This window comes from Pseudomonas sp. Irchel 3F6, assembly GCF_900187595.1.
GTDB classification, from domain to species: domain Bacteria; phylum Pseudomonadota; class Gammaproteobacteria; order Pseudomonadales; family Pseudomonadaceae; genus Aquipseudomonas; species Aquipseudomonas siliginis.
In genome coordinates, this window is record NZ_FYDP01000008.1 from 1 (window position 1) to 350,016 (window position 350,016).

The window sequence follows — 350,016 nt, forward strand, 5'->3', positions numbered from 1 at the left end:
CATACGTTGCGACCCAAATGTGAAAGCGTTTTACGAAGCCTTGGTGGCTCGAGGAAAGAGGAAGATGCAGGCTATTGTCGCAGTCATGCGCAAATACCTGACCGGACTATGGGCCTGCATGCGGGCAGGCGAAGACTTCAGTACAGCCAAGCTTTTTAGCGATAAACACACCCAAAAAGCTTGACCGTGAACAGAGTATCTACAGGTCCGGCGTATAAAAAAACCCACTGACCGTCGCCGGTTCAGTGGGTTTTGTGTGTCAGGGTTCTGCTTACAGAGCCATGTCACGTGCAGCGTTTTCCTTCGGCGCTACGGCTTTGTCAGCCGCAGGTGCCGCCGGAGCAGCTACCTGACCGATCGCTGGAGGCGTCGGCAGTTCGAGGATTTTCGCGGTGTAAGCCCACTCTGCAGCCACTTTGGCCGGATCGCTGTTCAGCTGGGTGCCGTAGCTCGGCACGATCTGGTGCAGCTTGGTCTGCCACTCAGGGGTTGCGACTTTGTCTTTGAAGACTTTCTGCAGCACGCTCAGCATGATCGGTGCAGCAGTCGACGCGCCTGGCGATGCGCCCAGCAGGCCGGCGATCGAGCCGTCTTGCGAAGCAACGATCTCGGTGCCCAGTTTCAGCACGCCGCCAGCGGCTTCATCACGCTTGATGATTTGTACGCGCTGGCCGGCTTGCCACAGACGCCAGTCTTCGGCCTTGGCGTTCGGGAAGTATTCCTTCAGCGCGTTCAGACGGTCTTCATCCGACAGCATCAACTGACCGGCAAGGTACTCGACCAGCGGGTATTCCTTGATGCCGACCCTGGTCATTGGCCAGATGTTGTGGGTGGTGGTACTGGTCAGCAGGTCGAAGTACGAACCTTCCTTGAGGAACTTGGTGCTGAAGGTCGCGAACGGGCCAAACAGAATGACGCGCTTGCCGTCCAGGACACGGGTGTCCAGGTGCGGAACCGACATCGGTGGCGCGCCAACCGAAGCCTTGCCGTAGGCCTTGGCCAGGTGCTGCTCGGCAATCGTCGGGTTCTCGGTTACCAGGAACGAACCGCCAACCGGGAAGCCTGCGTATTCCTTGGCTTCAGGAATGCCCGACTTCTGCAGCAGGTGCAGAGCACCGCCGCCAGCGCCGATGAACACGAACTTGGCGTCGGTTTCGGTCTTGGTACCGTCCTTGAGGTTTTTGTAGCTCACACGCCAGGTGCCATCGGCGTTCTTGGTGATGTCTTCGACTTCGCTCGACAGTTTCAGATCGAAGTTGGGTTTGGTTTGCAGGTGAGCGGCGAACTGGCGGGTGATTTCGCCGAAGTTCATGTCCGTACCCAGCGGGCTCCAGGTGGCCGCGATTTTCTGGTTCGGGTCACGCCCTTCCATCATCAGCGGTACCCACTTCCTGATCACAGCCGGATCTTCGGAATACTGCATGCCAGCGAACAGCGGGCTCGCCTGCAGGGCTTCGTAGCGCTTTTTCAGGAACTTGATGTTGTCATCGCCCCACACGAAGCTCATGTGCGGAGTGGTGTTGATGAACGAACGAGGGTTCTTCAGCACGCCCTGCTGAACCTGCCACGCCCAGAACTGACGGGAAACCTGAAACGCTTCGTTGATCTCGACAGCTTTCGGGATCGTCACGTTGCCCTTGTCGTCTTCAGGGGTGTAGTTCAGCTCGGCGAGGGCGGAGTGACCGGTACCGGCGTTGTTCCAGCCGTTGGAGCTTTCCAGGGCGACGCCATCGAGGCGCTCGACCATTTCCATCGACCAGGTCGGTTCCAGCTCATTGATCCACACACCCAGGGTGGTGCTCATGATGCCGCCGCCGATCAGCAGGACATCAACTTTCTTGGCTTCGGCAGCATTGGCAGACGACATCCCCATCGCCAAAGCCAGACCGAGCAAGGCTGTGTTCACTTTCTTAAACATCTGTTGCACCTATGATAAAACGCCTTCCGCCCGTCGTTGTTATCAGTCTGCGTTGCGCTTTGTTGACGCTCAGGCTGGCGTCGCGCAATCCGGCACACTTCAATATTGACGGGTGGGCACACAAGGCCGACATGTGGCATCGACCTCAGTTAATGTCCCTTCTGAACTGACTTCTTATCGTTATTGGCTTCAGCTGCTTGAGCGACAGGGATCCCGTCGGCCCGCCTGAAAGGCCAGCCAACCGAATTAAGTCAAAGCAAATTTGGCGCGGAGAATATCACGTCAGGGCGAACCCGCGCGTCTGTTCCCGACTTGAAAGTCTTTTTCCGCTCTGGGGCTTATCGGCCATGGGCCACCAAACATGACCGTGATCAGGCATTGGCCTGCAAAGTTTTTTGCGCGATACACATCGCAACTTGATAAATCATTGCGAACGGCTCGTTGTTCAAGCAGAAAATAACCTGCTACGTTGTACGATGACTGACAAACTAAGCCAGTCATTCCGACCCAATAACAACAAGGAAACAACATGACCAAATCCCGCCTCCTCATCGGTTTGTTCTGCGCCTTCAGCGCCTGCGCCATGGCCGCCCCTGCCCCGGCGGAAAAGGAAGTGGCCCAAGCGGTGGATCACCTGACCCAGGCGATGCTGCACAAAGACATCGCCGAACTGAACGCTCTGACCGCGCCGAACCTGACCTACGGCCACTCCAGCGGCAAGATTCAGGACAAGCAGGAATTCATCGCCGACATCGAGACCGGCCGCAGCGCATTCAAGACCCTGGAGATGCAGAAGCAGACCATTACTCTGTCCGGCGATACCGCATTGGTGCGCCACCACTTCTCCGCGCAGGCGTTGAAAGGGACTGAGGTGATTCCGACCGAGATCGAGAATTTCCAGATCTGGCAGAAACAGGGTGGGAAATGGTTGTTGGTTGGGCGGCAGGCGTTCAGATTTTGATTAAGGGACCATTGGCCTGATTCAATCCTGTCAGAGCTGGCCTATTCGCGAGCAGGCTCGCTCCCACAAAGGACTCGACACTGGCGAACCTTGTGGGAGCGAGCCCGCTCGCGAAAGCGCTGGCTCAGGCAATGGAAAACCCGCGGGTCTACCCCAACATCACAACCGAAACCGATCCACCGACTGCGCCAACTGTCCCGCCAGATTCGCTAATTCATCCGTAGTCGTCGCCGTCTGCCCGATCACCCGACTGTTGCCTTCGCTCATCCCGGCAATCATCTCCACCTGATGGGCGATCTCGTTACTGGCTTGGCTCTGTTCGCCAATCGTGCGGGTGATGTCGTTGACCAGTTGCGTGGTGTTCAGCGTGGCGTCGAGGATTTCCCGAATCGCCCGCTCGACTTCCGCCGTCACCGCCATGCCCTTGTCGACCTGCGCCACGCCGGCCTCCATGCTGGTGACCGCCTCGCGCGTGCTGCTCTGGATGCGCGCGACCATTGCGGCAATTTCCTGGGTCGAGGCGCTGGTGCGTGCGGCCAGACTGCGCACTTCATCCGCGACCACGGCAAAGCCACGGCCCTGCTCTCCTGCCCGCGCCGCCTCGATCGCGGCGTTGAGGGCCAGCAGGTTGGTCTGGTCGGCGATGCTCTTGATCACCTGAATGATGTTGAAGATCGCCTCGGATTCCTGATCCAGCGTGCGAATCACCTGCGCCGACTGCTGTGCCGAGCGGGCGATGTCGTCCATGTCGCTGACCACTTGATGAATCACCCCGCCGCCCTCCTTCGCTAGAGTTTCCGCCTGATTGGCCATGCTCAGGGCACGTTCGGCGTGGCGGGTGATTTCCTCGATGCTGGCGGTCATCTGACTGGCGGCGGCCGCCATGGTCCCGGCGGCAACGCTTTGCTGCTGGCTGCTGTCGGCGACCTGATGGCAGCCCTGACTGAGCTGCTCGCTCATGCCGCTGACACCGTGGGCGTTGCGCCGGACCACGTCGATCATGTTGCGCAAGTCACGTTGCATGGTCGCCAATGTGCGGATCAGCACACTGGCTTCGTCCTTGCCGGCGGGTTCAACAATCGGTTCGCTGAGATTGCCATGGGCAATGCTTTCAGCGATGCGGCTGGCGGATTTGAGCGGCCCCATGATACTCAGGATCACCCAGCGCCCCTGAATCAGCAGCAGCAACAGACTGGCGATCAGCACCACTCCCAGCGCGACATTGGCGTGGCGGATGGCCGCTTCAGTGCCTTCGCTGGTGTGCAGGGTGTTATTTTCGATCAGTTCGCTGAGCGCGCCCATCTGCTCTTCGAGCTGAGTAAAGGCGCTATTGAACGTACCAAGCTGCTGTTGGGCGGCATCTGGCTTATCCAGCGCCACGCCGACGATCTGCTCGGCGGATTTGATGTAGGTGTCGAGGCTCGGCTTGATCTGCTCCAGCGCCGTGCGCAGCTGCGGGTTGATCGGCAGTTTCAGGTTGTCATCCAGCATTTCACGAAAATGCCCTGCGTGCTCGGCCAGCGAATCGCGCACTTCTGTGGCGGTGGCGGTGCTCTTGCCCAGGCCGACCAGCATCGCCGAATAGACATCGGCGCGCAGGGCGTCGTGCATCATGTCCGCTTCCATATGATTGCGCAGCGCGCTCATGCTTACCGTGTTATCGCCGACCGCCGTGGCCATCCGCAGGTTGCCGACGTAACTGACCAGGCTCACGATCAGCGCCGTCAGCAGGCTGGTCGCAATCAGCAACACCAAACGCAGTTTGATCGACACCGTGGAATCTCCCGTGGGCACGCTGGATTGCGCTTGTCGGATTTCAGTTAAGCCTATGTGCAGGGAACTGCCGACACAGAGCGTATCGGCTGATGTCAGGGGCGACTTGAATCCGGCAAAACTTTTCAAGCGTGAACCCGGTCACACCTTGCAGCGCCGATGGATAACGCCTTCATCGCTGGTTAACCCCGGCAGGCTATCAATCCATGGCTACGAACATTCATGCAGCTGAAGGAAACGCTTATGAAACGCGCACTGTGGTTTGGTCTGCTCGGCACGTTGGCAATCGGCACCGCACAGGCAGCAACGGAGAAAGTCGCAATCAATCTGGTCAGCGCCGACGGTGCGCCGCAGGCGATCGGCTCTGTCACTGTCAGCGAGACGCCGTACGGCCTGCTGTTCACACCCCAGCTGAAATCATTGCCGGCCGGCATCCACGGTTTTCATGTCCATGAAAACGGCAGCTGCGAAGCGGGCACGAAGGATGGCGTGAAAGGCGCGGCACTGGCCGCTGGCGGACACTTCGATCCGGCCAAAACCGGCAAGCATCTCGGCCCTTACGCCGATGGGCATCTGGGTGATCTGCCAGCGGTGTATGTGACGGCTGACGGGGTCGCCAACTATCCGGTGCTGGCACCGCGCCTGAAGAAGATTTCCGAGATCAAGGGCCACGCCCTGATGATTCACGCCGGCGGCGATAACCATTCCGACATGCCCAAGCCACTGGGCGGTGGCGGTGATCGCATGGCCTGTGGGGTGATCTGAACCGACTGAGCGGTGAAAACGCTGACTCACGGCTTTTCACCGCTCACGGAACTCCCGCGCGCCGTTCACCTCTGACGTTATGTAGTCCCTTCCCTTTTTGCTTAGCGCTTGTGGAGGAACACGTCATGCGCAAGTTAGTCCTGATTTCTTCTTTAATGCTTTGCCTGCCGGTCGGTTCGGCGCTGGCCCGCGTTGACGCGGGTGACGTCGCCACCTCGGCAGGTGTCTCCGCGTCGCTGTACTCGACCTTCAAGGACGACAAAATGGTCATTCCGGCCCGTGACGACGTGTCTGCGTTCGTTGCCAGCGGCGGGGCCATTCGTGGGGTTTATCTTGAGTCGGTACTGCAACAGGTGCGCCAGGCCAACCCTGGCTTGAACGCCAGTGATGAAGACCTGGCCAACGCCATTCTGGTGCAATACGAAGGCGTGCAGCAGTAGTCACGAGGGAAGCAGCGGCCGATGGACGGCCGCTGAGTGCACATAGGCAAACATGTCCGACGGCCTCTATGATGGAGGCCATGACGACGACCGTGCCCTTGCGCTCACCCTGCCCTCCCGGCGCCTGCATCTGCGGGCGCGATCCGTTGCTGGAAACGCCCGGCGCCGACCTGCGCATCCTGCGCTTGACTCGCGCTGAAGAAAAAATTCTTCTGGCGCGCCTGGAACAACTCAAAGACCTCGACGACCTCAAACGCCTGCAACAGCGCATGTACGAGCAACTCGGCATCCGTGTCGACGTCGCCCCCGGCTTCAATGAAGTGCGCACCATGCGCGGCATCGCCATTCAGATCGACGAGCTGCCAGGCCTGTGTCGCAAGACTCGCGCGGCGATCCCGGCAGCGATTCGCAAGGGCCTGGAAAACCACCCGCAAATCGCCTTCGAACTGCTCAACGCCCACGACTTGCTGCGCGACACCTGATCACTTTTTCATGCCGACGCGCTTGCGCATCTCGGCGGTGATGGTCTGACGGGTTTTCTTCATTTCCGCCCAAGGCTCATCGCCGACTTCGGTCAGACGCTCGTGAACGTTGTAGATGTTCCAGTGATTACCGCCCTTGATTTCAGCGACTTCCTCTCGGTACAGCGGCACCGACACCGGCATGCCTTCCCGCGCACGTGCGGCGTAGGCGCAAATGGTGGTGGCACCGAGGCCGTTGCGCAGGTAATCGATGAAGATCCGCCCGACGCGGTTTTTCGGCCCGGACACCGCTGAAATCCGGTCCGGTAGCAACTTGGCCATGTGGCTGACGATGGCGTGGCTGAAGTCCTTCACTTCGTCCCAGCCATGCTTGCGCGTCAACGGCACCACCAGGTGAATGCCTTTGCCGCCGCTGGTTTTCAGGAAGGCTTTGAGGCCCAGCTCATCGAGCACAGTGAGGGTCAGCGCGGTGGCTTCAACCATGCTTTTCCATGGCAACGCAGGATCCGGGTCGAGGTCGAGGACGAAGCGATCGGGCTTGTCCAGATCCACGGTTGTGGCGTTCCAGGTGTGCAGCTCCACCGTGCTCATCTGCACCGCACCGACCAGCGCTTCGGGATTGTTGATCATCATCACTGGCTGGCCGGTGACGTCCTTGTCCAGGGCGGTGATGCCGGGAATGGCCAGGCGATCGGCGTTCTTCTGGAAGAACAGTTCGCCGGCGATGCCGTCCGGTGCACGCACTAAGGCCACGGGACGATCCTTGAGTTGCGGCAGGATGTGTTCGGCAACGCTGGCGTAATACTGCGCCAGTTGCATCTTGGTTGTGCCGCTGACCGCATCGATCACTCGATTGGGGTGAGTGATGCGTACCTTGCCGCCGGCCAGACCTGCTTGCGAAGGCGCGGTTTCGGCTTTTTTGCTGGCGGCGGTTTTCTTTGCCGGCTGCTTTTCGGCGGTTTTGGTCTTTTCGGTCTTTTCGGTTTTTTCGGGCTTGGCAGCTTTCACAGGCTTCGCTCGCTCTTCGGTAATGTCCTTGGCCGGTTTGTCATCGCGCAAACCATGGAACACGGCGTGGCGCACCGAGCCGTCCTTGGTCATCTCGGCGAATGCCACTTCGGCCAGCAGTTTGGGTTTGAGCCAGTGCACGCCTTTGGCCTCGAAACCGCTGGGCGGATTGACCACTGCGGAGGTTTTGGTCTGCAACGGCTTGAGTTGGGCGAGGATGCTTTTCAATGTGGTTTCGTTGAACCCGGTGCCGACCTTGCCGGCGTAGCGCAACTCGCCACTGTCAGCGTCGTGCAGGCCGAGCAGCAAGGCACCGAAGGCACTGCGCGCGCCTTTCGGATCGGTGTAGCCGACGATGACGAATTCCTGGCGATGTTTGCACTTGAGCTTGATCCAGTCGCCGCTGCGCCGCGATACATAAGGCGAGCCGAGCCGCTTGCCGATCAGGCCTTCCATCTGCATCTGGCAGGCGCTGTTGAGCAGCGCGTCCGGGGTTTCTTCGAAGGCTTCGGAGAAGCGCAGCGTTGAGGATTCTTTCTGCGCACCGAGAATGGTGCTCAACGCGGCGCGGCGTTCTTCCACCGGCACGTCGCGCAGGTCGACGCCATTCAGATACGGCACGTCGAACAGGTAATAAACAATATTGCCGCTGCGCCCGGCATCGAAGGCATTCTGCAGCGCCTGAAAATCCGGCACGCCTTGCTCGTTGGCCACGACCATTTCGCCATCGAGCCAGGCCGATTCCAGACCCAGCGCCGCCAGCGCTTTGGCCTGCTGCGGCAGTTTGTGCGTCCAGTCATGGCCGTTGCGGGTGAACAGCTGCACCTCATCGTGATCGATCCGCGCCATGATCCGGTAGCCGTCAAACTTGATCTCGTAGCTCCACTGCCCTTCGGGCGCGCTGTCGACCAGCGTCGCCAGTTCCGGCTTGATCAGCGCTGGGAGCTTGCCCTTGCGCGCGCCGGTAAGCTGCCCGGACGCCTGCTTGCGCGGCTTGGCCGGGGCCTTTTTCACCGGTTTGGCTTTATCGGCAGCAGCCGCCGATTTGCCGACAATCGTGCGCTCGCTGAGCACGCTGTCGGGCTCGGCGACCAGGACGTCGAAATCATCCTGCGGTCGCGCGGCGTTGTCCTGATGCTTGATCAGAAACCATTGTTCCTTCTTGCCCGGCATGTGCGTGCGCACCAGATTCCACACGCCGCCGAGCTTCTCGCCTTGCAGCTCGAACTTGAGCCGGCCCTTGGCATAGGCCTTGTGCGGATCCTCCAGCGGAATCCACACGCCGCGATCCCAGACGATCACATCACCGGCGCCGTAATGCCCCTCGGGAATGCTGCCTTCGAACGTCGCGTAATCGAGCGGATGATCCTCGACATGAATCGCCAGACGCTTGACCGACGGGTCCAGCGACGGCCCCTTCGGCACCGCCCAGCTTTTCAGCGCGCCATCGAGTTCCAGGCGAAAGTCGTAATGCAGGTGCGAAGCATCGTGCTTCTGGATGCAGAACTGCAAAGCATGATCCTTGGCCGACTTACGACCCGAGCGCTTGACTGCGGCCGGTTCCGACGTCGCGGAAAAATCACGCATGCGGTTGTAATCGTCGAGGTTCCTGTTCATGAGCACACCGATGGCAGACGGGTTCTGTTATGCAGAAGAGCGACACGGCGGCGGAAAAATTCAATCGAGGTAAAAAAGCCCCAGACGGATGGAACGGCCGGGGCTGGCAGTGTCAGGGATTTTTACAGCGGGTCAGGCTTGCCCTTTCGCCTGCTGTTCCAGATGCACCTGCAAGTCGGGATCGATGTTCAAGGCGGCGGCCAGCTCATCGAGATAGCTGCGTTCGGCGTGCTGTTGATCGTCTACCAGCATGACGCTGGCCAGGTACATTTCGGCGGCTACGGCCGGATCGCCGTTAGCGGATTGCGCCACTTCGCGGGCATCCAGCGGCTTGGCGACTTCGGCGTCGAGCCATTGCTGCAACTGCGGGTCGGCGGTGTGTTTGCCGATCTCGCTGCTGATAAGGTGCTTTTCTGCGTCGTCGATGCGGCCGTCAGCCTTGGCGGCGGCGATAAGGGCGCGCAGCACCGCGTGGCCGTGGGTTTCGATTTGCGGGCCGGCGAGCAGGTCGGCGGTTTGTGGCAGCTCCTGCGGCGCGGTGCTGGCCTGGCTGCGTTGCCAGGCTTGATACGCTTGGTAAGCCATCATGCCCAGCGATGCGAGCGCCGCGTAACTGGTCCCGCCGGTACGGCTTCTGCTACCGCCACCGAGGGCGCTTCCCAAGCCACCGCCGCCGAGCAAGCCACCGAGCAAACCACCCAGGCCGCCGAGGCCACCCGAAGCAGCCGCGCCACCCGCTCCGGACTGACTGCCGCCGCCCAACAGTCCACCAAGTAAACCGCCCAGGCCGTCACCGGCCGAAGCTCCGCGTTGTTGTCCCGCCGAGGCCTGGCCTCGCAGCAGTTGTTCAAGCAAATCGCTGGTGTTCATGACGTTATCCTCCGAGGCCACGGCCCGATCGCGTCAGGCAACGATAGACCGACGCAGCCATAGCGCCAGCACCGTTGGGCTGACGCCCGATCACCGTTGAATCGCCACGCGAGAAAATTTTCGCCAGCCAGCTAAGATTCAGGGGTGGTGAACCTTATCCCGGCTAAACCGGTCGATAGCTGCAACCCGACCCGGTTTGCCGACGCCCTTTCTGATGATGGGCGATAACCGGCTTGCTTCACTTTCTGGAGAACGCCCCCGTGATATCAACCGTACACATCGCCAGGCTGAAAGCATGGGGCGCCCATGGTTTTACCGCGACCGGCGTGGTGACCGCCTTCCTTGCCACCCTCGCGCTGCTGGAAAACCAGCCGATTCATTGCCTGATGTGGCTGGGCGTGGCGCTGATCGTCGACGGCCTCGATGGCGCACTGGCGCGCAAGGTCAATGTGCAATCGGTGCTGCCGAGTTTCGACGGTTCGATCCTCGATCTGGTGATCGATTACCTGACTTATGTATTCATCCCGGCACTGTTTATCTACCGCTACATTCCCCTGCCCGATTACACCCTGTTGCTGACGGTGTCGGTGATTCTGGTGTCGTCGCTGTTCTGCTTCTGCAACGTCAACATGAAGAGCAAGGACAACTATTTTGTCGGCTTCCCGGCGGCCTGGAACGTGGTAGCGCTGTGCCTGTACATCATTGGCCCGGGCCCGTGGATTACCTTTCTCACCGTGATCGGGCTGGCGCTGCTGACGGTGACGCGGATGAAGTTCCTGCACCCGTTTCGCGTGCGGCGTTTCATGCCGATCAATATTGCGGTGACGGCGATCTGGCTGTTGTGCAGTCTGTCGCTGGTGCTCAATCACCCGGTGATCAACCCGCTGGTGATGGGCTTGTGGTTGCTGATGTCGGCTTATTTCCTGGGGATCTGCATCTGGCGCACGGCGCTGGAGTGGTTTGATCGCGGCCATTTGAAATAAGCACATTCCCTGTGGGAGCGAGCCTGCTCGCGAATGCGGTCGTTCCATCAACATCAAGGTTGGCTGGCACACCGCTTTCGCGAGCAGGCTCGCTCCCACAGAGATCTTCATCGATCAGGAGATCCGATGGGGACTAGCGCTTGGTAATCACCACCTCCAGATATTCGCTCGGCACCACCAGCGATGCCTCCCCGGCGCGATTCGCTCGATTGAGCAACTCGGTCAGATCATCCTCCAACGCCTGTCCGGCCTCCGCCGGCAACACCGCAAAAGCCTTGTGCACCGGCCCATACCAGTGCCGAAAGATATCAATGAAATGCGCCGCCGAGCGGTAGCGGAAGTTGAAGTGGCTGCGGGTCACGCGCACGACAAAATCGCGGTCATCGAAATGCTTGTGCAGCCACGCATCCGAGCCCCAGTTCGATGGAGGCTGTGCAACCGCTGGCGGTGGCAGATGCTGGCCGAGAGTCTTGAACATCTGGCCGACGAAGCCCTCCGGCGTCCAGTTCGCCATACCGATCCGTCCGCCGCGACGACAGACCCGCCCCAGTTCAGCAGCGGCGGTGACCTGGTCAGGCGCGAACATCACGCCGAACGTCGACAACACGGCGTCGTAGCTTTCATCGGGAAAAGGCAAAGCCTCGGCATCGGCCACCTGAAAAATCACCTCCAGATGCTCGGCCCGGGCGCGATCCTGACCACGCTCCAGCAATGCCGCCACATAATCGGTCGAAGTCACTACACACCCGCGCCGCGCCGCTGCCAGGGTTGCATTGCCGTTGCCGGCAGCGACATCCAACACCTGTTCATCACAACGCAGATCGCAAGCCTCGGCGAGGTTTTCCCCAACAATTTGCAAGGTGGTGCCGATCACGGCGTAGTCGCCACTGGCCCAAGCGACTTTCTGACGTTCCTTCAGGGCAGTGAGATCAAGCGGGGTACTCATGACAGCGAGCTCCGTGGCAGAGAGAATGCACAGTCGGCGGCGCAGACTGTGCTTGGTCACTATCGCGCCGAGGCTGCACGGCGTCCCTGTCAATCGTCCGCCAGCCCCATAAACCCGGCACTTTGCCGATGAGCGGCGCGAATCTGTCAAGCACCTGATACACCTTGCGCATTGTCAGCCTCGCGGGATTGGTTTCTGATGCGGGCTCGCCCACGCAAAGGACTCGACCGATGTCACTGCACCTCGACTGGCTCGCCGCGCACATGCAACACAGCGATCGCTACGCGGCGTGGATTCACCAACAATTCCACTACGAATACGCCGACCAGCCCCTGGCTCAATGGCAGCTCGAATTTGCCGAGGGCCAAAGCAATGGCGAATGGTCGTGCCTGATTGCCATGGACGGTGAACGCCTGCTCGGTGGTGCCGCACTGGCCCGCAACGACTTGGCTGATCGCGCCGATCTCGGCCCATGGCTCGCCTGCGTATTCGTTGACCCCGAGGCGCGCGGGCGAGGCTTGGCGGAGCAGCTGATTGAAGGGATTTGCGAGGCAGCAAAGCAGCGTGGGGTGTCGCGGTTGTACTTGCACACGCAAGACAAACACGACTACTACGGTAAACGCGGCTGGCAGCTATTGGAGGGTTTTCAGGCGTGGGAAAAACAACAATGGCTCATGGTCCGCGACCTGTGAGCCATTGGTTTTTTTGATCAGGCTGCCGGAGCTTTCGCCTCTTCCAGCAACTGCTTGATCATCTGCTCCTGCTCCGCATAGCGACCTTCACCAAAGTGGCTGTAACGCATCTGGCCCTTGGCGTCGATCAGGTAATGCGCCGGCCAGTACTGATTGTCGAAGTTGCGCCAGATTGCGTAGTCGTTGTCGATCGCCACCGGGTAGGTGATACCGAGTTTTTTCACCTGATCCTTGACGCTGTTGATGATGCGCTCGTAGCCATACTCGGGTGTGTGCACGCCGATCACCACCAGGCCGTCCTTCTCGTATTTCTTCGCCCAGTCTTTGACGTACGGCAGGGTGTGCTGGCAGTTGATGCAGTCGTAGGTCCAGAAGTCCACCAGCACCACTTTGCCGCGCAGGGATTCGGCGCTGAGCTCTGGTGAATTGAGCCACTGCACAGCGCCCGACAGCGACGGCATCGCGCCCCGCGCCTCGTCCATCATCGAATCCGCGCGGACCTTGCTGACAAAGTAGTCGACCACTTTCGGCACGTTTTCCAGGACGTTTTTCTCGACGCTGGCCACGCCTTCGGAAGAGGTGTTGGCGAGCAGAGCCTTGTCGGCGCCCGTGGAAATCACCGCAACTGTAGCAAGCACCGCAACCCCGGCACCACGGCGCAACCAGCCGCTGAACGGGATCGACGGTTTCAGCCGATTGACCAGACCGCGCCCGGCGAAGATCAACGTGCCCAGCGACAAGGCACTGCCGACGCCGTAAGCCAGCAGCAACAGGCTGGTCTGGGCATTGGCGCCTTGCAACATTGCGCCGGTCAGAATCACCCCAAGGATCGGCCCGGCACAGGGCGCCCACAACAGGCCGGTGGCGACGCCGAGCATGATCGAGCCCATCGGTCCGGCTCGTTTACGGGTGTCCTGATCGAGACGATTACCCAGGGCGACGAAAGGCCTGGTCAGCCAGTCACCGACGCGGGCCGAGATCAGCGACAGGGCGAACAGCGCCATGACCAACAAGGCAACGTGGCGGCCGGTGTTGCTGGCCTGAATCACCCACTCGCTGCTGACCACCGCGAGGCTTGAGATCAGCGCAAAGGTCAGCGCCATGCCGGCGAGGGTCAGCAAGATCGAGGAACGGGTACGGTTGGCGCCAGCGAACAGAAACGGCACCACCGGCAGGATGCACGGACTGAGGACGGTCAGCAGACCGCCGAGAAATGCGATGAGGTACATAACGGGGTCACCTTGAATGTGGGGGCTGGGCACGCAACCGGGCAGCGAGGGAAACGTCCCCTCGCTAGCCTGCTTTATTTACGCCGTGGCTCATGCGGTCTGGCCGTCCAGCAGCTGCCCTTGAGGCGTGCGACTGGCACCGTTTTCTGCGACCAGTTGGCCTTGCGGTGTACGGCTGGAACCATCAGCGGCGACCATCTGGCCCTGCGGCGTGCGGCTCGATCCGTCAGCGGCAACCATCTGGCCCTGCGGCGTGCGGCTCGACCCGTCAGCGGCGACCATCTGCCCCTGCGGCGTGCGGCTGGAACCATCAGCGGCGATCAGTGCATCGCTGCCCTCCTTCGCGACCGGGGTCAGCTGGAAGCAGGTGCTGCTGGCGCAGCTGCTCTGCTCCAAGGCACTGTTGGCGTGGGCGGCGGCACCGGTGAAGGCGAAGGCTGCTGCGGTCAAAAAGCGCGAGACGTTGTTCATGGCAAAACTCCTTGCAGAAAAAGTAGGGATGACTCAGTTCTGGTTGTTGCAGCCGTCAGCGAATTTGCTGTAATCCAGCTCGCGGGTTTTGCCGGCGGAATCGAGGTAGGTCATGCGCGCCTCGGTGATGCCGCAGGTCACGGAAGTGTCTTCAGTCATCGACAGCACTTTCTGGATATCCAGATGGGTGCCGTAGGTGTAGGTTTGCCGGCTGACGTCAGCTTCGGCGTGGGCCGACAGGGTGCAGATGTTCAGAGCGGCGAACAGGCAGGCGGCGAATACGGATTTATTGTTCATGGTGTAGTCCTCAAGGCTTCAGTGGGTTTGAGCCGAGGCGGTCTGTGTGTGTGCCTCGATGGAGCCTATTTGAGGCCTTCGAGGTATCGCGTCTGTGTCAGGAAAGGACGAGAATCACTCGTTGTGTATCCATGCAGTGTGTAGATACAGAGCGATACAAAACCCCGAAAAAATCGTGATTTTGCGTCGGTGTGTATCCGCCGTCGCGACAGATACACTGCAATACAAAGGCAGGCAGGCGTGCGGTCAGCGGCGCTATAGACTGCACGGCATTCCCCCTTTGACAGAGGCTTGAACCGATGGAACATGTCGATCACATTCTCATCGTCGACGACGACCGCGAGATCCGTGAACTGGTAGGCAACTACCTGAAGAAGAACGGCCTGCGCACGACAGTGGTCGCCGATGGCCGACAGATGCGCAGCTTCCTTGATGCCAACACCGTCGACCTGATCGTGCTCGACATCATGATGCCCGGCGACGATGGCCTGCAGTTGTGCCGTGAATTGCGCGTGGGCAAACACAAGGCCACGCCGGTGCTGATGCTCACCGCGCGCAACGATGAGACCGACCGCATCATCGGTCTGGAAATGGGCGCCGACGATTACCTGACCAAACCTTTCGCCGCCCGCGAGCTGCTGGCGCGGATCAACGCCGTGTTGCGCCGCACGCGCATGTTGCCGCCGAACCTGGTGGTCACCGAAGCCGGTCGCCTGCTGGCGTTTGGTCGTTGGCAGCTGGACACCTCGGCCCGGCACCTGCTCGACAGCGACGGCACCATGGTTGCCCTCAGCGGCGCCGAATACCGCCTGCTGCGGGTGTTCCTCGACCATCCGCAACGGGTGCTCAGCCGTGATCAACTGCTCAATCTGACCCAGGGACGCGAGGCCGACCTGTTCGACCGTTCCATTGATCTGCTGGTCAGTCGCCTGCGTCAACGCCTGCTGGACGATGCCCGCGAGCCGGCCTATATCAAGACCGTGCGCAGTGAAGGTTATGTATTTTCGCTGCCGGTCGAGCTGCTTGGAGCTTCAGCATGAAACTCAAGCTGCAATGGCCGCGCACCCTCGCCTCGCGCCTGTCGCTGATCTTCCTGATCGGGCTGATTCTGGCGCAGGGCCTGTCGTTCGGCGCGCAGTATTACGAGCGTTACCAGAGCGCGAAAAGCACCATGCTCGGCAACCTCGAAACCGACGTCTCGACTTCGATGGCGATCCTCGATCGCCTGCCCGCCGCCGAGCGCGAGGCCTGGCTGCCGCGACTGGCCCGGCGCAATTACGGCTACCTGCTCAACGAGGGCGAACCGGGCATGCCGGTGACCTCAGCTGAAAAGTCCGTCGCGATCGCCTCGATTACGGCGGCCATCGGCGACACTTATCCAATCGTGTTTACCGAAGTTCCCGGCGGTCCGAGACAACACTTCCAGGGCCACCTGCGCCTGAGCGACGGCAGCCCGGTGACCATCGATATCCGTCCGGCGATGGTGCCGTTGTCGCCGTGGTTGCCGGTGGTGCTGCTCGGCCAACTGGCGTTACTGATCCTCTGCACATGGCTCGCCGTGCGCATCGCCATCCGCCCCCTCACTCGCCTCGCCAACGCCGTGGAAACCCTCGATCCCAACGCGCACCCGATCAAACTCGACGAGCAAGGGCCGACCGAAGTGGTCCACGCCGCGCGGGCGTTTAACGCCATGCAGACGCGCATTGCCGCCTACCTGAAAGAACGCATGCAACTGCTCGCGGCGATTTCCCACGACCTGCAAACGCCGATCACCCGGATGAAACTGCGCGCAGAGTTCATGGACGACTCGGTCGAGAAAGACAAACTGAGCAGCGACCTGGGCGAGATCGAGCATCTGGTGCGCGAAGGCGTGGCCTACGCCCGCAGCGTTCACGGCGCCACCGAAGAAAGCCGGCGTACCGATCTCGACTCGTTCCTCGACAGCCTGGTCTTCGACTATCAGGACATGGGCAAGGACGTGCAGCTCGGCGGCAAGAGCAAAGCGGTAATCGAAACCCGCCCGCAGGCCCTGCGCCGGGTCCTGGTGAACCTGACCGACAACGCCCTGAAATTCGCCGGCGCCGCGCAATTGCAGGTCGAAGCGCAGGGCAACAGCCTGTCGGTGAAAGTCCTCGATCGCGGCCCGGGCATCGCCGAGGCCGAACTGGCGCAAGTAATGGAACCGTTCTATCGCGTGGAAAATTCGCGCAATCGCGATACCGGCGGCACCGGGCTCGGGCTGGCGATCGCCCAGCAATTGGCAATGGCGCTGGGTGGCTCGCTGCTGTTGAGCAATCGTGAAGGTGGCGGGTTGTGCGCTGAACTGAAGTTGCCGCTGCCACGCTGAGAAAAACACCGGCTAGACTCATTCATTACCCAGTCGAGGGGGCCGCAGGACGTCTGCTGTGCCCTGCCCCAATCCGTGACCACCGCCCGGTGGCGCCTGCCTCGACATTCAACGCCGCCGGACGGTGATCCTGTTTCAGGAGCACACGTGATGAATGAGGCGAAGCTCAACGAATTCATGGGCAAACTGGTCAACGACATGGGCGGCGCGGCGATGCTGGCCAATGTCATCGTCGGCGAAGAACTCGGCCTGTACCGGGCAATGGCCGACAGCCAACCGATCAGCCCCGAAGCCCTCGCAGCAAAAACCACCTGCAATCCCCGGCTGGTGCGTGAATGGCTCAGCGCCCATGCCGCGTCCGGCTACATGGAACACTCTGACGGTCAGTTTCGTTTGCCCGAAGAGCAGGCCTTGGCGCTGGCCGTGGAGGAATCCCCCGTGTACGTCGCCGGCGGTCTCGGCGTGGTGGCGTCGTTTTTCCATGACAAGGACAAACTGGTCAAGGCCATGCGCGGCAATGGCGCCTTGTCTTGGGGCGATCACCATCCGTGCATGTTCAGCGGCACTGAACGCTTCTTCCGCCCCGGGTACAAAGGTCACCTGATTGCCGAATGGCTTCCGGCCCTGGACGGTGTGGTGGCCAAACTCGAACGCGGCGCCAAGGTTGCCGACATCGGCTGCGGTCACGGCGCCTCGACGGTGATCATGGCCCAGGCGTTTCCCAAATCGCAGTTTGTCGGCTTCGACTTCCATGCGCCGTCAGTCACCGTCGCGACGCAACGGGCCGAAGAAGGCGGTGTGGGCAATCGCGCCAGATTCTTCGAGGGGACGGCGAAAAACTATCCCGGCGGCGACTACGACCTGATCTGCTTTTTCGACTGCCTGCACGACATGGGCGACCCGGTCGGCGCCGCTCGCCACGCTTATGAGTCGCTGAAAGACGACGGCACGGTGTTGCTGGTCGAACCGTTCGCCAACGACAAACTGGACGACAATCTCAACGCGGTCGGGCGCCTGTTCTACGCCGCCTCGACGTTTATCTGCACGCCCAATTCGCTGTCCCAGGAAGTCGGCCTCGGGCTCGGTGCGCAGGCCGGGGAAATGCGCCTGCGCAAAGTCTTTGTCGAGGCCGGGTTCAAGCAGTTCCGTCGCGCCACGCAGACACCGTTCAACCTGATACTGGAGGCGCGCAAGTAACCCGAGCGGATCGCATGCTAACCTGCGGGCACTGCCCATTCTGGAGTGCTGAGCATGCTCGATAGCCCGATCCGCGAACATCTCGATACGCTGTTGCAGGCCATGGCCGACGATAAATTCCTGATATTGACCGGCGCCGGCATCAGCACGCCGTCGGGCATTCCGGACTATCGCGACAGTGACGGCGTGCGTCGTGGGCGGCAGCCGATGATGTATCAGGAATTTCTCGCCGCCCCGGAATCACGCCGGCGTTATTGGGCCCGAGCCATGCTCGGCTGGCCGCGCGTGCGAAAGGCCCGACCGAATGCGGCGCATGAGGCGCTGGCGACGTTGCAGCAGCGCGGCCGGATCAGCGCTTTGATCACGCAGAATGTCGATACCTTGCACGATCAGGCCGGCAGCCAGGATGTGATCGAGCTGCATGGCAGTCTGCATCGAGTGCTGTGCCTGGATTGCGGGCAACGCAGCGAGCGCGATGCGATCCAGCAGCAGATGGAGGCACAGAATCCCTACCTGAGTGGTGTTGATGCGGTGCAGGCGCCGGATGGCGATACCTTGCTCGACCCGGCATTTGAAGCGCTCTTTCAGGTACCGCAGTGCCCGCATTGCGCGGGTGAGCGGATGAAACCGGATGTGGTGTTTTTCGGCGAGAACGTGGCGCAACCGACGGCCGCGCGGGCCTTGGCCGCTGCCGAGAATGCGGCGGGGTTGCTGGTGGTGGGATCGTCGTTGATGGCGTATTCGGCGTTTCGCTTGTGTCGGGTGATTGCCGAGCGTGGCAAGCCGTTGATGGCGATCAATCTGGGCAAGACTCGGGCGGATGATTTGCTCGATTTGAAGATTGAAGGGTCGTGTGAGGAGCTTTTGCCGTGGTTGGTGGAGGAGCTGGGGCGGTGAGATTTTGAGTAATGGGTTCGGCTTGAAATCGGCCCCTCACCCTAGCCCTCTCCCGAGGGAGAGGGGACTGACCGAGGTGTCTGTACGGGATTCGTCGACCTGAAATCACTCATCGAACTCAGATCTTTGACTGCCGTGCTGGTGCCGGACTCAATGCGCCCGATCCAGCCCCGCCAGCAATGCGCTGTCGTGGCTGTAGATGTCCGGCGCATAACGCACATGGCCGCTGCTGTCGACTTGCGCCGTCCAGTAGGTCATCAGGATCGGCACCGGCGCCGACAGGCGAAATTCATGGGTGGTGCCGGTCGCCAGCAAAGTATCGGTGCGGGCTTTTTCTGCCGGGGACAGCAGCAGATCGCGCAGTTGCAGCGGGTGCTCGACGCGCACGCAACCGGAGCTGAACGCCCGTGGGCCTTTGTCGAACAGCGCCTTGCTCGGCGTGTCGTGCAGGTACACCGAGAACGGGTTGGGGAAACGGATGACCATTTGCCCCAGCGGATTGCGCGGGCCGGCGTCCTGGCGCAGGAGGATGTTGCCGGGGTTGTCCCAGTCGATATCCGCCGCCGCCAGAGGCTGGCCGTTGGCGTCGAGCACTTGCAGATTCTGGCGGCTGAGGAAGGTCTGGTCCTTGCGGATTTCCGGCAGCTTGTCTTCCTTCCAGATAGTCGGCGGTACGGTCCAGGTCGGATTCAGCGTCAGGCGGGTGACGCGGGATTTGAGCAGCGGTGTCTGGCGTTCGGCGCGGCCGACCTGGGTGCGGGTCTGCCACACCGGTTGACCGCCCTGATACAGCGTCAGCTCAGCGGCGGCGACATTGACCACCAGACCACTGGGCTCCATGTCCTGGGCCATCCAGCGGAAACGTTCGAGATTGACGCGCAGCTGATCGCGGCGGGTCAGCGGGCTGATGTTCAGCTCGGCAATGGTGCCCGGCCCGACCACGCCGTCAGCTTGCAACGAATGGCTGGCCTGAAAGTGCTTCACTGCCTCCACCAGCACGTCATCGTAGGCGTTGTCCGGCGGCACCAGTGCGTGTGGCAGATAGCCTTCGCTGTACAGACGATGGGCCAGTTCCGGCACGCGCGGGTCTTCCATCGCCGGACGCAGCAACGGGCCGTTGCCCACCGGCTGCCATTGCGGCAAGGCTTGCAAGCGTTGCGCGGCATACAGCTGACGCAGGCTCTGATATTGCGGCAGATACGGACGCGCCAGGTTGAACGCCGCAGCGATATCGTTCATGCCCGGCACGGCAATGCTGAGCAATTGCGCCTGACGATCGGTCGGCGAGCCGTCGACACGCCACAGCGGTTCGAAATGCGACTGCAACAGACGGCCGTAATGCAGATCCTGCAAGGCCTGCAAGTAGTTGCGGCTGATGTCGATGTCGGCGCACAACTCGCCGTCCTGCGGCGGCGTAGTGGCCACGGCGTAGCGATTCGGATTCAACCCATCATCGGCCAACAGCTGCAATTGCGCGCGCAATGCCGGCAAGCGTGCCGACTCACTCGCCCACACCGGCATCCAGTCCTGCTGTTCATAAAACGCCTGCAATTGGCTCAACGCCGGGCCATTGAGGCGCGGAGCGATCGCCGGGCACGACTGCGCCAGGCTGATCAAAACTGCCTGCAACGGGCTGCGCGGCTCGACCGGCAATTGCGTTTCAGGCGTCGGCAGGGTTTCGAGCGGGGGCAGCGGCTCATCGGCGCAAGCGACAAACGGCGCAGCGAGCAAACAAATGCTCAAGTAGCATGCGTACTTTTTGAACAACTGCTTTACTCCAATCCATGGCCGTCCAGATGACGGTCAACCTTACATCAGGTGCGCTGAACAGTCAGGCTCGAACCGCGAGCCTGCGGGTATTGACTGGGAGTCAGGAGCCAAAGTGCCGTTTATGTAGCAAGTTGAGGACACTTTATAAAATGTTGACGTTTTTGCGCCGACTTCTGTTGAGCACCGCGACCCTTGTCGCTGTGACCAGCCCAGTATTTGCCGCCGGCAAGCCATCGCCGGTTCTCTACAACAGCCTCGCCCACGCCGCGCCGGAACTCAATCCCCAAGCGCTCAAAGGTGCATTGAACGCCATGCAATGCGCGGTCAACAACGGCGCGAAACCCTCGCGACATCTGGCGATCATCGATTATTCGCAACCGTCCACCGAACGCCGCCTGTGGATCTTCGACCTGAGCAAAAAGAAGCTGGTGCTGCGTGATCTGGTTGCCCACGGTTCCAACTCCGGGGAGAACTTCGCCACGCAGTTTTCCAATCGCGAAGGCAGTTATCAGTCCAGCCTCGGCCTGTTCCGCACGCAGGAAAGCTACGAAGGTACTCACGGCTACTCGCTGCGCATGGACGGTCTGGAGCCCGGTTTCAATGACCTGGCCCGCGATCGCGCGATCGTGATTCATGCCGCCAGTTACGTGAACCCGCTGTGGAGCAAGCGTCAGGGGCGTATCGGCCGCAGTCAGGGTTGCCCCGCCGTGCGGCCGCAGATTGCCAAACAGGTGATCGATCGCCTGAAGAACGGCCAGTTCATGTTTTCCTGGTATCCGGATCAACGCTGGCTGCAGAAGTCACCGTACCTGAACTGCCAGCCGCAGCAGGTGGCGAGCATTCTCAACACCCACGCCAGTTAACGCGCGTCGCCTCCGGCGGGTTTGTAGAACAGGAACCTGCCGGTCTGCGCCGTGTTGCGATAGGCCTTGGCCCAACTCGGGTGCACGCCGCGATCGTGAAAATACAGGGCACCGCGCGTGCGGTCCTTGAGCTGACGGTTCAACGCCTTGCCGGCGATTTCCTTGGCCAGCGCGTATTCGGCGTCTTCCTTGACCTGATCGGGCCTGCCGTCGCACCACCACGAAAACTGGCAGTTGCCGCTTTCCGATCCTTGCTTGACCACCGCGCACACCGTGTCGGGGAAGCCGTCATGGCCGAGGCGATTCATCACCACACTGGCGACGGCTTCCATTTCCGGGGTGTCCTTGCCCTTGGCTTCCCAGTAAATACTGCGCGCCAGACAGGTCAGCGGATCGTCCAGCGGCGCGGCACCGGCCGGGTCTACCGCCTGCGCTTCGGTGGGGGTGATGGCCTCGGATTTCGGCGCCGGAGCAGCGCTGACTTTATCCGCCGCTTTCTCTTCAAGCATCTCGGCTTTCTGTTCGGCCTTGGCCTCGATCGGCGCCTGCGCCCCGGCCCATGCCGCGCCGGTCAAAAAGATCCACAACAAACCGCCCGCCAAGCCTTTCGATCCCATGTCGATTCTTCCGTCAGCGCCCGCCCGGGGCAAGATGTTACGTCGGTGAGACGCCCGGTTTGCGGGGTCTTCGCAGAGTGTAGCGAGCAAATGAGCGGCCACACCAGCGCAGAAAAAATCCGCCGCAAAGAAAAACACATTCACTCACCGGGGGCCTTTCGCGCATCATGGGCGCATTCAGCTCAAGGGAGATTTCCATGCGCTTCATGCCGTCCGTTTTGCGTTATGCCGCATTGTCGCTGGGCGTGGTGTTCGCCACCTCGGCGCTGGCCGCCGATGAACTGCAATTGATCGAGTCGATCAACAGCTATCGCAGCCAGCCCCAGCGTTGCGGCACGCAGGCGTCAAACGAGTTGCCACCGCTGTCGGCCGATCCACGGCTGCGCCTGCCGGCCAGCGGCGCGGTTGATCTGCAGCAGGCCATGACCAGCGCCCACTACCCGATGGTCAACGTGCAGGCGATCACCCTCAACGGCCCGCGCGATGCGGCGTCAGCAATGAAGGCGATTCAGGAAAGCTTCTGTCAGGTGGTGCTCGATCCGCAGTTCGTCGATATCGGTGTCAACCGCGTTGACCGCGATTGGCGCATCGTCCTCGCGCGGCCGTTGCTGACGGCGAAACTCGGCGATGCACAAAGCGAAGGGCAAAAGCTGCTGGCGCAACTCAATACCGCGCGCAGCCAGGCGCGCCAGTGCGGCGGCCAGTCCTTCGCGGCGGCAGCACCGCTGGCGTGGAATGCCACGCTGGGCACTGTCGCTCAGGATCACAGCCGCGACATGGCCAACAACAATTACCTCGACCACAAGGACCGCGACGGCCGCACGCCGGGCGACCGCGCCGAACTGTCCGGTTACAGCGGACAACTGGTCGGTGAAAACATCGCCGCCGGGCAAGACACCGTCGGCAAGGTCGTTGACGGCTGGCTCGCCAGCCCAGGCCATTGCGCCAATCTGATGAATCCGCAATATCAGGAACTGGGCGCCGCTTACGCGACCGATCCGAAAAGCAACGCCGGCATTTACTGGACGGCAATGTTTGGCGCACCGTAAGGCATCATCGACGCCGTCAATCACTCGGTCAGCCAGAGTGATTGGACGGCGTGGCGAGCGCAGCCTACCCTGCGCGATCTGCGCCCGCTGACGGCGCTCCACATCCACGAGGCGAGCCCATGACACAGCGTGAATTGATCGATGGTCACAACCGCCGCGTGGATTATCTGCGTCTGTCGGTGACCGACCGCTGCGATTTTCGCTGCGTCTATTGCATGGCCGAGGACATGCAGTTCCTGCCGCGCCAGCAGATCCTCACCCTCGAAGAGCTGTTCCAGGTGGCGCAAAGCTTCGTCGCCCTCGGCACGCGCAAGATCCGCCTCACGGGTGGCGAGCCGCTGATCCGCCCCGGCGTTGTGCAACTCTGCGAACAGATCGCCGCCCTGCCCGGCCTGCGCGAGCTGTGCCTGACCACCAACGGCTCGCAATTGGGCCGACTGGCCAGGCCGCTGTTCGACGCCGGGGTCAAGCGCCTCAACATCAGCCTCGACAGCCTCGATCCGCAGCGCTTCAAAGAGCTGACCCGTACCGGCGATCTGGCGCAGGTCATCGACGGCATCGATGCCGCCCGTGCCGCCGGTTTCACCCGTACCAAGCTCAATTGCGTGGTGATGCAGGGCCGCAACGATCACGAGATCAACGATCTGGTCAGTTTCGCCATCGAGCGTGATCTGGATATTTCCTTCATCGAAGAGATGCCGCTGGGCGCGATCGCCGAACACAGCCGCGCCGAATCCTTCTACTCCAGCGCGCAAGTGCGCGAACGCATCGCCGAACGCTTCACCCTGATCGACTCGACCGAATCGACGCAAGGGCCGTCGCGCTACTGGCGCGTGGCCGAGGCGCCGAACATTCGTCTGGGCTTCATTTCGCCGCACAGCCACAACTTCTGCGGTACCTGCAACCGCGTGCGCCTGACCGTCGAAGGTCGCTTGCTGCTGTGTCTGGGCAACGAGCATTCGATGGACCTCAAAGCGGTGTTGCGCGCCCATCCCGGCCACCCGGAACGCCTGGAAAACGCGATCATCGAGGCGATGAAACTCAAGCCGTATCGACACAATTTCGAAGTCAACGACGACGTGCAAGTGGTGCGTTTCATGAACATGACCGGCGGCTGATTCGCCGCGCAACCGGGACCGCGAGATGATCGTCAGACCGAGACCCAATCAGTTCGCCGTGCTGTTCACCCTCAGAGGCTCGATCGCCAAACGCATCGCCGTGCGCACCTTGATGCTGACACTGCTGGCGGCGGCGATTGTGCTGATCGAACTTCTGGTGCCGAGCTACTTCGCCCAGATCAATTCGACGCCGTTCACCCTGCTCGGCCTGTCGCTGTCGATTTTCCTGAGCTTTCGCAACAACGCTTGTTACGACCGTTGGTACGAGGGGCGCAAGGCCTGGGGCGAGGTGCTGTTGCGGGTGCGCGCGGTGATGCGCGAAACCCAAGGCCTCGATGACACCCGCCTGCGTGGACAACTGTTGCGCAACCTGTGCGGTTTCGCCCACGCGTTGAATGCACGGCTGCGTGGAGACAGCGAGGAGCAGGCCAGCACCGACTGGGTCAGCCCACCGATCGATGGGGCTGCGCCGGATCACTGCGGACAGATCCTTCATCAGCTCGGGCGCCAGTGCTCAGCGCTGGAAACGGCCGGTGTGCTGTCGCCATGGCGTTATCAGTTGCTGGCCAATCACCTGACCTGCCTGAGCCAGGCCCAGGCGGTGTGCGACCGGATCAAGAACACGCCACTGCCCTTCCCTTACACCCTGCTGCTGCACCGCACCATCTACCTGTTCTGCCTGCTTCTGCCGTTCGCCATGGCGCAATCGCTGGGTTGGTTGACGCCGCTGTTCACGGCAATTGTCAGCTACACCTTTTTCGGCTTTGACGCGATTGCCGATGAACTCGAAGATCCGTTCGGGCGCGATGAAAACGATCTGCCGACCGATGCACTGGTGCGCACCCTGGAGCGCGATGTGCTGTACGAACTGGGCGTCTCGCCATTGCCCCCCGCGCCGGAGCCGGAGGACTACGTGCTGCGCTGAATGGCTCACCGGCAAACAACGAGATGGCCCGGCGCGTCCGCTCGGGACCGAGATGCGGCCATTCGCGAGCAGGCTCGCTCCCACAGTTGAAATGCATTCTCCTGTGGGAGCGAGCCTGCTCGCGAAAAAGGCAACTCGGTCAATCAGCCCAAACGCCGGAAAGCGCCACCGACGAATCTTCCGTTTACACGCGCGCGAATTCCCCCTTACTATCCGGGCACACCGGTCGCCGGGCCTGCCCTGCCGCCGACGCTTTCCGCCAACGGAAACACGCGTTATGAGTACGTCACCACAACAACCCCAAAGGTTGCACGTCTCTGCTGTACGCGCCCACTGCAACAGGGGCCGCGTATGAACCGCATCGTCAATCTGCCCATGGCCCTGCGCCGCTCCAAGCTGCGTCACTCCGCACGCCCGCCGGATATCGCCGTTCCCGTCTGATCGCGTGAGCTGAAACCGCGACAGTCAATTTCCCGATTTTCCTGATATCCCTGCCGGGACACTTGCGCCTTTTTGTCGCGTCGTGTCCGGCCGAATCTGCGCGCCTGTGCGGCGCCATCGTGAGTGATTTGCCATGAAATTCGCAGCCATCGAAGACGCACGCCTGTTCCTCGAACAGAACCCCGATATCGACATGATCGAATTGTTCATCCTCGACGCCAACGGCGTGCCGCGGGGCAAGCTGTTGCACCGCGAAGAACTGCTCGCCGTATACGAAAGCGGTCGACCGCTGCCGAGCACCATCCTTGGCCTGACCGTACAAGGCGAGGACGTCGAGAACTCCGGACTGGTCTGGGATGTGGGCGACATCGACTGCCGCGCCTATCCGCTGCAAGGCAGTCTGGTGCGCCTGCCGTGGCGACAGATTCCGACCGCCGCCGTGCAGGTCAGCATGCACCCGAGCGAGGGCCTGCCGGCGAGCATCGCTGACCCTCGGCACCTGCTGATCAAGGTGATCGACGGACTCAAGGCCGAGGGTTTCCACCCGATAATGGCCTGCGAGCTGGAGTTCTATCTGCTCGATGCCAAACGCGATCACAACGGCCGCCCGCAACCGGCGCTGGACGCCGACGGCGGACGACCGCGACACACGCAAGTCTACGGTTTACGCGAGCTGGAACAGATCGAGCCGTTCCTCGCCGACCTCTACAGCGCGTGCAAACTGCACGGCATTCCGGCGCGCACGGCGATCTCCGAATACGCGCCGGGTCAGGTCGAAATCACCCTCGAACATGGCGACGCACTGGAGGCGATGGATCAGGCGGTACGCTACAAACGTCTGGTCAAAGGCGTGGCGCACAAGCACGGCATGCAGGCGACGTTCATGGCCAAGCCGTTCGATGATCTGGCCGGCACCGGCATGCACATGCACGTCAGCCTCGCCGATGCCGAGGGGCGTAATCTGTTCGCGTCTGAAGACCCGGCCGGCACGCCGCTGTTGCGCACGGCGATCGGCGGCATGCTCGCCTCGCTGCTTGATTCGCTGCTGCTGTTCTGCCCCAACGCCAACTCTTACCGGCGTTTCCAGGCCAACAGCTACGCGCCACTGGCGCCGACCTGGGGCGTCGACAACCGCACGGTCAGCCTGCGCGTACCCGGCGGCCCGGCCCCTACGCGACACATCGAACACCGCATCTGCGGCGCCGACGCCAACCCGTATCTGGCAGCGGCAGCGATCCTCGCCGGCATTCATCGCGGCATTCGTGAAGAGCTGGATCCGGGGGCACCGGTCGAGGGCAATGGTTATGCCCAAGCGAAAGAACTACTGCCGACCGATTGGCTGACGTCGTTGCAGGCGCTGGAAAATTCCGCGTGGGCACGGGAGGCATTGGGTCAGGAATTAATTGGGGTGTATCTGGCGGTAAAGCGTGCCGAGTATCGGCAGTTCATGGCTGAAGTGGGTGAGCAGGATTGGCGGTGGTACCTGACCGAGGCTTAACGATCCGACACCGAACCTGTGGGAGCGAGCCTGCTCGCGAAGGCGTCATCACATTCAACATTTTGGGTGACTGACACACCGCTTTCGCGAGCAGGCTCGCTCCCACAGGGAATGCACTTCGAACCTGAATTTTTTGTGGACCCCGACATGACCATTCGCTGCAATTCCTACTACACCGCCACCCTCAACCACGACACCGATTACCCCACCCTGCAAGGTCGGCACAAGGTCGATGTGGTGATCATCGGCGGCGGTTTCACTGGCGTCGCCACTGCCGTTGAACTGGCGGAAAAAGGCCTGAAAGTCGCCATCGTCGAAAGCCACAAGATCGGCTGGGGCGCCACCGGGCGCAATGGCGGGCAAGTCACCGGCAGCCTTTCAGGCGACGGTGCGATGCGCAAACAGATGCGCGCGAAACTTGGCGATGACGTGGACGATTTCATCTGGCATCTGCGCTGGCGCGGGCATGAAATCATCCGCCAGCGCGTCGACAAATACGCGATCCAGTGCGACCTCAAACACGGCCATTTGCACGCGGCGTACAAGCCGAGCCACATGACCGATCTGCGCAAGGACTACGACGAAGCCGTGCGCCGAGGTCTGGGCGATGAAGTGAGCCTGCTCGACCGCAGCCAGGTTCGCGACCTGCTGCAAAGCGAGCTCTACCACGGAGCGATCAAAAACACCCGCAACATGCACCTGCACCCACTCAACCTGTGCATTGGCGAAGCACGCGCAGCCGAAAGCCTGGGCGCGCTGATCTTCGAAAACAGTGAAGTGCTGGAGATCATCCACGGCGACACACCTGGCGTGCGCACCGCTCACGGCCAGATCGACGCCAGTCAGGTGATGCTCGCCGGTGACGTCTATCACAAGCTCGAACCGGGCCAGCTCAAGGGCAAGATTTTCCCGGCCATGGGCGGTATCGTTACCACCGCGCCGCTCGGTGATCTGGCGCAACAGATCAACCCCGAAGACCTCGCCGTGTACGACTGCCGCTTCGTCCTCGATTACTACCGGCTCACCGCCGACGGCCGTTTGCTGTTCGGCGGCGGCGCCAACTACAGCGGCAAGGATTCGCGCGACATTGCTGCGGAACTGCGCCCGTGCATCGAGCGCACATTCCCGGCGCTCAAAGGTGTCCCGATCGATTACCAGTGGAGCTGCGCGATGGGCATCGTCATCAATCGCATCCCGCAACTGGGCAAGCTTTCGGACAACGTCTGGTATTGCCAGGGCTATTCGGGACACGGTATCGCCACCACGCACATCATGGGCGAGATCATGAGCCGGGCGATCACCGGGCAGATGGAACAGTTCGACACCTTCGCCGCGTGCCAGCACATCCGCGTGCCAATGGGCGACCTGCTAGGCAATCCGTTGCTGGCGGCGGGGATGTGGTATTACCAGATGCTCGAGCGGTTGCGCTGAATTTACTGGCCCTATCGCGAGCAGGCTCGCTCCCACATTGGATTTGTGCACGACACAACACCCTGTGGGAGCGAGCCTGCTCGCGAAGAGGCCCTCAAACCCCACACAAAATTCAATCCGGCAACTGCTCCACCACAATCCCCAACCGCCGATAATCCTCGACATTCCCCGACCCGGGATGCCGCTCGGTAATCAACCTATGCAGGCGCGTGCACGGCGCGACCACAAACGGCTCCACCGCGCCCAATTTGTCCGCCGTGGTCACCGCAATCACCCGCGTTGCACTGTCGAGCATCGCCTGTTTGATCGGCACTTCATCGAAATGCAGCGAGGTGATCCCGACCTCGGGATGAATTGCACACACACCGGTAATCGCCAGATCCGCCTTGATTCCCGCCAGCAGTCGCAGCGCTTCCTGACCACTGGCCGACATCGAATGCGGATTCAATTCACCGCCCGCCAGAATCACTTTCACGCCCTTGTATTCGGACAATGCAATCGCCGTCAGCGGTGACGCGGTCACCGCGGTGATGCGGATGTCGGCAGGTAACGCGCGCGCCACCTGCAAGGTGGTCGAGCCGGAATCGAACAGCACAATCTGCCCATCCTCGATGTGCTGCGCCGCCAATTGCGCCAGGCGCACCTTGACCTCGTCGGTCTCATCCAGACGGGTGAAGTAATCCTTGCCCGAGTCCTTCGGTCGCGGCAACGCCCCGCCATGCACGCGCTGCACCAGCCCGGCGCTGTCCAGTTCGGCAAGGTCGCGGCGGATGGTGTCTTCGGAGACTGCGAAATGCTGGCTCAGTTCGGAGGCCATGACCTTGCCGTCACGTTCGAGAAGCAAAAGGATTTTCTGCCGGCGCAGGGACGGCAATTCGGCGATGGAGTGGTCGTGCATGGTTATGCCTGTTTGTGCTTGTAGTTGCAGGTTTCAGCGACACTAGCGAAAGTCTCAGGCAAATACAAACGCAACGGCTATCAATGCTTTCGATCATTGGAATCAACACGGCGAATTTTTTCTTTGCGCTGCGCCTGTTCACAATGGCCCCACTCTCAAAAGCTCAGGATGAACAGCCCATGAATCTCAACTTCGCCTTCGCCTGCATGATCGTCGTGTCGTTCGCGATTGCCTTGGGCCACGCCTGACAGCGCGGCAAACCGAGGTCAGCAACTGCTCACGAAGCCGTTTATGCGCAGCAGCCGCCCTGGGGGAAAGGGCTGGGCTGAGAGGGATGGATCTGAATGACACGCCGCATCGCCAGGCAGCACTGGCTTGCTTCAAGTTTCCTGGCGCACCCGCCTGACCTGCACCAACAACGCCGGGGCAAAATGCAGCAGCACCATCCGGCTCAGATGATGCGTCAGGATAAACACCACATTCAGCCCGCCGCCAAACGCGACAATCGCAATCGTCTCGATCGCGCCCGGCATGTACGCCAGCCAAAGGGACAGCGGATCACCGCCCAGCCAGCGCGCAGCCACCTCGGCAAACACCGCTGCAACGACGATCATCAAACCCACCGAGACCAACGCCGTGCGCCCATGCCGCGCCAGCTCTGCGATGCCGAGTCCCTGAAAACGTGAGCCGATGCGCACGCCGAGAATCAGTGCGGCCAGGTTCAGGCTCCACTCCGGCATGTGAAAACCGTGCAGCCATCCCGACTTCACAAATACAGCGGTTATGAGAATCGCGGTAAGCATGAATGGTGCCGGGACGCCGACCAGCAACAACAGGCGGCCGAGCAATACGCTCAAAGCGATGACTGAGCATGCGGTCAGCGCCATGCCTGTGGTCAACGGATCGCTGGCGACTTCAGCCACCGCTGCTTGCCCGGGAATGAGCAAACTCACCAGTACGGTGATCAACAGCAGCCGCATCAGATGCACGATGATGACTTTGCTCGAAGCCTTTTCCGACTCGAGCAAATCGAACACTGCGGCCAATGCGCCGGGATACACCGCCAGCAGTGCATTGGTGCGATTCCATCCGGCACCGCGTGTCAGCCACCATCCGGCGAGTGCAATTTGTACGGTCAGGCAGATCAGCAACACGCCAAGGCTGGGCAGCATCGTCGTCGCCGTTTCGCTGTCCCATGCTTCGAACATCAGCCCGGTGGCGATGCCCAGCGTGACCTGGATGTAGCCCAAGCCATAAGGAGTTGCCGGGGCGATGCCGGTTTTACTGGCGAACAACGCAGTAACGACAATCGAGCCCAGCAGCAAGCCGTGGGGTACGCCTTCAAACTGCAATAACGCGCCGAAACCGGCCGCAATCAACAAGCACACAATGGATTTCATAGTTCGCCTTCCTGGCTATTTATCTGACACACCACCATTCCACTTGTGGGAGCGAGCCTGCTCGCGAAAGCGTCCTGCCAGTCACAGATAAATAACTGATCTATCGCCTTCGCGAGCAGGCTCGCTCCCACAAGAATCCAATACGTCTTACATACGCAAGCGTGCAATCGCCCGCCGATATTTCTCGATCCGCTCCAGATCCTCCCAACTCGGCGAGGCAATCCGCGAGATATCGCTGTTCTCTTCCAGATCCGCCAGCTTCACCACCCGGCCGATCGGGTTTTGCGCGGCGCGGTCGACAAAATCCTCGTAGGACTCGCCGGGCACTTTGGTCACCGCCGCAATCGCCGCCAGCACCTCTTCGCTGAATCCTTCCCCGCGCAAATCATCCAGACTCACCCCGCAATCCTCGACCACATCGTGCAGCACAGCGACGATGCGTTCTTCCAGCGTGTGCATGCGCAACATGACTTTCAGCGGATGCAGAATGTACGGCGCCCCGCCCTTGTCCACCTGCCCGGTGTGGGCCGTGGCGGCAATGGCGATAGCGCGTTCGAGGGTTTGGGCCATGGGAATCGAATCCTGCGCTTTATGTTTCTGATTGTTGCGCAGTGTACGCGAAGATGGCGCAGCGCAAAGCGATTGAACCTTGCCCGCCCTCGCCGCCTCGAAACCAGACAAGCGCCAAATCACCGATCAGACGCGGCGCCATTGGAGAGGAATTGCCGATGAAAACCAGACTGCTGCTCCTGATCGCCACGTTCGCCATCATCCCCACCTGCGTCATGGCCGAAGGCTGCGACGTGCAGACCCGCTCCTCCAGCGCCGCAGTGCCCGCCGTGGAAACCCATAGCTGTTACGAATACGAAGGCATGCCGGTGGACTCCATCAACTGGTCATGCAGCAACGAAACCAAGGACACCCTCAACGCCACCAAGAAGAAAGTCCAACGCTGCGACGACCACTACCAAGCCACCTGCACCGCTCGCCTCACCCAGGAATCCCTCGCCAACCCGCACTCGACCAGCAAAGACAAAAGCGCCAAACCGCTGAACATGCCCGACAACGCCAAAGTCACCACGTATTACTACAACGGTGAGCACTTGGCGCAGGCGAAGATTGATTGCGAAAACAGTGGCGGGAACTGGAAGGCTAAATAATCTCGGTTATCGAGGATTGCCTGACAGAGAGCCCGGCTTGATGCCGGGCTTGCTGCATCTGCAAACAGCTTCAACCTTCACCTGCACCGCTGCTCGTGCCGCTGTCGTTCGATTGCTTCGAACCACTGGGCTTGGAACCTGAAGGTGTAGAGCCGTCATTGTTGGTGGTGTTGCCCTGCGTGCCTTTGGGCACGGTGGCGCCATTGGAATGAATGTCTTCCGGCGCACTCGGGTTGGTCTGGCTATTGCCGTCGTTGGCCGTGGGTGCCGGGGTGTCGCTGGCGGCTGTTGCGTAGAGCGAGGTGGCGGATAACAGCGTGGCCAGGGTCAGTGCTGCGAGGTTGGATTTGCGCATGTGGGCGGTTCCTTTGCGGGGGTGAGTTATGCATTGGAAGCGCGTGCGCGGGGAAAATGCGGGAGGGCTGACGAATGGCAGGAACAAACAACCCGACACCTCGTAAAAGATACCGGGTCAACAGAAAATAATGCGCTATCCGATCAGAAGTTCGCCGGCGTATTCGCACTGATAATCTCCGCCTCATCCGCGCCAATATTCCGAAACTTATGCGGCAACGTCGTCGGAAAGTAATACCCGTCCCCCGCACTCAGCACACTCACCTGCCCGTCCACGGTCAGTTCCACCGTGCCGCGCGTGACCAGTCCGCACTCTTCGCCTTCGGCATGCACGATCGGCTCTTCGCCGGAGCTGGCGCCGGGGGCGTATTGTTCGCGGAGCAGGCGCATCTGCCGGCTGGGCACCGAGGCGCCGATGAGCAGCAGGCGCAGGCCGTGGCGGCCGAGGTCGGGTTGTTCGTTGGCGCGGAACACGTATTGGTGTTCGCGCGGGGGCTGGTCGAAGGTGAAGAAGTCGGCCAGGGACATCGGTATGCCTTCGAGCAGCTTTTTCAGCGAGCTGACGGAGGGGCTGACGCGGTTCTGTTCGATCAGCGAGATGGTCGCGTTGGTCACGCCGCTACGCCGGGCGAGCTCGCGCTGGGAGAGTTTGTAGCTTTCGCGTACTAGTTTGAGTCGAGAACCCGTATCCATGACTGCCTTATGTAAAAGGGGCGATGGGGGTGGGTGGCGGGTGACGCGCAGGTCGCGCGGATCACGTTGCTCCCGTGTCCCGGAACCGTGAAAGGCGGCTATTAAATCACGTTTGCCGGTGTTGCTCAGCAGGTTCGATGGATGGTGCGGCAAAAGTCCTGTTGGCCTTGGCAATACAGCCACTGTGGGAGCGAGCCTGCTCGCGAAAGCGTAGTGTCTGGCGAATCGATGTCGCCTGATATGGCCTCTTCGCGAGCAGGCTCGCTCCCACAGTGGACATCAGTGGTTTTGCATAAGTGAAAAACCGGCGAGGTCTTTCGGACCGCCGCCGGGAGGTAAGTCAGACGCCGAAGCGGTCGCGCAGGGAGTAGTAGACCGCGCCCAGAGCGGTAAGCGGTGCGGAGAAGGTGCGGCCGCCGAGCATCGGCATGTGCGGCAGCGAGGCGAAGGCGTTGAAGCGTTCGGCGTCGCCGCGGATCATTTCCGAGATCAGTTTGCCGGCCAGGTGCGAGCAGGTGACGCCGTGGCCGCTGTAGCCCTGCATGTAGTAGGCATTCTTTTCGATGCGGCCGAATTGCGGCATGCGCGACATGGTCAGCAGGAAATTGCCGGTCCAGCGGTAGTCGATCTTCACGTCCTTGAGCTGCGGAAAGGTCTTGAGGATCTTCGGCCGGATCAGTTGCTCGATATCGTCCGGCTCCCGCGCGCCGTAGACCACACCACCACCGTAAAGCAGGCGGTTGTCAGCGGTCAGGCGGTAGTAATCCAGCAGGTAGTTGCAGTCCTCGACGCAGTAATTATTGGTGATCAGACTGCGTGCCTGCTGCTCGGTCAGCGGTTCGGTGACGACGATCTGCGAGCCGCACGGCATGCTTTTCGCGGTGACGCGGTTGTCGAGGCCTTGCGGCAGATAAGCGTTGCCGGCGATCAACAGGTATTTGGCACGGACCAGACCTTTGGCAGTGCGCACGGTGATCGGCTCGCCGTAGGTGATCTCCACCGCCGCCGATTGCTCGTAGATCTTGCCGCCCAAACGCACGATGGCGGCGGCTTCGCCGAGGGCCAAGTTCAATGGATGAACGTGGCCGCCCTGCATGTCCAGCAAGCCGCCAACGTAGGCGTCGGAGCCGACTTCGCGACGAATATCCGCTGCATCGAGCATCTTCAGATTGCGGTTGCCGTAGCGTTCCCAGTTGCGCTTCTGCTCGGCCAGGCCGTTGAGCTGTTTCTTGTTCATCGCCGCGAAAATACCGCCCGAACGGTAGTCGCACTTGATGTCGTAATTCTTGATGCGCGAACGAATGATATCGGCGCCTTCGAAGATCATGCTGCCGAGGATTTCTGCAGTCTTGTCGCCGTAGCGCTCTTCGATGACATCGACGTCGCGGCTGTAGGAGTTGACCAGTTGGCCGCCATTGCGACCGCTGGCGCCGTAGCCGACTTTCGCCGCTTCCAGCACCGTGACTTTGTAGCCGGCTTCGCTGAGGAACAGCGCGGAGGACAGGCCGGTATAACCGGCGCCGATGATGCAGACGTCGCAGTCCAGCGCTTCTTCGAGAATCGGGAAGTCGATGACTTCGTTGCGGGTGGCGGCGTAGTAGCTGTTTACGTGTTGCTGTTTCATAGGTTTCTCCGAGGGCCGCCAACCAGGGGCGGCCGCCGCTGTAAAAGAGTCAGAGCTTGATCCAGGTCGCTTTCAGTTCGGTGTACTTGTCGAACGCATGCAGCGATTTGTCGCGACCGTTGCCCGATTGCTTGAAGCCACCGAATGGCGCGGTCATGTCGCCGCCGTCGTACTGGTTGACCCAGACGCTGCCGGCGCGCAGGCCGCGGGCGAAGGTGTGCGCCTTGCTCAGGTTGCTGGTCCACACCCCGGCGGCGAGGCCGAAGATGCTGTCGTTGGCGATCTGCAGGGCTTCTTCGGCAGTGTCGAAGGTGATCAGCGACAGCACCGGGCCGAAGATTTCTTCTTGGGCGATAGTCATCGCATTGGTCACGCCGTCGAAAATCGCTGGCTGCACGTAGAGGCCGCCGGTTTCTTCGAGGGTGCGTTGGCCGCCGGCAATCAACTCGGCGCCCTGCTCGCGGCCGATGCTGATGTAGCGCAGCACGTTGTCCAGTTGACGCTGGTCGACCACGGCGCCGACGGTGGTCGCCGGATCCAGTGCATGCCCCGGTTTCCAGGCTTGCAGCGCCTCGACCAGCAACGGAATGAATTGCTCGCGAATCGAGCGCTCGACCAGCAGACGCGAGCCGGCAGTGCAGACTTCGCCCTGGTTGAAGGCGATGGCACTGGCCGCCGCTTGAGCAGCTGCGCGCAGATCCGGTGCGTCGGCGAACACCACGTTCGGGCTTTTGCCGCCGGCCTCAAGCCAGACGCGTTTCATGTTGCTTTGGCCCGCGTAGATCATCAGTTGCTTGGCGATCGCCGTGGAGCCGGTGAAGGCCAGCACGTCGACGTCCATGTGCAACGCCAGTGCCTTGCCGACGGTGTGGCCGTAGCCCGGCAGCACGTTGAACACGCCCTTTGGAATGCCCGCCTCCAGCGCCAGTTGCGCAATGCGGATGGCGGTCAGCGGTGATTTTTCCGAAGGCTTGAGGATGAACGAGTTACCCGCCGCCAGCGCCGGGGCGAACTTCCAGCTGGCCATGATCAGCGGGAAATTCCACGGCACGATCGCCGCGACCACACCCGAGGGCTCACGGGTGACGAGGCCAAGTTGGTCGTGCGGGGTGGCGGCGACTTCGTCGTAAATCTTGTCGATGGCCTCGGCGCTCCAGCGGATCGCGTTGGCGGTCGCCGGGATGTCGATGCTCATCGAATCGCTGATCGGCTTGCCCATGTCGAGGGTTTCCAGCAGCGCCAGTTCTTCTTGGTGCTGCAGGATCAGATCGGCGAAGCGGATCAGCACGCGCTTGCGCTCGGCCGGGGCTTGTTTCGCCCAGATGCCGGAGTTGAAGGACTGGCGCGCGGCTTCGACGGCCAGGTTGGCGTCGGCTTCATCGGTGCTGGCGACGGCAGCAAGAAAGCGGCCGTCGACCGGGCTCAGACATTCGAAAGTGTCGCCGCTGATCGCCGGGCGGTATTCGCCGTTGATGAAGGCGCGGGATTCGATGGACAGAGACTGGAAGCGTTGTTCCCAGTCGTTGCGGGTTGTGGTCATTGTTTTGAGCTCGACAAGGGCGGATTGGGCGACGGCGGGTGATCACCCACTCATCCAAATTGATAACCCGATCCCCTGTGGGAGCGAGCCTGCTCGCGAAAGCGTCGTGTCAGGCAACAATATTCTGGCTGACATACCGCATTCGCGAGCAGGCTCGCTCCCACATTGGATCGGTGGTGTCTGTGATCACACCGTATGCAGATACCAGTTGTACTCAAGGTCAGAAATCGAGTTCTCGAACTCGGCCAGCTCGCTTTCCTTGCACGCAACGAACACGTCGATGTACATCGGGTCGATGTAGCGCGCCATGACTTCGCTGTCGTCGAGCTCGCGCAAGGCGTCGCGCAGGTTGTTCGGCAGGCTCTGCTCGTTCTGCTCGTAGCTGTTGCCTTCGACCGGCGCGCCGGGCTCGATCTGGTTGGTCAGGCCGTGGTGAATACCGGCCAGCACCGACGCCATCAGCAGGTACGGGTTGGCATCGGCACCGGCGACGCGGTGTTCGATGCGCACGGCATCCGCTGAACCGGTCGGCACGCGCACGGCCACGGTGCGGTTGTCGATGCCCCAGCTCGGCGAGTTCGGCACATAGAATTGCGCGCCGAAGCGGCGGTACGAGTTGACGTTCGGGCAGAGGAACGCCATTTGCGCCGGCAGGGTCTCGAGCACACCGCCGATCGCGTGACGCAGTGCGGCGTTCTGCTCGGGATCCTCGCTGGCGAAGATGTTGTTGCCTTCTTTGTCCAGAATCGAAATGTGCACGTGCAAACCATTGCCGGCCTGGCCCGGATAAGGCTTGGCCATGAAGGTCGTGTCCATCTCGTGGTCGTAGGCGATGTTCTTCACCAGACGCTTGAGCAGGACCGCGTAATCGCACGCCTTGATCGGGTCGGAGACGTGATGCAGGTTGACTTCGAACTGCGCCGGGGCGCTTTCCTTGACGATGGCATCCGCCGGGATGCCCTGCTCTTTCGCGCCTTCGAGGATGTCTTGCAGGCAATCGACGTATTCGTCGAGATCGTCGATCAGGTAGACCTGAGTCGACACCGGACGCTTGCCGGATACCGGTGAACGTGGCGATTGCGGACGGCCATTCACGTTGTCCTGGTCGATCAGGTAGAACTCGAGTTCGAACGCCGCGCAAATAGTCAGGCCGAGATCATCGAATTTGCGCACGACGTTGGCCAGCACTTCACGCGGGTCGGCGAAGAACGGCTGACCTTCGATCTCGTGCATGGTCATCAGCAGTTGAGCGGTCGGGCGTTTTTGCCACGGCTCGATGCTCAGGGTGCCGGGGATCGGGTAACAGATGCGATCGGCATCGCCGATATCCAGGCCCAGGCCGGTGCTTTCCACCGTCGAGCCGTTGATGTCCAGCGCAAAGAGCGACGCCGGCAGGTTGATGCCTTTTTCGTACACCTTATGAAGACTGGTGCGTTCGATGCGCTTGCCGCGCACCACACCGTTCATATCCGCAATCAGAAGGTCGACGTACAAAACCTCAGGATATTTCTTAAGGAATGCGTTGGCTTCGTTGAGTTGAACGGTACGCAGAGGGACCGACATGATGCACCTATTTAGCTGTTAATTATTATGTTCACCACCGTATTGCGCAGCCAGTCAATCCGAAAGGCAAAGTGAAGTCAATAGCGAACACTCTGCCCTGAAGCCTTTATTTTTCGGGCTTTTCTTAACACTCTCGTGCCATATTCGTCGCTAAACCCCGGTAAACCTGAGCGATTTGACGACCGGCGTTTAGAATTTTTTACATGGCAGTTGTTAATTAAAATCAACGAGGCTAAGCTCCGGAAAAGCTCGTTCAAGTGACAGACTTCGAGGTGAATAAAAATGGCATTCAAGCCATTGATCGGCGTTACTGCGTGCGTCAAACAGATTGGCCTGCACCCCTATCACATCAGCGGCGACAAGTACGTACGTGCTGTCAGCGTTGGCGCTCAAGGGTTGCCAGTTGTCATTCCTTCCCTCGGCAACCTGACTGAAATCGATGACCTGCTCGGTCAGCTCGACGGTCTGTTGCTTACCGGCTCACCCTCGAACGTGGAGCCCTTCCACTATCAAGGCGCGGCCAGTGCGCCCGGCACGGATCACGATCCGGCCCGTGACGCCACTACCCTTCCTTTATTGCGTGCAGCCATCGCGGCGGGCGTTCCGGTGCTCGGCATCTGCCGTGGTTTCCAGGAAATGAATGTGGCGTTCGGCGGCAGCCTGCATCAGAAGGTGCATGAGCTGCCCGGCATGCTTGATCACCGCGAAGCCGACAGCCCGGATGTGGCCGTGCAATATGCACCGGCCCATGCGGTCAGCGTGATCGCTGGCGGCGTGTTCGAAGCGTTGGGGCTGCCCGACAAATTTCAGGTCAATTCGATTCACAGCCAAGGCATCGACCGCCTCGCTCCCGGCCTGCGTGCTGAAGCCGTGGCGCCGGACGGTTTGATCGAGGCGATCTCGGTCGAGCACAGCCCGACCTTCGCCCTCGGCGTGCAATGGCACCCGGAATGGCAAGTGCTGGACAACCCGAACTACCTGAAGATTTTCCAGGCGTTCGGCGCAGCGTGCCGGCAACGGGCGGCGAAGCGCAGTCAGCGCTGACGCAATCCCAGACTCGATAACAATTTACTGCCCCCACGGCTGACGGATGTGCATCTGCACATCCGTCAGCCGTGAACCGCAACACCCGTGATAACAACAAGTACGACCCAGGCAGCCAGGACGGCGGCGCCGAACAAGCCGGATCGGTAAGTGCAATACGTGTCAGAACAATGCAAAACCCTGTGGGAGCTGGCTTGCCAGCGATGAGGCCGTCACCTTCAACCTTAAAGGTGACTGACCCACCGCCATCGCTGGCAATCCAGCTCCCACAGGGTATTGCGGCGATTCGACCGGGGCAGCGCTTACAGGCTTGCAATCCACTTAAGCCCGGCCACATTGGCCAGGCACACGACACCTGTTGGGAGTTTCACATGGCAAACGCCTCCAGCACTTACCGCAAGGCACTCGAAGGTCATCAGCAACCGAAAAAGGTGTTGGTGAAAGTCGATCGTGTCACCAAGAAGTTCGACGAAACCGTGGCCGTGGACGATGTGTCCCTGGAGATCCATCAGGGCGAAATCTTCGCGCTGCTGGGCGGTTCCGGTTCGGGCAAATCGACGCTGCTGCGCATGCTCGCCGGTTTCGAGCGGCCGACCGAGGGGCGGATTCTGCTCGATGGCGTGGACATCACCGACATGCCGCCGTACGAGCGGCCGATCAACATGATGTTCCAGTCCTACGCGCTGTTCCCGCACATGACCGTGGCGCAGAACATTGCCTTCGGCCTCAAGCAGGATCGTTTGCCGGCCAGCGAAATCGATGCCCGCGTCGAAGAAATGCTGCGTCTGGTGCACATGACCCAATACGCCAAACGCCGCCCGCACCAGTTGTCTGGCGGCCAGCGGCAGCGCGTGGCCCTCGCCCGCTCGTTGGCCAAACGGCCAAAACTGTTGCTGCTCGACGAGCCGATGGGCGCGCTGGATAAAAAGCTGCGTTCGCAGATGCAGCTTGAGCTGGTGGAAATCATCGAGCGCGTTGGTGTGACCTGCGTGATGGTGACCCACGACCAGGAAGAAGCCATGACCATGGCCCAGCGCATTGCGATCATGCACTTGGGCTGGATCGCGCAGATCGGCAGCCCGGTGGACATTTATGAAGCGCCGGTCAGCCGCATGGTCTGCGAATTCATCGGCAACGTGAACGCCTTCGACGGCACCGTGGTGGAAGATCTGGAAGGCCACGCGATCATTCACAGCCCCGACTTGCAGCAGAAGATCTATGTCGGTCACGGCGTCAGCACGTCGGTGCAGGACAAGTCGATCACTTACGCCATTCGCCCGGAAAAAATGCTCGTCAGCACCACCCAACCGGAGTTCCGCTACAACTGGTCCGAAGGCAAGGTCCACGACATCGCCTACCTCGGCGGCCATTCGGTGTTCTACGTCGAGCTGCCCGGCGGCAAGATCGTCCAGTCGTTCATGGCCAATGCCGAGCGGCGTGGCGCGCGGCCGACCTGGGACGACAAAGTCTACGTCTGGTGGGAAGACGACAGCGGCGTGGTGCTGCGCTCATGAGAACTTTCAATCAGCAATTCTTGCGCCTGGTGCCCAGCGGACGAAAACTGGTGATCGGCATTCCGTTCATCTGGCTGTTCCTGTTCTTCATGCTGCCGTTCTTTCTGGTGATGAAGATCAGCTTCTCGGAAGCCGCGCTGTCGATCCCGCCGTACTCGGAGATCTACACCTTCGCCGAACAGAAATTCCAGCTGCTGCTGAACATCGGCAACTACACCCTGCTCGGCGAAGACGAGCTGTACCTGTCGGCGTACCTCGGCTCGCTGAAGGTCGCGGCATTGAGCACGCTGATGTGCCTGGTGATCGGTTTCCCGATGGCGTACGCGATCACCAAGACCGGCAAGGAAACGCAAAATGTCCTGCTGCTGTTGATCATGATGCCGACCTGGACGGCGATCCTGATCCGCGTGTATGCGTGGATGGGCATCCTCAGCAACAACGGGTTGCTCAACGGATTTCTGATGTGGACCGGACTCACTGACCACCCGATCGAGATCCTCAACACCAACACTGCCGTCTATATCGGTGTGGTTTACGCCTATCTGCCGTTCATGGTTCTGCCGCTCTACGCCAACCTCGTCAAGCACGACAACAGCCTGCTGGAAGCCGCGCAGGATCTGGGCTCGAGTAACTTCAACAACTTCTGGAAGATCACCGTGCCGCTGGCCAAGAACGGCATCATCGCGGGCTGCATGTTGGTGTTCATTCCAGTGGTCGGCGAGTTCGTGATTCCGGAACTGCTGGGTGGCCCGGAGACGCTGATGATCGGTCGCGTGCTGTGGCAGGAGTTCTTCAATAACCGCGACTGGCCGGTGGCTTCCGCGCTGGCGGTGGTGATGCTGTTGATCCTGATTGTGCCGATTCTGCTGTTCAACCGCAGCCAGGCCAAAGAGATGGAGGCACGGGGATGAAACGCTTCAACTTTTCCAAATTCATGCTGATCTTCGGCTTGATGTTCATTTATCTGCCGATGCTGATTCTGGTGATCTACTCGTTCAACGCCTCGAAACTGGTGACGGTGTGGGGCGGCTGGTCGATCAAGTGGTATGTCGGCCTGCTCGACAACACGCAACTGATGGGCTCGGTGGTGCGCTCGCTGGAAATCGCCTGCTACACCGCGATTGCCGCTGTGGCACTGGGGACGCTGGCGGCGTTCGTCCTGACGCGGGTGACGCGCTTCAAGGGTCGCACGCTGTTTGGTGGCCTGGTGACCGCGCCGTTGGTGATGCCGGAAGTGATCACCGGTCTGTCGCTGTTGCTGCTGTTCGTGGCGATGGCGCAGCTGATCGGCTGGCCGCAGGAGCGCGGCATCGTCACCATCTGGATCGCCCACACCACCTTTTGTGCAGCCTATGTCGCGGTGGTAGTCTCCGCGCGCCTTCGCGAGCTGGATCTGTCGATCGAAGAAGCGGCGATGGACCTCGGCGCCAAACCATTCAAAGTGTTTTTCCTCATCACCATTCCAATGATCGCGCCGTCGCTGGCCGCCGGCGGGATGATGTCGTTTGCCTTGTCGCTGGACGATCTGGTGCTGGCGAGTTTTGTCTCCGGGCCGGGCTCGACGACGCTGCCGATGGAGGTGTTCTCGGCGGTGCGTCTGGGTGTGAAGCCTGAGATCAACGCCGTGGCCAGCCTGATTCTGCTGGCAGTGTCGCTGGTGACTTTCCTGGTCTGGTACTTCGGCCGCAAGGCCGAAGCCAACCGCAAACGGGCGATTCAGGAAGCGATGGAGCAGACGGCGAGCGAGTCGTGGCAACAGCCGGCAACGGCGACTGCCTGAGCAACACCGATGAACAACTGTGGCGAGGGGATTTATCCCCGTTGGGCTGCGAAGCGGCCCCTGCAGTTCTACCTGAAGACTCCGTATTCAGGTTTTGCGACTGCTACGCAGCCGAGCGGGGATAAATCCCCTCGCCACAAGGTTCAAGTGCACCGAGCTTTTGTGTTTTTGAATAAGAAGAAGGGAGTTGTACCGATGAAAATGTTTGGCAGGACTCTGCTGACACTGTCCTTAATGGGCGCAATGGTCATGGGCGCCCAGGCCAACGACAAGGTGCTGCGTGTTTACAACTGGTCCGATTACATCGCGCCGGACACCGTGAAGAAATTCGAAGACGAGACCGGCATTCGCGTGACCTACGACGTCTTCGACAGCAACGAAACTCTGGAAGCGCGCCTGCTCGCGGGCAAATCCGGCTATGACATCGTCGTGCCGTCGAACAGTTTTCTGGCCAAGCAGATCAAAGCCGGCGTCTACCAGCCGCTGGACAAGTCGAAGCTGCCGAACTGGAAGAATCTTAACCCGGTGCTGCTGAAAAACGCCGCCGCCAGTGATCCGGACAATGCCCATGCCTTTCCGTACATGTGGGGCTCGATCGGCATCGGTTTCAACCCGGCGAAGGTCAAGGAAGTGCTCGGCGCCAACGCCCCGACCAACTCCTGGGACTTGCTGTTCAAACCGGAGAACGCGGAAAAACTCAAAGCCTGTGGCATCAGTTTCCTCGATTCGCCAACCGAAATGCTCCCGGCCGCCCTGCACTACCTGGGCTATCCGGTGAACGACAAGGACAAGGCGCACATCGCCGAAGCCGAAGCGCTGTTCATGAAAATCCGCCCGTACGTAGCGTATTTCCATTCCTCGAAGTACATCTCCGATCTGGCCAACGGCAACATCTGCGTGGCGGTCGGTTACTCCGGCGATGTCCTGCAGGCCAAGGCCCGCGCGGTGGAATCGGGCAACAACGTGGTGATCGACTACAGCATTCCCAAGGAAGGCGCCGGCAGTTTCTACGACATGGTCGCCATCCCCCGTGATGCGGCGAACGTCGACAACGCCTACCTGTTCATGGATTTCCTGATGCGCCCGGACATCATCGCCGAAGTCACCAACAGCATCGGCTACAGCAACGCCAACGCAGCCGCCACGCCACTGGTGGACGAAGCGATCCGCAACGAACCGGGCTCGTATCCGTCGCAAGCGGTGATGGCGACTTTGTATGCAGTGCCGGATCAGCCGATTGCCACACAGCGGATCATGACGCGCGGCTGGACGCGGGTGAAGCTCGGTAAATAAGCCCACCAGTCAACACTGATAAACCCTGTGGGAGCTGGCTTGCCAGCGATGGCGGTGGGTCAGACAACGATGACGCTAGATGCGCTGGCCCCATCGCTGGCAAGCCAGCTCCCACAGGTTTTCGATCGAATTCGGACATTGCCAGATTTCCGTTCACGCAGCGCCTTACCACCGCTGCATCCTGCTCTGAACGGCCTCACCCGGCTCCCTCGGCTCGGGTGAATTTGCAGGCGCCTTCGGGCGCCTTTTTTTGTCCGTTCAGATCAGCGACCAGTCCTGCACAACTCGATAGCGGCCCTTGTGCGATTCGAATAAGCCGAAGCGTTCAGGGCGCAGGAAAAACTCCGGCGGCGTGCGCGCTTCCGGCTCCGGCGCGCGGTACTCGCGGGCCAGCGTCAAGTGCGGACGGAACTCGTGGGTGGGTTGTTCAAAACCGAACGGCAGCATCGCCTGCTCCAGCGCGTAGACCAGGCGCAACAGCGCCGGCGGTGCCTGCTCGGGCGCCAGCGACAGCACACCGGCGCGATGCCAGACCTGCAAGCGATCCAGCTCAATACGCAACGTTTCGCCCGGAATACGCACACTGCCCGCTGCTTCGCAGACGCCGTGAATCTGCGCCAACGGCACCGCACCCAGGAACAGCAGAGTCAGATGAAAGTTATCCGCCGGCACCGGTTTGCCGCTGCGCAGGCCCAGTTCTGCGCGCCACTGGGCGATTGCCTTGCGCTGCGCCGGCGGGCAATCCAGGGCAAAGAACAGCCGCTTTGCAGGTTCATCCTTGCGCACCCCATCAATCATTGCCCTGCCCCCTTGTTCGTCATGATCGCGCCGATTCTACACAGCCTGTTCTGACGACTCGCGACAGGAAGCTATAGTTCAGGGATTGCCATCAACCGGAGGCTGCCATGCGCGAGATCCTCAGCAAAGAACCCTGGTGGGCCCGGCCACCACATCCCGGACAGGACGAAAGCGAACTGGAATGGGGCTGGCTGGTGCATTACAGCGAAGGCGAACCGCGTTTCGAATTCGTTCGCGAGAGGCCCAGCGACGAGCAGATTCGCAACCGCAAAAGTTGCCGGGTCACCCCCTCGCCCGAATGAATAGAGCCCGTGAGCACTAATCCTGTGGGAGCGAGCCTGCTCGCGAAAGCGGTGTGTCAGATAAAGAAATGTTACTGATACGACGCTTTCGCGAGCAGGCTCGCTCCCACAGGGTTATGCATTGATCAGTGGGGTTGGGTGTCGCCGGCGGCGGTGTCGATGCTGACAACAACTGACATCCCCGGCCGCAAGCGTTCTGCTTCCTGCTGATCGGGATCGATGGTGATGCGCACCGGCACCCGTTGGGCGATCTTGACGAAGTTGCCGGTGGCGTTGTCGGCCTGGAGCAAGGCAAATTCCGAGCCGGTGCCCGGCGAAATATGCTGCACATGGCCGGTGAATCTGCGGTGGTTCAAGGCGTCGACGGTGAAGCGCACCGGTTGCCCGACACGTACGTTGGCCATCTGGGTTTCCTTCATGTTGGCGATCACCCATTTCTGGTCCGGGACCAACGCCATCAACTGCGCGCCGGAGTTGACGTAGGCGCCGAGGCGCACGCCGATCTGCCCGAGCTGGCCGTCGCGCGGGGCGACAATCCGCGTGTTCGACAGATCGATGCGCGCCAGTTGCACCGCCGCTTCGGCACTGGCCACGGAGGCCTCCAGCGAGCCGCGATTGACGATCACCGTTTGCAGATCCTGCCGGGCGATTTCCAGATTGGCCTTGGCCTGCGCCACAGAAGCCGTGCTCTGCGCGTTGGCAGCAAGGGTCACGTCGAACTCGCGTTTGGACACCGAGCCGTCGCGCACCAGTTCCTGATTACGCCGCAGATCGGCCTCGCTCTTGCGCAACTGCGCCTGGCTGTCGGCCAACACTGCCTGGCGCAATTTGATCGTCGCTTCAGCGCTGTTGCGTTGCTGCACGACGTTGGCCAGCCCGGCCTTCTGCACTGCCAGTTGTGCCAGGGACTGGTCGAGGCGTTGCTGATAAATGCGGTCGTCCAGACGCACCAGCAGATCCCCGGCCTTGACGTACTGGAAGTCCTGCACCGGCACCTCGAACACATAGCCGCTGAGCTGCGGGCCGATGATCGTCACCTGCCCGCGCACCAAGGCGTTTTCGGTGGTTTCGACCGCACTGCTGAACGGCGGCAGTTGCCACGCATACAGCACGATCAGGACACCGACGATGGCGATTGCGGCAAAGCCCAGCGAAGAAATGATCCGCACCCGCAGCGAACGCGGCGCGGTATTGGGTGACGATGGCGGCGCCTCACCTTCAGGCGTGGCGGCAATGGCATTGGTGGTTGTGGTGGTCGGTTCGGTCATGAAGAAGTGGCACCGCTGGGTGGTACGGAAGGTGTCGGTTCAATGGCTTTGGTGGTGCTCATCAGCCACAACGCGCGAATCGAAAGCCAGATCATGGTCAGGACGGCAATGACCGCGATCAGCATGAAGACATCGTTATAGGCCAGCACGTTCGCTTCGCGTGTCGCCGCATTGGCGAGGCTGCGAATGCCGGCCAGATTGCGCAGGCTCGGGTCGGCGAGCAAACCGCCGAACGCCGAGCCGCCGCTCTGCACTCGCGCAGCCACCAACGGATCGGACATCACCAGATGATCGACGATGTGGCTGGAATGGTACTTCTCCCGCACGATCTGAAAAGTGCCGAGCAACGCCGCGCCGAGCAGTCCGCCGAGGTTATTGCAGATCCCGAACAGCACGGAAAAGCTCACCAGGTTGCGCGGATTGGTCAGCACGTTACGCGTGCCGAAGACCATGGTCGGGCCGAGAAAAAACGTGCTGCCGAACGCCAGCAGGAACTGACTGAAATACATGTTTTCGGGGCGGGTCAGGTTGTTCGAGAAGCTGTCCATCACCGAACCGGTGGCCATCAGCGCCAAGGAAATGATCAACGGCATCAGCAAATGTTTGGGGTCGATGGTCAAAGCGCTGGTGGCAAGCCCAGCGATACTGCCGATCAGCATCACCACATACAGACTGTGCAACTGCTCATAGCCCATGTTCAGGTTCTGCATGAACCCCACGGCGCCGGTGGATTGCTCCGAGGTGACCATGCGGATCAGGGTCACCGCCAGCGCCAGGCGAATCATCGTTCCGCTGCCCAGCCAACGTGTCATCAACATCGGGTTGCTGCGATTGTGCTCAATAGCCAGGCCCATAATGATCAGCGCGATCGAACAGGCCAGCGCCACGCCGATCCAGTCCGCCTCCAGCCACCAGTCGATGCGCCCGAGCGACAGCACCGCGCACAACAACGCCACACCCGTGGCGAGGATGGCGAAGGTGAGGAAATCGAGTTTTTCGAAGGTCTTGAAGCGGTCACCGGGCGGCAGCTTCAGCAGCAACACACAGCCGAGTGACAGCAGGGCCATGCCCAATTCGAACAGGTACAGACCGCGCCATTCGGCGATCTGCAACAGGTCTTCGGAAAACAGCCGCGCCAGCGGTAACGCCAGTTGCGACGTGCCGAGGCCGAGTACCAACGCTTTGAGCCGCCACTTCGCCGGGAACGCCTGCACCATGTAATACAGACCCAGCGAGCTCAGCGCCGCACCGACCATGCCGTGGGCAGCCCGCACCGCCACTGCCGAGTTGAGATCGTTGACGAACAAATGGCCGAAGGTCACCAGCGCATACAGCACCAGAAACACTTCGGTGAACGCGCGCAAGCCGAACTGCTGGCGAAACTTCACCAGCAGCAGGTTCATCGACACGTTGGTCATCACATACGCCGCGGGCAGCCAGGCCATCTCCGCCGTGGTCGCGCCGAGCGAGCCTTGCAGGTAAGGCAGGTTGGCAACCACCAGCGAGTTTCCCAGCCCACCGGTCACCGCCACCAGCACGCCAACCGCCGCGTACGCCAGGCGCTTGGGCGTGGAATGCAACGGGGTCGACGGAGAACCGGGCAGGCTGGGCTTTTCGTGGGGTTGCCAGTTGCGCGGGGCGTATTTATCCATGAATCGGCCTGGTGCTGGGGGTGGAGGAAGTTTGCCGCAATTTGACGGGCAATACACGACTCGACAGACACCAAGGAACCCTGTGGGAGCGAGCCTGCTCGCGAAAGCGCTGTGTCAGTCGACAACTTCATTGATTGAAAGTCCGCATTCGCGGGCAGGCTCACTCCCACATGGGTTCGGGGTCGCATGGGAAGTCATCGCATAACTTCCAGTTGACAATCCCCGTAAATCTGGGAAATATCCGCATCGATGTTGTACGACGACGTATGACAAATAATAAAAACAACAAACGATCCAGGGAGCGTCACAGTGAGCCCACTCGCCCGCAATTCCGTCCGCCCTTCACGTTTTGCCCATTTCAAGCCACGTTCGACCCTGAGCCTGATCGGTTGCAGCAGCCTCGCTCTGGCCCTGCCGATGAGCGCCGATGCCGAAGGCTTTCTCGACGACAGCAAAGCCACGCTGAACCTGCGCAACGCCTACTTCAACCGCAACTTCGTCAACCCGGCCTATCCGCAGGGCAAGGCTGAAGAGTGGACGCAGAGCTTCATTCTCGATGCCAAATCCGGCTTCACCCAAGGCACGGTGGGCTTCGGCCTCGATGTGCTCGGGCTGTATTCGCAGAAGCTTGATGGCGGCAAAGGCACTGGCGGCACGCAACTGTTGCCGATCCATGATGACGGGCGCCCGGCTGACAATTTCGGCCGCCTCGGCGTGGCGCTGAAAGCCAAAGTCTCGAAAACCGAATTGAAGGTCGGTGAATGGATGCCTGTATTGCCGATCCTGCGCTCCGACGACGGCCGCTCCCTGCCGCAGACCTTTCGCGGCGGCCAGATCACGTCCACTGAAATCAACGGCCTGACCGTGTACGGCGGCCAGTTCCGTGGCAACAGCCCGCGCAACGACGCGAGCATGGAAGACATGTCGATGAACGGCCGCGGTGCGTTCACCTCCGATCGCTTCAACTTCGGCGGCGGCGAATACAGCTTCAACGAAAAACGCACGATGGTCGGCGTGTGGTACGCCGAGCTCACCGACATCTATCAGCAGCAGTATTTCAACCTCAGCCACAGCCAGCCAATGGGCGACTGGACGCTGGGCGCTAACCTCGGTTTCTTCACCGGCAAGGAAGACGGCAGCGCTCAGGCCGGCGACCTCGACAACAAGACCGCGTTCGCCCTGCTCTCGGCGAAATATGGTGGCAACACCTTCTACGTCGGCCTGCAGAAACTCACCGGCGACGATGCCTGGATGCGCGTCAACGGCACCAGCGGCGGCACCCTGGCCAACGACAGTTACAACGCCAGTTATGACAACGCCAAAGAGCGCTCCTGGCAGGTGCGTCACGACTACAACTTCGTTGCGCTGGGCGTGCCTGGCCTGACCCTGATGAACCGCTATATCAGCGGCGATAACGTACACACCGCCACCACCAACGACGGCAAGGAATGGGGCCGCGAATCGGAACTGGCCTACACCGTGCAGAGCGGCCCGCTGAAGAACCTCAACGTGAAATGGCGCAACGCGACCATTCGCCGGGACTTCAGCACCAACGAATTTGACGAGAACCGGATCTTTATCAGCTATCCGATTTCGTTGTTGTAACGGTTGGCGGTTTGCCCTGTGGGAGCGAGCCTGCTCGCGAAAGCGCCGGACCAGTCGACTTGTTCTGACTGGCACAACGCCTTCGCGAGCAGGCTCGCTCCCACAAGGGGATTGCATTGCAAGGCAGGTATCGGGTGTTGAAAAAATGAATCGCCCCTTCCGTCATCTACACCAAAAGTCGCGTTGACAAGATCCGGAAACCCTACCGATACTTCAGCGCAGTCATACGACAACCTACAACAAACCTAATAACAATGTGTTCAGGGATTGCCATGACGTCTATTTCTACCCCCCGCGCTCCTTTCAACCGCCTGCTGCTGACCGGTGCCGCCGGAGGCCTGGGCAAAGTCCTGCGCGAACGCCTGCGCCCTTACGCCAATGTGCTGCGCCTGTCCGACATCGCCGCCCTCGCCCCGGCCGTCGATGACCACGAAGAAGTCGTGCTCTGCGACCTCGCCGACAAGCAAGCCGTGCATCAACTGGTCGAAGGAGTCGATGCGATCCTGCATTTCGGCGGCGTTTCGGTCGAGCGGCCGTTCGAAGAAATCCTCGGCGCCAATATCAGCGGCGTGTTCCACATTTACGAAGCGGCACGCAAGCACGGTGTGAAACGGGTGATCTTCGCCAGTTCCAACCACGTCATCGGTTTCTACAAACAGGACCAACAGCTCGACGCCACTTCGGCGCGTCGTCCCGATGGTTACTACGGCTTGTCCAAGTCCTACGGCGAAGACATGGCCAGTTTCTACTTCGATCGCTACGGCATCGAAACCGTCAGCATCCGCATCGGCTCCTCGTTCCCCGAACCGCAGAACCGCCGGATGATGCACACCTGGCTGAGCTTCGACGATCTCACGCAACTGCTCGAACGCTCGCTGTACACACCAAACGTCGGCCACACCGTGGTCTACGGCATGTCCGCCAACAAAGACGTCTGGTGGGACAACCGCTACGCCAGCCACCTCGGTTTCGAAGCCAAGGACACCTCGGAAGTGTTCCGCGACAAGGTCGAAGCGCAGCCGATGCCAGCCGACGATGATCCGGCGCGGATCTATCAGGGCGGCGCCTTCGTCGCAGCAGGCCCGTTTGGCGATTGATCGCTCGACTTGATCCCCCTCCAATAAAAACCAAGGGAATGAGTATGCAAGCCGAATTGATCGTCGACGCCCGCAACGCGGTCGGTGAAAGCCCGGTCTGGGTGCCGCAGGAAAACGCTCTGTACTGGGTCGACATCCCCAACGGCGGGCTGCAACGCTGGAGCGCTGACACCGGGCACGTCGCCTCGTGGAAAGCCCCGCAAATGCTCGCCTGCATCACCCGCCACCGCAGTGGCGGCTGGGTCGCCGGCATGGAAAGCGGTTTCTATCGCCTGCACCCGCACAGCGACGGCAGCCTCGACAGCGAATTGCTCGCCACCGTCGGGCACAGCCGCGCGGACATGCGCCTCAACGACGGTCGCTGCGATCGCCAAGGGCGTTTCTGGGCCGGCAGCATGGTGCTGAATATGGGCCTGAACGCGCCTGAAGGCCGGCTCTATCGCTACGGCGCCGGGCAGACTGGCGTGATCGAAGCGCAGCTGGATGGCTTCATCGTGCCCAACGGCCTCGCCTTCAGCCACGACGGCAAAACCATGTACCTGTCGGACTCGCACCCCAACGTGCAACTGATCTGGGCCTTCGATTACGACACCGAGACCGGCACGCCATCGAATCGCCGAATCTTCGTCGACATGAATCACTTCCCCGGCCGCCCCGATGGCGCTGCCGTGGATGCCGAAGGCTGTTACTGGATCTGCGCCAACGACGCCGGCCTGATCCACCGCTTCGCCCCGGATGGCCGACTGGATTTCTCGCTGGAAGTACCGGTGAAGAAACCGACCATGTGCGCTTTCGGCGGCAGCAACCTGGACACCTTGTTTGTCGCCTCGATTCGTCCCGGCGATGACCACGACCCGCAATCCCTGGCCGGCGGCGTGTTCGCCCTGAAGCCAGGCGTCAAGGGTTTCGCCGAACCGCAATTCAACGATTTGCTTTAGACCCTCTGCTGCACCGCTGCGCCTTGAACACAAAAATAACAAGACTGGAGACTCACCCCTCATGAACTTCAAACGCACCTTGCTCGCCGCTGCACTTCCGCTAATTTTCACCTTCGCTGGTTCCGCTCAGGCAGAAATAAAACTCAAATTCGCTGACATCCACCCCGCCGGTTATCCAACCGTGGTGGCCGAAGAAAACATGGGCAAGACCCTGACCAAGGAAACCAACGGCGAACTGACCTTCCAGTACTTCCCGGGCGGAGTGCTCGGTTCCGAGAAGGAAGTCATCGAGCAGATGCAAGTCGGCGCGATACAGATGTCCCGGGTCAGCCTGGGTATCGTCGGCCCCGTGGTGCCGGATGTGAACGTGTTCAACATGCCGTTCATTTTCCGCGACCAGCAACACATGCGTAACGTCATCGATGGCCCGGTGGGCGATGAGATTCTCGACAAGATCACCAACTCCGAATTCAAATTGGTGGCCCTGGCGTGGATGGACGGCGGGACGCGCAACATCTACACCAAGAAACCGGTGCGCAAGCTCGAAGACCTCAAGGGCATGAAAATCCGCGTACAAGGCAACCCGATGTTCATCGACATGATGAACGCCATGGGCGGTAACGGCATCGCCATGGACACCGGCGAAATCTTCAGCGCCCTGCAAACCGGCGTGATCGACGGCGCGGAAAACAACCCGCCGACCCTGCTCGAACACAACCACTTCCAGAACGCCAAGTTCTACAGCCTGACCGGTCACCTGATCCTGCCAGAGCCGATCGTGATGTCGAAAATCACCTGGGAAAGACTCACTCCGGATCAACAGAAGATGGTGAAAACGGCGGCCAAGGCTGCCCAGGCTGAAGAACGCGTGTTGTGGGACAAGAAGTCCGCCGCCAGTGAAGAAAAACTCAAGGCCGCCGGCGTCGAGTTCATCACCGTCGACAAGAAACCCTTCTACGACGCCACCGCTCCGGTACGTGAAAAGTACGGTGCGAAGTACGCAGATCTGATCAAAAAGATCGAAGCCGTTCAGTAACACCTCCCGCTCCGTACTCATGAAAAAGGCCCGGCGCGCCAGCGGTTCAGGCGCGCCCGGTTACGGTGGAACCCGATGAAGAATCTGCTGCTGCGTATCAACGACAAGATCTACATGACGTGCATCTGGATCGCCGGCCTTTCCGTCCTGGCGATTTCCCTGATGATTCCCTGGGGCGTCTTCGCCCGCTATGTGCTCGGCACCGGTTCGAGCTGGCCTGAGCCGACGGCGATCCTGCTGATGATGGTGTTCACCTTCATCGGTGCCGCCGCCAGCTACCGCGCCGGCGCACACATGGCCGTGGCCATGCTTACCGATCGCATGCCGCCGCAGCTGAAATCCGCAGCAGCGATTTTTTCGCAACTGCTGATGGCGGCCATCTGCATCTTCATGACCATCTGGGGCGCCAAGCTGTGCATGTCCACCTGGAACCAGTTCATGGCGGCCCTACCCGATCTGCGCGTTGGCGTAACGTATTTGCCGATCCCCGTGGGCGGCTTGCTGACGCTGATTTTTGTTCTGGAAAAACTCTTGCTCGGTGACCAGAGCAAACGGCGGGTCGTGCAGTTCGACCTGGTTGAAGAAAGTGAAGGTGCCGCTTAATGGACGCTCTGATTCTGCTGGGCAGTTTTATCGTATTGATCCTGATCGGCATGCCGGTCGCCTACGCGTTGGGCGCCGCGGCGCTGATCGGCGCTTGGTGGATCGACATCCCGTTCCAGGCGGTGATGATCCAGGTCGCCTCGGGGGTGAACAAATTCTCGCTGCTGGCCATTCCGTTCTTCGTCCTCGCCGGTGCGATCATGGCCGAGGGCGGCATGTCCCGGCGGTTGGTGGCGTGTGCCGGCGTGCTGGTAGGTTTCGTCCGCGGTGGCCTGTCACTGGTCAACATCGTTGCCTCGACGTTCTTCGGCGCGATCTCCGGTTCTTCGGTGGCCGACACCGCGTCGGTAGGCTCGGTGCTGATCCCGGAAATGGAACGCAAGGGCTATCCACGGGACTTCTCCACCGCCGTGACCGTCAGCGGTTCTGTGCAAGCCCTGCTGACCCCGCCAAGCCATAACTCGGTGCTCTACTCCCTGGCTGCAGGCGGTACGGTGTCGATCGCTTCGCTGTTCATGGCCGGCATCGTCCCGGGCCTGCTGATGAGCGCCTGCCTGATGGTGCTGTGCCTGATCTTCGCGAAAAAGCGCAACTACCCCAAGGGCGAAGTGATTCCGATGCGCCAGGCGCTGAAGATCGTCGGCGAAGCCCTGTGGGGCATGATGGCGATGGTGATCATCCTCGGCGGCATTCTCTCGGGTATTTTCACCGCCACTGAATCGGCGGCCATCGCGGTGCTGTGGTCATTCTTCGTGACCATGTTCATCTACCGCGACTACAAATGGAGCGAGCTGCCCAAGCTGATGCACCGCACGGTGCGCACCATCTCCATCGTGATGATCCTGATCGGTTTCGCCGCCAGCTTCGGCTACATCATGACCCTGATGCAGATCCCGGCGAAGATCACCACGCTGTTCCTGACCCTGTCGGACAACCGCTACGTGATCCTGATGTGCATCAACGTGATGTTGCTGCTGTTGGGCACAGTGATGGACATGGCGCCGCTGATCCTGATCCTCACGCCGATCCTGATGCCCGTGATCATGGGCATCGGTGTCGATCCGGTGCAGTTCGGCATGATCATGCTGGTGAACCTGGGGATCGGATTGATAACACCGCCGGTGGGCGCCGTGCTCTTCGTCGGCTCGGCGGTGGGCAAGGTCAGTATCGAAAGCACCGTAAAAGCGCTGCTGCCGTTCTATGGCGTGCTGTTCCTGGTGCTGCTGCTGGTGACCTACGTTCCAGCGATTTCGCTGTGGCTGCCGCACCTGGTGTTGTAACCCGCTGAAAAGATCGCAGCTCCTGCAGGAATCGCATTCCCCTGTAGGAGCTGTCGAGTGCAACGAGGCTGCGATCTGTTGATCTTCACGCCCGCACCAGCATGTACCCCGCCACCACCAGACAGACACTGGCAAACCCCACCTGCAACGCCCGCGCCGGCACCTGCGCGCACAGCCTGCGACCGATGAGCATGCCAACGATGCTGGCGACAATGAACGCCGCACCCTGGCTGTCAATGCGCACACCCGCATGAAACGCGCCGATCACCCCGATCGCGGAAATCAGACTGATCACCATCAACGACGTCGCAACGATGCCGCGCATCTGCACATCGGTCAGTTGCTTGAACGCCGGCACGATCAGAAAGCCGCCGCCGACGCCGAGTAAACCCGAAACCACGCCGGTAATCGCGCCCAGTGCAGCCAGAGTGGCGGTGCATTTGGCGGTCCAGTCGAAGCGCCCGGTCTGCTCGTTGAGCATGCAGTTTTTCTGGCCCCAACTGGCGTGGCCGTGATCGCTCGGCCCCGCTTGCTGACGGTCCTTTCTGAACATTCGCCAGGCGACCAGGACCATCAGTAGGCTGAACAGAATCATCAGAATCTTTTCCGGCAACTGATGCGCGAAGTAGATCCCCAGCGGCGAAAACACTGCGCCCAACGCGGCGATCAACAGCGCCGCGCGGTAACGCACCAGGCCATGGCGCAAACCATCGATCGCCCCGACCGCTGCCGCGCTGCCGACCGCAAACAAGGCCACCGGCGCCGCTTGCGTCATCGTCCAGCCGAGCCCGAGCACCAGCGCCGGCACCGCGAGAATCCCGCCGCCCGCGCCGGTCAGGCCGAGGACCAAACCCATCACCACGCCAAACAGACTTGCCAGCAACATAGGAGTTTTCTCAGTCGACCCTGGACAGACGCGTCAGCCACTCGCGGCCCTTGAGCATGCCGTGCCAGTAGAACCACGGCAGCAGCGTCGCTTTCAGCCACCATGCCGAACGGCGGGCCACGGTCGGGTTCAGCGGGAAAGTCGGCAGCAGTTTGCCGCCATAGCCGAACTCGGCGAGGATCACCTTGCCCTTCTCCACCGTCAGCGGGCAGGAACCGTAGCCGTCGTACCTGAGCGGCAGCGGCTGTTGTTTGCGCGCGGCCAGCAGGTTCTGCGCAACGACGACAACCTGCTTGCGCACCGCTGCGGCAGTTTTCGCATTGCTGGTGCCGCAGATATCGCCCAGTGCGAACACCTCGGGATAGCGCGGATGCTGCAAGCTGTGTGGATCGACTTCGCACCAACCGCCGGCATCGGCCAGCGCACTCTGTGCGATGAAATCCGGCGCGACTTGTGGCGGCACGACGTGGAGCAGATCAAAGGTTATCGCGACCCGGCTGATGTTGCCATCGGCGCCCTTGACTTCAAACCACGCGGTTTTTGCCGGGCCGTCGACCTTGACCAGATTCGAGTTGAACGCCAGTTGCGCGTCGTACTGTTCGATGTACTTCATCAACGGCGGCACGAAGGTCGGCACGCCAAACAGCGCAGCGCCAGCGAGATTGAATTCAACCTTGATGTCTTTCAGCACGGCGGATTTGCGCCAGTGATCGCAAGACAGGTACAGGGCTTTTTGCGGCGCGCCGGCGCATTTGATCGGCATCGCCGGCTGGGTGAACAGCGCCCGGCCATCGCGCAGTTTCTGCACTTGATCCCAGGTGTACTGGGCGTGTTGATAGCTGTAGTTGGAGGTGACGCCGTGCTGGCCGAGGCTTTCCTGCAAGCCTTCGATTTTCTCCCAGGCCAGGCGCAGGCCGGGGCAGACGATCAGGTTCTGATAGCTGACGGTGCGCTGGTCGTCGAGGGTGAGTTGACGGCTTTGCGGGTCGATGGCGCTGACACTGGCCTGAATCCACGTCGCCTGACGCGGCATGACTTTGCTCATCGGCCTGACCGTGTGCTTCACGTCAAACGCGCCACCGCCGACCAGCGTCCACGCCGGTTGATAGTAGTGCTGTGAACTCGGTTCGATCACGGTGACTTTAAGCTGCGGGTCACGCTTGAGCAGGCTGGCGACAAAACCGATGCCGGCCGTGCCACCGCCGATGACCACGATGTCCGCACTGATGGATAGGCCCCAGTGTTGATCGTTCATTGCTTGTTCCTTTTGCTGCACGCAAGGATTTTTTGGCTCACCACAACAACCAATGTGGGAGCGAGCCTGCTCGCGAAAGCGGTGGCTCAGTCAACTATTCGTCGGCTGACACGCCGCCTTCGCGAGCAGGCTCGCTCCCACAGGAGATGTTTGTGAGGGCTGGCATTTATGGCTGTTCCCAGCTCTTGAGTACCGCTCCGCAATAGAGCCCCGAAAGGGTTTTCATCACCTGGATCACTTCGTGACTGGCCAGGCCATAGAAAATGTATTTGCCTTCGCGGCGGGTCGCGACCAGGCCTTCATCGCGCAAGATGCCCAGTTGCTGGGACAGCGTCGGCTGGCGTACGCCGGTCATTTTTTCCAGTTCGCCGACGTTGCGTTCGCCCTGGGTCAGTTGACAGAGAATCAACAGACGATCCTCATTGGCCAGGGCTTTGAGCAAGGCGCAGGCTTTGGACGCCGAGGCGCGCAGTTGGGCGACTTCACATTCGGTCAGACTGGATTGCATTTGCACGAGGCCTTGAAGGTCACTTAAGCTGCGAACATTATGTTTTTACATAAAGTGTTGCAACCCGAAATTACCCAGCACAGGTTTTCGCCATGCCCGCTCTGATTAAAGCGTTCCTCGACCCCGCCTCCTCGACCTACAGCTACGTGGTCTACGAAGCCGACGGCGGCCAGTGCGCGATCGTCGACCCGGTGCTTGACTACGATGGCGCTGCCGGGCGCACCGGCACGGCGCAGGCGGACAAGATCATCGCTTTCGTGCGTGCGCACCGGCTGCAAGTGCAATGGCTGCTGGAAACCCACGCCCACGCCGATCACCTGTCTGCCGCGCCGTACCTGCGTCGGGAACTGGGCGGCAAGATCGCCATCGGTGAATCGATCAGCAAAGTGCAGAGTGTGTTCAAGGCGCTGTTCAATCTGGAGCCGGAATTTTGCGTCGATGGCTCGCAGTTCGATCACCTGTTCGCGCCGAACGAGTCATTCATGATCGGCAACCTCAAGGCCACCGCCCTGCACGTCCCCGGCCATACGCCGGCGGACATGGCCTACCTTATCGACGGCGAACAGATCCTCGTCGGCGACACACTGTTCATGCCCGATGTCGGCACCGCGCGCTGTGATTTCCCCGGTGGCAATGCGCAGCACTTGTTCAAGTCGATCCAGAAGCTGTTGGCTTTTCCGGCGAGCGTGAAGCTTTACGTTTGCCACGATTACCCACCCGAGGGCCGCGCCTCGCAGTGCCAGACCACTGTCGGCGAACAGCGCAGAAGCAATATTCATGTGCATGACGGGATCGATGAAGCGGCGTTCGTGGAGATGCGCACGACACGTGACGCTGGGTTAGGCATGCCGACGTTGCTACTGCCGGCGATTCAGGTGAACGTGCGGGCGGGGAATATGCCGGCGCCTGAGGACAACGGCGTGGTTTACCTGAAGATCCCGCTGAACAAACTCTGACCGCGCTGATTCAGGCGCGGAGCCAACTGATCGTTCCCACGCGCAGCAAAGAAATGCCGCCAGGGACGCTCCGCGTTCCGCCTCAAGAAGTGACGCAGAGCGTCACGGGATGCATTCCCACGCGGAGCGTGGGAACGATCGGCGAATGGAGCTGCCGTGGCTGCGATGTTTTGATCTTCAGGTTCCCAACGTCAATCCATTAGCCGGCAACGGCAACGCGGTCTTATAACGCACCTGCTTCAGCGCAAAGCTCGATCGTATGTTCGCCACCCCCGGAACCTTGGTCAGAAAATCCATCATGAAGCGTTCCAGCGACTGAATGCTCGGCACCAGCACACGGATCAGATAATCCGGATCGCCGGCCATCAGATAGCACTCCATCACCTCCGGCCGATCAGAAATCGCCTCCTCGAAGTGCTGCAGCGCTTCCTCCACCTGCTTTTCCAGGCTGACGTGAATGAACACATTCACATGCAGCCCCAGCAGATCGGCATCCAGCAGCGTGACCTGCTCGCGAATCAAGCCCAATTCTTCCATGGCCTTGACCCGGTTGAAGCATGGCGTGGGTGACAGGTTCACCGAGCGGGCGAGGTCGGCATTGGTGATCCGCGCGTTCTCCTGAAGGCTGTTGAGAATGCCGATGTCGGTACGGTCCAGTTTGCGCATGAGACAAAACCACCTGTTTTTTATGTTTATGCAGAATTTCTATCTGCAAATGGTCGCCAGCGCAACGAAACACAGAGAAATATTCTTCTTGGCCACGCCTATGATTGTTGTAGGACAAGATTTCCCCTACCCGGGAATGACTGCCAGCTCACTACAAGAAATTCACAAGATCGAGCGTAGAAGCCATGACCCAAGCGTATGAACCGCTGCGCCTGCACGTCCCTGAACCCTCGGGCCGTCCCGGCTGCAAAACCGATTTTTCCTACCTGCATCTGACCGATGCCGGTACGGTGCGCAAACCTCCTGTTGATGTAGAACCTGCCGATACCGCCGACCTCGCCCGTGGCCTGATTCGCGTGCTTGACGATCAGGGCAACGCCCTTGGCCCGTGGGCCGAAAACGTGCCGGTCGAGATCCTGCGCAAAGGCATGCGCGCGATGCTCAAGACGCGCATCTACGACAACCGCATGGTCGTCGCCCAGCGGCAGAAAAAGATGTCGTTCTACATGCAGAGCCTTGGCGAAGAAGCCATCGGCAGCGCCCAGGCATTGGCGCTGAACATCGATGACATGTGCTTCCCAACCTATCGCCAGCAAAGCATCCTGATGGCCCGCGATGTGCCGCTGGTAGACCTGATCTGCCAGTTGCTGTCCAACGAGCGCGATCCGCTCAAGGGCCGCCAGTTGCCGATCATGTACTCGGTCAAGGACGCTGGCTTCTTCACCATTTCCGGCAACCTCGCCACCCAATTCATTCAGGGCGTCGGTTGGGGCATGGCCTCGGCGATCAAGGGCGATACGAAAATCGCCTCGGCGTGGATCGGTGACGGCGCCACCGCCGAATCGGACTTCCACACCGCCCTCACCTTCGCCCACGTTTATCGCGCGCCGGTGATCCTCAATGTCGTGAATAACCAGTGGGCGATTTCCACCTTCCAGGCCATCGCCGGCGGTGAAGCCACGACTTTCGCCGGACGCGGCGTCGGTTGCGGCATCGCCTCGCTGCGTGTCGACGGCAACGATTTCTATGCGGTCTACGCCGCTTCCGCCTGGGCTGCCGAACGCGCCCGGCGTAACCTCGGCCCGACCATGATCGAATGGGTCACCTACCGCGCCGGCCCGCACTCGACCTCCGACGACCCATCGAAATACCGCCCTGCCGATGACTGGAGCCACTTCCCGCTCGGCGATCCGATCGCGCGTCTGAAACAGCACCTGATCAAGGTCGGTCACTGGTCGGAGGAAGAGCACACCGCCGTCAGCGCCGAACTCGAAGCCGAAGTGATTGCCGCGCAGAAACAGGCCGAACAGTACGGCACCCTCGCCGGCGGTCAGATTCCGAGCGCCGCGACCATGTTCGAAGACGTCTACAAAGAGATGCCGGAGCACTTGAAGCGCCAGCGTCAGCAGTTGGGGATCTGACATGAACGATCACAACAACAATATTCAGTTGGAAACCGCCATGACCACGACCACCATGACCATGATCCAGGCCCTGCGCTCGGCCATGGATGTGATGCTTGAGCGCGATGACAACGTCGTCGTCTTCGGCCAGGACGTCGGTTACTTCGGCGGTGTGTTCCGCTGCACCGAAGGCCTGCAGACCAAGTACGGCACCTCGCGGGTGTTCGACGCACCGATCTCGGAAAGCGGCATTGTCGGCGTCGCCGTCGGCATGGGCGCCTACGGTTTGCGTCCGGTCGCCGAAATCCAGTTCGCCGACTACGTCTACCCCGCCTCCGACCAGATCATTTCCGAAGCGGCGCGTCTGCGTTATCGCTCGGCTGGCGAATTCACCGCACCGATGACCCTGCGCATGCCTTGCGGCGGCGGCATCTACGGCGGCCAGACCCACAGCCAGAGCATCGAGGCGATGTTCACTCAGGTCTGCGGTCTGCGCACGGTCATGCCGTCCAACCCGTACGACGCCAAAGGCCTGCTGATCGCCTCCATCGAAAACGATGACCCGGTGATCTTCCTTGAGCCGAAACGCCTGTACAACGGCCCGTTCGATGGCCATCACGACCGCCCGGTAACCCCGTGGTCGAAACATCCGCAAGCCCAGGTGCCGGACGGTTACTACACCGTGCCGCTGGACGTTGCCGCGATCACTCGCCCGGGCAAGGACGTGACCGTGCTGACCTACGGCACCACCGTCTACGTCTCGCAGGTCGCTGCCGAAGAATCCGGCGTCGATGCCGAAGTCATCGACCTGCGCAGCCTGTGGCCGCTGGACCTGGAAACCATCGTCAAGTCGGTGAAGAAAACCGGCCGCTGCGTGGTGGTACACGAAGCCACCCGCACCTGCGGTTTCGGCGCCGAATTGGTGTCGCTGGTGCAAGAGCATTGCTTCCATCACCTGGAAGCGCCGATCGAACGCGTCACCGGTTGGGACACTCCCTACCCGCACGCGCAGGAGTGGGCGTATTTCCCAGGGCCGTCCCGCGTGGGCGCGGCGTTGAAACGGGTCATGGAGGTCTGAATGGGCACGCACGTTATCAAGATGCCGGACATCGGCGAAGGCATCGCAGAAGTAGAACTGTCGCAGTGGCACGTCAAGGTTGGCGATCTGGTGGTTGAAGACCAGGTGCTGGCGGATGTCATGACCGACAAGGCGATGGTCGATATTCCGTCGCCGGTACACGGGAAAGTGATTGCGCTCGGTGGTCAGCCGGGTGAAGTCATGGCGGTCGGCAGTGTGCTGATCAGCATCGAGGTTGAAGGTGCCGGCAACCTTAAAGAGTCCGCCGCACCCGCGCCTGTCACACAAGCACCGGCTGCGCCGAAAGTTGAGACCGCTGTCGAAAGCAAACCCGCCGCAGCCGCCGCACCACGTCCGGCTGCCGTTTGCCAGGGCCCGATGGTCGCTCGCGAAGCGGATGAACGCCCGCTAGCCTCGCCAGCCGTGCGCAAACATGCGCTGGATCTGGGCATTCAATTGCGCTTGGTGCGCGGTTCCGGCCCGGCCGGTCGCGTGTTGCACGAAGACCTTGAAGCCTATCTGGCGCAAGGTCAGTCGAACGCTTCGGCGCCGGCCGCTGCCGCTTATGCCCAGCGCCACGACGAAGAACAGATTCAAGTGATCGGCATGCGCCGCAAGATCGCTCAGCGCATGCAGGATGCTACTCAGCGTGCCGCGCACTTCAGTTATGTCGAGGAAATCGACGTCACCGCAATCGAAGAACTGCGCGCGCATCTGAATGAAAAACATGGCGCCAGCCGTGGCAAGTTGACCTTGTTGCCGTTCCTCGTTCGCGCGCTGGTCGTCGCCCTGCGCGACTTCCCGCAGATGAACGCCCGTTACGATGACGAAGCGCAAGTCATCACCCGCCTCGGTGCGGTGCATGTCGGCGTCGCCACGCAAAGCGATGTAGGCCTGATGGTGCCCGTGGTGCGTCACGCCGAAGCGCGCAGCCTGTGGGACAGCGCCGCGGAAATTTCGCGTTTGGCCAACGCCGCGCGCAATGGCAAGGCCAGCCGTGATGAGCTGTCCGGCTCGACCATCACCCTGACCAGCCTCGGCGCATTGGGCGGCATTGTCAGCACGCCGGTGCTGAACCTGCCGGAAGTGGCCATTGTCGGCGTGAACAAAATCGTCGAACGGCCAATGGTGGTCAAAGGCCAAGTGGTGATCCGCAAGATGATGAACCTCTCCAGCTCCTTCGATCACCGCGTGGTCGACGGCATGGACGCGGCGCTCTTCATTCAGGCCATTCGTGGCTTGCTCGAACAACCCGCTACCTTGTTTGTGGAGTAAGCCCGAATGCAATCTCTGAACACCACGCTGCTGATCATCGGCGGCGGCCCCGGCGGTTACGTCACGGCGATCCGCGCCGGGCAATTGGGTATTCCGACCATTCTGGTCGAAGGCCAGTCGTTGGGCGGCACCTGCTTGAATATCGGCTGCATTCCGTCGAAAGCGCTGATTCATGTGGCTGAGCAGTTTCATCAGACGCAGCATCACAGCCAGCATTCGGCGCTCGGCATCAGCGTTGCCGCGCCGACCCTGGATATCAGCAAAAGCGTCGAGTGGAAGGACGGCATCGTTGATCGCCTGACCACTGGCGTCGCCGCGCTGCTGAAGAAAAACAAGGTCCAGGTCATCAATGGCTGGGCGAAAATCATCGACGGCAAAACCGTGGAAGTCGCCGATACGCGCATCCAGTGCGAACATCTGGTGCTGGCCACCGGTTCGACCAGCGTCAACCTGCCGATCCTGCCGATTGGCGGGCCGATCATTTCCTCCACCGAAGCGCTGGCACCGACGTCTGTGCCGAAACGTCTGGTGGTGGTCGGCGGTGGTTACATCGGCCTGGAGCTGGGCATCGCTTATCGCAAGCTCGGCGCCGAGGTCAGCGTGGTCGAGGCGCAGGACCGGATTCTGCCGGCCTATGACGCAGAACTGACGCAACCGGTGCATGAGGCGCTCAAGCAACTGGGTGTGAAGCTGTACCTCAAGCACAGCGTGCTGGGTTTCGACGGCACGTTGCAGGTGCGCGATCCTGAAGGCGAAACCCTCAATCTGGAAACCGACCAGGTACTGGTTGCCGTCGGCCGCAAACCCAATACGCAGGGATTTAATCTCGAAGCGCTGAATCTGGACATGAACGGTTCGGCGATCAGGATCGACAGCCGTTGCCAGACCAGCATGCGCAACGTCTACGCCATTGGCGATGTGAGCGGCGAACCGATGCTGGCCCACCGCGCCATGGCTCAGGGCGAAATGGTTGCCGAGTTGATCAGTGGCAAGAGCCGTGAGTTCAACCCGACCGCCATCGCCGCCGTGTGCTTTACCGACCCGGAACTGGTGGTGGTCGGCACAACCCCGGACGAGGCCAAGGCTGCGGGGCTGGACTGCATCGTTTCCAGCTTCCCGTTCGCCGCCAACGGCCGGGCGATGACCCTGGAATCGAAAAGCGGCTTCGTCCGCGTGGTCGCACGTCGCGACAATCATGTGATTGTCGGCTGGCAAGCGGTGGGCGTTGGGGTTTCCGAACTGTCGACGGCGTTTGCGCAAAGCCTGGAAATGGGCGCGCGACTGGAAGACATCGGCGGCACCATCCATGCCCACCCGACCTTGGGTGAGGCGGTGCAGGAAGCGGCGTTGCGGGCGCTGGGGCATGCGCTGCATCTGTGACAGTTGCAGCTGAATGCCGCTGTGGCGAGGGGATTTATCCCCGCTGGGTTGCGCAGCAACCGCAAAATCTGCCACCGCCGGGCGTCAGATATTTGAGCCAAAGGGGCCGCTTCGCAGCCCAGCGGGGATAAATCCCCTCGCCACAAGCTGCGAAACCGCTCAAGAATGAAGTATTGTTGTGCCCATCCAAAAAAACGTCAGAAGCCTTGAACCGTTTCGGCGGTTGTTCAGTGATAGAGGGTGTCATGGGTAACGAAAGCATCAATTGGGACAAGCTGGGTTTTGACTACATCAAGACCGACAAGCGCTATCTGTCGTACTTTCGCGATGGCGAGTGGGACAAAGGCACCCTGACCGAAGATAACGTCCTGCACATCAGCGAAGGCTCCACCGCCCTTCACTATGGTCAGCAGTGCTTCGAAGGCATGAAGGCCTATCGTTGCAAGGACGGCTCGATCAATCTGTTCCGCCCGGACCAGAACGCCCTGCGCATGCAACGCAGCTGCGCGCGTCTGCTGATGCCGACGGTCGACACCGAGCAGTTCATCGAAGCCTGCAAAGCCGTGGTTCGCGCCAACGAGCGTTTCATCCCGCCGTACGGCACTGGCGGCGCGCTGTACCTGCGCCCGTTCGTGATCGGTGTCGGTGACAACATCGGCGTACGCACCGCGCCCGAATTCATTTTCTCGATCTTCTGCATCCCGGTCGGCGCCTACTTCAAGGGTGGCCTGACCCCGCACAACTTCCAGATCTCCAGCTACGACCGCGCGGCCCCGCAAGGCACCGGTGCGGCCAAGGTCGGTGGCAACTACGCCGCCAGCCTGATGCCGGGCTCGAAAGCCAAGAAGGCCAACTTCGCCGACGCGATCTACCTCGATCCGATGACCCACACCAAGATCGAGGAAGTCGGTTCGGCCAACTTCTTCGGGATCACCCACGACAACAAGTTCGTCACCCCGAACTCGCCATCGGTCCTGCCAGGCATCACCCGCCTGTCGCTGATCGAACTGGCCAAATCGCGTCTGGGCCTGGAAGTGGTTGAAGGCGACGTGCTGATCGACAAGCTGTCGGACTTCAAGGAAGCCGGTGCCTGCGGTACCGCTGCGGTGATCACGCCGATTGGCGGCATCAGCTACAACGACCACCTGCATGTGTTCCACAGCGAAACCGAGGTAGGCCCGGTAACCCAGCAGCTCTACAAAGAGCTGACTGGCGTGCAGACCGGCGACATCGAAGCGCCAGCGGGCTGGATCGTCAAGGTTTGATCTGACGACTGCTGATGCTCAAAGCCCTCCACCGAGTGATTGGTGGGGGGCTTTTTTGTAGGGCTGGGCTCTGGTGTCGTATTGAAAAACGTCACCCCCTCACCCCAGCCCTCTCCCCCAAGGGGGCGAGGGGGAAAGGGCTGGGGTGAGGATTTGCTTTTGATTTTTGGAGGCAATGCGCTTGCCCGTCCGATCCGAAATCCCGCTCGCCTGCCCATTCTGCTGCTTGCCCATCCGCGCCTGGGTGATCAATCCCGGTATCAACTCCCCCTCCGGCAGATTCTTCCAGAACCGCACCGGCAGATGCCCTTGCATGACCTTCGGGTTCAACCGCGCCGGGTTGAAGATGTGGCTGTAGTAGGTCAACCACAAATCGCCGTGGGGATCGTCGACGTTCTGCGCCAGTTGCTGCCACTCAATCGGGCACTGCCGCTCGTGAATCAATTGCTCACCGTCGTAATAAACGCCGTCACGCGGTGTGGCGATCAACCAGCGATGCTGGCCCATGCGCCCGATAAAGTGCTCGCTGGCGCTGTGCAGGATGTCATGGGCCGGCTCGTGCCACGCCACGTATTGTGGACCGGGCAGATCCTTCGACCGCTCGATGAAACGCACGAATGCATGCAGATGATGGGCCTCGCGGCTGACCTGCTTGATGCGCCGCTGCAATTCGCTGCCGAGCTTGTCGCCCGCCATCATCGCCGTGCGGTCGCCGTGACTGACGCGCCAGAGCACTTCATACAACAGGCTCCAGCGTTGCTCGCCGCGATAGCGCGCCGCTTGTTCGAGGGTGTCGAGCAGCGCTCGGGGAATACGCGCCTGAAACGGCCCCTGCCCCTCGGGCACGTGCTCATCACTGGCAAACAGATCGCCCACCCCTTCCGCCGCCCAGCTCACCAGACTCGGATCGATTTCATGGCTGAGCAACCAGCGCGCCTGCTGACGCCATGTGTCGAACAGGTCATCGCAATCAAGACTGATCATCCCCACAACCCCATCTGCTGCGGCATCGGTCGGTCGCGCAATTGCTGATAGAGCATGTGGCTGGTGACTTCCGCCTGTTGCGGGTGGTAATCGCTGGTGATGATGAAAGGCTTCGCCTTGGCCAGCACGCAGCGCATCCGCGCCACGTCTTCGTAACGGATGCGGCGCTGACGACGCAACTCGACCAGGCGCTCGGTGGTGCGCAAGCCAATGCCCGGGATGCGCGCGATCAACGTCGCGTCGGCACGGTTCAGATCCAGCGGAAACACTTCGCGATTTTCCAGCGCCCAGGCCAGCTTCGGGTCGATATCAAGCGCCAGATTGCCCGGGCCTTTAAGCAATTCGTCAGCGCTGTAGCCGTAGCTGCGCAGGAGGAAATCAGCCTGATACAAACGGTGCTCGCGCATCAGCGGCGGCGCGGCGAGCGGTACGCTTTTCGGGCTGTCGGGGATCGGGCTGAACGCCGAGTAATAGACCCGGCGCAAACGGAAGTTGCCGTACAAGGATTGGGCGCTGTGGAGGATGGTGCTGTCGTCGGTGTCATCGGCACCGACGATCAATTGCGTGCTCTGCCCGGCCGGGGCGAATTTCGCCGAGCGCGGCTCGTTCAATACCGTCTGCACGCCGGTGTAGATGGTGTTCATCGCTTGCTTGATCGAGGTGATGTCCTTCTCCGGCGCCAGCGTCTGCAGGCTGGCGTCGGTGGGCAATTCAATGTTGACGCTGAGACGGTCGGCATAACGCCCGGCTTCTTCGATCAAAGCAGGATCGGCTTCGGGAATGGTCTTCAAATGGATGTAGCCGCGAAACTCATGCTCTTCACGGAGCAACTTCGCCACCCGCACCAGTTGTTCCATGGTGTAGTCCGCCGAGCGAATGATCCCGGAGCTGAGAAACAGGCCGCTGACGCAGTTGCGCCGGTAGAAATCCATGGTCAGCGTCACGACTTCTTCCGGGGTGAAGCGCGCACGCGGCACATCGCTGGAACGGCGGTTGACGCAGTACTGGCAATCGTAAAGACAGAAGTTGGTCAGCAGGATTTTCAGCAACGACACACAGCGCCCGTCCGGCGTGTAGCTGTGGCAAATGCCCATGCCATCCGTCGAACCGAGCCCGCTCTTGCCCTCGGAGCTGCGCTTGGGCGCACCACTGCTGGCGCAGGAGGCGTCGTACTTGGCGGCGTCGGCGAGGATGCTGAGCTTGTCGATGATTTGCATGGCACGGACTCTTTACTGTGTGCATATACAGTATAGGCTCGCCCGCCGCGAAACAAGTTGATGGATGACCCCTCGTCGGCTGGCCAGCTGAATTGTGGCGGCCCGCGAAAACCTGTGGGAGCGAGCCTGCTCGCGAAGAGGCCCTGCCAGTCACCGCAACTCAGTGATCAAACCGCCCACTGCAATATCAACCAGCTGTTCGCCCCGCTGATCAACACAAACAGCCCCCAAGCCAGCACCCGCGTGGGCCAGCGGTTGACGAACGGCCCCATCAACTGCCGGTCGTTGGTCATGCGAATCAGCGGGTACAAGGCAAACGGCAGTTGCAGGCTGAGCACGACCTGGCTCAACACCAGCAACTTGCCGATCGCGTTATCGCCCATGAGCCAGACGCCGATGAACGCCGGAATCAGCGCCAGCCCGCGAGTGATCAAACGCCGCTGCCAGCACGGGATGCGCAGGTTCAGATAGCCCTCCATGATGACCTGCCCGGCGATGGTCCCGGTGAAGGTCGAACTTTGCCCCGACGCGAGCAGCGCCACGCCGAACAGCACACTCGCCAGCGCACCGCCAACCAGCGGGTCGAGCAGGTGATACGCGTCCTGAATGTCGACCACATCGGTGTGTCCGGACTGGTGAAACGCCGCCGCCGCGAGAATCAGGATCGCAGCGTTGACCAGCAGCGCCAGGGCCAGCGAACCAATGGTGTCGATACGCGCCAGTTTCACCGCGTCCTGCTTGCTCGCCAGGTCCTTGCCGATCATCCGCGTCTGCACGATCGAGGTGTGCAGGTAAAGGTTATGCGGCATTACTGTGGCGCCGAGGATGCCAATGGCCAGATACAGCGGCGCGGCATCGCCGATGGCCGCCAGCGAAGGTTTGAAGCCCAGTGCGACGTCTGGCCAGTACGGTTTGATCAACAACAACTCGACGAAGAAACACACACCGATGGTCGCGACCAGCACCAGCATGATCGCTTCGAGACGGCGGAAGCCCCGGTTTTGCAGGGCCAGCACCAGCAACGTGTCGAACGCCGTCAGGGCGATGCCGAAGGTCAGCGAGCAACCGAGCAGCAAGTGAAACGCGAGAGCGCAGCCAAGCACTTCGGCGAGGTCGGTGGCGATGATCGAGATCTCCGCCAGTATCCATTGCACGCGCGCGGTCGGCGTGCTGTAGCGCTCGCGGGACAGCTGCGCCAGATCGCGCCCGGTGGCGATGCCCAACCGCGAGCACAGACATTGCACGACCATGCCGGCCAGACTCGCCAGCAACACGACGAATAAGAGACTGTAGCCAAAACGCGAACCGGCCTCGATCGCGGTCGCCCAGTTGCCCGGGTCCATGTAGCCGATCGACACCAGCAAACCGGGACCGGCGAAACGCAGCACACGTTTGAAGAACGAGGCAGTCGGATCAACCGCGACACTGCCGGCCACTTCCGGCGGGCAAAACGGCGCGGTGGCGATTTTGGGCAGACTGAATTTCACGCACACATCCAGAAACAAAAACGGGAGCCCGGCAGCTTAGTCGTTTCGCCTGATGCCTTGAAGCGCAAAGATCACTGAACCTATGGGTTCACCCCCAACAACTGCTCGCGCAACTCGGGACTGCGTGTTCGCGGATCCAGCCAGATATCGAAAAACGCCTTGGCAAACTGTGGATCCTCAATCTCATGCTGGAGCTTCTGGCCGACAAAAAACCGCGCGCCCTGCCCCGGCAGATACACGCCGGTAATCCGCGTGCCGGCCTGAACGTCGACAAACGATTGCTGCATCTGCGTCTGCCAGCCGGCCAATTGCGCTGAAGTGACCCGGGGACCGGCAAGGCGTTTGATCTCATCGACGCTGGTGCTGACCAGATCGTCGCGCGAGATGTTGCGCCGGTAGATCAGCTCCAGAGCAAACGGCTGGCCATCCGCCAGAGGCCGCGCGGCACTCCACAAGCGCGCGCTGTAAACGTCGAAGCCGAACACGCTGAAATCGCCGCTGCCGATAATTTGCGCGCCCGGGACTGCGTCCTGCCAATTGGCCCATGTCGGTGTGAGCAACAGCGCCCATAAACCGATGCCACAACAGCCACGAACGAGCTTGGGTGTTCTGTTCATCGCCGTATCGTCTCCGCTGCATTCTGATGATCAAAGCATAGCCGGATTTGCGCCTGAATTTTTGTATACAAAAATTGCGAACATAGGCAGCAATCTTTAATCGGCAGTGCTAACGTCGCTCATCCTGACCCGACGGAGACACCCGCGTGCTGATCCTGAAATTGCTGCTGATTCCCGGTTTTCTCCTGCTGATTTCCCTGGCGGGCAAGCGCTGGGGGCCGAGCGTGGCCGGGTGGCTGTCAGGATTGCCGGTCGTGGTCGGGCCGATTCTGTTCTTTCTGGCGATCGAACAAGGGCCGCAGTTTGCCGCGCAATCAGCGGTCGCGGCGCTGTCGGCAATGTTCGCGATGATCGCTTTCTGCATCACCTATGCGCAGGTGGCGCAGCGGGCGAACTGGCCGTGGGCGTTGACCATTTCACTGGCGGTTTGGGCCGCGCTGGCGGCGGTGTTGTCGGTGATCCCGGCGTCCTTGCCGTTCTCGGTGATTGCGGCAGCGGTGGCACTGCTCGCTTCGCCTTATCTGTTCCCCGAGGTGCAGCCGGTGTTGAACGGGCCAGCACCGAAGTCGGACAAACTGATCTGGCGGATGATCGCCGGTGCGGCGCTGACGCTGGTGGTGACGATGCTCGCCAGCACCGTCGGCGAACGCTGGAGCGGCCTTCTCGCGGTGTTCCCGGTGCTCGGCAGCGTCATGGCGGTGTTCTCGCAACAAACCCGCGGCCCGGCGTTTACCGCTGCGTTATTACGCGCAACGGCGACCGGCATGTATTCGTTCTCGGCGTTCTGCCTGGTGTCGGCCTTGACGCTGCCGACCATGGGCCTCAGCGGCTTCGCAGTGGGAGTGGCAGTGTCGGTGGCGATGCTCGGGGTGACCCGGCGTCTGCTGGCGCGGCCAGTGGCCAAGGCGCAAGCACAATAACCGCCTGGACGAATCGCGCTGGAACGCCCGGCACGCTCCGTGGGATGATCGCCCGCCTCGCGCGACCATTCACCGGAGATTCACATGTCATTGTTGAGCAAAAAAGCCGTTGTTCTGATGCTGGCGGCCGTCGCTGGTTTCGCCGCGATCAACGCGCACGCCGCCAAGGAAAAAGTCAAAACCGAGAAGGTCTCGCTGCTCGACGGTAAGTTTGCCTTTGTCCTGCCCAAAGGCTTTGTCGCCGACCCGCTGCCCGCCAGCCCGAGCGGGGCCAAGGGCACGATGTACACCAACCAGACCACCAAGACCGTGGTCATCGCCGCCGAAAACCAGATCCCGGCTGGGCAGAACGTCAAGGACAACGACGGTGAGTTTCTCGACGGCAGCGTGTCGAGTTTCATCGACGATCAGCGCAAGGCCCTGCCGGACTTCAACAAGCTCAGCGAAAAAAGCCTGACCCAGAAAGGCACCGGCCTGGGGCTGCGTCAGGTTGACAGCACCGCCACTCAGGGCGGTGGCCAAACCCTGAACACCACGCTGCTGGCCGGCTCGGGGACGAAGATGGCGCTGGTGCAGGTGATTTCCCGCGCCAGCGACAAGAAAGCTCACGATGCCTTGATCAAAGCCATCGTCAAGGATTGAGCCGCTGCAACCAGCCATTCAGATCGCGCAATTCGGCCGCACTGATGCTGTGGCCGACGCCCGGATAAGCGTGAAACTCGGGCTTGTAATCGAGTTTTTGCAATAGCGCGTTGGCCTCGGTGCCGTGACGGTAAGGCACCGGATCATCAGCGGTGCCGTGGCCGATAAAAATGCTCAGCGGCAGTGGCGCTTGCCCAGGCTTGAGTTCGGCTTTGAGCACCGGCAACAAGCGCCCGCTCAACGCGGCAAATCCGCCGACGGCCACCGGCGCGCGCAGGCCCACTTCGTAGCTCATCATCGCGCCTTGGCTGAAGCCGATCAGGTACACCTTGTCCGGCGCGGCGCGATATTTCTTCGCCGCCTGGGCGATAAAGTCGCGCAGCTTCTGGCCGCTGACCTTCAGATCATCGCTCTCGCCGTTGTAGGCGCCTTCGCCCTTTTTGCGAAACCACTGGAAACGTCCTTCACCCAATGTCATCGGCGCGCGCACGGAAAGGTAGTTGTACTGCGCCGGCAGCTGAAATTTCATGCCGATCAGATCGGCCTCGTTACTGCCGTAACCGTGCAGGAAAATCACCAGCGGACGTGGTTCAGCGTCGGCGTGGACCTGTTCGAGGTATTTGAGCGGCAAGTCGGATTGCAGGGTGGTTTGCGCGTGGACGGCGGTGGATGCGAGCAGGGTCAGCAGGGCGAACAATTTCAGCATTGCAGCGTTCCTTCACAGAGTGTCGGGTTCGCGGGGGAGCCTAACATTCTCGGCTGAGGATCCAAATTTTGTGGCGTGGCTGATGGCCCTTTCGCGAGCAGGCTCGCTCCCACCGTTGAAATGCGTTCCCCCTGTGGGAGCGAGCCTGCTCGCGAAGAGGCCCGCACGTTCACCGCAACCTGTCAGTCGTTGGTCAGCTTGCCCGTACGAAACGGCACCCGCCCCGCCACTTTCGCCTGCCAGATCCCCGGCTCGGTATAACGCCCGCGATCAATCGCGAACAGCACCCCGCTGGTGCCGGCGCGCACGGTGGTCACGCGATCCTGCAACGGGTCAACAACCTCGAACAGCGCATCGCCCTGCTCTACCCACTCGCCGGCATTGCGCAAGAAACTGACCACGCCATGGTGCGGGGCGAACAGGTATTCGGTGCCTTCAAACGGCAGACCTTCACAACATTCGCTCGGCGCCGCCGGCCATTCGCCGCTGATGAAACCCTGCTCGGCGAGAAAGCCCAGAATCGCTTCGCTATTGGCCTGAGCCTGATCGACGCGGGTGTCGCCCATGCTGCCCAGCTCCAGCGTGGTCGCCAGATTCGCCGCCGGAATCGCCGCGTTCGGGAATGCTTTGGCCAGACGCAACCATGGCGTCGAGCAGGACTCATCGAACGAGCTGCCACCGGAGTCCTCGCAGAGCAATGCCACGCCCGCCTTCAGCCGCGCCGCCAGCGATTGCCACTGCGGCCAGTGTTGCGGCAGCGCATAGAGGTGAATCGCAGCGTCGAAGTCGCAATGCAGATCGAGGGTGATGTCGGCGTCGCACGCGTGGCGCAGCAACAAGCGGTGCAAGGCCTCCAGTTGCGAGGCCGGCGCCGGCAATTCTTCGAAGACTTGAGCCATGGCCTGGCGAATCAGCGCGACGTTGGCCTCGGCATCCGCGCCCAGACGCTCGCCAACCAGCGCCGCCACCGGGGCGCTGAGCTCGACGAACGCGCGGTTGAAGTTCTTGCCGCTGCCCAATTCGAAGCGGCCCATGTGATTGCCTTGCAGATGCTGATCCAGGCCGATCGGATTGGCCACCGGCACCAGTTCGATAACGCCCTGCAAACTGCCCTGCCGTTCCAGTTCGTTCAGGCGCAGCTTGAGTTCCCACGCGGTACGCATGCCCGGCAGTTCATCAGCGTGCAGGCTGGCCTGGATATACACCTTGCGGCTGCCGGCGCCGTAGCGGAACACGCTGAGGGAGCGCTCGCTGCCCAAGTGGCTCCAGGGCAGAACGTGGTCGATGCGTTGCATGAAAAACTCCTGAATAGCTGGGTTACGTAAAACCCTGTGGGAGCGAGCCTGCTCGCGAATGCGTCAGGTCAGACGATGACGATATCGAATGTCAGACCGCATTCGCGAGCAGGCTCGCTCCCACAGAGAATTTCCATAAATAAAAAAGCATAAAAAAAGTGGCCACCGCGCAAACGGGGCCACTTTTTTTCACGGCGTATTAATGGCCGTACACGTCAAAGTCGAAGTACTTGTCCTGGACTTTCTTGTACTCGCCATTGGCGCGGATTTCGGTGATGGCTTTGTTGAATTGCTCAGCCAGTGCGGTATCGCCCTTGCGCACGGCAATGCCAGCGCCGCCGCCGAAGTATTTGGCGTCTTCGTAGGTCGGGCCGACGAATTCGAAGCCTTTGCCGGCGTCGGTTTTCAGGAAACCATCGCTGAGGTTGACCGAGTCAGCGAGCATCGCGTCGATACGCCCGGAAACCATGTCGAGGTTGGCTTCCTGCTGCGAGCCGTAGCGCACCAGTTCGATCCCGGCCGGAACCAGCACTTCGGTCGCGTAGCGGTCATGGGTACTGGCACGCAGCACGCCGACTTTCTTGCCCTTGAGTTCGGTCAGCGGGTCTTTCACGCCCGAGCCTTCCTTCATCACGAAGCGCGCCGGGGTGTGGTAGTACTTGATGGTGAAATCGACGTTTTTCTTGCGATCGTCAGTGATGGTCATCGACGACAGGATCGCGTCGATCTTCTTCACTTTCAGCGCCGGGATCAGGCCATCGAACTCTTGCTCGACCCACGTGCATTTAACTTTCATCTGCGTGCACAGTGCGTCACCGATGTCCACGTCAAAACCAGTGAGTTTGCCGTCAGCGGTTTTCATCGAGAATGGCGGGTACCCGGCTTCGATACCGATGCGGATCGGCTTGGCGTCTTCGGCCACAGCGGTCAGGGACAACATCGACAGTGCCAGGGCACCGAACATCACTAGCTTTTTCATTTATTACTCCCGTGCGGAGGCTTTTATTGGCAGCTTTCGAGTCAGCGTTCGGTCATGGCGTTCTAACGGCAAAAACCGAAGTGGCCGGCAGTCTATGGCGGCGCGCACGGAGGCAATTGTTTTTAAGCGACAAATACTTACAGAACATCGGCGATCACTTTGACGAGAGTAAACGCGTGCGCCGTGTTGGTGCGAAGGATGTAGAACAAGACTGTTTTCAGAGCAAGAAACGCCGATCCCCCGTAGAGCTGCTGGAGGCTGCGATCTTTTGATCTTGTTTTTTTGAGATCAAGATCAGAGGATCGCAGCCTTCGGCAGCTCCTACAGAAACGTCAGCATTCGCAGGCGACAGGTGTATTGGCCACTGACGCCGCGCTCAGTTCGAAACCTTCATCGAGCCATCCGGTGACGCCGCCGATCATCTCTTTCACCGGATAACCCAACGCCGCCAGCTTCACCGCAGCCTTGTTCGCCCCATTGCAATGCGGCCCGGCGCAATAGACTACGAACAAAGTGTGTTTCGGGTAATCGGCCAAGCGCTCCGCCGTGAGCAAGCGTGTCGGGATATTGATCGCGCCGGGTACATGGCCGCGCTCGAACGCCAATGGGCCGCGCACATCCACCAGAACGAAGTCGACCTCCCCGGCCTCTTGGCTACTGAACACGTCGGAACAATCGGTTTCGAAGGTCAGACGATTGCTGAAATGCATCAGGGCAATCGCCGAAGGTGCGGCGGGGATTTCGCGAACCAGGCTGATCATGTTGTGTTGCTCCTTTGTCTGTGGGGGATGAACAGACTTTATCGAGACGGCGCTTGCCGCTACAGTGGCGCGCAAGACACCGACCGGGAGTTTTCCGCCAAATGCTCACTCAGCCCAATCTGGTTGCCATTCTGGCCTACGATGGCCTCTGCACGTTCGAGTTCGGCATTGCCGTGGAGATCTTCGGCCTGGCCCGACCAGAGTTCGATTTCCCTTGGTACGAGCATGCGATTGCTGCAGTCGATCCAGGCCCGATGCGCGCCATGGGTGGCATTCAGGTACTGGCCGATGGTGGCCTGGAATTACTCGCCGAAGCGCGCACCATCGTCATTCCGGGCTGGCGCGACCGCAACGCCCCGGTACCGCCTGCGCTGATCGACGCGTTGCGTCAGGCCCATGACCGAGGCGCGCGTTTGCTGTCGATCTGCTCGGGCGTGTTCGTCCTCGCCGCGAGCGGCCTGCTCGACGGCCACCGCGCCACCACGCACTGGCGCTACACCGGTGAACTGGCGCAACGCTTCCCGGCGATCGAGGTCGATCCGGACGTGCTCTACGTCGACGCCGGTCAACTGATCACCTCCGCCGGCAGCGCCGCCGGCATCGACGCCTGCCTGCATCTGGTGACACGTGACTTCGGCACGCAGGTCGCCAACGCCGTCGCGCGGCGACTGGTCATGTCGCCACAACGCACCGGCGGCCAGGCCCAATTCATCCCCACCCCGGTCAGCCCGACACCCCGCAGCGACCTGTCGCGCGTCATGCAATGGGCCCGCGAACGCCTGCACGAACCACTGGAAGTGCGCGACCTGGCCAGTGAAGCGGCAATGAGCGAGCGCACGTTTCTGCGGCGCTTCACCGAAGCCAGCGGGCAAACGCCCAAGGCGTGGCTGCAACATGAACGCTTGGCGCGAGCGCGGGAGCTGCTCGAGAGCACCCATCAACACACCGAGCAGATCGCCCAGCGCTGCGGCTATCGCTCGGTGGAAAGTTTTCGTGTGGCGTTCCGCAGCGTGGTGGGCGTACCGCCGTCGGTTTATCGGGAGCGGTTTGGGCGAAGCAACAAGCTTTCGTTCCATCCCGCAGCGTTTTAAGCGCTGACGTTGACGGCGAGGCCGGCAGAAACGCTCGCGGTGAAAATTGTGAAACGGAAAATGCGGCTTGCTTTATATTGATTCTGATATAACCTGAAAATCAAACGGCACTGGCATTTCTTGCAATAAAACTCACCGTCGCCGCTTACGTTCAGCTATTACGCTTTTCCTTTTGACACAGGACAAGCCGATGCCGAAACACAAGGATGTGGTGTTCGTGGGAAGCGCGTTGAAAGATCTCAAAGCGTTCCCGGTTGATGCCCGAAGAGCGGCGGGGTTTCAGCTGGACCTGTTGCAACAGGGTGATGCCCCACTCGATTGGCGCCCTGTGAAAACCGTAGGACGCGGTGTTAATGAAATCAGGATCACCGAGGACTCAGGGGCGTTTCGCGTGTTTTATGTAGTCAATCGACCTGAAGCAATCTATGTGCTTCACGCCATGCACAAAACCACACGTAAAACGGAAATTAGAGACATCGAACTGGCCCGGGCCAGATATCAGGAAATAGGTTAAGCCATGAAGGAACATCAAGACTCATCCCAACGATTTTCCAGTGTATGGGATGCATTGGAGGACACGCCTCAGGAAGCTGCCAACATGCGTCTGCGAGCCAAGCTCATGCGTTCGCTTTGCGAGACCATTCGAGCGTGGGAGCTCCCTCAAAAGGACGCGGCACAGAGATTGGGAATCTCGCAGCCACGCCTCAATGATGTACTCAACGGGAAAATCGACAAATTCTCGCTGGATGCGTTGGTCAACCTGTCAGCTGCTGCAAGGCTGGAGGTGGACATTTGCTTTGCGTCAGGCCCGTTGCAATGGGCCTGACACTGGCTTTGCGTGGCAATGTCCACCCTGTATTCCGAGTTTTGAAATCGAGGGAGTTGAATAGCATGCAACTTCGCAGTTAACCATCGACATCATCCAGCTGCACAGGAGTTCCGCTGGATGATTCCTCCCCTTCAATCCTCCCGCGTCAAAACCTCCAGCAACTCAATTTCAAACACCAGATTCGAATTCGGCGGGATCTTGCCCATGCTCCGCTCGCCGTAGCCCAGATGCGCCGGTACCAGCAATTTGCGTTTGCCGCCGACCTGCATGCCCATCAGCCCCTGATCCCAGCCTTTGATCACCCGGCCAGTGCCGATCACGCACTGAAACGGTTTGCCTCGGCTCCAGGACGAGTCGAATTCAGTGCCGTCTTCCAGCCAGCCGGTGTATTGGGTGGTGATCAGCGCGCCTTTCACCGCGGCTTTGCCGTCGCCCGGTTGCAGGTCGATGATTTGCAGTTCGTCTGTCATGTCGTTGGCTCTTGAGATGTTCGCAGGCGGCGTTTTTCGCAGAATCCGGCGGCGATGGCAATCCATGGAACCGAAAACACGCCTTGCCGCTCACATGTGTATCGACATCGTATGACGACAAGGATGCTTAGATGACCGACTCTCGATTGCTGCGCAGTTTCATCCCGCCCTACATCCTCAACCGCATCATCGCCCACGGTTCCGAGCCGCAGCGCAACGCCGCGATGCAGACGCTCAACCATGTACGCAGTCTGCTGCCCAACCCCGGACGCCCTTCGCAGCCGCCCGCGCGGGCGATTCTGCCGGAAGCGAGTAAGCCTGGCCTGGCGCGGCGCAGTGTGCATGATGCGCAGAACAAAATGCTCTTGCCGGGCATGCCGGTGCGCCTCGAGGGCCAGCCGGCATCGGGAGATCCGGCGGTCGACGAGGCTTACGATGCGCTGGGCGCCAGCTATGATTTCTTCTGGAAAGTGCTCGGTCGCGACTCGATCGACAATCAGGGATTCGCGCTGATCGGCAGCGTGCATTACGGGCAAGCCTACGAAAACGCGTTCTGGAATGGCGCGCAGATGGTTTTCGGTGACGGCGATGGCGAAATCTTCCAGCGCTTCACCCGCTCGCTCGACGTCATCGGCCATGAACTGGCCCACGGCGTCACCGAAAGCGAAGCCGGGCTGATTTATGCCAACCAGTCCGGCGCGCTGAACGAGTCGCTCTCGGATGTATTCGGCGTGTTGATCAAGCAATACATCCTCGGCCAAACCTCCGAGCAGGCAGACTGGCTGATCGGCGCCGACCTGCTGATGCCACAGATCCAAGGCAAGGGCCTGCGCTCGATGTCGCACCCCGGCACGGCATACGACGACCCGATGCTGGGCAAGGATCCGCAACCGGATCACATGCGCAAGTTCGTCATCACCAGCGAAGACAATGGCGGCGTGCACATCAACTCCGGCATTCCCAACCGCGCGTTTTACCTGGCAGCGCGAGCGTTTGGCGGCTTCGCTTGGGAAAAGGCCGGACACATCTGGTACGACACGCTGTGTGATGACCGTTTGAAACAGGACGCAACGTTCGACGCGTTCGCGAAACTGACGATCGACCATGCTGGCCAGCGCTTCGGCGCCGAAGCAGCCGACACGGTGCAGCAAGCCTGGGCACAGGTCGGTATCGAATAATCCGAGGAGACCGTATGAAAACGCTACCCGAGCTGGATAAAGATTCCGTTTTGCGCGTATCTCGCCAGGGTGGCGTTGCAGCGATTCACAGCCTGAGCCGCCCACGGGAAATCGAATTCGCGCAATGCGACATCAGTCAGCGTTCGAGAATATGCTCGGTGCTCGAAGGTTGCCTGCCACTGGACAGCAGCGAATCCGGCCGTGGGGATCAGCGCTTCTACCAGATTGAGGTGCGCTACCCGTCAGGGGAAATGGTGTTGAAGGTGCCAGAGGATCGGGCGCCTGGGGAGCTGGTGCAGCTTTGGGACAAGGGGGAGCTTCTGTAAACGCTCCCCCCGATGTTCAGGCTATTTCTCGACGGGATGCATCTCGACAATCGTGCCGTTGGTGATCATCACCATCACGTACTTGTCATTGATCTGCACCCACTGCGCCTGCTCGATCGGCGCTTTCAGACCTTTGGCTTTCCAGTTTTTCAGCGCCTTGTCTTCGCGCTGGTACATTTCTGGAGCGCGGTCGTTGACCTTCAGTTGGCGATCGCTGGTCGGCGATTGCACGGCGGGTTCGCTGGAGGTTTGCGCCGCTTGAACAACGGGCGTGATCCCGGCAATACCGGCAACAAGGGCCAGGCTGGCGATTAGGGTTTTGCTGTTCATCGGTGAACCTCTTTCAGATGGGTAGTACCTGAACTCCGACTGCGTGGCGCGGGAAACATTCCTTGTTTTTTGCCGGATGCGGCCGTTAGAAGGCTTTGTCCATCAGACCGCCATCGCTGGCAAGCCAGCTCCCACAGGGATTGGTATTACAGCGCAATTATTGTCCAGAGCTCCGGTCCTCTCCTACAAAACCAAGCAAAGCAAGATCAAAAGATCGCAGCCTTCGGCAGCTCCTACAGTTGGATCGCGTGAATTCGATGGAAACGGGTTCACCTGCAGGCCGTCGTCGCGATCAGGCTCGCCCCCACCAGAAAAGCAAAGCAGCGCAGCTGCCCGCGGCGAAGCCGCCCCACTCAACGACGAGCGTTAGCTCGAGTACCGCTCTTGATCTTGATCCACCGGCGACGTCGGAAGGCTGAGTGGAGGGATTGATCCGGGGGTGGGAGCGCAGCGACCGTTCGACGAAGTCGAACACAGCGGAAGGAGGTGCAGCGAAGCAAACCGTAGCCGCTGCGCCCGGATCGATCCCGCAGCGAAGGAACCCGAGCCTGCGAGGGCCGAACGCAGGAGCAAGCGTTTTTTTGCTTACTTTTTTTAGGCGTTTGTAAAAAAAGTGAGTCGCCGTAAGGGCGAAACCCTAAGCGGCCATGACCGCAGCAACGGATATGTACCCGGTCAGCCAGAACAAATCATCGCCCGACGCGACGCAGGCTTGCTCCCACAAATGCGCCAGGCACTGAAGCCATTGATCCGCCCCACGCATCAATCCATGCCAACAATGCAATTAACAGATTGTTACATCTGCGCCACCATCCACCTCAATAAAAACCGTGCGCCGCCTCTCCGTAGCGCACGTCATAAAAGCGGTGGAGTACTTTTCAATGACAGCCTCAATCCCAACCAACGGCTCGCGGGCCGGTGCCATCTTCCGGGTGACCTCGGGCAACTTCCTCGAACAGTTCGACTTCTTTCTGTTCGGCTTCTACGCCACGCAGATCGCGGCGGTGTTCTTCCCGGCGAGCAGCGAGTTCGCCTCGCTGATGATGACGTTCGCGGTGTTCGGCGCAGGCTTCCTGATGCGTCCGCTCGGCGCCATTGTGCTCGGCGCCTACATCGATGACGTCGGCCGGCGCAAAGGTCTGATCGTCACCCTGTCGATCATGGCCAGCGGCACGATATTGATCGTGCTGGTGCCCGGCTACGAAACCATTGGCCTGTTCGCCCCGGCGCTGGTGTTGATCGGGCGACTGCTGCAAGGCTTCTCCGCCGGCGCGGAACTCGGTGGTGTCTCGGTGTATCTGTCCGAAATCGCTACGCCGGGCCGCAAAGGCTTTTTCACCGCTTGGCAGTCGGCCAGCCAGCAAGTGGCGATCATCGTCGCGGCAGCGCTGGGCTACGGTCTGAACCAGTGGATGGAGCCGCAAGCCGTGGCCGCCTGGGGCTGGCGCATTCCGTTTTTCGTCGGCTGCATGATCGTCCCGTTCATCTTCTTCCTGCGCCGCAACCTGGCGGAAACCGAAGAGTTCGCCGCACGCAAACACCGTCCAAGCATGCGCGAAGTGTTCCGCACCCTCGGCCAGAACTGGGGCGTGGTACTCGGCGGAATGTTGATGGTCGCGCTGACCACCACCGCGTTCTACCTGATCACCGTGTACGCACCGACCTTCGGTAAGACCGTGCTGCACCTGAGCACATCCGACGCGTTGCTGGTAACGCTGCTGGTGGGCGTGTCGAACTTCTTCTGGCTGCCGATTGGTGGTGCGTTGTCCGACCGTATCGGCCGTCGCCCAGTGCTGATCGGCATGGCCTTGCTTGCACTGGCCACGACTTATCCGGCGCTGTCGTTCCTGGTGCAGGCGCCGAGCTTCACCAACATGCTGCTGTCGCTGCTGTGGTTGTCCTTCATTTACGGCTTGTACAACGGCGCGATGATTCCGGCGCTGACCGAAATCATGCCGGTGGAAGTGCGCGTCGCCGGTTTCTCCCTGGCTTACAGCCTGGCCACGGCGATCTTCGGCGGTTTCACCCCGGCGATGTCGACCTTCCTGATCCAGTACACCGGCGACAAAGCCGCGCCAGGCTACTGGATGAGCATCGGTGCCCTGTGCGCTCTGTGCGCCACTCTTTACTTGTACCGCCGTGCCGGTGGTCGTCTGCAACCTGTCGCGGCCTGAGGAAAACTCGCCATGAAAAAACTTTCTACTGTCACCGCCCTGCTCGCCGGTCTCGCATTCAACTTCGCGGCCCAGGCCGAAGAACTCAGCGTGATGACCTCCGGTGGTTTCACTGCCGCCTACAAGATCCTCGGGCCGAAATTTGCCGCCGCCACCGGTAACACGCTGACCACCAGCCTCGGCCCGTCGATGGGCAAGGCGCCGGAAGCGATTCCCAACCGTCTGGCACGCGGCGAGCACGCCGACGTGGTGATCATGGTCGGTTACGCTCTTGATGAGCTGATCAAACAAGGCAAGGTCGACCCGGCCTCCCGCGTTGAACTGGCGGATTCGCGGATCGGCATGGTGGTTCGCGAAGGCGCGGCGAAACCGGACATCAGCAGCGTCGACGGCCTGAAGAAAACCCTGCTTGATGCGCAGTCGGTGGCCTACTCCGACAGCGCCAGCGGCGTGTATATCGAGCAGCAGCTGTTCAAGAAACTCGGCATCGAAGATCAGTTGAAACCGAAAGCCAAGATGATCGCCAGGATCCCGGTCGGCTCGGTGGTCGCCACTGGCGACTATCAGTTGGGCTTCCAGCAGGTCAGCGAATTGCTGCCGGTGCCGGGCGTGAGCTTCGTCGCGAAAATTCCGGAATCGGTACAGTCGGTGACACGTTTTGCCGCTGGCATTCCGGTCAAGGCCGAGCATCCGCAAGAAGCCAAGGCCCTGCTCGCCTACCTCGCGGCACCGGCCGCTCAGGCTGACGTGCAGGCCACCGGGCTGGATTCGGTCAAGCGTTGATCGTTGGCGGCTGGACGCGCATTTCCACGACCAGCCGCTCCAGTTCCAGTGCCGCCGGGGTCAACGTGCGATCCCGGCGCTTGATGATGCCGACACTGCGCATCACCTGCGGCTCAATCAGTGGCACCCGCGTCAGGATCGGATGATCCGGCCCGGGCATCGCCATCAACGGCACCGCCGCCACGCCTAGCCCCGCCTCCACCAAGCCGATCATCGTCGTCACATGCCGCGTCTCGCAGATACTCTGACGCTGCGGCACCACCCCGCCCAAGGCCTGATCGAGCAGAAAGCGATTGCCCGAAGTCTTGTCCAGCGCGATGTAATCCTGCTGATAGAACTCGTCCCAACTGACGCTGCTGCGCCCGGCCAGCGGATGATCGCGACGACAGGCGACAACGTAGCACTCCTGCACAAGCGGTTCGAACTCGACTTTGGCATCCTGCGTGCCGAGAAAACTCAAACCGAAATCCGCCTCGCCATTGACCACCGCACTCAACACATCGTGGGCGCTGGAATCGAGGACTTTGACCTTGATCCGTGGAAACTGCTGGTGATAGCGCGCGACCACGCGGGGCATGAAGTAGTACGCCGCCGACGGCACGCAGGCGACGGTGACATGGCCCAGTCGGGTCGAGGCGACTTCGCTGATGCCGAGCAAGGCAATGTCGAGATCATCCAGCAAGCGCTCGACGCTGGGCATGAAGCCGCGCCCGGCCTGGGTCAGGCTGACCTTGCGGGTGGTGCGCTCGAACAGTTTCACGCCAAGGGCGTCTTCGAGCTTTTCGATGCGCCGGCTCAGCGCCGGTTGCGACAGGCGCACGGTGTCGGCAGCCTTGCGAAAACTGCCCTGCTCGACCACCGCGCGAAAGGCTTGCAGGTCGTTGAGGTCGAAGTTGATGGCCATGGCGTTTCCGGAAATTGATGCGCAGGGGTTATAAATGTAACCAGTTGATGCAAATTATTACAGGCCTGATGAAAGCTGCCCTTGTGGGAGCGAGCCTGCTCGCGAATGCGGAGCATCAGTCTATGGATAGGTGACTGACCCAGCGCATTCGCGAGCAGGCTCGCTCCCACATTGGATCTCGAATGGTCTGGAGACCGCGTAACCCTTATCCTTGTCACCCCCGCCGTACCCGTAGTCAGGAGTCGTTCCAATGCCCCATGAAGGCAATCTGTTGCAAGCCGCTGTCGTGTTTCTGTTCGCGGCCGTGCTCACCGTGCCTTTGGCCAAACGTCTGCAACTGGGCGCGGTGCTCGGTTATCTGTTTGCCGGGGTGATCATCGGCCCGTCGGTGCTCGGCCTGATCGGCAACCCGCAAAGCGTTGCGCATATCTCCGAGCTGGGCGTGGTGTTGCTGCTGTTCATCATCGGCCTCGAATTGTCGCCGCGGCGCTTGTGGGTGATGCGCAAATCGGTGTTCGGCGTCGGTCTGGCGCAGGTGCTGCTGACCGCGTCGGTGATCGGCGTGCTGGCACTGGCGGTGTTCGGCCAGCCGCTGAACAGCGCGATTGTGCTGGGCCTCGGTCTGGCGCTGTCCTCCACTGCCTTTGGCTTGCAAAGCCTTGCCGAACGCAAGGAACTGACCAGCCCCCACGGGCGTCTCGCGTTTGCGATTCTGCTGTTCCAGGACATCGCCGCGATTCCGCTGATTGCCTTGGTGCCGATGCTCGCCGGCGTCGATCATCACACCAGCACCGCCGACGATATTCGTCACAGCTTGCAGGTGCTCGGCGGCATTGCCGTGGTGGTGATCGGCGGGCGATATCTGCTGCGTCCGGTGTTCCGCGTGGTGGCGAAAACCGGGCTACCGGAAGTGTCCACCGCCACCGCGTTGCTGGTGGTGATCGGCACGGCGTGGCTGATGGATCTGGTCGGCGTGTCGATGGCGTTGGGCGCGTTTCTCGCCGGTCTGCTGCTGGCGGATTCGGAATACCGGCATGAGCTGGAAGCGCAGATCGAACCGTTCAAGGGCCTGCTGCTCGGGCTGTTTTTCATCAGCGTCGGCATGGGCGCCAATCTCAGCCTGTTGTTGAGCGCGCCGATCACCGTGCTGGGCCTGACTCTGCTGCTGATCGGTCTGAAATTGCCGCTGCTGTTCGTCGTCGGACGTCTGGCAGGAGGATTGAACAAAATCAGCGCAATTCGCCTCGGCATCGTCCTCGCTGCCGGCGGTGAGTTTGCCTTCGTGGTGTTCAAGATCGGTCGCGATCAGGGCCTGTTCGAGCCACGGCTGTACGACTTGCTGGTGCTGACCATCACCCTGTCGATGGCGCTGACGCCGTTGCTGCTGTTGATCTGCGCACGGCTGGTCAGCCCGAAAGTGCAGCCGGTGGAAGTGCCGGAGAAATTCCGCGAAATCGACACCGAAGCGCCCCGCGTAGTGATTGCCGGCATGGGCCGGATGGGCCAGATCGTGGCGCGGATTCTGCGCGCGCAGAACATCAAGTTCGTTGCGCTGGACACCTCGGTGGAAACCATCGAACTGTCACGCAGCTTCGGCGGTGTGCCAGTGTTCTACGGCGACCCGATGCGCCCGGAAATCCTTCACGCGGCGAAGGTTGGCGAAGCGGAGTATTTCGTCATTGCCACGGACGATCCGGAGACCAACATCAAGACTGCCGAAGTGGTGCACAAGCTCTATCCGCACATGAAAATCATCGCCCGCGCGCGTAACCGTCAGCACGTGCATCGCCTGGTGGATGTCGGCGCGGAAGCGATTCGTGAGACCTATTATTCGAGCCTGGAAATGAGCCGGCGCACGCTGGTCGGCCTCGGTCTGACCCAAGCCCAGGCCGATGCGCGGATCAAGCGTTTCAAGCATCACGACGAACAGGTGCTGGAGGCGCAACACGCCGTCTACGACGACGCCGCCAAAGTCCTGCAGACCGCCCAGGAAGCCCGGGCGGAACTGGCCAAATTGTTTGAATCGGATCAGCTCGAAGAAGAAGCGCGCAAGTCCTGATCGTGCCTTGCGCAGATCCAACTGTGGGAGCGAGCCTGCTCGCGAAAGCGTCGTGTCAGTCACCCAATACTTCACTGACAGATTGCATCCGCGAGCAGGCTCGCTCCCACAGGGGATTGGGTCAGGCCCGTTCCAGCGCGGGGGCGGGCTCGACCGGCGCGACTGCAAACCGATCCGCCAGAAACGGCGTGATATCCAGCGGCAGCGGTTCGTCATTCACCAGTTTATCCAGCAGCACACCGGTAATCGCCGACGTCAGAATGCCGGTGCGGAAGTGCCCGCAAGCATTCAGATAACCCTCGACCCCACGCATCGGCCCGAGGATCGGCAACTCATCCGGCGAGCCCGGGCGCAGCCCCGCCCATGTGCGCTTGAGGTTGACGTCCGCCAGCTCCGGCAGACAGCGCACCGCGCCCTGCACCAGCCCGGCGATTTCCGGGTAGGTGGTGGTGACGTCGAAGCCTTTGTCTTCGGTGGTGCTGCCGATAAGGATTTCGCCGTTGTCCTTTTGCGCCACGTAGCAATCGCTGGTGGTCAGGCAGCCGTTGAGGATTTTCGGCATGCGTTCGGTCAGCAGAATCTGCCCTTTCACCGGTTTCACCGGAATGCGAATCCCCGTGGCCCACTCACTCAGATCCGCCGCCCAGGCACCGGCGGCGTTGATCAGCGTCTTGCAGTGGAACACCCCCGCCTCCGCCGTCTGCACGCCGGTCACGCGAGTGCCGTGATGCAGCACGCCGGTGACGTTGGTATTGACGAAGAGGTCGACGCCGTTCTGCCGCGCGCCTTCCATGTAGGCATCGGCGAGGCGGAACGGACTGACCTGATGATCGCAGAGAAACTCCAGCGCCCCGCGCGCCTCATGGCTGACACTCGGTTCGGCCGCGCGCAACGCCGCTTGATCGAGCCAGCGCACCTGATCGGCCAGATGCGGAATGCAGCCGACGATGTGCTCGGCGTAGAGCCGATCTTCGTCGTCATAGATCACGAATTTCAATCCGGTCTTTTCGAACTTGCAATCCATGCCGTGGTTGTCTTTCAGCTCGCGATGCAGCGCCGGGTACAGCGCATTGGATTGCAAGGCAAAATCGAAAAACGACTGCGGCAGAATATGCGGCGTACTGGCGTCCACCGCTACCGCAGCGCCCTGGGTTTCGCGCTTGCGGTTGGCCGACATCATGCGAAAGAAAATCACCCCGCAACCGAGGCCGACCGACTCGCCGATCGCCCATAACCCCCCCGCCGAAGCACGGGTCGCATTGCCGGGGCGCTTGGCGTCGATCAGTGCCACCTTGAGATCTTTGCGTTTGGACAATTGGTAGGCGCAGGAGGCGCCGATCACGCCGCCACCGGCAATGACCACGTCGTAGAACTTACTCATGGCAAGCGCCCTCCGTGCCGAGGGACTGGAACGCGGAAAACGGTACCGGATCGATTGGAAAGCGTGGGCGCAGCCAACCGACATCCTGACGTCCGGTGGCCTGGCGCAGGCGATCGCTGCAATAGCCGACGCACATCCGCCCCTGACAATCGCCCATGCTCACGCGGGTGCGCATTTTCAGGCTGGCGATGTCTTGCACACCCTGCTCCAGCGCCAGATCGATGTCGGCGCGGGTCGCATGTTCGCAGCGGCAGATCACCGTGTCGGCTGCGGGCAAAGCGATCTGACCAACGCCGCGCTCGGTGTAGCGATCCACCGCCGCACGAAAGCGCACGATCGCTCTGAGCTTGCTCGCGTAACGATCGCGGCGCACCCGGGCCAGCTCGGCGTCGAGCACACCGCGTTGCAGGAGGATCGAAGTGGCGGCGATCTTGCCGGCGAGCATCGCCGCTTCGCCGCCGCGGATCCCGCCCATGTCGCCGGCCAGATGCACATGCGCCACGCTGCTTTGCTGCCAGACATTGGCGTTGGCACGCAGATAGCCATCGGCGCTGAAGCCGTGATCAAGGCCCATCTGCTGGCTCAATTGCGTGCGCGGAATAAAACCGTAACCGACCGCCAGCGTCTGCGCTTCGAAACGCTCGACCCGCGACAGATCCGCCTCCCACGTCGACGAATACGGCGCGACGCTGACGCTTTTCAACTCGCCGTCGCCGTGGGCTTCGACCACCCCCCAACCGTAGTTCATCGGGATGCCGTGCAACTTGAGGTAAGCGAGCATGCTCAAGCCGTCGAGGAACAGCTGCGGTTTGTTCAACAGCGCCAGACTCTCGCGGGCGATCTTGCCGAACGCACACGCCTCGTAGACGCCGGCGACGCGCACGCCAGAGGCATGCAACTGGGTCGCAACCAGCGGCAGCAACGGCCCGGTGCCGGCGATGATCACCGGCCCTTGCGGCTTGACCACGCCACTCTTGATCTGCAATTGAAGACCACCAAGCAGGATCACTCCCGGCAATGTCCAGCCGGGAAACGGTGCGCTGCGTTCATGGCAACCGGCGGCCAGCAGCAGTTGCGAATAAGCGATCTCGTGCAGCTGTTCATCGCCATCGAGCACCACCAGAGTGCGAGTGCCTTCAGCGCCGACCACGCGATGGTTGAGGCGCACGTCGATCAGCCCTGACTGCTGCTGAAATTCACCGTGCAGTTTGTCCAGTGCTTCGGAATAACGCGGGCCGAGATAATCCAGCTGCACGCCATCGCGCAACGGCCCGCGATAGACCACACCGCCGAGGCGCGAAGCCTCTTCGAGCAAGGTGCAGCGCACGCCGTGGCGCGCCAGTTCGATGGCCGCCGCCATCCCCGCCGGCCCGCCGCCAACGATCAACGGTTGCAGGCTCATACGACCTCCTGCGCGACGACGCGGTTGATCTGGGTTTCAATCAGCATGCCGTCGCGCACTACGGTCTGGCAGGCGCGGCGTTTGTGGCGACCGTTGATTTTCACCAGGCAGCACTGGCACACGCCCATGCCGCAATAGGCGCCGCTGATCTGATCGTGGTCGTTGCGTGCGATCTGGCGCACGCCGAGGGACTGGATGACGCTGAGGACGGTTTCGCCGATGGCGGCGCTGACCGCTTGGCCATTGATGTGCACGGTCATGTCCGCCTGCACCAAGGGCTGGATATCGAAGGTTCTTTCTAGGCAGTTCATTTACGGTGTTCGTCCGTGAAGATTCAGTTGAGGTTGTGACAGCTCCTTGCTGCACTACGCCTCGTCGACGCTTTTCTTGCTGTGTTTTCAACGTCGACGCGGATACTTCGCCAGCGCAACAAGGTGCGCGAGAAGCACTGTAGCTCATACCTCAGCAAAGGCCTGGGTCATTTACGGTAGGCGACATCGCCACGCGAAATATTGATCCAGGCCAGTGAAAATGGCGGGATGGTAACGATTAGTTGGAGAAGACGAACTGGCCTTTGATTTTCTTTGCGCCGAAGAAACCGAGGTCGGGGAACAGCAGGTTCTTCAACCACGCGACGTAGAAAATCATCGCCAGCGTGATTGCCACGCCGATCACCGTACCGATCGGGTCATCCGCATATTCCTTGAACATGCGCGGCATCTGGCTGATCGAGAGCATCACGTACACCGTATAGGCATGGGCCGCGTTGCGATAGAAACCCCAGGCAAAAAGCAAAGGCACGCCACCGGCGAACAAACCAAGTCCGATGGCGAAACCGGTGCTGATGGTCAGCCCGAGGAGATAGCCGCCCACCAGACCGATCAGCGCCTGAACGTAAGTCAGTCCGAGAAGGATCTTGATCTTGCCGGCGTGTCGTTCAATCAGATTCGGATCGGGGCGTGAGCCGATCAGGTACGCCAGCGCCTTGTCTTTCAGCGCACCACCGGAGAATGCCTTGAAAGTCTCGGTTTTCGAGCGCCCCCCATCGAGCATTTCGCTGACCTGGCGTTTGGTTTCCTTCTTGTCCAACGTGTTCTTCCTTAATTGAAAAATCGGGGGAGTGAAGCTAGGGCACTTCGGGAACCGATTGTCGCTTTGTTGAGTTGCCGAAAGCAAAAGGCTCAGGCATGCCGGCCCTTGCGCAGTGGATAAACGCAATTTTTTCGATCATGTTTAAATCACACGCGCTGTTACGGCATCGGACCTACAACGCCTTGCGTCGCTGCCTACGGGTGCATCAGAATCCGCCGGCTTACACGGCTATCGGTAGGGCTATATCGTTTCCCTGTCACTGCAAAACAGTGATCGGGTTTGGTAGCCCGTTTCTTGATAGTTGTATCGCGTCCCTTTAAGCGGCCCCTCCTTTGAGGGTCAGCTCTTCATGGTGACCATGCGTGGGGCTCATTCGTGAGCGCCGGGGTTAACTATCTTGACCGGTCTACCAACCTGCGCGTGGCCGCCACCCTTCGTTTGGTAGCGATAGTGACGGCTCTTCATTCCTTCAAGATAGAGAGTCATCCATGTTCAAAGTAACGCCAAACCCGCCAGAAGCCGATTCGATCCCGTACGACCCCGCTCTGGAGCCTCAGCGCATAAAAGACGCCGCCACTCGCGCCATCAACTTTTATCTCGATCCGCAAACCCTGAAGACTACGATTCCCAATCGTCAACCGGGCCGGATCTTTCTCGTCGACCCAACGGTGGACGAGGAAACCTTGCTCCTCGAAGCCTGTGAATCGCTGGCTGCGGCGAACGACATGGCCCGCGAAATAAGCAACGTCATCGAGCCTGCAAAGCGCCGTTCGCTGCTGATGTTGCAGCAGGTGATCATGCTGAGTGAGCTGGTCGTCAATCGCGTGCTCGACAGCCGACGCGTGTCGAACTAGCCGCAACCGAGGTATGAGGGGGCGTGCTCCCTCACTGCCAGCGTGCACGTCACCCCGTGGCGTTCTCTCTCACACCAAGCGGCTCTCATCGGAGTTTCAGCTGATGTCACACATACCTTCCAATCCGCCGGCCAGGATCAACGCCACGCCGTACAGCCCCAATACTCTGTTCATGGTCAACCCGCAATCCGACACCGAATCCTTGCTGGTCAACGCGTGCGAATCCCTGGCGTCCGCCACGGTGATGCTCGGTGACTTTGCCGGGATGCTCGAAGGCTCACGGCGCAATACCCTGTTGGGCATTGCGCAAGTGGTGATGTTGGGAGAATTGGCCGTGAACAAAGCGCTGGATAATGTCGTGCCGACCGGGTAATTCACCAAGCTTGCGTTTGCAGTTCCCAAACGCAAAAAAGCCGCTTTCACCCGAAGATGAAAGCGGCAGAGGCATCCTGCCTCAGAGGGATCAGTGTACGAACAGGGCGATCAGGATGATGATCGGGATCGGTACGCCGAGGAAAAACAGCAGTAATGAGCGCATGGTGACTCTCCTTTTTAACGGACCGGAGTGGTAGTGGTGTAGGTGTCGACTTCAACGTACTCGACCGCATCGCGACGACGACCGCCGAAGGTGGCTGCGAGGCTGGCAAAGAACGCACCGGCCAGCAGCGCGACGAACATCCACAGCGAGGTGTAGGCAGCGACTTTCGCGGCGGTATCGGCCGCTTGCTGAGCTTTCAGTTTGGCGTCAGCGATGGCTTTCTGGGTGTTGGCGTAAATTTCGTCGACACGACGTTCAGCATCCGCTTGGCTCAGGTTGGTACGTTGCGATACCAGTTGTGCGAGGTAGGTGCGGTCTTCGGCGCTGAGCTGACCGTTGGCCAGGCTCTGGGCGAAGATGCGGGTCACGGTGCCGCGTGCGGCGTCATCGCTGACGGCAGCCGGACGGTCGTCACGGAACAGACTGTCAACGAAGTAGCCGTACTGATCGCTGTCAGTATTGGCTGCGGCAGAACCGGCGGCCTGGCTCATGGCACCGGCAGCACCGCCGACGACGTTAGCCCCAGCCTGCACACCGCCGCTGACGACGCTGCTGACCGAACCGACCACCAGCACAGCGGTGACCAACGTGGCGACGCACCAGGCGAGGAAGCCGTGGGCGGTGTCGCGGAAGTAGACTTCGTCACCGTGCATGTTCGCCCATTTCACCCGCAGACGACCGGCAATGTAGCCGCCCATGCCGGAAGCAATGATCTGCGTGACAGCCAGCCAGACAATCGTCGAAATGCCCAGCCCCTTGGCGCTGACGCCCTCTCCGGCCCACGGTGAAACCGCCGAAAAGCCCAGACCGAAACCGAGCAGCACGAGAATCATCGACAGCGCAGCGGCCGCCGCAGCACCGGCGAAGATCGCGCCCCAGGACACGCCTGAGACGCTGCTCGACTCTTCCACGGCAGGATAATAGCCATCAGGGGATCTATTCATTGTTGTACTGCTCCAGGCATGAAAAATGGTGTTACAACTCGTCAGGTGAGGAATTGCAGTGACCGTGCCAGTTACAGAAACTAAATAAACTCTTTATTTTCAACAGGTTATAAAGTTTGAACTTCGCTGATCCGTGCAATTTGCAATAAATGGTCAGCGCCGGCGGGTTTTCTGCATTGATGGCTGACTGGCAAATCCGATCAATTCCGATTCACCGTCGCGACGAAGATGAAAGTTAATTTAAAGCGTCACGGTAAATTCTTGGCAAAATGCTGCCATTCCGTTTGAACCGATCAGCAGGCCTGCCTATGACTCGTATCTTGACCATCGAAGACGACGCCGTGACCGCGCGGGAAATCGTTGCCGAACTGAGCAGCCACGGGCTGGATGTCGACTGGGTCGACAATGGCCGCGAGGGCCTCGACCGTGCCGTCAGCGGCAACTACGACCTGATCACCCTCGACCGCATGTTGCCCGAGCTGGATGGTCTGGCCATCGTCACCACCCTGCGCACCATGGGCGTGGCGACGCCGATTCTGATGATCAGCGCCCTCTCCGATGTCGATGAGCGCGTGCGCGGTTTGCGCGCCGGTGGCGATGACTACCTGACCAAACCGTTCGCCACCGATGAAATGGCCGCGCGGGTGGAAGTATTGCTGCGCCGACAGAACAGCGTCGCCACCCAGGCCACGACATTGAACGTCGCTGACCTCGAACTCGACCTGATCAGCCATGAAGCCCGCCGCGCCGGACAGGTGCTGACGCTGTTGCCCACCGAATACAAACTGCTCGAGTTTCTGATGCGCAACAGCGGCCAGATTCTCTCGCGGATGATGATTTTCGAAGAGGTCTGGGGTTATCACTTCGACCCGGGCACCAACCTGATCGACGTGCACATCGGCCGTCTGCGCAAGAAGATCGACGCAGCCGGCAACGTTCCGCTGATCCGCACGGTACGGGGCTCCGGCTATGTCATTGCCGAACCCGTCTGACGGCTGGCGCTCGTCCAGCAGCCGCTTGCTGGCGCTGTACAGCTCGCTGTTCGTGGCGTGGAGCGCGATCCTCATGGGGGTCATGTACTACGAGGTATCCGGCTACCTCGACAAACTGGCCAAACATTCGTTGATGCAACGCCAGCATCTGTTCTCGCATTTTCGCGGCGAGCAACTCGAAGACGCGCTCGCGGCCAGCATGACCTTCGATATCCGTGGTATTGACGCCTATGGTCTGTTCAGCGCGGACGGCGTTTACCTGGGCGGCGCACTTCAGCAAATTCCCGAAGGACTGCCACTCGACGGCAAGATCCACATGCTCGCCGAGTGCGCCGATTCCGACGATCCGACCCTGCCGAACGACAGCTGCGATGCCGTTGCCACGCAAACCCGCGACGGGCGCTGGCTGGTGCTGCTGCGTGACAACGGTTCGCTGTTCGCGGTGACGCGGATCATTTTGCACGCGTTGTTCTGGGGCGTGTCGCTGACGATTATTCCCGGGGTCGCCGGTTGGCATCTGCTGCGGCGTCGGCCGTTGCAGCGCATCCGCGCGATTCAGAACAGTGCCCAGGCCATCGTCGCCGGTGACCTGACGCACCGCTTGCCGCTGTCCAATCGCCGCGATGAACTGGACATGCTCGCCGCCATCGTCAACGCCATGCTCGAGCGCATCGAGCGCTTGATGAACGAGGTCAAGGGCGTCTGCGACAACATCGCCCACGACTTGCGCACGCCGCTGACCCGTTTGCGCGCGCAGTTGTATCGGATGCAGCAACAGGCGGGTGAAGGTTCGCAAGAGGCGGCGCAACTGGATCTGGTACTGGCTGAGGCGGACACGCTGATGGCGCGGTTTCGCGGATTGCTGCGGATTTCCGAACTGGAAGATCGCCAGCGCCGTTCAGGTTTCGTCGAACTTGATCCGGTGCGTTTGCTGGAGGAGTTGCACGAGTTCTATCTGCCGCTGGCCGAGGAAGGCGATCTGCGCTTTCAACTGAACATGCCGGAGACGCTGCCGCCGCTCAATGGCGACCGCGCGTTGCTGTTCGAAGCGTTGGCGAACCTGCTGAGCAACTCGATCAAATTCACCCCGCCCGGCGGCACGGTGATGTTGCGTGGGGTCAATGCAGGTGGCCAGACACGGATCGAGGTTCACGATTCAGGCCCGGGGATTCCCGAGGCAGAACGTGAAGCGGTGTTCCAGCGGTTTTACCGCACCGAGGGTGGCCAGCCGCAGAGTGGTTTTGGTCTGGGGTTGTCGATCGTTGCGGCGATAGTCAGCTTGCACGGCTTCAGTCTTGAAGTCGGCAGCAGTGATCTGGGTGGGGCGAAACTGGTGCTGGATTGTCGGCAGAGTTTGATCAGTCAGGCCTGACGTCTCGCGCCGATCGTTCCCACGCTCCGCGTGGGAATGCCTCAAGGGACGCTCCGCGTTCCGGCTTTCGAAATGGGACGCAGAGCGTCCCGGGCTGCATTCCCACGCAAAGCGTGGGAACGATCTGCGTCTCAGGTTGGGTAATTGGCCCGCAAGGCTTCGAGACCGCCCTGGTAGATGCCGTTGAACAGCGCCACCACTTCTTCATCGCTCACGCCGACCGCATTGAAGCGCCCCGACCACGTCACCCGCGCGCCCTGCCCTTGGGCTTCAACCTTGATCGTCGCCAGGTAATCGCTGGCCGGAAACGGTGCCTGTTCAATCGAATAGCTGTAGGTTTTTGCGGCGTTATCGAATGTCTGCAGACGTTCGACCACTACACCCCCGTCAGCAGTTTTCAGCGTGCGCACTCGCCCGCCTTCGCTCAGTTCACTGTTGGTGATCAACGGCAGCCAGTCCGGCAGCGTGTTGAAGCCGCCGATCAATTGCCAGACCTGATCGGCCGAGGCCGGGATGTCGATGGTTGCGGATGCAGTTGGCATAAAACCTCTCTTTTGGAAAATTCAGATAGTCAGGCTGTCGACCACGCCGCCATCAACGCGCAAGGCTGCGCCCGTGGTAGCCGAGGACAGCGGTGAAGCAATGTACGTGACCAGATGCGCCACTTCCGAAACATCCGCCACGCGCTGGATGATCGAGGTCGGACGGGCCTTGCGCACAAAGGCGTCGGCTTCGTCGCGCAGCTCCCGCCCGGACTCGGCGGCCGCGTCTCTGAGCATGTCCTGCAGACCATCGGTGAAAGTCGGCCCCGGCAGGATCGCATTGACCGTAACACCGGTACCAGCCAGACGTTTGGCCAGGCCGTGGGACACCGCCAGGTTGGCGCTTTTGGTCACGCCGTAATTGAGCATGTCAGCCGGCGTCGCCACGCCGGATTCCGATGACAGAAAGATCACCCGGCCCCAGCCCTGCTCAACCATCGCCGGCACATAATGCCGCGCCAGGCGCACGCCGGAAATCACGTTGACCTCGTAGAAGCGCGTCCACTCGCTGTCGGGAGTCTCGAAGAAATCGACGTCGTTGAAGATGCCGAGGTTGTTCACCAGAATGTCCGCGCGCGGTTCGGCGGCGAACAGCTTTTCCGCGCCCTCGGCCGTGCCCAGATCAGCGGTCAGACCGCGCAACTGCGCGCTGGGCACCGCTTGGCGTATGCTCGCCAGCGCCTGCTCGACCTTAGCCGTGTCACGACCGATCACCACCACCGTCGCCCCGGCTTCGGCCAGCGACTGGCTGATGCCCAGACCGATGCCGCCGGTACTGCCGCTGACGATGGCCAGTTTTCCACTCAGATCGATCTTCATGCGTTTACCTCATTAGCAAGGAGTTCCACCGCGCTCGACTTTAGCGACGATTTCAGAAGCATGGATCAGCGTAGTTGCGATATTGCCGGCATGGTTGAGCTGCCGACCGGTGACGGGGATGTTGTTTGATCGACGATCCCCTGTGTCTGGCAGACCGTAGCCCCTCACCCTAGCCCTCTCCCGGGGGAGAGGGAACCGATCGAGTTGTGCTGAGTTTGCCCTCGACCTGAAAGACCATAGCGATTATGGATTCAGAGAAGACCTTTCACGTCGGCGTATTACCTGAATATCCCCCGGTCAGTCCCCTCTCCTTCCGGGAGAGGGCTAGGGTGAGGGGCATTTCGGAACAGATCAGATTTCCGTCAGACGAAGCAAACCATCGGCGCCGACGCTGACGCCGATCGCATCGTAACTGGCCAACGTCGCATGCGCCGTTTCGATCGGGTGCTGGTGCGTGGTAATGATGATCATCAGTGCAGCGCCCGCCGCTTCCGCAGCCTGAATGCCAACCGTGGCGTCTTCAAAAATGAGGCAATCCGCTGGCTCGACACCGAGCTTTTTTGCCGCCAGCAGATAACCCGCAGGATCAGGCTTGCCAGCCTTTACATCTTCCGCCGTGATCATGACCGCCGGCTCGGGGATACCCGCCGCCGCCATCCGCCGCAACGCCAGATCGCGAGGCGCCGACGTCACCATTGCCCAGCGATCTTTCGGCAGACCGTTGAGAAATGCCGCCGCCGCAGGAATCTCGACAATGCCTTCAACGTCATTGATTTCCGCTGCGGTGATGAACGCCGCTTGTTCCTCAGCATCCAGCCCCGGCAGATTCAGCCGGGTGATGGTGTCGATCGCCCGTGCGCCATGGATGGTCGGCAAAAACGTCTCGACCTCCACGCCATGGCGCACCGCCCACGCTGACCAGATGCGCTCGGCGGCGGCGATGGAATTGAGGACGGTGCCGTCCATGTCGAACAGAAACGCGCCGAATGCGCGATCAAAAACCGATGCTTGTGCAGACAAAAGAACAAATCCTCTGACAGTTGGCCGGGCAGCCTGGCCCGGCAATGTAGCACTAGTCAGTGCAGCTGCGGGGCCTTGGATTTGAACGCACTTTCCACACAGTCGAGCAATTGACCGATCGCCCACGGCTTCTTGATGAACGCCACCGAATGCTTGACCCCGGAGGTCTCGGGCGTCTCGTAGCCGGACATGACCATCACCGGTTTTTCCGGCCAGCGATCGCCGACCAGATTCGCCAGGTCGGCGCCGTTAAGCGTGCCGGGCATGGTGATGTCGGTCAGCAATAGCGCGACGTTCGCCGCGTGTTCTTCCAGATACAGTGAGGCGGCGTCGGCGCTGGTTTGCGGTTCGACCTTGAACCCTTCCTCCTGAAGAATTTCGCAAAGAAACTCCAGAATCAACGGATCGTCCTCGACAACCAGAATCAACCCGCCAGGAAGGTGCGCGCTCGACGTAGGTGTAGGGCACATGAACAGCACTCCCCCGAATTACATTTTTGATAAGCGGTTTTGAATCCGCTGCTTATCTGGTATGAGCAGCGCGCCCTGTAGAAATTCATTTTTGATACAGAGGATTTCGCCAAGGTGTTGTTTTTCGAAGCGCAGCGCCCATCGAATCCCCTCATTTGTGGTTAAAATGCCGGCCCTTTGCCTGGCCGATCCTGATCCATGAACCCTGAAGCCCTCGCTACCCTCCACGCTCATTTGCTGCCCGCACTGGCGGCGGCGCCCAGCGAAACCCGTCGTTTTTTTCACGGGCGCGGGCGCTGCTGGCCGGGGTTGGAGCAGTTGACCGTGGACTGGTTGCAGGGCGTGGTGCTGGTGTCGCTGTTCAAAGAACCGGCGCCTGAGCAACTGCAGGATCTGCGGGATTCGCTGCTGCAACTCGCCGCCTCGCCCCAATGGCAGCAATCCGGCGCGCACACTTTGCTGATCCAGCATCGTTATCTGCCGCAGAGCACGGCCGAATGGCTTATCGGCGAGGAAATCGAAGAAATGACCATTGTCGAGGGCGGCTTGCAGTACCGCGTCGACCTGGGACGCAAGCAGAACACCGGACTGTTTCTCGATATGCGTTACGGACGCAACTGGGTGCGCGAACAGGCAGCGGGCAAGCGGGTGTTGAACCTGTTCGCCTACACCTGCGGCTTTTCCGTGGCGGCAATCGAGGGCGGCGCCAGCCATGTGGTCAACCTCGACATGTCCCGCGCCGCGCTGAGCCGAGGTCGCGACAATCACCGTTTGAACGGCCACGACCTGAGCAAGGTCAGCTTTCTCGGCCACGACCTGTTCAAATCCTGGGGCAAAGTGATCAACAGCGGCCCGTACGATCTGGTGATCATCGACCCGCCGTCGTTTCAGAAAGGCAGCTTTTTGCTGACCAAGGACTATCAACGCGTATTGCGCCGCTTGCCGGAACTGTTGACTGCGCAAGGCACTGTGCTGGCGTGCATGAACGATCCGTCGTTCGGTTCCGACTTTCTGATTGATGGCGTGACCCAGGAAGCGCCGACCCTGCGCTTCGATCATCGGCTGGACAATCCGCCGGAGTTTCCCGATATCGATTCAGAGAGCGGCCTGAAAGCCCTGGTCTTCCAGCGCAGCCACTAACACAGCGTAAGTTCACCTGTGGGAGCGAGCCTGCTCGCGAAAGCGCAGTGTCAGATAACAATTTTGTTGACTGATACACCGCTTTCGCGAGCAGGCTCGCTCCCACACAAATTCTGCGTTGGTCACAAAGCCGTCGGCCGCAGCACCAGTGCAAACAACTCACCATGCCCGGTGACGTTGAGCTTGTGATAGAGATTGCGTCGATGCACTTTCACGGTCTCCGGCGAAATCCCCATCTGCTGGGCCATCGCCTTGCTGGAAAAGCCCTGCAGGATCAGACGCGCCGTGTCGATCTCGCGCGCGGTCAGCCGGGCATCGAAACGGTCCAGCAGCGTCGCCAGATCACCTACCACCGCGTCAGCCACCGGCCCTTGCGGCGGCAGCAACTGCATGTGGCGATGCATCGCCGCCAATACCCAATCACGAATGCACAACAGTCGGCCCTGCTCGGCCATGCCAAACGCGGTCGAGCGGCCCAGGGACAAGCCGAGTACCGCGCCTTCGACGTTGATCAGAAACTGCAATTCATCCTCGCCCACCACGGCACGAAAATAGCTCTGGTAATACTCGCTGTGCAGAAACTGATCCGGCGCAACAGAGGCCAGGCTGTGCAGGCCGTCGCTGATCCCGCTGACAGCGGCTTGATAGAACGGATCGAGCAGGTACATGCCGGCGGTATAACCGGCCAGCTCCTGCTGGTCGTCCACGCCCCCCTTGCTGTCGAAGTCGATCAGCAAACGCGGCGGCTGGCCGGGCTGCATCAGGGCGACGAGGGCATTGTCCAGCGGCACCAGCAGGCGCAGGGTGTCGACCAGCGCGCGCCAGAAACCGTCCTGCCCGAGGTGGGAAAATACCCGCGCCAGACTCTGATGCACCGGCAATTCCTGCAACAACGCGTCCACGCACTACCCCTTTCGAGTAACCCATGATGGGAATGGGGCTGGTGTGACCGGCCCGTTAGCCTGACCACTCCAGTTCATCACCGGCCTGCGACAGGCCAGGAGTGCCGCATCATGCGTCGTCACCGTGGATCTATCAACCCGGGCCTGCTGGCCTGTTTTTGTCTCTCCTCGGTCGCCATGGCGGCAGACATACCGAGCGTGCATGTCTACAACTGGTACGACTACATCGGGCCGAACACGCTGCACGATTTCCAGCGCGACAGCGGCATCCGGCCGGTGTACGACACCTTCGACAGCGCCGAAGTGCTCGAAGGCAAACTGATGACCAGCCGCAGCGGCTACGACGTTGTCGTGGCGAGCAACTTCAGCCTGCCGACCCTGATCAAGGCCGGCGCCCTCGCCCCCTTGCCTCGCGATCAACTGCCAGGCTGGCAGAATCTCGACCCCGAGCTGTTGAAAAAACTCGCGGTCAACGATCCGGGTAATCAGTACGCCGTGCCTTACCTGTGGGGTACCAACGGCATCGGCTACAACGTCGAAAAAGTCCGCGCCGCGTTGGGTGACAAAGCGCCGGTGGATTCCTGGGAGTTGCTGTTCGACGAAGCCAATCTGGCCAAACTGAGCGAGTGCGGCGTGGCGATGCTCGATTCGCCGTCGGAGATGCTCCCGGTCGCCCTGCATTACCTGGGTTTGCCGCCCAATAGCACCGATCCCGAGGACTACAAAAAAGCCGAAGCACTGCTGCTCAGGCTGCGCCCGCACATCGCCTACTTCAACTCTTCGAAGTTCATCAGCGATCTGTCCAACGGCAATATCTGCGTGGCGGTTGGCTGGTCCGGGGCGATGCTCGAAGCCAAGACCAACGCCTAGCAGGCCAATAACGGCGTAAAGATCGCCTACAGCCTGCCAAAGGAAGGCGCGCCGGTGTGGTTCGACACTCTGGTACTGCTCAAGGACGCGCCCAATCGCGCCCAAGGCCTGGCGTTTATCGATTACCTGCTGCGGCCGGAGGTGATCGCGCCGGTCAGTGATCACCTGTCGTACCCGAATGGCAATCGCGCCGCGACAACGCTGGTGGCAGCAGCAACTCGCGACAACCCGGCGGTCTACCCGTCCCCTGCCGCCATGGCCACTCTCTACACCCTCGAACCCTTGCCCAAAGCCGCCGAACGTGTGCGTACGCGGGTGTGGAGCAAGGTCAAGAACGGCCAGTAACCCGCGCAAGAAATCTGCCTGCCTCATCCGAGCGGTAAGCCGCCCGACCTTTTGAATCAAGAGACTGAATCTATGAATCCGCGTGCCCGTGATCTCGACATCCTCATTGGCCAGATGCAACCCGGCCCGCTCAATGCCATCACCGATGTGCCGGGCGTGCGCGTCGGTCACAGCAATGTACGCGGTCGCAGCAGCAGCGGCCGTGACATCTGCACCGGCGTCACGCTGATCGAGCCGCGCCTCGGCTCGACCAGCCAGCAACCGTGCTTTGCCGGCGTGCATGTACTCAATGGCAACGGTGATGCGACCGGCCTGGAATGGATTCGCGAGGCCGGCCTGCTGACCAGTCCGATTGCCTTTACCAACACCCACAGCCTGGGTGTGGTGCGGGATGCGCTGATTGTGCTGGACCGTGAGCAACAGCCGGATGACGGGCGGCTTTACTGGAATATGCCGGTGGTGCTGGAGACCTTCGATGGGCTGCTCAATGACATCAACGGCTTTCACGTTAAGCCCGAGCATGTCGCCGAGGCACTGAACGGCGCCGTGGATGGGCCGGTAGTCGAAGGTGCGGTGGGTGGTGGCAGCGGCATGATCTGCCATGAATTCAAGGGTGGCATCGGCACCGCATCGCGCCGTTTGAGTGCTGCCCAGGGTGGCTGGACCGTTGGCGCGATCGTGCAGGCCAACCACGGCATTCGCAGTGAACTACGCGTCGATGGTTACCCGGTCGGACGCTATATGGAACAGAAGGATTCACCGTTCCTGCGGGCAGCGCTGCCGCACCCGGGCATGGGCTCGATCGTCGTTTGCCTGGCGACTGATGCGCCGCTGCTGCCCCATCAATGCACGCGCCTGGCACAGCGTGCCAGCCTGGGCCTGGCGCGTACCGGCGGCGGTAACGAAGACCACAGCGGCGACATCTTCATTGCCTTCGCCACCGGCAATGATCACGTCCCGCCCGCCGCTTACGAGGCTAAACGCGCAGCCACCTGCGACGGCTTGCGCATGGTCAACAACGACCACATCAGCGAGCTGTTTCTGGCCGCGACCGAAGCCGTTGAAGAAGCGATCATCAATGCCCTGCTCGCCAGCGACAGCAGCGAGGGCAACGGTCATTCGGTGCCGGGCCTGGATGCGCAGACGCTTCTGGCAGCGCTGAAAAAATCCGGTTGGCCGGGGTCGCGCCCGGCATAAACCGGCATTGTGCAAGGACGACTGGCGGTACTTGAGTCGTCCATTGCACGCTCCCAGGATGAAGCTACGCGGTGCCTGGATTGATCCGGCGCTGCGTAGGCGTGGGTGTGCTGACTCCCAATCAAGCCCAAGTTCTGCTTCACACGCCTCTTGAGCCTCACGGGCTCTACTTCCTCCCCATCAAAGAGCTTGGAGGCTCTTTTTTTGTCTGCGTATTTCAGTTCTCGGCGAGACCTTCGGCGCGAATCGACCGCCATGCCGCCTGCGCAAGCACTTCGCGATAAGCCATCGGACTGCCCTTAACTCGCCCTGCCAGCCAGGCCCGGCAGTAACTGTCCGCCTGGCCGATGATCAGCGATGGCAGCAACTCCGCAGGCAAATCCTTAAGCTCAGCGGCGCGACCCGATTCGGCCAACCACTGGCCCAAGCGCAGGTTGCGCGTCTTGTTGCGCTCGGCCAGCTCTTCCTTGAACGGGCCTTTGGTCACTGCGAATCGTGCGTGGTACTGAAAACGCGCCCACTGCGGCTGCTGCTCGACCCAGTCGACATAGCTGAAGACCAGCGCCTGCACTCCTTCCTCCGTGGTAATGGCCGCGTCCAGATACGCATCACGCAGACGCGCCTGATCCTCCAGCGCGGTGAAAAACAGCGCCGCGACCAGCCCTTCCTTGTTGCCGAAATGGTGGTAGATCGCGCCAACGCTGGTGTCGCACTCGGCACGGATCATTTCGATGGTGGTGGCTTCGATCCCCTGTTCATTGAACAGGCTCAGGGCCTTGCGAAAGATATCGCGTTTGAGTTCGGCGCGGCGGCCGGGGTAGCTGCGTTCCAGTAGATCGGCGGTGTCCATGCTGCTCGGGTCCAAAAACGGAGGTTGATAAAGGCGTCACGTGCCCGTGAACAAATCGCGCCTAGGTTGACAGATTTGCCGCGAACAGAATACCGTTCCGTTACAGAACATTATTCTGTAACGGAACATAATTCTGCAAACCACCCAGTGAGGCTTCCATGAGTCAATCTCTCAGCATGTTCAACAGCGTCGGCGCGGATGCATTCAGCAAAATGGCCTGTCAGTTCGCCCCGTACTTCAGCACCATCAATCCGCTGATCAGCGAATTGCGCCCGAACGCCGCCACCGTACAAGTGCCGTTTCGCAAGGAAATTACCAATCACCTTGGCACGGTGCATGCGATCGCCCTGTGCAACGCGGCGGAACTGGCCGGCGGAATGATGACCGACGTCTCGATCCCGCCCGGCGCGCGCTGGATTCCAAAGGGCATGACCGTGGAATACCTGGCCAAGGCGAAAACCGACGTCACCGCCGTGGCCAGCGCCGAAGGTGTGGATTGGCAAAGCGATGGCGACAAGGTGGTCAACGTCGACATTCACGATACCGAGGGCAAAAAAGTCTTCACCGCGCGCATCACCATGAACGTCAAGATCGGTTGAGATTGCAGGCACAAAAAAGCCCTCGTTGCGCAATGCGCAGCAAGGGCTTTTTACTGGCCGGGTCAGTGCAGAGTCAGGCGCTGACGGACAAACTCTTCTACGTGGCGGCTGGTCTGGTCCAGATGGCGGTCGCGTTGTTTTTCCGCATCGAGCATCGCGCGCTTGCCGTTTTTCTGCAGCAAGTAAGTATGAATCTGCTGCACTTCCAGCGAGCGGTAGATCGGCGTGGTGTCGATGAACCCGCGCAAGCCGTTGCTGCGGTAATGCCGCGTGCTCATCAGCACCTGAGTCTCGCGCTGGCCGATCACTTCAAAACCCAGCGCCTCTAAATACGGCACCTTGCCAATGCTGCAGGCCAGTTCCGCATGCGGATAGCGCCCGACCATGTCCGCGAGCATCGCCCGCGCCACACCTTGGCGCCGATGGCCTTCACGCACCGCCATGTACGCGACGCTGCACGCCTCCCAATCGCCCTGCACCGGCAGACAGATGAGAAATCCGATGACTTGCTCTGGATCCTCATCGTCAGTGGCCACCAGCAATTCCACCTCGGTGCCCTTCTGGCCGTTCAACGCCTCGAGGTACAGATGCACCTCGAAACCCACCGCGTACTGATAAACGTTGTACAGCAGATTGCTCGGGCCGAGGCCGACAGCACTGATGTCGGTCAGGTAATCGACGACCATTTGCAGGATCTGGCTGTTGACGCTTTCCGGGCATGGGGAGGTGTAGTGGGTGATGCGTGGCATGGGCAAACTCCGGCGATAAAAAACGTTGCCGATGATCAGAGCCGTCGACGAACCGCGACATCATACCGCGCCGAATCTATCGAACCGTCACTGTTGTGGCGCCACCACCCTGAATTTGATGTAGATGTCCTTCGACACCACGCTGTCCGCCCACTCCCCTGCGCCGAGGCCGAACTCCTCACGGTTGAGCACCAGCTCGCCGTCGAAAATGCCAATGGCGTTGTCCGGTTTCAGCTCCACCGGCACCTCGACATCGCGAGTGATGCCCTTGAGCGTGAGCTGACCGGCGACCTGGTAACGATGCTCGGCCACCTGGGTGAAGCGGCGGGACTCGAATACCGCGAGCGGGAATTTTTCAGTATCGAACCAGGCGGGTTTCACCAGCTCGGTATTGGCGTCTTCGCTGCCGGCGTCAATGCTGCTCAGGTCGATATGCAAGGTGGTGCGGGCGTTGGCAAGGTTTTCGGTATCTAAATCCAGAGCCGCCTCGAACTTGCCGAAGGTGCCGTACATTCGCGAGCCCATCTGGTTGTAGGTGAAACTGATCTGGCTGGCGCTGGTGTTGACCCGGTTATATTCAGCGGCCTGCGCACCGGCCATGACAAAGGATGTAAACGCGGCAACCAGCAGCAATCGCGACGTCATGAAATTCTCCGGGCGGCGTGTGTCGTCGGGGCCTTGGTTGACTTAAGCAAACAGCCGAGCGTTATGCCAGTTCACGCTCACTCACAGGGAATACAATTTTCTCGGCGCTCCCCGGTTGAACCGGCCTTTCCTTCGCCCTGCCGCGCAGGTGGTGACGCAACTTCAGCGCCGGTCGCTCGACGCAGTAATACGTCAGGCCACTGCAGAAAAATGACAACGCCAGCACCGCTCCGACAACGTAGGCGTCATACGCGACGGGCCAAAAACCCCGCAGTAGATACATCACCACAAAGTGGTTAAGAAACACGCCATAACTGATATTGCCCAGGAACTCGTCCATCCGGTGGAACTTGAGTTTGGTCAACAGGTAGACCAAGGGAATGCCCACCGCGATACCCAGAGTGACTTCGGCATTGAACGGACGACGCTCAATCCATCCGACCATGATCGCTACAAACAGCAGTCCCGCCGCAACGGCTGTGCCGGTGACAACGACCATTGCTCTGATATTGCGTTGGTATAGATAACAGCCGCACAGGAAGATGAACAACACACCCGGCAACAGACGATATCCATAGACATCGGTATTGATGAAGCCCAGGCAGGCCAGCAGAAAAACCCCGACCGAGACAGCAAAGGCGACACCCTGCGCCTTGCAAATCAGCAGAAATGGAATCAGCAGGTAGAAACTCATTTCCAGCCCCAGCGACCAGCCCGGTGGTAGGATCTCGGTCCCGCCGACGCCGAACATGTAATAGCCAAGCGGTAGCATGAGCAAACTGGTGGACAGGGTCTTCCATGTCAGCTCAGCCGCTTGGGGCGTACCGGGCAACAGAAAATGAATAACCAGACACGAGGCGACGAAGTAGACCAGAAATTGCGGATACAACCTCAGAGCCCTGTCGATATAGAACAGACCGATCTTCCTCGGCTCACGGTAGTTTCGCTCGATGAGCGAAGCCATGACGAATCCACTGATGATCAGGAACGAGATGACGGCGATCACACCAGGATTCAGTCCGGCGAACTTTTTGCCCATATGAGATACAGCGACCAACACCGCCAACAGCAGTCGAAAAGCTCCCACTTGAACCCTCGTCATTCCCTTATCGTTGTGGGCGCATACGCTACGATGCTTTCGTCTCGGGGGACAGACAAATGTTTGTCCGCCGTGCCTAAATCAACCGCTCGATCTTCTGGTGTTTCCAGACCAGTTTGTAATAGAGCGTCTGCAGTATCAGCATCCCCAGATAGGCAACCGGAAAAGCCATCCACACACCCTGCAAACCGAACTGCCCATCGAGCCAGTACGCCGCCGGCAACTGCACGCCGACCACGCAGACAATCGAAATGACCACCGGCACCAGGACGGTGCCGCTGGCGCGCATGATCCCGCCGATGATGGCCTGGAAGCCGAACACCAACAGGCTCCAGAGCATGATGTGCAGCAGATGCTCGGCCATCGCCCGGGTCGAGTCCTCGGTCAGGAACAGGCCCAGCAACCAGTGCGATAGCAGATAACCCAGCACAATCAGGCCACCGGTCAGGCACACATTGATCAACAGCCCGGTGCGCAGGATCGGCCCCATGCGTTGCAGATGCCCGGCGCCGATTGCCTGGGCACCGAGAATCGATGCGGTGATCGCAATCGACAGCGCCGGAAACTGCACATAGTTGACGATCTGCGTTACTGCGCCATACGCCGCCGTCGCTTGCGAGCCGTGCTGGTTGACCAGTGCCAGGATCACCAGCTCCGATAACGACAGCACGATCATCTGTACGCCGGTGGGCAGGCCGATGCGCAGGACCTTGCCGAGAATGACCCGATCCAGTCGCAATGCGGCAAAGAACTCTCGATCCGGCGCCAGCGGATGGCCCTTGCGGATCAGCCGCCAGGCCAGCCACGCCATTGCTGAGAGATTCCCCGCCAGCCCGGCATACGCCGCGCTCTGAATGCCCAACGGTGGCAAGCCCAGCCAGCCGCGAATCAATGCCGGCGTCAGCGCCAGCCCCACGGTGGTGGAGACGATCAGCGCGAGTAATGGCGACAGCGTATCGCTGACACCACGCAGCAATTGGGTGAACAGCACGAATACCAGTAGCGATGGCAGAATCCACAACATGACGTGGGCATAGTCCACCGCGTCGTCGAGCACATCCGCCGGCGTGCCCAACCCCGTCAGTGCCTGTCGCGCAAACACCGTGCCCAGCACCGCCGCGACCAAACCGATCAACACACCCAGTAGCAACGTCGCTCCGGCAATCGCCTTGACCATGTGCGTTTCGCGCGCGCCCCACGCCTGACCGATCAACACGCCCGCGCCAGCTCCAAGGCCGATGACCAGGGCGATGAAAAAGAACACGACGGGAAACATGCCGGATACCGCCGCCAGCGCCTGGGTGCCGAGCATCTGGCCGATGTAGATGCTGTTGACCGTCCCGGACATCGATTGCAGGAAGTTCGACAGCACCATCGGCGCGAGAAACAGCAGATAGGTTTGCCAGAGCGGCTTGGCGAAGGTGGCGCTTTGCATTGAATGGAGGTCCATCTCGACGGCGGCAGGCCTGATTGACGATAGCTTCGGTGAGTTGCGTGCAGCGTGCAATCAACATTTCCCATCGGCGTTGATTGCCTGTTTTGCATTTGTGTAAATGCCAGGCATCGCTTTGTGTCAGTGTGCGGCTGTGGTAAATCAGCGATTCTGTCGACACGTACTATTGAGGCTCGGTTCATGCGTAACGTTGCAAATTTTCTGCTTGGCTCCCTCCTCGCTCTGTCGGCCGCCTACGCTCAAGCGGCCGCACCCGCAGCGGCGCCTGCTTCATTGAAACCGCTACTGGCCACTTTGAATGAACGCCTGAGCATCGGCGATCTGGTTGCGTTGACCAAGTGGGACAGCGGCAAGCCGATCCAGGACAGCCCGAGAGAGGCGCAGGTCATCGCCAATGCCCGAACTCTGGCCGCCGAACATCAACTCGACGCAGACGATGTCGCGCAACTGATCGCCGCACAGATGGAAGCGAACAAACTGGTGCAATACGGTCTGCTCGCGCAATGGCAAGCGGCAGGTGCTGCACCGGACACACCGCGTCCGGATCTGGGCAAACAAATCCGCCCGCGCCTGGATGAACTGCAAAAGCGCTTGTTGCAGCAGTACGCCGCCTTCGCGCCCTATCGCCAGGATCCGAATTGCCCGGCATGGCTGGCCAATGTCCGCAACGGTCTGGCCGCCGATGCGCTGCATGACATGGCGCTGATTCGTGCCAGCGGCGAGTTGTGCATTCGGGCAAAAGCCCTCTGAATCGCCGCTTATGGCAAACATCATCGGCGTCGATGTTCACCATCACGTCAATGAAGTTCTCATAAAAACTGCGCGGCGTAACATCGGCTCCAGACAAACAAACAACTTTCTGGAGCACACGATCATGAAACGCCAAACCCTTCTCGGCATCGCTTTCTCGGTTTTCGCAGTTAACGCTTTTGCAGTAACGCCTGCTCACACCCTGGTCGCTGAAGGCGGCTCGGACAAGTTGATCGAAAGCCGCGTCGCTGAGGGTGGCTCTGATCGTCTGATCGAACGCCGCGTCGCTGAGGGTGGTTCGGATCGTCTGATCGAACGCCGTGTTGCCGAGGGTGGCTCCGATCGCTTGATCGATCGCCGCGTTGCTGAAGGTGGCTCTGATCGTCTGCTCGAACGCCGTGTTGCCGAAGGTGGTTCTGATCGTCTGCTCGAACGCCGTGTTGCTGAAGGCGGTTCGGATCGTCTGCTCGAACGCCGCGTTGCTGAAGGTGGCTCTGATCGTCTGATCGAGCGCCGCGTTGCTGAAGGTGGTTCGGATCGTCTGCTCGAACGCCGTGTTGCCGAAGGTGGTTCTGATCGTCTGATCGAACGCCGTGTCGCCTGAATCATCTGCATGACCGCAACACCCATGAAAAAGCCCGGCCTGATCAGCCGGGCTTTTTTGCATTCAGCCGTCGCTTATTGCGCGGTTTTCAGCTTGACCACATCACCGGAGATGGTGGTGGTGTAACCGGTCAGGACCCAGGCCCAGAACCAGTTTTCCTGAACCTGTGTGTTGATCATTGCATCGCCGCCCTTGGCTTGGATGGCCGCGTTTTGCGCGCGCACAAATCGGCTGTTCTGGCGGATCGGGATGATGCCAAACAGCAGCAGGCCGGTGGCCGATGCTTCGCTGTGGCCAACCACGGTGTATTGGTTGCTGTCGTAATGGGCGGTTTTCATCGGGGCGCCGGTGCAACCTGCCAGAACCACACCGAACAGTGTGGCGGCGACTACTTTGCTGAGGTATTTCACGGTAAAACTCCATGGGAAAACGCCCGGGATCCGTCTCTCGGGCGGCGCGCATTCTAACCAAAATGATGGCTCATTGGCATCAATCTTCTTTGTATTTACATGAACCCGTTCGCTGGCCGCCCATCGGCGATGTCGCATACCATGGCGCCACTTCAATAAAGACAGACACCCGCCTCCATGTTCAAAGCCAGTCTGCGTAGCCATCTCACCCTGTGGTTCGGCGGTTTGTCCCTGCTGACGTTATTGAGCGTCGGCTTTTATGTCGGTCATATCGCCACCGAACAAATGAAGCAGGCCAGCGGCAACGCCTTGCTGAACACCGCGCGTGCAGCGGCGACGCTGTTGGGCGAACAACTGCGCGAACGGCAACTGGAGGTCTACCTGCTCAGTCGCGCACCGCATCTGGAGCGCGGAGATCTGGACAACCCAGCCATCCTCAAGTCGATGCAGTTGCGCACCCAGGCGCGCGCCGAATATGCGTGGATGGGCGTCACCGACGCCGAGGGCAACGTTCGCCAAGCGGTCAATGATCTGCTGGTCGGTCAATCGGTGCAGAAACGCCCGTGGTTCCAGATCGGCTTGCGCCGGCAATACACCGGCGATCCCCACGAAGCGGTGTTGCTGGCGAAGTTGTTGCCGGGCCTGGCCAATGGCGAGCCGTTGCGCTTCATCGATTTTGCCGCGCCAATCCACAATGCCGAAGGACAGGTGATTGGCGTGCTGGGCGCACATGCACACTGGAGTTGGGTAACGCGCATCGTCGAATCGGCGGCGTTTTCCCACAAAAACTCGGCGCCGGATGTCCAGGCGCTGATCGTCGACCACGACGGCAAGGTGCTCTACCCCGAAGCCCTGATGGGCCAACAGCTGGCGACCAACGATCCGGTATTGTCGGGCTGGACGGCGGCCAACGGTTACCTGACCAGCATGGTCACTGTGCCGACGCCATCGGGCACGGCGCTGTCGTGGTCGATCGCCATTCGCCAGCCACTGGAGACTGCGCTGCAACCGGCGCGGACGCTGCAATACGAATTGCTGATACTCGGCGTTTTCGCCGCCATCGTTTTCGGTCTGGTGGCTTATTACCTGGCGCTGTACCTGAGCCGCCCGATCGAACAACTCGCGCACTCGGCCAAACAGGTGCAGAACAACCAGTCCGGCGCGCAGTACCAGCTGCAGCATCCGGTACTGGAAATCGCCCAGCTCGGCCAGTCCATCGACGCGATGACGCAATCACTGCTCGGCAAGGAGCGCGAACTGCAAGAAGCCAACGCGTCGCTGGAAGCCACCGTGGCCCAACGCACCGCCGCACTCACCGAGGCCAACGCCGAGCTGCTGAGCCTGGCCACACACGACGGCTTGACCGGCGTTTACAACCGTCGCCGCTTTGACGAAAAAATCACTGAATACTCGCTGCTGTCCCGACGCACCGGGCGCCCTTTTGCCCTGCTGCTGATCGATGCCGACCACTTCAAACGCATCAATGACAGCCACGGCCACGCGGTCGGTGACGAGGTCCTGCAACAACTGGCGACCTTGATCCAGAACAGCGTACGCAGCACCGATTTCGTCGCCCGCTACGGCGGCGAAGAGTTCGCCGTACTGCTGCCGGAAGTCGCGCAACCCGACACCCCGGAAGTCGTTGCCGAAAAGATTCGCTCAGCGGTCGCCGAAGCGCAGTTTCCCGGCGTCGACAACGTCACCGTGAGTATTGGCCTTGGCCTGGCAGATCCGGCAGACAACAACCACACGGCCCTGATCAAACGCGCCGATCAGCAGCTGTACCAGGCCAAGGCTGCGGGGCGCAATCAGGTGGCGTTCCATGCTCACTGACACCGGCGTATATCAACCAGAGACAGGCTGCCATCGCTGGCAAGCCAGCTCCCACAGGGATGAGGTAAAGCCGGAGATATTGGTCGTTTGGAGAACCGCCTTCGCGAGCAGGCTCGCTCCCACAGAAAAGCAAAGCAGCGCAGCTGCCCGCGGCGAAGCCGCCCCACTCAACAATGAGCGTTAGCTCGAGTGCTTTTGATCTTGATCTACCGGCGACGTCGGAAGGCTGAGCGGAGGGATTGATCCGGGCGTGGGAGCGCAGCGACCGTCTGGCGCAGCCAGACACAGCGGAAGGAGGTGCAGCGAAGCAAACCGGAGCCGCTGCGCCCGGATCGATCCCGCAGCGAAGGGACCCGAGCCTGCGAGGGCCGAACGCAGGAGCAAGCCTTTTGGGTTACCTTTTTGGCGTTTGAAAAAGGTGACCCGCCGTAAGGGCGGAACCCTAAGCAGCCGTTACCGCAGCAATGGATATGTACTCAATCAGCCAGGAAACCATCGCCCGACTAGGGCTTAGCACTGAACCTCTGCAGATAAGCCAACAAATTATTCAACTTCTCCTCATCACTCAGCCCCCAGAAAATCATCCGCGTCCCCGGCACCACCCCTTTCGGATCCTTCAGATAAGCCTTCAACGTCGCCCGATCCCAAGTAATCCCCGAGTTCTTCATCGCAGCGGAATAAACATAATTGGCCGAAGTCCCCGCAGCCCGGCCAACGATGCCGTTCAACTGCGGACCAAACCCCGAACGAGCCGACTCGCCAACCTGATGGCAACCGCCGCACAGACGCGGAAAGATTTTCGCCCCGGCTTCAGGATCGCCCTCAGCCTGAGCGCTGGTGCTGAAGATCAAGGCGAGAAGCAGTGCTGTGGTGAATTTCATTAAACAGTCCAAACCTGGCTTTGCATGGCGTGAACGCAGTTTACAGATAAGCGCCGATAATCGTTCTGACAGTGATCAACGCCTGACGCAACACGTGCATGTCCACCGACCCGAGAGCCAGACGAATCGCATGGGGCGTATGGCCCGACAGCGAAAACGGCTCTGCACTGGTGACCGAAATCTGCTGCTGCATCAACTCGACCACGATCTGATCGGCACGCACATCTTCGGGCAACGGCAACCACAGAAAATACGAGGCCGGATGAGCAATGTAGCGCAGCCCCTTCAGCACCTCGGCGGCCAAGGCCTGTCGCGCCATCGCATCACGACGTTTCTGCTCCTCAAGCACGGTGACGGTGCCGTCGTCGAGCCACCCGCACGCAATGGCGGTCATCACCCCGGGCGTGTTCCACGTTGTCGCGCGAATGATTCGCTCCAGTGCGGGCACTTGAGGCAGCGGCGCCGCGATGAAGCCGACCCGCAATCCGGTGGCGATATTTTTCGACAGGCCCGATACGTAAAACGTCCGTTCCGGTGCCAGATCGATCAAGGTTCGCGGCGGACTTTCCACCAGAAACGCGTAGGCCGCATCTTCGATAAGTGTCAGATCATAGCGCCGGGCAATCGCCACCAATTGCTCGCGCTGTTCCAGTGGCATGACCCAGCCCAGCGGATTGTGCAGCGTCGGCATGCTGTACACGGCGCGCACCGCACGCTCGCGGCAGAGTCTGTCCAGTGCCGGCAAATCCGGGCCGTGCTCCGTCATCGGGATCGCCAGCACTTCCAGATGCAACGCGTCGGCCAGCACCTTGAACCCGGAATACGTCAGCGCATCGGCGGCGATCACATCACCGGGTTTGAGCAGGGCCATCAGCGTCACCGCCAAACCTTGCTGAGCGCCATTGACGATCAGCACTTGGTCGGCTCCAACGGTCACGCCGCGTGTCGACAAATGTCGCGCCACCGAGGCGCGTTCGTGGGCACGTCCGGCGTGGGGTTGATAACGCAGCAACGCTTCGAGATCGCCGGACAACGCCAGTTGTCGCAACGCCGTGCGCAACAACTCAGCCTGACCGGGCAACGACGGATAGTTGAAATTCAGGTCGATCATGCCGACCGCTACGTCTTTCTGATCGATGCCCTGCCCCGGCGCCAGCGACGTTTCCCGCACAAAAGTGCCGCGCCCGGCTTCGCCACTGACCAGGCCCATCGCCTCAAGCTCGGCATAAACCCGTGAAGCGGTAACCAGCGCCAGTCCTTCCTGCGCCGCCAGTTGCCGATGCGTAGGCAATCGCGTGCCCGGCGGCAGTCGTCCGCCACGAATATCCGCCGCGTAACGGTCAACCAAGGTCTTGTAACGGGATCGGGGCATGCCGGCTGTATCCATGACAATTTTTTGATTGTGCTGATTCTCAGCCCTAGGATCTCCGCAATACAACCCACTATTTGAGCGCGACCGACATGCACACAACATCGACTGCGGCCAACCCGGCGCTGGAAAAGACCAGTGGCTGGATCAACGGTTTTATCGGTGTGCTGATTTTCAGCGGTTCACTTCCGGCGACACGGCTGGCGGTGCTGGAATTCGATCCGGTGTTTCTGACCGTGGTGCGAGCAGCGATTGCCGGCGCACTGGCGGTCGGACTTCTGCTGTTGTTCAAGCAACCGCGACCGTCGCGCCATCAGTGGCTGTCGCTGGTGATTGTGGCGCTGGGCGTGGTGTTGGGTTTTCCGCTGCTGACCGCGTTGGCATTGCAGCACGTAACGTCAGCGCACTCGATCGTGTTTGTAGGATTACTGCCGCTGGCCACGGCAATGTTTGGTGTCTTGCGTGGCGGTGAGCGGCCACGGCCGGTGTTCTGGATCTTTTCGGTGCTGGGCAGCGCATTGGTGGTGGGCTTCGCCCTGTCCCAGGGACTGAACGCCTCGCCGACTGGGGATCTACTGATGCTCGCGGCGATTCTCGCCTGCGGCCTCGGTTACGCCGAAGGCGCGAAACTGTCACGCAGCCTCGGCGGCTGGCAGGTGATCTGCTGGGCGCTGGTAATGTCGTTACCGCTGATGGCAGTGCTGAGCCTGTGGCTGGCGCCCGCCTCGTTCGGCAACATCAGCTTGCCTGCGTGGATGTGCCTGGGCTACGTGTCGCTGTTCAGCATGCTGATCGGCTTTGTGTTCTGGTATCGCGGCCTCGCCCAGGGCGGGATTGCGGCGGTCGGGCAGTTGCAGTTGCTGCAGCCGTTTTTTGGTCTGGCACTGGCGGCGACGTTGCTGCACGAGCAGGTCAGCGTCGGCATGCTCGGCGTAACGCTTGGGGTGATTCTCTGCGTGGCCGGGGCGAAGAAATTTGCCAAGTAATGTTCAGTGTTCGGCTTTCCATCGCCGAGGACTCAGCCCGGTCTTGCGCCGAAACGCCCGGGCCAGCGCCGACGGACTTTCGTAACCGACCTCTTCGGCAATCAACGCAATCGGCCGGCCTTCGCGCAGGCGTTTCTGCGCAAGACTGACGCGCCAGCTCAGCAGATAATCGGCCGGCGTCTGCCCGACCACGCGGCGAAACTGCTCGGCGAAACCGGCGCGGGACTGGTTCGCCGCCGCCGCGAGATCGGCCACACTCCAAGGCTTGTGCGGCTGCTCATGGATCAGGTTCAAAGCGCGAGACAAGCGCGGGTCAGCCAGCCCGGCCATCATGCCCGGTTGCTGATCTCGACTGCCGATGAGATGGCGCAGCAACAGAATCACCAGCAATTCGAACAGGCGATCCATCACCGCCACGCGCCCGCAATGCCCTTCAAAGGCTTCATTGAACAGCCAGTCAAGGGTGCTGCGCAGTTCCGGGATGTCGGTGAGTTTCAATACCAGATAGTCGGGTAGCGCGGCGGCCAGGGCATTGCCCGAGCCGCCGTCGAAGGTCAGCGATGCACAGACAATCTGACTGGCCATGGCTTCGTCGGCAAACATTCGATGGGTAAACGGCCGGGGAAAGAAAATCAGTGACGGTTCGTCCAGACGGATCTCCCGCTCGTTGCCCGGTTTGAGCAGCAACGCCCCGGCTTGCAGAACATGCACGTGCCCGACCGGCTCGCCTTCGTGAACGCTCACGCCGCAAAACGCGCCGCTATGAAAGGTGCCGGCGTTCACGCCGAAATGACTGAGTAATGTGGAAAGGCGATCCATGGCTGACTCCCGAAGGCATATCTGGACAATCTGCCGCATATCCTCGACGATTTGCCGCCAAAGCGCCATTGGCAGCCCCTAAGATCTCTCCATCGCCGCTGCACTTCGCTGCGGAATTTCGGAGAATCACCATGAGCCGCATCCCCGCTATCAGCCTCGACACCGCCACCGATGCCACCCGTCCTGCACTGGAAGGCGTGAAGAAAAAAATCGGCTTCCTGCCCAACGTCTTCACTACCCTCGCCCAAGCGCCAGTTGCATTCGACACTTACCTGCAAGCTTCGGCGATCCTCGGCAAGACCTCGCTCAGCGCCCAGGAAAAAGAAGCCGTCTACCTCGCCACTTCGCAAGTAAACGGCTGCGACTACTGCCTGTCCGCACACACAATGTTCGCCGGCAAGGCCGGGCTCTCGCCACAGGACATCGTCGCGGCCCGTCACGGCGAACTGAATGCCTACGCCGCCCTCGCCCGCCAACTGACCGAAACCCGTGGCCACTTGAGCGATGAACAATTGGCCGCTGCCCGCGCTGCCGGTATCGATGACCGCAAGATCATCGAAGTGATTGCCCTAGTGGCCGTGCAGACATTGACCAACTACCTGAACAACACGGCGTTGACCGACATTGATTTCCCGACCGTCGAGGCCTGAGCAGTCGCTCACGAACTGAAGAAAAATCCGCTGGCGAAAAGATGCTCTTTTCGCCAGCGCTGTTTTTTGCTGCCATGATGTAGGTCAGAATAATTCGCAGCGCAAACAGTGTCTGGTGCGCTGAAACCAAACACCCTGCGCGCAGGTCTTTGTTCTCAGACAAATGCCCGGAAAGATACGAACCCCATGACAGACTGGTTGCAAGACAACGGCGAGATGGCCGGGCAGATCCGCCGTCACGACTGGGCGAATTCGCCCCTCGGCCCGTTGGAAAACTGGCCCGATGTACTCAAGACCACTGTCTCGCTCAGTCTCGCCTCGCATTTCCCTCAGGCGATCGTCTGGGGCCCGCAATTGATCACTCTCTATAACGACGCCTTCGTGCCGATTCTCGGCGACAAGCCGCATGCGCTGGGACGTCCTTTCAGCGACATCTGGAAAGAAGCCTGGCATGAGATCAGCCCGATAGCCGAGGCGGCCTATGCCGGCCAAGCCACCTACATCGAAAACTTTGCCCTGAAGATCGAACGCGGCAACGGTCCGGAGCAGGCGTTCTTCACTTTCTGTTACAGCCCGATTCGTGACTCCCACGGCAATGTCGTCGGCATGCTCGACACGGTCACCGAGACCACCCAGACCGTTTATCTCAACCAACGCCTGGCCGTCCTCGATGCCATCGGCGAAGCGGTGACCAATGCCACCGATGCGCAAGCAATCCTGGCGGCGAGCACCCGGCTGATGGTCGAGCAGTTGCAATTGTCCAACTGCGCGTACGCCGACATGGATGCCGACGAGGACGGCTTCACCATTCGCGGCGACTATGCGGCACCGGGTTCGCCAAGCATCGTCGGCCACTACCGCCTGCGCGATTTCGGTGAGAAGGCAGTGCGTCTGCTGCGCGCCGGGGAACCGCTGGTCATCCATGACAACCGCAGCGAGCTACCACCGGAAGAGTCGGCGACCTTTCAGGCCATCGGTATTACCGCGACCATTTGTGTACCACTGATCAAGCAGGGCCGTCTGACCGCATTGATGGCCGTCCACGACAAAGTGCCGCGGGTCTGGTCGCAATTTGAGCAGGCATTGATGAGCGAAGTGACCGAACGGTGCTGGGCGCACATCGAGCGGGTGCGCGCCGATGCCAATGTGCGTGAAGGCCTGCTGGCTCTGGCTGAGCTCAACGCCACGCTGGAGCAACGGGTCGAAGAGCGCAGCTTGCGCCTGGCCCAGGCCGAGTCGGCGTTGCGCCAGTCGCAGAAGCTCGAAGCCATCGGCCAATTGACCGGCGGCGTCGCCCACGACTTCAACAATCTGCTGACGATCATTCGTTCGTCGGTGGATTTTCTGCGCCAGCCCAACCTGCCGGAAGAACGCCGTCAGCGCTACATGCGCGCGGTGTCCGACACCGTCGAGCGCGCCTCCAAGCTGACCAGCCAGTTGCTCGCCTTCGCCCGCCGCCAGCCGCTCAATCCGCAGGTAGTCGACGCCGGCGAACGTTTGGCAAACATCGGCGAGATGCTCGAATCGGTCACCGGCGCGCAGATTCACGTGTGCGTCGAACGCCCGGATCACCCCTGCTACATCCGTGTCGACCTCAGTCAGTTCGAAACCGCGTTGATCAACATTGCGCTTAACGCCCGCGACGCCATGAACGGTCAGGGTGAGCTGAAATTGCGCCTGGAATGCCACAAAGCGCTACCGCCGATTCGCGGTCACGCCGGGTCCAGCAGCCATTTCGTGTCGATAGCCTTGGCCGATACCGGTGCCGGCATCGACGCACACACCCTCGAACACATCTTCGAACCGTTCTTTACCACCAAGGCTGTCGGCAAAGGCACGGGGCTGGGGCTGTCGCAGGTGTTCGGCTTCGCCAAGCAATCGGGCGGCAACGTCGACGTCTCCAGCGTCCTTGGCCAAGGCACCGAGTTCACCTTGTATTTGCCGCAAGTGCCGGCGGACGAGACTGAACAGGACAACACCGAGGACGATGGCGAGGTGCAGCCGGCCTGCGAAAAACGCCGGGTACTGGTGGTCGAGGACAATCTCGATGTCGGTCGTTTTGCCAATCAGATCCTCCAGGATCTGGGCTATGAAACCGCATGGGCAACCAACGCTGAAGAAGCCCTGCAGTTGGCGGGCGGCGATGCCAGCGCGTTCGATGCGGTGTTTTCCGACGTGGTCATGCCGGGCATCACCGGCGTCGCGTTGGCCAGGGAGCTGCGCCAGCGCCGCCCCGATCTACCGGTGATTCTGACCTCCGGCTACAGCGAAGAACTGGCCCGCAGCGGTTACGAAGGTTTCGAGTTTCTCGCCAAGCCCTACTCCGCCGAACAGGTCTCACGGATTCTCGGCAAGACCTGGCTCAAGGACGCAAAACCAGCGGCGTCAGTCGTGATCGACGCCGGCGCGCTTGAGTAATTTCTTGCAGCGTTCCGACAGGTGAAACACCTGTAAATGCTTGCCAGCCTTGGCGTAGCGTTCACGCAGGGTTTTCAACGCGGCAATCGCCGAGTAATCGACAAAGCTCAGGTGCCGGCAGTCGAGAGTGACTTTCGCCGGATCGTTGGCCGGATCGAACTGAGTGAGAAACGGCGTGGTCGAGGCAAAGAACAGCGTCCCGTGCAGGCGATAGAGCTTGCTGCCGTCGGCCTCCAGGTGTTCATCGGCGTACAGTTCGCGCGCCTGCTGCCAGGCGAAGTTGAGCGCGGCGATGATGATCCCGCACAGCACGGCCGTGGCCAGATCGGTGAACACGGTGATGGTGGTCACGGCGATGATCACCAGCACATCGTGCAGCGGCACCTTGTTGATCACCCGCAACGACGCCCAGGCGAACGTCTGCTGCGATACCACAAACATCACCCCCACCAGTGCGGCCAGCGGAATACGCTCGATCAGCGGTGACAGAAACAGAATGAACAACAGAATCAGCACACCGGCAACCACGCCGGACAAGCGCCCGCGCCCGCCGGAGCTGAGGTTGATCACGGTCTGGCCGATCATCGCGCAACCGCCCATGCCGCCGAACGCACCGGACACCATGTTGGCCGCGCCGAGCGCTACGCACTCACGATCCGGATAGCCACGGGTCTCGGTGATTTCGTCGGTCAGGTTCAGTGTCAGCAAGGTTTCCAGCAGGCCGACCATCGCCATCAGGACCGCGTACGGAGCGATGATGCGCAGCGTTTCCAGGCTCCATGGAATGTCTGGCATGGCGAAAGTCGGCAGACCGCCGGCAATGTGCGCCATGTCGCCGAGGGTGCGGGTCGGCAGGCCGAACAGGTAAACCAGCAGGCCGACGCCAAGGATCGCCACCAGGGCCGGCGGCACTGCTTTGGTCAGGCGCGGCAGGATGTAAACGATGGCCATGGTCAATAGCACCAGCCCGGTCATCAGATACAGCGGCGTACCGCTGAGCCAGTGCTCGCCGCTTTTGAAGTGCTCCAGTTGCGCCAGGGCAATGATGATCGCCAGGCCGTTGACGAAACCGAGCATCACCGGATGCGGCACCATGCGCACCAGTTTGCCCAAGCGCAACAGCCCGAACGCCATCATGATCAGACCGCCGAGCAGCACCGTTGCCAGCAGATATTGCACGCCGTGTTGCACCACCAGCGCGACGATCACCACCGCCATCGAGCCCGCCGCGCCGGAAACCATGCCCGGCCGGCCGCCAAACAACGCTGTCAGCGTGCAAATGATGAAAGCGCCATACAGGCCCATCAGCGGATTGAGATGCGCGACCAGGGCGAAAGCAATGCATTCGGGCAACAGGGCGAACGAGGTGGTGAGTCCGGCGAGGACATCGGCGCGCAGACGAATCGGTTTCATGGCTTACCTGACTGAGCGGCCGCTGGGCACGGCTGCTGTTTTCGCGAAAAAAGAGGGAGGCGAATGTTACGGAATTGTTCGGCCTCGGGCCAGTGAAACGCTGACATGGAGTGGCGCGGGCCTTATCCTTGCAGGCTTGTCCATCGAATCGAGTCGCAGCATGTCAGCGTTTTTGTCCGCCCGGGATGTGTGTCAGCGTCTGCGCGAAGCTGCGCTGGGCGTGCTTGCGTTCGAAGTCTGCGAGGTAATGTCCCAGTCCGGGCTGATTGCCGTTTACATCGAGGGCTGGCATCTGCTGTTGGACTTCGCCGACGGACATTTGCATCACTGTGAATACGCGCGCAACTGCGCCGGGGATGAAGCGACGCTGGACACTTGGCAGCGTTATGGCACGGACCCGGTGAGTCTGCTCAGCACATGGGAACTGGCGCAGATCGAGCGGTTGCTGCGTGATGCGAATCGCGTCCAAACCTAGTGCATCGTTTCCGACTGCGGTGCTCTCTGATGTTGAGACCGACCAAATGCCTGTGGGAGCGAGCCTGCTCGCGAAGGCGGTATATCAGTCGGTTTGATGTTGGCTGTCATAGCGCTTTCGCGAGCAGGCTCGCTCCCACAGGGGGTTTGTGTGAGTTCAGAAGGTGATTTGGGCTGCCGGTTTGACGTCGATCCGTGCCACGGAACTGGTCAGGGCGGCGAAGTCCTTGTTGTGTTGGGCAATGATGTCTTCGGCGCTCATGTTGCCGTTATCGACCGTCGAATGTGCATCTTGCGCGACTACGACGTCGTAGCCCAGCTTATGCGCGCTGCGCACCGTGGCGTTGACGCAGTAATCGGTTTGCAGGCCGCAGATGATCAGGCGTTCGAAGTCCTCGCTGGGCAGCAGCTTGCCGAGATCGGTCTGGTAGAAAGAATCCCCGGTAGTCTTGCCTACACGCAGGTCTTTCGTCGAAGTCAGCAAACCTTCGGCCAGTTGCCAACCGTCCGCGCCATGCACGAACGGACCGTCCTTTTCTTCGTGCTGAATCAACACCACCGGAACGCCAGCCGTGCGGGCGCGTTGGCTGAGATCATTGATCGTGGCGATCACGCGGTCGATTTCAAAACACTGATATTCACCAGCACACAGCGCCTGCTGGACGTCGATGATCAGTAATGCGGTGGTCATGTCGAGCCTTCCTTGATCAGTCCTTGAGATGGGGCGGACCTGAGCCCGCCCCTTTTTACTCCGCTCAGTAACCCAGTGACAAGCCGGTATTACGCCGTGGATCATTGGCGCCGTAGAAGCGATTCTTGCCAACCGGTTTGCCGTCCAGTGACGGCGCGCCGACCAGAATCGCGGCGATGTGGTTGGGATCCTGCGGGCCGGCAAACTTGTGGCCCCAGCTCTCGAGGAGCTTTTTCGTATCCGGGCTGGCGGCGAAGTCTTCGAGGTTGGTTTCCTCCGGCATCCACTGCTGATGGAAGCGCGGCGCGTCGACCGCTTCCTGCAGCCCCATGCCGTAATCGATCACATTGAGCATGGTCAGCAAGGTCGCGGTGATGATCCGGCTACCGCCCGGCGTGCCGACCACCATCACCACTTTGCCATCCTTGGTGACGATGGTCGGACTCATTGACGACAGCGGCGCCTTGCCCGGCGCGATGGCATTGGCTTCCCCCTGAACCAGACCGTACATGTTCGGCACGCCGACCTTGGAGGTGAAGTCGTCCATTTCGTCGTTGAGGATCACCCCGGTCTTGCTCGCCATCACGCCAGCGCCGAACCAGTCATTAAGGGTGTAGGTGACCGAAACGGCATTGCCCCACTTGTCGACGATCGAATAGTGCGTGGTGTTGCTGCCTTCATGCGGCGCTACACCGGGTTTGAGCTCAGCCGACACGCCGGCCTTTTGCGGCTGGATGGCGTTGCGCAGTTTGGTCGCATAGTTCTTGTCCAGCAGGTGCTCGATCGGATTCTTCACGAAATCCGGATCGCCGAGGTAGCTGTTGCGATCAACGTACGCGTGGCGCATCGCTTCGATCTGGTAGTGCATGCCCTGAGCGGAATGGAAGCCCAGGTCCTTCATCGGATAGCCTTCGAGGATATTCATGATCTGGCAGATCACCACCCCGCCGGAGCTGGGCGGTGGCGCCGAGACCACGTGATAGCCGCGATAATCGCATTCCACCGGAGCCAGTTCGCGAGTCTTGTATTTGTCCAGGTCGGCCTGGCTGATGATGCCTTTGTTGGCCTGGCTGGACGTGACAATGGCATCGGCGACCCAACCTTTGTAGAAGCCGTCGGCGCCCTTCTCGGAAATCGTCCGCAGGGTTTTCGCCAGATCCTTCTGCACCAGTTTCTGCCCGACCTGCATCGGCTCGCCGTTGCTGAGGAAGATCGAGCCGGAATCGCGCATGTCCTTCTTGAACACATCCGTCGCGTATTCGAGCAGCTCGACATCGCCCTGCTGCAGCTCGAAACCGTCTTCGGCCAGTTTGATCGCCGGGGCAATCATGTCCTTGCGCTGTTTGGTGCCATATTTGCTCAGCGCCAGCTCCATGCCGGACACAGTGCCCGGCACCCCGACGGCCAGATGGCCGCGCGTGCTCAGTTCCGGAATGACGTTACCGTCCTTGTCCAGATACATGTTGGCGGTCGCTGCCAGCGGGGCTTTCTCGCGGAAGTCGAGAAAGGTCTTGCGCCCGTCCGCCAGTTGAATGGTCATGAACCCGCCACCGCCAAGATTGCCCGCAGCCGGATAGACCACCGCCAGCGCATAGCCCACGGCCACTGCCGCATCCACGGCATTGCCGCCGTTTTTCAACACATCGACGCCGACATGGGTCGCCAGATGTTGCGCGGTGACCACCATGCCGTTTTCCGCCGCCACCGGCGCCACTGATGCCGCGTGAGCCATGAGACAGCTGAGCGCCAGGGAGGTCGCAATGAGCGATCTGGCCAAAGGTTCGTACTTCATGAGTCGATCTCTTTTTGTTTTTGGGGACTGCGCAAAACGCAGGGCAGCGCTTCAGGAGCAACAAGCAGTATGGCCGGCTTTGCGTATTGCGCCTCCCCGTTCAGCCAGTATGCTGAGCCATCGCAGCATTTGGCAGCTCCTGAAAAATGCGTCGAAGGCTGCGATCTTTCATCAAGCGAAGAGGTTGTTCATCGCTGCGTATTGCAACAGCATGATGGTCTTGGCGTCACAGATCTCGCCGCGTTGAAATGCTGCCAGTGCCTCATCGAAGCCCCACTCGAGCACTTCCAGTTCTTCGGTTTCCTCTTCCAGCCCACCACCGTCGCTTACTTTGGACGCGGCGTCGTATTCGGCGATAAAAAAGTGCAGCTTCTCCGTCACCGAGCCGGGGCTCATATACGCCTCGAATACTTTCTTCACGTCATGCACGCGATAACCGGTTTCCTCCTCGGCTTCGTCACGAATGCGTTGCTCCGGCGCGGCACCTTCCAGCAATCCCGCCGCCACCTCGATCAACAATCCATCGTGGCCGTTGACGAACACCGGCAAACGAAACTGGCGGGTCAGCACCACCGTGCGCTTTTCGCGGTTGAACAGCAGAATCGCCGCGCCGTTGCCCCGGTCGTAGACCTCGCGGGTCTGGCGCTGCCATTCACCGTTGTTGCGGTGGTAGTCGAAAGTGATTTTCTTCAACAGATACCAGTCGTGGGACAACACCTGTGTGTCGACGATGTTGACCCGTTCGGCTGTGTTGGACATCGCGTCTGATCCTGTCTTCATGGGGGACTGCCATGGTCGGACAATTGCGCCGACAAAAAAAGCCCGGCAGCGCTACCGGGCTCGTTCAGCCTGGGTTGTTACTGGAAGTCGACGTCGAAGGCCTGGTAGAAGGCGTTGCCGGTGTTGGCGACGATCCACATCAGCACAATGACGTGATGACCCTTCTTGTTCGTCGGCAGTTGCACTTGGTGATCAACCTTGGCCTTCAATTCGCCGGCATGGCTGTAATACGGCACTTGCGGGTAGAAGTCTTCGAAGAACGGCTGGGTTTCGAGCTGCGCACGGCTGATGCGTTGCTGTGGATCCCAGCCGTCTTTGGTGATCAGCCAGCGATAACCACGGGTGGTGTGCGGCGCGGTGTACGCCCAGCTGACCTCGAGAATCTGCCCCGGATCGACATTAAGCAGCGGCCAGTTGAATGAACGGCCGAGCTTCTTGCTCATCTCGTCGTCGGTGTAATTGACGCAATCGCGGGCATCGGTCTTGCCGCCGCTGAGAATGTAGCCATCGGCCGGCGGCGCGACGCTGTCCGAGTCGGTCTCGAAGGGTTGCGGGAACGGCCCGGCATTCACGGCCGGAAAGTTTTTGCCGCCCTCCATTTCATTGACTTGCCAAGCGCCGAGCAAGCCGAGGTCAATGGCCACTGCGCCGCGACTTGCTGGCGAGATGACACGACCGTGTTTGAGTTGGGTTTGTGGGATTGCCTGATTCATCGTCTTCACTCCGTTGATTTGAGAACTCTCCTTCCCGAGGAGAGGCCTTCAAGCTAACGGAGGTGAATTTTTTGTCCATTGGCGCTTTTGTCGCAATGCGATTTTGCAGGACGTAAAAAACCCTAAAACACTGGATGGATAACCAGTTCAAGTCGACACGTCGCACTCAACGTGTAGCTGAACACCTACACGCCGAGTCGCCTTTGGTCATTCAGACAGTTGCGCCTGATACTCCTTTTCGTACTGCCCGGCGAGTTGCGTTTTCTGTTTATCGTCGAGCAGTTTGCCGGCCATTTGGAAGAACTTGTGCTCTTCTTCCTCAAGGTGGTGATGAACCTTGTCGGAAAGCTTCTTGGCCGTGGCCAGCCACGCCGGACTGGACATTTCGGTCTCGTCGAGTTCTTCCATCATTTCGTCCATTTCGTGGTGCTCGGCGATGGCGTGGCGGCTCAGGTCAACGCCTTCGTCGATTTCCATCAACGGGATGTAGAAGTGCCGCTCTTCAGCGGTTTCATGCGCTTGCAGTTCTGCTTTGAGCTGCTTGTAGGCCTCGACCCGCTCAGGGCTGTCGCCGCTGGTCGCGATCAGAGCCTTGGCGTAAGTGCGCTGGCGCTCGTGGCTTTCGCGCAGGGCTTCAAAAATATTCACGGGATTTCCTCATCAATCGCGCTCAGGGAAAGACGCGATAAAAGCCTAGACCGCAACGCTGGTTTGACGGTTCCGCTTGTTCGATCGAAGGGCTTGGAGGCGTTTGCCCGGACGGGTTAGGCTGGGCGTTCAATCACACAAGGAAGTCATGCATGAATTTGCGTATCGAGTTGACGGACAATCCTACCGAGGAACAGCGTCAGGCCATTCTCCAACCGTTAATTGAATACAACGATGCGAAGACCGGCATATCGAAAACCGAGCCGTTCGCCTTGATGGTAAAAGATGAGTATGGCGCGATACTGGGCGGGTTGTACGGGCGAGTGACTTTGCGCTGGATGTTCATCGATTTGCTGTCAGTACCGGAACAAAGTCGCGGAGAGGGGATTGGTTCCCGGTTAATGGCACAGGCAGAAGCATTGGCCGAAGACAGGAACTGCTACGGAATCTGGCTCGACACCTTCGATTTTCAGGCGCCGGAGTTCTACAAGAAGCTGGGCTTCAGCCAGTTCGGTGAGATCGTAGACTATCCACCAGGGCACAAGCGGCATTTTTTCCAGAAGCGGCTGATCAACTGACTGTGTCGCTCTTTGCGCAAGCAGGCTCGCTCCCACACTGGAAAGCATTCAATCGGTGGGAGCGAGCCTGCTCGCGAAAGCGCCAGCCGCCTCGACACACAATCAGAGGCAGGTCGCCATCGCCGCCATGCGCCGCATCGCGACAAAATCACTCTGCTGTGCGTAGTAATTCAAAGTCGTACCCGAGGCTTCGGTAATCACATCGACAAACGACTCCGCTGAACGCGTGTAGACCGTCGTGCCGCCAGACTCGCGCGGCTCCAGATAGGCCGCCGCGTCGACGCCGAAAACCGCTTCATCCTGCCAGGCGAATTGCACGCACCGGGCGACGTCTTTCTCCGGCTTGTCCGAGGTCAGGACCTTGTCCGGGCTCTTGCTGCGAGCATCGTTCATCACCGAACCGGCGCACCCGGCCAACAGGGCCGCCGCCAGCACTACCATCAGCATTCGCATTGCATTTGCTCATCGAGAAAAAAGCGGACTGTAGCACTGCGACGCGGCAAATCGTTCTGCTTTACTGTTTTTATGCGCGACACGCGTGAGCAGCTGCGGCACTCTGAGATCTTCAGCCACACAAGGACATTACATGGCGCCTAGCGACCAACGACATGAACACGCCCTGAAACTGTTTCTCGATGCGCGACCCGAACTGCGTGAGACTCTCGACCACCTCAATCCGCTGTTGGCTCAGGCCAAGGGTGAAACCCAGGCGCAGTACCGCGAAGAACGCTTGCATGAAGCATTCGAGGCTGAGGCAGAAAGCCAGGGGTTGTTTGCCTGGGAGCTGACGTTGCAGCTGACCGCTGATTCACCGGAGGACTATCAGGCGCAACGCCTGGAAGTGCATCGGGAAGTGGCGGAAATGGCGGGGATGGACTGGATCGAGTATTGCGATCTTTACGGCATCACCCCGTAATCGATGTAGGAGCTGCCGAAGGCTGCGATCTTTTGATTTTGCTCTTCAAGATCAAAAGATCGCAGCCTTCGGCAGCTCCTACAAAGGTACCTGCGTAAAACTCGGGTTTCGCGGCACGAGCGATAAAGCTTTATCATGGCCGCAGTTTCGCTGATCGAGTCCATCATGAAGTTCGCCATCGCGCTGTTTTCCGCCGCCCATGCGCCCTCCTCGCGCCGTGCCCTGCTGTTTGCCCAGGCTGCGCTGGCCGGCGGCCATGAGATTGTCCGGCTGTTCTTCTATCAGGACGGCGTGTTCAACGCCTCCGATGCAGTGGTGACGCCGCAGGATGAACAGGATTTGCCCAAGCAATGGCGCGCCTTCATCAACGAAAAGCAACTGGATGGGGTGGTCTGCATCGCCGCCGCTCTGCGCCGTGGTGTGTTGAACGAAGAAGAAGCCAAGCGTTACCAGCGTGAAGCGATTTCGCTCAGCGCGCCGTGGGAATTGTCCGGTCTGGGTCAATTGCACGATGCCGTGCAGGACGCTGACCGTCTCATCTGTTTCGGAGGCGCTTGAACATGGCCAAATCGCTGTTGATCATCAGCCGCCAATCGCCATGGTCCGGCCCCGGTGCGCGGGAAGCGCTGGATATCGTGCTCGCCGGTGGCGCCTTTGATCTGCCGATCGGTTTGCTGTTTCTCGATGACGGCGTGCTGCAACTGGCCGCCGGGCAGAACGCCAAGGCCTTGCAGCAGAAAGACCTCAGCGCCAATCTGCAGGCGCTGCCGATGTTTGGTGTCGAAGAGCTGTTCTATTGCGCCGAAAGCGCCAATGCTCGCGGTCTTGGCAACCTGTCGCTGGACGAGGCGCAGCCGCTTGCTGCTGACCACATCACCGCCCTTATTGACCGTTACGATCAGGTGATCACCCTCTGATGTCGACTTTGCATGTGTTGTCTCATTCCCCGTTCGGGGACGATCGTCTGAGCAGTTGCCTGCGCCTGCTCGGCAGCGCCGATGCGGTATTGTTGTCCGGCGATGCGGTGTATGCGCTGCAACCGGACACTGTGCCGTTCTCAACCCTTCAAGAGCGAGCAATCAGAGTGTTTGTATTGATTGAGGACGCACAGGCGCGTGCGATCGAGATTCCAGACTGGGCCGAGGCCATCGATTACCCGGCGTTCGTCGAACTGTCGATCCATCACACCAAGGTCAACAGCTGGCTATGAATTCAATGACCGTCGGCGCCCGCGCCATCGAACTGGACAAGGACGGCTTTCTCGTTGACCTCAGCGACTGGTCGGCTGAAGTCGCCAGCGCCCTCGCCGCCGCCGAAGACATCGAGTTGACGCCTGAACACTGGGAAGTCCTCGAGCTGCTGCGCAGCTTTTACGCCGAATTCCAGCTATCGCCGGCCACGCGGCCGCTGATCAAGTACACCGCGTTGAAACTCGGCGCCGACAAAGGCAACAGCCTGCACCTGAACCGACTGTTCAAAGGCACCCCTGCCAAACTCGCCGCGAAACTGGCGGGCCTGCCCAAACCGACGAATTGCCTATGAACGACTTTCCAGCATTGACCCTCGAAACGCCTGCCGAGCATCCGTTCGCGCAATTCGTGCGCATTCTCGGCAAGGGCAAGCGCGGCGCCCGCGACCTGACGCGCGAAGAAGCCCGCGAGGCCATGGGCATGGTGCTCGATGACAAGGTCGAAGATACGCAGCTGGGTGCCTTCCTGATGTTGCTGCGGCACAAGGAAGAAAGTGCCGAGGAAATGGCCGGTTTCACCGAAGCCCTGCGCGCACGCTTACACGCGCCCGCATTGAATGTCGACTTGGACTGGCCGACCTACGCCGGCAAAAAACGCCACCTGCCGTGGTATCTGCTGGCGGCCAAGTGCCTGGCGCAAAACGGCGTGCGGATCTTCATGCACGGCGGCGGCGCGCACACGGCCGGGCGTCTATACAGCGAAAAACTGCTGGGCGAACTGAACATTCCCCTGTGCCGCAATTGGCAGCAGGTCGGCGCGGCACTGGACAACGGCGGCCTGGCGTTTATGCCGCTCATGGACTGGGCGCCGCAGTTGCAAAAGATGATCGACCTGCGCAATACCTTGGGCCTACGGTCGCCGATCCACTCGCTGGCGCGGATTCTCAATCCGCTTGGCGCACGTTGTGGCCTGCAGAGCATTTTCCATCCGGGCTATCAGGCGGTACATCGCGATGCCAGCGGCTTGCTCGGCGACACGGCAATTGTGGTCAAGGGCGATGGCGGTGAAATCGAGATCAACCCCGACGCCACCAGCCACCTTTATGGCACCAGCGGCGGTCAAAGCTGGGACGAAGAATGGCCGCAGCTGTCAGCGCAGCGCCACGTCAAACCCGCTTCGCTGGACATCGAGCACTTGAAAGCCGTGTGGCGTGGCGATGTGGTCGACAGTTACCCGCAAATGGCCTTGATTGCGACCATGGCCCTCGCCCTGCGCGGTCTCGGTCAGAATCGCGAACAGGCCTTTGCGACCGCAGAGCAATATTGGGCGGCGCGCAACACATCGATCTAATCGATCATCAGCGCCCGATCTTTGCGCTTTTTGTTCGAACTCATCGGAATAGACTCGACTCCAACGAACATTGGTTTTGGGAGTCTTGATCATGGGTTTACTCGTCGACGGCCACTGGCAGGACAAGTGGTACGAAAGCAGCAAGGACGGCGCGTTCCAGCGCGAACAAGCGCAACGCCGCAACTGGGTGACCGCCGATGGTCAGCCAGGCCCCAGCGGTGAAGGCGGTTTCACTGCCGAAGCCGGACGCTATCACCTGTACGTTTCCCTCGCCTGCCCTTGGGCGCATCGCACGCTGATTCTGCGCAAACTCAAAGGGCTGGAAGGTCTGATCGACGTGTCGGTGGTCAGCTGGCTCATGCTGGAGAACGGCTGGACCTTCGACAAATCGCTCGGTTCGACAGGCGACAAACTCGATGGCTTCGATTTCATGCATCAGCGATACACCGCCGACACGCCTGATTACACCGGGCGCGTGACGGTGCCAGTGCTGTGGGACAAGAAACTCAAGCGCATCGTCAGCAATGAATCGGCGGAAATCATCCGCATGTTCAACAGCGCCTTCGACGGGATCACTGGTAACGATCTGGACTTTTATCCGGCGCCGCTACGCAACGAGATCGATGCGCTGAACGAGCGGATCTACCCGGCGGTGAACAACGGTGTCTATCGTGCCGGGTTCGCCACCTCGCAACAGGCATACGAACAGGCGTTCGATGAAGTATTCGCCGAACTGGATCATCTGGAGCAACTGCTGGGTGCCAATCGCTACCTGAGCGGGGAATACCTGACCGAGGCCGACGTGCGCCTGTTTACCACGATGATTCGCTTTGACGCGGTGTATCACGGGCATTTCAAGTGCAACCTGCGGCGGATTGCCGATTACCCGAATCTGTCGAACTGGCTGCGCGAGATGTATCAATGGCCGGGTATTGCCGAGACGGTGGATTTCCAGCACATCAAGCATCACTACTATGGCAGCCACAAGACCATCAACCCGACCGGCGTGGTGCCGAAGGGGCCGCAGCAGGATTTCAGCGTAGCGCATGACCGGTCGCGGTTGATCGGGAAAGGGGTTTGGTTAAAGGGCTAACAGCAGAAGCAAAAGATCGCAGCCTTCGGCAACTCCTACATGAGAATGCGTTCCTCTGTAGGAGCTGCCGAAGGCTGCGATCTTTTGATCTGACTCAGACCTGCGCTTGAGCCCCTTCAAACCACGCCAGCTTCTCGCGCAGTTGCACCACTTCGCCGACGATCACCAGAGTCGGCGCATGCACTTCATGCTCCGCCACCATTCGCGGCAGATCCGCCAGCGTGCCGGTGAAAACCCGCTGATTGACTGTAGTGCCCTGCTGAATCAACGCCGCCGGGGTATCCGCCGCGCGACCATGCTTGATCAACTGCTCGCAGATGATCGGCAGGCCCACCAGGCCCATGTAGAACACCAGCGTCTGCGCCGGGGCGACAAGATCGGCCCATGGCAGATCGGTGGAACCATCCTTCAAGTGGCCAGTGACAAACCGCACGGACTGCGCATGGTCACGGTGGGTCAGCGGGATCCCCGCATAAGCGGCGCAACCGCTGGCCGCCGTGATGCCTGGCACCACCTGGAATGGAATACCGTGGGCCGCCAGTTCTTCGATCTCTTCGCCACCGCGGCCGAAGATAAACGGATCGCCGCCCTTCAACCGCACCACACGCTTGCCAGCCTTGGCCAGATCGACCAGTTGCTGGTTGATCTGATCCTGCGGCACGGCGTGTTCGGAGCGACGCTTGCCGACATACACCCGCTCGGCATCGCGACGGCACAACTCGAGAATCGCCGGCGCCACCAGGCGGTCATAGAGCACCACATCGGCTTGCTGCATCAGACGCAGTGCGCGGAAGGTCAACAGATCCGGATCACCCGGACCGGCACCGACCAGATAAACCTCGCCAGTGGTGACCATTGGCTCGCCATCGACCTTGGCCTGCAACAGGCGCTCGGCTTCAGCGCCCTGCCCGGCCAGTTGACGATCGGCGATCGGGCCCTGGAAAACGTCTTCCCAGAAGCCGCGACGCTGCTGAACATCCGGAAACAGGTTTTTCACCTGATTGCGAAAACGCGCAGCCAGCCCTGCCAATTGACCGTAGGTCGAAGGAATCCAGGTTTCGATTTTCGCGCGGATCAGACGCGCCAGTACCGGCGCATCGCCGCCGCTGGACACGGCGATGATCAACGGCGAGCGATCGACGATCGCCGGGAAGATCACGCTGCACAAGGCCGGCGCATCGACCACGTTGACCGGCACGCAACGGCGGTGGGCGTCGGTGGAGACTTGCGCGTTGAGCGTTTCGTCGTCGGTAGCGGCAATGATCAGCCCGCAACCGTCCAGATCCGTTTCGGCGTAACCGCGCAACAGGCATTCACCGCCGCTGGCAGCGACCAGTTCGGCCAGTTGCGTTTCGATTTCAGGTGCGACCACCCGCAGCAGCGCACCGGCATCGGCCAGCAGGCGGGATTTGCGCAAGGCAATTTCCCCCCCACCGACAACCAACACACGACTGCCGCGCAGGTTGTGAAACAGCGGCAGATATTTCATTTAGCCGATGACCTCAAGGCCACCCATGTACGGCTTCAGCACGTCCGGCACGCGGATCGAACCGTCGGCCTGCTGGTAGTTTTCCAGTACCGCAACCAGAGTACGACCGACCGCCAGACCAGAGCCGTTCAAGGTGTGCACCAGCTCAGGCTTGCCGGTTTCCGGGTTACGGAAACGCGCCTGCATGCGCCGCGCCTGGAAGTCGCCGCAGTTGGAGCACGAGGAGATTTCGCGGTATTTGTCCTGGCTCGGAATCCACACTTCCAGGTCATAGGTCTTGACGGCGCTGAAGCCCATGTCGCCGGTGCACAGCGCCAGGGTGCGGTAAGGCAGGCCGAGCAGTTGCAGAACCTTTTCGGCGTTGGCAGTCAGGCTTTCCAGCGCTTCCATCGATTGCGACGGCTCGACGACCTGGACCATTTCGACTTTGTCGAACTGGTGCTGGCGGATCATGCCACGCGTGTCGCGACCCGACGCGCCGGCTTCGCTGCGGAAGCATGGGGTGTGGGCGACAAACTTGATCGGCAACAACTTCGAATCGACGATTTCGCCGGCAACGATGTTGGTCAGCGATACTTCGGCGGTTGGAATCAGGTACAGATCGGCTTCGCCTTCGCGGGCAATCTTGAACAGATCTTCTTCGAACTTCGGCAGCTGGCCGGTACCTTGCAGCGCCGGAGCCTGAACCAGATAAGGCGTGTAAGCCTCTTCGTAGCCATGTTCGGTGACATGCAGGTTGATCATGAACTGCGCCAGCGCACGATGCAGACGCGCGATCGGGCCACGCAACAAGGCGAAACGAGCACCGGACAGCTTGGCGGCGGTTTCAAAATCCAGCCAGCCAAACTTCTCGCCGAGGGCGACGTGGTCTTTCACTTCGAAATCGAACTGGGTCGGGGTGCCCCAGCGGCGCACTTCGACGTTGTCGTCTTCGTCCTTGCCGACCGGAACCGATTCGTGCGGCAGGTTGGGGATACCGAGCAGGATCGAATCGAGTTCGGTCTGGATCGCGTCCAGCTCGACCTTGCCAGCGCTCAGCTCGCCTGCCATGCGCTCGACGTCCGCCATCAGCGGCGCGATGTCTTCGCCGCGCTGCTTGGCCTGCCCGATGGATTTGGAACGCGCGTTACGCTCAGCCTGCAGTGCTTCGGTGCGGGTCTGGACGGTCTTGCGCTGTTCTTCCAGCGCTTCGATGCGCGCGGTGTCCAGGGCAAAGCCACGGGAAGCCAGGCGGTCCGCTACGTCCTGAAGGTTGCTACGTAACAGTTTGGAATCGAGCATGTCGGTTTCTCGTTATCAAAGTTTGGTCAGGGACAGGCCGGCCCACGTTGCGAGCAGCCCGCCGAATACGCTGAGTGCCGCGTAGCCCAGGGCCAGCAACACTTGCCCGCTTTCCAGCAGGCGCACCGTATCCAGTGAAAAGGATGAAAAAGTCGTCAGCCCCCCGAGGAAGCCGACCATCAACCCGGCGCGCACCTCGATCGGCACCTCCGGGCGTATCAGAAACAGGCCGTACAACACGCCAATCAGCAGGCAGCCCACGATATTAACGGCCAGCGTCGCGGTATAGAAGTGCCGCGGCCAATTGGCGCTGACCCAATTACCGGTGGCGAAGCGCAACAAGGTGCCGGCAACACCGCCGACCGACACTGCGAGTATCAATGGAACCACTATTTTCTCCGCTGCCGAGGGCTCAGACGATCGAGTTGAGCGAGGTGATTGAGTTTTTCGCCGATCTTCAACTCCAGGCCGCGGGGCACGGGCTGATAGAACGGAATCGGCTCGAGTTCTTCCGGAAAATAGTCTTCACCGGCAGCATAAGCATCCGGTTCATCATGGGCATAGCGGTATTCGTCGCCGTAACCCAATTGCTTCATCAGCTTGGTCGGTGCGTTGCGCAGATGCAGCGGCACTTCCAGCGAGCCGTTCTCAGCCGCCGCGCGCAGCGCGGTTTTGAAGCCCATGTACACCGCATTGCTTTTCGGTGCACAGGCCAGATAAGTAATGGCTTGGGCGACTGCCAATTCGCCCTCGGGGCTGCCGAGACGCTCCTGCACTTCCCACGCCGCCAGGCACAGGCTCAGCGCACGCGGGTCGGCGTTGCCGATGTCTTCGCTGGCCATGCGCACCACGCGCCGGGCCAGATACAGCGGATCGCAACCGCCGTCGATCATCCGCGCAAACCAGTACAGCGCGCCGTCGGGATTGGAGCCGCGCACGGATTTGTGCAGGGCCGAGATCTGGTCGTAGAACGCTTCACCGCCCTTGTCGAAACGCCGACGCGTATCGCCGAGCAGGCTTTGCAGCAGCTCGATGCCGATTTCGCTGTTGTCTTCGGCCAGATCGGAGGCGTTTTCCAGCAGATTGAGCAGGCGCCGGCCATCGCCATCAGCGGCGGACAGCAACATCTGGAAGCCTTCATCGCTCAGGGTCAGGTTGCGCTTGCCCAGGCCGCGCTCTTCGGTGAGTGCGCGGTGGACCAGTTTGCGCAAGGCCGCTTCGTCGAGGCTTTTCAGCACGTAGACGCGGGCCCGAGACAATAAGGCGTTGTTCAGTTCGAACGAAGGGTTTTCGGTGGTGGCGCCGATGAAGATCAGCGTGCCGTCTTCAACGTAAGGCAGAAACGCGTCCTGCTGCGACTTGTTGAAACGGTGTACTTCGTCGACAAACAGGATCGTGCGCTTGCCGTACTGGCCGGCCTGCTGCTTGGCAATTTCAACGGCCTGGCGGATTTCCTTGACCCCGGCGAGCACCGCCGAGACCGTTTCGAAGTGCGCATCCGAGACTTCTGCGAGCAAGCGCGCCAGGGTGGTCTTGCCCACGCCCGGCGGCCCCCAGAAGATCATCGAATGCAGCGCGCCCTGCTCCAGCGCCTCACGCAGAGGCTTGCCGCGAGCGAGTACGTGTTCCTGACCGACGTACTCATCCAGATTGGCCGCACGCAGACGGGCGGCCAAGGGCTGGGCAATCGGTGCACTGCGAAACAGATCCATCACGTAGCGTTGAAACCTCTGATTTTCTGAAATCTGCTGAAGTACCTGTGGTGAGGGGATTTATCCCCGTTGGGCTGCGAAGCGGCCCCAAAAGCGACGACTGCTGCGCAGCCGGACGGGGATAAATCCCCTCGCCACAATAGCCCCTCAATAGCAGGCCCTCACCACAAAGGCCCTGACACAAAGTGCCGGTGTTTATTCCTGGATAACGTCGGCACCTTTGGGAATGTCGAATTTGAACTTGGACGCAGGCACCGCTTCGTTGGCCTTGACCCCGGTAAACAGGATATTGGTGCGCTGGCCGACGCTGTCAATCAGTTGCATGTCATTGAGCAGGCCGTTGCGGAACGACAGGCGCAGATTGTCGAACAGGGTGTCCTTGGTTTTCGGCTTCAGGGTGAAGTCGATCACGCCGCCCGCCTCTTTCGCGCTGATATCGAAGCTCTGGCTGATCTTCGAGACATCGCCGGACAACAGCAAGGCCGGCGTCTGGGTCAGACGCTCATCGAGCTTCTTGATGGTTGCCTGCTCCAGATCCGGGTCCCACAGGGTGACTTTCTTGCCATCGGAGACCATGGTCTGCTCGGCCGGCGCATTGGTGTGCCAGTAGAACAGGCCCGGACGCTGCAGGGTCATGTTGCCGGTGGTTTCCTGCAACTGGGTGCCGGTGCCATCGAGGGTCAACTGCGAAAAGTTCGCCGACAGGGTTTTCGATGTTTCGAGCAATTGGGTCAGACGCGCCACGTCCTTTTCATCGGCGTGGGCCGTGAGTGTGGTCAGCGCCAGTACTGGCAACAGCATGCGGATAAGGCGCATGAGAGTCCTCTTGAATACTCGTGGGAGAGCGAGTGGCGCGTCATTGCGCCACTCGAGTCGTTGCGTTTCAGTCGCGTACCGGGCCTGGGGCCAGGACTTCACGCGAACCGTTGGTGTTCATTGAGGTAACGACGCCAGCCATTTCCATCGCCTCGATCATCCGCGCGGCACGGTTGTAGCCGATCTTCAGCTTGCGCTGCACAGCGGAAATCGACGCACGACGACTTTCGAGGACGAACTGCACCGCTTCGTCATACAGCGCGTCGGCTTCCGGATCATCACCGTCGCCACCACCGCTGCTGCCTTCAAAGCCGCTGCCCGCCTCTTCGACACCGTTGAGAATGTCGTCGTTGTACTCAGGCGCACCGCGCAATTTCCAGGCCTCGACCACGCGGTGAACCTCATCGTCGGAGACGAACGCGCCGTGAACCCGGATCGGCAAACTGGTGCCCGGCGGCATGTAGAGCATGTCACCGTGCCCGAGCAGTTGCTCGGCGCCACCCTGGTCGATGATGGTTCGCGAATCGATCTTGCTCGATACCTGAAACGCCATACGTGTCGGGATGTTGGCTTTGATCAGACCAGTGATCACGTCCACCGACGGGCGCTGGGTGGCAAGAATCAAGTGAATCCCCGCCGCACGCGCCTTTTGCGCAATACGCGCGATCAGTTCTTCAACCTTCTTGCCGACGATCATCATCATGTCGGCAAATTCGTCCACAACTACGACGATGGTCGGCAGTTTCTGCAGCAGCGGCGCTTCGTCGTGAATGCTTTCGCGCTTGTACAGCGGATCGCTCAACGGCTCGCCGGCATCCTGGGCTTCCTTGACCTTGGCGTTGAAGCCGGACAGGTTACGCACGCCCATTTTCGCCATCAGCTTGTAGCGACGCTCCATCTCGGCAACGCTCCAGCGCAAGGCGTTGGCGGCGTCCTTCATGTCGGTCACTACCGGGCAAAGCAGGTGCGGAATGCCTTCGTAGATCGACAGCTCAAGCATCTTCGGGTCGATCATGATCAGCTTGGCATCGTCCGGGCCGGACTTGAACAGGATCGACAGGATCATCGCGTTCACGCCCACGGACTTACCGGAACCGGTGGTACCGGCCACCAGCAAGTGCGGCATCTTCGCCAGGTCGGTGATGACCGGCTTGCCGCCGATATCGTGACCGAGCGCCAGGGTGACCGGGGATTTGAAGTTGTCGTACTCGGGGGTCGACAGCACCTCGGAGAAACGTACGATCTGGCGGTCTTCGTTGGGAATCTCGATACCCACAGTGGTCTTGCCCGGAATCACCTCGACCACCCGCACACTGGTCACCGCCAGCGAACGCGCCAGGTCTTTGGCCAGGTTGGCGATGCGGCTGACTTTTACCCCGGCGGCAGGCTGGATTTCGTATCGGGTAATCACTGGACCCGGATGGATCGAATCAACGGTGACTTCGACGCCGAATTCCTTGAGCTTGATTTCCAGCAAGTGGCCGACTGCTGCCAAGGACTCAGGCGAATAGTTGAGCTGTTTCTTTTCCGCAGGATCAAGAATCGAGATCGGCGGCAAGGTGCCTTCGACCGCGCTGTCGACGAACAACGGCGCCTGCTTCTCTTTCTGCACGCGCTTGCTCGGCTCCGGCGCCTTGGCTGGTGCCGGCGCGATCACCGGTGGCACCTGCTTCTCGCGGTCGGACATGTGCTTGCTCAACGCTTGCTCACGCTCGATCAGGCGTTCCTTGACCTTGGCCTGTTCGCGTTTGTCGGTGACAGTCGGTGCGACCACATCGTGGACGCGGTCATCAACCTCACGCAGTTGCGCAACCAGTTGCTTGCGTTCAGTGCGCGCCGACCACCAGCGGTTGAGCGCGCCCTGGAACAGCTCGAACAGATCGAGGGTGATCTTGCCGGTGACGTCCATCACCTTGAACCACGACAGGTCGGTGAATACGGTCAGGCCGAACAGGAACAGAGCGATGAACAACAGCGTGCTGCCCTGGATGTTCAGCGCATTCTTCGCCAGATCGCCAAGGCTTTCGCCCAGGGCACCGCCAGCACCGGCCGGCAGACCGGTCGCGGCATGGAAATGAATGTGCGCCAGCGCAGCACCGGAGAGCACGAGGAATACCAGGCCGATCAGACGCCAGGAAAACAGCCAGCCGCTCCACTGCCATGGTTCGTGGCGTTGACGGAAGATCTGGTACGCCTTGACCGCCAGCAGCAACGGAAAGATATAGGCGAAGTAACCGAGCACCATGAACAGGATATCGGCGCTGTACGAGCCGGCCGGGCCGCCGAAGTTCTGCACATCGTCGATCTTGCTGTTATGGCTCCACCCCGGATCGTCCTTGCCGTAGGTCAGCAAAGCCATCATCAGGAACAGGCACAAAGCGCCAATGGCGATCAATGCACCTTCCTTGAGCCGGTAGTGCAGTTGCTGGCGCCAGAGCGGAACGACTGTTTTGGGTGCTTCGGTGGTCTTCTTCAAAACGCTTCTTTTCCTGCGCCCGAGGCGCGTCCATCTATTGAATGACGATAAAAAACTGCCCAATCCAGGCAGGTAAAAAAGGTGAAAAGCTCAACTGGGACTACTTTTAACACTGTGCCACTGGTTTTATAAACACAGCCATAAACACTGTGCGCAGCGTATAGCCTGTCACAACCCGGCATTGTACGGGTTTGTGCGTCCGATGCCATGTTTGAGACCCCAGCCTTGAGCATAGCCAAACGTACATGCACTGCGTTGCAATTGGAGCATGCATTGTCTTTTGTGACAAAGGCTTATGAGCTGTATTTGATGAACGTAGCGAACCTGGCCGGATCAGGCTCACAGGAATGCTCGACAGCATCGGTACGGTGACGCTTACGACCACGGGCGACACATCAAGTTGCAGCTCAATGCTCACTGCAGCAGACATCTGTGCAGGACAGCGGCGCCGTTTCGCGGCAAACTCTTTCGCGGGGCCTGCACGCCCCTGACTGCCCTCCCCTTCTGCAAGCCTGGATGCCATGCTGACTTGGTTACAACGTAACTCCCTGACCTTTCCGCCACTGGAAAAAGCCATGCGCGAGCCGAACGGATTGCTCGCCGCCGGCGGCGATCTTTCCGCCGATCGACTGATCCAGGCCTATCGCCATGGCTGCTTCCCCTGGTTTTCCGAGGGCCAGCCGATTCTCTGGTGGTCGCCAGACCCTCGCACCGTGCTGTTTCCCGACGAACTGCACGTCTCGCGCAGTCTCGGCAAGCTGCTGCGCAAGCAACGCTATCAAGTGACCTTCGATCAGGATTTCGACGCCGTCATCCGCGCCTGCGCTGCACCGCGTGATTACGCCGACGGCACCTGGATCACCGAGGCCATGCAGGATGCTTACGTAGAATTGCATCGGCGCGGTTTCGCGCATTCGGTTGAGGTCTGGGACGAGGGACAGCTGGTCGGCGGCCTGTACGGCCTGGCGATGGGCCAACTGTTTTTTGGCGAGTCGATGTTCAGCCGCGCTGACAACGCGTCCAAATATGGCTTTGCCACGCTGGTCCAGCATTTGAAAGCCGCCGGATTTGTGCTGATCGACTGCCAGATGCCGACCGATCACCTGCACAGCCTCGGTGCGCGGTCGATTCCGCGCGGCGAATTCGCCGACTATCTGCGGCGCCATCTAGATCAACCGAATTCAGCGACCTGGGTTTGCTGAGCGACTTTTGCGCAGGTGGCTTACACTTAATCCACCAGCTTATCCCGAGGGTTGATTCATGACCGAGTTGGCGCGTTTGAAGTTTTATGCCACTCAGCCCCACTCTTGCAGTTATCTGCCCGAGGAGCAGGCCACGACGCTGTTTCTCGACCCGAGTCAGCCCATGGATGTGCATGTCTACGCAGACCTGTCGGAAATGGGCTTTCGTCGCAGCGGCGATCATTTGTACCGGCCGCATTGCCAGAATTGCAATGCGTGCGTGCCTGCGCGCATTCCCTCCGCACAATTCATCACTAATCGCCAGCAAAAGCGCATCTACAAACGCAACGCGGATTTGCAGGTGCAGCCGGTCAAACCGCACTTCAGCGAAGAATATTTCGACCTGTACCAGCGCTACATAGAACAGCGCCATGCCGACGGCGACATGTACCCGCCAAGCCGCGATCAGTTCTCGACGTTCCTGGTGCGTGACCTGCCCTTCTCGCGCTTCTACGAGTTTCGACTCGACGGACGGTTGCTCGCGGTGGCGGTGACCGATCTGCTGCCCAACGGTTTGTCAGCGGTGTACACCTTCTACGAACCGAACGAAGAACGCCGCAGCCTCGGCCGTTACGCAATCCTCTGGCAAATCGCCGAGAGCCAGCGTCTGGGCCTTGAGGCCGTGTACTTGGGTTACTGGATCAAGAACTGCAAAAAGATGAACTACAAGACGCAATATCGGCCCATCGAATTGCTGATCAATCAGCGCTGGGTCATCCTGAACTGAAGCTGCGGCCTAAACCCCTTGGCGTAAACACCATTTTTCGGGCACAATGCACGCCGCTTTTGCCTGGCGCAGTTGCACCGGGCCATTCATTGGATACCGAGGGCTTTACTGCATGTCGAAAGAAGACAGCTTCGAAATGGAAGGCACTGTCGTCGACACCCTGCCCAACACCATGTTTCGTGTGGAGTTGGAAAATGGGCACGTCGTAACCGCGCATATTTCCGGCAAGATGCGCAAGAACTACATTCGTATTCTTACCGGTGACAAAGTGCGCGTCGAGCTGACGCCCTATGACTTGAGCAAAGGGCGGATCACTTACCGCGCTCGTTAATCAAGTCAATACAGAACGCCCGGGTTATGCCGGGCGTTTTTGTGTCTGCGTTTTGAGGTTTGGAGGCTGGGGACTTAATCGTTGCTGCGGGTGTTGCCGCTGGCGGTTTCGCTCTACAGCAAGCAGATCAAAAGATCGCAGCCTTCGGCAGCTCCGGTTGGATCGCGTGAATTCGATAGAAACGGGTTGACCTGCAGGCCGCCTTCGCGAGCAGGCTCGCTCCCACAGAAAAGCAAAGGCAAAGGCAAAGGCAAAGGCAAAGGCAAAGGCAAAGGCAAAAGATCGCAGCCTCCGGCAGCTCCTACACAATGAGCTTTAGCTCGAGTACCGCTTTTGATCTTGATTCACCGGCGACGTCGGAAGGCTGAGTGGAGGGATTGATCCGGGGGTGGGAGCGCAGCGACCGTCTGGCGCAGCCAGACACAGCGGAAGGAGGTACAGCGAAGCAAACCGGAGCCGCTGCGCCCGGATCGATCCCGGAGCGAAGGAACCCGAGCCTGCGAGGGCCGAACGCAGGAGCAAGCGTTTTTTTGCTTACTTTTTTTAGGCGTTTGTAAAAAAAGTGAGTCGCCGTAAGGGCGAAACCCTAAGCAGCCGTAACCGCAGCAACGGATATACACCCAAAACTATCAAACAACGAGCAACAAAAAGGCGCCCGAAGGCGCCCTCTTGATATACGACCGTCAGGCCATCTCAGCCGTGGTTTCGAAGTCGAACGTCAACTCCCCATCCTTGATGTCGATGTGCACCACACCGCCATGCTCGGCCAGCTCGCCAAACAGAATCTCCTCCGCCAGCGGACGCTTGATCTTGTCCTGGATCAGACGCGCCATCGGACGTGCGCCCATCGCCGAGTCATAACCACCCGCCGCCAGCCAGCTGCGTGCCGCATCAGTAACCTCAAGCAACACACGCTTGTCCTCCAGCTGCGCCTGAAGCTCGGTGAGGAACTTGTCCACCACACTTTTGATGACCTCATGACTGAGGCGACCAAACTGGATAATGGTGTCCAGACGGTTACGGAATTCCGGCGTGAAGCTCTTCTTGATCACTTCCATCGCATCGGACGAGTGGTCCTGATGGGTGAAACCGATCGAAGCCCGCGCGGCCGTCTCGGCACCGGCGTTGGTGGTCATGATCACGATCACATTGCGGAAGTCCGCCTTGCGCCCGTTGTTGTCGGTCAGCGTGCCGTGGTCCATGACCTGCAACAACAGGTTGAAGACTTCCGGATGCGCCTTCTCGATTTCATCGAGCAGCAATACGCAATGTGGCTGCTTGGTGATCGCTTCGGTCAGCAGACCGCCCTGATCGAAACCGACATAGCCTGGAGGCGCACCGATCAGACGCGATACGGTGTGACGCTCCATGTACTCGGACATGTCGAAGCGCACCAGCTCGATGCCCAGCGCCTTGGCCAGTTGTCGCGCGGCCTCGGTTTTACCGACACCGGTAGGCCCGGCAAACAGGAACGAACCGACCGGCTTGTCCGGCGATTTGAGCCCGGCACGGGACAATTTGATCGCAGTGGACAGCGAATCGATCGCCGCGTCCTGACCAAACACCGTCAGCTTCAGGTCACGCTCCAGGTTACGCAGCAGCTCTTTGTCGGAACTGGTGACATGCTTCGGCGGAATCCGCGCGATTTTCGCGACGATGTCCTCGACCTGCGGCACTTCGATACGCTTGACGCGCATCTCCACCGGTTGCAGACGCTGGTAGGCGCCCGCCTCATCGATCACGTCGATGGCCTTGTCTGGCATGTGCCGGTCATTGATGTAGCGCGACGCCAGTTCGGCAGCGGCACGCAACGACTCATCGCTGTATTCGATATTGTGATGCTGCTCGAAACGCCCTTTCAGGCCACGCAGGATACCGATGGTGTCTTCCACCGACGGCTCGACGACATCGACCTTCTGGAATCGACGTGCCAAGGCACGGTCCTTCTCGAAGATGCCGCGAAATTCCTGGAATGTGGTCGAACCGATGCAACGAATGTCGCCAGACGACAGCAGCGGCTTGAGCAGATTGGACGCATCCATCACGCCACCGGACGCAGCACCCGCACCGATGATGGTGTGGATCTCGTCGATGAACAGGATCGCCTGCGGACGTTTCTTCAGTTCATTGAGCAGCGCCTTGAAGCGCTTCTCGAAATCACCGCGATACTTGGTACCCGCAAGCAGAGCGCCGAGGTCGAGCGAATAAACAACCGCATTGGCCAGCAGATCCGGCACCTGATTGTCGACGATGCGCTTGGCCAGGCCTTCGGCAATCGCGGTTTTACCCACGCCTGCCTCACCCACCAGCAGCGGATTGTTCTTGCGCCGGCGCGCAAGAATCTGCGCGACACGCTCGACTTCCGACTCACGACCAACCAACGGATCAATGCGACCCTGGCGCGCGAGTTCGTTGAGGTTGCTGGCATAAGCATCCAGAGGATTGCCTGAAGAAGAAGACTCACCGCCCTCGTCGTCCTGCATATCTTGTTCACCTTCAGAGTGATCGCCGTGCCCCGGTACTTTCGAAATGCCGTGGGCGATGTAGTTGACGACATCGATGCGCGCCACGCTCTGCTGTTTCAGCAGGAACACGGCCTGACTCTCTTGCTCACTGAAGATGGCGACCAGCACGTTGGCGCCGGTCACTTCGCGTTTGCCCGAGCTCTGTACGTGAAAAACAGCACGCTGCAGGACACGCTGGAAGCCCAGGGTTGGCTGGGTTTCGCGATCCTCGTCATGGACGGGGATCAATGGCGTGGTGGAGTCGATGAACTCCTGCAGATCATGCTTGAGTTTGTCGAGGTTTGCGCCGCAGGCACGCAAAACGGTGGCGGCAGCCTCATTATCCAATAGGGCCAGCAGGAGATGTTCGACGGTCATGAACTCATGACGCTTCGAACGAGCCTCCTTGAAGGCAAGATTGAGGGTGACTTCGAGCTCGCGGTTTAACATAGCTTCACCTCATACCCAAGTGGTCGGCGATTAACCGTCCTTCTCGATTTCACAGAGTAGCGGATGCTGGCTTTCCCTGGCGTACTGGTTGACCTGCATGGCCTTTGTCTCGGCGATGTCGCGGGTAAACACTCCACATACTGCCCGTCCTTCTGTATGGACGGCCAGCATGACCTTGGTCGCCAGCTCGCGATTCAGGTTAAAAAACACCTCGAGCACTTCGACGACGAAATCCATCGGTGTGTAGTCATCGTTGAACAAAACCACCTTGTACATCGGCGGCGCCTGTAACGCGGGCTTTGCTTCCTGAACAGCAACGCCTGCCGAATCGTCGTCGTGCTCCTGTGGAAGATCCTTTTGGAGAAGCGGGCGATCCTGATTGAATGTTAGTCGAATCTGGCTGATTGCATGCATGGAAAAAAAGGTTCGTCAGTTGTGCGAATACAGTGGTGGGGGCGGTTGCACACGTTTTCAACTACGACTGCCCGGTCACCTTGACTATCGGGAAAACGGTGTTACAACCAATAGAGCCCACAGTGGGTAAAAAAGATCCGCGGAGTCAATTCTTTTATCGAATTCGATTGCGGATGTCGTGGATGATACTCCAGCGATGGAGTCTGTTGCAGAGGGATTTGAGCATGGCTGTCGGCAAGGTGAAATGGTTCAACAATGCCAAGGGATTCGGCTTTATCAATACCGATGCCCGGGAAGGTCGCGATGAGGATGGCAAGGACATTGACTTCTTTGCCCACTACTCGGCCATTGAAATGGATGGGTACAAGACCCTGAAAGCGGGTCAGGCGGTGAACTTCGAGATCGTTCAAGGCCCTAAAGGCTTGCATGCCGTGAAGATAACTTCGGTCGAAGTCGCTTCGGCGCCAAGCTCGATTGCCACGGAAAAACAAACGGCAACCAGTTGAAGCCTCAAAACATTCGGTCATAAAAAACCGCCTGACTCAACCCATCGAGCCAGGCGGTTTTTGCGTGCCTGCAACTTTTACATATGCGAAATCAGCGCATCTCCGAACCCGGAGGAAGAAACCAGCTTCGCGCCATCCATCAAACGCTCGAAATCATAAGTAACAGTCTTCGCGCCGATCGCACCGTTGGTGCCTTTGATGATCAGGTCCGCCGCTTCAGTCCACCCCATATGACGCAACATCATCTCGGCCGAGAGAATCAGCGAGCCCGGGTTGACCTGGTCCTTGCCGGCATATTTCGGTGCGGTACCGTGGGTCGCCTCGAACATCGCTACGGTGTCGGACAGGTTGGCACCCGGCGCGATGCCGATACCGCCCACTTCCGCCGCCAGGGCGTCAGACAGGTAGTCACCGTTGAGGTTAAGCGTTGCGATGACATCGTATTCGGCCGGGCGCAGCAGGATCTGCTGGAGCATGGCATCGGCGATGGCGTCCTTGACCACAACGTTCTTGCCGGTTTTCGGGTTCTTGAACTGCATCCACGGACCGCCGTCCAGCAGCGTCGCGCCGAATTCTTCGGCCGCCACTTCGTAGGCCCATTCCTTGAAGGCACCTTCGGTGAACTTCATGATGTTGCCTTTGTGCACGATGGTCAGCGAGTCGCGGTCATTATCGACCACATATTGCAGGGCCTTGCGCGCCAGACGCTTGGTGCCTTCGCGGGAGACCGGCTTGACGCCGATGCCGCAGTTTTCGTCGAAACGGATCTTGGTGACGCCCATTTCTTCTTTAAGGAATTTGATGACCTTGGTGGCTTCCGGCGAACCGGCCTTCCATTCGATACCGGCGTAAATGTCTTCGGAGTTCTCGCGGAAGATGGTCATGTCGACATCGCCGGGCTTTTTCACCGGGCTTGGCACGCCTTCGAACCAGCGCACCGGGCGCAGGCAGACGTACAGGTCGAGCTGCTGACGCAGGGCCACGTTCAGCGAGCGGATACCGCCACCGACCGGAGTGGTCAGCGGGCCTTTGATCGAAACCACGTAATCCTTGACCGCGTCGAGGGTTTCCTGCGGCAGCCAGGTGTCCTGGTCATAAACCTGAGTGGCCTTTTCGCCGGCGTAGACTTCCATCCAGGAAATCTTGCGCTTGCCGCCGTAGGCCTTTTCAACAGCAGCATCGACAACCTTGATCATCACCGGACTGATGTCGACACCAATACCGTCACCTTCGATGAAGGGGATGATCGGGTTATCAGGAACATTGAGAGAATGGTCTGCATTGACGGTGATTTTGTCGCCGACGGCTGGAACCTGAATCTTCTTGTAACCCATGCTGAACTCCATTGTTTGGATTGAACACCTGGCTTGCTTCGAGCGTAACCCAGTTGAATCAACACGCAAACCCTATGTTCCTGCGCCGCGCACATCTCGTTTCCTACAAGCCTGAAAGCAAAGGGAAAAGCGCCAAACTCCAGCATTCGTAACGAGTCTTTGCCCGGTCGCGCCCTGCGACCTTTAGACCAATGGACGAGAATCGTTGCATATGAACCATCGGCAGATTGCCAGCTACCTATGTATAATGCCGCCCGCTGACCACAGGGTCACGACGGTTGGCCTCTCTAGCACGAGACTTTCCGCCTGATTGGTCGGGTTGTTACCGCAGCCTGACTGCTTGACGCTCTACTGATGCACCCAACATCACCGCGAAGAATCTCGACATTCGGTTCATGGATGACTTTGAACGAACGCGCTTACCCGGCGCCCCTCGAGTTTCTGCGCACGCTTTAGCAAAGAAGAGAGAGTTAATCCGAATATGCCCACCCGCTCGAAGATCATCTATACCTTCACCGACGAAGCTCCTGCCCTCGCCACCTATTCCCTGCTGCCGATCATCGAGGCTTACACCGCCTCGGCCGATATCGCCGTGGAAACCCGCGATATCTCTCTTGCAGCGCGCATCCTGGCAAGCTTCCCCGAGCAACTGGGCGACAAAGCCGTAGCCGACCACCTCGCCGAACTGGGCGACCTGGCCGTTACGCCTGAAGCCAACATCATCAAGCTGCCGAACATCAGTGCTTCGGTGCCACAGCTGCAAGCCGCGATCAAAGAGCTGCAGGCGCAGGGCTACAACCTGCCGGGCTACCCGGAAACCGTGACCAGCGACGCCGACAAAGACGCCAAGGCGCGTTACGACAAGGTCAAGGGCAGCGCCGTGAACCCGGTTCTGCGTGAAGGCAACTCCGACCGCCGCGCTCCGCTGTCGGTGAAGAACTATGCGCGCAAGCACCCGCACAAGATGGGCGCCTGGGCCAAGGACTCCAAGTCCCACGTCGCTCACATGAGCACCGGCGATTTCTACGACAGCGAAAAAGCTGTCCTGATCGACGCCGCTGACGCTGTGAAGATCGAACTGATCGCCAAGGACGGTGCTGCCACCGTTCTGAAAGAAAAAACCACCGTTCAGGCTGGCGAGATACTCGACTGCGCCGTGATGAGCAAAAACGCCCTGCGTGCGTTCATCGCTGCCGAGATCGAAAGCGCCAAGGCCCAGGGCGTACTGCTCTCGGTGCACCTGAAAGCGACCATGATGAAGGTCTCGGACCCGATCATGTTCGGCCAGATCGTTGCCGAGTTCTATAAAGACGCACTGACCAAGCACGCTGACGTGCTGAACCAGATCGGCTTCAATCTGAACAACGGCATCGGCGATCTGTACGCGCGCATCAAGGCCCTGCCGGCCGAGCAGCAAGCGCAGATCGAAGCCGATATCGCAGCGGTCTACGCCGTTCGTCCGTCGCTGGCGATGGTCAACTCCGACAAAGGCATCACCAACCTGCACGTGCCTAGCGACGTCATCGTCGACGCCTCGATGCCAGCGATGATCCGTGACTCCGGCAAGATGTGGGGCACCGACGGTCAGCTGCACGACACCAAGGCTGTGATCCCGGATCGTTGCTACGCGACCATCTACCAGGCTGTGATCGAAGACTGCAAAGCCAACGGCGCTTTCGACCCGACCACCATGGGCAGCGTGCCGAACGTCGGTCTGATGGCGAAGAAAGCCGAAGAGTACGGCTCCCACGACAAGACCTTCCAGATCAAGGCTGACGGCGTTGTTCGCGTCACCGACAGCAAGGGCAAGCTGCTGATGGAACAGGCTGTCGAAGCCGGCGACATCTTCCGCATGTGCCAGACCAAAGACGCGCCGATCCAGGACTGGGTCAAACTGGCCGTCAACCGTGCTCGCGCGAGCAGCACGCCGGCGATCTTCTGGCTCGACCCGATGCGCGCTCACGATGGCGTGGTGATCGAGAAGGTTCAGGCGTACCTGAAGGATCACGACACCAGCGGTCTGGACATCCAGATCATGGCGCCGGTCGACGCGATGAAGTACACCCTGCAGCGCACCCGCGAAGGCAAGGACACCATTTCGGTGACCGGCAACGTACTGCGCGACTACCTGACCGACCTGTTCCCGATCATGGAACTGGGCACCAGCGCCAAGATGCTGTCGATCGTGCCGCTGATGAACGGCGGTGGTCTGTTCGAAACCGGCGCCGGCGGTTCGGCGCCGAAGCACGTGCAGCAACTGGTTGAAGAAAACTTCCTGCGCTGGGATTCGCTGGGTGAGTTCCTTGCCCTCGCCGCTTCCCTTGAGCACCTGGGCGTGAACTACAACAACCCGAAAGCACTGGTGCTGTCGAAAACCCTGGACCAGGCCACTGGCCAGTTCCTCGACAACAACAAGTCGCCATCGCGCAAGGTCGGCAACATCGACAACCGCGGCAGCCACTTCTACCTGGCGATGTACTGGGCTCAGGCCCTGGCCACCCAGACTGAAGACGCTGCACTGCAAGCGCAGTTCGCGACTCTGGCCAAAACCCTGACCGAGAACGAGGCAACCATCGTTGCCGAGCTCAACGCCGTTCAGGGCAAGCCAGTCGACATCGGCGGTTACTACCACGCCGACGCCGAGCTGATCAGCAAGGCCATGCGTCCAAGCGCAACCTTCAACGCGGCGATTGCTGCGCTGGTCTAAGGTTGTAATGCGGTGAACAGACCCCGGCCTTGTGCCGGGGTTTGTGTTTCCGGATTTTGTGATCATCACAAAACTTTGTGGGAGCTGGCTTGCCAGCGATGGCGGTTTATCATCCAGCATGGATGGTGACTGAACCACCGCTATCGCTGGCAAGCCAGCTCCCACAGGGATTGGGGTTTAACCAATAGATTGAGGAAGGTTTTATGGAATGGCTCCCCCACATCACCGTCGCCACCATCGTCGAGGACAACGGTCGCTTCCTGATGGTCGAAGAGCACAAAGGTGGGCGCAATGTGCTCAACCAGCCCGCCGGCCATCTCGATCCGGATGAAACCCTGATCGATGCGGCGATTCGCGAAACCCTCGAAGAAACCGGCTGGGACGTCGAACCGACAGGCGTGATCGGCATTTATCTGTACACCGCACCGAGCAACGGCGTGACTTACCAGCGCATATGCTTCAGCGCCAAAGCCGTGCAGCATCACCCGGATTACCAACTCGACGACGGCATCGTCGGCGCCAAGTGGCTGACCCGCGACGAATTAATCGCCCAGCGCGATAACTGGCGCAGTGAACTGATCATCCGTTGCATCGACGATTATCTGGCCGGTCATCACTTCAGCCTCGAACTGATCCGCCCTTCTCTTTAGCCTTGCGGCCGCGAGCCTGATAGAATCGCGCCCTTTTCCAAGACACTCATTGAATCCCTATGCGTGATCCAGCCCCTTCTGACACATCCAAGAAGCGCGTCATTGTCGGCATGTCCGGCGGCGTGGACTCTTCCGTTTCTGCCCTTCTGCTGATCGAGCAGGGTTACGAAGTGGAAGGCCTGTTCATGAAGAACTGGGAAGAAGACGACGGAACGGAATACTGCACCGCCATGGACGACCTGGCGGATGCTCAGGCTGTCTGCGACAAGATCGGCATCAAGCTGCACACCGCCAACTTCGCCGCCGAGTACTGGGACAACGTGTTCGAGCACTTCCTCGCCGAATACAAGGCCGGGCGCACGCCGAACCCGGACATTCTGTGCAACCGCGAGATCAAGTTCAAAGCGTTCCTCGACTACGCGATGATGCTCGGCGCCGACCTGATCGCCACCGGCCACTACGTGCGCCGCCGTGATATCGATGATCGCACCGAACTGCTCAAGGGCCTCGATCCGAACAAGGATCAGAGCTATTTCCTGCACGCCGTCGGCGGCGAACAAATCGCCAAGACCCTGTTCCCGGTCGGCGAACTGGAAAAGCCTGAAGTCCGCGCGATTGCCGAGAAGTACGAACTGGCCACCGCCAAGAAGAAGGATTCCACCGGAATCTGCTTCATCGGCGAGCGCCGTTTCAGCGATTTCCTCAAGCAATACCTGCCGGCACAACCGGGCGAGATCAAGACCACCGAAGGCGAAGTCATCGGCCGTCACCACGGCTTGATGTACCACACGATCGGCCAGCGTCAGGGCCTCGGCATCGGCGGCTTGAAGGATGCCGGTGACGAGCCGTGGTACGTGCTGCGCAAGGATCTGCAGAGCAACGAGCTGATCGTCGGCCAGGGCAACAACCATCCGTGGCTGTTCTCCAGCGCCCTGCTCGCTTCGGAAATTTACTGGGTCAACCCGATCGACCTGAGCCAGCCGCTGCGCCTGACGGCGAAAGTGCGCTATCGCCAGAGCGATCAGGCCTGCACCCTGGAAAAAACCGCCAGCGGTTATCGCGCCGTGTTCGACGAACCGCAACGCGCGGTGACGCCGGGCCAATCGGTGGTGTTCTATGACGGTGAAATCTGCTTGGGTGGCGGCGTGATCGAAGTGGCCGAGCCGTGGAGCGGCCAGGCATGAGCCCGACTCAGGAGCAACTGACAGCGCTGGGCGGTGTGTTTCTCGCCGCCGTGCTGGTCGATCGCATCGCCAAGACCGGCCAGACCAACGAGGCCGGCCTGAGTTGCATGCTCGGCAGCCTGCTGGTCCGCGACCCGAAAGATACGCTGGACGTGTACGGCGGCGACGACATCAATCTGCGCGAGGGTTATCGCGCGCTGATTGGCGCCCTTGAGCGCGATCCGAGCACCTTGCAGCGCGAGCCGTTGCGCTACGCGCTGTCGATGCTCGGTCTGGAGCGGCAACTGGCCAAGCGTGACGACATGCTTGAGACGATTGCCAAACGCCTGCCGCAGATCCAGTCGCAGGTGGAGCATTTTGGCCCGGCCCACGAAAACGTCGTGGCCGCTTGCGGTGCGTTGTACCAGGACACTTTGAGCACTCTGCGCCAGCGCATTCAGGTGCACGGCGACATGCGCAACCTGCAACAGCCGAGCAATGCCTCGAAGATCCGCGCCCTGCTCCTCGCCGGTATCCGCTCGGCGCGCCTGTGGCGTCAGCTCGGTGGTCATCGCTGGCAGTTGGTGATCAGCCGCCGCAAGTTGCTTAAAGAGCTTTATCCGTTGATGCGCAGCGAGTAAACGCCGCGTCACGAAGGCTTTGTAGTCTGTAACGCGTAATACGCCGGTCAGTTGGCGACGGACCGGCGGATTTTTTCATGTATGATACGCGCCCCATTTCGTTGCCCGACTGTCCGAGAACACCCCATGCAGCTCTCTTCGCTCACTGCGGTTTCCCCTGTTGACGGCCGCTACGCCGGCAAAACCCAGGCCCTGCGCCCGATTTTCAGCGAGTACGGCCTGATCCGTGCCCGCGTTCTGGTTGAAGTGCGCTGGCTCCAGCGCCTGGCCGCCCACGCTGGCATCCCTGAAGTGCCAGCCTTCTCCGCCGAGGCCAACGCCGTTCTCAACGAACTGGCTGACAACTTCTCGCTGGAGCACGCCGAGCGCGTCAAAGAGATCGAGCGCACCACCAACCACGACGTCAAAGCGATCGAATACCTGCTCAAAGAGCAGGCGGCCAAGCTGCCGGAGCTGGCCAAGGTCAGCGAATTCATCCACTTTGCCTGCACCAGCGAAGACATCAACAACCTGTCCCACGCCCTGATGCTACGCGAAGGCCGTGACGACGTGATGCTGCCGCTGATGCGCCAGACCGCCAACGCCATCCGCGAACTGGCCATCCGTTTCGCCGACGTGCCGATGCTGTCGCGCACCCACGGCCAGCCGGCTTCGCCGACTACTCTGGGTAAAGAACTGGCCAACGTGGTTTACCGTCTCGAGCGTCAGATCGCTCAAGTCGCTGCCGTGCCGCTGCTGGGCAAGATCAACGGCGCTGTCGGCAACTACAACGCACACCTCTCGGCCTACCCGCAGATCGACTGGGAAGCCAACGCCCGCGCCTTCATCGAAGACGAGCTGGGTCTGGGCTTCAACCCGTACACTACGCAGATCGAACCGCACGACTACATCGCCGAGCTGTTCGACGCGATCGCACGCTTCAACACCATCCTGATCGACTTCGACCGCGACATCTGGGGCTACATTTCCCTGGGTTATTTCAAGCAGCGCACCATCGCTGGTGAAATCGGTTCGTCGACCATGCCGCACAAGGTCAACCCGATCGACTTCGAAAACTCCGAAGGCAACCTGGGTATCGCCAACGCATTGTTCCAGCACCTGGCGAGCAAGCTGCCGATCTCCCGCTGGCAGCGCGACCTGACCGACTCCACCGTCCTGCGCAACCTCGGTGTCGGCTTCGCCCACAGCGTGATCGCTTACGAAGCCAGCCTCAAAGGCATCAGCAAACTCGAGCTCAACGAGCAGAAGATTGCCGCTGACCTCGATGCTTGCTGGGAAGTATTGGCTGAGCCGATCCAGACCGTGATGCGTCGCTACAACATCGAAAACCCGTACGAAAAGCTGAAAGAACTGACCCGCGGCAAGGGCATCAGCCCTGAAGCGTTGCAGACTTTCATCGATGGTCTGGACATGCCAGCCGAAGCCAAAGCCGAGCTCAAGCAACTGACCCCGGCCAACTACATCGGCAACGCAGTGGCACAAGCCAAACGCATCTGATCGACCGTTTGCCCCGTTTGAGACGCCCGGCCGCGCCGGGCGTTTTTATTCCCGTCTGAAAAGTGCTTTTTTTCAATAGGTTACATATGAATTCCGATATTCCTCTTCAACTTCTGGGCGGCCTCACAGCACGCGAATTCCTGCGTGACTACTGGCAGAAAAAACCGCTGCTGATTCGTCAGGCGATTCCTGACTTCGAAAGCCCGATCGACGCCGACGAACTGGCCGGCCTGGCCCTGGAAGAAGAAGTCGAATCGCGCCTGGTGATCGAACATGGCGAGCGTCCATGGGAACTGCGTCGCGGCCCGTTCGCCGAAGACGAGTTCAGCAAATTGCCAGAAAAAGAGTGGACACTGCTGGTGCAAGCGGTTGACCAGTTCGTGCCGGAAGTCAGCGAACTGCTGGAAAACTTCCGCTTCCTGCCGAGCTGGCGCGTCGATGACGTAATGATCAGCTTTGCCGCACCGGGTGGCAGCGTCGGCCCGCATTTCGACAACTACGATGTGTTCCTGCTGCAGGGCCATGGCAAGCGCAACTGGAAAATCGGCCAGATGTGCGATTCCGAGAGCCCGCTCCTGCAGCACGCTGACCTGCGCATCCTCGCTGAATTCCACGAGACCGAAGAATGGGTGCTGGAGCCAGGCGACATGCTCTACCTGCCGCCGCGTCTGGCCCATTGCGGCGTCGCAGTCGACAACTGCATGACCTACTCGGTCGGCTTCCGTGCGCCGAGCGCTGCTGAAGTGCTGACCCACTTCACCGACTTCCTCAGCCAGTTCCTGACCGACGAAGAGCGCTACACCGATGCCGACGCCAAGCCGGCAGTCGATCCGCACCAGATTCAACACGATGCACTGGATCGTCTGAAAAGCCTGCTCGCCGAACACATGAGCGACGAGCGTCTGCTGCTGACCTGGTTCGGCCAGTACATGACCGAGCCGCGCTACCCCGAATTGGTGGTCGGCCCGGAAGACGTCGAAGAAGAAGACTTCCTCGCCGCCCTGCAGGACGGCGCCGTGCTGATCCGCAACCCGAGCGCGCGCCTGGCCTGGTCGGAAGTCGATGACGATCTGCTGCTGTTCGCCAGCGGACAGAGCCGTTACCTGCCGGGCAAGCTGCGCGAACTGTTGAAGCTGATCTGCGCCGCTGACGCGCTGCACGCCGACAACCTCGGCGAATGGCTGAGCGATGAAGACGGCCGCAGCCTGCTCTGCGAACTGGTCAAGCAAGGAAGCCTGGGGTTCGCCGATGAATAAAATTCGCGTTCGTGTCGCAGACTGGCAGAAGGATATCGCCGAGATCCGGCGCATTCGTGAAACGGTGTTCATCGCCGAACAATCGGTGCCACCCGAGCTTGAGTGGGACGCCGATGACGCGACCGCCGTGCATTTTCTGGCGTTCGAAGGCGACTTCCCGATCGGTACGGCGCGGCTGTTGCCCGACGGCCACATCGGCCGGGTTTCGGTACTCAAAGACTGGCGCGGAATGAAGGTCGGTGACGCGCTGATGCAAGCGGTCATCGCCGAAGCCGAAGCGCGCGGCTTGACGCAACAAAAGCTCAGCGCTCAGGTGCAAGCCACGGCGTTCTATGAGCGCCTGGGCTTCAGCCTGGTCAGCGAGGAGTTTCTCGAGGCCGGCATTCCGCATGTCGACATGGTTCGGCATTCGGCCTGATTCCGAGACCTCTAGATCCCTGTGGCGAGGGGATTTATCCCCGCTGGGCTGCGAAGCAGCCCCAAATCCAGAAAACTCGGTGAGTCAGTTAAATCGAGCGCGCTGGGTCGGCGACTGCTGTGCAGCCGAGCGGGGATAAATCCCCTCGCCACAATGGCCGCAAGCACACCACAAAACGCCCCGCCATTTTCGGATGCCGGGGCGTTTTGCTGTCTACGATTCAACTTGCCCCACCCCGGGCCGACAAACTGGCAATATCAAGCCTTTCGAACGCGGAGATAACGGACATGTCCCTACGCACCCTGCTCACCACCCTGCTGCTCGGCTGCAGTTTTTCGGTGCTGGCAGCCACAGAAATCGTCCCCCTCAAATACCACACCAGCGCTGATATGTTGCCAGTGGCGCAGGATTTCATCGGCCAGGACGGTCAGGTCAGCGCTTACGGCAATCAGCTGATCGTCAAAGCCGAGCCGGGCAAGATACAGGAACTGAAAGATCTGCTGGCGCAACTCGATACCGCACCGAAGCGCTTGCTGATCACCGTCGACACCAACGAAAACAATGGCCGCGGCGACGAAGGTTATTCGGTCAACGGCGCCCAGCCGAACCAGACCCGGATCATCAGCCGCAGCACCACCAGCCGCAACGGCGGCGTTCAGCAAGTGCAGACCAGTGAAGGCACTCCGGCGCTGATTCAGGTTGGCCAAAGCGTGCCGATCACCAACACCCAGAGCGACTCCTACGGCGGTTACAGCAGCGAGACCCAATACCGCAACGTCACCCAGGGTTTCTACGTCACCGCCAGCGTCACCGGCGAGACCGTTCATCTGGCGATCAGTACCAACCGTGACCGCATGAGCCAGGAACGTCCCGATGTAGTGAACGTGCAAAGCACCGACACAACCGTCACCGGACGCCTCGGCGAATGGATCACTCTGGCGGGCGTCAACAGCCAGACTCAGGCCGACAAACAGGGGCTGACCCGCAGCTACTCGACTCAAGGCCGGGATGACATGACCTTGCGGGTGAAAGTCGACACACTGGACTAAAGCACCGAAAACTGACTGATTAGTCGTATTAGACGAAAGATGTAGTGCCTTAAAAAAAGCACTACAAAACGTTTGACGAGGCCAAAAAGCGAAGGCATGATGGCCTCGCTCCCGCTAATCAGAGGCCCTGGCAAGGGCCTTCGAAGCGCCGTTCGCACCTATCCCGCGAACCGTTTCGTGTCTGTACCGCCCACAAGGTGTGTTTGACGAGGTTGCCGACTGGAACGAAGTTGTCCCGAGGGACGGAAGCGTATTTAGGTAACCCGGCTTCACGCTGCAGACCGTATAAAGGCCCACGACGCCGGAATGCGCCCGCACCGCGCCACTACCTGCTCACTTCCCCTCGAGCCCATCGTTCATCCCGTCGCCTACCCCGCCGAATCCGACTTGACCACCTAAGCTTCTGGTCAGCGAGCGCAGGAATTTTCCACCGCAGAACAACTTTTCATAAAAGACGCGACGAGGTTTATCTCCATGGCACTGACACGCGAACAGCAAATTGCAGCCCTCGAAAAAGACTGGGCCGAGAACCCGCGCTGGAAAGGCGTGACTCGCACTTACTCCGCTGCCGACGTGGTCCGCCTGCGTGGCTCGGTTCAGCCTGAGCACACCTTCGCGAAGATGGGCGCCGAGAAGCTGTGGAACCTGGTTACCCAGGGTGCCAAGCCGTCCTTCCGTCCAGAGAAAGATTTCGTCAACTGCATGGGCGCCCTGACCGGCGGCCAGGCTGTTCAGCAGGTCAAGGCCGGTATCCAGGCGATCTACCTGTCCGGCTGGCAGGTGGCTGCGGACAACAACTCCGCCGAATCGATGTACCCGGATCAGTCGCTGTACCCGGTTGACTCGGTACCGACCGTGGTCAAGCGCATCAACAACTCGTTCCGTCGTGCTGACCAGATCCAGTGGAAAGCCGGCAAGAACCCGGGCGATGACGGCTACATCGACTACTTCGCGCCAATCGTGGCCGACGCTGAAGCAGGCTTCGGCGGCGTACTCAACGCCTACGAGCTGATGAAAAGCATGATCGAAGCAGGCGCCGCCGGCGTTCACTTCGAAGACCAACTGGCTTCGGTGAAGAAGTGCGGCCACATGGGCGGCAAGGTTCTGGTGCCAACCCAGGAAGCCGTGCAGAAGCTGACCGCTGCCCGTTTGGCCGCTGACGTCGCTGGCACGCCGACCATCATTCTGGCCCGCACCGACGCCAACGCGGCTGACCTGCTGACTTCCGACTGCGACCCGTACGATCAGCCATTCGTGACCGGCGAGCGTACTCAGGAAGGTTTCTACAAGGTGCGTGCCGGTCTGGATCAAGCGATCGCCCGTGGCCTGGCTTACGCACCGTACGCCGACCTGATCTGGTGCGAAACCGCCAAGCCGGATCTGGAAGAAGCCCGTCGCTTCGCTGAAGCGATCAAAAAGGAATACCCGGACCAGCTGCTGTCGTACAACTGCTCGCCTTCCTTCAACTGGAAGAAGAACCTGGACGACGCGACCATCGCCAAGTTCCAGCGCGAATTGTCCGCCATGGGCTACAAGCACCAGTTCATCACCCTGGCCGGCATTCACAACATGTGGCACAGCATGTTCAACCTGGCGCACGACTACGCCCGCAACGACATGACCGCCTACGTGAAGCTGCAAGAGCAGGAATTCGCTGACGCCGCCAAGGGCTACACCTTCGTTGCGCACCAGCAGGAAGTGGGCACTGGCTACTTCGACGACATGACCACCGTGATCCAGGGCGGCTCGTCCTCGGTGACCGCGCTGACCGGTTCGACCGAAGAAGAACAGTTCCACTGATTCGGCTTCACCTGAGCAAACGGCCTTTGCGGATCGAATAAAAAGCTAACCGCAGAGCCGCAAGACTGACGCCCCGACTGGATCGGGGCGTTTTTTTGCCTGTTGGAATCTCAAAGCCCCCATAAATTTCCTGTGGGAGCGAGCCTGCTCGCGAAGGCGATAAGTCAGCTTGCACATCTGGAGGCTGATCCACCGCTTTCGCGAGCAGGCTCGCTCCCACAGGGCTACCGTCAGCCGAGAGATGGAACATTGATCTGAAGCGCTACAAGCGTCAGAAATTTCCGCTAAAACGGTAGGCTTCGCTACTTGCAGTAATGCGCAAGTAAGACAACTTCCCAGCCACTCACTCGTTAAACAGTTACAAAACCACTCCAAACGATATCAATTATCATTTAGCAGCAACTATGTTCGTTACAAAGCCTACAAAACATAATTGACGGAAACCCGGCTAATGCCCGCAACGCATGGGCCGCAGCGCCTTCAGGAGGCGCTATGTCCTTAATCCGGTAAATAATTTCGCCTTTGGAATTTTACTTGCCGGGTGTTTAGCCATAAAATCAGCCCGATTGATTGCTGCGACATATCGTCACTGCCTTATTTCTTTATCAAGCTCAGAGACCTTTGCTCTCTGTTAAGGATTACCAGCATGCCCGAAGCGACAGGACTCATGGCCCACAACTGGGGCTTTGCCATTTTCCTTCTGGGTGTCGTCGGCCTGTGTGCCTTCATGCTTGGCGTCTCCAGCCTCCTCGGGTCAAAAGCCTGGGGTCGCAGCAAAAACGAACCGTTCGAGTCGGGCATGCTACCTACCGGTGGCGCCCGCTTGCGGCTCTCAGCCAAATTCTATCTGGTCGCGATGCTCTTCGTGATCTTCGATATCGAAGCCCTCTTTCTCTTTGCATGGTCTGTGTCCGTCCGCGAAAGCGGCTGGACCGGATTCGTCGAAGCTCTCGTTTTCATAGCAATTCTGTTGGCAGGTCTTGTCTACCTGTTCCGAGTGGGCGCCCTTGACTGGGCTCCGGAAGCTCGTCGCAAGCGGCAGGCGAAGCTGAAACAATGAGGCTTTGGCAATGCAATACAATCTCACCAGGATCGACCCCGATGCTCCTAACGAGCAGTATCCGATTGGCCAGCGGGAAACCGTTGCCGATCCGTTAGAAGATCAAGTCCACAAAAACATTTTCATGGGCAAGCTGGAAGACGTGCTGAGCGGCGCGGTCAACTGGGGACGTAAGAACTCCCTGTGGCCGTACAACTTCGGCCTGTCGTGCTGCTACGTGGAAATGACCACCGCCTTCACGGCGCCCCACGACATCGCGCGCTTTGGCGCCGAAGTCATCCGGGCCTCGCCGCGTCAGGCCGACTTCATGGTTATCGCCGGTACCTGCTTCATCAAGATGGCGCCGATCATTCAGCGTCTCTACGAGCAAATGCTCGAACCGAAATGGGTTATCTCCATGGGTTCGTGCGCCAACTCCGGCGGCATGTACGACATCTACTCCGTGGTTCAAGGGGTGGACAAGTTCTTGCCCGTGGACGTCTACGTACCTGGCTGCCCGCCCCGTCCGGAAGCATTTCTGCAAGGCTTGATGCTGTTGCAGGAATCGATTGGACAGGAGCGTCGTCCGCTTTCCTGGGTCGTTGGTGATCAAGGCGTGTATCGCGCCGACATGCCATCGCAGAAGGAACAGCGCCGCGAACAGCGAATCGCAGTCACCAATCTGCGCAGCCCTGACGAAGTCTGATCCAGTTCTGTTCCAAGTAACGAGAAGCTGGCTTCATTCTTTACGTTGACCGAAAGCGAAAAAATAACCATGACTACAGGCAGTGCTCTGTACATCCCGCCTTACAAGGCAGACGACCAGGATGTGGTCGTCGAACTGAACAACCGTTTTGGCGCCGAAGCGTTCACCGCGCAGGCAACCCGCACCGGCATGCCGGTGCTGTGGGTGGCCCGTGCCAGACTGGTTGAAGTCCTGACTTTCCTGCGCAACCTGCCCAAGCCGTACGTCATGCTCTATGACCTGCACGGCGTGGACGAGCGTCTGCGCACCAAGCGTCAAGGGCTGCCAACCGGCGCCGATTTCACCGTGTTCTATCACCTCATGTCGCTGGAGCGTAATAGTGACGTGATGATCAAGGTGGCCTTGTCCGAAGGCGACCTCAGCATGCCTTCCGTCACCAGCATCTGGCCCAACGCCAACTGGTACGAGCGCGAAGTCTGGGACATGTTCGGCATCGACTTCAAAGGCCACCCGCACCTGTCGCGCATCATGATGCCGCCGACCTGGGAAGGTCACCCGCTGCGCAAGGACTTCCCGGCGCGCGCCACCGAATTCGATCCGTTCAGCCTCAACCTCGCCAAGCAGCAGCTTGAGGAAGAAGCCGCGCGTTTCCGTCCGGAAGACTGGGGCATGAAGCGTTCCGGTGCCAACGAGGACTACATGTTCCTCAACCTCGGCCCGAACCACCCTTCGGCGCACGGTGCGTTCCGCATCATCCTGCAGCTGGACGGTGAAGAGATCGTCGACTGCGTCCCGGACATCGGATACCACCACCGTGGCGCCGAGAAGATGGGCGAGCGTCAGTCCTGGCACAGCTACATTCCGTACACCGACCGTATCGACTACCTCGGCGGTGTGATGAACAACCTGCCGTACGTGCTTTCGGTCGAGAAGCTCGCCGGTATCAAAGTGCCGCAGAAGGTCGATGTCATCCGCATCATGATGGCCGAGTTCTTCCGGATCACCAGCCACCTGCTGTTCCTCGGTACCTACATCCAGGACGTCGGCGCCATGACCCCGGTGTTCTTCACTTTCACCGACCGCCAGAAGGCGTACACGGTGATCGAGGCGATCACCGGTTTCCGTCTGCACCCGGCCTGGTACCGCATCGGTGGCGTCGCCCACGACCTGCCGCGCGGCTGGGAAAAACTGGTCAAGGATTTCGTCGAGTGGATGCCCAAGCGTCTGGACGAATACACCAAGGCCGCCCTGCAGAACAGCATCCTCAAGGGTCGTACCGTCGGCGTCGCTGCCTACAACACCAAAGAGGCCCTGGAATGGGGCGTCACCGGTGCCGGCCTGCGGTCGACCGGTTGCGATTTCGACCTGCGCAAAGCGCGTCCGTACTCGGGCTACGAGAACTTCGAATTCGAAGTGCCGCTGGCCGTCAATGGCGATGCCTACGACCGCTGCATGGTCCGCGTCGAAGAGATGCGCCAGAGCATCAAGATCATCGATCAATGCATGCGCAACATGCCGGAAGGCCCGTACAAGGCGGATCACCCGCTGACCACGCCGCCGCCGAAAGAACGCACGCTGCAGCACATCGAAACCCTGATCACGCACTTCCTGCAGGTTTCGTGGGGCCCGGTCATGCCGGCCAACGAATCCTTCCAGATGATCGAAGCGACCAAGGGCATCAACAGTTATTACCTGACGAGCGACGGCGGCACCATGAGCTACCGTACCCGGATCCGTACTCCGAGCTTCCCGCACCTGCAGCAGATCCCTTCGGTGATCAAAGGCAGCATGGTCGCGGACTTGATTGCGTACCTGGGTAGTATCGACTTCGTTATGGCCGACGTGGACCGCTAAGCATGAACAGCACGCTTATCCAGACAGACCGTTTCACCTTGAGTGAAACCGAGCGCTCGGCCATCGAGCACGAGCTGCATCACTACGAAGACCCGCGCGCGGCGTCGATCGAAGCCCTGAAGATCGTCCAGAAAGAACGCGGCTGGGTGCCGGATGGCGCCCTCTACGCGATCGGCGAGATCCTCGGCATCCCGGCCAGCGACGTTGAAGGCGTGGCGACGTTCTACAGCCAGATCTTCCGTCAGCCGGTCGGCCGCCACATCATTCGCGTCTGCGACAGCATGGTCTGCTACATCGGCGGCCACGAGTCGGTGGTCAGCGAAATCCAGACCAATCTGGGCATCGGCCTGGGTCAGACCACCGCCGACGGTCGTTTCACCCTGCTGCCTGTCTGCTGCCTCGGCAACTGCGACAAGGCACCGGCGCTGATGATCGACGACGACACCTTTGGCGACGTGCAGCCTGCTGGCGTGGCCAAACTGCTCGAGGGCTACGTATGACCCTGACATCTTTTGGTCCAGCCAACCGCATCCAGCGCTCGGCCGAGACGCACCCGCTGACCTGGCGTCTGCGCGATGACGGCGAAGCCGTGTGGCTCGACGAGTACCAGGCCAAGAACGGTTACGCCGCTGCGCGCAAAGCCTTCGCCGAGATGGATCAGGACGCCATCGTCCAGACCGTCAAAGACGCTGGCCTCAAAGGCCGCGGCGGTGCCGGCTTCCCCACTGGTGTGAAGTGGGGCCTGATGCCCAAGGACGAATCCATCAACATCCGCTACCTGCTGTGCAACGCGGATGAAATGGAGCCGAACACCTGGAAAGACCGCATGCTGATGGAGCAACTGCCCCATCTGCTGATCGAAGGCATGCTGATCAGTGCCCGTGCGCTGAAAACCTACCGTGGCTACATCTTCCTGCGCGGCGAATACACCACCGCCGCCAAGCACCTCAACCGCGCCGTGGAAGAAGCCAAGGCGGCCGGCCTGCTGGGCAAGAACATTCTCGGTTCGGGTTTCGATTTCGAGCTGTTCGTCCACACCGGCGCCGGGCGTTACATCTGCGGTGAAGAAACCGCACTGATCAACTCCCTCGAAGGCCGCCGCGCCAACCCGCGCTCCAAGCCGCCCTTCCCTGCCGCCGTCGGCGTGTGGGGCAAGCCGACCTGCGTGAACAACGTCGAAACCCTGTGCAACGTGCCGGCGATCATTGCCGACGGCGTTGACTGGTACAAATCGTTGGCCCGCGAAGGCTCCGAAGACATGGGCACCAAGCTCATGGGCTTCTCCGGCAAGGTCAAGAACCCGGGCCTGTGGGAACTGCCATTCGGCGTCACCGGTCGTGAACTGTTCGAAGATTACGCCGGCGGCATGCGCGACGGCTTCAAGCTCAAGGCCTGGCAACCAGGGGGTGCCGGTACCGGTTTCCTCCTGCCGGAGCACCTCGACGCACAAATGTATGCCGGCGGTATCGCCAAGGTCGGCACCCGGATGGGTACCGGTCTGGCGATGGCGGTGGATGACAGCGTCAACATGGTCTCGCTGCTGCGCAACATGGAGCAGTTCTTCGCTCGCGAATCCTGCGGTTTCTGCACCCCGTGCCGCGATGGTCTGCCATGGAGCGTCAAGCTCCTGATGGCCATCGAACAGGGCAAGGGCCAGCCGGGCGACATCGAGACCCTGCTGGGTCTGGTCGGTTTCCTCGGCCCGGGCAAGACCTTCTGTGCTCACGCACCGGGTGCCGTGGAGCCGCTGGGCAGCGCGATCAAATACTTCCGTCCAGAGTTCGAAGCCGGTATCGCGCCTGTCAGCGCCGCCGTCCCGCCTCTGGCAAGGCCGATCGTAGTCGGCGCGTAAACGCTTAAAAAGGCGAAGGGTCCGCGCCCTTCGCCTTTCGTCCGATGACGCCCTCCGGGGCTGTTTGGATTCGGACGCATAACAAGATTCCATTAGCCACGCCCGCTGACACCGGGCCAACGAAGACCTTTGAACCATGGCCACTATCCACGTAGACGGCAAAGCGCTCGAAGTCGACGGGGCAGACAACCTGTTACAGGCATGTCTGTCGCTGGGCCTCGACATTCCATATTTCTGCTGGCACCCCGCGCTTGGTAGCGTCGGGGCCTGCCGCCAGTGCGCGGTCAAGCAGTACACCGACGAGAACGACACCCGTGGTCGTATCGTCATGTCCTGCATGACCCCGGCCACCGACAACACCTGGATCTCCATCGACGATGAAGAATCCAAGGCGTTCCGCGCCAGTGTTGTCGAATGGCTGATGACCAACCACCCGCACGACTGCCCGGTGTGCGAGGAAGGGGGTCACTGCCACCTGCAAGACATGACAGTGATGACCGGCCACAACGAGCGCCGTTATCGCTTCAGCAAACGCACCCACCAGAACCAGCAACTCGGCCCGTTCATTTCCCACGAAATGAACCGCTGCATTGCTTGCTACCGCTGCGTGCGTTTCTACAAGGACTACGCCGGCGGTACCGACCTCGGTGTATTCGGCGCCCACGACAACGTGTACTTCGGTCGCGTTGAAGACGGCACCCTCGAGAGCGAGTTCTCCGGCAACCTCACCGAGGTCTGCCCGACCGGCGTGTTCACCGACAAGACTCACTCCGAGCGCTACAACCGCAAGTGGGACATGCAGTTCGCCCCGAGCATCTGCCATGGCTGCTCGAGCGGTTGCAACATCTCCCCGGGCGAGCGTTACGGTGAACTGCGTCGCATCGAAAACCGTTTCAACGGTTCGGTGAACCAGTACTTCCTCTGCGACCGTGGCCGTTTCGGTTATGGCTACGTCAACCGCACCGACCGTCCACGTCAGCCGCTGCTGGCCGACGGCACCAAGCTCGGCCTCGACGCTGCGCTGGACAAAGCCGCCGACCTGCTGCGCGGACGCAACATCGTTGGTATCGGTTCGCCGCGTGCCAGCCTTGAGAGCAACTACGCGTTGCGCGAACTGGTCGGTGCCGAGCACTTCTATTCGGGTATCGAAGCCTCCGAACTGGAGCGCATTCGTCTGGTCCTGCAGGTGCTGAACGACAGCCCGCTGCCAGTGCCGAACATGCGCGACATCGAAGACCACGACGCGATCTTCGTCCTCGGCGAAGACCTGACCCAGACCGCCGCGCGTATGGCGCTGGCTCTGCGTCAGTCGGTCAAGGGCAAGGCTGAAGACATGGCCGAAGCCATGCGCGTACAGCCTTGGCTCGACGCGGCGGTGAAGAACATCGGCCAGCACGCGCTGAACCCGCTGTTTATCGCCAGCCTCGCCGAAACCAAACTCGACGACGTTGCCGAAGAATGCGTACACGCAGCTCCGGATGATCTGGCGCGCATCGGTTTCGCCGTGGCTCACGCGCTGGATGCCAGCGCGCCGGCCGTTGAAGGTCTGGACACCGAAGCCCTGGAACTGGCGCAGCGCATCGCCGATGCCCTGCTCGCCGCCAAGCGTCCGCTGATCATCGCCGGTACTTCGCTGGGCTCCAAAGCCTTGATCGAAGCCGCCGCGAACATCGCCAAAGCCCTGAAGCTGCGCGAGAAGAACGGTTCGATCAGCCTGATCGTGCCGGAGGCCAACAGCCTCGGCCTGGCCATGCTCGGTGGCGAGTCGGTCGACGACGCGCTGCAAGCGGTCATCGATGGCAAGGCCGACGCGATCGTCGTGCTGGAAAACGATCTGTACACCCGCACTGCCAACGCCAAGGTCGATGCCGCATTGAACGCCGCGAAAGTGGTGATCGTCGCCGACCATCAGAAAACCGCCACCACCGATCGCGCGCACCTGGTTCTGCCAGCGGCGAGCTTCGCCGAGGGCGACGGTACGCTGGTCAGCCAGGAAGGCCGCGCCCAGCGCTTCTTCCAGGTTTTCGATCCGCAATACATGGACGCGAGCATTCTGGTGCACGAAGGCTGGCGCTGGCTGCACGCCCTGCGCGCGACCCTGCTGAACCAGCCGATCGACTGGACGCAACTCGACCACGTCACCGCTGCTGTTGCCTCGAGCACCGCGCAACTGGCGCGCATCGTTGATGCTGCACCGTCGGCTGCTTTCCGCATCAAGGGTCTGAAACTGGCCCGTGAGCCGCTGCGTTACTCCGGTCGCACCGCAATGCGCGCCGACATCAGCGTTCACGAACCACGCACTCCGCAAGACCAGGACACCGCGTTCGCTTTCTCCATGGAAGGTTACTCGGGCTCCGCCGAACCGCGTCAACAAGTGCCATTCGCATGGTCGCCGGGCTGGAACTCGCCACAAGCCTGGAACAAGTTCCAGGACGAAGTCGGTGGTCATCTGCGCGCTGGCGACCCGGGCACACGCCTGATCGAAAGCACTGGCGACTCGCTGAACTGGTTCGCTGCTGCGCCGCGCGCATTCAATCCGGCGCCGGGCACCTGGCAGGCCGTGCCGTTCTACCACCTGTTCGGCAGCGAAGAAAATTCTTCGAAAGCCGCGCCGGTGCAAGAGCGCATTCCGGCTCCGTACGTGGCTCTGGCGAAATCCGAAGCGGATCGCCTCGGCGTCAACGACGGTGCCCTGCTGAGCCTGAACGTGGCCGGCCAGACCCTGCGTCTGCCGCTGCGCATCAATGAAGAACTGGGCGCCGGTCTGGTGGCATTGCCTGCGGGCATCGCCGGCATTCCACCGGCATTCGCCGGCGTATCCGTCGACGGTCTGCAGGAGGCAGCGCAATGACCTGGTTCACCCCTGAAGTGATCGATGTGATCCTGACGGTCATCAAAGCCATCGTGATCCTGCTGGCCGTGGTGGTCGCGGGCGCCTTGCTCAGCTTTGTCGAACGTCGCCTGCTGGGCTGGTGGCAGGACCGTTACGGTCCGAACCGCGTTGGCCCGTTCGGCATGTTCCAGATCGCCGCCGACATGCTGAAGATGTTCTTCAAGGAAGACTGGACCCCGCCGTTTGCCGACAAGGTGATCTTCACTTTGGCGCCGGTGGTGGCCATGTCCGCCCTGCTGATCGCCTTCGCGATCATCCCGATCACCCCGACCTGGGGCGTGGCGGATCTGAACATCGGCCTGCTGTTCTTCTTCGCCATGGCCGGTCTGTCGGTGTACGCGGTGCTGTTCGCCGGCTGGTCGAGCAACAACAAGTTCGCCCTGCTCGGCAGCTTGCGTGCCTCGGCGCAGACCGTGTCCTACGAAGTGTTCATGGGCCTGGCCCTGATGGGCATCGTGGTGCAGGTCGGCTCGTTCAACATGCGCGACATCGTCGAGTACCAGGCGCAGAACCTGTGGTTCATCATTCCGCAGTTCTTCGGCTTCTGTACCTTCTTCATCGCTGGCGTCGCCGTGACTCACCGTCACCCGTTCGACCAGCCGGAAGCGGAACAGGAACTGGCCGACGGTTACCACATTGAATACGCCGGTATGAAATGGGGCATGTTCTTCGTCGGTGAATACATCGGCATCATCCTGATCTCGGCGCTGCTGGTCACCCTGTTCTTCGGTGGCTGGCACGGTCCGTTCGGCATCCTGCCGCAACTGTCCTTCGTCTGGTTCGCACTGAAGACCGCGTTCTTCATCATGCTGTTCATCCTGCTGCGCGCTTCCATCCCGCGTCCGCGTTATGACCAGGTGATGGATTTCAGCTGGAAATTCTGCCTGCCACTGACCCTGATCAATTTGCTGGTGACCGCTGCGGTTGTGTTGTTGAACACGCCTGCGGTTGCGGTTCAGTGAGGATTTGACCCATGTTCAAATATATTGGCGACATCGTTAAGGGTACCGGTACCCAGTTGCGCAGCCTGGTCATGGTCTTCGGCCATGGCTTTCGCAAACGCGACACCCTGCAATACCCCGAAGAGCAGGTCTATCTGCCGCCGCGCTACCGTGGCCGCATCGTCCTGACCCGCGACCCCGATGGCGAAGAACGCTGCGTAGCCTGCAACCTGTGCGCCGTGGCCTGCCCGGTGGGTTGCATCTCGCTGCAGAAAGCTGAAACCGAAGACGGTCGCTGGTACCCGGACTTCTTCCGGATCAACTTCTCGCGCTGCATTTTCTGCGGTCTCTGCGAGGAAGCCTGCCCGACCACCGCGATCCAGCTGACCCCGGATTTCGAGATGGCCGAGTTCAAACGTCAGGACCTGGTGTACGAGAAAGAAGATCTGCTGATCTCCGGCCCCGGCAAAAACCCTGATTACAACTTCTATCGTGTTGCAGGTATGGCAATCGCTGGCAAGCCGAAAGGCGCTGCGCAGAACGAAGCCGAACCGATCAACGTGAAGAGCTTGCTGCCTTAAGGAAGAACGATGGAATTCGCTTTCTATTTCGCATCGGGTATTGCTGTGGTGTCCACGCTGCGTGTGGTCACCAACACCAACCCTGTGCACGCCCTGCTCTACCTGATCATCTCGTTGATTGCCGTGGCCATGACCTTCTTCGCCCTCGGCGCGCCGTTCGCCGGTGTGCTGGAAGTGATCGCCTACGCCGGTGCCATCATGGTGCTGTTCGTGTTCGTGGTGATGATGCTCAACCTCGGTCCCGCCTCGGTGCAGCAGGAACGCACCTGGCTCAAGCCCGGCATCTGGGCAGGACCGGTGATTCTTGCCGCGCTGCTGCTGGCCGAACTGCTGTATGTGCTGTTCGCTCACCAGAGCGGTCAGGCCATCGGCCACACCACCGTAGACGCGAAAGCCGTGGGCATCAGCCTGTTCGGCCCGTACCTGCTGGTGGTCGAACTCGCCTCGATGCTGCTGCTCGCCGCAGCCGTCACGGCGTTCCATTTGGGCCGTAACGAGGCGAAGGAGTAAGACATGCCTGCTATCCCTCTCGAACATGGTTTAGCCGTTGCCGGCATCCTGTTCTGCCTTGGTCTGGTCGGCCTGATGGTCCGCCGCAACATCTTGTTCGTGTTGATGAGTCTGGAAGTGATGATGAACGCCTCTGCCCTGGCCTTCATCGTTGCGGGCGCCCGCTGGGCGCAGCCGGATGGACAGATCATGTTCATCCTGGTGATCAGCCTTGCCGCAGCCGAGGCCAGTATTGGCCTGGCGATCCTGCTGCAACTGTATCGCCGCTTCCACACGCTCGATATCGACGCTGCCAGTGAGATGCGCGGATGAACCTACTCTTTCTGACTTTCGTATTCCCTCTGATCGGGTTCCTGTTGCTGTCGTTCTCGCGCGGCCGCTTCTCGGAAAACCTCTCGGCGCTGATCGGTGTCGGTTCGATCGGCCTGTCGGCCATCGTCACCGCTTACGTGATCTGGCAATTCAACGTCGCGCCGCCGGAAGGTGGCGTGTACACCCAGGTGCTGTGGCGCTGGATGTCGGTGGAAGGTTTCCAGCCGAACTTCGCGCTGTACCTGGATGGCCTGTCGGTGACCATGCTCGGCGTGGTCGTCGGCGTCGGCTTCCTGATCCACCTGTTCGCGTCCTGGTACATGCGTGGCGAAGACGGTTACTCGCGCTTCTTCTCGTACACCAACCTGTTCATCGCCAGCATGCTGTTCCTGATCCTCGGCGATAACCTGCTGTTCATCTACTTCGGCTGGGAAGGCGTGGGCCTGTGCTCGTACCTGTTGATCGGTTTCTACTACAGCAACCGCAACAACGGTAACGCGGCACTCAAGGCGTTCATCGTCACCCGCATCGGCGACGTGTTCATGGCCATCGGCCTGTTCATCCTGTTCCAGCAACTGGGCACGCTGAACGTCCAGGAACTGCTGGTACGTGCGCCGGAGCACTTCAAGGTCGGTGACTTCTGGATCGTTCTGGCAACCCTGATGCTGCTCGGCGGTGCTGTCGGTAAATCGGCGCAACTGCCGCTGCAAACCTGGCTCGCGGATGCGATGGCCGGCCCTACCCCGGTTTCGGCACTGATCCACGCCGCGACCATGGTGACCGCCGGTGTCTACCTGATCGCCCGTACCCACGGTCTGTTTGCCTTGGCGCCGGACATCCTGCACCTCGTCGGCATCGTCGGTGGCGTGACCCTGGTACTGGCCGGTTTCGCCGCGCTGGTACAGACCGACATCAAACGTATCCTCGCCTACTCGACCATGAGCCAGATCGGCTACATGTTCCTGGCACTGGGCGTTGGCGCATGGGAAGGCGCGATCTTCCACCTGATGACTCACGCCTTCTTCAAGGCCCTGCTGTTCCTTGCTTCCGGTGCGGTGATCGTTGCCTGCCACCACGAGCAGAACATCTTCAAGATGGGCGGTCTGTGGAAGAAACTGCCACTGGCCTACGCCAGCTTCATCGTCGGTGGTGCCGCGCTGGCCGCTCTGCCACTGGTTACCGCAGGCTTCTACTCCAAGGACGAAATCCTCTGGGAAGCGTTCGCCAGCGGTAACCAGGGTCTGCTTTACGCAGGTCTGGTCGGTGCGTTCATGACGTCGCTGTATACCTTCCGCCTGATCTTCATCGCGTTCCACGGTGAAGCCAAGACCGAAGCCCACGCCGGCCACGGCATTGCCCACTGGCTGCCATTGTCGGTGCTGATCGTGCTGTCGACTTTCGTCGGCGCGATGATCGTGCCACCGCTGCACGGCGTACTGCCGCAAAGCGTCGGGCATGCCGGTGGCGAAGCCAAGCACAGTCTGGAAATCGCCTCGGGCGCCATCGCCCTGGCCGGTATCCTGCTGGCAGCGCTGCTGTTCCTTGGCAAGCGTCGCTTCGTCACGGCGATCGCCAACAGCGGCATCGGCCGTTTCCTTTCGGCCTGGTGGTTCGCTGCCTGGGGCTTCGACTGGATCTACGACAAACTGTTCGTCAAGCCGTACCTTGCGATCAGCCATGTACTGCGCAAAGACCCGCTCGACCAGACCATAGGTCTGATCCCGCGTATGGCCAAGGGTGGTCACACTGCCCTGAGCCGCACCGAGACCGGTCAACTGCGTTGGTACGCCGCCTCGATGGCTGCTGGTGCCGTGCTGGTGATCGGCGCCATCGTGCTGGTAGCGGTCTGATATGAACCTTGCGAATTTGCGAAAGGAAACGAGCCCGTCATGATTCTGCCTTGGCTAATCCTGATCCCCTTCATCGGCGGCCTGCTGTGCTGGATGGGTGAGCGCTTCGGCGCTACCCTCCCGCGCTGGATTGCGCTGTTGACCATGACCCTGGAACTCGCGCTCGGCCTCTGGCTGTGGGCCCACGGTGACTATTCATTCGCACCGGCGCCGGGCGCCGATCCGACCTGGGCGCTTGAGTTCAAGCATGTCTGGATCCAGCGTTTCGGCATCAACGTGCACCTGGCCCTCGACGGCCTGTCGCTGTTGATGATCCTGCTGACCGGTCTGTTGGGTATCCTCTCGGTACTCTGCTCGTGGAAAGAGATTCAACGTCACGTTGGCTTCTTCCACCTCAACCTGATGTGGATCCTGGGCGGTGTGGTCGGCGTATTCCTCGCCCTCGACCTGTTCATGTTCTTCTTCTTCTGGGAAATGATGCTGGTGCCGATGTACTTCCTCATCGCGCTCTGGGGTCACAGTTCTTCGGACGGCAAGAAAACCCGGATCTACGCAGCGACCAAGTTCTTCATCTTCACGCAGGCGTCCGGCCTGATCATGCTGGTGGCGATCCTCGGTCTGGTGCTGGTCAACTTCAACAACACCGGCGTGATCACCTTCAACTACGCCGACCTGTTGAAAACCAAGATGTCGATGACCACCGAGTACATTCTGATGCTCGGCTTCTTCATCGCCTTCGCGGTCAAGCTGCCCGTCGTACCGTTCCACTCCTGGCTGCCTGATGCTCACGCCCAGGCACCGACAGCCGGTTCCGTCGACCTCGCCGGTATCCTGCTGAAAACTGCGGCCTACGGTCTGCTGCGTTTCGCCCTGCCGCTGTTCCCGAACGCTTCGGCGGAGTTCGCGCCGATCGCCATGACCCTCGGTCTGATCGGGATCTTCTACGGCGCGTTCCTCGCGTTCGCACAAACCGACATCAAGCGTCTGATTGCCTTCTCTTCCGTTTCCCACATGGGCTTCGTGTTGATCGGCATCTACTCCGGCAGCCAACTGGCGCTGCAAGGTGCAGTGATCCAGATGCTGGCGCACGGTCTGTCGGCAGCGGCGCTGTTTATCCTCAGCGGTCAGTTGTACGAGCGTCTGCATACGCGTGACATGCGTGAGATGGGCGGTCTGTGGTCGCGTATCGCTTACCTGCCGGCGATCAGCCTGTTCTTCGCGGCGGCGTCGCTGGGCTTGCCGGGCACCGGTAACTTTGTCGGCGAGTTCCTGATCCTGATCGGTTCCTTCGCCAGCGCTCCATGGGTCACGGCGATTGCCACTTCCGGTCTGGTGTTCGGTTCGGTCTACTCGCTGATCATGATTCACCGTGCCTACTTCGGCCCGTCTAAATCCGACGCGGTGCTGCACGGCATGGACGCGCGCGAACTGATCATGGTGCTCGGTCTGGCGGTGTTGCTGATTTACCTCGGCGTCTACCCGCAACCGTTCCTCGACACCTCTGCCGCCACCATGCATGGCGTGCAGCAGTGGCTCGGCACCGCCTTCTCTCAACTCGCTTCGGCCCGGTAAGAGCGCTATGGAATTCACGATTCAACACTTTATTGCGCTTGCGCCACTGTTGATCACCAGCCTCACCATTATCGTGGTGATGCTGGCAATCGCCTGGCGCCGCAACCACTCGCAGACCTTCCTGATTTCGGTGGCGGGTCTGAACCTGGCCCTGCTGTCGATCCTGCCTGCGTTGAAAGTCGCGCCTCTGGCCGTGACCCCGTTGCTGCAGATCGACGCGTTTGCCTGTCTGTACATGGCGATGATCCTGGTCGCCACCCTCGCCTGCGTCACCCTCGCCCACGCCTATCTGGGTGATGGCGGTTCGGGTTACCCGGGCAACCGCGAAGAACTGTACCTGCTGATCCTGATGGCCGCCGCCGGTGGTCTGGTGTTGGTCAGCGCGCAGCACCTGGCCGGGTTGTTCATCGGTCTGGAACTGCTCTCGGTACCGGTCTACGGTCTGGTCGCTTACGCCTTTTTCAACAAGCGTTCGCTGGAAGCCGGCATCAAGTACATGGTGCTGTCGGCCGCCGGTTCCGCGTTCCTGCTGTTCGGTATGGCGCTGCTCTACGCCGACGCCGGTTCGCTGAGCTTCGTCGGCATCGGTCAGGCCCTGGCCGCGACCGGCCTGCCAAGCCCGCTGGCGCAACTGGGCCTGGGCATGATGCTGATCGGTCTGGCGTTCAAGCTGTCGCTGGTACCGTTCCACCTGTGGACGCCCGACGTCTACGAAGGTGCTCCGGCACCAGTGGCGGCGTTCCTCGCCACCGCTTCGAAGGTCGCGGTGTTTGCGGTGATGGTGCGTCTGTTCCAGCTCTCCCCTGCTGCCAGCAGTGGTGTGCTGAGCGATGTGCTCAGCGTTATCGCGGTCGCCTCGATCCTGTTCGGTAACCTGCTGGCCCTGACCCAGAGCAACCTCAAGCGTCTGCTCGGTTACTCGTCCATCGCGCACTTCGGCTATCTGCTGATCGCACTGGTGGCGAGCAAGGGGCTGGCGGTAGAAGCCATCGGCGTCTATCTGGTGACTTATGTCATCACCAGCCTCGGCGCGTTCGGCGTGATCACCCTGATGTCCTCGCCGTACAACGGCCGCGACGCCGACGCCCTGTACGAGTACCGCGGCCTGTTCTGGCGCCGTCCGTATCTGACCGCCGTGCTCACCGTGATGATGCTGTCCCTGGCCGGCATTCCGCTGACCGCTGGCTTCATCGGCAAGTTCTACATCATCGCCAGCGGCGTCGAAACGCGTCAGTGGTGGCTGGTCGGCGCACTGGTACTGGGCAGCGCCATCGGCGTGTTCTACTACCTGCGCGTGATGGTCACCCTGTACCTGATCGAGCCAAACCTGCGTCGCCACGACGCCCAGCTGCACTGGGAACAGAAAGCAGGCGGCGTGATGCTGCTGGCCATCGCCCTGGTCGCATTCTTCCTGGGTGTGTACCCGCAGCCGTTGCTGGTGCTGGTACAGCAGGCTGGTCTGGCGGGCTGATTGCTCGGCTGATCTGGCTACACATGAAAACGGCACCTTCGCAGGTGCCGTTTTTTTTGTCCGGGATTTGTTGCACAGCAAACTACCCTCGACGAGTACCGCGCCTCACTCCCCTTGTCGACGCTTGCTCAGCCACTACTTTCCATAGCGGTTACGAATGGTCAGGCTTGCAGACTCTCCGTCGTAGTAGCTGATAAATATCCAGCCATCGCGAGCAGTAACATTTTCCATGGTTGGCTTGCCAGTCACCGCGACGGTCACCGGCACTCCCCCCGCCGGCAGCCCCGTGAAAGTGGAAACCGCGCGAATGCCATATCTCCAGAACGAGGCCGAACCTCCCATTTGCTGAGGGCCGAATCTTTCAGATACCTCAGCACTGTTATGCGCCAGCGACATGGGCAACTCCAGCGAACTGAATTCCAGCGCCGGCACCTTCAACCAGACTGCGAAATCGCCGGCACTGGTACTGTCGACGCAGTTCAGCAACCAGCTCACCCCGTCCTCGCCGAGCGTTTGCGGGATGCTCGGACTCAAGGTCACGCCTAGATCGGCCGCTTGCGCACTCAACTCCAGAACCACGTCCTGGCCGAGCAAAAAACTGCTGTCCTGGGGTCGCAAAGTCAATGTATGCGTGGCCCCAAGGCAGGGGTACGCCGGGGCACCACCGAACACCTGGGGCAACCCATCCAGATCAAACCTCACGGCGTCAGCCAAATCCCCCGCTTCCACTCGCCCGGGCAGCTCCCAGTCGGGCAGTATCGAACTGGCCAGACTCAAACCATAAAAACCACTGTTCGCCTCTTCGGTAGAAATATACCAATGGATTGACGATCCTTTGTTTATTGTCAGCGGCGTGCCCAGACCAGGGTTGAAAGTCAGGCCTCGTTCCTTCGCGCCCCAGAAGTTCTGCAAAGTGACGGTAGAGCCAATCAAAACACTGTCGTCGGCAATCTTCAGCTCCAGCTTATAGGGCAGGTTTTTTCTCAACAGCACGAGTTCGCTTGCAGGGTCGACGCGCTCAACGTCCAGATAAAGCTCTGCTGCCTGCGCCCAGACATCGTCCAGTACGGCATTCACTTCATAGAGTTCGGTCAAAATCACACCGGCGTTATCCTGAGTGACGTCCGCCAGAATTTCATGCTTGCCGACTGTCTCAGGTGTATAGCGATAACTGGTCCAGCCGTTGACATCGGTCTGCGTTGTCGCCAGCAATTCCTCCTCGCCATTGACGCGCCACTTCACCTCCACGCCAGCCGCTACCTCCCCGCTGACACCGGAGATGACCTGGATTCGCAACAGCACGCTCTGCTCGGTGCCCACCACCGGTGTACCGATGGCGGGTGTAGCGTCGCCAATGGCATACCGCGATTCGCTGACCTTGAAGGAGCGAGCCTCAGTCCAGTCGGACCAGTCGCCGTCGAATGTCTGCCGGGCCTGCACGGCGTAGTCTCCGAGGGGCCACGCTTTTTCTGCGGTCCAATTCCACCGGGTTGAACCGTCGACGATGGCAAACTCTTCCTTGGGATCAAGCGCATGACGCAGGACAATCTCACCTCCCGTTGCTCCTGTGCCTCGAATCCTCGGATAGCGTGATGTTTCGGAGTTCGCCCGTGGCGCTTCGATCGATGGAGTTGACGGGGCAGCCTTGACCGTAAACCGATGCGGCGCGCTCCAATCCGAATCAGTCCCACCGCTGGCCTGTTTAGCCTCAAGGACAATGGTGCCTGGATCCAACGGTTCCACCACTGTGAATGTCAGGATCCCGTCTGCACCCGCTGTCTCTTCGTGCAACGTCGCGCCGTTCTCAAAACGAACGGTTTGCAGCGCGCCTGGCAGGCCGGCGATCTTGAGGGTGGGATACCTTGAGGTTATGCCTCCCGCCTGTGGCTGCCGGAATTGAGGGGCGTCGGGCCTGTCCTCCCCTTCCACGGTGAAAGTGCACAAGTCACTGGGGTCAGAGTCCACGCCGTTTACTGTCTGGATGACGTAGACGGTGTTTTCGCCGGACGACCAATCCGCCGCCGGTGTGAAGTGGCGGTTGGCCCCACTGATGGTGAATTTGCCAGCCACCGGTCTGTTGGCCTCAGTGAGCATTTGCAAGCTGACGGCGCCTGACGCTACACCGGTGATTTTCAGAGATTGCTTCAGCGCGACCGGGTGGCTTGGCGGCTCGATAGCAGGCGTCGCCGGCTTGATGTAAAACTCAAGGACATCGGTTGCCTCAGACGTTGCTCCATTTACGCTCTGCCGCACCTTCATATCGTTGAAACCGGGCCGCCAAAGGTACTCGAAAAACCATGTGGTTCCACTGTAGGTCAGGTTGCCTTGCAGAAAGTTGCCAGCGGCATCTTGCACGGCGATCGTCGCTCCAGCCACGCAGGTTCCTTGCACCCTGAGATCGGCATGATGACTGGTGTGGGGTAAAGGCTGAGTGATTACGGGTGTGGGAGGCTTCTCTATTACCGAAACAGTGACCGGATCGCTTGGATGGGAAAGTACATCATCTACGATCTGTACCACATTGACTTTGGTGGTTCCTGTCCAGTCAATGGCCGGCGTGAAGGTGCGGAATTCGCCATCGCCGTTGAAATAACCCGGCACCGTTTCGCCGTCCTCGTAGAACATGTGCAGGGTCACGTCACCGGCATACACGCTGGAAATGCTCAGTTGGTGCTTCGAAGTGACAGGGTTGTATGGTGGTTGGATGAAGGGCTTTCGGGGAAGGATCTCTAATAAAACAGGATCGCTAAACTCGGAACCCACGCCGTTTATGTCCTGTTTTGTCATGACCTCGGTCCTCCCCGGTGGCCACCCGTATCTTGGCGTGAAGGTGGCGGGAGTACTGTAGCTGAATTCGCCATCCAGCCTGATGCCCGCTGCCGTGTACATTCGCAGGATGACGGGACCGTATGAACGTCCCCTGTTGATGTTCAGCACTTGATCCAATGTTGCCGGGATGGGTGGTTGTTCTATTTCGGGCTTCGGGGGAGGCGCGTAAACAGTGACAACAATACTTGGCTGCGACGTGCCACCGTCGACAGTCTGCACGACCACGATTTTGCGCGTGCCTGCCCAGTCCTCAGCGGGTGTGAAGATACGAGACGTGTCGACTCCCGTGAAATCACCTTCAATCGCCGCCCCGTCCTCGGTAAGCATTTGCAAGGTAACGGCGCCGGGGTCGACCCCGATAATGTTCAGTCGCTGTCTCGGCAAGGCAGGTTTTGGTGGCGGCTCGATTTCCGGCTTGGCGGGTATGACCAAAAACCTGACAACGTTGCTTGGTGCGGATGGCACTCCGTCGACGAACTGCACGGCCATGACCGCATTGTAGCCCGCTGGCCACCGCGGCGAGGGTTTGAACTTGCGTGGGGTTCCAGTGGTGAATTCGCCCGTCACCGGTGCGCCTGCTTCGGTAAGCATCTGCAACACACTGCCCGAGGAAGATGGAGGGGCCGACAAAAGCGTCAGTTGTAGGTCCGAGCTCACGGAGCCTGGCGGATTGGCAAGCGACAGTTCAGAGGGTTGTACCGCAAGGGTAACCAGATTGCTCCAATTGACGACGCCACCCACGACCTGGTGAACGCTGACCGTGGTTTTTCCCTGCTTCCACTCCTCCTTCGGGGTGAAGTACCGGACGGAGCCGCTTTCCAGGAAGGTGCCTTCAACCAATCCGCCGCCCTGTATGTACATTCGCAAGTCGTCATCGCTGGCCAGGAAAAAACTGATGGCCAGCTTTTCTTTCGCGGCTGCCGGATCAGATGGCGGAGCAATGAAGAGTTTCACCACTATAGGCACCAGCGCGCTTGGATTGGAGCGGACACCGCCTACGGTCTGTACGATTTTGACCTGGCTGGATACAGACCAGTCCTGCGCCGGGGTGAAGGTACGGGACGTACCACTTCCGGTAAATTCACCCGACACGCTTTCGCCAACTTCGTTGAACATTTCCAGCAAGGTAGCATCGGGTGAAACGAATTTGATACTCAGCGTCTGCCGGGCTGCAATCGGGACGGCGGGAGGCTCGATGACCGGTCTCGAGGGTCGAATCTTGACGGATACCGCACTGCTCGGGTCGGATGTCGCTCCGTCCACTGTCTGCACCGCCCTGAGGCTTGTGGTGCCTACCGCCCACTGTCCCGACGGTGTAAAAGTGCATGTGAAGCGATCGAAAGTGCCAACGACAATTTCGTCTTTGTCAGTGAATATTTGCACGGATGCCCTTTCGGGCCAGACATTCATAATCTTCAGCGCCTGTTTTACCGAGCTGGATGCGGGTGGAACTTCAATCCGTGGAGTTGGCGGTTTTACGTTGACGACGTAGGTATCTGACCAGTCAGAGCTCTGTCCGCTGACCGATGCCACCTGTTTTGCAGTGAGCAGATGCTTGCCAGGAAGCCACGCTTCAACACTGAGCGCCAACCAGGTGCCGTCCTGCCAGACAGTCGTGGCTAACTGAATTCCCTTGCTCTTGTCTTCAAGCCAGAGCTCAAGTTTCGCGCCCGCCAAGCCACCGCCGCCGTGGACGCTGAGTTTACGTTCCGGAGTAACAGTTGTGCCAAGAATGTGGGGCGCAAAAAGAACCGCAAAAGAGGAATGGACTGCCCAGCGAGAGGGTACATTCTCATAGAGCTGCAAGGCTGTTATCGAAAAGCTCTCGGTCATGGACAAAGGCTTTGTCAGGGGAGTCGTGCATCTGCCATGGTTGTCTACAATTGCAGCTCCGATCACCAACTCAAGTTGATCAACCTCATACAGTTTAACCAAGGCGCCTGGATAGCCTGTTCCACTTATTTGCGGCAGCGGCGAATGTACAACATGAGGATGCACGAAAATGGGAGGACGAAAGTCAACTTCAAAACTCATGGTTACCGAGGTATCTTTCGACTTGTCAGCACTAAGCTCATGATCAAACACAAACTTGAAATTGATCTCGGCCGAATGTTTGTTACCTGTTACGGAACCTCCACCACTGATAGCATGCCATCGACCATCCTGAATCGCATCATCGTTCGTCAGTTCCGTCTCAGGCCACCTCCCTGACGAGCTGAAACTCAAGTAGACATTGCCCTTTCGCCTGCCATTATTGGTGGCCGCGTACTGCTTCGCGTGACAAGTAAACAAAGTACCTGAAGGATTCCAAAAACATTCAACTGTAAGAAATGCCTCCCACGGAAGGAATAAATCCGGATATTTCACATGCATTGTAATTGTTGAAATAAGCCTGACATATCTTCCTTCGGCAGCCTCTCTCTGAGTAATTGAACTGTCTTCTTTCTTAGTGACGTCATTTTCCATTATGGCTTCTCGGATGAATAGGTTCATATCAGACAAACGCACAACGCCAGACAACAATCAAAACAGAGCGAAGCGTGCCTTTATATGGAAAGGAAACTTCAGTTCACAGTAATTCACTACAGAGCTCATTCACACTGTCATTCCTGACAGGCTTTTATAATAAATAGCGATTACCAGAACAAAACAAAATGACTTCTCATTATAAAAACAGAGATATCAAAGACAAAACGGACGAAACCGAAAACCAAGACAACCGAAGCCGCCAGCACATAAAGCCCTTAAATTATTCCGTCTTATTCGAATTAGTTCTAATCAATGCGGCAATACCTGTCAGGTCTGACAGGTTACGTCCCTGTTGTTTACCGTTAGTTTGCTCTAACCGCGCATTGCCTCAATGCCACTCTTGAAAGTAGGAGAATCACAGTCATGGCTGACAACAACTCGTTGCTGCAGAGACTGGTAAAGCCACACGTTTCGGTACAGAAAGACCGCAGCGACTTCCCCACCGCCATGCAGCAAATGGGCTTCACGTCAGTTTTCGACATCGTCCGTTTATCCAAAGCAGCGTTCGCTCGCCAGCTCGCCCTATACAGCGACGCGAACGCCGATGTGGCCTACGACAATGCGATGAAATATGCGGCGCTCATTTCGCGCCTGTATCGGGAATACCAGACCTCTTCCGGCACGTTGCAGCAACTGGCTCAACGCAGTGGTGTGAGTTCGCTGGTTTCGCTGGGCGCTACCTATCAACGCATGTTCAATGAAAACTGGGACGAGTTCACCAAGGTCGGAGCCATTGCCGCCAACGATAGTCCGGTGGCCTACCTGACTGAACTGCGGAGATTCTCCCTTCAACTGGAAGCCACCAGTGAGGATCCCAAGCGGCTGTTGATGGATCAACGCCGTCCTGACCTCAAGGACCTGTTGATCAGCCAGGAGAGCACCTTCACACCGAGGCCAATGCTGGAAATTGTCACGCAGGTATTGGAAAGTCATCTGCGCACCTATCTGGATGGCAATCTTCCCGACAAAAGCAAATCCACCTATCAGGTACTGGCCGAACGGAGCTACCCCTTCGAACTGCCCTACAACTTCTATCATCACCAATGCCAGCTTGGGCTCGCTGATAATAAGCCGCGTCTGGGCGAGTTGAATTACCGGGCCAGTCTGTTGCTACCGATCAAACAGGTGGCAATCAATGACTATGGGCAATTGCAGCAACCGGCGCTACAGGCACAACGGTTGCTGTGCGGGTTGAGCCCGCAACAACAGCAATTGCAGCTCGCCCCCCCGGTGTTCAGCCATTTTTATCTGACCCGCAGCAATCTCATCAACGGCTGGCAAAACCCTCTCACTGCCTACCTGCGGCCACATACCACACCAAGCAGATGTTACTTGCTCCTGTCCGGGCAGCCCGACGACGTGGTCGCGACTCCGTTGGCGGACGCACCAACGAATCAAGGCGGCTCCAAAACCGTTGTCTCACTGACCTTTCGTAAAGACGACAAGACCGTGCCTGCCAGTATCGATCTGAGCTCTAACGTGCCGGACCTCACAGGGACTGGCTGGCTGATAAATCGTCTGCACGCTGCGATAGATAAACCCATCGTTGTGCATTTCCAGGCTGCCACCCTTCCCACGCCGACCGAGCAGGAATACACAGCCAGATTCGATCTGATCACCGCCACCGGGACCGTGGAGCAACCGGTTCGTCTGGCCAGACAGCGCTTCGCCTTTACGCTCGATGACCAGTACCGCCTGACGACGACAGAAAAGAACTTTTTCAAAGGCGCCTACGGTGTCGAAGTCACCAGCGATGCGCCTGTGCAGCAATTGACCCTGTTGACCGACTTCATGCAGCACACTGGCCTCACCGCTGAACAGGTCGAGCAACTTGTGGCCCGCCGCAGCTTTGCAGTGCGATTGTCGCCCAATTGTCCATACCTGCAGCCGACCCCGAACAGGATTGACCTGCTGACCGGGTCTTTTCCAAATCACTACGGTGCCTGCTACGTCAATGGCATCGGTCCCGGTGCTGAACTGTCCGACAACGCGCCGGAACCGGGCGCGGAAACAGACCTGAGCGATGAGTCAGACCACGCCATAGGACTGGAGCGGATAGCGTCGGGTGACAACACACAATGGCGTCTGACCAAAACCTCACTTGATCGTCTCGATCGTCTTCAGCGGATGATCCGCCTGCAACGCTGGAGCGGCATTCCTTTCGCCAGGCTCGACACGTTGATCTGCAGTGCCATCCGCGCCGAGGGCGAATCAAACCTGGGCATGGAGCTCAACGCAAACACCCTGCGTGCGCTGGGCGTCTATCGCTACCTGAACCAGCGCTACAGCATCGAACCTGAAGAGTTCGCGGCGCTGCTGCACGACCTCAGCCCCTATGCCAGCGGCAAGGACGCGGTGCCGTTGTTCGATCAAGTGTTCAACCATGTGCAACTGTTCGACACACCGCTGATTCTTGATCAAACATCCATCGATTTGACCACCCTCGATGCCGCGACGCAGAAAACCCTGCTGCAACTCTGTGCCGGGCTCGGTGTGCAACCCACCGAAGACTCTTTGCTGTTGATTGCCCGTCAGACCGAAAAGCACGTGGGCGCGCTCAAGCGTGACTTGCCTACCGTTTCCTCGTTGTACCGCCAGGCGCGGATAGCCCGGTTGTTCGGTCACTCGGTCGAAGAACTGCTGGCGTTGGCGGGACTTCTCGGAGGCTCGTCTTACAAAACCGCACTGGCCAGCGGCCGCTTGAGTGCAACGACTGCGGAGGCGAATCCGGACATCCTCGATGTGCTGATGCAACTGGATTGGGCCTTCGCCTGGCTCAAAGACAGTCAGCAGACCGTGACGCAGGTTTTGCAACGCCTGGGCATCGATGCCCCGCCAAATCCCGAAGAGCAGGAAAATGATCAGCAGATCAGATTGGCTGAGCAAGCTCCCCTGCCCGATGAGTTGCGGGCGCGTCTGACCACGCTGCAGAGCGATACGCGCCGCAGCCTGGCGACCGAGGCGCAAGTCAATGCGCTGGGTCTGCCACTGCAAGAGGATGGCAAACGCAAGCGAGGAGAAATCAACTGGTTTCAGTTGCTGATCGAACACAAGCTGATCACTGCTGACGGCCTGCTGTCTGGCCTTGATCGCACACTGACCCTGACAGATGAACCCGTTGCCTGGTTACAGGCCGATGTCGCGCAAGCGCTCAAAGGTCTAGGGCTGGCCCAACCTGTCAAAGATGCTTGCGCAGACAGACTCGTCAAGTTCCTGCTCGATGTGCATGACCGTCAGGCCCAGTTGCTCGAAGGGCTTTTCCAGGAAACCGCGAAACTCGCGCCGGATTGCTGCCGGGCGGTCATTCACTGGGCGTGGGCCACGCCCTATAGCATTTTGCAGCAAGCACTCAAGACCCCGCTGCCCCAAGCGTTGATCGAGGATTATCAACGGGTGGCTCGCCACGCCGAGATCGTCAGAGAGCTGCGTTTGAGCAATAGCGCTCTGCGCCTGTTTGCAATCAATCCGACGTGGCTGGGTGGCGCGGCATACGAGGAAGGCAGTAACAGCATGCCTTCGCTTTCCGATCTCTATCTGCTTGAACGCTTCAGTCATTGGTTCCACAGCCAGAGCCAGTCCGAAGACCATGTCCTGAGTTATTTCAGCTGCGCCAATCCAGCCAAGGCCCAATTGAAAAACAAGGCCCTGCGCCAGCTCGCCAGCGAAACGGCCGATGCTGCCCTTGCTCGTTTGCTGAACTGGCCGCAGGCGCAAGTTGCCGAGCTGACCAGCTCGCTCCCCGATAAACGCGCCACCTCGATGGCTCAAGTCGACTGGGTCCGTCGTTGCCAGGCCGCTTGTCAGGCCAGCGGCTTGGCCGCCAAAACCCTATTGCAAGCCACCGCGCTGGGCGAACAAAGCGATCTGCTGGCCTGGAAAGCCGTCGGTGAGGGAGTCATGGCCGCCCACTCTAACGCCGCCCCATCACGTGACAATGGTTGAGGAACGATCATGACGACTGCCTTCGATGCGCCGCTTAACGAAGCACTGCGTGACGCGATGCTCGCCCTTTATCTGCACGAAGCCATACCCAGCGATCCCTACCTGATCGAGCAAGGGCTGGCTCAAACGATCAAGACCGCCAACGACCTTTATGAATTCTGGTTGCTGGATGTACTGGTCAGCCAGGATGTCCCGACCAGTCCGGTGGCCTGCGCCATTGCCAGCTACCAACAGCAAATCAACAGCATGATGCTGAACCTGGAGCCCGGTTACAGCGATGACAGCTTTACGCCTTTGCAAACCAGCACCTGGCGCGACGGCCTCAATCGCTACTCGATCTGGCCCGCCCTCCAGCAGTTGCGCACGTTCCCGGACATCTATCTGGACCCGACCCTGCGCCTGACCAAGAGCGCCAGTTTCGAGCAACTGGAGAATGACCTCAACCAGGCGCAGATTCAGCCCGAAACAGTACAAACCGCAGTGCTGGCTTACCTTGCCAGGTTCGAAGAAATTGCCAACCTGAAAATCTGCAATGGCTACATTGACGGGGAAGATTTTGCCAACAGTACTTATTATTTCATCGGCAAATCCCCTGCCGAGAATGCTTATTACTGGCGCTCACTGGACATGTCGCAGCGCGCGGTCAAAGCGCCCGCGAGTGCAGCAGGCGAAACCCCGGTCAAATATGACAAGCCGCTGCCCAATGCCTGGTCGGATTGGCAAAAAGCCAACGTGCCCATTTCGGAAAAGGCGCTGGAACACACCATTCGCCCGTGCTGGTTCAACAATCGTCTGTTCGTGATCTGGGCCGAGCTGGAGCTTCAGGATGCGGACGCCATGCAGGCCCCCGTTGACGGCAAGGCCGACCAGAGCGTCAAGGTCAATCCCAGGTTCCGCCTATATGCCAGCTACAAGAAATATGACGAGACCTGGAGCACGCCGCGGGTTTACATCGAGAGTTACTGCCAGACCAAAGCGCTGATCGAAAAACCGCAGGAAGAAATTGCGGAGCAAACCCAGACCATTGCGGTGTATGACCACTCGACGTCACCTGAGTCGATGGTGCTCATGCTGTATTCGAACTATCAGGGCGTCCCTTCCGAGATTCCGGGCGATGCAGATACCTATGATTTTCTGCGAACGGTACAGATAGACAAGAACTTCAATGTGACACCGCTGCCACCGTCATTCGGCATGGCGCCGGAGGTCAGACCGGCCTCACCTCCCTCCGTCGAGGTCCTCAAGAACGGCGAAGCCCACGTGAGGCTGATCGGCAATATTTTCGCCAATGGCAACGCTGGTCGTTTCCAATACTGGCTTCCCTCCGGCACGCCAATGTTTGGTGCAGTGGAGCACCAGACACCGGATAGCGAAAAGACCACCTGGGATTATCAGGGGTGGCAGTCGCGAATCGAGACCAGCGTGAAAGACGTCGACTTTGTCTATAACCGGGCGGCGTCCAATATCGAGTTGACCGCAAGGCTGGCGGCAGGATTCAACAACCTCCTGATTTTCAAACTTTCCGTCTTCGACAAACACGACGAAAACAAGGAGCTCATCAAAGTTACGCTGGTGTTCGATCCTTCGGAAAATCACCTTGAAGTTCCGCTACTTCCAGGCTCCATCATTGAACCTGTTGGTACCGACTTCATGGATGTCGCAGATACGGCATTCTGTTTCAAGGGCTACCCTGATCGGCTGCGTAGCTTGATCGCCGACCCTGTCGGGAATCCGACCGAATTTACGGTACCCGCCACCAAGCAAGGAGAAACGGCGTGCCTTGCAGGTAAACATGCAAATCGAAGGGTGCTCTATGAACTGATCGGCTCCAGCATGGTTTTGTTTACGTCCTTTTGGCGTTCTACCACCGATCACAATGAAATCGATCTTCATCCTTCAGCAGGGCGCTATAACAGCAGCGTGGGCTACCAGTTTTTCATCGCACACCCGCTGAATGTTCTGTCAACAAAGCCGCCTGAAACATTCAGCGCAATGCGCAAGCTGGCGTCTACAGCCATCGTCAATAGCCTGTCGAAGGACTCCTCGCTGACTTATTCGTTTTCGGTCGATCAATCCACCCTCCAGCCCGACGGCTGGCCAGTGGAGTGGCCTGAGGATCCAAAGGAACTGAAAATCCCGCTGATCTATGGTGTTCTGGTTTATCACGCAGGCTCCTTGGCAACCACGCTGATTGGCGGAGCACTCAAGGCGCTGACCGTTGAATGGGCAGAAGTGCCTCCCTCAAACTTGCAAATAGCGCCCAGCATCAACAGCATGATCGACCCGTCTCTGGGGGACAGCCCTTCTTTGGGCAAGGCGCAATTCATTGACTTCAGCGGCTCCGGCATCGAGTTGAGCGACGGGCAGGAACCCGAAGGATCACGTCGGGCCGCTGTGCGCATGAACACCACCTTCGCCCGGCAACTGATCAACCTTGCCGAAGGCGGCATGGAACCTCTGCTGAGCTGGGAAACCCAGACCCAGCACACAGAACCACCTATCCCGGACGGTCAGGGATCGCAAGCCATGGATTTCTCGGGCGCTTACTACCTGTATTTCCTGGAACTGTTCCTGAACCTGCCCTGGCTGGTGGCCTACCGCTTGAACGAAGAGCAGCAGTACGACGAAGCGAAACAGTGGCTTGCGTATCTGTTTGACCCGACACGACAAAGCGCGGACCCGGGACACCCCGGTTACTGGCAGGCCGTACCGTTGGAAGAGCCGGTATGGCCCGGTCCGGTCGACCCCAGCCTGGCCATTCTGTACCCGGACGATCCGCATCAGATTGCCTTGAGTTTTCCGGTGCACTTTCGCAAGGCGCTGTGGAAACTGTTTATCGAGATCGAAAGCCGCCAGGCTGATCTGGCGTATGCAGAGTTGACGCCGGACGGCCTGGCTGAAGCCAAGATGCGCTACGTCCACATCATGGATCTGCTGGGACCGCGCCCGGATGTACGCCAGATCGACGAATGGTTGCCGCTCACGCTCGACGAATTGAGTTCGTCGAAGAATGTGCAACTGCGTCAATTCGAACAGCGCCTGATCAGCGCGCACCAGCAGCTGCAACAACAGCCACCTTTGCGTATCGGCAGGGCCCCGGCTTCGCAGCCTGCACCACTATTGTGTCTGCGGCCTGACGGCCATGACCCGCTACTGGCGAGCGCGGACACTGAGTATTTCCGTCGGCCCTTCAACCCCGAACTGATCATGCACTGGGATCGAGCCGAAAGCCGCTTGTTTAACCTGCGACATAACCTCGATATGGCCGGCGCTCCGCTGAACCTGCCGTTATTCGCCACGCCGCTGGATCCGCGCGCACTGCTCGCCGCTTGGGGCCAAGGCTTGTCCGGGGCAGCACTCAGCCGCTTGTTGAACCCGCAGATTCCCCATTGTCGCTTCAGTTTCATGTTCGCACTCGCGCAGAACGCGGTGGACAGCGTGATCGCGTTCGGCGCCACGCTACTGTCGCTGATCGAACGCAAGGAGCAGGCGCAGTACCTGGAACTGCAACAGCAGCAGGCGTGGAACCTCGCGGAGATGGCGGTGCAAATACAGGTTCAGGCCCAGAAGATTGATGAAAAAAACAAGGAGGCGTTGCTGGCGAGTCAGGACACCATTCTGGACCGAGTGAGTTATTACGAGAAATTGCTGAAAGACGGTGTCAGCACCTTGGAAATCGGCGCGGGAGCTTCTTACCTGCTGGGAAGTCTCGGCCAGACCGGAGCGACGATTGCCCACGGAATCGGCCAGGCAATGACTGTAGCACCGAACATATTTGGCATGGCGGCCGGTGGCGCACGCCTGGAAGGTGCTGCCAACGGCTTCGCGGCCCATATGCAAGCGTTTTCACACGTTGCGTATGGCGCAAGCCAAACCATGGATCGCATCGAACAATACCGGCGCCGCGCCCAGGAATGGACCCAGGCCCGCGACCAGGCAAAACTCGAAGCCGAGCAAATCAAGGCCCAGCTTGCCGTCTCCGACGAACAACATAAAGCCACGCAACTGCAACTGCGCCAGGCGCGAGCAGCACTCAACCAGGCCAAGGCCACCCACGATTTCCTGCTGAGCAGCAATCGTTTCAGCCGATCGCAGACCTACGACTGGCTCAACAGCAAATTCGCCGGTTTCTACCATACCGCCTTCACCAACGCACAATCGCTATGCCAGGCCGCTGAGGCCTGCTGGCAATACGAAATGGGCGATTTCACCCGAACCTTTGTCCATCCCGGCGCGTGGAATGCCACGTACCGCGGCCTCGGTGCCGGGGAAGAGTTGAAGATGAGCCTGCAACAGATGTACAGCCAGTACGTGCAGCACAACCGCCGCGATCTGGAAATCAGGAAAACCGTGTCACTGAAGGATTTGACCGGCAAGGACCCGAGTTCAACCATCAATAAACCGTGGGCACAGATCAAGCAATCGCTGATCGACAACGGCACGTGTGAATTGGAACTGACTCAGCAAATGTTCGACGATGATTACGCCGGGCAAAATCATTACCTGCGCCGGATCAAGACTATAAGCGTGACGCTACCGGCCGTGCTCGGGCCTTATCAAGATATTCGGGCGGTGCTGAAACAGACCTACAGCAAAGTTGAAATGGCCCCCACGATCGGCAGCAGCGTCAAAGAAAACCTGCGATCCAGTCAACAGATCGCCCTGTCGAGTTCGCTGGAAGACAACGGCATGTTTCAGCTCAACTTCCAGGACGAACGCTATCTGCCATTCGAATACACCGGCGCGATTTCACGCTGGATCCTGACGTTTCCCAAGGGTCAGGAGCACATACTCCAGCGCTTGCCCGACATCATCCTGCATGTGTGCTACACCGCGAGATGCGAAGGCGGTTCGCTATGAACGAACAGCCGCCGCCGCAACAGTCGACAATGCAGATCAACACACCGAGCCTGCCCAAGGGCGGCGGCGCCATCCAGAGTATTGGCAAGGGATCGGCCGGCGTGGGTACCAAAGGCACTGCGTCGCTGGAACTGTCGTTGCCGATTTCCACCGGACGCGGTTTTGCCCCGCCATTGGGTCTGGGCTATAGCAGTGGCACGGGCAACAGTTCCTGCGGGATTGGCTGGCAGTTGACGGTTGACGCGGTGACCCTGCGCACGGTCAATGGCGTGCCGACTTATGACGGCACTGACCAGGTCGTGGGGCCTGACGGTGATGTATGGCTGCCCGAGCGCAATGAAAGCACCGGTGAATTGATCTTCCGCACCACTGAGCAATACAACGGCTTGCCCCTGACGACAGCGTATGACGTCGTTCGCCACTGGCCACGGGTCGAGGGTGCATTCGCCTTGATCGAACATTGGTCGAACGAGACCGACAAAGCCGGTTTCTGGCTGATTCACGGTGCCGACGGCAGCCTGCATATCTATGGCACCACCGCCAATTCACGCCGGGCCGACCCTGCCGACCCGCAGCGCGTCGGCGTCTGGATGATCGACGAAAGCCTCAATACCCGCGGCGAACACATCATCTACGAATACAAGGCGGAAACCGAGCTGCCAGTCGCTCCGCAGTATCGCGACTATCGCGCTCAGCGCTATCTCAAACGCGTGTGTTATGGCAACGAAAAAGCCTCAGCGCACCTGTATGCCTGGGACAGCGGTAGCCGGGAAAAACAGTTGTGGCACTTTCAACTGGTGTTCGACTATGGCGAACGCAGCAGCGATCTGGAACAAGTGCCAACGTTTGAAGAACAACAGCCATGGGCCGAGCGCAGCGACCCTTACTGGATCTACGCCTACGGTTTCGAGCTGGGCAACCGACGCCTGTGTCGACAAGTGCTGATGTTTCATCACTTCCCCAAAGAGTTGGGTGACCATCCGGTTCTGGTGCAACGCCTGCTCCTGCAATATCGCCTCAGCCCACTGGGTTACAGCCATCTGAGCGCGGCGCATCAGCAGGCCTATGACGGCCTCGGCCAGATCGAAAGCCGACCGCCAATGGAGTTCAGCTACAACACGTTCGACCTCGCCCCGCAGCCGCAGGGCTGGAAAGAATTCACGGCCATGCCCGGCCTCGACGATGGTCATCAATATCAGTTGGTTGACCTGTACGGTGAGGGCCTGGCGGGTGTGCTCTGCCGTTATGACCACGGCTGGTATTACCGCGAGCCGTTGCGCGCAGAGACCGGCAGCGATCAGGTCGAGTACAGCGAGTGGAAACTTCTTGAAGGCGTGCCGATGTCCGACGCCGGCAAACCCGTGCATCAGTCGCTTACCGATCTGACCGGCGACGGCAAGCTCGACTGGGTGCTCGCCGCGCCGGGCATGTGCGGATTTTTCACCCTCGACCCAGATCGCAACTGGTCAGGGTTCGTGCCCTTCGATGCATTTCCCGGCGAATTTTCCCACCCGATGGCGCAGATCGCCGACTTGTTGGGTGACGGCCTGAGCGACCTGACGCTGGTCGGCCCGCGCAGCGTGCGTTTGTATGCCAATCGTCGCGCGGCTGGCTTCGCCGAGGCCGTCGACGTGCCGCATGCGGAAAAAACCGCCGCAGGCGATGATGATGAGCTGCCTGTGCTGAGCAATACACCGAGCGAAATCGTTGCATTCGCCGATCTCATCGGCAGCGGTCAGCAACATCTGGTGCGGATCCGTCATAACGAAGTCAAGTGCTGGCCGAATTTGGGACATGGTCGTTTCGGCAAAGGCTTTGTGCTGTGCACCCTGCCCTTCGCCTACGATGAATTCAACGCCTCACGGGTCTTGCTGGCGGATCTCGACGGCTCGGGTGCGGCTGACCTGATCTACATGGAAGCCGAGCGCCTGCGTATTTTCATGAACCATGCCGGCAGCGGTTTCGCCCAGACATCCATTGATCTTCCCTGGCCTGAGGGCCTCGCCCATGACGCGCTCTGGCAGGTCACCAGCGCAGATCTGCAAGGCCTGGGCTGCTCGAGCCTGGTGGTGACATTGCCGCACATGTCGCCCAGACACTGGCGTTACGATTTCGTCGACGCCAAACCCTATCTGCTCAACAGAAGCTGCAACAACATGGGTTGCAGCGCCAGCGTGAATTACCGCAGTTCGGCGCAGGAATGGCTGGATGAAAAACGTGAGCAACAGGCAGCCGGTGTTGAAAATCCAGTGTCCGGTCTACCAATGGCCATGCACCTGGTACACGAGCAAATCCAACATGATGAGATCACCGGCAACACACTGACACAGCTCTTCAGCTATCGCGGCGGTTATTACGACCGTTTCGAGCGCGAATTCCGTGGTTTTCGCCTGCTGCTGCAAAGCGACACCGAAGCGTCAGCAACCGAGTTCACCGCGCCGATTCTCAGCAAGACCTGGTTTCACACAGGCGAAACCATCGACCCGTCAAGAACCGGTTATTACAGCCGTGACGGTGATGCGGTCGATCTCAAACCCACACTGCTGCAGCTCTATCACTTCAATGATCGCATCGCGCAACCTTTCACCGAAGCCGATGAGGAGACTGCGCGAGAGATCGCCCGCACCCTGAGCGGCCGAGTAATGCGCTCGGAAGTGTTCGCCGCCGGTGACGACGCGGCGACCGCAGTCCCCTATGTGGTCCAGGAACATCGCTATGGTGCACGGGTGCTGCGCCCCAAAGGCAAGTACCAGCCTTATGCAGTGATCTTGCCCCTGGACGCGGAATCCATCAGTTATCAGTACGAACCGGCAATTGCCGACGATCCGATGTGCCAGCACCAGTTGAATCTGGAATGGGACCCCTACGGCCGTGTGGTGCATGCTTTCACGGTGAACTACGCGCGACGCAAAACCAGCAGCGATGCGCCGCCGTTCACTGAAGAGCATCAGCAGAACTGGTGGAAGGATGCTCATGACGATGCGCAACAAAAATGGTACCTGACGCAGCTCCGGTCAGAATCGATTCATTTGCCCAATGACGAGGCCTGGCGCCTTGGATTGCCCTGCCGCTTGCGCAGCAATTCGCTGGTGCTGGAAAAAGCGGCGCTGAGTGCCGCAACGATCCACCATGAACATATTTTGCTAATGGCCCGCGAGGATGGCGAATGGGCGCAGCAAGCAGTGTTGTCTGCATTGACGCTGCAGCGCTACATCGACCCTCGCAGCGGTGCAACGCTGGATCCGGGCGCCGCGACTTTCGAGGGTTTGCCCGCCTACATGGAGACGGCCGAACTGGACGCCGTCGCCCTCAGCGCATATGACAAACTCGAGGTGGATGGCCAATTACCCTTCAACCTGAAAGAGAAACTCGAATCGCAGGAGGTCGGTTACCACATCATGCCGCTGTTCCTGCCCGAGCAAGACCACGGTCCGATCGATGATCCTGACGATGCGAAGAACTATCTGTGGTCAGTGCACAGAGGTTTTCCCACCTACCACACGCTAGACGGCTTTCATAACGTGCAGAAATATCGTGAAACCCGCAGTCACGGCGAAACCCTGATTACCTATGACGCGTATTGGTGTGTGACAACCGCCGTGACCTTACCGGACGGCTGCACTACCCGCAGCCTCGACGTGGACTACCGCACCTTCCTCCCTGCGGCCATTGAAGATGCCAACCGCAACCTGCAGGAAGCGCGCTACAACGCTTTCGGCGAGCCGCTGGTGAGCAGTTTCCACGGCACCGAACTTGGAGAAGCGGTGGGTTTTGACCCGCTGCAAACCTACGTCCCGCCGGCAGACCGCGACCCGGCCATTGCCATCGCCGATCCGAAACAAGCCATTGGCAACTTCGCCCATGCCGCTTTCTGGGATACGTTCAGTTGGATGGGTTGCATCTCCCGCACGTCCTCACGCTCCCAAGAGTGGTGGGACTGGGCGAAAAGCCAAGGCTACATTCTGCCCGAAGGACACATTTGCGATCGCGCCCGACAGTACCTTGCCGCTGTGGAAAATCCCGATCGGAATGAAACCGAACTCCAGCAGCAAATCGATAATGCACAGCGTGAGCCCGTGTATGCCGTCTCTCTGGTGGCCGACCGCTATCCGCTTGATCCCGATCTGCAAGTGCGAGTCAGCATTGCTTGCCTGGACGGTTTCGGCCGCACTCTGCAAACCAAACATGAGGTCCCCCCGGGCGTGGCCTGGCAGGTCGATGACAACGGTGAGTTGGTCCTCGACGACAATGGCAAACCAATAGACGCCCAGGCCCAGCGACGCTGGCGTGTCAGCGAGCCAGTGGAATACAACAACAAAGGCCAGACTGTGCGGATTTACCGGCCCTACTTCGCCGATCAACCGCGCTACATCAATGATCGCTCGATGCGCAAGCATGCTTTTCACGACCAGCAGTTCTACGACGCGGTGGGCCGACCGACCGCAACCGTGCTGGCGAAGCAAATGCTGCAAGGCAATCCACCGACGCTCAAACCCCTACGCCGGGAAGTCTGGTACTGGATCTGGTGTAACGTCGCCTTCGACGAAAATGACCTGTTCGACCCGCCACCGGAACAACGGCGACGCAACTGGTGGACAGGAAGGTGAGCAAGCATGCGCAGACACCGCATCTTAGCGTCACTGATGCCCGAGGCTTACCGGTGCGGCAGGTTGCCTACTGGCGCGAAGATGGCAGCGAATCTGAAGCGCGCATCACCGCGGTTCAGCATGACGTTGCCGGGCGACGGGTGGCGCAGCGCGATCCACGATTGTTCGCCGACGCATCAGCCCCCGCCAATCTCAGGACGGTTTACTCACTGACCGGTCAGGTGCTGATCACGCTCAGCGTCGATGCCGGATGGCACGTCAGTCTGTGGGGCGAGGCGCGTCAACCGCTGCACGGTTGGGATGGCCGGGGTAGCGTGCGCAGCATCGAGTATGACGAACAGCTGCGACCACTGGCTGTGTTCGAACACGCCGATGACGGAAAACCTTTGTGCACGGAGCGATATGGTTATGCCGGCAGCAATCCGACATTTGCCACGCGGAATCAGTGCGGACAGATCATCCGCCTCGATGATCCGGCCGGCACGCAGTTGTTCGAACAGTTCGGATTGACCGGTGGAATCATCGCTCAGTCTCGACGCTTTCTGCGCTCACTCGACCCTCCTGACTGGCCGGTATCGCTCAGCGAGCGTGACAAATTGCTCGAAGACGCGCCTGCCGCCACGAGCTACTCGCGTTTCAACCCGCTCTCGGAAACCATCGAACAAATCGACGCCAGAGGACACCGACAGCTTTTCAGCCAGACCCTGGACGGCCAGTTGCGAGACGTTCGACTGCAATTGAAGGGCATCGCGCCGAAAACCCTGGTCGGCGCCATCCAGTACGATGCCCAAGGACATACCCTTCGGGAAACCGCTGACAACGGAGTGATCACCACATTGGACTACGCCGCCGAGGATGGCAGGCTGATCAGCCTGCAAAGCCAGCGCGGCAATGACATCCTGCAAGACCTGCGTTATGTCTACGACCCGGTAGGCAACGTGCTGAGTATTGAAGACGCCGCCCTCCCGATTCGATACTTTGCCAACCAGCGCATCGAACCGGTCAACCGCTACCGTTATGACAGTCTCGATCAGTTGATCGAGGCCACGGGTTGGGAGGCCGGTCAGACATCGAAGTTTTCACTGGCAGATCCTGCAGCGATCGCCAATTACACCCAGACCTATCACTATGACTGCGGTGGCAATTTGCTCAAATTGATCCACGACGGCCCACAAGGCCACGGTCACCGCCTGGTCGCCGCCAAGCACAGTAACCGCTGCTTGCCGGTGCGCGATGGCATGGACCCGGGCGAGGAAGATTTGCGCAACGGCTTCGATGCCAATGGCAATCTGCTTGGCCTGCAACCAGGACAGACTTTCAACTGGGACTTGCGTAACCGATTGCGTGAAGTCCGGCTGGTTTTGCGTGAAGACCGTTCGGCTGATAACGAGCAATACCGATACGCCGCAGACGGCATGCGCGTGCGCAAAGTGCGGCTGATGCAGACCAACGCTAAAACGCTGATGAACGAAGTGCGTTATCTGCCGAATCTGCAAATCCGTACCCACAGTGGTACGGGAGAAATACTGCAGGTGATCAGTGTCCAGGCCGGGCGCAGCAGCGTGCAGGTGTTGCACTGGGAATCCGAACCGCCCCAAGGCATCGACAACGATCAAGCGCGTTACAGCCTCAACGACCATTTGGGTTCCTGCACCCTGGAACTCGACGCCACGGGCAAGCTCATCAGTCAGGAGCGATACCACCCTTTCGGCACCACCGCGTGGTTTGCCGGGCGTAGCGAAATCGAGACAAGCTATAAAACGCTGCGCTATTCGGGCAAAGAGCGGGATGCGACCGGGCTTTATTATTACGGGTTCAGGTATTACGTGGCGGGTTGGCAGCGATGGTTGAATCCGGATCCGTCCGGGGCGATTGATGGTCTGAATCTGTTCAGCATGGTGAAAGGCAATCCGTTGGCTTACTTCGATACTGATGGGCGAATTCGTGAAGGCGTCAATGAGGAGTACCCGACTCAAGCGACCATCGGATCTTCGCCTTCGCCGCAATCAATAACGCCATTTTCAGCAAACTCTGTCATTAACGAAAGCACGAGATTTGGATTTCCTGATACACCACCATTGTCTCCAGAAGTAAAGAGCGCAAGCCACTCCATCGAAGTGTCGATGGAGAAAGTGCAATTGACCGATTCTTCGCTGAAGAACAAGCCAACGTCGATTGCAGATGATATTGGTGGTCGCCCTGCTATAGGCGGCGGGGGCGAAGGAGAAATATACGAAAGCGCCGACGGAAAACATGTCTACAAAAAGTTCAGAGGAGCCGACAAGCGAAACAGTATTCCGGGGTATGTAAAAACCGAAGCCGAGGTTTTCAATGCTTACTATGGAGCAGGCTCGGCGACGGCACTTATTGAAGACAATCAGAGTTACCTCAAGATGATAAAACTCGATGGCATCCCCCTCGGCGACATCAAGAAAGGTTCCATTCCGGCAAGCGGCGCCAATGCACTTTTGGAGATGTTTAATGAAATGGAAGCAAAGGACCTATATCACCAGGATGTACAGGACCATAATTTCCTCTGGTCCGAGAAAGATACGAAAGTTTACCCCGTCGATATGGAGGCGCACCCTTTTGAGCTTGCTCAGTATTCGATAGACGTATACGACCGAAAGAAAACTACGTTGCTCAAGCAATTTGCCAACAACGTAAAACGCTGATTGCAATCCCCCGCAACTCTTCGATGGGAATTCGCGGTGTGCGAAATGCGCGCACCACGAAACACAAGGGAGCCAGACCGCTGTCGATTCAAATAAATGGGGAGAAAAGCAAACGGCACCTTCCGGTGCCGTTCGCTTCTTACATTTCCGACATCACTTGCGCGCATCCGCCCAGGACTTCAGCAGTTCGCTATAGCTCACCGTTTCACCCTTCGGCTTCTCGTTAGCCAGTTTCGGCTTCGGTGCGCCCGGTTGATCGAACCAGTATTGCGCATCGCGTTCCGGGTTCATCTTCGGCGCGCAAGTGGCCTGGGCCTTGGAGCGTTCGAGGCGTTCCATGATGCGGTCCTGATCCTTGGCCAGGCCATCGAGCGCTTGTTGTGGGGTCTTCTCGCCGCTGGCGGCTTCGGCGATATGGCTCCACCACAGTTGCGCCAGACGCGGGTAGTCCGGCACGTTGGTGCCAGTCGGCGACCATTGCACGCGGGCCGGGCTGCGATAGAACTCGACCAGACCACCGAGTTTCGGCGCCAGATCGGTCATCGCCTGCGAGTTGATGTCCGACTCGCGAATAGGTGTCAGACCGACGATGGTTTTCTTCAGCGAAACAGTTTTCGAGGTCACGAACTGCGCGTACAGCCACGCCGCGAGTTTCTGTTTCTCAGGCGTGGATTTCATGAATGTCCACGACCCCACATCCTGATAGCCGAGCTTCATACCCTCTTCCCAATACGGGCCTTTAGGCGACGGCGCCATGCGCCATTTCGGCGTGCCGTCGGCGTTGACCACCGGCAGGCCGGGTTTGGTCATGTCGGCAGTGAACGCGGTGTACCAGAAAATCTGCTGGGCGATGTTGCCCTGCGAGGGCACCGGGCCGGACTCGGAGAAGGTCATGCCGGCCGCTTCCGGTGGCGCGTATTTCTTCAGCCAGTCGACGTATTTGGTGGTGGCAAACACGGCCGCCGGGCCGTTGGTGTCGCCGCCACGGGTCACGCTGGAGCCGACCGGGTGGCAGTCCTCGACGCGGATCCCCCACTCGTCCACCGGCAAGCCGTTCGGCAGTCCCTTGTCGCCGCCACCGGCCATGGAGAACCAGGCATCGGTGAAACGCCAGCCCAGCGACGGGTCTTTCTTGCCGTAGTCCATGTGGCCGTAGACGCGTTTGCCGTCGATTTCCTTGACGTCTTCGCTGAAGAATTTGGCGATGTCTTCATAGGCCGACCAGTTCACCGGCACGCCTAATTCGTAGCCGTACTTTTCCTTGAACTTGGCTTTCAGATCGGCGCGCTCGAACCAGTCGGCGCGGAACCAGTACAGGTTGGCGAACTGCTGGTCGGGCAGTTGATAGATTTTGCCGTCCGGCGCGGTGGTGAAGGAGATGCCGATGAAGTCCTTGATGTCGAGGGTCGGCGAAGTGAAGTTTTTGCCCTCGTTGGCCATCAGGTCGGTGATCGATTCGGTCTTGCCGTAGCGAAAGTGCGTGCCGATGAGGTCGGAGTCGTTGACCCAGCCGTCATAGATGTTCTTGTCCGACTGCATCACCGTCTGCATTTTCTCGACCACGTCGCCTTCCTGCAGCAGGTCGTGGGTGAGTTTGATCCCGGTGATTTCGCTGAAGGCCTTGGCCAGCACCTTGGACTCGTATTCGTGGGTGGTCAGGGTTTCGGAAACGACCTTGATGTCCATGCCACGAAACGGCTCGGCGGCCTTGATGAACCACTTCAATTCTTCAAGCTGCTGTTCGGCCGTCAGGGTCGAGGGCTTGAACTCGCTGCCGATCCATTTTTTCGCAGCATCTTCGTAGGCGTCGGCCCAGGCAGATGCGCTCAAACCGCTGAGTGCCAGCATGGCTGCCAATGAAATGCTATGTCGCAGCTTATTGTTTTTATCGAACATAGAGACCTCCTGTTTAAGTTGTGGAGCCGCGTTGCCGAACGATTCGACTAGCCCCAACGCATCACAGCCAACAGCCACACCAGGGACAACGCGGACGCCACCCAGATGCTCCAGTCGGTGACGCCGATTACCAGCAAATGCAGGTAGGCGCTGCCGAGAAGACCGATAAACAAGCGATCGCCACGGGTGGTGGCAATCGGCAGAAACCCGCGCCGCAGAATGCTCGGCGAGCGCAATTCCCAGGTGGTCATGCCCACCAGAATCAGACCGATGCCGATGAAGAACGCGGCGGTCGGTGTCGTCCAGCTCATCCATTCCATCATCAACTCCTCAGACTCGACCGAGGGCAAAGCCCTTGGCCACGTGGTTGCGCACAAACCAGATCACCAGCATGCCCGGCAGGATGGTCAACACCCCCGCCGCTGCCAGCACGCCCCAATCGATCCCCGATGCCGACACCGTGCGCGTCATCACTGCCGCAATCGGCTTGGCGTTAACCGAGGTCAGCGTGCGCGCCAGCAACAGTTCGACCCAGGAAAACATGAAGCAGAAAAACGCCGTGACGCCGATACCGGAGCCGATCAACGGGATGAAAATCTTCACGAAGAACTTAGGGAAACTGTAGCCGTCGATGTAGGCCGTTTCGTCGATCTCCTTGGGCACGCCGGACATGAAACCTTCGAGAATCCACACCGCCAGCGGCACGTTGAACAAGCAGTGCGCCAAGGCCACGGCGATGTGCGTGTCGAACAGGCCGATCGACGAATACAACTGAAAGAACGGCAGCAAAAACACCGCCGGCGGCGCCATGCGATTGGTCAGCAGCCAGAAGAACAGGTGTTTGTCGCCGAGGAAACGATAGCGTGAAAACGCATAGGCCGCCGGTAACGCCACGCTCAGGGAAATCACCGTGTTGAGGCTGACGTAGTACAGCGAGTTGAGATAGCCGGTGTACCAGCTCGGATCGGTGAAGATCACCTTGTAGTTCGCCAGCGTGAATTCCTGTGGGAAAAGCGTCAGGCCGCCGAGGATTTCGGTGTTGCTCTTGAACGACATGTTCAGCAGCCAGTAGATCGGCACCAGCAGGAACAGGATGTAGACCAGCAACGGAATAAGCTTTTTCTTGCTCATGGCCGGGCCTCAGCGGTTGGCGTCGGAGTGCGTCATGGCGGTATAGAACAGCCACGACACCAACAGGATGATCAGGAAGTACACCAGCGAAAACGCCGCTGCCGGACCTAGGTCGAATTGCCCTACAGCCATCTGCGTCAACGTCTGACTCAAAAAGGTCGTGGCATTGCCCGGCCCGCCGCCGGTGAGCACGAACGGCTCGGTGTAGATCATGAAACTGTCCATGAAGCGCAGCATCACCGCGATCAGCAGCACGCTCTTCAGCTTGGGCAACTGAATGTGGCGGAACACCGCCCAGGCCGAGGCGCGGTCGATCCGCGCCGCCTGGTAATAGACGTCGGGAATCGCCCGCAGGCCGGAGAAACACAACAGCGCGACCAGCGAAGTCCAGTGCCAGACGTCCATCACCAGCACCGTCACCCAGGCGTCCATGGTGTTGGCCGCGTAGTTGTAGCTGATGCCCATCGCGTTGAGGCTGGAACCGAGCAGCCCGATGTCGGCGCGGCCGAAGATCTGCCAGATGGTGCCGACCACGTTCCACGGAATCAGCAGCGGTATCGCCAGAATGATCAGCACCACCGAGGACCAGCGACCCTTGGTCGGCATGGTCAACGCGACGGCGATACCCAGCGGGATTTCAATCAGCAGCACGCAGGCGGAATAGATGAACTGGCGCAGCAGCGAGTCGTGCAGACGCGGATCGAGCAGCACTTGCTTGTACCAGTCGGCACCGACGAAATAGCGGCTGGACTGGTCGAAGATGTCCTGCACCGAATAGTTGACCACGGTCATCATCGGGATCACCGCACTGAATGCCACCAGCAGGAACACCGGCAACACCAGCCACCAGGCCTTGTTGTTCTGCACTTTGTTCATGGCTGCGCCTCCTCGTCGCTGACTTCCAGGAGAAATTCGTCGGCATAGACCATCAGCCATTGCGCCGGGAAACTGATGTAAGCCGTGCCCTGCGGCACCGGTTTGTCTTCGGCCAGACGCACCTTCAACGGCGCGCCGTCGAGGTTGAGAGTCATGATCTTGTAGGTGCCGAGGTCTTCGACGTGTACGACTTTTGCCTGCATCGCGTCGTCAAACGGCTCGTCCCACACGTGAATGAACTCGGGGCGGATGCCGACCTTGAGATTTTTCCACTGGCCGTGCTCGATATGGCGCTGCAAGGCGTCGGACAACGGCAGGTGCGTCGAGGCGAAACCGACGCCCCCGGGCTGCGGCTGCACCTCGATCAGATTCATCCCCGGGCTGCCGATGAAATAGCCGACAAAGGTGTGGCTCGGCCGCTCGAACAATTCCCGTGGCGTACCGAACTGGACGATCTGGCCGCCGTACATCACTGCGATCTTGTCGGCGAACGTCGAGGCTTCAAGTTGGTCGTGGGTGACGTAGACCATGGTGATGTTGAACTGCTCGTGGATCTGCTTGAGCTTGCGCCGCAGCTTCCACTTCAGGTGCGGGTCGATCACCGTCAGCGGCTCATCGAAGAGGATTGCCGAGACGTCATCGCGCACCAGTCCACGACCCATGGAGACTTTCTGCTTTTCGTCGGCGGTGAGATTGCGCGCCTTCTTGCTCAGCAGATTCTGCAGGTCGAGCACCTCGGCAATTTCCTGCACCTTGCTGTGCACTTTCGCCTCGGCCATGCCCTGGTTTCGCAGCGGGAAAGCGAGGTTGTCGAACACGGTCATGGTGTCGTAGACCACCGGAAACTGGAAAACCTGGGCGATGTTGCGCTTCTCCGGCGTGAGGTCGTTGACCGCTTTGCCGTCAAACAACACGTGGCCCTGGGACGGGCTGAGCAGGCCGGAAATGATGTTGAGCAAGGTCGACTTGCCGCAACCGGACGGGCCGAGCAAGGCGTAGGCGCCGCCCTGCTCCCAGACGTGATCCATCTCGCGGATCGCATAATCCTCCGCGCCGCTCGGGGTTTTGCTGTAGCTGTGGGCGAGGTGCTGCAAACGGATTTCGGCCATCAGGCAACCCTCGCGACACGCCGGCCCGGTGCTTGCACCAGACGGCCCTGCGCATCGAAAACGAACAGTTTGTGGGTCGGGATATAGATGCGGATCGGCGCATCGACGTCGTATTCATGAACACCCGGCAAGTGCAGCACCAGCAGGAAATGCTCGTTGCGCACATGCAGGAAGGTTTCCGAACCGCTGATTTCGGCGACCTCGACGGTCACGGCCAACTCGAGATCGTCATCGTTGCTCGGCACCAGCGAGATATGACTCGGGCGTACGCCGAAGCGGAACTCACCCTCGCCCACCGGGCGCAGATCGACGTTCAACGGGAAGTGCACAAAATTGGCGAAGCTGACTTCGTTGCCGGCAATGCGTCCCGGCATGAGGTTGATCGGCGGTTCGGAGAACAATTCAGCGGCGAGCACCGACTGCGGCTGGTGATAGACCTCGGTCGACGGGCCGCTCTGAATCACCCGGCCTTCGTGCAGGATGGTCGTGGTGCCGCCAAGGGCCAGCGCTTCGTTAGGCTCGGTGGTGGCGTAGATGGCGATGGTGTGGCGCGCCTTGAACAGCTCGCGCATTTCCTGACGCAGCTCTTCGCGCAGCTTGTAGTCGAGGTTGACCAACGGCTCGTCGAAGAGGATCAGTTCAGCATCCTTGACCAGCGCGCGGGCCATGGCCGTGCGCTGTTGCTGCCCACCGGAGAGCTCCAGCGGATAGCGCTGCAAGAACTTCTCGATGCGCAGCATGCGTGCGGTTTCCTGCACCTTGCTGTGGATGATCTCTTTCGAAATACCGGCCTGACGCAGTGGCGAGGCGATGTTCTCGAACACCGTCATGGTCGGGTAATTGATGAACTGCTGATAGACCATCGACACGTTGCGCAGCCGCACCGGGCGCTGGGTGACGTCGACACCGTTCATCAGCACGCGGCCGCTGTCGGGCTTGTCGAGGCCGGCCATCAGGCGCATGAGGCTGGTCTTGCCGGACAGGGTGCGCCCGAGCAGTACGTTGAAGGATCCGGGTTCGAATTTCAGGCACGCATCGTCGATCCAGATCTGGCCCTCGACGGTACGGCTGACGTGCTCCAGGGTGAGTGACATGGCTCGGCCTTTTTTATTTTTGGAGTCAAGCGACCGGAGCAACAGAGCGACATTCGTGCCAGAAATGGCAAGTGGTTGATTTGCCGTGAAAATCGTTGATTACGCGAGGAAATGGCGTTCACAGCTGAACACTTTTGAACAGTCGGGGTGATTGACAATGAACAATAGTGAACAACACTCTATGCACGCTTTTGCCCAATCCTGAATGCAAAATGGATCCCTGTGGGAGCGAGCCTGCTCGCGAAAGCGGTGTGTCATTCAATGAATCCATTGACTGAACCGACGCTTTCGCGAGCAGGCTCGCTCCCACATGGGGATTTGTGTAGTTTTGAAGATCGGGCTCATAACAATAATAAAATCGCTGCACTCAGAGGCTCGCCCCATGGCCGCACCTGCTTCGCCGCTGTCCCACGACGCGATCGTCCAGACCTCCTGGCAACGTTGCCGCGCGTTCGGCCTCGACCACCAGAGCGCCCCGGCCTTCGATCAATTGCCCGCCGCCGGCATTGCGCGGCTGCTCGACAGCCATCATTCGCTGGTGCAGACCACGCATCAGGAAGTCCTGCCCTACTACGAAAACATTCTAAGCAATTCCAACTGCCTGATCATGCTCGCCGACAATCAGGGCCAGGTGCTGACCTCATGGGGCACACAGCGCTTTATCGAACCAAATCTGGCCCGGGGCTTTCAGGCTGGGGCGAGCTGGATGGAGCGCAGCAGCGGCACCAACGCGATCGGCACCGCACTGGCCTGTGAGCAGGCTGTGCACATCGAACACGATGAACACTTCCTCAAGGCCAACCGCTTCATGACCGGCTCCGCCGCGCCGATTTTCGACGCCGAGCGCAAGGTCATCGCCGTGCTCGATGTCTCCAGCGACAGCTACCTGCCGCCCTCGCACACCCTCGGCATGGTCAAGATGATGAGCCAGACCGTGGAGAACCGGCTGATCCTCAACCTGTTCCATGGCCAGCATTTTCAACTGACATTCAACACCGGGTTGAACAACCTCGACAGCCAGTGGGCCGGGTTGCTGATCTTCGATGAAAGCGGTCAAGTGCTGTCGGCCAATCGCCGCGCCGACAATTTGCTCGGTGTGCGTTTGTCGCGCGTCAGCGTTGAAAGCCTGTTCAAGGTGTCGCTGCTGGAGTTGATCAATCAGCCCGAGGGTCTGCCGTTTGCCCTGCAGACCTCCGGACGCAACCGTTTCCAGTGTTTGCTGAAACGGCCGAAACAGGCACCGGTGCAGGCGCGGGTGTTTGTCGCCGAGGACAAGCCTGCGTCAGCCAGTGCGATCAGTCTCAATACGCTGCATTTCGGCGACAGCCGCGTGGAAAAGGCCGTGCGCCAGGCCGAGCGCTTGCTGGAAAAAGACATTCCGTTGTTGATCCACGGTGAAACCGGCGTCGGCAAGGAAGTGTTCGTCAAAGCCCTGCACCAAGCCAGCTCCCGGCAAAAACAGGCATTCATCGCGGTGAACTGTGCAGCGATCCCCGCTGAACTGGTCGAGTCCGAGTTGTTCGGTTACGAGAAAGGCGCGTTCACCGGGGCCAACCAGAAAGGCAGCATCGGCCTGATCCGCAAGGCCGACAAAGGCACGCTGTTTCTCGATGAGATCGGTGACATGCCGCTGCCGACCCAGGCGCGTTTGTTGCGAGTGTTGCAAGAGCGTTGCGTGCAGCCGGTGGGCAGCAGCGAGTTGTTCCCGGTTGATCTGCGGATCATTTCCGCGACCAACCGTTCGTTGCGCGAGCAGGTGCAACTGGGCCGATTCCGCGAAGACTTGTACTACCGCATCGGCGGCCTGACCCTGGAGCTGCCACCGTTACGCGAACGCAGTGACAAGCAGGCGCTGTTCAAACGGCTGTGGGAGCAACATCGCGAGCCGACGCAATGGGCGGGGCTGAGCCCGGAGGTGTTGGAGCTGTTTGAAAAGCATCCGTGGCCGGGGAATTTGCGTCAGGTCAGCAGCGTGATGCAGGTGGCGCTGGCCATGGCCGAGGAACAACCAGTGCGGCCTGAGCATTTGCCGGATGATTTTTTTGTCGATCTGGAGATGGAGCCGGTGGAAACAGCGGCGCCGCTGGGGCTGGATTTGAATGATGTTGAGGCGTTGAATCGCGAGTTGAAGGCGGCCGGGGGAAATATTTCGCATCTGGCGCGGCGGTTGGGGGTTAGCCGGAATACGCTTTACAAGCGGTTGCGGCAGATTGGCAATTAAAAGCCAGATCAAAAGATCGCAGCCTTCGGCAGCTCCTACAGGGATCGCGTTTCCATCGATCGTTCCCACGCTCCGCGTGGGAATGCAGCCCGGGACGCTCCGCGTCCCTACAGAGCCGAACGCGGAGCGTCCGTTGAGGCATTCCCACGCAGAGCGTGGGAACGATCATGGTAGGGGCTTTGGGCCTCAGTCAGCCAGACGCCAGGTAGTCCCACCCTTGCCGTCTTCCAGCACGACACCCATCGCCGTAAGCTGATCACGGATACGATCGGACTCAGCCCAATCCTTACTCGCCCGAGCCGCCAGACGCGCCGCAATCAGCGCATCAACCTCAGCCGCATCGACACGCCCTTCAGCGCCCGCCTGCAGGAAGTCATCGGCCTCAAGTTGCAACACACCCAGCACACTCGCCAGTTCTTTCAGACGTGCCGCCAGCCCCGCCGCTGCATCAAGATCGCTCTCGCGCAGACGGTTGATCTCGCGCACCATCTCGAACAGCACAGCGCACGCTTCAGGGGTGCCGAAGTCGTCGTTCATCACCGTGGTGAAACGCTCGACGAACGCCTCGCCACCGGCCGGCGCCACGCTCGGCAGGCCTTTCAGCGCATGGTAGAAACGCTCCAGTGCGCCCTTGGCGTCCTTGAGGTTGTCTTCCGAATAGTTGATCGCGCTGCGGTAGTGGCTCGAGACCAACAGGTAACGCACCACTTCCGGGTGGTACTTGTCGAGCACGTCGCGGATGGTGAAGAAGTTGTTCAAGGACTTGGACATCTTCTCGCCATTGATGCGAATCATGCCGCAATGCATCCACGCGTTGGCGTAGGTCTTGCCGGTGGCCGCTTCGCTCTGGGCGATTTCGTTTTCGTGGTGCGGGAACTCCAGGTCGCTGCCGCCGCCATGAATATCGAAAGTCTCACCGAGGCAGCAGGTCGACATCACCGAGCACTCGATGTGCCAGCCCGGACGCCCGGCGCCCCATGGCGATTCCCAGCTCGGCTCGCCCGGCTTGGCGGCTTTCCACAAAACGAAATCGAGCGGGTCTTGTTTCGACTCGTCGACCTCGATGCGTGCACCGATGCGCAAATCTTCGATCTTCTTGCGCGACAGCTTGCCGTAGCCCATGAACTTGGCGACGCGGTAGTACACGTCGCCATTGCCCGGCGCGTAGGCGTAGCCCTTGTCGATCAGGGTCTGGATCATCGCGTGCATGCCGGCGATGTGATCGGTGGCGCGCGGTTCCATGTCCGGCTTCTGGATGTTCAGGCGCGCTTCGTCTTCGTGCATCGCGGCGATCATGCGCTCGGTCAGCGCTTCGAACGATTCACCGTTCTCGCGCGCACGATTGATGATCTTGTCGTCGATGTCGGTGATGTTGCGCACGTAGGTCAGGTCATAACCGCTGAAGCGCAGCCAGCGCGTCACCAGGTCGAACGCAACCATGCTGCGGCCGTGGCCGAGGTGGCAGTAGTCGTACACGGTCATCCCGCAGACGTACATGCGCACCTTGTTGCCATCCAGCGGCTTGAAGACTTCTTTGCTCTTGGTGAGCGTGTTGTAGATCGTTAGCACGTTAGTTCCTTGACTCACTCACTGGCCCCACGAATCACGCAGGGTCACGGTACGGTTGAATACCGGCTGACCGGGTTTCGAGTCCTTCAGATCCGCGACGAAATAGCCTTCGCGCTCGAACTGGAAACGGTCTTCCGGCTGTGCGTTGCCGAGCGATGGCTCGGCGCGACAACCGGTCAGCACTTGCAGCGAGTCAGGGTTGATGTTGTCGAGGAAGCTGGCGCTGTCTTCGGCCTTCTCCGGGTTCGGCGAACGGAACAGGCGATCGTACAGACGCACTTCGCACTCGACGCTGGCGGCGGCCGGCACCCAGTGGATCACGCCTTTGACCTTACGCCCTTCCGGGTTCTTGCCGAGGGTGTCCGGGTCGTACGAGCAGCGCAGTTCGACGATATTGCCGTCGGCGTCCTTGATCGCTTCGTCGGCGCGGATCACGTAGCTGCCGCGCAGACGCACTTCACCGGCCGGTTCCAGGCGCTTGTAGCCCTTCGGCGGCTCTTCCATGAAGTCTTCACGGTCGATGTAGATTTCCCGAGCGAATGGCAACGCGCGCACGCCCATGTCTTCTTTCGGATGGCGTGGCAGTTCGAGGTTTTCGACCTGGCCTTCCGGGTAGTTGGTGATGACCACTTTCAGCGGACGCAGCACGCACATGGCGCGCGGTGCGCTGTGGTCGAGGTCGTCACGGATGCTGAATTCGAGCATGCCGAAATCGACCACGCCGTCGGACCGGTTGGTGCCGATCATTTCGCAGAAGTTGCGGATCGATTTCGGCGTGTAGCCACGGCGGCGGAAGCCCGACAGCGTGGACATGCGCGGATCGTCCCAGCCGTTGACGTGCTTCTCGTCAACCAGTTGCTTGAGCTTGCGCTTGCTGGTAATCGTGTAGTTCAGGTTCAGGCGGCTGAACTCGTACTGGCGCGGGTTCGCCGGCACCGGCAGGTTCTCCAGGAACCACTCGTACAGTGGACGATGGCTTTCGAACTCGAGGGTGCAGATCGAATGGGTGATGCCTTCGATGGCGTCCGACTGCCCATGGGTGAAGTCGTAGTTCGGGTAGATGCACCACTTGTCACCGGTCTGGTGGTGATGCGCGTGGCGGATGCGATACATGATCGGGTCGCGCAGGTTCATGTTCGGCGAGGCCATGTCGATCTTCGCCCGCAGCACGCGCGCGCCGTCAGGGAAGTCACCGGCCTTCATGCGCGCGAACAGGTCGAGGTTTTCCTCAACCGAACGGTCACGGAACGGGCTGTTCTTGCCCGGCTCGGTCAGGCTGCCACGATATTCCTTGGCCTGTTCCGGGGTCAGGTCGTCGACGTAGGCCTTGCCGGCCTTGATCAGCTCGACGGCCCAGTCGTGCAACTGGTCGAAATACTGCGAGGCGTAGCGCACTTCACCGGACCATTCGAAGCCCAGCCATTTGACGTCGCTTTCGATGGCGTCGATGTATTCCTGATCTTCCTTGGCCGGGTTGGTGTCGTCGAAACGCAGGTGCGTGACGCCGCCGAACTCCTGGGCCAGGCCGAAGTTGACGCAGATCGACTTGGCGTGGCCGATGTGCAGGTAGCCGTTGGGCTCCGGCGGAAAGCGAGTCACGATCTGGGTGTGCTTGCCCGAGTCCAGGTCTGCCTGGATGATCGGCCGCAGGAAGTTGACCGGCACGGCAGGGCCGGACTTGGCATTCGAGGTAGGGTCGACAGTGGGCTTGCTCATAGGATCCTTGACGTACAGGTGCGCGGCCGCAAAGAGGGGCCAGACAAAACAAAGCCGCTATCATAGCCGATGCTGTCAAGGGCCTGACAGAGCAGCCCCGATAAAGGCATGCATTTAATCGCCGGGAAATGAAAAACCGCCTCGAAATTCGCGCCTGTCACGCTAAACTGCGCACCTTGGCCGAAGCAGGCTGAACCGGTTGTGGGGCTCAATGTCCCAGAACCACGAATTCCTCAGAAGAGTAGCGATCATGACTCAAGTCAAACTGACCACCAACCATGGCGACATCGTCATCGAACTGAACGCTGAAAAGGCGCCGATCACCGTTGCCAACTTCATCGAGTACGTCAACGCCGGTCACTACACCAACACCGTATTCCACCGCGTCATCGGTAACTTCATGATCCAGGGCGGCGGTTTCGAGCCTGGCATGAAAGAAAAGAAAGACAAGCGCCCAAGCATCCAGAACGAAGCGGACAACGGTCTCTCCAACGACAAATACACCGTCGCCATGGCCCGCACCATGGAGCCGCATTCGGCTTCGGCGCAGTTCTTCATCAACGTCGCCGACAACACCTTCCTCAACCACAGCGGCAAGAACGTGCAGGGCTGGGGCTACGCGGTATTCGGTAAAGTCACCGCCGGCACCGACGTTGTCGACAAGATCAAAGGCGTGTCGACCACTTCCAAGGCCGGCCACCAGGACGTACCCGCAGACGACGTGATCATCGAGAAAGCCGAGATCATCGCAGCGTGATATTGCTGATTTCAGACTTGCATCTGGAAGAGGAGCGCCCGGACATTACCCGGGCGTTTCTGGATTTGCTCGCCGGACGCGCCCGCTCGGCGAGTGCGTTGTACATCCTCGGCGACTTCTTCGAGGCGTGGATTGGCGACGACGCCATGACGCCCTTTCAGCGCTCCATCTGCCAGGCCCTGCGCGATTTGAGCGACAGCGGCACGGCCATATTCCTGATGCACGGCAATCGCGACTTCATGCTCGGCAAGGCCTTCTGCAAACAGGCCGGCTGCACCTTGCTGAAGGACCCGAGTGTCGTGCAGTTCTACGGCGAGCCGGTGCTGCTGATGCACGGCGACAGCCTGTGTACCCGCGACGTTGGCTATATGAAGCTGCGGCGTTATCTGCGTAACCCGATCACCCTGTTCATCCTCCGTCACCTGCCGCTGAGCAGCCGCCACAAACTGGCGCGCAAGCTTCGCAGCGAAAGCCGCGCACAGACGCGGATGAAGGCCAATGACATCGTCGATGTCACTCCGGAAGAGATTCCGCGAGTGATGCAGGAGTTCGGCGTGAAAACCCTGATCCACGGCCATACCCATCGCCCGGCAATTCACAAGTTGCAGCTTGGTGAACAAGCGGCGAAGCGGATTGTGCTGGGGGATTGGGATCGTCAGGGTTGGGCGTTGCAGGTGGATGAGAGCGGGTATGCCTTGGCGCCATTCGATTTCGCCCCGCCGCTGGCATTGCCGCACGGCTGAAGAGCTTTACCCCCTCACCCCAGCCCTCTCCCCCATGGGGGCGAGGGGGAAAGGGAGCTGATCGCATGCAGTTCAAAACCTGAGTTCGACTCGGTATCGCAAGTCGATGTACCTCGAACATGCACCGCGGTCAGTCCCCTCTCCCTCCGGGAGAGGGTTAGGGTGAGGGGCTCTTGATTCTAGTGCCCCGAAGCTGCCGGCCCGGCCTTCGCGGCAAACGGCGGCTTCGCCAGCCACACGATCAGAATCAACCCCATGAACCCCCAGCCCAGCAACGTGAAGTAATCCACGGTCGAAAGCATGTACGCCTGGCTGGTGAGGATCTGATCCATCTGCGCATACGCCGACTGGCTCGCTCCACCCAACTGATTCAAGGTCTCGCGGGTGGCAGGCTCAAACGTGCTGATGCTTTCGCTCATATACGCATGATGCTGATCGGCCCGGCGAATCCAGATCCAGGTGGTCAACGACGCCGCAAAGCTGCCGCCCAGTGTCCGCAGGAAAGTCGCCAGGCCTGCGCCATCAGCGATCTGGCTCGGCGGCAAGTCCGACATCAGAATACTCAGGGTCGGCATGAAGAACAGCGCCACACCGATACCCATGAATAACTGCACCAGAGCGATGTGCTGGAAGTCGACCTCGTTGGTGAACTCGGCGCGCATGAAACAGCTCAGGCCAATCGCCAGAAACGCAATGCCGGCGAGCAGACGCAGGTCGAACTTGTGCGCGTATTTGCCGACAAATGGCGACAGCAACACCGGCAGAATCCCGATCGGCGCCACGGCAAGTCCCGCCCAGGTCGCGGTGTAACCCATTTGTGTTTGCAGCCACTGCGGCAGGATCAGGTTGATGCCGAAGAACCCGGCGTAACCCAAGACCAGCACCAGCGTACCGATGCGGAAGTTGCGATGGGCGAACAGGCGCAGGTTGACCACCGGATGGCGGTCGGTCATTTCCCAGATCACGAACACCGCCAGGGCGACCACGGAAATCGCCGCGCCGACGATGATGAAGTTCGATTCGAACCAGTCCAGGTCATTGCCCTTGTCGAGGATCACCTGCAACGCGCCGACGCCAATGATCAGCGTGATCAGACCGACGTAATCCATCGGCTGGCGACTGGTCACCACCGGCCGTTTCGCCAGTTGCGAACGCACCACCATCACCGCAAAGATGCCGATCGGTACGTTGATGAAGAAGATCCACGGCCAGCTGTAACTGTCGGTGATCCAGCCGCCGAGAATCGGCCCGGCAATCGGCGCGACCACCGTGACCATCGCCAGCAATGCCAGGGCCATCCCGCGTTTCGCCGGCGGATACACCGCGATCAACAGGGTCTGCGTCATCGGGTACAGCGGCCCGGCCACCAGGCCTTGCAGCACACGAAAGCCGATCAGCTCAGGCATCGAAGTGGAGATACCGCAGAGAAACGACGCCAGCACAAACAGCATCGTCGCCCACAGAAACAGCTTCACCTCACCGAAGCGGCGGCTGAGCCAACCGGTCAGCGGCAGCGCAATGGCATTGCTCACGGCAAACGAAGTGATGACCCAGGTGCCCTGCTCCGAACTCACCCCGAGGTTGCCGGAAATCGTCGGCAGCGCCACGTTGGCGATGGTCGTGTCGAGCACTTGCATGAACGTCGCCAGCGACAGGCCGATGGTGCTGAGCAACAGGCTGGGCGGCGTGAAAGAAGCGTTATTGCTCATTGTGAATCCTATGAAACCTGATGGTCGCTGCGGTCTGATGAACACAGCAGGCCCTGTGGTAACAGGCCCTTGTGGCGAGGGGATTTATCCCCGCTGGGTCGCGAAGCGGCCCCTCTTTTGGCTCAGGAAAAACGGGCCTGCTGCGCAGTCCGGCGGGGATAAATCCCCTCGCCACAGATAAATCCCCTCACCACAGATAACCGCTCACCACAGAGCCTGCTTCTGATCCGGTGTGCTCTCAGCGCTGTGCGGTCTTGCCTGCTGCTGCGCTGTTGTCGTGAATCAACTGGGCAATCATCGCGTCCGCTTCGGCCAGTTGGCGGTCATACACATTGGTGCTGAACGAGGCCTTTTGCGGCGGTTGCTGGGCCAGCACCGGGCCGCTCTGGTCGTGCAGATTGACCTCGACATTGGTCGACAGACCGACACGCAGCGGGTGCTTGGCCAGCTCTTCGGCGTTGATGTGGATACGCACCGGCACACGCTGAACAATCTTGATCCAGTTACCGGTGGCGTTCTGTGCCGGCAGCAGAGCAAACGCGCTACCCGTACCGGCACCGAGGCTGTCGACGGTGCCGCTGTATTTCACGTCGCTGCCATAAATATCGGCCTCGATATCGACAGGCTGGCCGATGCGCATGTCGCGCAGTTGGGTTTCCTTGAAGTTGGCGTCGATCCACAGCTGATCCAGCGGAATCACCGCCATCAGCGCGGTGCCCGGCTGTACGCGTTGACCCAGTTGCACGGTGCGCTTGGCGACGTAACCGGTGACCGGCGCAATCAAGGTGCTGCGCGCATTGGTCAGATAGGCCTGACGCAGATCGGCAGCCGCCGACATCACGTCCGGATGCGACGAGACCACGGTGTCGTCGACCAGTGCGCTGGTGGTTTTCAGTTGCTGTTTGGCGTTGGCCAGAGCGTTCTGCGCCGAGGTCAGGTCGTCGCGGGCGTGGGACAGTTCTTCCTGGGAAATCGCCCCGCCCTGAGCCAGATTTTTGCGGCGGTTGTAGTTGTCCTGGGCTTTCTGCACTTCGGCCTGCTGCGCGTTGACCTGGGCTTTCATGCCGTCGACGTTGCTGTACAAGCCGCGCACCTGACGCACGGTGCGCGCCAGTTTGGCCTTGGCACTTTGCAGGCCGACTTCGGCATCGTTGGGGTCGAAGTTGACCAGCACCTGGCCTTCATGGACCAGATCACCGTCGTCGGCGCCGATGCTGACCACGGTGCCGGTGACCAGCGGCGTGATCTCCACGACGTTGCCATTGACGTAGGCATCGTCGGTGCTTTCGTTAAAGCGCCCGATGAACTCGTGATAGGCCCAGACGCCGGCAATGGCGAGCAGGACGACCACGGCGAGGGCCAGCAGCATCATCTTGCGTTTGCGCGGGTTGCCGGTGTCCGGGGTGTTGTCTTGAGCTTGGGTGTTTTCGGCAGTGGCCATGACAAATACCTTGAATTAATGGTGCGACGAGGCGGGGCTGGCGTTGGCTGCGTTCAGGTTTTCACCCTGAAAGCCGCCGCCCAGCGCTTGCATCAGTTGAATCGACAGGTCGATCTGCTCGGCATTGAGGGTCGCCAGCTGACGCTGGGCCTGGAGCAATTGCTGCTCGATGCTGAGCACGTCCAGGTAGTTGCCGATACCGGAACCGTAACGCGGGACGACGGTGTTGTAAGAATCCTGAGCAATGTCGGTGGCATGTTGCTGCGCGCCGATCTGCCGGCCGATATCGCGCAACTGATTGATCGTATCGCCGACATCGCCAAGGGCTTTCACCAGGCTTTTGTTGTACTGCGCCACCGCCAGATCGTAATCGGCGTCGCGGGCATCAAGGTTGGCGCGCAGGCGTCCGCCATCGAAAATCGGCAGCGACACGGTCGGCGCGATGTTGAAGAAGCGGCTGGCCGAACCGAACATCGCATCACCCAGCAACGACTCGGCGCCGGCCGAGGCCGACAGGTTGAGGTTGGGATAGAAGCGGGTTTTCGCCGCATCGATGTCTTTGCTCGCCGCCTCGACACGCCAGCGCGCCGCGACCAGATCCGGGCGGCGGCCGAGCAGTTCCGCCGGCAGCACCGACGGCACCGCCACGGCGCTGGCTTGCAGGACTTTCGGTCGAGCGATTTCGTTGCCACGATCCGGGCCTTTACCGAGCAATACCGCCAAGGCGATTTTCGCGCTGTTCAGGCGTTTTTCCGCGTCGATCAGGCTGGCCTGAGAACTGGCTTCCAGACTCTGGGTTTGCTGGAACTGGTACTGGCTATCGATCCCCGAACTCAAGCGGCGCTGACTGAGGTCGAGCATTTGCCGGGTGCGCTTGAGGTCTTCGCTGGCAAGGTCGTGAACGATGTGCGCCTGACCGAGATCGCTGTAAGCACGAGCGACGTCAGCGGCGAGGGTCAGCTGCGCGGCCTGACGGTCGACTTCAGCAGCGCGAGCCTCGCCGAGTGCGGCTTCCCAGGCATCGCGCTGGCCGCCCCACAAATCGAAGTTGTAATTGAAGCCGGCGCTGACATTGCGCACCGTCGCGTAAGCCCCGCCCTGCCCGCGCGGATCCTGATCACGAGCCAGCCGCGAACGGCTGATGCCGGCGCTGGCGTCGAGGGTCGGATAGCGCTCGGCATCGGCGGCATAGGCGGCGGCACTGGCCTGATGGGCGCGGGCTGCGGCGATCTGCATGTCAGGGCTGTCATGCAGGGCTTCGCGGATCAGGCCGTCGAGCTGCGGATCACCGAGGCTGCTCCACCAATCGCTTTTCGGCCACGCCGCCGGCGACAGGCTGACGCCGTCGAGAGACTGCGCGGTCTTCAGGCTCTTCGCGTCGAGGCGTTGGCCTTCAGTGTCGAGGCCGCTGTAATTGGCGCAACCGGCGAGGACCATCGCCGACAGCAACAGCGTCAGGCTGCTGCGCATGACTTTAGCGTTCATTGTGTTCACCCAAACGCTGGACGGTGATCGGGTCACCGGCGGCCAGCAGGATTTTCTTCAGGATGTATTCCAGGGTTTTCAACTCTTCGCGGGAGATCGCGCCGGCCAGCTCATTCATCGCATCGGCACCGATGTGCGGCAGGCGATCAGCCAGTTGCTGGCCCTGCTCGGTCAGTTTCAACTGCACCTGACGCCGGTCGCCTTCGCTGCGCTGACGAAGCAGAAAAGCCTTCTGCTCGAGGCGATCGAGCATGCGCGTCATCGACCCGCTGTCCAGCGACAGATGGCGGCACAGCTCGGCCGGGGTGTCGACGCCGAACTGGGCCATGATGATCAACACCTTGAACTGCGCGGCGGTGATGCCGTGGGGTTCCATGTGGGTGTCGATGATCCGGTCCTTGAGCAACGCGGCACGACCGAGCAACAGGCCGAGGTGGCAATGTTTGAATTCTTCCGGAGTGAAATGCTTCATGGGTCGACCTGATAACTGCCTAGGCAGTGAATGTATGTCGAGATGTTACTGCTTAGGCAGCGAATGTCAACGCAATAGTTAGGGGGCTTTGTAATTAATCACTGACCGGCCACGCGGGATCGTTCCCACGCTCCGCGTGGGAATGCAGTCGGGGACGCTCTGCGTCCGTTTTTTTTGAGAGCCGGGACGCAGAGCGTCCCTTGAGGCATTCCCACGCAGAGCGTGGGAACGATCATTGGAGAGAACGCGCTCTAGAAATCCCGCTTGTAGAAAATATCCAGCGAACTCGCCACGCCGCTCGCCGCTTCGACGTAGACCTTCTTGCTCAGCTTGTAGCGCAAGGCGATGGTGCTGGCCGGTTCGAAGACGCCGACGCCGTAGCGCAGGCTGAGTTTTTCGGAGATGTTGCCGCTGGCGACGACGCTGGTGTCGCTGCCGCTGCCTTGGGTGTCGAGTTGGAAGTCCTCAATGCCCAGATCCTTGGCCAGACCACTGGTGACCCCGGCGCTGCCCATCAGGCCCAGGCCCAGCGCGGCTTGCGCGAGCATATTGTTGTCTTCGCCGCTGGTGCTCAGCGGACGGCCCAGCACCAGGTACGACAGCGCCTGTTCCTGACTCATCGCCGGTTCGGAGAAGATCTGCGTGGTCGGCTGTTCGGCGCTGCCGCTCAGGCGAATGCCGGCGATGACGTCGTCGGTCTGGCGGATCGCTTCGATGTCCAGATACGGCTGGTCGATGGGACCGGCGAACAACAGACGCGCGCGACGCACGGTCAGGCGCTGGCCATAGGCGCGATAGCGGCCGTCGTTGAGCCAGAGTTCGCCACGGGTGTCCATGTTGTCGCCGATGTGCACCTGACCTTGCAGATTGGCGGTCAGGCCGAAACCGGCAAAGCTCAGCTTGTCCTGGCCGACGATCACGTCGATGTCCATTTTCATCGCGATCGGTGGTTTGCCCTCTTCGGTCTGCGCGCCAACGATGATCGTGTCGTCGGAGACTTTTACCGTCGATGGCGGCAGCTCGCGCACGGTGATTTCGCCTTTCGGCACCAGCACCTTGCCGGCAACTTTCAGCTCATCGCCGGCCATGGAAATCTTCAGATCCGGGGCCATTTCCAGTTTGGCGTAGGGCTCGACGCTGACCGGCAATTGCGTGCCCTTGAGCGCCAGATCGACCACCAGCGCCTGCCCCCAAGCGACGTTGCCGTTGAGGCTGCCCTTGCCAGTCTTGCCGCTGTTCCAGCCTCCGTCCAGGCGCATCGACTCGCCGGCGATCGCCGCAGTCAGTTGCAGATTCTGCAGCTCCATCGGCAGTTCGGCGCCGGACACTTCGCCATCGCTGAGCTGCACGGTGCCGTTGACCAGCGGTGCGAGCAAACCACCGGAGATCGTGCCACTGCCGTTGAGGCGGCCGGTGAGTTTCTCGACCATCGGTACAAACGGCCGCGCCACCGACAGGTCGAGGCCAGAGAGGCGGAACGAGCCGCTCAGCGGTTTGTTCTTCGGCAGCGGATTGAGCTGCGCCTGGACCATCAATTCGCCGAGTTTGCCGCCGACAAAATTGAGCTCGGTGTCGACGCGCTTGGGCGTGAGCTTGCTGCTGAGTTTGAGGGTCTGGTAGGGGAAATCCAGCCAGCGATCCTTGTCGCGCACGCGCAGGGTGCCGCCGCTGGCGTCGACACTGACCACGCCGTTCGGGCCGCTGGCGGGCAGGTCCAGTTGCAGATCGGCGTTGAGCCGGCCCTGCCAGGCGAAGTCTTTGGGCAGCCATTGCGCAAGGCTTTCGATCGGGAATTGCTTGAGGTGATAACGCAGCTTAGGCTCGGGCATCAGGCGCTGATCTTCGCCACACAGGCTGGCATTGCCGGACAGCCAGCAATGCGCGCCGAAATTGATCTGGCCGTCCGCCAAGCGCTCCAGTCTGGCCGGGCTTTGCAGCTTCCAGTCCTGGCCACCGGCCTGAATGTCGCCACTGGCCAAGCGTCCGCGCCAGTTGCCCTTGTCGAGATTGCCGTCCAGACCCAGCGCCAGTTTCAGCTTCGGTCCGATCAGGTCGAGGTTGAGTTTCTGGCTTTTGATATCGCCCTGAGCACTGGCGGTCAGGGTGCCCAGCGAGGTGTCGCCGGTCTGAATGCCGCTGCCTTTGAGATTGATCTTCGCTCGTTGCGCGCTGTCGAGCGTGGCGTCGAGGTTGAGGCTTTGCAGGCGATTGTCCTGGAAGGCCAGTTGCGAACCTTGCAGATCAAGCTTGCCCTGTGGCGCCTTCAGCGTACCGGCGACGTTGATCTGGCCGTTGACCTGCCCGCGCAGTTGCGGCCAGAGCTGGGCCAGACGCGGCAGCTTGATGTCGATCTGCCCGCCGAGTTTGTCCTGCAGGCTGCCCTTGCCGTTGATGCTGTTGTCGCCGAGGCGGATCTGCAGAGCGTTGAGGTTCCAGCGCTCGCCCGCGCCGTCAGCCTTGGCCTGCAGGACCGCCGGCTGACCGCGCAATTTGCCTTTGAGATCGAGGTCGGCGCTGAGGCTGAGCTGATCATTCTTCATCTCGCCTTTGCTCTGCAAAGGCCCGGCCAGGGTGCCCGGCAGTTCGGCGACCCAGTACGCCGGGTTGAGCGCCGACAGGTCCAGCGCGGTATCCCAGGCGATGCCGTCGGCGAAGCGCACATTCACGTGCCCTTCGGCCTTGCCCTGCCCGGCCTGCATGACCAGTTGCGGCAAAGCGATCTGTTCCAGACTGCCGCTGAACGGACTGCTCAAGGTGAACGCCCCCGCCGGGCCATCCAGCGCGGCGTCGAAATTACCGAGGTACTGGCCGTCGGTGTAGGACACTTCGCCGGTGAAGGTGCGCAACGTCACTTGCAGCTCGTCGATTTCCGGATAGAGCCGGTGCCACGGGAAGTCTTGCCAGTTGATATTGGCCTGAGCGCTGAGGCCTTTGCTCCAGTCGACATTGCCGGTGAGCTTGAGGCTTTGCTTGTCGTTGGCATTAAGGTCGAGCCCGGCGATCTGCGCGCCGTTGGCGTCAACCTTGCCCTTGAGCAGCAGCGCCACCGGTGATTTCTCGGCGGGCAACGATGCGTTGCCGAGCAGTTGGTAACCGTTTTTCAGGTCGCCTTCGCCCGTGAGCACAAGCTGATTGAATTGCAGGGTGTCCGGCAGATCGGCGCTGGGCTTGAACGCATCGCTGGTGATGCGCAGCTTGGCCGGGAGGTTTTCCGCCAGCGCTTGCAGCTCGCCGTTCAACTGGCCGTCGAGGTAGCCGCGGCTGTCGGCGTGCAGGTTGAGGGTTTTCAGCAGATCACCTTCAACTTTCAGCGCCAGCGTCCACGGCTCGCTGCCGGGAGACGGCAAAGTCAAATCGCCCTGAATCGTCAGCGGCCAGTTGCCGCTCGGTTGCAGCAGGCCGGACAGGTTCAGGCTGAGCTCGTCGCGCTGCAATTTCACGCTGTCGATCTGCAGGCCTTGTGCGGTCCAGTGCGCCGCCAGTTGCAAGCCCTTGAGCTGTTCGCTGCCGTTGAACAACAGGCTGCCGACCTCGACGTCGCCCAATTCGATGGCCAACGGCAATTGCAGGTCCGGCAGTTTGATCGGGCCGCTCTCGGTGGTTTCTTCGCTCGGCGGGAATTGCAGGATCACCTGATCGGCCTTGAGCTGATCGATGCACAAGGTCATGCGCGTCAGGCACAGCGGCGACCAGGCGAAGATTGCCTTGTTCAGCTCGACGCGGCTGGTGTCCTGCTGCCACACCAGGTGATCGGCACTCCACTGCCCAGCGAGGCGACCGTGGAAATTCTCCACGCTCAAGCCGGGCACCAGGCCCAACGCCCACCGACTGCCAGCCTGCGTGCCAAGTAGCGCGGCCAGGCTCAAGACAATCAACACGACCAGCGCCAACAGCGTCAGCGCCGTTATTTTCACACCACGCTTCACAGCTCAGGCCCCATGGAAAAGTGCAGCCGGATGCCGCCGTCGTCGTCCAGCGCATGGGCCAGGTCAAGGCGGATCGGCCCGACCGGCGAGACCCAGCGCACACCTACACCGACCCCGGTCTTGAGGTCGGGCAGTTCGAGTTTGTTGAAAGAGTTGCCTTGGTCGACGAAGGTCGCGACCCGCCATTTCTCGGCGATCGAATACTGATACTCGACGCTGCCGGCAATCATGTAGCGGCCACCGATGCGGTCGCCGTCAGAGTTTTTCGGCGACAGGCTCTGATAGTCGTAACCGCGCACACTCTGATCGCCACCGGCAAAAAAGCGCAGCGATGGCGGAATCGAGTTGTAGCCGTTGGTGGCGCTGCCGCCGACCTGCACGCGGCCGAGCAGGCGGTGCCTGTCGAACACCGTGGTCAGGCCCTTGACCAGCGCGGTGCCGTATAAAAGGTTGTTGTCCGAACCGAGGCCTTCCTTGGCCACTTTGCTTTCGAAGCTCAGGCGATAGCCGTTACGCGGGTCGATGCGGTTGTCGCTTTTCAGGTAGGAATAACTGATGCCGGGCATGAGCAACGTGCTCAGGCCGGAGTCGTCGCCGAGTTCGTATTCTTCACGTTGCCATTTCAGCGAGATCACCCGCTGCCAGCCGCTGGGCAACTTGCTGTGCCATTCCGGGCCGAACGTCAGCAGCTTGCTGAGGGTGTCGGAGCCTTCGATGTCTTCGAACTGATAGCCGCCGGCCCAGCGCAGTTTGTCGGTCAATGGCGGGTCGAGCGGGATGTCGTAGAACAGCCCGACGTTCTGCCGGGGCGCCGAGAGCTCGGCCTCCCAGCCATAGCTGTCGCCCTGCGGGTTGACCCAGTGGCGCGTCCAGTTGGCCTTGATCCGTGGCCCGACGTCGGTCGAATAACCGAGGCCCAGGCCCATGGTGCGCGGCTTGCGCGTGTCGAGTTTGACGGCGACCGGAATCACATCGTTCTGCGCTGCCGTCGGTGCCGCGTCGACGCGCACGCCTTCGAAATAGCCGCTCGATTGCAGATCGCGATTGAGTTCGGCGATCAGTTCCGAATCGTAAGGCTCGCCTGCCTTGAACGGCACCATGCGTTGCAGCAGGTCTTCGTCGAACGGCGTGTCGCCCTCGAAACTGACTTTGCCCAGCGCATAGCGCGGGCCGCTGTCGTAGATCAATTCGATGTCGGCCACGCCCGCGCGGGGATCGACCATGAGTTTCTGGCTGGTGAAATGACCGCTGAAGTAACCGAAGCGCGAGGCCTGATTCTGGATCACGCGCTTGGCGTCTTCGTAACGGCCATGGTTGAGCACGGCGCCGGACTTGAGCAGGTCGCTTTTCGGCACGCGAAAGGATTTCAGCGAGGCCGCCGGGCCGTCGACGCGCACGGTGACGTTGCGCAGGCGAATCGGCTCGCCGGGATCGATGTTCAACACCAGACGCGGTTTTTCTCCGCCCTTGATGTCACTGTCGATCTGCGGCTGGTAGTAGCCCAGCGCCTGCGCCGCTTTGCGCGCCTGCTCTTCGGCGCCGCGACTGAAACGCAGCAAGGCTTCTTCGTCGCGATCGCCGAGGCTGCCGATATAGCCTTCTATATTGGCCTTGAGTTCATCGTTGGACGGCTTGATCCGTACATCCAATTCACTTTGCGCCAGCGCCGCGCAGCTGGATAACAGCATCAGCACGCCGCTGGTAAATCTTCGTGGAAACTTCATAGGCGCGGATGCTATCACGGGCTCGGGAGCCTGATAGAACAGGTAATTTGTGAAGAAGTTCGATCATTATCCCGTTGCTGTTTGTAACACCTGCGGATTGGCGTGGAAAAATACGTGTTCGCGCACCGGCCCGACGGCAACCTCGCCGATCTCCTGATAACCCTGCCTTTTATAGAATTCCAGGTAGCGGGGGTTGCCGGTGTCGAGCACCACCCCTTGCGAGGTTTCATCGACCGCGCACCAGTTGTGCACCGCAGTGAGCAACTGTTCGCCGTAGTGTTTGCCTTGAAACTGCGGGTGAACGCCGAGCAACGGCAGCATGTGCACCGAGTCACCCGGCACGCATGCAGCAACGGCATCGTGGTATTCCAGATAACGCCGGGTGCAGCGAAAACCGGTGCTGAGTACCATGCGCAAGCGCCATGCCCAGCTTTCGGTAACGCCCAGGCGCCGTTGCGGCGGTGCGATCAGGGCGATGCCGATCAAGCGATCGTTGACCAACAGGCCGATCGCCGGCAGGTCCTGAAGAAAATGCTGTTTGACCAGCTCGCGCACCGTGGCGCGTACGCGTTGTTCATAGCCGGGACGTTCGGCTTCGAACAGGTAGCCGAAGGTCGGCTCGTGGCGATAGGCCTGATACAGCAACGAGCGGGCTTCGCGCGAATAGCCGCGGTCGAGCATATGGATGTCGGCAACGGCGGTCTGGGTTTCAGGCATTGCAGTGATTCTCCCCGGGGGCGCGCTCGGAGGCTGGCGCGCTTGTTGGTACGAACCTTGGGCGGATGTGGTGGTTCCCCTGACAGGTTAGACCAGCCTCGGATCTTCATCGACTGGGGCGGGCCTCATCGCTGGCAAGCCAGCTCCCACAGTGTCTGCGTCGTTCACAACATTTACATACACCACAGAAACCTGTGGGAGCTGGCTTGCCAGCGATGGGGCCGGGACAAGCGCTACAAATCCCACAGGTGAAATTGATTTCTCCCACACTGGCCCATCTCCCCCATGTCAGCTAGCATCGCCCTTTTGCCAGGACTGCCGACCATGAAGATTGTTTCCTTCAACATCAACGGACTGCGTGCCCGTCCGCATCAGCTGGCAGCGCTGATCGAAAAACATCAGCCCGACGTGATCGGCCTGCAGGAAACCAAGGTCCACGACGACCAGTTCCCCCACGATGACATCCGCGCCCTCGGCTATCACGTGCATTTCCATGGCCAGAAGGGTCATTACGGTGTCGCCCTGCTCTCGCGCAACGAGCCGATCGCCATCCATAAAGGCTTCGCCACCGATGAAGAAGACGCGCAGCGGCGCTTTATCTGGGGCACTTTCGCTGATGCCAATGGCGTGCCGGTGACGATCATGAACGGCTATTTCCCACAAGGTGAAAGCCGCGACCACCCAACCAAATTCCCTGCCAAAGAGCGTTTCTACAGCGATCTGCAAGCGCTGCTGGAAAGCCAGTTCCACAATGAACAGCCACTGGTGGTGATGGGCGATGTGAACATTTCCCCGGAAGACTGCGACATCGGCATCGGCCCGGACAACATGAAGCGCTGGCTGAAAACCGGCAAATGCAGCTTCCTGCCGGAGGAGCGCGAGTGGATGGCGCGCCTGAAAAACTGGGGCCTGACCGACAGCTACCGTCACCTCAATCCCGACGTGAGCGACATGTTCAGCTGGTTCGACTACCGCAGCCGTGGCTTTGAAGATGAGCCCAAACGCGGCCTGCGCATCGATGTAATTCTGGCTTCCCATGGCCTGCTGCCACGGGTCAAGGACGCCGGCGTGGACTACGAACTGCGCGGCATGGAAAAGCCATCGGACCATGCGCCGATCTGGCTTGAGCTGGCCTGAGGGAATTTTCATTGTGGGAGCGAGCCTGCTCGCGAATGCGGTGGATCAGCGACGAATTTTTCGACTGACACGCCGCCTTCGCGAGCAGGCTCGCTCCCACAGGTAATCCCCTGTCATATTTCGGTCACGCGCCTGACTTAATCTCCCCGGCAATCCCCTTGGCTTGATTCGGTGCCGGCATGACCCTGCGTGTTCTCTGCGTTTTCCTGTTGAGTGGCTGGCTGTCGATCTACGCCGCCGCCCTGCCGATCCCCGAAAACGGCCCGGCATTGCGCATTCAGGGTTCCAACACCATCGGTGCCGATCTGGGTCCGGCGCTGGTCGAAGGCCTGTTGCAGGAACAAGGCCTGCTGAAAATCCACCGCGAAACCCCGGACACCGCCAACGAACAACGCATCGTCGGCCAGACCGCACAAGGGCAACGCGTGATCATCGAAGTTGCCGCTCACGGTTCCAGCACCGGTTTCGCTGCGTTGAAAAACGCCAGCGCCGATCTGGCCGCCTCTTCCCGTGAGATCAAGGACAGCGAACTGCTTGCCCTGCAAACCCTCGGCGATCTGAAAAGCCCGGCGGCCGAGCAAGTCATCGCCATCGACGGTCTGGCGATCATCCTCAACCCTTCCAATCCGTTACAGCAGTTGAACACCGAGCAACTGGCGCGGATTTTTGCCGGCGAAGTGAAAACCTGGGAAGAACTCGGTGGCCGTGGCGGCGCCATTCATTTATATGCGCGGGATGATCAGTCGGGAACATACGACACCTTCAAGGAACTGGTCCTGAGCCGGCGTGGGAAAAGTCTGAGCAGCGCGGCGAAACGTTTCGAATCCAGCGAGCAATTGTCCGATGCAGTCAGCAACGATCCGCAAGGTATCGGCTTCATCGGCTTGCCCTATGTGCGTCAAGCCAAAGCCGTGGCGATTGCCGACGGCGCGTCGCAAGCGATGCTGCCGCTGAACAGCCTGATCGCCACCGAAGACTATCCGCTGTCGCGGCGCTTGTTCTTTTATCTACCGCCGGACATCCAGAATCCGTGGGCGCAGGCGTTGGCAACGTTCGCGCAAAGTCCACAGGGACAGGCGATCGTCGCGACCAGCGGTTTTGTCAGCCAGACCGTGCAGGCCATGAGCGTGGCGCCGAATGCGCTGATGCCAGAGGGTTATCAATCTCTCAGCCGGCATGCCCAGCGTCTGACAGTGAATTTCCGTTTTGCCGAGGGCAGCGCCAGTCTGGACAACAAGGCGCGGCAGGATCTGGCGCGGGTGCTCGACTATATAAAGCGCCATGGCAAGACCGAACGGGCGGTGACGCTGGTGGGGTTTGGTGATTTGAAGGATGACCCGGCGCGGGCTGATCTACTGTCGAAGCTGCGAGCAATGGCGGTGCGGCGCGAGCTGGTCAAAAACGGTGTGGTCATGCGCGAAGTACGCGGCTTTGGTGCGCTGATGCCGGTGGCGACCAACAGCGCGGATGAAGGGCGGATCAAGAATCGGCGGGTTGAGGTTTGGGTGTATTGATCCTGACGCCTGATCGTTCCCACGCTCCGCGTGGGAACGCATCCCGTGACGCTCCGCGTCACAGTGGACGCAGAGCGTCCATGGCGGCATTCCCACGCAGAGCGTGGGAACGATCAGACTGGGGGGAATGTGAATGAGGCGACGCGGTGTTACTGGCCGCTACGCATCATCTCCTTCGGCACATACTTGCCGATCTCGAACTTGCCAATCGCCGCGCGGTGCACTTCGTCCGGGCCGTCGGCCAGACGCAGGGTGCGTTGCATCGCATACATGTAGGCCAGCGGGAAATCGTTCGACACCCCTGCCCCGCCATGCATCTGGATAGCGCGGTCGATCACCCGCAGGGCCACGTTCGGTGCGACGACTTTGATCTGCGCAATCTCGCTCTTCGCCACTTTGTTGCCGACTGTATCCATCATGTACGCCGCTTTCAACGTCAGCAGACGCGCCATGTCGATCTCCATCCGCGAGTCGGCGATCTTGTCGATGTTGCCACCCAGACGCGCCAGCGGTTTGCCGAACGCGGTGCGGCTCACCGAGCGTTTGCACATCAGTTCCAGCGCACGTTCGGCCATGCCGATCGAACGCATGCAGTGGTGAATGCGGCCTGGGCCAAGGCGACCCTGGGCGATTTCGAAGCCGCGTCCTTCACCGAGCAGGACGTTTTCGTACGGCACGCGAACGTTGTCGAACAGCACTTCGGCGTGACCGTGCGGTGCATCGTCGTAGCCGAACACCGGCAGCGGACGGACGATTTTCACCCCGGGGGTGTCGACCGGCACGAGGATCATCGAATGCTGGGCGTGACGCGGCGCGTCGGGGTTGCTCAGGCCCATGAAGATCAGAATCTTGCAGCGCGGATCGCAGGCGCCGGAGGTCCACCATTTCTTGCCGTTGATCACCCACTGATCGCCATCACGCACGGCCCGGGCGGCCATGTTGGTCGCGTCGGAAGATGCCACGTCGGGCTCGGTCATGGCGAACGCCGAACGGATCTCGCCGCGCAGCAGCGGCTCGAGCCAGCGCTGTTTCTGCTCTTCGTTGGCGTAGCGCACCAGCACTTCCATGTTGCCGGTGTCCGGCGCCGAGCAGTTGAACGGCTCCGGCCCCAGCAGGGAACGGCCCATGATTTCCGCCAATGGCGCATATTCGAGGTTACTCAGGCCGGCGCCCAGCTCGGACTCAGGCAGAAACAAATTCCACAGCCCTTCAGCCTTGGCCTTGGCCTTGAGCTCTTCCATGATTGCGGTCGGCTGCCAGCGATCGCCCTCGGCGACCTGGCGTTCGAAAACCGCTTCGGCCGGGTAAACGTAAGTGTCCATGAACGCAGTCACGCGCTCACGCAGTTCCTGAACCTTGGGCGAATAAGCGAAATCCATGGGTAGTTACCTTCTCGGGCAGAGGTTGTTCAAGTCATGCAATCGATGCTAGAACAGCGCTGATCATTTACCTAGCCTATTCTCGGCGTGTATAAACATTCATCACCAATATATGATCCGCTGATCGTCAGCCCCAAAACACTTGCACTTAATAACAAGAGAAGCCGCGTTATGAATCTGAGCAAGGTCGACCTGAACCTTTTCATCGTCTTCGACGCGATCTACACCGAAGCCAACCTGACCCGCGCCGGGCAGATTGTCGGCATCACCCAGCCGGCGGTGTCCAATGCCCTGGCGCGGTTGCGCGAAACCTTCAACGACCCGCTCTTCGTGCGTACCGCTCAGGGCATGGTGCCCACGCCGATGGCGCAGAACATCATCGGCCCGGTGCGCAACGCCCTGTCGCTGCTGCGCGTGTCGGTGCAGGAAAGCCGCATCTTCAACCCGGCGCAGGCGGCCAAGACTTACCGCATCAGCATGACCGACCTGACGGAGGCAATCATTCTGCCGCCCCTGTTCCAGCGCCTGCGCCGCCTGGCGCCGACGGTGATCATCGAAAGCTTTCTGTCCAAACGCCGGGAAACCACCAAGGAACTGGCAGCCGGGCGTCTGGATTTCGCTGTGGATGCGCCGCTCAACACCGACCCGCAGGTACGCCACGTCAAGCTGATGGACGATCGTTACGTCTGCGCCATGCGCAAGGGCCATCCGATGGCGGGCAAGGAAAAACTCAGCCTCGATGACTATTTGTCGCTGACTCACATCCATATTTCCAGCCGCCGCAGCGGGCTGGGCTATGTCGATCTGGCGCTGGGCAAAATGGGCATCCAGCGCAAGATCGCCCTGCGCTCGCAGCACTATCTGATGGCCTCGCAAGTGATGCAGCAGACCGACATGGTCATGACCGTGCCGGAACGCTTCGCCCGCCGCCATGATCTGCAATCGTTCAATTTGCCGGTGAATGATGTGCCCTCGGTGGAAACGCACCTGTATTGGCATGAGAGCACCGACCAGGACCCGGCCAACCGCTGGATGCGCGAGCAGATGATCGAGTTGTGCCAACAGGTGACGGCGCAGGAGAAGAAGCTGGAGAAGGTGTAGGGCTTATTACCGCGTTATCGTTCTTCGCGAGCAGGCTCGCTCCCACAATGAATTGCATTTCATCTGAAGGAACGCGGTCGAATGTGGGAGCGAGCCTGCTCGCGAAGAGGCCTGTACAGACACCCCAAAACCATCCCGCTTGACGTAAACGTAAACCACCGATTAGCTTAGCGCCATGCCCCTTTTCCGAGCGCTTTCATGAGCAGTCAGACCTACAGCATTTCCGACCTCGCCCGCGAGCTGGACATCACCACCCGGGCGATCCGCTTTTATGAAGAGCAAGGCCTGCTCAGCCCCGAGCGTCGTGGCCAGGAACGTATCTATTCGCCGCGCGACAAGGTCACTCTGAAGCTGATCCTGCGCGGCAAGCGCATCGGTTTTTCCCTGGCCGAATGCCGCGAGCTGATCGAGCTCTATGACCCTTCCGGTGGTAACACCAAACAGCTCAACAGCATGCTGGCGAAAATCAGCGAACGCCGCGAACAGCTCGAACAGCAGTTGCTCGATATCGAACAGATGAAGCTTGAGCTGGACACTGCCGAAGAGCGCTGCGTACAGGCGTTGGAGCAGACGCTCAAGAGCCAGCAGGCGGTCTAGCCAACACTGGCGCCCCTGTGGGAGCGAGCCTGCTCGCGAATGCATTCTGTCATCCAACATTAACGGTGACTGATCCACCGCTTTCGCGAGCAGGCTCGCTCCCACAGGGTTCTTCGTGAACTAAAAAAACAGGCAGGTCCCACCCATGTCCCTCCCCTCCCAAGTACGCCTGATCGAAGTCGGCCCGCGCGATGGCCTGCAGAACGAAGCCCAACCGATCAGCGTCGCTGACAAAGTGCAACTGGTCGATGCCCTGAGCGCCGCCGGGCTCGGCTACATCGAAGTCGGCAGTTTCGTCTCGCCGAAATGGGTGCCGCAAATGGCCGGATCCGCCGAGGTGTTTGCGCAGATCCAGCGCAAGCCCGGCGTGACCTACGGCGCGCTGGCGCCGAACTTGCGCGGCTTTGAAGACGCGCTAGCCGCCGGGGTCAAGGAAGTCGCGGTGTTCGCCGCCGCCTCCGAGGCGTTCTCGCAGCGCAACATCAATTGCTCGATCAGCGAGAGCCTGGCGCGGTTTGCGCCGATCATGGAAGCCGCGAAACAACACGGCGTTACCGTGCGCGGTTATGTTTCCTGTGTGCTGGGCTGCCCGTATGAAGGCACGGTTGCGCCGGAGCAAGTGGCGCTGGTCGCGCGCGAACTGTACGCGATGGGCTGCTACGAAGTGTCGCTGGGCGACACCATCGGCACCGGCACGGCGGGCGCGACCCGGCGCCTGTTCGAGGTGGTCTCGGCGCAGGTGCCACGGGACAGACTCGCCGGGCATTTCCACGACACCTATGGCCAGGCCATGGCCAATATCTATGCCAGCCTGCTCGAAGGCATTGCAGTGTTCGACAGCTCTATCGCCGGCCTCGGCGGCTGCCCGTACGCCAAAGGCGCGAGCGGTAACGTTGCGACCGAAGACGTGGTGTACCTGCTCAATGGCCTGGGCATCGAGACCGGTATTGATCTGAACGCCTTGATTGCTGCGGGCCAGCAGATCAGTGCAGTACTCGGTCGTCCAAGCGGTTCGCGAGTGGCCAAGGCACGCAGCGCGCAGTGAGGTGTTACCGCTGGATCAGTGAAGTGGGCAAAAGCGAGTAACACGGAAACAAATTGTCTGGCTTTGCCCGGGAGTGAAAAAGCCAGAAAAACCTAAGTCACTGATTTGTAAGGCTTTTTAAAAGTTGGCACGACACCTGCTATCTCTATGGCATAACAAGAATAAAAAGCCGCAAACCAATAAAAACAAGACGAAACGACTCTGACATAACAAGAACAACACGGCAGAGACGCAGCTAACAGATTTTTTTGGAGAAGGTGTGCTTTTCAGGGTGCTCTCAGGAGTGACCCGCAACCGGGCAGAGAACAATAAAACTACCTTCAGGTAGCTCCCGAATCGGTTGGATCGTTAAACGAGAAAGCAGATCAGCGCTCAAAAAAATACGTTTGCTCTTGACCCCGGATGGGGGTCGCCAAAAGCTGTACAGGGCCACGGTTGCCAAAAACAACAACAGACCGACCCTCAATAATAAAAAGAGCACGCAACGACAAATTAAAGGGGAGCTTCGGCTCCCCTTTGTGCTTTCTGTGATTCCTGAATCCCCCGATCCCTGTGGGAGCTGGCTTGCCAGCGATTGCGGTAGAACATTCAACATTGATGCTGGCTGACCTGACGCCATCGCTGGCAAGCCAGCTCCCACAGGGTTTAGGTTACCGCTCGGTTATTTTCAGCTCCTCGATACTGATCTCACGCATCCTGAATTTCTGGATCTTGCCCGTCACCGTCATCGGAAACGCGTCGACGAATCTGAAGTAACGCGGTGTCTTGAAATGGGCGATGCGTTCCTTGCACCAGGCTTGCAGCTCCAGCTCCGAGGCGCTGTGGCCGGGGTGGAATTTGATCCAGGCGACGATTTCCTCACCGTAGCGCGAGCACGGAATACCGATCACCTGCACGTCCGCCACCGCCGGATGGGTGAAGAAGAATTCCTCCAGCTCACGGGGATAAACGTTCTCGCCGCCACGAATGATCATGTCCTTGTTACGCCCGGCGATGTTGACATAACCCTCCTCGTTCATGCTCGCCAGGTCGCCGGTGTGCATCCACCCCGCCTCATCGATTGATTCGGCGGTGGCCTGCGGATTCTTCCAGTAGCCGAGCATCACGCTGTAGCCGCGCGTGCACAATTCGCCGATGGTGTTGCGGGGCACCACGTTGCCAGCGGTGTCGATGATCTTGCTTTCCAGTTGCGGCTGGGTGCGGCCGACGGTGGTGACGCGCAACTCCAGCTCATCCGCTGGCCCGGTCTGCAGCGACACCGGACTGGTTTCGGTCATGCCGTAGGCGATCTGCACTTCGCTCATGTGCATTTCCTTTATGACCCGGCGCATGACCTCAATCGGACAGGTCGCGCCGGCCATGATCCCGGTGCGCAGGCTCGACAGGTCGAAAGTCTGCCGCTGCGGCTGATCGAGCATGGCGATGAACATGGTCGGCACACCGTACAGCGCCGTGGCTTTTTCTTCGGAGACCGCTTGCAGGGTCAGCGCCGGATCGAAAGCGTCGTTGGGGTAAATCATCGTGCTGCCATGGGTGACGCAACCGAGGTTGCCCATGACCATGCCGAAGCAGTGATACAGCGGCACCGGAATCACCAGACGATCGGCAGTCGTCAGGCCGAGGCTTTCGCCGACCATGTAGCCGTTGTTGAGAATGTTGTAGTGACTGAGGGTCGCGCCCTTGGGGAAACCGGTGGTGCCGGAGGTGTACTGGATGTTCACCGGTTGATCGAAATGCAGACTGGCGCTGCGTTCGCGCAATTGATCGGGCGAGACGCTGACGGCCAGATCGCTGAGCTGCGACCACGGCAGAAAACCGGGCGGCGGATTGGCATCGAGGCTGATCACGCCGCGCAACTCCGGCAGGCGTTCGCTACGCAGCTGACCGATGGCGTGCTCAGCCAATTCTGGCGCCAGGCCCTGGAGCATTTCGTGGTAATTCGAGGTCTTGAACGCTCCGGCACAGACCAGCCACTGGCAGCCGGATTGCTTGAGCACGTACTCGAGTTCGGAGCTGCGGTAGGCGGGATTGATGTTGACCAGGATCACGCCGATCTTCGCCGTGGCGAACTGAGTGATGCACCACTGCGCGCAATTCGGCGCCCAGATGCCGAGGCGATCTCCGGTCTGCAAGCCCAGCGCGAGCAAGGCCCTGGCCTGCTCATCCACCGCGTCGGCCAGTAGCCGCCAGGAGTAACGCAACTGTTGATGGCGCACCACCAAAGCCTCGCCGTCCGGGTATTGCGCGACAGTCTGATCGAAGCGCTGACCGATGGTCATCGCCAGCAGGGCTTTGTCCTGAGAGCCACGGGTGTAGCTGCGCTGCGGGTTTGCACTGGGTAGATCCATGACGACCCCTATTGTCTTTATTAGTGGGTTTTCCCGGTTTTGAATCCCTGTGGGAGCGAGCCTGCTCGCGAATACGCTGCGTCATTCAGCCTTGAGGGCGACTGATACAGCGCTTTCGCGAGCAGGCTCGCTCCCACCAGAAACAAACCGATATCTGATCCTGAACTGTCCTTACTCTCGCCCAAGTTGACGCTTACGTAAAGCCGATTGACAGTCGAACTGTGGAAGCTTTACGTTAACGTAAAGCTGAACGCCGATTCGTCGTGCGCTCCACCCGATAAAAAAGCCAAAAGGTGCCTCATGAGCTATCCATCCCTGAATTTCGCCCTCGGTGAAACCATCGACATGCTGCGCGATCAGGTGCAGTCCTTCGTCGCCGATCAGATCGCCCCGCGCGCCGCGCAGATCGACCACGACAACCTGTTCCCCGCCGACATGTGGCGCAAATTCGGTGACATGGGCCTGCTCGGCATCACCGTGCCAGAGGAGTACGGCGGCGCAGGTCTGGGTTATCTGGCGCATGTGGTGGCGATGGAAGAAATCAGCCGTGGCTCGGCGTCGGTGGCGTTGTCCTATGGCGCGCACTCCAACCTTTGCGTCAACCAGATCAACCGCAACGGCAACCACGAACAGAAAACCAAATACCTGCCGAAGCTGATCAGCGGCGAGCACGTCGGCGCTCTGGCGATGAGCGAGCCCAACGCCGGTTCCGACGTGGTATCGATGAAACTGCGCGCCGACAAACGCGGCGATCGCTTCGTACTCAACGGCAGCAAAACCTGGATCACCAACGGCCCTGACGCCAATACCTACGTAATCTACGCCAAGACCGATCTGGAAAAAGGCCCGCACGGCATTACTGCGTTCATCGTCGAGCGTGACTGGAAAGGCTTCAGCCGCAGCAACAAGTTCGACAAGCTTGGCATGCGTGGCTCCAACACCTGCGAGCTGTTTTTCGATGACGTCGAAGTACCGGAGGAAAACATCCTCGGCGTGCTCAACGGTGGCGTGAAAGTGCTGATGAGCGGCCTCGATTACGAACGCGTGGTGCTTTCCGGTGGCCCGACCGGGATCATGCAGTCGTGCATGGACCTGATCGTGCCGTACATCCATGACCGCAAGCAGTTCGGCCAGAGCATCGGCGAATTCCAGCTGATCCAGGGCAAAGTCGCCGACATGTACACCCAGCTCAACGCCAGTCGCGCCTACCTCTACGCGGTGGCCCAGGCGTGCGAGCGCGGCGAAACCACCCGTAAGGACGCTGCCGGGGTGATCCTCTATACCGCCGAACGCGCCACACAAATGGCCCTCGACGCGATCCAGATTCTCGGCGGCAATGGCTATATCAACGAATTCCCCGCCGGCCGCCTGCTGCGCGACGCCAAGCTCTACGAAATCGGCGCCGGCACCAGCGAGATCCGCCGCATGCTGATCGGCCGCGAATTGTTCAACGAGACGAAATGAATTTCGTCAGCTGCAAGCCGCAAGCGACAAGCTGCAAGAGAACCACGCTCTTGCCCCAACTTGCAGCTTGTAGCTGGAAGCTGCTTACGGAGTAACCCCCATGATTCTGCACACTCAGCTCAACCCGCGTTCAGCGGAGTTCGCCGCCAACAGTGCGGCGATGCTCAAACAGGTCGACGCGCTGCACACCCTCCTCGCCCAGGTGGCGCAGGGTGGCGGTGTCAAAGCGCAGGAACGCCACACCTCGCGGGGTAAATTGCTGCCGCGCGAGCGCATCAATCGCTTGCTCGACCCCGGCTCGCCGTTTCTCGAAATCAGCCAACTCGCCGCCCATGCGGTTTACGGCGAAGACGTGCCGGCTGCCGGGGTGATTGCCGGTATCGGCCGTGTTGAAGGCGTCGAGTGCATGATCGTCGCCAATGATGCGACGGTTAAAGGCGGCTCGTATTACCCGCTCACCGTGAAAAAACACCTGCGCGCGCAGACCATCGCCCAGCAGAATCGCCTGCCGTGCATTTATCTGGTGGATTCCGGTGGTGCCAACCTGCCGCGTCAGGACGAAGTGTTCCCGGATCGCGAGCATTTCGGGCGGATCTTCTTCAATCAGGCGAACATGAGCGCCATGGGCATCCCGCAGATCGCCGTGGTCATGGGCTCGTGCACCGCAGGCGGCGCGTATGTGCCGGCGATGGCGGACGAAGCGATCATGGTGCGCAACCAGGCGACGATTTTCCTCGCCGGCCCGCCGCTGGTGAAAGCCGCGACCGGCGAAGTGGTCAGTGCCGAAGATCTGGGCGGCGCCGATGTGCACTGCAAGACCTCCGGCGTGGCCGACCATTACGCCGAGAACGACGAACACGCCCTCGCCCTCGCCCGCCGCAGCGTCGCCAACCTCAACTGGCGCAAGCTCGGCGAGGTGCAGCAACGCCAGCCGATTGCGCCGCTGTACGCCTGCGACGAGTTGTACGGCGTGGTTCCGGCTGACGCCAAGCAGCCATTCGATGTGCGCGAAGTGATTGCGCGGCTGGTCGACGGCTCGGTGTTCGATGAATTCAAAGCGCTGTTCGGCACCACGCTGGTCTGCGGTTTCGCTCACTTGCACGGCTATCCGATCGCGATTCTGGCGAACAACGGCATCCTCTTCGCCGAAGCTGCGCAGAAAGGCGCGCACTTCATCGAACTGGCCTGCCAGCGCGGCATCCCGCTGCTGTTTCTGCAGAACATCACCGGTTTCATGGTCGGCCAGAAATACGAGGCCGGCGGCATCGCCAAGCACGGCGCGAAACTGGTGACCGCGGTGGCCTGCGCCAAGGTGCCGAAATTCACCGTGATCATCGGCGGCAGCTTCGGTGCCGGCAACTACGGCATGTGCGGGCGCGCTTACGATCCGCGTTTCTTGTGGATGTGGCCGAACGCGCGGATTGGCGTGATGGGCGCCGAACAGGCCGCAGGCGTCCTGGTGCAGGTCAAACGCGAACAAGCCGAACGCAGCGGTCAGGCGTTTACCGCTGAGCAGGAGACCGAGATCAAGCAGCCGATTCTTGATCAGTACGAAGAACAGGGTCACCCCTACTATTCCAGCGCGCGGCTATGGGATGACGGCGTCATCGACCCGGCGCAGACCCGCGATGTACTGGCCCTGGCCTTGTCCGCGTCGCTGAACGCGCCAATCGAACCGAGCCGCTTCGGCGTGTTCCGGATGTGATGTTTTTTTGTGGGAGCGAGCCTGCTCGCGAATGCGCTCTGTCAGGCAGCGGATAGATCGACTGATACCCCGCTTTCGCGAGCAGGCTCGCTCCCACAAGAACCGTGGAGACAGATGAATATGAGCGACTTCAATACCCTCGAACTGCAAACCGATCCACGCGGTTTCGCGACGTTATGGCTCAACCGCGCCGAGAAAAACAACGCCTTCAACGCCGAGATGATCCGCGAACTGATCCTCGCTCTCGACAAGGTCGCCAGCGATTCGAGCCTGCGTTTCCTGCTGCTGCGCGGGCATGGCAAGCATTTCAGTGCCGGCGCCGACCTGGCGTGGATGCAGCAATCAGCGGAACTCGATTACCACACCAACCTCGATGACGCCCGCGAGCTGGCCGAGCTGATGTACAACCTCGCCAAACTGAAAATCCCCACGCTGGCCGTGGTTCAGGGCGCGGCGTTCGGTGGCGCGCTGGGCTTGATCAGTTGCTGTGACATGGCGATCGGCGCCGATGACGCGCAGTTCTGCCTGTCGGAAGTGCGCATCGGTCTGGCCCCAGCGGTAATCAGCCCGTTCGTGGTGCAAGCGATCGGTGAGCGTGCGACGCGGCGCTATGCGCTGACTGCCGAGCGCTTCAACGGGCAGCGGGCGCGGGAGATTGGCTTGCTCGCCGAAAGCTATCCTGCGGCTGAACTGGAGCAACAGGTCGAACAGTGGATCGACAACCTGTTGCTCAACAGCCCCGCCGCGATGCGCGCCAGCAAGGACTTGCTGCGCGAAGTCGGCAACGGCGCGCTGACCCCGGCCCTGCGCCGCTACACGGAAAATGCCATCGCGCGGATTCGCGTCAGCGCCGAAGGCCAGGAAGGCTTGCGCGCCTTCCTGCAAAAACGCCCACCGAACTGGCAAGCCGCACCCACCAAGGAGTCGCGTTGATGAGCGCACCTGTGATTACCACTGTGCTGGTGGCCAACCGTGGCGAAATCGCCTGCCGGGTCATGCGCACCGCCAAGGCCTTGGGCCTGACTACCGTCGCTGTGCACAGCGCCACCGACCGCGATGCGCGCCACAGCCGTGAAGCCGATATCCGCGTCGATCTGGGCGGCAGCAAGGCTGCCGAGAGTTATCTGCAAATCGATAAATTGATCGCCGCCGCCAAGGCCAGCGGTGCCCAGGCGATTCATCCCGGCTACGGTTTTCTCTCGGAAAACGCTGGATTCGCCCGCGCCATCGAAGCCGCCGGGCTGATCTTCCTCGGCCCGCCCGCCTCGGCCATCGACGCGATGGGCAGCAAATCCGCCGCCAAAGCGTTGATGGAAAAGGCCGGTGTGCCTTTGGTGCCGGGCTATCACGGCGAGGCGCAGGACCTCGAAACCTTCCGCGAAGCCTGCGAACGCATCGGTTATCCGGTGCTGCTCAAGGCTACGGCCGGCGGCGGTGGTAAAGGCATGAAAGTCGTCGAGGATGTCAGCCAACTGGCTGAAGCCCTCGCCTCGGCGCAGCGCGAAGCGCAATCGTCGTTTGGCGACTCGCGGATGCTGGTGGAAAAGTATTTGCTCAAGCCACGTCATGTGGAGATTCAGGTGTTCGCCGATCAGCACGGCAACTGCCTGTATCTCAACGAGCGCGACTGCTCGATCCAGCGTCGTCACCAGAAAGTCGTCGAAGAAGCCCCGGCGCCGGGCCTGACGCCCGAGCTACGCCGGGCAATGGGCGAAGCGGCCGTGCGTTCAGCGCAGGCGATCGGTTATGTCGGCGCCGGCACCGTGGAGTTTTTGCTGGATGCGCGCGGCGAGTTTTTCTTCATGGAGATGAACACGCGGCTGCAGGTCGAGCACCCGGTGACCGAAGCAATCACCGGGCTTGATCTGGTCGCCTGGCAGATTCGCGTCGCCCGTGGGGAAACGCTGCCGATCACTCAGGCGCAGGTGCCGCTCAATGGTCATGCGATCGAAGTGCGTTTGTATGCCGAGGATCCGGCGAATGATTTCCTGCCGGCCACCGGGCGGCTGGACTTGTATCGCGAATCGGCACAGGGCGCGGGGCGGCGGGTGGACAGCGGCGTTGAGGAAGGTGACGAGATATCGCCCTTCTACGACCCGATGCTCGGCAAGCTGATTGCTTGGGGTGAAGATCGCGAACAGGCGCGCTTGCGTCTGTTGAGCATGCTCGACGAGTTTGCGATTGGCGGGCTGAAGACCAACATCAATTTCCTGCGCCGGATCATCGCGCATCCGGCGTTTGCGGCGGCAGAGCTGGATACCGGGTTCATTCCGCGCTATCAGGAGCAATTGCTGCCCGCACCAGGCACGTTGAGCGATGAGTTCTGGCAGGCGGCGGCGCAGGCGTTTGCGCAGAGTCTGCCGCAGCGTGCTCGGGCGGATGATCCCGCTTCGCCGTGGGCTTCAGGTGGCGGATTGCGAGCAGGTTTGCCGGCGCAAATCACCTTGCATTTGAGTTGCGAGGGACAGGATCGCGCGCTGACCTTGAGAACTGCGGCCCATGCAAAACTGCTGGGCGAAGCGCTGGTTGTCGAGCATGACGGCGTGCGCCGCACGTTACGGGCGATTCGTCAGGCTGGCGTGTTGTATCTGGAATGGGACGGCGAGTTGCGGCGCATCGAAGCGTTCGATCCGGTCAGCGCCGTCGAGGCCAGCCACAGCCATCAGGGCGGTCTGACCGCGCCAATGAACGGCAGCATCGTGCGTGTGTTGGTCGAAACGGGACAGTCGGTTGAGGCCGGGGCGCAACTGGTAGTGCTTGAAGCCATGAAGATGGAACACAGCATCCGTGCGCCGCAGGCCGGTGTGATCAAAGCGCTGTATTGCCGGGAAGGCGATATGGTCAGTGAAGGCAGCGCTTTGGTTGAACTGGAAGAGGGATGAAATAAAAGGATCGATCCTGGCCTTGCGCGAGGATCGATCCGTTCAGTAACGCGCCGTTGCCTGAACCACTACGCCGATGATCCGGCATTCATCGGTGAGCAGGGTTTTCGGCCAGGTCGGATTGAGCGGCACCAGGTAACGCTGGCCGGCCTGTTCGTCGAGCTTGCGGAAAATCGCTTCTTCGCTGTCCGGCCACTGGGCGATCACCAGTTTGCCAGGCACTGCCTCCAACTCCGGATCGACCAGAATCAGCATGCCCTCGGCAACGCTCTGGCCGCTCGGCGCGGTCATCGAATCCCCGATTACTGTCAGCCAGAACGCCGCACCGCCGCGAGCGTGGTAATCCGTGAGTTCGAAGCGCTGCTTCGCTGATGCTCCGGGATAGCTCGCCGCAGTGTCACGCACTTCGCACGGTGCACGCCAATCGCAGACCGGATAACGGAAGTACGGGTTGTACTTCTGCGCCAGCGGCATCTCCTCTTCCGGCGTCGGCTGCGGTTCGCGGATCACCAGAACGACTTCGAGGAAGTCCATTCCCAGCGCCTTGAGCACGCGGTTCATTTCGGTAACACCGGGTTCGCGACGCTTGTTCAGCCAATGACCGATCCCGCCCTGGGACATGCCGACGCGCTCTCCGAGCTCTGTTTGAGTGACTTTGAGTTCACTCATCTTGGCCTTGACCAACTCAATCCATTTATCCATGTGCCGCACCTTACGCGGACGTCTTCGACCGGCAAAACACATATTGTAGTATTTAAATCCTAGTCACAAATACAGGCGGTACTATCCTAGAGGAACGGACTTTCAATCGAACATGGAGTGACGTTTCATGATGAACATCAGCAGCAAAGACCTGCCCGATCTGCAAATCGACACCAGCTTCACCTCCCCTCAAGGCAATGCCGCCGCACAGCGCGCGCTGGACTACTACTTGAAACCGACTGTTTCGAAATCCGAGACGGACGAACGTTTTTTCAATGTCAAAAACCATCTCAGCGGCGAGGAAGCACTGGTGCACGCCTCGGACTTGTTGCGATGTGCAGCCGCCACCGCGTTCAAGGCCGCAGAAAACCTGCAAGGCACCAGTCGCGATCTGGCCTTTTCGGTGGTGCACATGGTGGATATGGCGCGGGCGATGGTCGACCATTCGATCGACAACGACGAAGTCACGGCGGACAAGGTACGGGCGGACAGGAAAGAATTTTCCCATCGCGCAGATAAAAACATTTGACTTGCAAATGATAATGATTATTATTGCAAGCAGCTGGTCGCGAGATCAGTCGATGGACCAGAGACCTTAGGTCGGTCTTCTGGACTATCTCCTCATCAGGCTAATCACGGTTTTTGACCCGGCTTTTTGCCGGGTCTTTTTTTGCCCGTTTTTCGGGCTTGTGTCTTCAGGCTAATGAAGTCTTTGGGTGCTGCAAATTCGATGGCGCGGATAATATCAAAAGAATATCGATTGGCAAGCCGAGCCCAGCCACATTGGGCGAAACTAATGGCAATCAGCACTTGAGAATCAATCGCATAGCCTCTAAGCTGCTGGCGCGTCACGGAAGACGCCCCCCGCTACACCCGCGATTCCCCTCGGTTTCAGCCCTGCCTGCGTGTAAAGTACCTGTCATAAAAATCCTGATCAGGAACCGACCATGACCGTGGCCAAATCTTCGTTCGACATCAGCGCCAATTTCGACAGCGGCAATATCCAAGTCATCGACATCAGCAACCCGCTCAGTCCCGTCCTGGCCATCCGCCCGGACACCCGCAGCGCTCATTTTCAGTGGTTCCACTTCAAGGCCAGCGGCCTGCATGTGCACCAGGAACACTGGTTCCGCCTGGTCAACGCCAGCCAATCGACCTACAGCAAAGGCTGGCCGGGCTATCAAGCGGTGGCGTCGTATGATCACGTCAACTGGTTCCGCATCCCTACCAGCTTCGAAGGCGACAGCCTGCGCTTCTGCCTCGAAGCCGAACAGACCCACGCCTGGTTCGCCTACTTCGAACCCTACAGCCGCGGCCGTCACAATTGGTTGATCGAGCAAGCGCTGAGCAAGGCTGGCACCGAATTGCTGGCGACCGGCAAAAGTGTCGAGGGCCGCGACATTCAGCTGCTGCGCAAAGGTACCGGTGCCGAAGGCCAGCGCAAGATCTGGATCATCGCCCAGCAGCATCCGGGCGAGCACATGGCTGAATGGTTCATGGAAGGTGTGATCGAGCGTCTGGAGCGCCAGGACGATCCGGTATTGAACAAACTGTTGGCCAGCGCCGATCTTTATCTGGTGCCGAACATGAACCCGGACGGCGCGTTCCACGGCCACCTGCGCACCAATGCCATGGGGCAGGACTTGAACCGGGCCTGGCGGAACGCCAGCCAGGACATCAGCCCGGAAGTGCTATTCGTTCAGCAGCAGATGCAAAAGTATGGCGTCGATGCGTTTATCGACGTACACGGCGACGAAACCATACCTCACGTTTTCACCGCCGGCTGTGAAGGCAATCCTGGTTTTACGCCGCGCATCGAAAAGCTTGAAGAGCATTTCCGCAGCCACTTGAAGCACACCACCAAAGACTTCCAGACCACCTATGGCTACACCCGCGACGAACCGGGACAGGCCAACATGACCCTGGCCTGCAACAGCGTCGGACAGAAATACGACTGCCTGTCGCTGACCCTGGAGATGCCGTTCAAGGACCACGACGACCACCCGGACAAGATCACCGGCTGGTCGGGCAAACGTTCCAAGCAACTGGGTAAAGACGTGTTGACCACCCTCGCCGACATGGTCGACACCCTGCGCTGATCCCCTTCCCTGCAACAACAAAAGATCGCAGCCGGCCTGCGATCTTTTGCGTTATAGGGTCAGCCGCGATCGCGCCCGCGCAACATGCTGTCGAGCACTTCGTCACGACGCACCCAGCCATGGAACAGCGCCGCCGCCAGGTGCAGCAGCACTGTCAGAAACAGCAGATACGCCAGATAGCCATGGGACTTGCGCAGCAACGCAAACAGTTGCGCATCGGCCGGCACAATCGACGGCAGATGCAGCGACGACGTCAGCATCACTGGCTCGCCCGAGGCACTGATCATCGCCCAGCCGAGCAACGGCAACACCAGCATCAACGCATACAACAAGACGTGGGAAGCCTTGGCTGCGAGCACCTGCCAGCCCGGCAGATCATCCGGCAGCGGCGGTTGGCGCGTGGTGAAGCGCACCAGCAGGCGCACGATCACCAGCGCCAGAATCGCGATGCCCAGCGGCTTGTGCAGATGAATCAGCCATTCATGGCGAGACGACACCGAAGTGACCATGCCCGCGCCGATAAACAGCATGGCGATGATCATCAGCGCCATCAGCCAGTGCAGCAGGCGCGCCAGCAAAACGAAATGCGTCGGTTGCTTGTTCATGGACGAGCCTCCTGTTTGGCGGCGGGCAACTGGCTGACTTCGCTGGTGCGACGCAGGTAGGAATCGGCATAGCCGGCAGAACGCGCGGCCAGCAGTGGATCTTCCGATCCTTGAATCCCGGCCGGCAGCACCAGCGGGTCGTAGTTGATGTCACGGCACTCGCCACTGAGTTGCGGCTGGGGCTTCACCAGCACCAGGGTTCCGGCGTTCAACACTTTGCGATCTGCGGGCCAGGTCTTGCTGGCATCGTTCACCGGGTCACCGGCGTTGGCCAGGGTGATGTTCAACTGAAAGCGCAAGGGTGCGGCGGCCAGGCGTTGCACCAGATCCTTCTCGAGAAAGTCCGCGCCTTCAGGAGCCGTGGCACCCGCCGCGTCCTGCGCCAGCGGCGTCATGCTCCAGCGTACGGCCTGTTTTTTACCGTTGCCATCGACCAGATAGAACGCATTGATGCTGTTATAGGTTTCGGTGGCGTAGCTGGCCGAAGGCTTGGCGGTCTTCACCCACGTCAGAAACGGCACGGCTTCCGGATGTGCGGCAAAAAACGCCGGCACCTTCGTCGGGTCTGGCTTGCCGGTGGCTGGATCCGGCGACTGCGCCTGCTGCAATTGGTAGAACGCTTCGGGCGTGCCCACCGGAAACACCGGCATGCTGTTCATCCCGGTGCGCCATTGCTGACCGTTCGCCTGGGTGAAGCGCAGCGCCAGGCTGCGGATCGGTACGGCGCTGTCCGGCGCGTAGGGATTGCCGGCCGGCAAGGCGAAACGCCCCACCACCGGTGTCTGCGGCAGGTTGAACACCTGTGCCGTGGAGAACGCGCGCGCCTCGCCGCTGCTTTCGAAATGGCCAATCACGCAGACACCCTTGGCGTGATTGCGACGAAAGCTGGGATGCACGCCGTTGTTCTTTTCCAGCACATCGACCAACGCTTTTGGCGTCAATCGTTGCGGGTCAAGGTTGCCATGCACGTAGGCAAACGCCCCGGCCACGGCAGCGACAATCACGGCAATGCCGCCCAGGCGAAAAACCAGGCTCGCGGCGCTCAGTGGCTGGCGCGGCGGCCTGCCGGGCGGTGCAGCGTTGGGGGACGAGCGATCAACCATGAATATCTCCAGGCCATCGGCCACAAGTGGAAAGAGTCAGCAAGACGTACCCCGTCCGGGTTTATTCCACGGTGCGGTATTTATTTTTGCGCGCGGGGAATAACCTGCGCTGACGGGCGTCTTCCTAGTCCACAGCGTAGCGACCAGCAGACATTCATGAGCGAATTCGACGAACAGTTGAGAGAAATCATTCCCAGATTGCGCCGCTTCGCCGTGTCGTTGACGCGCAACAGCAGCAGCGCTGACGATCTGGTCCAGGCCAGCCTCGAGCGGGCACTCTCGGCGTGGGGCGAGAAACGCGCTGAGGGCGACGTGCGCGCCTGGCTGTTTGCGATCCTCTATCGGCAATTTCTCGATGCGCACCGTCGTTCGCGGCGCTATGCGCGGATGCTGGAATTTTTCACCGGTCGCGACGATGCCGAGCCGTCTGTGGAACGCACGGTGATTGCCCAGTCGACCCTGCAAGCCTTCGAACGCCTGCCCACCGAACAGCGCGCTTTGCTGCTGATGGTCTCGGTGGAAGGCCTGTCCTATAAAGAGGTCGCCGAGATCCTCGGCGCCCCGATCGGCACCGTGATGTCGCGCCTGTCCCGCGCCCGCCAGGCCTTGCGCCAACTCAGCGACGGCGAAATCAGCAGCCCTTCCTTGCGGATACTCAAATGATCAGCCTGCCTCCCAGCGAACGTGATTTGCACGCCTACGTCGACCACCAGCTCAGCGACGCCGATCGGCGCGTGCTCGAGACCTGGCTGGCCAGCCACCCTGAAGAAGCGGCGCAGGTTCGCGCCTGGCAACGCGACGCCCAGCAATTGCGCGCAGCGCTGAGTGGCGCGTTGCAGCAACCGGCCAATCCGGCGCTTGACCCGATGATGATTCGCCAGCGCCGTCGCCAGCAGTCCCGTCGGCACCTGGCCAGCGCGGCGGTGTTGCTGATTGCCGTGAGCATTGGCGGTTTCAGTGGCTGGCAGGCGCGGGAAATGACCCTGGCGCGCCCTGCGCAATTGCCGATGACTGACGCGTTGCAAGCCTATCGCCTGATCGCCCAGCAAGGCGTACTGCCCGCCGATTACAAGGTCGACAGCGACGGCGACATGCAGCGTTGGCTCGACCGCTACTTCAGTGGTGCCGGACGCTTGCCGGACTTGAAAGCTGCCGGATTCGAGCCAGTCAGCGGGCGTTTGCTCAGCACCGATGAAGGCGCGGCAGCGATGGTGATGTATGAGGATCGCAGCGGTCACAAGGTCAGTTTCTACCTGCGTCCACCGGGGCCGAAAAACACCCTGCTGCCGCGCGGTTCGCGCAGCGATGGCGATCTGCAGGCCGATTACTGGTCAGGGCCGGGCTACAACTATGCGGTGGTCAGCCCGACCGACTCGCCGGCAGCAGAGTTGCTCAAGCAATCGCCACCGTTCTGAAATCCGCCTCTGGTAGGAGCTGATGAGTGCAACGAGGCTGCGATCTGTTGGCGGCAACCAAGATCAAAAGATCGCAGCCTCGTTGCACTCGTCAGCTCCTACAGGGGACCGTGCACATATTTCATGGAGCCGACGCCTGAGCTCTGGTTACACTTGGGCCACCGCGCTCCCGGTGGAGCCCGCCCAATCAAACAGGAGCCTTTCCCGCGTGCCCGCCCGAACGCCGAAACGATCACGACTGAGCCAACGCTGGCCGTTGTTGCGCCGCCTGTTCGGCAAAAGCCTGCCCGTCAGCGCCGGGCACGATGCTCATGCCGCGACCATCCGCGATTATTTCCGCGACAAAGCCAAAAGCCAGGGCTACACCCTTAGCCGCAGTCAGCAGCACGTCATCGACTGCATGGCGCAGCAGGCCAGCGTACTGCTGGGCGACAGCGGCCACACACCGCCGAGTCTGTACCTGTACGGAGCCGTCGGGCGCGGCAAGAGCTGGTTGCTCGACGGTTTTTTCCAGGCACTGCCGATCCCGCGCAAACGTCGCCTGCACTTCCATCAGTTTTTTGCCCGGCTGCACGACGGCATGTTCCGTCACCGCCTGCAGGAAGACGCGCTGGAAATCACCCTTGATGAGTTGCTGGAAGATTGCCAGGTGCTGTGTTTCGACGAATTTCATGTGCACGACATCGGCAACGCGATGCTGATCACGCGTTTGTTCAAGGCCCTGTTCAAACGGCGGATCATGCTGCTGGTGACCTCCAACTATGCACCCGAGGGCCTGCTGCCCAACCCGCTGTATCACGCACGCTTCAAACCGGTGATCGAGCTGATCAACACGCGCATGCAGGTGATGGAAGTCGGCGGCGACCACGACTACCGCACGCTCAACCGCCAGCATTCGCATCAAGTGTTTACCCAAGGACATTACGTCTGGCCGGCTACAACAGCCCAGCGCCAGGCCCTGGACCTGCCACCAGCCGACGCGCCTGCCCTTGCCCTCGAGGTTGGCAAGCGCCAGCTTCAGGCCCGTTTTTGCCAAGGCCGGCGAGTCGCGTTCACCTTCAACGACCTGTGTGAACAGCCAACGGCAGTGATGGATTATCTGCAACTGTGCCAGCGTTTCGACCAGTGGATCATCGATGACCTGCCGCCGCTCGGCGAGTGTCCGATCGCCGTGCAACAGCGCTTCATCAATTTGATCGACGTGCTCTACGATCAGGACAAGCACCTGACCCTGCTCGGCCAACTGCCGCTGGGCCAGAGCCTGGAAGGTCACGCCATCGACCTGGCGCGCACGCGCAGCCGGTTGGGGCAATTGCAGGAAATCCACGCTCCCAACTGACACCCTACCCTGTGGGAGCGAGCCCTGTGGGAGCGAGCCTGCTCGCGAAAGCGGTATGTCAGTCAGAGTTCATTTAACTGATACACCGCTTTCGCGAGCAGGCTCGCTCCCACAAGGTCCCGGGACAACTCAAAATCCTTTCAGCGTCCGCTTTACCGCTATCATGTCGCCCATTCCCGCGTCCCCGCGTCGCTCCACCGATCAATAGCGAAACCAGACATGCACACCCTTGCTCAACTGCGCGCCGGCGAACTGTCAGGCATCACCCGCCTCGACCTGTCCTGCGGGCTGACCGAATTCCCCCGCGAAATATTCCAACTGGCCGACACGCTGGAAGTGCTCAACCTCAGCGGCAATGCGTTATCCAGCCTGCCCGATGACCTGCATCGCCTGACCCGCCTGCGCGTGCTGTTCTGCTCCGACAACCAGTTCAGCGAACTGCCGGCGTGCCTCGGCCAGTGCACCGCGCTGACCATGGTCGGCTTCAAGGCCAACCGCATCGTCAATGTCCCTGGTGACGCTCTGCCGCCGCAGCTGCGCTGGCTGATCCTCACCGATAACCGCATCGAGAACCTGCCGAAAGAACTGGGTGAACGCCGCGCTTTGCAGAAGCTCATGCTCGCCGGCAATCGCCTGCAATCGCTGCCAGACTCCCTGCGTCACTGCCATCGGCTGGAATTGCTGCGCATCGCTGCCAACCAACTCAGCGAACTGCCGCAGTGGTTGCTGACCTTGCCGAGCCTGACCTGGCTGGCCTACGCCGGCAATCCGCTGGAGACCGAAGCCGATGCCGCTGCCCTTGAGGCCACGCCGCTGATCGACTGGTCGGCGCTGCGCCTGGAGCAGCAACTGGGCGAAGGCGCTTCCGGGGTGATTTCCCGGGCGGTCTGGCAGCGTGACGATGGCACGGCGCAAGCGGTTGCGGTGAAGCTGTACAAAGGCGAGATGACCAGCGACGGCTCGCCATTGCATGAGATGAACGCCTGCATCACCGCAGGCCTGCACCCGAACCTGATCCGCGTCGAAGGGCGCATCAGCGGCCATCCCGATCAACAGCAGGGGCTGGTGATGCAACTGATTGATCCGAGCTTCGGCAATCTCGCCGGTTTGCCCAGCCTGGACTCGTGCTCGCGGGATGTTTATGCCGAAGGTTGCCGGTTCCCCGCCGAGGTCGCCCTGCACGTCGCCAAAGGCATCGCCTCAGCGGCCGAGCACCTGCACCGCCAAGGCATCACCCACGGCGATCTGTATGGCCACAACATTCTGTTGAACGATCGCGGCGATTGTCTGCTGGGGGATTTCGGCGCGGCGTCGTTTCATGCCACCGGCGATGATGTGCAGACGCGCGCATTGCAGCGCCTGGAAGTCCGTGCGTTCGGTGTGTTGTTGGGGGAATTGCTGGGGCGTGTCGACTCAGGATTGAGTACGGAGCGGCGCGCGCAACTGCAGGCGCTGGAACGACGTTGCTGTCAGGCCGATGTGCTGGGGCGGCCGGGTTTCAGTGAAGTCATCGAGGTGCTGGAGAATCTTTGACCGCTGCGCAGTCATTCGCGAGCAGGCTCGCTCCCACAATGGAATGTATTTCAAATGTGGGAGCGCGCCTGCTCGCGAAGAGGTCATTACTGGCGCGACAGATCAGCCAGCCAGACCGACGAACATGTCCTGCACGTCATCATGGTTGTCGAGGCCTTCGAGGAACGCTTCGACTTCAGCCATCTGCTCGTCGCTCAAGCCGCTGACCGGGTTCTTCGGCTGGTAGCCGAGCTTGGCCGAGAGCACGGTGAAACCTTGTTCGGGCAGGGCTTTCTGCACAGCGTCGAGGTCGGTCGGGTCGGTGAGGAACAACGTCGCGCCCTCTTCACCCGGCTCGAAATCCTGGGCACCGGCTTCGATCGCAGCCATTTCCGGATCGGCTTCCGGGCTGTCCGGCGAGGCTTCGATCATGCCGACGTGGTTGAACATCCACGCCACCGAACCCGAAGCGCCCAACTGGCCCTTGCGGAACGCCACACGAATTTCCGCGACGGTGCGGTTGATGTTGTCGGTGACGCATTCGACGATCAGCGGCACCTGATGCGGCGCGAAGCCTTCGTAGGTCACGCGATGGTATTGCACGGTTTCACCCAGCAGACCGGCGCCTTTCTTGATCGCGCGATCGAGGGTTTCTTTTGGCATCGAGGCTTTTTTCGCCTGTTCGACCACCAGACGCAGGTGTGCGTTGGTGGCGGTATCGGCACCGTTGCGCGCAGCAATGGTGATTTCTTTCACCAGTTTGCCGAAGATCTTCCCTTTGGCGTTGGCTGCCGCTTCTTTGTGTTTAACCTTCCACTGTGCGCCCATTACTCACTCTCTTGATCTGTGGCGCCGAGACATCTATTGGCCGACGCGTGGCGGCAAGTTTATACGGCCTAAAGTCGGCAATCGACCAAAAAAACAGCCGACGGAATCGACATCTTCACCAAAGCATGTAGGGGGATTCTGAAAAGCGCCTTTGACATGACCATTCAGCCCGACGGTTTCGTACCCTTGAAACCCCGTATCGCCTGACAGGGCCTGCTCGAATGCTCAATGACAAGGAAAGTCCCTTCACCCTTACGCTGACCGACAGCGGATTGCGCCTGCCGGTGGTGCGTTTTCGCGGCGAGGAAGCGCTGAACCAGCCTTACCGTTTCGACATCGAACTGCTCGGACTGGCCCCGGCCATCGTCCCGGGATCCTTCCTGCACAGGCCAGCCTTTTTGCGGCTCAGTGAGCAGCACGGATTCCACGGCGTCATTTCCAGCGCCAGCTGCGAACATCGCGGGACGCATCGGGTCGGCTATCGACTGATTCTGGTGCCGTATCTGCAACAACTGGCGCAAACGCATAAGCGCCGCGTGTTTACTCACCTGAGTGTGCCGCAGATCATTCAACAACTGCTCGAAGAACATGCCCTGCCAGCGCACAGCTACCGCATTGAAATGAGCGTCGGTCACTACCCGGCAAGGGCGTTTTGCATTCAGTACGAAGAAAGCGATCTGGCACTGGTGCAGCGGCTATGCGAAGAAGAAGGCATCCACTATCACTTCGAACACGGGCCGGACGGACATGTCGTGGTGTTCGCTGACGACAGCCTGAGCCTGCCGCAGGAACCGGTCGAAATCCCTTTCAGTGCTGATGAGCAACCACCGTCGCCCTGCGTCAGCGCGCTCTATCAACAGCATCGCGCGGCGCCTGTACCGATGCTGCATGCGGTGCGCAATCGCGGTCAGCCAACCGGCAATGCCGAAGCCGCCAACGAGGTCTCGACCGAGTTGCCGATGCCCGCGCGATCGCCGGAACGTCTGCACGCCGAACAACGCAGCCGACGTCATCTGCAACGCCAACGCTGCCAGTTGCGCTCCATTCACGGGCGCAGTGATTGCAGCGATTTGCTCAGTGGACGACTGCTGCTTGTGGCCGACCACCCGATTCATCATTTCAACGAACAATGGCTGATCAGCGCGGTGCGCCACCACGGGCAGCACCCTTCGATCCTTGATCCGGCGCCAAGCGTTCAGCGTTATCACAACGACTTCACTGCGCAGCCCTGGTCGACCGACTTCCGTCCGCCACTCAAACAAGCTCGCCCGAATATTGCCGGTTATCACTTGGCGAAAGTGGCGGGTGCGCCTGGGCAACCTGCGCAAGTGGACGAAAACGGCTGCCTCGCTGTAAGCCTGTGGCCGTCTGCGGATAAATCCGCCAGCGACGCCCTGTGGCTGCCGATCGCCATGAGCCGGCTCAGCGGCCCTGTCGCCATCGATCAATTACCGCGTGCTGGCATTGAAGTGTGGGTGAGTTTCCTCGACAGCGATCCGGACCGACCGATCCTGTGCCTCAGCCACGCACGCCAGCCGCCGGAGCGCGAATCAGAGCCCGTGCGCGACAGCCTGTTGCTCGACTGGCTGAGCCACCGCGCCGAGCATTGATCGGCGCCTCAGCTTTTGTCCGCCTTGCCCGCCGCCGCCGCGAACTTGGCCAGGCGCACGTCCAGATGCCGAGGCCGGTGCCCGTGATCTTCGGCGCGCTCCTTGCGGCGGATGGCGTTGCGCACCATCAACGAGCCGAGGTAGCGGATGGGTTCCGGCGGGAAATAACCCAGCGGCCCGTTGACCAGCGGCGAGCGGGTCCACGGGTTATCCAGGCCTTGCACCAGCGCGGCGAGAATCTGCCCGCCCATGTGACACGGGCCGACGCCGCTGCCGGAATAACCGAAGCCGTAAAACACATTGCCCGCCCCGCTCATCTGGCCGAAAAACGGTAAGCCGGTCACCGAACGATCCGACGGGCCGTTCCACGTCGCGTCGATTTTGACCTCGGCGAACGCCGGGAAAAAATCCGCGAGACTGCGCTTGAGCAAGCCGGCATAAGGCGACGGCTGATCGAACACCGGCAGCATCCGCCCGCCATAGGCGAAGGTGTTGCCGCCCTTGCCGAGCATGATCCGGCCGTCCGGGGTGTTGTGGTAGTAATGCACGAAAATCCGCGAATCGAGGACGCTGACGCCGCTGGTCAAACCGATTTGCTGCAACAGGTCCGGGCGCGGTTCGGTGATCAGCATGTCACTGGAAACGATCGCCACACTGCGCTCGAACTGAGGAAACGCGCGGGCCATCCACGCATTCATCGCCAGCACCACCCGGTCGGCGATGACCTTGCCGCCGGGCGTGTGGATGCGTGCCGGGCGGCCCTCTTCCAGCCCGGTCATCGCCGTGCCTTCATGGATCTTCACGCCCGATTGCAGCGCCACCCGGCGCAGGCCGCGCACCAGTTTGCCCGGTTGCACGCTGGCAGCCGCCGGGGAAAACCAGCCTTCCAGATGTTTTGACGAACCAGCCATGCGCTGCACATCGGCGAGCGGTCGCTGGCTGAACGAGTTGATGCCGTTACGCTCCAGCGCCGCGATCACCGCGTCAGTTGCGCCGACCTGGGCGCGATTGGTCGCGGTGTACAGCGTGCCGTCGAGGCGGTAGTCGGCATCGACGCCGTACTGCTCGCAGAACTCGCCGATCGCATGGATGCTGCGCTCGGATTCCTTGACCAGACGCACCGCCTCGTCGACGCCGAACAAGCGTTCCAGGGTGAAATATTTCGCCGACCACGACAGCGCACAGCCGCCATTGCGGCCACTGGCGCCAGCGCCGCAGATGTCCGCCTCGATCAGCAGCACCTCCAGCTCGGGGTTTTGCTGCTTGAGCATGATCGCCGTCCACAATCCGGTGTAGCCGCCGCCAACGATGCACACATCGGTGCGCACCTCGCCTTGCAGCGGTGGACACTGCTCGGATGGGTCGGCCTGCAAGGCTTGCTCGAGCCAGAACGGTCGCATGGGAAATCTCCAGTCAGAAAGCCACGACGCAGCCTGCCGCGCACCGCGCAGCAGGCCACGGGGCGAAGGGTTTCAGGAACGCAGCGGTTTGACGCTCAGCGGGCAGTTGGGGATCGTTGCGCGCGGCTCCATCACGCCGACCGGCCGACTGTTCCAGTGCGGAATCAGCACCAGCGCCGAGAACAGCGCGCATCCGGCGAAGACGATGAACACCGTCACCGAGTCGAAGTAGCCCGGCAGCAAACCGCCGAGCACTGCGCCAACGGAGCCGCAGCCGTTGACGAAACCGGCGGCGGTGGCACCGGCCTTGGCCTTGCCGAAATCGATGGCGGCCGCGCCGCTGATCATCGAGTCCGGGCCGTACAACGTCAGGCCCATGACGAACAGCAACGCGACGACCAACAACACGCTGCCGGTGTTCAGCGCAGCCATGAACAACGCCAGCGTCACGGTTAGCGCCAGCAGACTCAGCACGCAGGCCGGCATGCGTCGGGCGCCGAAGAGTTTGTCCGAGGCCAGGCCGATCATGATCGGCCCGAGCAATCCGGCCAGTTCAAACGCGGTGGGAATGATCGCCGCGCCAACCTTGCCGACACTGGGCATCTGCTCGAAAACAATCACTGGCCCCCACAACAGAATCGCGTAACGCGCCGGTTTCAGCAGGAAATACGCCAGGCCCAGCACCAGCACCGTACGGTTGCGCAGGATTTCCTTCAACGGCTCCCACACGCTGAGTTTGCTGTTGGCTGCGGTTTCCTCGGCGGTCAGTTCCGGCTCGGGCTCCACCGCCGGCAAGCCGACGTCTTCCGGTTTGTTGCGCTGGAAGATAAAGAACAGCACGGCCACCACCGCGACCACCGCCGCGCTGGAAATGAATGCCGCGTGCCAGGTGCCGACCAGCGTGTAGGCCCACCAGCCGGCGAACGGCGAGGCGACCAGACCACCAAACGCGTAACAGGAACTCCACAAGCCGAGCACGCGCCCGCGCTGCTCTGACGGGAAGAAGCTGCCAAGGTTTTTACACAGCCCCGACCAGCCAGTGGACTGCGCCAGACCTTGAATCAACATGCACGTGGCGAAGATCGGCAATGTAGCGAAACTGCCCATCACCAGCGCCGCAGCGGCGGATATCAGCAAACCGCCAAGCACTACGACTCGCGGGCCAAAGCGATCGGCGAGCATGCCCCAGGTGAACTGTCCGAGGGCATACGCCGCCAGATAGATCGCGTCGAGGTTGGCCATGGCCATTTTGTCGAGGGTGAAATCAGGGTCTTCGGCGATGCCCAGTTTGGCCACCGAAAATGCTTTGCGGGTGAAGTAGAACGCGGCGTACGCGAGCCAGGTAATAGCGAAGATCTGCACGCGCCAACGCGCCAGGGTGCCGATGTGCTTGTTCATGGTGGTTCTGACCTCAGGGTGTGAGTGTGCCGGCAGAATCGATTAAGAAAAACGCCTGTGTTTTTTATTGTTGAGCACTGCGATACCGCCCCTTCCCTTCGGCGATAACGGTCAGATGAGTCTGCTGTTGCACGCACAGGCTCATGGGCCAGCGCTGCTGTTCGACCGAGCAGTCAGCGATGGCGTGAGCCGATCAAAGCAATTACTGTTTAATAAATAAAATCGATTTATCGTATTTCACACATAAGCCGAGCTTGTTACTGGAGCCACCATGTCTGTCTCTCACGCCCAACTCAAAGCGTTCCACGCGGTGGCCGTCCATGGCAGCTTCACCCGCGCCGCCGAGCGGCTTTATCTGACGCAACCGGCGATTTCCGACCAGGTGCGCAAACTCGAAGAACGCTTCGGCGTGCTGCTGTTTCACCGCAATAAACGTTCCGTACGCCTGACCGATCTCGGCGAGCGCCTGCTGGCGATCACCCAGCGCCTGTTCGTGATCGAAGCCGAAGCGCAGGAATTGCTGCAGGAATCCCAGGCCCTGCAGACCGGCAGCCTGATTCTCGCGGTGGACGCGCCGATCCACGTGTTGCCGCAGATCGCACGGTTCTGCGAGCGCTACCCGGGCATCAGCGTGAAAATCGAAACCGGCAATACCGATGAATCGCTGTTTCGCCTGTTCAACTATCAGGCCGATCTGGCGCTGCTCGGCCGCGACGTAACCGATGAACGCTTGCTGTGTGTGCCGTTGCGCAACGATCCGATGGTGGCGTTCGTTTCGCGCAATCATCCGTGGGCCGAGCGCGAATCGATCTGTCTGGCCGATCTGGATGACACGCCACTGGTGCTGCGTGAGACCGGTTCGGTGACCCGGCAGACCCTGGAAGAGGAAATGGCCCGCGCAGGTTTGCGCATCCGCCCGGCGATTCAGGTTGAAGGTCGGGAAGCGGCGCGCGAAGCCGTGGTGGTGGGGATCGGGGTTGGTGTGGTTTCAGCGGCGGAGTTCGGCGCCGACTCACGGGTCTGCGCGTTGCCGATCACCGACTGCACGAGGCGCCTGACCGAAACCCTGGTGTGCTTGCGCGAACAGAGTTCGCGGCGGGTGGTGGCGACGTTTCTCGATATGGTTCGCGAGAGCCTTGTGTAAGCAGCACTGGCCCCTTCGCGAGCAGGCTCGCTCCCACATGGGACCGCGCTCTGTAGTGTGGGAGCGAGCCTGCTCGCGAAAAAGTCGCCTCGGTTTTCAGTCTGGCGCCAGATCAAAAAACGCCTGAATCAAGCGCAACTCGCGCCGGCGCTCCATGCAGCCAATCATGTGCCGGTTCACCAGCCCTTCCCCGGCGATCGGGATCGCCACCACGCGCGGGTCATGACTGACCTCCACCGATGACACCACACCGACCCCCAACTCGGCCGCGACCGCTTCGGTCACCGCCTCGCGACTGTCCAGCTCCAGCAACACCCGCGGCTGAATCGAGGCCTGCGCACACGCCTGGTCAAACGTGCGCCGGGTAATCGAACTCGGCTCGCGCAGGACCATGATCACTTGGTCCAGCTCCTTGAGTTTCACGTCAGCGGAGCGATTCGCCCAGCGATGCCCTGCCGGCACCAGCGCGCAGATCCGCGATTCGCTCAGCGCTTGCAGATGCAGGCCCTTGCGCGGCTCGACCTCGGTCAGCACCGCGACATCGGCGTGTTCCGACAACAGCGCCGCCAGGGTTTCCTGCGCGTTGCCCAGACGCAGGTTGACCGTGATGCCCGGATAGCGTGCGCGCAGGCTCGCCAGCATCGGCATGACCATGTGCGGCCCATCCGCCGCCACCTCCAGACGCCCGGTCAACAATTGCCGATTGGCCTCGAGCAGCGTCTGCGCTTCTTCCGCCAGACCGAACATGGCGCGGGTGATCGCCGCCAGTTTGGTGCCCTCCTCGGTCAGTTCCACCCGTCGCGCGGTACGCCGCAGCAAGGTGATCTGGTAGTGCTCTTCCAGCGCCTTGATGTGCCCGGTAACCGCCGGCTGGCTGATGAACAACCGCGCAGCCGCGCGGGTGAAGCTGCCTTCGCGGGCCACGGAATCGAAGGCGCGCAGCTGAAACAGATTCATGGATAACCCTCACTGATGGCTGGCATAACAACAAACAATTTGATTGATGCAGCGGCGAATTGCAACGTAGGCCCCGTAGCTTCATCCCACAGCGTTTTCGCGAGGACACACGAATGAGTACCGCCGCACCGATTCTGCTCACTCCCGGCCCGTTGACCACTTCGGCCCGCACCCGCCAGGCCATGATGGTCGACTGGGGTTCGTGGGATGACCGCTTCAACCAGCTGACCGCCAGCCTGTGCGAGCAATTGCTGGCCATCCTCAACGGCGCCGCCAGCCACCATTGCGTACCGTTACAGGGCAGCGGCACCTTCGCCGTCGAAGCGGCGATCGGCACGCTGGTACCGCGTGATGGCAAAATCCTCGTGCTGATCAACGGCGCTTACGGCAAACGGCTGGCGAAGATCTGCGATGTGCTTGGGCGCTCGTTCAGCACCTTCGAAACCGCGGAAGACGAACCGACTACCGCCGCCGACGTCGACCGTTTGCTGCGCGCCGACGCTGACATCACCCACGTGGCGCTGATCCACTGCGAAACCAGCACCGGCATTCTCAATCCGCTGGCAGAAATCGCCGAGGTCGTCGCGCAACACGGCAAACGTCTGATCATCGACGCCATGAGCTCATTCGGCGCGTTGCCGGTGGATGCGCAAAAAGTACCGTTCGACGCGCTGATCGCCGCCTCCGGCAAATGCCTGGAAGGCGTACCGGGTATGGGTTTTGTCTTCGCCCGCAAGGAATCGCTGGCCGCCGCGGCTGGCAACTCGCACTCGCTGGCGATGGACCTGTACGACCAGCACGCCTACATGATGAAAACCGGGCAATGGCGCTTCACCCCGCCCACCCATGTGGTCGCGGCGCTGCACGAAGCGTTGCTGCAATACCGCGAAGAAGGTGGTCTGCCGGCGCGGCATGCGCGTTATGCCGCCAACTGTCAGGCGCTGATGGAAGAGATGAACAAGCTCGGCTTGCGCAGCTTCCTGCCGGCGGCGATTCAGGCGCCGATCATCGCCACTTTCCATGCCCCGCAGGATCCGCGCTACCAGTTCAAGGACTTCTATGAGCGGGTCAAGGCCAAGGGTTACATCCTCTACCCCGGCAAACTGACCCAGGTCGAAACTTTCCGCGTCGGCTGCATCGGCCACGTCACCCCGGACGAAATGCGCCAGGCCGTAGCAGCAGTGGGTGAAGTGCTGCGCGAGATGGAAGTGCTCGATATCTGAGCCCCACCAAAAATCCCCTGTGGGAGCGAGCCTGCTCGCGAAAGCGTCGTCCCAGGCGACACATGCGCTGTCAGACCGCTTTCGCGAGCAGGCTCGCTCCCACATTTGAACTGCATTACAACTCAGGAATTCATCGCCATGAACTACACCAATCCAAGCAAGCTGCAAGCCGCGATCCTCGACTGGGCCGGTACCGTGGTCGATTTCGGCTCGTTCGCGCCGACGCAGATCTTCGTCGAAGCCTTCGCCGAGTTCGATGTGCAGGTGTCGATTGAAGAAGCCCGTGGGCCGATGGGCATGGGCAAGTGGGATCACATCCGCACCCTCTGTGATCAGCCGCAAGTGGCGGAGCGTTATCGCAAGGTATTCGGTCGCACGCCGACCGACGATGACGTCACCGCTATCTACAACCGCTTCATGCCGTTGCAGATCGAGAAAATCGCCGAGCACTCGGCACTGATTCCCGGCGCGCTGGACGCCATCGCCCAACTGCGCGCACAAGGCATCAAGATCGGTTCCTGCTCCGGTTACCCGAAAGCGGTCATGGACAAAGTCGTCGAACTCGCCGCCAGCAACGGCTACGTCGCCGACCACGTGGTCGCCACCGACGAAGTGCCAAACGGTCGTCCATGGCCGGCGCAAGCGTTGGCCAACGTGATCGCTCTGGGCATCGACGATGTTGCAGCGTGCGTGAAGATCGACGACACCGTGCCGGGCATTCTCGAAGGTCGCCGGGCCGGCATGTGGACGGTTGCGCTGATTTGCTCGGGCAACGCGCTGGGTCTGGATTATGAGGGTTTCCGCGCGCTGGGCAGCGATGAACTGGCCAGCGAGCGCCAGCGCATCCACGCGCTGTTCGCAAGTTCGCGGCCGCATTACATGATCGACACCATCAGCGATCTGCCGGAAGTGATCGCCGACATCAACAAGCGTCTGGCCAACGGTGAGATGCCGCAAAACGCCTGAGGCCGATAACCGGAACACCGCTGATCCATGACAATCAGCGGTGTTTTTTTGCACTGTCTTAAATAAATATATTGCCCGGTTATTACTTACTCTGAAACAAGGTTGCCCTCTGCGTCGTACGCACTACCATCGGGATGTTTAACGCTTCCGTCAGGCAATTGTTCAGTACCATCTTCCCAGACAATACGGCCATCCGGATATTCAACGGTATTATCAGACCATACGATTCGCCCGTCCGGATACTCTACCCGGCCGTCGTCATATTGAATGATGCCGTCGGGACGCTTGATCGAAGTCTTATCAACGTCAACCACGCTACCGTCAGGCAGTGTGGTCGAACCATCGACATTGACGGTCGCACCGAGTGTTTGAATCAGCGTAATCAAGGCCACCGGATCGATGTTGATGTTAAGGGTCGGCCATGGCATTGGCGGACGCTTGGTATCGACCGGCGCTACTGGTGCGGTCGGCGCAACTGGTTTGGTTGGGGCTACCGGTTTGGTTGGCGCCACTGGTTTGGTCGGTGCTACTGGCTTGGTTGGCGCCACTGGCTTGGTCGGCGCTACCGGTTTGGTTGGTGCCACTGGCTTGGTCGGCGCTACCGGTTTGGTTGGTGCTACTGGCTTGGTTGGCGCTACCGGCTTGGTCGGCGCTACCGGTTTGGTTGGTGCTACTGGCTTGGTTGGTGCCACTGGTTTGGTCGGTGCTACGGGTTTGGTCGGTGCTACGGGTTTGGTTGGCGCCACTGGCTTTGGTGTAGTGGTAGTGGGGCGAGGCTTGGAGATCGGACTTTTCATATTCACACTCAAATTTACAAATATAATTATGATCTTTAATAACAAACTAAAGAGCCGAACCAACAATAATCACGCACAACAAACTATTCAAACCAAAAGAACCTACAAGATATAAGCAACATAGAGTTACGCCCACAGTTCAACGCACACCAACAACTTTAAATAAGCAGAAATAATAAACCGTACAAATAAGACTTTTGTGTGTTGCAAATATCATTACGCCGAAACGCTGGCATGTACTGATCGCGTCCATCGGCTATGTCATTGCAAATCCGCGTCGCCCCTGCAAGCCCCCCGTGTGGATAAAGATCAGACGCGTGCCGATGGCAAATTCGCCTGCTTCGACATGCTGCTTGAGCGCCAGCAAGGCCTTGCCGGTGTACAGCGGTTCCAAAGGGATGCCGCTGGTTTGCTCGGTCTGATCGATGAAGGTCAGCAACGCCTCGTCAACTTTGGCGAAACCACCACGGCTGGCGTCGATCAGTTGATAGCCCGCCGCATGCTCGGTGGCGGGCGCGAGGATCGACTCGATGTTCGGCGCTACGCCGTGATCATCCGGTACCGCCAGAGCACCGTACACCGCGCGCTTGCCTTGCTCGGCGAGCGCCAGCCCGGCCAGTGTCGTGCCGGTGCCACAGGCCAGCCACCAGGCGTCGAAATCATCCCAGCCCAGCTTGGCCAATTGCTCTTCGGCTTGCTGCCTGATCGCTGCGCAACCCAGTGCGCCGGCCAGTCCACCACCGCCCTCGGGCACTGCACGCAGCGTCGGATATTGCGCTTGCCATGGCGTCCAGAATCCCGCTTCGTGCCGCGCGCGATAGCCGGCGTAACCCAGCCAATGCAACTGCATGCCGAACGCTTGCAGATCCCGCACTGTCGGCGTGTCCTGCGGGTGCCCGCGCAGCAGTCCCACGGTTTTGAAACCCAGCCGTTTGCCCGCCGCCGCCAGCGCGTGCAGGTGATTGGAATGTGCACCGCCGAGGCTGATGATACCCTCGGCGCCGGCACGCTCGGCGGCTTTGAGGTGTTCGACGAGTTTGAACCACTTGTTGCCGCTGATCAGCGGGTCGATGCGGTCCAGGCGCAGGATCGCGACCTCTATGCCGGCAACTGCAAGCCAGTCCAGATAGAGCGGTTCGAGAGGGGCCGGGGGTAGCCAGTTGGGGGGAGGCAAAAGCATGGGCACTGCACAATCTGGAAAAGACCACATACTAGTAGGAGCTGCCGCAGGCTGCGATCTTTTGATCTTGCTTTTGAAATCAGGATCAACAGATCGCAGCCTTCGGCAGCTCCTACAGAATGTGTTTACAACTCAGCCGCCAGCCGCGAACCCTGATTGATCGCGCGCTTGGCATCCAGCTCCGCCGCCACATCCGCGCCGCCGATCAAGTGTACGTTCTGCCCGGCTTCAACCAGACCATCGTGCAACTCACGCAACGGATCCTGCCCCGCGCAGATCACGATGTTGTCCACCGCCAGCAGTTGCGGCTCGCCGGATTCGCCGATGCGAATGTGCAAGCCTTGGTCATCAATGCTCAGGTATTCGACGCTGTTGAGCATTTGCACCTGTTTGTTCTTCAGACCGGTGCGATGAATCCAGCCGGTGGTTTTGCCCAGACCGTCGCCAACCTTGGTTTTCTTGCGCTGCAACAGGAACACCTCACGGGCCGGCGCATGCGGTGCCGCTTTGATTCCCGCCACACCACCACGGGCCTCCAGTTGCGTGTCGATGCCCCACTCTTTCCAGAACGCCGCGCGATCCAGACTGGTGGCTACGCCTTGATGAACGAGAAATTCCGAGACATCGAAACCGATCCCGCCCGCACCAATCACCGCGACACGCTTGCCGACCGGTTTGCGCTCGAGGATCACATCCAGATAACTCAGCACCTTGGCATTTTCGATGCCCGGAATCGCCGGCACGCGCGGGGCGATACCGGTGGCGAGAATGATTTCGTCGTAGCCGCCTTCAACCAACTTGGCCACGTCGACGCGGGTGTTCAGGCACACCTCGACATTGGTGGTTTGCAGCTTGCGGTTGAAGTAGCGCAGGGTTTCGAAAAATTCCTCCTTGCCCGGCACGCGCTTGGCAATGTTGAACTGGCCACCGATCTCACTGGCCGAATCGAACAACGTCACCTGATGACCGCGCTCGGCGGCCACGGTGGCGGCAGACAAGCCGGCAGGGCCGGCACCGACCACGGCGATTTTCTTGATCTGCTGCACCGGCAGGTAATTGAGTTCGGTTTCGTGGCAGGCGCGCGGGTTGACCAGGCAACTGGTGAGCTTGCCGCCAAAGGTGTGGTCGAGGCACGCCTGGTTGCAGCCGATGCAGGTGTTGATTTCGTCGGCGCGGCCTTCGGCGGCTTTGTTGACGAAGTCCGGATCGGCGAGGAATGGTCGGGCCATGGAGACCATGTCGGCATCCCCCTCGGCAAGAATCTGCTCGGCAATTTCCGGGGTATTGATGCGGTTGGTGGTGATCAGCGGGATGCTCACCGAGCCGCGCAACTTGGCCGTAACCTTGCTGAACGCTGCACGCGGAACCTTGGTGGCGATGGTCGGAATCCGCGCTTCGTGCCAGCCGATACCAGTGTTGATGATGGTCGCACCGGCCTGCTCGATGGCTTTGGCCAGCATGACGATTTCATCCCAGGTGCTGCCACCTTCGACCAGATCGAGCATCGACAGGCGGAAGATGATGATGAAATTCGGCCCGACCGCTTCGCGCACACGACGGACAATTTCTACCGGCAGGCGCATGCGGTTTTCGTAGCTGCCACCCCAGCGGTCAGTGCGGTGGTTGGTGTGCGCGGCGAGGAACTGGTTAATGAAGTAACCTTCCGAGCCCATGATCTCGACGCCGTCGTATTCGGCGGTTTGCGCCAATACCGAGCAGGTGACGAAATCGCTGATCTGTTTTTCGATGCCCTCTTCGTCCAGCTCTTTGGGCTTGAACGGGTTGATCGGCGCCTGAATCGCGCTCGGTGCTACTTGTTTCGGGCTGTAGGCGTAACGCCCGGCGTGAAGAATCTGCATGCAGATCTTGCCGCCCGCCTCGTGCACCGCGCGAGTGACGATGCGGTGCTTGAGCGCCTCTTCCTCGGTAGTGAGCTTGGCCGCGCCGGAATACACGCCGCCCTCGTCATTCGGGCCGATGCCGCCGGTGACCATCAGGCCGACACCGCCACGGGCACGTTCGGCGAAGTACGCCGCCATGCGTTCGAAGCCACCCGGCTTTTCTTCAAGGCCAGTGTGCATCGAGCCCATCAGGGTGCGGTTGCGCAGCGTGGTGAATCCCAGGTCCAGCGGGGCCAGCAGATGCGGGTAATGAGCGGCGGTCATCGGTAACTCCACAACGAGCGATCACGGAAAAATTGCGGGAGCTCTGCGTCCCCCGTCAGTCATGTTCGACAGACTAAGAGTCGCACCGCTGTCACTCAATGACCGTAACTGACAAGTTATTGATCCAAATGCGCAGCGCCCCTTGGCAACCCGGGCCATGGGCCCTACCCTAGTCGGCACATCCTGTACCCGGCTGTTGTTGGTTTTCATGCGCAAACTTCTGTATCTGTTTTTCTCCATGGCCCTCGTTGCCGCCCTGACCACCTACGCCATGTGGGCGGCAGACCGGCCGGCGGGACATTACCTGTCGGACCTGCGCATCAAGCTCGCCGTCAATCAGGGCACGCCCGGCGACCGTGGCAATCTGCTCGGCATCCAGCCCGAACTGTTCCCCACCGATTACCAAAGCTCCGCACGCCTGCACCGCAAACTCGCGGCGTATCTGCAGCAGGCGCGCGATCAGGGCTTGCTCAACGAAAAAACCGTGGTGGTGTTGCCCGAGCACGTCGGCACCTGGCTGATGGTCAGCGGCGAGAAAGACGAGTTGTATCAGGCGCCAACGCTGGCGGAGGCAATGAACTGGCTGGCGGCGAGCAATCCACTGCTGTTTGCCCGTGCCTGGCTGCGGGCCAAGGGCGAGCAACGCCTGGATGACGCTTATCTGCGGATGAAAGCGAAGGCCATGGCCAAGGATTACCAGGCGCTGTTCGGCGGTCTGGCCAAGGAGTTCCAGGTCACCCTGGTGGCCGGCTCCATCGTGCTGCCGGAGCCAAGCATCCGCGACGGCCGGCTCAAGCCCGGCAGCGGCGCCCTGTTCAACAGCAGCGTGGTGTTTGGTCGCAACGGCGTACCGTTGGGCCAGCCGCAGCGGCAGATGCATCCGATCTTTGATCAGCAAGGTGTGATTCAGGCCGAAGACAAACACGCCATCCAGGTCGTCGACACACCGGCCGGACGCTTGGGCATCCTGATCGGCAGTGACAGCTGGTATCCCGCCAACTACCGCACCCTCGATGAGCAAGGCGCGCAACTGGTGGCGGTGCCGGCGCAGGTTATTGGCCAAGGCGCCTGGGACAAGCCATGGCGTGGCTACAAGGGCTCGAGCACGCCGGGCTCGGTCAGCCTCAAGCCCGGCGACCTCAGTGAAGGTCAGGCCTGGCACCGACTGACCCTCACCGCACAACCACCGAGCAGCCGCGCGATTGCCGGCGTCAGTGTGTTCATGCGCGGGCAGTTCTGGGATAAGTCGAGTACCGGCACAAGCTTCCTCAGCAGCAACGGCCAGCAGTTCGCCGATGGCGAGGCCCGTGGTGCGCGCTTGCTGAACGTCTGGCTGTAAACCATGAAGCCACAGCCGATGCGCCTCGGGGATCTGTCAGTGGGCGTCGTCCATAGTCTGGCCGATGCCGTGCGCAGCCACGACGTCGATCCGCTGCCTCTGCTTGAACAATATGGCCTTGATGCCGCGCGACTGGCCGAGGCCGGGGCGCGCTTGTCGATCCCGCGTTACATGCGCCTCGGCCATGCGGCGATTCAACTCACCGGCGACCCGGCTCTGGGCCTGCGCATGGGCCGGATGATCCGCTTGAATCAGGCCGGTCTGGCCGGCATCACTGCGGCGCAAGCACCCACCGTGCGTGAAGCGGCCCGCTGCCTGACGCGCTTCGAGCCGCTTTACGGCTCGAACTATCGCGGGCAGTCCAGTTTCCACGAAGACGCCAACGGTGCGTGGCTGCGCTTCTACTCGATCAGCCCGTACAACACCTATAACCGCTTCGTGGTCGACTCGATCCTCGCTGGCTGGCTGCATCAGTTGTCGAGCCTGTGCGGCGAAACGTTACGCGCCGAGCGAATCGAAATCGAATTCGAAGCGCCGGATTACCGCGACGCCTACACAATGCTCGGTGAATGCCCGATCCAGTTCAGCGCCGAGCGCAACCAACTGCGCCTGAGCCTGAGCAGCCTCGCCCTGCGCAACCCTGAACACTGCCCGAGCACCTGGCGACATCTGCTGCAATTGTGCGAGCGGGAGCTGGAACAACTGACCCGCACCCGCAGTTTGCGCGAGCGCATCACCCAATTGCTCGGCCCGCTGCTCAATGGCGGCCGCGAGCCGGATCTAGAAGAAGTCGCGGCACGCCTGAAACTGCCGACCTGGACCTTGCGGCGCAAGCTCACTGAGGAAGGCACGCAATTTCGCGCGATCCTCAATGACACACGCCGCGACCTGGCGATGACCTACATCCGCGACACCGAACTGGCATTCGGCGAAATCGCCTACCTGCTGGGCTTCGCCTCAGCTGAAGCCTTCCAGCGCGCATTCAAGCGCTGGAGCGGGCAGACGCCCGGCGAATCCCGACGAAATTACCGCTCGGGAGCCTGAAGCTCAGAGTTCCGTCGCGTCGTCAGCCGGCTCTGGTTGATCCAGTTCAAAGGCCTGGTATTCGAGCAGTTCTTCCTGATACTCATCCATCGTATGAATCCCCCAACTGCTCGCTATGAAAATGGCCTGATCAATCGACCTGTGCCCCGAGCATAAAGTGCCCGTGTGAAGGAAAAGTGAAACGCTGCCTTCATGAATAAAACGTAGCAGGTGGTTGGGGATTTATCGCGGCGATGATGCCGCAGGTGTGTTACCAGATTTTAAGCCAACCCGAAAACCACTGTGGGAGCGAGCCTGCTCGCGAAGCGGTGTGTCAGTCTAATCATCTGTCGACTGATACACCGCTTCGCGAGCAGGCTCGCTCCCACAGGGTTTCGCTTGGTTTCTTATTGGCCCGAAGCCGGCATCGCCGGAATCGGCTCGGATGGTGGCGGAATATCCGGGTTGGTCGGCGGAGTGATGGTTTCGCTGGCCGGCGCTGGCTCTTCCACGGGCGCTGGCGCAGGCGTAATCGGCGTCGACTCCGCTGGGGGCACCATCGGTTCGGAACTCACTGGCGCGGTTTCAACCGGGGCCGGTGCAGTTTCCGCAGCCGGCACGGGGACCGGTTCCGCTGCAGGTGTCGGCGCCAGAGGCGCAGGTGCAGGTGCCGCTTTTGGTTCTGGCACACCAAGATCGGTTTTCGGCTTTTCTTCGATGTGTGCAGCTTTCTTCGCATCGGCGGGCAGGAACTGCTCCACCAGCGTGAAGAAACGCCCGTAGAACTTCTGCGCAATGACCGTCTCACTGGCGACCTTGACCATCGAGTCGTCCGAGGAGCCGATCGGCATCGACACCGAGCCCAACACACCAACCCCGAGGCTGGCCGAGTTGTTGGTCTTCTTCAGCGCATAACGGTCCTGCAAGGCGTTGGCGAACACCGTCGCATGATGCCCGGCGCTGCCATCTTCGGCGCAGACCACGTTGAAGCTGATCTCGAGGTGCGTCTCGCCGGTCTGCTGGAAGCTCTTGTGCCCGCTGACCAGCTTCGGATCACTGCTGGTAATGATGTAGCCCTGACTGAGCAACGCGCGCCGGGCCGCTTCGCAACTGGCGGTGTCGGTTACCGGGTAATTGCGCGAAAAGGTGCCGGAGTCATCGAAGTTCTCATGCTCATAGATCGGCTTGTCCTTCGAACAACCGGCCACCGCAGTCAATAACAGCGCCAGCCCGACAACACGCATGGGAGTGGAAATCAACATTGAACATCCTGAGGGAAAACAGTCCGGGGCGTATTGTGCAACAGATCGTTGCCCCATGGCGCATGGAATAGTGTCAAGAATCGGTTACAACTTTACCGGTCATGGCCGTCAGGAAAAAGCCGCGTGGACAAATGATCGATCAACGCGCGCAATTTCGCCATGGCTTGTCGGCTCGACGGCCATAACACCCCAGAACCGACCGGCGTGTTCTAAAGCAAAAGAAAGGTAAAAACTCAAGATCAGGTAGGCTGCCAAGCCGCCTTCGCGAGCAGGCTCGCTCCCACAAAAGCAAAAGCAAAGCAGCGCAGCTGCCCGCGGCAAAGCCGCCCCACTCAACAATGAGCGCAAGCTCGAGTGCTTCTGATCCTGCTTTTGATCCACCGGCGACGTCGGAAGGCTGAGCGGAGGGATTGATCCGGGCGTGGGAGCGCAGCGACCGTCTGACGCAGCCAGACACAGCGGAAGGAGGTGCAGCGAAGCAAACCGGAGCCGCTGCGCCCGGATCTATCCCGCAGCGAAGGAACCCGAGCCTGCGAGGGCCGAACGTAGGAGCAAGCCTATTTGGGTACTTTTTCGGCGTCTGGAAAAAATGCCTCGCCGTAAGGGCGAAACCACCAGCCGCCGCACCCGAAGAAACGGATATTCACCCAAACCACCCAGAGCATGGCCGGCCCAAAGGCCGCCAAGCCACCAAAAACAAAAAAGCCCCGACCATCAGGCCGGGGCTCCTTCAAACGTCAGTCAAAAGATCAGAACCGCTCGATCTTCGCCTCAGCTTCCAGTTGCTTGCGATACGCCGCAAAGTCCTGCTGCCCTTCACGGGAAGCCAGGAAGCGACGATATTGCGCCTTCTCTTCATCAGTAGGCGCAGCAGCTTCGTTAACACCGTTGAGGCGCACCACCATCAGGCTGCCATCCGGCAAGGTAACGCTGGAGAACGTCGGCTTGTCCTTGGCAGCCGGCTTCGGCATACGGAACAGTGCCTGCAGCACAGCCGGATCAACCCCTTCCTGACCACGGGTGGCCGCTTCGGTGATCTTCCAGTTCTGACCGTCAATGGCCTTGTCCAGCGGCGCCTTGCCGTCGCGCAGATCAGCGATCAGCTTCTCGGCACGGGTCTTGGCCTCGGCACTGGCATGCTCCTTGGTCAACTGAGTGCGGATCGCCGCGCTCACGCTTTCCAGTGGCAATTGCGCAGGCTTGAGATGCTCCTTGGCGCGCAGCACGATCACGGTTTCCGGGTCCAGCTCGATGGCGGTGCTGTTGGCACCTTCATCAATCACTTCCGGACTGAACGCGGCAGTGACCACGGCACGGTTGGCTGCAACACCTTCGCCACCTTCACGGCCGAACGGCTTGGAAGTGTGCACAGTCAGTTTCAGATCTGCTGCTGGCTGCGCCAGGTCAGAAGCTTCGAACGCCGAGTCTTCCAGTTGCTTGGTCGCCTCAACGAAACGCTGCTCGACCTGAGCGGCTTTCAGCTCGCGGGTCAGCTTGTCTTTCAGGCTGGCCAGGGTCGGCACTTCAGGCGCTTCCACGCCCAACAGCTTGATCAGGTGATAACCGAAGTCGGTACGAATGGGCTCGGACACCTGGTCTTTCGACAAGGAGTACAGCGCTTTTTCGAAAGCCGGGTCGTAAACGCCAGGACCGGCATAACCAAGGTCACCACCATTGTTGGCGGAACCCGGATCCTGCGAGAATTCCTTGGCCAACGCTTCGAACTTCTCGCCCTTGGCCAGACGCGCCTGGACTTCGTCGATCTTCGCCTTTGCCTGCGCTTCGGTAGTCTTGTCGTTCACTTCGATGAGGATGTGCGCGGCACGACGCTGTTCCGACAGGTTGGCGATCTCTTTCTGGTAAGCCGCCTCAAGATCTTCATCCTTGACCGCAACCTGATCGAAGAACGACGATTTCTTCAGCTCGACGTAATCGACGATCACCTGATCCGGCGTCATGAATTCCTTGGCGTGCTCGTCGTAGTAAGCCTTGACCTCGTCATCGGTCAGCTTGACCGCAGCCGGGTCGGCCTTGACGTTAAGAGTGGCGAAATCACGGGTCTGTTTTTCCAGACGGGCAAAAGCCAGCACTTCGGCGTCGGTGACGAAACCGCTGCCGGCAACACCAGCGCGCAACTGGCCGATAAGCATTTCCTGAGCCAGCATCTGACGGAACTGCATGCGGCTGTAGCCCAGTTGACGGATCACCTGGTCGAAGCGCTCGGAGCTGAACTTGCCGTCGACCTGGAATTCAGGCGTCTGCAGGATCACTTGATCCAGCGCGGCTTCGGAGAACGAGAACTTCGCCTGTTCGGCGCCTTGCAGCAGCAACTTGCGGTCGATCAGGCCTTTGAGCGCCGATTCGCGGAGCATTTTTTCGTCGAGCAAGGACGCATCGAAGTCCTTGCCCAGTTGTTGCATCAGCTGACGGCGTTGCATATCAACGGCCTGGCTCAGCTCGTTCTGGCTGATTTCGTCACCGTTGACCTTGGCCGCCTCGTTCTTGTGAGTCGTGGCCTGGAAAATGGCATCGAAACCGGTCAGGGCCATCAGTGCAACGATGACCCCGATAATGGTCTTGGCAATCCAGCCTTGTGAATTGTCCCTGATATTTTGCAGCATGCGTCCCCCAGAAACGGTTGAACTTCAATTTAGGCAACCGTGGAGCGTGGGTAGAATCCGGATAGAAGAAAGGCGCATCCGAGGATGCGCCTTCTCGTAACTGGCGGAGCGGACAGGGCTCGAACCCTCGATCCCGGCGTTACAGGTGCCTGTTCCAGCCACCTGCTCTACCGCTCCGCTGCCAAGTCAGGCTTGACCCCGACCCGGATGGGTAAAAACCTGGAAACTCAGTTAACAGCTTCTTTCAGCGCTTTACCGGCTTTGAAACCTGGCTTCTTGGCAGCCGGGATTTCCAGAGACTTGCCAGTTTGCGGGTTGCGACCGGTACGAGCCGGACGGTCAGTCACGGAGAAAGTACCGAAACCAACCAGAACAACGGAGTCGCCAGCCTTCAGAGCGCCAGTGACGGATTCGATTACAGCGTCCAGCGCACGGCCAGCAGCAGCTTTCGGGATATCAGCGGATGCAGCGATAGCATCAATCAGTTCCGACTTGTTCACTCTAAGTCCCCTTATATCTATTTTGAGATGTTTCTAAGTTTTTTGGTGAAAGCAAAAACGAGTGCTGAATGGCCTACAGACACTTAAGAGCCGCTTTATAACAAGGGCTCTAAAATGCTGTCAAGGAAAGCCCCCCAGGCTAAAACGTATTAATGCGTGCTAATTCTTTCCTTGGCATCAGACTCGCGTTTTTCGTCCTTGGCAACTATCTCCGGAGCCACATCCGGCAAGGGCTCCGGCGCGTATTGCAGCGCAATTTGCAGGACCTCGTCAATCCATTTAACCGGCTTGATCTGCAGATCCTGCTTGATATTGTCAGGAATCTCCTTCAGATCGCGGACGTTTTCTTCCGGAATAATCACAATCTTGATTCCGCCGCGGTGAGCCGCCAGCAGTTTTTCTTTCAAACCGCCAATTGCCAGCACTTGCCCACGCAGAGTGATCTCACCGGTCATGGCGACATCGGCGCGCACCGGAATACCGGTCAATGCCGAAACCAACGCCGTGCACATACCGACGCCAGCACTTGGGCCGTCTTTCGGCGTCGCGCCTTCCGGCATGTGAATGTGCGTGTCGCGCTTCTCGTGGAAGTCGAGCGGGATGCCCAGGCTCTTGGCGCGGCTGCGCACAACGGTCTGTGCGGCAGTGATCGATTCGACCATCACATCACCGAGCGAACCGGTCTTGATCAGTTGACCTTTACCCGGAATCACTGCGGCTTCGATGGTCAGCAATTCACCGCCAACCTGAGTCCACGCCAGGCCAGTCACCTGCCCCACCTGATCCTGCTGCTCGGCCAGGCCGTAGCGGAACTTGCGCACGCCGAGGAAATGCTCGAGCAGGTCAGCTGTCACTTTTACCGAGAAGCGTTTTTCCAGCGCATGCTCTTTGACTGCCTTGCGGCAGACCTTGGCGATCTGTCGCTCGAGCCCCCGCACGCCCGCTTCACGGGTGTAATAACGGATGATGTCGCGGATCGCTTCCTCATCGAATTCCAGCTCGCCCTTCTTCAGACCATTGGCGGCGATCTGTTTCGGCGAGAGGTATTTCACAGCGATGTTGATCTTCTCGTCTTCGGTGTAACCCGGCAGACGGATGACTTCCATCCGGTCCAGCAGCGCTGGCGGGATATTCATCGAGTTCGAGGTGCACAGGAACATCACATCAGAGAGGTCGTAATCGACTTCCAGATAGTGATCGTTGAAGTTGTGATTTTGCTCGGGATCAAGCACTTCCAGCAACGCCGAAGCCGGATCGCCACGCATATCGCTGCCCATTTTGTCGATTTCATCGAGCAGGAACAGCGGGTTGCGTACGCCCACTTTTGTCATCTTTTGAATCAATCTACCCGGCATCGAACCGATGTAAGTCCGGCGGTGACCACGAATTTCCGCTTCGTCACGCACGCCGCCCAAGGCCATACGTACGAATTTGCGATTGGTGGCGTGGGCAATCGATTCCGCCAGCGAGGTTTTACCCACACCTGGAGGACCAACCAGGCACAACACCGGGCCACGGATTTTCTTCACGCGCTTCTGCACGGCGAGGTATTCAAGGATGCGCTCCTTGACCTCTTCGAGGCCGTAGTGATCGGCGTCGAGAATGTCTTCTGCACGGGCCAGGTCGAGGCGTACTTTGCTCTGCGCCTTCCACGGCACCTGCACCAGCCAGTCGATGTAGGAACGCACCACAGTGGCTTCAGCCGACATCGGCGACATCTGCTTGAGCTTGTTCAGCTCAGCGGTGGCCTTGGCTAGCGCGTCTTTCGGCAAGCCGGCAGCATCGATGCGCTTTTTCAGCTCTTCGATTTCGTTGTGGCCTTCGTCGCCGTCACCGAGTTCTTTCTGAATGGCCTTCATCTGCTCATTCAGATAGTACTCGCGCTGGCTGCGCTCCATCTGCTTTTTGACGCGACCGCGAATGCGCTTTTCAACCTGCAGCAGGTCGATTTCGGCATCCAGCAGCGCCAGCACGTGCTCGACACGGGCCGACAGATCGATGATCTCGAGGATTTCCTGCTTCTGCTCGATTTTCAGCGCCATGTGCGCGGCCATGGTGTCGACCAGACGACCGGGCTCATCGATGCTGTTGAGCGACGACAGGACTTCAGCCGGAACCTTCTTGCCCAGCTGGACGTATTGTTCGAACTGCGACAGCAGCGTGCGCACGAAGACTTCCGACTCGCGCTCGGCGGCGTCGACTTCTTCGATCAGAGAAACTTCGGCGCGGCAGTGGCCATCGACTTCGCTGAAGCGCTCGACAGTACCACGCTGCTCGCCTTCGACCAGAACCTTGACGGTGCCGTCAGGCAGCTTCAGCAGCTGCAGAACCGTGGCAATTGTACCTACGCGATAGAGAGCGTCTTCACCGGGATCATCGTCAGCCGGGTTTCGCTGGGCCAGCAGCAGAATCTGCTTGTCACCCGTCATCGCTGCCTCGAGGGCTTCGATGGATTTCTCGCGCCCCACGAACAGCGGGATAACCATGTGCGGATAAACCACGACATCACGCAATGGCAGGAGAGGCAATTCGATGGTTGTCTTCATGATTTCGCCTCTACGGCGGCCGTATGGCCGTAATCAGATGGAATTAAGCTTGAAACCAAGATGGGGGCTGCCTCGAAAAAAAACAAGCGCAAAGCGGAGGTAAAAAACGACTTAAAAAAAAAGAGGCCCGAAGGCCCCTTCTTTGTTGCGGCGCTGTGAACGCTTACGCGTCCGGCGCTGCCTTGGCCGTCGGCTCACTGTTTTCGTAGATATACAGTGGCTTGGACTTGCCTTCGATGACGCTTTCATCGATCACGACTTTGCTCACCTCGGACTGCGAGGGGATCTCATACATCGTGTCGAGCAGCACACCTTCGAGAATCGAACGCAGGCCACGGGCACCGGTTTTACGTTCCAGGGCACGCTTGGCGACCGATTTCAGCGCGTCGGAACGGAATTCCAGATCCACGCCTTCCATCTCGAACAGCTTGGCATACTGTTTGGTCAGAGCATTTTTCGGCTCGGTGAGGATTTGCATCAGCGCAGCCTCGTCGAGCTCGTCCAGTGTCGCCAGGACCGGCAGACGACCGACGAATTCCGGGATCAGACCGAACTTGACCAGATCGTCAGGCTCGACTTCACGCAGGGATTCACCGACCTTCTTGCCTTCTTCCTTGCTGCGCACTTCGGCGTTGAAGCCGATGCCGCCTTTGGTGGAACGGTTCTGAATGACCTTTTCCAGGCCGGAGAACGCACCACCGCAGATGAACAGGATGTTACGGGTGTCGACCTGCAGGAATTCCTGCTGCGGATGCTTGCGGCCACCTTGCGGCGGTACCGAAGCGACCGTGCCTTCGATCAACTTGAGCAAGGCCTGCTGCACGCCTTCACCGGAAACATCACGGGTGATCGACGGGTTGTCGGACTTGCGGGAAATCTTGTCGATTTCGTCGATGTAGACAATGCCCATCTGGGCTTTCTCTACGTCGTAATCGCACTTCTGCAGCAGCTTCTGAATGATGTTCTCGACATCTTCACCCACGTAACCGGCCTCGGTGAGGGTAGTTGCGTCAGCGATGGTGAACGGAACGTTCAGCAAGCGGGCCAGTGTTTCGGCCAGCAGGGTTTTACCGGAGCCTGTCGGGCCGATCAGCAGAATGTTGCTCTTGCCGAGTTCGACGTCGTCAGCCTTTTTGTCACGCTGGTTCAGGCGCTTGTAGTGGTTGTACACCGCTACGGCCAAAACCTTTTTCGCACGCTCCTGACCAATGACGTACTGGTCAAGGATGCCGCTGATTTCTTTAGGCGAAGGCAATTTATGCGCGCTGCTTTCGGCCTGTGCTTCCTGCACCTCCTCGCGGATGATGTCATTGCACAGGTCGACGCACTCGTCGCAGATAAAGACCGAGGGGCCGGCAATCAATTTGCGCACTTCATGCTGGCTTTTGCCACAGAAGGAGCAATAGAGCAGCTTGCCGTTGTCCTCGCCGTTGCGGGTGTCAGTCATTCGTTCGATCCAAATCCGATAGGCTTGCAACACAAGATGAAGGCTATTGCGGGCTTTTTCAAGCCCGCCGCTGATCGGACATGCCGATCAGGCCTGTTTTGCGCTGCTTATATTAAGCTGGACGCTGGTTGATCACTTCGTCGATCAGGCCGTATTCCTTCGCAGCTTCAGCACTCATGAAGTTGTCGCGATTGGTATCGCGCTCGATTTCTTCCAGAGTACGGCCGCTGTGCTTGGCCATCAGCATGTTCAGACGCTCGCGGATGAAGAGGATTTCCTTGGCGTGGATTTCGATGTCCGACGCCTGGCCCTGGAAACCGCCCAGTGGCTGGTGAATCATCACGCGCGAGTTCGGCAGGCAGAAACGCTTGCCCGGAGCACCTGCGGTGAGCAGAAATGCGCCCATGCTGCAGGCCTGACCGATGCAGGTGGTCGATACGTTCGGCTTGATGAACTGCATGGTGTCGTAGATCGACATGCCGGCAGTCACCGAACCGCCCGGCGAGTTGATGTACAGATGGATGTCCTTGTCCGGGTTTTCCGCTTCAAGGAACAGCAGTTGCGCACAGATCAGGTTGGCCATGTAGTCCTCTACCGGGCCCACCAGAAAGATCACTCGCTCCTTGAGCAGGCGCGAGTAGATGTCGTAGGCACGTTCGCCACGAGCGGACTGCTCGACAACCATCGGGACCAGGCCGCCGGCGGCCTGGATATCAGAGTTCTGCTGAATATAAGAATTACGGAACATGCTCTGCAGTCGCTCCCAAATAGTTATGTCTTGAATACGCATAAGCCAGCTCGAGAGCTGGCTTATGGTGTGCACTTCTAACGCAAAATCAATCAGTCGGCTGCTGGAGCTTCTACCGGCTTGACTGCTTCTTCGTAGGAGACCGATTTGTCGGTCACACTAGCTTTCTGCAGAACAGTATCCACAACTTGTTCTTCCAGCACAACCGAACGCACTTCGTTCAGTTGCTGCTCGTTTTTGTAGTACCACGACACGACCTGCTCTGGCTCCTGGTAAGCGGAAGCCATTTCCTGAATCATTTCGCGAACGCGAGCTTCATCAGGCTTCAGATCGAACTGCTTGACTACTTCAGCAACGATCAGGCCCAGCACGACGCGGCGCTTGGCTTGCTCTTCGAACAGCTCGGCCGGCAGTTGGTCTGGCTTGATGTTGCCGCCGAACTGCTGAACAGCCTGCACGCGCAGACGGTCAACTTCGTTGGATAGCAGAGCCTTTGGCACTTCGATCGGGTTGGTGGCCAGCAGACCGTCCATTACCTGATTCTTGACCTTGGATTTGATTGCCTGACGCAGTTCACGCTCCATGTTCTTGCGAACTTCGGTGCGGAAGCCGTCGATGCCGCTTTCCTTGATGCCGAATTGAGCGAAGAACTCTTCGTTCAGCTCAGGCAGCTTAGGCTCGGACACAGTGTTGACGGTCACGGTGAACTCGGCGGTTTTGCCAGCCAGATCCAGGTTCTGATAGTCCTCAGGGAAGGTCAGGTTCAGAACGCGTTCTTCGCCGGCTTTAGCGCCAACCAGGCCTTCTTCGAAGCCCGGGATCATACGGCCGGAACCCAGTACCAGCTGAGTGCCCTTGGCGGAGCCGCCAGCGAACACTTCGCCGTCAACCTTGCCAACGAAATCGATGTTCAGCTGGTCTTCGTTCTGAGCAGCGCGGTCGGCCACTTCGAAACGGGTGTTCTGCTTGCGCAGGATGTCGAGCATCTTGTCCAGATCAGCGTCAGCCACTTCAGCGCTCAGACGCTCAACGGTGATGCCTTCGAAGCCAGCAACGGTGAACTCAGGGAAGACTTCGAATACAGCAACGTATTCCAGATCCTTGCCCGCTTCGAGCGACTTTGGCTCGATCGAAGGCGAACCGGCAGGGTTGAGCTTCTGCTCGACCACAGCTTCGTAGAAGGAAGACTGGATGACGTCGCCTACCGCTTCCTGACGCGCATCAGCACCGAAACGGCGCTTGATTTCGCTCATTGGCACTTTGCCTGGACGGAAGCCAGCAATTTTGGCCTTTTGGGCAGTCTGCTGCAGACGCTTGTTGACCTGAGTCTCGATGCGCTCTGCCGGCACGGTGACGCTCATGCGGCGCTCGAGAGCAGTAGTATTTTCAACAGAAACTTGCATGGATATTCCTCGTTGCACAGACGTTAGCCGGCCGTTTCCGACCCCAGAATCAAGGGCATGCATTCTAGTGGGTCAAACTCAAGAAGTCACCCTACTGGAAACGGGTAAAAAAACAGCAGGCAATTTATAGGGAGCGCCGCACGAATGCCGTGCACTCCACTGGCGAATACAAGCGATCACGTCAGGGCTCTGCAACAACGCTTCTATATATAGAAGCAACTACCAGATAGGCCCCGACAGGCGTTCCGGCAAAACCGGAACGACGAGCAGTTCAGCGTCATCCGATCCTTTAAAAGCGATGAAGTGCCCTGCCCTGCGCCTCGAAATCGGCCATGGCCGGATTTCGAAACCGCTAAAACAAAAAAGGCGCCAGACTGTTAAATCTGGCGCCTTTCGAAATATGGGGTGGACGATGGGGATCGAACCCACGACAACGGGAGTCACAATCCCGTGCTCTACCAACTGAGCTACGCCCACCATATTGCGTAACAAAAAAGCCAAACAACTTCTTTGTCGAAACTTCATCAGGCCCTAGGCACAGGTGAAGCTTTATTTGGTGCGGATGAAGAGACTCGAACTCTTACGCCTCGCGGCGCTGGAACCTAAATCCAGTGTGTCTACCAATTCCACCACATCCGCGGATGAAGCTTTTAAAGCAAAGGCGCCAGACCGTTAAATCTGGCGCCTTTCGAAATATGGGGTGGACGATGGGGATCGAACCCACGACAACGGGAGTCACAATCCCGTGCTCTACCAACTGAGCTACGCCCACCATATCGCGTTACTTGTGCCAAAGCTGCCTAATGGCGCACCCGGCAGGACTCGAACCTGCGACCATCCGCTTAGAAGGCGGATGCTCTATCCAGCTGAGCTACGGGCGCCTTGTTAATCTGTACTCTTAAAGGACTACAAACTAAGTGCTTTCCAGCGTCGCAGAACCTTGATTCCGCTTCACCTTCTTAACCAGTGCTAGGCTGTGCCCGACAAGTGCGACGAATAGTATAGAGGGCTCCAAAGGTCGTCAAATCCTTTTTGAAAAAAATTCATTTAATTAAAGGAGTTAGAGGAATTTGCTGACCAAGCGCCTTTGCCCTCACCGCTCGACATGCGAGAATGCGTTCTCATTTTTTCCCCTCTCGATGGTTAATCACGCGCAATGACTGCACAACTAATCGACGGCAAATCGATCGCCGCCAGCCTGCGCCAGCAGATCGCCCAACGAGTTGCCGAGCGTCGCCAGCAAGGCCTGCGCACGCCCGGCCTCGCGGTGATCCTGGTCGGCAGCGATCCTGCCTCTCAGGTTTATGTCTCGCACAAGCGTAAAGACTGTGAAGAGGTTGGCTTCCTCTCTCAAGCCTACGACCTGCCCTCCGACACCACTCAGGACGCCCTGACCGATCTGATCGATCGCCTCAACGACGATCCGGCTATCGACGGCGTTCTCCTGCAGTTGCCTCTGCCCGAACACCTCGACGCGTCCAAGCTGCTGGAACGCATCCGCCCGGACAAAGACGTCGACGGCTTCCACCCGTACAACGTCGGTCGCCTGGCCCAGCGTATTCCGCTGCTGCGCCCCTGCACCCCGAAAGGCATCATGACCTTGCTGGAAAGCACTGGCGCTGATCTTTACGGGATGGACGCGGTAGTCGTGGGCGCCTCCAATATCGTCGGTCGCCCGATGGCCATGGAATTGCTGCTGGCCGGCTGCACCGTCACTGTGACTCACCGCTTCACCAAGGATCTGGCGGGCCACGTCGGCCGCGCTGATCTGGTGGTCGTTGCCGCCGGCAAGCCGGGCCTGGTCAAGGGCGAGTGGATCAAGGAAGGCGCGATCGTGATCGACGTCGGCATCAACCGTCAGGACGACGGCAAACTGGTCGGTGATGTCGTTTACGAAACCGCCCTGCCCCGCGCCGGCTGGATCACCCCGGTACCGGGCGGCGTTGGCCCGATGACCCGCGCCTGCCTGCTGGAAAACACGCTCTACGCCGCAGAAACCCTGCACGTCTGACCGGGTTTTTACGCCGCATCAGAACCCCGCCTCGTGCGGGGTTTTTCTTGCCTGAGAAAAAACTTCAACCGTTCGCCGGAAACCGCTCTTTTTACAGGCCTTTTCACGAGATTTTCAGGTCTTACAAACAACCATCGACAGTTCTTCAGCCATACTCCTAAAATGCGCCGGTTTTGAGAAATAACCCGTTACAAACTAACGGTATATCCAACCTTTTAGAGTTCGCCCGCGTGAAAATTCGTCTCTCGATTCTGAGCCTGTTGTTTGCTGTTACAGGCACATTCATCACGCCAACGATCAACGCTGCGGAAACCACCGCTGCTCCACGTGACGCTTCGACATTGAAGATCGCGTCTGGCAGCGCCCTGCTCATGGATATGCAGACCAACAAAGTCATTTATTCCAGCAACCCTGACGTGATCGTGCCGATCGCTTCCGTCAGCAAGCTGATGACTGGCCTGGTCGTGGTAGAAGCTCGACAGAACATGGACGAATGGATCGATGTCGATATCAGGAACACCCCGGAAATGAAGGGTGTGTTCTCCCGGGTCAAACTCAAGAGTGAGCTGCCGCGCCGCGAGATGCTGCTGATCGCCTTGATGTCTTCGGAAAACCGCGCCGCCGCCAGCCTCGCGCACCACTATCCGGGTGGCTACGCTGCTTTTATTGCGGCAATGAACGCCAAGGCCAAGGCGCTGGGCATGACCAGCACGCACTTTGTCGAGCCGACCGGGCTGTCAGAGCGCAACGTTTCCACCGCCCGCGACCTGAGCAAATTGCTGGTGGCCGCGCACAAGCAACCGCTTCTGGTGCAACTGACCACCACCAAGGAAAAGACCGTGGCGTTCCGCAAGCCCAACTACACCTTGGGCTTCCGCAATACCGACCACTTGGTCAATAAGGCCGATTGGGACATCAAGATTACCAAGACCGGTTTTACCAACCCGGCCGGCCATTGCCTGGTGCTGGTGACGAAGATGGGCAACCGTCCGGTCGCCCTGGTGATTCTCGATGCGTTTGGCAAATACACGCATTTTGCCGACGCCAGCCGTATCCGCAGCTGGGTGGAAACCGGGCGCAGCGCCAACGTGCCTGCCGTGGCACAGCAATACAAAGCCGACAAGAACCTCAAGAGCCGTCAGAGCGGCGTGGTCGAGGCGGCGAAGTAGACCCAGCAATCATGAAAAAGCCCCGAATGTTCGGGGCTTTTTTTCGTCTGCGCGTCAGTCGTTGGGCAGCGGCATCTTGTCGTCATCGGGGATGCCATCGCCCGAGCTCGGCTCTGGCGAAACGTCCGGCGTCAGCACATTTGGCCGCGCCATCGGGTCGCGCATCGGGCTGTCCGGGTCCAGCACCGGATCAACCTCCGGCTCCGGCATGGTCGGTACGCTGTCAGGTTTGTGGTCATCGAAGCTTGAATCGGTACTCATACGCACCTCACATCAAGGTTTCAGATCGGCTAACGGATCATAGGGCTTGGCCGGTTTCTTCGGATCTTCACCGGGCTCGACATCCTGCGGGGCCTTAGCCGGACCGACCGGATCAACTTGCGGATCCTCGAGGTCCGGCGAATCCGGATCGAAGCCCAGATCATCGCCCGAGGAATGTTCGGACGAGTGTGGGCCTTTCGGGGTTTGGGAATCTGCCATGTTGCCTCCTTGATTCACCCGCGAAGCACGGGCATTAATCTTCAGAGGCCGGCCCGGCGCAGTCGTGCCCGGCAGATGACGAACGGAGGTTTATTGCGCCGCCAGAGCCTTTCGCGCCTGCGCCGCAGCGTTTTCTTCACCGGCCTGCGCCAGTTCATCGGCGGCTTTCAGCCAACGGGAGCGGTCGACGGCTGCCGGGATCTGCGACGGTTTCTGAATCAGGATCGCCCAGCCACCGGCCTTTTCGAGCGCTGCTTGAAAGCTGCCGAAATCCATCAACTGCCGACGATTCATGCCGGCGCGCAGCAGGACCTTCTGTTTGTTGCGGTCGTAGCCGGACAGGATCGCGTAACGCGGCTCGGCCCAGAATGCCGAACCTTCGCTGAAACGTACCATGACCGGGTAGCCCGCCGCGACCTGGGTCAGCAAGGCTGGCAGCTGGCTGTCGAGCGGATAAACCACCAGGCCATATTCGCGGGCAAGGTTCTGCATGTTTTGCTGAAGCTTGTCCTCAGCCCCCGGCAAGTGCAGCGGTTTTTCCAGAAGGCCCGGGGTGATGACGATGCCTTGTTGCGACAGCAGACTGGCGAGCACCTGCGGCCCACTCTGGTTGGCTTCGCCACGATAGAAGGTGCCACTGAGTTCAACCCGCTCTGGCAAGCGTTTGACTTCTAGCGCTACGTTGCCCGCACATCCGCTCAGCACCACCGCGCAAGCGCCGGCAAGCAACGCTCCGCGCACTCGAGAAAATACCTGAACCATCGTCACTCTCTTCCAGACGCCGGTCATCGTGTTCCGGCAACGCCAGCGATCATAGAGCCGCACCCGCCTGCGGTATAGCCTTAAACCGCAGAGCGGGCGATTGCATAGAGCAAACTGATTGGTCACTAACGACCTTTGGTCAATAGCTTGAAACACCCCATTGACTAGACTGTCACTGAAATAGAGCGAATTGCGAAAAGCGAGCGCCCGACGCAGGGCGAAGAGGAGGCACCAATGAGCCTGACCATGACCATCGTGATGTTGATAGCCGGCTGGCTGGCCGTGGCGACTGCCATGTTGTGGGGTGTGCTGCGGATTTCGCGGCGGCATCATCCGGTGCAGACGATGCCGGTTGAGAAAACAGAGAAGCATCCAGTGCGGCACGCTGCTGCGCATTGAAGATCAAGAGCCCCTCACCCTGGCCCTCTCCCGGAGGGAGAGGGAACTGACCGGCCCCCTCTCCCTCGGGAGAGGGCTGGGCGGGCGGCGTTCCGATGAGGGGCAAGCTCTAAACCACACCCCCAACATCAAAGCGAAAAAAAACCGCCTGAGCTCAACAGCCCAGGCGGTTTTTTGTGTTCTCAGCGATTACGCCTGCTGAACAACCTTCTTCTGCTTCGCCCGGCGCGACAGCATGTTCAACACTTCGATACCGGCCGAGAACGCCATGGCCGCGTACACATAACCTTTCGGAACATGGGCGCCGAAGCCTTCGGCGATCAGCGTCATGCCGATCATGATCAGGAAGCCCAGCGCCAGCATGACCACGGTCGGGTTGTCGTTGATGAACTTGGCCAGCGGATCAGCCGCCAGCAGCATCACCAGCACCGACACCACCACCGCGATGATCATGATCGGCAAGTGTTCGGTCATGCCGACAGCGGTAATGATGCTGTCGATCGAGAACACCATGTCGAGCATCAGGATCTGACCGATGGCCGCGGCAAAACCCAGGGTTACGGTCGAAGTCGCGGTCTTCGGGTCTTCCGGCGACGGGTCCATGCTGTGATGGATCTCGGTCGTGGCCTTCCACACCAGGAACAGGCCACCGGCGATCAGGATCATGTCCTTCCAGGAGAACGCCTGGCCAAGGATTTCGATCACAGGCTCGGTCAACTGCACGATGAACGCGATGGTGCTCAACAGGGCCAGACGCAGAATCAGGGCCATGCCGATACCGATACGACGCGCCTTCTGCCGATGCTGTTCGGGCAATTTGTTGGTCAGGATCGAAATAAAGATCAGGTTATCGATGCCGAGCACGATTTCCATTACCACCAGTGTGGCCAAAGCAACCCAAGCGGTGGGGCTGGCGGCGAGTTCTAACAGATATTCCATGGGTCAGTCCTGACTCTGTGTAAGACGGTTTAGATGGTCTTGGAGGAAGATTCGGATTCTTCCGCTTGTTTTTCCGGTGTTTCTTTTTTCTCGATCAAACCACCAGTGGCATCGCTGAGCGCTTGCTCAGCGGCTTTATGGGTGTCGTCGATTGCTTGTTTGGCGGTTTCAGCCGCCGCGCCCATCAGTTGTTGGGCGCTTTTTTCCGCCTGATCACAACCGGCCAGAACCAGTAAAGACGCAAACATCACTGCGGGAAATGTGTATTTCATAAGGTTTCCTTCGAATGAACAGACAGGCGCACACACCGGCCGTCGATGGCTGGGCATTCTAGGGAGATGAACACTTCAGGAAAATTCGTATTTTTAGCGGCTATACTTCGGTTTTCACGAAGTGGCCATCACTATGCTCAATTACCGACAACTGCATTACTTCTGGGTTGTAGCCAAAACCGGCAGCATCGTCCGGGCGTGCGAGCAGCTGAACCTGACGCCACAGACGATCAGCGGACAGATTTCACTGCTCGAACAAACCTATGGCGTGGAATTGTTTCGCCGGGTTGGCCGCCAGTTGGAGCTCACGGAAGCCGGGCGCCAGGCCCTGCCCTACGCCGAGCAGATGTTTCAACTGGGCGGCGAGCTGGAGCTGATGCTGCGAGCGCAGCCCAACGAGCAGCAGATCCTCTTTCGCGTCGGCGTGGCCGACGTGGTGCCCAAATCCATTGTTTATCGCCTGATCGCGCCGACCATGGAATTGAGCGAGCCGCTGCGCATCACCTGTCGCGAAGACAAACTCGAACGTCTGCTCGCTGATCTGGCCATCCAGCGTCTGGATCTGGTGATTTCCGACAGCCCGATGCCTTCGCATCTGGACATCAAAGGCTACAGCCAGAAGCTCGGTGAGTGCGGGATCAGCTTCTTCGCCACCGCCGAACTTGCCGCGCAGTATGGCCAGGATTTCCCGCGCAGCCTGCACGGCGCACCGTTGCTGATTCCCGGCGCGGAAACCGTGGTGCGCAGCCGTTTGCAGCGCTGGTTCGCCGAACAGCAGATCCAGCCGCAGATTGTCGGCGAATTCGATGACAGTGCTTTGATGCAGGCCTTCGGCCAATCCGGCAGCGGGATCTTTATTGGCCCGAGCGTGATTGCCGAGGAAGTGAAGCGCCAGTACGGCGTCGAGTTGATCGGCCAGACCGACGCCGTGAGCGAGTCGTTCTATGCCATCTCGGTGGAGCGCAAGGTCAAGCACCCTGGCATCGTAGCGATTACCGAGGGCGCCCGACGCGAGCTGTTTACCGGGTTATGAAGCGCAGACTTCACGCGGCTTCAGCGTCATCAGCACCATGGCGAGGAACACCGACAGCAAAATGAAGCCGGCAGCGGCAAAGCCGAGAAAGCCCAGCCCGGCACTGTCGATCACCCGGCCGCCGACCATCGCGCCCAAGCCGATGCCGAGATTGGCCCCGGCGATGTTCAGCGACGCGGCGAAGGCCGGCGCTTCCGGCGCGGCTTTCATCAGGCGCACATGGCTGACCAGGAACAGCGCCGCTTGGGTCACGCCCCAAATGCCCATCGCCACCGCCAGGCCGACTGGCGAATGAATGTTCGGCACCAGCGAAACCATACCGGCGATCATGAACGCACAGAACAACACCGACGCCCCCAGCGGATGCCGATCCACCGCTCGCCCACCGAGCGAGTTACCAACCAGCCCGACTGCGCCGAAGGCCATCAGGCACCAGCCGACCACGGTGCCGTTGAAACCGGCGAGACGTTCGAGGATGTCGGCAAGGTAGGTGTAAGCGGTGAACATGCCGCTGAACACCAGAATCGACAACAAGATATGGCCGATCATCAGCGGACTGCGCAGGATCTTGAACTGCGAACGGAAGCTGACCTGATGCTGGTGCAGACTGGTTTTCGGCAGATAGACAAACAGCAGCAAGGCTTTGGCAAACGCGATCAACGCGAGAATGCCGAATGCACTGCGCCAGCCGAACGCATCGGAAATCAACGTACCGACCGGAATGCCGAACACCGTGGCGCAGACAATACCGAAGCCGATCTTGGCGATGGCGCGGCCGGCGAAATCCGGGCCGACGATGTCCACCGCCGTCTCACTGGCCAAGGCCCAGAACACCGGCAAACCCAACGCCGGAATCAGACGCGCGATGGCCATCACCCAGATATTCGGCGCCAACGCTGCAACGGTATTGGCCAGACCGAACATGATCAGAATGCTGATGAACAGTTTGCGCCGTTCGAATCGGGCGAAATACGCGGTCAGAAACGGGCCGAACAGCGCCACGGTAAAGGCGAACAAGGTCACCAGCAGCCCGGCTTGCGGGATGCTGACTTCGAGGTCTCGGGCGATCGCCGGCAACAGGCCGACAATGACGAATTCCGTGGTCAGCACCGTGAACCCGGCGGCGGACAACAGAAGAATAGGCAACAGCATGCGCAACTCCAGCAAAACGACGACACCAGCGATGACCCGGAGGCCCGCTGGCAGAACTTGAAAATGAGGATGGCGAAGCTTAACAGACTGCGTCCGCACTGAGTTGCCCAAAACTGCCGATCTGCCGGGCCGATCCGGTGGCAGATCGTCACAGGCCTGAAGGTTCACGCCTAGGCTGTGATAAAGTCCGCGCCCTGAAAATCGTACAGCCGTTCAACGTGCCGTTTGGCGGCGTTGATGTCACTTCGACAGGCGTTTCGTGACTGCCCACGACGCTTCGCACCCTATAAAAAACAGAGATGCCGCTATGACCGCTTCATCCCCTTCGTTACTGCAACGCCTGAAACGCCTGAGTCTGGTCAGCCAGATCGTCATTGGTCTGATCGCCGGTATTGCCCTGGCCCTGATTGCACCGGAGCTGGCGAAGTCCACCGCGTTCATCGGCAAGGTGTTTGTCTCGGCGTTGAAAGCCGTGGCGCCGATTCTGGTGTTCGTGCTGGTGATGGCCTCGATCGCCAACCACAAGCACGGCCAGGAAACCCACATCCGGCCGATCCTGTTCCTCTACCTGCTGGGCACTTTCGCCGCAGCGGTGGTGGCCGTGGTTGCCAGCATGAGCTTTCCGTCGAATCTGGTGCTTTCGACGGAAAACGTTGCGGTCACTGCGCCCGGCGGCATCAGTGAGGTGCTGCAAAGCCTGTTGCTGAGCGTCGTCGACAACCCGGTCAGCGCGCTGATGAATGCCAACTTCATCGGCATTCTGGCCTGGGCGATCGGTATGGGCATTGCCATCCGGCATGCCGGCGACACCACCCGCGAGGTGCTGGGTGACTTGTCCAACGGCGTCACCGTGATCGTCCGTGTGGTCATTCGCTTCGCGCCGCTGGGCATCTTCGGCCTGGTCGCGTCGACACTGGCCACCTCCGGTTTCGGCGCGCTGCTCGGCTACGCGCACCTGCTGGCGGTGCTGCTGGGCTGCATGCTGTTCGTCGCGCTGGTGATGAACCCGCTGATCGTGTTCTGGAAGCTGCGCCGCAATCCGTACCCGCTGACCCTGATGTGCCTGCGTGAAAGCGGCATTACCGCGTTCTTCACCCGCAGCTCGGCGGCGAACATTCCGGTCAATCTGGAATTGAGCAAGCGCCTGGGCCTGCACGAAGACACCTACTCGGTATCGATCCCGCTCGGCGCGACCATCAACATGGCCGGTGCGGCGATCACCATTACCGTGCTGACCCTGGCGGCGGTGCACACTTTAGGCATCGCAGTGGACATTCCGACCGCAATCCTGCTCAGCGTCGTCGCAGCCATTTGCGCCTGTGGTGCCTCGGGCGTGGCCGGTGGTTCGCTGCTGCTGATTCCGCTGGCGTGCAGCCTGTTCGGCATCCCGAGCGAGATTGCCATGCAGGTCGTGGCGGTGGGCTTCATTATTGGCGTGCTGCAGGATTCGGCGGAGACCGCGCTGAACTCGTCGACTGACGTGCTGTTTACAGCGGCGGCTTGCCTGGGCGAGGAAGAGAAGGCTCAGCGTACGGCGTAACCGCCTTACCTTGTGGGAGCGAGCCTGCTCGCGAAAGGGGCGAGACATTCAGCATTAATATCGCCTGATACGCTGCATTCGCGAGCAGGCTCGCTCCCACAGAAAAACAAAAGCCCGCCAAGGCGCGAACCTTGGCGGGCTTTTTCGTATCCGGGTGTTTAGAACGCGCCCATGTAATCGCGCTTGCCCACTTCAACGCCGTTATGACGCAGCAGCGCGTAGGTGGTGGTAACGTGGAAGAAGAACTGCGGCAGGCCGTAAGTCAGCAGATACGCCTGACCACTGAAGCGCTTCTCTTTCGGCGTGCCCGGACGGGTCACGATTTCGATGCCTTCCTTGCCGTCGATCTGCTCTGGCTTGATCTCGCCAATGAAGGCCAGAACCTTGGTGATCAGCGCTTGCAGTTCGGCAAAGGTAGTTTCAGTGTCGTCGTACTTCGGCAGTTCGACTTCGGCCAGACGCGCCGACACGCCTTTGGCGAAATCCACGGCGATCTGCACCTGACGCACCAGCGGGAACATGTCCGGGTACAGACGCGCTTGCAGGAAGACGCTCTGGTCGATGTTTTTCGCGCTGGCGTGGGCTTCGGCCTTTTTCAGCACATCGCTCAGGGCGTTGAGCATTTGTTGAAAAACCGGGACGGATGCGGCGTACAGTGAAATGGTCATGGCAGTCTCATGTGATGGCTGGGTAATACGTGGTGGCGATTATAGCCATGCTTGATGAGCACACGGCTTGCCTTTTGTTTGGCAAGGATTAGGCTAGGCGGCTTCGACTGCAGAGGGAACGCGCGATGAGCAACGAACAAGAATCCACCTCCGAACAGCCACGGTTAAATGCCACGGAAATCCGCATTCTCGGTGCGCTGATCGAAAAACAGGCCACCAGCCCGGAAACCTATCCGCTGACCCTCAACGCGCTGGTGCTGGCCTGCAATCAGAAAACCAGTCGCGAGCCGGTGATGAACCTCAATCAGGGTCAGGTCGGGCAGAGCCTGCGGGCGCTGGAAGGTCGAGGTTTCACCCGGCTGGTGATGGGCAGCCGCGCCGACCGCTGGGAGCACAAGGTCGACAAGGCGCTGGAACTGGTGCCGGCACAGGTGATTCTGACTGGCTTGATGTTTCTGCGCGGCCCGCAGACCGTCAACGAACTGCTGACCCGCAGCGGACGCATGCACGAGTTCGAGGACGCCGAGCAGGTGGTTCATCAGCTTGAACGGCTGATCGCACGCGGTCTGGCGGTATTGATTCCGCGTCAGGCCGGGCAGCGTGAGGATCGCTACACCCACGCCTTGGGCGATCCGGCGGATATCGAGGCGATATTGGCGGCGCGGCAAAATCCTGGGGAGCGCTCGAGCGCTGGTGTTTCCCTGGAGCGTATCGAAGAACTGGAAGCGCGGATCGCCGCACTGGAAGAACGCCTGGCCCGCCTCGAATAATCGCAACAGAACCTCTGTGGGAGCGAGCCTGCTCGCGAAAGCGTAGTGTCAGTCACCACGATCTTGGATGACCCGCCGCCTTCGCGAGCAGGCTCGCTCCCACAGGGTGTGCGCGATATTCAGCAGCCCGCATCACTCCCCATCCCAATAATCCACCCCATCCACCTGCCGCGCGACAGCGACAAAGCCCGAGGCCTTGCCCTCGGCATCCACCGTGAAATTATCCATCACCGCATACTTGTTCGAATCCGGATACTCGCAGATCTCCGGCTGCTGCTGAGTGCTGATCGCCAGATAACGCAGCTCATCCGCGCTGGTATTGATGATCTGATGCGCCTTCTCGGGTCCGCCCGGTGGGCAGGCGATCACATCACCGGCGCGGATCGGAAAACGCTCGCCTCCCAAGCGCACCTCGCCCTCCCCGGCCACCACGTAGAACATCTCCTCATTGACCCGATGGCTGTGGAATGGACTGCCGCGCATGCCTGCTGGCAGCGCATAGAGGCGATAACCGAGTTTCTGCGCACCGAGTTGCTGGCCGATCCGCGCGAAACGCTGCTGATAACGCCCGGCGGTTTCGCCTTCAGGGGCCAGGGCTTCGGGAAGGGCTTCGAGTTCGACCTCGTTGAGATTGAGGATGGGCGGATGCATGGGCGGCCTCGGTTAGGGTTTTTGTGGTGGGCACATCTGTGCGTGCTGGCGAGGATTATAGATAGTGATCCAGAACCGCAGCGCGGCCTTCGCGAGCAGGCTCGCTCCCACATTCAATCGCATTCCAGCTCAACCTGTGGGAGCGAGCCTGCTCGCGAAGAGGCCAGCCCAGCCACTAAAAGATCAATCAGCTACGCGCAAAATCCACCGCCGCCGCAAACTGAGCCTCATTCGGCCGCACCCCGGTGTACAGGACAAACTGCTCCAGCGCCTGAATCGCAATCACCTCAAGCCCGGTAATCACTCGCTTGCCCTCGGCCCGCGCCCGCACAATCAGCGGCGTCTCCGAAGGGATCGCCACCACGTCGAATACAGTCTCAGCCGCTTTGATCACTTCAGGATCGAACGCCAGTTGCCCCGCCTCCGGCCCGCCGTCCATGCCTACCGGGGTGACATTGATCAGCATCTGAGGGCGCTCGTCACCCAGCTCGGCCTGCCAGCGATAACCCAGCGAATCCGCCAGGGCGCGGCCGGCCCGCTCGTTACGGGCGACAATCAAACCGTTCTTGTAGCCACCATCGCGCAGGGCGCTGGCCACCGCTTTGGCCATGCCGCCGCTGCCACGCAGAGCGAAGGTGGAATCCTTCGGCACCGCGTGGCTCTCCAGCAATTGCGCGACGGCGATGTAATCGGTGTTGTAGGCCTTGAGGTGGCCACCAGTGTTGACGATGGTGTTGATCGACTGGATCGCCGCCGCCGACGCATCCAGCTCATCGACCAGCGCAATGCAGGCTTCCTTGAACGGCATCGACACGCCGCAGCCACGAATGCCCAGCGCCCGGATGCCACCGACCGCGCCGGTCAGGTCCTGGCTGCTGAACGCCTTGTAGTAGAAGTTCAGGCCCAGCTGTTCATACAAATGGTTGTGAAAACGCAGACCGAAATTCCCCGGCCGCCCCGACAGGGACATGCACAATTGGGTGTCTTTGTTCGGGTTCATCTGCATGAATCTTCTCCTTCAAACGCACTTTCGGATGGACGGGATTGGCCAGCCCACCGGGTTCTGAATCATCATTTGGGCTTGTTTGTGGCGCCGCGTAGCCGGGTAAAGAAGCCGGTACAGACCTTACACAAAATTTACCCAGCGGCTGTGCTGAATTTCGCAAATTTGCTGTCTTAGCTGTATCCCCGCGACAACTGTGGGCCTGACTCAGGCCGCGGCGCCGGGTCGAAGAACCGAGGACTTATCATGATTCGTAAACTTCCCATCATGGCTTTGTTGATTGGCGCACTTGCCGTCACCGGCCAGGCTGAAGCGGGTGGTGGCCATGGCTGGCAGGGCCCTGCAGTGTTTGGCGCGATCGTCGGCTCGGCCATCATCGGCTCGGCACTGATCAACCAGGATCGGCCGGTGTACGTGCAGCAGCAGCCGGTTTATGTACAGCCGCAACCGGTCTACGTGCAGCAACCGCCACCGCCGGTCTATTACCAGCCGGCGCCGGTGTATGTGCAGCAACCGGTCTACGTGCAGCCGGCCCCCGTCTATTACGGCCCGCCTCGTGGTTATTACGGTCGCCCCCACGGCTACTACGGCGGCCCGCATGGCTACTACGGCGGTCCACGCTGGTAAGCGCAACACAGAGCCCCGTTTTCAAGCGGGGCTTTTTTATGACCGCTGGTCGGCCAACGTCTGAAAAAATCTCGCCAGGGTCGCTGTGAGAACAGTTTGAGCAGCTAAAGTCGGCATGATGGAATCGACCGTAGAGATTTTTTTCATCAAACGGTCACCGCTTTGTCATGACGGAACCGCAATCTGAATCCGTCCGTAAACAACAGATCGATAACAACAAGGACGACTGTATGCCCACACAAAACCCGCACCGCATCGTCGGTCTGTGCACCTCGAGCAAGGTGTACAGCGCGCTCACCGAGCTCAAGCACCTGGAAGGCCATCGCTGCGCCAAGCTGCTGTCCCTGCTCGCCGAAAACCTCGTGCACAAGGGCCTGCTCAATGAGCGCGAAGTCATGCACATGCTCGATCAAGTGGTCGAATGACGCCAGACCTCACTGGCATCAATGACCACTATCGAAAGCGTTGATTGTCCGTCGTGCCGGCAAATCCCTAAGGTAGCCCCATCAGTTTGATGGAGGTTTTCCCATGGCACAGGTTCAAATCATGTCGGTCATCGGCAGCGCAGTTCCCGCTTCGCTGCGTGCATCCGGTTTGCTCGCTTGCTGGTATCTGGTGCGCGATGGCGAGCCGATCAGCGGCCCGCTCACCTCGTTACCAGCGGCGCAGGCTTTGTCGCAACAGGTCGCCAGCAGCACATTTCATGCTTAGGGCAGTTGCACCTTGGGCTTGGTCTCGACGAACAGCGCCCAGCTCGACAGGAACAATGCGGCAATCAGCGGCCCGATCACAAAGCCGTTGAGGCCGAATACCGCGAGGCCGCCGAGGGTCGAGACCAGAATCAGGTAATCGGGCATTTTCGTATCCTTGCCTACCAGAATCGGGCGCAGCACGTTGTCGACCAGGCCGATCACGAATACGCCGAACAAGCCCAGCACCACGCCCTGCCAGATCATGCCGCTGAGCAGGAAGTACACCGCCACCGGCGCCCAGACAATCCCCGCGCCCACCGCTGGCAACAGCGACAGAAACGCCATCAGTACCGCCCAGAGCAATGCGCTGGGAATGTCGAGAAACCAGAAAATCAGCCCGCCCAGCGCGCCTTGGGTCACGGCCACCACCACGTTGCCCTTGACCGTGGCGCGCACCACGCGGTTGAACTTCAGTTGCAGGCGGCGCTTGTGGTTTTCTTCCAGCGGCACGGCGGTTCGCATCTTGCGCGCCAGCTCGGGGCCGTCACGCAGAAAGAAAAACAACAGATAGAGCATGATGAAAAAGCTCACCACGAATTCGAACGTGCCCTGACCGAAACTGAACGCCTGAGTCGCCAGCGCCTGGCTGCCCTGCATCGCCGCTTTGACGATCTTCTCGCGCAGGCTGTCGAGTTCGCCCATGCCAAAGCGGTCGAGCAAGTGCTGAAAGTAAGGCGGCAGGCTGTGCTTGAACTGCGCCAGATACGCAGCGATGTCCAGCTCGCCACTTTCGATGTTCTTGTAGACAGTCGCCCCTTCCTGCACCAGCAGGATGCTGACGATGATCACCGGCAGAATCGCGACCACCAGGCACAGGCTCAAGGTGCACAGCGACGTCACGTTGCGTTGCCAGCCGAACTTCTGCTGCAACCTGCGCTGTACCGGCGCAAACAGAATGCCGAGGATGACAGCCCAGAATACCGCGCCGTAGAACGGCAACAGAATCCAGATAAAGGCCACCGTGACCAGCACCAGCAGCACTGTCAGGGATTTGAATTGCAGACTCTTTTCGTTCATATCCGGTCCATGTCAGTCAGGCGTCACGCACGCCCGCCCCACTTAGTCAGCCGCCGAGCGCGCGAGTGCCATGTTTATTCATGGAGCATAGATCCAGATCAATGAACCCTCGCAACAGCTGCCCTACCCTGCGCGGCTTTTGCGACCGACATCCAAATGCAGACTCTCATCGCCCCCGAGCTTCTCGCCCCCGCCGGCACCCTGAAAAACATGCGCTACGCCTTCGCCTACGGCGCCGATGCGGTCTACGCTGGCCAGCCGCGCTACAGCCTGCGGGTGCGCAACAACGAGTTCGATCATGCCAACCTGGCGCTGGGCATCCGTGAGGCGCAGGCGCAGGGCAAGCGCTTCTACGTGGTGGTCAACATCGCCCCGCACAACGCCAAGCTGAAGACGTTTCTCAAGGATCTGGCGCCAGTGATCGAGATGGCACCGGATGCGCTGATCATGTCCGACCCGGGCCTGATCATGCTGGTGCGCCAGCACTTTGCGCAGATGCCGATTCACCTGTCGGTGCAGGCCAACACGGTGAATTGGGCGAGCGTCGAGTTCTGGCAGCAACAGGGACTGAGCCGGATCATTCTGTCGCGCGAACTGTCCCTCGAAGAAATCGGTGAAATCCGCGAACAGGTGCCGGACATGGAGCTGGAGGTGTTCGTGCATGGCGCGCTGTGCATGGCCTATTCCGGGCGCTGCCTGCTTTCCGGTTACATGAACAAGCGCGATGCCAATCAGGGCACCTGCACCAACGCCTGCCGCTGGAAGTACACGGCGCAAGAAGCGACGGAAAACCAGCTCGGCGAGATCGTCCAGACCTTTGAACCCGAGCCGACGCTGGGTCTCGGCGCACCGACCGATCAAGTCTTCCTGCTCCAGGAAGCCAATCGCCCCGACGAATTGATGCCGGCGTTCGAAGACGAACACGGCACCTACATCATGAACGCCAAGGACCTGCGCGCGGTGCAGCATGTCGAACGGCTGACGCGCATGGGCGTGCACTCCTTGAAAATCGAAGGCCGGACCAAATCGCACTTTTACTGCGCGCGCACCACCCAGGTATATCGCCGGGCGATCGATGATGCCGTGGCCGGGCGCGAGTTCGATCGCAGCCTGATGCTGGATCTGGAATCGCTGGCCCAGCGCGGCTACACCGAAGGTTTTCTGCGCCGGCATGTGCACGACGAATATCAGAATTATCAGCACGGCAGTTCGGTGTCGGAGCGGCAGCAGTTCGTTGGCGAGCTGACCGGCGAGCGCCGGGATCGCCTGGCCGAAGTGAAAGTGAAGAATCGTTTTGCCGTGGGCGATCATCTGGAACTGATGACGCCCAAGGGCAATTTCCATTTTGATCTGCATGAATTGCAGAGTGTCAGCGGCCAAGCGATCGAAGTGGCGCCGGGGGACGGGCATACGGTGTACGTGCCGATTCCGGACGCGGTGGATTTGCGCTTTGGGTTGTTGATGCGGGATTTGCGTGTTGGTTGACTGGCGATCTTGTCTGGCACTCGCAGCATGGCCGTAATTTGCTGCGAAGCCGATGCCGTCTTCGCGAGCAGGCTCGCTCCCACAGGGAGTTTGTGTCATCCACTGTGGGAGCGAGCCTGCTCGCGAAGAGGCCGGCCCACTCAATGAATAATCCAGACCTCAGCGCAAATCATCCGACAACGGCGTCGGCTCGTCTGCCGACGGTACATTGTCGTCATCCGGCGGATCCTTCCAGTCATCCGGCCGGTCGGCATCGCTCAATGGGTCGCGGCCAGGGTCCATGCCCGGCGGGGCGTCGTGATCGCTCAGGGTCGGCTCGTCAGTGCCGGATACGGGGCGGGTCTGCTCGGTGGGCGCCATGCCACCGGGAACAAGCGAGTCATCAGCCATGCTGCACCTCACAATACTGGCCCGGATTATCCGGGGCGTATTGTTTGGAAGCGCGACCGTTGACGGCGTGCGATAGATCAGACCAGCGGCATCAGCCTTGGGCGATAAAGCGATCACGACTGTTGGTCAGGTGCAGCCACATCGCGGCACGGGCGGCATCGGCGTCCTGACGTTTGATCGCGTTCAGAATCGCCTCGTGTTCCAGATTGGCCAAGTGGCCGAGCTTGCTCAGATCCGCCGCGCCACGCTCGGCAGCATTCAGGCGATTGCGCGGGATCATCGCACTGCCCAGGTGCTGCATGATTTCGCTAAAACAAGCATTACCGGTGGCCTCGGCGATCAGCAGATGGAAACGCCGATCGGCCTCCACGCAGCTGTCGTTGTTGGCCAGCAGCCGTTGATAGTCATCCAGCGCCTGACGCATCTGCTGGACCTGCTGCTCACTGCGCCGCTGCGCCGCCAGCGCCGCCGCTTGCGTCTCCAGGCCCATGCGCAATTCGAGAATGCTGCGCACGCCGAGCGCCGTATCGACGTTCAGGCGCAGGCCCTGCTCCGCTGCACGCTCGATCACGAAAGTGCCGATGCCATGGCGCGTCTCCACCAGCCCCGAGGCCTGCAACTTGGAAATCGCCTCGCGCACCACCGTGCGGCTGACGCCGTGCTCCTGAACGATGGAGTTCTCCGAAGGCAGCTTGTCACCGGGCGACAGTTGTCCGAGCAGGATGCTCTGGGTGAGCTTTTCCACCAGGTCATGAGCGAGGTTGTGCGTGCGTTTGCGCGCGGGCGCGTCGAGGTCTTCTTGCATGATCGGTTCCGGTGATCGGGGCTTGCCGATCGTAGCACTGCGGGATGACGGTTGAGATGGATTTTAGCGGTCGATAGGCCATCTACTTGTATGACAACACTCAATTACGTCGAATATTTTCAATAGCCAGCCATCACGCATCACCATTCATATCTCAAAAAAGCGCTCCGCTCGACTGGCGCAACAATCAATAAATACAAGCTTAAATCCTGTTTTCGCATAAAAAACCGAACAATCAGAAGAATTTGATCGCCCTCCCCACTTGTAGGACAAAAAATTACAGTTGTATGATGTCTAGCAACAACGCAGCACCCAGCCCTACCCGCATAAAAATAATCAGTGGGAGAAACATCAGTGAAAACCTCCATCTCCGGGATGCAGGACAGCGTCGACCCGACGCTCGCCTCAGCCATCTCCAAAGTCAAACGCCACGTCCTGCCGCTCTTCGTGATCATGTTCATCGTCAATTACATTGACCGGGTGAACATCGGCTTCGTCCGCACGCATATGGAAACCGATCTGGGCATTGGTGCTGCCGCCTATGGCTTCGGCGCCGGGCTGTTCTTCATCGGTTACGCGCTGTTCGAAGTGCCGTCCAACATGCTTTTGCAGAAAGTCGGCGCACGCATCTGGCTGACCCGCATCATGTTCACCTGGGGCATAGTCGCGGCCTGCATGGCCTTCATCCAGAACGAAACCCACTTCTATATTCTGCGTTTCCTGCTCGGTGTCGCCGAGGCCGGGTTCTTTCCCGGGGTGATTTATTACTTCACCCGTTGGCTGCCCGGCGTCGAGCGCGGCAAGGCGATCGCGATCTTCCTCAGCGGCTCTGCCGTGGCCTCGCTGATCTCCGGCCCGCTGTCCGGTCTGCTCCTGCAGATCAATGGGCTGGGCATGCACGGCTGGCAATGGATGTACTTCATCGAGGGGATGTTCTCGGTGTGCCTGTGCGTGTTTGTCTGGTTCTGGCTGGACGCCAAACCCCACGACGCGAAATGGCTGAGCCGCGCCGAACAGGATGCGTTGGTCAGCGCCATCGACGACGAGCAAAAGGCCCGCGAAGCCGCGACGCCGATCCGGCCGTCGCTGGGCAAACTGCTCAAGGACCGGCAGATCATTCTGTTCTGCCTGATCTACTTCTTCATTCAGTTGACCATTTATGCGGCGACTTTCTGGCTGCCGAGCATCATCAAGAAGATGGGCGAACTCAGCGACGTGCAGGTCGGCCTGTTCAACTCGATTCCATGGTTGCTGTCGATCGTCGGCATGTACGCCTTCGCCTCGCTGTCGGCGAAGTGGAAACATCAACAAGCTTGGGTCGCCACCGCCCTGTTGATCGCCGCAGCGGGGATGTTCATGTCCACCACTGGCGGGCCGATCTTCGCCTTCGTCGCGATCTGCTTTGCGGCGCTGGGCTTCAAATCCGCCTCGTCACTGTTCTGGCCGATTCCCCAGGCTTATCTGGATGCACGCATCGCGGCGGCAGTGATCGCGCTGATCAACTCGGTCGGCAACCTCGGCGGCTTCGTCGCACCGACCACTTTTGGCCTGCTTGAGCAACACACCGGCTCGATTCAGGGCGGCCTCTATGGTCTGGCCGCGACCTCGATCATCGCCGCAATCATCGTCTTCGCCGCGCGCACCACGCCGAAACCCGCTGCTGAAAAGGCTGTGGCCGACGCCGCGCCGAAACACGCCTGACTTCGTCTCGACAAGGAAAACAATAATGACTACTCACGACACCGCCAAAGCTCCGATCATCACCGACATGCAAGTGATTCCGGTGGCCGGTCACGACGGCATGCTGCTCAACCTGAGCGGCGCCCACGGGCCGTTTTTCACCCGCAACATCGTCATCCTCAAGGACAACGCCGGTCACACCGGCGTCGGCGAAGTGCCCGGTGGCGAGCGCATTCGCCAGACCCTGGAAGACGCGCGCAATCTGGTGGTCGGCAGCCCCATCGGCACCTACCAGAAGATCCTCAACCAGGTGCGCCAGACCTTCGCCGACCGCGATGCCGGCGGCCGTGGTCTGCAGACGTTCGACCTGCGCATCACCATTCACGCGGTCACCGGCCTGGAAGCCGCCCTCCTCGACCTGCTCGGCCAGCATCTGGACGTGCCGGTGGCGGCGCTGCTCGGTGAAGGTCAGCAACGCGACGAAGTGAAGATGCTCGGTTATCTGTTCTACGTCGGCGATCAACACGAAACCGATCTGGCCTATCGCAGCGAACCAGACGCCGACAACGACTGGTTCCGCGTGCGCCACGAGAAGGCCTTGACCGCCGAAGCGGTGGTGCGTCTGGCCGAGGCGGCGCACGCCAAGTACGGCTTCAAGGATTTCAAACTCAAGGGCGGCGTGCTCAGCGGCGATGCCGAAATCGAAGCGGTCACAGCACTGGCCGAGCGCTTCCCCGACGCGCGGATCACCCTCGATCCGAACGGTGCATGGTCATTGAAAGAGGCGATTCGTCTATGCCGCGATCAGCACCACGTACTCGCCTACGCCGAAGATCCGTGCGGCGCGGAAAACGGTTATTCCGGTCGCGAAGTCATGGCCGAATTCCGTCGCGCCACCGGGCTGAAAACCGCGACCAACATGATCGCCACCGATTGGCGTGAAATGGGCCACGCGATTCAGTTGCAGTCAGTGGACATCCCGCTGGCCGACCCGCACTTCTGGACCATGCAGGGTTCGGTGCGGGTCGCGCAGATGTGCCACGAATGGGGCCTGACCTGGGGCTCGCATTCCAACAACCACTTCGATATTTCCCTGGCCATGTTCACCCACGTCGCCGCCGCCGCACCCGGCGAGATCACGGCCATCGACACCCACTGGATCTGGCAGGACGGTCAGCGCCTGACCAAGGCACCGCTGCAAATTGTCGACGGCTGCGTGCAGGTGCCGCAGAAACCGGGACTGGGCGTGGAACTGGACATGGATCAAGTGGCCAAGGCCCACGAACTGTACAAAGGCATGGGCCTCGGCGCGCGGGATGACAGCGTGGCGATGCAGTTCCTGATTCCGGGGTGGAAATTCGATAACAAGCGGCCGTGTCTGGTGCGGTGATCCAGCAGGCGCCGCTGATTTCAATTGTGGGAGCGAGCCTGCTCGCGAAGGCGTCAGGTCAGTCGATAGTGCTGTCGCTGATGCACCGCTTTCGCGAGCAGGCTCGCTCCCACAAGGGGGGGGGTTGTGTCAGGCAGAAACTTGCAGTAACCACGCCTTGAACGCGTTCATCGCCGCCGTTTCCGCTCGCGACTGCAACCGCGTCAGCCAGTAGCTGCCGGTGGTTATCTCGATTGCAAACGGCTGGCAAATCGCATCAGCCGCCAGTTGCCGGGCGAACATCAGTGGCGGCGCCAACGCCACGCCGCCGCCCTGCAACGCCGTTTCCATCATCGCCAGTGAAGAGTCGAAGACGATGCTTTGCGGTGGCGCAGCCTGGGTCGCCAGGCCCGCCGCCTGAAACCACTGCGGCCATTCATCAGTGCGATAGGAACGCAGCAAGGTCTGCTGCAACAGGTCCGCCGGCGCGTGCAGTTGCCGAGCAATCTCCGGCACGCATAACACCGACAACGGTGCATCGAGCAAGCGTGTCGCCTCGATGCCATGCCAGGCGCCAGCGCCGAAACGAATCGCGTAATCCAGCCCTTCCGCCGCCACATCGACCCGGTTGTTATTCGTCGAGAGGCGTAAATCGATCAGCGGATATTTCCCGCGAAAATCCGCCAGTCTCGGCAACAGCCAACCCACCGCAAACGTGCCCACCGCGCCGACCGTCAACATGTCGCGATACTGCCCACCAGCCAGACGCTCGAGCATCTGCGCAATGTGGTCGAATGAGGTGCTGAGCACCGGCAGCAAGGTTTCGCCTTCACTGGTCAGCATCAGCCCACGGGGCAGGCGTTTGAACAGGGTCAGGTTGAGCTGCGCTTCCAGGCTTTTGACCTGATGGCTGACCGCTGCCTGCGTTACGCACAGTTCGACGGCGGCGCGGGTGAAGCTCAGATGACGTGCCGAGGCTTCAAACGCGCGCAGAGCGTTGAGCGGCAGTTGCGGTCGAATCATGGGTTGTCCCAAATTTTTCTAAGGGTTCGTGCGAGTTTTCATCGTTTGTCGAAGGTCGGCAAAGTGCCTAAATTAACCGCGCTGATCAGCCGCCCGATGAAAAAATCACCCGCAGTGTAGCGGGATACAACAAACGACACTCATGGAGAGTGATTCACTCATGTGTTCCTTCAAACCGAGCAAGGTCTTTTCCCACAGCGCTTTCGCACTGTTCTTCGGCAGCGTTGCCTGTCATGCCGCAACGCCGACGGATGCGCAATTGCAGGCACTGGTCAGCCAAGCCGTCACCCCGGTGATGCAGCAAAACAACATCCCGGGGCTGACCGTAGCGATCACGCTGAATGGCCAGGCGCATTACTTTAATTACGGAGTCGCTGCCAAAGACACCGGGCAAAAAGTCAGTGAAAACACCCTCTTCGAAGTCGGCTCGGTGAGTAAAACCTTCACCGCCACCCTCGCCGGTTACGCCCAGGCCACAGGCAAACTTGACCTGTCGAGCAAGGCCAGCCAGCTCTGGCCGGAGCTCAAGGGCAGCGCCTTCGACAACATCAGCGTGCTGCAACTGGGCACCTACAGTGCTGGCGGTCTGCCGTTGCAATTTCCTGCCGAGGCGGATTCTTCCGACAAGATGCTCGGCTATTACCAGCAGTGGAAACCGCAATTTCCCGCCGGCAGCCATCGCCTGTATTCCAACCCGAGCCTGGGCCTGTTCGGCTACCTGACGGCGAAAAGCCTCGGCCAACCGTTCGAGCAGGCAATGACGCAAACCCTGCTGCCGAAACTCGGTTTGCAGCACACCTTCCTCAGCGTGCCGCCAGCGCAGTCGAAGCTTTACGCCCAAGGCTACGACAGCGCCGACCAACCCGTGCGCGTCAGCCCCGGCGCCCTTGACGCCGAGGCCTACGGCATCAAAACCAGCGCCGCCGACCTGCTGCGTTACGTCCAGGCACAACTGAAACCGGCCAGCCTTGCGCCTGATCTGCACCAAGCCATCGCCAACACCCACGTCGGTTATTACCGCGTCGGCGACATGACCCAAGGCCTGGGCTGGGAGCGCTACGCCTACCCGATCAGCCTGGAAAAACAGCAAAACGGCAACTCGACCCCCATGGCCATGGAACCTCACAAAGTCGAGTGGCTGACCCCACCGCAAGCTGAGCCGGCCAATGTGCTGTTCAACAAAAGCGGTTCTACGCGGGGCTTTGGTGAGTATGTAGCGTTCGTGCCGTCGCGGGACATGGGCATCGTGATTCTGGCCAACAAGAATTACCCGAACGTCGAACGGGTGAAGATTGCGCACACGGTTTTCGCGGCGTTGGCGGATTAAGAGCAAAAGATCGCAGCCCGAGCCTTCTGCGGCTCCTACAGGATCGGGTTTTCACTCGGTTAACGTTGGAGGTGTCGCAGGCTGCAACAACTTTCGATCAGCAGATGACTTGTGGGAGCGAGCCTGCTCGCGAATGCGCTCGATCAGTCACCTTTCAGCGCCTGAAAAACCGCTATCGCGAGCAGGCTCGCTGCCACATTTGAACTGTGCACTTCACAAAAAAATGTGGGAGCTGGTTTGCCAGCTCCCACAGGGATTTTGCTTCACTCACGCAACGCGCAATCAATCATCCGGCATCTGCGGCGGTTTGCTCGGTTTGGCCGGTTTGCTGCCCTTCGCGCCTTTGGCCGGTTCCGGCTCGGTGGCGGCGGGTGTTTGCGCTGCGGCCGCAGCGGCGGCTTCTTTTTCGGCCATGGGCATGGCGTCGATGGTTTCGAAGATCTTCGCCAGGCTCAATGCCTTGGCTTCATCACCCGAGGCGGAGAGCTTGGTTTCGCCGTCCTTGCCCACCAGGAACACTTTTGGATAGGCGCCGGCGCCGAGCTTCAGCGAGCGCAGCAGGGCCATGGTGTCCTGCTGGCCCATGTCCTTGCCGTCGAGCTGGCCGGACATGCTGAGGATGGTGTAGACCTTGATGTTGCGGTCGGTGACGCCCTTTTTGTTGGCCGGGTCTTCGAGTGACTTTTTCAGGCTCAGCCACACCGGATCAACGGTGCTTTGCGCAATCACGATCAGCGGACGGGCGCGGCCCACGTCCCCGGCCAGGGGTGAATCGCTGTCGGCGGCTAACAGGGGGCCGGCGATTGCCAGCAAGAGGGTCAGGGTCAGGGACCTGATGAGCATGCGCATCTCCTTTTGATATCCACGCACTACTGATTGCGCATCGTGGCGATTGTTCCGGCGGCGTCTGGCAAAAAGGCATTGCCCTGTCAGAAGCTTAGGTCAGGGAGAACTTTGCGCAACATGACGTAAGCGATCATCGGCACCTCCCTACGGCCGCTGCACAGGAAGTGTTTTCTCCAGGCTGAGTCAGAACGCCAACTTGTAACCAATCAACACCAGCATCGTCGCCAGGCACGGGCGCAGGACTTCGTCGGAGATACGTCCGGTCAGGTGGCTGCCGAGCCAGATGCCGGGCAGCGAGCCCATCAGCAGGAAGCCCAGCACGCCCCAATCCATGTTGCCCATGCTTGCGTGGCCGAGGCCGGCGACGAGGGTCAGGGGTACGGCGTGGGCGATTTCGGTGCCGACCAGGCGCCGGGTTGGCAGCAGTGGGTAAAGGATGAACAAGGCGACGGTGCCCAGTGCGCCGGCACCGATCGAGGTCAGGGCGACCATGGTGCCGAGGATCAGACCGGTGATCACCGTCATCACGTTAAGCCGCGAACCGCTCGGGTTGTAGTTGCCGCCGGCGCGTTTGTGGGCGAATTCGAGCAAGCGTTTCTTGAAGAAGATTGCCAGGGCGGTGGCGAAGAGGACGAAGCCGAGCGCCTGTTTGATGATGGCGTTCATCGCGTCCGGCGCGGTGTGCAGGGTGCTGAGGAACCACAGGGTCATGGCCACGGCCGGCACGCTGCCGAGGGTCAGCCAGCCGGTGATCGCCCAGTCGATGTTCTTGTTTTTTTTGTGAACGAGGACGCCGCTGGATTTGGTGATCGCGGCGTACAGCAGGTCGGTACCTACCGCCGTCGCCGGGTTGATGCCGAACCACAGCAGAATCGGCGTCATCAACGAACCGCCGCCGACACCGGTCATGCCTACGATAAACCCCACCACCAGCCCGGCAATCACAAGGCCGAAATTTGCCAATTCCATTCAAACGTCCAGAAAACGACAGGAAAATCTGGCCCGCAGCATAGCGATTTTTCTTATAACCACATATATCGATGCGGTCTATGGTTATGCCATATCGAATTTACCGCAGATGCCTGTGGGAGCGAGCCTGCTCGCGAAGGGGGTGTCAGCCGACCGATGAGTTGAATGATGCAACGCTTTCGCGAGCAGGCTCGCTCCCACAGTGGATCTTTGCGCTACAGAAAACCTGCCGTGCTCACTGCACCGGCAGGAAATTCAGAAACAGCAGGCTCTGCGCGTAATTCAGTCCGATCCTGCGATAGCGCTCATCGAGCATCTGCGTGAGCAGGTCGAGGCGTGCGACGATTTTGCTGAATTCGGTGGCGAAGCTGAGGTTGCTGCCCTCCTCCGAGATTTCGTTGGAGAACAGCAACGGCTGGCCTTCCTTGTTCTGCCGTTGCGACAAAATCCACATGGCTTTTTCGATGTTACGCGCGGCGTTGTGCACGAACGTCGGATTGATCGCGTCGGTCATGTAGAACTCGGTGCGATTGCCGTGAGCGGTGACCAGCATGCTGCCGATTGCATAGATGAAGGCGCCGACGCGGTCGCCGAGGAATTCCGGACTCATCGCATAGCTCAGTGCCGCCAGATCCTTGCGCCCGCCCAGCACGGGCAATGGCTGCTGTTGCTCGACAGCGAGACGCACCTGTTTCACGGCGGCGTTGACGGTGAGGAAACCGGATTTGCGCAGTTCTTCCGGGTTGCGCAGGTAGAGCTTGCCCATCAGCCGGTAAAGGCTGTCGAGGTTGTCGCGCATCGCCAGGGTGGCCATGCGGTCGACGCTGGTCTGCAGAAATTCCTGCGGCTGCCCTTCACGTATCTGATTGAAAAATCCATTGCCGTTCTGGTGGCTGCAGCCGCTGAGCAACAGCGACAACAGGCAGGCCAGCAGCAGGCACGGGCGGCGGTGAGCGACGGTGATCAGGGCAAAAACACTCGGCATGAAATCTCGGACAGGCACATTCCTGTGCGGCGGGAGTCACCGCATCCTGGCCATGCATAGAGCCGCCGATTACGAAAAAGTGCAGTGCCCGGGCGGTGAGCCGACCTTCGGTGCTTTTCGCCATGTCAATTAGTCGGACTTTATATTTGCCAACAGCGGTAAATCCGCTATAAATCTTCTTTCTCGACTCAAATAGCATGACTAGTGACATATAGGAGCAGCCTTCGGCAGCTCCTACGGTCAATACGAAAACAACAACAAAAAGGAAGGTCAACCATGCTTCAATCCCGTCACCTGCTCTCCGGCCTCGGACTGTCCCTGATGATCGCTACCCTTTCCGCCAACGCGGCGGGCCTGACCGCCGAACACAAAGCCTTCGGCAAAACCAATGACGGCACGCCTGTCGAACAGTACATCCTGCGCAACAGCCACGGCATGCAGGCCACCGTGATCACCTACGGCGCGACCCTGCAAGCGCTGAAAGTCGCCGACAAGCACGGCAAGTTCGACGACATCGTGTTGGGTTTTGACGATGTGCAGGGCTATCAGAAAGGCACCGCGTACTTCGGCGCGACCATCGGCCGCTTCGGCAATCGTTTGGCCGAAGGTGCTTTCGAACTTGATGGCAAGCGTTATCAAGTGCCGCAGAACGACAAATCCAACGCCCTGCACGGCGGCCCCGAAGGTTTCGACAAGAAAGTCTGGAAGGCCAAAGAAACCAAGGACAAGGATTCGGTTGGCGTAACCCTGACCTACCTCTCGGCCGACGGCGAGATGGGCTTCCCAGGCAATCTGACCACCGAAGTCACCTATCGCCTGACCGACAACAACGAGCTGCGCATCGACTACAAGGCCAGCACCGACAAGCCGACCGTGCTCAACCTGACCAACCATAGCTACTTCAACCTGGCCGGTGCCGGCAATGGCGATATTCTCAAGCAAGTCGCCATGATCAACTCCAGCCATTACACGCCGGTCACCGCCAAACTGATCCCGACCGGGGAGCTGGCGGCTGTCGCCGGCACGCCGATGGACTTCAGCAAACCGACGGCAATCGGCACGCACATCAAGGCTGATCATCCGCAGCTGAAATTCGCCGAGCCGAAACAGGGCGGCTTCGATTTCAACTGGGCGCTGGACACCAAGGGCGATGTCAGCAAGCTCGCCACCGAAGTCAGCGACCCGCAATCCGGAAGGGTCCTGCAACTGTTCACCAGCGAGCCGGGCGTGCAGTTCTACACCAGCAACTTCCTCGACGGCACGGTCAAGGGCAAGGGCGGCAAGGTCTATCCACACTGGGGCGCGTTCACCCTCGAGACCCAGCACTACCCGGATTCGCCGAACCAGCCAGACTTCCCGAGCACGCGGCTTGATCCGGGGCAGACTTACGCCCACAGCGTGATCCTGAAGTTCTCCACCAAGTAACCTGCCATGCTCCCCCTGTGGCGAGGGGATTCATCCCCGTTGGGATGCGAAGCAGCCCCGATCCTGCAACACGCGCTGTACCAGACAGCGTTCTATTGCAGGTTTTTGGGGCTGCTTCGCAGCCCAGCGGGGATGAATCCCCTCGCCACAAATCCCCTCGCCACCAGATCCCCTCGCCACGATTGACCGGTTTCATCCTTGACTCCTCCTTCCTTCCGGGAACCCTTGCTCTATCCTGCTGCCCACTAAAGATATCGACTCTTTAAGGCAGGAGGTTTGGATGCGTACTCTTGAATTGGCCGGCGTACAGGTTCCCGTGATTGGTCAGGGCACCTGGCGCATGGGCGAAGATCGTTCGGCGCACAGCCGTGAAGTGGCGGCGCTGCGCACGGGCATCGAGCTCGGCATGACCCTGATCGACACCGCCGAGATGTACGCCGAGGGCGGTGCCGAAACGGTGGTCGGCGAAGCCATCGCCGGTCTGCGCGATCAAGTCTTTCTGGTCAGCAAGGTCTACCCGCACAACGCCAGCCGCGAGGGCATCCCGCAAGCCTGCGAGCGCAGTTTGCGTCGGCTCGGCACCGACTACATCGATCTGTATCTGCTGCACTGGCGCGGTCAGTATCCGCTGGAGGAAACCGTCGAAGCCTTCGAACGCCTGCGCGAGGACGGCAAGATCGGCCGTTGGGGCGTGTCGAATTTCGATGTCGACGACCTCGAAGAACTCTCCAGCTCGGCCTGCGCCACCAATCAGGTGCTGTACAACCTCGAGGAGCGCGGCATCGAATTCGATCTGCTGCCGTGGTGCCAGCATCAGCGCCTGCCGTTGATGGCGTACTGTCCGATCGGCCAGGGCGGCGCGATGCTCGCCGAGCCGGTCCTGCAAGACATTGCCAGCCGTCACAACGCCACCCCGGCGCAGGTTTCGCTGGCGTGGCTCCTGCGCCATGACGGCGTGATTGCGATTCCCAAGGCTGTGCGCCCGGAGCATGTGCAACTCAATGCCGAGGCGGCGCAGTTGCAACTGGACGCCGGGGATCTGGCGGCGCTGGACAAGGTGTTTCCGGCGCCACAACGCAAGCAGCGACTGGCCATGGTCTGAGCTGCCGACTGCGAGGGCTTCGCCATGAGAAGCACAGATCTGCACGACCCGTACAACCTGCAACGTTTTGTCCAGGCTCAGGACGCGGTGTTCGAACGGGTCCAGCGTGAACTCGAGACGGGCCGCAAGCGCAGCCACTGGATGTGGTTCGTCTTCCCGCAGTTCGCCGGGTTGGGCGGCAGCGAGATGGCCCGGCGCTTTGCCATTGGTTCAGCCGAGGAAGCCCAGGCCTATCTGGCCCACGAGCTGCTCGGGGCGCGGCTGCGCACCTGCACGCAACTGGTGCTGAATGTGCCGCAGCGCTCGATTGCAGACATTTTCGGCCATCCCGATGACCTGAAATTTCATTCTTCGATGACTCTGTTCGCCCAGTTCAGCGCCGAGGACAGCCTGTTCCATCAGGCACTGGAGCGGTACTTCCACGGCATTCTCGATGAATGGACGCTGCAATTGCTCGACTCAAAACAGGCCCAGTTGCCCACCGATCAGGGTTGAGAAGTCGTCGTCGACAAACGGCAGAATCGCATCCGCTACCGGTTGCAATTGGCGGGTGATGTAGTGGTCGTAGTCGATGGCGGCGCGGCGTACCTCCAGCGGCTCCGGGCCGGCCAGGGTGATGACGTAGCTGATCCAGCCGCCGTTCTGATATTGCCGTGGCCGCCCGTGCTCGGCATTGTATTCGTCGGCCAGCCGCGCCGCGCGGACGTGCGGCGGCACATTGCGTTCGTAGTCGTCGAGGGTGCGGCGCAGGCGCTTGCGGTAGATCAGCCGATCGTCGAACTCGCCAGCGAGCGTCTTGCGCACGTAGTCGCGCACGTAATCCTGATACGGCTTGCGCTGGAAAATCCGCTCATACAGCTCCTGCTGAAATTGCCGGGCCAGCAGCGACCAGTCGGTGCGCACGGTCTCCAGGCCCTTGTAGACCATTTCTTCGCTGCCATCGGCGCGGGTAACGAGGCCGGCGTAGCGCTTCTTGCTGCCCTCCTCGGCGCCGCGAATCGTCGGCATCAGAAAGCGCTTGTAGTGAATCTCGAACTGCAATTCCAGCGCGCTTTCCAGCCCGTATTCCTCGCGCACATGCGCGCGCCACCAATCGTTGACGTGCTTGACCAGCGCATGGCCGATCTGCGCTGTTTCTTCCTGGCCGTGCAGACTGCGCAGCCAGACGAAGGTTGAATCGGTGTCGCCGTAAATGACCGCGTGGCCCTGTTCTTCGATCAACTGGCGGGTGCGCAGCATGATTTCGTGGCCGCGCAAAGTGATCGACGAGGCCAGCCGGGTATCGAAAAAACGGCAACCACTGGAGCCGAGCACGCCGTAGAAGGCGTTCATGATGATCTTCAGCGCTTGGGACAGCGGCGCGTTGTGTTCGCGCTTGGCGGTTTCGCGCCCTTCGGCCACTCGCGCCACGATGGACGGCAGACAATGCCGGCTGCGCGAGAAGCGTGCGCCACGAAAACCCGCTACCGAGTCAGCGTCGTCCGGGTGTTGCAGGCCCTCGATCAAGCCCACCGGGTCGATCAGAAAGGTGCGAATGATCGACGGGTAGAGGCTTTTGTAATCGAGGACCAACACCGACTCGTACAGACCCGGCCGTGAATCCATAACGAAACCGCCGGGGCTGGCCTGGGGTGGATTGGTGCCCAGATTGGGTGCAACGAAGCCCTGGCGGTGCATCAACGGCATGTACAAATGGGTGAACGCGGCGACCGAACCGCCGCTGCGGTCGGCCGGCAAACCGGTAACGCTGGCGCGCTCAAGCAGGAACGTCAGCAGTTCGGTCTTGGCGAAGATCCGCGTGACCAGTTCGCAGTCCTTGAGGTTGTATTTGGCCAGAGCAGGCTTGTCCTCGGCGAACATGCGGTTGATCTCGTCCATGCGCTGGTATGGGTTGTTGATCGCCTTGCCTTCGCCGAGCAGGGTCTGCGCGACGTTTTCCAGGCTGAACGAAGGAAAACTCCAGGTCGCCGAACGCAACGACTCGATGCCATCGATGATCAGCCGCCCCGCTGCCGAGGCGAAGTAGTGATTGCGGCTGCCGTGCTCGCGCCACTGCATTTCTTCGCCGCCACGACCGATCTTCAGCGGCACGCCAAGACGCCGCGCGTGTTCATGGAGGATGCGCAAATCGAACTGCACGACGTTCCAGCCAATGATCGCGTCGGGGTCGTGGCGGGCGAACCAGTCGTTGAGCTTCTTGAGAATGAGCGTGCGCGAATCGCAGTATTCGAGGTCGAAATCGACAATGCTGGCATCGCCATTCGGCGCGCCGAGCATGTACACCTGGCGCTCGCCACAGCCTTCCAGCGCGATGGAATACAGCTCGCCGTTTTCGGTGGTCTCGATGTCGAGTGAGACCAAGCGCAGTTTCGGCCGGTAAATGGGGTCGGGTTTCAGTTGGGCGTTGATCAGCACGCCGTCAGCATCAGGCGTGCCGCCGAACAGCACCGGCGCGGTGATGAAGCGCTCCATCAGATAGCGTTCCGGGGGGCGCACGTCGGCTTCAAAGACGTCGACGCCGGCGCGGTTGAGCGCGGTTTCGAGGCGCATCAACTGGCCGTGCTGCTGGCAATACAGACCGAGCACCGGACGATGCTGAAAATCCAGCAGCGCCAACGGTCGCAGCTCTACATTCTTTTCATCGTGCAGCAGACGCTCGGCCGCTTCCCGCTGGGCGGCGGGAATAAACGCCACCGATGGCTGAGGCGCCAGACGCACGCGGCGCGGCCCGGCGTCCGTTGCCAGCCAGAACTCGACTTCGGTGCCGGCCGGCGTATCGCGCCAATGCCGGGTCAGGACGAAGCCCTGCTGTAAATCCACCACTGCGACCTCAACGTTTCAATCAGAACGCCATTCTACGCAGCATTTGTGGCGAGGGGATTTATCCCCGCTGGCCGCGAAGCGGCCCCGCTTTTAATGAAAGGGGCTGCTGCGCAGGCCAGCGGGGATAAATCCCCTCGCCACAGATAAATCCCATCACCACAGATAAATCTTATTGCCACAGATAAATCCTCTGCCACAGATAATCCCCCTTGTTACAGATAAATCCCCTAGCCACAGATGCTTCATTCACCGATACAAAGATGTTTTTTCCGGCAAATGGCGTTTTTTGCACGCTAACTGCCGCTTTGCCACCTTGCTCTGCGCAGCTGCGTCTACGATGCTTGATGAACAACGACAACACCTGAGTAACCGCCATGAAGACCGTCGCCCAACTGCTCAAGCTCAAAGATCAGAAAAATCAGGAAGTGCACCAGATCAAACCCGATCACATGGTGCTCGAAGCGCTGATGAAGATGGCCGAGAAAAACGTCGGCGCCTTGCTGGTGGTCGAAGACGACAAAGTGGTCGGCATCATCAGCGAGCGCGATTACGCACGCAAACTGGTACTGCACGGACGCTCTTCGGTGGGCACGCCAGTGCGCGACATCATGGTCAAGGACGTGATCACCGTGGATACCCGACAAACCGTCGACACCTGCCTTGGCATCATGTCGGACAAACGCCTGCGCCACTTGCCGGTGGTCGAGGACGGCCAGTTGATCGGCCTGTTGTCGATCGGCGACCTGGTGAAAGAGGCGATTGCGGAACAGGCCGAACTGATCAAACAGCTGGAGCAGTACATTCGCGGCGACTGAGCCCACCGCCGTGATCCCCTTGTGGGAGCGAGCCTGCTCGCGAATGCGCCAGGTCAGTCGATACATCTTTGACTGACAGACCGCTTTCGCGAGCAGGCTCGCTCCCACATTCATGTATCGGTCAGCCTTGAGACGGCCAATGCCGCTCAAACACCGGTGCCAGCACCGGGTGCCGGTCGATCCTTTGCAGCCATGCATAAAAGCCCGGGCGGGTCTGGCGCAGGTGTTCGCGGCTGCCGGCCCAGCGGCTCACCACGGCCGCCAGCACATCCAGTGCGCCGGGCGTTTCATCATCCAGATACAGCTCCCCGGAAAACTGATCGGCAAACACCTCCCAACTGAAGTGCAGGCGCTGGCGGGTGCCGGCGATCAGGTTTTGCCGTGCGCTCTCGTCGGGCGTGCTCAACCAGCGCTCGGGGTAATCGATGATGCCGACCGCTGCGTAGCAATTGCTGACGATATAGGCGAGGCCGCGAATCGCCTGATCACGATCGGCAGCCTTGCTCGGCAGCAGGCCGGACTTGGGAAACGTCAGGCCCAAGTGAATCAGGATCGCCGCACTTTCGGTCATGGCGCTGCCGTCCGGCAGTTGCAGGGTCGGTATCTGTTTCAGCGGATTGAGTTTGCCCAGCGCTTCGTCGGCCTCGGCGCTGGCTTCGGTATCAATGAAGCGATAGGCGATCTGGCACAACTCCAGTGCCGCCTCGATGGCAGCCGCGCCGGAATTCTTGTGCCCGTAGAGCTGGTACATGACCGTTCCCCCAATAAGGCCTTTGCACAGGGTAGATGGCTGGCTGGCATGACGTAGAAAATTCTGCAAATGTGTCGTGATTGGCACGCTTTTCCCATGCACTGCCGACTTGCGAAATCAACCTTCGCCAATCAGCGCTGGCGGTGCCCATCCCGCACCAAGAGCATTCATCGAACGCTATCCGCGTTCTTGTAAGGTGCGACAGCGAACCAAAAGTTCGCCTGTCCGAGCTGGCAACAAGGAGTTCACCCGTGAATCTTCAAATGCTCCGCCGTACGACATACCCGACTTACTCGCAAATCCAGCCCCAAGTTCAGCCGAACCTATTCAGCCTGGCGCGCTTCTCCTTTATTACCTGAAACCCAATGCACACTTTGCGTGCCTGGCGATCGAGCGATCGCCGGGCGCCGAGTGTTATTTATTTTTTAAATACGGCAATTAATAAAAGGCACAACAACAAGATTCTCGAACAATGACTACCCGTCATTGAAGCTGCACCAAAAGCGCACGCCCAAATGTGATGCAGTTACCAATACTCCAGAATCAAAATAAGGAACTTGTCCCGTGAGCCGCTGAATGACTGACCTGCACCAAATCGATTCGCTACGCACCGATAGGTGCTAAGCCTGATCACCGAGCAGCCGCTCTATCCCGTCGATTGGCGTGATACAGCGTTCCCTCTGACTCGCTCTGGAAAAAGCCCTTCTGCGAGGACTTGAGAACCGCTTCGCGCTGAATAAACCGTATGCGAATTTGAAACTTATATAAATGCGACATCAGTAACACCGAAGATATGCGTTCAACCGGTTTCAGCAACATCTGGCACACCTGTTGCAAACTGTAACAAACCTGAGACAGCTCACGTCTCCGCACAACAACAAGCCACGGAATGGATAATGAACAATCGATATAGATGCTACTAAGCCATTAAGTTTGTTCGAGGCCGTTTAAACAGATAGTCCAACTATCGGCTCGCGTACACCTTGAAGAAAGTTGCACCCACTCACTCGAACATCAGCCATATGTTCGGACGGCACCTTATTGCCCTTCATCTGACCCGAGGGAGCTTTAATGAACGATGCGGTAAAGCACAGAACCCTGCCGGGGCCGTTGCGGCAAGCACCGGTCCCGCCGGCAACGGGCAGGCCGGCGTTTACAGCCAATACGTCACGACCCGGCGGGTTGAACAAACCACAGATGCTCTTGCTGATCGCCGTGTCGGCGCTGATACACGGCGGCGCGTGGTGGTTCTTCCATCAGGCGCGGCCGGAGCCACTGCCGACGCCGCCGGAAATTCCGGAAATGACCGTCGAGCTGACCAGCCCGACGCCTCCGGCCCCATCGACACCGGAACCACCACCGCCGCCCCCGCCTCCACCGCCGCCGGAACCCGAGCAGCCGGTGGAAGACGAGGACGCGGTCAAGCCGCCGCCCAAACCGGTGGAGAAGCCCAAGCCAATCGAAAAACCAAAACCGGTCGAGAAACCCAAACCGGTGAAGAAAGTCGAGCCACCGAAAGCGCCGCCAGCCCCGGCGCAACCTGCCGCACCTGCGGCGCCGACGACACCGAGCGCACCACCGGCACCACCTGCTGCGCCCGCTCCGGTCAAGGAGTCGGCGGCGATTTCCGGCCTGGCCAGCCTTGGCAACCCGCCGCCGGAATACCCGTCGCTGGCGCTGCGCCGCAACTGGGAAGGCAGCGTGGTGCTGCGCATTCAGGTGCTCGCTAACGGCCGTGCCGGTGCGGTGACGGTGACCAAGTCCAGCGGCAAACCGCAACTGGATGAGGCGGCCGTCGCGGCGGTGAAGAACTGGAAGTTCATTCCGGCCAAGCGCGGTGACACGCCGATCGACGGCTTCGCCACCCAGACCATCGATTTCAAATTGCCGCAATGACGGCGCAACCGATTCATTACTGATTAACGCAAGCGAGGTGTAGCCATGAACGATTCACTGTCTTCGATGATTGTCCCCGGTGTGCTCTGGGGTCTGGTGCTGTTTTCCGTGGTCAGTTGGGCGATCCTGCTGGTCAAGTCGGCCCAGTACTTGCGTCAGAAAGCGCAGAACAAACAGTTCGCCAAAGCCTTCTGGAGCGCGCCGGACCTGCTCACCGCCGCCGAACACGCCAGCCAGTATCCGGGCTCGCTGGCGCGCATCGCCAGCAGTGGTTTCGAAGCCCTGCTGGTGGAAGATTCGCCGCGCACCACGCAGCAACTGGCGCACACCATCAACCGCTCCGACCGCCTGGAACGCAACCTGCGCCAGCAGATCCAGAAAGAACGTCGCTCGCTGGAAAACGGCCAGGCGATTCTCGCCAGTATCGGCAGCACCGCGCCGTTCATTGGCCTGTTCGGCACCGTGTGGGGAATCATGGAAGCCCTGCAAAGCATCGGCGAAACCGGCTCGGCCAGCCTTGAAGCGGTCGCCGGGCCTATCGGCCACGCGCTGATCGCCACTGGCGTGGGCATCGCCGTCGCGGTGCCGGCGGTGCTGATCTACAACTTCTTCCTGCGTCGGCTGAAACTCGCCTCGGCGGACATGGACGACTTCGCCCACGACTTCGACGCCCTCGCCTCGCGCAGTGCGTTTTCCATCAGCCGCCAGGCCATCGCCAGCAAAAGCACCAACGCCGTGCGGGAGGCCAGCTGATGTCCTTTTCTACCCAAGACAGCGATGAAGTGCTCAGCGAAATGAACGTCACGCCGCTGGTCGACGTGATGCTCGTGCTGCTGGTGGTGTTCATTGTCACCGCGCCGCTAATGACCAACGCGATCAAGGTCAACCTGCCGAAAACCGACGCCGTCGCCCCTGCCGAAAAGAAAGACCCGGTGGTGGTCAGCGTCGATCAGAACGGCAAGTTCTATCTGGCCAAGACCGAACTGGCCCCGGAATCCCTCGAGGCCAATCTAAAGGAGGTCAAGGCCAAGGACGCCGACGTGCGCGTGCAGTTGCAGGCCGATGCCGCCGTCAATTACGGCCAGGTGGCCAAGGCGATGGCATCGATCGAGCGCTCCGGCATCAGCAAGATTTCGGTGATGACCACCCACTGAGTGCGGTGCCGGATGGGTGTTGAAACACCCGCCCGGCGCCGCTGAAAGAAATCCCGTCGCACCCGGCCGACCGAAAAAACGCCCCGCGTCTTCGGAGGGGATCGGCTTGCTTGAAGAAAGTGGTTTTCCGCGCGCGGTATCACCGGAAGCGGAGCAATGAGCGGCTCACAAGGCCAATTCGATAACGTCTGAAAATCGGAAACAACCATGCTGATGAACACTCCACGCTTCACGCTCAAACCTTTGGTGGCAACGATGTCTCGCCACCGTTTTGTTCCGCTGTATCTGGTGGCCATGGGGATGGGCGCCGGAACCGTGCAAGCGGCCGAGGACGACAACAGTGCCACGCCGGCAGCTGCTGTCGTGGCGGCGCCGACCACGCAACTGCAACGGGTCGAAGTGACCGGTTCGGCGATTCGCCGGGTCGATGCGGAAACGGCGGTGCCGATCACCATCCTCAAGGCTGACGAGCTGCGCAAACAGGGCGTGACCACCACCGCCGAACTGGTGCAGCGCATCACCGGCAGCCAGTCGATCAACAACAGCGCCGGCTCTGTCGGCGCGGCAACGGGCGGTGCGTCGTTTGCCGACATGCGCGGCATCGGCGCGAACAAGACGCTGGTGCTGCTCAATGGTCGACGCCTGGCCAACAACGCCCTGTCGGGGACCAACTCGGCCGGCGGAGCGGTGGACCTGAACATGATCCCGTTCGCCGCCATCGAGCGCGTGGAAGTGCTGCGCGACGGCGCCTCGGCCCTGTACGGCACCGACGCCATCGGCGGTGTGATCAACTTCATCACCAAAAAATCTCTCACCGATGGCGCCCTGACCCTGGGCGGCGAAACGCCGACCCACAGCGGTGGCGGCGCGACCAAAGACATGAGCGCCAGTTGGGGCTACGGCGATCTGGAAGAAGACCGCTTCAACGTCCTCGGCGTGTTCAACTACAACAAGCAGCAGAACCTCGACGCCAACGACCGCTCCTTCGCCACCGACTATGCGCCCGGTCGCGGTCTCGATCAGACTTCCGGCACCGCGTTCCCCGGCAACTACAGCCAGAACGGCAACGCCACCAACCCGTTGGCCAACAGCAATTGCAACGGCCCCAACCTGATCGCCCGCGACGGCTTGTGCCGCTTCAGCACCCGTGAATACATCGATCTGGTGCCACAGACCGAGAAGACCTCGTTCTTCGGCAAGACCACTGCCAAGCTCGGCGATGATCACAACGCCAACCTTGAATATTTCTGGTCGCGCAACAACAACGCCGTCGCCGTCGGCCCGGCGCCACTGACCGGTCTGAGCCTTGACGCTTCGTCGCCCTACTACCCCGGCAACGGCATCACCCCGGCGCCCACCGATTTCGCCCTCGACCCGACGCAGCCAGTCGACGTCAACTGGCGCGAGACTGCCGCCGGCCCGCGTGAATCGAAAGACCAGAACACCAGCCAGCGCTTTCTGCTGAGCTTCGATGGTCTGGTTGGCGGCTGGGATTACAACGTCGGCGCCTCGTACAACCAGAACAAAATCGTCTCCAGCGTCACCAGTGGCTATGTCAGCGATCAGGCGATGATTGACGGGCTGGCCAGCGGTTTGCTCAACCCGTTCGGCCCGCAGACCGCTGCCGGCCAGCAGTACATCGATGCCGCCGCGTACCACGGCGCCTACTCCACAGCCGTGGGTCGCGTGGCCGGGTTCGATGGTCGCGTCAGCCGTGAAATCGGCGACTGGTTCGGCGCAGGTCCGTCCGGTCTGGCGCTGGGCGGCGAGTACCGCAAGGAGAAATTCCATCAGGACTTCGAGTCGTTCGCCGGCGACATCCAGAGCCTCGGCATCGACCCGGCCGGCAGCGTCGAGGGCGACCGCAGCGTCAAGGCCGCCTATGCCGAACTCAACGTGCCGGTGCTCGACAGCCTTGAATTGTCCGCCGCTGTGCGCCACGACAAATACAGCGACTTCGGCAGCACCACCAACCCGAAATACTCGTTCCGTTATCAGCCGTTGAAAGAGCTGGTGGTGCGTGGCGCCTACAGCGAAGGTTTCCGCGCGCCGTCGCTGTATGAACTGTATTCGCCGCGCAGCATCACCTTCACCCAGGGTTTCTACAACGATCCGGTGCTGTGTACCGGCGGCGTGGTGCAACCGGGCGGCAACGGCGGCCGCGATTGCGGTCAGCAGTTCCTCAACCAGATCGGTGGCAACGAAGATCTGGCCCCGGAGAAGGCGCGCAACGTGACGTTGGGCTTCGTCTACCAGCCGATCAGCAATCTGTCAGTGGGTCTGGATTTCTGGTGGATTCACATCTCCAACCAGATCCAGCCGTTCCCGGAATCCACCGTGTTCGATCAGGCTGGCTCCTACCCGGACCGCTTCGTGCGCAACGCCGACGGCACGCTCAACTACATCGTCACCGGCAACGCCAACCTCGGCATCGTCGAGACCAACGGTGTCGATGTGTCGCTCGACTATCGCTTCCCGAACACGCCGTACGGTCAGTTCGGCCTCGGCCTGCAAGGCACCTATGTCGACGAGTACGACTTCCAGAGCACCATCAAAGGCCCGTTCACCGACAAGGTCGGCGACTTTCAGGGTGACGGCGTGATCGCGCGCTGGAAGCACAACCTCACCGGCAGCTGGAGCCTGGGTGCGGCGCGAGCAGCGCTGACCAACCGCTTCACCACCGGTTACAACGATTACGACCGCGAGACGCACGCGCGGGTGGCGTCGTATTCGGTGTGGGATCTGTCGGCCGGTTACACCTTCAACAAAGTGCTCGACGTTGATGCCGGAATGAAGAACGTTTTCGACCGCAACCCGCCGTTCTCCAACCAGGCCTACAACTTCCAGAGCGGCTATGACCCGCGCTACACCGACCCGCTGGGCCGGACATTGTTTGCGCGCATGACTTACCACTTCTAACCCCAAATAAAACGTTTCCCCCTGTGGGAGCGAACCTTTGTGGTGAGGGGATTTATCCCCGATGGGGTGCGAAGCGCCCCCAAGACCTGCCAACGCGGAGCATCAGAAGTACCGCATGCATTGATCTTGCGACTGCTGCGCAGCCGATCGGGGATAAATCCCCTCGCCACAAGGGCTCGCTCCCACCGGGGGTCCGGGTTCCTTCAGGGATTTCAAGGGTGACTTCATGAGTTTTTTGCGCAACATGGCTGGCCTGCTGCTCGGCAGTGCGCTGCTGTGCTTCGGCACTTCGGCGCTGGCCGGCGGCAGTTATGCGCTGACGGTGTACGGCGAAGCGCCGAACTATCCGGCCGGCTTCAAGCATTTCGATTTTGTTAACCCTGACGCGCCCAAGGGCGGTTCGCTCAGCCGTGCGTCGATGGAGATCGGTCAGTACAACTACATCACGCCGTATGCCGATCAGGGCATTTCGGTGGTGCAGGTCAATGATTGGGTCTACGCGCCGCTGGCGTTCCGATCGCTGGACGAGCCCTACACGGTTTACGCTCTGGTCGCGCAGCAGATCGAGCGCGATCCCGAAGGTTTGTGGGTGCGCTTCACCCTCAACCCCAAGGCACGCTTTGCCGACGGCACGCCGATCACCGCCGAAGACGTGCGCTACACCTTCAACCTGCTGATGACCAAGGGCAGCCTGAGTTACCGCCAGCAATACGCCGACGTGCAGGACGTGCTGGTCGAAGGTCCACGGCAGGTCCGTTTCACCTTCAAGAACAACCTCAATCGCACCCTCGCGCTGGATCTGGCGACGCTGCGCGTGCTGCCCGAGCACTGGTGGAAAACCCGCGACTTCGCCAACGGCGGCGGCTTCGAGCCACCGCTGGGCAGCGGCCCGTACCGGGTGAGCAAGGTCGACGCCGGGCGCAGCATCAGTTTCCAGCGTGACCCGGACTGGTGGGGCAAGGACCTGCCGGTCAGTCGCGGCATGTACAACTTCGACAGCCTGACGGTGAATTTCTACGGCGACACCGACGTCGCCCGCCAGCTGTTGCAGGCCGGCGCGTTCGACTACAACCGCGAGTTCTCCTCGTCCGGTTATGTGGTCGGCTATGACAGCCCGGCATTGCGCGACGGTCGTTTGCAACAGTCGATCCTCGCCCCGGACAAACCCACCGCCGCTCAGGGCTTCGTGTTCAACCTGCAGAACCCGTTCTTCAAGGATCGCCGCGTGCGTCAGGCGATCAGCCTGCTCTGGGATTTCGAGTGGACCAACAAACAGATGATGCGCGGCTTCTACGTGCGTCAGAACAGCTTCTGGCCCAAGAGTGAAATGGCCGCCAGCGCCCTGCCCGATGCCGAGGAATTGAAGATCCTCGAACCGCTGCGCGGCAAGGTCCCTGACGAGGTGTTCACCACGGTCTATGAAGCGCCGAAAACCGATGGCAGCGGCTACATCCGCGACAAGCAACTGCAAGCGCTGAAGCTGCTCGCCGAAGCCGGTTGGACGGCGAAAAACAATCGTCTGGTCAACGCCGCCGGCGAGCCGCTGGAATTCACCTTTCTCGATGGCCAGGGCGGCTTCGATCGCATGCTGCTGCCGTTCAAACGCACCCTCGCGCAGATCGGCATCACGCTCAATCTGCGCCGCATCGATTCGGCGCAATACATCAACCGTCTCAACGCCCGCGATTACGACATGATCGTCTGCGCTTTCCCGCGCAGTGGCGATCCGATCGTGTCCCCGGGCCGCGAGTTGTACAGCCTGTACGGCTCGCAAAGTGCCACGCAAGTCGGCAGCTCGAACGCGATGGTGCTGGCCGATCCGGCAATCGATCAACTGATTGACGGGCTGGTCCAGGCCAACAACCGCGAAGCCATGGTGCATTACGCCCGCGCCCTCGACCGGGTGCTGCAATGGGGTTACTACATGATTCCCAACTACTACTCCAAAGGCACGCCGACGGTGTATCAGAACCGCTTCGGCATACCCGCCGTGCAACCTTCGTATGACGAAGGTCTCAACACCTGGTGGGAAGTCTCGGCCAGGCCGCTGACGACTCAGCAAATGAGCGCTCAGCTTGCGGGAGGCCAGTGACATGCTGCGTTATCTGAGTCGCCGTTTGCTGCTGATCATCCCCACGCTGTTGTGCATTCTGGTGGTGAATTTTCTTATCGTGCAGGCCGCACCCGGTGGCCCGGTGGAACAAGCCATCGCTCGCCTGCAAGGCTTTGGCGGGCACAGCATGGGCGGTGGCGGCGAAGTCGCGGCGGTCGGCGGTGCCGGGCGCAGCAGCCGTGGGCTGGACCCGGCGCTGATCGAGGAAATCAAACACCATTACGGCTTCGACAAACCGCTGCACGAACGCCTGTGGCTGCTGCTGAAAAACTACGCACAACTGGATCTGGGCAACAGTTTCTTTCGCGGCGCCAAGGTCACCGACCTGATCGTGCAGAAGCTGCCGGTGTCGCTGTCGCTGGGCTTGTGGGCGACGCTGATCACCTACGTGATTTCAATCCCGCTGGGCATTCGCAAGGCAATCAAGAACGGCAGCGCCTTCGATGTCTGGAGCAGCACGGCGATCATCGTCGGCTACGCGATGCCGGCGTTTCTCTTCGCCATTCTGTTGATCGTGGTGTTCGCCGGGGGCAGCTACGTCAACTGGTTTCCGGTGCAGGGGCTGGTGTCGGACAACTTCGACAGCCTCAGCACATTGGGCAAGGTCGGCGACTACCTCTGGCACCTCGTACTGCCGGTCACGGCGCTGGTGATCGGCGGCTTCGCCACGCTGACGATCCTGACCAAAAACAGCTTTCTCAACGAGATCAGCCGGCAGTACGTGATCACCGCACGAGCCAAGGGCCTGACCGAGCGGCGCGTGCTGTACGGCCACGTGTTTCGCAACGCCATGCTGCTGGTGGTGGCCGGCGTGCCGTCGGCACTGATCGAAGTGTTTTTCGCCGGTTCCCTGCTGATCGAAACCATCTTCAACCTCGACGGCCTCGGGCGCATGAGCTACGAAGCGGCGGTGTCGCGTGACTATCCGGTGGTGTTCGGCGCGCTGTTTCTGTTCACCCTGTTCGGCCTGCTGATCAAGCTGATCGGCGACCTCTGCTACACCCTGCTCGACCCGCGCATCGATTTCTCGGCGAGGACTGCCTGATGTTCACACTGTCGCCTCTGGGCCAGCGCCGCGTCGCGCAATTCAAGGCCAACCGCCGTGGGCGCTGGTCGCTGTGGCTGTTTATCGGCCTGTGCCTGATCTGCCTCGGTGGCGAGCTGATCGCCAATGACAAGCCGCTGGTGATCCGCTACCACGACGCCTTCTACTTTCCGATCCTCAGCGATTATCTGGAAACCGATTTCGGCGGCGAGCTGCCGTTTCAGCCGGATTACGCCAGCAGTTACGTGCACAAGCTGATCGAGGATCAGGGCGGCTGGATGCTGTTTCCGCCGATCCCGTTCAGTTACGACACGGTCAACTACGACCTCACCGAACCGGCGCCCAGCCCGCCGTCATCGAGCAATTGGCTGGGCACCGACGATCAGGCTCGTGATGTTCTGGCGCGGGTGATTTTCGGCACGCGGATCTCGATTCTGTTCGCGCTGATCCTCACCGCGATCAGCGCGTTGATCGGCATTCTCGCCGGGGCCTTGCAGGGCTACTACGGCGGCTGGGTCGACTTGCTCGGGCAGCGCGTTCTGGAAATCTGGTCGGGGCTGCCGGTGCTGTATCTGCTGATCATTCTGTCCGGCTTCGTCTCGCCGAGTTTCTGGTGGCTGCTGGGGATCATGGCGCTGTTTTCCTGGCTGGCGCTGGTCGACGTGGTGCGCGCCGAGTTCCTGCGGGGGCGCAATCTCGAATACGTGAAAGCCGCGCGCGCGCTGGGCCTGACCGACAGCGAACTGATGCGCCGGCACATTCTGCCCAACGCCATGACCTCCACCCTCACCTACCTGCCGTTCATTCTCACCGGCGCCATCGCCACCCTGACCGCGCTGGATTTCCTCGGCTTCGGCATGCCCGCAGGCACCGCATCGCTGGGTGAACTGATCGGCCAGGCCAAACGCAATCTGCAGGCACCGTGGCTGGGGCTGACGGCGTTTTTTGCCTTGGCGCTGATCCTGTCTTTGTTGGTTTTCATCGGTGAAGCGTGCCGAGATGCCTTTGATCCGAGGAGCTGACATGCAAGACCATTTAATCGAGATCCGCGACCTGCGCGTCGCCTTCGCAGGGCAAGAAGTGGTGCACGGTGTGAACCTCGATATTCGCCGTGGCGAGTGTCTGGCGCTGGTCGGCGAGTCCGGCTCGGGCAAGTCAGTGACGGCGCATTCGATTCTGCGTTTGTTGCCGGGCAAGAACGTCAGCAGCAGCGGCGCGATTCGCTACAACGGCGTGGATTTGCTGCACGCCAGCGAACAGCAGATGCGTGGTCTGCGCGGCAATCGCATTGCGATGATTTTCCAGGAGCCGATGACTTCGCTGAACCCGTTGCACACGGTGGAAAAACAGATCAGCGAAGTGCTGGAAATCCACAAGGGCCTCAAGGGCCGCGCCGCCCGCGCGCGGACGCTGGAGCTGCTGGAACTGGTGGGTATTCGCCAGCCGTTGCAGCGACTCAAAGCCTATCCGCATCAGCTTTCCGGTGGTCAGCGCCAACGGGTAATGATCGCCATGGCGCTGGCCAACGAGCCGGAACTGTTGATTGCCGATGAACCGACCACGGCGCTGGACGTGACCGTACAGCAGAAGATTCTTGAACTGCTGATCGAGTTGCAGCAGCGCCTGGGCATGTCGCTGTTGCTGATCAGCCACGACCTCAATCTGGTACGCCGGATCGCTCAGCGCGTGTGCGTAATGCGTCAGGGTGTGATCGTTGAACAGGCCGATTGCGAGACGCTGTTCCAAGCGCCGCAACACCCCTATAGCCGGTTGTTGATCGAAGCGGAACCGAGCGGCGCGCCAGTGCCCAGTGAGTACGAGCACAACCTGCTGGAAGTCGATGATTTGAAGGTGTGGTTTGCCCTGCCGAAAAAACTCTTCAGCCGCCAGCAGGATTACATCAAAGCGGTGGACGGCGTCAGTTTCACCCTGCAACGCGGCAAGACCCTGGGGATTGTCGGCGAATCGGGGTCGGGCAAGTCGACGCTGGGTCAGGCGATCCTGCGACTGGTCGAATCAGAGGGCAATATCCGTTTCGGCAACAAGCAGTTGAGCCTGCTCAATCAGCGTCTGATGCGCCCGTTGCGCCGGCAGATTCAGGTGGTGTTTCAGGACCCGTTCGGCAGCCTCAGCCCACGCATGTCGGTGCAGCAGATCATTGCCGAAGGCTTGCTGACCCACGGCATCGGCAGCGAGGCCGAGCGCGAGGCAGCGGTGATTCGCGTGCTGGAGGAAGTCGGCCTCGATCCGCAAAGCCGCCATCGTTATCCCCACGAATTTTCCGGCGGCCAGCGCCAGCGCATCTCCATCGCCCGCGCACTGGTGCTGGAACCGGCGCTGATTCTGCTCGACGAACCGACGTCGGCGCTGGATCGCACGGTGCAGAAGCAAGTGGTGGAGTTGTTGCGCCAGTTGCAGATCAGGCATGGGCTGACGTACCTGTTCATCAGCCATGATCTGGCGGTGGTGCATGCACTGGCGCATGACTTGATGGTGATCAAGGATGGCAAGGTGGTTGAACAAGGATCGTCGCGGGAGATCTTCGCTGCGCCGCAACATCCGTATACCCAAGAGTTACTGAAAGCCTCGGGCCTCAAGCCGTACAGAGAACCCTGTGGGAGCGAGCCTGCTCGCGAATGCGGTGCATCAGTCACATAAGTGCTGGCTGACCCGACGCTTTCGCGAGCAGGCTCGCTCCCACAGGTTTGATCGGTGGTGTTTGAAATTTATTTTTCCGGCACTGCATCCAATCGCCTCCGTCACGGGTAGTCCCTGTAACAGCCCACTCTGGTGCTGTAAGCGCCCTACCCTTTTCGGAGAATCATCGGATGAACATCACCCAGCTGATTGGCTTCACCGGTTTGCTCGCCTTCACCGCGACCACCTTCGCCCAGAGCAGTTATCCCGACGCGATCAAGGTGCCGGACGGGCACAAGATTGCCCTGGAAACCACCGGGGTTGGCGAGATCACCTACGAATGCCGCGACAAACCCAATATGGCCGGGCAGACCGAATGGACCTTTGTCGGCCCGAAAGCGGTGCTCGATGATCGCAGCGGCAAACAGGTCGGCACCTATTTCGGCCCGCCAGCGACGTGGCAAGCCAAGGACGGTTCGAAAGTCACCGGCACGCAACTCGCCGTGGCACCGTCGAGCCCGGGCAACCTGCCTTATCAACTGGTCAAGGCCAATCCCGCCGAGGGCAAAGGCGCGATGACCGGGGTCAGCTATATCCAGCGTGTCGCGCTCAAGGGCGGCGTCGCGCCGGGCAGTGAGTGCAACATGGCGAACAAGGGCAAGCAGGAAGTGGTGAAGTACCAGGCGGATTATATTTTCTGGGCGGCGAACTGATATCCGGAAGCAGTGCACAATCCTGTGGGAGCGAGCCTACTCGTGAAGACGGAGTGTCAGTCGCCTTATTACTTTCTGACCCACCGCATTCGCGAGCAGGCTCGCTCCCACTGGGAACAATGCATCTGGATGTTTGGGAAATGTGAGCTAGATTGCACCCCATGCCTTTACCCGAATCCGTTTTCGATTATGAAGCCCGCCTCGCCGCCTGTGCCCGGGGCGAGCGCGCGGCTTTGCGCGATTTGTATGTGCAGGAAGGCCCGCGCCTGCTCGGCGTGGCCAAGCGGCTGGTGCGCGATACGGCGCTGGCGGAGGACATTGTGCATGAGGCATTCATCAAGATCTGGCACGGCGCGGCCGGGTTCGACCCGGCGCGCGGCTCGGCGCGGGGCTGGATGTTCAGCGTGACCCGGCACCTGGCCTTGAATCAGTTGCGCAAGCAAAGTCGGGAAACGCCGTTCAGCGAAGAACATGAGACAGCGGCGTCTGATGAGGCGGTCGATGTTCACTCGGCGCGCATTCATCGCTGCCTCGAACAACTGGAACCGCAGCGGCGCAGCTGCATCCTCCATGCCTACGTCGACGGTTATAGCCACGCGCAGATTTCCGCGCGCCTCGACACGCCGCTGGGCACGGTCAAAGCGTGGATCAAGCGCAGCCTCAATGCTTTGCGGGAGTGCATGGGATGACCGGCGAATCAGCGCAGGAACGGGATGAACTGGCCGGCGAATACGTGCTCGGCACCTTGTCGTTCGAACAGCGCATCGAGGTGCAACGGCGGCTGCCGAACGATCCTGAGTTGCGCGCGGCAGTCGACGCATGGGAGCGACGTCTGCTGGAGCTGACCGATCTGGCCGAACCTCAGCAACCCTCGGCGCAGTTATGGCCACGTATCGAGCGCAGTCTCGAACGGCTGACGGTGAGAAAACCTCTCGCTTCCTGGTGGAACCTGCTGCCGCTGTGGCGCGGTTTGAGTGCGGCGGGCCTGGCTGCGACGCTGATTCTGGGCGCGATGCTACTGACCCAGACTGCGCCGAAACCGAGTTATCTGGTGGTGCTGGTGGCGCCGCAGGACAAGGCGCCGGGTTGGGTGATTCAGGCGAGCAATGCGCGGGAGATCCAGTTGATTCCACTGGGCGTGGTCGAGGTGCCGGCGGACAAGGCGCTGGAGTTCTGGACCAAGGCTGACGGCTGGTCGGGACCGGTGTCATTGGGACTGGTCAAACCGGGGCAAGCGTTGTCGGTGCCGCTGGACAAGTTGCCGCCGCTGCAACCGAACCAGCTGTTTGAGCTGACGCTGGAAGGCGCCAATGGCTCACCGATCGGCAAACCGACCGGGCCGATTCAGGCGATCGGGCGTGCGGTGAAGGTGCTCTGAGGCTCTGCTACGCGGTTGTCCGCAACCATCATCGACGTCGATGTTCACCATCACGGCAATGAAGTTCTCATAAAAAATTCCGGGCGTAACATCAGCTCCATACCAACCAACAACACCCCGGAGCACACCATCATGAAACGCCAGACTCTTCTCAGCATCGCTTTCTCGGTTTTCGCAGTTAACGCTTTCGCTGCCACCCCGGCGCACACCATGATCGCCGAAGGCGGCTCGGACAAACTGATCGAAAGCCGTCTGGCTGAAGGCGGTTCGGATCGTCTGATCGAACGCCGCGTTGCCGAAGGTGGTTCGGATCGTCTGATTGAACGCCGCGTTGCCGAAGGTGGTTCGGATCGTCTGATCGAACGCCGTGTTGCTGAAGGTGGTTCGGATCGTCTGATCGAACGCCGCGTTGCCGAAGGTGGCTCGGATCGTCTGATCGAACGCCGCGTTGCCGAAGGTGGTTCGGATCGTCTGATCGAGCGCCGTGTTGCCGAAGGTGGTTCGGATCGTCTGATCGAACGCCGTGTTGCCGAAGGTGGTTCGGATCGTCTGATCGAACGCCGTGTTGCCGAAGGTGGTTCGGATCGTCTGATCGAACGCCGTGTTGCCTGATGCATCACTGCAAGCGTAACACCGCAGAGAAACCCGGCTCCCGCAGCCGGGTTTTTTATGTCTGCGTGTTTTATCCGGCCTTGGCCATGCAGCGCTTGTAACGCTCGTCCACGCGTTTGGCGAACCAGGCTGTGGTGAGTTTGCGAGTGATCTTCGGACTCTGCAGCACAATCCCCGGCAATACCGCGCGCGGTAACGCCTTGCCTTCGGCCCGCTCCGCCAGTTCGAACACGCGCTGATAGAGTCTGGTCTCTTCGAATTCCAGGGTTTTGCCCTTCTCCAGTTGATCGCGAATCGTCGGGTTGCGCATGCCCAGCGACTTGCCGAGGGTGCGCACCGCCAGTTCGGTACTGCCGGGCATGATCGAGTCGTAGCGAATCAGGTCGCCGTCCAGGGTCAGGGGGATGCCGGACGCGCGGCTGACCGCATTCTGAAACGCGGCATTGCGACTGGCGTACCAGCCGGCGTTGAAATCGGCGAAACGATACAACGGCTCGCGGTAATTCACCGGGTAACCGAGCAAATGGGCGATTCCGAAATACATGCCGCCGCGCCGGCTGAACACTTCACGACGAATCGTGCCGTCCACCGGGTACGGGTAATCCTTGGCGTGCTCCTCGGCGAATTCGATGCTGACCTGCATCGGCCCGCCGGTGTGCACCGGGTTGAAGCCGCCGAACAGCGTGCGGCCCATCGGCACCATGCCGATGAAGTCGTCGAAAATCGCGCTCAGTTCCTTTTCACTGCGCGCCGCATTCAGACGCTCGCTGTAGCTCTTGCCGTTGGGCGAGCGCACTTGCAGAGCGCCGCTGACCAGCAGGCTGGGGATGTGCACCTTGGCGGCGCGGCGGTCGATTTCGTCGCGGGCAATCTTGCCCAGGCCGGGCACCGTCGGGTCAGCCTGGAAAGTCGATTCCTGCTCGGCCACGGCCAGTACCGAACACAGATTCTGCGTGGTGGTATTGATGCCTTGTGCGGCAAACGCAGCGTAGATGTCCGTGGCCCAGCCCTGACGGTCGGCGGTTTTTGCCGGCAACAGCCGAACGATTTCCGCCTTCACTTCAGCCGGCGGACGCGGCGCCGGTTCGTTGCTGCGCTGGCTGGCGCAACCGGCGAGCAGTAGCACCGCGCCGAGAGTAATGAGTAATCGCATGTTGCTCCATCCAATCAAATTAGCCACAACACCATACACAACCCCCGTAGGAGCTGCCGCAGGCTGCGATCTTTTGATCTTGCTTTTTGCAGATCAGATCAAGATCAAAATCAAAAGATCGCAGCCTTCGGCAGCTCCTACACGCTGATGACAAACTGATTGCAAAACGTTACTGCGAAACCCTATCATTCGCGCCTGGAGTCGCATTAGCGCAAGGAGTTCCGCGCCGCCCTTATTTTTCTTTGGCCGCTCGCCTCCAGGATCCGACATGCCCGCTTCAGCTCGACTCGGCGCTCCATTTCGCCCGACTTTGCTTGCCCTGCTGTGCTCCCTGACCGTTACCGCCCACGCCGCTGAACAAAACAGCAAAGAGCTGGTGCTCGACGACGTCAACGTCAATGCCCAAGCCCCGACACCCAACGCCCTGCCCCCGGTCTACGCTGGCGGTCAGGTTGCGCGCGGCGGCCAGTTGGGCGTGCTCGGCAATCAGGACATGATGGACGTGCCGTTCAGCGCAGCGTCCTACACCGAGCAATTGATCCAGGATCAGCAGGCGGAAAACGTCGCCGACGTGCTGCTCAACGATTCTTCCGTGCGCCAGGCCTCGGGCTTCTCCAACCAGGCGCAGGTCTTCATGATTCGCGGGCTGCCGCTCAATGGCGACGACATTTCCTATAACGGCCTGTACGGCGTGTTGCCCCGGCAGATCATTTCCACCGATGCGCTGGAGCGCGTGGAAGTGTTCAAAGGCCCCAACGCTTTCATCAACGGCGTAACGCCGACCGGCTCCGGCATCGGCGGCGGCGTCAACCTGCAACCCAAGCGCGCCGGCGATGTGCCGCTGCGCCGTTACACCACCGATATCAACAGCGAAGGCCGCATCGGTCATCACTTCGATATCGGCCAGCGTTTCGGTGAAGACAACCGCTTCGGCGCGCGGGTCAACCTGTCGCAGCGCGAAGGCGACACCGGCATCGATCACGAGAACCAGCGCTCGAAACTGTTCGCCATCGGCCTGGATTATCGCGGCGACGCGCTGCGGGTTTCCGGTGACTTTGCCTATCAGAAGGAACGCGTTAACGGTGGCCGCAGCTCGGTCAACCTCGGCACCGCCACGCACATCCCGGACGCGCCATCGGCGGACACCAACTACGCGCCGAAATGGGGTTACACCGACATCGAAGACACCTTCGGCATGCTCCGCGCCGAGTACGACCTCAACGACAACTGGACCGCTTACGCCGCCGGTGGCGCCAAGCACACCCGTGAAGTCGGGCGCTATAACTCGACCACGCTGGTCGGCAACAGCGGCGCCTCGTTCACCACCGGCTCGTTCGTCCCCCACGATGAGGACAACACCAGCGTCATGGCCGGCCTCAACGGCAAATTCAACACCGGGCCAGTCAGCCACAAGCTGAATTTCGGCCTGACCGGGATTTGGGCCGAGCAGCGCAGCGCTTATGACTTCGACCTGACCCGTTACTCCAACAACATCTATCACCCGATCACCCCGCCGGCACCGGTCGGCAACTTCTCTGGCGGCGATCTCAACGATCCGGGCATCGTCGGCAAGACCTTCAACCGCAGCGTGGCGATTTCCGACACCCTCGGGTTCTTCGACGATCGCCTGCTGGTCACCGCCGGTCTGCGTCGTCAGCAACTGGTGGTGCAGGGTTACAGCTACGCCAGCTACGGCAGCGGCCCGCGTTCGTCGAGCTACGACGAATCGATCACCACGCCGGTGTACGGCATCGTGTTCAAGCCGTGGGAGCATGTGTCGTTCTACGCTAACCATATCGAAGGCCTGGCCCAAGGGCCGACTTCGCCGACCAGCTCCGGCGGTTTCCGCGTCACCAACGGCAACGAGGTCTACGCACCGAAACGCTCCAAGCAGACCGAACTGGGCGTGAAAGTCGACATGGGCACCTACGGTGCGAGCCTCGGTGTTTACCGCATCGAACAGCCAAGCGACGGCTACTGCGAAATCAACAGCGCCACCACTTGCACCTACGTGCGCGAAGGCGAGCAGATCAACAAAGGCGTGGAGATGAACGTGTTCGGCGAGCCGATCGACGGCCTGCGCCTGATCAGCGGCCTGACCCTGATGGACACCGAACTGAAGAACACCCTCAACGGCGCCAACGACGGTAACCACGCCATCGGCGTGCCGACCTTCCAGTTCAACGCTGGCGTGGATTGGGACGTGCCGGGCCTGCAAGGCGTTGCGCTGAATGCGCGGATGCTGCGCACCGGCGGACAATACGCCGACGCAGCGAACAACCTCAGCCTGCCGACGTGGAACCGCTTCGATGCCGGCGCGCGCTATGCGTTCAAGGTGTCGGAGAAGGACGTGACCGTACGGTTCGGCGTCGAGAACCTGGCGAACAAGAAGTACTGGGAATCGGCTCAGGGCGGCTACCTGACCCAGGGCGAACCGCGAGTGGCGAAGTTGTCGGGGACGATCGACTTCTAAGCGTCATCGCGTCGCAGAAAAGGCCCCGCAGCTTCACGGTTGCGGGGCCTTTCTGGTTTTTGTGGTGCTTGACCGGACGCTTCGCGAGCAGGCTCGCTCCCACACTGGAATGCGTCCCCTGTGGGAGCGAGCCTGCTCGCGAAGAGGCCGGAACTGGCGACCTGATCCATACTTGCTGCACAGCCACAGGAGGACAGCCCCATGAACCGCAGCGACGTGCTGATCATCGGCGCCGGCCCGACCGGTCTGGTCCTGGCGCTGTGGCTGAGCAAACTCGGCGTGCGCGTGCGCATCATCGACAAGACCGCGGCGCCAGGCACCACTTCCCGTGCTCTGGCCGTGCAGGCACGCACCCTTGAGCTGTATCGCCAACTCGACCTCGCCGACACCATCGTGCGTCGCGGCCATCAGGTCGCGGCGGCGAACTTCTGGGTCAACGGCAAACCGGTCGCGCAGTTGCCCCTCAAGCGCATCGGCGAAGGCCTGACGCCCTACGCGTTTGTCGAGATTTTCCCGCAGGACGAGCACGAACGGCTGTTGCTCGAACGCCTCGAAGATTACGGCGTCAGTGTGGAGCGCAATACCGCACTGGACAGCTTCGAGGAAACCGGCGACACCCTCACCGCCCACCTGCGCCTGCCCGATGGCCGGCGGGAAGTTTGTCAGGCCTGCTATCTGGCCGGTTGCGACGGCGCCCGTTCGGTGGTGCGCAAAGCCCTCGACACCGACTTCCCCGGCGGCACCTATCAGCAGATTTTCTACGTCGCCGATATCACGGCCAGCGGCCCGGCGCTCAATGGCGAGTTGCATCTGGACCTGGACCAAGCGGATTTTCTCGCGGTGTTTCCACTGGCCGGCGAAGGCCGCGCGCGACTGATCGGCACGGTGCGTGACGAACGCGCCGAGCGTGCCGAAACCCTGCAATTTGCCGACGTCAGCAGCCGCGCCATCGAACACCTGAAAGTGCATATCGAAGACGTGCACTGGTTCTCCACCTACCGCGTGCATCACCGCGTGGCCGAGCACTTTCGCAACGGCCGGGCGTTTCTGCTCGGCGATGCCGCCCATGTACACAGTCCGGCCGGTGGCCAGGGCATGAACACGGGCATTGGCGATGCAATCAATCTGGCCTGGAAGCTCGCCGCCGTGCTCAGCGGTGGTGCCGAACCGAAACTGCTCGACACCTACGAAACCGAGCGCATCGCCTTCGCTCGCCGACTGGTCTCCACCACCGACAAGGTCTTCAGTTTCGTCACCGCGCAGGGTCGCATGGCCGATCTGCTACGGATGCGTGTGGCGCCGTTTCTGCTGCCGAAAATGGCCGGGTTCGAAGCCAGCCGCGAATTCCTGTTTCGCACGGTCTCGCAAGTCACCCTCAACTATCGCGGCATGCCACTGAGCCAGGGTGAAGCCGGCCACGTGCACGGCGGCGACCGCTTGCCGTGGGCGCATGATGGCGAAGGAGATAATTTCGAGCCGCTACGGCAGCCGTGCTGGCAGGTGCATGTGTACGGCGACACCAGCGACGAGATGATCGCCTGGTGCGCCGAACACCACTTGCCGCTGCACGTCTTCGACTGGCGCCCGGCGTTTGAAACGGCGGGATTGGGGCGCAACGGATTTTATCTGTTGCGGCCGGATACCTATGTGGCGATTGCCGATGGCAGCGCCGATCCGAAGGTGATCGAACGCTACTTCCTCGATCACGGCATCCGGCCTTTTCAGTGACCTTCACACTTTGTTGGCCAGCCATTCGTCGGAAAGACCTGAACACCTGTCAACTCTGACAGTGGACGCATTGCGCAGCGCCATCTCTAATCATTGCTCACCGTTTTCAAGGAGCAATCAAGATGGAACTGTCCACCGCAGACCAAGTGCAAGACATAGAGGTCACTGGAACATTAAACGCACTGTTCGAAGTCGCCGACCACCAACCTTTAAATGCTGCTTTGATCGAGTTGCGTTCAACCCAGCGGGTAAAATATGAGTTCCGAGGGAGAACGGAGGCCAACGACAGGTCTTTTATATTTCAAATTTTCAGCGATCTGGAAGATGGAACATATGAAATACCTTCGACCTACTACCAGTACGCCGCATTCTACTTTGCAAATCATGCAGGTTGGACGTACGCATCGCCCAATCAATCAATCTTGCATCTAACGATTTCTGAAAATAAAACTCGTTTCAGTGGAGTAATCAAAGCTGATTTCGATCCAGTCGAACACAAAATTGGTGCTTCAACGCTGTATGTCACTGCGTCGCTAGGTGTCAAACTCAGCAAAGCTCTTTTCTGATAAAAATCGAATCATGGAGACGATCGCAACCTGACGCCTCTGCCTACAAGGAGCAACCATTCCATACAGGCAATGCTGCAAGTTGCGATTCCTTTCTCAGATCCCCGCCAACGCCAGATCCATCGCAAAGTAAGTGAAGATCAGATCCGCCCCCGCACGCTTGATTGCGCCAAGGCTTTCGCGGACCACGCGATCCTCATCGATCGCCCCAGCCTGGGCGCCGAACTTGATCATCGCGTACTCGCCGCTGACCTGATACGCCGCCAGTGGCAGGTTCGAGGCCTGGCGGATGTCGCGGATGATGTCGAGGTAGGCGCCGGCCGGTTTGACCATCAGCGCATCGGCGCCTTCCTGTTCATCGAGCAGCGATTCGCGCAGGGCTTCGCGGCGGTTCATCGGGTTCATCTGATAGCTTTTGCGGTCGCCCTTGAGCGCGCTGCCGCCGGCCTCGCGGAACGGGCCGTAGAGTGCCGAAGCGAATTTGGTCGAGTAGGCCATGATCGGAATCTGCGTGAAGCCGGCAGCGTCGAGCGCCTGGCGAATCGCGCGCACCTGGCCGTCCATCGCCGCCGACGGCGCAATCACGTCAGCCCCGGCGCGGGCGGCCGCTACGGCTTGCTTGCCGAGGTTGATCAGGGTCTGGTCATTGTCGACCTCGTGGTTGTGCATCACGCCGCAATGGCCGTGATCGGTGTATTCGCAGAAGCAGGTGTCGGACATCACGATCATTTCCGGCACGGCGTCCTTGGCAATGCGCGACATGCGCGACACCAGACCGTCTTCGCGCCAGGTGTCGCTGCCGTTGGCATCGAGATGATGGGACACGCCAAAGGTCATCACCGACTTGATCCCGGCACGGGCATAGCGCTCGATTTCACTGGCCAGTTTACGCTCGGGGATGCGCTGCACGCCGGGCATGCTGGTGATCGGCACGAAGTCGTCGATGTCTTCCTCGACGAAGATTGGCAGGACCAGATCGTTCAGGCTGAACTCGGTTTCCTGGAACAGACTGCGCAGGCTCGCATTGCGGCGCAGACGGCGGGGACGTGCTTCGGGGAACTGACTGGACATGGGGCCTTTCCTGAAAACAGCGGATGAGACGAAAGTCGTAGGGGGCGAAGCTTATGCCTTGCGGCGGGTGCGGGACAAACCTGGATCGATCAAGAGAGCGTTACCGCAGGTGCAATAATCCTTGTAGGAGCTGCCGAAGGCTGCGATCTCTTGATCTTGTTTTTTAGGATCAAAGTCAAAAGATCGCAGCCTTCGGCAGCTCCTACAGGGGGAACGCGGTGAGTCAGGACGGGATGGTCAGGCCACGAATGACGGCCGGGCGAGCTAGAAACCGCTCCAGCACTCGGGTGACATTGGGGAAATTCTGAATGCCGACCAGATCCCCGGCCACATAAAACCCGAGAAGATTGCGCACCCACGGGAACGTGGCGATGTCGGCGATGGTGTAGCGCTCGCCCATGATCCAGTCACGACCTTCGAGGCGAGTGTTGAGCACATTCAGCAGGCGTTTGCTCTCCTCGACATACCGATCGCGTGGACGCTTGTCCTCGTAATCCTTGCCGGCGAATTTGTTGAAGAAACCGAGCTGGCCGAACATCGGGCCAATGCCGCCCATCTGCCACATCAGCCATTGGATGGTCTCGTAGCGCAGCGCGCCTTCCTGAGCGAGCAGCTGGCCGCTCTTGTCGGCCAGATAAATCAGGATCGCGCCGGATTCGAACAACGGCAGGGGTTTATCTTCCGGGCCATGCGGGTCGAGGATCGCCGGGATCTTGTTGTTCGGGTTCAGCGAGAGAAATTCCGCCGAGGTCTGGTCGTTGGTGTCGAAACCGACGCGGTGCGGCTCGTACGGCAGGCCGATCTCTTCGAGCATGATCGACACTTTGACGCCGTTGGGGGTCGGCAGGGAGTAGAGCTGAATCCAGTCCGGGTACTGCGCCGGCCATTTCTGAGTAATCGGGAATGCAGACAGATCGGTCATTGGAAGCATCCAGTCACAAATTGAAAACCGATCATAAAGTAGGCCTGCCGCTGCGCCTACACGAACCGTAACATCCTGTCGCTAACCTGCCTGCATGCCCGCAAAGGTTGCCGTTAGAGTGCTGCACACTGGCCCGGATCGAACCAAACGGGCATTACAGGACTCTGAGTTATGCCTTTCTCGCAGAGGAAGCTGTTTATGACAGGGAAACACCCGGTGCTGGGAGCCCGCGGTGCCAAGGTTTGTCAGCCTTAACCGATTTTGCTGAAGAACCCTCGAATTGATGACGAACCTGATGAGTTTCGCCAAACGTTTCAAACATCGCGCGTACGTGGCCCTGCCCTCCCTGCTGGCAGTCAGCGCGCTTTTTCTGTCCCTCGAATCCAGCGAAAGCCGCGCCCAACCGGCGGACGGCACACAGACGCTGGTGTTCCTGCGCCATGCGGAAAAACCCGAAGGCGGCCTCGGCCAGCTCAACTGCCAGGGCCTGAACCGCGCCATCGACCTGTCGACGCTGCTGCCGGAAAAATTCGGCAAGGCCGATTACGTATTCGCCGCCAACCCGACGCGCAACGTCGAGGAAGGCGAGCTGGATAATTCCTACAGCTACATTCGTCCGCTGATGACCATCAGCCCGGCCGCGATCAAGCTCGGCCTGCCGGTGAACATCGAATTCTCTGCCAACGACACCAGCGATCTGGCCCGCGAGCTGCTGGACGAGAAGTATCACAACTCGACGATCTACACCGCCTGGTCCCACGGTTATCTGCCGGATCTGATCAACAAGGTCGCCGGCAACGCAGTGGGCGAGCGACAGAAGATCACCGATGACTGGGCCGGCGATGACTTCGATTCGCTGTATGTGCTGACCCTGAAGTGGCACAACGGCAAGGCCAGTTTGCAGAGCCATGTCTACAAACAGGGGCTGGATAACGGCAAGGACACTTGCCCGACCTGAGTTTTGTATCGCCCGATCTTGCGTCTTCGCGAGCAGGCTCGCTCCCACAGGGGAACGCATTTCAACTGTGGGAGCGAGCCTGCTCGCGAAGAGGCCAGTTGCTTGCACCTCAAGCCTTCTGACTCACCCTCGCACGCAAATACTCGATCACCGCCTGACGCTCCCCGGCAAACTCGATCCGCCCGCCCTTCTTCTCGCGCTGGAAGACATACATCGGGTCGTAATACTCACGCAGCAAACCCTCGATCCAGCCGCGATGCAGGTCCACCGCGCCGCTGCGGCCCTGCTCGGCCAGCGCCTGCTCCATCAACACCAGCATCCGCGAATGGCGCTCACCGCCGAGGCGTTTCTGTACGTTGTTGAGGCTTTCCAGCAGACGTTCGGAAAACAAGGCAAAACCGTTTTCGCCGTGCAGCGAAGCAAACTCCGCCGACAGATCGATGACGTAATCACGCAGGATCCGCTCGACACGGTGCTCGAAACGATCCTCCAGCCAGACCATCGGGTACTGCTGCATGCCCTGATACAGCGGCAGCGGCAAGGCGCAACTGCCGACCACACGGCTCTCGTCTTCGAGCACAAACTGCTCGATCCCGGCATCGCGTTTCTTCAGGAAGTCGATCGCCAGGCGATTCTCGAAATCGATGTTCGACGGCTGCCCGGTAGCGCGTTTGCCGAAACTGGAGCCGCGATGGTTGGCGTGGCCTTCCAGATCGACACCGTTGCGCAACTGCACCAGCACTTCGGTCTTGCCGGTGCCGGTCATGCCGCCGAGCAAAACAAAATCACACTGCGCGATGGCCTGCTCAAGGGTGTCGATCAAAAAGCTGCGCATCGCCTTGTAGCCGCCGCCGACACGCGGATAGTCGATGCCGGCCTCGTCGCGCAGCCACTGCTGGGTGATCTGCGAGCGCAGACCGCCGCGAAAACAGTACAGATAACCATCGGGATGAGCCCGGGCGAAGTCGGCCCAGGCCTGGATGCGCTCGGCCTTGACTGCGCCGGACACCATTTGATGGCCCAGCTCGATCGCCGCCTGCTGGCCATGCTGCTTGTAGCAGGTGCCGATCTTCTGCCGTTCCAGATCATTCATCAGCGGCAGATTGACCACGCCGGGGAACGCGCCTTTGTGAAACTCGACCGGCGCGCGGGCATCCATCATTGGCCGGTCGTTGAGGAAAATATCGCGGTAGTCGGTGCAGTCGCGGAGCATCAAATCACCTCGACCGCGTTCGTCTGTCGCTCAATCAGTTCGCCGATCGGCGCAAGGTTCAGACCCAGTTCGGCGGCGACGCCGAGGAACTCGTCATTGCCTTCAGGCGTGACCGCAATCAGCAGACCGCCGCTGGTCTGCGGATCGCACAGCACGCGTTTGTGCAACTCCTGCACGCGGCCAACCTTGCTCGAATAGCTGTCGAAGTTGCGCAGCGTACCGCCCGGCACGCAGCCCTGATCGAGGTAGTACTCGACGCTGTCCAGACGCGGCACGCGGTCGTAGGCGATGCGCGCGGTCAACTGGCTGCCATCGGCCATTTCCACCAGATGCCCGAGCAGGCCGAAACCGGTGACGTCAGTCATCGCGGTGACGCCGGCGAGTTTGCCGAAACGGCTGCCAGGCTTGTTCAGGGTGCACATCCAGTCGCGGGCGACACCGACGTCGGCGGCGCGCAACTTGCCCTTCTTTTCGGCGGTGGTGAGGATGCCGATGCCCAACGGTTTGGTCAGGTACAACAGGCAACCGGCGGTAGCGGTGTCGTTGCGTTTCATGTGGCGCTTTTCCACAAGCCCGGTGACGGCGAGGCCGAAGATCGGCTCCGGCGCATCGATCGAATGCCCCCCCGCCAGTGGAATACCCGCCGCGTCGCACACCGAGCGACCGCCACGAATCACTTCCCGCGCCACTTCCGGCGCCAGCACATTCACCGGCCAGCCGAGGATCGCGATCGCCATCAACGGATCGCCGCCCATCGCATAGATATCGCTGATCGCATTGGTTGCGGCGATGCGGCCGAAGTCGAACGGGTCATCGACAATCGGCATGAAGAAATCGGTGGTCGACACCACCCCGCGCTCGGCATCGATCGCATACACCGCCGCGTCATCGCGCGAGGCGTTGCCGACCCAGAGTTTTGGATCAAGGTTCTGTGCGCCGCTGCCGGCGAGGATCACTTCCAGCACCTGCGGGGAAATCTTGCAGCCACAACCGGCGCCATGGCTGTATTGGGTCAGACGAATCGGCTCGCTCATGGGAGAGTCTCTGGCAATGAATGGGGCGGATTCTAGCAGAGCGCGAGAGCGCAGATTTTTGTGCTGACCGAGCGGCCCCTTCGCGAGCAGGCTCGCTCCCACATTTGTAGCGTGGTCTCCTGTGGGAGCGAGCCCGCTCGCGAAAGCTATCGAACCTGCCTGCACCGCCCAGTCAGCCCCGCCTGCAAACCTCAGCAAAAATCTGCGTAATCGGCCGATGCGGCTGGCGCTTGTGCATCCGCCGCACTTGTTCGCTTAGTCGCAACAACTCTTCACTGGGCTTGGCCCATTGCTCTTTCGGCAGCGGCTCGGACCAGGCGCGCATAACTTCCGGCAACGCCTGCTTGCCGATTCTTTCCAGACGGCGCACTTCCCATTCGACCAGACGATTGGGAATCGTCCATAAAGTCATGACGTGATACAGGTACCAAAAAAATCCCGACAACCGCGAGCGGCGGCCTTCACGGATCTGCTGATGCATCCGCGCCCGGGCGTTACGAAAAGTGTGCAGGCCTTCGTGGGGTGGGTCGTCCGGGCCTTGCAGATCCTGCAAATCCTGAATTGATTTGAGGTCGTTGACTTCGTACTCCATGTAACCGCGAATTGCTTCCCAATGGCTGATCGCGAGCTCCAGGCCGGCGCATTGGAATTCCTGGCTTATGAGGGTTTCACCTTGGTAGAAACCGATGCCCATGCCGTATTGGCGATGGATGCCGAACTGGGTGGCACCCTTGGCTTCGATGATCCAGGCGCTGAGCGACTCCCACGGGACAAAGACCGGCTCGGTGGCGCCTTCGGGCATGAAGCAGACTTCGCGGCGTTGACGGTTGAAGCGGGTTGGGATGAGGGAGAGACGTTTTTTGTGGTGGTGATGCCAGACACCAATACCGATGAGCAAGATCAAGGGACCGCAAATTAATTCATTTTCCAACGCCACTTCGAATACACCAACCATTGATTCCCAAATCGCCTCGTTTCCATAGCCAAAAAGAATCCCTAGCAAGCCCGTAAATAAAGGAATCAAAACGAGAACCATAAAAGTTCCTGCGGTCGTCGCGCCGAGAATTAGCTGCCATGGGAATACCTCCAGTGAGCCGAGACCAAAGTCCATGTATCCGTCATTGAACGCTCCGATATGAGGTCCGTAAGGCGGCATTGATGTAGGTAATGGCAACGGTGCGAGATAGGTAATCTTCCCGCTTGGGAACGGCTCAATATCGCCCGCTTTTTTAACCCCCTCATATTCCGAACTGGAAGGAGGATTACTGCGATTATTCAGCATGGTCAGCCCATTCGAGGTATTGAGTTTCTACCAGCAAAACCGGAGGGTTGTCTTTAATTGAGCCGGGAGTTACTACAGCAAAATGACCGCTATCCAGAGGGTCAATATGAATCACGCGCGTTCTTGACTCCGCCCCACCTTTGCCATTGACGGTCTGGATACATATGGCAAGTTCGAGCGTTTCTTTTGCAGGCGTATAGTCAGAATCGGGACGGATGGGGTACTGAAGACAAAGCACCAAACCATCTGGTGATGACTTCACGATTCGCAGACTGCTCAATATCTCCTCACTGATGACTTCCTTGCGCACTTGCGGCACACCGCGACCATGCAGCGGTGCAACAAGTCGATGGGCACCGATTCCCAAGCGTCGACTCGGTTTACCGTTTAACGGCGGCAGAAGATCGTTTAGCGCCAGCCTCGGCAGAACCAAATGAATATCACTGGGTTTGGCGCCAAATAATAAAGTCTTCAGCCAGGTGTCACTGGGATCAGGTCCTGATTGGGCGTAAGGAGCGTGTATCAAAAACGCCAGATAATTTTGATAGTCATCCAGGGAGTGGTCACCGCGCATCTCTTCATCACGGCTCCAGGGCGTGACTTTCAACCACTTATCGTGGGCAGAGAGGTTGTAGCGATGGAATAGCCACGTTCCGACGAATTCCAGCACGGTGAACAACGCACCGGCGAGATTGAAGCGAAAAAATACAGTAGAAAGACGTGTGCCAGCGGCAGCCCACGCCGCTGCGCGTGCCGAACTGTTCGCTGCAGTCAACACTTTAAAAGAAGCGTGAAAAGTGTTGCTCGCCCCATATCCGTTAGTTGCAACTATACCTGCGGCGCCCAACGTCGCCACCGCAGCCGCTTTCTGCTCAAATTGAGTGCCACTACGAATTGCATCTTGCCACTTTCGATCGCTAATTCTGAAGCTGGCAAACGAAGTTCTCAAACCCAGAACATAAGTAAACGCCCCCAACCCAACATGCAACTTCCCCATCTGCACATGAACCTGTCGCAGCGCTTCAACCTGCATGCTGGCAATAAGACTCGCGCTTCGAGCCTTGAGCGCCGTATCGGCAAGCCCTTGCGCAGCGGTAAATCCGGCTGCGCCTGTCGCGATTACGGCAGCAACAAAATCCGCCCGTTTCTTCCTGTCCCTCGTCTGCTTCATCACCTCTCGATAAACCCCCACCAAATTCACCACCTGCACCAACACCACCAACAACCCCATCCCCTCCGTCCGCACCAGACTCGCCTTCGAAACCCCCGCCACCCCCGCGCGAATATTCTCCAGCAACCCTCGCAATTCCCCGTGCTGCGCCGGCGGAAACACCACCGTCACGCCCGCTTTCGCCGGGGTGGCGCCATACAGCCGTGCCGAGCGATCCGGCAGTTCGTCAATCGGGCTTAGCGCTGCCGCAAGGCGGCCTTCGAACAAGGCCAGTTGCGTGCGCACGCGGACGATTTCTTCCTGCAATTCCATCGCCCGGGCGGTTTTGTGGCCTTGGCGGTTTTTATTGTGGGTGAGCTGGTTGCGTTCGCGGTTGAGGGTTTTCAGGTAGTCGCGTTCGCGCAGCACTTCCTTGATCGTGGCTTGCAGCGCCGCTTGCTCCGCCGGGGTGGACACGGTGAAGGTCACGCCGCTGGTTCGCGCGGCGTCGAAGACGCGCAGGCGCAGGGCTTTGGGCAGGCGCTGGAACAGTTCGTCGAGGTCGGGGATTTTCTCGCCGGCAAGATCGAAGCCTTCCAGCGCCCGGCTCAGGCCGAGGTTCAGCGCCGGGCTGTAGGTGTCTTGCACGGCATCGGCGAGGACGCGGCTGTGTGCCGGCAGATCGTCGAGGGCTGGAAGCTGTGGCTGCTCGATGCTCTGCAATTTGGCCAGCCAGTCCGGCAGGTTGTTGAACATCGCCATGCCGGCGTTGAACAGCGTTGAATATTGCCCGGCCTGTTCGGTCTGCAAGCGCAGCGGCAAGGTGTAGAACAGCGGGCGGGTCAGTTGCGGGTGTTGCTCGAGGTAACCGAGCATTTGCTCATTGGCCGCGTCGCTGCGGCCGATGTCCTTGAGGCAGGCGTATTCGCTGGCGAGCGCCTGATCGATCTGCACTTGCCCGTCGAAATACCACGCCGAGCGATGGAAACGCCCGGCGCACAGCAATTGCGCGCGGTCGGCGGTGATGCGTTCGAGCAGGCGATTCCAGCGTCCGAGGTTGTCGCGATGATTGTTCAGCACCTCGTCCATGGCCGGGCGGTCGATCAGGTCATTGATGCCGCGCTTGCCGCTGAGCAGCGGGCCGTCGAGCACGTCTTTCATGCGCCGGCTCTGATCTTTGCCGAGGTCAACCAGTGTGCTCAGGTGACGCTCGACGAAGTCGGCCGGGGCGACTTCAACAAAATATTCGCGGGTATAAAAGCGTCGGTCCGCCTCGGCGGTGACGCGAGCATGTGCGGTGAAATCCGGGGCGACGCCGTCGAAACGGTTCAGCGCCAGTGACTCGTCCAGTGCCTTTTCGCGAAGCTGTTGCAACTCAGGCGTGGCTTCGACTGCAACTGGCTCGACCTCACCCCCCTTGTTCAAATACTCGAGCAGCGCCTGCCGGGTATTTTCCCGATCCGGCTCGGGCAATTGCTCCAGTTCAGCGAACAATGCCTGGGCGCGCGGATCGTCGCTGGCCTTGGCCAGGGTGTCGAAATCCTGAGCGCCGAGCTGGCTCAGCGACTCGATGTAACTGGCCAGCAGATAGTCGCGCTCGTTGTTGTCGGTGTTGCTCCACTGCTCGATCCAGCCGACCACCATGTCCTGATAATCAGCCAGATCGCGCATCACGCCGAGGTCGTCGTTGACCAGCAGAAACAGCGTGTCGTCCTGATAAGGCCCGCGCACCCGGCCAAGAAATTCGCCGATATGCGCCTCGCGAAAACGTCGCGGGTTTTCCCACAAATAAGGTTCGCGTTCGTGCTCCGGCGCGTCGCTGACCTGCACCGTCGGCATCCGCGTGGCGTCGGCCTCGGCCAGCGGTTTCGCTGTGCAGGCCACTTCCGCCAGCCACTGTTTCGCCTGGGCCACGGTGAGCAAATGCTCGCCGCCGATCAGACAATGCACAGGACCAAGATCGACCGCCTGCATGAAGTGCTCGCGCTCCTCCGCACTGTCCAGCACCTGTCGGCACTTCGCCGCGCTCAACTGCACATCGGCGAAGGTCACGTAAAGGGTGCTTTTGCGCGAAAAGATCAACGCCGGACGTTCTTCGATGGCGCTGCGCTGATCCTCGCTGACGCTTTTGCCGCGATGCAGCAATGCGCAGATGACACCTTCCAGCACGCGATATTCGTACAGCTCACCGTTGAGACTGTCGACGATGTACAGCCAGCCATCGCGCAGGCGGCGGATGCCCATGGGGCGCGTGGTCAGGGTGTACGGCAGCGTGAATTCGGTGCTGGGGTCGAAGGGTTTTTCGACAAGGCCGTACGCGAGGGGCAGCAGTTGCACGTGGGTGTTGCGCAAGGGGCAGGCGGCTGGCGCACCAATGGGCGCTTTCGAGGCGGCTAACGCATCGAGGATGGCGGGGTGATTCATGATTGATGTCTCTCAGAGGCCCATCGAAAGGCCATTGCAGCGGCAATCGCAACGCGCTCGCCGGGGGATTGCAGCGAAGGTGTGTGCATCAGCTGATGGATCTGCGGGTGCCGACTGCACGCTGCATCGTCCAGCCATGCCACCACGTTGGCGTACAGCAGAATCTCGGACGGGCTGCTCAAGGCAAGCTCGCTGGCATGGGCGTGGATGCGTTCCAACAATTGCCAGCGTTCAACTGCCGTGTCCCCGACATGAAAGTCAGGAAAGTGCTTGAGCAGGTGCGTATCGATGTCGAGCAACACCCGCCGCCGATCCACCCGATCCAACGCGACATCCTGCTCGGCACTCAGCCGATACGGCGCCACCAACGCCCCACCCTGCCCTTGGCGAGGTCGCTGACAGTGCCAGACTTGCCGCGCGCCATCCGCCGTGACCACGCACCCCAGCGGCCCGAACAGACTCGCATCGCCGCTGGCAAACAGCGCCTGCGCCACGGCGGCATCCGCCAGCCGCAACAACACCGGCGAGCCGACCGGCAACTCGACGATCAGCAACTGACGCAAGTGCGCGACGATTTCATGCGCCGGCGCGGCGCTGAACAACAGCACGCCCCATTCCTGTTGGGCGTGCTGGCGATAAAACCGCGCCACCGGATCGTCAGCGTCAGCGAGCGCCACCAGCAGCGGCGAGACGTCACGCAGGGCCGAAAACGGTGGCTGGTCGTACAGCGCAAAAGCGTTGGCGGCGGGGTCGAGCCTTCGCAGTTGCGCCGGCAAATCCGCGATCGTCGCACCGTCGAGCAGCACAAACGCCTGCTGCTCAGCCCACGGCAAACCTTCAGGCCAATCCGTCAAAAGGCTCATGCCTGGGCCGCCTCGCAAATCAGGCAACGCGAGGTCCGCGTGGTCAGCAGCGCATGCCGTTGCTGCACGGCATCGAACGTCGCCTTGAGCAACGGCGCGGCCCCCGGCAGCAAGGGTTCCGCTGGCAGACACACCGTCGGCGCCCCGCCCTGCACCACCGGCACACTGCTGAAAATGCCGGCGGCGCCGACCGTCAGCCAATGCCCGCCAGCAGCCAGAGTGATCTGCAGGCCGCTGTTGAAAACCACCTGCTCGCCCGCGCCGAAATGCAGCTGCTGCGCGGCACTGACGCGCTGGCTGGCGACCCGCACATGCTGCTCGCCCTGCACCCACAGATGATCGTCCTGCTTGAGTTCAGTCAGGCGATTGCCGTGGGTCAGGTGATGTTCTTCGTCGCGCAACTCAAGGCTGGAAACGCCGCCAATCACTTGGCTGTGCAGGTTGTCGATCTGCACACGCAAGTCGTTGAGCACGTGCTGCACCAAGTCGCGCTGCGCCCTGATGGAGATTTCTTCCGCGCCTTGCCGGTCCTCGATGCGCAGTTCGTTGTAACCACCGCCACCGGGACTGCTCTGGCTGCGCCAGATGCTACGCGTCTGTTGCGCCGGCAGGTCCAGTGGCACCGGGGTTTCGGCGTTGGGCAGGCAGGCGAGCACATGCGGTTTGTCCGGATCGCCATCGGTGAAGCCCACCAGCACTTCCATACCGACGCGAGGAATCTGCACGCTGCCGTAGCGGTCATGTGCCCAGGCAGTGGCCACGCGCAGCCAGCAACTTGACTGTTCATCACGCTGGCCGTCGCGATCCCAGAGCATTTGCACTTTCACGCGGCCGTAGGCATCGCTGTAGATTTCTTCGCCGGGCGGGCCGGTCACCACCGCCAACTGACTGCCACTGACGCGCGGTTTGACATGCTTGAGCTGCGGGCGAAACACCACGTCCCACGGTGTCGCGACGAAATGGTTGCGATAGCCCTGACTGAAACCATCTGCGTCAGCCTGCTCGGTGAACGCTTCCTCGAGCACTTGCGGCTGTTTGCCGATGTGCTCGACCTCGGTCAGCAACCATAAATCGTTGCAGTCGGCGCGCGAGTAATCCGCCATGGACATGAAACTGCCGCCGCGCATCAGCGCCTGATTGCTGCGCCCGTTAGCCAGACGATAGTCGGCACCATGGCGCTCCAGCGCACGCTGGCTGAGGTGCTTGCCGCGCTCGCGGTGGGTGAACTGCCCGGGAAACTCATAATCTTCCAGCAGCGGAACCCGCGCTGCACTGACCTTGGCGTCCAACTGCACTGCGGGCTTTTCGAAGTGATAATCGCGGCGCTCGACGATGTTGGAGCGTGGCTCCAGGCGCACAGTGAACTGGTCGATAACCGGCGCATCGGCAACCAGGCCGTTGCCCTGCAAATAGCGCGTCGTCACGTCGTGTTTGAGGAACGCCGTTTGATCGTCGCCGAACACCAACAGGTGCGCCTCACGGCGGTGACGGAAGTGAAAGTGCAGACCCTCCTCTTCGCACAGCCTCTGGATGAAGTGCAGATCGGATTCCTGGTATTGCACGCAATACACCCGCGCCGGGTACTCGGCGCTGAGCTGAAAATGCCAGGCATCGGCCTGCATGCCGTGATCGCCCAGCACATTGGCGATGATCTGCGGCACGCTCAGGTTCTGAAAAATCCGCTGGTTGCGCCGATGCGCGAGGTAGGCAAGATGTGGCGCCAGGGTGATCTGGTAACGGCTCAGCCGAACACCGCAATTACCTTGACCGACCCGATAGACCAGCCCGTGCATGCCGCTACCGTCGGCACCGAAACAGAGAAAGGCCGGCCGATGCAGCAAGCCTTCGAGATCCAGATCGGGCCGCTCGCTGACCAGCTCGAGATCCAGTTCATAGGTCTGGTTGAGCACTTCCCGGGTGCGAAAGCCGAACACTTGAAGATCGTGGGCAACGCCTTCTATCTCGAGAGTGAAAACAACGGGCCTGCCAGCGATGCGCATCCACCTGTCCCTGTGTCTGATTGAAAGACGGGACTGTGCAACGGTGCACTGCAATGGGTGAAGTCAGACCTTTCCCTGTTTTGCCGGCCTGCGAGCGAAAAGGACGTAGCCCACAGAGAAGCGGCCGGGATCCTACGGAAATGATCCCGAATCCTATGCCTTTCCCCTGTGGGAGCGAGCCTGCTCGCGAAAACGGTGTGTCAGTCGCCGACGGTTTAACTGATCTACCGTCATCGCGAGCAGGCTCGCTCCCACAGGGATTTGCGTGAATCAGGGCAGCAAGATGATCTTGTCGCCACCACCTTGATTGACCTCAGCATAGCGCGCCGGCCCTTCAGACAGCGGCACCTCCACCAAGCCCTGCGGCAGCGGCAAGCGATCCTCATCGAAGAAGCGCCCGAACTGCTCGAGCATCGCCGCGCACGCCTCAACGCCGTACAACAACGAGTTGATCCCGACCACCGAACCGCCCTTGCGATACAGCGCCAGCGCCGGCAATTGCACGTGGCCGTCGACCGGTGCGGCGATGATGGCGATGCGACCGAAGGTCGCCAGTGCCGCCACCGAAGCGGGCAGCCAGAAGCCGGTGGTGTCGAAGATCACATCGGCGCCACCGCGATACACCGCGTTGACCTGCGCACCCAGCTCTTCAGGCTTATCCAGTTGAATCGTCTGATAGCCCTGCTGCTGCAGATCGGCTACCTGCTCGGGCCGGCGCGCCGCCGCCAGCAATTGCGCGCCGCGCACTTTTGCCAGGGCCAAAGCCGCAGTTGCCACTGCCCCGCCGCCGATCACCAGCAAACGCGTATCGGCGCTGACCAGGCTGCGTTCCAGCGCATCCCACGCCGTGGTGTACGGCACGCCCAAGCTGGCCGCTTGGGCGAAACTCAGATGCACCGGTTTGTGCGCCACGCCGCTCGCCGGAAGTTTGACGAATTGCGCATGGGCGCCGTCGGCGAAGAAGCCCAGCTCGCGCCCGGTACCCCAGACTTCCTGACCGATCAACGCTTGCGGCCCCTCGACCACCACCCCGGCAAAATCCCGCCCCGGAACCCGTGGCAGCGTGGTGTAGGGAAAACGCCCGAGGACGTTTTTCACATCGCTGGGATTGAGCCCGGCAGCCTTGATCTGCACCAGCACTTCATCGGCGCCGGGCACCGGGGTCGGAACGTCGACGAAACGCAGGGAAGACAGGTCGCCGGTCTGATCGAATTGCAACGCTTTCATGGGCACATCCACCGAAAAGAAAAAGGGAAATTCAGGACAACCAGCCAGCGACCAGTTGCCGGCCCAGCGGCCACAACTGCTCACCGGCCAACATGCCGAGCAGACCGACCAGCGCGATGGCCGGTGGGGCGGGAGAACGGAAATCGAGCGCGCCGTAGAGCAGGCCGACGCCCAGGCCGATGGCCAGAGAAATGAGGTAGTTCATGAAAGGAACTCCGCCGCGATAAGTGATGGGCAGAGTCTAGGGAAACGGGCGGAGCGGTATCGGCCAAGGACTTCTGAATTTCGGACAAACCTTCTGCAGCCGCCATAGAACCGTGTGGGAGCGAGCCTGCTCGCGAATGCGGTCTTCCAGTCAGCACTTCATTGCCTGGTGCAAAGCTTTCGCGAGCAGGCTCGCTCCCACATGGATCTGTTCAAGTTGCCGAGAATTGCGAAGGCGCTACGCCAAGTTCCCGGCGAAACATGTCGCTGAAGCTGCTCGGTGAATAACCCAGTTCGCGAGCAATGACGCTCACCGCCACGCCTTGAATCAACGCCGCCACCGCCGTCGCCAACTGCACCTGGCGCCGCCATTCGGCGAAGCCCATGCCGAGGCTGTCCTTGAACAACCGCGCCAGCGTGCGCACGCTGGCCCCGGCGTTTTCTGCATGCTGCTCGAACGGGATCTCCAGCGACGGCGCGGCCATCACGGCCTGACACAGATTCATCAAACGCCGGTCGGACTCGTCCGGCAGTGGAATCTTCAACTGCGAACGCCTGGCCCGGCGCAGTTCCAGCAATGCCAGCCCGACCAGCGCATCGTAATACTCAGCCTCGCCGGCATCGCCCTGCGCCACCAGCCCGACGATCAACTCTCGCAGCAAACCACCGACCTCGATCACCTGCACCGTCGCATCCAGCGTCGCCGCCAGCGCCGGGCGCAGGTAGATATTGCGCATCTGCAAATCCGACACCACCCGAATCCCGTGCGGCACCCCCGGCGGCAACCACACCGCCCGCTGCGGCGGCACCACCAGCGCTTCGTGCGGGGTTTCGACCCACATCACCCCGCTCATCGCATACAGCAACTGCCCCCAGACATGCTCGTGCGGCTCGATGAACAAACCACGCGGATAGGTTCGCGCCAGCGGTTGCACGGGGACATCGGTGTCGGTCAGATCAGGGGGCGCGGCGAGGGCCATGGCGAGCGTTCACAGGGGGTTGGCGAAGCCGCCATGGTAACCAGCACGCCGCGCCCTCGCCAACGATAGATACCGTCGGACAATCCGAATGAATTTTCCCGGCACAGCGCGATCCGTTTAATACCACAGGGAGGAATTCGGGCTTTATGAACAACGCAAAACTTTACGTCATCGACTACACACTGCATGGCACCCCCAAGTCGTTCATTATCCGCTCGGACAAAATGGACAACGCCGAAGCCTGGCATTGGGCAAGCTGCGACGCGGGCGTGGGTCGCATCCCGCGCTTCGGCCGCGAGAAAGTGCAAAAGACCAGCAAACCGATGGCAGAAAAATTCGGCCTGGAAAACGTCACCTGGCGCCAGACCAACTGACCCCACCGCCTCCACCGCAGGCTTGGCAATCGACAGGGGGAATCGACCGATGACCGACACTTATCACACGGCCCGACTGGACTACGGCCTGACCACCTTCTTCGGCCAGATCACCAAAACGGTGAATTGCGCAGTCGCACTGGAAACGGTCGCGGATGACCCTTACCGCTTCACCTTGTGCGTCCAGGCACCGGTACCGGAAGACCTCCACCAAGCCAAGGTTGTGGTGGTCAAGGTCGAAGGGCGAACACTGCAAGGCACGGTGAGGCACTTTGAACGACAGGAAGACGACAGTCTGAAAATGGAAGTGGAGCCTGATTAGGCTCCACTTTTTTTTGCCGCGCTTATTTCGGATGAGCGCAACCGCAGCCCTTCATCGCACATTCTTCACCGTGTTTGTGGTGATGAGCGCAAGCCTCGCAGCAATAGTGTTTACCGTGTACAGCGTAGGAATGTTCGCCTTCTTTGATCGTGCAGTTGCAGCCCGGGCAGTCGCATTTTTTATCGGACATGGGACAGACTCCTTGCGTAGTGGTTGTCTGAGGCTTGAGTGGTAAGCCGTAAGGGACAGTGTAGAAGGTGGTGTTGCAGGCTGACCAACTGTTGAGAGATTGGGCGACGCAGAGATGGCTTTCGCGAGCAGGCTCGCTCCCACCAGAACGACATCGCGCTGCACAGACCTGCACATGACATCAAAAGCCCCTCACCCTAGCCCTCTCCCAAAGGGAGAGGGGACTGATTGGGGAGTGCTTCAAAAGTACACCGACCTGATCGTGCGTCACCGAATCCATAATCGATAAGGTCTTTCAGTTCGCTGTATAACGCGAAACAACTCGGTCGGCTCCCTCTCCCTCGGGAGAGGGCTGGGGTGAGGGGCGAATCCCGGCACAAAACCAAAGCCAGACACCACCCGCTCCTGACCACTCAACACAATGAGCGCAAGCTCGAGTACCGCCCTTGATCTTGCCGTGCCGGCCCCATCGGCAGGCTGAGTGGAGGGATCGATCCGGGCGTGGGAGCGCAGCGACGGTTTGGCGCAGCCAAACACAGCGAGTGTAGGTGCAGCGAAGCAAACCGGAGCCGCTGCGCCAGGATCGGTCCCGCAGCGAAGGAACCCCGAGCCCCAGCGAGCGGGCCGAACGCCGGGGCCAAGCCTTTTGGTTACTTTTTGGCGTCTGAAAAAGTGACCCGCTGTAAGAGCGGAACCGTAATCAGCAACAACCGCGGCAACGGATATGTACTCAAATCCAATCACTCAGAACGCAAACTGCTCCGATACATAAACACCAAAGCCACCGCCAGACACACCATCGCCAACATCCGACTCGGAGACAAGCCGATCGCCGGATTCCCCAACCAGCCAAAATTGTCGATCAACATCCCCATCCCCAACTGCCCGACAATCACCGCCACCGTCGCCACAGCCGTCCCGACCACCGGCACCGCACCCACCATCACCATCATGTACACCACACCAAACAGCGCCCCGGTCAACTGCCACTTCGGCACCTCAAGCAGACTCACCGCCTGCGCCGGCTCGAAAAACAGAATCAACAACCCGGTCACCACCGCGCCCACCGCAAAGGTCAGCAAACTGCTACGCAGCACCCCCACCGTTTCACCCAGACGCCCATTGATCGCGGCCTGCACACTCAACACCGCACCGGCCAATACCACCACCACCAACAAAATCACCAGACCCATCACTCACCCCCGCGCAATCAGAACCAAAGCCACCACAATCAAGCCCAACGCCAGCCAGCGCTCGCCGTTGACCTTCTTGCGCGTCGCGCCGAACCAGCCGAAATGGTCGATCAGCACACTCTTGCCGACCTGACCGGACAAAATCGCGATCATCGTCATGGCAATGCCGATATGCGGCGTCGCCAGCGTCAACACCACCACGTAGATCGGCCCGAGAAAACCGCCGATCAACTGCCAGCGCGGCAACTGGGTCAGCGCCGGACCTTTCTGTGGGCCGGCGAACAGCAAGAGCAAAAACAGAATTGCCGAACCCACGCCGAAGATGCTCAACGTCGCCCACAAATGCCCGACCTGCTCACCCAGCGGCCCGAGCAAACCAGCCTCGACCGACAAGCCCATACCAGCGAGAATCACCAGCGGCAGCAACAGCAGACGCAACACCGATCTTTTTAGCGGTGCAGCAACCACCCCTTCATTCAACGTCTGCATACATAACCTTCCACGCTCAAAAACAATGGCGCGGATTATCGGCTGGCGCCGCTGTGCGATAAATGGGAGCATCCGGACAACACTTTTGCGCATCACGCACAGCGAGACATGGCATGCACGGGCTCAACGAACTCGGGTTCAAAGCGTTAAGGCTGTTTGTGGCGGTCCTCGACCACGGCAGTTTTTCCGAAGTCGCCCGCCGGGAAGGGGTCGCGCCCTCCTCCATTTCGCGGCAGATCCAGTTAATGGAACAGGCGCTTAACCAGCAATTGCTCTACCGCCACACCCGCGCCGTCACCCCGACCGAAGCCGGGCGCACGCTCGGCCACCATGCGCGGTTACTGCTGGTGCAATTGGAAGAGGCCGAACAGGCGTTGCAGGAACAGCAAAGCGAACCCACCGGACTGGTGCGCATCAACGCGCCAGTGGTGTTTGGCCAACGCCATCTGACGCCCTGGCTGGGCGAGCTCTGCGCGCGCTATCCGAAGCTGCAACTGGATATCCAGCAAACCGACCATTACGTCGACCCGCTACAGGAAGGCGCCGACCTGCTGTTTCGCATCGGCGCGCTGCACGATTCGAGCATGCAGGCACGCATTGTGGCGCCGCACCGTTTTCAGGTCGCCGCCAGCCCGGCCTACCTCAAACGCCACGGCACGCCGCAGCACCCGGACGAACTCGCGCAACATCAGTGCCTGGCCTATAAAGGCGCGGCCGGTCAGCAGCGTTGGTTTTTCCGCCGCGACGGCGAGGACTGGACGCCATACACGGTCAGAGGCCCGATCACCGGCAACCACGCCGACACCCTGACCCAGGCCGCTCAGCAAGGCCTCGGGCTGGTGATGTTTCCGTCGTGGCTGATTGGCGAAGCGGTGCGCGAGGGCACGCTGGTGCCGGTGCTGAGGGAGTATCAGGTGTCGAACAGCCTGGAACCGCAGCAGATCGCGGTGCTGTGGCCGGGGAGCCGACGGTTGTCGGTGAAGGTGAGGACGGTGATTGATTTTTTTGTCGAGTGCTTTGGCGAGATTCCCTATTGGGACAGAGCCTGAAGATCAAGAGCCCCCTCACCCTAGCCCTCTCCCTGAGGGAGAGGGAACCGACCGAGGTGTCCCACCTACTGCATCGCCCTGAAAAACCGCGTCGATTATGGATTCAAAGCAGGACTTTCAGGTCGGCGTAATCCCGCAATATTCCCCAATCGGTTCCCTCTCCCTCTGGGAGAGGGCTAGGGTGAGGGGCTTTTCAGGCCATCAGATACGGAACTGCCCGACCAGCTTGCCCAACCGCTGCCCCAGCTCCGCCAGACTGCGCGACGTTTGCGCGCCCAGTTGCGTTTCATCGGCGACGCTGTCCACCGCCACGGCAATCTGATGCACGCTGCGGTTGATCTCTTCGGCCACCGCCGTCTGCTCTTCCGCTGCGCTGGCGATCTGCGCGTTCATCGAGTTGATCGTCGCGATCAACTGCGCCATGGCGTCCAGCGATGCGCCAGCCTGATTGGCTTGCTGCGAAGTGCCGTCGCCGGCCTCGCTGGAACGGCGCATCGCTTCGACCGCCTGCTGCGTGCCGGCCTGCAAGCGGTCGATCATGCCCTGGATTTCCTGGGTGCTGATCTGCGTGCGGCTGGCCAGCGCGCGTACTTCGTCCGCAACCACCGCAAACCCGCGCCCGGCCTCACCGGCGCGCGCCGCTTCGATCGCGGCGTTGAGCGCCAGCAGGTTGGTCTGCTCGGCAATCGAACGGATCACCCCAAGCACGCCGACGATCGAACTGACGTCCTGCTGCAGGCTGTCCAGCGACACGCCGCTGTTGCGGATGTCGTCGACCAGCGCATGAATCTGTTTGATGCTGCCCGCGACCACGCGCTTGGCGCTCTGGCCTTCTTCGTCGGTCTGCTGAGCGGCGACGGCGGCGTTCTGTGCGCTCTTGGCGACTTCCTGGGCGGCGGCGGACATTTCGTTGATCGCCGTGGCGACCTGATCGGTTTCGTGGCGTTGACGCTCCATGGCCTGATCGGAACGCTGCGCCTGTTCCGAGACCTGGGTGACCAGACCGGTCAGTTGCGTGGTCATCTCGGTGATCTGCCGCACCAGGCCGTGGATCTTGTCGACGAAACGATTGAACGAGCCGGCCAGTTCGCCGAGTTCGTCCTGGCTGGTGATGTTCAGGCGCCGGGTCAGGTCGCCCTCGCCCGCCGCGATGTCGTCGAGGTTGGCTTTCATCAGGGTCAGCGGGCGCAGAATGGTGTTGGCCAGCAGCATGCCCGCTGCCGCGATCACCAACAGCACCAGCACCGCAACGCCGACGATGCTCAGCACCACGCCTTGCACGCGCTCCTGCACTTGCGCCTCGACCTGCGCCACTTGCGCTTCGATGCCGTCGAGGTTGACCGAGGTGCCGACCGCCATGTCCCACTTCGGCAGGTATTCGGTGTAGCCGAGTTTCGGCACCAGCACCTTGGCGTTACCCGGCAGCGGTGAGCTGTATTGCAGATAGTGGGTGCCGTCCTTGGCCACTTTGACCAGGCCGAGGTTGACGTAGACGCCGTTCGGATCGCGGTTGTCCTTGAAGCTTTTGCCCACGCCGTCGGGGTCGTTGGCCTTGAACAGGCGCACGGTTTCGGAGTCGTAGCCGAAGAAGTAGCCATCCTTGCCGTAGCGGATGCCCGAGAGCAATTTGATCGCCTGCGCCCGCGCCGCGTCGTCGCCCGGTGCGGCGGCGTCGTACAGCGGTTTGATCGTGGTCATGGCCACGGCGACGTAACTTTGCAGGGTGGCCTTGGCGTCGCTGAGCAGCCGCTCGCGGGTCTGTTCGACCTCCTTGCGCGCCTGTTCCTGGAGGATGAACAGCGTGGTCACGCTGATGACCAGCGCAAAGAGCAGCACCGGCAGAACGGCAAGGGACAGGACTTTAGCCTTGAGACTCAGGCGCATCGGGGGACTCACTCTTTTGATTTTGTTGGCGTGGTTAAAGGCTTTAACGGCACGCCGGGGCAAAAGTTGAGTCTTGAAACATCGCCGCCCCCCCTGTGGGAGCGAGCCTGCTCGCGAAAGCGTTGGCTCAGCAACCTGTGTGTCGACTGACACGACGCCTTCGCGAGCAGGCTCGCTCCCACATGGGGCAATTGTGGATTTTTTAGAGAACCATCGCCGCCACCCAGCCAAACACCAGCAGCGGCAGGTTGTAGTGCAGGAAAGTCGGTACGACGGTGTCCCAGATGTGGTGATGCTGGCCGTCGATGTTCAGGCCGGAGGTCGGGCCGAGGGTCGAGTCCGAGGCCGGTGAACCGGCATCGCCCAGCGCACCGGCAGTGCCAACGATGCAGACGATGGCGATCGGGCTGAAGCCCAGTTGCACGCACAACGGCACGAAAATCGCTGCGAGAATCGGCACGGTGGAAAACGACGAACCGATGCCCATGGTCACCAGCAAGCCCACCAGCAGCATCAACAAAGCCCCGACGCCTTTGCTGTGATTGATCCAGGCTGCCGACGATTCGACCAGCGTCTGCACCTGCCCGGTGGCCTTCATCACTTCGGCAAAACCTGAGGCGGCGATCATGATGAAGCCGATCATCGCCATCATCTTCATGCCTTCGGTGAACAGATCATCGGTCTCGCGCCATTTGACGATGCCCGACACCGAGAAAATCAGGAACCCGACCAGAGCGCCGATAATCATCGAGTCCAGCAGCAACTGCACCACGAATGCCGAAGCGATGGCCACACCGGCAATCATCAGGCTCAGCGGGTTGTAGTGCACCGCCGTCTGCTCGACCTGTTCGATCTTCGCCAGGTCATACACGCGCTTCTTGCGATAGCTGATAAACGCCATCGCCAGGCCGAAAACCATGCCCAGCGCCGGAATGCCCATGGCGTGGGTGACATTGATGCCGCTGATGTCGACGCCGCTGCGGGCGACGTTGGCCAGCAGGATTTCGTTAAGGAAGATGTTGCCGAAACCCACCGGCAGAAACATATACGGGGTGATCAGGCCAAAGGTCATGACGCAGGCGATCAGACGGCGATCGAGTTGCAGCTTGGTCAGTACATATAGAAGTGGCGGCACCAGCAGCGGAATGAACGCGATATGGATCGGCAGGATGTTCTGCGAGGCAATCGCCACCACCCACAGCAGGCCGATCAGCAGCCATTTGACGTTACCGCCGCCGGTTGCGTGCTGCCGATCCACCATGGCCAGGGCCTTGTCGGCCAGCGCATGGGCCAGGCCGGATTTGGCAATCGCCACGGCGAACGCGCCGAGCAAGGCGTAGGACAACGCCACCGTCGCGCCGCCGCCCAGACCGCTGTTGAACGCCTTGAGTGTTGCGTCGATGCCCAGACCGCCGGTCAGGCCACCGACCAGCGCCCCGACGATCAGCGCGATCACCACATGCACGCGCGACAGGCTGAGGATCAGCATGACGCCGACGGCTGCTATGACTGCATTCATTTCACTACCTCAAAAAACACTGCGGGTGGAAACACACCGCCAGACAGGATGAGTCCGCCCGGGGTTGGCCGGCGGATTTGTACAGAGGGTCTTGTTAGAGGGCGCGCACTGTGCCGCAGAGTGGCGGCGCTGTCAAAGCCCTGTGGCGAGGGGATTTATCCCCGTTGAGTGGCGAAGCCGCCCCCGGCAAACTTTAAATCAACCCTGTACGCAGGTGTCACGACTGCTTCGCAGCCGAACGGGGATAAATCCCCTCGCCACAGGACTACAGGACTACCGGACCACAGGACCACAGGATCACAGGATCACAGGACCACAGGACCACAGGACCACAGGACCACAGGATCACAGGATCACAGGCCCCGCATGCGGCAATCGGTCATATTGCGCTCACGGCATAAAGAAAGCCGAAACGCGGCCGCTACAGTGCAAAGTCTCAGATATTTATCGGATAAGGATGTTTTCCATGTCGCTCAGACAACTTTCCATCCAATGGAAAATCACCCTGCTCGCCGGCCTCTGCCTGGCCGGTATCGTGACCCTGTTGGTCGGTCTTTCGCTGTATCGCATGGAACACAGCTCGGCGCTGGTCAAGGCCTCGAGCATGGAGATGCTCACCGAGTCGGCGCAGGCGCGGATCGAGTCGCAAGGTGAAGTGCAGGCCGCCGGCATTCGTCAGCAATTCATGGACGCCTATCAGTACGGCCACGGTTTCTCGCGGCAGGTACTGTTTTTGCGTGAGCAGGCCGAGAAGCGCTTTCTCGATGCCTTCGACCTGCGCGAGGACATGACCCGTCAGGTCAAATCCGCGCTGCAAGCCAACCCGGACCTGCTCGGCCTGTCGCTGGTGTTCGAAGCCAATGCGCTGGACGGCAAGGACGAACTGTTCGCCGATCAGGCTGAGCTGGGCAGCAACGACAAGGGCCGTTTTGCCCTGTACTGGTCGCAGCCGACCCCGGGCAAAGTCACTTCGATGGCGCTGCCGGAAAGCGACATGAGCGACACCAGCACCGGCCCCAGCGGTCAGGCCGCCAACGCCTGGTTCACCTGCCCGCGCACCACGCTCAAACCCTGCGTGATCGAGCCGTACTTCTATGTCATCGACGGCCACAAAGTGCTGATGACCAGCATCGTCTTCCCACTGCAGGTCAATGGCAAAGTCATCGCCTCGCTGTCGGTCGACATCAACCTCAATAGCCTGCAAGCGATCAGCCAGAACGCCAGCCGCAAGCTTTACGACGGTCAGACCGCCGTCAGTATTGTCAGCCCCGCCGGCCTGCTCGCCGGTTACAGCCCGGATGCCGGCAAACTCAGCCAGCGCCTGGATGCGGTAGATCAGGCCAGCGGCAGCGAGTTGCTGCGCCTGCTCGCCTCGAGCACGGGCGTGAGCAGCCTGCACAGCAACGGCCAGTTGAAAGTGCTGTCGCCGTTCCAGCCGATTCCCGACGGACCGGCGTGGGGCGTGTTGCTCGATGTGCCGGAGAAAGTCCTGGTCAGCCGCGCCGAAGCGCTCAAGCAGCAACTGGATGCGAGCAATACCTCAGGCACGCTGATCGAACTGAGCCTGGGCCTGCTCGCCGCGCTGATCGGTTTGCTGCTGGTGTGGCTGATGGCGCGCAGCGTGACCAAGCCGATCCTCGGTGTGGCGCACATGCTTGAAGACATCGCCAGCGGCGAAGGCGACCTGACCCGGCGTCTGGCCTACGACAAGCAGGACGAGCTCGGCCAGTTGGCCGGTTGGTTCAACAAGTTCCTCGACAAGTTGCAGCCGATCATCGCCGAGGTGAAGCGCTCGGTGCAGGACGCGCGCAACACTGCCGACCAGTCATCGGCCATCGCCACCCAGACCAGCGCCGGCATGGAGCAGCAATACCGTCAGGTCGATCAGGTCGCCACCGCGTCCCACGAAATGAGCGCCACCGCCCAGGACGTCGCGCGCAGTGCCGCCCAGGCCGCCGAAGCCGCCAAGGACGCCGACCGCGCCACCCGCCAGGGTCTGACCGTGATCGACCACACCACCGCGAGCATCGACACCCTCGCCGCCGACATGAGCGCCGCGATGGTTCAGGTCGAGGGCCTGGCCGCCAACAGCGAGAAAATCGGCACGGTGCTGGAAACCATCCGCGCCATCGCCGAGCAGACCAACCTGCTCGCACTCAACGCCGCCATCGAAGCCGCCCGTGCCGGTGAAGCCGGACGCGGTTTTGCCGTGGTCGCCGATGAAGTGCGCAACCTCGCGCGCCGCACTCAGGAGTCGGTGGAGGAAACCCGCCAGGTCATCGAGCAATTGCAGAACGGCACGCAGGAAGTGGTCGGTGCGATGGGCAACAGCCATCGTCAGGCCCAGGGCAGCGTTGAGCAGGTGGGCCAGGCTGTCACGGCGTTGCGGCAGATCGGCGATGCGGTGACGGTGATCAGCGACATGAACCTGCAAATCGCCAGTGCTGCCGAAGAGCAGAGCGCAGTGGCTGAGGAGATCAACAACAACGTGGCGACGATTCGCGATGTGACGGAATCGCTGTCCGGACAGGCGAATGAATCGGCTCGGGTGAGTCAGTCGCTCAACAGCCTGGCGAATCAGCAACAGCGGTTGATGGATCAGTTTCGCGTTTGATGCACAAGTGCGGGGTGTCAGTTCCAATCCCCCCTCACCCCAGCCCTCTCCCCCCAAGGTGGGCGAGGGGGAAAGGGAGCCGATCTTCATGCCATTCAAGTCCTGAGTTCGACTCGGATTTCAAGTGGGTGAATCTCTCAAGAACAACACAATCAGTCCCCTCTCCCTCTGGGAGAGGGTTAGGGTGAGGGGCTTTTCAGGGGCTCACCGCCGAGGCAGTTCAATCACCACTTTCAACCCGCCCCACTCGCTTTCGCCCAACACCAGCAAGCCACCCCACGTTTCGACAATATCCCGCACGATCCCAAGGCCGAGCCCATGCCCGTGGGTCTGCTCATCCAGCCGCGTGCCACGGCTGAACACCTGAGTGCGCTGCTCTTCGGGAATCCCCGGACCGTCATCTTCCACGCTCAGGGCAAAGCCGTCAGACCTTTCGATCACACTCAAGCGCACTTCGGCATCGGCCCATTTGCAGGCGTTGTCGAGCAGGTTACCGAGCAGTTCGAGCAAGTCCTCGCGGTCCCACGGCAGTTGCAAACCCGGCGGTGCGACGTAGCTCAAGGCCAGATGCTCGCCGTGAATCATGTTCAAGGTCGCCAGCAACCCTGGCAGCTCGGCATCGCAATCGAACAACGCGCCGGGCAGCGCATCCCCCGACAACCGCGCGCGATTGAGTTCGCGATTGAGGCGCTGCTGCACCTGCTCCAGTTGTTCCTTGAGGATCCTGCGCAGCTCGGGATGGTCATCGAGCTTGTCGCTGGAGGCCAGGCTGAGCAGCACCGCCAACGGGGTTTTCAGCGCGTGGCCGAGGTTGCCCAAGGCATTGCGCGAGCGCTTGAGGCTGTCTTCGGTGTGGGCGAGCAAATGGTTGATCTGCGCCACCAGCGGTTCCAGCTCCACCGGCACCTGATCGTCGAGTTGCGAGCGCTGGCCCTGCTGCAACTGAGCGATCTGCTCGCGCGCGCGTTCCAGCGGTTTAAGGGCGCGGCGTACGGTCAGGCGTTGCAGGAACAGAATCAGAAGCAACGCCGCCAGCCCGAGGCCGAGGCCGATCTGGCGCATGCGCTGGAAGCTGTCGCTGACCGGCGTGTAATCCTGGGCGACGCTGATCGAGATCGACTGACCCAGGCGTCGATAGTCCGAGCGCAGTATCAGCAGGCGTTGCCCGTCCGGCCCCAGTTGCAGGTTGCTGTGCAGCCCCGGGTGCTGCAGCAGCGGCAGTTCCTGATCCCACAGCGAGCGCGAACGCCAGTGGCTGTCGGAGAAATCGATGCGAAAGTAGTGCCCGGAAAACGGCCGCTGATAGGCCGGCGACAGATGCCGCTCATCCAGCTGCAAACCTTGCGGGCCGCGCACCAGCGCTACCAGCAGGCTTTCGCTGTCGTTGCGCAGGCCGGCTTCGAGGTAGCGCTGCAAACCGACTTCGAACAACCACAGGCTGGTTTGCGCCAGCACCAGACCGACCACCACCATCACGCTGATCAGACCCAGGCTCAAACGGCGCTGGATTGATCTCATGAAGCTTGTCCGCCGAACAGGTATCCCTGACCGCGACGGGTTTCGATCACGCTTTTGCCGAGCTTGCGCCGCAGGTGATTGACGTGGACTTCGAGGACGTTGGAGTCACGCTCGGTCTCACCGTCGTAGAGGTGTTCGGCGAGGTGGCTTTTCGAGAGGATCTGCTCGGGGTGCAGCATGAAATAACGCAGCAGGCGGAATTCAGCGGCGGTCAGCTGGATGTCGGCGCCGTCGCGAACCACGCACTGGCGGCCTTCGTCCAGATGCAGGCCGGCGGCTTGCAGGGTCGGCTGGTTGGCCTGGCCCTTGGAGCGGCGCAACAGTGACTGAATGCGCAGGTACAGCTCCTCCGGGTGGAACGGTTTGGTCAGGTAATCGTCAGCGCCGGCTTTCAGCCCTTCGATGCGCTCGGCCCAGGAGTCGCGCGCGGTAAGGATCAGCACCGGAATCGCCAGACCGGCCGCGCGCCACTGCGCCAGCACGTCCAGCCCCGGTACGCCGGGCAGGCCGAGATCGAGGATGATCAGGTCATAGGGCTCGCTGCTGCCCTGATACACCGCGTCACGACCATCGGCCAGCCAATCCACCGCGTAGCCTTGGCGCTGCAGGCCAGCGAGCAATTCGTCGGCCAGCGGTACGTGGTCTTCCACCAGAAGCAAACGCATCGATCAATCTTCCTTGTCTTTGACTAACTCGCCGGTATCGGCCTTCAGGTGCAGCTCGCGCGCCACGCCTTCGACCGTCAGCAATTCGACTTCGTAAATGTACACGTCGTGTTTTTCTTCCAGCTCGACTTCCAGCAGTTTGGCGCCGGGGTAGCGATCCATGGCCTGCTGCAGCACTTGCTCCAGCGGCAGGATCACGCCATCGCGACGCAGGGCCAGCGCCTCGTCCTGATCGAGGTCGCGAGCCATGGCCGTACTGCACAACAACACCAGCGCCAGCGCCGTCAGGCGGGTGGCGCGACTATTCAGCTTCATTACGTATCCTGATGATCCCTGAGCACTTCACCATCGACCGCGTTCAACTCCAGGTCCCACTTCAGCCCTTTCGGGTCGCGCAGTTCGATCTGGTAAATGAACTTGCCGTACTCTTCCTCCAGCTCGGTTTCGGTGATTTCCGAACCGGGGTGTTTTTCCAGGGCGATGGCGTTGAGCTTCTCGAAGGAGACGATAGTACCAGCGTCGCGCAAACGAAGCGCTTCGTCAGGTCCGAGATCGCGCGCCAGCGCAGTGTTGGCGCCAAGGCCGAGGATCGAGGCAGTGGTCAGGGCAGTCAGGGTTTTCATGGGTGTCTCCGAATTCTTATATGTTGCTTACGGTGGGCACCATAGCGGGGTCAACTTAACTGAAACTGAATGGCCATCATTGTGCCCCATTGCTGGCAAGCTCCCCTGTGGGAGCGAGCCTGCTCGCGAAGGCGCAGTGTCAGCTGCAACGATGTTTCTGACCCACCGCTTTCGCGAGCAGGCTTGCTCCCACACTGGTTTGCGTCTGCCCCCCTTGTGGGGCAGGCTCACTCCGACATGGGCCTGCAACATGTGCTTATAATCGCCAGCTTGCTAACGATCGAGACCGGTATGACCGCCATCCACATCAAGTTTCCTGCTCTCACCATAAAGGCCGGCCCACGGGCCATGGCGCGGATTCGTGCGCAGGGATTGCACGCCGCTGACGTCGGCACCCTGCCCGGTGCGGCCGGTGGGCCGAAGGCGTTGGGGATTCAGGGGCTCGATCTAGCGTTGTTCGGCGAGTGGCTGCCGAGTGCGCCGCGTGAGCGTTCGCTGATCGGCGCCTCGGTGGGTTCCTGGCGCTTCGCCAGCGCCTGCCTGCCGGACGCCGCCGAAGGCATTCGCCGCCTCGGTGAGCTGTACGCCGAGCAGCATTTCAACAAAGGCGTGACCATGGCCGAGATCAGCCAGAGCTCGCAGCGCATGCTCAATGATCTGCTCGACGGCCGCGATGCGAGCATCCTCGAAAACGCCGATTACCGACTGAACATCATGGTGGTGAAAAGCCAAGGCCGCCTCGCTGAAGACCATCGCGGGCGCCTCGGTCTGGCACTGGGTTCAGTGATCGCCGACAACCTGCGCGGTCGTGCGCGGCTGTCGCGGCACTTCGAACGGCTGATCATCCACGATCCGCGCCTGGCCCCGCCGCTTGATGCCTTGACCGATTTCCCCTCGCGCTTCGTTGCCCTCAACACCGGCAACCTGCGCCAGGCCCTGCTCGCCTCCGGATCGATCCCGATGGTGATGGAAGGCGTGCGCGACCTGCCCGGCGCTGGCGCGGGTACGTTCCGTGACGGCGGTTTGCTCGACTACCACCTCGACCTGCCCTACAGCGGCGACGGTATCGTGCTCTATCCGCACTTCACCGATCGAGTGATTCCCGGCTGGTTCGACAAGACCCTGCCATGGCGCCGCGCTTCGGTGCAGCGTTTGCAGGATGTGCTGCTGGTCGCGCCATCGAAGGAATATCTGGCGCGCCTGCCCTACGGCAAACTGCCCGATCGAAATGACTTCAAACGCTTTATGGGCGATGCGCCGAGCCGGCAGAAATACTGGCACGCGGCGATGGACGAGAGCCGGCGACTGGGTGACGAATTCCTCGAGCTGACGGCCAACGGTCGCCTCGCCGACCGCTTGCTGACCCTTTAGTCAGCACGGCCAAAGACAAGCTGATAAACTCGCCGCCTGCCCGAATCGCTGCGGCGAACGCCATCTGAACAGAGCCGAAAATACCGTGGAAATCTTCAAAGAGTTTACTTTCGAATCCGCCCACCGCCTGCCGCACGTCCCGGACGGCCACAAGTGCGGCCGCCTGCACGGCCACTCATTCAAGGTCGCGCTGCACCTGAGCGGCGACCTCGATCCGCATACTGGCTGGATTCGCGATTTCTCCGAGATCAAAGCGATTTTCAAGCCGCTGTATGAGCGCCTCGACCACAACTACCTGAACGACATTCCTGGCCTGGAAAACCCGACCAGCGAAGTGCTGGCCAAATTCATCTGGAATGAGATGAAGCCATTGCTGCCGGAACTCAGCGCGATCCGCATTCATGAGACGTGCACCAGCGGCTGCATCTATCGCGGCGAATAGCAACAAAGATTTCCTGCCAAAACCATCGCCGCTGCCCTCATGCGCTTCTTCTGACCCAACATTATTCCCCCTGACACCGATCGTTCCCACGCTCTGCGTGGGAATGCCTCAACGGACGCTCCGCGTTCGGCTTTGGAATGGGTCGGCGCCTGGGGGCCTACCTGGCGAACGCGAAAGCCTGACCCTACCGAATGCACTCGTCAGCTCCTTGTATGTTCCCCACACACCAGCATGAATGAGATCTAAGCTCGCTGGTGCGACATACGAAGATGTGTTTCTGGGGGAGACCGATCGCTCCTTAAGGCAGGACTTGCTCCTGACCTTGTATGT

The 350,016-nt window shown here is 60.3% G+C and carries 309 protein-coding genes, 4 tRNA genes and 5 pseudogenes; 166 read left to right on the forward strand and 152 right to left on the reverse strand.

The window, feature by feature from the left end:
• A pseudogene (locus CKW30_RS27390) lies at nucleotides 1-184 on the forward strand (IS110 family transposase); the annotation flags it as partial.
• An 87-nt stretch (nucleotides 185-271) separates the two neighbouring features.
• On the opposite strand, the gene mqo reads toward CKW30_RS27390, so the two are convergent.
• Nucleotides 272-1,918 (reverse strand): malate dehydrogenase (quinone), encoded by a 1,647-nt coding sequence (gene mqo / locus CKW30_RS22725; RefSeq protein WP_095181975.1) that lies wholly within the window; start codon nucleotides 1,916-1,918, stop codon nucleotides 272-274.
• 529 nt (nucleotides 1,919-2,447) lie between these two features.
• On the opposite strand from mqo, the gene CKW30_RS22730 reads away from it, so the two are divergent.
• On the forward strand, nucleotides 2,448-2,879 hold the full coding sequence (locus CKW30_RS22730; protein ID WP_095181976.1) for a nuclear transport factor 2 family protein: 432 nt from the start codon (nucleotides 2,448-2,450) through the stop codon (nucleotides 2,877-2,879).
• A gap of 159 nt (nucleotides 2,880-3,038) precedes the next feature.
• Here the strand turns inward: CKW30_RS22730 and CKW30_RS27975 are convergent, their stop codons facing one another.
• Both CKW30_RS27975 and CKW30_RS27980 read right to left on the reverse strand, forming a co-directional pair.
• Nucleotides 3,039-3,902 carry a methyl-accepting chemotaxis protein gene (locus CKW30_RS27975; RefSeq protein ID WP_371857569.1) on the reverse strand — a complete coding sequence of 288 codons (864 nt, stop codon included), beginning with the start codon at nucleotides 3,900-3,902 and terminating at the stop codon, nucleotides 3,039-3,041.
• Nucleotides 3,897-4,673: pseudogene (locus CKW30_RS27980) on the reverse strand (MCP four helix bundle domain-containing protein); the annotation flags it as partial. The pseudogene CKW30_RS27980 and the gene CKW30_RS27975, both read right to left, overlap by 6 nt.
• Before the next feature lie 222 nt (nucleotides 4,674-4,895).
• Between CKW30_RS27980 and sodC the strand changes: the two are divergent.
• From sodC to CKW30_RS22750, 3 genes are all read left to right on the forward strand, one after another.
• Nucleotides 4,896-5,417 (forward strand): superoxide dismutase family protein, encoded by a 522-nt coding sequence (sodC, locus tag CKW30_RS22740; RefSeq protein WP_095181978.1) that lies wholly within the window; start codon nucleotides 4,896-4,898, stop codon nucleotides 5,415-5,417.
• A gap of 125 nt (nucleotides 5,418-5,542) precedes the next feature.
• Nucleotides 5,543-5,857, forward strand: a complete 315-nt coding sequence (locus tag CKW30_RS22745) for a DUF2388 domain-containing protein (protein WP_016775151.1) — start codon at nucleotides 5,543-5,545, stop codon at nucleotides 5,855-5,857.
• An 80-nt stretch (nucleotides 5,858-5,937) separates the two neighbouring features.
• A complete protein-coding gene (locus CKW30_RS22750) occupies nucleotides 5,938-6,339 on the forward strand; it encodes a hypothetical protein (protein ID WP_038861845.1) in 402 nt (133 codons plus the stop codon).
• On the opposite strand, the gene ligD is transcribed toward CKW30_RS22750, so the two are convergent.
• Both ligD and CKW30_RS22760 read right to left on the reverse strand, forming a co-directional pair.
• Complete coding sequence (gene ligD / locus CKW30_RS22755) at nucleotides 6,340-8,964, reverse strand: DNA ligase D (RefSeq protein WP_095181979.1); 2,625 nt, start codon at nucleotides 8,962-8,964, stop codon at nucleotides 6,340-6,342.
• 132 nt (nucleotides 8,965-9,096) lie between these two features.
• Nucleotides 9,097-9,834, reverse strand: coding sequence for a tellurite resistance TerB family protein (locus CKW30_RS22760; RefSeq protein ID WP_095181980.1), 738 nt, complete (start codon nucleotides 9,832-9,834; stop codon nucleotides 9,097-9,099).
• Between the two features lie 260 nt (nucleotides 9,835-10,094).
• Here CKW30_RS22760 and pcsA point away from each other — a divergent pair, with 260 nt between their 5' ends.
• A complete protein-coding gene (gene pcsA, locus CKW30_RS22765) occupies nucleotides 10,095-10,817 on the forward strand; it encodes a phosphatidylcholine synthase (protein WP_039762346.1) in 723 nt (240 codons plus the stop codon).
• Nucleotides 10,818-10,950: 133 nt separating this feature from the next.
• On the opposite strand, the gene CKW30_RS22770 is transcribed toward pcsA, so the two are convergent.
• A complete protein-coding gene (locus CKW30_RS22770) occupies nucleotides 10,951-11,763 on the reverse strand; it encodes a class I SAM-dependent methyltransferase (protein WP_095181981.1) in 813 nt (270 codons plus the stop codon).
• Nucleotides 11,764-11,993: 230 nt separating this feature from the next.
• Here CKW30_RS22770 and CKW30_RS22775 point away from each other — a divergent pair, with 230 nt between their 5' ends.
• On the forward strand, nucleotides 11,994-12,455 hold the full coding sequence (locus CKW30_RS22775) for a GNAT family N-acetyltransferase (protein ID WP_095181982.1): 462 nt from the start codon (nucleotides 11,994-11,996) through the stop codon (nucleotides 12,453-12,455).
• 17 nt (nucleotides 12,456-12,472) lie between these two features.
• Here the strand turns inward: CKW30_RS22775 and CKW30_RS22780 are convergent, their stop codons facing one another.
• The 3 genes from CKW30_RS22780 to CKW30_RS22790 all read right to left on the reverse strand — a co-directional run bounded on the left by CKW30_RS22780 (nucleotide 12,473) and on the right by CKW30_RS22790 (nucleotide 14,452).
• Nucleotides 12,473-13,684 (reverse strand): cytochrome c biogenesis protein DipZ, encoded by a 1,212-nt coding sequence (locus CKW30_RS22780; protein ID WP_095181983.1) that lies wholly within the window; start codon nucleotides 13,682-13,684, stop codon nucleotides 12,473-12,475.
• 90 nt (nucleotides 13,685-13,774) lie between these two features.
• Nucleotides 13,775-14,155 carry a hypothetical protein gene (locus tag CKW30_RS22785; protein WP_095181984.1) on the reverse strand — a complete coding sequence of 127 codons (381 nt, stop codon included), beginning with the start codon at nucleotides 14,153-14,155 and terminating at the stop codon, nucleotides 13,775-13,777.
• A gap of 33 nt (nucleotides 14,156-14,188) precedes the next feature.
• Nucleotides 14,189-14,452, reverse strand: a complete 264-nt coding sequence (locus tag CKW30_RS22790) for a DUF2790 domain-containing protein (RefSeq protein ID WP_016775158.1) — start codon at nucleotides 14,450-14,452, stop codon at nucleotides 14,189-14,191.
• Between the two features lie 299 nt (nucleotides 14,453-14,751).
• Between CKW30_RS22790 and CKW30_RS22795 the strand changes: the two genes are divergently transcribed.
• The 4 genes from CKW30_RS22795 to CKW30_RS22810 all read left to right on the forward strand — a co-directional run bounded on the left by CKW30_RS22795 (nucleotide 14,752) and on the right by CKW30_RS22810 (nucleotide 18,893).
• On the forward strand, nucleotides 14,752-15,492 hold the full coding sequence (locus tag CKW30_RS22795; protein WP_039762337.1) for a response regulator: 741 nt from the start codon (nucleotides 14,752-14,754) through the stop codon (nucleotides 15,490-15,492).
• Nucleotides 15,489-16,799, forward strand: a complete 1,311-nt coding sequence (locus tag CKW30_RS22800; RefSeq protein ID WP_056789126.1) for an ATP-binding protein — start codon at nucleotides 15,489-15,491, stop codon at nucleotides 16,797-16,799. Before CKW30_RS22795 ends, CKW30_RS22800 begins: the two co-directional genes overlap by 4 nt.
• Before the next feature lie 150 nt (nucleotides 16,800-16,949).
• Nucleotides 16,950-17,996 carry a class I SAM-dependent methyltransferase gene (locus tag CKW30_RS22805; protein WP_056789123.1) on the forward strand — a complete coding sequence of 349 codons (1,047 nt, stop codon included), beginning with the start codon at nucleotides 16,950-16,952 and terminating at the stop codon, nucleotides 17,994-17,996.
• Between the two features lie 54 nt (nucleotides 17,997-18,050).
• A complete protein-coding gene (locus CKW30_RS22810; RefSeq protein ID WP_095181985.1) occupies nucleotides 18,051-18,893 on the forward strand; it encodes an NAD-dependent protein deacetylase in 843 nt (280 codons plus the stop codon).
• 150 nt (nucleotides 18,894-19,043) lie between these two features.
• On the opposite strand, the gene CKW30_RS22815 is transcribed toward CKW30_RS22810, so the two are convergent.
• Nucleotides 19,044-20,660: a murein L,D-transpeptidase gene (locus CKW30_RS22815; protein WP_095181986.1), complete on the reverse strand. Its 1,617-nt coding sequence runs from the start codon at nucleotides 20,658-20,660 to the stop codon at nucleotides 19,044-19,046.
• Nucleotides 20,661-20,812: 152 nt separating this feature from the next.
• Between CKW30_RS22815 and CKW30_RS22820 the strand changes: the two genes are divergently transcribed.
• The gene (locus CKW30_RS22820; protein WP_016775166.1) at nucleotides 20,813-21,526 is read left to right on the forward strand and encodes a murein L,D-transpeptidase catalytic domain family protein; all 714 of its coding nucleotides are present in this window, start codon (nucleotides 20,813-20,815) and stop codon (nucleotides 21,524-21,526) included.
• On the opposite strand, the gene CKW30_RS22825 is transcribed toward CKW30_RS22820, so the two are convergent.
• Nucleotides 21,523-22,143: a cell wall hydrolase gene (locus tag CKW30_RS22825; RefSeq protein ID WP_095181987.1), complete on the reverse strand. Its 621-nt coding sequence runs from the start codon at nucleotides 22,141-22,143 to the stop codon at nucleotides 21,523-21,525. The two genes, CKW30_RS22820 and CKW30_RS22825, sit on opposite strands and share 4 nt — an antisense overlap.
• A 197-nt stretch (nucleotides 22,144-22,340) precedes the next feature.
• On the opposite strand from CKW30_RS22825, the gene CKW30_RS22830 reads away from it, so the two are divergent.
• From CKW30_RS22830 to CKW30_RS22850, 5 genes are all read left to right on the forward strand, one after another.
• Nucleotides 22,341-23,192 (forward strand): CAP domain-containing protein, encoded by an 852-nt coding sequence (locus CKW30_RS22830; protein WP_095181988.1) that lies wholly within the window; start codon nucleotides 22,341-22,343, stop codon nucleotides 23,190-23,192.
• A gap of 119 nt (nucleotides 23,193-23,311) precedes the next feature.
• Complete coding sequence (gene moaA, locus CKW30_RS22835) at nucleotides 23,312-24,310, forward strand: GTP 3',8-cyclase MoaA (protein ID WP_041480911.1); 999 nt, start codon at nucleotides 23,312-23,314, stop codon at nucleotides 24,308-24,310.
• Nucleotides 24,311-24,335: 25 nt separating this feature from the next.
• Entirely contained in the window at nucleotides 24,336-25,235 is a 900-nt protein-coding gene (locus CKW30_RS22840; RefSeq protein ID WP_095181989.1) for a bestrophin family protein, read from the forward strand.
• Between the two features lie 574 nt (nucleotides 25,236-25,809).
• Nucleotides 25,810-27,174: a glutamine synthetase family protein gene (locus CKW30_RS22845; RefSeq protein ID WP_095181990.1), complete on the forward strand. Its 1,365-nt coding sequence runs from the start codon at nucleotides 25,810-25,812 to the stop codon at nucleotides 27,172-27,174.
• A gap of 147 nt (nucleotides 27,175-27,321) precedes the next feature.
• Entirely contained in the window at nucleotides 27,322-28,605 is a 1,284-nt protein-coding gene (locus CKW30_RS22850; protein WP_095182153.1) for an FAD-binding oxidoreductase, read from the forward strand.
• A 112-nt stretch (nucleotides 28,606-28,717) separates the two neighbouring features.
• On the opposite strand, the gene CKW30_RS22855 is transcribed toward CKW30_RS22850, so the two are convergent.
• Complete coding sequence (locus CKW30_RS22855; protein WP_095181991.1) at nucleotides 28,718-29,503, reverse strand: DeoR/GlpR family DNA-binding transcription regulator; 786 nt, start codon at nucleotides 29,501-29,503, stop codon at nucleotides 28,718-28,720.
• Nucleotides 29,504-29,586: 83 nt separating this feature from the next.
• Here CKW30_RS22855 and CKW30_RS27350 point away from each other — a divergent pair, with 83 nt between their 5' ends.
• Nucleotides 29,587-29,751, forward strand: coding sequence for a hypothetical protein (locus tag CKW30_RS27350; RefSeq protein WP_163012744.1), 165 nt, complete (start codon nucleotides 29,587-29,589; stop codon nucleotides 29,749-29,751).
• A 132-nt stretch (nucleotides 29,752-29,883) separates the two neighbouring features.
• On the opposite strand, the gene CKW30_RS22860 is transcribed toward CKW30_RS27350, so the two are convergent.
• The gene (locus tag CKW30_RS22860; protein WP_095181992.1) at nucleotides 29,884-30,903 is read right to left on the reverse strand and encodes an AbrB family transcriptional regulator; all 1,020 of its coding nucleotides are present in this window, start codon (nucleotides 30,901-30,903) and stop codon (nucleotides 29,884-29,886) included.
• A gap of 147 nt (nucleotides 30,904-31,050) precedes the next feature.
• Complete coding sequence (locus CKW30_RS22865; protein ID WP_095181993.1) at nucleotides 31,051-31,473, reverse strand: HD domain-containing protein; 423 nt, start codon at nucleotides 31,471-31,473, stop codon at nucleotides 31,051-31,053.
• Between the two features lie 158 nt (nucleotides 31,474-31,631).
• Between CKW30_RS22865 and CKW30_RS22870 the strand changes: the two genes are divergently transcribed.
• Nucleotides 31,632-32,063: a hypothetical protein gene (locus CKW30_RS22870; protein ID WP_095181994.1), complete on the forward strand. Its 432-nt coding sequence runs from the start codon at nucleotides 31,632-31,634 to the stop codon at nucleotides 32,061-32,063.
• Between the two features lie 70 nt (nucleotides 32,064-32,133).
• Here CKW30_RS22870 and CKW30_RS22875 read toward each other — a convergent pair whose 3' ends face one another.
• The 5 genes from CKW30_RS22875 to CKW30_RS22895 all read right to left on the reverse strand — a co-directional run bounded on the left by CKW30_RS22875 (nucleotide 32,134) and on the right by CKW30_RS22895 (nucleotide 37,837).
• Complete coding sequence (locus CKW30_RS22875) at nucleotides 32,134-32,418, reverse strand: hypothetical protein (protein WP_095181995.1); 285 nt, start codon at nucleotides 32,416-32,418, stop codon at nucleotides 32,134-32,136.
• A gap of 143 nt (nucleotides 32,419-32,561) precedes the next feature.
• Nucleotides 32,562-33,110 (reverse strand): cupin domain-containing protein, encoded by a 549-nt coding sequence (locus CKW30_RS22880; protein ID WP_011333561.1) that lies wholly within the window; start codon nucleotides 33,108-33,110, stop codon nucleotides 32,562-32,564.
• 340 nt (nucleotides 33,111-33,450) lie between these two features.
• A complete protein-coding gene (locus tag CKW30_RS22885; protein WP_095181996.1) occupies nucleotides 33,451-34,734 on the reverse strand; it encodes an FAD-binding oxidoreductase in 1,284 nt (427 codons plus the stop codon).
• Between the two features lie 49 nt (nucleotides 34,735-34,783).
• Nucleotides 34,784-36,274, reverse strand: a complete 1,491-nt coding sequence (locus CKW30_RS22890) for an aldehyde dehydrogenase (RefSeq protein WP_095181997.1) — start codon at nucleotides 36,272-36,274, stop codon at nucleotides 34,784-34,786.
• Nucleotides 36,275-36,460: 186 nt separating this feature from the next.
• Nucleotides 36,461-37,837: a glutamine synthetase family protein gene (locus CKW30_RS22895; protein WP_007918694.1), complete on the reverse strand. Its 1,377-nt coding sequence runs from the start codon at nucleotides 37,835-37,837 to the stop codon at nucleotides 36,461-36,463.
• A gap of 282 nt (nucleotides 37,838-38,119) precedes the next feature.
• Here CKW30_RS22895 and CKW30_RS22900 point away from each other — a divergent pair, with 282 nt between their 5' ends.
• The 5 genes from CKW30_RS22900 (at nucleotide 38,120) to CKW30_RS22920 (ending at nucleotide 43,468) form a co-directional block, all read left to right on the forward strand.
• Nucleotides 38,120-38,881 carry a gamma-glutamyl-gamma-aminobutyrate hydrolase family protein gene (locus CKW30_RS22900; protein ID WP_095181998.1) on the forward strand — a complete coding sequence of 254 codons (762 nt, stop codon included), beginning with the start codon at nucleotides 38,120-38,122 and terminating at the stop codon, nucleotides 38,879-38,881.
• A gap of 371 nt (nucleotides 38,882-39,252) precedes the next feature.
• Nucleotides 39,253-40,395 carry an ABC transporter ATP-binding protein gene (locus CKW30_RS22905; RefSeq protein WP_039763289.1) on the forward strand — a complete coding sequence of 381 codons (1,143 nt, stop codon included), beginning with the start codon at nucleotides 39,253-39,255 and terminating at the stop codon, nucleotides 40,393-40,395.
• Entirely contained in the window at nucleotides 40,392-41,306 is a 915-nt protein-coding gene (locus CKW30_RS22910; protein ID WP_024013334.1) for an ABC transporter permease subunit, read from the forward strand. Before CKW30_RS22905 ends, CKW30_RS22910 begins: the two co-directional genes overlap by 4 nt.
• The gene (locus CKW30_RS22915; RefSeq protein ID WP_095181999.1) at nucleotides 41,303-42,175 is read left to right on the forward strand and encodes an ABC transporter permease subunit; all 873 of its coding nucleotides are present in this window, start codon (nucleotides 41,303-41,305) and stop codon (nucleotides 42,173-42,175) included. The genes CKW30_RS22910 and CKW30_RS22915 overlap by 4 nt, the downstream gene beginning before the upstream one ends.
• A gap of 195 nt (nucleotides 42,176-42,370) precedes the next feature.
• Nucleotides 42,371-43,468 carry a polyamine ABC transporter substrate-binding protein gene (locus CKW30_RS22920; protein ID WP_095182000.1) on the forward strand — a complete coding sequence of 366 codons (1,098 nt, stop codon included), beginning with the start codon at nucleotides 42,371-42,373 and terminating at the stop codon, nucleotides 43,466-43,468.
• Nucleotides 43,469-43,726: 258 nt separating this feature from the next.
• On the opposite strand, the gene thpR is transcribed toward CKW30_RS22920, so the two are convergent.
• Complete coding sequence (gene thpR / locus CKW30_RS22925; protein ID WP_095182001.1) at nucleotides 43,727-44,266, reverse strand: RNA 2',3'-cyclic phosphodiesterase; 540 nt, start codon at nucleotides 44,264-44,266, stop codon at nucleotides 43,727-43,729.
• 107 nt (nucleotides 44,267-44,373) lie between these two features.
• Here thpR and CKW30_RS22930 point away from each other — a divergent pair, with 107 nt between their 5' ends.
• A complete protein-coding gene (locus CKW30_RS22930; RefSeq protein WP_024013337.1) occupies nucleotides 44,374-44,568 on the forward strand; it encodes a hypothetical protein in 195 nt (64 codons plus the stop codon).
• A 125-nt stretch (nucleotides 44,569-44,693) separates the two neighbouring features.
• On the opposite strand, the gene CKW30_RS22935 is transcribed toward CKW30_RS22930, so the two are convergent.
• Complete coding sequence (locus tag CKW30_RS22935) at nucleotides 44,694-45,836, reverse strand: HlyD family secretion protein (protein ID WP_095182002.1); 1,143 nt, start codon at nucleotides 45,834-45,836, stop codon at nucleotides 44,694-44,696.
• Nucleotides 45,833-47,488 carry an MFS transporter gene (locus CKW30_RS22940; protein ID WP_071172840.1) on the reverse strand — a complete coding sequence of 552 codons (1,656 nt, stop codon included), beginning with the start codon at nucleotides 47,486-47,488 and terminating at the stop codon, nucleotides 45,833-45,835. The genes CKW30_RS22935 and CKW30_RS22940 overlap by 4 nt, the downstream gene beginning before the upstream one ends.
• A 309-nt stretch (nucleotides 47,489-47,797) precedes the next feature.
• Between CKW30_RS22940 and CKW30_RS22945 the strand changes: the two genes are divergently transcribed.
• The 6 genes from CKW30_RS22945 (at nucleotide 47,798) to CKW30_RS22970 (ending at nucleotide 54,047) form a co-directional block, all read left to right on the forward strand.
• A complete protein-coding gene (locus tag CKW30_RS22945; RefSeq protein ID WP_016775185.1) occupies nucleotides 47,798-49,093 on the forward strand; it encodes an OprD family porin in 1,296 nt (431 codons plus the stop codon).
• A gap of 272 nt (nucleotides 49,094-49,365) precedes the next feature.
• Nucleotides 49,366-50,190 carry an NAD(P)-dependent oxidoreductase gene (locus tag CKW30_RS22950; protein WP_095182003.1) on the forward strand — a complete coding sequence of 275 codons (825 nt, stop codon included), beginning with the start codon at nucleotides 49,366-49,368 and terminating at the stop codon, nucleotides 50,188-50,190.
• A gap of 44 nt (nucleotides 50,191-50,234) precedes the next feature.
• Entirely contained in the window at nucleotides 50,235-51,128 is an 894-nt protein-coding gene (locus CKW30_RS22955) for an SMP-30/gluconolactonase/LRE family protein (protein WP_095182004.1), read from the forward strand.
• Nucleotides 51,129-51,189: 61 nt separating this feature from the next.
• Nucleotides 51,190-52,164 carry a TRAP transporter substrate-binding protein gene (locus CKW30_RS22960; protein ID WP_095182005.1) on the forward strand — a complete coding sequence of 325 codons (975 nt, stop codon included), beginning with the start codon at nucleotides 51,190-51,192 and terminating at the stop codon, nucleotides 52,162-52,164.
• Nucleotides 52,165-52,239: 75 nt separating this feature from the next.
• Complete coding sequence (locus CKW30_RS22965; protein ID WP_095182006.1) at nucleotides 52,240-52,767, forward strand: TRAP transporter small permease; 528 nt, start codon at nucleotides 52,240-52,242, stop codon at nucleotides 52,765-52,767.
• On the forward strand, nucleotides 52,767-54,047 hold the full coding sequence (locus CKW30_RS22970) for a TRAP transporter large permease (protein ID WP_016775191.1): 1,281 nt from the start codon (nucleotides 52,767-52,769) through the stop codon (nucleotides 54,045-54,047). The genes CKW30_RS22965 and CKW30_RS22970 overlap by 1 nt, the downstream gene beginning before the upstream one ends.
• Before the next feature lie 85 nt (nucleotides 54,048-54,132).
• Here the strand turns inward: CKW30_RS22970 and CKW30_RS22975 are convergent, their stop codons facing one another.
• The 3 genes from CKW30_RS22975 to CKW30_RS22985 form a co-directional block, all read right to left on the reverse strand.
• On the reverse strand, nucleotides 54,133-54,933 hold the full coding sequence (locus tag CKW30_RS22975) for a sulfite exporter TauE/SafE family protein (RefSeq protein WP_095182007.1): 801 nt from the start codon (nucleotides 54,931-54,933) through the stop codon (nucleotides 54,133-54,135).
• A 10-nt stretch (nucleotides 54,934-54,943) separates the two neighbouring features.
• Complete coding sequence (locus CKW30_RS22980) at nucleotides 54,944-56,188, reverse strand: FAD/NAD(P)-binding oxidoreductase (protein WP_095182008.1); 1,245 nt, start codon at nucleotides 56,186-56,188, stop codon at nucleotides 54,944-54,946.
• A 166-nt stretch (nucleotides 56,189-56,354) separates the two neighbouring features.
• Entirely contained in the window at nucleotides 56,355-56,696 is a 342-nt protein-coding gene (locus tag CKW30_RS22985) for a helix-turn-helix transcriptional regulator (protein ID WP_016775194.1), read from the reverse strand.
• Nucleotides 56,697-56,788: 92 nt separating this feature from the next.
• Between CKW30_RS22985 and CKW30_RS22990 the strand changes: the two genes are divergently transcribed.
• Nucleotides 56,789-57,652, forward strand: coding sequence for an MBL fold metallo-hydrolase (locus CKW30_RS22990; RefSeq protein ID WP_095182009.1), 864 nt, complete (start codon nucleotides 56,789-56,791; stop codon nucleotides 57,650-57,652).
• 177 nt (nucleotides 57,653-57,829) lie between these two features.
• Here the strand turns inward: CKW30_RS22990 and bkdR are convergent, their stop codons facing one another.
• The gene (bkdR, locus tag CKW30_RS22995) at nucleotides 57,830-58,318 is read right to left on the reverse strand and encodes a Bkd operon transcriptional regulator BkdR (RefSeq protein WP_039762201.1); all 489 of its coding nucleotides are present in this window, start codon (nucleotides 58,316-58,318) and stop codon (nucleotides 57,830-57,832) included.
• 185 nt (nucleotides 58,319-58,503) lie between these two features.
• Here bkdR and CKW30_RS23005 point away from each other — a divergent pair, with 185 nt between their 5' ends.
• From CKW30_RS23005 to CKW30_RS23025, 5 genes are all read left to right on the forward strand, one after another.
• Nucleotides 58,504-59,739, forward strand: coding sequence for a 3-methyl-2-oxobutanoate dehydrogenase (2-methylpropanoyl-transferring) subunit alpha (locus CKW30_RS23005; protein ID WP_095182010.1), 1,236 nt, complete (start codon nucleotides 58,504-58,506; stop codon nucleotides 59,737-59,739).
• 1 nt (nucleotide 59,740) lies between these two features.
• Nucleotides 59,741-60,799 carry an alpha-ketoacid dehydrogenase subunit beta gene (locus tag CKW30_RS23010; RefSeq protein ID WP_003224000.1) on the forward strand — a complete coding sequence of 353 codons (1,059 nt, stop codon included), beginning with the start codon at nucleotides 59,741-59,743 and terminating at the stop codon, nucleotides 60,797-60,799.
• Entirely contained in the window at nucleotides 60,800-62,074 is a 1,275-nt protein-coding gene (locus tag CKW30_RS23015; RefSeq protein WP_095182011.1) for a dihydrolipoamide acetyltransferase family protein, read from the forward strand.
• 6 nt (nucleotides 62,075-62,080) lie between these two features.
• On the forward strand, nucleotides 62,081-63,454 hold the full coding sequence (gene lpdA, locus CKW30_RS23020; RefSeq protein WP_095182012.1) for a dihydrolipoyl dehydrogenase: 1,374 nt from the start codon (nucleotides 62,081-62,083) through the stop codon (nucleotides 63,452-63,454).
• A gap of 245 nt (nucleotides 63,455-63,699) precedes the next feature.
• Nucleotides 63,700-64,719: a branched-chain amino acid aminotransferase gene (locus CKW30_RS23025; protein WP_016775201.1), complete on the forward strand. Its 1,020-nt coding sequence runs from the start codon at nucleotides 63,700-63,702 to the stop codon at nucleotides 64,717-64,719.
• Between the two features lie 99 nt (nucleotides 64,720-64,818).
• Here the strand turns inward: CKW30_RS23025 and CKW30_RS23030 are convergent, their stop codons facing one another.
• The 4 genes from CKW30_RS23030 to CKW30_RS23045 all read right to left on the reverse strand — a co-directional run bounded on the left by CKW30_RS23030 (nucleotide 64,819) and on the right by CKW30_RS23045 (nucleotide 69,024).
• Nucleotides 64,819-65,703, reverse strand: coding sequence for a TIGR03915 family putative DNA repair protein (locus tag CKW30_RS23030; RefSeq protein WP_256584393.1), 885 nt, complete (start codon nucleotides 65,701-65,703; stop codon nucleotides 64,819-64,821).
• Entirely contained in the window at nucleotides 65,700-66,920 is a 1,221-nt protein-coding gene (locus CKW30_RS23035; RefSeq protein WP_024013352.1) for a putative DNA modification/repair radical SAM protein, read from the reverse strand. Before CKW30_RS23035 ends, CKW30_RS23030 begins: the two co-directional genes overlap by 4 nt.
• Before the next feature lie 167 nt (nucleotides 66,921-67,087).
• The gene (locus tag CKW30_RS23040; protein ID WP_056789039.1) at nucleotides 67,088-68,407 is read right to left on the reverse strand and encodes an Nramp family divalent metal transporter; all 1,320 of its coding nucleotides are present in this window, start codon (nucleotides 68,405-68,407) and stop codon (nucleotides 67,088-67,090) included.
• 80 nt (nucleotides 68,408-68,487) lie between these two features.
• Nucleotides 68,488-69,024: a chalcone isomerase family protein gene (locus CKW30_RS23045; protein WP_095182013.1), complete on the reverse strand. Its 537-nt coding sequence runs from the start codon at nucleotides 69,022-69,024 to the stop codon at nucleotides 68,488-68,490.
• 146 nt (nucleotides 69,025-69,170) lie between these two features.
• Between CKW30_RS23045 and CKW30_RS23050 the strand changes: the two genes are divergently transcribed.
• Both CKW30_RS23050 and CKW30_RS23055 read left to right on the forward strand, forming a co-directional pair.
• Complete coding sequence (locus tag CKW30_RS23050) at nucleotides 69,171-69,944, forward strand: hypothetical protein (protein WP_056789034.1); 774 nt, start codon at nucleotides 69,171-69,173, stop codon at nucleotides 69,942-69,944.
• 84 nt (nucleotides 69,945-70,028) lie between these two features.
• A complete protein-coding gene (locus CKW30_RS23055) occupies nucleotides 70,029-70,586 on the forward strand; it encodes a hypothetical protein (RefSeq protein ID WP_095182014.1) in 558 nt (185 codons plus the stop codon).
• On the opposite strand, the gene CKW30_RS23060 is transcribed toward CKW30_RS23055, so the two are convergent.
• From CKW30_RS23060 to CKW30_RS23070, 3 genes are all read right to left on the reverse strand, one after another.
• Complete coding sequence (locus CKW30_RS23060; RefSeq protein ID WP_095182015.1) at nucleotides 70,576-71,292, reverse strand: alpha/beta hydrolase; 717 nt, start codon at nucleotides 71,290-71,292, stop codon at nucleotides 70,576-70,578. The genes CKW30_RS23055 and CKW30_RS23060 overlap by 11 nt on opposite strands.
• Before the next feature lie 182 nt (nucleotides 71,293-71,474).
• The gene (locus CKW30_RS23065) at nucleotides 71,475-72,587 is read right to left on the reverse strand and encodes a succinylglutamate desuccinylase/aspartoacylase family protein (RefSeq protein WP_095182016.1); all 1,113 of its coding nucleotides are present in this window, start codon (nucleotides 72,585-72,587) and stop codon (nucleotides 71,475-71,477) included.
• Between the two features lie 199 nt (nucleotides 72,588-72,786).
• Nucleotides 72,787-73,566, reverse strand: a complete 780-nt coding sequence (locus CKW30_RS23070) for an ABC transporter substrate-binding protein (protein ID WP_095182017.1) — start codon at nucleotides 73,564-73,566, stop codon at nucleotides 72,787-72,789.
• 26 nt (nucleotides 73,567-73,592) lie between these two features.
• On the opposite strand from CKW30_RS23070, the gene CKW30_RS23075 reads away from it, so the two are divergent.
• Nucleotides 73,593-73,838, forward strand: coding sequence for a hypothetical protein (locus CKW30_RS23075; RefSeq protein ID WP_095182018.1), 246 nt, complete (start codon nucleotides 73,593-73,595; stop codon nucleotides 73,836-73,838).
• Nucleotides 73,839-73,898: 60 nt separating this feature from the next.
• Here CKW30_RS23075 and CKW30_RS23080 read toward each other — a convergent pair whose 3' ends face one another.
• On the reverse strand, nucleotides 73,899-74,327 hold the full coding sequence (locus tag CKW30_RS23080; protein WP_095182019.1) for a rhodanese-like domain-containing protein: 429 nt from the start codon (nucleotides 74,325-74,327) through the stop codon (nucleotides 73,899-73,901).
• A gap of 101 nt (nucleotides 74,328-74,428) precedes the next feature.
• Between CKW30_RS23080 and ftrA the strand changes: the two genes are divergently transcribed.
• The 3 genes from ftrA (at nucleotide 74,429) to CKW30_RS23095 (ending at nucleotide 76,244) form a co-directional block, all read left to right on the forward strand.
• Nucleotides 74,429-75,418: a transcriptional regulator FtrA gene (ftrA, locus tag CKW30_RS23085; protein ID WP_095182020.1), complete on the forward strand. Its 990-nt coding sequence runs from the start codon at nucleotides 74,429-74,431 to the stop codon at nucleotides 75,416-75,418.
• Nucleotides 75,419-75,608: 190 nt separating this feature from the next.
• Entirely contained in the window at nucleotides 75,609-75,932 is a 324-nt protein-coding gene (locus tag CKW30_RS23090) for a type II toxin-antitoxin system RelE/ParE family toxin (RefSeq protein ID WP_095182021.1), read from the forward strand.
• 3 nt (nucleotides 75,933-75,935) lie between these two features.
• On the forward strand, nucleotides 75,936-76,244 hold the full coding sequence (locus CKW30_RS23095; protein ID WP_095182022.1) for a helix-turn-helix domain-containing protein: 309 nt from the start codon (nucleotides 75,936-75,938) through the stop codon (nucleotides 76,242-76,244).
• A 134-nt stretch (nucleotides 76,245-76,378) separates the two neighbouring features.
• Here the strand turns inward: CKW30_RS23095 and CKW30_RS23100 are convergent, their stop codons facing one another.
• Nucleotides 76,379-76,717 carry an FKBP-type peptidyl-prolyl cis-trans isomerase gene (locus CKW30_RS23100; protein ID WP_095182023.1) on the reverse strand — a complete coding sequence of 113 codons (339 nt, stop codon included), beginning with the start codon at nucleotides 76,715-76,717 and terminating at the stop codon, nucleotides 76,379-76,381.
• 131 nt (nucleotides 76,718-76,848) lie between these two features.
• On the opposite strand from CKW30_RS23100, the gene CKW30_RS23105 reads away from it, so the two are divergent.
• Together CKW30_RS23105 and CKW30_RS23110 are read left to right on the forward strand one after the other, a co-directional pair.
• Nucleotides 76,849-77,895, forward strand: a complete 1,047-nt coding sequence (locus CKW30_RS23105) for a M4 family metallopeptidase (RefSeq protein WP_095182024.1) — start codon at nucleotides 76,849-76,851, stop codon at nucleotides 77,893-77,895.
• Nucleotides 77,896-77,909: 14 nt separating this feature from the next.
• Complete coding sequence (locus CKW30_RS23110) at nucleotides 77,910-78,221, forward strand: protealysin inhibitor emfourin (RefSeq protein WP_041477010.1); 312 nt, start codon at nucleotides 77,910-77,912, stop codon at nucleotides 78,219-78,221.
• A gap of 21 nt (nucleotides 78,222-78,242) precedes the next feature.
• On the opposite strand, the gene CKW30_RS23115 is transcribed toward CKW30_RS23110, so the two are convergent.
• Nucleotides 78,243-78,551: an RcnB family protein gene (locus CKW30_RS23115; protein WP_056789015.1), complete on the reverse strand. Its 309-nt coding sequence runs from the start codon at nucleotides 78,549-78,551 to the stop codon at nucleotides 78,243-78,245.
• Between the two features lie 881 nt (nucleotides 78,552-79,432).
• Between CKW30_RS23115 and CKW30_RS23120 the strand changes: the two genes are divergently transcribed.
• Together CKW30_RS23120 and CKW30_RS23125 are read left to right on the forward strand one after the other, a co-directional pair.
• Nucleotides 79,433-80,725, forward strand: coding sequence for an MFS transporter (locus tag CKW30_RS23120; RefSeq protein WP_016775219.1), 1,293 nt, complete (start codon nucleotides 79,433-79,435; stop codon nucleotides 80,723-80,725).
• A gap of 12 nt (nucleotides 80,726-80,737) precedes the next feature.
• Nucleotides 80,738-81,508, forward strand: a complete 771-nt coding sequence (locus tag CKW30_RS23125; protein ID WP_095182025.1) for a substrate-binding domain-containing protein — start codon at nucleotides 80,738-80,740, stop codon at nucleotides 81,506-81,508.
• Here CKW30_RS23125 and CKW30_RS23130 read toward each other — a convergent pair.
• The gene (locus CKW30_RS23130; protein WP_016775221.1) at nucleotides 81,498-82,412 is read right to left on the reverse strand and encodes a LysR family transcriptional regulator; all 915 of its coding nucleotides are present in this window, start codon (nucleotides 82,410-82,412) and stop codon (nucleotides 81,498-81,500) included. The genes CKW30_RS23125 and CKW30_RS23130 overlap by 11 nt on opposite strands.
• 250 nt (nucleotides 82,413-82,662) lie before the next feature.
• Between CKW30_RS23130 and CKW30_RS23135 the strand changes: the two genes are divergently transcribed.
• Complete coding sequence (locus tag CKW30_RS23135) at nucleotides 82,663-84,471, forward strand: monovalent cation:proton antiporter-2 (CPA2) family protein (RefSeq protein ID WP_095182026.1); 1,809 nt, start codon at nucleotides 82,663-82,665, stop codon at nucleotides 84,469-84,471.
• A 121-nt stretch (nucleotides 84,472-84,592) separates the two neighbouring features.
• Here the strand turns inward: CKW30_RS23135 and hcnC are convergent, their stop codons facing one another.
• From hcnC to CKW30_RS23155, 4 genes are all read right to left on the reverse strand, one after another.
• Nucleotides 84,593-85,852 carry a cyanide-forming glycine dehydrogenase subunit HcnC gene (hcnC, locus tag CKW30_RS23140; protein WP_095182027.1) on the reverse strand — a complete coding sequence of 420 codons (1,260 nt, stop codon included), beginning with the start codon at nucleotides 85,850-85,852 and terminating at the stop codon, nucleotides 84,593-84,595.
• Nucleotides 85,845-87,254, reverse strand: coding sequence for a cyanide-forming glycine dehydrogenase subunit HcnB (gene hcnB / locus CKW30_RS23145; RefSeq protein ID WP_095182028.1), 1,410 nt, complete (start codon nucleotides 87,252-87,254; stop codon nucleotides 85,845-85,847). The genes hcnC and hcnB overlap by 8 nt, the downstream gene beginning before the upstream one ends.
• Nucleotides 87,251-87,565 carry a (2Fe-2S)-binding protein gene (locus tag CKW30_RS23150; RefSeq protein WP_095182029.1) on the reverse strand — a complete coding sequence of 105 codons (315 nt, stop codon included), beginning with the start codon at nucleotides 87,563-87,565 and terminating at the stop codon, nucleotides 87,251-87,253. The genes hcnB and CKW30_RS23150 overlap by 4 nt, the downstream gene beginning before the upstream one ends.
• Before the next feature lie 238 nt (nucleotides 87,566-87,803).
• On the reverse strand, nucleotides 87,804-88,343 hold the full coding sequence (locus tag CKW30_RS23155) for a hypothetical protein (RefSeq protein ID WP_095182030.1): 540 nt from the start codon (nucleotides 88,341-88,343) through the stop codon (nucleotides 87,804-87,806).
• A gap of 491 nt (nucleotides 88,344-88,834) precedes the next feature.
• On the opposite strand from CKW30_RS23155, the gene CKW30_RS23160 reads away from it, so the two are divergent.
• Nucleotides 88,835-89,200 carry a DUF6124 family protein gene (locus tag CKW30_RS23160; protein ID WP_071171799.1) on the forward strand — a complete coding sequence of 122 codons (366 nt, stop codon included), beginning with the start codon at nucleotides 88,835-88,837 and terminating at the stop codon, nucleotides 89,198-89,200.
• Between the two features lie 13 nt (nucleotides 89,201-89,213).
• Nucleotides 89,214-89,573, forward strand: coding sequence for a DUF6124 family protein (locus CKW30_RS23165; protein ID WP_073471264.1), 360 nt, complete (start codon nucleotides 89,214-89,216; stop codon nucleotides 89,571-89,573).
• Nucleotides 89,574-89,752: 179 nt separating this feature from the next.
• Here the strand turns inward: CKW30_RS23165 and CKW30_RS23170 are convergent, their stop codons facing one another.
• A complete protein-coding gene (locus tag CKW30_RS23170; RefSeq protein ID WP_016775227.1) occupies nucleotides 89,753-90,682 on the reverse strand; it encodes a hypothetical protein in 930 nt (309 codons plus the stop codon).
• 308 nt (nucleotides 90,683-90,990) lie between these two features.
• On the opposite strand from CKW30_RS23170, the gene CKW30_RS23175 reads away from it, so the two are divergent.
• Nucleotides 90,991-91,674, forward strand: coding sequence for a response regulator transcription factor (locus CKW30_RS23175; protein WP_016775228.1), 684 nt, complete (start codon nucleotides 90,991-90,993; stop codon nucleotides 91,672-91,674).
• The gene (locus CKW30_RS23180) at nucleotides 91,652-93,046 is read left to right on the forward strand and encodes a HAMP domain-containing sensor histidine kinase (protein ID WP_071171796.1); all 1,395 of its coding nucleotides are present in this window, start codon (nucleotides 91,652-91,654) and stop codon (nucleotides 93,044-93,046) included. Before CKW30_RS23175 ends, CKW30_RS23180 begins: the two co-directional genes overlap by 23 nt.
• Nucleotides 93,047-93,177: 131 nt before the next feature.
• Here the strand turns inward: CKW30_RS23180 and CKW30_RS23185 are convergent, their stop codons facing one another.
• The 4 genes from CKW30_RS23185 to CKW30_RS23200 all read right to left on the reverse strand — a co-directional run bounded on the left by CKW30_RS23185 (nucleotide 93,178) and on the right by CKW30_RS23200 (nucleotide 95,897).
• Nucleotides 93,178-93,588: an SRPBCC family protein gene (locus tag CKW30_RS23185; RefSeq protein WP_095182031.1), complete on the reverse strand. Its 411-nt coding sequence runs from the start codon at nucleotides 93,586-93,588 to the stop codon at nucleotides 93,178-93,180.
• Nucleotides 93,589-93,609: 21 nt separating this feature from the next.
• Complete coding sequence (locus CKW30_RS23190) at nucleotides 93,610-94,407, reverse strand: SDR family NAD(P)-dependent oxidoreductase (RefSeq protein ID WP_095182032.1); 798 nt, start codon at nucleotides 94,405-94,407, stop codon at nucleotides 93,610-93,612.
• Between the two features lie 351 nt (nucleotides 94,408-94,758).
• Nucleotides 94,759-95,427 (reverse strand): HAD-IA family hydrolase, encoded by a 669-nt coding sequence (locus CKW30_RS23195; protein ID WP_095182033.1) that lies wholly within the window; start codon nucleotides 95,425-95,427, stop codon nucleotides 94,759-94,761.
• Between the two features lie 56 nt (nucleotides 95,428-95,483).
• A complete protein-coding gene (locus tag CKW30_RS23200) occupies nucleotides 95,484-95,897 on the reverse strand; it encodes a response regulator (protein ID WP_056788985.1) in 414 nt (137 codons plus the stop codon).
• A 198-nt stretch (nucleotides 95,898-96,095) separates the two neighbouring features.
• On the opposite strand from CKW30_RS23200, the gene CKW30_RS23205 reads away from it, so the two are divergent.
• The gene (locus CKW30_RS23205; protein WP_095182034.1) at nucleotides 96,096-97,037 is read left to right on the forward strand and encodes a class I SAM-dependent methyltransferase; all 942 of its coding nucleotides are present in this window, start codon (nucleotides 96,096-96,098) and stop codon (nucleotides 97,035-97,037) included.
• 122 nt (nucleotides 97,038-97,159) lie between these two features.
• Here CKW30_RS23205 and CKW30_RS23210 read toward each other — a convergent pair whose 3' ends face one another.
• Entirely contained in the window at nucleotides 97,160-97,939 is a 780-nt protein-coding gene (locus CKW30_RS23210; protein WP_095182035.1) for a helix-turn-helix transcriptional regulator, read from the reverse strand.
• A gap of 111 nt (nucleotides 97,940-98,050) precedes the next feature.
• Here CKW30_RS23210 and CKW30_RS23215 point away from each other — a divergent pair.
• Nucleotides 98,051-99,154, forward strand: a pseudogene (locus tag CKW30_RS23215) (polyamine ABC transporter substrate-binding protein).
• A gap of 72 nt (nucleotides 99,155-99,226) precedes the next feature.
• Nucleotides 99,227-100,351, forward strand: coding sequence for a P1 family peptidase (locus CKW30_RS23220; RefSeq protein WP_041477033.1), 1,125 nt, complete (start codon nucleotides 99,227-99,229; stop codon nucleotides 100,349-100,351).
• A 217-nt stretch (nucleotides 100,352-100,568) separates the two neighbouring features.
• Here CKW30_RS23220 and CKW30_RS23225 read toward each other — a convergent pair whose 3' ends face one another.
• Nucleotides 100,569-101,201, reverse strand: coding sequence for a TetR/AcrR family transcriptional regulator (locus CKW30_RS23225; protein WP_095182036.1), 633 nt, complete (start codon nucleotides 101,199-101,201; stop codon nucleotides 100,569-100,571).
• Between the two features lie 158 nt (nucleotides 101,202-101,359).
• Between CKW30_RS23225 and CKW30_RS23230 the strand changes: the two genes are divergently transcribed.
• Nucleotides 101,360-101,800, forward strand: a complete 441-nt coding sequence (locus CKW30_RS23230; protein WP_095182037.1) for a hotdog fold domain-containing protein — start codon at nucleotides 101,360-101,362, stop codon at nucleotides 101,798-101,800.
• Between the two features lie 62 nt (nucleotides 101,801-101,862).
• Here the strand turns inward: CKW30_RS23230 and CKW30_RS23235 are convergent, their stop codons facing one another.
• The 4 genes from CKW30_RS23235 to CKW30_RS23250 all read right to left on the reverse strand — a co-directional run bounded on the left by CKW30_RS23235 (nucleotide 101,863) and on the right by CKW30_RS23250 (nucleotide 105,728).
• Nucleotides 101,863-102,549 carry a GNAT family N-acetyltransferase gene (locus tag CKW30_RS23235; RefSeq protein WP_095182038.1) on the reverse strand — a complete coding sequence of 229 codons (687 nt, stop codon included), beginning with the start codon at nucleotides 102,547-102,549 and terminating at the stop codon, nucleotides 101,863-101,865.
• Between the two features lie 87 nt (nucleotides 102,550-102,636).
• Nucleotides 102,637-103,194: a YceI family protein gene (locus CKW30_RS23240; protein WP_056788962.1), complete on the reverse strand. Its 558-nt coding sequence runs from the start codon at nucleotides 103,192-103,194 to the stop codon at nucleotides 102,637-102,639.
• A 61-nt stretch (nucleotides 103,195-103,255) separates the two neighbouring features.
• The gene (locus CKW30_RS23245; RefSeq protein ID WP_371857568.1) at nucleotides 103,256-104,296 is read right to left on the reverse strand and encodes an acyltransferase family protein; all 1,041 of its coding nucleotides are present in this window, start codon (nucleotides 104,294-104,296) and stop codon (nucleotides 103,256-103,258) included.
• Between the two features lie 73 nt (nucleotides 104,297-104,369).
• A complete protein-coding gene (locus CKW30_RS23250) occupies nucleotides 104,370-105,728 on the reverse strand; it encodes an MATE family efflux transporter (RefSeq protein ID WP_095182040.1) in 1,359 nt (452 codons plus the stop codon).
• Between the two features lie 198 nt (nucleotides 105,729-105,926).
• On the opposite strand from CKW30_RS23250, the gene CKW30_RS23255 reads away from it, so the two are divergent.
• Together CKW30_RS23255 and CKW30_RS23260 are read left to right on the forward strand one after the other, a co-directional pair.
• Nucleotides 105,927-106,496 carry a chorismate mutase gene (locus tag CKW30_RS23255; protein ID WP_095182041.1) on the forward strand — a complete coding sequence of 190 codons (570 nt, stop codon included), beginning with the start codon at nucleotides 105,927-105,929 and terminating at the stop codon, nucleotides 106,494-106,496.
• 124 nt (nucleotides 106,497-106,620) lie between these two features.
• Complete coding sequence (locus tag CKW30_RS23260) at nucleotides 106,621-107,100, forward strand: phage infection protein (RefSeq protein ID WP_095182154.1); 480 nt, start codon at nucleotides 106,621-106,623, stop codon at nucleotides 107,098-107,100.
• 74 nt (nucleotides 107,101-107,174) lie between these two features.
• Here CKW30_RS23260 and CKW30_RS23265 read toward each other — a convergent pair whose 3' ends face one another.
• The gene (locus CKW30_RS23265) at nucleotides 107,175-107,510 is read right to left on the reverse strand and encodes a hypothetical protein (protein ID WP_095182042.1); all 336 of its coding nucleotides are present in this window, start codon (nucleotides 107,508-107,510) and stop codon (nucleotides 107,175-107,177) included.
• A 177-nt stretch (nucleotides 107,511-107,687) separates the two neighbouring features.
• On the opposite strand from CKW30_RS23265, the gene CKW30_RS23270 reads away from it, so the two are divergent.
• Nucleotides 107,688-109,343: a diguanylate cyclase gene (locus CKW30_RS23270; protein WP_095182043.1), complete on the forward strand. Its 1,656-nt coding sequence runs from the start codon at nucleotides 107,688-107,690 to the stop codon at nucleotides 109,341-109,343.
• Nucleotides 109,344-109,846: 503 nt separating this feature from the next.
• On the opposite strand, the gene CKW30_RS23275 is transcribed toward CKW30_RS23270, so the two are convergent.
• Complete coding sequence (locus CKW30_RS23275) at nucleotides 109,847-110,224, reverse strand: cytochrome c family protein (protein WP_095182044.1); 378 nt, start codon at nucleotides 110,222-110,224, stop codon at nucleotides 109,847-109,849.
• A gap of 40 nt (nucleotides 110,225-110,264) precedes the next feature.
• Entirely contained in the window at nucleotides 110,265-111,596 is a 1,332-nt protein-coding gene (locus CKW30_RS23280) for a PLP-dependent aminotransferase family protein (protein ID WP_095182045.1), read from the reverse strand.
• A gap of 89 nt (nucleotides 111,597-111,685) precedes the next feature.
• Between CKW30_RS23280 and CKW30_RS23285 the strand changes: the two genes are divergently transcribed.
• Nucleotides 111,686-112,579 (forward strand): DMT family transporter, encoded by an 894-nt coding sequence (locus CKW30_RS23285; protein ID WP_095182046.1) that lies wholly within the window; start codon nucleotides 111,686-111,688, stop codon nucleotides 112,577-112,579.
• A 3-nt stretch (nucleotides 112,580-112,582) separates the two neighbouring features.
• Here the strand turns inward: CKW30_RS23285 and CKW30_RS23290 are convergent, their stop codons facing one another.
• Nucleotides 112,583-113,398, reverse strand: a complete 816-nt coding sequence (locus CKW30_RS23290; RefSeq protein ID WP_095182047.1) for an AraC family transcriptional regulator — start codon at nucleotides 113,396-113,398, stop codon at nucleotides 112,583-112,585.
• Between the two features lie 131 nt (nucleotides 113,399-113,529).
• Here CKW30_RS23290 and CKW30_RS23295 point away from each other — a divergent pair, with 131 nt between their 5' ends.
• Nucleotides 113,530-114,048 carry a carboxymuconolactone decarboxylase family protein gene (locus CKW30_RS23295; RefSeq protein ID WP_095182048.1) on the forward strand — a complete coding sequence of 173 codons (519 nt, stop codon included), beginning with the start codon at nucleotides 113,530-113,532 and terminating at the stop codon, nucleotides 114,046-114,048.
• Nucleotides 114,049-114,234: 186 nt separating this feature from the next.
• On the forward strand, nucleotides 114,235-116,466 hold the full coding sequence (locus tag CKW30_RS23300) for a response regulator (protein WP_095182049.1): 2,232 nt from the start codon (nucleotides 114,235-114,237) through the stop codon (nucleotides 116,464-116,466).
• Here CKW30_RS23300 and CKW30_RS23305 read toward each other — a convergent pair.
• The gene (locus tag CKW30_RS23305) at nucleotides 116,434-117,879 is read right to left on the reverse strand and encodes a SulP family inorganic anion transporter (RefSeq protein ID WP_095182050.1); all 1,446 of its coding nucleotides are present in this window, start codon (nucleotides 117,877-117,879) and stop codon (nucleotides 116,434-116,436) included. The genes CKW30_RS23300 and CKW30_RS23305 overlap by 33 nt on opposite strands.
• Nucleotides 117,880-118,039: 160 nt before the next feature.
• Here CKW30_RS23305 and CKW30_RS23310 point away from each other — a divergent pair, with 160 nt between their 5' ends.
• On the forward strand, nucleotides 118,040-118,354 hold the full coding sequence (locus CKW30_RS23310; protein ID WP_095182051.1) for a hypothetical protein: 315 nt from the start codon (nucleotides 118,040-118,042) through the stop codon (nucleotides 118,352-118,354).
• A 156-nt stretch (nucleotides 118,355-118,510) separates the two neighbouring features.
• Here CKW30_RS23310 and CKW30_RS23315 read toward each other — a convergent pair whose 3' ends face one another.
• The 5 genes from CKW30_RS23315 to CKW30_RS23335 all read right to left on the reverse strand — a co-directional run bounded on the left by CKW30_RS23315 (nucleotide 118,511) and on the right by CKW30_RS23335 (nucleotide 122,977).
• Entirely contained in the window at nucleotides 118,511-119,044 is a 534-nt protein-coding gene (locus CKW30_RS23315) for a cysteine hydrolase family protein (RefSeq protein WP_095182052.1), read from the reverse strand.
• A gap of 64 nt (nucleotides 119,045-119,108) precedes the next feature.
• Nucleotides 119,109-120,836, reverse strand: a complete 1,728-nt coding sequence (gene ggt, locus CKW30_RS23320) for a gamma-glutamyltransferase (protein WP_095182053.1) — start codon at nucleotides 120,834-120,836, stop codon at nucleotides 119,109-119,111.
• 171 nt (nucleotides 120,837-121,007) lie between these two features.
• Complete coding sequence (locus CKW30_RS23325) at nucleotides 121,008-121,595, reverse strand: NUDIX domain-containing protein (RefSeq protein ID WP_024013397.1); 588 nt, start codon at nucleotides 121,593-121,595, stop codon at nucleotides 121,008-121,010.
• Between the two features lie 98 nt (nucleotides 121,596-121,693).
• Nucleotides 121,694-122,329, reverse strand: a complete 636-nt coding sequence (locus CKW30_RS23330; protein WP_095182054.1) for a lytic polysaccharide monooxygenase auxiliary activity family 9 protein — start codon at nucleotides 122,327-122,329, stop codon at nucleotides 121,694-121,696.
• 207 nt (nucleotides 122,330-122,536) lie between these two features.
• Nucleotides 122,537-122,977 carry a hemerythrin domain-containing protein gene (locus tag CKW30_RS23335; RefSeq protein WP_016775257.1) on the reverse strand — a complete coding sequence of 147 codons (441 nt, stop codon included), beginning with the start codon at nucleotides 122,975-122,977 and terminating at the stop codon, nucleotides 122,537-122,539.
• A gap of 152 nt (nucleotides 122,978-123,129) precedes the next feature.
• On the opposite strand from CKW30_RS23335, the gene CKW30_RS23340 reads away from it, so the two are divergent.
• Nucleotides 123,130-123,555, forward strand: a complete 426-nt coding sequence (locus tag CKW30_RS23340) for an N-acetyltransferase (RefSeq protein ID WP_095182055.1) — start codon at nucleotides 123,130-123,132, stop codon at nucleotides 123,553-123,555.
• Between the two features lie 102 nt (nucleotides 123,556-123,657).
• Here CKW30_RS23340 and CKW30_RS23345 read toward each other — a convergent pair whose 3' ends face one another.
• The gene (locus CKW30_RS23345) at nucleotides 123,658-124,008 is read right to left on the reverse strand and encodes a hypothetical protein (protein WP_041477055.1); all 351 of its coding nucleotides are present in this window, start codon (nucleotides 124,006-124,008) and stop codon (nucleotides 123,658-123,660) included.
• A 133-nt stretch (nucleotides 124,009-124,141) separates the two neighbouring features.
• On the opposite strand from CKW30_RS23345, the gene CKW30_RS23350 reads away from it, so the two are divergent.
• From CKW30_RS23350 to CKW30_RS23380, 7 genes are all read left to right on the forward strand, one after another.
• Nucleotides 124,142-124,471, forward strand: coding sequence for a DUF6388 family protein (locus CKW30_RS23350; protein WP_041477057.1), 330 nt, complete (start codon nucleotides 124,142-124,144; stop codon nucleotides 124,469-124,471).
• A 165-nt stretch (nucleotides 124,472-124,636) separates the two neighbouring features.
• Nucleotides 124,637-125,029 (forward strand): sulfurtransferase complex subunit TusD, encoded by a 393-nt coding sequence (tusD, locus tag CKW30_RS23355; RefSeq protein ID WP_041477377.1) that lies wholly within the window; start codon nucleotides 124,637-124,639, stop codon nucleotides 125,027-125,029.
• 2 nt (nucleotides 125,030-125,031) lie between these two features.
• Complete coding sequence (tusC, locus tag CKW30_RS23360; RefSeq protein ID WP_095182056.1) at nucleotides 125,032-125,388, forward strand: sulfurtransferase complex subunit TusC; 357 nt, start codon at nucleotides 125,032-125,034, stop codon at nucleotides 125,386-125,388.
• A complete protein-coding gene (gene tusB / locus CKW30_RS23365) occupies nucleotides 125,388-125,681 on the forward strand; it encodes a sulfurtransferase complex subunit TusB (protein WP_095182057.1) in 294 nt (97 codons plus the stop codon). The genes tusC and tusB overlap by 1 nt, the downstream gene beginning before the upstream one ends.
• Complete coding sequence (locus CKW30_RS23370) at nucleotides 125,678-126,013, forward strand: TusE/DsrC/DsvC family sulfur relay protein (protein ID WP_016770652.1); 336 nt, start codon at nucleotides 125,678-125,680, stop codon at nucleotides 126,011-126,013. Before tusB ends, CKW30_RS23370 begins: the two co-directional genes overlap by 4 nt.
• Nucleotides 126,010-127,011, forward strand: coding sequence for a glycosyl transferase family protein (locus tag CKW30_RS23375; RefSeq protein ID WP_095182058.1), 1,002 nt, complete (start codon nucleotides 126,010-126,012; stop codon nucleotides 127,009-127,011). Before CKW30_RS23370 ends, CKW30_RS23375 begins: the two co-directional genes overlap by 4 nt.
• A 91-nt stretch (nucleotides 127,012-127,102) precedes the next feature.
• Nucleotides 127,103-128,104, forward strand: a complete 1,002-nt coding sequence (locus tag CKW30_RS23380) for a glutathione S-transferase family protein (protein ID WP_095182059.1) — start codon at nucleotides 127,103-127,105, stop codon at nucleotides 128,102-128,104.
• Between the two features lie 94 nt (nucleotides 128,105-128,198).
• Here the strand turns inward: CKW30_RS23380 and cysG are convergent, their stop codons facing one another.
• The 6 genes from cysG to ftsK all read right to left on the reverse strand — a co-directional run bounded on the left by cysG (nucleotide 128,199) and on the right by ftsK (nucleotide 135,878).
• Complete coding sequence (gene cysG / locus CKW30_RS23385) at nucleotides 128,199-129,593, reverse strand: siroheme synthase CysG (protein WP_041477064.1); 1,395 nt, start codon at nucleotides 129,591-129,593, stop codon at nucleotides 128,199-128,201.
• Entirely contained in the window at nucleotides 129,594-130,874 is a 1,281-nt protein-coding gene (serS, locus tag CKW30_RS23390) for a serine--tRNA ligase (protein WP_056788907.1), read from the reverse strand.
• A gap of 15 nt (nucleotides 130,875-130,889) precedes the next feature.
• The gene (crcB, locus tag CKW30_RS23395) at nucleotides 130,890-131,264 is read right to left on the reverse strand and encodes a fluoride efflux transporter CrcB (RefSeq protein WP_016775261.1); all 375 of its coding nucleotides are present in this window, start codon (nucleotides 131,262-131,264) and stop codon (nucleotides 130,890-130,892) included.
• Nucleotides 131,264-132,586, reverse strand: coding sequence for a replication-associated recombination protein A (locus CKW30_RS23400; protein ID WP_051600478.1), 1,323 nt, complete (start codon nucleotides 132,584-132,586; stop codon nucleotides 131,264-131,266). Before CKW30_RS23400 ends, crcB begins: the two co-directional genes overlap by 1 nt.
• Before the next feature lie 195 nt (nucleotides 132,587-132,781).
• Nucleotides 132,782-133,402 carry an outer membrane lipoprotein chaperone LolA gene (gene lolA / locus CKW30_RS23405; RefSeq protein ID WP_016775262.1) on the reverse strand — a complete coding sequence of 207 codons (621 nt, stop codon included), beginning with the start codon at nucleotides 133,400-133,402 and terminating at the stop codon, nucleotides 132,782-132,784.
• A 67-nt stretch (nucleotides 133,403-133,469) separates the two neighbouring features.
• The gene (ftsK, locus tag CKW30_RS23410; RefSeq protein WP_041477069.1) at nucleotides 133,470-135,878 is read right to left on the reverse strand and encodes a DNA translocase FtsK; all 2,409 of its coding nucleotides are present in this window, start codon (nucleotides 135,876-135,878) and stop codon (nucleotides 133,470-133,472) included.
• Between the two features lie 521 nt (nucleotides 135,879-136,399).
• Here ftsK and aat point away from each other — a divergent pair.
• From aat to infA, 3 genes are all read left to right on the forward strand, one after another.
• Nucleotides 136,400-137,080, forward strand: a complete 681-nt coding sequence (aat, locus tag CKW30_RS23415; RefSeq protein ID WP_095182060.1) for a leucyl/phenylalanyl-tRNA--protein transferase — start codon at nucleotides 136,400-136,402, stop codon at nucleotides 137,078-137,080.
• A 58-nt stretch (nucleotides 137,081-137,138) separates the two neighbouring features.
• Nucleotides 137,139-137,846, forward strand: a complete 708-nt coding sequence (locus tag CKW30_RS23420) for an arginyltransferase (RefSeq protein WP_041477071.1) — start codon at nucleotides 137,139-137,141, stop codon at nucleotides 137,844-137,846.
• Nucleotides 137,847-137,958: 112 nt separating this feature from the next.
• Nucleotides 137,959-138,177, forward strand: coding sequence for a translation initiation factor IF-1 (gene infA / locus CKW30_RS23425; RefSeq protein WP_002553999.1), 219 nt, complete (start codon nucleotides 137,959-137,961; stop codon nucleotides 138,175-138,177).
• A gap of 683 nt (nucleotides 138,178-138,860) precedes the next feature.
• Here infA and clpA read toward each other — a convergent pair.
• Nucleotides 138,861-141,131 carry an ATP-dependent Clp protease ATP-binding subunit ClpA gene (gene clpA / locus CKW30_RS23430; protein ID WP_016775266.1) on the reverse strand — a complete coding sequence of 757 codons (2,271 nt, stop codon included), beginning with the start codon at nucleotides 141,129-141,131 and terminating at the stop codon, nucleotides 138,861-138,863.
• A gap of 30 nt (nucleotides 141,132-141,161) precedes the next feature.
• Nucleotides 141,162-141,545, reverse strand: coding sequence for an ATP-dependent Clp protease adapter ClpS (gene clpS, locus CKW30_RS23435; RefSeq protein ID WP_011334948.1), 384 nt, complete (start codon nucleotides 141,543-141,545; stop codon nucleotides 141,162-141,164).
• 224 nt (nucleotides 141,546-141,769) lie between these two features.
• On the opposite strand from clpS, the gene CKW30_RS23440 reads away from it, so the two are divergent.
• Nucleotides 141,770-142,051: a cold shock domain-containing protein gene (locus CKW30_RS23440; RefSeq protein ID WP_095182061.1), complete on the forward strand. Its 282-nt coding sequence runs from the start codon at nucleotides 141,770-141,772 to the stop codon at nucleotides 142,049-142,051.
• A gap of 77 nt (nucleotides 142,052-142,128) precedes the next feature.
• Here the strand turns inward: CKW30_RS23440 and icd are convergent, their stop codons facing one another.
• Complete coding sequence (gene icd, locus CKW30_RS23445; protein WP_024013414.1) at nucleotides 142,129-143,385, reverse strand: NADP-dependent isocitrate dehydrogenase; 1,257 nt, start codon at nucleotides 143,383-143,385, stop codon at nucleotides 142,129-142,131.
• Between the two features lie 481 nt (nucleotides 143,386-143,866).
• Here icd and CKW30_RS23450 point away from each other — a divergent pair, with 481 nt between their 5' ends.
• The 22 genes from CKW30_RS23450 to nuoN all read left to right on the forward strand — a co-directional run bounded on the left by CKW30_RS23450 (nucleotide 143,867) and on the right by nuoN (nucleotide 170,147).
• Nucleotides 143,867-146,092 (forward strand): NADP-dependent isocitrate dehydrogenase, encoded by a 2,226-nt coding sequence (locus tag CKW30_RS23450; protein WP_095182062.1) that lies wholly within the window; start codon nucleotides 143,867-143,869, stop codon nucleotides 146,090-146,092.
• Between the two features lie 203 nt (nucleotides 146,093-146,295).
• Nucleotides 146,296-146,742 carry an NUDIX hydrolase gene (locus CKW30_RS23455; protein WP_016775271.1) on the forward strand — a complete coding sequence of 149 codons (447 nt, stop codon included), beginning with the start codon at nucleotides 146,296-146,298 and terminating at the stop codon, nucleotides 146,740-146,742.
• 59 nt (nucleotides 146,743-146,801) lie between these two features.
• Nucleotides 146,802-147,926, forward strand: a complete 1,125-nt coding sequence (gene mnmA, locus CKW30_RS23460) for a tRNA 2-thiouridine(34) synthase MnmA (RefSeq protein ID WP_095182063.1) — start codon at nucleotides 146,802-146,804, stop codon at nucleotides 147,924-147,926.
• Nucleotides 147,923-148,546, forward strand: coding sequence for a high frequency lysogenization protein HflD (hflD, locus tag CKW30_RS23465; protein WP_039763308.1), 624 nt, complete (start codon nucleotides 147,923-147,925; stop codon nucleotides 148,544-148,546). The genes mnmA and hflD overlap by 4 nt, the downstream gene beginning before the upstream one ends.
• 126 nt (nucleotides 148,547-148,672) lie before the next feature.
• Nucleotides 148,673-150,043 (forward strand): adenylosuccinate lyase, encoded by a 1,371-nt coding sequence (purB, locus tag CKW30_RS23470; RefSeq protein WP_095182064.1) that lies wholly within the window; start codon nucleotides 148,673-148,675, stop codon nucleotides 150,041-150,043.
• 86 nt (nucleotides 150,044-150,129) lie between these two features.
• Nucleotides 150,130-151,299, forward strand: a complete 1,170-nt coding sequence (locus CKW30_RS23475; protein ID WP_016775274.1) for a cupin domain-containing protein — start codon at nucleotides 150,130-150,132, stop codon at nucleotides 151,297-151,299.
• A complete protein-coding gene (locus CKW30_RS23480) occupies nucleotides 151,292-151,717 on the forward strand; it encodes a GNAT family N-acetyltransferase (RefSeq protein WP_095182065.1) in 426 nt (141 codons plus the stop codon). Before CKW30_RS23475 ends, CKW30_RS23480 begins: the two co-directional genes overlap by 8 nt.
• A gap of 287 nt (nucleotides 151,718-152,004) precedes the next feature.
• Nucleotides 152,005-152,766: a secretin N-terminal domain-containing protein gene (locus tag CKW30_RS23485; protein WP_024013416.1), complete on the forward strand. Its 762-nt coding sequence runs from the start codon at nucleotides 152,005-152,007 to the stop codon at nucleotides 152,764-152,766.
• 474 nt (nucleotides 152,767-153,240) lie between these two features.
• Nucleotides 153,241-154,566: an isocitrate lyase gene (gene aceA / locus CKW30_RS23490; RefSeq protein ID WP_016775277.1), complete on the forward strand. Its 1,326-nt coding sequence runs from the start codon at nucleotides 153,241-153,243 to the stop codon at nucleotides 154,564-154,566.
• A 646-nt stretch (nucleotides 154,567-155,212) separates the two neighbouring features.
• A complete protein-coding gene (locus CKW30_RS23495) occupies nucleotides 155,213-155,626 on the forward strand; it encodes an NADH-quinone oxidoreductase subunit A (protein WP_003223812.1) in 414 nt (137 codons plus the stop codon).
• Nucleotides 155,627-155,636: 10 nt separating this feature from the next.
• Entirely contained in the window at nucleotides 155,637-156,311 is a 675-nt protein-coding gene (locus tag CKW30_RS23500) for an NADH-quinone oxidoreductase subunit B family protein (RefSeq protein ID WP_016775278.1), read from the forward strand.
• A gap of 69 nt (nucleotides 156,312-156,380) precedes the next feature.
• Nucleotides 156,381-158,165: an NADH-quinone oxidoreductase subunit C/D gene (gene nuoC / locus CKW30_RS23505; RefSeq protein WP_056788887.1), complete on the forward strand. Its 1,785-nt coding sequence runs from the start codon at nucleotides 156,381-156,383 to the stop codon at nucleotides 158,163-158,165.
• Between the two features lie 2 nt (nucleotides 158,166-158,167).
• Complete coding sequence (gene nuoE / locus CKW30_RS23510) at nucleotides 158,168-158,665, forward strand: NADH-quinone oxidoreductase subunit NuoE (protein WP_095182066.1); 498 nt, start codon at nucleotides 158,168-158,170, stop codon at nucleotides 158,663-158,665.
• A complete protein-coding gene (nuoF, locus tag CKW30_RS23515; protein ID WP_024013417.1) occupies nucleotides 158,662-160,017 on the forward strand; it encodes an NADH-quinone oxidoreductase subunit NuoF in 1,356 nt (451 codons plus the stop codon). Before nuoE ends, nuoF begins: the two co-directional genes overlap by 4 nt.
• A gap of 136 nt (nucleotides 160,018-160,153) precedes the next feature.
• A complete protein-coding gene (gene nuoG, locus CKW30_RS23520) occupies nucleotides 160,154-162,868 on the forward strand; it encodes an NADH-quinone oxidoreductase subunit NuoG (RefSeq protein ID WP_095182067.1) in 2,715 nt (904 codons plus the stop codon).
• Nucleotides 162,865-163,872: an NADH-quinone oxidoreductase subunit NuoH gene (gene nuoH / locus CKW30_RS23525; protein ID WP_039763316.1), complete on the forward strand. Its 1,008-nt coding sequence runs from the start codon at nucleotides 162,865-162,867 to the stop codon at nucleotides 163,870-163,872. Before nuoG ends, nuoH begins: the two co-directional genes overlap by 4 nt.
• 11 nt (nucleotides 163,873-163,883) lie before the next feature.
• A complete protein-coding gene (nuoI, locus tag CKW30_RS23530; protein ID WP_016775283.1) occupies nucleotides 163,884-164,432 on the forward strand; it encodes an NADH-quinone oxidoreductase subunit NuoI in 549 nt (182 codons plus the stop codon).
• A 9-nt stretch (nucleotides 164,433-164,441) separates the two neighbouring features.
• Nucleotides 164,442-164,942 (forward strand): NADH-quinone oxidoreductase subunit J, encoded by a 501-nt coding sequence (nuoJ, locus tag CKW30_RS23535; RefSeq protein WP_007951462.1) that lies wholly within the window; start codon nucleotides 164,442-164,444, stop codon nucleotides 164,940-164,942.
• 3 nt (nucleotides 164,943-164,945) lie between these two features.
• Nucleotides 164,946-165,254 (forward strand): NADH-quinone oxidoreductase subunit NuoK, encoded by a 309-nt coding sequence (gene nuoK, locus CKW30_RS23540; RefSeq protein ID WP_003180046.1) that lies wholly within the window; start codon nucleotides 164,946-164,948, stop codon nucleotides 165,252-165,254.
• A complete protein-coding gene (nuoL, locus tag CKW30_RS23545) occupies nucleotides 165,251-167,104 on the forward strand; it encodes an NADH-quinone oxidoreductase subunit L (RefSeq protein WP_024013419.1) in 1,854 nt (617 codons plus the stop codon). The genes nuoK and nuoL overlap by 4 nt, the downstream gene beginning before the upstream one ends.
• A gap of 39 nt (nucleotides 167,105-167,143) precedes the next feature.
• Nucleotides 167,144-168,676 (forward strand): NADH-quinone oxidoreductase subunit M, encoded by a 1,533-nt coding sequence (nuoM, locus tag CKW30_RS23550; RefSeq protein WP_016775285.1) that lies wholly within the window; start codon nucleotides 167,144-167,146, stop codon nucleotides 168,674-168,676.
• A gap of 7 nt (nucleotides 168,677-168,683) precedes the next feature.
• Nucleotides 168,684-170,147: an NADH-quinone oxidoreductase subunit NuoN gene (nuoN, locus tag CKW30_RS23555; protein WP_024013420.1), complete on the forward strand. Its 1,464-nt coding sequence runs from the start codon at nucleotides 168,684-168,686 to the stop codon at nucleotides 170,145-170,147.
• Nucleotides 170,148-170,282: 135 nt separating this feature from the next.
• Here nuoN and CKW30_RS23560 read toward each other — a convergent pair whose 3' ends face one another.
• A complete protein-coding gene (locus CKW30_RS23560) occupies nucleotides 170,283-175,442 on the reverse strand; it encodes a hypothetical protein (protein ID WP_143498022.1) in 5,160 nt (1,719 codons plus the stop codon).
• Nucleotides 175,443-175,868: 426 nt separating this feature from the next.
• Between CKW30_RS23560 and CKW30_RS23570 the strand changes: the two genes are divergently transcribed.
• Genes CKW30_RS23570 through CKW30_RS23585 form a run of 4 tightly spaced genes read left to right on the forward strand, consistent with a single transcriptional unit; the run spans nucleotide 175,869 to nucleotide 191,589 of the window.
• Nucleotides 175,869-179,447 (forward strand): Tc toxin subunit A, encoded by a 3,579-nt coding sequence (locus tag CKW30_RS23570; protein ID WP_095182070.1) that lies wholly within the window; start codon nucleotides 175,869-175,871, stop codon nucleotides 179,445-179,447.
• 9 nt (nucleotides 179,448-179,456) lie between these two features.
• On the forward strand, nucleotides 179,457-184,307 hold the full coding sequence (locus CKW30_RS23575) for a neuraminidase-like domain-containing protein (protein WP_095182071.1): 4,851 nt from the start codon (nucleotides 179,457-179,459) through the stop codon (nucleotides 184,305-184,307).
• Nucleotides 184,304-188,914 (forward strand): SpvB/TcaC N-terminal domain-containing protein, encoded by a 4,611-nt coding sequence (locus tag CKW30_RS23580; protein WP_095182072.1) that lies wholly within the window; start codon nucleotides 184,304-184,306, stop codon nucleotides 188,912-188,914. The genes CKW30_RS23575 and CKW30_RS23580 overlap by 4 nt, the downstream gene beginning before the upstream one ends.
• On the forward strand, nucleotides 188,911-191,589 hold the full coding sequence (locus CKW30_RS23585; protein ID WP_256584396.1) for an RHS repeat-associated core domain-containing protein: 2,679 nt from the start codon (nucleotides 188,911-188,913) through the stop codon (nucleotides 191,587-191,589). Before CKW30_RS23580 ends, CKW30_RS23585 begins: the two co-directional genes overlap by 4 nt.
• A 153-nt stretch (nucleotides 191,590-191,742) precedes the next feature.
• Here the strand turns inward: CKW30_RS23585 and CKW30_RS23590 are convergent, their stop codons facing one another.
• From CKW30_RS23590 to CKW30_RS23615, 6 genes are read right to left on the reverse strand one after another with little or no spacing between them, the layout of a single operon-like run.
• Nucleotides 191,743-193,485, reverse strand: coding sequence for an ABC transporter substrate-binding protein (locus tag CKW30_RS23590; RefSeq protein WP_016775286.1), 1,743 nt, complete (start codon nucleotides 193,483-193,485; stop codon nucleotides 191,743-191,745).
• A 47-nt stretch (nucleotides 193,486-193,532) separates the two neighbouring features.
• Nucleotides 193,533-193,805, reverse strand: coding sequence for a DUF2160 domain-containing protein (locus CKW30_RS23595; RefSeq protein WP_038861868.1), 273 nt, complete (start codon nucleotides 193,803-193,805; stop codon nucleotides 193,533-193,535).
• A 10-nt stretch (nucleotides 193,806-193,815) separates the two neighbouring features.
• Entirely contained in the window at nucleotides 193,816-194,616 is an 801-nt protein-coding gene (locus CKW30_RS23600; RefSeq protein ID WP_073471306.1) for a carbohydrate ABC transporter permease, read from the reverse strand.
• 9 nt (nucleotides 194,617-194,625) lie between these two features.
• Nucleotides 194,626-195,492 (reverse strand): carbohydrate ABC transporter permease, encoded by an 867-nt coding sequence (locus CKW30_RS23605; RefSeq protein WP_007912484.1) that lies wholly within the window; start codon nucleotides 195,490-195,492, stop codon nucleotides 194,626-194,628.
• Nucleotides 195,489-196,601, reverse strand: a complete 1,113-nt coding sequence (locus CKW30_RS23610; RefSeq protein WP_016775290.1) for an ABC transporter ATP-binding protein — start codon at nucleotides 196,599-196,601, stop codon at nucleotides 195,489-195,491. Before CKW30_RS23610 ends, CKW30_RS23605 begins: the two co-directional genes overlap by 4 nt.
• Complete coding sequence (locus tag CKW30_RS23615) at nucleotides 196,601-197,695, reverse strand: ABC transporter ATP-binding protein (RefSeq protein WP_016775291.1); 1,095 nt, start codon at nucleotides 197,693-197,695, stop codon at nucleotides 196,601-196,603. The genes CKW30_RS23610 and CKW30_RS23615 overlap by 1 nt, the downstream gene beginning before the upstream one ends.
• Before the next feature lie 382 nt (nucleotides 197,696-198,077).
• Between CKW30_RS23615 and CKW30_RS23620 the strand changes: the two genes are divergently transcribed.
• Nucleotides 198,078-199,916, forward strand: a complete 1,839-nt coding sequence (locus CKW30_RS23620; RefSeq protein WP_095182074.1) for a sigma-54-dependent Fis family transcriptional regulator — start codon at nucleotides 198,078-198,080, stop codon at nucleotides 199,914-199,916.
• 186 nt (nucleotides 199,917-200,102) lie between these two features.
• Here the strand turns inward: CKW30_RS23620 and cysS are convergent, their stop codons facing one another.
• Together cysS and CKW30_RS23635 are read right to left on the reverse strand one after the other, a co-directional pair.
• Nucleotides 200,103-201,485 (reverse strand): cysteine--tRNA ligase, encoded by a 1,383-nt coding sequence (gene cysS, locus CKW30_RS23630; RefSeq protein WP_095182076.1) that lies wholly within the window; start codon nucleotides 201,483-201,485, stop codon nucleotides 200,103-200,105.
• A gap of 18 nt (nucleotides 201,486-201,503) precedes the next feature.
• Nucleotides 201,504-203,201, reverse strand: a complete 1,698-nt coding sequence (locus CKW30_RS23635) for a glutamine--tRNA ligase/YqeY domain fusion protein (RefSeq protein WP_095182077.1) — start codon at nucleotides 203,199-203,201, stop codon at nucleotides 201,504-201,506.
• A gap of 250 nt (nucleotides 203,202-203,451) precedes the next feature.
• On the opposite strand from CKW30_RS23635, the gene CKW30_RS23640 reads away from it, so the two are divergent.
• Both CKW30_RS23640 and lpxH read left to right on the forward strand, forming a co-directional pair.
• Nucleotides 203,452-203,958: a peptidylprolyl isomerase gene (locus tag CKW30_RS23640; protein ID WP_076567676.1), complete on the forward strand. Its 507-nt coding sequence runs from the start codon at nucleotides 203,452-203,454 to the stop codon at nucleotides 203,956-203,958.
• Complete coding sequence (gene lpxH, locus CKW30_RS23645; RefSeq protein WP_095182078.1) at nucleotides 203,955-204,701, forward strand: UDP-2,3-diacylglucosamine diphosphatase; 747 nt, start codon at nucleotides 203,955-203,957, stop codon at nucleotides 204,699-204,701. Before CKW30_RS23640 ends, lpxH begins: the two co-directional genes overlap by 4 nt.
• Nucleotides 204,702-204,880: 179 nt before the next feature.
• Here lpxH and CKW30_RS23650 read toward each other — a convergent pair whose 3' ends face one another.
• The 7 genes from CKW30_RS23650 to CKW30_RS23680 all read right to left on the reverse strand — a co-directional run bounded on the left by CKW30_RS23650 (nucleotide 204,881) and on the right by CKW30_RS23680 (nucleotide 216,175).
• The gene (locus CKW30_RS23650) at nucleotides 204,881-206,410 is read right to left on the reverse strand and encodes a DHA2 family efflux MFS transporter permease subunit (protein WP_024013426.1); all 1,530 of its coding nucleotides are present in this window, start codon (nucleotides 206,408-206,410) and stop codon (nucleotides 204,881-204,883) included.
• A 238-nt stretch (nucleotides 206,411-206,648) separates the two neighbouring features.
• Complete coding sequence (locus tag CKW30_RS23655) at nucleotides 206,649-207,851, reverse strand: efflux RND transporter periplasmic adaptor subunit (protein ID WP_095182079.1); 1,203 nt, start codon at nucleotides 207,849-207,851, stop codon at nucleotides 206,649-206,651.
• A 15-nt stretch (nucleotides 207,852-207,866) separates the two neighbouring features.
• Entirely contained in the window at nucleotides 207,867-209,336 is a 1,470-nt protein-coding gene (locus CKW30_RS23660) for an efflux transporter outer membrane subunit (protein WP_095182080.1), read from the reverse strand.
• Nucleotides 209,326-209,808 (reverse strand): MarR family winged helix-turn-helix transcriptional regulator, encoded by a 483-nt coding sequence (locus CKW30_RS23665; protein ID WP_056788847.1) that lies wholly within the window; start codon nucleotides 209,806-209,808, stop codon nucleotides 209,326-209,328. Before CKW30_RS23665 ends, CKW30_RS23660 begins: the two co-directional genes overlap by 11 nt.
• Before the next feature lie 251 nt (nucleotides 209,809-210,059).
• Complete coding sequence (locus tag CKW30_RS23670) at nucleotides 210,060-213,734, reverse strand: translocation/assembly module TamB domain-containing protein (RefSeq protein WP_095182081.1); 3,675 nt, start codon at nucleotides 213,732-213,734, stop codon at nucleotides 210,060-210,062.
• A complete protein-coding gene (locus CKW30_RS23675; protein WP_095182082.1) occupies nucleotides 213,731-215,458 on the reverse strand; it encodes an autotransporter assembly complex family protein in 1,728 nt (575 codons plus the stop codon). Before CKW30_RS23675 ends, CKW30_RS23670 begins: the two co-directional genes overlap by 4 nt.
• Before the next feature lie 66 nt (nucleotides 215,459-215,524).
• Nucleotides 215,525-216,175, reverse strand: coding sequence for an N-acetyltransferase (locus CKW30_RS23680; RefSeq protein WP_041477100.1), 651 nt, complete (start codon nucleotides 216,173-216,175; stop codon nucleotides 215,525-215,527).
• A 324-nt stretch (nucleotides 216,176-216,499) separates the two neighbouring features.
• Here CKW30_RS23680 and xthA point away from each other — a divergent pair, with 324 nt between their 5' ends.
• Nucleotides 216,500-217,312, forward strand: a complete 813-nt coding sequence (gene xthA, locus CKW30_RS23685) for an exodeoxyribonuclease III (RefSeq protein ID WP_095182083.1) — start codon at nucleotides 216,500-216,502, stop codon at nucleotides 217,310-217,312.
• Nucleotides 217,313-217,491: 179 nt separating this feature from the next.
• Entirely contained in the window at nucleotides 217,492-218,826 is a 1,335-nt protein-coding gene (locus tag CKW30_RS23690) for a substrate-binding domain-containing protein (RefSeq protein ID WP_095182084.1), read from the forward strand.
• Nucleotides 218,827-218,975: 149 nt separating this feature from the next.
• Here CKW30_RS23690 and CKW30_RS23695 read toward each other — a convergent pair whose 3' ends face one another.
• Entirely contained in the window at nucleotides 218,976-220,205 is a 1,230-nt protein-coding gene (locus CKW30_RS23695) for an acyl-CoA dehydrogenase (protein WP_024013435.1), read from the reverse strand.
• Nucleotides 220,206-220,376: 171 nt separating this feature from the next.
• Between CKW30_RS23695 and CKW30_RS23700 the strand changes: the two genes are divergently transcribed.
• From CKW30_RS23700 to CKW30_RS23710, 3 genes are all read left to right on the forward strand, one after another.
• Nucleotides 220,377-221,306 carry a LysR family transcriptional regulator gene (locus CKW30_RS23700; RefSeq protein ID WP_056788837.1) on the forward strand — a complete coding sequence of 310 codons (930 nt, stop codon included), beginning with the start codon at nucleotides 220,377-220,379 and terminating at the stop codon, nucleotides 221,304-221,306.
• A 198-nt stretch (nucleotides 221,307-221,504) separates the two neighbouring features.
• On the forward strand, nucleotides 221,505-221,903 hold the full coding sequence (locus CKW30_RS23705) for a MerR family DNA-binding transcriptional regulator (protein WP_039763349.1): 399 nt from the start codon (nucleotides 221,505-221,507) through the stop codon (nucleotides 221,901-221,903).
• 145 nt (nucleotides 221,904-222,048) lie between these two features.
• The gene (locus CKW30_RS23710; RefSeq protein WP_095182085.1) at nucleotides 222,049-222,948 is read left to right on the forward strand and encodes a hydroxymethylglutaryl-CoA lyase; all 900 of its coding nucleotides are present in this window, start codon (nucleotides 222,049-222,051) and stop codon (nucleotides 222,946-222,948) included.
• Nucleotides 222,949-223,598: 650 nt separating this feature from the next.
• Here CKW30_RS23710 and CKW30_RS23715 read toward each other — a convergent pair.
• Nucleotides 223,599-225,296 carry an AMP-binding protein gene (locus CKW30_RS23715; protein WP_095182086.1) on the reverse strand — a complete coding sequence of 566 codons (1,698 nt, stop codon included), beginning with the start codon at nucleotides 225,294-225,296 and terminating at the stop codon, nucleotides 223,599-223,601.
• Nucleotides 225,297-225,596: 300 nt separating this feature from the next.
• Between CKW30_RS23715 and CKW30_RS23720 the strand changes: the two genes are divergently transcribed.
• From CKW30_RS23720 to CKW30_RS23735, 4 genes are all read left to right on the forward strand, one after another.
• Nucleotides 225,597-226,760 (forward strand): isovaleryl-CoA dehydrogenase, encoded by a 1,164-nt coding sequence (locus CKW30_RS23720; protein WP_024013438.1) that lies wholly within the window; start codon nucleotides 225,597-225,599, stop codon nucleotides 226,758-226,760.
• A 100-nt stretch (nucleotides 226,761-226,860) separates the two neighbouring features.
• Entirely contained in the window at nucleotides 226,861-228,465 is a 1,605-nt protein-coding gene (locus tag CKW30_RS23725) for a carboxyl transferase domain-containing protein (protein WP_095182087.1), read from the forward strand.
• 120 nt (nucleotides 228,466-228,585) lie between these two features.
• Nucleotides 228,586-229,398, forward strand: a complete 813-nt coding sequence (locus CKW30_RS23730) for a gamma-carboxygeranoyl-CoA hydratase (RefSeq protein ID WP_095182088.1) — start codon at nucleotides 228,586-228,588, stop codon at nucleotides 229,396-229,398.
• On the forward strand, nucleotides 229,398-231,347 hold the full coding sequence (locus CKW30_RS23735) for an acetyl/propionyl/methylcrotonyl-CoA carboxylase subunit alpha (RefSeq protein WP_095182089.1): 1,950 nt from the start codon (nucleotides 229,398-229,400) through the stop codon (nucleotides 231,345-231,347). The genes CKW30_RS23730 and CKW30_RS23735 overlap by 1 nt, the downstream gene beginning before the upstream one ends.
• Before the next feature lie 42 nt (nucleotides 231,348-231,389).
• On the opposite strand, the gene CKW30_RS23740 is transcribed toward CKW30_RS23735, so the two are convergent.
• A complete protein-coding gene (locus CKW30_RS23740; RefSeq protein ID WP_095182090.1) occupies nucleotides 231,390-232,049 on the reverse strand; it encodes a LexA family transcriptional regulator in 660 nt (219 codons plus the stop codon).
• A 130-nt stretch (nucleotides 232,050-232,179) separates the two neighbouring features.
• Here CKW30_RS23740 and CKW30_RS23745 point away from each other — a divergent pair, with 130 nt between their 5' ends.
• Nucleotides 232,180-232,578 carry a DUF6124 family protein gene (locus CKW30_RS23745; protein ID WP_041477380.1) on the forward strand — a complete coding sequence of 133 codons (399 nt, stop codon included), beginning with the start codon at nucleotides 232,180-232,182 and terminating at the stop codon, nucleotides 232,576-232,578.
• 104 nt (nucleotides 232,579-232,682) lie between these two features.
• Here the strand turns inward: CKW30_RS23745 and CKW30_RS23750 are convergent, their stop codons facing one another.
• A complete protein-coding gene (locus CKW30_RS23750; RefSeq protein ID WP_095182091.1) occupies nucleotides 232,683-232,901 on the reverse strand; it encodes a hypothetical protein in 219 nt (72 codons plus the stop codon).
• 95 nt (nucleotides 232,902-232,996) lie between these two features.
• On the opposite strand from CKW30_RS23750, the gene CKW30_RS23755 reads away from it, so the two are divergent.
• On the forward strand, nucleotides 232,997-234,148 hold the full coding sequence (locus tag CKW30_RS23755; protein WP_095182092.1) for a M14-type cytosolic carboxypeptidase: 1,152 nt from the start codon (nucleotides 232,997-232,999) through the stop codon (nucleotides 234,146-234,148).
• 59 nt (nucleotides 234,149-234,207) lie between these two features.
• On the opposite strand, the gene CKW30_RS23760 is transcribed toward CKW30_RS23755, so the two are convergent.
• Nucleotides 234,208-234,753 carry a cytochrome b gene (locus CKW30_RS23760; protein WP_041477122.1) on the reverse strand — a complete coding sequence of 182 codons (546 nt, stop codon included), beginning with the start codon at nucleotides 234,751-234,753 and terminating at the stop codon, nucleotides 234,208-234,210.
• Nucleotides 234,750-235,856, reverse strand: a complete 1,107-nt coding sequence (locus tag CKW30_RS23765) for a catalase family peroxidase (protein ID WP_095182093.1) — start codon at nucleotides 235,854-235,856, stop codon at nucleotides 234,750-234,752. The genes CKW30_RS23760 and CKW30_RS23765 overlap by 4 nt, the downstream gene beginning before the upstream one ends.
• Nucleotides 235,857-236,012: 156 nt before the next feature.
• On the opposite strand from CKW30_RS23765, the gene CKW30_RS23770 reads away from it, so the two are divergent.
• The 4 genes from CKW30_RS23770 to CKW30_RS23785 all read left to right on the forward strand — a co-directional run bounded on the left by CKW30_RS23770 (nucleotide 236,013) and on the right by CKW30_RS23785 (nucleotide 240,143).
• Nucleotides 236,013-236,519, forward strand: a complete 507-nt coding sequence (locus CKW30_RS23770; RefSeq protein WP_095182094.1) for an RNA polymerase sigma factor — start codon at nucleotides 236,013-236,015, stop codon at nucleotides 236,517-236,519.
• Complete coding sequence (locus CKW30_RS23775; protein WP_095182095.1) at nucleotides 236,516-237,271, forward strand: anti-sigma factor; 756 nt, start codon at nucleotides 236,516-236,518, stop codon at nucleotides 237,269-237,271. The genes CKW30_RS23770 and CKW30_RS23775 overlap by 4 nt, the downstream gene beginning before the upstream one ends.
• A gap of 208 nt (nucleotides 237,272-237,479) precedes the next feature.
• A complete protein-coding gene (zapE, locus tag CKW30_RS23780; RefSeq protein ID WP_095182096.1) occupies nucleotides 237,480-238,610 on the forward strand; it encodes a cell division protein ZapE in 1,131 nt (376 codons plus the stop codon).
• 219 nt (nucleotides 238,611-238,829) lie between these two features.
• On the forward strand, nucleotides 238,830-240,143 hold the full coding sequence (locus CKW30_RS23785) for a protein kinase (protein WP_095182097.1): 1,314 nt from the start codon (nucleotides 238,830-238,832) through the stop codon (nucleotides 240,141-240,143).
• 102 nt (nucleotides 240,144-240,245) lie between these two features.
• Here the strand turns inward: CKW30_RS23785 and CKW30_RS23790 are convergent, their stop codons facing one another.
• The gene (locus CKW30_RS23790; RefSeq protein ID WP_041477129.1) at nucleotides 240,246-240,950 is read right to left on the reverse strand and encodes a YebC/PmpR family DNA-binding transcriptional regulator; all 705 of its coding nucleotides are present in this window, start codon (nucleotides 240,948-240,950) and stop codon (nucleotides 240,246-240,248) included.
• A 221-nt stretch (nucleotides 240,951-241,171) separates the two neighbouring features.
• On the opposite strand from CKW30_RS23790, the gene CKW30_RS23795 reads away from it, so the two are divergent.
• A complete protein-coding gene (locus CKW30_RS23795; RefSeq protein ID WP_095182098.1) occupies nucleotides 241,172-242,560 on the forward strand; it encodes a type VI secretion system Vgr family protein in 1,389 nt (462 codons plus the stop codon).
• An 8-nt stretch (nucleotides 242,561-242,568) separates the two neighbouring features.
• Here the strand turns inward: CKW30_RS23795 and CKW30_RS23800 are convergent, their stop codons facing one another.
• On the reverse strand, nucleotides 242,569-243,960 hold the full coding sequence (locus CKW30_RS23800; protein WP_095182099.1) for an FAD-dependent oxidoreductase: 1,392 nt from the start codon (nucleotides 243,958-243,960) through the stop codon (nucleotides 242,569-242,571).
• Between the two features lie 72 nt (nucleotides 243,961-244,032).
• Nucleotides 244,033-245,358: an MFS transporter gene (locus CKW30_RS23805; protein WP_056788787.1), complete on the reverse strand. Its 1,326-nt coding sequence runs from the start codon at nucleotides 245,356-245,358 to the stop codon at nucleotides 244,033-244,035.
• 271 nt (nucleotides 245,359-245,629) lie between these two features.
• Here CKW30_RS23805 and CKW30_RS23810 point away from each other — a divergent pair, with 271 nt between their 5' ends.
• Complete coding sequence (locus CKW30_RS23810; RefSeq protein ID WP_095182100.1) at nucleotides 245,630-246,502, forward strand: LysR family transcriptional regulator; 873 nt, start codon at nucleotides 245,630-245,632, stop codon at nucleotides 246,500-246,502.
• 96 nt (nucleotides 246,503-246,598) lie between these two features.
• Here the strand turns inward: CKW30_RS23810 and CKW30_RS23815 are convergent, their stop codons facing one another.
• On the reverse strand, nucleotides 246,599-247,459 hold the full coding sequence (locus CKW30_RS23815; RefSeq protein ID WP_095182101.1) for a LysR substrate-binding domain-containing protein: 861 nt from the start codon (nucleotides 247,457-247,459) through the stop codon (nucleotides 246,599-246,601).
• A 113-nt stretch (nucleotides 247,460-247,572) separates the two neighbouring features.
• Between CKW30_RS23815 and CKW30_RS23820 the strand changes: the two genes are divergently transcribed.
• Entirely contained in the window at nucleotides 247,573-248,682 is a 1,110-nt protein-coding gene (locus tag CKW30_RS23820) for a 2-aminoethylphosphonate--pyruvate transaminase (RefSeq protein WP_095182102.1), read from the forward strand.
• Between the two features lie 138 nt (nucleotides 248,683-248,820).
• A complete protein-coding gene (gene phnX / locus CKW30_RS23825) occupies nucleotides 248,821-249,648 on the forward strand; it encodes a phosphonoacetaldehyde hydrolase (RefSeq protein WP_095182103.1) in 828 nt (275 codons plus the stop codon).
• An 86-nt stretch (nucleotides 249,649-249,734) separates the two neighbouring features.
• Here phnX and CKW30_RS27125 read toward each other — a convergent pair whose 3' ends face one another.
• Entirely contained in the window at nucleotides 249,735-250,076 is a 342-nt protein-coding gene (locus tag CKW30_RS27125) for a hypothetical protein (RefSeq protein WP_143498023.1), read from the reverse strand.
• On the opposite strand from CKW30_RS27125, the gene CKW30_RS27785 reads away from it, so the two are divergent.
• Nucleotides 250,054-250,560: a collagen-like protein gene (locus CKW30_RS27785; protein ID WP_082530311.1), complete on the forward strand. Its 507-nt coding sequence runs from the start codon at nucleotides 250,054-250,056 to the stop codon at nucleotides 250,558-250,560. The two genes, CKW30_RS27125 and CKW30_RS27785, sit on opposite strands and share 23 nt — an antisense overlap.
• Before the next feature lie 141 nt (nucleotides 250,561-250,701).
• Here CKW30_RS27785 and CKW30_RS23835 read toward each other — a convergent pair whose 3' ends face one another.
• Complete coding sequence (locus CKW30_RS23835) at nucleotides 250,702-251,625, reverse strand: 1-aminocyclopropane-1-carboxylate deaminase/D-cysteine desulfhydrase (protein WP_095182105.1); 924 nt, start codon at nucleotides 251,623-251,625, stop codon at nucleotides 250,702-250,704.
• Nucleotides 251,626-251,750: 125 nt separating this feature from the next.
• On the reverse strand, nucleotides 251,751-253,790 hold the full coding sequence (locus CKW30_RS23840) for an NADPH-dependent 2,4-dienoyl-CoA reductase (protein ID WP_056788766.1): 2,040 nt from the start codon (nucleotides 253,788-253,790) through the stop codon (nucleotides 251,751-251,753).
• Nucleotides 253,791-253,998: 208 nt separating this feature from the next.
• On the opposite strand from CKW30_RS23840, the gene CKW30_RS23845 reads away from it, so the two are divergent.
• Both CKW30_RS23845 and CKW30_RS23850 read left to right on the forward strand, forming a co-directional pair.
• Nucleotides 253,999-255,129, forward strand: coding sequence for a nitrilase-related carbon-nitrogen hydrolase (locus CKW30_RS23845; protein ID WP_095182106.1), 1,131 nt, complete (start codon nucleotides 253,999-254,001; stop codon nucleotides 255,127-255,129).
• A 3-nt stretch (nucleotides 255,130-255,132) separates the two neighbouring features.
• Nucleotides 255,133-256,173, forward strand: coding sequence for an AraC family transcriptional regulator (locus CKW30_RS23850; protein WP_095182107.1), 1,041 nt, complete (start codon nucleotides 255,133-255,135; stop codon nucleotides 256,171-256,173).
• Between the two features lie 386 nt (nucleotides 256,174-256,559).
• Here the strand turns inward: CKW30_RS23850 and CKW30_RS23855 are convergent, their stop codons facing one another.
• From CKW30_RS23855 to CKW30_RS23910, 11 genes are all read right to left on the reverse strand, one after another.
• Nucleotides 256,560-257,414, reverse strand: a complete 855-nt coding sequence (locus tag CKW30_RS23855; protein ID WP_095182108.1) for a DUF2242 domain-containing protein — start codon at nucleotides 257,412-257,414, stop codon at nucleotides 256,560-256,562.
• A gap of 749 nt (nucleotides 257,415-258,163) precedes the next feature.
• Nucleotides 258,164-260,035 carry a SurA N-terminal domain-containing protein gene (locus CKW30_RS23865; RefSeq protein WP_095182109.1) on the reverse strand — a complete coding sequence of 624 codons (1,872 nt, stop codon included), beginning with the start codon at nucleotides 260,033-260,035 and terminating at the stop codon, nucleotides 258,164-258,166.
• A gap of 227 nt (nucleotides 260,036-260,262) precedes the next feature.
• Nucleotides 260,263-260,535: an HU family DNA-binding protein gene (locus CKW30_RS23870; RefSeq protein WP_016775333.1), complete on the reverse strand. Its 273-nt coding sequence runs from the start codon at nucleotides 260,533-260,535 to the stop codon at nucleotides 260,263-260,265.
• Nucleotides 260,536-260,684: 149 nt separating this feature from the next.
• Nucleotides 260,685-263,081, reverse strand: coding sequence for an endopeptidase La (gene lon / locus CKW30_RS23875; protein ID WP_016775334.1), 2,397 nt, complete (start codon nucleotides 263,079-263,081; stop codon nucleotides 260,685-260,687).
• A 163-nt stretch (nucleotides 263,082-263,244) separates the two neighbouring features.
• Nucleotides 263,245-264,528 carry an ATP-dependent Clp protease ATP-binding subunit ClpX gene (gene clpX, locus CKW30_RS23880; RefSeq protein WP_016775335.1) on the reverse strand — a complete coding sequence of 428 codons (1,284 nt, stop codon included), beginning with the start codon at nucleotides 264,526-264,528 and terminating at the stop codon, nucleotides 263,245-263,247.
• 112 nt (nucleotides 264,529-264,640) lie between these two features.
• Nucleotides 264,641-265,276: an ATP-dependent Clp endopeptidase proteolytic subunit ClpP gene (gene clpP / locus CKW30_RS23885; RefSeq protein ID WP_016775336.1), complete on the reverse strand. Its 636-nt coding sequence runs from the start codon at nucleotides 265,274-265,276 to the stop codon at nucleotides 264,641-264,643.
• 92 nt (nucleotides 265,277-265,368) lie between these two features.
• On the reverse strand, nucleotides 265,369-266,679 hold the full coding sequence (tig, locus tag CKW30_RS23890) for a trigger factor (RefSeq protein WP_016775337.1): 1,311 nt from the start codon (nucleotides 266,677-266,679) through the stop codon (nucleotides 265,369-265,371).
• Nucleotides 266,680-267,080: 401 nt separating this feature from the next.
• Nucleotides 267,081-267,156 (reverse strand) — tRNA-His (locus CKW30_RS23895).
• Between the two features lie 77 nt (nucleotides 267,157-267,233).
• Nucleotides 267,234-267,318, reverse strand: a tRNA-Leu gene (locus CKW30_RS23900).
• A 57-nt stretch (nucleotides 267,319-267,375) separates the two neighbouring features.
• Nucleotides 267,376-267,451, reverse strand: a tRNA-His gene (locus tag CKW30_RS23905).
• Nucleotides 267,452-267,483: 32 nt separating this feature from the next.
• A tRNA-Arg gene (locus CKW30_RS23910) sits at nucleotides 267,484-267,560 on the reverse strand.
• A 275-nt stretch (nucleotides 267,561-267,835) separates the two neighbouring features.
• Here CKW30_RS23910 and folD point away from each other — a divergent pair.
• Nucleotides 267,836-268,690 (forward strand): bifunctional methylenetetrahydrofolate dehydrogenase/methenyltetrahydrofolate cyclohydrolase FolD, encoded by an 855-nt coding sequence (gene folD, locus CKW30_RS23915; RefSeq protein ID WP_016775338.1) that lies wholly within the window; start codon nucleotides 267,836-267,838, stop codon nucleotides 268,688-268,690.
• Nucleotides 268,691-268,920: 230 nt separating this feature from the next.
• Entirely contained in the window at nucleotides 268,921-269,859 is a 939-nt protein-coding gene (pbpG, locus tag CKW30_RS23920) for a D-alanyl-D-alanine endopeptidase (protein WP_095182110.1), read from the forward strand.
• A 54-nt stretch (nucleotides 269,860-269,913) separates the two neighbouring features.
• Here the strand turns inward: pbpG and CKW30_RS23925 are convergent, their stop codons facing one another.
• The 3 genes from CKW30_RS23925 to CKW30_RS23935 form a co-directional block, all read right to left on the reverse strand.
• Nucleotides 269,914-270,120 (reverse strand): hypothetical protein, encoded by a 207-nt coding sequence (locus CKW30_RS23925; RefSeq protein WP_095182111.1) that lies wholly within the window; start codon nucleotides 270,118-270,120, stop codon nucleotides 269,914-269,916.
• Nucleotides 270,121-270,132: 12 nt separating this feature from the next.
• Nucleotides 270,133-270,339 carry a DUF6021 family protein gene (locus CKW30_RS23930; protein WP_056788754.1) on the reverse strand — a complete coding sequence of 69 codons (207 nt, stop codon included), beginning with the start codon at nucleotides 270,337-270,339 and terminating at the stop codon, nucleotides 270,133-270,135.
• A 90-nt stretch (nucleotides 270,340-270,429) separates the two neighbouring features.
• A complete protein-coding gene (locus CKW30_RS23935; protein ID WP_095182112.1) occupies nucleotides 270,430-271,101 on the reverse strand; it encodes a hypothetical protein in 672 nt (223 codons plus the stop codon).
• A gap of 234 nt (nucleotides 271,102-271,335) precedes the next feature.
• On the opposite strand from CKW30_RS23935, the gene CKW30_RS27355 reads away from it, so the two are divergent.
• A complete protein-coding gene (locus CKW30_RS27355) occupies nucleotides 271,336-271,500 on the forward strand; it encodes a hypothetical protein (protein WP_164488349.1) in 165 nt (54 codons plus the stop codon).
• A 189-nt stretch (nucleotides 271,501-271,689) separates the two neighbouring features.
• Here CKW30_RS27355 and CKW30_RS23940 read toward each other — a convergent pair whose 3' ends face one another.
• Nucleotides 271,690-272,439 (reverse strand): TerC family protein, encoded by a 750-nt coding sequence (locus CKW30_RS23940; RefSeq protein ID WP_056788748.1) that lies wholly within the window; start codon nucleotides 272,437-272,439, stop codon nucleotides 271,690-271,692.
• Nucleotides 272,440-272,468: 29 nt separating this feature from the next.
• Nucleotides 272,469-272,711: a hypothetical protein gene (locus tag CKW30_RS23945; RefSeq protein ID WP_024013465.1), complete on the reverse strand. Its 243-nt coding sequence runs from the start codon at nucleotides 272,709-272,711 to the stop codon at nucleotides 272,469-272,471.
• 133 nt (nucleotides 272,712-272,844) lie between these two features.
• Here CKW30_RS23945 and nhaR point away from each other — a divergent pair, with 133 nt between their 5' ends.
• Nucleotides 272,845-273,744 (forward strand): transcriptional activator NhaR, encoded by a 900-nt coding sequence (gene nhaR, locus CKW30_RS23950; RefSeq protein ID WP_016775345.1) that lies wholly within the window; start codon nucleotides 272,845-272,847, stop codon nucleotides 273,742-273,744.
• Here the strand turns inward: nhaR and CKW30_RS23955 are convergent.
• A complete protein-coding gene (locus CKW30_RS23955) occupies nucleotides 273,739-274,896 on the reverse strand; it encodes an MFS transporter (RefSeq protein ID WP_095182113.1) in 1,158 nt (385 codons plus the stop codon). The genes nhaR and CKW30_RS23955 overlap by 6 nt on opposite strands.
• A 307-nt stretch (nucleotides 274,897-275,203) precedes the next feature.
• Here CKW30_RS23955 and sstT point away from each other — a divergent pair, with 307 nt between their 5' ends.
• Nucleotides 275,204-276,436 (forward strand): serine/threonine transporter SstT, encoded by a 1,233-nt coding sequence (gene sstT / locus CKW30_RS23960; RefSeq protein ID WP_095182114.1) that lies wholly within the window; start codon nucleotides 275,204-275,206, stop codon nucleotides 276,434-276,436.
• Nucleotides 276,437-276,594: 158 nt separating this feature from the next.
• Here sstT and CKW30_RS23965 read toward each other — a convergent pair whose 3' ends face one another.
• On the reverse strand, nucleotides 276,595-277,104 hold the full coding sequence (locus CKW30_RS23965) for a DUF1993 family protein (RefSeq protein WP_041477165.1): 510 nt from the start codon (nucleotides 277,102-277,104) through the stop codon (nucleotides 276,595-276,597).
• A gap of 125 nt (nucleotides 277,105-277,229) precedes the next feature.
• On the opposite strand from CKW30_RS23965, the gene CKW30_RS23970 reads away from it, so the two are divergent.
• Complete coding sequence (locus tag CKW30_RS23970) at nucleotides 277,230-277,874, forward strand: YceH family protein (protein WP_041477166.1); 645 nt, start codon at nucleotides 277,230-277,232, stop codon at nucleotides 277,872-277,874.
• A 132-nt stretch (nucleotides 277,875-278,006) separates the two neighbouring features.
• Here CKW30_RS23970 and CKW30_RS23975 read toward each other — a convergent pair whose 3' ends face one another.
• Together CKW30_RS23975 and CKW30_RS23980 are read right to left on the reverse strand one after the other, a co-directional pair.
• Nucleotides 278,007-278,525 carry a cupin domain-containing protein gene (locus CKW30_RS23975; RefSeq protein WP_095182115.1) on the reverse strand — a complete coding sequence of 173 codons (519 nt, stop codon included), beginning with the start codon at nucleotides 278,523-278,525 and terminating at the stop codon, nucleotides 278,007-278,009.
• Nucleotides 278,526-278,712: 187 nt separating this feature from the next.
• Complete coding sequence (locus CKW30_RS23980) at nucleotides 278,713-279,531, reverse strand: shikimate 5-dehydrogenase (RefSeq protein WP_056788742.1); 819 nt, start codon at nucleotides 279,529-279,531, stop codon at nucleotides 278,713-278,715.
• Between the two features lie 243 nt (nucleotides 279,532-279,774).
• Here CKW30_RS23980 and CKW30_RS23985 point away from each other — a divergent pair, with 243 nt between their 5' ends.
• The 3 genes from CKW30_RS23985 to CKW30_RS23995 all read left to right on the forward strand — a co-directional run bounded on the left by CKW30_RS23985 (nucleotide 279,775) and on the right by CKW30_RS23995 (nucleotide 280,866).
• The gene (locus CKW30_RS23985) at nucleotides 279,775-280,155 is read left to right on the forward strand and encodes a hypothetical protein (protein ID WP_024013471.1); all 381 of its coding nucleotides are present in this window, start codon (nucleotides 279,775-279,777) and stop codon (nucleotides 280,153-280,155) included.
• Nucleotides 280,156-280,385: 230 nt separating this feature from the next.
• The gene (locus CKW30_RS23990) at nucleotides 280,386-280,580 is read left to right on the forward strand and encodes a hypothetical protein (RefSeq protein WP_016770691.1); all 195 of its coding nucleotides are present in this window, start codon (nucleotides 280,386-280,388) and stop codon (nucleotides 280,578-280,580) included.
• 103 nt (nucleotides 280,581-280,683) lie between these two features.
• Nucleotides 280,684-280,866, forward strand: a complete 183-nt coding sequence (locus CKW30_RS23995; RefSeq protein WP_041477171.1) for a hypothetical protein — start codon at nucleotides 280,684-280,686, stop codon at nucleotides 280,864-280,866.
• Here the strand turns inward: CKW30_RS23995 and CKW30_RS24000 are convergent.
• On the reverse strand, nucleotides 280,863-281,924 hold the full coding sequence (locus tag CKW30_RS24000; RefSeq protein ID WP_041477173.1) for an AI-2E family transporter: 1,062 nt from the start codon (nucleotides 281,922-281,924) through the stop codon (nucleotides 280,863-280,865). The genes CKW30_RS23995 and CKW30_RS24000 overlap by 4 nt on opposite strands.
• Nucleotides 281,925-282,080: 156 nt before the next feature.
• Here CKW30_RS24000 and yegQ point away from each other — a divergent pair, with 156 nt between their 5' ends.
• The gene (gene yegQ / locus CKW30_RS24005) at nucleotides 282,081-283,409 is read left to right on the forward strand and encodes a tRNA 5-hydroxyuridine modification protein YegQ (protein WP_095182116.1); all 1,329 of its coding nucleotides are present in this window, start codon (nucleotides 282,081-282,083) and stop codon (nucleotides 283,407-283,409) included.
• Nucleotides 283,410-283,568: 159 nt separating this feature from the next.
• On the opposite strand, the gene CKW30_RS24010 is transcribed toward yegQ, so the two are convergent.
• Together CKW30_RS24010 and CKW30_RS24015 are read right to left on the reverse strand one after the other, a co-directional pair.
• Nucleotides 283,569-283,799, reverse strand: coding sequence for a hypothetical protein (locus CKW30_RS24010; protein WP_095182117.1), 231 nt, complete (start codon nucleotides 283,797-283,799; stop codon nucleotides 283,569-283,571).
• A gap of 91 nt (nucleotides 283,800-283,890) precedes the next feature.
• Nucleotides 283,891-284,604, reverse strand: a complete 714-nt coding sequence (locus tag CKW30_RS24015) for a FadR/GntR family transcriptional regulator (RefSeq protein ID WP_016775357.1) — start codon at nucleotides 284,602-284,604, stop codon at nucleotides 283,891-283,893.
• Nucleotides 284,605-284,958: 354 nt separating this feature from the next.
• On the opposite strand from CKW30_RS24015, the gene CKW30_RS24020 reads away from it, so the two are divergent.
• Together CKW30_RS24020 and gudD are read left to right on the forward strand one after the other, a co-directional pair.
• Nucleotides 284,959-286,305, forward strand: coding sequence for an MFS transporter (locus CKW30_RS24020; RefSeq protein WP_024013478.1), 1,347 nt, complete (start codon nucleotides 284,959-284,961; stop codon nucleotides 286,303-286,305).
• A gap of 25 nt (nucleotides 286,306-286,330) precedes the next feature.
• Nucleotides 286,331-287,674, forward strand: coding sequence for a glucarate dehydratase (gene gudD, locus CKW30_RS24025; RefSeq protein ID WP_095182118.1), 1,344 nt, complete (start codon nucleotides 286,331-286,333; stop codon nucleotides 287,672-287,674).
• 129 nt (nucleotides 287,675-287,803) lie between these two features.
• On the opposite strand, the gene CKW30_RS24030 is transcribed toward gudD, so the two are convergent.
• Nucleotides 287,804-288,676: a LysR family transcriptional regulator gene (locus CKW30_RS24030; RefSeq protein WP_095182119.1), complete on the reverse strand. Its 873-nt coding sequence runs from the start codon at nucleotides 288,674-288,676 to the stop codon at nucleotides 287,804-287,806.
• A gap of 160 nt (nucleotides 288,677-288,836) precedes the next feature.
• Here CKW30_RS24030 and ampC point away from each other — a divergent pair, with 160 nt between their 5' ends.
• Complete coding sequence (gene ampC / locus CKW30_RS24035; protein ID WP_095182120.1) at nucleotides 288,837-290,003, forward strand: class C beta-lactamase; 1,167 nt, start codon at nucleotides 288,837-288,839, stop codon at nucleotides 290,001-290,003.
• A 282-nt stretch (nucleotides 290,004-290,285) separates the two neighbouring features.
• Here ampC and CKW30_RS24040 read toward each other — a convergent pair whose 3' ends face one another.
• From CKW30_RS24040 to CKW30_RS24050, 3 genes are all read right to left on the reverse strand, one after another.
• Nucleotides 290,286-290,846: a DUF4174 domain-containing protein gene (locus CKW30_RS24040; RefSeq protein WP_095182121.1), complete on the reverse strand. Its 561-nt coding sequence runs from the start codon at nucleotides 290,844-290,846 to the stop codon at nucleotides 290,286-290,288.
• 186 nt (nucleotides 290,847-291,032) lie between these two features.
• Nucleotides 291,033-291,818 carry a sulfite exporter TauE/SafE family protein gene (locus CKW30_RS24045; protein WP_041477188.1) on the reverse strand — a complete coding sequence of 262 codons (786 nt, stop codon included), beginning with the start codon at nucleotides 291,816-291,818 and terminating at the stop codon, nucleotides 291,033-291,035.
• A 235-nt stretch (nucleotides 291,819-292,053) separates the two neighbouring features.
• A complete protein-coding gene (locus tag CKW30_RS24050) occupies nucleotides 292,054-292,803 on the reverse strand; it encodes a hypothetical protein (protein WP_056788708.1) in 750 nt (249 codons plus the stop codon).
• A gap of 276 nt (nucleotides 292,804-293,079) precedes the next feature.
• Here CKW30_RS24050 and CKW30_RS24055 point away from each other — a divergent pair, with 276 nt between their 5' ends.
• From CKW30_RS24055 to CKW30_RS24065, 3 genes are all read left to right on the forward strand, one after another.
• Nucleotides 293,080-294,228 carry an aldose epimerase family protein gene (locus tag CKW30_RS24055; protein WP_056788705.1) on the forward strand — a complete coding sequence of 383 codons (1,149 nt, stop codon included), beginning with the start codon at nucleotides 293,080-293,082 and terminating at the stop codon, nucleotides 294,226-294,228.
• Between the two features lie 280 nt (nucleotides 294,229-294,508).
• Entirely contained in the window at nucleotides 294,509-295,330 is an 822-nt protein-coding gene (locus CKW30_RS24060; protein WP_095182122.1) for an aldo/keto reductase, read from the forward strand.
• Between the two features lie 24 nt (nucleotides 295,331-295,354).
• Nucleotides 295,355-295,825: a DUF1810 domain-containing protein gene (locus CKW30_RS24065; RefSeq protein WP_095182123.1), complete on the forward strand. Its 471-nt coding sequence runs from the start codon at nucleotides 295,355-295,357 to the stop codon at nucleotides 295,823-295,825.
• Here CKW30_RS24065 and CKW30_RS24070 read toward each other — a convergent pair.
• Nucleotides 295,790-298,150, reverse strand: a complete 2,361-nt coding sequence (locus CKW30_RS24070; protein ID WP_177434233.1) for a DNA polymerase II — start codon at nucleotides 298,148-298,150, stop codon at nucleotides 295,790-295,792. The two genes, CKW30_RS24065 and CKW30_RS24070, sit on opposite strands and share 36 nt — an antisense overlap.
• A 377-nt stretch (nucleotides 298,151-298,527) precedes the next feature.
• Between CKW30_RS24070 and CKW30_RS24075 the strand changes: the two genes are divergently transcribed.
• Complete coding sequence (locus CKW30_RS24075; RefSeq protein ID WP_041477195.1) at nucleotides 298,528-298,968, forward strand: CBS domain-containing protein; 441 nt, start codon at nucleotides 298,528-298,530, stop codon at nucleotides 298,966-298,968.
• Between the two features lie 121 nt (nucleotides 298,969-299,089).
• Here CKW30_RS24075 and CKW30_RS24080 read toward each other — a convergent pair whose 3' ends face one another.
• Entirely contained in the window at nucleotides 299,090-299,719 is a 630-nt protein-coding gene (locus tag CKW30_RS24080) for a glutathione S-transferase N-terminal domain-containing protein (protein WP_095182125.1), read from the reverse strand.
• A 1,071-nt stretch (nucleotides 299,720-300,790) separates the two neighbouring features.
• Here CKW30_RS24080 and CKW30_RS24090 point away from each other — a divergent pair.
• From CKW30_RS24090 to CKW30_RS24145, 12 genes are all read left to right on the forward strand, one after another.
• The gene (locus tag CKW30_RS24090) at nucleotides 300,791-301,615 is read left to right on the forward strand and encodes an energy transducer TonB (protein WP_095182127.1); all 825 of its coding nucleotides are present in this window, start codon (nucleotides 300,791-300,793) and stop codon (nucleotides 301,613-301,615) included.
• A 45-nt stretch (nucleotides 301,616-301,660) separates the two neighbouring features.
• Entirely contained in the window at nucleotides 301,661-302,368 is a 708-nt protein-coding gene (locus CKW30_RS24095) for a MotA/TolQ/ExbB proton channel family protein (protein WP_095182128.1), read from the forward strand.
• The gene (locus tag CKW30_RS24100) at nucleotides 302,368-302,769 is read left to right on the forward strand and encodes a biopolymer transporter ExbD (protein WP_095182129.1); all 402 of its coding nucleotides are present in this window, start codon (nucleotides 302,368-302,370) and stop codon (nucleotides 302,767-302,769) included. The genes CKW30_RS24095 and CKW30_RS24100 overlap by 1 nt, the downstream gene beginning before the upstream one ends.
• 207 nt (nucleotides 302,770-302,976) lie before the next feature.
• Complete coding sequence (locus tag CKW30_RS24105; protein WP_177434234.1) at nucleotides 302,977-305,688, forward strand: TonB-dependent receptor; 2,712 nt, start codon at nucleotides 302,977-302,979, stop codon at nucleotides 305,686-305,688.
• A gap of 226 nt (nucleotides 305,689-305,914) precedes the next feature.
• Nucleotides 305,915-307,780, forward strand: coding sequence for an extracellular solute-binding protein (locus CKW30_RS24110; RefSeq protein ID WP_095182130.1), 1,866 nt, complete (start codon nucleotides 305,915-305,917; stop codon nucleotides 307,778-307,780).
• A gap of 1 nt (nucleotide 307,781) precedes the next feature.
• Entirely contained in the window at nucleotides 307,782-308,846 is a 1,065-nt protein-coding gene (locus CKW30_RS24115; protein WP_095182131.1) for a microcin C ABC transporter permease YejB, read from the forward strand.
• Nucleotides 308,846-309,868 carry an ABC transporter permease gene (locus CKW30_RS24120; RefSeq protein WP_056788667.1) on the forward strand — a complete coding sequence of 341 codons (1,023 nt, stop codon included), beginning with the start codon at nucleotides 308,846-308,848 and terminating at the stop codon, nucleotides 309,866-309,868. The genes CKW30_RS24115 and CKW30_RS24120 overlap by 1 nt, the downstream gene beginning before the upstream one ends.
• A gap of 1 nt (nucleotide 309,869) precedes the next feature.
• Nucleotides 309,870-311,504, forward strand: a complete 1,635-nt coding sequence (locus CKW30_RS24125) for an ABC transporter ATP-binding protein (protein ID WP_256584400.1) — start codon at nucleotides 309,870-309,872, stop codon at nucleotides 311,502-311,504.
• A 170-nt stretch (nucleotides 311,505-311,674) separates the two neighbouring features.
• Entirely contained in the window at nucleotides 311,675-312,196 is a 522-nt protein-coding gene (locus tag CKW30_RS24130) for a DUF3455 domain-containing protein (RefSeq protein WP_095182133.1), read from the forward strand.
• Between the two features lie 161 nt (nucleotides 312,197-312,357).
• Nucleotides 312,358-312,885 carry a sigma-70 family RNA polymerase sigma factor gene (locus CKW30_RS24135; protein ID WP_095182134.1) on the forward strand — a complete coding sequence of 176 codons (528 nt, stop codon included), beginning with the start codon at nucleotides 312,358-312,360 and terminating at the stop codon, nucleotides 312,883-312,885.
• Entirely contained in the window at nucleotides 312,882-313,574 is a 693-nt protein-coding gene (locus tag CKW30_RS24140) for an anti-sigma factor domain-containing protein (protein WP_095182135.1), read from the forward strand. Before CKW30_RS24135 ends, CKW30_RS24140 begins: the two co-directional genes overlap by 4 nt.
• 132 nt (nucleotides 313,575-313,706) lie before the next feature.
• Nucleotides 313,707-314,186 carry a hypothetical protein gene (locus tag CKW30_RS24145; protein ID WP_024013496.1) on the forward strand — a complete coding sequence of 160 codons (480 nt, stop codon included), beginning with the start codon at nucleotides 313,707-313,709 and terminating at the stop codon, nucleotides 314,184-314,186.
• Between the two features lie 70 nt (nucleotides 314,187-314,256).
• Here CKW30_RS24145 and CKW30_RS24150 read toward each other — a convergent pair whose 3' ends face one another.
• The gene (locus tag CKW30_RS24150; protein WP_095182136.1) at nucleotides 314,257-315,339 is read right to left on the reverse strand and encodes a DUF1615 domain-containing protein; all 1,083 of its coding nucleotides are present in this window, start codon (nucleotides 315,337-315,339) and stop codon (nucleotides 314,257-314,259) included.
• A gap of 268 nt (nucleotides 315,340-315,607) precedes the next feature.
• On the opposite strand from CKW30_RS24150, the gene CKW30_RS24155 reads away from it, so the two are divergent.
• The 3 genes from CKW30_RS24155 (at nucleotide 315,608) to CKW30_RS24165 (ending at nucleotide 320,106) form a co-directional block, all read left to right on the forward strand.
• Nucleotides 315,608-317,812 (forward strand): TonB-dependent siderophore receptor, encoded by a 2,205-nt coding sequence (locus CKW30_RS24155; protein WP_095182137.1) that lies wholly within the window; start codon nucleotides 315,608-315,610, stop codon nucleotides 317,810-317,812.
• A gap of 201 nt (nucleotides 317,813-318,013) precedes the next feature.
• Nucleotides 318,014-319,540 carry an FAD-dependent oxidoreductase gene (locus CKW30_RS24160; protein WP_095182138.1) on the forward strand — a complete coding sequence of 509 codons (1,527 nt, stop codon included), beginning with the start codon at nucleotides 318,014-318,016 and terminating at the stop codon, nucleotides 319,538-319,540.
• A gap of 122 nt (nucleotides 319,541-319,662) precedes the next feature.
• Nucleotides 319,663-320,106: a hypothetical protein gene (locus CKW30_RS24165; protein WP_056788647.1), complete on the forward strand. Its 444-nt coding sequence runs from the start codon at nucleotides 319,663-319,665 to the stop codon at nucleotides 320,104-320,106.
• Between the two features lie 96 nt (nucleotides 320,107-320,202).
• Here CKW30_RS24165 and hemB read toward each other — a convergent pair whose 3' ends face one another.
• Complete coding sequence (gene hemB, locus CKW30_RS24170; RefSeq protein WP_016775388.1) at nucleotides 320,203-321,177, reverse strand: porphobilinogen synthase; 975 nt, start codon at nucleotides 321,175-321,177, stop codon at nucleotides 320,203-320,205.
• Nucleotides 321,178-321,400: 223 nt separating this feature from the next.
• Nucleotides 321,401-322,099 carry a glutathione binding-like protein gene (locus CKW30_RS24175; RefSeq protein WP_095182139.1) on the reverse strand — a complete coding sequence of 233 codons (699 nt, stop codon included), beginning with the start codon at nucleotides 322,097-322,099 and terminating at the stop codon, nucleotides 321,401-321,403.
• Nucleotides 322,100-322,382: 283 nt separating this feature from the next.
• Here CKW30_RS24175 and CKW30_RS24180 point away from each other — a divergent pair, with 283 nt between their 5' ends.
• Complete coding sequence (locus CKW30_RS24180) at nucleotides 322,383-323,057, forward strand: hypothetical protein (protein ID WP_024013504.1); 675 nt, start codon at nucleotides 322,383-322,385, stop codon at nucleotides 323,055-323,057.
• Nucleotides 323,058-323,166: 109 nt separating this feature from the next.
• Here the strand turns inward: CKW30_RS24180 and mnmH are convergent, their stop codons facing one another.
• The 9 genes from mnmH to CKW30_RS24225 form a co-directional block, all read right to left on the reverse strand.
• Complete coding sequence (mnmH, locus tag CKW30_RS24185; protein ID WP_095182140.1) at nucleotides 323,167-324,270, reverse strand: tRNA 2-selenouridine(34) synthase MnmH; 1,104 nt, start codon at nucleotides 324,268-324,270, stop codon at nucleotides 323,167-323,169.
• On the reverse strand, nucleotides 324,270-325,304 hold the full coding sequence (gene selD, locus CKW30_RS24190) for a selenide, water dikinase SelD (RefSeq protein ID WP_095182141.1): 1,035 nt from the start codon (nucleotides 325,302-325,304) through the stop codon (nucleotides 324,270-324,272). Before selD ends, mnmH begins: the two co-directional genes overlap by 1 nt.
• Nucleotides 325,305-325,476: 172 nt before the next feature.
• Complete coding sequence (locus CKW30_RS24195; protein WP_095182142.1) at nucleotides 325,477-326,586, reverse strand: hypothetical protein; 1,110 nt, start codon at nucleotides 326,584-326,586, stop codon at nucleotides 325,477-325,479.
• Nucleotides 326,576-330,160: a toxin VasX gene (locus CKW30_RS24200; RefSeq protein ID WP_095182143.1), complete on the reverse strand. Its 3,585-nt coding sequence runs from the start codon at nucleotides 330,158-330,160 to the stop codon at nucleotides 326,576-326,578. Before CKW30_RS24200 ends, CKW30_RS24195 begins: the two co-directional genes overlap by 11 nt.
• Nucleotides 330,157-331,023: a DUF4123 domain-containing protein gene (locus CKW30_RS24205; protein ID WP_095182144.1), complete on the reverse strand. Its 867-nt coding sequence runs from the start codon at nucleotides 331,021-331,023 to the stop codon at nucleotides 330,157-330,159. The genes CKW30_RS24200 and CKW30_RS24205 overlap by 4 nt, the downstream gene beginning before the upstream one ends.
• Nucleotides 331,020-333,023, reverse strand: coding sequence for a type VI secretion system tip protein TssI/VgrG (gene tssI / locus CKW30_RS24210; protein ID WP_095182145.1), 2,004 nt, complete (start codon nucleotides 333,021-333,023; stop codon nucleotides 331,020-331,022). The genes CKW30_RS24205 and tssI overlap by 4 nt, the downstream gene beginning before the upstream one ends.
• Nucleotides 333,024-333,293: 270 nt before the next feature.
• A complete protein-coding gene (locus tag CKW30_RS24215) occupies nucleotides 333,294-334,250 on the reverse strand; it encodes a zinc-binding alcohol dehydrogenase family protein (protein WP_095182146.1) in 957 nt (318 codons plus the stop codon).
• Between the two features lie 31 nt (nucleotides 334,251-334,281).
• Nucleotides 334,282-334,455 (reverse strand): DUF1427 family protein, encoded by a 174-nt coding sequence (locus CKW30_RS24220; protein WP_073471384.1) that lies wholly within the window; start codon nucleotides 334,453-334,455, stop codon nucleotides 334,282-334,284.
• A 211-nt stretch (nucleotides 334,456-334,666) separates the two neighbouring features.
• Nucleotides 334,667-335,434, reverse strand: coding sequence for a helix-turn-helix transcriptional regulator (locus CKW30_RS24225; protein ID WP_095182147.1), 768 nt, complete (start codon nucleotides 335,432-335,434; stop codon nucleotides 334,667-334,669).
• 146 nt (nucleotides 335,435-335,580) lie between these two features.
• On the opposite strand from CKW30_RS24225, the gene CKW30_RS24230 reads away from it, so the two are divergent.
• Together CKW30_RS24230 and CKW30_RS24235 are read left to right on the forward strand one after the other, a co-directional pair.
• Nucleotides 335,581-335,808 carry a DUF6555 family protein gene (locus CKW30_RS24230; RefSeq protein WP_016775403.1) on the forward strand — a complete coding sequence of 76 codons (228 nt, stop codon included), beginning with the start codon at nucleotides 335,581-335,583 and terminating at the stop codon, nucleotides 335,806-335,808.
• A 49-nt stretch (nucleotides 335,809-335,857) separates the two neighbouring features.
• Entirely contained in the window at nucleotides 335,858-336,130 is a 273-nt protein-coding gene (locus tag CKW30_RS24235; RefSeq protein ID WP_056791362.1) for a hypothetical protein, read from the forward strand.
• A gap of 22 nt (nucleotides 336,131-336,152) precedes the next feature.
• On the opposite strand, the gene CKW30_RS24240 is transcribed toward CKW30_RS24235, so the two are convergent.
• From CKW30_RS24240 to CKW30_RS24250, 3 genes are all read right to left on the reverse strand, one after another.
• On the reverse strand, nucleotides 336,153-336,320 hold the full coding sequence (locus CKW30_RS24240) for a metallothionein (protein WP_016775405.1): 168 nt from the start codon (nucleotides 336,318-336,320) through the stop codon (nucleotides 336,153-336,155).
• Nucleotides 336,321-337,059: 739 nt separating this feature from the next.
• Nucleotides 337,060-337,512 (reverse strand): DMT family transporter, encoded by a 453-nt coding sequence (locus CKW30_RS24245; protein ID WP_095182148.1) that lies wholly within the window; start codon nucleotides 337,510-337,512, stop codon nucleotides 337,060-337,062.
• 3 nt (nucleotides 337,513-337,515) lie between these two features.
• Nucleotides 337,516-338,001, reverse strand: a complete 486-nt coding sequence (locus CKW30_RS24250; protein ID WP_095182149.1) for a DMT family transporter — start codon at nucleotides 337,999-338,001, stop codon at nucleotides 337,516-337,518.
• 113 nt (nucleotides 338,002-338,114) lie between these two features.
• On the opposite strand from CKW30_RS24250, the gene CKW30_RS24255 reads away from it, so the two are divergent.
• Nucleotides 338,115-339,050, forward strand: coding sequence for a LysR family transcriptional regulator (locus CKW30_RS24255; RefSeq protein ID WP_095182150.1), 936 nt, complete (start codon nucleotides 338,115-338,117; stop codon nucleotides 339,048-339,050).
• A 201-nt stretch (nucleotides 339,051-339,251) separates the two neighbouring features.
• Here CKW30_RS24255 and CKW30_RS27985 read toward each other — a convergent pair whose 3' ends face one another.
• The 3 genes and pseudogenes from CKW30_RS27985 to CKW30_RS24265 all read right to left on the reverse strand — a co-directional run bounded on the left by CKW30_RS27985 (nucleotide 339,252) and on the right by CKW30_RS24265 (nucleotide 342,453).
• Nucleotides 339,252-340,073: a methyl-accepting chemotaxis protein gene (locus CKW30_RS27985; protein WP_370695145.1), complete on the reverse strand. Its 822-nt coding sequence runs from the start codon at nucleotides 340,071-340,073 to the stop codon at nucleotides 339,252-339,254.
• A 36-nt stretch (nucleotides 340,074-340,109) separates the two neighbouring features.
• Nucleotides 340,110-340,934: pseudogene (locus tag CKW30_RS27990) on the reverse strand (cache domain-containing protein); the annotation flags it as partial.
• Nucleotides 340,935-341,136: 202 nt separating this feature from the next.
• Nucleotides 341,137-342,453, reverse strand: a complete 1,317-nt coding sequence (locus CKW30_RS24265; RefSeq protein ID WP_024013513.1) for a Na+/H+ antiporter family protein — start codon at nucleotides 342,451-342,453, stop codon at nucleotides 341,137-341,139.
• A 1,609-nt stretch (nucleotides 342,454-344,062) separates the two neighbouring features.
• On the opposite strand from CKW30_RS24265, the pseudogene CKW30_RS27995 reads away from it, so the two are divergent.
• Both CKW30_RS27995 and CKW30_RS28000 read left to right on the forward strand, forming a co-directional pair.
• Nucleotides 344,063-344,209 (forward strand): annotated as a pseudogene (locus tag CKW30_RS27995) (HAMP domain-containing protein); the annotation flags it as partial.
• Between the two features lie 102 nt (nucleotides 344,210-344,311).
• Nucleotides 344,312-345,067, forward strand: coding sequence for a methyl-accepting chemotaxis protein (locus CKW30_RS28000; RefSeq protein WP_370593523.1), 756 nt, complete (start codon nucleotides 344,312-344,314; stop codon nucleotides 345,065-345,067).
• Nucleotides 345,068-345,271: 204 nt separating this feature from the next.
• Here the strand turns inward: CKW30_RS28000 and CKW30_RS24275 are convergent, their stop codons facing one another.
• From CKW30_RS24275 to CKW30_RS24290, 4 genes are read right to left on the reverse strand one after another with little or no spacing between them, the layout of a single operon-like run.
• A complete protein-coding gene (locus CKW30_RS24275) occupies nucleotides 345,272-346,585 on the reverse strand; it encodes a sensor histidine kinase (protein WP_056791379.1) in 1,314 nt (437 codons plus the stop codon).
• Nucleotides 346,582-347,250, reverse strand: coding sequence for a response regulator transcription factor (locus CKW30_RS24280; RefSeq protein ID WP_016775412.1), 669 nt, complete (start codon nucleotides 347,248-347,250; stop codon nucleotides 346,582-346,584). Before CKW30_RS24280 ends, CKW30_RS24275 begins: the two co-directional genes overlap by 4 nt.
• 3 nt (nucleotides 347,251-347,253) lie before the next feature.
• Nucleotides 347,254-347,565 carry a PepSY domain-containing protein gene (locus CKW30_RS24285; RefSeq protein ID WP_016775413.1) on the reverse strand — a complete coding sequence of 104 codons (312 nt, stop codon included), beginning with the start codon at nucleotides 347,563-347,565 and terminating at the stop codon, nucleotides 347,254-347,256.
• Nucleotides 347,565-347,873 carry a PepSY domain-containing protein gene (locus tag CKW30_RS24290; protein ID WP_016775414.1) on the reverse strand — a complete coding sequence of 103 codons (309 nt, stop codon included), beginning with the start codon at nucleotides 347,871-347,873 and terminating at the stop codon, nucleotides 347,565-347,567. Before CKW30_RS24290 ends, CKW30_RS24285 begins: the two co-directional genes overlap by 1 nt.
• A gap of 291 nt (nucleotides 347,874-348,164) precedes the next feature.
• On the opposite strand from CKW30_RS24290, the gene CKW30_RS24295 reads away from it, so the two are divergent.
• Together CKW30_RS24295 and queD are read left to right on the forward strand one after the other, a co-directional pair.
• Nucleotides 348,165-349,244, forward strand: coding sequence for a hypothetical protein (locus CKW30_RS24295; RefSeq protein WP_095182152.1), 1,080 nt, complete (start codon nucleotides 348,165-348,167; stop codon nucleotides 349,242-349,244).
• A gap of 85 nt (nucleotides 349,245-349,329) precedes the next feature.
• Nucleotides 349,330-349,686: a 6-carboxytetrahydropterin synthase QueD gene (queD, locus tag CKW30_RS24300; protein ID WP_007915588.1), complete on the forward strand. Its 357-nt coding sequence runs from the start codon at nucleotides 349,330-349,332 to the stop codon at nucleotides 349,684-349,686.
• The last annotated feature ends 330 nt before the right edge of the window (nucleotides 349,687-350,016 follow it).

Excerpts from the sequence above, each read along its gene's own strand:
- mqo (WP_095181975.1), bottom strand. The coding sequence starts at position 1,918 with ATGTTTAAGAAAGTGAACACAGCCTTGCTCGGTCTGGCTTTGGCGATG.
- CKW30_RS22730 (WP_095181976.1), top strand. The coding sequence starts at position 2,448 with ATGACCAAATCCCGCCTCCTCATCGGTTTGTTCTGCGCCTTCAGCGCC.
- CKW30_RS27975 (WP_371857569.1), bottom strand. The coding sequence starts at position 3,902 with ATGCAACGTGACTTGCGCAACATGATCGACGTGGTCCGGCGCAACGCC.
- sodC (WP_095181978.1), top strand. The coding sequence starts at position 4,896 with ATGAAACGCGCACTGTGGTTTGGTCTGCTCGGCACGTTGGCAATCGGC.
- CKW30_RS22745 (WP_016775151.1), top strand. The coding sequence starts at position 5,543 with ATGCGCAAGTTAGTCCTGATTTCTTCTTTAATGCTTTGCCTGCCGGTC.
- CKW30_RS22750 (WP_038861845.1), top strand. The coding sequence starts at position 5,938 with ATGACGACGACCGTGCCCTTGCGCTCACCCTGCCCTCCCGGCGCCTGC.
- ligD (WP_095181979.1), bottom strand. The coding sequence starts at position 8,964 with ATGAACAGGAACCTCGACGATTACAACCGCATGCGTGATTTTTCCGCG.
- CKW30_RS22760 (WP_095181980.1), bottom strand. The coding sequence starts at position 9,834 with ATGAACACCAGCGATTTGCTTGAACAACTGCTGCGAGGCCAGGCCTCG.
- CKW30_RS22770 (WP_095181981.1), bottom strand. The coding sequence starts at position 11,763 with ATGAGTACCCCGCTTGATCTCACTGCCCTGAAGGAACGTCAGAAAGTC.
- CKW30_RS22775 (WP_095181982.1), top strand. The coding sequence starts at position 11,994 with ATGTCACTGCACCTCGACTGGCTCGCCGCGCACATGCAACACAGCGAT.
- CKW30_RS22780 (WP_095181983.1), bottom strand. The coding sequence starts at position 13,684 with ATGTACCTCATCGCATTTCTCGGCGGTCTGCTGACCGTCCTCAGTCCG.
- CKW30_RS22785 (WP_095181984.1), bottom strand. The coding sequence starts at position 14,155 with ATGAACAACGTCTCGCGCTTTTTGACCGCAGCAGCCTTCGCCTTCACC.
- CKW30_RS22790 (WP_016775158.1), bottom strand. The coding sequence starts at position 14,452 with ATGAACAATAAATCCGTATTCGCCGCCTGCCTGTTCGCCGCTCTGAAC.
- CKW30_RS22795 (WP_039762337.1), top strand. The coding sequence starts at position 14,752 with ATGGAACATGTCGATCACATTCTCATCGTCGACGACGACCGCGAGATC.
- CKW30_RS22800 (WP_056789126.1), top strand. The coding sequence starts at position 15,489 with ATGAAACTCAAGCTGCAATGGCCGCGCACCCTCGCCTCGCGCCTGTCG.
- CKW30_RS22805 (WP_056789123.1), top strand. The coding sequence starts at position 16,950 with ATGAATGAGGCGAAGCTCAACGAATTCATGGGCAAACTGGTCAACGAC.
- CKW30_RS22810 (WP_095181985.1), top strand. The coding sequence starts at position 18,051 with ATGCTCGATAGCCCGATCCGCGAACATCTCGATACGCTGTTGCAGGCC.
- CKW30_RS22820 (WP_016775166.1), top strand. The coding sequence starts at position 20,813 with ATGTTGACGTTTTTGCGCCGACTTCTGTTGAGCACCGCGACCCTTGTC.
- CKW30_RS22825 (WP_095181987.1), bottom strand. The coding sequence starts at position 22,143 with ATGGGATCGAAAGGCTTGGCGGGCGGTTTGTTGTGGATCTTTTTGACC.
- CKW30_RS22830 (WP_095181988.1), top strand. The coding sequence starts at position 22,341 with ATGCGCTTCATGCCGTCCGTTTTGCGTTATGCCGCATTGTCGCTGGGC.
- moaA (WP_041480911.1), top strand. The coding sequence starts at position 23,312 with ATGACACAGCGTGAATTGATCGATGGTCACAACCGCCGCGTGGATTAT.
- CKW30_RS22840 (WP_095181989.1), top strand. The coding sequence starts at position 24,336 with ATGATCGTCAGACCGAGACCCAATCAGTTCGCCGTGCTGTTCACCCTC.
- CKW30_RS22845 (WP_095181990.1), top strand. The coding sequence starts at position 25,810 with ATGAAATTCGCAGCCATCGAAGACGCACGCCTGTTCCTCGAACAGAAC.
- CKW30_RS22850 (WP_095182153.1), top strand. The coding sequence starts at position 27,322 with ATGACCATTCGCTGCAATTCCTACTACACCGCCACCCTCAACCACGAC.
- CKW30_RS22855 (WP_095181991.1), bottom strand. The coding sequence starts at position 29,503 with ATGCACGACCACTCCATCGCCGAATTGCCGTCCCTGCGCCGGCAGAAA.
- CKW30_RS27350 (WP_163012744.1), top strand. The coding sequence starts at position 29,587 with ATGCTTTCGATCATTGGAATCAACACGGCGAATTTTTTCTTTGCGCTG.
- CKW30_RS22860 (WP_095181992.1), bottom strand. The coding sequence starts at position 30,903 with ATGAAATCCATTGTGTGCTTGTTGATTGCGGCCGGTTTCGGCGCGTTA.
- CKW30_RS22865 (WP_095181993.1), bottom strand. The coding sequence starts at position 31,473 with ATGGCCCAAACCCTCGAACGCGCTATCGCCATTGCCGCCACGGCCCAC.
- CKW30_RS22870 (WP_095181994.1), top strand. The coding sequence starts at position 31,632 with ATGAAAACCAGACTGCTGCTCCTGATCGCCACGTTCGCCATCATCCCC.
- CKW30_RS22875 (WP_095181995.1), bottom strand. The coding sequence starts at position 32,418 with ATGCGCAAATCCAACCTCGCAGCACTGACCCTGGCCACGCTGTTATCC.
- CKW30_RS22880 (WP_011333561.1), bottom strand. The coding sequence starts at position 33,110 with ATGGATACGGGTTCTCGACTCAAACTAGTACGCGAAAGCTACAAACTC.
- CKW30_RS22885 (WP_095181996.1), bottom strand. The coding sequence starts at position 34,734 with ATGAAACAGCAACACGTAAACAGCTACTACGCCGCCACCCGCAACGAA.
- CKW30_RS22890 (WP_095181997.1), bottom strand. The coding sequence starts at position 36,274 with ATGACCACAACCCGCAACGACTGGGAACAACGCTTCCAGTCTCTGTCC.
- CKW30_RS22895 (WP_007918694.1), bottom strand. The coding sequence starts at position 37,837 with ATGTCGGTCCCTCTGCGTACCGTTCAACTCAACGAAGCCAACGCATTC.
- CKW30_RS22900 (WP_095181998.1), top strand. The coding sequence starts at position 38,120 with ATGGCATTCAAGCCATTGATCGGCGTTACTGCGTGCGTCAAACAGATT.
- CKW30_RS22905 (WP_039763289.1), top strand. The coding sequence starts at position 39,253 with ATGGCAAACGCCTCCAGCACTTACCGCAAGGCACTCGAAGGTCATCAG.
- CKW30_RS22910 (WP_024013334.1), top strand. The coding sequence starts at position 40,392 with ATGAGAACTTTCAATCAGCAATTCTTGCGCCTGGTGCCCAGCGGACGA.
- CKW30_RS22915 (WP_095181999.1), top strand. The coding sequence starts at position 41,303 with ATGAAACGCTTCAACTTTTCCAAATTCATGCTGATCTTCGGCTTGATG.
- CKW30_RS22920 (WP_095182000.1), top strand. The coding sequence starts at position 42,371 with ATGAAAATGTTTGGCAGGACTCTGCTGACACTGTCCTTAATGGGCGCA.
- thpR (WP_095182001.1), bottom strand. The coding sequence starts at position 44,266 with ATGATTGATGGGGTGCGCAAGGATGAACCTGCAAAGCGGCTGTTCTTT.
- CKW30_RS22930 (WP_024013337.1), top strand. The coding sequence starts at position 44,374 with ATGCGCGAGATCCTCAGCAAAGAACCCTGGTGGGCCCGGCCACCACAT.
- CKW30_RS22935 (WP_095182002.1), bottom strand. The coding sequence starts at position 45,836 with ATGACCGAACCGACCACCACAACCACCAATGCCATTGCCGCCACGCCT.
- CKW30_RS22940 (WP_071172840.1), bottom strand. The coding sequence starts at position 47,488 with ATGGATAAATACGCCCCGCGCAACTGGCAACCCCACGAAAAGCCCAGC.
- CKW30_RS22950 (WP_095182003.1), top strand. The coding sequence starts at position 49,366 with ATGACGTCTATTTCTACCCCCCGCGCTCCTTTCAACCGCCTGCTGCTG.
- CKW30_RS22955 (WP_095182004.1), top strand. The coding sequence starts at position 50,235 with ATGCAAGCCGAATTGATCGTCGACGCCCGCAACGCGGTCGGTGAAAGC.
- CKW30_RS22960 (WP_095182005.1), top strand. The coding sequence starts at position 51,190 with ATGAACTTCAAACGCACCTTGCTCGCCGCTGCACTTCCGCTAATTTTC.
- CKW30_RS22965 (WP_095182006.1), top strand. The coding sequence starts at position 52,240 with ATGAAGAATCTGCTGCTGCGTATCAACGACAAGATCTACATGACGTGC.
- CKW30_RS22970 (WP_016775191.1), top strand. The coding sequence starts at position 52,767 with ATGGACGCTCTGATTCTGCTGGGCAGTTTTATCGTATTGATCCTGATC.
- CKW30_RS22975 (WP_095182007.1), bottom strand. The coding sequence starts at position 54,933 with ATGTTGCTGGCAAGTCTGTTTGGCGTGGTGATGGGTTTGGTCCTCGGC.
- CKW30_RS22980 (WP_095182008.1), bottom strand. The coding sequence starts at position 56,188 with ATGAACGATCAACACTGGGGCCTATCCATCAGTGCGGACATCGTGGTC.
- CKW30_RS22985 (WP_016775194.1), bottom strand. The coding sequence starts at position 56,696 with ATGCAATCCAGTCTGACCGAATGTGAAGTCGCCCAACTGCGCGCCTCG.
- CKW30_RS22990 (WP_095182009.1), top strand. The coding sequence starts at position 56,789 with ATGCCCGCTCTGATTAAAGCGTTCCTCGACCCCGCCTCCTCGACCTAC.
- bkdR (WP_039762201.1), bottom strand. The coding sequence starts at position 58,318 with ATGCGCAAACTGGACCGTACCGACATCGGCATTCTCAACAGCCTTCAG.
- CKW30_RS23005 (WP_095182010.1), top strand. The coding sequence starts at position 58,504 with ATGACCCAAGCGTATGAACCGCTGCGCCTGCACGTCCCTGAACCCTCG.
- CKW30_RS23010 (WP_003224000.1), top strand. The coding sequence starts at position 59,741 with ATGAACGATCACAACAACAATATTCAGTTGGAAACCGCCATGACCACG.
- CKW30_RS23015 (WP_095182011.1), top strand. The coding sequence starts at position 60,800 with ATGGGCACGCACGTTATCAAGATGCCGGACATCGGCGAAGGCATCGCA.
- lpdA (WP_095182012.1), top strand. The coding sequence starts at position 62,081 with ATGCAATCTCTGAACACCACGCTGCTGATCATCGGCGGCGGCCCCGGC.
- CKW30_RS23025 (WP_016775201.1), top strand. The coding sequence starts at position 63,700 with ATGGGTAACGAAAGCATCAATTGGGACAAGCTGGGTTTTGACTACATC.
- CKW30_RS23030 (WP_256584393.1), bottom strand. The coding sequence starts at position 65,703 with ATGATCAGTCTTGATTGCGATGACCTGTTCGACACATGGCGTCAGCAG.
- CKW30_RS23035 (WP_024013352.1), bottom strand. The coding sequence starts at position 66,920 with ATGCAAATCATCGACAAGCTCAGCATCCTCGCCGACGCCGCCAAGTAC.
- CKW30_RS23045 (WP_095182013.1), bottom strand. The coding sequence starts at position 69,024 with ATGAACAGAACACCCAAGCTCGTTCGTGGCTGTTGTGGCATCGGTTTA.
- CKW30_RS23055 (WP_095182014.1), top strand. The coding sequence starts at position 70,029 with ATGTCATTGTTGAGCAAAAAAGCCGTTGTTCTGATGCTGGCGGCCGTC.
- CKW30_RS23060 (WP_095182015.1), bottom strand. The coding sequence starts at position 71,292 with ATGCTGAAATTGTTCGCCCTGCTGACCCTGCTCGCATCCACCGCCGTC.
- CKW30_RS23065 (WP_095182016.1), bottom strand. The coding sequence starts at position 72,587 with ATGCAACGCATCGACCACGTTCTGCCCTGGAGCCACTTGGGCAGCGAG.
- CKW30_RS23070 (WP_095182017.1), bottom strand. The coding sequence starts at position 73,566 with ATGAAAAAGCTAGTGATGTTCGGTGCCCTGGCACTGTCGATGTTGTCC.
- CKW30_RS23080 (WP_095182019.1), bottom strand. The coding sequence starts at position 74,327 with ATGATCAGCCTGGTTCGCGAAATCCCCGCCGCACCTTCGGCGATTGCC.
- ftrA (WP_095182020.1), top strand. The coding sequence starts at position 74,429 with ATGCTCACTCAGCCCAATCTGGTTGCCATTCTGGCCTACGATGGCCTC.
- CKW30_RS23090 (WP_095182021.1), top strand. The coding sequence starts at position 75,609 with ATGCCGAAACACAAGGATGTGGTGTTCGTGGGAAGCGCGTTGAAAGAT.
- CKW30_RS23095 (WP_095182022.1), top strand. The coding sequence starts at position 75,936 with ATGAAGGAACATCAAGACTCATCCCAACGATTTTCCAGTGTATGGGAT.
- CKW30_RS23100 (WP_095182023.1), bottom strand. The coding sequence starts at position 76,717 with ATGACAGACGAACTGCAAATCATCGACCTGCAACCGGGCGACGGCAAA.
- CKW30_RS23105 (WP_095182024.1), top strand. The coding sequence starts at position 76,849 with ATGACCGACTCTCGATTGCTGCGCAGTTTCATCCCGCCCTACATCCTC.
- CKW30_RS23110 (WP_041477010.1), top strand. The coding sequence starts at position 77,910 with ATGAAAACGCTACCCGAGCTGGATAAAGATTCCGTTTTGCGCGTATCT.
- CKW30_RS23115 (WP_056789015.1), bottom strand. The coding sequence starts at position 78,551 with ATGAACAGCAAAACCCTAATCGCCAGCCTGGCCCTTGTTGCCGGTATT.
- CKW30_RS23120 (WP_016775219.1), top strand. The coding sequence starts at position 79,433 with ATGACAGCCTCAATCCCAACCAACGGCTCGCGGGCCGGTGCCATCTTC.
- CKW30_RS23125 (WP_095182025.1), top strand. The coding sequence starts at position 80,738 with ATGAAAAAACTTTCTACTGTCACCGCCCTGCTCGCCGGTCTCGCATTC.
- CKW30_RS23130 (WP_016775221.1), bottom strand. The coding sequence starts at position 82,412 with ATGGCCATCAACTTCGACCTCAACGACCTGCAAGCCTTTCGCGCGGTG.
- CKW30_RS23135 (WP_095182026.1), top strand. The coding sequence starts at position 82,663 with ATGCCCCATGAAGGCAATCTGTTGCAAGCCGCTGTCGTGTTTCTGTTC.
- hcnC (WP_095182027.1), bottom strand. The coding sequence starts at position 85,852 with ATGAGTAAGTTCTACGACGTGGTCATTGCCGGTGGCGGCGTGATCGGC.
- hcnB (WP_095182028.1), bottom strand. The coding sequence starts at position 87,254 with ATGAGCCTGCAACCGTTGATCGTTGGCGGCGGGCCGGCGGGGATGGCG.
- CKW30_RS23150 (WP_095182029.1), bottom strand. The coding sequence starts at position 87,565 with ATGAACTGCCTAGAAAGAACCTTCGATATCCAGCCCTTGGTGCAGGCG.
- CKW30_RS23160 (WP_071171799.1), top strand. The coding sequence starts at position 88,835 with ATGTTCAAAGTAACGCCAAACCCGCCAGAAGCCGATTCGATCCCGTAC.
- CKW30_RS23165 (WP_073471264.1), top strand. The coding sequence starts at position 89,214 with ATGAGGGGGCGTGCTCCCTCACTGCCAGCGTGCACGTCACCCCGTGGC.
- CKW30_RS23170 (WP_016775227.1), bottom strand. The coding sequence starts at position 90,682 with ATGAATAGATCCCCTGATGGCTATTATCCTGCCGTGGAAGAGTCGAGC.
- CKW30_RS23175 (WP_016775228.1), top strand. The coding sequence starts at position 90,991 with ATGACTCGTATCTTGACCATCGAAGACGACGCCGTGACCGCGCGGGAA.
- CKW30_RS23180 (WP_071171796.1), top strand. The coding sequence starts at position 91,652 with ATGTCATTGCCGAACCCGTCTGACGGCTGGCGCTCGTCCAGCAGCCGC.
- CKW30_RS23185 (WP_095182031.1), bottom strand. The coding sequence starts at position 93,588 with ATGCCAACTGCATCCGCAACCATCGACATCCCGGCCTCGGCCGATCAG.
- CKW30_RS23190 (WP_095182032.1), bottom strand. The coding sequence starts at position 94,407 with ATGAAGATCGATCTGAGTGGAAAACTGGCCATCGTCAGCGGCAGTACC.
- CKW30_RS23200 (WP_056788985.1), bottom strand. The coding sequence starts at position 95,897 with ATGTGCCCTACACCTACGTCGAGCGCGCACCTTCCTGGCGGGTTGATT.
- CKW30_RS23205 (WP_095182034.1), top strand. The coding sequence starts at position 96,096 with ATGAACCCTGAAGCCCTCGCTACCCTCCACGCTCATTTGCTGCCCGCA.
- CKW30_RS23220 (WP_041477033.1), top strand. The coding sequence starts at position 99,227 with ATGAATCCGCGTGCCCGTGATCTCGACATCCTCATTGGCCAGATGCAA.
- CKW30_RS23225 (WP_095182036.1), bottom strand. The coding sequence starts at position 101,201 with ATGGACACCGCCGATCTACTGGAACGCAGCTACCCCGGCCGCCGCGCC.
- CKW30_RS23230 (WP_095182037.1), top strand. The coding sequence starts at position 101,360 with ATGAGTCAATCTCTCAGCATGTTCAACAGCGTCGGCGCGGATGCATTC.
- CKW30_RS23235 (WP_095182038.1), bottom strand. The coding sequence starts at position 102,549 with ATGCCACGCATCACCCACTACACCTCCCCATGCCCGGAAAGCGTCAAC.
- CKW30_RS23240 (WP_056788962.1), bottom strand. The coding sequence starts at position 103,194 with ATGACGTCGCGATTGCTGCTGGTTGCCGCGTTTACATCCTTTGTCATG.
- CKW30_RS23245 (WP_371857568.1), bottom strand. The coding sequence starts at position 104,296 with ATGACGAGGGTTCAAGTGGGAGCTTTTCGACTGCTGTTGGCGGTGTTG.
- CKW30_RS23250 (WP_095182040.1), bottom strand. The coding sequence starts at position 105,728 with ATGCAAAGCGCCACCTTCGCCAAGCCGCTCTGGCAAACCTATCTGCTG.
- CKW30_RS23255 (WP_095182041.1), top strand. The coding sequence starts at position 105,927 with ATGCGTAACGTTGCAAATTTTCTGCTTGGCTCCCTCCTCGCTCTGTCG.
- CKW30_RS23260 (WP_095182154.1), top strand. The coding sequence starts at position 106,621 with ATGAAACGCCAAACCCTTCTCGGCATCGCTTTCTCGGTTTTCGCAGTT.
- CKW30_RS23270 (WP_095182043.1), top strand. The coding sequence starts at position 107,688 with ATGTTCAAAGCCAGTCTGCGTAGCCATCTCACCCTGTGGTTCGGCGGT.
- CKW30_RS23275 (WP_095182044.1), bottom strand. The coding sequence starts at position 110,224 with ATGAAATTCACCACAGCACTGCTTCTCGCCTTGATCTTCAGCACCAGC.
- CKW30_RS23280 (WP_095182045.1), bottom strand. The coding sequence starts at position 111,596 with ATGCCCCGATCCCGTTACAAGACCTTGGTTGACCGTTACGCGGCGGAT.
- CKW30_RS23285 (WP_095182046.1), top strand. The coding sequence starts at position 111,686 with ATGCACACAACATCGACTGCGGCCAACCCGGCGCTGGAAAAGACCAGT.
- CKW30_RS23290 (WP_095182047.1), bottom strand. The coding sequence starts at position 113,398 with ATGGATCGCCTTTCCACATTACTCAGTCATTTCGGCGTGAACGCCGGC.
- CKW30_RS23295 (WP_095182048.1), top strand. The coding sequence starts at position 113,530 with ATGAGCCGCATCCCCGCTATCAGCCTCGACACCGCCACCGATGCCACC.
- CKW30_RS23300 (WP_095182049.1), top strand. The coding sequence starts at position 114,235 with ATGACAGACTGGTTGCAAGACAACGGCGAGATGGCCGGGCAGATCCGC.
- CKW30_RS23305 (WP_095182050.1), bottom strand. The coding sequence starts at position 117,879 with ATGAAACCGATTCGTCTGCGCGCCGATGTCCTCGCCGGACTCACCACC.
- CKW30_RS23310 (WP_095182051.1), top strand. The coding sequence starts at position 118,040 with ATGTCAGCGTTTTTGTCCGCCCGGGATGTGTGTCAGCGTCTGCGCGAA.
- CKW30_RS23315 (WP_095182052.1), bottom strand. The coding sequence starts at position 119,044 with ATGACCACCGCATTACTGATCATCGACGTCCAGCAGGCGCTGTGTGCT.
- ggt (WP_095182053.1), bottom strand. The coding sequence starts at position 120,836 with ATGAAGTACGAACCTTTGGCCAGATCGCTCATTGCGACCTCCCTGGCG.
- CKW30_RS23325 (WP_024013397.1), bottom strand. The coding sequence starts at position 121,595 with ATGTCCAACACAGCCGAACGGGTCAACATCGTCGACACACAGGTGTTG.
- CKW30_RS23330 (WP_095182054.1), bottom strand. The coding sequence starts at position 122,329 with ATGAATCAGGCAATCCCACAAACCCAACTCAAACACGGTCGTGTCATC.
- CKW30_RS23340 (WP_095182055.1), top strand. The coding sequence starts at position 123,130 with ATGAATTTGCGTATCGAGTTGACGGACAATCCTACCGAGGAACAGCGT.
- CKW30_RS23345 (WP_041477055.1), bottom strand. The coding sequence starts at position 124,008 with ATGCGAATGCTGATGGTAGTGCTGGCGGCGGCCCTGTTGGCCGGGTGC.
- CKW30_RS23350 (WP_041477057.1), top strand. The coding sequence starts at position 124,142 with ATGGCGCCTAGCGACCAACGACATGAACACGCCCTGAAACTGTTTCTC.
- tusD (WP_041477377.1), top strand. The coding sequence starts at position 124,637 with ATGAAGTTCGCCATCGCGCTGTTTTCCGCCGCCCATGCGCCCTCCTCG.
- tusC (WP_095182056.1), top strand. The coding sequence starts at position 125,032 with ATGGCCAAATCGCTGTTGATCATCAGCCGCCAATCGCCATGGTCCGGC.
- tusB (WP_095182057.1), top strand. The coding sequence starts at position 125,388 with ATGTCGACTTTGCATGTGTTGTCTCATTCCCCGTTCGGGGACGATCGT.
- CKW30_RS23370 (WP_016770652.1), top strand. The coding sequence starts at position 125,678 with ATGAATTCAATGACCGTCGGCGCCCGCGCCATCGAACTGGACAAGGAC.
- CKW30_RS23375 (WP_095182058.1), top strand. The coding sequence starts at position 126,010 with ATGAACGACTTTCCAGCATTGACCCTCGAAACGCCTGCCGAGCATCCG.
- CKW30_RS23380 (WP_095182059.1), top strand. The coding sequence starts at position 127,103 with ATGGGTTTACTCGTCGACGGCCACTGGCAGGACAAGTGGTACGAAAGC.
- cysG (WP_041477064.1), bottom strand. The coding sequence starts at position 129,593 with ATGAAATATCTGCCGCTGTTTCACAACCTGCGCGGCAGTCGTGTGTTG.
- serS (WP_056788907.1), bottom strand. The coding sequence starts at position 130,874 with ATGCTCGATTCCAAACTGTTACGTAGCAACCTTCAGGACGTAGCGGAC.
- CKW30_RS23400 (WP_051600478.1), bottom strand. The coding sequence starts at position 132,586 with ATGGATCTGTTTCGCAGTGCACCGATTGCCCAGCCCTTGGCCGCCCGT.
- lolA (WP_016775262.1), bottom strand. The coding sequence starts at position 133,402 with ATGCGCCTTATCCGCATGCTGTTGCCAGTACTGGCGCTGACCACACTC.
- aat (WP_095182060.1), top strand. The coding sequence starts at position 136,400 with ATGCTGACTTGGTTACAACGTAACTCCCTGACCTTTCCGCCACTGGAA.
- CKW30_RS23420 (WP_041477071.1), top strand. The coding sequence starts at position 137,139 with ATGACCGAGTTGGCGCGTTTGAAGTTTTATGCCACTCAGCCCCACTCT.
- infA (WP_002553999.1), top strand. The coding sequence starts at position 137,959 with ATGTCGAAAGAAGACAGCTTCGAAATGGAAGGCACTGTCGTCGACACC.
- clpA (WP_016775266.1), bottom strand. The coding sequence starts at position 141,131 with ATGTTAAACCGCGAGCTCGAAGTCACCCTCAATCTTGCCTTCAAGGAG.
- clpS (WP_011334948.1), bottom strand. The coding sequence starts at position 141,545 with ATGCATGCAATCAGCCAGATTCGACTAACATTCAATCAGGATCGCCCG.
- CKW30_RS23440 (WP_095182061.1), top strand. The coding sequence starts at position 141,770 with ATGGCTGTCGGCAAGGTGAAATGGTTCAACAATGCCAAGGGATTCGGC.
- icd (WP_024013414.1), bottom strand. The coding sequence starts at position 143,385 with ATGGGTTACAAGAAGATTCAGGTTCCAGCCGTCGGCGACAAAATCACC.
- CKW30_RS23450 (WP_095182062.1), top strand. The coding sequence starts at position 143,867 with ATGCCCACCCGCTCGAAGATCATCTATACCTTCACCGACGAAGCTCCT.
- CKW30_RS23455 (WP_016775271.1), top strand. The coding sequence starts at position 146,296 with ATGGAATGGCTCCCCCACATCACCGTCGCCACCATCGTCGAGGACAAC.
- mnmA (WP_095182063.1), top strand. The coding sequence starts at position 146,802 with ATGCGTGATCCAGCCCCTTCTGACACATCCAAGAAGCGCGTCATTGTC.
- hflD (WP_039763308.1), top strand. The coding sequence starts at position 147,923 with ATGAGCCCGACTCAGGAGCAACTGACAGCGCTGGGCGGTGTGTTTCTC.
- purB (WP_095182064.1), top strand. The coding sequence starts at position 148,673 with ATGCAGCTCTCTTCGCTCACTGCGGTTTCCCCTGTTGACGGCCGCTAC.
- CKW30_RS23475 (WP_016775274.1), top strand. The coding sequence starts at position 150,130 with ATGAATTCCGATATTCCTCTTCAACTTCTGGGCGGCCTCACAGCACGC.
- CKW30_RS23480 (WP_095182065.1), top strand. The coding sequence starts at position 151,292 with ATGAATAAAATTCGCGTTCGTGTCGCAGACTGGCAGAAGGATATCGCC.
- CKW30_RS23485 (WP_024013416.1), top strand. The coding sequence starts at position 152,005 with ATGTCCCTACGCACCCTGCTCACCACCCTGCTGCTCGGCTGCAGTTTT.
- aceA (WP_016775277.1), top strand. The coding sequence starts at position 153,241 with ATGGCACTGACACGCGAACAGCAAATTGCAGCCCTCGAAAAAGACTGG.
- CKW30_RS23495 (WP_003223812.1), top strand. The coding sequence starts at position 155,213 with ATGCCCGAAGCGACAGGACTCATGGCCCACAACTGGGGCTTTGCCATT.
- CKW30_RS23500 (WP_016775278.1), top strand. The coding sequence starts at position 155,637 with ATGCAATACAATCTCACCAGGATCGACCCCGATGCTCCTAACGAGCAG.
- nuoC (WP_056788887.1), top strand. The coding sequence starts at position 156,381 with ATGACTACAGGCAGTGCTCTGTACATCCCGCCTTACAAGGCAGACGAC.
- nuoE (WP_095182066.1), top strand. The coding sequence starts at position 158,168 with ATGAACAGCACGCTTATCCAGACAGACCGTTTCACCTTGAGTGAAACC.
- nuoF (WP_024013417.1), top strand. The coding sequence starts at position 158,662 with ATGACCCTGACATCTTTTGGTCCAGCCAACCGCATCCAGCGCTCGGCC.
- nuoG (WP_095182067.1), top strand. The coding sequence starts at position 160,154 with ATGGCCACTATCCACGTAGACGGCAAAGCGCTCGAAGTCGACGGGGCA.
- nuoH (WP_039763316.1), top strand. The coding sequence starts at position 162,865 with ATGACCTGGTTCACCCCTGAAGTGATCGATGTGATCCTGACGGTCATC.
- nuoI (WP_016775283.1), top strand. The coding sequence starts at position 163,884 with ATGTTCAAATATATTGGCGACATCGTTAAGGGTACCGGTACCCAGTTG.
- nuoJ (WP_007951462.1), top strand. The coding sequence starts at position 164,442 with ATGGAATTCGCTTTCTATTTCGCATCGGGTATTGCTGTGGTGTCCACG.
- nuoK (WP_003180046.1), top strand. The coding sequence starts at position 164,946 with ATGCCTGCTATCCCTCTCGAACATGGTTTAGCCGTTGCCGGCATCCTG.
- nuoL (WP_024013419.1), top strand. The coding sequence starts at position 165,251 with ATGAACCTACTCTTTCTGACTTTCGTATTCCCTCTGATCGGGTTCCTG.
- nuoM (WP_016775285.1), top strand. The coding sequence starts at position 167,144 with ATGATTCTGCCTTGGCTAATCCTGATCCCCTTCATCGGCGGCCTGCTG.
- nuoN (WP_024013420.1), top strand. The coding sequence starts at position 168,684 with ATGGAATTCACGATTCAACACTTTATTGCGCTTGCGCCACTGTTGATC.
- CKW30_RS23560 (WP_143498022.1), bottom strand. The coding sequence starts at position 175,442 with ATGGAAAATGACGTCACTAAGAAAGAAGACAGTTCAATTACTCAGAGA.
- CKW30_RS23570 (WP_095182070.1), top strand. The coding sequence starts at position 175,869 with ATGGCTGACAACAACTCGTTGCTGCAGAGACTGGTAAAGCCACACGTT.
- CKW30_RS23575 (WP_095182071.1), top strand. The coding sequence starts at position 179,457 with ATGACGACTGCCTTCGATGCGCCGCTTAACGAAGCACTGCGTGACGCG.
- CKW30_RS23580 (WP_095182072.1), top strand. The coding sequence starts at position 184,304 with ATGAACGAACAGCCGCCGCCGCAACAGTCGACAATGCAGATCAACACA.
- CKW30_RS23590 (WP_016775286.1), bottom strand. The coding sequence starts at position 193,485 with ATGTTCGATAAAAACAATAAGCTGCGACATAGCATTTCATTGGCAGCC.
- CKW30_RS23595 (WP_038861868.1), bottom strand. The coding sequence starts at position 193,805 with ATGGAATGGATGAGCTGGACGACACCGACCGCCGCGTTCTTCATCGGC.
- CKW30_RS23600 (WP_073471306.1), bottom strand. The coding sequence starts at position 194,616 with ATGAGCAAGAAAAAGCTTATTCCGTTGCTGGTCTACATCCTGTTCCTG.
- CKW30_RS23605 (WP_007912484.1), bottom strand. The coding sequence starts at position 195,492 with ATGAACAAAGTGCAGAACAACAAGGCCTGGTGGCTGGTGTTGCCGGTG.
- CKW30_RS23610 (WP_016775290.1), bottom strand. The coding sequence starts at position 196,601 with ATGGCCGAAATCCGTTTGCAGCACCTCGCCCACAGCTACAGCAAAACC.
- CKW30_RS23615 (WP_016775291.1), bottom strand. The coding sequence starts at position 197,695 with ATGTCACTCACCCTGGAGCACGTCAGCCGTACCGTCGAGGGCCAGATC.
- CKW30_RS23620 (WP_095182074.1), top strand. The coding sequence starts at position 198,078 with ATGGCCGCACCTGCTTCGCCGCTGTCCCACGACGCGATCGTCCAGACC.
- CKW30_RS23635 (WP_095182077.1), bottom strand. The coding sequence starts at position 203,201 with ATGAGCAAGCCCACTGTCGACCCTACCTCGAATGCCAAGTCCGGCCCT.
- CKW30_RS23640 (WP_076567676.1), top strand. The coding sequence starts at position 203,452 with ATGACTCAAGTCAAACTGACCACCAACCATGGCGACATCGTCATCGAA.
- CKW30_RS23650 (WP_024013426.1), bottom strand. The coding sequence starts at position 206,410 with ATGAGCAATAACGCTTCTTTCACGCCGCCCAGCCTGTTGCTCAGCACC.
- CKW30_RS23655 (WP_095182079.1), bottom strand. The coding sequence starts at position 207,851 with ATGGCCACTGCCGAAAACACCCAAGCTCAAGACAACACCCCGGACACC.
- CKW30_RS23660 (WP_095182080.1), bottom strand. The coding sequence starts at position 209,336 with ATGAACGCTAAAGTCATGCGCAGCAGCCTGACGCTGTTGCTGTCGGCG.
- CKW30_RS23665 (WP_056788847.1), bottom strand. The coding sequence starts at position 209,808 with ATGAAGCATTTCACTCCGGAAGAATTCAAACATTGCCACCTCGGCCTG.
- CKW30_RS23675 (WP_095182082.1), bottom strand. The coding sequence starts at position 215,458 with ATGAAGTTTCCACGAAGATTTACCAGCGGCGTGCTGATGCTGTTATCC.
- CKW30_RS23680 (WP_041477100.1), bottom strand. The coding sequence starts at position 216,175 with ATGCCTGAAACCCAGACCGCCGTTGCCGACATCCATATGCTCGACCGC.
- xthA (WP_095182083.1), top strand. The coding sequence starts at position 216,500 with ATGAAGATTGTTTCCTTCAACATCAACGGACTGCGTGCCCGTCCGCAT.
- CKW30_RS23690 (WP_095182084.1), top strand. The coding sequence starts at position 217,492 with ATGACCCTGCGTGTTCTCTGCGTTTTCCTGTTGAGTGGCTGGCTGTCG.
- CKW30_RS23695 (WP_024013435.1), bottom strand. The coding sequence starts at position 220,205 with ATGGATTTCGCTTATTCGCCCAAGGTTCAGGAACTGCGTGAGCGCGTG.
- CKW30_RS23700 (WP_056788837.1), top strand. The coding sequence starts at position 220,377 with ATGAATCTGAGCAAGGTCGACCTGAACCTTTTCATCGTCTTCGACGCG.
- CKW30_RS23705 (WP_039763349.1), top strand. The coding sequence starts at position 221,505 with ATGAGCAGTCAGACCTACAGCATTTCCGACCTCGCCCGCGAGCTGGAC.
- CKW30_RS23710 (WP_095182085.1), top strand. The coding sequence starts at position 222,049 with ATGTCCCTCCCCTCCCAAGTACGCCTGATCGAAGTCGGCCCGCGCGAT.
- CKW30_RS23715 (WP_095182086.1), bottom strand. The coding sequence starts at position 225,296 with ATGGATCTACCCAGTGCAAACCCGCAGCGCAGCTACACCCGTGGCTCT.
- CKW30_RS23720 (WP_024013438.1), top strand. The coding sequence starts at position 225,597 with ATGAGCTATCCATCCCTGAATTTCGCCCTCGGTGAAACCATCGACATG.
- CKW30_RS23725 (WP_095182087.1), top strand. The coding sequence starts at position 226,861 with ATGATTCTGCACACTCAGCTCAACCCGCGTTCAGCGGAGTTCGCCGCC.
- CKW30_RS23730 (WP_095182088.1), top strand. The coding sequence starts at position 228,586 with ATGAGCGACTTCAATACCCTCGAACTGCAAACCGATCCACGCGGTTTC.
- CKW30_RS23735 (WP_095182089.1), top strand. The coding sequence starts at position 229,398 with ATGAGCGCACCTGTGATTACCACTGTGCTGGTGGCCAACCGTGGCGAA.
- CKW30_RS23740 (WP_095182090.1), bottom strand. The coding sequence starts at position 232,049 with ATGGATAAATGGATTGAGTTGGTCAAGGCCAAGATGAGTGAACTCAAA.
- CKW30_RS23745 (WP_041477380.1), top strand. The coding sequence starts at position 232,180 with ATGAACATCAGCAGCAAAGACCTGCCCGATCTGCAAATCGACACCAGC.
- CKW30_RS23755 (WP_095182092.1), top strand. The coding sequence starts at position 232,997 with ATGACCGTGGCCAAATCTTCGTTCGACATCAGCGCCAATTTCGACAGC.
- CKW30_RS23760 (WP_041477122.1), bottom strand. The coding sequence starts at position 234,753 with ATGAACAAGCAACCGACGCATTTCGTTTTGCTGGCGCGCCTGCTGCAC.
- CKW30_RS23765 (WP_095182093.1), bottom strand. The coding sequence starts at position 235,856 with ATGGTTGATCGCTCGTCCCCCAACGCTGCACCGCCCGGCAGGCCGCCG.
- CKW30_RS23770 (WP_095182094.1), top strand. The coding sequence starts at position 236,013 with ATGAGCGAATTCGACGAACAGTTGAGAGAAATCATTCCCAGATTGCGC.
- CKW30_RS23775 (WP_095182095.1), top strand. The coding sequence starts at position 236,516 with ATGATCAGCCTGCCTCCCAGCGAACGTGATTTGCACGCCTACGTCGAC.
- CKW30_RS23785 (WP_095182097.1), top strand. The coding sequence starts at position 238,830 with ATGCACACCCTTGCTCAACTGCGCGCCGGCGAACTGTCAGGCATCACC.
- CKW30_RS23790 (WP_041477129.1), bottom strand. The coding sequence starts at position 240,950 with ATGGGCGCACAGTGGAAGGTTAAACACAAAGAAGCGGCAGCCAACGCC.
- CKW30_RS23795 (WP_095182098.1), top strand. The coding sequence starts at position 241,172 with ATGCTCAATGACAAGGAAAGTCCCTTCACCCTTACGCTGACCGACAGC.
- CKW30_RS23800 (WP_095182099.1), bottom strand. The coding sequence starts at position 243,960 with ATGCGACCGTTCTGGCTCGAGCAAGCCTTGCAGGCCGACCCATCCGAG.
- CKW30_RS23805 (WP_056788787.1), bottom strand. The coding sequence starts at position 245,358 with ATGAACAAGCACATCGGCACCCTGGCGCGTTGGCGCGTGCAGATCTTC.
- CKW30_RS23810 (WP_095182100.1), top strand. The coding sequence starts at position 245,630 with ATGTCTGTCTCTCACGCCCAACTCAAAGCGTTCCACGCGGTGGCCGTC.
- CKW30_RS23815 (WP_095182101.1), bottom strand. The coding sequence starts at position 247,459 with ATGAATCTGTTTCAGCTGCGCGCCTTCGATTCCGTGGCCCGCGAAGGC.
- CKW30_RS23820 (WP_095182102.1), top strand. The coding sequence starts at position 247,573 with ATGAGTACCGCCGCACCGATTCTGCTCACTCCCGGCCCGTTGACCACT.
- phnX (WP_095182103.1), top strand. The coding sequence starts at position 248,821 with ATGAACTACACCAATCCAAGCAAGCTGCAAGCCGCGATCCTCGACTGG.
- CKW30_RS27785 (WP_082530311.1), top strand. The coding sequence starts at position 250,054 with ATGTTAAGGGTCGGCCATGGCATTGGCGGACGCTTGGTATCGACCGGC.
- CKW30_RS27125 (WP_143498023.1), bottom strand. The coding sequence starts at position 250,076 with ATGCCATGGCCGACCCTTAACATCAACATCGATCCGGTGGCCTTGATT.
- CKW30_RS23835 (WP_095182105.1), bottom strand. The coding sequence starts at position 251,625 with ATGCTTTTGCCTCCCCCCAACTGGCTACCCCCGGCCCCTCTCGAACCG.
- CKW30_RS23840 (WP_056788766.1), bottom strand. The coding sequence starts at position 253,790 with ATGACCGCCGCTCATTACCCGCATCTGCTGGCCCCGCTGGACCTGGGA.
- CKW30_RS23845 (WP_095182106.1), top strand. The coding sequence starts at position 253,999 with ATGCGCAAACTTCTGTATCTGTTTTTCTCCATGGCCCTCGTTGCCGCC.
- CKW30_RS23850 (WP_095182107.1), top strand. The coding sequence starts at position 255,133 with ATGAAGCCACAGCCGATGCGCCTCGGGGATCTGTCAGTGGGCGTCGTC.
- CKW30_RS23855 (WP_095182108.1), bottom strand. The coding sequence starts at position 257,414 with ATGTTGATTTCCACTCCCATGCGTGTTGTCGGGCTGGCGCTGTTATTG.
- CKW30_RS23865 (WP_095182109.1), bottom strand. The coding sequence starts at position 260,035 with ATGCTGCAAAATATCAGGGACAATTCACAAGGCTGGATTGCCAAGACC.
- lon (WP_016775334.1), bottom strand. The coding sequence starts at position 263,081 with ATGAAGACAACCATCGAATTGCCTCTCCTGCCATTGCGTGATGTCGTG.
- clpX (WP_016775335.1), bottom strand. The coding sequence starts at position 264,528 with ATGACTGACACCCGCAACGGCGAGGACAACGGCAAGCTGCTCTATTGC.
- clpP (WP_016775336.1), bottom strand. The coding sequence starts at position 265,276 with ATGTTCCGTAATTCTTATATTCAGCAGAACTCTGATATCCAGGCCGCC.
- tig (WP_016775337.1), bottom strand. The coding sequence starts at position 266,679 with ATGCAAGTTTCTGTTGAAAATACTACTGCTCTCGAGCGCCGCATGAGC.
- folD (WP_016775338.1), top strand. The coding sequence starts at position 267,836 with ATGACTGCACAACTAATCGACGGCAAATCGATCGCCGCCAGCCTGCGC.
- CKW30_RS23925 (WP_095182111.1), bottom strand. The coding sequence starts at position 270,120 with ATGAGTACCGATTCAAGCTTCGATGACCACAAACCTGACAGCGTACCG.
- CKW30_RS23930 (WP_056788754.1), bottom strand. The coding sequence starts at position 270,339 with ATGGCAGATTCCCAAACCCCGAAAGGCCCACACTCGTCCGAACATTCC.
- CKW30_RS23935 (WP_095182112.1), bottom strand. The coding sequence starts at position 271,101 with ATGGTTCAGGTATTTTCTCGAGTGCGCGGAGCGTTGCTTGCCGGCGCT.
- CKW30_RS27355 (WP_164488349.1), top strand. The coding sequence starts at position 271,336 with ATGAGCCTGACCATGACCATCGTGATGTTGATAGCCGGCTGGCTGGCC.
- CKW30_RS23940 (WP_056788748.1), bottom strand. The coding sequence starts at position 272,439 with ATGGAATATCTGTTAGAACTCGCCGCCAGCCCCACCGCTTGGGTTGCT.
- CKW30_RS23945 (WP_024013465.1), bottom strand. The coding sequence starts at position 272,711 with ATGAAATACACATTTCCCGCAGTGATGTTTGCGTCTTTACTGGTTCTG.
- nhaR (WP_016775345.1), top strand. The coding sequence starts at position 272,845 with ATGCTCAATTACCGACAACTGCATTACTTCTGGGTTGTAGCCAAAACC.
- CKW30_RS23955 (WP_095182113.1), bottom strand. The coding sequence starts at position 274,896 with ATGCTGTTGCCTATTCTTCTGTTGTCCGCCGCCGGGTTCACGGTGCTG.
- sstT (WP_095182114.1), top strand. The coding sequence starts at position 275,204 with ATGACCGCTTCATCCCCTTCGTTACTGCAACGCCTGAAACGCCTGAGT.
- CKW30_RS23965 (WP_041477165.1), bottom strand. The coding sequence starts at position 277,104 with ATGACCATTTCACTGTACGCCGCATCCGTCCCGGTTTTTCAACAAATG.
- CKW30_RS23970 (WP_041477166.1), top strand. The coding sequence starts at position 277,230 with ATGAGCAACGAACAAGAATCCACCTCCGAACAGCCACGGTTAAATGCC.
- CKW30_RS23975 (WP_095182115.1), bottom strand. The coding sequence starts at position 278,525 with ATGCATCCGCCCATCCTCAATCTCAACGAGGTCGAACTCGAAGCCCTT.
- CKW30_RS23980 (WP_056788742.1), bottom strand. The coding sequence starts at position 279,531 with ATGCAGATGAACCCGAACAAAGACACCCAATTGTGCATGTCCCTGTCG.
- CKW30_RS23985 (WP_024013471.1), top strand. The coding sequence starts at position 279,775 with ATGATTCGTAAACTTCCCATCATGGCTTTGTTGATTGGCGCACTTGCC.
- CKW30_RS23990 (WP_016770691.1), top strand. The coding sequence starts at position 280,386 with ATGCCCACACAAAACCCGCACCGCATCGTCGGTCTGTGCACCTCGAGC.
- CKW30_RS23995 (WP_041477171.1), top strand. The coding sequence starts at position 280,684 with ATGGCACAGGTTCAAATCATGTCGGTCATCGGCAGCGCAGTTCCCGCT.
- CKW30_RS24000 (WP_041477173.1), bottom strand. The coding sequence starts at position 281,924 with ATGAACGAAAAGAGTCTGCAATTCAAATCCCTGACAGTGCTGCTGGTG.
- yegQ (WP_095182116.1), top strand. The coding sequence starts at position 282,081 with ATGCAGACTCTCATCGCCCCCGAGCTTCTCGCCCCCGCCGGCACCCTG.
- CKW30_RS24010 (WP_095182117.1), bottom strand. The coding sequence starts at position 283,799 with ATGGCTGATGACTCGCTTGTTCCCGGTGGCATGGCGCCCACCGAGCAG.
- CKW30_RS24015 (WP_016775357.1), bottom strand. The coding sequence starts at position 284,604 with ATGCAAGAAGACCTCGACGCGCCCGCGCGCAAACGCACGCACAACCTC.
- gudD (WP_095182118.1), top strand. The coding sequence starts at position 286,331 with ATGACTACTCACGACACCGCCAAAGCTCCGATCATCACCGACATGCAA.
- CKW30_RS24030 (WP_095182119.1), bottom strand. The coding sequence starts at position 288,676 with ATGATTCGACCGCAACTGCCGCTCAACGCTCTGCGCGCGTTTGAAGCC.
- ampC (WP_095182120.1), top strand. The coding sequence starts at position 288,837 with ATGTGTTCCTTCAAACCGAGCAAGGTCTTTTCCCACAGCGCTTTCGCA.
- CKW30_RS24040 (WP_095182121.1), bottom strand. The coding sequence starts at position 290,846 with ATGCTCATCAGGTCCCTGACCCTGACCCTCTTGCTGGCAATCGCCGGC.
- CKW30_RS24045 (WP_041477188.1), bottom strand. The coding sequence starts at position 291,818 with ATGGAATTGGCAAATTTCGGCCTTGTGATTGCCGGGCTGGTGGTGGGG.
- CKW30_RS24050 (WP_056788708.1), bottom strand. The coding sequence starts at position 292,803 with ATGCCGAGTGTTTTTGCCCTGATCACCGTCGCTCACCGCCGCCCGTGC.
- CKW30_RS24055 (WP_056788705.1), top strand. The coding sequence starts at position 293,080 with ATGCTTCAATCCCGTCACCTGCTCTCCGGCCTCGGACTGTCCCTGATG.
- CKW30_RS24060 (WP_095182122.1), top strand. The coding sequence starts at position 294,509 with ATGCGTACTCTTGAATTGGCCGGCGTACAGGTTCCCGTGATTGGTCAG.
- CKW30_RS24065 (WP_095182123.1), top strand. The coding sequence starts at position 295,355 with ATGAGAAGCACAGATCTGCACGACCCGTACAACCTGCAACGTTTTGTC.
- CKW30_RS24075 (WP_041477195.1), top strand. The coding sequence starts at position 298,528 with ATGAAGACCGTCGCCCAACTGCTCAAGCTCAAAGATCAGAAAAATCAG.
- CKW30_RS24080 (WP_095182125.1), bottom strand. The coding sequence starts at position 299,719 with ATGTACCAGCTCTACGGGCACAAGAATTCCGGCGCGGCTGCCATCGAG.
- CKW30_RS24090 (WP_095182127.1), top strand. The coding sequence starts at position 300,791 with ATGAACGATGCGGTAAAGCACAGAACCCTGCCGGGGCCGTTGCGGCAA.
- CKW30_RS24095 (WP_095182128.1), top strand. The coding sequence starts at position 301,661 with ATGAACGATTCACTGTCTTCGATGATTGTCCCCGGTGTGCTCTGGGGT.
- CKW30_RS24100 (WP_095182129.1), top strand. The coding sequence starts at position 302,368 with ATGTCCTTTTCTACCCAAGACAGCGATGAAGTGCTCAGCGAAATGAAC.
- CKW30_RS24105 (WP_177434234.1), top strand. The coding sequence starts at position 302,977 with ATGCTGATGAACACTCCACGCTTCACGCTCAAACCTTTGGTGGCAACG.
- CKW30_RS24110 (WP_095182130.1), top strand. The coding sequence starts at position 305,915 with ATGAGTTTTTTGCGCAACATGGCTGGCCTGCTGCTCGGCAGTGCGCTG.
- CKW30_RS24115 (WP_095182131.1), top strand. The coding sequence starts at position 307,782 with ATGCTGCGTTATCTGAGTCGCCGTTTGCTGCTGATCATCCCCACGCTG.
- CKW30_RS24120 (WP_056788667.1), top strand. The coding sequence starts at position 308,846 with ATGTTCACACTGTCGCCTCTGGGCCAGCGCCGCGTCGCGCAATTCAAG.
- CKW30_RS24125 (WP_256584400.1), top strand. The coding sequence starts at position 309,870 with ATGCAAGACCATTTAATCGAGATCCGCGACCTGCGCGTCGCCTTCGCA.
- CKW30_RS24130 (WP_095182133.1), top strand. The coding sequence starts at position 311,675 with ATGAACATCACCCAGCTGATTGGCTTCACCGGTTTGCTCGCCTTCACC.
- CKW30_RS24135 (WP_095182134.1), top strand. The coding sequence starts at position 312,358 with ATGCCTTTACCCGAATCCGTTTTCGATTATGAAGCCCGCCTCGCCGCC.
- CKW30_RS24140 (WP_095182135.1), top strand. The coding sequence starts at position 312,882 with ATGACCGGCGAATCAGCGCAGGAACGGGATGAACTGGCCGGCGAATAC.
- CKW30_RS24145 (WP_024013496.1), top strand. The coding sequence starts at position 313,707 with ATGAAACGCCAGACTCTTCTCAGCATCGCTTTCTCGGTTTTCGCAGTT.
- CKW30_RS24150 (WP_095182136.1), bottom strand. The coding sequence starts at position 315,339 with ATGCGATTACTCATTACTCTCGGCGCGGTGCTACTGCTCGCCGGTTGC.
- CKW30_RS24155 (WP_095182137.1), top strand. The coding sequence starts at position 315,608 with ATGCCCGCTTCAGCTCGACTCGGCGCTCCATTTCGCCCGACTTTGCTT.
- CKW30_RS24160 (WP_095182138.1), top strand. The coding sequence starts at position 318,014 with ATGAACCGCAGCGACGTGCTGATCATCGGCGCCGGCCCGACCGGTCTG.
- CKW30_RS24165 (WP_056788647.1), top strand. The coding sequence starts at position 319,663 with ATGGAACTGTCCACCGCAGACCAAGTGCAAGACATAGAGGTCACTGGA.
- hemB (WP_016775388.1), bottom strand. The coding sequence starts at position 321,177 with ATGTCCAGTCAGTTCCCCGAAGCACGTCCCCGCCGTCTGCGCCGCAAT.
- CKW30_RS24175 (WP_095182139.1), bottom strand. The coding sequence starts at position 322,099 with ATGACCGATCTGTCTGCATTCCCGATTACTCAGAAATGGCCGGCGCAG.
- CKW30_RS24180 (WP_024013504.1), top strand. The coding sequence starts at position 322,383 with ATGACGAACCTGATGAGTTTCGCCAAACGTTTCAAACATCGCGCGTAC.
- mnmH (WP_095182140.1), bottom strand. The coding sequence starts at position 324,270 with ATGCTCCGCGACTGCACCGACTACCGCGATATTTTCCTCAACGACCGG.
- selD (WP_095182141.1), bottom strand. The coding sequence starts at position 325,304 with ATGAGCGAGCCGATTCGTCTGACCCAATACAGCCATGGCGCCGGTTGT.
- CKW30_RS24195 (WP_095182142.1), bottom strand. The coding sequence starts at position 326,586 with ATGCTGAATAATCGCAGTAATCCTCCTTCCAGTTCGGAATATGAGGGG.
- CKW30_RS24200 (WP_095182143.1), bottom strand. The coding sequence starts at position 330,160 with ATGAATCACCCCGCCATCCTCGATGCGTTAGCCGCCTCGAAAGCGCCC.
- CKW30_RS24205 (WP_095182144.1), bottom strand. The coding sequence starts at position 331,023 with ATGAGCCTTTTGACGGATTGGCCTGAAGGTTTGCCGTGGGCTGAGCAG.
- tssI (WP_095182145.1), bottom strand. The coding sequence starts at position 333,023 with ATGCGCATCGCTGGCAGGCCCGTTGTTTTCACTCTCGAGATAGAAGGC.
- CKW30_RS24215 (WP_095182146.1), bottom strand. The coding sequence starts at position 334,250 with ATGAAAGCGTTGCAATTCGATCAGACCGGCGACCTGTCTTCCCTGCGT.
- CKW30_RS24220 (WP_073471384.1), bottom strand. The coding sequence starts at position 334,455 with ATGAACTACCTCATTTCTCTGGCCATCGGCCTGGGCGTCGGCCTGCTC.
- CKW30_RS24225 (WP_095182147.1), bottom strand. The coding sequence starts at position 335,434 with ATGGCCCTCGCCGCGCCCCCTGATCTGACCGACACCGATGTCCCCGTG.
- CKW30_RS24230 (WP_016775403.1), top strand. The coding sequence starts at position 335,581 with ATGAACAACGCAAAACTTTACGTCATCGACTACACACTGCATGGCACC.
- CKW30_RS24235 (WP_056791362.1), top strand. The coding sequence starts at position 335,858 with ATGACCGACACTTATCACACGGCCCGACTGGACTACGGCCTGACCACC.
- CKW30_RS24240 (WP_016775405.1), bottom strand. The coding sequence starts at position 336,320 with ATGTCCGATAAAAAATGCGACTGCCCGGGCTGCAACTGCACGATCAAA.
- CKW30_RS24245 (WP_095182148.1), bottom strand. The coding sequence starts at position 337,512 with ATGGGTCTGGTGATTTTGTTGGTGGTGGTGGTATTGGCCGGTGCGGTG.
- CKW30_RS24250 (WP_095182149.1), bottom strand. The coding sequence starts at position 338,001 with ATGCAGACGTTGAATGAAGGGGTGGTTGCTGCACCGCTAAAAAGATCG.
- CKW30_RS24255 (WP_095182150.1), top strand. The coding sequence starts at position 338,115 with ATGCACGGGCTCAACGAACTCGGGTTCAAAGCGTTAAGGCTGTTTGTG.
- CKW30_RS27985 (WP_370695145.1), bottom strand. The coding sequence starts at position 340,073 with ATGACCACGCAACTGACCGGTCTGGTCACCCAGGTCTCGGAACAGGCG.
- CKW30_RS24265 (WP_024013513.1), bottom strand. The coding sequence starts at position 342,453 with ATGAATGCAGTCATAGCAGCCGTCGGCGTCATGCTGATCCTCAGCCTG.
- CKW30_RS28000 (WP_370593523.1), top strand. The coding sequence starts at position 344,312 with ATGGAGCAGCAATACCGTCAGGTCGATCAGGTCGCCACCGCGTCCCAC.
- CKW30_RS24275 (WP_056791379.1), bottom strand. The coding sequence starts at position 346,585 with ATGAGATCAATCCAGCGCCGTTTGAGCCTGGGTCTGATCAGCGTGATG.
- CKW30_RS24280 (WP_016775412.1), bottom strand. The coding sequence starts at position 347,250 with ATGCGTTTGCTTCTGGTGGAAGACCACGTACCGCTGGCCGACGAATTG.
- CKW30_RS24285 (WP_016775413.1), bottom strand. The coding sequence starts at position 347,565 with ATGAAGCTGAATAGTCGCGCCACCCGCCTGACGGCGCTGGCGCTGGTG.
- CKW30_RS24290 (WP_016775414.1), bottom strand. The coding sequence starts at position 347,873 with ATGAAAACCCTGACTGCCCTGACCACTGCCTCGATCCTCGGCCTTGGC.
- CKW30_RS24295 (WP_095182152.1), top strand. The coding sequence starts at position 348,165 with ATGACCGCCATCCACATCAAGTTTCCTGCTCTCACCATAAAGGCCGGC.